Annotated in this window: 421 protein-coding genes, 2 tRNA genes, 1 other RNA gene and 1 riboswitch (1 of these 425 running past the window's edge); of the genes, 195 read left to right on the top strand and 229 right to left on the bottom strand. The window is 63.6% G+C overall.

All coding sequences use genetic code 11. The features are described from left to right. The 5 genes from ileS to LDZ23_RS02635 all read left to right on the top strand — a co-directional run. A protein-coding gene (ileS, locus tag LDZ23_RS02655) for an isoleucine--tRNA ligase (RefSeq protein ID WP_244807744.1) crosses the window boundary here: on the top strand, positions 1-1,825 show its 3' portion. 1,007 nt of this gene lie to the left of the window's left edge; the window shows 1,825 of its 2,832 coding nt (coding positions 1,008-2,832); its start codon lies beyond the left edge, outside the window; it ends in the stop codon at positions 1,823-1,825. Continuing rightward, positions 1,826-2,344 (top strand): signal peptidase II, encoded by a 519-nt coding sequence (gene lspA, locus LDZ23_RS02650; RefSeq protein ID WP_033537118.1) that lies wholly within the window; start codon positions 1,826-1,828, stop codon positions 2,342-2,344. A gap of 54 nt (positions 2,345-2,398) precedes the next feature. Then, positions 2,399-3,607 carry a bifunctional phosphopantothenoylcysteine decarboxylase/phosphopantothenate--cysteine ligase CoaBC gene (coaBC, locus tag LDZ23_RS02645; RefSeq protein WP_244807743.1) on the top strand — a complete coding sequence of 403 codons (1,209 nt, stop codon included), beginning with the start codon at positions 2,399-2,401 and terminating at the stop codon, positions 3,605-3,607. A gap of 88 nt (positions 3,608-3,695) precedes the next feature. Continuing rightward, positions 3,696-4,142, top strand: a complete 447-nt coding sequence (gene dut, locus LDZ23_RS02640; protein WP_008351195.1) for a dUTP diphosphatase — start codon at positions 3,696-3,698, stop codon at positions 4,140-4,142. A gap of 482 nt (positions 4,143-4,624) precedes the next feature. Continuing rightward, positions 4,625-5,242, top strand: coding sequence for a hypothetical protein (locus tag LDZ23_RS02635; RefSeq protein ID WP_244807742.1), 618 nt, complete (start codon positions 4,625-4,627; stop codon positions 5,240-5,242). Positions 5,243-5,417: 175 nt separating this feature from the next. Here the strand turns inward: LDZ23_RS02635 and clpA are convergent, their stop codons facing one another. Next, positions 5,418-7,721, bottom strand: a complete 2,304-nt coding sequence (gene clpA / locus LDZ23_RS02630) for an ATP-dependent Clp protease ATP-binding subunit ClpA (RefSeq protein ID WP_008351197.1) — start codon at positions 7,719-7,721, stop codon at positions 5,418-5,420. Beyond that, positions 7,718-8,032 carry an ATP-dependent Clp protease adapter ClpS gene (gene clpS, locus LDZ23_RS02625; protein ID WP_008351199.1) on the bottom strand — a complete coding sequence of 105 codons (315 nt, stop codon included), beginning with the start codon at positions 8,030-8,032 and terminating at the stop codon, positions 7,718-7,720. The genes clpA and clpS overlap by 4 nt, the downstream gene beginning before the upstream one ends. 525 nt (positions 8,033-8,557) lie before the next feature. On the opposite strand from clpS, the gene cspD reads away from it, so the two are divergent. Then, positions 8,558-8,764: a cold shock domain-containing protein CspD gene (gene cspD / locus LDZ23_RS02620; protein WP_008351201.1), complete on the top strand. Its 207-nt coding sequence runs from the start codon at positions 8,558-8,560 to the stop codon at positions 8,762-8,764. Between the two features lie 158 nt (positions 8,765-8,922). Here cspD and icd read toward each other — a convergent pair whose 3' ends face one another. Beyond that, on the bottom strand, positions 8,923-10,179 hold the full coding sequence (icd, locus tag LDZ23_RS02615) for an NADP-dependent isocitrate dehydrogenase (protein WP_008351202.1): 1,257 nt from the start codon (positions 10,177-10,179) through the stop codon (positions 8,923-8,925). Between the two features lie 200 nt (positions 10,180-10,379). On the opposite strand from icd, the gene LDZ23_RS02610 reads away from it, so the two are divergent. From LDZ23_RS02610 to LDZ23_RS02565, 10 genes are all read left to right on the top strand, one after another. Further along, positions 10,380-10,955, top strand: coding sequence for a pseudouridine synthase (locus LDZ23_RS02610; protein WP_008351207.1), 576 nt, complete (start codon positions 10,380-10,382; stop codon positions 10,953-10,955). Between the two features lie 395 nt (positions 10,956-11,350). Then, the gene (locus LDZ23_RS02605; RefSeq protein ID WP_075583544.1) at positions 11,351-11,557 is read left to right on the top strand and encodes a hypothetical protein; all 207 of its coding nucleotides are present in this window, start codon (positions 11,351-11,353) and stop codon (positions 11,555-11,557) included. A gap of 123 nt (positions 11,558-11,680) precedes the next feature. Further along, a complete protein-coding gene (locus LDZ23_RS02600) occupies positions 11,681-12,250 on the top strand; it encodes a DUF192 domain-containing protein (RefSeq protein ID WP_008351215.1) in 570 nt (189 codons plus the stop codon). A 193-nt stretch (positions 12,251-12,443) separates the two neighbouring features. Further along, the gene (gene fusA, locus LDZ23_RS02595; RefSeq protein ID WP_008351216.1) at positions 12,444-14,549 is read left to right on the top strand and encodes an elongation factor G; all 2,106 of its coding nucleotides are present in this window, start codon (positions 12,444-12,446) and stop codon (positions 14,547-14,549) included. 100 nt (positions 14,550-14,649) lie between these two features. Then, a complete protein-coding gene (locus tag LDZ23_RS02590; RefSeq protein WP_033537126.1) occupies positions 14,650-15,132 on the top strand; it encodes a cupin domain-containing protein in 483 nt (160 codons plus the stop codon). A 128-nt stretch (positions 15,133-15,260) separates the two neighbouring features. After that, positions 15,261-16,922 carry an ABC transporter substrate-binding protein gene (locus tag LDZ23_RS02585; protein WP_244807741.1) on the top strand — a complete coding sequence of 554 codons (1,662 nt, stop codon included), beginning with the start codon at positions 15,261-15,263 and terminating at the stop codon, positions 16,920-16,922. A gap of 4 nt (positions 16,923-16,926) precedes the next feature. Then, entirely contained in the window at positions 16,927-17,934 is a 1,008-nt protein-coding gene (locus tag LDZ23_RS02580) for an ABC transporter permease (protein WP_008351219.1), read from the top strand. Next, complete coding sequence (locus LDZ23_RS02575; protein WP_008351220.1) at positions 17,931-18,788, top strand: ABC transporter permease; 858 nt, start codon at positions 17,931-17,933, stop codon at positions 18,786-18,788. Before LDZ23_RS02580 ends, LDZ23_RS02575 begins: the two co-directional genes overlap by 4 nt. Continuing rightward, positions 18,785-20,860 carry an ABC transporter ATP-binding protein gene (locus LDZ23_RS02570; RefSeq protein ID WP_244807740.1) on the top strand — a complete coding sequence of 692 codons (2,076 nt, stop codon included), beginning with the start codon at positions 18,785-18,787 and terminating at the stop codon, positions 20,858-20,860. The genes LDZ23_RS02575 and LDZ23_RS02570 overlap by 4 nt, the downstream gene beginning before the upstream one ends. A 74-nt stretch (positions 20,861-20,934) precedes the next feature. Beyond that, positions 20,935-21,354 carry a Rap1a/Tai family immunity protein gene (locus LDZ23_RS02565; RefSeq protein WP_008351222.1) on the top strand — a complete coding sequence of 140 codons (420 nt, stop codon included), beginning with the start codon at positions 20,935-20,937 and terminating at the stop codon, positions 21,352-21,354. Positions 21,355-21,366: 12 nt separating this feature from the next. Here LDZ23_RS02565 and LDZ23_RS02560 read toward each other — a convergent pair whose 3' ends face one another. The 3 genes from LDZ23_RS02560 to aspT (LDZ23_RS02550) are packed head-to-tail and all read right to left on the bottom strand — an operon-like array spanning position 21,367 to position 25,649. Further along, positions 21,367-22,215: an aldo/keto reductase gene (locus LDZ23_RS02560; RefSeq protein WP_244807739.1), complete on the bottom strand. Its 849-nt coding sequence runs from the start codon at positions 22,213-22,215 to the stop codon at positions 21,367-21,369. A gap of 55 nt (positions 22,216-22,270) precedes the next feature. Continuing rightward, positions 22,271-23,962, bottom strand: coding sequence for an aspartate-alanine antiporter (gene aspT, locus LDZ23_RS02555; RefSeq protein ID WP_244807738.1), 1,692 nt, complete (start codon positions 23,960-23,962; stop codon positions 22,271-22,273). Between the two features lie 4 nt (positions 23,963-23,966). After that, entirely contained in the window at positions 23,967-25,649 is a 1,683-nt protein-coding gene (gene aspT / locus LDZ23_RS02550; RefSeq protein ID WP_244807737.1) for an aspartate-alanine antiporter, read from the bottom strand. Between the two features lie 475 nt (positions 25,650-26,124). On the opposite strand from aspT (LDZ23_RS02550), the gene LDZ23_RS02545 reads away from it, so the two are divergent. Then, positions 26,125-27,129: a LysR family transcriptional regulator gene (locus tag LDZ23_RS02545; RefSeq protein ID WP_239295376.1), complete on the top strand. Its 1,005-nt coding sequence runs from the start codon at positions 26,125-26,127 to the stop codon at positions 27,127-27,129. A gap of 106 nt (positions 27,130-27,235) precedes the next feature. Here the strand turns inward: LDZ23_RS02545 and LDZ23_RS02540 are convergent, their stop codons facing one another. Further along, positions 27,236-27,742 carry a plasmid fertility inhibition factor family protein gene (locus LDZ23_RS02540; RefSeq protein ID WP_008351228.1) on the bottom strand — a complete coding sequence of 169 codons (507 nt, stop codon included), beginning with the start codon at positions 27,740-27,742 and terminating at the stop codon, positions 27,236-27,238. A gap of 233 nt (positions 27,743-27,975) precedes the next feature. On the opposite strand from LDZ23_RS02540, the gene LDZ23_RS02535 reads away from it, so the two are divergent. From LDZ23_RS02535 to pdeM, 4 genes are read left to right on the top strand one after another with little or no spacing between them, the layout of a single operon-like run. Continuing rightward, positions 27,976-29,004, top strand: coding sequence for a ligase-associated DNA damage response exonuclease (locus LDZ23_RS02535; protein WP_244807736.1), 1,029 nt, complete (start codon positions 27,976-27,978; stop codon positions 29,002-29,004). Beyond that, complete coding sequence (locus LDZ23_RS02530) at positions 29,001-30,656, top strand: ATP-dependent DNA ligase (protein WP_244807735.1); 1,656 nt, start codon at positions 29,001-29,003, stop codon at positions 30,654-30,656. Before LDZ23_RS02535 ends, LDZ23_RS02530 begins: the two co-directional genes overlap by 4 nt. After that, complete coding sequence (locus LDZ23_RS02525; RefSeq protein WP_244807734.1) at positions 30,653-33,250, top strand: ligase-associated DNA damage response DEXH box helicase; 2,598 nt, start codon at positions 30,653-30,655, stop codon at positions 33,248-33,250. Before LDZ23_RS02530 ends, LDZ23_RS02525 begins: the two co-directional genes overlap by 4 nt. Beyond that, complete coding sequence (pdeM, locus tag LDZ23_RS02520; RefSeq protein WP_244807733.1) at positions 33,251-33,934, top strand: ligase-associated DNA damage response endonuclease PdeM; 684 nt, start codon at positions 33,251-33,253, stop codon at positions 33,932-33,934. It begins immediately after the preceding gene. Here pdeM and LDZ23_RS02515 read toward each other — a convergent pair. Beyond that, positions 33,897-34,340, bottom strand: a complete 444-nt coding sequence (locus LDZ23_RS02515; RefSeq protein WP_244807732.1) for a hypothetical protein — start codon at positions 34,338-34,340, stop codon at positions 33,897-33,899. The two genes, pdeM and LDZ23_RS02515, sit on opposite strands and share 38 nt — an antisense overlap. A 327-nt stretch (positions 34,341-34,667) precedes the next feature. Here LDZ23_RS02515 and LDZ23_RS02510 point away from each other — a divergent pair, with 327 nt between their 5' ends. From LDZ23_RS02510 to LDZ23_RS02500, 3 genes are all read left to right on the top strand, one after another. Next, a complete protein-coding gene (locus LDZ23_RS02510) occupies positions 34,668-35,840 on the top strand; it encodes an MFS transporter (RefSeq protein ID WP_033537120.1) in 1,173 nt (390 codons plus the stop codon). A gap of 22 nt (positions 35,841-35,862) precedes the next feature. Next, the gene (locus LDZ23_RS02505) at positions 35,863-37,002 is read left to right on the top strand and encodes an MFS transporter (protein ID WP_244807731.1); all 1,140 of its coding nucleotides are present in this window, start codon (positions 35,863-35,865) and stop codon (positions 37,000-37,002) included. An 82-nt stretch (positions 37,003-37,084) separates the two neighbouring features. Next, complete coding sequence (locus LDZ23_RS02500) at positions 37,085-37,426, top strand: zinc ribbon domain-containing protein YjdM (RefSeq protein WP_244807730.1); 342 nt, start codon at positions 37,085-37,087, stop codon at positions 37,424-37,426. Positions 37,427-37,450: 24 nt separating this feature from the next. Here LDZ23_RS02500 and fahA read toward each other — a convergent pair whose 3' ends face one another. Together fahA and hmgA are read right to left on the bottom strand one after the other, a co-directional pair. Further along, the gene (gene fahA / locus LDZ23_RS02495; RefSeq protein ID WP_244807729.1) at positions 37,451-38,737 is read right to left on the bottom strand and encodes a fumarylacetoacetase; all 1,287 of its coding nucleotides are present in this window, start codon (positions 38,735-38,737) and stop codon (positions 37,451-37,453) included. Continuing rightward, entirely contained in the window at positions 38,734-40,071 is a 1,338-nt protein-coding gene (hmgA, locus tag LDZ23_RS02490; protein WP_244807728.1) for a homogentisate 1,2-dioxygenase, read from the bottom strand. The genes fahA and hmgA overlap by 4 nt, the downstream gene beginning before the upstream one ends. A gap of 252 nt (positions 40,072-40,323) precedes the next feature. Here hmgA and LDZ23_RS02485 point away from each other — a divergent pair, with 252 nt between their 5' ends. From LDZ23_RS02485 to LDZ23_RS02470, 4 genes are all read left to right on the top strand, one after another. Continuing rightward, positions 40,324-41,148, top strand: coding sequence for an EAL domain-containing protein (locus LDZ23_RS02485; RefSeq protein ID WP_244808101.1), 825 nt, complete (start codon positions 40,324-40,326; stop codon positions 41,146-41,148). 1,038 nt (positions 41,149-42,186) lie between these two features. Further along, entirely contained in the window at positions 42,187-43,566 is a 1,380-nt protein-coding gene (gene dalD / locus LDZ23_RS02480; RefSeq protein WP_244807727.1) for a D-arabinitol 4-dehydrogenase, read from the top strand. 199 nt (positions 43,567-43,765) lie between these two features. Next, a complete protein-coding gene (gene xylB, locus LDZ23_RS02475) occupies positions 43,766-45,247 on the top strand; it encodes a xylulokinase (RefSeq protein ID WP_034474392.1) in 1,482 nt (493 codons plus the stop codon). Between the two features lie 760 nt (positions 45,248-46,007). After that, positions 46,008-46,955: a sugar-binding transcriptional regulator gene (locus LDZ23_RS02470; protein ID WP_008351245.1), complete on the top strand. Its 948-nt coding sequence runs from the start codon at positions 46,008-46,010 to the stop codon at positions 46,953-46,955. Between the two features lie 4 nt (positions 46,956-46,959). Here LDZ23_RS02470 and LDZ23_RS02465 read toward each other — a convergent pair whose 3' ends face one another. Then, positions 46,960-47,811: an MOSC domain-containing protein gene (locus LDZ23_RS02465; RefSeq protein WP_244807726.1), complete on the bottom strand. Its 852-nt coding sequence runs from the start codon at positions 47,809-47,811 to the stop codon at positions 46,960-46,962. A gap of 85 nt (positions 47,812-47,896) precedes the next feature. Continuing rightward, positions 47,897-48,763 carry a glycosyltransferase family protein gene (locus tag LDZ23_RS02460; protein ID WP_244807725.1) on the bottom strand — a complete coding sequence of 289 codons (867 nt, stop codon included), beginning with the start codon at positions 48,761-48,763 and terminating at the stop codon, positions 47,897-47,899. A 258-nt stretch (positions 48,764-49,021) separates the two neighbouring features. Here LDZ23_RS02460 and LDZ23_RS02455 point away from each other — a divergent pair, with 258 nt between their 5' ends. After that, positions 49,022-49,456, top strand: coding sequence for a glycosyltransferase family 2 protein (locus LDZ23_RS02455; protein WP_342346276.1), 435 nt, complete (start codon positions 49,022-49,024; stop codon positions 49,454-49,456). A 303-nt stretch (positions 49,457-49,759) separates the two neighbouring features. Here LDZ23_RS02455 and LDZ23_RS02450 read toward each other — a convergent pair whose 3' ends face one another. The 6 genes from LDZ23_RS02450 to LDZ23_RS02425 all read right to left on the bottom strand — a co-directional run bounded on the left by LDZ23_RS02450 (position 49,760) and on the right by LDZ23_RS02425 (position 55,891). Continuing rightward, entirely contained in the window at positions 49,760-50,896 is a 1,137-nt protein-coding gene (locus LDZ23_RS02450) for an ABC transporter ATP-binding protein (RefSeq protein ID WP_008351252.1), read from the bottom strand. A gap of 46 nt (positions 50,897-50,942) precedes the next feature. After that, on the bottom strand, positions 50,943-51,656 hold the full coding sequence (locus LDZ23_RS02445; protein ID WP_244807723.1) for an HAD family hydrolase: 714 nt from the start codon (positions 51,654-51,656) through the stop codon (positions 50,943-50,945). A gap of 10 nt (positions 51,657-51,666) precedes the next feature. Continuing rightward, positions 51,667-52,518, bottom strand: coding sequence for a carbohydrate ABC transporter permease (locus tag LDZ23_RS02440; RefSeq protein WP_008351255.1), 852 nt, complete (start codon positions 52,516-52,518; stop codon positions 51,667-51,669). Then, the gene (locus tag LDZ23_RS02435) at positions 52,515-53,453 is read right to left on the bottom strand and encodes a carbohydrate ABC transporter permease (RefSeq protein ID WP_008351256.1); all 939 of its coding nucleotides are present in this window, start codon (positions 53,451-53,453) and stop codon (positions 52,515-52,517) included. The genes LDZ23_RS02440 and LDZ23_RS02435 overlap by 4 nt, the downstream gene beginning before the upstream one ends. A gap of 63 nt (positions 53,454-53,516) precedes the next feature. Continuing rightward, positions 53,517-54,884, bottom strand: coding sequence for an ABC transporter substrate-binding protein (locus LDZ23_RS02430; RefSeq protein ID WP_008351257.1), 1,368 nt, complete (start codon positions 54,882-54,884; stop codon positions 53,517-53,519). A gap of 233 nt (positions 54,885-55,117) precedes the next feature. Continuing rightward, on the bottom strand, positions 55,118-55,891 hold the full coding sequence (locus LDZ23_RS02425; protein ID WP_244807722.1) for an L-iditol 2-dehydrogenase: 774 nt from the start codon (positions 55,889-55,891) through the stop codon (positions 55,118-55,120). A 333-nt stretch (positions 55,892-56,224) separates the two neighbouring features. Between LDZ23_RS02425 and LDZ23_RS02420 the strand changes: the two genes are divergently transcribed. Genes LDZ23_RS02420 through LDZ23_RS02405 form a run of 4 tightly spaced genes read left to right on the top strand, consistent with a single transcriptional unit; the run spans position 56,225 to position 59,280 of the window. Then, positions 56,225-56,683 carry a Fur family transcriptional regulator gene (locus LDZ23_RS02420; RefSeq protein WP_008351259.1) on the top strand — a complete coding sequence of 153 codons (459 nt, stop codon included), beginning with the start codon at positions 56,225-56,227 and terminating at the stop codon, positions 56,681-56,683. A 40-nt stretch (positions 56,684-56,723) separates the two neighbouring features. After that, entirely contained in the window at positions 56,724-57,605 is an 882-nt protein-coding gene (locus LDZ23_RS02415; RefSeq protein WP_008351260.1) for a metal ABC transporter solute-binding protein, read from the top strand. Continuing rightward, positions 57,602-58,483 carry a metal ABC transporter ATP-binding protein gene (locus LDZ23_RS02410; RefSeq protein ID WP_008351261.1) on the top strand — a complete coding sequence of 294 codons (882 nt, stop codon included), beginning with the start codon at positions 57,602-57,604 and terminating at the stop codon, positions 58,481-58,483. Before LDZ23_RS02415 ends, LDZ23_RS02410 begins: the two co-directional genes overlap by 4 nt. A gap of 8 nt (positions 58,484-58,491) precedes the next feature. Beyond that, complete coding sequence (locus LDZ23_RS02405; RefSeq protein WP_175979860.1) at positions 58,492-59,280, top strand: metal ABC transporter permease; 789 nt, start codon at positions 58,492-58,494, stop codon at positions 59,278-59,280. 115 nt (positions 59,281-59,395) lie between these two features. Here LDZ23_RS02405 and fghA read toward each other — a convergent pair whose 3' ends face one another. From fghA to LDZ23_RS02385, 4 genes are all read right to left on the bottom strand, one after another. Next, complete coding sequence (fghA, locus tag LDZ23_RS02400; RefSeq protein WP_244807721.1) at positions 59,396-60,244, bottom strand: S-formylglutathione hydrolase; 849 nt, start codon at positions 60,242-60,244, stop codon at positions 59,396-59,398. 22 nt (positions 60,245-60,266) lie between these two features. Next, positions 60,267-61,373, bottom strand: a complete 1,107-nt coding sequence (locus LDZ23_RS02395) for an S-(hydroxymethyl)glutathione dehydrogenase/class III alcohol dehydrogenase (protein ID WP_244807720.1) — start codon at positions 61,371-61,373, stop codon at positions 60,267-60,269. A gap of 27 nt (positions 61,374-61,400) precedes the next feature. Continuing rightward, on the bottom strand, positions 61,401-62,615 hold the full coding sequence (locus LDZ23_RS02390) for an AGE family epimerase/isomerase (RefSeq protein ID WP_034474373.1): 1,215 nt from the start codon (positions 62,613-62,615) through the stop codon (positions 61,401-61,403). 108 nt (positions 62,616-62,723) lie between these two features. Next, positions 62,724-64,157 carry a xylulokinase gene (locus LDZ23_RS02385; protein WP_244807719.1) on the bottom strand — a complete coding sequence of 478 codons (1,434 nt, stop codon included), beginning with the start codon at positions 64,155-64,157 and terminating at the stop codon, positions 62,724-62,726. Between the two features lie 334 nt (positions 64,158-64,491). On the opposite strand from LDZ23_RS02385, the gene LDZ23_RS02380 reads away from it, so the two are divergent. After that, positions 64,492-65,883: a nucleobase:cation symporter-2 family protein gene (locus LDZ23_RS02380; RefSeq protein WP_008351297.1), complete on the top strand. Its 1,392-nt coding sequence runs from the start codon at positions 64,492-64,494 to the stop codon at positions 65,881-65,883. 79 nt (positions 65,884-65,962) lie between these two features. Here the strand turns inward: LDZ23_RS02380 and LDZ23_RS02375 are convergent, their stop codons facing one another. The 6 genes from LDZ23_RS02375 to LDZ23_RS02350 form a co-directional block, all read right to left on the bottom strand. After that, positions 65,963-67,423 (bottom strand): efflux transporter outer membrane subunit, encoded by a 1,461-nt coding sequence (locus tag LDZ23_RS02375; protein WP_244807718.1) that lies wholly within the window; start codon positions 67,421-67,423, stop codon positions 65,963-65,965. Position 67,424: 1 nt separating this feature from the next. Then, positions 67,425-70,604, bottom strand: a complete 3,180-nt coding sequence (locus LDZ23_RS02370) for an efflux RND transporter permease subunit (protein ID WP_244807717.1) — start codon at positions 70,602-70,604, stop codon at positions 67,425-67,427. 17 nt (positions 70,605-70,621) lie between these two features. Beyond that, entirely contained in the window at positions 70,622-71,821 is a 1,200-nt protein-coding gene (locus tag LDZ23_RS02365; RefSeq protein ID WP_244807716.1) for an efflux RND transporter periplasmic adaptor subunit, read from the bottom strand. A gap of 477 nt (positions 71,822-72,298) precedes the next feature. Beyond that, entirely contained in the window at positions 72,299-73,825 is a 1,527-nt protein-coding gene (locus LDZ23_RS02360) for an efflux transporter outer membrane subunit (RefSeq protein WP_008351304.1), read from the bottom strand. Position 73,826: 1 nt separating this feature from the next. Beyond that, on the bottom strand, positions 73,827-76,991 hold the full coding sequence (locus tag LDZ23_RS02355) for an efflux RND transporter permease subunit (RefSeq protein ID WP_244807715.1): 3,165 nt from the start codon (positions 76,989-76,991) through the stop codon (positions 73,827-73,829). A gap of 15 nt (positions 76,992-77,006) precedes the next feature. Continuing rightward, complete coding sequence (locus LDZ23_RS02350; protein WP_244807714.1) at positions 77,007-78,266, bottom strand: efflux RND transporter periplasmic adaptor subunit; 1,260 nt, start codon at positions 78,264-78,266, stop codon at positions 77,007-77,009. A gap of 449 nt (positions 78,267-78,715) precedes the next feature. Here LDZ23_RS02350 and LDZ23_RS02345 point away from each other — a divergent pair, with 449 nt between their 5' ends. Next, the gene (locus tag LDZ23_RS02345; RefSeq protein ID WP_033536527.1) at positions 78,716-79,360 is read left to right on the top strand and encodes a TetR family transcriptional regulator; all 645 of its coding nucleotides are present in this window, start codon (positions 78,716-78,718) and stop codon (positions 79,358-79,360) included. 10 nt (positions 79,361-79,370) lie between these two features. Here LDZ23_RS02345 and LDZ23_RS02340 read toward each other — a convergent pair whose 3' ends face one another. From LDZ23_RS02340 to LDZ23_RS02315, 6 genes are all read right to left on the bottom strand, one after another. Further along, positions 79,371-80,162, bottom strand: coding sequence for an SRPBCC family protein (locus LDZ23_RS02340; RefSeq protein ID WP_008351310.1), 792 nt, complete (start codon positions 80,160-80,162; stop codon positions 79,371-79,373). Positions 80,163-80,236: 74 nt separating this feature from the next. Next, positions 80,237-80,614 (bottom strand): DUF427 domain-containing protein, encoded by a 378-nt coding sequence (locus tag LDZ23_RS02335; protein WP_008351311.1) that lies wholly within the window; start codon positions 80,612-80,614, stop codon positions 80,237-80,239. 143 nt (positions 80,615-80,757) lie between these two features. Next, positions 80,758-81,252: a hypothetical protein gene (locus LDZ23_RS02330; RefSeq protein WP_008351312.1), complete on the bottom strand. Its 495-nt coding sequence runs from the start codon at positions 81,250-81,252 to the stop codon at positions 80,758-80,760. 140 nt (positions 81,253-81,392) lie between these two features. Further along, positions 81,393-82,898 (bottom strand): DegQ family serine endoprotease, encoded by a 1,506-nt coding sequence (locus LDZ23_RS02325; protein ID WP_008351314.1) that lies wholly within the window; start codon positions 82,896-82,898, stop codon positions 81,393-81,395. 133 nt (positions 82,899-83,031) lie between these two features. After that, entirely contained in the window at positions 83,032-84,333 is a 1,302-nt protein-coding gene (locus LDZ23_RS02320) for an ATP-binding protein (RefSeq protein WP_008351315.1), read from the bottom strand. Then, a complete protein-coding gene (locus LDZ23_RS02315; protein WP_008351316.1) occupies positions 84,333-84,995 on the bottom strand; it encodes a response regulator in 663 nt (220 codons plus the stop codon). The genes LDZ23_RS02320 and LDZ23_RS02315 overlap by 1 nt, the downstream gene beginning before the upstream one ends. Positions 84,996-85,257: 262 nt before the next feature. Between LDZ23_RS02315 and dacB the strand changes: the two genes are divergently transcribed. After that, positions 85,258-86,856, top strand: a complete 1,599-nt coding sequence (gene dacB, locus LDZ23_RS02310; protein ID WP_244807713.1) for a D-alanyl-D-alanine carboxypeptidase/D-alanyl-D-alanine endopeptidase — start codon at positions 85,258-85,260, stop codon at positions 86,854-86,856. A gap of 223 nt (positions 86,857-87,079) precedes the next feature. Next, positions 87,080-88,183, top strand: a complete 1,104-nt coding sequence (locus tag LDZ23_RS02305) for an SGNH/GDSL hydrolase family protein (RefSeq protein ID WP_008351318.1) — start codon at positions 87,080-87,082, stop codon at positions 88,181-88,183. A 231-nt stretch (positions 88,184-88,414) separates the two neighbouring features. Here LDZ23_RS02305 and LDZ23_RS02300 read toward each other — a convergent pair whose 3' ends face one another. Genes LDZ23_RS02300 through LDZ23_RS02285 form a run of 4 tightly spaced genes read right to left on the bottom strand, consistent with a single transcriptional unit; the run spans position 88,415 to position 92,080 of the window. Then, entirely contained in the window at positions 88,415-89,434 is a 1,020-nt protein-coding gene (locus LDZ23_RS02300) for an L-threonylcarbamoyladenylate synthase (RefSeq protein WP_244807712.1), read from the bottom strand. A 20-nt stretch (positions 89,435-89,454) separates the two neighbouring features. Beyond that, positions 89,455-90,642: a 5-(carboxyamino)imidazole ribonucleotide synthase gene (locus tag LDZ23_RS02295; protein ID WP_008351320.1), complete on the bottom strand. Its 1,188-nt coding sequence runs from the start codon at positions 90,640-90,642 to the stop codon at positions 89,455-89,457. 25 nt (positions 90,643-90,667) lie between these two features. Next, positions 90,668-91,180 carry a 5-(carboxyamino)imidazole ribonucleotide mutase gene (purE, locus tag LDZ23_RS02290; RefSeq protein WP_008351321.1) on the bottom strand — a complete coding sequence of 171 codons (513 nt, stop codon included), beginning with the start codon at positions 91,178-91,180 and terminating at the stop codon, positions 90,668-90,670. 9 nt (positions 91,181-91,189) lie between these two features. Next, complete coding sequence (locus LDZ23_RS02285; protein ID WP_008351322.1) at positions 91,190-92,080, bottom strand: phosphoribosylaminoimidazolesuccinocarboxamide synthase; 891 nt, start codon at positions 92,078-92,080, stop codon at positions 91,190-91,192. Between LDZ23_RS02285 and LDZ23_RS02280 the strand changes: the two genes are divergently transcribed. Continuing rightward, positions 92,073-92,222, top strand: coding sequence for a hypothetical protein (locus tag LDZ23_RS02280; RefSeq protein WP_160172878.1), 150 nt, complete (start codon positions 92,073-92,075; stop codon positions 92,220-92,222). The genes LDZ23_RS02285 and LDZ23_RS02280 overlap by 8 nt on opposite strands. Here the strand turns inward: LDZ23_RS02280 and fba are convergent. The 5 genes from fba to LDZ23_RS02255 form a co-directional block, all read right to left on the bottom strand. After that, complete coding sequence (gene fba, locus LDZ23_RS02275; RefSeq protein ID WP_008351323.1) at positions 92,207-93,271, bottom strand: class II fructose-bisphosphate aldolase; 1,065 nt, start codon at positions 93,269-93,271, stop codon at positions 92,207-92,209. The genes LDZ23_RS02280 and fba overlap by 16 nt on opposite strands. A 176-nt stretch (positions 93,272-93,447) precedes the next feature. Further along, positions 93,448-94,884: a pyruvate kinase gene (gene pyk / locus LDZ23_RS02270; protein WP_008351324.1), complete on the bottom strand. Its 1,437-nt coding sequence runs from the start codon at positions 94,882-94,884 to the stop codon at positions 93,448-93,450. A gap of 352 nt (positions 94,885-95,236) precedes the next feature. Continuing rightward, on the bottom strand, positions 95,237-96,433 hold the full coding sequence (locus tag LDZ23_RS02265) for a phosphoglycerate kinase (protein WP_008351325.1): 1,197 nt from the start codon (positions 96,431-96,433) through the stop codon (positions 95,237-95,239). 407 nt (positions 96,434-96,840) lie between these two features. Next, positions 96,841-97,164 carry a branched-chain amino acid transport AzlD family protein gene (locus LDZ23_RS02260; protein WP_008351327.1) on the bottom strand — a complete coding sequence of 108 codons (324 nt, stop codon included), beginning with the start codon at positions 97,162-97,164 and terminating at the stop codon, positions 96,841-96,843. Continuing rightward, on the bottom strand, positions 97,161-97,907 hold the full coding sequence (locus tag LDZ23_RS02255) for an AzlC family ABC transporter permease (RefSeq protein ID WP_244808100.1): 747 nt from the start codon (positions 97,905-97,907) through the stop codon (positions 97,161-97,163). Before LDZ23_RS02255 ends, LDZ23_RS02260 begins: the two co-directional genes overlap by 4 nt. Before the next feature lie 355 nt (positions 97,908-98,262). Here LDZ23_RS02255 and LDZ23_RS02250 point away from each other — a divergent pair, with 355 nt between their 5' ends. From LDZ23_RS02250 to LDZ23_RS02225, 6 genes are all read left to right on the top strand, one after another. Further along, complete coding sequence (locus LDZ23_RS02250) at positions 98,263-99,183, top strand: branched-chain amino acid transaminase (RefSeq protein ID WP_008351330.1); 921 nt, start codon at positions 98,263-98,265, stop codon at positions 99,181-99,183. Between the two features lie 66 nt (positions 99,184-99,249). Beyond that, complete coding sequence (locus LDZ23_RS02245; RefSeq protein WP_008351333.1) at positions 99,250-99,447, top strand: zinc-finger domain-containing protein; 198 nt, start codon at positions 99,250-99,252, stop codon at positions 99,445-99,447. A 126-nt stretch (positions 99,448-99,573) separates the two neighbouring features. Further along, positions 99,574-100,647 carry a lipopolysaccharide heptosyltransferase II gene (gene waaF, locus LDZ23_RS02240; protein WP_008351335.1) on the top strand — a complete coding sequence of 358 codons (1,074 nt, stop codon included), beginning with the start codon at positions 99,574-99,576 and terminating at the stop codon, positions 100,645-100,647. Between the two features lie 165 nt (positions 100,648-100,812). Further along, positions 100,813-101,259 carry a nuclear transport factor 2 family protein gene (locus LDZ23_RS02235; RefSeq protein ID WP_008351336.1) on the top strand — a complete coding sequence of 149 codons (447 nt, stop codon included), beginning with the start codon at positions 100,813-100,815 and terminating at the stop codon, positions 101,257-101,259. A gap of 33 nt (positions 101,260-101,292) precedes the next feature. Further along, a complete protein-coding gene (locus LDZ23_RS02230) occupies positions 101,293-102,384 on the top strand; it encodes a YheT family hydrolase (RefSeq protein WP_244807711.1) in 1,092 nt (363 codons plus the stop codon). A 6-nt stretch (positions 102,385-102,390) separates the two neighbouring features. Then, positions 102,391-102,975 carry a DUF2946 family protein gene (locus tag LDZ23_RS02225; RefSeq protein ID WP_244807710.1) on the top strand — a complete coding sequence of 195 codons (585 nt, stop codon included), beginning with the start codon at positions 102,391-102,393 and terminating at the stop codon, positions 102,973-102,975. A gap of 5 nt (positions 102,976-102,980) precedes the next feature. Here LDZ23_RS02225 and LDZ23_RS02220 read toward each other — a convergent pair whose 3' ends face one another. After that, positions 102,981-104,951: a M48 family metalloprotease gene (locus LDZ23_RS02220; protein WP_244807709.1), complete on the bottom strand. Its 1,971-nt coding sequence runs from the start codon at positions 104,949-104,951 to the stop codon at positions 102,981-102,983. A 167-nt stretch (positions 104,952-105,118) separates the two neighbouring features. Here LDZ23_RS02220 and moaC point away from each other — a divergent pair, with 167 nt between their 5' ends. After that, positions 105,119-105,616, top strand: a complete 498-nt coding sequence (gene moaC, locus LDZ23_RS02215; RefSeq protein WP_008351343.1) for a cyclic pyranopterin monophosphate synthase MoaC — start codon at positions 105,119-105,121, stop codon at positions 105,614-105,616. Between the two features lie 4 nt (positions 105,617-105,620). Here the strand turns inward: moaC and LDZ23_RS02210 are convergent, their stop codons facing one another. From LDZ23_RS02210 to recA, 8 genes are all read right to left on the bottom strand, one after another. Beyond that, positions 105,621-107,426, bottom strand: a complete 1,806-nt coding sequence (locus LDZ23_RS02210) for a PglL family O-oligosaccharyltransferase (RefSeq protein WP_244807708.1) — start codon at positions 107,424-107,426, stop codon at positions 105,621-105,623. Between the two features lie 162 nt (positions 107,427-107,588). Continuing rightward, positions 107,589-108,179 carry a pilin gene (locus LDZ23_RS02205; protein WP_008351347.1) on the bottom strand — a complete coding sequence of 197 codons (591 nt, stop codon included), beginning with the start codon at positions 108,177-108,179 and terminating at the stop codon, positions 107,589-107,591. Positions 108,180-108,290: 111 nt separating this feature from the next. Next, positions 108,291-109,001, bottom strand: coding sequence for a TerC family protein (locus LDZ23_RS02200; RefSeq protein ID WP_008351349.1), 711 nt, complete (start codon positions 108,999-109,001; stop codon positions 108,291-108,293). Between the two features lie 108 nt (positions 109,002-109,109). Then, the gene (gene sucD / locus LDZ23_RS02195; protein WP_008351350.1) at positions 109,110-109,991 is read right to left on the bottom strand and encodes a succinate--CoA ligase subunit alpha; all 882 of its coding nucleotides are present in this window, start codon (positions 109,989-109,991) and stop codon (positions 109,110-109,112) included. A 97-nt stretch (positions 109,992-110,088) separates the two neighbouring features. Next, on the bottom strand, positions 110,089-111,255 hold the full coding sequence (gene sucC, locus LDZ23_RS02190) for an ADP-forming succinate--CoA ligase subunit beta (protein ID WP_008351353.1): 1,167 nt from the start codon (positions 111,253-111,255) through the stop codon (positions 110,089-110,091). Between the two features lie 105 nt (positions 111,256-111,360). Then, a complete protein-coding gene (locus LDZ23_RS02185) occupies positions 111,361-111,999 on the bottom strand; it encodes a DUF2889 domain-containing protein (protein ID WP_034470713.1) in 639 nt (212 codons plus the stop codon). Positions 112,000-112,111: 112 nt separating this feature from the next. Then, positions 112,112-113,059: a recombination regulator RecX gene (recX, locus tag LDZ23_RS02180; protein WP_244807707.1), complete on the bottom strand. Its 948-nt coding sequence runs from the start codon at positions 113,057-113,059 to the stop codon at positions 112,112-112,114. Positions 113,060-113,078: 19 nt separating this feature from the next. Beyond that, the gene (gene recA, locus LDZ23_RS02175; RefSeq protein ID WP_008351360.1) at positions 113,079-114,149 is read right to left on the bottom strand and encodes a recombinase RecA; all 1,071 of its coding nucleotides are present in this window, start codon (positions 114,147-114,149) and stop codon (positions 113,079-113,081) included. Positions 114,150-114,431: 282 nt separating this feature from the next. Between recA and LDZ23_RS02170 the strand changes: the two genes are divergently transcribed. The 7 genes from LDZ23_RS02170 to LDZ23_RS02140 all read left to right on the top strand — a co-directional run bounded on the left by LDZ23_RS02170 (position 114,432) and on the right by LDZ23_RS02140 (position 121,776). Further along, positions 114,432-115,160 carry a response regulator transcription factor gene (locus LDZ23_RS02170; protein ID WP_034470819.1) on the top strand — a complete coding sequence of 243 codons (729 nt, stop codon included), beginning with the start codon at positions 114,432-114,434 and terminating at the stop codon, positions 115,158-115,160. 5 nt (positions 115,161-115,165) lie between these two features. Beyond that, positions 115,166-116,737 carry a sensor histidine kinase gene (locus tag LDZ23_RS02165; protein ID WP_008351363.1) on the top strand — a complete coding sequence of 524 codons (1,572 nt, stop codon included), beginning with the start codon at positions 115,166-115,168 and terminating at the stop codon, positions 116,735-116,737. Between the two features lie 233 nt (positions 116,738-116,970). Then, a complete protein-coding gene (locus tag LDZ23_RS02160) occupies positions 116,971-118,629 on the top strand; it encodes an MFS transporter (protein ID WP_008351365.1) in 1,659 nt (552 codons plus the stop codon). Between the two features lie 88 nt (positions 118,630-118,717). Beyond that, positions 118,718-118,794: transfer RNA gene (locus tag LDZ23_RS02155), tRNA-Met, on the top strand. 119 nt (positions 118,795-118,913) lie between these two features. After that, positions 118,914-119,774: a MurR/RpiR family transcriptional regulator gene (locus tag LDZ23_RS02150; protein WP_244807706.1), complete on the top strand. Its 861-nt coding sequence runs from the start codon at positions 118,914-118,916 to the stop codon at positions 119,772-119,774. Positions 119,775-119,881: 107 nt separating this feature from the next. Beyond that, positions 119,882-121,213, top strand: a complete 1,332-nt coding sequence (locus LDZ23_RS02145; protein WP_244807705.1) for an aspartate aminotransferase family protein — start codon at positions 119,882-119,884, stop codon at positions 121,211-121,213. An 8-nt stretch (positions 121,214-121,221) separates the two neighbouring features. Further along, positions 121,222-121,776: a carboxymuconolactone decarboxylase family protein gene (locus LDZ23_RS02140; protein ID WP_175979832.1), complete on the top strand. Its 555-nt coding sequence runs from the start codon at positions 121,222-121,224 to the stop codon at positions 121,774-121,776. Positions 121,777-121,792: 16 nt separating this feature from the next. Here the strand turns inward: LDZ23_RS02140 and LDZ23_RS02135 are convergent, their stop codons facing one another. Next, on the bottom strand, positions 121,793-122,680 hold the full coding sequence (locus tag LDZ23_RS02135; protein WP_244807704.1) for a glutamate/aspartate ABC transporter substrate-binding protein: 888 nt from the start codon (positions 122,678-122,680) through the stop codon (positions 121,793-121,795). A gap of 312 nt (positions 122,681-122,992) precedes the next feature. Here LDZ23_RS02135 and LDZ23_RS02130 point away from each other — a divergent pair, with 312 nt between their 5' ends. Further along, positions 122,993-123,484, top strand: a complete 492-nt coding sequence (locus LDZ23_RS02130; RefSeq protein WP_008351375.1) for a hypothetical protein — start codon at positions 122,993-122,995, stop codon at positions 123,482-123,484. A 321-nt stretch (positions 123,485-123,805) separates the two neighbouring features. Here the strand turns inward: LDZ23_RS02130 and LDZ23_RS02125 are convergent, their stop codons facing one another. From LDZ23_RS02125 to LDZ23_RS02115, 3 genes are read right to left on the bottom strand one after another with little or no spacing between them, the layout of a single operon-like run. After that, positions 123,806-124,201 carry a hypothetical protein gene (locus LDZ23_RS02125; RefSeq protein ID WP_008351376.1) on the bottom strand — a complete coding sequence of 132 codons (396 nt, stop codon included), beginning with the start codon at positions 124,199-124,201 and terminating at the stop codon, positions 123,806-123,808. 8 nt (positions 124,202-124,209) lie between these two features. Then, entirely contained in the window at positions 124,210-124,758 is a 549-nt protein-coding gene (locus LDZ23_RS02120) for an outer membrane protein assembly factor BamE (protein ID WP_244808099.1), read from the bottom strand. 42 nt (positions 124,759-124,800) lie between these two features. Beyond that, a complete protein-coding gene (locus tag LDZ23_RS02115) occupies positions 124,801-125,730 on the bottom strand; it encodes a peptidoglycan DD-metalloendopeptidase family protein (RefSeq protein ID WP_033536531.1) in 930 nt (309 codons plus the stop codon). A gap of 314 nt (positions 125,731-126,044) precedes the next feature. Here LDZ23_RS02115 and LDZ23_RS02110 point away from each other — a divergent pair, with 314 nt between their 5' ends. Then, positions 126,045-126,296 carry a GlsB/YeaQ/YmgE family stress response membrane protein gene (locus LDZ23_RS02110; RefSeq protein ID WP_008351379.1) on the top strand — a complete coding sequence of 84 codons (252 nt, stop codon included), beginning with the start codon at positions 126,045-126,047 and terminating at the stop codon, positions 126,294-126,296. Between the two features lie 58 nt (positions 126,297-126,354). Here LDZ23_RS02110 and LDZ23_RS02105 read toward each other — a convergent pair whose 3' ends face one another. Continuing rightward, the gene (locus LDZ23_RS02105) at positions 126,355-127,014 is read right to left on the bottom strand and encodes a DedA family protein (RefSeq protein WP_008351380.1); all 660 of its coding nucleotides are present in this window, start codon (positions 127,012-127,014) and stop codon (positions 126,355-126,357) included. 182 nt (positions 127,015-127,196) lie between these two features. Further along, on the bottom strand, positions 127,197-128,498 hold the full coding sequence (locus LDZ23_RS02100; RefSeq protein WP_244807703.1) for an esterase/lipase family protein: 1,302 nt from the start codon (positions 128,496-128,498) through the stop codon (positions 127,197-127,199). A 502-nt stretch (positions 128,499-129,000) separates the two neighbouring features. Between LDZ23_RS02100 and mutL the strand changes: the two genes are divergently transcribed. The 3 genes from mutL (at position 129,001) to LDZ23_RS02085 (ending at position 132,499) form a co-directional block, all read left to right on the top strand. Next, complete coding sequence (gene mutL, locus LDZ23_RS02095) at positions 129,001-130,962, top strand: DNA mismatch repair endonuclease MutL (protein WP_175979827.1); 1,962 nt, start codon at positions 129,001-129,003, stop codon at positions 130,960-130,962. Beyond that, the gene (gene miaA, locus LDZ23_RS02090) at positions 130,959-131,906 is read left to right on the top strand and encodes a tRNA (adenosine(37)-N6)-dimethylallyltransferase MiaA (RefSeq protein ID WP_244807702.1); all 948 of its coding nucleotides are present in this window, start codon (positions 130,959-130,961) and stop codon (positions 131,904-131,906) included. Before mutL ends, miaA begins: the two co-directional genes overlap by 4 nt. A gap of 155 nt (positions 131,907-132,061) precedes the next feature. Further along, positions 132,062-132,499, top strand: coding sequence for a hypothetical protein (locus tag LDZ23_RS02085; RefSeq protein WP_244807701.1), 438 nt, complete (start codon positions 132,062-132,064; stop codon positions 132,497-132,499). A gap of 63 nt (positions 132,500-132,562) precedes the next feature. Here LDZ23_RS02085 and purM read toward each other — a convergent pair whose 3' ends face one another. Then, the gene (gene purM, locus LDZ23_RS02080; protein ID WP_244807700.1) at positions 132,563-133,618 is read right to left on the bottom strand and encodes a phosphoribosylformylglycinamidine cyclo-ligase; all 1,056 of its coding nucleotides are present in this window, start codon (positions 133,616-133,618) and stop codon (positions 132,563-132,565) included. Between the two features lie 250 nt (positions 133,619-133,868). Here purM and hda point away from each other — a divergent pair, with 250 nt between their 5' ends. From hda to LDZ23_RS02045, 7 genes are all read left to right on the top strand, one after another. Then, positions 133,869-134,663: a DnaA regulatory inactivator Hda gene (gene hda, locus LDZ23_RS02075; RefSeq protein ID WP_008351391.1), complete on the top strand. Its 795-nt coding sequence runs from the start codon at positions 133,869-133,871 to the stop codon at positions 134,661-134,663. 11 nt (positions 134,664-134,674) lie between these two features. Continuing rightward, positions 134,675-135,361: a histidinol-phosphatase gene (locus LDZ23_RS02070; RefSeq protein ID WP_008351393.1), complete on the top strand. Its 687-nt coding sequence runs from the start codon at positions 134,675-134,677 to the stop codon at positions 135,359-135,361. After that, positions 135,354-136,931 carry a polynucleotide adenylyltransferase PcnB gene (pcnB, locus tag LDZ23_RS02065; RefSeq protein ID WP_008351395.1) on the top strand — a complete coding sequence of 526 codons (1,578 nt, stop codon included), beginning with the start codon at positions 135,354-135,356 and terminating at the stop codon, positions 136,929-136,931. Before LDZ23_RS02070 ends, pcnB begins: the two co-directional genes overlap by 8 nt. Positions 136,932-137,009: 78 nt before the next feature. Beyond that, complete coding sequence (gene folK, locus LDZ23_RS02060; protein ID WP_008351396.1) at positions 137,010-137,564, top strand: 2-amino-4-hydroxy-6-hydroxymethyldihydropteridine diphosphokinase; 555 nt, start codon at positions 137,010-137,012, stop codon at positions 137,562-137,564. After that, entirely contained in the window at positions 137,561-138,241 is a 681-nt protein-coding gene (locus LDZ23_RS02055; RefSeq protein WP_008351398.1) for a deoxynucleoside kinase, read from the top strand. The genes folK and LDZ23_RS02055 overlap by 4 nt, the downstream gene beginning before the upstream one ends. A gap of 38 nt (positions 138,242-138,279) precedes the next feature. Further along, positions 138,280-139,095 carry a 3-methyl-2-oxobutanoate hydroxymethyltransferase gene (gene panB, locus LDZ23_RS02050; protein ID WP_008351400.1) on the top strand — a complete coding sequence of 272 codons (816 nt, stop codon included), beginning with the start codon at positions 138,280-138,282 and terminating at the stop codon, positions 139,093-139,095. Between the two features lie 110 nt (positions 139,096-139,205). After that, positions 139,206-139,505, top strand: a complete 300-nt coding sequence (locus LDZ23_RS02045; RefSeq protein WP_008351402.1) for a hypothetical protein — start codon at positions 139,206-139,208, stop codon at positions 139,503-139,505. Between the two features lie 18 nt (positions 139,506-139,523). Here LDZ23_RS02045 and LDZ23_RS02040 read toward each other — a convergent pair whose 3' ends face one another. Then, positions 139,524-140,456: a CopD family protein gene (locus tag LDZ23_RS02040; protein WP_175979825.1), complete on the bottom strand. Its 933-nt coding sequence runs from the start codon at positions 140,454-140,456 to the stop codon at positions 139,524-139,526. A gap of 461 nt (positions 140,457-140,917) precedes the next feature. Between LDZ23_RS02040 and LDZ23_RS02035 the strand changes: the two genes are divergently transcribed. From LDZ23_RS02035 to LDZ23_RS02020, 4 genes are all read left to right on the top strand, one after another. Next, entirely contained in the window at positions 140,918-141,664 is a 747-nt protein-coding gene (locus tag LDZ23_RS02035) for a c-type cytochrome (protein WP_008351405.1), read from the top strand. 21 nt (positions 141,665-141,685) lie between these two features. Further along, positions 141,686-142,984, top strand: a complete 1,299-nt coding sequence (locus LDZ23_RS02030) for a c-type cytochrome (protein ID WP_008351407.1) — start codon at positions 141,686-141,688, stop codon at positions 142,982-142,984. Between the two features lie 92 nt (positions 142,985-143,076). After that, positions 143,077-143,697 carry a PAQR family membrane homeostasis protein TrhA gene (trhA, locus tag LDZ23_RS02025; protein ID WP_008351409.1) on the top strand — a complete coding sequence of 207 codons (621 nt, stop codon included), beginning with the start codon at positions 143,077-143,079 and terminating at the stop codon, positions 143,695-143,697. 236 nt (positions 143,698-143,933) lie between these two features. After that, positions 143,934-145,442: a DEAD/DEAH box helicase gene (locus LDZ23_RS02020; RefSeq protein WP_008351412.1), complete on the top strand. Its 1,509-nt coding sequence runs from the start codon at positions 143,934-143,936 to the stop codon at positions 145,440-145,442. A gap of 15 nt (positions 145,443-145,457) precedes the next feature. Here LDZ23_RS02020 and LDZ23_RS02015 read toward each other — a convergent pair whose 3' ends face one another. The 4 genes from LDZ23_RS02015 to ggt all read right to left on the bottom strand — a co-directional run bounded on the left by LDZ23_RS02015 (position 145,458) and on the right by ggt (position 150,306). Next, the gene (locus tag LDZ23_RS02015; protein ID WP_244807699.1) at positions 145,458-145,970 is read right to left on the bottom strand and encodes a PNPOx family protein; all 513 of its coding nucleotides are present in this window, start codon (positions 145,968-145,970) and stop codon (positions 145,458-145,460) included. Between the two features lie 39 nt (positions 145,971-146,009). Then, the gene (locus LDZ23_RS02010; protein WP_008351417.1) at positions 146,010-146,834 is read right to left on the bottom strand and encodes a ferritin-like domain-containing protein; all 825 of its coding nucleotides are present in this window, start codon (positions 146,832-146,834) and stop codon (positions 146,010-146,012) included. Positions 146,835-147,183: 349 nt separating this feature from the next. Beyond that, positions 147,184-148,518: an MFS transporter gene (locus LDZ23_RS02005; RefSeq protein WP_425306891.1), complete on the bottom strand. Its 1,335-nt coding sequence runs from the start codon at positions 148,516-148,518 to the stop codon at positions 147,184-147,186. 150 nt (positions 148,519-148,668) lie between these two features. Continuing rightward, complete coding sequence (gene ggt / locus LDZ23_RS02000) at positions 148,669-150,306, bottom strand: gamma-glutamyltransferase (RefSeq protein WP_034470684.1); 1,638 nt, start codon at positions 150,304-150,306, stop codon at positions 148,669-148,671. Between the two features lie 460 nt (positions 150,307-150,766). Between ggt and LDZ23_RS01995 the strand changes: the two genes are divergently transcribed. Continuing rightward, a complete protein-coding gene (locus LDZ23_RS01995; RefSeq protein ID WP_008351420.1) occupies positions 150,767-150,964 on the top strand; it encodes a hypothetical protein in 198 nt (65 codons plus the stop codon). A 73-nt stretch (positions 150,965-151,037) separates the two neighbouring features. On the opposite strand, the gene LDZ23_RS01990 is transcribed toward LDZ23_RS01995, so the two are convergent. Then, the gene (locus tag LDZ23_RS01990; RefSeq protein ID WP_034470682.1) at positions 151,038-151,418 is read right to left on the bottom strand and encodes a hypothetical protein; all 381 of its coding nucleotides are present in this window, start codon (positions 151,416-151,418) and stop codon (positions 151,038-151,040) included. 224 nt (positions 151,419-151,642) lie between these two features. Between LDZ23_RS01990 and glpK the strand changes: the two genes are divergently transcribed. Together glpK and ribB are read left to right on the top strand one after the other, a co-directional pair. Further along, positions 151,643-153,139, top strand: coding sequence for a glycerol kinase GlpK (gene glpK, locus LDZ23_RS01985; RefSeq protein ID WP_244807698.1), 1,497 nt, complete (start codon positions 151,643-151,645; stop codon positions 153,137-153,139). Positions 153,140-153,246: 107 nt separating this feature from the next. Continuing rightward, a riboswitch (FMN riboswitch) is annotated at positions 153,247-153,410 on the top strand. A 174-nt stretch (positions 153,411-153,584) separates the two neighbouring features. Next, complete coding sequence (gene ribB / locus LDZ23_RS01980; protein WP_244808097.1) at positions 153,585-154,295, top strand: 3,4-dihydroxy-2-butanone-4-phosphate synthase; 711 nt, start codon at positions 153,585-153,587, stop codon at positions 154,293-154,295. A 3-nt stretch (positions 154,296-154,298) separates the two neighbouring features. Here ribB and LDZ23_RS01975 read toward each other — a convergent pair whose 3' ends face one another. Together LDZ23_RS01975 and LDZ23_RS01970 are read right to left on the bottom strand one after the other, a co-directional pair. After that, entirely contained in the window at positions 154,299-154,985 is a 687-nt protein-coding gene (locus LDZ23_RS01975; protein ID WP_008351424.1) for an HAD family hydrolase, read from the bottom strand. A gap of 37 nt (positions 154,986-155,022) precedes the next feature. Next, positions 155,023-156,201: an MFS transporter gene (locus tag LDZ23_RS01970; RefSeq protein ID WP_034470678.1), complete on the bottom strand. Its 1,179-nt coding sequence runs from the start codon at positions 156,199-156,201 to the stop codon at positions 155,023-155,025. 104 nt (positions 156,202-156,305) lie between these two features. Between LDZ23_RS01970 and LDZ23_RS01965 the strand changes: the two genes are divergently transcribed. From LDZ23_RS01965 to LDZ23_RS01900, 14 genes are all read left to right on the top strand, one after another. Next, positions 156,306-157,277 (top strand): LysR family transcriptional regulator, encoded by a 972-nt coding sequence (locus LDZ23_RS01965; protein ID WP_244808096.1) that lies wholly within the window; start codon positions 156,306-156,308, stop codon positions 157,275-157,277. 114 nt (positions 157,278-157,391) lie between these two features. Next, the gene (gene miaB / locus LDZ23_RS01960; protein WP_008351429.1) at positions 157,392-158,753 is read left to right on the top strand and encodes a tRNA (N6-isopentenyl adenosine(37)-C2)-methylthiotransferase MiaB; all 1,362 of its coding nucleotides are present in this window, start codon (positions 157,392-157,394) and stop codon (positions 158,751-158,753) included. Positions 158,754-158,774: 21 nt separating this feature from the next. Beyond that, positions 158,775-159,893: a PhoH family protein gene (locus LDZ23_RS01955; RefSeq protein ID WP_008351431.1), complete on the top strand. Its 1,119-nt coding sequence runs from the start codon at positions 158,775-158,777 to the stop codon at positions 159,891-159,893. Next, entirely contained in the window at positions 159,893-160,354 is a 462-nt protein-coding gene (gene ybeY / locus LDZ23_RS01950) for an rRNA maturation RNase YbeY (protein WP_008351433.1), read from the top strand. The genes LDZ23_RS01955 and ybeY overlap by 1 nt, the downstream gene beginning before the upstream one ends. A 35-nt stretch (positions 160,355-160,389) precedes the next feature. Beyond that, positions 160,390-161,079 (top strand): gamma-glutamylcyclotransferase, encoded by a 690-nt coding sequence (locus LDZ23_RS01945; protein WP_008351435.1) that lies wholly within the window; start codon positions 160,390-160,392, stop codon positions 161,077-161,079. 201 nt (positions 161,080-161,280) lie between these two features. Then, positions 161,281-162,186: a CorC family transporter gene (locus LDZ23_RS01940; RefSeq protein WP_008351437.1), complete on the top strand. Its 906-nt coding sequence runs from the start codon at positions 161,281-161,283 to the stop codon at positions 162,184-162,186. A gap of 81 nt (positions 162,187-162,267) precedes the next feature. Continuing rightward, positions 162,268-163,935, top strand: coding sequence for an apolipoprotein N-acyltransferase (gene lnt / locus LDZ23_RS01935; protein WP_244807697.1), 1,668 nt, complete (start codon positions 162,268-162,270; stop codon positions 163,933-163,935). Positions 163,936-164,107: 172 nt separating this feature from the next. Next, the gene (gene glyQ, locus LDZ23_RS01930; protein ID WP_244807696.1) at positions 164,108-165,136 is read left to right on the top strand and encodes a glycine--tRNA ligase subunit alpha; all 1,029 of its coding nucleotides are present in this window, start codon (positions 164,108-164,110) and stop codon (positions 165,134-165,136) included. Positions 165,137-165,153: 17 nt separating this feature from the next. Then, positions 165,154-167,253, top strand: a complete 2,100-nt coding sequence (gene glyS, locus LDZ23_RS01925) for a glycine--tRNA ligase subunit beta (protein ID WP_034470666.1) — start codon at positions 165,154-165,156, stop codon at positions 167,251-167,253. 12 nt (positions 167,254-167,265) lie between these two features. After that, a complete protein-coding gene (gene gmhB, locus LDZ23_RS01920) occupies positions 167,266-167,838 on the top strand; it encodes a D-glycero-beta-D-manno-heptose 1,7-bisphosphate 7-phosphatase (RefSeq protein WP_008351447.1) in 573 nt (190 codons plus the stop codon). Positions 167,839-167,848: 10 nt separating this feature from the next. Beyond that, positions 167,849-168,622 (top strand): lysophospholipid acyltransferase family protein, encoded by a 774-nt coding sequence (locus tag LDZ23_RS01915; RefSeq protein ID WP_244807695.1) that lies wholly within the window; start codon positions 167,849-167,851, stop codon positions 168,620-168,622. Positions 168,623-168,704: 82 nt separating this feature from the next. Further along, positions 168,705-169,631 carry a M48 family metallopeptidase gene (locus tag LDZ23_RS01910; RefSeq protein ID WP_034470804.1) on the top strand — a complete coding sequence of 309 codons (927 nt, stop codon included), beginning with the start codon at positions 168,705-168,707 and terminating at the stop codon, positions 169,629-169,631. Between the two features lie 77 nt (positions 169,632-169,708). Continuing rightward, entirely contained in the window at positions 169,709-170,095 is a 387-nt protein-coding gene (gene gloA, locus LDZ23_RS01905; protein WP_008351454.1) for a lactoylglutathione lyase, read from the top strand. 147 nt (positions 170,096-170,242) lie between these two features. Beyond that, on the top strand, positions 170,243-171,172 hold the full coding sequence (locus LDZ23_RS01900; protein ID WP_008351457.1) for a DMT family transporter: 930 nt from the start codon (positions 170,243-170,245) through the stop codon (positions 171,170-171,172). A 7-nt stretch (positions 171,173-171,179) separates the two neighbouring features. Here the strand turns inward: LDZ23_RS01900 and LDZ23_RS01895 are convergent, their stop codons facing one another. Then, entirely contained in the window at positions 171,180-172,193 is a 1,014-nt protein-coding gene (locus LDZ23_RS01895) for a DedA family protein/thiosulfate sulfurtransferase GlpE (protein ID WP_008351458.1), read from the bottom strand. 151 nt (positions 172,194-172,344) lie between these two features. Between LDZ23_RS01895 and LDZ23_RS01890 the strand changes: the two genes are divergently transcribed. Continuing rightward, complete coding sequence (locus LDZ23_RS01890; protein ID WP_034470664.1) at positions 172,345-173,205, top strand: MBL fold metallo-hydrolase; 861 nt, start codon at positions 172,345-172,347, stop codon at positions 173,203-173,205. On the opposite strand, the gene LDZ23_RS01885 is transcribed toward LDZ23_RS01890, so the two are convergent. Next, positions 173,202-173,882: a FadR/GntR family transcriptional regulator gene (locus tag LDZ23_RS01885; RefSeq protein ID WP_033536533.1), complete on the bottom strand. Its 681-nt coding sequence runs from the start codon at positions 173,880-173,882 to the stop codon at positions 173,202-173,204. The genes LDZ23_RS01890 and LDZ23_RS01885 overlap by 4 nt on opposite strands. 140 nt (positions 173,883-174,022) lie before the next feature. Between LDZ23_RS01885 and dgoD the strand changes: the two genes are divergently transcribed. Continuing rightward, on the top strand, positions 174,023-175,171 hold the full coding sequence (dgoD, locus tag LDZ23_RS01880; RefSeq protein WP_244807694.1) for a galactonate dehydratase: 1,149 nt from the start codon (positions 174,023-174,025) through the stop codon (positions 175,169-175,171). 6 nt (positions 175,172-175,177) lie between these two features. Here the strand turns inward: dgoD and pabB are convergent, their stop codons facing one another. The 4 genes from pabB to grpE all read right to left on the bottom strand — a co-directional run bounded on the left by pabB (position 175,178) and on the right by grpE (position 181,132). Then, positions 175,178-176,956, bottom strand: coding sequence for an aminodeoxychorismate synthase component I (gene pabB / locus LDZ23_RS01875; RefSeq protein WP_425306890.1), 1,779 nt, complete (start codon positions 176,954-176,956; stop codon positions 175,178-175,180). Between the two features lie 37 nt (positions 176,957-176,993). Further along, positions 176,994-178,130, bottom strand: coding sequence for a molecular chaperone DnaJ (gene dnaJ, locus LDZ23_RS01870; protein ID WP_008351467.1), 1,137 nt, complete (start codon positions 178,128-178,130; stop codon positions 176,994-176,996). 244 nt (positions 178,131-178,374) lie between these two features. After that, complete coding sequence (gene dnaK / locus LDZ23_RS01865; protein ID WP_244807692.1) at positions 178,375-180,318, bottom strand: molecular chaperone DnaK; 1,944 nt, start codon at positions 180,316-180,318, stop codon at positions 178,375-178,377. A 211-nt stretch (positions 180,319-180,529) separates the two neighbouring features. Next, positions 180,530-181,132, bottom strand: coding sequence for a nucleotide exchange factor GrpE (gene grpE / locus LDZ23_RS01860; RefSeq protein ID WP_008351471.1), 603 nt, complete (start codon positions 181,130-181,132; stop codon positions 180,530-180,532). A 360-nt stretch (positions 181,133-181,492) separates the two neighbouring features. Here grpE and LDZ23_RS01855 point away from each other — a divergent pair, with 360 nt between their 5' ends. Continuing rightward, entirely contained in the window at positions 181,493-181,654 is a 162-nt protein-coding gene (locus LDZ23_RS01855; protein ID WP_008351472.1) for a hypothetical protein, read from the top strand. Here LDZ23_RS01855 and LDZ23_RS01850 read toward each other — a convergent pair. The 3 genes from LDZ23_RS01850 to hrcA form a co-directional block, all read right to left on the bottom strand. After that, positions 181,626-182,033, bottom strand: coding sequence for an Hsp15 family ribosome-associated heat shock protein (locus tag LDZ23_RS01850; protein WP_008351473.1), 408 nt, complete (start codon positions 182,031-182,033; stop codon positions 181,626-181,628). The genes LDZ23_RS01855 and LDZ23_RS01850 overlap by 29 nt on opposite strands. A 25-nt stretch (positions 182,034-182,058) precedes the next feature. Then, positions 182,059-183,126 (bottom strand): ferrochelatase, encoded by a 1,068-nt coding sequence (gene hemH / locus LDZ23_RS01845; RefSeq protein ID WP_008351474.1) that lies wholly within the window; start codon positions 183,124-183,126, stop codon positions 182,059-182,061. Between the two features lie 123 nt (positions 183,127-183,249). Then, positions 183,250-184,266, bottom strand: coding sequence for a heat-inducible transcriptional repressor HrcA (gene hrcA, locus LDZ23_RS01840; RefSeq protein WP_008351475.1), 1,017 nt, complete (start codon positions 184,264-184,266; stop codon positions 183,250-183,252). A gap of 186 nt (positions 184,267-184,452) precedes the next feature. Here hrcA and LDZ23_RS01835 point away from each other — a divergent pair, with 186 nt between their 5' ends. Both LDZ23_RS01835 and recN read left to right on the top strand, forming a co-directional pair. Then, on the top strand, positions 184,453-185,349 hold the full coding sequence (locus LDZ23_RS01835) for an NAD kinase (protein WP_008351476.1): 897 nt from the start codon (positions 184,453-184,455) through the stop codon (positions 185,347-185,349). Positions 185,350-185,379: 30 nt separating this feature from the next. Next, complete coding sequence (gene recN, locus LDZ23_RS01830) at positions 185,380-187,032, top strand: DNA repair protein RecN (protein WP_034470661.1); 1,653 nt, start codon at positions 185,380-185,382, stop codon at positions 187,030-187,032. Between the two features lie 9 nt (positions 187,033-187,041). Here recN and glnE read toward each other — a convergent pair whose 3' ends face one another. Beyond that, positions 187,042-189,840: a bifunctional [glutamate--ammonia ligase]-adenylyl-L-tyrosine phosphorylase/[glutamate--ammonia-ligase] adenylyltransferase gene (gene glnE, locus LDZ23_RS01825; protein ID WP_175979811.1), complete on the bottom strand. Its 2,799-nt coding sequence runs from the start codon at positions 189,838-189,840 to the stop codon at positions 187,042-187,044. A gap of 182 nt (positions 189,841-190,022) precedes the next feature. On the opposite strand from glnE, the gene LDZ23_RS01820 reads away from it, so the two are divergent. From LDZ23_RS01820 to aroG, 4 genes are all read left to right on the top strand, one after another. Then, positions 190,023-194,360 (top strand): YhdP family phospholipid transporter, encoded by a 4,338-nt coding sequence (locus LDZ23_RS01820; protein WP_244807691.1) that lies wholly within the window; start codon positions 190,023-190,025, stop codon positions 194,358-194,360. A gap of 55 nt (positions 194,361-194,415) precedes the next feature. Next, positions 194,416-195,246: a carbon-nitrogen hydrolase family protein gene (locus LDZ23_RS01815; protein ID WP_008351480.1), complete on the top strand. Its 831-nt coding sequence runs from the start codon at positions 194,416-194,418 to the stop codon at positions 195,244-195,246. Between the two features lie 127 nt (positions 195,247-195,373). Next, positions 195,374-196,840: a metalloprotease TldD gene (gene tldD, locus LDZ23_RS01810; RefSeq protein WP_008351481.1), complete on the top strand. Its 1,467-nt coding sequence runs from the start codon at positions 195,374-195,376 to the stop codon at positions 196,838-196,840. A 353-nt stretch (positions 196,841-197,193) separates the two neighbouring features. Further along, positions 197,194-198,267, top strand: coding sequence for a 3-deoxy-7-phosphoheptulonate synthase AroG (gene aroG / locus LDZ23_RS01805; protein ID WP_244807690.1), 1,074 nt, complete (start codon positions 197,194-197,196; stop codon positions 198,265-198,267). Between the two features lie 99 nt (positions 198,268-198,366). On the opposite strand, the gene LDZ23_RS01800 is transcribed toward aroG, so the two are convergent. Both LDZ23_RS01800 and LDZ23_RS01795 read right to left on the bottom strand, forming a co-directional pair. Continuing rightward, complete coding sequence (locus LDZ23_RS01800) at positions 198,367-200,235, bottom strand: DUF4209 domain-containing protein (RefSeq protein WP_244807689.1); 1,869 nt, start codon at positions 200,233-200,235, stop codon at positions 198,367-198,369. Positions 200,236-200,468: 233 nt separating this feature from the next. Continuing rightward, positions 200,469-201,029: a cob(I)yrinic acid a,c-diamide adenosyltransferase gene (locus LDZ23_RS01795; RefSeq protein ID WP_244808095.1), complete on the bottom strand. Its 561-nt coding sequence runs from the start codon at positions 201,027-201,029 to the stop codon at positions 200,469-200,471. Between the two features lie 157 nt (positions 201,030-201,186). Between LDZ23_RS01795 and LDZ23_RS01790 the strand changes: the two genes are divergently transcribed. From LDZ23_RS01790 to proC, 6 genes are all read left to right on the top strand, one after another. Next, on the top strand, positions 201,187-202,605 hold the full coding sequence (locus LDZ23_RS01790) for an FAD-binding oxidoreductase (protein ID WP_034470645.1): 1,419 nt from the start codon (positions 201,187-201,189) through the stop codon (positions 202,603-202,605). A gap of 101 nt (positions 202,606-202,706) precedes the next feature. Further along, positions 202,707-204,218: an FAD-linked oxidase C-terminal domain-containing protein gene (locus tag LDZ23_RS01785; RefSeq protein ID WP_033536577.1), complete on the top strand. Its 1,512-nt coding sequence runs from the start codon at positions 202,707-202,709 to the stop codon at positions 204,216-204,218. 110 nt (positions 204,219-204,328) lie between these two features. Then, positions 204,329-205,417, top strand: a complete 1,089-nt coding sequence (gene glcE, locus LDZ23_RS01780) for a glycolate oxidase subunit GlcE (RefSeq protein WP_008351489.1) — start codon at positions 204,329-204,331, stop codon at positions 205,415-205,417. 8 nt (positions 205,418-205,425) lie between these two features. Then, positions 205,426-206,652, top strand: coding sequence for a glycolate oxidase subunit GlcF (gene glcF / locus LDZ23_RS01775; RefSeq protein ID WP_008351491.1), 1,227 nt, complete (start codon positions 205,426-205,428; stop codon positions 206,650-206,652). 45 nt (positions 206,653-206,697) lie between these two features. Then, entirely contained in the window at positions 206,698-207,393 is a 696-nt protein-coding gene (locus tag LDZ23_RS01770) for a YggS family pyridoxal phosphate-dependent enzyme (protein WP_034470643.1), read from the top strand. Between the two features lie 14 nt (positions 207,394-207,407). After that, on the top strand, positions 207,408-208,220 hold the full coding sequence (proC, locus tag LDZ23_RS01765; RefSeq protein ID WP_244807688.1) for a pyrroline-5-carboxylate reductase: 813 nt from the start codon (positions 207,408-207,410) through the stop codon (positions 208,218-208,220). A gap of 13 nt (positions 208,221-208,233) precedes the next feature. On the opposite strand, the gene LDZ23_RS01760 is transcribed toward proC, so the two are convergent. The 7 genes from LDZ23_RS01760 to recG form a co-directional block, all read right to left on the bottom strand. Beyond that, positions 208,234-209,478, bottom strand: a complete 1,245-nt coding sequence (locus tag LDZ23_RS01760) for a methyltransferase domain-containing protein (RefSeq protein WP_244807687.1) — start codon at positions 209,476-209,478, stop codon at positions 208,234-208,236. A 320-nt stretch (positions 209,479-209,798) separates the two neighbouring features. After that, entirely contained in the window at positions 209,799-210,659 is an 861-nt protein-coding gene (ubiA, locus tag LDZ23_RS01755; protein ID WP_008351498.1) for a 4-hydroxybenzoate octaprenyltransferase, read from the bottom strand. A 103-nt stretch (positions 210,660-210,762) separates the two neighbouring features. Then, positions 210,763-211,251 carry a Dps family protein gene (locus tag LDZ23_RS01750; RefSeq protein WP_008351500.1) on the bottom strand — a complete coding sequence of 163 codons (489 nt, stop codon included), beginning with the start codon at positions 211,249-211,251 and terminating at the stop codon, positions 210,763-210,765. A 125-nt stretch (positions 211,252-211,376) separates the two neighbouring features. Continuing rightward, positions 211,377-211,529, bottom strand: coding sequence for a hypothetical protein (locus tag LDZ23_RS01745; protein ID WP_160172877.1), 153 nt, complete (start codon positions 211,527-211,529; stop codon positions 211,377-211,379). 34 nt (positions 211,530-211,563) lie between these two features. After that, the gene (locus tag LDZ23_RS01740) at positions 211,564-213,036 is read right to left on the bottom strand and encodes a catalase (RefSeq protein ID WP_244807686.1); all 1,473 of its coding nucleotides are present in this window, start codon (positions 213,034-213,036) and stop codon (positions 211,564-211,566) included. A gap of 325 nt (positions 213,037-213,361) precedes the next feature. After that, a complete protein-coding gene (locus LDZ23_RS01735) occupies positions 213,362-214,321 on the bottom strand; it encodes a hydrogen peroxide-inducible genes activator (protein ID WP_008351503.1) in 960 nt (319 codons plus the stop codon). Positions 214,322-214,451: 130 nt separating this feature from the next. Next, positions 214,452-216,686: an ATP-dependent DNA helicase RecG gene (gene recG, locus LDZ23_RS01730; protein ID WP_425306889.1), complete on the bottom strand. Its 2,235-nt coding sequence runs from the start codon at positions 216,684-216,686 to the stop codon at positions 214,452-214,454. A gap of 33 nt (positions 216,687-216,719) precedes the next feature. On the opposite strand from recG, the gene queA reads away from it, so the two are divergent. The 6 genes from queA (at position 216,720) to LDZ23_RS01700 (ending at position 223,517) form a co-directional block, all read left to right on the top strand. After that, positions 216,720-217,754 (top strand): tRNA preQ1(34) S-adenosylmethionine ribosyltransferase-isomerase QueA, encoded by a 1,035-nt coding sequence (queA, locus tag LDZ23_RS01725; RefSeq protein WP_034470633.1) that lies wholly within the window; start codon positions 216,720-216,722, stop codon positions 217,752-217,754. Positions 217,755-217,801: 47 nt separating this feature from the next. After that, the gene (tgt, locus tag LDZ23_RS01720) at positions 217,802-218,962 is read left to right on the top strand and encodes a tRNA guanosine(34) transglycosylase Tgt (RefSeq protein WP_034470631.1); all 1,161 of its coding nucleotides are present in this window, start codon (positions 217,802-217,804) and stop codon (positions 218,960-218,962) included. Positions 218,963-219,145: 183 nt separating this feature from the next. Continuing rightward, positions 219,146-219,472, top strand: coding sequence for a preprotein translocase subunit YajC (gene yajC, locus LDZ23_RS01715; RefSeq protein ID WP_008351510.1), 327 nt, complete (start codon positions 219,146-219,148; stop codon positions 219,470-219,472). Positions 219,473-219,598: 126 nt separating this feature from the next. Continuing rightward, on the top strand, positions 219,599-221,665 hold the full coding sequence (gene secD / locus LDZ23_RS01710; RefSeq protein WP_244807685.1) for a protein translocase subunit SecD: 2,067 nt from the start codon (positions 219,599-219,601) through the stop codon (positions 221,663-221,665). A 26-nt stretch (positions 221,666-221,691) separates the two neighbouring features. After that, a complete protein-coding gene (gene secF / locus LDZ23_RS01705) occupies positions 221,692-222,642 on the top strand; it encodes a protein translocase subunit SecF (protein ID WP_008351514.1) in 951 nt (316 codons plus the stop codon). 305 nt (positions 222,643-222,947) lie between these two features. Beyond that, complete coding sequence (locus tag LDZ23_RS01700; protein WP_144403730.1) at positions 222,948-223,517, top strand: hypothetical protein; 570 nt, start codon at positions 222,948-222,950, stop codon at positions 223,515-223,517. A 196-nt stretch (positions 223,518-223,713) separates the two neighbouring features. Here the strand turns inward: LDZ23_RS01700 and LDZ23_RS01695 are convergent, their stop codons facing one another. From LDZ23_RS01695 to LDZ23_RS01680, 4 genes are all read right to left on the bottom strand, one after another. Then, the gene (locus LDZ23_RS01695) at positions 223,714-224,217 is read right to left on the bottom strand and encodes a DUF5672 family protein (RefSeq protein ID WP_144403731.1); all 504 of its coding nucleotides are present in this window, start codon (positions 224,215-224,217) and stop codon (positions 223,714-223,716) included. A gap of 55 nt (positions 224,218-224,272) precedes the next feature. After that, the gene (locus tag LDZ23_RS01690; RefSeq protein WP_008351520.1) at positions 224,273-224,863 is read right to left on the bottom strand and encodes a YceI family protein; all 591 of its coding nucleotides are present in this window, start codon (positions 224,861-224,863) and stop codon (positions 224,273-224,275) included. 59 nt (positions 224,864-224,922) lie between these two features. Then, on the bottom strand, positions 224,923-225,477 hold the full coding sequence (locus LDZ23_RS01685) for a YceI family protein (RefSeq protein WP_008351522.1): 555 nt from the start codon (positions 225,475-225,477) through the stop codon (positions 224,923-224,925). Positions 225,478-225,593: 116 nt separating this feature from the next. Next, a complete protein-coding gene (locus LDZ23_RS01680) occupies positions 225,594-226,163 on the bottom strand; it encodes a cytochrome b (protein ID WP_008351524.1) in 570 nt (189 codons plus the stop codon). Between the two features lie 455 nt (positions 226,164-226,618). Between LDZ23_RS01680 and LDZ23_RS01675 the strand changes: the two genes are divergently transcribed. The 5 genes from LDZ23_RS01675 (at position 226,619) to LDZ23_RS01655 (ending at position 231,084) form a co-directional block, all read left to right on the top strand. After that, complete coding sequence (locus LDZ23_RS01675) at positions 226,619-227,278, top strand: paraquat-inducible protein A (protein WP_008351526.1); 660 nt, start codon at positions 226,619-226,621, stop codon at positions 227,276-227,278. Next, positions 227,275-227,955 (top strand): paraquat-inducible protein A, encoded by a 681-nt coding sequence (locus tag LDZ23_RS01670; protein WP_008351528.1) that lies wholly within the window; start codon positions 227,275-227,277, stop codon positions 227,953-227,955. Before LDZ23_RS01675 ends, LDZ23_RS01670 begins: the two co-directional genes overlap by 4 nt. After that, entirely contained in the window at positions 227,948-229,627 is a 1,680-nt protein-coding gene (locus LDZ23_RS01665) for a PqiB family protein (protein ID WP_008351531.1), read from the top strand. Before LDZ23_RS01670 ends, LDZ23_RS01665 begins: the two co-directional genes overlap by 8 nt. Further along, positions 229,624-230,328, top strand: coding sequence for a PqiC family protein (locus LDZ23_RS01660; protein ID WP_008351532.1), 705 nt, complete (start codon positions 229,624-229,626; stop codon positions 230,326-230,328). The genes LDZ23_RS01665 and LDZ23_RS01660 overlap by 4 nt, the downstream gene beginning before the upstream one ends. A 144-nt stretch (positions 230,329-230,472) precedes the next feature. Then, positions 230,473-231,084 carry a glutathione S-transferase C-terminal domain-containing protein gene (locus LDZ23_RS01655; protein WP_200889177.1) on the top strand — a complete coding sequence of 204 codons (612 nt, stop codon included), beginning with the start codon at positions 230,473-230,475 and terminating at the stop codon, positions 231,082-231,084. 292 nt (positions 231,085-231,376) lie between these two features. Here LDZ23_RS01655 and LDZ23_RS01650 read toward each other — a convergent pair whose 3' ends face one another. From LDZ23_RS01650 to LDZ23_RS01640, 3 genes are all read right to left on the bottom strand, one after another. Continuing rightward, positions 231,377-231,934 (bottom strand): TetR/AcrR family transcriptional regulator, encoded by a 558-nt coding sequence (locus LDZ23_RS01650; RefSeq protein ID WP_008351535.1) that lies wholly within the window; start codon positions 231,932-231,934, stop codon positions 231,377-231,379. A gap of 158 nt (positions 231,935-232,092) precedes the next feature. Beyond that, the gene (gene mnmA, locus LDZ23_RS01645) at positions 232,093-233,223 is read right to left on the bottom strand and encodes a tRNA 2-thiouridine(34) synthase MnmA (protein ID WP_008351536.1); all 1,131 of its coding nucleotides are present in this window, start codon (positions 233,221-233,223) and stop codon (positions 232,093-232,095) included. 7 nt (positions 233,224-233,230) lie between these two features. Then, positions 233,231-233,713, bottom strand: a complete 483-nt coding sequence (locus LDZ23_RS01640) for an NUDIX hydrolase (RefSeq protein ID WP_008351537.1) — start codon at positions 233,711-233,713, stop codon at positions 233,231-233,233. A 223-nt stretch (positions 233,714-233,936) separates the two neighbouring features. Between LDZ23_RS01640 and LDZ23_RS01635 the strand changes: the two genes are divergently transcribed. The 12 genes from LDZ23_RS01635 to ruvB all read left to right on the top strand — a co-directional run bounded on the left by LDZ23_RS01635 (position 233,937) and on the right by ruvB (position 246,559). After that, a complete protein-coding gene (locus LDZ23_RS01635) occupies positions 233,937-235,082 on the top strand; it encodes a Re/Si-specific NAD(P)(+) transhydrogenase subunit alpha (protein WP_008351538.1) in 1,146 nt (381 codons plus the stop codon). A gap of 12 nt (positions 235,083-235,094) precedes the next feature. After that, complete coding sequence (locus LDZ23_RS01630; protein WP_008351539.1) at positions 235,095-235,415, top strand: NAD(P) transhydrogenase subunit alpha part 2; 321 nt, start codon at positions 235,095-235,097, stop codon at positions 235,413-235,415. Then, the gene (locus LDZ23_RS01625; protein WP_008351540.1) at positions 235,416-236,858 is read left to right on the top strand and encodes an NAD(P)(+) transhydrogenase (Re/Si-specific) subunit beta; all 1,443 of its coding nucleotides are present in this window, start codon (positions 235,416-235,418) and stop codon (positions 236,856-236,858) included. A gap of 153 nt (positions 236,859-237,011) precedes the next feature. Beyond that, the gene (locus tag LDZ23_RS01620; protein WP_033536536.1) at positions 237,012-238,316 is read left to right on the top strand and encodes a THUMP domain-containing class I SAM-dependent RNA methyltransferase; all 1,305 of its coding nucleotides are present in this window, start codon (positions 237,012-237,014) and stop codon (positions 238,314-238,316) included. Positions 238,317-238,444: 128 nt separating this feature from the next. Beyond that, positions 238,445-239,842, top strand: a complete 1,398-nt coding sequence (locus LDZ23_RS01615; protein WP_008351542.1) for an aminopeptidase P N-terminal domain-containing protein — start codon at positions 238,445-238,447, stop codon at positions 239,840-239,842. Positions 239,843-239,844: 2 nt separating this feature from the next. Beyond that, complete coding sequence (locus LDZ23_RS01610; protein ID WP_008351543.1) at positions 239,845-241,035, top strand: UbiH/UbiF/VisC/COQ6 family ubiquinone biosynthesis hydroxylase; 1,191 nt, start codon at positions 239,845-239,847, stop codon at positions 241,033-241,035. A gap of 214 nt (positions 241,036-241,249) precedes the next feature. After that, positions 241,250-242,344, top strand: a complete 1,095-nt coding sequence (gene dusB, locus LDZ23_RS01605) for a tRNA dihydrouridine synthase DusB (protein ID WP_034470615.1) — start codon at positions 241,250-241,252, stop codon at positions 242,342-242,344. Beyond that, a complete protein-coding gene (locus LDZ23_RS01600; RefSeq protein ID WP_008351548.1) occupies positions 242,341-242,574 on the top strand; it encodes a Fis family transcriptional regulator in 234 nt (77 codons plus the stop codon). Before dusB ends, LDZ23_RS01600 begins: the two co-directional genes overlap by 4 nt. 64 nt (positions 242,575-242,638) lie before the next feature. Next, the gene (purH, locus tag LDZ23_RS01595) at positions 242,639-244,204 is read left to right on the top strand and encodes a bifunctional phosphoribosylaminoimidazolecarboxamide formyltransferase/IMP cyclohydrolase (protein WP_244807684.1); all 1,566 of its coding nucleotides are present in this window, start codon (positions 242,639-242,641) and stop codon (positions 244,202-244,204) included. A 91-nt stretch (positions 244,205-244,295) separates the two neighbouring features. Beyond that, positions 244,296-244,838 (top strand): crossover junction endodeoxyribonuclease RuvC, encoded by a 543-nt coding sequence (gene ruvC, locus LDZ23_RS01590; RefSeq protein WP_008351552.1) that lies wholly within the window; start codon positions 244,296-244,298, stop codon positions 244,836-244,838. A 21-nt stretch (positions 244,839-244,859) separates the two neighbouring features. Beyond that, positions 244,860-245,441 (top strand): Holliday junction branch migration protein RuvA, encoded by a 582-nt coding sequence (ruvA, locus tag LDZ23_RS01585; RefSeq protein ID WP_008351554.1) that lies wholly within the window; start codon positions 244,860-244,862, stop codon positions 245,439-245,441. 56 nt (positions 245,442-245,497) lie between these two features. Then, a complete protein-coding gene (ruvB, locus tag LDZ23_RS01580) occupies positions 245,498-246,559 on the top strand; it encodes a Holliday junction branch migration DNA helicase RuvB (RefSeq protein WP_008351556.1) in 1,062 nt (353 codons plus the stop codon). On the opposite strand, the gene LDZ23_RS01575 is transcribed toward ruvB, so the two are convergent. Genes LDZ23_RS01575 through tyrS form a run of 3 tightly spaced genes read right to left on the bottom strand, consistent with a single transcriptional unit; the run spans position 246,556 to position 248,889 of the window. Next, complete coding sequence (locus LDZ23_RS01575) at positions 246,556-247,206, bottom strand: histidine phosphatase family protein (protein ID WP_244807683.1); 651 nt, start codon at positions 247,204-247,206, stop codon at positions 246,556-246,558. The genes ruvB and LDZ23_RS01575 overlap by 4 nt on opposite strands. Then, complete coding sequence (gene dtd, locus LDZ23_RS01570; RefSeq protein WP_008351561.1) at positions 247,203-247,646, bottom strand: D-aminoacyl-tRNA deacylase; 444 nt, start codon at positions 247,644-247,646, stop codon at positions 247,203-247,205. Before dtd ends, LDZ23_RS01575 begins: the two co-directional genes overlap by 4 nt. A 4-nt stretch (positions 247,647-247,650) precedes the next feature. Continuing rightward, positions 247,651-248,889 (bottom strand): tyrosine--tRNA ligase, encoded by a 1,239-nt coding sequence (tyrS, locus tag LDZ23_RS01565; protein WP_008351563.1) that lies wholly within the window; start codon positions 248,887-248,889, stop codon positions 247,651-247,653. Between the two features lie 313 nt (positions 248,890-249,202). On the opposite strand from tyrS, the gene LDZ23_RS01560 reads away from it, so the two are divergent. Next, positions 249,203-250,333 carry an anhydro-N-acetylmuramic acid kinase gene (locus LDZ23_RS01560; protein ID WP_425306898.1) on the top strand — a complete coding sequence of 377 codons (1,131 nt, stop codon included), beginning with the start codon at positions 249,203-249,205 and terminating at the stop codon, positions 250,331-250,333. 52 nt (positions 250,334-250,385) lie between these two features. On the opposite strand, the gene erpA is transcribed toward LDZ23_RS01560, so the two are convergent. The 3 genes from erpA to rplM all read right to left on the bottom strand — a co-directional run bounded on the left by erpA (position 250,386) and on the right by rplM (position 251,779). Then, complete coding sequence (erpA, locus tag LDZ23_RS01555; RefSeq protein WP_008351567.1) at positions 250,386-250,751, bottom strand: iron-sulfur cluster insertion protein ErpA; 366 nt, start codon at positions 250,749-250,751, stop codon at positions 250,386-250,388. 195 nt (positions 250,752-250,946) lie between these two features. Then, positions 250,947-251,339 carry a 30S ribosomal protein S9 gene (rpsI, locus tag LDZ23_RS01550; RefSeq protein WP_008351569.1) on the bottom strand — a complete coding sequence of 131 codons (393 nt, stop codon included), beginning with the start codon at positions 251,337-251,339 and terminating at the stop codon, positions 250,947-250,949. Positions 251,340-251,350: 11 nt separating this feature from the next. Continuing rightward, positions 251,351-251,779 carry a 50S ribosomal protein L13 gene (gene rplM / locus LDZ23_RS01545; protein WP_008351572.1) on the bottom strand — a complete coding sequence of 143 codons (429 nt, stop codon included), beginning with the start codon at positions 251,777-251,779 and terminating at the stop codon, positions 251,351-251,353. A 277-nt stretch (positions 251,780-252,056) separates the two neighbouring features. Here rplM and LDZ23_RS01540 point away from each other — a divergent pair, with 277 nt between their 5' ends. Continuing rightward, positions 252,057-252,275: a hypothetical protein gene (locus LDZ23_RS01540; RefSeq protein ID WP_244807682.1), complete on the top strand. Its 219-nt coding sequence runs from the start codon at positions 252,057-252,059 to the stop codon at positions 252,273-252,275. Positions 252,276-252,362: 87 nt separating this feature from the next. Beyond that, positions 252,363-252,785, top strand: coding sequence for an OsmC family protein (locus LDZ23_RS01535; RefSeq protein ID WP_014190403.1), 423 nt, complete (start codon positions 252,363-252,365; stop codon positions 252,783-252,785). Positions 252,786-252,851: 66 nt separating this feature from the next. Here the strand turns inward: LDZ23_RS01535 and rnpB are convergent. The 3 genes from rnpB to pyrC all read right to left on the bottom strand — a co-directional run bounded on the left by rnpB (position 252,852) and on the right by pyrC (position 255,165). Then, an RNA gene (gene rnpB, locus LDZ23_RS01530) (RNase P RNA component class A) lies at positions 252,852-253,264 on the bottom strand. 13 nt (positions 253,265-253,277) lie between these two features. Next, positions 253,278-254,090, bottom strand: coding sequence for a DUF3025 domain-containing protein (locus LDZ23_RS01525; protein WP_244807681.1), 813 nt, complete (start codon positions 254,088-254,090; stop codon positions 253,278-253,280). Positions 254,091-254,100: 10 nt separating this feature from the next. Further along, positions 254,101-255,165 carry a dihydroorotase gene (pyrC, locus tag LDZ23_RS01520; protein ID WP_175979792.1) on the bottom strand — a complete coding sequence of 355 codons (1,065 nt, stop codon included), beginning with the start codon at positions 255,163-255,165 and terminating at the stop codon, positions 254,101-254,103. A gap of 179 nt (positions 255,166-255,344) precedes the next feature. Here pyrC and LDZ23_RS01515 point away from each other — a divergent pair, with 179 nt between their 5' ends. Continuing rightward, the gene (locus LDZ23_RS01515; RefSeq protein WP_075583487.1) at positions 255,345-256,247 is read left to right on the top strand and encodes a class II glutamine amidotransferase; all 903 of its coding nucleotides are present in this window, start codon (positions 255,345-255,347) and stop codon (positions 256,245-256,247) included. A 50-nt stretch (positions 256,248-256,297) separates the two neighbouring features. On the opposite strand, the gene LDZ23_RS01510 is transcribed toward LDZ23_RS01515, so the two are convergent. The 6 genes from LDZ23_RS01510 to LDZ23_RS01485 form a co-directional block, all read right to left on the bottom strand. Next, a complete protein-coding gene (locus tag LDZ23_RS01510) occupies positions 256,298-257,023 on the bottom strand; it encodes an amino acid ABC transporter ATP-binding protein (protein WP_033536539.1) in 726 nt (241 codons plus the stop codon). Further along, a complete protein-coding gene (gene gltK, locus LDZ23_RS01505; RefSeq protein ID WP_008351586.1) occupies positions 257,020-257,697 on the bottom strand; it encodes a glutamate/aspartate ABC transporter permease GltK in 678 nt (225 codons plus the stop codon). The genes LDZ23_RS01510 and gltK overlap by 4 nt, the downstream gene beginning before the upstream one ends. After that, entirely contained in the window at positions 257,698-258,438 is a 741-nt protein-coding gene (locus LDZ23_RS01500; protein ID WP_008351587.1) for an amino acid ABC transporter permease, read from the bottom strand. A 68-nt stretch (positions 258,439-258,506) separates the two neighbouring features. After that, positions 258,507-259,400, bottom strand: a complete 894-nt coding sequence (locus tag LDZ23_RS01495) for a glutamate/aspartate ABC transporter substrate-binding protein (protein WP_008351588.1) — start codon at positions 259,398-259,400, stop codon at positions 258,507-258,509. 273 nt (positions 259,401-259,673) lie between these two features. Next, positions 259,674-260,987, bottom strand: coding sequence for a Glu/Leu/Phe/Val family dehydrogenase (locus LDZ23_RS01490; RefSeq protein ID WP_008351589.1), 1,314 nt, complete (start codon positions 260,985-260,987; stop codon positions 259,674-259,676). Positions 260,988-261,095: 108 nt separating this feature from the next. Beyond that, positions 261,096-262,067 carry a LysR substrate-binding domain-containing protein gene (locus LDZ23_RS01485; RefSeq protein ID WP_008351590.1) on the bottom strand — a complete coding sequence of 324 codons (972 nt, stop codon included), beginning with the start codon at positions 262,065-262,067 and terminating at the stop codon, positions 261,096-261,098. Positions 262,068-262,342: 275 nt separating this feature from the next. Between LDZ23_RS01485 and LDZ23_RS01480 the strand changes: the two genes are divergently transcribed. After that, positions 262,343-263,731, top strand: a complete 1,389-nt coding sequence (locus LDZ23_RS01480; protein ID WP_244807680.1) for an MFS transporter — start codon at positions 262,343-262,345, stop codon at positions 263,729-263,731. A 10-nt stretch (positions 263,732-263,741) separates the two neighbouring features. Here LDZ23_RS01480 and LDZ23_RS01475 read toward each other — a convergent pair whose 3' ends face one another. Beyond that, positions 263,742-265,625 (bottom strand): ABCB family ABC transporter ATP-binding protein/permease, encoded by a 1,884-nt coding sequence (locus tag LDZ23_RS01475; RefSeq protein ID WP_244807679.1) that lies wholly within the window; start codon positions 265,623-265,625, stop codon positions 263,742-263,744. A gap of 237 nt (positions 265,626-265,862) precedes the next feature. On the opposite strand from LDZ23_RS01475, the gene LDZ23_RS01470 reads away from it, so the two are divergent. After that, the gene (locus LDZ23_RS01470; protein ID WP_008351593.1) at positions 265,863-266,258 is read left to right on the top strand and encodes an acyl-CoA thioesterase; all 396 of its coding nucleotides are present in this window, start codon (positions 265,863-265,865) and stop codon (positions 266,256-266,258) included. Positions 266,259-266,268: 10 nt separating this feature from the next. Here LDZ23_RS01470 and LDZ23_RS01465 read toward each other — a convergent pair whose 3' ends face one another. Together LDZ23_RS01465 and LDZ23_RS01460 are read right to left on the bottom strand one after the other, a co-directional pair. Next, a complete protein-coding gene (locus LDZ23_RS01465) occupies positions 266,269-269,391 on the bottom strand; it encodes a sensor domain-containing protein (RefSeq protein ID WP_244807678.1) in 3,123 nt (1,040 codons plus the stop codon). Between the two features lie 176 nt (positions 269,392-269,567). After that, a complete protein-coding gene (locus LDZ23_RS01460; RefSeq protein ID WP_008351596.1) occupies positions 269,568-270,047 on the bottom strand; it encodes a nitrate reductase associated protein in 480 nt (159 codons plus the stop codon). Between the two features lie 190 nt (positions 270,048-270,237). On the opposite strand from LDZ23_RS01460, the gene fdhD reads away from it, so the two are divergent. Continuing rightward, positions 270,238-271,065: a formate dehydrogenase accessory sulfurtransferase FdhD gene (gene fdhD, locus LDZ23_RS01455; protein WP_244807677.1), complete on the top strand. Its 828-nt coding sequence runs from the start codon at positions 270,238-270,240 to the stop codon at positions 271,063-271,065. Between the two features lie 6 nt (positions 271,066-271,071). Here the strand turns inward: fdhD and LDZ23_RS01450 are convergent, their stop codons facing one another. The 18 genes from LDZ23_RS01450 to LDZ23_RS01365 all read right to left on the bottom strand — a co-directional run bounded on the left by LDZ23_RS01450 (position 271,072) and on the right by LDZ23_RS01365 (position 293,524). Next, positions 271,072-271,836, bottom strand: a complete 765-nt coding sequence (locus LDZ23_RS01450; RefSeq protein WP_008351601.1) for an enoyl-CoA hydratase — start codon at positions 271,834-271,836, stop codon at positions 271,072-271,074. A gap of 55 nt (positions 271,837-271,891) precedes the next feature. Then, positions 271,892-273,091: an acetyl-CoA C-acyltransferase gene (locus LDZ23_RS01445; RefSeq protein ID WP_034470589.1), complete on the bottom strand. Its 1,200-nt coding sequence runs from the start codon at positions 273,089-273,091 to the stop codon at positions 271,892-271,894. 15 nt (positions 273,092-273,106) lie between these two features. Beyond that, positions 273,107-275,527: a 3-hydroxyacyl-CoA dehydrogenase/enoyl-CoA hydratase family protein gene (locus LDZ23_RS01440; protein ID WP_280519293.1), complete on the bottom strand. Its 2,421-nt coding sequence runs from the start codon at positions 275,525-275,527 to the stop codon at positions 273,107-273,109. A gap of 221 nt (positions 275,528-275,748) precedes the next feature. Continuing rightward, positions 275,749-277,536 (bottom strand): acyl-CoA dehydrogenase C-terminal domain-containing protein, encoded by a 1,788-nt coding sequence (locus tag LDZ23_RS01435; RefSeq protein ID WP_008351605.1) that lies wholly within the window; start codon positions 277,534-277,536, stop codon positions 275,749-275,751. A 69-nt stretch (positions 277,537-277,605) separates the two neighbouring features. Further along, entirely contained in the window at positions 277,606-278,280 is a 675-nt protein-coding gene (locus LDZ23_RS01430) for a TetR/AcrR family transcriptional regulator (RefSeq protein WP_008351607.1), read from the bottom strand. 272 nt (positions 278,281-278,552) lie between these two features. Next, on the bottom strand, positions 278,553-279,842 hold the full coding sequence (locus tag LDZ23_RS01425; RefSeq protein ID WP_034470584.1) for a phospholipase D-like domain-containing protein: 1,290 nt from the start codon (positions 279,840-279,842) through the stop codon (positions 278,553-278,555). Further along, positions 279,839-280,315 carry a dihydroneopterin triphosphate diphosphatase gene (gene nudB, locus LDZ23_RS01420; RefSeq protein ID WP_008351611.1) on the bottom strand — a complete coding sequence of 159 codons (477 nt, stop codon included), beginning with the start codon at positions 280,313-280,315 and terminating at the stop codon, positions 279,839-279,841. The genes LDZ23_RS01425 and nudB overlap by 4 nt, the downstream gene beginning before the upstream one ends. Before the next feature lie 109 nt (positions 280,316-280,424). After that, a complete protein-coding gene (gene aspS / locus LDZ23_RS01415; protein ID WP_008351612.1) occupies positions 280,425-282,227 on the bottom strand; it encodes an aspartate--tRNA ligase in 1,803 nt (600 codons plus the stop codon). Positions 282,228-282,318: 91 nt separating this feature from the next. Continuing rightward, a complete protein-coding gene (locus LDZ23_RS01410; protein ID WP_008351614.1) occupies positions 282,319-282,981 on the bottom strand; it encodes a DUF502 domain-containing protein in 663 nt (220 codons plus the stop codon). A 134-nt stretch (positions 282,982-283,115) separates the two neighbouring features. After that, positions 283,116-283,487: an FmdB family zinc ribbon protein gene (locus tag LDZ23_RS01405; RefSeq protein WP_008351617.1), complete on the bottom strand. Its 372-nt coding sequence runs from the start codon at positions 283,485-283,487 to the stop codon at positions 283,116-283,118. A gap of 149 nt (positions 283,488-283,636) precedes the next feature. Beyond that, a complete protein-coding gene (locus LDZ23_RS01400; RefSeq protein ID WP_244807676.1) occupies positions 283,637-284,254 on the bottom strand; it encodes a methyltransferase in 618 nt (205 codons plus the stop codon). Between the two features lie 11 nt (positions 284,255-284,265). Further along, the gene (gene ubiB / locus LDZ23_RS01395; protein ID WP_008351622.1) at positions 284,266-285,837 is read right to left on the bottom strand and encodes a ubiquinone biosynthesis regulatory protein kinase UbiB; all 1,572 of its coding nucleotides are present in this window, start codon (positions 285,835-285,837) and stop codon (positions 284,266-284,268) included. 22 nt (positions 285,838-285,859) lie between these two features. Beyond that, positions 285,860-286,564: a ubiquinone biosynthesis accessory factor UbiJ gene (locus tag LDZ23_RS01390; RefSeq protein ID WP_425306888.1), complete on the bottom strand. Its 705-nt coding sequence runs from the start codon at positions 286,562-286,564 to the stop codon at positions 285,860-285,862. A 125-nt stretch (positions 286,565-286,689) separates the two neighbouring features. Continuing rightward, positions 286,690-287,700: a Tim44 domain-containing protein gene (locus tag LDZ23_RS01385; protein WP_008351625.1), complete on the bottom strand. Its 1,011-nt coding sequence runs from the start codon at positions 287,698-287,700 to the stop codon at positions 286,690-286,692. Positions 287,701-287,725: 25 nt separating this feature from the next. Next, positions 287,726-288,457: a bifunctional demethylmenaquinone methyltransferase/2-methoxy-6-polyprenyl-1,4-benzoquinol methylase UbiE gene (gene ubiE / locus LDZ23_RS01380; RefSeq protein ID WP_175979785.1), complete on the bottom strand. Its 732-nt coding sequence runs from the start codon at positions 288,455-288,457 to the stop codon at positions 287,726-287,728. An 84-nt stretch (positions 288,458-288,541) separates the two neighbouring features. Further along, the gene (locus LDZ23_RS01375; RefSeq protein WP_008351631.1) at positions 288,542-288,949 is read right to left on the bottom strand and encodes a gamma-butyrobetaine hydroxylase family protein; all 408 of its coding nucleotides are present in this window, start codon (positions 288,947-288,949) and stop codon (positions 288,542-288,544) included. A 9-nt stretch (positions 288,950-288,958) separates the two neighbouring features. Further along, the gene (locus LDZ23_RS01370; protein WP_008351633.1) at positions 288,959-289,393 is read right to left on the bottom strand and encodes an HIT family protein; all 435 of its coding nucleotides are present in this window, start codon (positions 289,391-289,393) and stop codon (positions 288,959-288,961) included. 36 nt (positions 289,394-289,429) lie between these two features. Beyond that, positions 289,430-293,524, bottom strand: a complete 4,095-nt coding sequence (locus LDZ23_RS01365; RefSeq protein ID WP_008351634.1) for a DUF3683 domain-containing protein — start codon at positions 293,522-293,524, stop codon at positions 289,430-289,432. 494 nt (positions 293,525-294,018) lie between these two features. On the opposite strand from LDZ23_RS01365, the gene ilvA reads away from it, so the two are divergent. Genes ilvA through queF form a run of 3 tightly spaced genes read left to right on the top strand, consistent with a single transcriptional unit; the run spans position 294,019 to position 297,281 of the window. Then, positions 294,019-295,542, top strand: a complete 1,524-nt coding sequence (gene ilvA / locus LDZ23_RS01360; protein WP_008351636.1) for a threonine ammonia-lyase, biosynthetic — start codon at positions 294,019-294,021, stop codon at positions 295,540-295,542. Positions 295,543-295,548: 6 nt separating this feature from the next. Then, complete coding sequence (locus tag LDZ23_RS01355; protein WP_008351638.1) at positions 295,549-296,460, top strand: 5'-nucleotidase; 912 nt, start codon at positions 295,549-295,551, stop codon at positions 296,458-296,460. Next, positions 296,457-297,281: an NADPH-dependent 7-cyano-7-deazaguanine reductase QueF gene (gene queF, locus LDZ23_RS01350; RefSeq protein WP_008351640.1), complete on the top strand. Its 825-nt coding sequence runs from the start codon at positions 296,457-296,459 to the stop codon at positions 297,279-297,281. Before LDZ23_RS01355 ends, queF begins: the two co-directional genes overlap by 4 nt. Before the next feature lie 56 nt (positions 297,282-297,337). Here the strand turns inward: queF and LDZ23_RS01345 are convergent, their stop codons facing one another. The 3 genes from LDZ23_RS01345 to LDZ23_RS01335 are packed head-to-tail and all read right to left on the bottom strand — an operon-like array spanning position 297,338 to position 300,127. Next, on the bottom strand, positions 297,338-297,718 hold the full coding sequence (locus LDZ23_RS01345) for a RidA family protein (protein WP_008351642.1): 381 nt from the start codon (positions 297,716-297,718) through the stop codon (positions 297,338-297,340). Between the two features lie 34 nt (positions 297,719-297,752). Next, complete coding sequence (locus tag LDZ23_RS01340) at positions 297,753-299,237, bottom strand: N-acyl-D-amino-acid deacylase family protein (protein WP_008351644.1); 1,485 nt, start codon at positions 299,235-299,237, stop codon at positions 297,753-297,755. A gap of 2 nt (positions 299,238-299,239) precedes the next feature. Continuing rightward, positions 299,240-300,127 carry a MurR/RpiR family transcriptional regulator gene (locus LDZ23_RS01335; protein WP_008351646.1) on the bottom strand — a complete coding sequence of 296 codons (888 nt, stop codon included), beginning with the start codon at positions 300,125-300,127 and terminating at the stop codon, positions 299,240-299,242. 134 nt (positions 300,128-300,261) lie between these two features. Here LDZ23_RS01335 and LDZ23_RS01330 point away from each other — a divergent pair, with 134 nt between their 5' ends. Next, on the top strand, positions 300,262-301,536 hold the full coding sequence (locus tag LDZ23_RS01330) for an amino acid deaminase (RefSeq protein ID WP_008351648.1): 1,275 nt from the start codon (positions 300,262-300,264) through the stop codon (positions 301,534-301,536). On the opposite strand, the gene LDZ23_RS01325 is transcribed toward LDZ23_RS01330, so the two are convergent. Further along, complete coding sequence (locus LDZ23_RS01325; protein WP_008351651.1) at positions 301,533-302,003, bottom strand: MarR family winged helix-turn-helix transcriptional regulator; 471 nt, start codon at positions 302,001-302,003, stop codon at positions 301,533-301,535. The two genes, LDZ23_RS01330 and LDZ23_RS01325, sit on opposite strands and share 4 nt — an antisense overlap. A gap of 12 nt (positions 302,004-302,015) precedes the next feature. After that, complete coding sequence (locus LDZ23_RS01320) at positions 302,016-303,611, bottom strand: MFS transporter (RefSeq protein ID WP_008351652.1); 1,596 nt, start codon at positions 303,609-303,611, stop codon at positions 302,016-302,018. A gap of 105 nt (positions 303,612-303,716) precedes the next feature. Here LDZ23_RS01320 and LDZ23_RS01315 point away from each other — a divergent pair, with 105 nt between their 5' ends. Beyond that, the gene (locus tag LDZ23_RS01315; protein WP_008351653.1) at positions 303,717-304,565 is read left to right on the top strand and encodes an EcsC family protein; all 849 of its coding nucleotides are present in this window, start codon (positions 303,717-303,719) and stop codon (positions 304,563-304,565) included. Here LDZ23_RS01315 and LDZ23_RS01310 read toward each other — a convergent pair. From LDZ23_RS01310 to LDZ23_RS01300, 3 genes are all read right to left on the bottom strand, one after another. Next, on the bottom strand, positions 304,535-305,479 hold the full coding sequence (locus tag LDZ23_RS01310; protein ID WP_008351654.1) for an alpha/beta hydrolase: 945 nt from the start codon (positions 305,477-305,479) through the stop codon (positions 304,535-304,537). The genes LDZ23_RS01315 and LDZ23_RS01310 overlap by 31 nt on opposite strands. A 12-nt stretch (positions 305,480-305,491) precedes the next feature. Next, complete coding sequence (locus LDZ23_RS01305) at positions 305,492-305,938, bottom strand: CHRD domain-containing protein (RefSeq protein ID WP_008351655.1); 447 nt, start codon at positions 305,936-305,938, stop codon at positions 305,492-305,494. Positions 305,939-306,118: 180 nt separating this feature from the next. Then, positions 306,119-307,282, bottom strand: a complete 1,164-nt coding sequence (locus LDZ23_RS01300) for a porin (protein ID WP_008351656.1) — start codon at positions 307,280-307,282, stop codon at positions 306,119-306,121. Between the two features lie 440 nt (positions 307,283-307,722). Here LDZ23_RS01300 and LDZ23_RS01295 point away from each other — a divergent pair, with 440 nt between their 5' ends. Further along, the gene (locus tag LDZ23_RS01295; protein ID WP_008351657.1) at positions 307,723-308,658 is read left to right on the top strand and encodes a LysR family transcriptional regulator; all 936 of its coding nucleotides are present in this window, start codon (positions 307,723-307,725) and stop codon (positions 308,656-308,658) included. A gap of 12 nt (positions 308,659-308,670) precedes the next feature. Here the strand turns inward: LDZ23_RS01295 and LDZ23_RS01290 are convergent, their stop codons facing one another. Beyond that, complete coding sequence (locus LDZ23_RS01290) at positions 308,671-311,829, bottom strand: ATP-binding protein (protein ID WP_008351658.1); 3,159 nt, start codon at positions 311,827-311,829, stop codon at positions 308,671-308,673. A gap of 90 nt (positions 311,830-311,919) precedes the next feature. Here LDZ23_RS01290 and LDZ23_RS01285 point away from each other — a divergent pair, with 90 nt between their 5' ends. Next, positions 311,920-312,087 carry a hypothetical protein gene (locus LDZ23_RS01285; RefSeq protein ID WP_160172875.1) on the top strand — a complete coding sequence of 56 codons (168 nt, stop codon included), beginning with the start codon at positions 311,920-311,922 and terminating at the stop codon, positions 312,085-312,087. A 134-nt stretch (positions 312,088-312,221) separates the two neighbouring features. Here the strand turns inward: LDZ23_RS01285 and LDZ23_RS01280 are convergent, their stop codons facing one another. The 5 genes from LDZ23_RS01280 to LDZ23_RS01260 all read right to left on the bottom strand — a co-directional run bounded on the left by LDZ23_RS01280 (position 312,222) and on the right by LDZ23_RS01260 (position 316,675). Further along, a complete protein-coding gene (locus tag LDZ23_RS01280) occupies positions 312,222-312,872 on the bottom strand; it encodes a response regulator (protein ID WP_008351659.1) in 651 nt (216 codons plus the stop codon). 59 nt (positions 312,873-312,931) lie between these two features. Further along, positions 312,932-313,612 carry a response regulator gene (locus LDZ23_RS01275; RefSeq protein WP_033536541.1) on the bottom strand — a complete coding sequence of 227 codons (681 nt, stop codon included), beginning with the start codon at positions 313,610-313,612 and terminating at the stop codon, positions 312,932-312,934. Positions 313,613-313,737: 125 nt separating this feature from the next. Further along, positions 313,738-314,385 (bottom strand): response regulator, encoded by a 648-nt coding sequence (locus LDZ23_RS01270; protein WP_033536542.1) that lies wholly within the window; start codon positions 314,383-314,385, stop codon positions 313,738-313,740. Between the two features lie 438 nt (positions 314,386-314,823). Next, positions 314,824-315,354 carry a single-stranded DNA-binding protein gene (locus LDZ23_RS01265; protein WP_008351662.1) on the bottom strand — a complete coding sequence of 177 codons (531 nt, stop codon included), beginning with the start codon at positions 315,352-315,354 and terminating at the stop codon, positions 314,824-314,826. Positions 315,355-315,472: 118 nt separating this feature from the next. Further along, complete coding sequence (locus LDZ23_RS01260; RefSeq protein WP_075583486.1) at positions 315,473-316,675, bottom strand: MFS transporter; 1,203 nt, start codon at positions 316,673-316,675, stop codon at positions 315,473-315,475. Between the two features lie 342 nt (positions 316,676-317,017). Between LDZ23_RS01260 and uvrA the strand changes: the two genes are divergently transcribed. Both uvrA and LDZ23_RS01250 read left to right on the top strand, forming a co-directional pair. Beyond that, the gene (gene uvrA, locus LDZ23_RS01255; protein WP_008351666.1) at positions 317,018-319,891 is read left to right on the top strand and encodes an excinuclease ABC subunit UvrA; all 2,874 of its coding nucleotides are present in this window, start codon (positions 317,018-317,020) and stop codon (positions 319,889-319,891) included. A 112-nt stretch (positions 319,892-320,003) separates the two neighbouring features. Continuing rightward, on the top strand, positions 320,004-321,095 hold the full coding sequence (locus LDZ23_RS01250) for an AI-2E family transporter (RefSeq protein WP_008351668.1): 1,092 nt from the start codon (positions 320,004-320,006) through the stop codon (positions 321,093-321,095). 52 nt (positions 321,096-321,147) lie between these two features. On the opposite strand, the gene purU is transcribed toward LDZ23_RS01250, so the two are convergent. The 5 genes from purU to LDZ23_RS01225 are packed head-to-tail and all read right to left on the bottom strand — an operon-like array spanning position 321,148 to position 326,129. Then, entirely contained in the window at positions 321,148-322,017 is an 870-nt protein-coding gene (gene purU, locus LDZ23_RS01245) for a formyltetrahydrofolate deformylase (protein WP_008351670.1), read from the bottom strand. A gap of 22 nt (positions 322,018-322,039) precedes the next feature. Then, positions 322,040-322,885 carry an NUDIX hydrolase gene (locus LDZ23_RS01240; protein ID WP_008351671.1) on the bottom strand — a complete coding sequence of 282 codons (846 nt, stop codon included), beginning with the start codon at positions 322,883-322,885 and terminating at the stop codon, positions 322,040-322,042. A gap of 3 nt (positions 322,886-322,888) precedes the next feature. Continuing rightward, positions 322,889-323,503, bottom strand: a complete 615-nt coding sequence (locus tag LDZ23_RS01235) for a LysE family translocator (protein WP_008351673.1) — start codon at positions 323,501-323,503, stop codon at positions 322,889-322,891. 1 nt (position 323,504) lies between these two features. Next, on the bottom strand, positions 323,505-324,071 hold the full coding sequence (locus LDZ23_RS01230) for an adenine phosphoribosyltransferase (RefSeq protein ID WP_008351675.1): 567 nt from the start codon (positions 324,069-324,071) through the stop codon (positions 323,505-323,507). A gap of 60 nt (positions 324,072-324,131) precedes the next feature. Further along, entirely contained in the window at positions 324,132-326,129 is a 1,998-nt protein-coding gene (locus LDZ23_RS01225) for a monovalent cation:proton antiporter family protein (protein ID WP_008351676.1), read from the bottom strand. 160 nt (positions 326,130-326,289) lie between these two features. On the opposite strand from LDZ23_RS01225, the gene kdsD reads away from it, so the two are divergent. The 11 genes from kdsD (at position 326,290) to LDZ23_RS01170 (ending at position 335,768) form a co-directional block, all read left to right on the top strand. Beyond that, a complete protein-coding gene (kdsD, locus tag LDZ23_RS01220; RefSeq protein ID WP_008351678.1) occupies positions 326,290-327,273 on the top strand; it encodes an arabinose 5-phosphate isomerase KdsD in 984 nt (327 codons plus the stop codon). Next, a complete protein-coding gene (locus tag LDZ23_RS01215) occupies positions 327,273-327,812 on the top strand; it encodes a KdsC family phosphatase (RefSeq protein ID WP_008351681.1) in 540 nt (179 codons plus the stop codon). The genes kdsD and LDZ23_RS01215 overlap by 1 nt, the downstream gene beginning before the upstream one ends. Before the next feature lie 4 nt (positions 327,813-327,816). Continuing rightward, a complete protein-coding gene (lptC, locus tag LDZ23_RS01210) occupies positions 327,817-328,419 on the top strand; it encodes an LPS export ABC transporter periplasmic protein LptC (protein ID WP_008351682.1) in 603 nt (200 codons plus the stop codon). A gap of 30 nt (positions 328,420-328,449) precedes the next feature. After that, a complete protein-coding gene (gene lptA / locus LDZ23_RS01205; RefSeq protein WP_033536543.1) occupies positions 328,450-329,136 on the top strand; it encodes a lipopolysaccharide transport periplasmic protein LptA in 687 nt (228 codons plus the stop codon). Between the two features lie 11 nt (positions 329,137-329,147). After that, positions 329,148-329,915, top strand: a complete 768-nt coding sequence (lptB, locus tag LDZ23_RS01200; RefSeq protein WP_085955336.1) for an LPS export ABC transporter ATP-binding protein — start codon at positions 329,148-329,150, stop codon at positions 329,913-329,915. Positions 329,916-330,068: 153 nt separating this feature from the next. Beyond that, a complete protein-coding gene (locus LDZ23_RS01195; RefSeq protein WP_008351688.1) occupies positions 330,069-331,586 on the top strand; it encodes an RNA polymerase factor sigma-54 in 1,518 nt (505 codons plus the stop codon). A gap of 184 nt (positions 331,587-331,770) precedes the next feature. After that, a complete protein-coding gene (gene hpf, locus LDZ23_RS01190; RefSeq protein ID WP_008351690.1) occupies positions 331,771-332,130 on the top strand; it encodes a ribosome hibernation-promoting factor, HPF/YfiA family in 360 nt (119 codons plus the stop codon). A gap of 414 nt (positions 332,131-332,544) precedes the next feature. Continuing rightward, a complete protein-coding gene (gene ptsN, locus LDZ23_RS01185; protein ID WP_008351691.1) occupies positions 332,545-333,000 on the top strand; it encodes a PTS IIA-like nitrogen regulatory protein PtsN in 456 nt (151 codons plus the stop codon). A gap of 174 nt (positions 333,001-333,174) precedes the next feature. After that, on the top strand, positions 333,175-334,143 hold the full coding sequence (hprK, locus tag LDZ23_RS01180; protein WP_008351692.1) for an HPr(Ser) kinase/phosphatase: 969 nt from the start codon (positions 333,175-333,177) through the stop codon (positions 334,141-334,143). Between the two features lie 63 nt (positions 334,144-334,206). After that, positions 334,207-335,079 (top strand): RNase adapter RapZ, encoded by an 873-nt coding sequence (gene rapZ / locus LDZ23_RS01175; RefSeq protein WP_008351693.1) that lies wholly within the window; start codon positions 334,207-334,209, stop codon positions 335,077-335,079. A 56-nt stretch (positions 335,080-335,135) separates the two neighbouring features. After that, on the top strand, positions 335,136-335,768 hold the full coding sequence (locus LDZ23_RS01170) for an LON peptidase substrate-binding domain-containing protein (protein WP_008351694.1): 633 nt from the start codon (positions 335,136-335,138) through the stop codon (positions 335,766-335,768). Here LDZ23_RS01170 and mutY read toward each other — a convergent pair. Next, the gene (mutY, locus tag LDZ23_RS01165) at positions 335,765-336,826 is read right to left on the bottom strand and encodes an A/G-specific adenine glycosylase (RefSeq protein ID WP_008351695.1); all 1,062 of its coding nucleotides are present in this window, start codon (positions 336,824-336,826) and stop codon (positions 335,765-335,767) included. The genes LDZ23_RS01170 and mutY overlap by 4 nt on opposite strands. A gap of 6 nt (positions 336,827-336,832) precedes the next feature. After that, positions 336,833-337,663 (bottom strand): bifunctional DNA-formamidopyrimidine glycosylase/DNA-(apurinic or apyrimidinic site) lyase, encoded by an 831-nt coding sequence (mutM, locus tag LDZ23_RS01160; RefSeq protein ID WP_008351696.1) that lies wholly within the window; start codon positions 337,661-337,663, stop codon positions 336,833-336,835. Positions 337,664-337,748: 85 nt separating this feature from the next. Here mutM and LDZ23_RS01155 point away from each other — a divergent pair, with 85 nt between their 5' ends. From LDZ23_RS01155 to hisC, 8 genes are all read left to right on the top strand, one after another. After that, a complete protein-coding gene (locus LDZ23_RS01155) occupies positions 337,749-339,608 on the top strand; it encodes a tetratricopeptide repeat protein (protein ID WP_008351697.1) in 1,860 nt (619 codons plus the stop codon). Then, positions 339,605-340,234 carry a lipoprotein insertase outer membrane protein LolB gene (gene lolB / locus LDZ23_RS01150; protein WP_008351698.1) on the top strand — a complete coding sequence of 210 codons (630 nt, stop codon included), beginning with the start codon at positions 339,605-339,607 and terminating at the stop codon, positions 340,232-340,234. Before LDZ23_RS01155 ends, lolB begins: the two co-directional genes overlap by 4 nt. Positions 340,235-340,264: 30 nt before the next feature. Next, positions 340,265-341,146 carry a 4-(cytidine 5'-diphospho)-2-C-methyl-D-erythritol kinase gene (gene ispE / locus LDZ23_RS01145; RefSeq protein WP_008351699.1) on the top strand — a complete coding sequence of 294 codons (882 nt, stop codon included), beginning with the start codon at positions 340,265-340,267 and terminating at the stop codon, positions 341,144-341,146. A gap of 53 nt (positions 341,147-341,199) precedes the next feature. After that, positions 341,200-341,276 (top strand) — tRNA-Gln (locus LDZ23_RS01140). A 50-nt stretch (positions 341,277-341,326) separates the two neighbouring features. Then, the gene (locus LDZ23_RS01135; RefSeq protein WP_008351701.1) at positions 341,327-342,280 is read left to right on the top strand and encodes a ribose-phosphate pyrophosphokinase; all 954 of its coding nucleotides are present in this window, start codon (positions 341,327-341,329) and stop codon (positions 342,278-342,280) included. A gap of 151 nt (positions 342,281-342,431) precedes the next feature. After that, complete coding sequence (locus tag LDZ23_RS01130; RefSeq protein ID WP_008351702.1) at positions 342,432-343,049, top strand: 50S ribosomal protein L25/general stress protein Ctc; 618 nt, start codon at positions 342,432-342,434, stop codon at positions 343,047-343,049. 105 nt (positions 343,050-343,154) lie between these two features. Then, positions 343,155-343,757 carry an aminoacyl-tRNA hydrolase gene (pth, locus tag LDZ23_RS01125; RefSeq protein ID WP_008351704.1) on the top strand — a complete coding sequence of 201 codons (603 nt, stop codon included), beginning with the start codon at positions 343,155-343,157 and terminating at the stop codon, positions 343,755-343,757. 13 nt (positions 343,758-343,770) lie between these two features. Next, positions 343,771-344,838: a histidinol-phosphate transaminase gene (gene hisC, locus LDZ23_RS01120; protein ID WP_008351706.1), complete on the top strand. Its 1,068-nt coding sequence runs from the start codon at positions 343,771-343,773 to the stop codon at positions 344,836-344,838. Here the strand turns inward: hisC and LDZ23_RS01115 are convergent. The 3 genes from LDZ23_RS01115 to rsmD all read right to left on the bottom strand — a co-directional run bounded on the left by LDZ23_RS01115 (position 344,835) and on the right by rsmD (position 346,405). Further along, positions 344,835-345,095: a YfhL family 4Fe-4S dicluster ferredoxin gene (locus LDZ23_RS01115; RefSeq protein WP_008351708.1), complete on the bottom strand. Its 261-nt coding sequence runs from the start codon at positions 345,093-345,095 to the stop codon at positions 344,835-344,837. The genes hisC and LDZ23_RS01115 overlap by 4 nt on opposite strands. 77 nt (positions 345,096-345,172) lie before the next feature. After that, positions 345,173-345,679 (bottom strand): pantetheine-phosphate adenylyltransferase, encoded by a 507-nt coding sequence (gene coaD / locus LDZ23_RS01110; RefSeq protein WP_008351711.1) that lies wholly within the window; start codon positions 345,677-345,679, stop codon positions 345,173-345,175. Positions 345,680-345,778: 99 nt separating this feature from the next. Continuing rightward, the gene (gene rsmD / locus LDZ23_RS01105) at positions 345,779-346,405 is read right to left on the bottom strand and encodes a 16S rRNA (guanine(966)-N(2))-methyltransferase RsmD (protein WP_008351713.1); all 627 of its coding nucleotides are present in this window, start codon (positions 346,403-346,405) and stop codon (positions 345,779-345,781) included. A gap of 232 nt (positions 346,406-346,637) precedes the next feature. On the opposite strand from rsmD, the gene ftsY reads away from it, so the two are divergent. Then, positions 346,638-347,873: a signal recognition particle-docking protein FtsY gene (gene ftsY / locus LDZ23_RS01100; RefSeq protein ID WP_008351714.1), complete on the top strand. Its 1,236-nt coding sequence runs from the start codon at positions 346,638-346,640 to the stop codon at positions 347,871-347,873. A 32-nt stretch (positions 347,874-347,905) separates the two neighbouring features. Here ftsY and LDZ23_RS01095 read toward each other — a convergent pair whose 3' ends face one another. From LDZ23_RS01095 to LDZ23_RS01085, 3 genes are read right to left on the bottom strand one after another with little or no spacing between them, the layout of a single operon-like run. Then, the gene (locus LDZ23_RS01095) at positions 347,906-348,523 is read right to left on the bottom strand and encodes a LysE/ArgO family amino acid transporter (protein WP_008351716.1); all 618 of its coding nucleotides are present in this window, start codon (positions 348,521-348,523) and stop codon (positions 347,906-347,908) included. Further along, positions 348,520-349,164: a maleylacetoacetate isomerase gene (maiA, locus tag LDZ23_RS01090; RefSeq protein ID WP_008351718.1), complete on the bottom strand. Its 645-nt coding sequence runs from the start codon at positions 349,162-349,164 to the stop codon at positions 348,520-348,522. Before maiA ends, LDZ23_RS01095 begins: the two co-directional genes overlap by 4 nt. 10 nt (positions 349,165-349,174) lie before the next feature. Then, complete coding sequence (locus LDZ23_RS01085; protein ID WP_008351720.1) at positions 349,175-349,873, bottom strand: fumarylacetoacetate hydrolase family protein; 699 nt, start codon at positions 349,871-349,873, stop codon at positions 349,175-349,177. 326 nt (positions 349,874-350,199) lie between these two features. Here LDZ23_RS01085 and ybiB point away from each other — a divergent pair, with 326 nt between their 5' ends. Continuing rightward, positions 350,200-351,192, top strand: a complete 993-nt coding sequence (ybiB, locus tag LDZ23_RS01080; RefSeq protein ID WP_008351722.1) for a DNA-binding protein YbiB — start codon at positions 350,200-350,202, stop codon at positions 351,190-351,192. 417 nt (positions 351,193-351,609) lie between these two features. Further along, the gene (leuA, locus tag LDZ23_RS01075) at positions 351,610-353,262 is read left to right on the top strand and encodes a 2-isopropylmalate synthase (RefSeq protein ID WP_008351725.1); all 1,653 of its coding nucleotides are present in this window, start codon (positions 351,610-351,612) and stop codon (positions 353,260-353,262) included. 16 nt (positions 353,263-353,278) lie between these two features. Here leuA and LDZ23_RS01070 read toward each other — a convergent pair whose 3' ends face one another. Together LDZ23_RS01070 and LDZ23_RS01065 are read right to left on the bottom strand one after the other, a co-directional pair. Further along, positions 353,279-353,662, bottom strand: coding sequence for a nuclear transport factor 2 family protein (locus tag LDZ23_RS01070; RefSeq protein ID WP_008351729.1), 384 nt, complete (start codon positions 353,660-353,662; stop codon positions 353,279-353,281). Between the two features lie 45 nt (positions 353,663-353,707). After that, positions 353,708-354,274 (bottom strand): acyloxyacyl hydrolase, encoded by a 567-nt coding sequence (locus tag LDZ23_RS01065; RefSeq protein WP_033536544.1) that lies wholly within the window; start codon positions 354,272-354,274, stop codon positions 353,708-353,710. A 363-nt stretch (positions 354,275-354,637) separates the two neighbouring features. Here LDZ23_RS01065 and rpoH point away from each other — a divergent pair, with 363 nt between their 5' ends. Then, the gene (gene rpoH, locus LDZ23_RS01060) at positions 354,638-355,573 is read left to right on the top strand and encodes an RNA polymerase sigma factor RpoH (RefSeq protein WP_008351733.1); all 936 of its coding nucleotides are present in this window, start codon (positions 354,638-354,640) and stop codon (positions 355,571-355,573) included. A 131-nt stretch (positions 355,574-355,704) separates the two neighbouring features. Here rpoH and nagE read toward each other — a convergent pair whose 3' ends face one another. The 5 genes from nagE to LDZ23_RS01035 all read right to left on the bottom strand — a co-directional run bounded on the left by nagE (position 355,705) and on the right by LDZ23_RS01035 (position 363,184). Continuing rightward, positions 355,705-357,495 (bottom strand): N-acetylglucosamine-specific PTS transporter subunit IIBC, encoded by a 1,791-nt coding sequence (gene nagE / locus LDZ23_RS01055; RefSeq protein WP_008351735.1) that lies wholly within the window; start codon positions 357,493-357,495, stop codon positions 355,705-355,707. 87 nt (positions 357,496-357,582) lie between these two features. Continuing rightward, entirely contained in the window at positions 357,583-360,171 is a 2,589-nt protein-coding gene (gene ptsP / locus LDZ23_RS01050; protein WP_008351737.1) for a phosphoenolpyruvate--protein phosphotransferase, read from the bottom strand. Positions 360,172-360,183: 12 nt separating this feature from the next. Beyond that, a complete protein-coding gene (locus LDZ23_RS01045; protein WP_008351738.1) occupies positions 360,184-361,191 on the bottom strand; it encodes an SIS domain-containing protein in 1,008 nt (335 codons plus the stop codon). Continuing rightward, positions 361,184-362,287 carry an N-acetylglucosamine-6-phosphate deacetylase gene (gene nagA / locus LDZ23_RS01040; protein ID WP_008351739.1) on the bottom strand — a complete coding sequence of 368 codons (1,104 nt, stop codon included), beginning with the start codon at positions 362,285-362,287 and terminating at the stop codon, positions 361,184-361,186. Before nagA ends, LDZ23_RS01045 begins: the two co-directional genes overlap by 8 nt. Before the next feature lie 162 nt (positions 362,288-362,449). Beyond that, entirely contained in the window at positions 362,450-363,184 is a 735-nt protein-coding gene (locus LDZ23_RS01035; RefSeq protein WP_008351740.1) for a GntR family transcriptional regulator, read from the bottom strand. 314 nt (positions 363,185-363,498) lie between these two features. On the opposite strand from LDZ23_RS01035, the gene LDZ23_RS01030 reads away from it, so the two are divergent. Beyond that, entirely contained in the window at positions 363,499-364,425 is a 927-nt protein-coding gene (locus LDZ23_RS01030; protein WP_008351741.1) for a bifunctional helix-turn-helix transcriptional regulator/GNAT family N-acetyltransferase, read from the top strand. A gap of 58 nt (positions 364,426-364,483) precedes the next feature. On the opposite strand, the gene LDZ23_RS01025 is transcribed toward LDZ23_RS01030, so the two are convergent. Further along, on the bottom strand, positions 364,484-365,296 hold the full coding sequence (locus LDZ23_RS01025) for a MetQ/NlpA family ABC transporter substrate-binding protein (protein ID WP_008351742.1): 813 nt from the start codon (positions 365,294-365,296) through the stop codon (positions 364,484-364,486). A gap of 201 nt (positions 365,297-365,497) precedes the next feature. Between LDZ23_RS01025 and LDZ23_RS01020 the strand changes: the two genes are divergently transcribed. Then, positions 365,498-365,797 carry a YciI family protein gene (locus LDZ23_RS01020; protein WP_008351743.1) on the top strand — a complete coding sequence of 100 codons (300 nt, stop codon included), beginning with the start codon at positions 365,498-365,500 and terminating at the stop codon, positions 365,795-365,797. A 34-nt stretch (positions 365,798-365,831) separates the two neighbouring features. Here the strand turns inward: LDZ23_RS01020 and LDZ23_RS01015 are convergent, their stop codons facing one another. From LDZ23_RS01015 to LDZ23_RS00995, 5 genes are read right to left on the bottom strand one after another with little or no spacing between them, the layout of a single operon-like run. Then, positions 365,832-366,422: an SCO family protein gene (locus LDZ23_RS01015; protein ID WP_008351744.1), complete on the bottom strand. Its 591-nt coding sequence runs from the start codon at positions 366,420-366,422 to the stop codon at positions 365,832-365,834. Next, positions 366,419-367,324 (bottom strand): heme o synthase, encoded by a 906-nt coding sequence (gene cyoE / locus LDZ23_RS01010; protein WP_008351745.1) that lies wholly within the window; start codon positions 367,322-367,324, stop codon positions 366,419-366,421. The genes LDZ23_RS01015 and cyoE overlap by 4 nt, the downstream gene beginning before the upstream one ends. A gap of 9 nt (positions 367,325-367,333) precedes the next feature. Beyond that, on the bottom strand, positions 367,334-368,458 hold the full coding sequence (locus LDZ23_RS01005) for a COX15/CtaA family protein (protein WP_008351746.1): 1,125 nt from the start codon (positions 368,456-368,458) through the stop codon (positions 367,334-367,336). Between the two features lie 43 nt (positions 368,459-368,501). Further along, positions 368,502-369,152, bottom strand: coding sequence for an SCO family protein (locus LDZ23_RS01000; protein WP_008351749.1), 651 nt, complete (start codon positions 369,150-369,152; stop codon positions 368,502-368,504). 30 nt (positions 369,153-369,182) lie between these two features. Further along, positions 369,183-369,935, bottom strand: coding sequence for an SURF1 family protein (locus tag LDZ23_RS00995; protein ID WP_008351751.1), 753 nt, complete (start codon positions 369,933-369,935; stop codon positions 369,183-369,185). Positions 369,936-370,060: 125 nt separating this feature from the next. Between LDZ23_RS00995 and LDZ23_RS00990 the strand changes: the two genes are divergently transcribed. Beyond that, entirely contained in the window at positions 370,061-370,270 is a 210-nt protein-coding gene (locus LDZ23_RS00990; protein WP_008351753.1) for a twin transmembrane helix small protein, read from the top strand. 206 nt (positions 370,271-370,476) lie between these two features. Here LDZ23_RS00990 and LDZ23_RS00985 read toward each other — a convergent pair whose 3' ends face one another. The 8 genes from LDZ23_RS00985 to LDZ23_RS00950 all read right to left on the bottom strand — a co-directional run bounded on the left by LDZ23_RS00985 (position 370,477) and on the right by LDZ23_RS00950 (position 377,465). Beyond that, positions 370,477-371,334, bottom strand: coding sequence for a cytochrome c oxidase subunit 3 (locus tag LDZ23_RS00985; RefSeq protein ID WP_008351755.1), 858 nt, complete (start codon positions 371,332-371,334; stop codon positions 370,477-370,479). A gap of 85 nt (positions 371,335-371,419) precedes the next feature. Then, complete coding sequence (locus LDZ23_RS00980; protein WP_008351758.1) at positions 371,420-371,623, bottom strand: DUF2970 domain-containing protein; 204 nt, start codon at positions 371,621-371,623, stop codon at positions 371,420-371,422. A gap of 5 nt (positions 371,624-371,628) precedes the next feature. Next, entirely contained in the window at positions 371,629-372,201 is a 573-nt protein-coding gene (locus LDZ23_RS00975) for a cytochrome c oxidase assembly protein (RefSeq protein ID WP_008351760.1), read from the bottom strand. A gap of 9 nt (positions 372,202-372,210) precedes the next feature. Beyond that, complete coding sequence (locus LDZ23_RS00970; RefSeq protein ID WP_008351762.1) at positions 372,211-372,351, bottom strand: cytochrome oxidase small assembly protein; 141 nt, start codon at positions 372,349-372,351, stop codon at positions 372,211-372,213. A 63-nt stretch (positions 372,352-372,414) separates the two neighbouring features. Next, a complete protein-coding gene (ctaD, locus tag LDZ23_RS00965; protein WP_008351764.1) occupies positions 372,415-374,025 on the bottom strand; it encodes a cytochrome c oxidase subunit I in 1,611 nt (536 codons plus the stop codon). A 97-nt stretch (positions 374,026-374,122) separates the two neighbouring features. Further along, positions 374,123-375,736: a cytochrome c oxidase subunit II gene (gene coxB, locus LDZ23_RS00960; protein WP_008351767.1), complete on the bottom strand. Its 1,614-nt coding sequence runs from the start codon at positions 375,734-375,736 to the stop codon at positions 374,123-374,125. Positions 375,737-375,778: 42 nt separating this feature from the next. Then, positions 375,779-376,252 (bottom strand): DUF2244 domain-containing protein, encoded by a 474-nt coding sequence (locus tag LDZ23_RS00955; RefSeq protein ID WP_008351769.1) that lies wholly within the window; start codon positions 376,250-376,252, stop codon positions 375,779-375,781. 232 nt (positions 376,253-376,484) lie between these two features. Further along, the gene (locus LDZ23_RS00950; RefSeq protein ID WP_033536545.1) at positions 376,485-377,465 is read right to left on the bottom strand and encodes a methyltransferase domain-containing protein; all 981 of its coding nucleotides are present in this window, start codon (positions 377,463-377,465) and stop codon (positions 376,485-376,487) included. A 149-nt stretch (positions 377,466-377,614) separates the two neighbouring features. Between LDZ23_RS00950 and LDZ23_RS00945 the strand changes: the two genes are divergently transcribed. Further along, the gene (locus LDZ23_RS00945) at positions 377,615-378,400 is read left to right on the top strand and encodes a ComF family protein (RefSeq protein WP_033536546.1); all 786 of its coding nucleotides are present in this window, start codon (positions 377,615-377,617) and stop codon (positions 378,398-378,400) included. A gap of 22 nt (positions 378,401-378,422) precedes the next feature. Continuing rightward, positions 378,423-378,893: a tRNA (uridine(34)/cytosine(34)/5-carboxymethylaminomethyluridine(34)-2'-O)-methyltransferase TrmL gene (gene trmL / locus LDZ23_RS00940; protein WP_008351775.1), complete on the top strand. Its 471-nt coding sequence runs from the start codon at positions 378,423-378,425 to the stop codon at positions 378,891-378,893. Here the strand turns inward: trmL and LDZ23_RS00935 are convergent. From LDZ23_RS00935 to LDZ23_RS00915, 5 genes are all read right to left on the bottom strand, one after another. Beyond that, the gene (locus tag LDZ23_RS00935; protein ID WP_008351776.1) at positions 378,890-379,411 is read right to left on the bottom strand and encodes an O-acetyl-ADP-ribose deacetylase; all 522 of its coding nucleotides are present in this window, start codon (positions 379,409-379,411) and stop codon (positions 378,890-378,892) included. The two genes, trmL and LDZ23_RS00935, sit on opposite strands and share 4 nt — an antisense overlap. Before the next feature lie 12 nt (positions 379,412-379,423). Further along, complete coding sequence (locus LDZ23_RS00930; RefSeq protein ID WP_008351778.1) at positions 379,424-380,422, bottom strand: NAD(P)H-dependent glycerol-3-phosphate dehydrogenase; 999 nt, start codon at positions 380,420-380,422, stop codon at positions 379,424-379,426. Positions 380,423-380,449: 27 nt separating this feature from the next. After that, positions 380,450-380,920, bottom strand: coding sequence for a protein-export chaperone SecB (gene secB, locus LDZ23_RS00925; RefSeq protein ID WP_008351779.1), 471 nt, complete (start codon positions 380,918-380,920; stop codon positions 380,450-380,452). A 70-nt stretch (positions 380,921-380,990) separates the two neighbouring features. Then, positions 380,991-381,251 carry a glutaredoxin 3 gene (grxC, locus tag LDZ23_RS00920; RefSeq protein WP_008351780.1) on the bottom strand — a complete coding sequence of 87 codons (261 nt, stop codon included), beginning with the start codon at positions 381,249-381,251 and terminating at the stop codon, positions 380,991-380,993. Continuing rightward, entirely contained in the window at positions 381,248-381,673 is a 426-nt protein-coding gene (locus LDZ23_RS00915; RefSeq protein WP_008351781.1) for a rhodanese-like domain-containing protein, read from the bottom strand. Before LDZ23_RS00915 ends, grxC begins: the two co-directional genes overlap by 4 nt. Before the next feature lie 182 nt (positions 381,674-381,855). Between LDZ23_RS00915 and gpmA the strand changes: the two genes are divergently transcribed. The 3 genes from gpmA (at position 381,856) to LDZ23_RS00900 (ending at position 385,306) form a co-directional block, all read left to right on the top strand. After that, complete coding sequence (gpmA, locus tag LDZ23_RS00910) at positions 381,856-382,602, top strand: 2,3-diphosphoglycerate-dependent phosphoglycerate mutase (protein WP_008351782.1); 747 nt, start codon at positions 381,856-381,858, stop codon at positions 382,600-382,602. Between the two features lie 247 nt (positions 382,603-382,849). After that, positions 382,850-384,433, top strand: coding sequence for a S41 family peptidase (locus LDZ23_RS00905; protein ID WP_008351783.1), 1,584 nt, complete (start codon positions 382,850-382,852; stop codon positions 384,431-384,433). A 102-nt stretch (positions 384,434-384,535) separates the two neighbouring features. After that, positions 384,536-385,306, top strand: coding sequence for a HesA/MoeB/ThiF family protein (locus LDZ23_RS00900; RefSeq protein WP_008351784.1), 771 nt, complete (start codon positions 384,536-384,538; stop codon positions 385,304-385,306). A gap of 371 nt (positions 385,307-385,677) precedes the next feature. Here the strand turns inward: LDZ23_RS00900 and ptsP (LDZ23_RS00895) are convergent, their stop codons facing one another. The 7 genes from ptsP (LDZ23_RS00895) to LDZ23_RS00865 form a co-directional block, all read right to left on the bottom strand. Continuing rightward, on the bottom strand, positions 385,678-387,438 hold the full coding sequence (gene ptsP, locus LDZ23_RS00895) for a phosphoenolpyruvate--protein phosphotransferase (protein WP_008351786.1): 1,761 nt from the start codon (positions 387,436-387,438) through the stop codon (positions 385,678-385,680). Positions 387,439-387,659: 221 nt separating this feature from the next. Beyond that, the gene (locus LDZ23_RS00890) at positions 387,660-387,929 is read right to left on the bottom strand and encodes an HPr family phosphocarrier protein (RefSeq protein ID WP_008351787.1); all 270 of its coding nucleotides are present in this window, start codon (positions 387,927-387,929) and stop codon (positions 387,660-387,662) included. Positions 387,930-387,966: 37 nt separating this feature from the next. Next, positions 387,967-388,455 (bottom strand): PTS sugar transporter subunit IIA, encoded by a 489-nt coding sequence (locus LDZ23_RS00885; RefSeq protein ID WP_008351788.1) that lies wholly within the window; start codon positions 388,453-388,455, stop codon positions 387,967-387,969. Positions 388,456-388,752: 297 nt separating this feature from the next. After that, the gene (gshB, locus tag LDZ23_RS00880) at positions 388,753-389,709 is read right to left on the bottom strand and encodes a glutathione synthase (protein WP_008351790.1); all 957 of its coding nucleotides are present in this window, start codon (positions 389,707-389,709) and stop codon (positions 388,753-388,755) included. A gap of 52 nt (positions 389,710-389,761) precedes the next feature. Beyond that, positions 389,762-391,051 (bottom strand): glutamate--cysteine ligase, encoded by a 1,290-nt coding sequence (gene gshA, locus LDZ23_RS00875; protein ID WP_033536547.1) that lies wholly within the window; start codon positions 391,049-391,051, stop codon positions 389,762-389,764. 277 nt (positions 391,052-391,328) lie between these two features. Next, positions 391,329-392,798, bottom strand: coding sequence for an ammonium transporter (locus LDZ23_RS00870; RefSeq protein ID WP_008351793.1), 1,470 nt, complete (start codon positions 392,796-392,798; stop codon positions 391,329-391,331). Between the two features lie 31 nt (positions 392,799-392,829). Further along, on the bottom strand, positions 392,830-393,168 hold the full coding sequence (locus LDZ23_RS00865) for a P-II family nitrogen regulator (RefSeq protein ID WP_008351794.1): 339 nt from the start codon (positions 393,166-393,168) through the stop codon (positions 392,830-392,832). Positions 393,169-393,561: 393 nt separating this feature from the next. Here LDZ23_RS00865 and LDZ23_RS00860 point away from each other — a divergent pair, with 393 nt between their 5' ends. Beyond that, positions 393,562-393,825 carry an accessory factor UbiK family protein gene (locus tag LDZ23_RS00860; protein ID WP_008351796.1) on the top strand — a complete coding sequence of 88 codons (264 nt, stop codon included), beginning with the start codon at positions 393,562-393,564 and terminating at the stop codon, positions 393,823-393,825. Between the two features lie 94 nt (positions 393,826-393,919). Beyond that, positions 393,920-395,464 (top strand): YifB family Mg chelatase-like AAA ATPase, encoded by a 1,545-nt coding sequence (locus LDZ23_RS00855; protein WP_008351797.1) that lies wholly within the window; start codon positions 393,920-393,922, stop codon positions 395,462-395,464. A gap of 380 nt (positions 395,465-395,844) precedes the next feature. Here LDZ23_RS00855 and LDZ23_RS00850 read toward each other — a convergent pair whose 3' ends face one another. Next, positions 395,845-396,447 (bottom strand): hypothetical protein, encoded by a 603-nt coding sequence (locus tag LDZ23_RS00850; protein WP_033536585.1) that lies wholly within the window; start codon positions 396,445-396,447, stop codon positions 395,845-395,847. A 138-nt stretch (positions 396,448-396,585) separates the two neighbouring features. Between LDZ23_RS00850 and LDZ23_RS00845 the strand changes: the two genes are divergently transcribed. Beyond that, a complete protein-coding gene (locus tag LDZ23_RS00845; protein ID WP_008351800.1) occupies positions 396,586-397,122 on the top strand; it encodes a peroxiredoxin family protein in 537 nt (178 codons plus the stop codon). A 50-nt stretch (positions 397,123-397,172) separates the two neighbouring features. On the opposite strand, the gene LDZ23_RS00840 is transcribed toward LDZ23_RS00845, so the two are convergent. The 6 genes from LDZ23_RS00840 to LDZ23_RS00815 all read right to left on the bottom strand — a co-directional run bounded on the left by LDZ23_RS00840 (position 397,173) and on the right by LDZ23_RS00815 (position 404,428). After that, positions 397,173-398,516, bottom strand: a complete 1,344-nt coding sequence (locus tag LDZ23_RS00840) for a sigma-54-dependent transcriptional regulator (RefSeq protein ID WP_008351801.1) — start codon at positions 398,514-398,516, stop codon at positions 397,173-397,175. Positions 398,517-398,536: 20 nt separating this feature from the next. Then, entirely contained in the window at positions 398,537-400,531 is a 1,995-nt protein-coding gene (locus tag LDZ23_RS00835; RefSeq protein WP_033536548.1) for a sensor histidine kinase, read from the bottom strand. Positions 400,532-400,556: 25 nt separating this feature from the next. Beyond that, complete coding sequence (locus tag LDZ23_RS00830; RefSeq protein WP_008351804.1) at positions 400,557-401,846, bottom strand: dicarboxylate/amino acid:cation symporter; 1,290 nt, start codon at positions 401,844-401,846, stop codon at positions 400,557-400,559. Between the two features lie 408 nt (positions 401,847-402,254). Then, a complete protein-coding gene (gene lipA, locus LDZ23_RS00825) occupies positions 402,255-403,256 on the bottom strand; it encodes a lipoyl synthase (RefSeq protein WP_008351805.1) in 1,002 nt (333 codons plus the stop codon). Then, a complete protein-coding gene (lipB, locus tag LDZ23_RS00820) occupies positions 403,253-404,017 on the bottom strand; it encodes a lipoyl(octanoyl) transferase LipB (protein ID WP_075583485.1) in 765 nt (254 codons plus the stop codon). Before lipB ends, lipA begins: the two co-directional genes overlap by 4 nt. Positions 404,018-404,101: 84 nt before the next feature. Further along, positions 404,102-404,428, bottom strand: coding sequence for a DUF2917 domain-containing protein (locus tag LDZ23_RS00815; RefSeq protein WP_033536549.1), 327 nt, complete (start codon positions 404,426-404,428; stop codon positions 404,102-404,104). A 123-nt stretch (positions 404,429-404,551) separates the two neighbouring features. Here LDZ23_RS00815 and LDZ23_RS00810 point away from each other — a divergent pair, with 123 nt between their 5' ends. Beyond that, positions 404,552-405,505 (top strand): transcriptional regulator GcvA, encoded by a 954-nt coding sequence (locus LDZ23_RS00810; protein WP_008351810.1) that lies wholly within the window; start codon positions 404,552-404,554, stop codon positions 405,503-405,505. Here LDZ23_RS00810 and LDZ23_RS00805 read toward each other — a convergent pair. Genes LDZ23_RS00805 through LDZ23_RS00795 form a run of 3 tightly spaced genes read right to left on the bottom strand, consistent with a single transcriptional unit; the run spans position 405,489 to position 407,933 of the window. After that, positions 405,489-405,797 carry a DUF493 family protein gene (locus LDZ23_RS00805; RefSeq protein ID WP_008351811.1) on the bottom strand — a complete coding sequence of 103 codons (309 nt, stop codon included), beginning with the start codon at positions 405,795-405,797 and terminating at the stop codon, positions 405,489-405,491. The genes LDZ23_RS00810 and LDZ23_RS00805 overlap by 17 nt on opposite strands. Positions 405,798-405,808: 11 nt before the next feature. Then, positions 405,809-406,720 (bottom strand): D-amino acid aminotransferase, encoded by a 912-nt coding sequence (locus tag LDZ23_RS00800; RefSeq protein ID WP_008351813.1) that lies wholly within the window; start codon positions 406,718-406,720, stop codon positions 405,809-405,811. Between the two features lie 10 nt (positions 406,721-406,730). Further along, complete coding sequence (locus LDZ23_RS00795) at positions 406,731-407,933, bottom strand: D-alanyl-D-alanine carboxypeptidase family protein (RefSeq protein WP_033536586.1); 1,203 nt, start codon at positions 407,931-407,933, stop codon at positions 406,731-406,733. 33 nt (positions 407,934-407,966) lie between these two features. Here LDZ23_RS00795 and LDZ23_RS00790 point away from each other — a divergent pair, with 33 nt between their 5' ends. Next, the gene (locus tag LDZ23_RS00790) at positions 407,967-408,290 is read left to right on the top strand and encodes a hypothetical protein (protein ID WP_144403732.1); all 324 of its coding nucleotides are present in this window, start codon (positions 407,967-407,969) and stop codon (positions 408,288-408,290) included. A gap of 12 nt (positions 408,291-408,302) precedes the next feature. Here the strand turns inward: LDZ23_RS00790 and LDZ23_RS00785 are convergent, their stop codons facing one another. From LDZ23_RS00785 to LDZ23_RS00755, 7 genes are read right to left on the bottom strand one after another with little or no spacing between them, the layout of a single operon-like run. Continuing rightward, positions 408,303-408,929, bottom strand: coding sequence for an alpha/beta hydrolase (locus tag LDZ23_RS00785; protein ID WP_008351815.1), 627 nt, complete (start codon positions 408,927-408,929; stop codon positions 408,303-408,305). Beyond that, the gene (locus LDZ23_RS00780; RefSeq protein ID WP_008351817.1) at positions 408,926-409,255 is read right to left on the bottom strand and encodes a (2Fe-2S) ferredoxin domain-containing protein; all 330 of its coding nucleotides are present in this window, start codon (positions 409,253-409,255) and stop codon (positions 408,926-408,928) included. The genes LDZ23_RS00785 and LDZ23_RS00780 overlap by 4 nt, the downstream gene beginning before the upstream one ends. Before the next feature lie 58 nt (positions 409,256-409,313). Then, positions 409,314-410,486, bottom strand: coding sequence for a VanZ family protein (locus LDZ23_RS00775; RefSeq protein WP_008351818.1), 1,173 nt, complete (start codon positions 410,484-410,486; stop codon positions 409,314-409,316). Positions 410,487-410,520: 34 nt separating this feature from the next. Beyond that, the gene (locus LDZ23_RS00770) at positions 410,521-411,147 is read right to left on the bottom strand and encodes an ABC-type transport auxiliary lipoprotein family protein (RefSeq protein ID WP_008351820.1); all 627 of its coding nucleotides are present in this window, start codon (positions 411,145-411,147) and stop codon (positions 410,521-410,523) included. A 13-nt stretch (positions 411,148-411,160) separates the two neighbouring features. After that, a complete protein-coding gene (locus tag LDZ23_RS00765) occupies positions 411,161-412,120 on the bottom strand; it encodes an MlaD family protein (RefSeq protein WP_008351821.1) in 960 nt (319 codons plus the stop codon). A 30-nt stretch (positions 412,121-412,150) separates the two neighbouring features. Beyond that, the gene (locus LDZ23_RS00760; protein WP_008351823.1) at positions 412,151-413,029 is read right to left on the bottom strand and encodes an ABC transporter ATP-binding protein; all 879 of its coding nucleotides are present in this window, start codon (positions 413,027-413,029) and stop codon (positions 412,151-412,153) included. Between the two features lie 5 nt (positions 413,030-413,034). Further along, a complete protein-coding gene (locus tag LDZ23_RS00755; RefSeq protein ID WP_008351824.1) occupies positions 413,035-414,162 on the bottom strand; it encodes an MlaE family ABC transporter permease in 1,128 nt (375 codons plus the stop codon). A gap of 182 nt (positions 414,163-414,344) precedes the next feature. On the opposite strand from LDZ23_RS00755, the gene relB reads away from it, so the two are divergent. Genes relB through LDZ23_RS00730 form a run of 5 tightly spaced genes read left to right on the top strand, consistent with a single transcriptional unit; the run spans position 414,345 to position 416,850 of the window. Beyond that, positions 414,345-414,536, top strand: coding sequence for a type II toxin-antitoxin system RelB family antitoxin (gene relB / locus LDZ23_RS00750; RefSeq protein WP_008351825.1), 192 nt, complete (start codon positions 414,345-414,347; stop codon positions 414,534-414,536). Continuing rightward, a complete protein-coding gene (locus LDZ23_RS00745; RefSeq protein WP_309779193.1) occupies positions 414,493-414,810 on the top strand; it encodes a type II toxin-antitoxin system RelE/ParE family toxin in 318 nt (105 codons plus the stop codon). The genes relB and LDZ23_RS00745 overlap by 44 nt, the downstream gene beginning before the upstream one ends. 51 nt (positions 414,811-414,861) lie before the next feature. Beyond that, positions 414,862-415,758 (top strand): biotin--[acetyl-CoA-carboxylase] ligase, encoded by an 897-nt coding sequence (locus LDZ23_RS00740; RefSeq protein WP_008351828.1) that lies wholly within the window; start codon positions 414,862-414,864, stop codon positions 415,756-415,758. Next, the gene (locus LDZ23_RS00735; RefSeq protein WP_008351830.1) at positions 415,755-416,576 is read left to right on the top strand and encodes a type III pantothenate kinase; all 822 of its coding nucleotides are present in this window, start codon (positions 415,755-415,757) and stop codon (positions 416,574-416,576) included. The genes LDZ23_RS00740 and LDZ23_RS00735 overlap by 4 nt, the downstream gene beginning before the upstream one ends. 34 nt (positions 416,577-416,610) lie before the next feature. Further along, entirely contained in the window at positions 416,611-416,850 is a 240-nt protein-coding gene (locus LDZ23_RS00730) for a hypothetical protein (RefSeq protein WP_008351832.1), read from the top strand. Between the two features lie 15 nt (positions 416,851-416,865). Here the strand turns inward: LDZ23_RS00730 and rfaE2 are convergent, their stop codons facing one another. The 7 genes from rfaE2 to LDZ23_RS00695 form a co-directional block, all read right to left on the bottom strand. Continuing rightward, positions 416,866-417,348, bottom strand: coding sequence for a D-glycero-beta-D-manno-heptose 1-phosphate adenylyltransferase (rfaE2, locus tag LDZ23_RS00725; RefSeq protein WP_008351834.1), 483 nt, complete (start codon positions 417,346-417,348; stop codon positions 416,866-416,868). Between the two features lie 119 nt (positions 417,349-417,467). Further along, positions 417,468-418,343, bottom strand: coding sequence for a ferritin family protein (locus LDZ23_RS00720; RefSeq protein WP_033536551.1), 876 nt, complete (start codon positions 418,341-418,343; stop codon positions 417,468-417,470). A gap of 395 nt (positions 418,344-418,738) precedes the next feature. Beyond that, positions 418,739-419,740 carry a MerR family transcriptional regulator gene (locus tag LDZ23_RS00715; RefSeq protein WP_144403733.1) on the bottom strand — a complete coding sequence of 334 codons (1,002 nt, stop codon included), beginning with the start codon at positions 419,738-419,740 and terminating at the stop codon, positions 418,739-418,741. Positions 419,741-419,978: 238 nt separating this feature from the next. Then, positions 419,979-420,749, bottom strand: coding sequence for a PhaM family polyhydroxyalkanoate granule multifunctional regulatory protein (locus tag LDZ23_RS00710; RefSeq protein WP_008351840.1), 771 nt, complete (start codon positions 420,747-420,749; stop codon positions 419,979-419,981). Between the two features lie 36 nt (positions 420,750-420,785). Then, the gene (locus LDZ23_RS00705) at positions 420,786-421,613 is read right to left on the bottom strand and encodes an enoyl-CoA hydratase/isomerase family protein (protein ID WP_008351843.1); all 828 of its coding nucleotides are present in this window, start codon (positions 421,611-421,613) and stop codon (positions 420,786-420,788) included. Between the two features lie 18 nt (positions 421,614-421,631). Beyond that, positions 421,632-422,810: an ABC transporter substrate-binding protein gene (locus tag LDZ23_RS00700; RefSeq protein ID WP_008351844.1), complete on the bottom strand. Its 1,179-nt coding sequence runs from the start codon at positions 422,808-422,810 to the stop codon at positions 421,632-421,634. A gap of 97 nt (positions 422,811-422,907) precedes the next feature. Continuing rightward, a complete protein-coding gene (locus tag LDZ23_RS00695; RefSeq protein WP_008351845.1) occupies positions 422,908-423,894 on the bottom strand; it encodes a fumarylacetoacetate hydrolase family protein in 987 nt (328 codons plus the stop codon). A 109-nt stretch (positions 423,895-424,003) separates the two neighbouring features. On the opposite strand from LDZ23_RS00695, the gene LDZ23_RS00690 reads away from it, so the two are divergent. The 7 genes from LDZ23_RS00690 (at position 424,004) to LDZ23_RS00660 (ending at position 431,731) form a co-directional block, all read left to right on the top strand. Beyond that, on the top strand, positions 424,004-424,816 hold the full coding sequence (locus LDZ23_RS00690; RefSeq protein WP_008351846.1) for an IclR family transcriptional regulator: 813 nt from the start codon (positions 424,004-424,006) through the stop codon (positions 424,814-424,816). A 98-nt stretch (positions 424,817-424,914) separates the two neighbouring features. Then, the gene (locus LDZ23_RS00685; RefSeq protein ID WP_008351847.1) at positions 424,915-426,117 is read left to right on the top strand and encodes a DUF3108 domain-containing protein; all 1,203 of its coding nucleotides are present in this window, start codon (positions 424,915-424,917) and stop codon (positions 426,115-426,117) included. A gap of 55 nt (positions 426,118-426,172) precedes the next feature. After that, complete coding sequence (locus tag LDZ23_RS00680; protein ID WP_008351848.1) at positions 426,173-426,961, top strand: alpha/beta fold hydrolase; 789 nt, start codon at positions 426,173-426,175, stop codon at positions 426,959-426,961. A gap of 137 nt (positions 426,962-427,098) precedes the next feature. Then, the gene (locus LDZ23_RS00675) at positions 427,099-427,356 is read left to right on the top strand and encodes a BTH_I0359 family protein (RefSeq protein WP_008351849.1); all 258 of its coding nucleotides are present in this window, start codon (positions 427,099-427,101) and stop codon (positions 427,354-427,356) included. Positions 427,357-427,578: 222 nt separating this feature from the next. Continuing rightward, positions 427,579-428,640 (top strand): homocysteine S-methyltransferase family protein, encoded by a 1,062-nt coding sequence (locus tag LDZ23_RS00670; RefSeq protein WP_008351850.1) that lies wholly within the window; start codon positions 427,579-427,581, stop codon positions 428,638-428,640. Then, positions 428,637-431,378: a methionine synthase gene (metH, locus tag LDZ23_RS00665; RefSeq protein WP_268811664.1), complete on the top strand. Its 2,742-nt coding sequence runs from the start codon at positions 428,637-428,639 to the stop codon at positions 431,376-431,378. Before LDZ23_RS00670 ends, metH begins: the two co-directional genes overlap by 4 nt. A 146-nt stretch (positions 431,379-431,524) precedes the next feature. Beyond that, entirely contained in the window at positions 431,525-431,731 is a 207-nt protein-coding gene (locus LDZ23_RS00660) for a hypothetical protein (RefSeq protein WP_008351852.1), read from the top strand. 103 nt (positions 431,732-431,834) lie between these two features. On the opposite strand, the gene LDZ23_RS00655 is transcribed toward LDZ23_RS00660, so the two are convergent. Then, positions 431,835-432,161, bottom strand: a complete 327-nt coding sequence (locus tag LDZ23_RS00655) for a DUF1840 domain-containing protein (protein ID WP_008351853.1) — start codon at positions 432,159-432,161, stop codon at positions 431,835-431,837. 259 nt (positions 432,162-432,420) lie between these two features. Here LDZ23_RS00655 and argS point away from each other — a divergent pair, with 259 nt between their 5' ends. The 4 genes from argS to LDZ23_RS00635 all read left to right on the top strand — a co-directional run bounded on the left by argS (position 432,421) and on the right by LDZ23_RS00635 (position 436,657). After that, the gene (gene argS / locus LDZ23_RS00650; protein WP_008351855.1) at positions 432,421-434,205 is read left to right on the top strand and encodes an arginine--tRNA ligase; all 1,785 of its coding nucleotides are present in this window, start codon (positions 432,421-432,423) and stop codon (positions 434,203-434,205) included. A 129-nt stretch (positions 434,206-434,334) separates the two neighbouring features. Further along, positions 434,335-435,096 (top strand): SPOR domain-containing protein, encoded by a 762-nt coding sequence (locus LDZ23_RS00645; protein ID WP_008351857.1) that lies wholly within the window; start codon positions 434,335-434,337, stop codon positions 435,094-435,096. Between the two features lie 124 nt (positions 435,097-435,220). After that, positions 435,221-435,868 (top strand): thiol:disulfide interchange protein DsbA/DsbL, encoded by a 648-nt coding sequence (locus tag LDZ23_RS00640; protein WP_033536554.1) that lies wholly within the window; start codon positions 435,221-435,223, stop codon positions 435,866-435,868. 15 nt (positions 435,869-435,883) lie between these two features. After that, positions 435,884-436,657 (top strand): SDR family oxidoreductase, encoded by a 774-nt coding sequence (locus LDZ23_RS00635; RefSeq protein WP_008351862.1) that lies wholly within the window; start codon positions 435,884-435,886, stop codon positions 436,655-436,657. A gap of 61 nt (positions 436,658-436,718) precedes the next feature. Here the strand turns inward: LDZ23_RS00635 and LDZ23_RS00630 are convergent, their stop codons facing one another. From LDZ23_RS00630 to motA, 13 genes are all read right to left on the bottom strand, one after another. Then, positions 436,719-438,038 (bottom strand): DUF3443 domain-containing protein, encoded by a 1,320-nt coding sequence (locus LDZ23_RS00630; protein WP_008351864.1) that lies wholly within the window; start codon positions 438,036-438,038, stop codon positions 436,719-436,721. A 17-nt stretch (positions 438,039-438,055) separates the two neighbouring features. Continuing rightward, complete coding sequence (locus tag LDZ23_RS00625) at positions 438,056-438,589, bottom strand: DUF2844 domain-containing protein (protein WP_144403734.1); 534 nt, start codon at positions 438,587-438,589, stop codon at positions 438,056-438,058. 256 nt (positions 438,590-438,845) lie between these two features. After that, positions 438,846-439,562, bottom strand: a complete 717-nt coding sequence (gene cheZ / locus LDZ23_RS00620) for a protein phosphatase CheZ (protein ID WP_008351868.1) — start codon at positions 439,560-439,562, stop codon at positions 438,846-438,848. A gap of 2 nt (positions 439,563-439,564) precedes the next feature. Further along, positions 439,565-439,960, bottom strand: a complete 396-nt coding sequence (cheY, locus tag LDZ23_RS00615) for a chemotaxis response regulator CheY (RefSeq protein WP_008351870.1) — start codon at positions 439,958-439,960, stop codon at positions 439,565-439,567. A 49-nt stretch (positions 439,961-440,009) separates the two neighbouring features. Then, positions 440,010-441,101: a protein-glutamate methylesterase/protein-glutamine glutaminase gene (locus LDZ23_RS00610; protein WP_008351872.1), complete on the bottom strand. Its 1,092-nt coding sequence runs from the start codon at positions 441,099-441,101 to the stop codon at positions 440,010-440,012. Next, on the bottom strand, positions 441,098-441,823 hold the full coding sequence (cheD, locus tag LDZ23_RS00605) for a chemoreceptor glutamine deamidase CheD (RefSeq protein WP_033536555.1): 726 nt from the start codon (positions 441,821-441,823) through the stop codon (positions 441,098-441,100). Before cheD ends, LDZ23_RS00610 begins: the two co-directional genes overlap by 4 nt. Next, entirely contained in the window at positions 441,820-442,743 is a 924-nt protein-coding gene (locus LDZ23_RS00600) for a CheR family methyltransferase (protein ID WP_033536589.1), read from the bottom strand. The genes cheD and LDZ23_RS00600 overlap by 4 nt, the downstream gene beginning before the upstream one ends. Before the next feature lie 138 nt (positions 442,744-442,881). Further along, the gene (locus tag LDZ23_RS00595; protein ID WP_008351877.1) at positions 442,882-444,702 is read right to left on the bottom strand and encodes a methyl-accepting chemotaxis protein; all 1,821 of its coding nucleotides are present in this window, start codon (positions 444,700-444,702) and stop codon (positions 442,882-442,884) included. 28 nt (positions 444,703-444,730) lie between these two features. Further along, the gene (gene cheW, locus LDZ23_RS00590) at positions 444,731-445,249 is read right to left on the bottom strand and encodes a chemotaxis protein CheW (RefSeq protein ID WP_008351879.1); all 519 of its coding nucleotides are present in this window, start codon (positions 445,247-445,249) and stop codon (positions 444,731-444,733) included. 17 nt (positions 445,250-445,266) lie between these two features. Beyond that, a complete protein-coding gene (gene cheA / locus LDZ23_RS00585; RefSeq protein WP_008351881.1) occupies positions 445,267-447,567 on the bottom strand; it encodes a chemotaxis protein CheA in 2,301 nt (766 codons plus the stop codon). Positions 447,568-447,618: 51 nt separating this feature from the next. Further along, positions 447,619-447,996: a response regulator gene (locus tag LDZ23_RS00580; protein WP_008351883.1), complete on the bottom strand. Its 378-nt coding sequence runs from the start codon at positions 447,994-447,996 to the stop codon at positions 447,619-447,621. A 67-nt stretch (positions 447,997-448,063) separates the two neighbouring features. After that, a complete protein-coding gene (gene motB, locus LDZ23_RS00575) occupies positions 448,064-449,062 on the bottom strand; it encodes a flagellar motor protein MotB (RefSeq protein WP_008351884.1) in 999 nt (332 codons plus the stop codon). Positions 449,063-449,087: 25 nt separating this feature from the next. Continuing rightward, positions 449,088-449,948, bottom strand: a complete 861-nt coding sequence (motA, locus tag LDZ23_RS00570) for a flagellar motor stator protein MotA (RefSeq protein WP_008351887.1) — start codon at positions 449,946-449,948, stop codon at positions 449,088-449,090. A gap of 297 nt (positions 449,949-450,245) precedes the next feature. Between motA and LDZ23_RS00565 the strand changes: the two genes are divergently transcribed. Beyond that, on the top strand, positions 450,246-450,656 hold the full coding sequence (locus LDZ23_RS00565; RefSeq protein ID WP_008351888.1) for a YfiM family lipoprotein: 411 nt from the start codon (positions 450,246-450,248) through the stop codon (positions 450,654-450,656). Positions 450,657-450,675: 19 nt separating this feature from the next. Here LDZ23_RS00565 and flhC read toward each other — a convergent pair whose 3' ends face one another. Both flhC and flhD read right to left on the bottom strand, forming a co-directional pair. Beyond that, positions 450,676-451,230 (bottom strand): flagellar transcriptional regulator FlhC, encoded by a 555-nt coding sequence (gene flhC, locus LDZ23_RS00560; protein ID WP_008351890.1) that lies wholly within the window; start codon positions 451,228-451,230, stop codon positions 450,676-450,678. Between the two features lie 18 nt (positions 451,231-451,248). Then, complete coding sequence (gene flhD / locus LDZ23_RS00555; RefSeq protein ID WP_008351892.1) at positions 451,249-451,572, bottom strand: flagellar transcriptional regulator FlhD; 324 nt, start codon at positions 451,570-451,572, stop codon at positions 451,249-451,251. 636 nt (positions 451,573-452,208) lie between these two features. On the opposite strand from flhD, the gene LDZ23_RS00550 reads away from it, so the two are divergent. The 3 genes from LDZ23_RS00550 to LDZ23_RS00540 all read left to right on the top strand — a co-directional run bounded on the left by LDZ23_RS00550 (position 452,209) and on the right by LDZ23_RS00540 (position 454,845). After that, entirely contained in the window at positions 452,209-453,273 is a 1,065-nt protein-coding gene (locus tag LDZ23_RS00550; RefSeq protein WP_008351894.1) for a glycosyltransferase family 4 protein, read from the top strand. A 246-nt stretch (positions 453,274-453,519) separates the two neighbouring features. Further along, positions 453,520-454,218: an aquaporin Z gene (aqpZ, locus tag LDZ23_RS00545; RefSeq protein WP_008351895.1), complete on the top strand. Its 699-nt coding sequence runs from the start codon at positions 453,520-453,522 to the stop codon at positions 454,216-454,218. A gap of 339 nt (positions 454,219-454,557) precedes the next feature. After that, positions 454,558-454,845 (top strand): hypothetical protein, encoded by a 288-nt coding sequence (locus LDZ23_RS00540; RefSeq protein ID WP_008351896.1) that lies wholly within the window; start codon positions 454,558-454,560, stop codon positions 454,843-454,845.

The raw sequence follows: 454,845 nt of genomic DNA, 5'->3' as shown, positions 1-454,845 counted from the left end.
CGGCACGGGCATCGTGCATTCGTCGCCGGCGTATGGCGTGGAAGACTTCGTGTCGTGCAAGGCGCACGGCATGCCGGACTCGGACATCATCAACCCGGTGATGGGCGATGGCCGCTATATCGAATCGTTGCCGCTGTTCGGCGGGCTGTCGATCTGGAAGGCGAATCCGCAGATCGTCGAAGCGCTCGAAGGCGCGGGATCGCTGCTCAAGAGCGAAAAGTACACGCACAGCTACATGCACTGCTGGCGCCACAAGACGCCGATCATCTATCGCGCGACCTCGCAATGGTTCGCCGGCATGGACGTGAAGCCGAAGGACGGCGGCCGCACGCTGCGCGAGATCGCGCTGGAAGGCGTCGAGAACACGGCGTTTTATCCGTCATGGGGCAAGCAGCGTCTTTACAGCATGATCGCGAATCGCCCGGACTGGACGCTTTCGCGTCAGCGTCAGTGGGGCGTGCCGATGGCGTTCTTCGTGCACAAGGAAACCGGCGAGCTGCATCCGCGCACGCTGGAGTTGCTGGAAGAAGTGGCGAAGCGTGTGGAGGAAGGCGGCATCGAAACGTGGCAATCGCTCGATCCGCGCGAACTGATCGGCGACGAAGCCAACATGTACGAGAAGAACCGCGACACGCTCGACGTGTGGTTCGATTCCGGCACGACGCACTGGCACGTGCTGCGCGGCTCGCACAAGGATTCGCTGCAGTTTCCGGCCGATCTCTATCTCGAAGGCTCGGACCAGCATCGCGGCTGGTTCCATTCGTCGCTGCTCACCGCGTCGATGCTCGACGGCCGCGCGCCCTACGACGCGCTGCTCACGCACGGCTTCACCGTCGATGGCGAAGGCCGCAAGATGTCGAAGTCGCTCGGCAACGGCATCGATCCGCACGAAGTGTCCAATCGCCTTGGCGCGGAAATCATCCGTTTGTGGATCGCATCGACGGACTATTCGGGCGAGCTCGCGATCTCCGAGGAAATCCTGAAGCGCGTGACGGAGACGTATCGCCGTATCCGCAACACGCTGCGCTTCCTGCTCGCGAATCTGTCGGACTTCGATTTCGACAAGAACGCGCTGCCGGTTCAGGACTGGCTCGAAATCGATCGATACGCCATCGCGCTCACGCGCAATCTGCAGGACGACGCCCTCGCGCACTACGAGAAGTACGAATTCCATCCGGTCGTCGCGAAGATCGCGACATTCTGCTCGGAAGACCTCGGCGGCTTCTATCTCGACGTGCTGAAGGATCGCCTCTACACCACGAAGTCCGATTCGCGCGAGCGCCGCAGCGCGCAAACCGCGCTGTTCCATATCGCGCACGGCTTGTTGCGTCTCGTCGCGCCGTATCTGTCGTTCACGGCCGAAGAAGCGTACAAGGTGCTCAAGCCCGGTCAGGAAACGATCTTCACGGAAGTCTTCGCGACGTATCCGGAGATCGCGAACGGCGGCGATCTGCTCGACAAGTGGACGCTCATCCGCAGCGCGCGCGGCGACGTCACCAAGGCGCTCGAAGAAGCGCGCACGGCCAATCAGATCGGTTCGTCGCTGCAGGCGGAAGTCGTGGTTCGTGCGAGCGGCGCGCGTTACGACGCACTCGCGAGTCTCGGCGATGCATTGCGCTTCGTGCTGATCACGTCGTCGGCGCAAGTGGAAAAGGTGGCGAGCGAAGCAGAAGAAGGCGTCGATGTCGCCGCGTCGAGCTACATGAAGTGCGAGCGCTGCTGGCACTATTGCGCCGATGTCGGCTCGCACCCGGAACATCCGGGCCTCTGCGGCCGCTGCTTCTCCAATCTCTTCGGCGCAGGCGAAACGCGAGGCGCGGCATAAATGGCTCGAACGATGGCAAAGCAAACTTCCGTTAGAACCGCGAGCAGCGGTTCGCTCGCGCCGTGGCTCGGCGTCGCGCTCATCGTCATTCTGTTCGACCAGTTGACGAAGATCGCCGTGCAGCGCGTGTTCGCCTATGGCGATCCGCATGCGCTCACGCCCTTTTTCAATCTGCTGCTCGTCTACAACCGCGGCGCGGCGTTCAGCTTCCTCGCGATGGCGGGCGGCTGGCAGCGCTGGGCGTTCACGGCGTTGGGCGTCGTCGCGGCGATCGTGATTTGCTATCTGCTCAAGCGCCATTCGGGGCAGCGCATGTTCTGCACGGCGTTGTCGCTCATCATGGGCGGTGCGATCGGCAATGTCATCGACCGGATTGCGTACGGGCACGTCATCGACTTTCTGGATTTTCATGTGAACGCGTGGCACTGGCCGGCGTTCAACCTCGCCGATAGCGCGATCACCGTCGGCGCGGTCCTGCTGATTTTCGACGAACTGCGGCGCGTGCGCGGTTCACGTTGATATTCACGACGCGGCTCCTCTCACGGAGCCGTGTTCTTTTGCGATGGAGGCAAGTTGGAACTCGCGGGCAAACATCTCGTTTTAGGACTGACCGGCGGCATCGCCTGCTACAAGATCGCCGAACTGACGCGCCTGCTCGTCAAGGCCGGCGCAACCGTGCAGATCGTGATGACGGAAGCGGCCACGCAGTTCATCACGCCCGTCACGATGCAGGCGCTGTCGGGCCGTCCCGTGTACACGTCGCAGTGGGATGCGCGCATGCCGAACAACATGCCGCACATCGATCTTTCGCGCGAAGCGGATGCGATCGTCATCGCGCCCGCCTCGACCGACTTCATGGCGAAGCTCGCGCATGGCATGTGCGACGACCTGCTTTCGACGCTGTGCATCGCGCGCGATTGCCCGCTGCTCGTCGTGCCCGCGATGAACCGCCAGATGTGGCAAAGCCCGCCGACGCAGCGCAATGTCAGCCAGCTTCGCGCCGATGGCGTCGAAGTGCTCGGTCCGGATTCGGGCTCGCAGGCGTGCGGCGAAGTCGGCGACGGCCGCATGATCGAGCCGGAAGCCGCGTTCGAAGCGATCTGCGCGTTCTTTCAGCCGAAGATTCTGCGCGGCCAGCGCGTGCTGATTACCGCCGGTCCGACCTTCGAGCCGCTCGATCCGGTCCGCGGCATCACCAATCGTTCGTCGGGCAAGATGGGCTTCGCGCTCGCACGCGCGGCGGCGCAGGCGGGCGCGGACGTGCATCTCGTCGCCGGTCCGGTTTCCCTGCCGACGCCGTGGGGCGTGTATCGCGAAGACGTGCAGACCGCGCAGGAAATGCACGATGCGGTGATGGCCGCGACCCCTGACACCGACATCTTCATCGCGGTCGCCGCGGTGGCGGACTGGCGCGTCGATCACGTCAGCGAACAGAAGATCAAAAAGACCGCCGACGCGTTGCCGAGGTTCAACTTCATCGAGAATCCGGACATTCTCGCGTCGGTGGCGAAGCTGCCGAATCCGCCTTTTTGCGTCGGCTTTGCGGCGGAAAGCGGCAATCTCGAGGTTCATGGCGATGAGAAACGCAAGCGCAAGAACGTGCCGCTGCTGATCGGCAATATCGGACAGCTCACGTTCGGACGCGACGACAACGAAGTCGTGCTGTTCGAAGAAAGCGGCACGACACCGCTGCCGCGCGCCGGCAAGCAGGAACTCGCGCGCACGCTGATCGCGGAGATCGCAAAACGCGCGCCGAAGACCGGCGGCACGCTGTTGTCGTGACCGAACTCGACGCCGCGCGCACGCGCTCCTATCGACTTCCCGCCGATGCTTTCGAGCTCGGCCATTCCATTCAATAACGCCTCGATTTATGAAACTCGACGTCAAGATTCTCGATGCGCGCATGCGCGACTTCATGCCCGCCTACGCCACGCCCGGCAGCGCGGGCCTCGATCTGCGCGCGTGCCTCGATGCGCCGCTCGTCATCGAGCCGCATCAGACCGTGCTCGTGCCGACCGGCCTCGCCATTCATCTCGCCGATCCCGGCTATGCCGCGATGATCCTTCCGCGCTCGGGTCTGGGTCACAAGCATGGCATCGTTCTCGGCAATCTCGTTGGGCTGATCGATTCGGATTATCAAGGCCAACTGATGGTTTCGACGTGGAATCGCGGCGACACCGCGTTCACGCTGAACCCGATGGAGCGTCTCGCACAGATGGTGATCGTGCCGGTCGTGCAGGCGCAGTTCAATATCGTCGATGATTTCGAAGCGAGCGAGCGCGGGCTTGGTGGATTTGGAAGTACCGGGAAACACTGAAAGCGAATGCACTCGCGCTGGGACGAGACATAGATCGTCCCACTGATCAGTTCGATTACCGATGAAACGCGGATTATCTTTTAGATAATCCGCGTTTTTGTTTAACGATCCAAAATATCGAACTTTCAAATAGGAAAATTCTCGCAATCAAATCGCTTGCGCGTATTACAAACCTTCACAGTTATTTTGACATTACAAACCTATAACTCCCTACAGCAAAAGAACGCGCGGACTATCTCCATCAACATAACTGCAGCTATCTCGGCGCGTTGCTCGAGACAGCATCGAGTTCATCGCTTGACGATGAGCCCAATGTTTTCACGCACGTTTCCGCTGCGAAATTCCGATTCAAATGTTTGTTGTCGACTCTGACTTGATAAACCGGTGGAGGTAGCCATGTAGACCGCTTCAATACTCGATCCAACTGGATTAATCCGCGCCGCTTTATTTAGGATTCACAGTCATATCTCTAGGAGTGCATCATGGCCCAAGAATGTATGTTTTCAGACAACTACCAGCTCGCACTGGAATTTCCCACCGTCTCGCTGTCCGGCCTTGCACCGCCTGCCAGCGGATTCAAATTCTATGACCACTGGTTTTACTCCAATGACGCTGGCGTCCAATCAGTCTGCAACCCCGGCCGTGATGGGCAGGCGCTTCTGGGCGAAACAACTTCTACCGTAGTAAGTAAGCTCGATGTGGCTCAAGTGAGTTTCTACTCCAACACCTACACCGCGCAAATGTTTCCGACGTCGTATAACGGCCTGTTCTACCTTGTCGCCATTCAAGTAGATGCAGACATACACGGCAATGACTGCGAGGAAATCATCCTTGGCCCGCTTCCGCCCCCGCCTCTGGAAACCGTACTGGCGAGCCCCGACGATCACCACGATTCGTCGTGCATGCAAGGAATCGGCTGGAGATTTTTCACCATATTCGGAGTGTCGCCGGACTTCGTAAAACCCTCATCGGCAGTCTCGTTTCACAGCAATAACGGGGAACACGGCAAGTTTCGGCTCTCAGGTGCAACTGGAGATAAAGACTTGCGCATCGTAACCATCAGCTCGATTAACATCATGGTCGGAACGCTCAACCCGTGAGGACGCAAACAGAAGACGCGCTTGCTCGTTTCCGCGCATCATCTGGACTTCGAGACTCATGCGATGGGACACGGATACATTAAACATGCTTGAGCATGGAACGGCTTGTTGTGAAACGCGCAAAAAAAAGCGTGGGCTCTTTCGAGTCCACGCTTATCGTCCCGCCTTAAACGCGTTAATCCACTTCGATCGCTTCCGGATTCGGATTGCGCGGCGGCGCCGAGTTTTCGTCGAACGTCAGCTGCACCTTGTCGTCCGCATCGACATCGACCGTCACGCGGCCGCCGTTGACCAGCTTGCCGAACAGGAGCTCGTCGGCCAAGGCGCGACGGATCGTGTCCTGAATCAGACGCTGCATCGGACGCGCGCCCATCAGCGGATCGAAACCGTGCTTCGCCAGGTGCTTGCGCAGCGAATCGGTGAAGACCGCATCGACCTTCTTCTCGTGCAACTGATCTTCCAGTTGCATGAGGAACTTGTCGACCACGCGCAGGATGATTTCCTCGTCCAGCGAACGGAAGCTGATGATCTGGTCCAGACGGTTGCGGAACTCCGGCGTGAACATGCGCTTGATGTCGGCCATTTCGTCGCCCGACTCGCGTCGCGACGTGAAGCCGATCACCGCCTTGCCCATTGCCTCGGCGCCCGCGTTCGTCGTCATGATGATGATGACGTTGCGGAAATCCGCCTTGCGGCCGTTGTTGTCCGTCAGCGTGCCGTGGTCCATCACCTGCAAGAGCACGTTGTAGATGTCCGGATGCGCCTTCTCGATTTCGTCGAGGAGCAGCACGCAATGCGGCTTCTTCGTGACGGCTTCGGTCAGCAAACCGCCCTGATCGAAACCGACATAGCCCGGCGGCGCGCCGATCAGACGGCTGACCGCATGGCGTTCCATGTACTCCGACATGTCGAAGCGCAGCAGTTCGATGCCCAGCGTGAACGCCAACTGCTTCGCGACCTCCGTCTTGCCGACGCCCGTCGGGCCGGAGAACAGGAACGCGCCGATCGGCTTGTCCAGCTTGCCGAGACCCGCGCGCGCCATCTTGATCGACGCCGACAGCGCGTCGATCGCCGGATCCTGACCGAACACGACGGCTTTCAGGTCGCGATCGAGCGTCTGGAGCTTGCTGCGGTCATCCTGTGACACGCTCTGCGCCGGCACGCGCGCGATCTTCGAGATGATCTCTTCGATCTCGCTCTTGCCGATGGTCTTCTTCTGCTTCGACTTCGGCAGGATGCGTTGCGCCGCGCCCGCTTCATCGATCACGTCGATGGCCTTGTCCGGCAGATGACGGTCCGTGATGAATCGTGCCGACAGTTCCGCCGCCGCCGACAGCGCACCCGACGAATACTTCACGCCGTGATGCTCTTCGAAGCGCGTCTTGAGGCCGCGCAGAATCGCCACCGTCTGTTCGACGGACGGCTCGGTGACATCGACCTTCTGGAAACGCCGCGACAACGCCGCGTCCTTCTCGAAGATGCCGCGATATTCCGTGAACGTGGTCGCGCCGATGCACTTCAACTGACCCGACGACAACGCCGGCTTCAGCAGGTTCGATGCGTCGAGCGTGCCGCCCGATGCCGCGCCCGCGCCGATCAGCGTATGAATTTCGTCGATGAACAGAATCGCGTGCGGACGCTCTTTCAGTTCCTTCAACACCGTCTTCAGACGTTGCTCGAAATCGCCGCGATACTTCGTGCCGGCGAGCAGCGCGCCCATGTCGAGCGAGTAGACCTGTGCATCGGCGAGGATGTCCGGCACTTCGCCGCGCGTGATGCGCCATGCGAGGCCCTCGGCGATCGCCGTCTTGCCGACGCCGGCTTCGCCGACGAGCAGCGGATTATTCTTGCGACGGCGGCACAGCACCTGCACCACACGCTCGACTTCGAGTTCACGGCCGATCAGCGGATCGATCTTGCCGTCCTTCGCGAGCTGGTTGAGGTTCTGCGTGAACTGCGCGAGCGGCGTTTCCTTCTGCGCAGCGGCGTCTTCCGATTCCGGATTCGCTTCGCTGCTCGCCTTGGCGGCGTCGCCGCTATTCGTCTTCGCAATGCCGTGCGAAATGAAATTCACGACATCGAGACGCGTGACGCCCTGCTGCTGCAGGTAGTACACCGCGTGCGAGTCCTTCTCGCCGAAGATCGCGACCAGCACGTTCGCGCCGGTCACTTCCTTCTTGCCATTCGAAGTCGATTGCACGTGCATGATCGCGCGCTGGATCACGCGCTGGAAACCAAGCGTCGGCTGAGTATCGACGTCGTCCGTGCCGGGCACGGTCGGCGTGTTGTCATGAATGAAATTGCGCAGGTTCTGACGCAAATCTTCAATGTTGGCTGCGCAGGCGCGCAACACTTCAGCCGCGGTCGGATTGTCCAACAGGGCGAGCAACAGGTGCTCGACCGTTATGAACTCATGCCGCGCCTGACGTGCTTCCATAAACGCCATGTGCAGACTGACTTCCAGTTCCTGGGCAATCATGCTTCCTCCATCACGCACTGCAGCGGATGCCCCGCTTGCCGTGCATGGCTAACGACTTGCTCAACTTTGGTCGACGCAATGTCTCGCGTGTAGACCCCACAAACTCCCCTGCCTTCGCGATGAACCTTGAGCATGATCTGCGTCGCGGTCTCACGATCCTTATTGAAGTATTCCTGCACGATCATCACGACGAATTCCATCGGCGTGAAGTCGTCATTCAGCAGCACCACCTTGTACATGGCCGGCTTCTTGAGCTTCTGCTCCTGCCGCTCCAGTACCGTGCCATCCTGCTTGTTGGGATTGATCGCCATACACCCATTCTAAACATCACGGACGTCCTCGCAATCGCCGCTCCAGCACCGACCGCCCGGTCGGAATGTGTCGCTGAAAACCGCACTCGCACAGGTGTCGTCCATCGAATCCTGCCGCTGCCCAACATTTCGGCGCGGCCCGCTTGCACCTCGTCGAAACCAGTATCGCACAGCTTCAAAAAAAACAAACCGAGCACCAAGCGCTGCGGGCCGCCGGGTATCACACAAGTGAGTCGATTATGCGACTTTTCAAGATGACTTGCTTGGACGGCAGCACACACGCAAAGCAGGAATTACCCTACGAATGCGCTCTTTGCAACGAGCTTAACGGCTATCCCAAAAATTCCTTGACACCCGATTTAAGAGATTTAACAATCAAACTGGCACTTTTTTCCGGGGGCCAACCACGGACGAAAAAAGAGGCCGAGGTGAGCTTGTGAGGAGGGGGCGGTTCACATTGTGGGGTGTGCCGTCGAGCTTTTCGAGCGTGCTCTGGGTGCGACAAGAGTTAGAGGGGAAGTACGAATGTCTACTGGTACGGTCAAATGGTTCAACGACGCGAAAGGCTACGGATTCATCACGCCCGATGAAGGCGGCGAGGATCTGTTCGCACATTTCTCGGCGATTCAAATGAACGGTTTCAAGACGCTCAAGGAAGGCCAGAAGGTCAGCTTCGAGATCGTCCAGGGACCGAAAGGCAAACAAGCTTCGAACATTCAGGACGCTGCCTGACCGTTCGATCGACTTAGCCTCGTGAAACCCGGCCTTCGCGCCGGGTTTTTTCATGCCTCGCGCGTTGCACGCATATGAGGCATGTGCGCGAAATAAAAACCCCGGAAGGCGTAGGCCTTCCGGGGTTTTTATTTACCACATCGAATCGAGGTGAGTCCTCACATATTCTCGATCATCACCTCTCCGAAACCCGAACACGATACTTGCGTCGCGCCTTCCATCAAACGCGCGAAGTCGTACGTGACGCGCTTCGAAAGAATCGACTGCTCCATCGACGAAATGATGCGGTCCGCGGCCTCGAACCAGCCGAGATGGCGCAGCATCATTTCGGCGGACAAAATTTCCGAACCGGGATTCACGTAGTCCTTGCCCGCGTATTTCGGCGCCGTGCCGTGCGTCGCCTCGAACATCGCGACGGAATCCGACATGTTCGCGCCCGGCGCGATGCCGATGCCGCCCACCTGCGCCGCGAGCGCGTCCGAGATGTAGTCGCCGTTCAGGTTGAGCGTGGCGATCACGTCGTATTCGGCGGGACGCAGCAGGATTTGCTGAAGGAACGCATCGGCGATCACATCCTTCACGACGATATCGCTGCCCGACTTCGGATTCTTCACCTTCATCCACGGGCCGCCGTCGATCAGTTCCGCGCCGAACTCCTTCTGCGCGAGCGCGTAGCCGTAATCGCGGAAGGCGCCTTCGGTGAACTTCATGATGTTGCCCTTGTGCACGAGCGTCACCGAGCGGCGATCGTTGTCGATCGCGTACTGGATCGCCTTGCGCACGAGCCGCTCCGTGCCCTCGCGCGAAACGGGCTTGATGCCGAGTCCCGACGAATCAGGGAAGCGGATCTTCTTCACGCCCATTTCTTCGCGCAGGAACTTGATGACCTTCTTCGCTTCGGGCGAATCCGCCGGCCATTCGACGCCCGCGTAGATGTCTTCCGAATTCTCGCGGAAGATCACCATGTCGATCTTCTCCGGTTCGCGCACCGGCGACGGCACGCCCTTGAAGTAGCGCACCGGACGCAGACACACGTAGAGATCGAGTTGCTGACGAAGCGCCACGTTCAGCGAGCGGATGCCGCCGCCGACGGGCGTCGTGAGCGGCCCTTTGATCGACACGATGAAATCCTTCACCACTTCGAGCGTTTCGTCCGGCAGCCACACGTCGGGGCCGTAGACGCGCGTCGCCTTTTCGCCCGCGAAGATTTCCATCCATTGAATCTTGCGCTTGCCGCCGTAGGCCTTCTCGACCGCCGCATCGACGACCTTGATCATCACCGGCGTGATGTCGACGCCCGTGCCGTCGCCCTCGATATACGGGATGATCGGCTGATCCGAGACGTTGAGCGAGAAGTCCGCGTTGACGGTGATCTTGTCACCGCCTTCCGGAACCTTGATGTGCTGATACGGCATGGTCGACTCCAAATAAGGCCGGGCTTGAATGGAAGCAAGCAAACTGGATAGAGAGCGATGCGATGCAGCACGCGCGGGCGATGAACCCGCGCGATGAAGTTCACTTCATCATTCTAACCATGCTGGCTTGTCCCGGCGCGCCCGAAAGCCGCCGCGCGCATGCTTTAAGATGCCGCATCCGATCACGCCGCGCGCCTCGCATGTCACTTATCGCCCTGAACAAGCCCTTCGGCACCATCTGCCAGTTTTCGGCGCACGAGACGCGCGCGTCGCTCGGCGACTGGGTGAAGACGCCGGGCGTGTATCCCGCGGGCCGGCTCGACGCTGATAGCGAAGGCCTGCTCCTCCTCACCGACGACGGCGCGCTCCAGGCCCGCATCGCGGAGCCGCGTCACAAGCTGGTAAAGCGCTATTGGGCGCAAGTCGAAGGCGCGCCCGACGAAGCCGCGCTCGCGCGTCTTTCGAAAGGCGTCGATCTCGGCGATTACGTGACGCAGCCGTGCCGCAGCGCATTCGTCGACGAACGCGACATCGAAGCGCTCTGGCCACGCAATCCGCCGATCCGCTATCGCGCCGCCATCCCGACGACGTGGATCGAGCTCGCCATCACCGAAGGCAAGAATCGGCAGGTGCGGCGCATGACGGCTGCAGTCGGCTTTCCGACCTTGCGGCTCGTACGCGTCGCGATCGGCGCGCTCGATATCTTCACGCTCGGCCTCGCGCCGGGCGAGACCGTCGAGGTTGCCCCGCGCGCGCCGTGGCAACGCGTTCGTTGAATCGCATTCAACTATCCTGAATATCGGCCGTGTGCATCGCCGTGTGCATCGTTTAGTGCGATGTGTTTAAACGTGCTGTCATCGAGATCGAGTAGCGCATATCGCGCCGCCGATATTTTTTTGTCGCCGCGCAATTTTCTCTGTAAATCGCGTCAACCGACTCTTCACGCGACGCGTTAAGGGCGTCAGATGCCGCATAAAGCTATCCGGCATGAGCGAATAACTGATTACAACTACCTGTGTGCTCCAGGGAGTTTGAAAGGTTCAAGCGTTCACAGTCGCATCGAATTTGAATTATCGATGTCGAGTGTCAACCGAAAGGTAGGTGGCTCGTTTACCGACATGACTCAATGACCGGGTCGTTTGGTTAATTAACTCAAGCTGAGGATTCACAGATGAACAAACTGATCGCTGCTCTCGTCGCTGGCCTGTTCGCAACCGCTGCTTTCGCACAAGAAGCTTCGGCACCGGCCGCTGCTGCTCCGGCAGCTGCTTCGTCGGCTCACAAGTCGGCTCACAAGAAGACGTCGCACAAGTCGTCGAAGTCGCACAAGAAGGCAGCCGCTGCGTCGGCTCCGGCAGCCGCTTCGGCAGCTCAGTAAGTTTTTTGTAAGAGGCGGTATAGCGAAGTCAAGAACGAGCATTACCGCCGTCCTTACGGCGTTCAAAGGGCAGATGGCCGCAAGGCGTCTGCCCTTTTGTTTTGTGCCTGCGCATCGAGTAACATGCGCGGGGTTTGTCCGGCTCAGGCGCAAGCCATCGATCAGAAAGGGAGCTTTGCCGTGAATCTCGTCTCGCGCTTCTTCAATCAACAAATCAACCTCGGCAAGCTCGCGCGCGCATGCGTGATCGCGCTTGCCCTGCCCTTCGCCGCATTGCCGCTCGCACAGGCGCAGACGATGCCGCCCGGCGCCAAGCAGCCGTCCGACTTTCCGCGTGCAAAGCTGACCGCGGGCATGTATGTGATCGACGCCGCCGTCGCCGCGAACGATGCCGATCGCGAGCAAGGTCTCATGTATCGCACGCAGCTCGCACCGAACGAAGGCATGCTCTTCGTGTTCAATGAAAACGCCGTGCATTGCTTCTGGATGAAGAACACGCTGATCCCGCTGTCGATCGCGTTCATCCGCGCGGACGGCACGATCACCGACATCGACGAGATGCAGGCCGAAACCGAGAACAACCACTGCCCGCGCAACAACGGCGTGTATGCGCTCGAAATGCCGAAGGGATGGTTTGCCGCGAAAGGCATCAAGCCGGGCACGCAGATCAAAGGCTTGCCGCGCGCGCAGTAACGCGCTTCTTGCCCGCCCGAACAACCGGCGTCGTCGCACGACACGCCGGTTTTTTTGCGTCCGGGAAGTCGCTTGCGCCGGGCTGGCAGGATTCCTGCAAAGAGCCTGCCGACGCGCTATCCTAAAAAGATTCGGCGCGACGCATTCGCGTTGGCTTCACACGCCGCGCCGACTCAAACCACAGGAGGTTCACGTGCCCCGCAAGACTCCCATTGAGCGCTATCGGAATATCGGAATCAGCGCTCACATCGATGCCGGCAAAACTACGACTACCGAGCGCATCCTTTTCTACACCGGCGTGACGCACAAGATCGGCGAAGTGCACGACGGCGCGGCCACGATGGACTGGATGGAGCAGGAGCAGGAACGCGGCATCACGATTACCTCCGCGGCAACGACGGCCTTCTGGAAAGGCATGGCCGGCAATTATCCGGAACATCGCATCAACATCATCGATACGCCGGGGCACGTCGACTTCACGATCGAAGTCGAGCGCTCGATGCGCGTGCTCGATGGCGCGTGCATGGTCTACGACTCGGTCGGCGGCGTGCAGCCGCAATCGGAAACCGTGTGGCGTCAGGCGAACAAGTACAAGGTGCCGCGCATCGCGTTCGTCAACAAGATGGACCGCGTCGGCGCGGACTTCTTTCGCGTGCAGCGGCAGATCGGCGACCGGCTGAAGGGCGTCGCGGTGCCGATCCAGATTCCGATCGGCGCGGAAGATCACTTCCAGGGCGTCGTCGACCTCGTGAAGATGAAGGCGATCGTCTGGGACGACGAGAGCCAGGGCATCAAGTTCACCTACGAGGAAATTCCCGACAACCTCAAGGATCTCGCGCACGAGTGGCGCGAGAAGATGGTCGAGGCCGCCGCCGAAGCGAGCGAAGAGCTGCTCGAGAAGTATCTGGAAGACCACAACAGCCTGACCGAGGACGAGATCAAGGGCGCGCTGCGCAAACGCACGATCGCCAACGAAATCGTACCGATGCTCTGCGGCAGCGCGTTCAAGAACAAGGGCGTCCAGGCGATGCTCGACGCCGTGATCGACTACCTGCCCTCGCCCGTCGACGTGCCCGCGATTCTCGGCCACACGGAAGACGACGAGGAAGCGGAGCGTCATCCGAGCGACGACGAGCCGTTCTCCGCGCTCGCGTTCAAGATCATGACCGACCCCTTCGTCGGGCAGTTGATCTTCTTCCGCGTGTATTCGGGCGTCGTGAATTCAGGCGACACGGTCTTCAATCCGGTGAAGGACAAGAAGGAGCGCCTCGGCCGGATTCTGCAAATGCACGCGAACGAGCGCAAGGAAATCAAGGAGGTGCGCGCGGGCGACATCGCGGCGGCCGTCGGTCTCAAGGAAGCGACGACCGGCGACACGCTTTGCGATCCGCAGAACGTCATCATCCTCGAACGGATGATCTTCCCTGAACCGGTGATCTCGCAGGCCGTCGAACCGAAGACGAAGGCCGATCAGGAAAAGATGGGCATCGCGCTGAACCGTCTCGCGCAGGAAGATCCGTCGTTCCGCGTGACGACCGATGAGGAATCGGGCCAGACGATCATCTCCGGCATGGGCGAGCTGCACCTCGAGATTCTCGTCGACCGGATGAAGCGCGAGTTCGGCGTCGAGGCGACGGTCGGCAAGCCGCAGGTCGCGTATCGCGAGACCGTGCGCAACAAGGTCGAGGATGTCGAAGGCAAATTCGTCAAGCAGTCGGGCGGACGCGGGCAGTACGGTCACGCCGTGATCGCGCTGGAGCCGGACCCCGGCAAGGGCTACGAGTTCGTCGACCAGATCAAGGGCGGCGTGATTCCGCGCGAGTTCATCCCCGCCGTCGACAAGGGCATTCAGGAAACGCTGAAGGCCGGCGTGCTCGCGGGCTATCCGGTCGTCGACGTGAAAGTGCGGCTCACCTTCGGCTCGTATCACGATGTCGATTCGAACGAAAACGCGTTCCGCATGGCGGGCTCGATGGCCTTCAAGGAAGCGATGCGCAAGGCGAAGCCCGTGCTGCTCGAACCGATGATGGCCGTTGAAGTCGAGACGCCCGAGGACTTCATGGGCAACGTGATGGGCGATCTCTCGGGCCGGCGCGGCATCGTGCAGGGCATGGAGGACATCGCGGGCGGCGGCGGCAAGCTCGTGCGCGCGGAAGTGCCGCTTGCCGAGATGTTCGGCTACTCGACGTCGCTGCGCTCGCTGACGCAAGGCCGCGCGACCTACACGATGGAGTTCAAGCATTACGCGGAGACGCCGTCGAACGTGTCGGAAGCGATCATCAATTCGAAAGCGAAATAATCGCGATCGAACCGTGTAGTATCGGAAGTCCGTTGCTCGCTTCCTTGATGGCGGCAACGGACTTTTTCATATCCGCAGACGATACACGGGCATGAGCGACATGAGCGATCCACATCAGCACATCGATTGGCGCGAACACGGCGTCAAGGTCATCAAGGGCGATCAGCTCGACACCAACACGCCGCAGACGCCCGGCATGAACCGCGCGGCTGCCATCAACGCGGCGCGCGTCGGCGCCCAGAAAATCTGGGCCGGCACGGTCACGATCCATCCGAATGCGAAAACCGGCGCGCATCATCACGGCGCGCTCGAAAGCGTCATCTATGTCGTGCGCGGCCAGGCGCGCATGCGCTGGGGCGAGCATCTCGAGTTCACGGCCGAGGCCGGTCCCGGCGACTTCATTTTCGTGCCGCCTTATGTGCCGCACCAGGAAATCAACGCGAGCACCGCCGATCCGCTCGAATGCGTGCTCGTGCGCAGCGACAACGAAGCGGTGGTGGTGAATCTGAACATCGATGCCGTCGAGAAGCCCGAGGAAGTCTATTGGGTCGATCCGATTCACAAGCATCCACACGATCACTGAAAAGCGCACGGGCGCGTCATGGAGCGGCGCGTTCCTTGCTAGCGATGCCCGAATGCACCTCGACGGCGCGGTCGAGCCGATCGCGCGTGGGCGACGGCCAGCAAACAACGACAACGGAAAAGCACACGATGAAGAAACCTTCGACCGACGCGCATCTTCTGGAACTGGCCCGCCCTCGCGCGGGCGAACTGGGCAATCACGCGATCGACGAGTTCATGGCCGGACGCCTCACGCGCCGCGAGTTGCTGCGCCATGCGAGCGTGCTCGGCATCGCGCTCACGGCGGGCGGCATCTTCGGTATGCCGGGCGCGCGGGCGCAAGGCGCGGGCAAGCCGGGCGGCACGATCCGCGTCGCGCATCTGATGCCCGCGGGCGCCGTCGATCCGCTCACCGTGACGGATGCGTCGGGGCTTGCGCTCATCAATCAGACCGGCGAATTTCTCGTCGACGACGACAGCGAGCATCTGACGCTCAAGCCGGCGCTCGCGCTGTCGTGGTCGTCGAATGCCAAGGGCGACGTGTGGACGTTCAAGCTGCGCCCGAACGTGAAGTTCCACGACGGCCAGCCGATGACCGCGAAGGACGTCGTCGCGACCTTCAACCGCCTGTCCGATCCGGCGACCGGCTCGGCTGCGCTTTCGGTGCTGAAGGGCGTGCTGTCGAAGGATTCGGCGAAGGCCGTCGACGATCACACCGTCGAGTTTCATCTCGACGCGCCCAATGGCAATTTCCCGTATTACGTTTCCTCGGATACGTATAACGCCGTGATCCTCCCGGCGAATTTCAGCGGCCCTTACGAGAAGACGTTCATGGGCACGGGCGCGCTGAAGCTGGAGAAATACACGCCGAAAGTGGGCGCATCGTTCGTGCGCAATCCCGACTACTGGGGCGAGAAAGCGCTGCCCGATCGCGTGCAGTTTTCCTTCTACGCGGATCAACAGGCGCAGCTTCTCGCGATGCAAGGCCGCCAGGCCGACGTGATGGGCGACTTCACGGTGCAAGGCGGGGTCGCGATGCTGACGAATCCGCAATTCAAGGTGCTCGGCACGAAGTCGAGTTCGCATCGGCAATTGCACATGCGCTGCGACATGGCGCCGTTCAAGGACAAGCGCGTGCGTCAGGCGCTCGCGCTCGCGATCGATCGCGAAGTCATCGTGAAGGGCCTGTTCCGCGGCCGCGCGCAAGTCGGCAACGACAGCCCGTTCGCGCCGGTTTTTCCGTCGAGCGATCTCAGCGTGCCGCAACGCAAGATCGACATCGCGCAGGCGAAGAAGCTGATGAGCGATGCCGGCGTCGCGAACGGCTTCGACGTCACGCTCACGACCGAAAAGTACATGGAGATTCCCGATCTCGCAGTCGTCGTGCAGAACGCGGCGAAGGCGATCGGCATACGCATCCAGTTGAAGGTCGAGAGTCAGGACCTCTATTACGGCTCGGGCACGTTCGGCAAGTCGGACTGGCTCGATTCGCCGCTCGGCATCACCGATTACGGGCATCGCGGCGTGCCGAACGTGTTCCTCAACGCGCCGCTGACGAGCGGCGGCACCTGGAACGCGGCGCACTTCAAGAATCCCGAATACGACAAGCTCGTCGCGCAGTTCGTCGCGGCGCTCGACGTCGCGTCGCAGAAGAAGCTGTCCGCGCAGATTCAGCATTTGCTGCTCGACGAAACGCCGGTCGTCATCCCCTACTTCTACGACCAGCTGATCGTCACGCGCGCCAATGTCTCCGGCGTGCGCTTCAACGCGATTTCGCAGATGTGGTTCGACCGCGCGACGATCTCGGCGTAAGCGAATGAGCACGATCACGCCCACGGCGCACGTCGCCGACTTCGCCCGAATGAAGCGCATCGCGCGCTTCGTCGGCGTGCGGCTCTTGCTCGCGCTCGTCACGCTGTGGCTTCTGTCGATGATCGTGTTCGCGGGCGGCCAGTTGCTGCCCGGCGACGTCGGCCGCGCGATTCTCGGCCCGCTCGCCGACGCGCGCGCGGTCGCCGCGCTCAACCATCAGCTTGGCGTCGACCGGCCGCTTCTCACGCAGTATTCGAGCTGGATCGGCCATTTCCTGCGCGGCGACATGGGCGAGTCCTACGCGTTTCGCGCGCCCGTGGCGCCGTTCATCGGCAACGCGCTGTGGAATTCGGCGAAGCTCGGCGCGCTCGCGTTCGTCGTCGTGGTGCCGCTCGGCATCGCGGGCGGCGTGTACGCGGCGCTGCATTCGGGACGATGGATCGATCGCGTCATCAGCATCGGCGGATTGACGGCGACGGTGGTGCCGGAATTCGTCTCGTCGATCGTGCTGATCCTGATCTTCGGCGTCTGGCTGCAATGGCTGCCGATCGAAGCGACCGCGCCTGCCGACGCGGGCTTCTTCACGCAACTCGAACATCTGATCCTGCCAGTGCTGCCGCTCGTCTTCGTGTTCTTCGGCTACATCGCGCGGATGGCGCGCGCGGGCACCGTCGAAGCGCTCGACGCCGATTACACGCGCACCGCGATCCTGAAGGGCTTGCCGCAGCGCGTCGTGATCGTGCGCCATGTGCTGCGCAACGCGCTTTTGCCGACCGTCACCGTCGCCGCGACGCAGCTCGGCTACATGATCGGCGGACTCGTCGTCGTGGAAACGCTGTTTCACTACCAGGGCATCGGCTCGCTGATCTACAACGCCGCAAAAGCGAAGGACTTTCCGATGCTCGAAGCGGGCGTGTTGACCATCGGCGTGATCTATACGGCGGCGAATCTGATCGCCGATGCGCTCTACGTCGTGCTCAATCCGCGCCTGCGCACCGGGGAAGCGAAATGAGCACGGCGGCCGCTATCGCACCGAAATCGCGCCGCTTCGAAGCGTTGAGCGCGCTCGTGCGTTCCGCGACCTTCGATATCGGCGTGCTGATCCTGCTCTTCTGGGTGCTGTGCGCGCTCTTCGGCCACTGGCTCGTGCCGCACGATCCCTACGCGTCCGATCCGCTCAACTCGCTCGTCGCGCCTTCGGGCGATCACTGGTTCGGCACCGACCAGCTCGGTCGCGACGTGTTCGCGCGCGTGATCGTCGGCTCGCGCGACATTCTGACGATCGCGCCGCTCGCGACCTTGCTCGGCACGGCGGCGGGCACGGCGCTCGGGCTCGTCGTCGGCTATTTCGACGGCTGGGTCGACGCCGCCATCGGCCGCGTGATCGATGCGCTGCTCGCGCTGCCGCTCGTGATCGTCGCGCTGCTCGCGCTCGCCGCCGTCGGCGCGAGCAACACGACGGTGATCCTCGTCATCGGCCTCACCTTCGCGCCGATCACCGCGCGAACCGTGCGCGCCGCCGTGCTGAGCGAGCGCCATCTCGACTACGTGCTCGCGGCGCAATTGCGCGGCGAGAACGCGCTCTACATCATGTTCGCGGAGATTCTGCCGAACGTGCTGCCGCCGATCATCGTCGAGGCGACCGTGCGTCTCGGCTACGCGATCTTCGCCGTCGCGACGCTGTCGTTTCTCGGCTTCGGCATTCAGCCGCCGTCCGCCGACTGGGGTCTCGCCTTGTCCGAAAGCTATACGCTGATGGCGGGCGGCGCGTGGTGGACCGTCGTCTTCGACGCCGCCGCGATCGCGTCGCTGGTCGTCGCGGTGAATCTCGTCGCGGATGCCGTGCAAGGAGTGCTCGACCGATGAACGGACCGCCGCCATCGGCTTTTCCCACGTTCGGCGCCGCGAAAGGCGATCAGGCCGACGCGCTCACGGTCGTCGGCCTCACGGTCGCGTACCGTTCGCGCGGACGCGAACGTGACGTGCTGCAGGACGTCACGTTGCGCGTCAGGCGCGGCGAGGCCTACGGGCTGGTCGGTGAATCGGGCTGCGGCAAGTCGACCGCCGCGCTCGCGGTGCTGCGCTACTTGCCGCGCAACGGGCGCGTGAAGGCTGGCCGCATTTCGATCGCCGGGCGCGACGTCGCCGCGCTCGACGCCGACGCGCTGCGCGGCATGCGCGCGACCGCCGTGTCGATGGTCTATCAGGATCCCGGACGCGCGCTGAATCCGTCGCTGACGATCGCGCGGCAAGTCTCCGAAGCGTTCGAAGTCACGGGCGCATCCGCCGACGAAGCGCTGTCGCGCACGGCCGACATGCTGAGACGCGTGCGCATCGCATCGCCCGAACGCGTGATGGAGAGTTATCCGCATCAGCTTTCGGGCGGGATGCAGCAACGCGTGGTCATCGCGATGGCGCTCGCGTGCAATCCCGAACTGCTGATTCTCGACGAACCGACCACGGGCCTCGACGCCACCGTCGAAGCCGAAGTGCTCGACCTCATCGCGCAATTGCGTGCGGAGTTGGGCACGGCCGTGCTCTTCATCAGCCACAATCTCGCGGTGATCGGGCGCATGTGCGATCGCGTCGGCGTGCTGTACGCGGGCAAGCTCGTCGAGGAAGGCACGACCGCCAACGTGTTCGCCAAGCCGCGTCATCCGTACACGGTCGGCCTGCTGCGCTGTCTGCCGCGTGCGGGGCGCGCCAAGGAAACGGGCCGGCTCGACACGATTCCAGGCTCCCTCCCGCTGCCCGGATCGATCACGCAGGGCTGCATTTTCGCGCCGCGCTGCAAGCTCGCCGACGAGCGTTGTCTCAAGGACGCGCCGCCGCCGTATCGCGTGGCGTCGGCGCACGGCGATCAGATGGCGCGCTGTCACTATCACGAACGCGCGGAAACGCTGCCGCGCTCGGCCGACGAAGCGCCGGTGCCCGTCGCCGATGCCGACGGTGTCGATCAGCCGCTCGCGCTATCCGCGCGCAATCTCTCGAAGACATTCCGCGTCGGCGATGAAGACGTGCGCGCCGTCCACGATGTCTCGCTCGATCTCGTGCAGGGCGAAACGCTCGGGCTCGTCGGCGAATCGGGCAGCGGCAAGACGACGCTCGCGAAGCTGCTGCTCGGCCTCGTATCGCCCGACAAAGGCGCGTCGCTCGAACTCGACGGCGCCGCGCTGCCCGAGCGCGTGACCCGGCGCAGCGAAGAACAGGTGAAGTCGCTGCAGATCGTCTTTCAGAACCCGGATTCCGCGCTGAATCGCGCGCATTCCGTGCGGCAACTGATCGCGCGTTCGCTGTCGAAGCTCGCCGCGTTGCACGGCGAAGCGAAGGAACAGCGCCTGCACACGCTGACCGAAGCGGTGCGTCTGCCGGAGCGCTATCTGAGCTCGCGCACGCGGCAACTGTCGGGCGGATTGAAGCAGCGCGTCGCGATCGCGCGCGCGTTCGCGGGCGATCCGCGCGTCGTCGTGTGCGACGAACCGACTTCCGCGCTCGATGTCTCCGTGCAGGCCGCGATCCTCAATCTGCTTGCCGATCTGCAGCGCGAGCGCCGCGTCTCCTACGTGTTCATCTCGCACGATTTGCATGTCGTGCGCTATCTGTCGGACCGCATCGCCGTGCTGTATCTCGGGCGCATCATGGAGATCGGGCGCGCGGCCGCCGTATTCGACGGACCGCAGCATCCGTACACCGAAGCATTGCTGTCGTCGGTGCCGTCGATCGACGGGACGCACGCGAAGCGCATCCGGCTGTCGGGCGAGTTGCCGAGCGCGGCGAATCCGCCTTCGGGCTGCGTGTTCCATACGCGCTGTCCGCGCAAGATCGGCGAAATCTGCGAAACCGAAACGCCGCCGTGCCGCGACGCCGGCGACGGTCACGCGATTCATTGCCACATTCCCGTCGACGAATTGCGCACGCTGCAGCGTCAGGCGCGCTGAGGCTTTCGTCGGAACCAAAGCGGCGTTGCGCGCCTCTCATCGGTTCAACCTTCAAAACAACGAGGATTCAACCGATGAAACCCGCCCTCTCCGCCGCGCTTTGCGCACTGACTTTCGGCGTCGCGACGGCCGCGCAGGCGCAGACCGCACCACAGGCTCCGGCGCCCGGCGCGTCCGATCCGACTTTCTCGGCCTACGCGCTCGCGCAGCAATGCGCCGCGAAGTCCGACAACACGGCGCAAGGACAATGCGTGGGCGCGGTACGCGGAATCGTGCGCGGTTATCAGTACGGCGTGCTGTTTCTGTCGCAGCGCACGTCGCTGCCCGATGGCGAGACGAAGCGCGTATCGCTGTGTCTCGCGGACACGACCGTGTCGTCGATCGTCGACGACTTCCTCGCCGATGCGAAGCAGGTCAACGAAGCCGATCTGAGGCGCACGCCCGCGGAAGTCGCGGTGCTCGGCTCGGTGCACGCGCATCACGCGTGCACGTGATCCGGCGCGTCGTCACAGCATTTCGAGCGGGCGCTTCGACTTCGGCGGCTTGAACTGTCGATCGATGTCCGCGAGCTCGTCGGCGGACAGGTGAAGATCGAGCGCCGCGCGATTCTCGCGAACGTGCGCGACATCCGACGCTTTCGGAATCGCGAATACCTGCGGCTGCTGTAGCACCCACGCGAGCGCCACCTGAAACGCCGACACGCCGCGCGCCGCCGCGATCTGTTCCAGCGCGCCGCCGCGCGGCAGACGCGCGTGATCGACGGGGCTGTACGCCATCGCGGGCATGCGGTGCTCACGCAGCCACGGCAACAGATCGAACTCCGCCCCGCGCCGCGCGACGTTGAAGAGAATCTGATCGGTCGCGCAGGCGTCGCCGCCATCGAGCGATAAGAGCTCTTCCATGTCGTCCGTGTCGAAGTTGCTCACGCCCCAGTGGCGAATCTTGCCGTCGTCCTTCAGTTTTTCGAAACCCGCGATCACGCCTTCGAGATCCTCGCCGCCGCGCCAGTGCAGCAAATACAGATCGATGCGATCGGTCTTCAGGCGTTTCAGGCTGCGCTCGCATGCGCTCTGCACGCCGCGCTCGCTGCCGTTATGCGGATACACCTTGCTGACGATGAAAAGCTCGTCGCGCCTGTCGCCGAGCGCTTCGGCGATGAGCTTCTCGCTTTCGCCTTCGCCGTACATCTCGGCGGTATCGACGAGCGTCATGCCGAGATCGACGCCCTCGCGCAAAGCGGCAATCTCGCTCTTGCGCGCGTTCGGGCGCTCGCCCATTTCCCAGGTGCCCTGGCCGAGTTTCGGAATCGCTTCGCCGGACGGAAGCGTGACGGTTGCCGCATTGGATTGAGCCATGAAGAAGTCTCCTTGCAGGTCCGCCGATTATGGCGCAAGGAGCACGCCCGCCGCTTCAGACGAGCCCGACCACCAAAGGTCCGAGCAAGGTCAGCAGCACGTTCGCCAACGCATACGTGATCGCGAACGGCACCGTCGGCGCGGCGCTTTCGGCTTTGTCGAGCACGCCGCCGAACGCCGGATTCGCACTGCGCGAACCGGTGAGCGCGCCCGCGAGCAGCGCCGCGTTGTCGTAACGCAGGACGTAGCGGCCGAAGAGCATCGTCAGCACGAGCGGAAACAGCGTGACGAACACGCCGAGCAGGAAGATCGTCAGCCCGCTCTGTTTCACCGTGACGACCGCCTGCAAGCCGGAATTCAGCCCGACCACCGCGACGAACGCCGCCAGTCCGAAATCCTTCAGCAATTGCGATGCGGCCGGCGGCATCACGCCGTACATCGGATGCTTGCCGCGCATCCAGCCGAACAGCAAACCGGTGAGCAGGCAGCCGCCGCCCGAGCCGAGCGTGAGCGGCACGCCGCCTGCATCGACGACGATCAGCCCGATCAGCAACCCGAGCACGATACCCACGCCCATGTAGATGAAATCGGTCTTGTCGGAATACGGCAGTTCGTAACCGGCGGCATCGACGGCGCGCTTCGTGTCCTGCGGCGCGCCGTAGAACGTGATGACATCGCCGTGATCGAGCGTCGTCTCGGGCAGCACCGGCAACGGATGCCCCGCACGCGTGATGCCGTGGATATACACGCCGTGCCGAATGTCGCGATCGACCGTCGCGCGCACGTCGGCGATGCTCACGTGGTTCATCCCGCGCTTCGTGAACACGCCCTGACGCTTCTGCATGACGACGCTGCTGCCATCGGCGTCCGCGATTTCCTCGCCGATGTGCGCCGTCGCGCCCGCCATCGCCTCGCGCCGCCCGACGACGAGCACGATATCGCCCGCTCGCAATACGAAGTCCGCGGCAGGCTCCAGCGCGCGCCCGCCGCGCCGGATGCGCTCGACGGTGATCATGTCCCGGTCGTCGACTTCGACGTGCGCGACCGTGCGCCCCGCCGCGCCATCGTGCGTCACGCGATACGTGCGTCCGACGAGCGCGGGCAACGCCGAAATCTGCCCTGGTCCGGGACCGGACGCCCCGCCCGCGAGCGCCTTCTCCGCTTCGATCGACGCATCCCTGAGACTCTGCCCCATGAACTTCGGCAGGATGTTCACGCATACGATGATCGCGCCGAGCGAGCCGAACACGTACGTTACCGCGTACGCGACCGCGACGTCGGCCTGCAACGCCTTGGTCTGATCGGCGGGCAATCCGAGCCGCGCGATCGCATCGCCCGCCGTGCCGATAATCGCCGATTGCGTCAGCGCCCCGCCCGCGAGTCCGGCCGCTAGCCCCTTGTTGAGCCCGAACAGCTTCGCGCAGACGATCACGCTCGCGAGCGCCGTCACCGCGAGGAACAGCGCCATCGCGATTTCGCGCAGCGTGCGGCGGTTGATCGAGCTGAAAAACTGCGGGCCGGAGTCGTAGCCGACCGCGTAGATGAACACGGCGAACATCACGGATTTCACGCCGTTGTCGATCTGCACGCCCGCCTGGCTCACGATCACCGCCGCGATCAGCGAGCCGCCCACGCCGCCCAGTTGAAACTTGCCGAAGCTGATCTGGCCGATCAGATAACCCGCCGCGAGCGAAAGAAAGAGCGCCGATTCCGGCGCTTTCTGGAAGATGTCGTGGAGCCATTCCATACGGTCAGCCCAGTTTGCTCGTGAGCCCGACGATCACCGGGCCGAGCAGCGGCAACAGCACGTTCGAGAGCGCATACGTGATCGTGTAGCCGATCATCGGCGTCGCGTTGCCCGTCACGCCGACGAGCGCGCTGATCGCGGGCGTGCTGCATTGCTGCCCCGCGATCGCGCCGAGCAGCATCGGCACGTCGAGCTTGAGCAGCCATCGTCCGATGAAGAGCGACGCGAGCGCCGGCACGAGCGTGATGACGATGCCCGCGACCGGCAGCGCGATGCCGTATTCGCGAACGAGCCGCAACGCGTCCGGGCCCGCCGACAGCCCGACCGCCGCGATGAACGTGCACAGGCCGAAGTCCTTCAATATCTGCGCCGCCGCCGAGGGCAGCGAGCCGGTCAGCGGATAACGCGAGCGGATCCAGCCGAACAGCAGCCCCGCGAGCAGGCAGCCGCCGCCCGTCCCGAGCGTGAGATCGATGTCGCCGGCATGTACCGACAGCCGCCCGACCGCGATGCCGAGCAGCACGCCGAGCCCGAGGAACACGAAGTCGGTTTTCTGCGTCGCGCGGATGATGTAGCCGAGCCTGGCCGCGCCGCGCGCGACATCCTCCTTGTTGCCCATGAGCGTCAGCACGTCGCCGCGATGCACCTGCGTGCCGGCGAGCGCGGGAATCGTGCTGTCGAGACGCGTCACGGCCGCGACGAAGACGCCGTGGGCGTCGGCGGGCGCGGCGCGGGCGCGCACCTGGGCGAGCGTGAGGCCGTGCAGTTCGCGCCGCGTGAGCATCACATCCGTGCGTTCGACATAGACATCGGAGACGCCGTTGCCGAAAACTTCCTCGCCGATCGCGGGAATCGCCTCGACCAGCGCCTCGCGCCGCCCGCCGACCACGACGAGATCGCCCGCCTTCAGCATGACCGCCGCTTGCGGCTTGATGACCGAGCGGTCGCGCTGCACGCGCTGCACGCTGATGTTGTCGCGAAAGCGCTTCTCCAGGTCGCCGACGGTGAGGCCCGCGGCGGCCGTCACCCTTAGCTCGCGGCCCGCGAGCGGCGGCGCGGCGGGCGTCTGCCCGGTGCCGAGCGCGCCGTCGCCGCCCAGCTTGCGCCACACGCGCTCCGCTTCGTCGCGCAGATTCACGCGCAGGATGAGCGGCGCGAACTGGCTCGTGAACAGCACGATCGTGACGAGGCCGAACAGATAGCTCACGCTGTAAGCGGTGACGATGTTCGCCTGCAGCCGCGCGGTATCTGTCGTGGACAGGCCGAGCCGCCCGATGGCCTCCGACGCCGTGCCGATCACCGCGGATTCCGTCGCGCCGCCGGCAAGCAAGCCGGCCGCCGTTCCCGCGTCGAGTTTCAATATGACGGCGGCGCCGAGCACGAGCGCGACCACGACGACGATCTCGACGATCGACAACGCGCCGTAACGCCAGCCGCGCCCGATGTTCGCGAAGAACTGCGGGCCGCCCGTGAAACCCAGCGCGAAGATGAAGAGCGCGAATGCGATGTTCTTGAGATCGGGTGAAATGCGCGCGCCGCTTTGTCCAAGAATCAGCGCGACGACGAGTGTGCCGCAAACGCCGCCGAGCTGAATGGGGCCGAGCTTCACGGACCCGACGAGATAACCAATAGCGAGGCTCGAAAATAGGGCGATTTCAGGATGCGCCGCAAGCAGAGTCCAAATCATGACGTCAACCCGTGTTTTCGAATTTCGAACGTAATTGCGGCATCGATATATCCATCAATATCCGAAAAGAGAAACGGGTTTGCACCAAAAGTTTTAATCGGCATTTACCGGGCGATATATAAAATCTCTTTCGGCCTTGAGTGTTACTTCGATGCGTTCGCACGCGGAAAGCGCGCAGAAAATGCCGTTTTTTAAGCAAATTAACCATACAGTCCTAATTCGCGAAAGATTTACGAAATACATGCATTTCGTACCTATTGCATTTCGAACAGCGCTAAATTAGTTTTCGAAACATGCGTCTTCGCTATTAACAGCGGCAATAACGATGCGGTAAATTTATCGCTCAATGGAAATTTGATATTGCAAATTTGGTTAGCTCTAAATATTATCGACTTAACGCGAGATTCAAGAACCGGACACAAAGTTGTCCTAGAACAACATGTCCGGCCCGTGTGGTAAAACCTGAGAGGGCTAAATGATGAATCAGATCCATGCAATGCGTGTGTTCGTGCGCGTGGCAGACACGGAGAGTTTTCGCCGCGCTGCTCAACAACTCGATGTCTCGAATGCGCTCGTGACTCGGGCAATCGCGATGCTCGAAGCGCATTTGCGAACACGTCTCATCAACCGCACTACCCGCAATCTGTCTCTCACGGAAGCGGGCACACGCTATCTCGAGGGCTGCCGCGCGTTGCTGGAGGAACTGGATCATCTGGAATCCACAGTCACGCACACCGAAGGCGAGCCGAGCGGCACTTTGCGCGTCGTTGCATCCAGCGCGCTTTCGCTGCTCACGCTGACGCCGCTCATCGACGGCTTCCGCAAGGTGTATCCGAAGGTCAACGTGCGGCTCACGCTCGCGGAGCGCCATGTCGATCTCGTCGAGGACGGCTATGACGTCGGCATCGTCACGGCGTTCATGGTGTCGAGCACCGCGCTCATCGAGCGGCCGGTCGGCACCAGCGCGCTCGTGACGGTCGCGACGCCCGCGTTCGTCGCCGAGCACGGCACGCCCGCCACGCCGACCGATCTGCAAACGTTGCCGTCCGTCGGACTGCCGAACGAAATGCGCAGCCAGACCTGGCATTTCCGGCATCGTCACGGCGCCGCCGATCAGGTCACGCTCGCGCCGGTCTACACGGTCAACAACGCGCTGATGGTGCGTCTCGCCACGCTGAAAAGCATGGGCTTCTCGATTCTTCCCGAAGGCATCGTGCGGGCAGACATCGAAAGCGGCACGCTCGTCCGCCTGCTCGACGGCTATTCGATCGACGACCCCGACATGAAAGTGTCGATCGTATATCCGGGGCGGCAATATCTGCCCGCGAAGACGCGCTTTTTCATCGACTATGCGCTGGACTATCTCGGCCGGGAATTCACCGCGCAAGGCGGCACGCGTCCCGACGAAATCATCCGCCCGACCATGCCGGCGATGATGCCGATGCAGGCGTTGCGCAACGCGACCGCGACCGCCAACTGAAGCCATAGCAAGCACAAGGGCCAGCACGGCGTTTTACCGCCGTCTGACCCAATCTCCCGATCGCACCGCACAACTAAGCTTCGTCCAGCGCCGAATCGGGCGGCGCTCAACCCTCCCCGTACTCCGCATTCGACGCATCCGGCGCCGCGCACATCTCGCGCAGCAAGGACGCCTCGCGCTCGTGCACTTCAACCGGCATCAACAAGGCGCCGGCATAGGCCATGTAGCGCGCGCGATGCTGGCCGTTGCGAAACGCCACGACACCTTCCCGATGCACGCCCAGCAACCCGAGCAGCCCGGGCGAGCGGCGCACGCTGATCGTCACGTAGGGCATTTCGGGCACGCGCGGATTGTCCGGATCGAGAAACTCGCGGATGCCGCGCACCTTGCCCGCGTGCCAGTCGTCGACGGCCTTGAGCACGTAGTCGGTGTCGTCGCGATCGGCGCACGCGAGGAGCTTCCTCACGTCGACGAGCACGACCTGATGACGCGAGCCATGGTCGGTGAACACCCGCTTCAGCCGCACGAAGTCGTACTGCGGATGGCTCTGCAATCTGACGATCCAGACCGCTTCTGCGGCGGTCGGCGCAACCATCGTGTCCATGTTCGGCATAGGAGGAAGACTGCGGCGCGCGCCCCGTGCGCGCGTGTTTCGCTGACAAGCAGCCTGAACGACCGCCGCTGAACAGGCGCTCGGGCTAAACAAACTTTTACACCCTAGACGCAATTCGTGAAAGCGCCATGACGGGCACGGCATGTGCTTTTGTTGCCAGAATCGAACACATGGACATAGCCTGCGAGATCGCTTGTCATGTGACTTTCATTCACGGCACCGATCAACGACTCGTGGACACTTCTTCCGATCTCATCGTCGCGCGGCCCGAGGGTCTTTTCTGTGTGCCGGGCAAATTCCATATCGACCCGTGGCGGCCTGTCGAACGTGCCGTCATCACGCACGCGCATGCCGATCACGCGCGCTTCGGGCACACGCATTACCTGGCGGCCGAGCCCGGCGTCGGCGTGTTGCTGTCGCGGCTGCCGGGCATCGATGTTCAAGCGCTCGCTTACGGAGAAGCAATCGTCGTGAACGGTGTGCGCGTGTCGCTGCATCCCGCCGGGCACGTGCTCGGATCGGCGCAGGTGCGCGTTGAACACAAGGGCCGCGTGTGGGTCGCGTCCGGCGATTACAAGGTCGAGCCCGACCCGACCTGCGCGCCGTTCGAGCCGGTACGCTGCGATACGTTCATCACCGAATCGACGTTCGGGCTGCCGATCTATCGATGGGACAGCTCGCGCGATGTCTTCGACGGCATCGACTCATGGTGGCGGCATAACGCGGCGCAAGGCCGCGCGTCGGTGCTGTTCTGCTATTCGTTCGGCAAGGCGCAGCGCGTGCTCGCGGGCGTCGATGCCGCCATCGGTCCGATCTTCTGTCACGGCGCGGTCGAGCCGCTCAATCGCGCGTATCGCGAATCGGGCGTCGCGTTGCCGCCGACGCGCCTCGTCAGCGAGATCGCCGCGAAAGACAAGGCCGCGTTCAAAGGCGCGCTGATCGTCGCGCCGCCGTCCGCGCAAGGCAGCACCTGGATGCGCCGCTTCGGCGAATACAGCGATGCCTTCGCGTCCGGCTGGATGCGTCTGCGCGGCACGCGGCGCCGCAAGGGCGTCGATCGCGGCTTCGTGCTCTCGGATCACGCGGACTGGCCCGGCCTGCAGCTCGCCATCGGTGCGAGCGGCGCCGAGCGCGTGATCGTCACGCACGGACAGATCGAGCCGATGGTGCGCTGGCTCAACGAGCAAGGCCTCGATGCGGGCGCGTTCACGACCGAATACGGCGACGACGCCATCGAAGCCGATATGGCGCAAACATCATGAAGCGCTTCGCGACGCTCTACGCCGCGCTCGACGCGACGACATCGACGAACGAAAAGCTCGAAGCGCTGATCGCGTATTTCTCGGGCGCGCAAGCCGAAGACGCCGCGTGGGCGTCGTACTTTCTCGCAGGCGGCAAGCCGCGCCAGTCGGTGCCGACGCGTCTGCTCACCGAGTTCGCCCGCGAACGCGCGGGCTTGCCGGAGTGGCTCTTCGAAGAGTCGTATCAGGCGGTCGGCGATCTCGCTGAAACCATCGCGCACGTTTTGCCGCCGGCGTCGGGAGAATCGTCGCTCGGACTCGCGCAATGGATCGAGGAACGCATCCTCACGCTGCGCGGCGCGGATCCGTCCGAATTGCGCGAGCGGCTTCTGAGTTACTGGGACGAACTCAACTGGAGCGAGCGTTTCCTGCTGACGAAGCTGATCGGCGGCGGCTTTCGCGTCGGCGTCGCGCGGCAGCTCGTCGTGCGCGCGCTCGCGCAGGTCGCGGGCGTCGATCATAAGCGCATCGCGCAACGCATGGTCGGCTGGACCGATTCGCGCGAGAAGCCGAGCGCCGCGCGCTATCTTCGGCTGATCGCGCCGGCAGCAGAAGGCGATGACGTCGACACGCCGCACGAAAGCGATATCGGCCTGCCGTATCCGTTCTTTCTCGCGCATCCGCTGCAGGCCGATCCGGCGACGCTCGGCTCGCCCGACGACTGGATCGTCGAATGGAAATGGGACGGCATACGCGCGCAGCTCGTGAAGCGCGCGGGCCGCGTATGGATCTGGTCGCGCGGCGAGGATCTCGTCACGGAGCGCTTTCCGGAGCTCGCGTCGCTCGGCGAAGCGTTGCCCGACGGCACCGTGATCGACGGCGAAATCCTCGCGTGGGAACCGGGCGCGGACGCGCCCTTGCCCTTCGCGCGACTGCAGCCGCGCATCACGCGCAAGTCGCTCACGAAGAAAGTGCTGGCCGATTCCCCCGCCGCGCTGCTTGCCTACGATCTGCTCGAAATCGATGGCCGCGATCAGCGCATGGAGCCGCTGCACGCGCGGCGCGCGCAACTCGACGCGCTCGCGTCGTCGCTTGCGGTGAATGTCTTGCGCGTGTCGCCGGTCGTGACGGCATCCGACTGGACTGCACTGGCGAAATTGCGCGACGAAAGCCGTGCGCGCGGCGTCGAAGGATTCATGCTGAAGGAACGCGCGTCGATGTACGGCGTCGGGCGCACGAAGGCGTCGGGAACGTGGTGGAAGTGGAAGATCGATCCGTATGCGATCGACGCCGTGCTGCTCTATGCGCAGCGCGGTCACGGCCGGCGCGCGAGCTTGTACACGGATTTCACCTTCGCCGTCTGGGACGAAGCCGACGGCACGCGCACGCTCGTGCCCTTCGCAAAAGCGTATTCAGGACTGACCGACGAAGAAATGCGCCAGGTCGATGCGATCGTGCGCAAGACGACCATCGAGAAATTCGGGCCGGTGAGAAGCGTCACGCCGACGCTCGTCTTCGAGATCGGCTTCGAAGGCATACAGGCGAGCCCGCGTCACAAATCGGGCATCGCCGTGCGCTTTCCGCGCATGCTGCGCTGGCGCACCGATAAAAAAATCGAAGACGCCGATACGCTCGACATCCTCAAGGGCTTTCTGAACGAGGCCACGGCATGAGCGAGTCCGAATCGGCCGGCGAGCGCAGGCACCGCGCGCCGCGACCTCGACGCGTGCCGCGCACGCGTGCGGCGCAGGCAAAACTCGATGCCGCCGCCGAATCCTTCACGCCCGCGCCTTTCGCGTACGACGCGAACGAAGCTGCAAAGCCAATCGACGAACGCATCGCGCGCTGGTTCGACGAGCGCGGCTGGCAGCCTTTCGAGTTTCAGCGCGAAGCGTGGCGTGAGATCGAGCGTGGCGCGAGCGGCCTGCTGCACGCGACGACGGGCGCGGGCAAAACGTGGGCCGTGTGGCTCGGGGCGCTCGCGGCTTTCGCGCGGTCATCGAAAGCCGATAAAAATCCCGCGCCGCTCACCGTCCTCTGGATCACGCCAATGCGCGCGCTCGCCGCCGACAGCGCCCGCGCGCTGCAAAGCGCCGTCACTGCGCTGAACGTGCCGTGGACGGTCGGGCTGCGCACCGGCGACACGTCATCGACGGAACGCGCGCGTCAGAGTCGCCGGATGCCGTCCGCGCTCGTCACGACGCCCGAAAGCCTCACGCTGATGCTCACGCGCGCCAACGCGCAAGAAGAACTGAAGCATCTGCGCATGATCGTCGTCGATGAATGGCACGAACTGCTCGGCAACAAGCGCGGCACGCAGACGCAACTGGCGGTCGCGCGGCTCGCGCGCTGGCGTCCCGATCTGCAGATCTGGGGCTTGTCCGCGACGCTCGGCAATCTCGCGCTCGCGCACGATGCGTTGCTGCATCCGGTGAAGACGCCGCGCGTCGTGGTGCGTGGCGCGCAGCCGAAAACGCTCGTCGTCGATACGCTGATTCCCGAAACCATCGAGCGCTTCCCGTGGGGTGGCCATCTCGGCGTGCGGCAAGTCGGTCCCGTCGCCGACGAAATCGAGCGCGCGCAAAGCTCGCTCGTCTTCACCAACACGCGTTCACAATCGGAAATCTGGTATCGCGCGCTGCTCGAATTGCGGCCCGACTGGGCCGGCTTGCTCGCGCTGCATCACGGATCGCTCGACAAGGCAGTGCGCGACTGGGTCGAACTAGGCTTGAAGAACGGGCAACTGAAGGCGGTCGTGTGCACGTCGAGTCTCGATCTGGGCGTCGATTTTCTGCCGGTCGATCGCGTTTTTCAGATCGGCTCGCCCAAAGGCGTCGCGCGTCTGATGCAGCGCGCGGGACGCTCGGGGCACGCGCCGGGGCGCGTATCGCGCGTGACGATCGTGCCGACGCATGCGCTCGAACTCGTCGAAGCGGCCGCGGCGCGCTGGGCGATCGAAGAGCGGCGCATCGAAGGACGCGACATGCCGTTGAAGCCGCTCGACGTGCTCGTCCAGCATCTCGTGACGGTGGCGATCGGCGGCGGCTTCACGCCCGCCGACATGCTCGACGAAGTGAAGAGCGCGTATGCGTATCGCGATCTGACGCAGCGGGAATTCGACTGGGCGCTCGCTTTCGTCGAGCGCGGCGGCGCATCGCTCGCGGCGTATCCGGACTTTCATCGCGTAGTGAAGGACGATGACGGCGTGTATCGCGTGCCGCGCGAAGACCTCGTGCGCAGGCATCGCAACAACGTCGGGACAATAGTTGCAAACGCAACCATCAACGTCGCCTATATGACGGGCGGGCGCATCGGCGCGATGGAGGAGTCGTTCATCTCGCGCTTGAAGCCCGGCGATGTCTTCACCTTCGGCGGACGCGCGCTCGAACTCGTGCGCGTGCGCGACATGACCGCGTATGTGAAACGCGCGACTTCATCGCGCGGGGCGATGCCGCAATGGGCGGGCAGCAAGATGCCGCTGTCGTCCGAACTGGCCGATGCCGCGCTCGTGATGCTCGCGCGCGCCAACGACGGCATCTACGACGAGCCGGAAATGCGCGCCGTCAAACCGCTGCTCGATTTGCAGGCGAAGTGGTCCGCGCTGCCGGGGCCGGGCGTGCTCGTCGTCGAACGCGTGCGCTCGCGCGAAGGTCATCACTTCTTTTGCTATCCGTTTGCGGGGCGCATGGCGCATATTGGCCTGGGATCGCTGATCGGATGGCGCGTCGCACGCGATCAGCCGAGCACGTTTTCGATTTCGATGAACGATTACGGCTTCGAACTGCTGTCGGCAAAACCGTTCGACTGGGAGACGCTCATCGCGGAAGGGCTTTTTTCCCCGGAGAATCTGGAGCACGACATTCTCGCGAGCCTCAACGCATCCGAATTGTCGGCGCGGCGTTTTCGCGAAATCGCGCGCGTGTCGGGGCTGATTTATCAGGGGCATCCGGGACAGCAGAAAAGCGCGAGGCAATTGCAGGCGTCGAGCGGATTGTTCTACGAAGTCTTTCGCAAGCACGACAGCAGCAATCTGCTGCTTGCGCAGGCCGATCAGGAAGTGATGCTGCAGGAACTCGAACTCGGCCGCATCCGCGCGGCGCTCGAACGCATGAGCGCGAGCCGCCTCGCGCTGCATGCGCCGAAGAAGCCCACGCCGTTCGCGTTTCCGCTGATCGTCGCGCGCTTGCGGGAAAAGGTGAGCACGGAGAAGCTCTCGGATCGCGTCGAGCGCATGCTCGCGGATCTGGAGAAGGCGGCGAAGACATAAATGGAAGCTTTGACCATCGATGTGAATGGCCACGCGCTCGTCCTATCCGCCGATCGCGCGGCGTTCGATCCGCACGCCCGAAGCCTTTTCATCGCCGATGCGCACTTCGGCAAGGACGCCGTGTTCCGCGCGCGCGGCATTCCGGTGCCCGTCGGCACGACCGGCGAGAGCCTCGCGCGGCTCGATGCGCTCGTCGCGGCGCATCGGCCGGAATCGATCGTCTTTCTCGGCGACTTGCTGCACGCGCGCGAATCCCACGCCGACGAGACGCTCGACGCCCTCGCCGCGTGGCGCGCGAAGCATCGCGAACTCGCGCTCGTGCTCGTCGAAGGCAATCACGACAGGCACGCGGGCGCGCTGCCCGCGCTGTACGGCGTCGATGTCGTGAAGGAACCGCACGCGCTCGGACCGTGGGCGCTTTGCCATCATCCGCAGACGGTCGATGGCGCTTACGCGCTCGCGGGACACGAGCATCCGGTGTACCGGCTCGCGACGCGCGTCGACAGCGCGCGTCTGCCGTGCTTCCGCTTCGGCCCTCGCGCGGGCGTGCTGCCGGCGTTCGGCGCGTTCACGGGCGGCTTCGCAGTCAACGGCGGCGTGCGCGGCGAAGCGCTCTACGTGATCGCGGGCGAGCGCGTGTTCCCGCTCAGTGATAGACGTTCGTCGACGATTGCAGCTTCGTGAGCTTGCCGCGCTGCAAGCGGTACCAGCCGAGATTCGACTGCATCACCACCTCCTCGCGTTGCCAGAACACGCGCTTGACCGTCATGCGCTGGCCGGCGCGCTGCACGAGTGGCGGATGGCGGCGGAAATCGTAGAGGATCGGGCCTGAACCGGTCTGCACGAGCATGCGCGTGACGGTGTCGCTCGTGCCGGAAGTTTCATCGAAATGGACGACGCGCTTCGCGTCGAAGCGATCGAATACCTCTTTGTCGATGACCGCGGCCATGCCGGATTCATCGCGGAGAAAGTGCAGCGTTCCCGCCTGCGTTGCGATGGGCCCGGCGGCGTCGCTCTGGGCGAACGCAAGCGTAGCGATGAACAGCGTGCCGGCGGCTGCCGCGTGAATACAGAATTTTGTCAGTGACATCTTTCTCGTTCAAAAAGTTGCTGCGTTTTACCAACACTGCGACCAACACTGCGCGGCGCCCCCGACGCGCAAGGAATGCGAGGCCGCGAGCGTGTTACCGGAAACATCTGACGCATGGCGGCGCAGCGTTTGCAAGAGTCGTGCGCCGCTGCCGCGTCAGAAAGAATATCCGTTCGGGCCGGAGCATGGATCGGCCGATCGGAATAAGGGTTTATACCAGCGTCGAAAATGACGTTTCGGTACAATTCGAGCCTTCAACTCCGCCTCGGCGCCTGCATCGCTCAATCCGACGATGCGCCCAGACGTGACATCTCCTTCTCTTCCGCCATGCCTCTGCCTCTTTTCGCTCTCGCCATTGCCGCGTTCGGCATCGGCACGACGGAATTCGTCATCATGGGCCTGTTGCCCAACGTCGCGCGCGATCTCGCGGTGACGATTCCGGCGGCGGGCATGCTCGTGTCCGGCTATGCGCTCGGCGTGACGGTCGGCGCGCCGATTCTGGCCGTCGTCACCGCGAAGATGCCGCGCAAGAAGGCGCTGATGAGCCTGATCGGCGTGTTCATCGTCGGCAATCTGCTGTGCGCGCTCGCGCCGAACTACTGGGTGCTGATGGGCGCGCGCATCGTCACCGCGTTCTGTCACGGCGCGTTCTTCGGCATCGGCTCGGTGGTCGCGGCCGATCTCGTCGCGCCGAACCGCCGCGCGCAGGCCATCGCGCTGATGTTCACCGGCCTCACGCTCGCCAACGTGCTCGGCGTGCCGCTCGGCACCGCGCTCGGCCAAGCGGCCGGCTGGCGCTCGACGTTCTGGGTCGTCACGCTGATCGGCGTCGCGGCGGCGGGCGCGCTGCATGTGTGCCTGCCGAAGCACATCGAGATGCCGGAAACCAGCATCCTGCGCGAATTCGACGTGCTCAAGAACCCGCAAGTGCTGATGGTGCTCGGCATCAGCGTGCTCGCGTCGGCCAGTCTTTTCTCGGTGTTCACGTATATCACGCCGATTCTCGAAGACGTGACGGGCCTTTCGCCGCACGCGGTCACGTATGTGCTGCTGCTGTTCGGTCTCGGCCTGACGGTCGGCAGCACGCTCGGCGGCAAGCTCGCGGACTGGAAGCTGCTGCGTTCGCTGCTGTCCTTCCTGCTCGCGATCGTCGCCGTTCTGACGATCTTCGCCGGCACGATGCATCAGCCGGTCGCCGCGATGATCACGATCTTCTTCTGGGGCGTGCTCGCCTTCGCGATCGTGCCGCCGCTGCAAATGCTGATCGTGAACCGCGCGAGCGATGCGCCGAATCTCGCATCGACGTTGAACCAGGGCGCGTTCAATCTCGGCAACGCGACGGGCGCGTGGCTCGGCGGCTGCGTGATCGGCGCGGGCGCACCGCTCACGTCGCTGCCGTGGGTCGGCGTACTGATGGCGGTGAGCGCGTTCGGCCTGACGCTGCTCTCGGCGACGCTCGACAAGCGCGCGCGCCGTCTTTCGATCGGACAACCCGCCTGAGTTGCTTCGGGCAGTACGTTGCATGAAAGGCATTCTCTCGCGCGATTTTCTCGCGCTGATTCTGAGCGTCGCGGTTGTCGGCCTGGGGCTCGGCGCGACGCTGCCGCTGACGTCGCTCGCGCTGACGCAATCGGGTTTTGGCACGGACATCGTCGGCTGGATGACGGCGACGCAGGCGCTCGGCGGGCTCATGGTTGCGCCGGTGGCGAGCCGCTTCGCGGGGCGTTGCGGGGCGCGCGAGACGATCGTCGGCACGGTGATCGTCGCGGCGTTCTCGACTATCGCGATGCAGTTCACCGTGAACCTGTGGCTGTGGGCCGTGCTGCGTTTTCTGTGCGGCGCGGCGCTGATGCTGCTTTTCACGATCGGCGAAGCATGGGTCACGCAACTCGCCGACGACTCCACGCGCGGCCGCGTCGTCGCGATCTACGCGACCAACTTCACGCTCTTCCAGATGACGGGCCCGGTGCTCGTCAGCGTGATCGGCGGCTTGCCGTCGATGCGCTTTGCCATCTGCGGGGCGATCTTTCTGCTGGCGTTGCCCGCGCTCGCATCGATACGCGGCGCGCCGCACGCGCTGGCATCGGAAGAAGGCGAGCACGGCGACTGGCGCAGCGTGTTGCCGCGCATGCCCGCGCTCGTGATCGGCACGGGCTTTTTCGCGCTCTTCGACACGCTCGCGCTCTCGCTGATGCCGCTTTTCGCGATGTCGCACGGCGTCGGCGAGGATATCGGCGTGCTGTTCGCATCGGCGATCCTGCTCGGCGATACGACGATGCAGTTCCCGATCGGCTGGCTCGCCGACCGCATCGGGCGCGCGAAGGTGCATGCGGGCGCGGGCGTGGTCGTCGCGCTGCTGCTGCCGCTTTTGCCTTGGGCGATCGCGTATCCGTGGATCTGCTGGCCGCTGCTCTTCGTGACCGGCGCGGCGGCGGGCAGCGTGTACACGCTGTCGCTCGTCGCGTGCGGCGAACGCTTTCGCGGACCGTCGCTGGTCTCGGCGACGGCGATTGTCGGGGCTTCGTGGAGCGTCGCGAGTTTCGGCGGACCGATCGTCGCGGGCACGCTGATGCAGCGCGTCGGCGCCGATGCGCTCATCGGCGTGCTGACGGCGGCCGCGTGCGCGTTTCTCGCTGCGGCGTGGTGGGAGCGGCGCGGTTAGGAGTTCGAGCGTGTCGTTCGGCGCGAGGTCGGCGGTATACTTTTCCGGCCTTCAATTCCGCTACGAGGCATCAAGGAAACGTATGAGCGCTTTACCTCCCTGTCCGCAATGCCGGTCGGCATTCACCTATGAAGATGCGGGCATGTACATCTGTCCCGAATGCGCGCACGAATGGTCCGCGCAGACAGATACCGCATCGGAGCCCGCCGCGAAGGTCTATCGCGATTCCGCGGGCAACGTTCTTCACGATGGCGACACCGTCACCGTCATCAAGGATCTGAAGCTCAAGGGCGGCGGTGGCGTCGTCAAGATGGGCACCAAGGTCAAGAACATCCGGCTCGTCGACGCCGATCACGACATCGACTGCAAAATCGATGGCTTCGGCGCGATGAGCCTCAAGACCGAGTTCGTCAGGAAAGCCTGACCCGCAACGACCGGCCGCGGTGTTTCACCCGCGCGCCGGCAAAATCCGCCCCGCGCATTCGCCGAAGCCCACGCGATATCCCTCGCCCTGGCACCATCCGCGCAGGGTGATTTCATCGCCGTCCTGTAGAAACGCGCACTCGCCGCCCTCTTCCAGCTTCACGGGCCGCTGGCCGTTCCAGGTGCTTTCGAGCAGGCTGCCGCACGAATCCGGCGTCGGCCCGCTTATCGTGCCCGATCCCATCAGATCGCCGACGCGCGTATTGCATCCGCCAACCGTGTGATGCGCGAGTTGCTGCGCCATCGACCAGTACATCAGCTTGAAGTTGGTGCGTGAAATGGTCGTCGGCGTGTGCGCGCCTTCCGGACGCAGCGTGACTTCCAGTTCGATATCGAACGCGTGATCGCCTTCGTGACGCAGATACGCGAGCGGTTGCGGATCCTGCGCGGGCGTCGCGGTGCGAAACGGTTCGAGCGCATCGAGCGTGACGATCCACGGCGAGATCGTCGTCGCGAAGCCCTTCGAGTTGAACGGGCCGAGCGGCACGTACTCCCATTGCTGGATATCGCGCGCGCTCCAGTCGTTGAGCAGCACCATGCCGAAGATATGCGCCTCCGCGTCCTCACACGCGATCGGCTCGCCGAGCGCATTGCCGCGCCCGATGATGAAGCCCGTCTCCAGTTCGATATCGAGCTTGCGGCACGCGCTGAAGATCGGGCGCTCTTCGTTCGGCAGCTTGATCTGACCGTTCGGGCGGCGCACGGGCGTGCCGCTCACGACCACCGACGACGCGCGCCCGTTATAGCCGACCGGCAATTCCGACCAGTTCGGCAGAAGCGCGTTCTTCGGATCGCGGAACATCGAGCCGACGTTCGTCGCGTGCTCCTTCGACGAATAAAAATCCGTGTAGCCAGGAATCTCGACCGGCAGATGCATCGTCGCATCGGAGCGCGGCACGAGCGCGCGGCGGCGCAAGGCTTCGTCGTCGCGCAACGTCGCATTGCCGTGCGCGAGCAACGCGGACAGCGCGATACGCACGCCTCGCCACGTCTCGCGTCCGAGCGCGATGAAGTCGTTCAGGCGCGATGCGTGGAACGTGCCGCGCGCATCGATCAGACGCGCGTCTTCGAGCACGGCGAGATCGGCGATCCAGTCGCCTATCGCGACGCCCGCGCGCGGCTGCGCGTTCACCGCGTCGCTGAATATGCCGAACGGCAGGTTCTGAATCGGGAAGTCGCTCGCGGGATCGTTCGCGGATTCGATCCAGCTCTTCAAAGTGGGCGCGAGTGTGGCCTTCAGCGCGTCGATCATCGTTGCTCCGGGTTGAAGTGTTTCGTGAGACCTTGCCAGCACTCGTAATAATTCGCCTGCAACTGCGCGGTTTCGAGCGCGAACTGAGTCGGCTTGATGAGCGTGCGCGTCTCGAACATGAAGGCCATCGTGGCGTCGACTTTCGCGGGCTTCGACGTATCGCTCTTCGATGCCTTCTCGAACGTTTCCGCATCCGGCCCGTGCCCCGACATGCAGTTGTGCAGGCTCGCGCCGCCGGGCACGAAGCCTTCGGCCTTCGCGTCGTAGACGCCGTGCACGAGTCCCATGAACTCGCTCGCGACATTGCGATGAAACCACGGCGGCCGGAACGTATCTTCCGCGGCGAGCCAGCGCGGCGGGAAGATCACGAAGTCGATGGAATCGACGCCCGGCGTGTCGCTCGGCGATTGAAGCACGAGAAAGATCGACGGATCCGGATGGTCGTAGCTGATCGAGCCGATGGTGTTGAAGTGGCGCAGATCGTACTTGTACGGCGCGTAATTGCCGTGCCACGCGACGACATCGAGCGGCGAATGACCGATGTCCGCGCGCCAAAGCACGCCGTTCATCTTCGTGACGAGTTCGAACCTGCCTTCGCGGTCTTCATACGCGGCGTTCGGCGTGAGGAAGTCGCGCGGATTCGCCAGCCCGTTCGAGCCGATCGGACCGAGATCGGGCAATTGCAGCAGCGCGCCGAAGTTTTCGCAGATGTAGCCGCGCGCTTCGCCATCGGGCAGCGTCACCGAAAAGCGCACGCCGCGCGGAATCACCGCGATTTCGTGCGGCTCGATATCGAGCTTGCCGAGTTCCGTGAAGATCGCGAGACGTCCCTGCTGCGGCACGATCAGCAATTCGCCGTCGGCGTTGTAGAAGAAGCGGTCCTGCATCGAGCGGTTCGCGGCGTAGAGATGGATCGCGCAACCGGACATCGATTCCGCGGCGCCGTTGCCGACCATCGTCACCCAGCCGTCGATGAAATCGGTCGGCGCGGCGGGCATCGGCAGCGGATCCCAGCGCAACTGGTTCGGCGGCGTCGGCGGAACATCGGCGAAATTGGCCACGAGTTTGGCGCGCAGCATGTCGGCGGGAATGCGCGTGAACGGCTTGTGCACGGCCGCCGGACGTATCCGATAGAGCCACGAACGGCGATTGTGCGCGCGCGGCGCGGTGAACGCGGTGCCCGAAAGCTGCTCGGCGTACAGGCCGTAAGCGGCGCGTTGCGGCGAGTTGCGGCCGATCGGCAACGCGCCCGGCAGCGCCTCCGTGGCGAAGTCGTTGGCGAAACCCGATTGATAGTGCTGGTTCGCGTCCGTGTGCGTCTCGAACGTTGGCATGGTCGGAATCCTCGACGAAAAGTGCAACGGTTCAGGCGACGGCGCCGTGCGCGGCATGTCGTCGCTGCAATTTACGGATGGTAAAACCAATTACGATTAGTGAAATTCATCGTATACCCTTAATCGACGGGCCTCGCCGCGCATATCAATATGTGAATTTGGTGCTGGACGTGGCGTTGCGCGCTGATACCATCGACCATTCGAATGAAAATTGCCCGGTACGGCACGCCTCACGAACTCGACGCTCCATCCATGATCGCCCCGTCCTTGCCTGAACTCGTCGCCCGCGCCGCGGAAAATCCGTTTCTTGGCGCGCATGTCGTGCTTGGCGAGAACGAGCACGCCGGTCAGGCGATCGCGCACTACCGCGATTTGTGCATTTCGAGCGCCTACGAGCCGATCTTCGATGTCGGCACGCACAGCTTTCCGCAGACTTTGAGCGCATCGCCGGAGAGCGCGGAGCGTTTCGGCGATGAACTCGGCGTGCAGGCGTTGACGCTCATTCAGGGCGATGCGCCGCGCGATCCGTTCGGACAACTGGAAGACGATCGCGAGCTGGTCGTGCTGGACCGGCTGTCGCGCGCGCTGCATGCGTTCAATTTCTTCGGGCCGCATCGGCCGGGGCTTTTGTTTCTGCGCGTGCATGAGCGGCTATTGAAGAGCGTGAAGTATGACCACGGACTGCACTTCTCTTCCGTCCTGATGGAGTTCGGGATGAACCCGTCGCGGGTGGTGATCGAATTGCCTGCGGCGGCGGTCGCGCACAAGACGTTTCTTGGGTATCTCACGAAGAGCTATCAGCATTACGGATTCAAGGTCGCGGGGAATCTGCCGAATGCCGGGCAGATCATGGCAGTGTCGGATATGGCGCGGCTCGATTTCATCAAGATGGATGCGGCGCAGGCTTTACGGGACTCGGTGGTGAAGCATCTCGTGGCGTATGCACATCGGTTGAGGATTCCGCTCATCTTTTCGAATGTCTGCGATGAGGCGCAGTTCAATGCGCTTCAGCAGTTCGATGTGCATTTCGTGCAAGGACCGGTGTTTGATGCGCATCCGAGTTTGCATGCGCGGTGACGTGTTTTTTTCGGGGTCTTGGTTGTCGTTGGATCCCGTATTCGTGTCGGTCTATTAGCACTGCCCCTGTGCGGGGCGGCACTCACTTTCTTTGCTGCTGCAAAGAAAGTAAGCAAAGAAAGCAGCTTCCGATACGCCCGCGGTCACACGCAATTTGGGTAGTCCTCTCGTCCATCGTGGGCTGCCTAAAGAGTGCCCTCAAACACCTAATCGGGCTTGGATCGCGCACGGTCCGTCTCATCGCACCACACGCCAAACGGGTTCAGCACAAAATAGCTCCGGCCCGCTTCGCGGCCGACCGGTCAATCGGGGAGGCAGGCGCTTCGCTCCTAACATCTTTAGCACACTGCGCGCGCAAACCGATGGTTTCCCTTGCAGACCCAGCGGCAGCGCGTAGCGCTGTGCCGATGCTGTTTCGTGCTGAACTAGTGTCCTTGGAAAACTAGCTCGTCAGACCGTGCGCGATCCAAGCCCGATTAGGTGTTTGAGGGCACTCTTTAGGCGAGTGCCCCCTGTGACGAGAGGACTACCCAAATTGCGTGTGACCGCGGGCCTGAAAAGCTGCTTTCTTTGCCTACTTTCTTTGCAGCAGCAAAGAAAGTAGGTGCCGCCCCGCACAGGGGCAGTGCAAATAGACCGACGCGAAGACAGGATTTCATGAAGGCGCAGACCCACGCGCTGGGAAATCGGCTCGAACACCGCCCCCGATCCGAAGGCATCTGGCTCGCTTAGTGCCGAAAGCATCACCGCTACGGGTTATTCCCGATCTCCCGCTGCCGCATCGCTTGTTGCACTGCAACGCCGCTCGCGAGCGCTCCACCACTCGCCTTCCCAACGCTCAAAGGCGCGCGAATTGCGCCGCATTGCGGCAAACCCCACCCCACCTCGCGCCTTGACTTTCGCCGAACCGAATACGATCATTCGATCATCGAACGAGCAAATGTTCACTCAAACCGCCTTGACCGCCGCCGTCGTGGCGCCAAAGCGACCAGCCGCCCGCGAAGAACGGGCGCGCCGCCATTCAGAGGAAGAGACGACATGACGAACGAAGCCAACGTGATCCTGCACATCGGCGCCGGGTCTTTTCATCGCGCGCATCAGGCGTGGTATCTGCATCGACTGAACGAGTCGGGCGACAAAAGCTGGTCGCTCGCGGTCGGGAATATTCGCGGCGACATGAACGCCGTGCTCGATGCCCTCGCCGCGCAGAACGGCGAATACACGCTCGAAACGGTCACGCCGAAGGGCGAGCGCGAATACGAGACGATCCGGGCGATCAAAAAGGTCGTGCCGTGGTCCGCGGATCTCGCCGAACTCGTCGCCGTGGGCGCGGACCCGAAGACGAAGATCGTGTCGTTCACCGTCACCGAAGGTGGCTATTACCTCGACGAGCACGACAAGCTCGACACCGCGAACCCCGATCTCGCCGCCGACCTCAAGGGCGCAAAAACCACGATCTACGGCGCGCTCGCCGCGATCCTCGATGCGCGCATGAAGAATGGCGCGGGCCAGGTATCGCTGCAGAACTGCGACAACCTGCGCAGCAACGGCGACCGCTTCAAGGCGGGCATGCTCGAATTTCTCGAACGGCGCGGCGAGACCGCGCTGCGCGAGTGGATGATCGCGAACACGTCGTGTCCGAACGCGATGGTCGATCGCATCACGCCGCGCCCGACACCCGACGTCGCCGAACGCGTGAAGGCCGCGACCGGCTTCGACGACAAAGCGCCCGTGATGGGAGAAAAGTTCATCCAGTGGGTGATCGAAGACAGCTTCATCGCCGGGCGGCCCGCGTGGGAGCAGGTCGGCGCGGAGATGGTCGAATCGGTGCATCCGTATGAGGAGGCGAAAATCCGCATCCTCAATGCGAGCCATAGCTGCATTGCGTGGGCGGGCACGCTCGTCGGGCTGCAATACATTCACGAAGGCACGCAGGACATGGAAATCCGCGCGCTCGCCGACGCCTACGTCACCGACGACGTGATTCCCTGCCTCACGCCGAGCCCGATCGATCTCGAGAAATATCGCGATGTCGTGCTCGACCGCTTCAGCAATCCGTACATCAAGGACACGAACCAGCGCGTCGCGGCGGATGGCTTCTCGAAGCTGCCGGGCTTCATCGCGCCGACGCTCTCGGAATGCTTCGCGCGCAAGGTCGATCCCGATTCGACCGCGATCCTGCCTGCGCTCTTCTTCCGCTTTCTCGAACGCTGGCACGAGGGCAAGCTGCCGTATGCCTATCAGGATGGCGTGATGGATCCGGCGGTGGCGCACGGCTTCTTCACGTCGCCCGATCCGGTCAAGGCCTTCACGAGCGACAAGCTCCTGTGGGGCAGCATGGCGCAGACCGAAGGCCTCGAACGCGTGATGCGCAGCGCGATTGCGAAAGTCGATGCATGGCTCGCCAATCGGCCGTAGGCGGCAAGCGGCCATAAGCGGCCATAAGCCCGCTGTTATCGCCGCGTTAATGGCATCGCGAAACTGCAAGCCGCGCCGCTCGGGTAATGTGCTCATGGCGCGGCGTCGCGCGTGGCGTTAAATTAGCGCCTCCCGCCGATATGGCGTCCCGCCTGGTTTCTGACCAAGTTCGATTCCGGCAACGACAAAGGGTCCGTTCATGTACTTAGGCATCGACCTCGGCACCTCCGAAGTGAAAGTGCTGCTGCTCGCGAGCGACGGCAGCGTCGTCGGCACGGCCGGCACGCCGTTCACCGTTTCGCGTCCGAAGCCGCGCTGGTCGGAGCAGAATCCGCTCGACTGGTGGGAAGGCACGCGCGCCGCGCTCTTCAAGCTGCGCGAGAAATTCCCGGATGAGTTCGCGCAGGTGCGCGGCATCGGTCTGTCCGGTCAGATGCACGGCGCCGTGCTGCTCGATTCGCAGGACAAGGTGCTGCGTCCCGCGATCCTGTGGAACGACATGCGCAGCGACAAGGAATGCGCCGAGCTCTACGAGCGCGCGCCGAACTTGCACGAGATCGCCGGCAATCTGGCGATGCCTGGCTTCACCGCGCCGAAGCTGCTCTGGGTCGCGCACAACGAACCCGATGTCTTCCGTCAGACCGCGTGCGTGCTGTTGCCGAAGGATTATCTGCGGATGCATCTGACGGGCACGAAAGTGTCCGATCCATCCGATGCCGCGGGCACGCTCTGGCTCGATGTCGCGCGCCGCGACTGGTCCGACGAGTTGCTTGCCGCGTGCAGCATGTCGCGCCGGCAGATGCCGTCGCTCGCGGAAGGCAGCGCGCCCTCGGGCACCTTGCGGCCCGAGCTCGCGCGCGAATTCGGCTTGCGCGAAGGCGTGATCGTCGCGGCGGGCGGCGGCGACAATGCCGCGAGCGCGGTGGGCATCGGCGCGACCGATCCGGGCGATGGTTTTCTGTCGCTGGGCACATCGGGTGTGCTGTGCGTCATCGGCGATCGCTTTCGGCCGAACCCGGCTTCGGCCGTCCACGCGTTCTGTCACGCGATTCCGGATCGGTGGCATCAGATGAGCGTGGTGCTGTCGGCGGCAAGCTGTTTGCGCTGGGTGTGCAAGCTGACATCGACGGATGAGCCGACGCTGCTCGCGGAAATCGAATCTTTGCCTGTCGATGTTTTGTCGTCTGCGCCGTTGTTTTTGCCGTATCTGAGTGGTGAGCGCACGCCGCACAACGATCCGTATGCGCAGGGCGTGTTCTTCGGCATGACGCACGCGACCGATCGCGCGTTGCTCGGCTATTCGGTGCTCGAAGGCGTGACGCTCTCCTTGACCGATGGCCTCGATGCGCTTCAATCCGCGGGCACGCAGGCGCGCGCGCTATCGATGCTCGGGGGCGGTGCACGTAGCGCGTATTGGGCGCAGATGTTCGCCGATGCCTTCGATACCCCGACGCGCACGCACGGCGGCGGCGAGACCGGCGCGGCGCTCGGCGCGGCACGGCTCGGGTGGCTTGCGGCGGGCGGCGATCCGGCGACGGTGCTCGCGAAGCCCGAGATCAAGCAGGAATTCACGCCGAATTCCGAACGGCATGCGTTGCTGCGGCAGCGGTTGAAGGGGTTTCGGGAGCTGTATCAGCATGTGAGGCCGTTGTTCGATTCGGCGCGGCCGCGGTTGGCTTGATTTTGTATTGGTATTGAGCTTCTATGAAGCGTGTGGGCGGTGCGGGGTTTGGCGCTTTGTTTCTCTTCGCCGGATCCCGTTGTCGTGTCGGTCTATTAGCGTTGCCCCTGTGCGGGGCGGCAGTCACTTTCTTTGCTGCTGCAAAGAAAGTAACCAAAGAAAGCAGCTCGACACGCCCGCGGTCACACGCAATTTGGGTAGTTCTCTCGTCCTCGGTGGCACTCGCCTAAGTGTCGCCCTCAAAGGACCAATCGGGCTTGGATCGCGCACGGTCTGACGAGCTAGTTTTAGATGGCCGCTGGTTCAGCACGAAAGAGCTTCGGCACAGCGCTACGCGCTGCCGTTGGGTATGCAAGGGAAACCAAAGGGCGGCGATTGCAGTGAGATGGAGACGTTAGTAGAGAAGCACGCGCGGACCCGATTGACCGGTCGGCCGCGAAGCGGGCCGGAGCTATTTGGTGCTGAACCAGTTTGGTGTGTGGTGCGATGAGACAGACCGTGCGCGAGCCAAGCCCGATGGGGCCTATGAGGGCACTCTTTAGGCAGCCCACGATGGACGAGAGGACTACCCAAATTGCGTGTGACCGCGGGCGTATCGGAAGCTGCTTTCTTTGCTTACTTTCTTTGCAGCAGCAAAGAAAGTGAGTGCCGCCCCGCACAGGGGCAGTGCTAATAGACCGACACGTAATCAGGATTCCACGACAAACACCCTCGCCAGAAAGCGAAAATCAAAAACCAAGAACCGAAAACCAAACCCCCAGTGCCCAAATCCACTGAAAAACTCGATCTCGCAACGCGCGCAGCGTGGCTCTACTACGTCGCCGGCAACACCCAAAACGAGATCGCCGAAAAGCTCCAGATCTCGCGTCCGGTGGCGCAGCGCCTCGTCGCCTTCGCGGTCGAAAAAAACCTGATCCGCGTGCGCGTCGATCACCGCATCGCCGATTGTCTTTCGCTCGCCAAAGCGCTGAGCGACCGCTACGGCCTCGCGATGTGCGAAGTCGTGCCCATCGACGGCGATGCGCCCGAACAGGTCGACCGCAAGCTCGCCGTCGCCGGCGCGCAGGTCATGGAGCGCTATCTGCTCGAAGAAAAGCCGCTCGTCGTGTCCATCGGCAGCGGGCGCACGCTGAAAGCCTGCGTCGCGCAGATCGGGCAGATCGACCGGCCGCAGCATCGTTTCGTGTCGATGGTCGGCGCAATCGCGCAGGACGGCTCGTCGAATCGTTACGACGTCGCGCAGCAGCTTTCGGAAAAGACCGGCGGCAAGCACTTCATGCTGCCCGCGCCGCTCATGGCAGATAACGTCGCCGAGCGCGCGCAGTGGGTCAATCACCGGCTGTATCGCATCGTCGGCGAACTCGCGCAGAAGGCGGACGTGGCGTTCGTCGGCATCGGCAACGTGGGCGTGAATTGCCCGCTGCACGAGGACGGCTTCATCACGCGCGCGGAAGTCGATGAAATGATGTCGGCAGGCGCGGTCGCCGAATGGCTCGGCCTGCCGATCGATGCAGACGGCCGCCGCGTGCAATCGAAGACCGGCGCGCGCGCGACGAGCCTCGCGCTCGACTCGCCGCCCAAACGTCCGACCATCGGCTTCGCGGGCGGCGAGCGCAAGCGCGAAGCACTGGTCGCGGCGTTGAAGGGAAAGTGGCTGTCGGGACTCGTCACCGATGAACTGTGCGCGAAGGCCGCGCTCGAAGCCTGACGGCTCAGAAGTCGATTTCCGCTTCCACTTCCTGTCCGATCTCCAGCGCAACGCCCTCGCCTTCCAGAACGATCGCGTTCTTGCCGAAGGTGAGCGCGCCGTCGAACTGGTCGCTGCCACGGTACGCGCTCATCGTGTCGAGCGGTTCGTGCGGCCATGCCGGGTTCGGCGCGCCCGTCGCCTGATCGATCGACGGAATCGGACAGCGCGTGCAGAGCTTCACGAGCCGCAATTGCGCATCGCCGATCCGCATTTCGCCGACGTAGTCCTCTCCGTAAGCATCGAGTCCGCCGATCACGAGGTTCGGGCGGAAGCGATTCGCCGCGATGCCCGGCGCGCCTTTGGCCGACAGCCGCGCGTTGAGATCGTCGAGCGATGCCTGACCGACGACCAGCAACGGAAACTGATCCGCGAAACGCGTGTGCGTGGATTGCGGCGCGGTCCATTTATCGCTGACATCGCGGCGGGATGCCGGTGCGAATCGCGTGAGCCGCGCGGATACGCCGAGGAACGTGCTGAACCAGTGCGCGGCTTGTTCGCCCGCGTCGAGCGCATCGACGGTGTCGCGCCAGACGGTCGCGCGAATCGGCTTCGCATCGGCGAGCGCTTCGGCGCGCAAGGGCGTGCGCAGGGTCGGCATGCCGGGCGCGTCGATGACGAGATCATCGGCATCGAACGCGGTGCGGACCAGCGCCATGCGCGGATGCGAGCGTTGCGTGAACATGGCGCCGGCGGTGTCGATCACCATCCAGTGGCGGTCGTATTCGAGGCCGGTCTCGAAGAGCGTCGCGCGGCGCAGTGAAATGCCCGCGCAGGACTTGATCGGATAGACGAAGATTTCGTTCAGGACGGGCATGGCGGTATGGGGGTTCGGCGCCGGTCATCGGATGTGGCCGGTCGAAAGCCGAGATTATCGCGCATCGCCCGATACGGGTACGGTTTTACGACGCCCTCATCATCGCTGCGGCAAGTTCCAGCCCTAGCTTGTATTCGGGCGAACGCGGGCCGGCTTCGATGAGCGCATCGATCCTGTTCGTGTCGAGATTGGCATCGCCGGCGAAGAGCAGCCTGCGGATGGCGCCGATCGCCAGGCCGACTGTCTGATCGATGACGGGCGCGTCGAGTGCATCGTACGAAATCGTCGTTGCGCTCATGTATTCCGGCGTTGCGAGGAACGGAACGACCAGCTGGCCGGACAGCCCGTCGAAGTGCAGCCAATGCCTGAAAAGCATGTCGACCGGCACGGCCTGGTCTTCCGACGCTGAATACAGCGTACGAAGTTTCTGCTTTCCCTTCGGCGTGACAACGTACGCCGCCGCACAAAACGCGTAGGTTGCCCTCGCGTCGAACAAACTGACATTGTCGAAATAGTGACGGCCATCGCCGAGCAATTGCGGATTCGCGCGGCCGTTCATGCGCTTCTCCGCCTCCAGCAGCAGAAGGGACACGCGGTCGAATACGGGTGCGCAATCGAGGAACATCAGGTCGAGGTCGGGATTGTTGCCGATGTGCGCCGCGAGTATGCGATCGTTGATGAGCGTCGGAAAGAGCGGGCTCAGTTCCACGTCGTCTTCCAGCACGACGGTGGCGGTGTCGGCGGAGGAGTTGAGGATTACCCGTTCGTGCGATTGCCGACATGCCCAGACGCAGTTCTTGCCCGCGTTGTCGAACGGTCCTTGGGCGATGCCGTCAACCGCGGCGAAACGCACGATTCGATCCTGATAGCCGATGCTCGCCAGTTGCGTCTCCATCGACTTGCGCCGATCCTGACTCCGATCCAGATTGATGAAATAGCCGTCGAAACGCACTGCTTCTCCTTGTCGCGTCAGGTGCATAAATGTGCACGACATGCTAGCGGCTCGCTGTCGTGATTTGATTAGGAGGAAGCCGAGAGAAACAAGGATTTGACGCGGATCATCGATTTGCAGGCAACTCAAATGATTAATCGATGCGCTGGTTCCTTTTGAGCGACATTGGGACGTAAGCTACGCGCCGACTTTATTCCTTCACTATTAGTAATGCCAAAAATATCAATCGTCGTTCCAACCTATAACACCTAATCGCATATCGTCGAAACGTTGAAATCGTTGCTCAATCAGGACGCCGACTTCGAAATCCTCGTTCTCGACGACGCCAGCACCGACGACACGCTCTCACTCGTTCGAAGCCTGAACGACGAGCGCATCCGCATCTTCCCGCTCGAGCACAATCAGGGCCGCCCTGCCAACGCCAATCGCGGTTTCGATCTGTGCCGGGGCGAATACATCGCGCGCATCGATCACGACGATCTGGCCGAACCGGGGCGTCTCCGAAAACAGGCAGATTTTCTCGATGCGAATCCGGATGTGACCGTGGTCGGCTCTCAGATCAGGCTCTTTGGCGACGAAGAATCCATAACCGACTTTCCGCTCGACGATGCGACCATCAAAGGCCGCTTTCTTCTCGGAGCGGCTTATCTAGCCAATCCGAGCACCATGTTCCGGCGCGCGTTCATTCATTAACACGCTATCCGCTACGACCCGAATCTCGATATCGTCGATGCCCTGATCAAGCTGCACCGATCCGTAGGCGTTGCCATCTCCGATATCGATATGACTTGGGGCGCAAGCCGCGTCGAGCTCGAAGGCCGGTTGCTGGGAATGCTCGACGAAGTCGTAAAGGCCCGCGAGCAAGTCTATCCGCGCAGTCCGGAGCACATTGCGCTTTGCACCGAAGCCCTTTGGGAAGGTGTCAGGTCGAATAACGCGGCATAAAACGAAAAAGCGCGGTCCCGACGAACCGCGCCCGCAACACCCGAGGAACGCTCAAGCCGCCGTCGCGTGCTCCCGCAGCCACGAATCGACCACCTTGCGCGTAAACGCCTGCCCTTCCGCGTTGAACAGATGACAATGCTCAGGCGACGCGCCGAGCTTCAGCTTCTCGCCACGCGCGTGCTTCTCCAGCGGCGGAATGCGCGAGATCAATCCATCCGGCGCGACTTCGGTTTCCGCGTACAGATATGCCGCATCGCCGAGCGTCTCGACGGTCATCGCCGTCGCGGAGAGACCGTAATCGCCCGCTTCCGGCGAATTCGGCTGCAGATGCTCCGGACGAACGCCGACCGTCACCGCATCGCCCGGCTTCGCATTGCCCGGCAGCACGCCGACGAGTTGCGTCTCGCCCGTCGCGTACTTCACGAGGACGCCGTCGTTTTGCACCGCGGCGACGGTGCCCGACAAAAAGTTCATCTTCGGCGAGCCGATGAAGCCCGCCACGAACCGGTTCGCCGGCGCGTGATAAAGCGTGTTCGGCGTGCCGACCTGCTCGATGTTCCCCGCCGACAGCACCACGATCTTGTCCGCGAGCGTCATCGCTTCGACCTGATCGTGCGTCACGTAGATCATCGTCGTCTTGAGATCGTCGTGCAGGCGCGCGAATTCCAGGCGCATCTTCACGCGCAGCGCGGCGTCGAGGTTCGAGAGCGGCTCGTCGAAGAGGAACACCTTCGGCTTGCGCGTGATCGCGCGCCCGATCGCGACGCGCTGACGCTGGCCGCCCGAAAGCTGCTTGGGCTTCCGATCGAGCAGATGATCGATGTGCAGAATCTTCGCGGCGTTCTTCACGGCGGCGTCGATCGCGGGCTTCTTCTCGCCCGCGAGCTTGAGGCCGAACGCCATGTTGTCGTACAGCGTCATGTGCGGATAAAGCGCGTACGACTGGAACACCATCGCGATGCCGCGCTTCGCGGGCGCGAGCTCATTCACGCGCGCATTGTCGATCATCAGGTCGCCGCCGCTGATGTCTTCGAGGCCGGCGATCATCCGCATCAACGTCGACTTGCCGCAGCCCGACGGGCCCACGAACACGACGAACTCGCCGTCGTTGATATCGAGGTTGATGTTGCGCATCACCTCGGTTTCTTCATAACGCTTGCTGATGTTGCGAAGTGTCAGGCTAGCCATGGTGTGTGTCTCCAGTCTTCATTGGCGATGCGATGAAACGCCATCGCTATCTGAGTTCGAACGTCGCGTTCTGCACCCATTGCTCGACGAGCGCAGGCAGTCGCGTCATGTCGTCGAATACCGCCTGCGCGCCCGCTTTTTCGAGCGCGCCGATCTGCCCTTCGGTCGCGTGTCCGCCGCCGATGAAGCCGAGCACCGGCATGCCCGCCGCGCGCGCCGCCGTCACGCCGGTCACGCTGTCTTCGACGACGAGGCAGCGCAGCGGATCGATGCGCATCGCGCGCGCCGCCGCGAGATACACGTCCGGCGCGGGCTTCGGATTCGCGACCATGTCCGCGCAGAAACGCCGCTCGCCGAAAAAGCGCAGCAGACCCGTGCGCTGCAGCACGGCATCGACATACGTCGAGAAGCTGTTGCTCGCGCACGCCTTCGTGAAGGGCACGGCCGCGAGCGCCTCGGCGATGCCCGGCACGGTCGGCGCCTGCATCGCCGCGGCTTCGACGGCCCGCCGGATGGCGACGACCTGATCGTGCGTCAGCGTCCGGTTCACCGTATCGGCGGCGCTGGCGAGCACGGCCTCGATGCGCAGGCCGAGCAGCGGCATCACGACCGGCTCGACATCGACGCCCGGCCACAGCGCCTGCAACTCGGCGACGAGCACGCGCGCCGCCACCGTTTCGCTGTCGATCAGCACGCCGTCGCAATCGCAGATCAGCAGGCGATCTTCGAGATTGGCGTCTCGGGATGGAGTGAGATTCACGAGTGCATCCTCACTTCACCGCGCCAAACGTAAGGCCGCGCACCAGTTGCTTCTGCGAGACCCAGCCGACGATCAGAATCGGCGCGACCGCGAGCAACGAAGCCGCCGAGAGCTTGGCCCAGAACAAGCCTTCCGGACTCGAATACGACGCGATGAACACCGTCAGCGGCGCCGCGTTCGAGCTCGACAGGTTGATGCTCCAGAACGCCTCGTTCCACGACAGGATGATGAGCAAGAGCCCCGTCGATGCGAGACCGGGCAACGCCATCGGCATCAGCAGATAGACGATTTCCTGCCACGTCGTCGCGCCGTCGATGCGGCCCGCTTCCAGAATGTCCTTCGGCACTTCGTTGAAGTACGTGTAGGCCATCCATACGGCGATCGGCAGATTGATGAGCGTGTACACGATCACGAGGCCGGACACGGTATCGAGCAGGCCCGTGTTCTTCCACAGCAGATAGATCGGCACGAGCACGCCGACCGACGGCATCATCTTCGTCGACAGCATCCACAGCAGCACCGACTGCGTCTTCTTGGTCGGAAAGAAGGCCATCGCGTAGGCGCACGGCACGGCGAGGATCAGGCAGAGCACCGTGACGCCGACCGAGATCAGCACCGAATTCCACGCGAAACCGAAGTAATTGCTGCGCGCGAACACTTCGCGGAAGCTCTCCAGCGTCGGCGTGAAGAACAGCGACGAGGAATACGCCTGCTGCTCGGTCTTGAACGCGGTGATCGTCATCCAGAAGATCGGGAAGAACAGCAGGATCGACACGATCCACGCGACGATGCCAGGCACGATGTTCTTCGCATGGCCGAGCGCGGAAGTCCGCGGCGGAACATTGACCGATTGCGTGCTCATGACTCGTACTCCCCTTTGAGGTTCTTCGCGAGCATTCTCACGAGGAAGAACGCGACGATGTTGGCGAGAATCACCGCGAGAATGCCGCCCGCCGATGCAAGGCCGACGTCGAACTGCTGCAGGCCGAGCGCGTAGATCAGGTACGACAGATTCGTCGTCGCGGTGCCGGGACCGCCGCCCGTCGTCGTATAGATTTCCGCGAAAATCGACAGCAGGAAGATGGTTTCCATCATCACGACCACGGCCACCGCGCGCTTCAAATGCGGCAGCGTGATGAAGAAGAACATCGCGAACGGACCCGCGCCGTCGATGCGCGCCGCTTCCTTCTGCTCCTGATCGAGCGACTGGATCGCCGTGAAGAGAATCAGGAAGGCGAACGGCAGCCACTGCCACGCGACGATCACGATGACCGCGAAAAGCGGATAGTCGGCGAACCAGTCGATCGGTTGCATGCCCATCGAGCGCATCAGGCTGGCGATCAGGCCGTACACCGGATGCAGGATCATGTTCTTCCAGATGAGCGCGGAGACCGTCGGCATCACGAAGAACGGCGCGATCACGAGCAGACGCGCGATGCCCTGTCCGAAGAACTTGCGATCGAACAGCACGGCGAGCAGCACGCCGCCTACGACCGTGATGACGAGCACCGACACGATCAGCGTCAGCGTATGTCCGATGGACGGCCCGAACGCGGGATCGGTGACGAGAAACTCGAAGTTGTCGAAGCCCGCGAAACCTTTGACATCGGGATTCAGCAGGTTGTAGCGCGAAAACGAGAACCAGATCGTCATCGCGAGCGGAATGGCCATCCACAGGAAGAGCAGTCCGGTCGACGGCGAGATCAGCCATCGCACCGACTTCGCGCGGCGCTTGTCGCGTTCGGCGGCGGACTCCTCCAGATGATGATCGGTGATGGGGGGATTCAGTTGACTCATCGTGTCACCTCTCGATGATGCTTCCCGGGCCGCATCAGGCGACGCGGCCCGTTACCACAGGAATTACTTCTGATAGCCCGCTTGCTTCACGGCGCGATCCGCCGCGGCATTCGCGGCCTTCAACGCCTGATCGACGCTCGTCTGTCCGGCGACGACGCCCGCGATCGACTGGCCGACCACCGTGCCGAACGACTGGAACTCCGGAATGCCGACGAACTGGATGCCGCTATACGGCACCTTGTGCAGCGTCGCATCGTTCGGATCGGCGGTTTCGATCGCCTTCAGCACGAAGTCGCCGAAGGGCGCGGCCTGCTTGTACTCGGGGCGCGCGTAGGTCGACTTGCGCGTGCCCGGCGGCACCGATGCCCAGCCTTCGTCCTTGCCGACCATCTCGATGTATTCCTTCGACGTCGCCCACGCGGCGAACTTCTTCGCGGCTTCCTGCTGCTTCGACGTCTTCGGGATCGCGAGCGACCACGACCACAGCCAGTGCGAGCCCTTCGGCGTGACGGCGACGGGCGCGGCGGCGAAGCCGATCTTGTCCGACACCTGCGATTGCGACTTGTTGTAGAGCATGCCTGCCGCGACCGTCGCATCGATCCACATCGCGCACTTGCCGGACGACATCAGCGTGAGGTTCTCGTTGAAGCCGTTCGAGCTCGCTCCCGGCGGGCCGTCGTTCTTCAGCAGATCGGCGTAGAAGCCGACTGCCTTCTTCCATTCGGGCGTGTCGAGCTGCGCCTGCCACTTCTCGTTGAACCACTCGCCGCCGAACGTGTTCACGACCGTCGACACGTACGCCATGTTCTCGCCCCAGCCCGCCTTGCCGCGCAGGCAGATGCCGTACTGGCCTTTGGACTTGTCGGTGAGCTTGTCGGCGAACTGCTTGATCTGGTCGTAGGTCGGCTGATCGGGCATCTTCAGTCCCGCGGCCTGGAACAGATCCTTGCGGTAGTACGTCATCGAACTTTCGACGTAGAACGGCAGCGCATACAGCACGCCGCCCGACGAGAGGCCGTCACGCGCGGTCTTCACGACATCGTCGAGATCGTAGTTGGCGGGCAGGCCGGTCATCGGCGAGAGCCAGCCGCGCTTGCCCCACTGCGGTGCTTCGTACGTGCCGATGGTGATGACGTCGAACTGGCCGCTGTTGGTCGTGATGTCGGTCGTGGCGCGCTGGCGCAGCACGTTCTCTTCGAGAATCACCCATTTCAGCTGGATGTCCGGATTGGCCTTTTCGAACGCCGGCGCGAGCTTCTTCAGCTCGATCATGTCCGGATTGTTCAGCGTCGCGATGGTGATGGTCGTCGCGGCATGCCCCGACAGCGGCACGAGCGCGGCCGCTGCAAGCGCGGCGGACAGCGCCGCGGTCGCGAACGGAGCGCGACGCGCGCGCGGTTGTGCTCGAACGATGCGTTGAGTGCGTTTCATTGAGTTCGTCTCCTTTTTGTTGGCACGGGCGCCGTGGTGGTCTCGCTGCATGACGCAAGCGCCGTGGATGCCGCTGCCTGCTTTTTGAGGGTGCGCGATCGTGGATCGCGTGGTTGCCGGGGTTATCCTTGTTGCCGCCCTTGCCTTCGCCGACTTGGCGCCATCGACTCGACGCCGTTTCACTATAGACGGTGCTTCCCGCGCTTCAAGCTGCGTGGCGCGCGTGCGGCGCGTCAGCTCATCCAGTTGCCGCCGTCGACATTGAGCGTCTGCGCGGTGATGTAATCCGAATCCGATGACGCCAGAAAGAGCGCCGCGCCCGTCAGATCGTCGGGCACGCCCATGCGTCCAAGCGGCACTTCTTCGCCGACGAGCCGTTTCTTCTCGCCGAGCGGACGATTCTCGTAACGCGCGAAGAGCGCGTCGACTTCCTTCCACATCGGTGTGTCGACGACGCCCGGCGCGATGCCGTTCACGTTGATGCGCTCTTTCGCGAGCGCGAGCGCCGCCGATTGCGTATAGCTGATGACCGCCGCCTTGGTCGCGCAGTAATGCGACACGAGCGCTTCGCCGCGCCGCCCGGCCTGCGATGACATATTGATGATCTTGCCGCCGCGCCCCTGCTCAACCATGCGCTGCGCGACCGCCTGCATCAGAAAGAACATCCCTTTGACGTTGACCGCGAAGAGGCGGTCATAGACGTCCCAGGATTCGTCGAGGATCGGGCGCACGTCGAAAAGCGCCGCGTTGTTGAAGAGAATGTCGATGCCGCCGAACCGTTCGACGGTGCGCGTCACGATGCGTGCGATGTCGTCGCGCTGAGTGACGTCGGCCTTCAGCGCGAGCACGCGGTCGGCCACGTCCGCGAAGCGCTGGGCCATGTCGTCTTCGTTCTTCACATCCACGACGACGACGTTCGCGCCTTCTTCCAGATAGCGCCGCGCAACTGCTTCGCCGATGCCGCTCGCGGCGCCCGTGATGATCGCGACCTTGTCTCTCAATCTCACCGATGTCTCCGATAGTTTTTTGTCCCTCGCGGCGAGCGAACGCTCCGCGAATGAACAATTGCTCTCTGTTTGATCGAATGATCGGCGCTGCGCGTGATCGTGTCAAGGTGTCAACACAGCTTTCGATGCTGCGACGCGCAAACATCGCAAAACCTCGGGAAAACCCCGTCCGGCAAGCGCGCGAGAGCAAAAGGCGTACCGCGGCCGCCGAAAATAAAGCGTGCGCGAATGTGCAACGGAACGTGATACGTTATATCATCGCCCAAACGTCCGACGAGCGGCCCTCGCTCGCGCTTCAACCTTTTGCAGCCACCTCTGCGTGGCCGATATCACATGACCGCATCCGTCGAAAACATGCTGGCGCGCGCCGAGGCGCTCGCTATCGAGCGCGGCGTCGCGCTGACGCCGCTGCGCCGTCAGGTCTACGAACTCGTGCTGAAGGCGCACAAGCCGATCGGCGCCTATGACCTCATCGACGCGATGGAGCCGCAACGCGGCGCGCGCGTGCCGCCGACCACGGTGTATCGCGCGCTGGAGTTTCTCGTCGATAACGGCTTCGTGCATCGCATCGAATCGAAGAACGCGTTCATCGCGTGTTGCGATGCCGGCAAGCCTCACGAGAGCCAGTTCCTCATCTGCGACGAATGCGGCGCGACGCTCGAAATTCAGGGCCGCGAACTCGCATCGTCGCTGTCGGCGAGCCCGCCCGCGCACGGCTTTCAGGTGCATCACCAGGTCGTGGAGTTGAGCGGGCTGTGCGCCGATTGCCAGCGAAAACATCGCGATGTCTGAATCGCCGCGTCTCAAGAACATCTCACTTGCAAGGAAATCGATGAAACTCGCGCACGTCCTGACCTGCTTCGCCCTCGCGCTCGGCTTTTGCAGCGCGGCATCGGCACAGACCGCGCGCGTGCCGGTCGTCGCGGCGGAGAACTTTTACGGCGACGTCATTCGCCAGCTCGGCGGCGATCACGTGCAGGTGACGAGCATCCTCAACAATCCGGACGAAGACCCGCATCTCTTCGAAGCCAGTCCCAAGACCGCGCGCGCGTTGCAGCACGCGGCGCTCGTCGTCTATAACGGCGCGGATTACGATCCGTGGATGGACAAGCTGCTCGCGGCATCCAAGAGCAATGGCAAGCGCACGGCGATCGTCGCGGCGAAGCTCGTCGGCAAGAAGGCCGGCGACAATCCGCACCTCTGGTACGACCCGGCGACGATGCCCGTCGTCGCGAAGGCGGTGAGCGCGTATCTCGTGAGCGCGGACCCGTCGCACAAGAGCGATTACGACGCGCGCCTCGCAGCGTTCCTCGATTCGATGAAACCGATCGACGCGACCGTCGCGCAGATGAAGTCGCATTACAAGGGCGTGCCCGTGACGGCGACCGAGCCGGTGTTCGGCTACATGGCCGATGCGATCGGCTTCGAGATGCGCAACCAGCGCTTCCAGCTCGCGTCGATGAACGAGACCGAGCCGAGTCCCGCCGACATCGCCGCGTTCGAGAAGGATCTGCGCGAGCGTCGCGTGCATGTGCTCATCTACAACAGCCAGGCGACGGGCGCGCTGACGAAGCGTCTGCTCGACATCGCGAAGGACGCGCATGTGCCGAGCATCAGCGTGACGGAGACTTTGCCCGCGAAGAAGACGTATCAGCAATGGATGCAGTCGCAGCTCGACTCGCTAGCGGGCGCCTTGCAAGGATGGCAGCGATGAATGCGACGATGCAGCCCGCGCTCGAAGTCGATCGCGTGACGCTCGCGCTCGGCGGGCGCGAGATTCTCAACGACGCGAGTTTCACGGTGAAGAACGGCGAGTTCATCGGCGTGCTCGGGCCGAACGGCGCGGGCAAGACCACGCTGATGCGCGCCCTGCTCGGACTCGTGCCTGTGAAGAGCGGGACGATTCGCGTGAATGGCGAAGCGGTCGTGCGCGGCAATCCGTCGATCGGCTATATGCCGCAGATACGCACGGGTCTCGCGAACCGGCGCGTGCTCGGCCGCGATTTCGTCGCGATGGCCGCGGATGGTCATCACTGGGGACTGCCGCATCGCAATGCCCGCATCCGTGCGGATGTCGAGCGCGTGCTGGAGCTCGTCGGCGCGCATCAGCTTGCTTCGCGTCCGTTGTCGGAGTTGTCGGGCGGCGAGCGCCAGCGTCTTTTGCTCGCGCAGTGTCTGCTCGGCAATCCGCGTCTGTTGTTGCTCGACGAGCCGCTGATCAGCCTCGATCCACGGCATCAGACGGGGGTCGTCGAACTCGTGCGGCGGGTGCAGCGCGAGTTGAACATCACCGTGCTGTTCTCGGCGCACGAACTCAATCCGCTGCTCAATTCGCTCGACCGCGTGCTTTATCTCGGCAGCGGGCGCGCGGCGCTCGGAACTGTCGATGAAGTCATTTCGAAGCCGGTGCTCTCGCGTCTGTACGGCTCGCCCATCGACGTGATGCGCGTGAACGGCCGCATCTTCGTGATGTCGGGCGATGTCGAAATCGACAAGCTCGATCACGCGCACGAGGAAGGCGGAGAGCACGAGCATGAACACGATCACGGCCATGAGCACGATCACGGCCACAGCCACAGTCACGTCAAATAGAAAGCGCAATGTTCGAATACGACTTCATGGTGAATGCATTCGCGGCGTCGGGGATCGTCGCGGTGCTGTCGGGGATCGTCGGGTATTTTCTCGTGCTGCGCGGACAGACCTTCGCGGGTCACGCGCTATCGCACGTCGGCTTTACCGGCGCGACGGGCGCGGTGCTGCTCGGCATGCCGCCGCTCTGGGGGATGGTCGGATTCACGCTCGCGGCGGGCGTCGGGATGGGTGCGCTCGGCGAGCGGCTCTCGGGCCGCGATGTGGCCATCGGTGTGATTCTTTCTCTCTCGCTCGGGTTCGGGTTGCTGTTTCTGCACTTCTTCACCGCGTATGCGACTCAGGCTACTGCCCTTCTGTTCGGCAACGTGCTTGGCGTGAGTCATGACACGCTGGTCGTGCTTGCCGGGCTCGCTGTCGTCAGCCTCGGTGCGCTTGCGGTCATCATGCGGCCTTTGTTGTTTGCGTCCTTGCAGCCGGAGCTCGCGGAGGCCAAGGGCGTGTCGTTGCGGCTCGTCTCCGTGATGTTTCTCGCGATCACCGCGCTGGCAGTCGCGGCTTGCACGCAGATCGTCGGGGTGCTGCTCGTTTTTGCGTTGATGGTCGGGCCCGCGGCGGCGGCGCAGAACGTCACGACGCGATTGTCGTCAGGGCTCGTGCTTGCGGCGCTGTTTGCACTCGCACAGGCTTGGGCTGGGCTTACGCTCGCCTTCTATACCGATTGGCCTACTAGTTTCTGGATCACTATGCTGGCTGCGGTTGTTTATGGGGCGAGCCTGTTGGGAAAGCGGGGGAATTGATTTCTTCGCTGGAGCCCGTGATCGCGTCGGTCTGTCAGCAATGCCGCCCCGCACAGGGGCAACGCTGATAGACCGACACGATCACGGGATCCGGCAACAAAAAGAAGACCAAACCTCACCGACACAAAACCCGCGCATGATGCGCGACATGCTCCCCGACGAAGGTAGAAATAAAGAAATACCCGTGGTCATAGCCTTCATGCCGCCGCACGATCAAACTGTGTCCGGCATCACGCGCATTGCGCTCCAAGACATCCGGATGCAACTGCTCGGCGAGAAACTGATCCGCCAGTCCCTGATCGATGAGAATCCCGCCTTCGAACCGAGCAGCCGCATCGCCGAGAATCAACTCGCTCGCATCGTACTGCGCCCACGCCGAACGATCATCGCCGAGATAGCCAGAAAACGCTTTCACGCCCCACGGACACTGCGACGGCGCCGCAATAGGCGCAAACGCCGACACACTCCGATAAAGATCCGGATTGCGCAACGCGAGCACGAGCGCCCCGTGCCCGCCCATCGAATGCCCGAAGATGCCGATACGATCCTCTCGCACCGGCAACTCCGCGAGAACTGTCTCGCGCAACTCCTGCGTCACATACGAGTACATGCGATAACGCCGCGCCCAAGGCTCGCGCGTTGCATCGACATAAAACCCCGCGCCGACGCCGAAATCCCACGAATCCTTCTCGCCCGGAATATCCGCGCCACGCGGCGAAGTATCTGGCGCAATCAGCGCGATGCCGTGCTCCGCCGCGTAACGTTGCGCGCCCGCCTTGATCGGGAACGTCTCTTCGGTGCAAGTCAGGCCGGCGAGATAAAACAACGCCGGCACCTTCGAAGAAGACGCGGCAGCAGGCAAAAAGACGGAAAAGCGCATCGGCAGGCCGATAGTCTGCGATTCATGCCGATAGATGCGCTGCACGCCATCGAAACAACGATGTTCTTCCACGAGTTCCAGCATCGCGTTTTCCTCGCTCAGTAGCTCAATAGATGACGACGGAACGAATCGACTCGCCCTTCTTCATCAGGTCGAAGCCGTCGTTGATCTGCTCCAGCTTCAGATGATGCGTGATCAGATCGTCGATGTTGATCTTGCCTTCCATGTACCAGTCGACGATCTTCGGCACATCCGTGCGGCCGCGCGCGCCGCCGAACGCCGAGCCCTTCCATTCGCGGCCCGTGACGAGCTGGAACGGACGCGTGCTGATTTCCTGCCCCGCCGCCGCCACGCCGATGATGAACGACTGGCCCCAGCCCTTGTGCGTGCATTCGAGCGCCTGACGCATGAGCGTGGTATTGCCGACGCATTCGAACGAATAATCCGCGCCGCCATCGGTCAATTGCACGATGTGATCGACGACGTTCTCCACTTCCTTCGGGTTGATGAAGTGCGTCATGCCGAACTTCTTCGCGAGCTCGACGCGGCCCGGATTGATATCGACGCCGATGATCTTGTCCGCGCCGACCATCTTCGCGCCCTGAATCACGTTCAGGCCGATGCCGCCCAGTCCGAATACGACGACATTCGCGCCCGCTTCCACCTTCGCCGAATACACGACCGCGCCGACGCCCGTCGTCACGCCGCAACCGATATAGCAGACCTTGTCGAACGGCGCGTCCTCGCGCACTTTCGCCACCGCGATCTCCGGCACGACGATGTAATTGGAAAACGTCGACGTCCCCATGTAATGGAACAGCGGTTTGCCATCGAGCGAGAAGCGCGAAGTCGCATCGGGCATGAGGCCTTTGCCTTGCGTCGCGCGAATCTTCTGGCAGAGATTGGTCTTGCGCGACAGACAGAACTTGCACTCGCGGCATTCCGGTGTGTAGAGCGGAATGACGTGATCGCCTTTTCGCAACGTGCCGACGCCCGGCCCGACGTCGACGACGACGCCCGCGCCTTCATGCCCGAGAATCGCGGGGAAAATGCCTTCCGGATCCGCGCCGGAGAGCGTGTAGTAATCGGTGTGGCAGATGCCCGTCGCCTTCACCTCGATCAGCACTTCACCCGCGCGCGGACCTTCGAGATCGACCTCTTCGATCGTCAACGGCTTGCCGGCTTCCCATGCGATTGCTGCTTTCGTTTTCATCGTCTGACTCCCAAGGTTGTGATTGTTTCAGCGCACGATATTCAGGACTTCGTAGCATGCGCCCATCGTGTGATAGTCCGTCTTGCCCGCCGGGCTTTTCTCGTCGCTGTACTGGCGATTGTCGCGCGTGAGAATGCGATACCACGCACCCCACTTGTGATCGACGAAATGCTCCCAGCTATAAGTCCACAGGCGGTCGTAATCGTTCCAGTAACGCGCGGCAAGCGCCGCGTCGCCATCGCGTTGCGCGCGATCCGCGAGCAGCGCGGCCGCCGCGAACGATTCCGCCTGAACCCAGAAATACTTGTCTTCGTCGTAGAACTTGCCTTCGGTGTCGAAGCCATAGACCATGCCGCCGTGCTCGTGATCCCACGACAATTGCAGCGCGCGATCGAACAGCTCGCGCGCACGCGTGACGTGCCACGCCTCCGGCCGATGACGATCGAGGATCAGCAGCAACTTCGCCCATTCCGTCTGATGCCCAGGCTGAAAGCCCCACGGCCTGAAAATATTGCTGCGATCGCCCTTGTTGTAGTCCCAGTCGATCGACCAGTCCGGCTTGTAGTGTTCCCATACGAGCCCGCCCGCGAGCGCGGCCTGCCGATTCACCATGTTGTCCGCGAGCAGCGCCGCGCGATCGAGATAGCGCGCTTCTCCGGTCGCTTCGAACGCGGCGAGCAGCGCTTCGCACGTATGCATGTTCGCGTTCTGCCCGCGATAGTCGGACACTTGCCAGTCCGCGCTCGCCTCGTCCTTGTAAAGGCCGTGCTGCGCGTCCCAGAAGTGCGTCTCCATCAGATGCCAGGTTTCGTCGAGATACGCGCGCGCTTCGTCGAATCCGGCTTCGACCGCCTTCGCATACGCGAGCACGACGAACGCGAGGCCATAGCAATGATTCGTTGCATCCGTGACGTCGCGGCCGTTCAACGTCCACGCATAGCCGCCCGTCTGCGGATTGCGATGAACCTCGCGCAGATATTCGATGCCATGCGCCACGCCGCCGCGATATTCGTCGAGTCCGAAGTGCTTGTAGGCCATCGCATAGTTGAAGACGAAGCGCGTGCTCGACACGAGATGACGCGACGTGCGGTCGTAGATCGTGCCGTCGTTCTTGTAGAAGTGGTAGAAGCCGCCCGCCGGGTCCATGCAGTGCGGATGATAGAAGGTCATCGTGCGCAGCGCGTGATCGAGCAGGAACGCGCGCGAGCGGAAATCGGGATGTGACGGTGACGGTGCGGGCATGGCTGAGTTCGATGTTGTCGTGACGAAGCGAGCTTCAGTTACCGCTCATATGAAGCGTCGCTTCATACTCCCCGGCGCGCATGGCGTCGGGATCCAAGGTACGCAAGTTTAAGCGGACTCGCGCCCGATCGCGAACCAGTCTTCGGTGCGCCGGTACAGATCGATGAAACGGGCGAGCCGCTGATCGAGCGACGGATTCGGACGCGGCGTCGCGGCGAGCGTCGCCTTCGGTGCGAGCGAAGCGATATCGCCGATGCGCCACTGCCCCGCCGCGATGCCGCCGAGCAGCGCCGCGCCTCGCGTCGCCGCGTTCGGGCAATCGACGGCGCGCAGCTCGACGCGCAATGCATCGGCGAGCAACTGCCGCCAGCGCGGATCGACCGAGCCGCCCCCCGCGAGCAGCATCGCATCGAGCGGCGTGCCGTTGGCGCGAATCGCGTCGAGTCCCGCACGCAATGCGAATGCCACGCCCTCGAACGCGGCGCGCATCATCGTGCCGCGCGTGTCCTCGAGGCCGAGTCCGAGCCAGCCGCCGCGCGCGTTCGGGTTCATCCATGGTGAGCGTTCGCCGCTCAGATACGGCAGAAAACTCACCGATGCACTCGCGGACGCGGCGAAGGCGTCGTCGTAGGCGTCGGGCCACGATGCGTAACCGAGCCAGCCGCGCACCGCTTCCAGCGCGACGCCGACGTTCTGCATCGCCGCCATGCGATACCACGCGCCGTTGGCCGCGCGATACGTGTGCAGGCCGTGCACGGGCGCGGGCGCGTCGGCGCACATGACGACGATCTGCCCGCCGGTGCCGGTGGTGAGGAGCGCGTCGCCATCGGCGCAAAGGCCGCTGCCGAGCGCAGCGCACGGCGTATCGCCGGCGCCGACGGCCATCGGAATGCCCGCTTCGAGACCGAGCGCGGACGCCGACGCCGCAGACAACGCGCCGCCGACTTCATGCGATGCCGCGAGCGGCGCGAACCACGCGCGCGGCAAGCCGAGCCGGTCGATCAGCGCCTCGTCCCATTCGCCCGATGGCGCGGCGAGCGCGGTCGCGCACGCATCGGATGCGTCGGTGACGAACGCGCCGCCGAGCTTCGCGCGCAGCCAGTCTTTCGGCTGCAAGGCCCAGCGCGTTTGCGCCGCGATCCGCGGTTCGTTCGATGCGAGCCAGCGCAGCAACGGCCCCGCCATGCCGGGCGCGACCGGATTCGGCTGCGGCTCGCGCCACGCGTCGAGCAGATCGCGGGCACGGGTGTCGGTCCACAGCATCGCGGGGCGAAGCGCGTGGCCATGCGCGTCGGTCAAAACGACGCCGTGCATCTGCCCCGAAAAGCCGATGCCGCGCACCGCTTGACGCTCGTTGGCGGGCAAACGCGATGCTGCGTCGACGAGCGCGCCATACCACGCATCGACGCTGGTTTCGGCCCAGCCGGGCTGCGCGCTCGTCACCGCGTACGCCGCACTCGACGACGCGATGTCGCGTCCGGCTTCATCGACGATCGCGAGCTTGAGGGAGCCCGTGCCGAGATCGATGCCTAAAAAACGCATGGGATTCCGAGTCTGAAAAGGCGTTAGGGAAAACGCGTAAAACGGGGGTTAACCCCGCCATCGCGCGATGAACGTGAAAAATGGACTATACGCGGGGCGTGATGCACATCATAACGACCGTCCGAAGATCGCGGCCTTCCGTCAGGCGACGAATTTCCCTTGATTTGCGTCAAACCCCTTGTGACAGGGCCGTTCGCACGTTTGCGCCGCTCGCGGCGCGCGAGACCCATATCGGCACGCGAACGCGACGTATAGCGCCGCGTGGTCTTGTTCATGGTTGCCGATGCACTTAACTTGGAGGCCATTCAAATGGAAGTAGACATAGGAGAGAGACATGGCTTCAAGTTCGGTGAACCCGTCGGTGCATCCGTGCGACGAACGGCTCCCCGCCGGTCAACTGCTGACGCTCGGCATCCAGCACGTTCTGGTGATGTACGCGGGCGCGGTGGCGGTGCCGCTGATCCTCGGCGCCGCGATGGGCCTGCCGAAAGATCAGGTCGCGTTTCTCATCAGCGCGGATCTGTTCTCGTGCGGCGTCGCCACGCTGATCCAGACGCTCGGCCTGTGGATCTTCGGCATTCGCCTGCCCGTCATCATGGGCTGCACCTTCGCCGCCGTCGGCCCGATGGTCGCGATCGGCACGAATCCTTCGCTCGGCATTCTCGACGTGTTCGGCGCGACCATCGCGGCGGGCGTGATCGGCATCGTCCTCGCGCCGATGATCGGCAAGCTCCTGCGCTTCTTCCCGCCGGTCGTGGTCGGCACGGTGATCGCGGTGATCGGCCTCTCGCTGATGGGCGTGGGCATCAACTGGGCGGCGGGCGGCATCGGCAATCCCGACTACGGCAATCCGGTCTTCCTGCTGCTGTCGCTCGTCGTGTTGTCGCTGATTCTGCTCATCAACAAGTTCGCGCGAGGTTTCATCGCGAATATTTCGGTGCTGCTCGGGATCGTCGTCGGCTTCGTGATCGCCGCGATGCTCGGCCGCGTCGACATGGACGGCGTCGCGCACGCGCCGTGGGTCGGCATCGTGCTGCCGTTCCACTTCGGCATGCCGCATTTCGATGCGCTCTCCGTCGCGACGATGGTCATCGTCATGTTCGTGACGTTCATCGAATCAACGGGCATGTTCCTCGCGGTCGGCGATCTCGTCGAGCGTCCGGTCGACCAGAAGGCGCTCGTGCGCGGCTTGCGTGTCGACGGTCTCGGCACGCTGATCGGCGGCATCTTCAACTCGTTCCCGCATACGTCGTTTTCGCAGAACGTCGGTTTGATCGGCGTGACGGGCGTGAAGAGCCGCTTCGTCTGCGCGACAGGCGGCGTGATTCTCGTCGTGCTCGGCCTCTTTCCGAAAATGGCGCAGGTGGTGGCGTCGGTGCCGCCGTTCGTGCTCGGCGGCGCGGGCATCGTGATGTTCGGCATGGTCGCGGCGAACGGCATCAAGACGCTGTCGCGCGTGGACTTCTCGAAGAATCAGCACAACCTGTTCATCGTCGCGGTGAGCGTCGGGATGGGCATGGTGCCGGTCGTCGCGCCGAAGTTCTTCACGCAACTGCCGCACGCGCTGGAGCCGATCCTTCACAGCGGGATTCTGCTGGCGTCGGTGTCGGCGGTGGTGTTGAACATCGTGTTCAACGGCGTGCGCAAGGAACGCGATGCCGAACGCGATGCGCGTGAAGCCGCGCATGAGTTCGAAGGCGCGGCCCATGCGGGCGACGCGCACTGAGGAGTTTGGGCTGTGCTTGCGTTGAGCGCCGCGGCGGGAGCCGCGGCGTTTTTTTGTTTATCGAAGCGAGGGCCCCGCGTCAGCCCGCATCCGCCGCCCGCGGCGCATCGCCCGTCCGCTCGATCCACCCGCCTCCCAGCGCCTGATACAACGTCACGAGATTCGCCAACCGCTGCGTGCGCGCGGCAATCAGCGTCTGCTGCGCCGAATACAGATCCTGCTGCGCGGTCAGCACGCCGAGATAGCTGTCGACGCCCTGCTTGTATCGCAGCGTCGACAACTCCAGCCGGCGTTGCTGCGCGGCCGTATCGCGCACGAGCGCGGCGATCTGCTGATCGTAGGTGCCGCGCGCGGCGAGACCATCGGCGACATCCTTGAACGCGGATTGAATCGCCTTCTCGTAATTGGCGATCTCGATCTTCTTCTGGATATTCGCGTACTCGAGATTCGCGAACTGATCGCCGTAGATCGGCAAGGTGATGGTCGGCGCAAAGCTCCATCCCGCCGACCCCGCTTTGAACAGACCACCGAGCGTCGGGCTCAGTGTGCCGAGCATGCCGGTCAGCGAAATGTTGGGAAAGAACGCTGCGCGCGCCGCGCCGATGTTCGCATTCGCCGCGAGCAGATTCTGTTCGGCCTCCATGATGTCCGGCCGCCGCAGCAGCAAATCCGACGGCAGACCCGCAGGAATGTCCGCGAGCAGGTCTTGACCGTCGAGCGGCATGCCGCCCGGCAGATCGTCGGGCACCGGCTCGCCGAGCAGCAACACGAGCGCATTGACGGCCTGCGCCCGCGCGCGCTCCTGCGCCTGCAGATTCGCCGCCGCGCCTTCCATCACCGTTTGCGCCTGGCTCACGTCCAGCTCCGACGCGGCGCCGTTGTCGAATTGCAGCTTGACGATCCGGTACGATTCGCTCGCGCTGGCCAGCGTCTGATGCGTCACCTTCAGCAGGTCGTCCGTCTGCAAGACCTGAAGGTACTGCGCCGCCACTTGCGAGACGAGCGAAATCTCCGCAGCCTTGCGCGCATAGGCAGTCGCGAAATATTTCGCGAGCGCCTGATTCCGCATGCTCTGCACCCGACCGAACAGGTCGATCTCCCACGACGCATTCAGGCCCACCGTGTAGGTATTCGAGATGGTCTGATTCAAGAACGACAGATTGTCGGGCTTGCGCGTTTTCGACTGCGCGCCCACGGCGGTGATGGACGGAAGCAGAAGCGTCGTGACGACCTGATACTGCGCCTGCGCGGCCTGCACGTTGAGCATCGCGACGCGCAAGTCACGGTTGTTCTTCAACGCGATGTCGATGAGCCGCTGCAAACGCGCATCGACGAAGAAATCGCGCCAGCCGATATCGGCCGCGGCCACGCCGTTCGCGCTGCGTGCGCCGTCCGGCGTCGCGACCGGCTGCGTCGCGTAGACGCCCTGCGCCGGAAAATTCGCCGACACCGGCGCGGCGGGGCGTTCGTACTTCGGCGCCATCGTGCAGCCGGTCGCCAGTACGGCGACGGCCATTGCAATCAAGGAAAGTCTACGCATGTCAGTGTCCTTCGTTGCCCTGTTGCGCGCGCCGCTGCGCTTCGTAACGCGCGAGCGCGGCATCCGTGTCCTCCTTGTCGCCGCCGAAACGCGAGCGCACCACGACGAAGAACATCGGCACCATGAAAATGGCGAGGAAAGTCGCGGTCACCATGCCGCCGATCACGCCCGTGCCGATCGCGTGCTGGCTGCCCGAGCCCGCGCCGTTGCTGATCGCGAGCGGCATCGTGCCGAGAATGAACGCGAGCGATGTCATGAGAATCGGACGCAGGCGCAGGCGCGCCGCTTCGAGCGCCGCTTCGATCGGCCCCATCTTTTGCGAGAGCTGCAGATCGCGGGCGAACTCGACGATCAGAATCGCGTTCTTCGCCGACAAGCCCACTGTCGTGAGCAAGCCGACCTGGAAGAACACGTCGTTCTCCAGTCCGCGCAGCGACACGGCGAGCAGTGCGCCGACCACGCCGAGCGGCACGACCATGATCACGGAGAAAGGAATCGACCAGCTCTCGTACAGCGCCGCGAGACACAGGAACACGACGAGGATCGAGATGCCGTAAAGAATCGGCGCCTGCGAGCCGGACTGGATCTGCTGATACGACAGCCCCGTCCATTCGTAGCCGATGCCCGCGGGCAGCTTCGCCGCGAGCGCTTCCATCGCGGCCATCGCCTCGCCGGTGGATTTGCCCGGCTTCGCGACACCCTGGATTTCGATCGACGACAGGCCGTTGTAGCGTTCGAGCTTGGGCGAGCCGTAGCTCCATTCGGTCGTCGCGAACGACGAGAACGGCACCATCGAGCCCGACGCGTTGCGTACGTACCAGCTGTTGATGTTCTCCGGCGACATGCGGAACGGCGCATCGCTCTGCATGTACACCTTCTTGATGCGGCTGTCCGTATCGAGGAAGTTGTTCACGTACTTCGACGCCCACGCGATCGAGAACGTCTGGTCGATGCTCGACGGATCGACGCCCTGCGCCAGCGCCTTCTGACGGTCGATGTTCACCTTGAACTGCGGCGCGTCGTTCAGGCCGTTCGGCCGGACCTGCGCGAGCGTCTCGTCCTTCGCGGCCATGCCGAGGAGCATCGCGCGCGCCTGCATCAGCTTTTCGTGGCCGAGACCGGCGCGATCCTGAAGTTCGAAGTCGAAGCCCGACGCCGTGCCCAGTTCCGGAATCGACGGCGGATTCACCGGAAACACGAGCGCGTTCTTGTAGCCCGCGAACGCGCCGTACGTGCGGCCCACCAGCGCTTGCACCTTCTGGTTGGCGCTCGTGCGCTGGGCGAAGTCCTTCAGCCGCACGAAGATGAGACCCGAGTTCTGGCCATGACCGGCAAAGCTGTAACCGTTCACGGTGAACACCGACTCGACGAGCGCGCTTTCCTTCTTCAGCAGATGGCCCGCGACATCGTCCAGCGCGCGCTGCGTCATCTCCTGCGTGGAGCCGGCGGGCGTCGCCACCAGCACGAACATCGTGCCCTGGTCTTCATCGGGCAGGAACGCCTTCGGCAAACGCGCGAACAACATGCCGACCGCCACGATGATCACCACATAGATGACGAGCCAGCGCCCCGAACGCCTGATGACATGCGCCACGCCGCCGTGATACTTCGCCTGGCTCTTCGCGAACGTGCGGTTGAACCAGCCGAAGAAGCCGGTCGTCTTTTCCGTGTGGCCTTCCGGGTGCGGCTTGAGCATCGTTGCGCACAGCGCAGGGGTGAGCACCATCGCGGTGAGCACCGAGAGACCCATCGCCGAGACGATCGTCAGCGAGAACTGGCGATAGATCGCGCCGACCGAGCCGCCCGTGAACGCCACCGGCACGAACACCGCCGCGAGCACGAGCGCCACGCCGACGAGCGCGCCGGTGATCTGACTCATCGCCTTCTTCGTGGCTTCCTTCGGCGACAGTCCCTCTTCGGTCATCACGCGCTCGACGTTTTCGACGACCACGATCGCGTCGTCCACCAGCAAGCCGATGGCGAGCACGAGCCCGAACATCGACAGCGTGTTGATGGAGAAGCCCGCCGCCGCCATGATCGCGAAGGTGCCGAGCAGCACGACCGGCACGGCGATGGTCGGAATGAGCGTCGCGCGCAGGTTCTGCAGGAACAGGTACATCACGAGGAACACCAGCACGATGGCCTCGATGAGCGTCTTGACGACGTCGGCGATCGACTGCTTCACGAACGGCGTGGTGTCGTACGGATACTTCACGACGAGACCGTGCGGGAAGAACTTCGCGAGCTCGTCGACTTTCGCGCGCACCAGATTCGCGGTGGCGAGCGCGTTCGCGCCGGTCGCGAGCTGAATGCCGAATCCGGCAGCCGGACGGCCGTTGTACTGCGTCTCGAAGTTGTAGTTCTCGCCGCCGAGACCGACGCGCGCCACGTCGCGGATACGCACCTGCGAGCCGTCCTGATTCACCTTCAGCAGCACGTTGCCGAACTGCTCCGGTGTGCGCAGCAGCGTCGCTTCGGTGATGGTCGCCTGCATCGACTGACCCGGCACCGCGGGCACGCCGCCGAGCTGGCCGCCCGCGACCTGCACGTTCTGCGAAGTCAGCGCGTTCTGCACGTCGACCGGCGTCAGGCTGAATTTGGTCAGCTTGTTCGGATCGAGCCAAATTCGCATCGCGTACTGCGAGCCGAAGAGCGTGACGGTGCCGACGCCGTTCAGCCGGCCGATCGGATCCTGCACGTGCGACGCCACGTAGTTCGCGAGGTCTTCGCGGCTCATGCTGCCGTCTTCGGACACGAACGCCAGCACGAGCAGGAAGCTGCTGCTCGACTTGGTCACGCTGATGCCGAGCTGCTGCACGACGGCCGGCAGATTGGGCGTGGCCAATTGCAGCTTGTTCTGCACCTGAACCTGCGCGATGTCGGCATTGGTGCCGGCCGCGAACGTCAGCGTGACGGTGGCGGTGCCGCTGTCATCGGAGGTCGAGGACAGATACAGCAGATGGTCGAGACCGCTCATCTGCTGCTCGATCACCTGCGTGACGGTGTTTTCGACGGTCTGAGCGGATGCGCCCGGATAGTTCGCGGAAATCTGGATCGCGGGCGGCGCGATGGTCGGATATTGCGCGACGGGCAGCGTCGTCACCGACGCGAGACCCGCGAGCATCAGAATGATGGCGATCACCCACGCGAAAATCGGGCGATCGATAAAGAACTTGGCCATGGACGTGTCTCCCGTCCTTACGCGCCGGAGGCGGCCGTTGCGTCGGCTTTCGCTTCGGCTTTAGCGTCGGCTTTCGCTTCGGGCTGACGCGCGGGCACGGCCTTCACTTCCATGCCCGGACGCACGTGATCGATGCCCTCGACGATCACGCGATCGCCCGCGTTCAGACCGCTGTCGACGATCCAGCTCTGGCCGAGCGTGCCGGAGGTGACGAGCGGGCGCATCGCGACCTTGTTGTCCTTGCCGACGACCATCGCGAGCGCGGTGCCTTTCTGATCGTGCGTGATGCCCTGCACCGGCACGACGAGCGCCTTCGGATTCACGCCTTGCTCGATGCGCGCGCGCACGAACATGCCCGGCAGCAGCACCCGGTCCTTGTTCATGAAGATCGCGCGCAGCGTCACCGATCCGGTCGACGGATCGACGCTCACATCGCTGAATTGCAGCTTGCCCTGCTCCGGATACTCACGGCCGTCTTCGAGAATCAGCGTGACCTTCGCCGCGTTCGGGCCGTTGGTCGAAAGACGCCCTTCCTGAATCTGACGGCGCAGCTTGAGACCGTCGAGACTCGATTGCGTGAGATCGACGTACATCGGGTCGAGCTGCTGGACGGTGACCATCAGCGTCGCCTGCGCCGCCTGCACGTATGCGCCCGGCGTGACCTGGGAAATGCCGGCCTGACCCGCGACCGGCGACGTGACGTCGGTATAGCCAAGCTTGATCTGCGCGGTGTCGATCGCGGCTTTGGCCGACGCGACATCGGCTTCGGCCTGGCCTTGCGCCGCCACGGCGTTGTCGTAGTCCTGCTTGCTGACCGCGTTCGACGCGACGAGCACCTTGTAGCGCTCGGCCTGCGCCGCGGTCGAGACGAGATTCGCATGGGCCTTCGCGAACGACGCCTTCGCGTTGTTCAGTTGCGCGATATACGGCGCCGGATCGATCTTGTAAAGGCGTTGCCCGGCCTTGACGAGGCTGCCTTCCGTGAATTCGCGGCGCAGCACGATGCCATCGACGCGCGCACGCACCTGGGCATCGAGAAAGGCGCTCGTGCGGCCCGAGAGTTCTGTCGTGACCGGCACAGCGGCCGGCTCGACGATGACAACGCCGACTTCCGGCGTGTGCGGCGCCATCGCGGGATGCTTCTCTCCGCAACCGGCTGCCAGCAAGGCGGCCGTCGTGACACCGATGAGGCGGTATGGAATCCGTATGAGACGCATGGAACGCGAGACCTCTGAGGTTACTGACAATGAAAGGCGCGCGTCTTCGCGTTGACCGCGAGCCGCGCGCAATGTGCTGTCGTGCGATGCGAAAGTCGCTGACCGCGGCGACCGGGGCATTCGTGCGGCCCGCGCGCCTTGGATGGGGCTGGCCGCTTTCGGAAGAAATGCGGCCATATTTTTGGGATAACTGAATGTATGCGACGCTCGCGGCGAGCTTCGTCAACGACTTTTTCGAACGATCGATGGAACGGATCGCGCCGTCACGACTGCGGCAAGCAGCCGATTATAGTTATCGCGCGCAGTGAGGAAGACTAAAGAGTAGGCAGATGTGTGGATCTTTGATGGCAACTGAAACAATGTGCCAAGTCTGTTGCATCACACAGACATCGATGCAAAACGATGTGGAACAAGTTCGAAAGCGCGAAAAAAAGCCCGGCGCGCGGCCGGGCTTCGAGTGCGACGGTTTTAGGCGAATCAGCTCGCCGCGGGCGCCGAGGCTGCTTGCGGCGCGCCTTGCGAGCCGTAGTCGACGGGCGCATCGGCGGGACGCGGCGCGTCGCCGGAACGCTCGATCCATCCGCCGCCCATGAACTGATACAGATCGACGAGGTTCGTCAGTCGATTCAGCCGCGCCGTGATGAGCAGCTGCTGCGCTTCGTAAAGCGCCGTCTGCGCGGTCAGCACCGACAGATAGCTGTCCACGCCATTGCGATAGCGCAGGTCCGACAGCTCCAGACGCCGGCTCTGCGAATTGACGAAGCGCTCGAGCGCCTTGATCTGCTCGTCGAAGGTGCCGCGCGCGGCGAGGCCGTCCGCGACTTCGCGGAACGCGGTCTGGATCGCCTTCTCGTAGTTGGCGATCTCGATGCGCTTCTGCACGTTCGCCAGATCGAGATTGGCCTTGTTCTGGCCGCCCTCGAAGATCGGCACCGTGATCTGCGGCGCGAACGACCACGCAGCCGACCCCGGCTTGAACAGGCCGCCGAGCGTCGGCGACAGCGTGCCGAAGCTGCCCGTCAGCGAGACGCGCGGAAAGAACGCCGCGCGCGCCGCGCCGATATTCGCGTTGGCCGCGAGCAGCGACTGCTCCGCCGCCGCGATATCGGGACGGCGCGTCAGCAGATCGGACGGCAGACCCGCGGGAATGTCGGAGAGCAGATTCTGCGTATCGAGCGGCATGCCGGCCGGCAAATCCGCAGGCAACGGCTCCCCGACGAGCAGCACGAGCGCGTTTTCCGCCTGCGCGCGCAAACGCGACTGCGTCTGCAGATTCGCCTGCGCTTCCTCGACCACGCCTTCGGACTGACGCAGATCGAGTTCGGTGCCGGTGCCGTTCTCGTATTGCAGCTTGGTGATGCGGAACGACTCCTGCGCCGTCTTGAGCGTGTTCTGCGTGACGACGAGTTGATCGTCGTAGGCGAGCATCGTCAGATACTGGTCCGCCACCGACGACACCAGCGAGATCTCCGCCGCCTTGCGCGATTCCGCCGTCGACAGATATTGCGCGAGCGCCTGATCCTTCAGGCTGCGGATGCGCCCGAAGAAGTCGATTTCCCACGACGCATTCAGGCCGACCGAATACTCGTTCGAGATCGTGTTACCGAAGAACGACAGATTCTTCGGCGTGCGCTGCTTCGTCTGCGACGCGGCCGCATCGAGCGTCGGGAACAGACCCGCGCGCGTGATCTGATACTGCGCGCGCGCCGCATCGACGTTGAGCACCGAGACGCGCAGGTCGCGATTGTTCTTCAGCGCGAGCTCGACGATCTTCTGCAGGCGCGCATCGGCGAAGAAATCGCGCCAGCCGATGTCCGGCGCGCTCTGGCCGTTCGCCGTGCGGCCGTTGCTCGCGCTCGAACTCGCATCCGGCTGGTGCGCGTACACGCCGCCTTCCGGAAACGTCTGCGTGACGGGCTCGGGCGGACGCTCGTACTTCGGCTGGAGCGTGCAGCCCGCGGCGAATACCGCCACGGCGGCCGCGATCAAGGAATGTTTAAGCATCTCAGTGTCCTTCCTTACCGTTCGTGCCTTCGATGTCGCCCGACGAACCCGGCGCCGGCACGTCCTTGCTCTTGCTGAACTTGCTGATAACGACGAAGAACATCGGAATCATGAAGATGGCGAGGAAGGTCGCGGTCAACATGCCGCCGATCACGCCGGTGCCGATCGCGTGCTGGCTCGCCGAGCCCGCGCCGTTACTGATCGCGAGCGGCATCACGCCGAGAATGAACGCGAGCGAGGTCATCAGGATCGGGCGCAACCGCAGGCGCGCCGCTTCCATCGCCGCTTCGACCGTCGACATGCCCTGCATCCGCAACTCGCGCGCGAATTCCACGATCAGAATCGCGTTCTTCGCCGACAGACCCACCGTCGTCAACAGGCCGACCTGGAAGAACACGTCGTTTTCCAGACCGCGCAGCGTCGCCGCGAGCAGCGCGCCGAGCACGCCGAGCGGCACGACCATGATGACCGAGAACGGAATCGACCAGCTTTCATACAGCGCCGCGAGACACAGGAACACGACGAGGATCGAGATGCCGTAGAGAATCGGCGCCTGCGAACCCGACTGGCGTTCCTGATAGGAAAGGCCCGTCCATTCGTAGCCGATGCCCGCCGGCAGCTTCGCCGCGATCGCTTCCATCGCGGTCATCGCCTGGCCGGTCGACTTGCCCGCCGCCGCCGCGCCCTGGATTTCCACCGCCGAAATGCCGTTGTAGCGTTCGAGCTTCGGCGAACCGTAGGTCCAGTTGCCCGTCGCGAAGGCGCCGAACGGCACCATCGTTCCGGCGCCATTGCGCACGTACCACTTGTTCAGGTCGTCCGGGTTCATGCGGAACGGACCATCGCCCTGCACGTAGACTTTCTTGATCCGGTTGTCGACGTCGAGGAAGTTGTTCACGTACTGCGACGCCCACGCGATCGAGAATGTCTGATCGATGTCCGATACGGCGATGCCGAGCGCGCTCGCCTTCTCGCGATCGACATTCACCTTGAACTGCGGGGTGTCGTTCAGGCCGTTCGGACGCACCTGTGCGAGCGTCGGATCCTTCGCGGCCATGCCGAGCAGCATGTTGCGCGCTTCCATCAGCTTCGCGTGGCCGAGGCCGCCGCGATCCTGCAGCTCGAAGTCGAAGCCCGCCGCCGTGCCGAGTTCCGGAATCGAAGGCGGATTGACCGGGAAGATCATCGCGTCCTTGTAAGGCGCGAAGTGCATGAACATGCGTCCGACGAGCGCCTGCACCTTCTGGTCGCTGTGCTGACGTTCCGCGTAGTCCTTCATCCGCACGAACACGAGGCCGGAGTTCTGGCCGCGGCCCGCGAACGAGAAGCCGTTCACCGTGAAGACCGATTCGACGATCGATTTCTCGTCCTTCAGCAGATAGTCCTGCACGTCCTTCAGAACGTGCGCGGTGTACTCCTGCGTGGAGCCGGACGGCGCGTTCACGAGCACGAACATCGTGCCCTGGTCTTCATCGGGCAGGAACGACTTCGGCAGACGCAGGAACAGCATGCCCACCGCGACGATCACGACGATATAGATGATGAGCCAGCGTCCCGAGCGGCGAATGACGTGCTGCACGCCGCTGTGATACTTCTCCTGACTCTTGTTGAACGTGCGGTTGAACCAGCCGAAGAAGCCCTTCTTCTCGGGCTCGTGCCCTTCCGGATGCGGCTTCAGGATCGTCGCGCACAGCGCCGGCGTGAGAATCAGCGCGACCATGACGGACAGCACCATCGCCGCGACGATCGTCAGCGAGAACTGACGGTAGATCGCGCCGACCGAGCCGCCGGAGAAGGCCACCGGCACGAACACCGCCGACAGCACGAGCGCCACGCCGACCAGCGCGCCGGTGATCTGCCCCATCGCCTTGCGGGTCGCTTCGCGCGGCGGTAAATGCTCCTCCGACATCACCCGCTCGACGTTCTCCACGACCACGATCGCATCGTCGACGAGCAGGCCGATCGCGAGCACGAGGCCGAACATCGACAGCACGTTGATCGAGAAGCCCACCGCCGACATGATCGCGAACGTGCCGAGCAGAACGACCGGCACCGCGATCGTCGGGATGATCGTCGCCCGCAGGTTCTGCAGGAACAGATACATCACGAGGAACACGAGCACGATGCCTTCGATCAGCGTCTTGACCACTTCCTCGATCGACAGTCGCACGAACGGCGTCGTGTCATACGGATACTTCACCACCAGTCCATGCGGGAAGTATTTCGACAGATCGTCGATCTTCTGGCGGACCAGTTTCGCGGTCTGGAGCGCGTTCGCGCCCGTCGCGAGCTGGATACCGAAGCCGGCCGTCGGCTGTCCGTTGTACTTCGTATCGAAGTTGTAGTTTTCGCCGCCGAGCTCGATCCGCGCGACATCCTTCAGCAACACGCGCGAGCCGTCCTGATTCACTTTCAGCAGGATGTTGCCGAACTGCTCGGGCGTGCGCAGCAGCGTCGCTTCCGTGATGGTCGCCTGGAGCATCTGCCCCGGCACCGCCGGCGTGCCGCCGAGCGCACCCGCCGCCACCTGCACGTTCTGGTTCGTGATCGCGTTCTTCACGTCGACAGGCGTGAGCGCGAAGTTCGTGAGCTTGGTCGCATCGAGCCAGACGCGCATCGCGTACTGCGAGCCGAACAGCGTCGTCGTACCGACGCCGTCGATACGCGAGAGCGGATCCGCCACGTTCGACGCCACGTAGTTCGCGAGGTCGTACTTGCTCATGCTGCCGTCTTCGGACACGAACGCGAGCACGAGCAGGAAGCTCGAACTCGACTTCGTGACCTTCGTGCCCAACTGCTGCACGACTTGCGGAAGCAGCGGCGTCGCGAGCTGCAGCTTGTTCTGCACCTGCACCTGCGCGATGTCCGGGTTCGTGCCCGCCGCGAACGTCAGCGTGACGGTGGCCGTGCCCGAGTCATCGGACGTCGACGACAGGTACAGCAAGTGGTCGAGGCCGGTCATCTGCTGCTCGATCACCTGCGTCACCGTGTTTTCGACGGTGCTCGCGGATGCGCCCGGATACGTCGCGCTGATCTGGATCGCAGGCGGCGCGATCGTCGGATACTGCGCGACCGGCAGCGTGAAGATCGACGCCATCCCCGCCAGCATCAGGATGATCGCGATCACCCACGCGAAGATCGGTCGATCGATAAAAAACTTTGCCATGTAACAGGCTCCCTTTTATTGCGCGCCCGATGCAGCGGAGGCGGCCGATGCGGCTTGCGGACCGCTGGCAGCGCTCGCGCCGCTGGCACCGGCCGGCGCCGATGCCGCCTGCGCATCCGATGCGCCGGCTACGGGATACGGGAATTTCGCGTCGACCGGCTTCACCTGCATGCCGGGCTTCGCCTTCTCCACGCCGTTCACGATCACGCGGTCGCCCGGGTTCAGGCCGCTGTCGACCACCCAGTTGTTGCCGAACGTGCTGCCCGTGACGAGCTGGCGCAGTTCCACCTTGTTGTCCTTGTTGACGACGAGCGCGGTCGGCGTGCCCTTCTGGTCATGCGTGACGCCGATCTGCGGCACGACGAGCGCGTGGTCGTTCGTGCCTTCCTGAATCCGCGCGCGCACGAACATGCCCGGCAGAAGCACGCGGTCCTTGTTCTGGAAGATCGCGCGCACCGTCACCGAACCGGTGCTCTGGTCGACGCTCACGTCGGAGAACTGCAGCTTGCCCTGCTCGGTGTACGTGCGGCCGTCTTCGAGCTGGAGCGTGACCTTCGCGGCGTGGATGCCTTCGGTCTGCAGACGGCCTTCCTGAATCTGACGGCGCAGGCGCAAGCCTTCGACGCTCGATTGCGTCAGATCGACGTAGATCGGATCGAGCTGCTGCACGGTCGTGAGCAGCGTCGCGGCGCTCGCCTGAACGTAGGCGCCCGGCGTGACCTGCGAGAGACCGGTGCGGCCGGTGATCGGCGAGACGACGTCGGTGTAGCCCAAGTTGATCTGCGCGGTATCGACCGATGCTTTGCCCGCGGCGACATCCGCGACGGCCTGGCCTTGCGCCGCGACGGCGTTGTCGTAATCCTGCTTCGACACGGCATTGGCCGCGACGAGGATCTTGTAGCGCGCGACGAGCGCATTCTGCGACGCGACGTTCGCCTGCGCCTTCGCGAGCGTCGCCTTGGCGTTGTTCAGCGCGGCGATGTACGGCGCCGGATCGATCTTGTAGAGACGCTGACCGGCCTTGACCTCGGAGCCTTCAGTGAACTCGCGGCGCAGCACGATGCCATCGACCCGTGCGCGCACTTGCGCGACCAGATAGGCGTTGGTGCGGCCCGGCAAATCGACGATGACCGGCACGCTCGTCGGCTGCACGGTGACGATACCCACTTCGGGCGTTTGCGGCGGAGGCGCTGATTGTTTTTGCCCGCACGCTGCCAGGAACACGGCAGCCGTCGCGGCGGTGATTAAGCGGAGTGGAACCCGTTCGACGCGCATGGAGCGACCTCTGTCTAAGACTGAGAGTGAAGTTTGGGCACGCGGCGGCCTTCCCCGGGCAACGCCGCGCACGAGCGTCCTTCGGGACGCTGTGAATACACCAACTTGTCCGGCGAGTGAGCGGCGACGCCAGCCTGCGCGTGACGCCTCATACCCGTGCGCGACGCTCGGAGGCGTCGCCCGTGGCCACAGGACGGCCAGAACGGGCAATGGAAACGCAAGCTTATGCGAAATCCGCCCGCCGGATGAATTTGTGAATATTCGTAAACGGGTGGTATTGTATATACATTCACGAATGAATGTAAAAAACCGTACGTGTTTCTCCCCATTGGCGATGAGAAGAAACCGCTCCGGGGAATCGATTACGTTCGACGAACCTTCGACAGAGTCGTCCACAGAGCGGCTTACAAACGGCAGTAGCAGGAGCAGACGGCCACCGGCCGCAGGATATGGTCAGACGAACCAAGGAAGAAGCGCAGTTGACGCGCAACCGCGTACTCGACGCGGCCGAGCGCGTCTTCTACGAAAAAGGGGTATCGCGCACGACGCTCGCGGACATCGCGCAGGCGGCGGGCGTCACGCGCGGCGCGATCTACTGGCATTTCGCCAACAAGGGCGATCTCTTCAACGCGATGTTCGACCGCAGCCTTTTGCCGCTCGACGAACTCGTGGAATCCACGCTGGACGGCAAGGAGGAAGACCCGCTCGCGCGTTTGCATGAACTCTTCGTCTGGTGCATGCGCAACATCACGACCGACGAGCAGCGGCGCCGCGTCTTCGACATCCTCTTCATGAAATGCGAATTCGTCGAGGAAATGGGGCCGGTGCGCGAGCGGCATCAGAACAACATGCGCGACGGCATGGAGCGCATCGAGCGCGCGCTGCGCAACGCCGTCGAAAAGAAGCAGCTTCCGGCGACGCTCGACACGCGCCGCGCGATGACCATGCTCCACTGTCTCTTCACGGGCATCCTGCACGATTCGCTGATGCTGCCCGACATCGTTCATCCGGAACGCGACGCCGAAGCGCTCATCGACGCATGCTTCGACGCATTGCGCTGCAGCCCGTCGCTGCTGATGCCCGCGAGCGCCTGATTCGCGCCGTCTATTGCGAACCGATGCGCTGCGCGAAATACGCGAACAGCGCGATGCACACGAGCATCGCCGCCCACGCCCATATCGGCAGGCCGAGCGGATGCGGATCGTGGGAATGATCGCGGTCGTTGTGCACGAATCCGTGTCCGTGCAGCCGATGCCGCAGCACGCCGCTCGCGTGGGCGTCGGCGGAATGCCCGCGCATCGCGCCCGAGCGACGCGAGAACGCCGCCGACATCGCGCCCGGCCGCAAGAACACATGCCGGCGCTCGGCGCTTGCGCCTGCCGCGCGCATCGACGGCAAGCCGTGCTTCGCACGCACCACTTCGCAGAACTCGGCGAAGAAATCGTCGGCGCCTTCACGAAGCGCGTTTTCGATCTGACGCGCGGGCAAGCCGGCGAGCGGTCCCGAGACCGTCGCCCAGACGGTGTATTCGATCCACGTCGCGGCGCCGTCGTCATCGGGATTGAGCGCGACCGCGATCTGCCCGCGCAATGAGCCGACGCCTTCGCCGCGCGCCTTGAAGCTCAGCGTGCGCGCGTACGCGCCGTCGTGCGACGCGTCGCTTTCGCCTTCTTCATGCGCCGCCTGTCGCGTGCGCCCGGCGGCGTGCGCGCGAATTTCGTAGCGCGCCCGCAGCGCGCCGAGCGGCACGATCAGCGTGAGGACATACTCGCCGTTGGGCGTGCGCGTAAACGATTCGCAATTGTCGAGGCTCGCGCGCAGCAACGCGAGATCGGAGAGCGCCTCGCGGACGTGCGCGCAATCGAGCGGAACGCACAGCGCATCGGTGACTTCCATTCGAGCCTCCGGGACAAGGATCGCATGCGTTCGTTATGGCGGAGCGGATGTAAGGTGTCTGTTCGGATGCGCGCCTAGGAAGTCTCGTCGATGCGATCGACGCGCGAACCGTAGAACGCGAGATAGCCCTTGATTTTCGCGGCGGCGTCGAGCGGCGCTTCGTAGCTCCACGCGGCGTTCTCGACCGGGCCGTCTTCGGTCAGCAGATGATAGTGCGTCGCCTGGCCCTTCGTCGGGCAGTGCGTGGTGTGAATCGAGCGTTCGAGGCGCGCCATGTTCACGTCGGCGCGCGGGAAGTAGTGCACTTTCTCCGCGCCCTGCTCGACGAGCGTGAGGGATGCGTGCGTATCGGCGTAGGTCACGCCCTGATGGATCACGCGGCAGCGCCGGCCGTTCAGCGTGATCTCGATGTGATGCGCCGTTTCGTGCCCGACGTTCAGTTCCGTGCCCATCGTGCTGCCCCTCCGCGTAAGAACCGGCTTCCAAAGAAAAAGCCACGAGTCATCGAGACACCCGTGGCTTAATTATGAGACAAACTTCCGATCCTGCGTGAGCGCTTTCGACGGCCCGGGCGTTTCCCTTTCGACGCCCGCGCTTACTGAATGTTCCAGTGGAATGCCGCCTTGGCCTTGCCCGGCCCCGCGACCGTCACGGCCTGCTTTTTCTCCTGATCCTTGTACTTCGCGTAGACCGTATAGTTGCCGGGCGGCAGCTTGACGAGCATGTACGGTCCCATCGATTCCGTGGACAGCACCTCGCCGCCCTTGCCGCCGACGACGCGCACATGCACGCCCGAAAGGTAATCGGAAGTCGGACCCGTGAAGCGCAGCGATAGCGGCCAGTGCGCCTGTTCGCGCAACAATGCGCGCGACTCGTCGAGGCCGACGCCGCCCGACGTATACGAAACGTCGCCTTGCTGCTCGATCTGCGGCAGGCCGCCGCCGTTGGTGTTGCCGGCGCTCGACAAATCGGTCGCCGTGCCGCCCGAGGCGCCGCTCGCCTGCTGCGCCCAGGCGCTGCCCGCCATGCTCGCGCTCGCCGCCGCAACGAGAAGCGCGGCCGCCAGCCTGCCCGTGGTTCTGCTCGTCATGTTTTCAGCTCCTTTTTCCGATGCCGCCGCGCTCGAAAGCGCCGGCGGCGTCACGCCCGATGCGTCGGTTTCACGCGATGGGGCACCAGGGAACCCGGGAGCATGCTTCGTGCCCGCGTCGCGGCCGCCGATGCGCTGCGTCAGCCGAGATCGACAGGCACGAAGATCTGCGCGTCGTCGCGCTGGATCAAAAGTGCGATGCTGTCGCCCGCGTGCTGAACCATCGACTTCAACTGTTGCACGGACGTCACCGGCTGGCCGTTGACGGCGAGAATCACGTCGCCCGGCTGAATGCCCGCGTTCGCTGCCGCGCCGCCCGCCTGCTGCACCAGCAGGCCGCGCGAGAGCGAATCGTTCTGCCTTTCTTCCGGCGTAAGCGGACGCACCGCGACGCCGAGGCGCGCATCCTGCGCCGACGATTCGTCACCGCCGCCGGTCTTCGCGCTCGCGGTCTTCGTGTCCTTCAACGCGCCGATGGTCACGCTGAGATCCTTCGCGCTCTTGTCGCGCCACACCGTGACCTTCGCGGACGTGCCCGGCGCGAGACCCGCGACCTGCGACGGCAGCGAGGTCGAATCCGTGACCGGCTCGCCGTTGAGCGCCGTGATGACGTCGCCCGGTTGCAGACCCGCCTTCGCGGCCGGCCCGCCCGGCTCGACCGAGCTCACGAGCGCGCCTTGCGGCGACTTCATGCCGAAGGAATTCGCGAGCGTCTGATTCATGCCCTGCACCGTCACGCCGAGACGGCCGCGATCGACGTGACCCGTCTTGATGAGCGCGTCCTTGACCTTGATCGCCTCATTGATCGGGATCGCGAACGAAAGGCCCTGGAAGCCGCCCGTCTGCGAATAGATCATCGAATTGATGCCGATCACTTCGCCTTGCAGATTGAAAAGCGGCCCGCCGGAGTTGCCCGGATTCACCGGCACGTCGGTCTGGATGAACGGCGTGTAGTTCTCGTTGGGCAGCGCGCGCGACTTCGCGCTGATGATGCCCGACGTCACCGTGTTGTCGAACCCGTACGGCGAGCCGATCGCGACGACCCACTGGCCGACCTTGCTGCCGTTCGGATCGCCGATCTTCACCGTCGGCAGGCTCTTCGCGTCGATCTTCAGCACGGCGACGTCCGACTGCTTGTCCGCGCCGATGACCTTCGCGCGGTATTCGCGCTTGTCCGTGAGCTTCACGGTGACGACGTTCGCGTTATCGACTACGTGCGCGTTGGTGAGGATGTAGCCGTCGCTGCTGACGATGAAGCCGGAGCCGAGGCCTTCGCTCGGACGATCCGCGCGCGGGCCGCCATCGCCGCCGCCGAAGCCGGGCATGCCGCCGAAGCGCTTGAAGAACTGATAGAAGGGATCGTCGGGGTCCATCGGCAACTGATTCTGGCCGCTGCGCGCGGACGTCTGCTTGACGACGTGCTTCGCGCTGATGTTGACGACGGCCGGGCCATACGTTTCCACGAGACCGGAGAAATCGGGGATGCCCGTCTTGGCCGCGGCTTCGGCGGGCATCATCGCGGCGGCTTGCGCGGGCGCGATGACTTGCGGTGCAGGAACGTTGTTATGACCCGCCACGTAACCCGCCGACAAGGCGACGGCAACGGCAGCCGCGACGGCGCTGCGGGTAAGAATCTTCGCTTTCATCGTGTGTGCTCCTGACGAGGGATGCGCTCTCACGGAGCGCGCTTTATCGATGGAGCAAGGTTACGGGGCGTCGCTTAAACCGCTCTTAAAAGAGGAGAAAGAGCGGCTTGCTTCGGCGCGGCGGCCACGCGCATCAGAACGTTACGGCCACCTTGAGACCGCTCGCGCTCGACTCCGCCAACGTCACCGTCGCGCCATGCTGCTGCGCGATCCGCTTCACGATCGCGAGCCCGAGGCCGCTGCCGGACACATCCGTGCGGGCGCGATTCGCCCCTTCGCCCACGCGATAAAACCGGTCGAACACCCTTTCTCGCTCTTCTTGAGGAATGCCCGGTCCGGTATCGGAGATTTCGACGACGGGACGGCCATCGGCGAGACGAAGGCACACGTCCACGCGGCCGCCGCGAGGCGTGTACTTCGTCGCGTTGTCGATGAGATTGTTGAACATCACGCGCAGCGAATCGGGATCGCCGTTCACGGTCGCCGGTTCGCTCTCCTCGATGCCGAGATCGACGCCGCGTTGCTGCGCCACCAGCACCGAGCCGCGCACGCATGATTCGAGCAGCGCGGCGAGATCGACCGATGCGAACGCCGCCTTGCCATCCGGTTCCGAGCGGGCGAGCGCCAGCAGTTGCTCCGCAAGCCGCGTCGCGCGCGCGATGCCTTCGTGCAGATCCCTGAGCGCCTCGCGACGCGTTTCGTCATCCTGCGCGCGCGCGACGAGCTGCGCCTGAATCTGCACCGCGGCGAGCGGCGTCCGAAGCTCGTGCGCGGCATCGGCGACGAAGGCCTTTTGCGTGTCGAGCGCCGCCGACAAGCGCGACAGCAGCGCATTCAGCGCACGCACGACCGGCCGCACTTCCTGCGGCAGCGGCCGATCCGGCAGCGGATCGAGCGCTTCCGGATGACGCGTGTCGAGCGCGCGCGTGACGCGTTGCAAAGGCGCGAGCCCGAGCCCGACGATCACCCAGATCGCGAGCCCGAGCAGCGGCAGCAGCAGCACGAGCGGCCACAGCGTGCGCCACGCGACGCCCGCCGCGACGCGATTTCTGATCGACAGCGGCTGCGCGAGCTGCACGACGTTATCGCCGACGATCGCGCTATACACGCGCCATTCGCCGCGCGGCGTCATCTCCGTGGAGAAGCCGAGTTCGGCATGCGGCGCGAGCGGCACGCGCGGATGCGAGAAGTACATCAGCGCGCCGTTGCGATTCCAGATCTGGATGACGACGCCTTCGTCGCTTTCGCTGCGCGAACTGAGCACCGAAGAAAACGGCTCGGACGGCAGCGCGGCCGCGATCTGCTGAAGCTGATAGTCGAAGAGTTCGTTGGCTTCGGCGAGCGCCTGCCGGTAAATGAGCCAGCCCGCGAAGCCCACGCCGACGATCACGAGCGCAAGCAGCCAGATCAGCAATTGCCGGCGGATCGACCGCATCAGGCGTCCTTCGCGACCATGTAGCCGAGGCCGCGCACGTTGCGGATGAGATCGGCGCCGAGCTTCTTGCGCAGCGAATGGATGTAGACCTCGACCGTATTGCTGCCGATTTCCTCGCCCCAGCCGTAGATCTTTTCTTCGAGCTGGCTCTTCGACAGCACTGCGCCGGGCCGCGCCATCAGCGCTTCGAGCAGCGCGAATTCGCGTGCCGACAGCGACACGGGATTGCCCGCGAGCGTCACCTGATGACCGACCGGATCGAGCGTCAGTTCACCGTGCCGAACGAGCGATTCGCCGCGCCCCGCATGACGGCGGATCAGCGCACGCATGCGCGCGCCGAGTTCGTCGAGATCGAAAGGTTTGACGAGGTAATCGTCCGCGCCGGCGTCGAGTCCTTTGACGCGATCCGCGATGGCGTCGCGCGCCGTCACGATCAGCACCGGCAGCGAGTTCGAACGCGCGCGCAGGGTCTTCAATACGTCGAGGCCGTCGCGCTTGGGCAGGCCGAGATCGAGCAGCATCAGATCGTAGGACTCGCCCGCGACCGCCGTGAGCGCGGCCTCGCCGTCCTGGACCCAGTCGACTGCGAAGCCGTCCGCGCGCAGCGCACGGCGCACGCCTTCGGCGATCATCCGGTCATCTTCGACAAGCAGGATTCGCATGGCACATGTCTGTTGATGGTTACGTGGGGCAGCCGGGGGCCGCAAGTCATTGTATCCGCGCGGGGCTTAAACGGGACTTAACGGCGCCGATCGTCCAGCATCGGAGGACAACCGCATGCCGCACCCGAAGCGCGTCGTGCGATGATTTTTTACCCGTACGATTTCCGCAAGCCAGCTTGTCTACAATAGCCGCTTCCTCGCGGCGCGACCCCGCCCGGCCACGCGCCGCCGCTCGTCATCCAGCCAAGAACAACGCTCGTCCATGCCGCCCGTTTCCCGCTCCTTCTCTCGCCGACTGTCTTCGTACGCTCTCGCCGCAGCGTTCGCCTGCGCGACCCTCGGCCATATGCCGGATGCCGATGCGCGCGGCGGCGGCTCGAAGGCCGATGCGCAAGGTCACGCGCCGCAGCGCGCGGCCATCGGCGGGGCGAAGTCGAAGCGCGCGAAAGCCGAGCGCGCGGCGAAAGCGGTCGTGCCGGCCGGCCCGCTGCCCGCATCGGTGATGACGGCGCTCGCGCACGCGCATGTGCCGCTGTCGTCGATGAGCGTCGTCGTGCAGCGTGTCGGCGCGCCGCTGCCGCTCGTCTCGGTGAACGCGAACGAGCCGATGCTGCCCGCATCGACGATGAAGCTCGTCACGACCTTCTCGGGCCTTTCGATGCTCGGCCCGGACTATCGCTGGAAGACGACCGCGTACGCCGACGGCCAGCTCGATGCGCAAGGCGTGCTGCACGGCAATCTGTACATTCAGGGTACGGGCGATCCGAAGCTCGTGCCGGAAGAGCTGATCGATCTCGTCGATCAGATTCGCAAGAACGGCATCACGGGCATCGACGGCGCGCTCGTGCTCGACAAGCGCTACTTCGACGCGTCGACGCGCGATCTGCCCGCGTTCGACAACGACGACAGCGCGCCCTACAACGTCGGCCCCGATCCGCTGCTTTACGCGTTCAAATCGCTGTCCTTCACGCTGACGCCCAACGCCGACGGACAAGTATCCATCGACGTATTGCCGCAACTCGCGCAACTTCAGATCGACAACGAACTGCGCGTGACGCGCGGCGCGTGCGTCGGCTCGCTTTCGGCGGCGTCGCCGAGCGTCGCGCAGACGCAGGGCGGCTTCGTGCAGGCGTCGTTCGTCGGCGACTATCCGCTGCGTTGCGGCTCGCGCACGATCAACGTCGCGGCGCTCGATCATTCGACCTTCTTCGCGGGCGGTTTCCTCGCGCTCTGGAAGCAGGCGGGCGGCACGTTCGCAGGCACGACGCGCGAAGGCCCGACGCCGTCGAATGCGCGCCTCGTCGGCACGCATCGCAGTCCGGTGCTGTCCGATGTCGTGCGCGACATCAACAAGTTCAGCAACAACGTGATGGCGCGCAACCTGTTCCTGACGATCGGCGCGGCGCAACTGAAGCCGCCCGCGACGACGGCGAAATCGGCGACGGCGATCCAGGCGTTCCTGAAACGCAGCGCCCTGCCGATGAACGGTCTCGTGCTCGACAACGGCTCCGGCCTTTCGCGCGACGAGCATATTTCCGCGATCTCGCTCGCCGATCTGCTGATGGCCGCGAACGCGAGTCCGGTCGCGCAGGTGTTCGTCGAATCGCTGCCGATCGCGGGCGTCGACGGCACCATGCGCAACCGTCTAACGAACGCGGGCGCGCTCGGCAACGCGCACATCAAGACCGGCACGCTGCGCGACGTGCGCGCGATCGCGGGCTATGTCGGCGCGGCGAACGGCGAGAGCTATGTGGTCGTGAGTTTCATCAACGATCCGCGCGCCGAGGCCGCGCGCGCCGCGCACGATGCGCTGCTCGAATGGGTCTACGAAGGCGCGCGTCGGCCGGGCATGGCGGATTGAGCGGGCACGGGCGTCTGCAAACACCGAAGATTTCTTCTACGAAGTCGCGTTCGGAAAGACGCGCGCCGCGTGTACGCTGTCGGGCACGGCGCTCGGCCGTAAGCTGCGCGCGCGCCAGGATGGCGCGCGGCATCGCTTAAACTCGCAGCTAGCGGCATGAAGACCGCGACACGGTCTGACGCCGTAATCGAACTAGAAAACAGGTAAGAAGGGAGACGAGGTCATGAAGAAGCAACGCTCGACGCGCGCCGCACTGGTGCGCTTTGCCCAAGTCGCGACGGCCAGCGCGGCCTTCGCCCTGATCGCCGCGTGCGGCGGCGGCGGCGATGACAACAATTCGACGCCCGCGGGCGGCGTGAAGCTGCAAGTGGTGTCGTTCGGCGACAGCCTTTCCGATGTCGGCACGTATGCGCCGGTCGCGGCCGCGAACTTCGGCGGCGGACGGTTCACGACGAATCCGGGTCAGGTGTGGGTGCAGAACGTCGCGCAGTATTACGGCGATACGCTGACGCCGGCGATGACGGGGGGGTTTGGGGTTGCGCCGACGAATCAGTCGGGACTCGGCTATGCGCAAGGCGGCGCGCGCGTGACGAATCCCATGGGCATCGGTCACGCCACGGATCCGAACAGCTACGCGGGCGCGTTGACCGTGCCGGTCGCGACGCAAGTGCAGAACTACCTTGCGGCGCACGGCAGTTTCAACGCGAATCAGCTCGTCATCGTGAATGGCGGCGCGAACGACGTCCTTTACAACTTGCAGTTGGTTAAGGCCGGCGCGATCTCGCAGGCCGATGCATCCACTGCGATCATCACGGCGGCCAAGCAACTCGGCGGAATCGTCGCGACGATCCTGCAGCACGGCGCGACGCATGTGCTGGTATCGAACGTGCCGGATATCGGCACGACGCCGCAGGGCACGATGAGCGACGCGGTCACGCGCGCCGGTCTTTCGAGCGCTTCGATCGGGTTCAATACTGCGCTCGATCAGACGTTGCAGGCGCTCAACATCAAGTCGAAAGTCATCTACCTCGATACGCCGCCGAAGCTGGCGCAGATCACCGCGAACTATCAGCAGTTAGGCTTCACGGTGTCGAATACGGGCACCGCGTGCAACCTGAAGGCGATGGCCGCGGCCGCGCAGAAGTACGGCGAGCCGAATCCGCAGGATTTCGCGACGTCGCTGTTCTGCTCGCCGGAAACATTGACGGTCGCGGGCGCGGATCAGACGTACATGTACGCCGATACCGTGCATCCGACGACGCATCTGCACGCGCTGTACGCGCAGGCCGCGGAGCAGACGATTGCGGCGACGGGGTTGGGGAAGTAAGGGTTGGGGTTTTAGGATGAAAAACCGCTCGGGCGAGGGATCGCCCGAGCGGTTTTTTTGTTGCGGTGAGAAAGGCTCCGCGGGGCGGAGGAATTCGTCGATACGGTCCAGTTTGACGTTCTAGTACGGTCTATCTCCGCGCACGCGGAGGAATCCCTGCATCATAACTTCCTGACCGGAAAGCAAAATCCCCCAAACCCATCTTTCACAAACAGGCGCAAAGTCCAGTAATCACTCTTCCGCCTCGAACGCCGCCGCCGCCCTGCCAAGCCGATCGTTGACAGCAATCCACTCCACCGTCTCCGGCAGCTTCTCGATCAGAATCCGCTCGACATTGGCCCGATCCAGCGCCCGCAGCAAGCCATAAAGATCGCGCGCGTAAGTCTGCGGATCCTCAGGCGCCGCCACGAAGTGAACATCGGCAGCCCGCGCCCATTCCCCCGCGCTCGACGCCCGCGCCACCAGCGCAATCTTCCCGTCACGATTACGAAGCAACGGCTCGATCGAAGCGAACGGCAGCAGCAAAAGCGGCGTGCGCGGCGCGTAATGCGCCTTCAGCGTCCCGGAAGCACGCGGCGCGGTCGCATCCGATCCATCCGGCAGCTTCGGCGCGATCCCGATGACATCCGCGATCTGCCGCGGACTCACATGCCCCGGCCGCAGCAGCGCCGGAAAGCCCCGCGACAAATCCAGAATCGTCGATTCGATGCCGACATCCGCCGCGCCGCCATCGAGCACATGCACGGCATCGCCGAACTCGTCGCGAACGTGCTGCGCGGTCGTCGGGCTCACATGCCCGAAACGGTTCGCCGACGGCCCCGCGACGCCGCCCTGCTTGCCCGTCCCCATTCGCCGCCGATGAAACGCCGACAACAATTGCTGCGCCACCGGATGCGACGGGCACCGCACGCCCACCGAATCCTGTCCGCCGCTGACCGCCGCCGGAATATGCGCGGCGCGCTTGAGAATCAGCGTCAAAGGACCGGGCCAGAACGCATCGATGAGCTTCTGCGCATCGGCGGGCAACTCGCGCACCCAATAGCCCGGATCAGCCTCGGGCGCGAGATGCACGATCACCGGATGACTCGCCGGCCGCCCTTTCGCCGCATAGATGCGCGCGATGGCCTCGGGATTCTCGGCGTCGCCGCCAAGCCCGTAGACCGTCTCGGTCGGAAACGCGACGAGTTCGCCGGCATCGAGCAGGGCCGCGGCTTCGTCGATCTGCGCGGCGCTCGGATAGATGATGGTCATTGCTTCTACTACGAAAAAACTCAATCGAGCGGGATATGCAGCATGCGCGCGCAGTCACGCGCCGCCGTGCGCGCTTCCTCGAGCGTCGCCGCCGTGAAGTTGATGTGGCCCATCTTGCGGCCCCGGCGCGCCTCTTCCTTGCCGTACAGATGCAGCCGCGCCGCCGGCATCGCGGCGACTTCCGCCCACGCGGGCGAACGCGCCTTGTCGCCATCGAACCAGATATCGCCGAGCAGATTCAGCATCGCGGCCGGCGAATGCTGGCGCGTGTCGCCGAGCGGCATGCCGGTCATCGCGCGCACCTGCTGCTCGAATTGACTCGTGGCGCAGGCATCGACGGTGTAGTGGCCGGAATTGTGCGGGCGCGGCGCCATTTCGTTGGCGATGAGCGAGCCGTCTTCCAGCACGAAGAATTCGACGCACAGCACGCCGACGTAACCGAGCTTCGCGGCGATCGTCAGCGCGGCGTCCTGCGCCTGCGCGACGAGCGCATCGGGCGCATCGGGCGCGGGCACGACCGTCCTCGCGAGAATGCCGTTCACATGCACGTTCTGCGCGAGCGGAAACACGGCCGATTTGCCGTCGCCGCCGCGCGCGATCAGCACGGACACTTCGTACTTCAGCGGCATGCGCTTTTCCAGCACGCACGGCACGCCCGACAGCGACGCATGCGCGTTGCGCAATTCCGCGACGTTGCGCACGCTGACCTGCCCCTTGCCGTCATAGCCGAGACGCGCGGTCTTGAGAATGCCCGGCAGCACGGCCGCGATCTTCTCGTCGGGCAGCGCGGCGAGCGCTTCCGTCGATTCGATCACGACATGCGGCGCGACCGGCACGCCCGATTCCGCGATGAAGCGTTTCTCCGCGACGCGATCCTGCGCGATCGCCACGCAACTCGCCGCCGGGCTCACGAACGTGCACGACGCGAGAAATTCGAGGCTGGCGGACGGCACGTTCTCGAATTCCGTCGATACTGCCGCGCACAGTCGGCCGAGTTCCGTGAGCGCGGCGCGGTCGTCGTAGGCGGCGCGGATATGGCGATCCGCGACGGCGCCAGCGGGGCTCGTCTCATCCGGATCGAGAACGGCGACGCGATAGCCCATCGATTGCGCGGCGAAGCAGAACATGCGGCCGAGCTGGCCGCCGCCGACCATGCCGAGCCATGCGCCCGGCAGGATGGGAGAGATCGGGGAGTTTTGTGGATTCATCGTTGGGCCAGATTGCGAAGTGGGATCACAGCGGCGGCAGCGTCATGTCCCGCGCCGCCTGATTCTGCTTCACGCGAAAAGCGGCGAGCGCATCGGCGAATTTCGCATCGGTGACGCTCAATATCGATACCGCGAAGAGCGCCGCGTTCGCCGCGCCCGCCTCGCCGATGGCGAACGTCGCGACCGGCACGCCCTTGGGCATCTGCACGATCGAATGCAGCGAATCGACGCCCTTCAGATACTTGCTCGCCACCGGCACCCCGAGCACCGGCACCGTGGTTTTCGCGGCCAGCATGCCCGGCAGATGCGCCGCGCCGCCCGCGCCCGCGATGATCGCGCGCAGGCCGCGCTCGCGCGCGCTTTCCGCATAGGCGAACATCTCGTCCGGCATCCGGTGCGCCGAGACGACCTGTGCCTCGTACGGCACGCCGAATTCCTGCAGCATCGCGACGGCATGCTTCATCACGTCCCAGTCGGAACTGGAGCCCATCAACACGCCGACGAGCGGCGCTTCGTTCTTGTGTACTTCGTTCGTCATCTTTCTTACTCAGTCGAGCGTCTTGCCGGTCAAACGCTGGAGCGCTTCCTGATACTTCTCCGACGTCTTCGCGATCACGTCGTCGGGCAGCTTCGGCGCGGGCGGTTCCTTCTTCCACGGCTGCGTTTCGAGCCAGTCGCGCACGAACTGCTTGTCGAACGACGGCGGATTCGTGCCCACCTGATAGCCATCGGCGGGCCAGAAGCGCGACGAATCGGCGGTCAGCACTTCGTCCATCAGATAGAGATCGCCCTTGTTGTCGAGGCCGAACTCGAACTTCGTATCCGCGATGATGATGCCGCGCGTCGCCGCGTACTCGGCCGCTTCCTTGTACAACTGGATGGAAATGCGCTTGATCGTCGCGGAAAGCTCCGTGCCGATGCGGCGTTCCATCTCATCGTAGGTGATGTTTTCGTCGTGATGGCCCATTTCGGCCTTGGCCGCAGGCGTGAAAATCGGCTCGGGCAGTTTCTGCGCGTTTTGCAGGCCCGGCGGCAGTTCGACGCCGCACACCGCGCCCGTCGCCTGATAGTCCTTCCAGCCGCTGCCCGCGAGATAACCGCGCACCACGGCTTCGACGAGAATCGGCTCCAGGCGCTTCACGACGACCGCGCGGCCCTTCACCTGCTCGGTTTCGTCCGCCGCGACGACCGTCGCCGGATCGATGCCCGTGTTGTGGTTCGGCACGATGTGGCCGAGCTTCTCGAACCAGAAATCGGCCATCGTGTTGAGCACGCGGCCCTTGTTCGGAATCGGCTCGCCCATGACGACGTCGAATGCGGAAAGCCGGTCGGTCGTCACGATAAGGAGCTTGTCGTCGCCGACGGCGTAGTTGTCGCGGACCTTGCCGCGGCCGAGCAGCGGCAGCGATTTGATCGTGGATTCGTATAGCGTGGACATCGTCATGTACCGGAAAAAAGTGATTCGCCGCTTCGACGTGGGAAGCGGCGAGGAGAAAGACGAACGGGTTCCGAACCCGGAACCCGTTGATTTTACTTTACAAAACCCGGCTGATTCAGATCAGTCTCATTTCACGATCTGAGCCAGCGCGCCGGACTTGTACTTTTCGGCGATCTTGTCGAGCGAAACCGGCTTGATCTTGCCGGCCATGCCCTCGCAGCCGAACTGCATATAGCGCTGGCGGCAGATTTCCTTCGCCGCTTCGCGCGCGGGCTTCAGATAATCGCGCGGATCGAACTTCGACGGATTTTCGAACAGATAGCGGCGGATCGCGCCGGTGATCGCGAGGCGCAGATCGGTGTCGATGTTCACCTTGCGAACGCCGTGCTTGATGCCTTCCTGAATCTCCTCGACCGGCACGCCATAGGTTTCCTTCATGTCGCCGCCGAATTCGCGGATTTCGGCCAGCAATTCCTGCGGTACCGACGACGAACCGTGCATCACGAGGTGCGTGTTCGGAATGCGCTGGTGAATTTCGCGGATGCGGTCGATGGCGAGGATATCGCCCGTCGGCTTCTTCGAGAACTTGTACGCGCCGTGCGACGTACCGATCGCGATCGCCAAAGCATCGCATTGCGTCTGCTTGACGAAATCGGCGGCCTGCTCGACGTCGGTCAGAAGCTGCTCGCGCGTCATCGTGCCTTCGGCGCCGTGGCCGTCTTCCTTGTCGCCCTTCATCGTTTCGAGCGAGCCGAGCACGCCCAGTTCGGCTTCGACCGTGACGCCGATCGAATGCGAGAACTCTACGACCTGCTTCGACACCGCGACGTTGTACTCGTAGGAAGCGACCGTCTTGCCGTCGGCTTCGAGCGAGCCGTCCATCATGACGCTGGTGAAGCCCGAGCGGATCGCGGCCATGCACACCGCGGGCGACTGACCGTGATCCTGATGCATCACGACCGGAATATGCGGATACGACTCGACCGCCGCTTCGATCAGATGACGCAGGAACGCTTCGCCCGCGTACTTACGCGCGCCAGCGGACGCCTGCATGATGACGGGCGCGTTGACTTCGTTCGCCGCCGACATGATCGCCTGCACTTGTTCCAGATTGTTGACGTTGAACGCCGGGAGACCGTAACCGTTTTCCGCAGCGTGATCCAGCAGTTGACGCATTGATACGAGAGGCATTGTGGTGAGACTCCATAAGTGAAACGAATTCTTCAGCGCGCGAACTCGCTCTCGGGCGGTTTTCGGCTTCATCGTCCTGCGCGCTTGACGAAACGAGCGCGGCTGCTGGGACCGCGCTCGCTCCGGACTTGCGACAAATCGCGCGGCGTTTGACCGCGCAGCGTTCTCAAAAACGCTTAGAAGTGATCGCCCACGCGCACGATCTTGAGCGTGTTCGTGCCGCCTGCCTGGCCCATCGGTTCGCCGACCGTCAGCACGACCATATCGCCGCGCGCCGCGTAACCCTTCGACACGACCACTTCCAGCGCCTGATTCAGCGCCGTGTCGCGGTCCATGTTGGTGTCCACGTGCAGCGGCGTCACGTTGCGGTACAGGGACATCGTCCGTTCGCTCGACACGCGCGGCGTCAGCGCGAAGATCGGCACGTGCGTCCAGTGACGCGACATCCACAGCGCGGTCGAGCCGGATTCCGTCAACGCGACGACGGCCTTCGCGCCGAGATGGAACGCCGTGAAGAGCGCGCCCATCGCGATCGACTGGTCGATGCGCGTGAACGTGCGGTCGAGGAAATCGCGATCGAGCTGCGATTCTTCCGACTTCTCCGCTTCGATACAGATGGCGGCCATCGTTTCGATCGTCGTCACCGGATACTTGCCGGCCGCGGTTTCGGCGGAAAGCATCACGGCGTCGGTGCCGTCGAGCACGGCGTTCGCCACGTCGGAGACTTCGGCGCGCGTTGGCACGGGCGCGTGGATCATCGATTCCATCATCTGCGTGGCGGTGATCACGAGCTTGTTCGACTCGCGCGCCATGCGGATCATGCGCTTTTGCAGCGCCGGAACCGCCGCGTTGCCGACTTCGACCGCGAGATCGCCGCGCGCGACCATGATGCCGTCCGATGCGTCGAGAATGCCTTGCAGCGCCGGAATGGCTTCGGCGCGCTCGATCTTCGCGATCATCTTCGGCTTGATGCCGTACGGCGCGCCCGCGATGTTCGCGAGCTGACGCGCCATTTCCATGTCGGTCGCGTTCTTCGGGAACGACACCGCGACGAAATCCGCGCCGAGCGACATCGCCGTCTTGATGTCCTCCATGTCTTTCTCGGTCAGCGCGGGCGCGGTGAGACCGCCGCCCTGACGGTTAATGCCCTTGTTGTTCGAGAGCTCGCCGCCGACCTTCACCGTCGTGTGAATCTCTTCGCCGATGACGCGCACCACGTCGAGCACGATGAGGCCGTCGTTGAGCAGGAGCACGTCGCCCGCGCGCAGGTCGCGCGGCAGATCCTTGTAGTCGAGCCCGACGCGCTCGTTGTTGCCGAGCGTGCAGTTCGCATCGAGGATGAACGGATTGCCCGCGACGAGCATCGTCTTGTTGTTCTCGAACTTGCCGACGCGGATCTTCGGGCCCTGCAGGTCCGCCATGATCGCGACTTCCCGGCCCACCTGACGCGCCGCCTCGCGGACGATTTCGGCGCGCTGGCGGTGATCGTCGGCGGTGCCGTGCGAGAAGTTGAAGCGAACGACGTCGAGGCCCGCCTGCAGCATTTGCAGCAGGACGTCCGGGCTCGTTGAAGCCGGGCCGATGGTGGCAACAATCTTGGTAGCGCGATGCATGTCTTTCCTCGTCTCTGTAGGAACGCCCGTGTTGAGGCCGCGAGCACGTTGCGCTTGCAGTGAGGTGTTGCTCACCGGTTGCGCGCGCGCGCCGGTTCGTGCCGGCGTCGCTTTGTCGATTTCATTCAGGGCATGGGCGGGCACGCCGCCGATGATGACCGGAGGCGTTTCCGGAATCACCGATTCGTCTTCGGGCGCCGTCTGATCGGGTTGAGCCGCTTCCGCGATCACCCGCGCTGCTTCGGCGGCCGCGTCGAGCGCGGCGCCGCTTTCCATTTCTTCGGTTTGCGCGCCGCCGGCTGGCGCGCCCTTCTTTCCTGCTTTCGCCGGATTGTTTCGGGCGGCCAACGCCTCAAGCCCCGGCGCGGGATTCGAGCACTTCGACCGCGGGCAGCTTCTTGCCTTCGAGGAATTCCAGGAACGCGCCGCCGCCGGTCGAGATATAGCTCACCTTGTCGGCGATGTCGTACTTCGCGATGGCCGCGAGCGTGTCGCCGCCGCCGGCGATGGAGAACGCCGACGAATTCGCGATGGCCTGCGCGAGCGTCTTGGTGCCGTTGCCGAACTGGTCGAATTCGAACACGCCGACGGGCCCGTTCCAGACGATCGTGCCGGCCGTTTCGAGTTGCGCGGCGAGCGCCTTCGCGGTGTCCGGGCCGATATCGAGGATGAGGTCGTCGTCGGCGACGTCGGCGACGGGCTTCGTTTCCGCCTTCGCGGTCGCGGCGAATTCCTTCGCGGTGACGACATCGCTCGGAATCGGCACCGATGCGCCGCGCGTGCGCGCCTGTTCGATGATTTCCTTCGCCTCGCCGACGAGATCGGCTTCGGCGAGCGACTTGCCGATCTTCAGGCCCGACGCGAGCATGAACGTGTTGGCGATGCCGCCGCCGACGATCAGCTGATCGACCTTCTCGGCGAGCGACTTGAGAATGGTGAGCTTGGTCGACACCTTCGAGCCCGCGACGATCGCGACGAGCGGACGCTTCGGGTTGCCGAGCGCCTTGCCGAGCGCATCGAGTTCAGCGGCCAAGAGCGGTCCCGCGCACGCGACAGGCGCGTACTTCGCGATGCCGTGCGTCGTGGCTTCGGCGCGGTGCGCGGTGCCGAACGCATCGTTGACGTAGACGTCGCAGAGCTTCGCCATCTTCTGCGCGAGGCCGTCGTCGTTCTTCTTCTCGCCCTTGTTGCAGCGGCAGTTTTCCAACAGCACGACGTTGCCCGGCTGGACCTGAACGCCGTCGACCCAGTCGGCGACGAGCGGCACGTCGCGGCCGAGCAGCTCCGACAGACGCTTCGCGACCGGCGCGAGCGAGTCTTCCGGCTTGAACTGGCCTTCGGTCGGACGGCCGAGGTGCGACGTGACCATCACGGCCGCGCCCGCGTCGAGAGCGGCCTTGATCGCCGGGACCGAGGCGCGCACGCGCGTATCTTCGGTGATGTTGCCGTTATCGTCTTGCGGCACGTTGAGATCCGCGCGGATGAACACACGCTTGCCGGAGACTTTGCCTTCGGCGATCAGATCGGTGAAACGCAGTACTTTCGTCATGGGAGTCAACGTAGATAAAGAAGCGGTTCGGGCGGGAACGGCCGTCGGGGCGGGCCGGTTCGTGGAGTCGCCGCGCGCAGGCCGCCGGGCAGGACGGCTCGCGCGCGGTTCAAGCTGGGGGCGAAGGACGCGCGCTTAAGCCGAACGCGCGCGCGGGATGCGGGAGAAAGGGATGAGACAGATGAATCCGGAGAGGCGCGCAAGCCCTGCCCGGGCGCGGCGATGGAGCCGGGAGCGGCGTGTTGCAAAATGAATTGCAAAACCGTAGCGCGGTGACTGCCGGACACACTTTCGACCTCGCTCACTCGGGAAAGACCCTCATTTTAACCGATCAACCCGGCCGCTTTTAGCGGGCAATCGTTGATGACGCGTATTTGACGCGGCGCGTAGCCATCTCCACGCCGCGGTCAGGCCACGAGCCGCAGCAGCGTGAACACCACCATGCCGACGGCGATCGTGCCCATCATGCCGCGCCGCCACAGGTAATACGCGAGTCCCGCCGCCGATGCCCACAACGCATGGTTCGACAGCCACAGCGAAATGCCCGCGGGCGTTTCGAGCAGATCCGGCACGACGACGCCCGCGAGCGCGGCGGCCGGCGCATAGCGCAGCACACGCTGCACGCGCGGCGGCAGCACCATGCGCTCGCCGCCGATCAGAAAGAGCGCGCGCGTCACCGCCGTGACCACGCCCATGCCGATGATCGCGAGCCAGACTTGCAGCGCGCTCATCGGCTGGACCTCGTGGCATCGGATGCGGATTTGGGCGCGGCCCGCTCGGCGACGACATCCGCGAGCGTGCCCGCGATAAGCGCCGCGAACACCGCGAGCGGCAAGCCGAAACGATACGGCAGATCGAACGCCAGCAACGCGACGACGCTCGCCACCGCGACCGCCGCGAGCGTCGAACGCGTCGCGATAGCGGAAACGATGAGCGGGATCAGCGCGAGCGTGCCGGCGAGTTCGAGGCCCCAGTCATCGGGAATCAGGCTCGCGAGCAAGATGCCGAGCACCGACGATGTTTGCCATGACAACCAGCTCGATATCGCCAGTCCCCAGAAGAACGCCTCCTTGCCGGGCTGCCAGCCGGCAGGAAAATTCCGCTTCGAGAACATCAGATAGATGATGTCGCCGTTGAAATAGCCGAGCAGCAGACGCCGCTTCAGCGGCAGCCACGAGAAATGCGGCGCGAGCCCCGCGCTGAAGATCACGAAGCGCAGATTGACCATCGCGGCGGTCAGGAGAATCGTCCAGAGCGGCAGCTTCGCGGCGAAGAGCGGCAGCACCGCGAGCTGCGACGAGCCCGCGTACACCGCGAACGACATGCCGAGCGCCTGCGGCACGGTGAGCACGGACTTCGTCATCGCGACGCCGGTCACGAGACCCCAGGAAAACGTCGCCAGGACGGCGGGAGAAAAGGTACGCACGCCCTCGAAAAACGCGCGGCGATTGGTGTCGGACAGCCGGTCAAGCATGAGCGAATGCGAGGCGATGAAGACCACCCGTGATGCCAATGCGCGGCCTCGAGCGATTGCGCGATGGATCGGGAAAAACCGGGAAAATCGGGAATGGCGGGCTTCGCCGTTTCGTCCCGCTGTTTTCAGCGGACGGCGAAAGGCAAATTATAGCGTCGTGAAAGGCGCTCCAAGATCGGTTTCGTCGCGAAAAGACGCTAAAATGACGGTCTTTCACAGCCTTTGCGCCTTCATGCGCGCGTTCGCCGGCAATCGCCGATGCACGAACGCGGCGCGAGATGCGCGAGCGCCGCCGCCCGGAAGTCTTTGGCGGCCTGCCCCGAACTCACTTGAACGAGACAGCTAGGAGAACCGTATGTCAATGGCCGACCGCGACGGCAAGATCTGGATGGATGGCAAGCTGATCGACTGGCGTGATGCCAAGATCCACGTTCTGACCCACACGTTGCACTACGGCATGGGTGTCTTCGAAGGCGTGCGCGCGTACAAGACCGCGCAGGGCACGGCCATTTTCCGCCTGAAGGAACACACGAAGCGCCTGCTCAACTCGGCGAAGATCTTCCAGATGGACGTCCCGTTCGATGCCGCGACGCTCGAAGCCGCGCAACTCGAAGTCGTGAAGGCGAACGCGCTCGAGTCGTGCTACATCCGCCCGATCATCTGGGTCGGCTCGGAAAAGCTCGGCGTGTCGGCGAAGGGCAACACCATCCATGTTGCGATCGCCGCGTGGCCGTGGGGCGCATATCTCGGTGAAGACGGGCTCGCCAAGGGCATCCGCGTGAAGACGTCGTCGTTCACGCGCCATCATGTGAACGTGTCGATGGTCCGCGCGAAGGCGTCCGGCTGGTACGTGAACTCGATTCTCGCCAACCAGGAAGCCGTCGCCGACGGCTACGACGAAGCGCTGCTGCTCGACGTCGACGGCTACGTGTCGGAAGGCTCCGGCGAAAACTTCTTCCTCGTGAACAACGGCAAGATCTACACGCCGGATCTGGCTTCGTGCCTCGACGGCATCACGCGCGACACAGTCATCACGCTGGCGCGCGATTTCGGCATCCCGGTGATCGAAAAGCGCATCACCCGCGACGAGGTCTACACCTGCGACGAAGCGTTCTTCACCGGCACCGCCGCCGAAGTCACGCCGATCCGCGAGCTGGACAACCGCACCATCGGTTCGGGCGCGCGCGGTCCGATCACGGAAAAGCTGCAAAGCGCGTTCTTCGACGTCGTCGGCGGCAAGAACGAGAAGTACGCGAGCTGGCTCGCGAAGGTTTAAACAATCTCATGCGACGCGGCGGGCCGTTCGCTCGCCGCGCGACGTACATCACGAAAAGAGATAGCAATGAGCGACCTGAAGGAAATGCCGCTGGTGGAATTGTCGGCGAAGGATCTGCCCGCCTTCTGCCCGAACCCGAAGATGCAGCGCTGGAGCACGCATCCGCGCGTGTTCATCGACGTGACGCACGGCGAGGCGCGCTGCCCGTATTGCGGCACGCGCTACAAGCTGAAAGACGGCGAAGTGCTCAAGGGCGGTCACTGAAGCCCGCGGGGCGCTGGCCGCGCCCTGGCTCACGCGCGCCGTACGCGGCGCGAAACATACCCACGACAATCGACGGCTCGCCCCAAGGCGGCGGGCCGCGTTCATTTTGAGATCGGATAACAACAGATGCGCCGCGCGCTGGTTATAGCACCGAACTGGATCGGTGACGCATTGATGGCGCAGCCGCTCTTCACGCTCTTGCGCAAGCTTCATCCGCGTATCGCGATCGACGCCGTCGCGCCCACCTGGGTCGCACCCGTGCTCGAGCGCATGCCGGAAATCCGCGATGTCTACGCGACCGACCTCGCCCACGGCAAGCTGCAACTGCTGCGCCGCTGGCAGCTCGCGAGTGATTTGCGCGATGTCGGTTACGACGCCGCCTATGTGCTGCCCAACTCCGTCAAATCCGCGCTGATTCCGTGGATGGCGGGCATCAACCTGCGCATCGGCTACAAGGGCGAGAGCCGCTACGGGCTCTTGAACGTGCGCCACGCGAATCCGCCGAAAACCGACCGTCCGCCGATGACCGCGCATTACGCGGCGCTCGCCTATGCGCCGGGCGCGAAGCTGCCGTTCGTCGACCGGTTCGCGCAGCCGGAAGCCGCCGCGCTTCCCGACGCGCAGACGCTGCCGGTGCCGCGCCTCGAAGCCGATCCGAACGAAGCCGCGCGCGTCTCGACGCGCTTCAACCTCGACACGCGCGCGCCGCTCGTCGTGTTCTGCCCCGGCGCGGAATACGGTCCGGCCAAGCGCTGGCCGCCGGAGCATTTCGCTTCGCTCGCCCAGTTCATCGCGCAGTCGTTTCCGTATGCGCGCATGATCGCGCTCGGTTCGAAGAAGGATGCGCCGATCGCGCAGGCCATCGCGGAGCGCGCGCCGATGGTGCGCAACCTGTGCGGCCAGACTTCGCTCGGTGAGGCGTGCGCGCTTATTTCGCGGGCGAGCGCCGTCGTCACGAACGATTCGGGGCTGATGCACGTCGCGGCCGCCTCGCGCCGGCCGCTCGTCGCGGTCTACGGCTCGACCGATCCGCGCCACACGCCGCCCTTGTCCGATCTCGCAAAGGTACAATGGCTGCATCTTGAATGCAGTCCGTGCTTTGCCCGCGAGTGTCCGCTCGGCCATCTGAACTGCCTTCGCGAACTCTCGGCCGAACAGGTCTTCGCCGATGTGCGCGGCATGCTGCTCGCGCATCGTTGATGTTGCGCTCACGCGTCGAAACGCGTGTTCGTACCGGCGGTTTCCGGCCGTGTGTGCGGGTGCGGACACGCGAATGTCTCCGAACGGGGGCATGCTTTGACCAATGACCGTTGCAGCGCGCCGTTTCGTTGGCGTGAAGCATCGAATGCCAGAGACCCACGAGCCATGCCACGTTTCGCCCGCCTCTTCGAAGCCGCCGCCGATACCCTCAACGCTTACTATCAGGCAGTCGCGGACAACAGCATCGACACGGTGATGTCGTTGTGGATCGACGAGGAGTTCGCCACCTGCGTGTGCGCGGACGGCACGCATCTGCACGGGCTGGAAAGCATCCGCGCGGGTCTCGCGAAGCAGTTCGAGACGCAGCCCGTGACCGTCGAGCCGCTCGATATTCGCGTGTACGACAGCCTGGGCACGGTCGTCTATGCGATCGCCGAGGCGCATCAGCCGGCCGAGCCAGCCAGCGCGCCGCGCATGATCTACACGACGTATGTGATGGTTCACGAACGCGGCGAGTGGCGCATCGCGCATATTCACGCAAGCGAGATGCCGATCGAAACCGCGGGCCAGTTCGCCGCGAAGCTGCGTCACGGTCAGGGACCGCTGCACTAAGAAATTCGAAGAAGACGTCTGTCGGGAGGGGCCATGAAGCGCGATCCGTTGTTGAAGCACGATTCGTCGTTCGTGGACAAAGCGCCCGCCGTGGCACTGAAGGAAACCGCGCGCCTGCTTTCGCCGGGCGCCGCCGAATGGCTCTACAGCGCGCCGCGCTGGCTGCCCACGAGCCATGCGCAAACCATCGTCCCGGCGCTCTTCGGCCGCAAGCCCGACGTGCGTTACCGGCGCGAGCGCTGGAATACGCCCGACGGCGATTTCATCGATCTCGACTTTCTCGCGCACGATCCCGCCGATCCCGCCGATCCCGCCGATCAACCCGCCGCGAACGCCCCGCTCTTCGTGCTCTTCCACGGCCTCGAAGGCAGTTCCGATTCGCACTACGCTCGCACGATGATGGCCGCCGCCCGGGCGCGCGGCTGGCACGGCGTCGTGCCGCATTTCCGCAGTTGCAGCGGCCCGCTCAATCTGCTGCCGCGCTTCTACCATCTCGCGGACAGCGCCGAAGTCGACTGGATTCTGCGGCGGCTCGCGCAAGTGCATCGCGGGCCGATCGTCGCGGCGGGCGTGTCGCTCGGCGGCAACGTGCTGCTGCACTGGCTGTGCCAGCGCGGCACGGACGCGTCGATCATCAGCGCGGCGGCGGCCATTTCCGCGCCGCTCGATGTCCACGCGGGCGGCCTCGCGATCTCGCAAGGCTTCGGCATGGTCTATACGCGCAGCTTCCTGAAGTCGCTCAAAAAGAAGGCGCTCGCGAAGCTCGGGCAGTATCCCGGTCTCTACGACCGCAACGCCGTGCTCGCCGCGCGCACGCTGTACGAGTTCGACAACGTCGTCACCGCGCCGCTGCACGGCTTTCGCGACACCAATCACTACTGGTCGACGGCGACGATCCGCGCGCATCTGAAGCACATCGAAGTGCCCGCGCTGCTGCTGAACGCGCGCAACGATCCGTTCCTGCCCGAGTTCGCGTTGCCGTCGACGGCGGAAGTATCGGCGCGCGTGACGCTCGATCAGCCGAACCACGGCGGGCACGTCGGCTTCATGACGGGACCGTTTCCGGGCCGGATCGACTGGCTGTCGCAGCGCGTGTTCGGTTATCTGGAGAACTTCGTTTCGTGAACCGTCATGGATGACATCGTCAAGCAGGCGCTCGCCAAATGGCCCAACGTTCCGCACTGCACGGGCTGGCTGCTGCTCGACCGGCGCGGTCAGTGGCGCATGCGCGACGACGCCGCGCAAGCCGCCGGCGAACTCGGCACGCCGATCCGGCATGAGGCGCTGCTGGGCTTCATCAACCGCAACTACGAAAGTGATGCCGACGGCCAGTGGTTCTTTCAGAACGGCCCGCAGCGCGTGTATGTTGAGCTCGTGTACACGCCGTGGATCGTGCGTCTGCATGCGGCGGACGGCGCATTGCGGCTGATCGATCAGGGCGGCGCGCCGTTCGAGCCGGCGCATGTCTGGATCGACGACGCAGGCGGCATTCTCCTTTCCGATGACGCCTCGCCCGCACGCATCGCCGCCCTTCACGATCACGATCTCGAACTGTTCGCGGACCACGCGTCGCTCGACGATGCCGGCACACGCGGCGTGTTCCACTTGCGCGACGGCGTCGATCTGACCGTGCAGCCGATCGCCCGCGCCGATGTCGCCGCGCGCTTTGGCTTCGTCGCGAGTCCGGCCGAACGCGCCGCCGCGAAGAAAGACTGAGCTAGCTAGCCGTTCTTCTCCATCTCGCGCTCTTCCTTGTAGCGCGTCTCGAAATCGCGCAGCCGGGCGGAAATCGTCGAAAGATCGTAGAAACTCGCGGTCTTGACGTCGCGCGCTTCCTTCAGTTGCCGGATCGCGGATGCCCACGCGCCATCGAGCGCGAACTTTTCCGCCATCGCCTGATGCTGTTGCAGCGGATCGTTGAGACCCGCGCTTGCCTGCGCGAGATAGAACCACCAGTCGGGGCGCGTCGGCTCGGCGCGTGTTTCGCGGCGCGCGAGCATCTGGGCGTCGGCGAAGCGGCGCGCGGAAAGCAGCGTCTGCAGATGCACGTCGATGGCGGCGTGCGACGCCGGCCAGCGCTTTTGCGCGAGGTCCGCGAGGCGGATCGCATCGTCGTTGCGACCGGCGCGGCGCGCGATGTCGGCGGCGAGCACGTCGAGGCTCGGCGTGCTGCGCAGCGCCGGCGGTGCGGATTGAGGTTTCGCCGGCGGAGCCGATCGGGCTTCGACGCGAACCGGTGGAAGCACGATGTCGCTCTTCGCGCGCAATGCATTGCCGTTGCCGGAGTCTCCGAGATTGAGCGGCGTGCGCGCGTTGTCGAGCGGCGTCGCGATCGTCGACGCATCCGCGTTGCGCAGCGACGGCTCGCCGCTCTTCTTGCGCGGAGCCGGCTGCGTTTGACCAACCGCGCGATCCTCCTTTTGCACTTGCGCCGATGCCGCCGCCGCGCTCGCCTCCTCGCCCTCGAATAGCGCGCGCGCCTTCGCGAGCGCGTCGCTGGCCGCGTCGTGATTGCCCAGCAGCGATTGCGCGAGCGCGATGCCGTACCAGTTGGACGCGGGATTGAGCGCCGTCTGATCCTCGATTTCCGATTTGAGCCGGCTCGCGACCTCGCGATAATCACTCGCGTAATTCACCTGCAGCACGCGCGCCCGGGCGCGCACGAACGCGTATTCGGCCGACTGACGCGGCTGCCGGTACGGCACGCGCCGCGCGCGGCCTTCCATGTCGGCGATGCGGTCGATCGTGAGCGGGTGCGTGCGCACGTACGGCGGCACGCCGTTATCGGCCATCGACGCGCGATCGAGACGCTCGAAGAACGCTGCCATCGCGTAAGGATCGTAGCCGGCGGCCGCGAGCATCTGGAAACCGACGCGGTCGGCCTCGTGCTCGGCCGCGCGCGAGAAGCGCAACTGATTGTCGACGGCGAACGCCTGGCCGCCCATCGCGATGCCCATGCCGAGATCGCCGCTATGGGCGAGCAGGCCCGCGAGCAGGCCGGCGAGCATCCCGGCGAGTGCGGCGTAGGAACTCTTTTCCTGCGTGCTGAGCATCCGCGCGATGTGCCGCTGAAGGACGTGCCCCATTTCATGGCCGATGACCGACGCCAGCTCCGATTCCGTTTGCGTCGCGGCAATCAGCCCCGTGTTCACGCCGATAAAGCCGCCCGGCATCGAAAACGCGTTGATCTGCGCGTCGCGCACGGCGAAGAGATCGAAATCCGGCCGATAGCCGCCGAGATACTGCGTCGCCGCCGCCGCTGAAAGCTTCGACGAGATCGAGTCGAGATAGTCGCGCAGCAGCCAGTCGTCGAGATAATCGGGATCGGCGCGCACTTCGCGCATCATCTTCTCGCCGACCTTGCGCTCGGCCTGCGGCGTGAGGGAGCCGCCGGAGCCGTCGCCGAGATCCGGAAGCTGCACCGACGACAGCGGCGCGCGCAAACCGGACATCGTCCCGGGGCGGTTCGCGAAACGGCTTTCCGCGCCGCCGTAGACGCCGAACACGCCTTCCGCGATGTTGCCCGGCACGTCGCCGCTGGCGCTTTCCTGCGACGCGCGCAGTTGCGCGGCCGCGAGCGTGCCGGTCGAGCCCGCGGAAGGCGAACTGGATTGCGCCAGCGCCGCGGGCGGCATGGCGAGGGCGACGCAAAGGAGGGAGGCGAGCGCGCGGCTCGGACGTGTGAAATGCATGGCGCGAAGCGCCGATAGTCGGCTCGAGAATCGAAACGGGCTTATCGTATCAAGTGTTGCGCGCGGCGCGTCTCAGGTCGGCGGTGCGTCGCGCCGGACCGTGGCGTTCTGCGGAAAATCGCGCGGATTCACGCTGGTATGATAGGCGCCCATTCGAAGGAGACGCTATGTCCGGACTCACCCATTTCGATGCCGCCGGCGAGGCGCATATGGTCGATGTCGGCGCGAAAAACGAAACGCGCCGCGTGGCCGTTGCACGCGGCTCGATCGCGATGCTCGCGCCCACGCTCGCGCTGATCCGCGAAGGCCGAGCGAAAAAAGGCGATGTGCTGGGCGTCGCGCGCATCGCCGCGATTCAGGGTGCGAAGCGCACGGCCGATCTGATTCCGCTGTGTCATCCGCTGGCGCTGACGCGCGTCGCGGTGGATTTCACGATCGATGAAGCGCTACCCGGCGTGCACTGTGAAGTGCGCGTGGAGACGGTCGGGCGCACGGGCGTGGAAATGGAAGCGCTGACCGCCGTGCAGGTCGGATTGCTCACGATCTACGACATGTGCAAGGCGGTGGATCGGGGGATGACCATCACCAATGTGAAAGTGATGGAAAAGCACGGTGGGAAGTCGGGGGATTGGGTGGCGGACGACCAGCCGTCGCCCGCGCCCTGACCGCTCACTCTTCTTCCTCATCCTCCGAAGGCTCCTGATTCGGCAGCGGCACACCATACAGCTTCACCAGATCCGCCTTGAACGACGCCAGCGGCTTGCCCGCTTCGTCCGCCAGATCGTAGACGGCCAAAAGCTGCTTCGGCCAGTCGTGCAACTGCGTCGCGAAGATCTTCAGGCGCGCCATCGTGTCGAGCGCCTCGGCCTTCTGCCCGGCGAGCGCCTGCAACACCGCGTAGCGGCGCAGCACGGTCTCCCCCGGCAACAGCGCAATCGCCTTCCGATGCGCCGCGAGTTTCTCCTCGACGTTCTGCGCGTTGATCGGCAGCAAGGTCGCCGCACCGTATTCGCCCCACGCCGTGAACAGGAAAGACGGATTTTCACGATACTGCTCGGCCGGGCGCGAGCCGTAGTACAGCACTTCCGCGCGGTTGTAGTCGCGTAAGGTCGGATACAACGCCGCGAGCCCGCCGAGCACCAGCACGACATATACGCCATAAGAGAGCGGACGCGGAACCAGCCGCAAGGGACGCGTCTCCAGAAGGCCGATGACGAGCATCGCCGGCATCAGAAAGAACATGTACTGCTGCGGATACTCGACGAGCGCATGCATCATCAGGACGCCGAGCAGCGACAATCCGAAAATGCGCGCCGGCGTCTGCGGCGCGCGCAGCACGCGAATCAGCCAGAATACGACGCTCGCGACCAGAATCGCGACGCCGAGCGCACCCGTTTTCGCGAGCAGATCGATGAAGATGTCGTGCGCGTTGTTCGCGATCTCGACGCCGCCCAGATCGCGCACGAGGTCGAACTGATAGCGCGGAAACTCGCCCCATCCGACGCCCAGCAGCGGATGCGTCTTGAACATCGTCCAGCCGTACTTCCAGAGCGCGAGGCGCGGCGCGATCTGACTCGCTTCCTGCATGCGCTCCGCCGCCGATTGCGCGAGCCCGAAATCGAAGCGCACGTTCGCCCAGCGCACGGCCGCGTTCACCGCGAAAAAGACGATCGCGAGCAGAATCGGGACGATCCACGCGCGCGTATCGCGGCGGCCGGGGCCGTCGAAGCCTTCCGACGCGACCGGCCGCCCGAGCACGAACGCCATCCAGAAGCCGGCGACGACTATCACCGCCGTCTGCAGCCACGGCCCGCGCGATACGGTCAACGCGAGCCCGAGCGAGTAGATCGCCGACAAGATCAGCCACAGAACGAGCGGCAGCCGACGCGCCTGCACGAAATAAAGCGCGCCCGCCAGCGCGAACGCGATCACGGTCGCGAGGTGATTCGCCTGCGCCATGTTGCCGAACGGGCGCCGTTCGATCATCACGTTGTACGCGACCACGAACGGCGTGAATTTCACTTCGAGATGCAGCAACTGCACGATCTGACAGAAGACCGCGAACAGTCCGCCGACCATCAGCGCAGCCGCGCCGATACGCAGCGTCTTCTCGCCGAGCCCCGCCCGCACGAGACCGAAGCCCGTATGCACCGCGAGAAACGAAGCGAGCAGAAACGCGCCGCCGAGCCAGTTCATCGATGGCTGCGCGATCGGCAACAGCACCGTCTGCGCGACGAGCAACACGCCGAACGCAAGCGGCATCAATGCGACGACCGGCGATGCGAACGGCACCTTCGGCTCGGAGACGCGCACGAGGAGCGCAACCGTCGCACCGAGCGCCAGATAAAGCGCGAGCGCGCTGTATTCGGCGTAGAAGGTCGGAATCGGATACGTGTGGTTGACGACCGCGAAGGGAAACGTCAACGCAAGGCACAGAACGGCGAAGCAGAGAAAGCGCGCGTATTGGGAAGGCATGAGGAACTGGGAACGTCGGCGACCGGCGCACTATACAAAACTTTGCCCCCGCTGTCCGTCGAACGGCCGGTTTTGCTACCAAATCGCCAACTTTCGCGCAAAAACGACGGCGCGACGGCGCGGCGGCGACGTAAATCCTCCCGCCGCGCTTCGCGTCAGTGCTTACGCGCGGCACTCCGGCGGTGCGAGATTGCCTGGCAATGTCGGTGCCTGCGCGGGCGTCGGACCGGCGCCCGGCGCGGGCAGCGACGACTCGGTCTTCTTGCCCGCGAAGCATTCCCACGTCACCGACCCCGATTGCACGGAACCGCGGCTGAGCGACACGCGCGCCGTAGGTGTATCGGCGTTGTCGGGTGTCGAAGGCACGAGCACCAGCGTGTTCGAACCCGCCGGCGCGACGCGCGTCGTATAGGCGATCGTGATCTGCCCGTTGTCGCTGTCGACGTGAATCGACTCGACGTTGCGCGTGCCCGGCGGCGACGCGAATCCGCCCGCCAGATCTGCGCCGCTCGCCGCGTTCTCCGCCACTGCGAGGCGCGCGGCCGCCGCGAGCGTCATGCCCTCGCCCACGCGGCTTCGGGCAAGATAATCCTGATACGCCGGTATCGCATACGCCGCGACCACGCCGACGATCGCAAGCACGATCATCAGTTCGATCAGTGTGAAGCCGCGTGTCAGCGCATCTTTCGTGCGCCCGAACCACCATGCGCGCCGTTCGCGCGGCACGTCCAAAACCGAAGCCTTCGTCGTCATTGCTACTCCCTGAAAAACAGAAAAGCGCCCTTCCGCGCAATGCGGTCAGGACGCTTCGATCGTATTCAGGGAGCCGCTCCGGCGGCAGTCAGCCGAACGGCCTAGGAGAAATCAACCCGCCGCGCGATTGCCGTCGGCGAGCGCGCGCCGCTTGAGCAGCCAGCCCAACGCGACGACAAGCAACGCGCCCGCCAGACGCGCCGCATATCCGACGAGTTCGGTATTGAGCGCGGGCCATCGGTCGATGAATGGATCGTCGATGATGAGGCCGCCCGCGATCCAGCCGAGCAGACCCGCGCCGAGCAGCACGACGGCGGGCAAGCGGTCGAGCAGCTTCAGCACCAGCGTGCTGCCCCAGACGATAAGCGGAATGCTCACGACCAGGCCGAAGATCACCAGCGTGAGCCTATGACGCGGATCGGCGGCTTCGGCCGCGCCCGCGATCGCGATGACGTTGTCGAGGCTCATGACGGCATCGGCGACGATGATCGTCTTCACCGCCGCCCACAGCCGGTCGGATGCGTCGATCTGATGATCGTCGTGGTCCGGCTGCATCAGCTTTACGCCGATCCACAGCAGCAGCAAGCCACCGAGAAACTTGAGAAACGGAATGTCGAGCAGAAAGACCGCGAACGCGATGAGCACGACGCGCAGGATGATTGCGCCGAGCGTGCCGAACACGATGCCGCGCGTGCGCTGCCGATCCGGCAGATTGCGGCAGGCGAGCGCGATCACGACGGCGTTGTCGCCGCCGAGCAGAATGTCGATCACGATGATCTGAACGACCGCGCCCCAATGGAGCGTCGAAAAGAATTCAAGCATGAGGCTGAAATGAAAAAAGCGAGGAAGCAGCGCTCCCTCGCTTTTCAATGGCTTTTACGAAAGGAATCAGTAAGAGTACCAAACCCTCGCGTAATTTGCCTGCTTCGATCAGAGAACCGACTTCAGCAGACGTGCCATCTCCGACGGATTCTTCGTGACCTTGATGCCGCACGCGTCCATGATTTCGAGCTTGGCGTCAGCCGTGTCCGCACCGCCCGAGATCAGCGCGCCTGCGTGGCCCATGCGCTTGCCCGGAGGCGCCGTCACGCCCGCGATGAAGCCGACGACCGGCTTCTTCATGTTGTCCTTGATCCAGTAAGCGGCGTTCGCTTCGTCCGGACCGCCGATCTCGCCGATCATGATGACGGCGTCCGTTTCCGGATCGTCGTTGAACATCTTCATCACGTCGATGTGCTTCAGACCGTTGATCGGATCGCCGCCGATACCGACCGCCGACGACTGGCCGAGGCCCAGCGCCGTCAACTGGCCGACCGCTTCATATGTCAGCGTGCCCGAACGCGACACGACGCCGATGCGGCCCTTCTTGTGGATGTGACCCGGCATGATGCCGATCTTCAGCTCGTCCGGCGTGATCGTGCCGGGGCAGTTCGGTCCGAGCAGCAGCGTCTTGCGATTTTCGCGGCGCATGCGGTCCTTGATTTCGAGCATGTCGCGAACCGGAATGCCTTCCGTGATGCAGATCGCGAGATCGAGATCGGCCTCGACGGCTTCCCAGATCGCGGCGGCAGCGCCCGCGGGCGGCACGTAGATGACCGAAACGGTCGCGCCGGTTTCGGCCTTCGCTTCCTTCACGGACGCGTAGATGGGAATGCCTTCGAAGTCTTCGCCGGCCTTCTTCGGGTTCACGCCCGCGACGTACGCTTCGCGGCCGTTCGCGTATTCGCGGCAGGCGCGCGTGTGGAACTGGCCGGTCTTGCCGGTGATGCCCTGCGTGATGACCTTCGTGTCTTTGTTGATCAGAATCGACATGTAGTGACCTCTGTTCGTTTGGCGTCGCCATGCAAAAAGCCAGGCGCCGCCATTCGTATCTGGTGGAACGCTCTCTTAAGGCAACAAGCGAACGCGCTTACTTGCCTTCGGCCGCCGCGACGACCTTCTGCGCGGCTTCTTCCATGCTGTCCGCCGAGATGATCGGCAGGCCCGAGTCGGCCAGCATCTTCTTGCCGAGGTCTTCGTTCGTGCCCTTCATGCGCACGACGAGCGGCACCTTCAGGTCCACGGCCTTCGACGCAGCGATCACGCCTTCGGCGATCACGTCGCAACGCATGATGCCGCCGAAGATGTTCACGAGGATCGCCTTCAGGTTCGGGTTCTTCAGCATCAGCTTGAACGCTTCGGTCACTTTCTCGGTCGTCGCACCGCCGCCGACGTCGAGGAAGTTCGCCGGCTCGCCGCCGAACAGCTTGATGGTGTCCATCGTGGCCATCGCGAGGCCTGCGCCGTTCACGAGACAGCCGATGTTGCCGTCGAGCGAGATGTATGCGAGGTCGAACTTCGACGCTTCGACTTCAGCCGGATCTTCTTCGTCCAGATCGCGGTACGCGACGATTTCCGGATGACGGAACAGCGCGTTCGAATCGAAGTTGAACTTGGCGTCGAGCGCGATGACCTTGCCTTCGCCGGTCACGATCAGCGGGTTGATTTCCGCGAGCGATGCGTCGGTTTCGAAGAACGCCTTGTACAGGCCTTGCAGGATCGCGCGCGCTTGCGGGATCGATGCATCGGGAATGCCGATCTTGCGTGCGAGATCATCGGCGTCCGCGTCTTGCAGACCGGTCGACGGCTCGACGGCGAACTTGTGCAGCAGTTCCGGCGTCTTTTCCGCGACTTCTTCGATGTCCATGCCGCCTTCGCTCGACGCCATCACGACGATCTTCTGCGAAACGCGGTCGAGCACGAGGCCGACGTACAGTTCCTTCTTGATGTCCGCGCCTTCTTCGATCAGCAGGCGATTGACCTTCTGGCCTTCGGGGCCGGTCTGGTGCGTGACGAGCTGCATGCCGAGGATCTGGTTCGCGTATTCGCGGACCTGTTCGATCGACTTCGCGACCTTCACGCCGCCGCCCTTACCGCGGCCGCCGGCGTGAATCTGCGCCTTGACGACCCAAACCGGGCCGCCCAGCTCTTCCGCGGCCTTGACCGCATCATCCACCGAGAACACGGGTTTGCCGCGCGGGACCGCGACGCCGAATTTCCGCAGGATTTCCTTACCCTGGTACTCGTGAATCTTCATGCGTGATTCCTTCAGTCTGAGAGTTGGAGTGAACTTCTGTTTGCTTGAACCGCTGATTCTTTTCTTGTTTGAATTCCGTGCGTGAGCGCGAGCGCTGCTTGCGCGCTACGAGGCGGACTTTGTCTCCGGCCTGTCTTGCACCGTTGTTCCGGATCTGGATGGTTCGCCGGGCGCGTGGCCGAACCAGCGCGGGTAGTGTTCCCTGACCGCGGGTCCGTCGAAACGCAGCGCGTGGCATCGGCCGAGCTGAAACGGCGGCTCGTCGCGCTGCGCGTTGGCGTCGGCTTGCTTGAATGGATTGCCGTCCTCGATCTTCCAGACGTCGCCCGCGAATGCCTGAATGGCTGCGGTCGGCAAGACCCCGCACAACTCGGTGAGATGCGTGCAGCCGGCAGTGCCGCGCAGCAGCGTGTTGGCTTCGCGGCGAAAATTCTGGAGGAGATTGAGCCCGATGAGCTTGCGATAGACCGCATTGGACTCGGCGCACAAACCGCCATACGGCGCCCAGTCGGACGACGCTTCGACGTCCACGATGCTGAGTGTGCGATCGATGGTGATGCGCAGCCAGAGTTCATGGATCGGCAGGCCGTGCGGCCGGACGCCCGTCGCGAGCTGGAAGTCGCGCGGCTTCTCATCGGTTAGACAGGCTTCGATATCCCACAGGCCGTCGTCGCGTTCGAACGCTTCCACTCGAATCGCGCGGCTATGACGCAATTGTCGGGGAGCGGGAGGCGAGAGAGGCATGCTGGAGTGAGCCGGTACGGGGAAAACCGTGGAATTTTAGCATATCGGGTATTTCGAGCCGGGCATGTGCCTGACGAATGGAACGCGCGTGCGGATCAAGCCGAACGGGCGCTCAGTCGTCGACGATTTCCTCGCTCCAATCTTCGTCACCGCCCTTCAATATCTTGCCGATCGTACCGCTCGAAAAACCGCGCGCAGCCAGAAAGCGCGCCTGCTTGGCGCGCTCGGCGGGCGTCTCCGGCGGCACGCCGTATTTCTTTTCCCACACCGCCCTGGCGCGCGCGGTTTCGGACTGCGCGAGCTTGTCGGCGGTTTCGCTGATGAGCGTTTCGCCGACGGCATGCCGCTTCAGCTCGCTGATGATCCTGCTGCCGCCCATGCGCGACGCCCGCCGATGCACGACGCTCTCGACGAAGCGCTCGTTCGACAGCCAGCCATCGCGCTCGAGACTGTCCAACAGGGATTCGAGCGGAGCGGCTTCTTCGACGTACGGACGCAGCTTGCGCGACAACTCCGCGCGGCTGTACTCGCGACGCGACAGGAACGCGAGCGCGCGGCCCTTCAACGAGCGTTGCGGACGTTTGGGATCGTTGACTTCGTTTGCCGATGTCTTGCGGGTGCGCTGGCTGGAGCGGCTATAAACAGTTTCGCCCGAAACGGCTGGCGATGGCTCGGAAGGTACGCATTGTTCGAAGGGCTCGAATGGATCGGCGTCTTCGAATGGGTCCGGCGGGTTAGCGGACGGCGGGCTGCGATCGGCGGGAGGCGCCTTCGGCTGCGCTGTCGCCTGCTTCAGTAAGGCGCGAGCTTGTTCCAGGCGGGCCGCGCGATCATTCGCGTCTACGCTGCTTTCATCCCTTTTAACAGGCTCGAAAACGCGATGCGCCGACGCGAATGACTTCGCGCCGGCGCGTTCCTTGTTGCTGCGCCTGAAGCCGCCTGACTTCGACGATGCACCGCGCCGCTCGCTGCTTCGCTCGTAGCGATCGACGGAATCGGAATCGTCGCCGGTTCCGTTATCCGCCGGGTCTGCCTTGGATCCGAGCCGGCGCGTCTGCATCTTCCTTCAGGCTCGATGCTTACTCGTCGTCGGCCGCTGCGGCGCTTGCGACGACAGCTTCGCCCAATGCAGCGACGCCCAGCGATTCGCGGATCTTGTTCTCGATCTCGCGCGCGATGTCCGGATTTTCGCGCAGGAATTCCCGCGCGTTGTCCTTGCCCTGACCGATGCGATCGCCGTTGTAGCTGTACCAGGCGCCCGCCTTGTCGACCAGCTTCGCCTGCACGCCCAGATCGATGATTTCACCCTGACGCGAAATGCCTTCGCCATAAAGAATGTCGAAGATGGCTTCGCGGAACGGCGGCGAGACCTTGTTCTTCACAACCTTCACGCGCGTCTCGTTGCCGATGACTTCGTCGTTCTTCTTGATCGAACCGATACGGCGGATATCCAGACGCACCGACGAGTAGAACTTGAGCGCGTTGCCGCCCGTGGTGGTTTCCGGGTTGCCGAACATCACGCCGATCTTCATGCGGATCTGGTTGATGAAGATGACGAGGCAGTTCGTGCGCTTGATCGTGCCGGTGAGCTTGCGCAGCGCCTGCGACATCAGACGCGCCTGCAGACCCGGCAGCGAGTCGCCCATTTCGCCTTCGATTTCCGCCTTCGGCACGAGCGCCGCGACCGAGTCGATCACGATCATGTCGATGGAGCCGGAGCGCACCAGCGCGTCCGCGATTTCGAGCGCCTGCTCGCCCGTGTCCGGCTGCGAGATCAGCAGTTCGGGCACGTTCACGCCGAGCTTGCCGGCGTACTGCACGTCGAGCGCGTGTTCCGCGTCGATGAACGCCGCCGTGCCGCCGAGCTTCTGCATCTCCGCGATCACCTGCAGCGTGAGCGTGGTTTTACCCGACGACTCCGGACCGTAGATTTCCACGACACGACCGCGCGGCAAGCCGCCGACGCCGAGCGCGATGTCCAGCCCGAGCGAACCGGTGGAAACCACTTGAATGTCTTCGACCGCCTCACCTGCGCCGAGCCGCATGATCGACCCTTTGCCGAATTGCTTTTCGATCTGCGAGAGCGCGGCGGCCAGGGCCTTGCTCTTCTCCGCAGTCATGCCAGCCGGGCCTTTCTTGCTTTCTTCCATGAATCGTCCTTTGCTATGATGAACGGCGTCTGAGGCAGTGTTCACGGGGTTTTTCGCCGCTCGATCGAGCATACGAAACCGCCCTTCCCACTCACGCAGACACTGTATAAAAAAACAGTAGTTTTTGCAAGCCTGTCGCGGCGTGGCGCAGCTTTTTTTCCACGTCGCCCAAGCACGCAAGAACCACGAACACCTGGAGACCGCCGCGCCGGGCGACACACGGTGCCGGCAATGCCGATGCGCTTCATCGCGCATGCATGGCGTACAAAGGCGCACACGACGATGCGAATCCTCATTGCCGAAGACGACAGCATACTCGCGGACGGGCTCGTCCGATCACTCCGCCAATCGGGATACGCCGTCGACCATGTGAAGCATGGCGTCGAAGCGGACACCGCCCTTTCCCTGCAAACTTTCGACCTGCTGATCCTCGATCTCGGCCTGCCGCTGATGCCCGGTCTCGAGGTGCTGCGCCGCCTGCGCGCGCGCAATTCGCAGATGCCCGTGCTGATCCTCACCGCCGCCGATTCCGTCGACGAGCGCGTGAAAGGTCTCGATCTCGGCGCGGACGATTACATGGCGAAGCCCTTCGCGCTCAACGAACTCGAAGCGCGCGTCCGTGCGCTCACGCGCCGCGGCGCGGGCGGCGGTCCGACCGTCGTCCGGCACGGCTCGCTCGCCTTCGATCAGATCGGGCGCATTGCGACCATCGGCGATCAGGTCATCGATCTTTCGGCGCGCGAGCTCGGCGTGCTCGAAGTGCTGCTGCAGCGAACCGGCCGGCTCGTATCGAAGGAGCAGCTCGTCAATCACCTGTGCGAGTGGGGCGAGGAAGTCAGCAATAACGCGATCGAGGTCTACGTGCATCGGCTACGGAAGAAGATCGAGCCGAGCGGCGCGAAGATCATCACGGTACGCGGTCTCGGTTACACGCTGGAGAAAGCGGCCGCCACGACGAACGGCGCGGGCGGGCCGCACGCCGGCGAGTCCGCCAGCCATCACTATAAGTAGGCCGCATGGCGTCGCCCGTTTCCCACGAAACTCAGCGAAACGCACAAGCGAACGACGACTCCGACGCGCTGCGCGACGCGCGCTACGCGAATCCGTTCGCGCCGCCCGACGAGCTCGAGCCCGACGCCGAAACGCATCCACGCTCGCTCTTCGGCGAGATTCTCGACTGGATGCTCGCGCCGCTGCTGCTGCTCTGGCCGATGAGCATCGCGGTGACGTATCTGGTCGCGAAATCGATCGCGAACGGGCCGTTCGACCGCGCGCTCGAAGCCGACGCCTACGTGCTTGCGCGCCAGATTCAGCCGGTAAACGGCGTCGCGGAACTCCGCCTGCCCGACGCGACGCGCGATTTCCTGCGCGCCGATAACGTCGACAGCGTGTTTTTCCAGGTGCTCGGCACGCGCGGCGAACTCGTCGGCGGCGATCGCGACATGCCCTTGCCGCACGACGACGATCGTCCGCAGCCGGGCATCGTCGAGTTTCGCGACGATGTGCTGCGCGGCAACGATATCCGCGTCGCATACACGACGGTCGATCTGCCCGGCCTCGCGCCCGGGCGCGATCCGCACAGCGCGCAGCCGGTGCTCGTGCAGGTTGCGGAGACCCTCGACAAGCGCAGCCAGCTCGCCAACGACATCATCAAGGGCGTGATCCTGCCGCAGTTCGTGATCCTGCCGCTCGCGATCATCCTCGTATGGTTCGGGCTTTCGCGCGGGCTCGCGCCGCTGCACGCGCTGCAGTCGAACATCCGCGCGCGCCGCCCCGACGATCTCTCGCCGCTGCAGGCCGGCAGCGCGCCGCCGGAGATCGCGCCGCTCGTCGCGTCGTTCAACGACCTGCTCACGCGCCTCGAACAGAACATGGAGTTCCAGAAGCGCTTCATCGCCGATGCCGCGCATCAGATGAAAACGCCGCTCGCGGGCCTGCGCATGCAGGCGGAACTCGCGATGCGCCAGGACGTCTCGACGGAAGTGCAGCGCTCGCTAGAACAGATCGCGATGAGTTCCGAGCATGCCGCGCGTCTCGTCACGCAATTGCTCGCGCTCGCGCGCGCCGAGAATCGCGCGACGGGGCAGATATTCACGCGCATCGTCCTGACCGATCTCGCGCGGCTCGCGGTGCGCGACTGGGTTCAGGCGGCGCTCGCGAAACGCATGGATCTCGGTTATGAGGAGCCGCCGTTTGCGGTCGAAGTGGAAGGCAATGTCGTGATGCTGCGCGAGATGCTGTCGAACCTGATCGACAACGCGATCCGCTACACGCCGGCGGGCGGGCGCATCACCGTACGCGTGCGGACCGACGACGACGATCTCGATCTCGTGCATCTGGAAGTGGAAGACACGGGACTCGGCATTCCGGCGGCAGAACGCGAGCGCGTGGTCGAGCGCTTCTATCGCATTCTCGGGCGCGACGGCGACGGCAGCGGACTCGGTCTTGCCATCGTCAAGGAGATCGCGGCGATGCACGGCGGCGCGCTCGCCATCGAGGATCACGTGTATCAGGACAGCCCGCGACTCGCCGGAACGCTTGTCCGCGTCAGTCTTCAGCGGGTTTTTCCTGCCCGGGACAAACCCTGAGCGCGAGCGCGGCAGATTCGCATTTCGCGCGCACGAAGCACGAGCATAGACGAATTTAGACGGTCGTTCGCATCACATATGCGCGGCTTCGGCGCAAATCGTCGTTTCGGACGTCACTCGCGTCCGGACACGCCGCGTCAGAACGCCGTAAGTTTTCGTTCCAATAATCCTTTGCACCGGGAGCCGCCTTATCGCGGACCGATGTAATCGAAAATCAGAACAGGAGACGATGCATGGCTACGGTCGAAGGGCGCGTGTCACACGCACCGATGACGGCGGAGGAGAAGAAGGTCATCTTCGCTTCGTCGCTCGGCACGGTGTTCGAATGGTATGACTTCTATCTGGCGGGCTCGCTCGCCGTCTATATCAGCAAGACCTTCTTCTCGGGCGTCAATCCGACGGCCGGCTTCATCTTCACCTTGCTGGGCTTCGCGGCGGGCTTCGCGGTGCGTCCGTTCGGCGCGATCGTGTTCGGGCGGCTCGGCGACATGGTCGGGCGCAAGTACACGTTCCTCGTGACGATCGTCATCATGGGTCTGTCGACGTTCCTGATCGGCTTCCTGCCGGGATACGCGACCATAGGCATCGCGGCGCCGATCATCTTCATCGCAATGCGGTTGTTGCAAGGCCTCGCGCTCGGCGGCGAATACGGCGGCGCGGCGACGTATGTCGCGGAACATGCGCCGTCGAACAAGCGCGGCGCGTGGACGGCGTGGATCCAGACCACGGCGACGCTCGGCCTCTTCATCTCGCTGATCGTGATTCTCGCGGTCCGCACGATCATGGGCGAAGAGCAGTTCGGCGCTTGGGGCTGGCGCATTCCGTTCCTCGTATCGATCCTGCTGCTCGCGATCTCGGTGTGGATTCGGATGAAACTGCATGAATCGCCGGTGTTCGAGCGCATCAAGGCGGAAGGCAAGACCTCGAAGGCGCCGCTCAAGGAAGCGTTCGGCGAGTGGAAGAACCTGAAGATCGTGCTGCTCGCGCTCTTCGGTCTGACGGCGGGACAGGCGGTCGTGTGGTACACGGGCCAGTTCTACTCGCTCTTCTTCCTCACGCAGACGCTCAAGGTCGATGGCACCAGCGCGAACATCATGGTCGCGGTGGCGCTGCTGATCGGTACGCCATTCTTCGTGTTCTTCGGGTCGCTGTCGGATCGTATCGGCCGCAAGCCGATCATCATGGCGGGCTGCCTGATTGCCGCGCTCTCCTTCTTCCCGCTCTTCAAGGCGCTCGCGCACTACACGAATCCGACGCTCGAAGCCGCGACGCAGAAGTCGCCGATCGTCGTCATCGCCGATCCGGGCGAGTGCTCGTTCCAGTTCAATCCGGTGGGCACGGCGAAGTTCACGAGCTCGTGCGATATCGCGAAGAGCGCGCTGTCGAAGGCCGGTCTCAACTATGAGAACGTGGCGGCGCCGGCGGGCACGCAGGCGCAGATCAAGGTCGGCGAAACGGTGGTGAACACGTACGACGGCAAGGCCGCCGACGCGAAGACGCAAGGCGCGGCGTTCGACAAGACGCTCGCCGGCACGCTGAAGAGCGCGGGTTATCCGGCAAAGGCCGATCCGGCGCTGATCAACTGGCCGATGGCGATCGTGGTGCTGACGATCCTCGTGATCTTCGTGACGATGGTCTACGGCCCGATCGCGGCGATGCTGGTCGAGATGTTCCCGGCGCGCATCCGCTATACGTCGATGTCGCTGCCGTATCACATCGGCAATGGCTGGTTCGGCGGCTTCCTGCCGGCGACCGCGTTCGCGATCGTCGCCGCGAAGGGCGATATCTACTCGGGCTTGTGGTATCCGATCGTGATCGCGTTGATCACCTTCGTGATCGGCATGCTGTTCGTGAAGGACACGCGCAAGTCGAATGTCTATCACGAGGATTAATCGACGGGCTTCTGCGCGATTTGTTAAATAAATCGCGCAGAAGGGGTTGACACCCGCTTCGACGCTCGCCATAATCTCGTCTTCTTTCGGCGAATTAGCTCAGTCGGTTAGAGCGACGGAATCATAATCCGCAGGTCCGGGGTTCGAGTCCCTGATTCGCCACCAGCTTCAAGAAAAAGCCGCTGTTCCACAAGGACAGCGGCTTTTTTGTTTTCTGCGCGCGACCGCTCTCCACGTCGCGCTCATGCTTAAATAGCGCGTCCGCTTCCTCAAGCATCCAGAACGTGCCCACCTTCGACCAACTCGCGGCGACGATCCGCGACCGCTTCCCCGATCTGAGCCCGCAATTCCAGGCCGGCGCCGCCTTCCTTCTCGACTATCCCGACGAAGTCGCCGTCCTCTCGATGCGCAAGGTCGCCGAGCGCGCCAAGGTCCAGCCCGCCGCGATGGTCCGTCTCTCCCAGCAACTCGGCTTCCCCGGCTGGAACGAGTTGCGCGAAATTTTCGTGAGCCGCGTACGCACGCGCCCCGAACCGCTGACGACGCGCGCCCGTTCGCTCGTCAAAGGCGGCGCCGACAATCACCTGAGCCGCGATCTCGCACACGCGCAATCGCACAATCTCGAACTCACGCTCGCGCAAAACGCGCAGAGCGTCGTCGATACGGCGAAGACGCTCAAGAAAGCGCCGCATGTGCACGTCGCGGGCTTTCGGTCGTGCTATCCCGTCGCGTTCGGCCTGCTTTATGGATATCGCCTGTTTCGGCCGTCGGTGAGTCTGGTCAGCGGCGAAGCGGGCACGCTCGAAATGCAACTGCGCGGCATCGAGAAAAAGCACGCGGTGGTCGTCGTCAGCTTTGCACCGTATTCCGTCGAAGCCGTGCGCGTCGCGCAGGCGGCGATCGAGCGCGGCGCGAAACTCATCACGCTCACTGACAGCGCCGTGTCGCCCATCGCGCTGAACGCCGATCACACGCTGATCTTCGCGCACGAATCGCCGTCGTTCTTTCCGTCGCTCGTCGCGGCGTCGGCGCTGGCGGAGATGCTCGTCGCGCATCTGCTCGCGCTCGAAGGCAAGGACGCCGTCGCACATCTCGAACAGGCCGAAGCCGCGCTGCACGCGCACGGCGCCTACGCGGCGAGCTAATCGGCCGAGCGTTGCGTCACACGCGATATTGAAAACATATGTTGTTATCACGCTAGAATGCCACATCGCGTGTTGCACGCGCATTCCGCATTCGAAAGGCAGGCACCATGACCACGGTATTTCATCGCGCGCCGCGCGCCACGCTTCCGGTCGCCGTCCGCGGCGACGGCATCCAGATCGTCGATTCGACCGGCAAACGCTACATCGATGCATGCGGCGGCGCAGCCGTCTCGTGTCTCGGACACAGCCATCCGCGCGTGATCGAAGCCATCCAGCGGCAAGTGCAGCAGTTGCCGTACGCGCACACGTCGTTCTTCACGACCGAGCCCGCCGAAGAACTCGCCGACCGGCTCATCGATGCCGCGCCGAAAAATCTCGGCCACGTCTACTTCGTGTCCGGCGGCTCCGAAGCGATGGAAGCCGCGCTCAAGCTCGCGCGCCAGTATTTCGTCGAGAAAGGCGAACCCGCGCGCCGGCATTTCATCGCGCGCCGGCAGAGCTATCACGGCAACACGCTCGGCGCGCTCGCGATCGGCGGCAACGCGTGGCGGCGCGAGCCCTTCCTGCCGATGCTGATCGAAGCGCATCACGTCACGCCCTGCTTCGCGTATCGCGAACAGCGGGCGGGCGAAACCGACGAAGCCTTCGCGCAACGTCTCGCCGATGAACTCGAAGCGAAGATTCTCGAACTCGGAGCCGAATCGGTGGCGGCGTTCGTCGCGGAAACGGTCGTCGGCGCGACGGCGGGCGCGGTGCCGCCCGTGCGCGAATACTTCCGCAAGATCCGCGCGGTCTGCGACAAATACGGCGTGCTGCTGATCCTCGACGAAGTGATGTCGGGCATGGGCCGCACGGGTCATCTGTTCGCGTGCGAGGAAGACGGCGTGTCGCCCGATATTCTCGCGATCGCGAAGGGTCTCGGCGCGGGCTATCAGCCGATCGGCGCGACGCTCGTCAGCAACGCGATCTTCGATACGATCGTCGGCGGCTCGGGCTTCTTTCAGCACGGCCACACGTATATCGGTCACGCGACGGCGTGCGCCGCGGCGCTCGAAGTGCAGAAAGTCATCGCCGAAGACAAACTGCTCGACAACGTGAGGGCGCGCGGCGAACAACTGCGCGCGTTGCTGCGCGAGCGGCATGCGGATCATCCGTTCATCGGCGATGTGCGCGGCCGCGGCCTGTTCACCGGCGTCGAACTGGTTCAGGATCGCGCGGGCAAGATGCCGTTCGATCCGAAGCACAGGCTGCACGCGCTCATCAAGAGCGAGGCGATGAAGCGCGGCCTCATGGTGTATCCGATGGGCGGCACCGTCGACGGCCGCATCGGCGATCACGTGCTCATCGCGCCGCCGTTCATCACGACGAGCGCGCAAATCGAGACGATCGTCGAGCGGCTCTCCGATTCAATCGATGGCGCGCTTTCCGTCATCCAGTGAGAACAAACATGAAGAAGCGACTTCCCGATTTCGACATCGCGCAGGCTTCCGATGCGCAAAGAGCCGTGTTGCAGGACATCGTGAGCGGACCGCGCGGCAATCTGAACGGGCCGTTTCTCGGTTGGATCTTCAGCCCGGAACTCGCGCAGCACGCGCAAAAACTCGGCGCGTTCTGCCGCTACGAGACCGGCCTGCCGCTGCGCCTTTCCGAGCTTGCGATTCTCGTGACCGCGGCGCGCTGGCGCTCGCAGGCGGAATGGCACATTCATCATCCGATCGCGCTCGATGCCGGCCTGCCCGCCGATCTCGCCGAAGCGCTGCGCACGGGAAAGACGCCGACATTCGCCGATGCCGACGACAAGCTCATCTTCGATTTCGCCAGCGAACTCTACGACACGAAGCGCGTGAGCGATGCAACCTACGACGCCGCCGTCGCACGCTTCGGGCACACGGTCGTCGTGAATCTCGTCGGCTTGCTGGGCTATTACGCGCTCGTCGCGATGACCCTCAACACGTTCGCGATGCGCGCCGAAGGGCAGACGGATCTGCCCTTCGCGGAATGACGCGCGCGCCGTCGCGCTATTCGAACGCCTTGTCGTTCGGTTCGGCGTAGAGCTTCTGCATCGCTTCGCTCATCGGAAAATCGAAGTTGATGTTCTTCGGCGGCACCGGCTTCATGAACCACTTGTCGTACATCGTCTTGATCTCGGGGCTTTTCATCACCTGACTCATGGCGTCGTCGACGAGCTTTTTAAACTCGGGATCGTCGCGACGCATCATGAAGCCGTACGCCTCCGACGACTGCGGCGTGCCGACGAGCACCCAGTCCGACGGCTTCGCCGTCAGCGAGCGCGTGCCGGCGAGCAGCACGTCGTCCATCATGTAGGCCACCGCGCGGCCGGTTTCGAGCGTCGCGCGCCCTTCGCCGTAATCCTTCGCGCTGATGATGCTCATGTTCATCTTCTTCTCTTCGTTCATCTTGCGAAGAATGCGCTCGGACGTCGTGCCCTGATTCGTCACGACGGTCTTGCCCGCGAGATCGGGAAAGTCCTTGATGCCGGAATCCTTTTTCGTCAGCAGACGCGTCGTGGCGACAAAGAACGTGTCCGAAAACGCGACCTGATTCTGCCGCGACGTGAGATTCGTCGTCACGCCGCATTCGAGATCGACCGTGCCGTTCTGCACGAGCGAAATCCGATTCTGCGATGTCACCGGAATGAAGCGCACGCGTAGATCCGGATGCTTCGTTTTCGCCTTGACCGCATCGATCACCTTGTTGCACACGTCCTGCGAAAAGCCGATGACGTCGTTGTTCGCATCGACGTACGAAAACGGCACCGACGTCTCGCGATGCCCGATCGCGATGAGATTGGCGCTCTGGACCTTGGCAATCGTGGATTGGCCGTAGCTTGCGCCCGCAACCAGAGATAACGCGACAGTCGATGTGATCAACGACGCAAATTTCATGACGTCCTCTTTGAGAGTGGAATGATACATATGTTGCCATCGACAAAATTAACGCAACATATGTATTCACCCTAGGCCACATCGCACGGCGGCCTCTTGCGACTTTTACTTACAAATGTCACAGCACATGCGTCCACCGCCGTCGTCGCGCGGCGTTATAGCTGGCAGGCATCCGGCGGTTACGCGCCTTAAGACACAGCTAATTTTCCGGTGCGATGATGCTTCCAACGTCAAACGCATCCAACGCATTCCGCGTCCCGGCGCGACAGACAGCACCGGCGTTAAGCGAACACCTTTTTCGGGAGCTCTGCCGTGAAGAAGAAATCGACGAACATGAAATCCGCCCGTCCCGCGATGTCGCCGCTTCTGCGCGCGCTGACCTACAGCCGCGCCGCCCGCGAACCGATGATCGACGCGATGCTGCTGCGCTGCTATGTGGCGCTCGACGCGTTTCATCGCGGACACGGATCGCAGCCGCTCTTCATGACGCTATGCCGTCACATGTTGGTCGCGGAAGAGTTGTGCCAGTTGGGCCACGCGGCGGAATGCGACCACGACATCACGCTTGCGCACGAAGCGCTCGTCGAACTGGACGCGCGTCATTCGGACGAAGGCGTCTGGACGCTCGATGCCGGTCAGCACGCACGTCTGTGCACGGCGCTCGCCGTTTTCGCGGCGCAACTGGAAGAAGCGACGCTCGAGCACATCGCGCAGGCGGAAGCGCGCATGGTCACGCAATCGCTCGTCGCGGCGAACATGCGTTCGGGTATCGGGCGTGTGGAAACGGTGTCGTCGGCCGACTGAAGATCGCTTCGCGGATCGGGACTTCCCCGCAGATGCTTATCAATTTGCGAATGTGTTTGCGAGCGTACATTCTTAGGAATGGCCATTTGCAATACTTTTTCCAGCGCACGGGGGGCAGCAGCAAAACGCGCTGAGAGACCGACAAACAGGATGGGCGGCACTCGATCAGGTCGTGGGTAAAAGCAAAGCGCGAGAATAAAAAAGCAAAGCGCGAGTTTTTGCCAACGGCGCGACGAGTCGCAGGCGAAAGAGGCCAGCGCCCCGACAAAGAAGCTCAAAAGCCGGCATTCGCCGGCTTTTTCTTTGATGCCGTTGGATCGGTCAGCGGACGGCCGCGAACACGGTGCGCGCGCACTCGCTGCACCAATGGCGCGACACCGCATCGGGAGTCGCATCCCAAACGTGACCGTACGCGCATCGCCAGCTCAAGGGCGTCGCGGCATCGACATAGCGGTGCGAAAGCAGCGCGCCGCCGCGCGCTTGCGCGATGTCCTGCAGACGCTTCGTCTCCAATTCGCGCCGCTCGGTCGCGCAATTCATGCAGCGCACGTTCTGCGCGATGTCGAGCGTCTTGTCCCAGCGATGCCCGCGCCCGCAATCCCAGAGCACAAGCTGCTTTGCGCCGGCCTGGCGCGACGCCTGATCGCGATAGCGCGACGCTTCGTCCATCAGGCGAAGGCGCGTGTCGTATGTCACCGAGTCACTCATCGTCGTCATGCCCGGAATCAGCGTTGACCGCCGCGGATCGCTTCGGACCGCGACGTCGTCGCCACGGTGCCATCCGGACCGAAGTGCACGTTGAACATGGCGTCCTGATTCACGCCGTCTTCGAGCCAGTGCCAGCTCCAGACGCGCTCCTTCTTCAGCCGATACTCCGCGATTTCGGTCGGCTTGCCGAGCAGTCTGCGCACTTCGTCCATCGTCATGCCGAGGCGCACTTTCGCGAAGTTCTCGGCGGTCAGCACCTGCGTCACGGAAACGAAATGCCCGCGGGGGTCGAGATCGACCATGTAGGTGTTCGTGCCCGCCGGGCCGCGCGGATATTCGAGGCGCTTGCTTCCGTCGGTGAACGTGCGCTCCGTCTCGGGTTCGCCCATTTGGTCGCGGATCTGCGCCTCGGTCGTCACGCCGGGCTGCAGGTTCTTGAGCAGCAAGTTGTCCGGCTTCACTGCATTGAAAAATGCCTTGAGCTTGTTCAACGCTTCCTCGCTCTGCTGCTGCTCGCAGCCGGAAAGCAGCGACGTCAGCGACGCCGCGGTCAGCGCGGCGATCATGATCTTCTTCACCTTTCGGCTCCCTTCCCGCCCGGCCAGGAATCAGCCGCCGGCCGCGCCGAGCAACGGCATCGGATCGACCGCGGTGCCCGACTTTCTCACTTCGAAATGCAGCGCGGGCGTGCCGCCCGGGCCGGTGCCCATGTCGGCGATGGTCGCGCCCTGCTTGACGGAATCGCCTTCCTTCACGAGCAGCTTCTCGTTGTACGCGTAGGCGGTCAGATAATCGTTGCCGTGCTTGACGATGATCATGCGCCCGTAGGAACGCAAGCCGCTTCCCGCATACACGACCTTGCCCGACGCCGCTGCCTTGACTGGCTGCCCGACCTTGCCTTCGATGTCGATGCCCTTGTTGCCGCTCGCGCCGAACTTGCGCACGACGTCGCCGTGCGCGGGCCAGACGAAGGTGCCCTTGGATGCAGTCGCGGTGACTGCGGATTGATGTTCTTCGCTGGCCGCAGCGGCGGGCTTTTCCGCCGCTGGCTTCTGCGCCACCGATTTCTCCGGCGTCGGCAGAAGCGGCGGCTGCGCCATCTTCGATCCGACGCTCGCCGAACTCACCGTCGTTGACGACGCACCCGGCGGCATCACGCGCAACACCTGCCCGACGTTCACCTGCCTGCTTTCCGGCAACGTGTTCCACTTGGCCAGATCAGCGGGCTTCTGCTTGAAGGTGCGCGAAATGCCGTAAAGCGTGTCGCCCGGCTTAACGCGATAAAAGCCCGGTTCGACGGGCGCGGGTGTCGTCGGCCCGAGCGGCACGACTGGCGCGGGCGTCACGATCGGCGACCCGCTCTGCACCACCGGCGGCGCGCTCAGCGCGGAACTTTCGACGATCGGCGCGGGCTCGCGCGGCGTCGATGAACATCCCGTCAATCCGGCAGCCAACCCCGCTGCGAGCGCCACGCCCGCGATCGCCCCGCGCGGGCCCGATCCGAAACCTTCCTTGTGCATCACCACCAGCTTTCTCATGCTTGTCGTCTTGAACTTTTTCAACCAATTCCGCCAGCATAAAACATTACAGATACAAATTCGCCTCAGTGACCTAAACGACACACTTCGCCCAAGCGCCGACCGAACCTTTTGGCAATCCAAATTTTTGACGTATTTTGCCCCGGCCATGTGTCATCTGTCGTCCGCGCTGTTTGCCGACGCTGCATCGACAATCCTTGACAGTTGACAATCCCCCGCCACGGTCATTTCCGCTACATTGCCCGCGCCCGATTGCAGGTCCCGCCTGCGTCCCGCATCTCTCAATTCGACTGGAGTCTCAACGCATGCAAATCATGCAACACGGAATCATCCTCAGCCTCATCATCGGCGGCGTGGCGGGCTGGCTCGCCGGCCTCATCATGAACGGCAGCGGCTTCGGCGTGATCGTCGACATTCTCGTCGGCATCGTCGGCGGCGTGATCGGCGGATGGCTCTTCAGCACGCTCGGCATCTCATTCGGCGGCGGCATCCTCGGCACGCTGATCACCGCGGTGATCGGCGCGGTCGTGCTGCTTTTCGTGATCCGCCTGTTCCGGCGCCGTTGAGCGGTTTCGCGGCGTGAGCGAGGCCGGCATCCGACGGCCTCGCGCATCCCGCTCTTCCTCAAGCCTTAGAATTGCGACGGCTCATCTTCCATAGCGCGCCGATCGCCACCGGCACGATGGCCGCGCCGATCCCCACCAGCACGATCACGTTCAGATACTGCTTGATGAACGGAATGTTGCCGAAGAAATAGCCGAGCAACACGAGCAACAGCACCCAGATGAGCGCGCCCAGAATATTGAAGAGCTGGAAGCGCCCGTGACTCATCGACGACACGCCCGCGACGAACGGCGCGAACGTCCGCACCACCGGCACGAAACGCGCGATCACGATCGTCTTGCCGCCGTGCTTCTCGTAGAAGTTGTGGGTTTTCTGCAGCGCGGCGCGGTCCAGAAAGCGCTCGAGCACGGGAATGTTCGTATCGAAAACTTTCGGCCCGATGGCGCGGCCGATCCAGTAATTCACCGTGTTCCCGGTCACGGCCGCGATGAGCAGGAGCGCGATCAGCGCGAAGAGATCCATTTCGTGCGACGCGGCGAACGCGCCGCCGATGAACAGCAGCGAATCGCCCGGCAGGAACGGAAACACGACGAGCCCGGTTTCGCAGAACACGATCAGGAACAACACCGCGTACACCCAGGCGCCGTAATTCTGGATGAAGACACCGAGCGACTTGTCGATGTGAAGGATGAGTCCCAGGAATTGCAGCAACGTGTCCAAAAATCTTTCCTCAAAAAGTAAGCCGGCGCCGGAAAAGCGGCGCATCGGCAACAAATGCGGGAGTCGCGCCATGATACCGAAGTGGCGCGGCGCCGGGCTCGCTCACACGAATGTTCACCCGGAAGCGCGCGCAACCCGGCGCCCGAAAGCCCCACAGGAAAGATCAGGCTCCGGCCGGGTCGCTAAATTGGCAGCGCCTTGTTATAGGCCGCGATTTTCCCAAAAAATTCCTCCAGCCACTCGAGCGTCGTGCTGCCGACCGGCTGCACGATGCCGATATGATCCACGCCGGCGATCGGAGGATGAACGTACCAGACGCCCTTCTTCGGCGGATGAGCGGGGTTGTCCCCGACGAACTCGTGCGCGTGCCCGATCGGGTACTGCGCCGACGGAACCGGGACGCAACCGTCATTGGGACGCCAGTTCAGGAATCCGCCCGCAAGATCCCTTTCATTGAGGCCGAGCGCCGCGCCGCCGCCGAGGAGCAACGGGTTCATGTTCGACATCGGAACACGCGTGTCGGCGAGGCCGGGCACCGTTCCATCGGCGCAATACGACGCGTAATAAGTGTGCGGCGACGTCTTTACCCAGATGTTCTGCAGTCGGGCCGCGGCGAAGGAAAGATCGTAGATTGCGCTGTCAGTCGTCTTCCAGGCCTTGCTGAGGATGATCTTTTTGGCGTATTCGACCAGATCCTCGCCCTTCTCGCGGTGGATGCCCCACTGCTTCAAGTCGAAGTCGAAAAGCAGATCGCGGTTATCGGCGCCGCACAGGCTCGCCAGGCTCAATAGCAGGTCGGACATCGGCTCGCCGAGATCGTCTGCGACCGGGGTGCCGTTGTTGACGCCAGCGATGGACGTGATGCTATGTACCCATTGCTTGCCGCCCTTGAAGAGTTCGGAGGTGCCGGCTTCCCGCGAACTCGGCGCGAAGGCAATTTCATCCGGATCGCCATGTTCCAGCAATTGCACGAGAGTGCGGATGGTCGGACCGCCCATGCTGTGCCCGATCAGATGAACCTTGTGTTCTTCGCTCCATTCGGGAAATACGCCGGGATACGAACGTCCATAACGTTCGTGGCCGTAACGCGCCGAATGCACCGCGCCGTAATCCACCACGCCGCCCTTCAAGAAATAATAAAGCTCGCAGGCCCGGTCCCAGTTACTGGATAACGGTCCGACCGCAGGGGTGAAAGTCTGGTAACCCCTATTATTGAGATATTCCTGAATATCGCCTGTGCCGCCGAAATAGTGATAAATCTTGCTCGTCAGCCTTTCGCGACCCCAACCGCAAAACCCATGCACGAGCACATTCGGAAAGTTGTTTCCGCTTTTACCGTTTGCCGCCACACGACTCTTCTGAGTTTTTGCTTCCGCGTTCTTATGACTGGAATGCGCGCCTGCCTGCTGGCCTTTCGTCGGCGGCGCTTCGGTCACGGCATGATTTCCAGTCGGTTTCTTTTTTTCTGAAGCGATACGGGACATGAATTATCCTTTTTCTGAAGTTTCGAAAACATAACCCAATACATTTGGCCTCCGGCGGAATCCCGTGGCTGAATCGCTCCGCATTTGCGGATAACCGGCATGATCAAAATCGTCGCGGCCATACGAAAACTCTTAAACAATTAATGCCCGAAATGATTATTAGGCCGTAACGATTACCCGATTCAACGGTCGCGAACGCGCGCATTCGAAACACGAACGAATTCATATCTCCGCAGGAATCGCCGCCTCGATGGCAAACAAATTGGCGGTGCGAGAAATATTGCGTGAGTGAGATCGACGGATTCATTGCGCGCGGCCTGGCAGAACTCTCTTGCGGCGGCGTAATGCATTGTACGCGTGGACCCGAAAAAAACTCAGTAATGCAAATAAATTGCGGCGCAAGAAAGTCCCGCTCTGGCCCGCGCTCTTGGATACGTGCGCGCCCGGACCGATGCAGCCGGCCACCCGAAGCCCGAACGTTGCGAATCGTTATAATTTCGCCATGTCCGACCTAAACGAAACCTCCGCTGGCGCTTCGACAGCCGATGCCGGGCGCCGTCCGCGCGCCATCGCCCCGCTGCCCGATCAGCTCATCAGCCAGATTGCCGCTGGCGAAGTGGTGGAGCGGCCTGCGTCGGTCGTCAAGGAACTGCTGGAAAACGCACTCGACGCCGGCGCGACGACACTGCGCATCACGCTCGACGAAGGCGGCGTGAAACGCATCGTGATCGCCGACGACGGCTGCGGCATTCCGCCGAACGAGCTTCCGCTCGCGCTGATGCGCCACGCGACCAGCAAGATCCGCTCGCTCGCGGAACTCGAAGCCGTTGCGACGCTCGGGTTTCGCGGCGAGGCGATTGCGTCGATCGCGTCGGTTGCGGAACTGTTCATCACGAGCCGCACCGAAAGCTGCCCGCACGCGACGCGCATCGACGCGCAAACCGGCGCCATCTCGCCCGCCGCGGGCACCGTCGGCACGACAATGGAAGTGCGCGAGCTGTATTTCAACACGCCCGCGCGCCGCAAATTCCTGAAGAGCGAGCAGACCGAGCTCGGGCATTGCCTCGACGTGATTCGCCGCACGGCGCTCGCACGGCCCGACGTCGCGATTTCAGTGATGCACAACGGCAAAGCCGTCGAGCACTGGAACGCGAGCGATCCGCAGACGCGCGTCGCGAAGATTCTCGGCGAGGTGTTCGAAACCGCGCATCTGCCGCTCGACGAACGCGCCGGGCCGCTTGCGGTCTACGGCTGCGCGGGTTTGCCGACCGCGAGCCGCGGGCGCGCCGATCAGCAATATTTCTTCGTGAACGGCCGCTTCGTGCGCGACAAGCTGCTCACGCACGCCGTGCGCGCCGCGTATGAAGATGTGCTGCACGGCAATCGCTATCCGGCGTACGTGCTGTTTCTCGATTTGCCGCCCGAATCCGTCGATGTGAACGTGCATCCGTCGAAGATCGAAGTGCGCTTTCGCGATTCGCGCTCGATTCATCAATACGTCTTTCACGCCGTGCAGCGCGCGCTGGCGCGGCATGCGGGCGCGTCGCCGGAAACGACGGCGGGCGGACACGCGGCGCAATTGCAGCCGACCGGCCCGGCTTCGTTCAGCGCAAAGCCTTTCGCCGGCACGCCGGATTCGCTCACGCTGAAAAGCGAGAACGGCACGAACTGGATGCGCCAGTCGCGCATGACGCAGGGCACGCTCCCCGTCGCGCAGCCGCTCGCGCTTTACGACGCGCTGTTCGGTCGCAAGGACATCGGCGCGGGTACGTCAGGCGCGACGACGACCATCGACACGCCGTATCCGTCGATGAACGAGCGCCCTCCCGCGCCGCTGATCGCCAGTGACAGTGCGGACAGTGCGCTCGATCACGCCGATGAACAGCCGCTCGGTTTCGCCGTCGGCCAGATTCACGGCATCTATGTTTTGGCGCAGAACGCGCGCGGCCTCGTGATCGTCGACATGCATGCCGCGCACGAGCGCATTCTTTACGAGCAATTCAAGCACGCGCTCGCCGATCGCGCGATCGCGGTGCAGCCCCTGCTGATTCCCGTGTCGATGACAGCGGAGCCAGTCGAGATCGGCATCGTCGAGGAAGAGCGCGCGACGCTCGATGCGCTCGGCTTCGATCTCGCGGTGTTGTCGCCGACGTCGATCGCGATCCGCGCCGTGCCCGCGTTGCTGAAGGACGCCGACCTGCAATCGCTCGCGCGCGCCGTGCTCGCCGATCTGCACGCGTATGGCGGCTCGCGCGTGCTCACCGAACGTCAGCACGAATTGCTCGGCACGCTCGCGTGTCATAACGCGGTGCGCGCGAATCGCCGGCTCACGCTCGACGAGATGAACGCGCTCCTGCGCCAGATGGAAGCGACCGAGCGCGCCGATCAGTGCAATCACGGCCGTCCGACGTGGTATCAGCTCACGCTCGCCGATCTCGACCGACTCTTCATGCGCGGACAATGAGCGCTTCCGCCTTGCCTGTTGCGTGTCTTCTCGGGCCGACGGCGTCGGGAAAGACCGCGGCCGCGCTCGCGTTCGCGGCGCTGCATCCGGTGGAAATCGTCAGCGTGGATTCGGCGCTCGTCTATCGCGAGATGGATATCGGCACGGCCAAGCCGAACGCCGAGGAGCGCGCGGCGGCGCCGCATCATCTGATCGATATCATCGATCCCGCCGAAACGTATTCCGCCGCGCAGTTTCGTGCGGATGCGCTGCGGCTCGTCGGCGAGATCGTCGCGCGCGGCAACGTGCCGTTGCTGGTCGGCGGGACGATGCTGTACTACAAGGCGCTGACACAAGGCCTGAACGATCTGCCGACCGCCGATGCCGACGTGCGCGCCGCCCTCGACGCCGACGCCGCCCGCGATGGCTGGCCCGCGCTGCATGCGCGGCTCGCGGCGGTCGATCCGCAAACCGCCGCGCGGCTTGCGCCGAACGACTCGCAGCGCATCCAGCGCGCGCTCGAAATCTTCATGCTGTCCGGCCAGCCGATGTCCGCGCTGCTCGCCGCGCCGCGCGTTCAGGATGCGGATGCGCCGTATCGCTTCGTGCCGGTCGCGCTGGAGCCGTCGGATCGCGCGGTGCTGCATGCGCGCATCGCCGCACGTTTCGATGCGATGCTCGCGCACGGCTTCATCGACGAAGTGCGCGCGTTGCGTGCGCGCGGCGATCTGGATCTTTCGATGCCGTCGATGCGCTGTGTCGGCTATCGGCAAGCGTGGGACTATCTCGACGGCACGACGGGTTACGACGAGATGCGCGACAAGGGCATTTTCGCGACGCGGCAGTTGTGCAAGCGGCAGTTGACGTGGCTGCGCGCGATGCCGGAGCGAGTCGTGGTGGATTGCTGCGCGGGGGACGCGACGGAGCGGGCGGTAGCAGCGATTAGGAAAACTTCGAAAGTCTGAAAAGTCATACTGAAATTTTGCACACGATCGTTCTATAAGCTCAGTATCAAAAGGCTTGGCTGAGCGGCGCCACTGCGCCACGGGCTTGCCAATGTCAGACAGTCACGGCCGCGACCGAAAGCTTCCAAGGCAGGAAGGACACTTTAACGCTCCTGATGCCGCGGCTGTCGTTTCCGTCCGGCGATACAGCGTTGATGCCACCTGGCTTGAAGATGTACGTGCCGCGCTACGAGGCGCTTACGACGTTCCTTCGGGTCGATCTATCCGAAAAATACAGCGACCCACGCACGCTCGATCAATTGAGCGCGTGGTACAAGCGAGAAATCCAATCGTTTGGCGGCCATCGCTACATGCGGGTGCAGGGGACCTCTATCGGGCTGCTCACGGAGAGCGCGAACTGGATCGTCGAATACAACGGCGCGTTGTACAAGGGCGAGTTGCTTACACCCGGATTGCGCCCGCCTTACCTGCCCAACGGCGTTTCGCACGTCGATCCAAGACCGGCCTATAACAAGACAGCTATGGACTTCCTCCTCACGCAACTGGGGCCGAATCCGCAGCAAATTCGGTCGCCTTACATGCGGCCGATGTAATCCCCAAACAAAAAACCCTCGCACTTCGCGAGGGTCTTTCTTATCAGCGCGACAACGGCACTATCAAACCACCACCGTCTGCGCCTCACCTTCCTTGCTCTCGCGCACGACGCCGATCTTCCACACCTGCTCGCCGGCGCCCGACAACAGGCCGGTTGCCGCATCGGCATCTTCCGCCGCAACGATCACCGCCATGCCGATACCGCAGTTGAACACGCGATGCATCTCCGCATCCGCGACGCCGCCGTGCTTCTGCAGCCACGCGAACAGCGGCGGCAGCGGCCACGCGCGATGATCCAGCTCCGCCGTCAGCCCATCGCGCAGCACGCGCGGAATATTCTCGACGAGACCGCCGCCCGTGATATGCGCCATGCCCTTCACCCTGACGCTTTGCATCGCCGACAAGAGCGGCTTCACGTAGATGCGCGTGGGCGCCATCAGCGCGTCGGCAAGCGTCCGGCCGTCGAAATCGGCGTTGAGATCCGGATTCGCGCGCTCGATGATCTTGCGCACCAGCGAATAACCGTTCGAGTGGATGCCGCTCGATGCCAGGCCCAGCACGACATCGCCCGGCTTGATCGTGCTGCCGTCGATGATCTTGCTCTTTTCCACCGCGCCGACCGCGAAGCCCGCGAGGTCGTATTCGCCGTCCGGATACATGCCCGGCATTTCCGCCGTCTCGCCGCCGATCAGCGCGCAGCCCGCCAGCTCGCAGCCCGTGGCGATGCCCTTCACGACGTCCGCCGCGGTGTCGACATCCAGCTTGCCGCACGCGAAGTAATCGAGGAAGAAGAGCGGCTCGGCGCCCTGCACGAGAATGTCGTTGACGCTCATCGCGACGAGATCCTGGCCGACCGTGTCATGCCGGTTCAGCGTGAACGCGAGGCGCAGCTTCGTGCCGACGCCGTCCGTGCCCGATACGAGCACCGGCTCCTTGTACTTCTTCGGCACCTCGAAGAGCGCGCCGAATCCGCCGATGCCGCCCAGCACGCCGTCGCGCAACGTTTTCTTGGCAAACGGCTTGATCCGGTCGACGAGCGCGTCGCCCGCGTCGATGTCCACGCCCGCGTCGCGATACGACAAACCTTGGGCGTCCGGTGCGGATTTCGGTTGATTCATGGAGGGAGGAGCAAGAAGGTCGGTAAAATGCGATTTTACCCGATGATGACCCGTCGACGGTCGGCCAGCCGGATTTTCCCGCGCACGCCAGAATCCGCGAAGGCGCTTTTTTCGAGATCGCAGACAATCTCAGAAGCGCCCGAGCCATTGGCGCGCAGGGCCGTCCGCCGCGGCTTTGCGCGTATACCCGCAGCTCATCCGGCAGTTTTCAAGATTCGCCCGACTCAAGGCCCGACGATACCGATCTCCCGTGCAACGCCAACTGACGCTCGATCTGGGCACGCCGCCGCCCGCCACCTTCGATAACTTTTTCGCCGCCGGCAATCACGAACTGATCGCGCGGCTGCGCGAACTCGAAGGCGCGCTCGCGGCCGGGCCGGTCGCCGACCGCACGTTCTACGTGTGGGGCGAGCCGGGCAGCGGCCGCAGCCACCTGCTGCAGGCGCTCACGCACGAGGCGAACGGCCATGCGCGCTATCTCGGCCCGCAGAGCGCGCTCAACGCATTCGGGTTCGATCCGCGCGTGACGCTTTACGCCGTCGACGATTGCGACCGCCTTTCCCCCGCGCAGCAGATCGCCCTTTTCAATCTCTTCAACGAAGTGCGCGCATATCCGGCGAGCGCGCTCGTGGCCACCGGCAACGACGCGCCGCTCGCGCTCACGGTCCGCGAAGACCTGCGCACGCGGCTCGGCTGGGGCCTCGTGTTCCATCTTCAGCCGCTTTCCGACGAAGCGAAGGCATCGGTGCTGAAGCACGCGGCGCGCGAACGCGGCATCGTGCTCGCCGACGACGTGCCCGCCTATCTGCTCACGCACTTTCGCCGCGACATGCCGAGCCTCATGGCCCTGCTCGACGAACTCGACCGCTTCTCCCTGGAACAAAAGCGCGCGGTGACGCGAGCGCTGCTGCGCACGATGCTCCAGCAAACCGGCCGGGCCGCGCCCCTCGTTCCCGTATCGGCGCCGGAAGAAACGCCCGCCGATCCGAACGGCCCCGAATCCGGCCCCGCCGCGCCGGACAACGATCCGACCCGCTTCAAGTAGAATGCGCTCCCATGAACCTTGCCCTCTTTGATCTCGATCACACGCTCATTCCCACCGACAGCGACCACGAATGGGGCCGCTTCATGGTGAAGCTCGGCATCGTCGAGGCGGAATCCTTCGCGCGTCAGAACGACGCCTTCTACGCCGATTACAAGGCGGGCGTGCTCGACATCAACGCGTATCTGCACGCGATGCTGGCCCCGCTCGCAAAATACTCGCGCGAACAGCTCACCGACTGGCACGCGCAATTCATGCGCGAAGTGATCAACCCGCGCATCGTGCCGGCCGCCGTCACGCTCGTGCGCGAGCATCAGGACGAAGGCGATCTCTGCTGCCTCGTCACCGCGACGAACGCGTTCATCACCGCGCCGATCGCCGAAGCCTTCGGCATCGAAACGCTGATCGCCTGCGAAGTCGAAACGGTCGACGATCATCCGCTCGGCGCGCTCACCGGCCGGCCGACGGGCACGCCGAGTTATCGCGAAGGCAAGATCGTGCGCGTCGAGCAATGGCTCGCAACGCTCGGCAAGACGCTCGACGACTTCAAGCACAGCTATTTCTACAGCGACTCGCACAACGACATCCCGCTGCTCGAGCGCGTCACGGATCCGGTCGCGACCAATCCCGACGACACCCTGCGCGCGCACGCGCAAGCCAAAGGCTGGCGCATCCTGAACCTGTTCGACACTCGTGATTAAAAAACTCATCCGCAAGCTGTTCGGGCAAGAAACCGCCTCTGCCGACGAAGGCCACGACGTCCCCGCCGCTGCTTCCGAAGCCGCGCCGAAACCCGCTCGCAAGAGCACGCGCAAGAAAGCCGCCGCGCCCGTGAAGCGCGATCCGAACGTGCCGGTCATCCTGTCGTCGGAGATTCACGGCATCGATCCTTCGCTGATCTCGAAGAACGCGATACGCGTGACCGACGGCCTGCAGCAGGCCGGGCATCGCGCGTTCATCGTCGGCGGCGCGGTGCGCGACCTGCTGCTCGGCGTCGCGCCGAAAGACTTCGACGTCGCCACCGACGCCACGCCCGATCAGGTGCAGAAGCTCTTTCGCCGCGCGCGCATCATCGGCCGGCGCTTCCAGATCGTGCATGTGCAGTTCGGGCAGGAGATCATCGAGACATCGACGTTCCGCGCGCTCATGGACGCGCCGCCGGAGCCTTCCGCCGAACCGCCGCGACGCCTCAAGCGCGGCGAGCTCGATGCGCGCACGCACGCCGTCGATGCGAGCGGCCGCGTGCTGCGCGACAACGTCTGGGGCGAGCAGCACGAAGACGCCACGCGCCGCGACTTCACCATCAACGCGATGTACTACGATCCGGCCACGCAAACGGTGCTGGATTATCACGACGGCATGGCCGACATCCGCGCGCGCCTGTTGCGCATGATCGGCGATCCGGCCACGCGTTATCGCGAAGATCCGGTACGCATGCTGCGCGTCGTGCGTTTCGCGGCGAAGCTCGGCTTCGAGATCGACGAAGCCACGCGCGCGCCGATCAAGGATCTCGCCGACCTGATGAACAACGTGCCGGCCGCGCGTCTCTTCGACGAGATGCTGAAGCTGCTCTTGTCCGGCCATGCGCTCGCGTGTCTCACGCGGCTGCGTCAGGAAGGGCTGCATCACGGCGTGTTGCCTCTGCTCGATGTCGTGCTCGAACAGCCGCACGGCGAGAAGTTCGTCACGCTCGCGCTCACCAGCACCGACGAGCGCGTGCGCGCCGGCAAGGGCGTGTCGCCGGGCTTTCTCTTCGCGACGCTCCTGTGGCACGACGTGCAGACGCGCTGGCAGCAATACACCGCGAACGGCGACTATCCGGTGCCCGCATTGCATCGCGCGATGGACGATGTCCTCGATATGCAGACGGAGAAACTCGCGATCCACAAGCGCTACTCGTCCGACATGCGCGAGATCTGGGGTCTTCAGCATCGGCTGGAAAAACGCGGCCGCAGCGCGCTGAAGCTGCTGGAACACCAAAGATTCAGAGCGGGGTATGATTTCCTGCTGTTGCGTTGCGAATCGGGCGAGCTCGATGCGGCCATCGGCCAATGGTGGAGCGACTTCATCGACGGCGATCACGCCGAGCGCGAAGCACTCCTGTCGCAAGGCGGCAAGGATCGCAACGCACCGAAGAAGCGCCGGCGCCGCAGCAACGCGAAGCGTCGCTCGGGCGAACCCGGCGCGCAGGACGAGCAAGCCGCGCAGGCAGGCAATGACGACGCGGTATCGAGTGCGGCGAACAGGCGCGAAGCCGCCGACGACGAGTAACGCCGGATTTGGTTACAGTAGCGAAGAGCGATCCTGTTCTCCCGCTTTCCGCTGTGACCCACGCGTAGGACTTCTGCCATGACGATTGCTTATCTGGGCCTGGGGGCGAATCTCGGCGATGCGCGCCAGACCCTGAAAGACGCAGTCGTGTGTCTCGCCCAGCAGCACACGATCACCGTGCTCGCGAAATCGAGCGTCTATCGCACCGCGCCGATCGATTCATCGGGCGACGATTACTTCAATTGCGTCGTCAAGCTCGAAACGAGCCTGCCCGCGCGATCGCTGCTGCGCCTGTGTCATCACATCGAGTTGCAGTTCGGGCGCGAGCGGCCGTATCGCAATGCGCCGCGCACGCTCGATCTCGACATCCTGCTGTACGGCGCATCGAGCATCGACGAAGCCGATCTCGTCGTGCCGCATCCGCGCATGACCGAGCGCGCCTTCGTGCTCGTGCCGCTCGTCGAGCTCGAGCCGGATCTCATCCTTCCTCAACGCGGTCGCGCCGATGCGTTCATCGACGGCGTCGCCGATCAGCGCATCGAGAAAGTCGCGACGTGTCAGTGCATGGTCGCGACGCAACCGCGCGGCTCCAACGCAACCGACTCCCCTTCCACGAAGACAGACTGCCGATGAGCGTTCCGCCACTCACCGTCACCGCGCCTCAACTGCGGCCGCCGCATCGTTACATCGCGATCGAAGGGCCGATCGGCGTCGGCAAGACCACGCTCGCGACGCTGCTCGCCGAACGGTGGTCGATGCGCACGCTGTTCGAGCGCCCGCAGGACAATCCGTTTCTCGAGCGCTTCTATCGCGACACCACGCGGCACGCGCTCGCCACGCAGTTGAGCTTCGCGTTGCAGCGCGCATCGCAGACGCAGGAAGCCGCCGATATCGTCACGAGCGGCGCCGCGCTGATGACCGACTTTCTCACGCAGAAGAGCGAGCTCTTCGCGCGCCTCACCCTGCCCGACGACGAGTTCCAGCTCTACAAGGACATCGCCTCGCGTATTCATGCGAGCGCGCCCGCACCCGATCTCGTCGTCTATCTGCAGGCGAGTCCGGAAGTGCTTTTTTCGCGCATCCAGAAGCGCGCGCTGCCGATGGAGCTGCAAATTTCCGATTCGTATCTGCGCGCGCTCTGCGATGCTTATAACGACTTCTTCTATCACTACGACGCGACGCCGTTGCTCACGGTGAACGCGGAGCACCTGAACCCGCTCGCCTCGGATGACGACCTCGCGCTTCTGATCGAGCGCATCGGCGCCATGCGCGGGCGCAAGGAATTCTTTGTCAAAGGCGTATCGGTCTGAATTCGCAGCCCGGCCACGCTCTCTTCAGTGAAACGACCATGACGTATCTGCAGGAAACGAATCGCGCGACGATCACCGTCCCCAAGCTCCAGACCATGCGCGAAAACGGCGAGCGCATCGCGATGCTCACGTGTTACGACGCGAGCTTCAGCGCGCTGCTCGAACGCGCGGGCGTCGATGTCATGCTGATCGGCGACTCGCTCGGCAATGTGCTGCAAGGCCACAACACGACACTGCCAGTGACGCTCGCGGACATCGCGTATCACACGGCGTCGGTCGCGCGCGGCAATCGCAGCGCGCTGATCGTCGCGGACATGCCGTTCGGCACCATCGGCTCGAAGGAAGACGCCTATGCGAACGCCGTGCAACTGATGCGCGCGGGCGCGCAGATGGTGAAGATCGAAGGCGGCGAATGGCTCGCGGATACCGTGCGCTTTCTCGTCGAGCGCTCGATTCCGGTGTGCGGGCACGTCGGTCTCACGCCGCAATCGGTGCACGCATTCGGCGGCTTCAAGGTGCAGGGCAAGTCCGAAGCGGCGGCCGAGCAGATGAAGCGCGACGCCATCGCGCTGCAGGAAGCCGGCGCGCAACTGATCGTGATCGAAGCCGTGCCGACGTTGCTCGCGCGCGAAGTGACCGCAGCGCTCGCGATTCCGACGATCGGCATCGGCGCGGGCGTCGACTGTTCCGGACAAGTGCTCGTGCTGCACGACATGCTCGGCATCTTTCACGGCAAGCGGCCGCGCTTCGTCAAGGATTTCATGCAGGGTCAGCCGAACATTTTCGCCGCCGTCGAAGCCTATGTGCGCGCGGTGAAGGACGGCAGTTTTCCCGGCCCGGAGCACACGTTCTGAGCGAATGCGGCCCCGCGCGGGCCGCGCTTCACGATCTGCGTTTTCTCGTACATACTGGCGAGCTTCTTGCGCATACGCTGCCGATAGTCACCAAAAAAGCGAGAACAATCATGTGGCAGGTCCTTCCCGATGAATACGTCCGTGCCCAGCTCGCGGTCGGCTCGCTCGTCGCGCTGGGCGTGGCGCGCGTGGTGGCCGCGGGAATCGGGGCGCAGCGCGGCTGGCGCATCGCGGCCGTGACGCGCTGGTTCATCGGTGCGGCGGTCGTGTTCTGCCTGCCGCAACTGGTCGAAGTGATCTTCGTCGGCGGTTCGCATACGGCGTTCGTCGAGTTGCAAGGCAAGATCATCGGCTGCGCGGTCGCGCTGTTTTGCGCGCCGATCGTCAGTCACAGGCTCGGCTACGAGTAACGCCGCGCGTCGCCGTTTTCATCCCGCGAGCGACGAACCCGGCACGCTGTGCGACAGCACCGCCGCCGCCACGAACACACCCGCCATCATCAGCGCTTCGACGCGCATCACGTTGATGACCGTATGCGCGTCCATCGTCGATGCCGAGCGCGACAGGCGCGGCAACGCCGACCAGCGGTTGAGCGCGCCGAACGCGAGCGCCGCCGCAACCAGCAGCATCTTCACGATCAACGCATGACCCCACGCGCTCGCGGTCAGCACCGCGGCCGATCCGCCGATGCCGCGCCACGCGTTGAACACGCCCGTCAGCACGACGAACGCGACCGCGATCGACGCCGCTCGCGACATGCGCGCGACCGTGCGGATCAGATATGCGCGCGCAAGCGACGTATCGAGCGCCGGCAACACGAACGCACCCGCGATCACAATGCCGCCCCACGCCGCCGTCGCGAGCAGATGCAGCGTCTGAACCGCTTCGGCGAGCGAGAACGCGCCGGCATCGGCGGCATGGCCGATCGCCGATTTGCCCGCCGCGACGATCAGCGCGGCAACGAGCGCCATGCCGATCCGCGTACCGGAAAGCGCGCCGCCGCCCGCCGACGCGAGCAGCAACAGCACGCTGCCCGCCAGTGCCACCGACCAGCCGATGCCCGCGTGCGTGCCCGTCGCGACGAGCCACAACGCGCCGCCCGCCTGCACGATCGGCGCGCCGCTCATCGCCGCCGCCTGCAGCCACAACGAAGCGAAGTTGCACAGAACGAGCGCGATGGCTGCGATCGGACCGCCGCGCGCCGCCCGCAACCAGCCGCGCCGCGCGGGCGATACGGTCGCGAACGCCTGTTCGCGCGACAGCCACACGTTCAGCAGCAGCGCGCCGAGTACGCAGGCGAAGGCCAGATCGGCGAGCGCGGCGAAGGCCGTCTGCGCGAGCGAGAGAGGATCGTCGTTCATCATGCGGAACCGGGCGCGGCGTGAACGCGCATTGCTAAAGGGAAGGTCATCGAAGGAATTTTGCGGAGTCTGAATGAAGGTCCACGGTGCAGCACAGCATCGAACACGAGCGAAACGCCTTGAATTTTTGCCGGACGCTTCCGAAACTGCATGAAGCACGTCGATCGGGCGTCTCGCATCGAGTCGAATATTTGTCGAGAGGCAATGAACCACACGCGCCTAGGAAGTTCGTCGCGGGTGGTCAATAGCCGCGCGGCATATTGTCGCGAATGCGCTGCAGCGGGACTTAGAGCGAGATTGTGTCAAATAGTCATCATCATGCATCGATGATAGAATGCCGCGTCGCATCAGAGGCTCGTCGAGCCGCTGTGGCCGTGGTCCGCCACCCACCGCCCCCTGCGTGGCCGTGGTTCGCCACCTTCGCACCGAGCCGCACGAAGCTCGGCAGGTCCCCGAATTTCATGGAGTGTCGCGTGTTTTCAAGACGCATTTTTCGTCCGCTGCTCGCTATGGCTTTTGCCTCGGCTCTGGTAGGCAGCGCTGGCGTTTTCAGCTCCGCCGCGCAGGCGCAGAACCAGCCGATCGCACCGGACACGATGGCCGCGCGCGTGCAAGGCTGTACCGCGTGCCACGGCGTTCACGGTGAAGGCACGGACAACGATTACTTCCCGCGTCTTGCCGGCAAGCCTGCCGACTATCTGTACAACCAGCTCCAGAATTTCCGCGAAGGGCGGCGCAAGTACCCGCCGATGAACTACCTCGTCACGTATCTCTCGGACGATTACCTTCATCAGATCGCGACGTACTTCTCGAACCAGCGCCCGCCGTATCCGACGCCCGTGAAGTCGAACGTGTCGGCCACGACGCTCGCGCGCGGCCAGCAGCTCGTGCTGAACGGCGATGCATCGAAGAACATTCCCGCGTGCGCGGCCTGCCACGGCAAGGGTCTGACCGGCATGCAGCCGGCCATCCCGGGTCTCGTCGGCCTGCATTCGGACTACATCAGCGCGCAAGTCGGCGCATGGAAGTCGGGCACGCGTCACGCGAAGGCGCCCGATTGCATGCAGCAGATCGCCTCGCGCCTGACGGACGACGACGTGACCGCCGTCGCCGCATGGCTCTCTACGCAAACCGCACCCGCCAACCCGGTGCCCGCGCCCGCTGGCTCGTTGAAGATGCCGCTCAAGTGCGGCAGCGAACCGCAATAAGGCGTCTGGAGCGACAACACAATGAAACGCAAGTCCCTGTTCGCACTTTCCTCGGCTGTCGTGGTGGCAGCCGTCGCAGCCGGCGCCGTCCTCTGGTCGGGCGGCGACAACCTGCATTCGGGCGGCGCCATCGCGGCGACGCCTGCCGACAAAGCCGCGCTCATCAAACAAGGTGAGTACCTCGCCCGCGCCGGCGACTGTATCGCGTGCCACACGGTTCGCGGCGGCAAGGAATTCGGCGGCGGCCTGCCGATGGCCACGCCGTTCGGCACGATGTTCACGCCGAACATCACGCCGGACGATCAATACGGCATCGGCAAGTGGACCTCCGACGACTTCTATCGCGCGATGCACACGGGCCGCTCGAAAGACGGTTCGCTGCTCTATCCGGGCTTCCCGTTCACGAGCTACACGAAGGTCACGCGCGCGGACTCGGACGCGATCTACGCGTATCTGCGCTCGGTGCCGCCGGTTTCCGAACCGAGCCGTCCGCATGAACTGCGCTTCCCGTTCAACAACCGCAACCTGCTGATCGGCTGGCGCACGCTGTTCTTCTCGGAAGGCGAGTACAAGCCGGATCCGACCAAGTCGGTCGAATGGAACCGCGGCGCGTATCTCGTCGAAGGCCTCGGTCACTGCGGCATGTGCCACACGTCGATCAACGCGATGGGCGGCCCGGTCAGCTCGGCGGCCTTCGCCGGCGGCCTCATCCCGCTGCAGAACTGGTACGCGCCGTCGCTGACGTCGAACAAGGAAGCCGGTCTGGGCGACTGGGACCTGAAGGACATCAACGATCTGCTGAAGACCGGCGTGTCGCAGCGCGGCGCGGTGTTCGGCCCGATGGCGGAAGTGGTTCACAACAGCCTGCAGTACATGACCGACGCGGACATCAACGCGATCTCGACGTATCTCAAGTCGATTCCGCAAAAGAAGGAAGCGCCGGAAGTCATGCAGCTGGAGACGTCCGAGAAGTTCGGCGGCGAACTGCTCACGCTCGGCAAGAAGGTCTACACCGAAAACTGCGCGAAGTGCCACGCGGAGAACGGTCTCGGCAAGCCGCCTGCATACCCGCCGCTCGCGAACAACCAGTCGATCCAGATGCAATCGGCCGTCAATCCGATCCGTATGACGCTGAACGGCGGTTATCCGCCGAGTACGGAAGGCAACCCGATGCCGCACGGTATGCCGCCGTTCGCACAGTCGCTGTCGGATACGGAAGTCGCCGCAGTCGTGACGTACATCCGTATGTCGTGGGGCAACCACGGCACGCCGGTGTCGCCGCAGCAGGTGAGCAACCTGCGTTCGGCGCCGCTCGACTGATGGCTTCATAGGTCCTTCGCCGGGACAGCGTACAATACGCATATGGGGCGCAGCCTTCGTGGCCGCGCCCCTTGTCTTTTGGTGAATTCGATATGCATGTCGGCGAGCGTTTTAACAGCATCAGCCATTTGATCGGCGCGCTGCTGTCGGTTGCGGGTCTGGCTGCGCTCGTCACGATGGGCGCGCTCGACGGTGACGCGTACAAGGTCGTGAGCTTCGCGGTGTACGGCGCGATGCTCTGCGCGCTCTACGTGATCTCCACGCTGTATCACTGCGCGCGCTCGCCGCGCATGAAAGCGATACTGCAGAAGTGCGATCACTCGGCCATCTACTTGTTGATAGCCGGCAGCTACACGCCGTATACACTAGTGACCTTGCGCGGTCCCTGGGGCTGGTCGCTCTTCGGCGTGAGCTGGGGGCTCGCCGCGCTCGGGATCGTGCAGGAACTCACGCTCGGGCGGCGAACCCGCAGCGTTTCGATGGTGCTGTACGTGTTGATGGGATGGCTCGCGCTCGTAGCCATTCATCCGCTCGTGACGGCGCTGCCGCCCGCGGGAACCGCGTGGCTGGTGGCGGGCGGCGTCGTGTACACCGCGGGCATCTGGTTTTTCATCAACGACGAGCGCATCCGGCACGGACATGGCATCTGGCATCTGTTCGTGCTCGCAGGCAGCCTGTGCCAGTTCGTGAGCGTCGCGCGCTATGTCGCGTGAGCGCCGGCTGGAACGGGTGCCGCAGCGTCGAAGTGTCCATCGATGCAACTAAGCGCCAGATGACGTGTCTTGATAGCACGTCGAACCTCGCGGCAACGCCCGGCGATCGCTGATCGCCAACTGGCCCGCCGCCCGATTTTCCTTCGAGCGATGCACATGCGCTCTGCCGGCCGAAACTTTTCGCCGTGGCCCATTCGCATGCGCGCCGTTCGACACAACGAATAAGCATCCAATTTATGTCCTTTGATTCACTCGGCCTGTCCGAACCTCTGCTTCGCGCCGTCAACGAACTCGGCTATTCCAGTCCCACTCCGATCCAGCTTCAGGCGATTCCTGCCGTTCTGAAAGGCGGCGATCTGCTCGCGGGCGCGCAGACGGGCACCGGCAAGACCGCCGGCTTCACGCTGCCTATCCTGCAGCGCCTGTCGCAACTCGCGCCCGTCACGGGTGGCGCCAAGCGTCCGGTGCGCGCGCTCATCCTCACGCCCACGCGCGAACTCGCCGCGCAGGTCGAAGAAAGCGTGCGCGCGTACGGCAAATATCTGAAGCTCAAGTCGACGGTGATGTTCGGCGGCGTCGGCATCAATCCGCAGATCGACGCGTTGAAGCGCGGCGTCGATATCGTCGTGGCGACGCCGGGACGTCTGCTCGATCACATGCAGCAAAAGACGATCGACGTTTCGCAGCTCGAAATTCTCGTGCTCGATGAAGCCGACCGCATGCTCGACATGGGCTTCATCCACGACATCAAGCGCGTGCTCGCGCGCCTGCCGGCGAAGCGCCAGAACCTGCTGTTCTCGGCGACTTTCTCCGACGAGATCAAGGCGCTCGCCGACAGCCTGCTCGATTCGCCCGCGCTGATCGAAGTCGCGCGCCGCAATACGACGGCTGAGACCGTCGATCAGAAGATCCATCCGGTCGATCGCGATCGCAAGCGCGAGTTGCTCACGCATCTGATCCGCGGCAACAACTGGTTCCAGGTGCTCGTGTTCACGCGCACGAAGCACGGCGCGAACCGGCTCGCCGAGCAGCTCACGAAAGACGGCATCAGCGCGCTCGCGATTCACGGCAACAAGAGCCAGTCGGCCCGCACGCGCGCGCTCAGCGAATTCAAGGCCGAGACGCTGCAGGTGCTCGTCGCCACCGATATCGCGGCGCGCGGCATCGACATCGATCAGTTGCCTCACGTCGTCAACTTTGATCTGCCGAACGTGCCGGAAGACTATGTGCATCGCATCGGCCGCACGGGTCGCGCGGGCGCGGAAGGCGAAGCGGTGTCGCTGGTGTGCGTGGACGAGCATCAACTGCTGAAGGACATCGAGCGCCTCATCAAGCGGCCGATTCCGCGCGAAGTGATTCCCGGCTTCGAGCCGGATCCGAACGCGAAGCCGGAGCCGATCCAGCGCCGCAGTCAAGGACGCGGCCAGGGACAAGGTCAAGGTCAGGGACGCCAGAATCCGCGTAACGGCGAGGGACGTTCGAGTGGCGAAGCACGCCGCGAAGGCGGCCGTCCGAACGGCGATGCACGCGGCGCGCGTCCGGCGAAGCCGAACAACGGCGGCGCGCAGCCTTCGCGCGATGCGCGCACTCACAGCAAGCCGAACGTGAACGCGGGTTCCGCGCCGCGTCGTCAGGAGCCGGTTCAAGCCGGTCAGGTCGCGAACTCGCGCAAGCCTGGCGGCAATCCCGGCGCATTGCTCGGCGGACGGCGCGACGCATTGCGATCGGGCGATCGCAGCCGTTAATGCATCTGTCGTGATTCAGGCGGCGACGCTCGCCGCCCGCTTCAGCCAGTCGAGTTGCTCGCGCCAGCGCGCGAGCGCCGATTGCGCTTCGGTCAGTTCGAAGGCGATTCCGTTCGTGAGTCGCGCATATCCCACCCGTTGAACCTCACCGCTCTCGATCGTGCCGACGAAGCACGCGAGCGGCACATCGTCGAGCGGCACGCGACGCACGTCCAGATGCACTTGATAAAACGCCTCATCGGATACGAAGGCGAGTGTCGCGCGTCCGCTCGCGGCGACAGCCTGCGCCGTCCGCGACGACGGCCACAACGCGAACGCGAGTCTGCGCGCATCCGGCGCGTACAGCTCACCAGCGCTCAACAAAGCGGTTCGCACGCGATGAGCCTCATCCGCCGCGCATAGCGAAACGGTGAAGCCGTCGTCGGCGCGAGCGAGCGCGCCGTCGAAGCGCGCGCGCAGCTCGGGCGGCCATTCATCGAAAACGGATTGCGACGAAAGCGACGGTCGGGGCGTGTTGTGATCGGTCATGAAAAGATGCCGGCTTTGCGCCGGCATCGTCGAACAAGGTTAGCGGAAGAATAACTGCGTCATCTTCGACAGCGGATAGTGCACGCCGGGTTGAATGCGCGCGGGCAGATCGAGCGGCTTGAGCAGCATCTTGATGGCCTGATCCGCCGACAGATTGCGCCGCACGAGCGCATTCACTCGCGCGGAGAGCTCGCGGTTGTACTCGACATCCTGCGCGCGCTCCGGATAACGAATCGCGAAGACGTGCCGCAGCGCGATCTCCGAATCCTCGCTTTTCAGTTCCACGACGCGCCGCACGAGCGCGCCGAGCACGGCCATGCGGCCATTGCCCTCGATCTTGTTCCACTTCTTGAAGAAATGGAAAAAGTGCTTGTAATGCCGCACTTCGTCCGTGCGGATGTTGTCGGTGATTTCCTTCAGCACCGGTTCATCCGAACAATCGTTGATCGCGCGATAAAGCGTGGCCGTTCCCGTCTCGACGACGCAGCGCGCAACCATCTCGAGCGCGCGCTTCTTCTCGAACTCCTCGTATGAACAAGTGAGCGAGTATTCGTCGAAGAAATTCCTGAACGCAGTGTCCCAGTCGAACTCGGGCCACACGTGGTTGATGTAGGTCTTGAGCGCCCTGCCGTGCTGCATCTCTTCGGGCTCCCATTCGTTGTTGAGCCACGCCGAGATTTCGGGATCGTCGTGAAAATACTTGCTGAGATTGCTCGTATAGAGGTCCGTCCCGCTCTCGATGAACGAGCAGGCGCACAACAACAAGAGAAGATGCTCGTTGGATGCCGCCTTCTGACGATCGATTCGCGTGAGATCGATGTCTTCGATGCGCCAAGGCATCACATGTGTACTGTCCGTATGCATATATCGCGCTCCCTGGCTGGACTGAACGCGCCATCGGCCGATGAGAAACGGCCGAGGTTCAGGCGACGCCGTGATTGGATCGACCCCGGCGCTGTTGACTTCAAGTGTCAGCGGCTTGTTTTCATCTTAGCCGCCCTGCAGTGAGTTTGCAGACATGGGGACAGACTCACCCGCGGCCCGCCAGTTCCATGCGTTCCAAATTCTTACGATCCGGCGCGGTCGAGTCGTCGGTGCGCTGCAGCATTATTCATGCCGGTCGGCTCTGTATATGGTTGCGTCGTGTTCGAAATGCAAAAGGCGGCCGAAGCCGCCTCGATTGTTTCGCGCGATGCCGTCGCGCAGCGCGCCGTTACGTTGCGCGTCGTGCCGCGCGCATGCGCCAGGCGACGATCGCCAGCGAGATTCCCGACAAGACGGCAGCCAGCAACACGTAGTAACTCGGCGCGAGCTTGTCCCCCGTGACATGGATGAAGGCTTCTACGATGGTCGGCGCAAAACCGCCAAACAGCGTGACGCCGAGCGCGTAGCCGATGGAAAGACCCGTCGAACGCACGCGAGTCGGGAAGATTTCGGACATAAGCGCGGGCATTGGACCGGAATACGCGGCCTTGAGAATGCCCGCGACCGATTGGAGAACGACCAGCGACGCGACTGTCGGATGCGCTTGCAGCCACGCAAACATCGGATAAATCGTGACGCCCATGATAATCGATGTACCGAGCATGATGCGGATGCGCCCGAGCCGGTCGGAGAGCGCGCCCATCAACGGAGAGAAGATGAACTGAAGTCCGCCATTGAGCACCACGACGGCGAACGATGCGGTCGCCGGCAGGTGCAACTGCTTGACTGCGTACAGCGGCATATAGAGTTGCAGGACGTACACGCCGACCGTCGATTGCGCGACGATGCCCACGGCCAGCAAAAGATTCAGCCATTGATTCGCGAACGACACGCCTGGCGCGCTCGCCTTCTGCGCGGAGCGCGTCGCGAGAAACTCCGGCGTTTCGTCCAGATGCGAGCGGATGTAATAGCCAACCGGCCCGACGAGCAGACCGAAGACAAACGGAATGCGCCAGCCCCAGCTTTCGAGTTGCGGCTGCGGCAGCCAGGCGCTGAGTACCGAGCCGAACGCCGCGGCCATGATCGCGGCAAGCCCTTGGCTCGCGAACTGCCAGCTCGCGTAGTAGCCGCGCCGCGCTTCGCTGTGCTCGACCATGAACGCGGTCGCGCTGCCGAACTCGCCGCCGACCGCGAAGCCCTGCACGAGACGCGCGAGCAAGATCAAAAGCGGCGCGGCGATTCCGATGTGCTGATACGAAGGCATCACGGCCATGGTGAGCGTGCCGACCATCATCAGCAGAATGGCGAGCGTGAGCGCGGCCTTGCGTCCTTTGCGGTCGCCGTAGATGCCGAGCACGATCGCGCCGAGCGGGCGCATCAGGAACGAGATGCCGAACGTGCCGATGGCAAGCATCGTCGAGAGCCATTCGTCATTCGACGGGAAGAACGCCTTCGCGATGACCGTCGCGAAATAGCCATAGACGAGAAAGTCGAACCACTCGAGCGCGTTGCCGATCGACGACGAGAACACGATGCGGCGGATCATCGCCTTGGATGGCGCCGGGTGCGGCGCGGGCGTTTGCGCCTGCGTCGGAGCAGCGCCTTGATACACGCGTTCGTTCATGATTTCTCCTATCCCGCTTCCATGTCGTGATGTCCGACCGAGGCCACGAGGCGCGGGCGCGCAGCCCCCTCGCCTGCACAATTGCGGCGATCGGATGCGTGGTTTTTTATCGACGGAGACCGGCCGACGGCGCGGCCTCCGATGGCAGCCTCAGAAGCCTGCGGCGAGTCCGTCGCGCCGGCTGTCGCTCGCCGCGACATAGCCGCGCTCCGGATCATTGCGATCCAGCTTCCAGATGTACTGGCCGGAGCCGAAGTCCATGTAGGGATCGTCGATGGACTTGATCGTGTGGCCGAGACCCTCGAGCGCGCGCGCGGTTTCGAGATCGAGCGTGGCTTCGATGTCGATCGTGAAGTCGCGGTTCACCTTCCAGCGCGGCGCGTCGCACGCGGCCTGCGGCTGCTGGCCGTAGTCGAGCATGCGTACGATGGATTGCAGATGGCCTTGCGGCTGCATGTCGCCGCCCATCACGCCGAAGCTCATGACGGCTTCCTGCCTGCCATCGACCTGCTGAGTGAGGAAAGCCGGAATGATGGTATGGAACGGACGCTTGCCGCCTTCCACGACGTTCGCGGACTTCGGATCCATCGAAAAGCCGCAACCGCGGTTCTGCAGCGCGATACCGGTGTCGGGAACGACCACGCCCGAACCGAAGCCCATGTAATTCGACTGGATGAAGCTGACCATCATGCCGCGCTCATCGGCGACGGACATATAGATGGTGCCGCCCGCCTTGGGCATGCCGAAGTCGAAGTGCGTCGCCTTTTTCGGATCGATGAGCTTCGCGCGTTCGGTCAGATAGGCGTCGTCGAGCATGTGTTCCGGCGTGACTTCCATCGAGCGCGGATCGGCGACGTAGCGATAGACATCCGCGAAGGCGAGCTTCATCGCCTCGATTTGCAGATGCTGCGACTCGATGCGATCGACGTTCAAAGCGCTCACGTCGAACTTGTCGAGAATGCCGAGCGCGATGAGCGCCGCGATGCCCTGTCCGTTCGGCGGAATCTCGTGCACCGTGTAGCCGCGATAATCCTTGCTGATCGGCTCGACCCAGTCCGCGCGATAGTTGCGCAGGTCGTCCATCGTCAACGCCGCGCCGCCCGCGCGCGCGAACGCGGCGATGCGCTCGGCGATCTCGCCTTCGTAGAACGCGCGCGGACCTTGCTGCGCGAGCAGGCGCAGCGTTTTTGCGTGGCCGGGGAAGCGCACGAGTTCGCTCACGTCAGGCGCGCGGCCGTGCGGCATGAATACATCGGCGAAACCCGGCATGTCCTTGAGCTCCGGCACCGCCGCCGCCCACTTGTAGGCGACGATGCTCGCCACCGCATGACCGCGCTCGGCGATTTCGATGGCTGGCTCCATCAGATCCGCGAAGGGCAGCGTGCCGAACTTCGCGTGCAACGCTTCCCACCCGGCGATGACACCCGGCACCGTCACGGCGTCCCAGCCGCGCTTGGGCTGGCGCGCGAGACCGTTTTCCTCGCCGTACTTGCGCCGGAAATAATCGACGTTCCACGCCGCCGGCGATACGCCCGAAGCATTCAGCCCGTGCAGCTTCCGACCGTCCCAGACGAGCGCGAAAGCGTCGCCGCCCAGCCCGCATGACACGGGTTCCACCACGGTAATGGCCGCCGCGGCCGCGATGGCTGCATCGACCGCATTGCCCCCCTTCCATAGCATGCGCAGACCGGCCTGCGCGGCGAGCGGATGAGACGTCGAAACGATATTGCGGGCGAACACCGGAAGGCGCGGGGTGGGATACGGGTTTTGCCAGTTGAAGCGAGTCATTGAATGAAGTCCGAAATTCCAGCGGGCAGAACGTGCCGGCCGACCTTGTGGCCAATCCGGGCAAAGGGGGAATATTGCATTGTCCGCTTAATCCAAAACAAATTCATTTATCGTATAAATTAATGCGCATTGCGCATTAACCGGGCGATCAGGCGTCGCTGATTGCGTGTGCTCGCATGCCGATCCTTGTGTGCGCCGCCGCACGAACCTCAAGTGGATTCTTCGAATTCGCGTGAGCGATGAACCGCTTCTGCATTGATAAAAAGTCAAAGCCAAAATTTTCTCGGCAAATTTGGCACTTGTCAGACGCTTGCCTACAATCCCAATTCCCGGCATCCGCAGCACAAAATCGACGCGTTTGCCCGGCAATTTTTCAGTTTTCCCGTACAACGTTTCGAAGCAAAAAGACCCGGCTTACAAGGCCGGTTGCTTATGCCGTTCGGTCGTCATGGAGAACACAATGCTGAGTCCGCACGAATTCGCCACGCTGCTATTGGTTCAGGAAGCGCCTAATCAGGTCGACATGGAACGCGAAGAGCTCGACGCCCTGCTCGAACGTCAGCTCGTCCAACTCGAAAATCTCGCATCGGGACGTCAGCAATGGCGCCTCACCGCCACCGGCGACTCCACAGTCAAGGCTTTCAAGCGTTACTCGTAGCACGCGGCAGGACTCGGGACGCGGTGCAAGGCCGCGTCCGCTTCACTTAACCTTCACCTACCGTCAAGTCGCGTCAGCCGGCCCGCAGTGTCGGGTCCACTGCCGCACGCCAGCTCAACGCCTGCGCGCGCTGCTCCAGGAAGAACTTGGCCCACGCGCTTTGCGCTTCGGGGCCGGGGTTCGCGCGATAAGCACGATACCGTTCTGCAATCGCCGCCTGGAATGCGCAGAAGCGCTCCTTCTGCAACCCGCCGCGCCGTTCGGCCACATAGGCATCGTAGAAGGCTGAATAGACCGATTGCGCGTCCGCGCCGTAGTCGACGGGCGAGGTCCCGCACATGTCCTGCAGCGCGCTGAACGACGGCGCGCCCAATGAGCCGTCCAGGCTGGGCGTGCCCACGCAGCCCGTCAGAAGCGCCGCGCCCAGCACGCCGGAAATCAACAGCATACGCATCGCACTCACCCTTCAATCGGTTTCGTGCCGCCAGTATCGGACGAACACGAACGCCGCGCCACTCGGCCGAATGGCATAGCCCAAATCCGCATTCGAGCGGTCGATGTCGCGCGGCTTATGCCGTTCGGCCAGCTTGTCCGCGTCGCCTCGCTCCGATAGATTGCGCAAACGGACAGCGCCTTTGCTGCCCGAAACGTCGACGTCCGTTCGAACCGGAGGAGACCATGCAGGATCAGTACGTTCTCGCGCTCGATCAGGGCACCACCAGCTCACGGGCCATGCTGTTCGACCGGAACGGCAACATCGTGTCCTTGGCGCAGAAGGAATTCCAGCAAATTTATCCCGAGGCGGGCTGGGTCGAACATGATCCGCGCGAAATCTGGTCGACGCAGGCAGGCGTCGCCGCGGAAGCCGTCACGCGCGCCGGCGCGAGCGCTGCTTCGATCGCGGCAGTCGGCATAGCGAACCAGCGCGAGACTACGATCGTCTGGGATCGCGAGACGGGCGCGCCGGTCTATAACGCGATTGTCTGGCAGGACCGCCGCACGGCCGGCTTCTGTGACGAGCTCAAGTCGCGCGGCCTCGAAGCGATGGTTCGCGCGAAAACCGGTTTGCCTATCGACGCATACTTTTCGGCGACGAAAATCCGCTGGATTCTCGATAACGTAGAAGGTGCGCGCGACAAGGCGAAGCAAGGGCGGCTCGCGTTCGGCACCGTCGATAGCTGGCTCGTGTGGAATTTCACGCGTCACGGCTTGCATGTCACCGACGTCACGAACGCCTCGCGCACGATGCTCTTCAACATTCACGAACGCCGCTGGGACGACGAACTGCTCGACGCGCTCGGCATTCCCCGCAGCATGCTTCCCGAAGTGCGGACGTCGGCGGAACGTTATGGCACGGCGCGAGGCACCGTGTTCAACGCCGATGTCCCGCTTGCAGCGCTTGCCGGCGATCAGCACGCCGCGCTCTTCGGCCAGATGTGCACGGATTCCGGCATGGTGAAGAACACCTACGGCACCGGCTGCTTTCTCGTCATGAACACGGGCGACAAGCCCATCGAGTCGCGCAACAACCTCGTCACCACGATTGCCTGGCAGATCGGCGATCACGTCAGCTATGCGCTCGAAGGCAGCATCTTCATCGCGGGCGCGGTCGTTCAATGGCTGCGCGACGGCCTCGGCCTCATCCGGCGCGCGAGCGAAATCGAGACGCTCGCGCGCGGCGTGCCGCACAGCGACGGCGTGTATCTCGTGCCTGCGTTCGCCGGGCTCGGCGCGCCGCACTGGAACGCGCGCGCACGCGGCACGCTCTTCGGCGTCACGCGCGGAACGACATCGAGTCATGTCGCGCGGGCGGCGCTCGATTCGATCGCCTATCAGTCCCTCGACGTCTTGAAAGCCATGGAAGCGGACTCGGGCATCCGCATCGGCGAATTGCGTGTCGATGGCGGCGCCTGCGCGAACGATCTGCTGATGCAATTCCAGGCCGACATTCTCGGCGTCGATGTCGCGCGTCCGCGCATCGCCGAGACGACGGCGCTCGGCGCGGCTTATCTGGCGGGGCTCGCGGTCGGCTACTGGAAGGACGTCGACGAACTCAAGGCGCAATGGCAACTGGAGCGCCGCTTCACGCCGTCGATGCCGAAACCGGAGATCGATTCCTGCCTCGCCGGGTGGCGCCGCGCGGTCAACGCGGCGAAGGCATGGGCGGACAGCTAACGGCTATGCATGGCGTATCGCACCCTTTCGCGTCGTGCGGCGGTGCAAAAACCGCCGGCGTGCGGTATCCTAAAAAAGCTCGCGAGCCTTGCGGCTTGCGGCATCGAGTACGTCTTCAGGGCGGGGTGCAATTCCCCACCGGCGGTATGTGGCGAGGCTTCGCGGCCGGACCACGAGCCCGCGAGCGCCCGCGCAGGATTCACGCGCGGGGTCAGCAGATCTGGTGAGATGCCAGAGCCGACGGTCATAGTCCGGATGAGAGAAGATGTGCAGATGGTCATGTCCGTCCCCTTGGCGATTTCCGCATCGTGCCGAACCGGACGCCGCCGCGCCTCTTGGCGCGTCGCCGTGGGGTGCCGTTCTGTCTGTTTGCAATGCCCTGAAACGTTTTTCGCTTACATTTCCTGCGAGAGCGTTTCACATGTCCCAGTCCCAAGCTGCCAGCCTGTCGTTCGCCACACCGGCCGTCATCGCCGATGACGCTTTTGCCGACCTTCCCCAGCTCGCTTCGTTCGACGTTCCGCCGCGCATCGCCGCCGCGCTCGACGCCATGCGCGAAGGCCGTCCGGTCGTGCTTCAGGACGACGACGATCGCGAGAACGAAGCCGATCTGATCGTCGCCGCCGAAAAACTCACCGACGCCACCATGGCCCTTCTGATCCGCGAATGCAGCGGCATCGTGTGCCTGTGTCTGCCCGACGACAAAGTACGCGCGCTCGAACTCCCGCCGATGGCCGCCGCGAACGGCAGCCGCTACGGCACGGCGTTCACCGTGTCGATCGAAGCGCGGGAAGGCGTGACGACGGGCGTATCGGCGGCGGATCGCGTCACGACGATCCGCGCGGCGATCGCCGAAAACGCGAACCCGGCGGACATCGTGCGGCCCGGCCACGTCTTTCCGCTGCGCGCGATGCCCGGCGGCGTGCTCGCGCGGCGTGGTCACACCGAAGGCACGGTCGACCTGGCGATCCTCGCCGGCCTCAAGCCTGCCGGCGTACTCTGCGAACTGATGAACGCCGACGGCACCATGACGCGCGGCGCGCAAGTCGAGCGTTTCGCGCAGGAGCACGGCCTGCCGATGCTGACCATCGCGGAACTGGTCGAATTCCGCGCGGCGCTGGCGGCCGCACGTGAATCCGTCGAGGAAGCGGCGTAAGGATCAGGAGAGCACGTCGCCGAAATCCCCGCGCACGCCCGCCGCGACGAGCGCGGGCAGCTCGTCCATGTGCTCCATGATTCGCGTGATGCCGGTTTCGCGCAGCACTTGCGCGTAGCCGGACGGAATATGGCTCGCGCCGACGAACGCGATGGTCTTCATGCCCGCCGCGCGCGCCGCCGTCAGTCCGGCGACGCTGTCCTCGACGACGAGGCAGCGCTCGGGCGCGACATCGAGCGTGCGCGCCGCGAGCAGATACACGTCGGGATAAGGCTTCGGCCGCTCGACTTGCTGCGCGCTGAACACGCGCGCGCCGACGATCTCGGAGAGCCCCGCCCGCCGCACCGACGCGCGCACGCGCTCCATCCGGCTGTTCGACACGACCGCCACCGGCAGGCCGCAGCCTTCCAGCGCGGCGCGCACGCCGGCGATCGGTCCGACCGAGCGCGCGAGTTCCACGGAAACGCGCGCCTCGATCGTATCGACGAAATCGGGCGGCATCACGATGCCGAACTTCGTCTCCAGATGAGTCAGGAAGCGCGAGGTCTGCTGTCCGAAAGCCGTCTTGACGACCGGTCTGAAGTCGATGCCGGGAAACGTCTCGGTGAGCACGTCCAGCATCACGCGATCCGCGATGACTTCGCTATCGACGAGCACGCCGTCGCAATCGCAGATGAGATGATCGATCATGTTGGCTCGAATTACGTTGAGCCAACATGATAAGCGCTCAGCAAGCGTCGGCTGCTTTTATGTCCGAGGTAACGCGCGGGACATCCAGGCGCGCGGCGAACCACGTCACCGCGAGCGCGGCCAGCGCGACCGCCGCCGCGGCCCACGGAAGCGCGTCGAGACCGTGACCGTGCGTCAGCACCGCGCCGCCGAGCCACGCGCCGCCCGCATTGCCGACGTTGAACGCGCCGATATTGAGCGTCGAAGCGAGATTCGGCGCGTCCTTCGCTTTCTCGACGACGCGCGTCTGCAACGGCGGCACCGTCGCGAACGCCGCGATGCCCCAGACGAAAATTGTCAGGATCGCGCCGGTCTGGCTGTGGCTCGTCTTCGCGAACACCGCCATCACGACGGCGAGCGCGAACAGAATGCCCATCAGCGACGGCATCAGCGCGCGGTCCGCAAGCTTGCCGCCGATCGTGTTGCCGATCGTCAGCCCGACGCCGAACAGCACCAGGATCAGCGTGACGGCGCGCGGCGAGAAGCCGCCCACCTGTTCGAGAATCGGCGCGATGTACGTGAACACGACGAACACGCCGCCGAAACCGAGCACCGTCATCGTGAGCGCGAGCCAGACCTGGCCGTCGCGCAGCACGCGCACTTCCCGGCCGAGCGTGCTCGGCGCGGCGTCGTGGCGGTTCGGCACGAGCGCGGTCACGCCGAGCGCGGACAATACGCCCAAGCCCGCGACGATCCAGAACGTCGCGCGCCAGCCGAGCTCCTGCCCGATGAACGTCCCGAACGGCACGCCCAGCACGTTCGCGAGCGTGAGCCCGGTGAACATCAGCGCGATGGCGCTCGCGCGCTTTTCCGCCGGAACGAGCGACGCGGCCACGACCGCGCCGATGCCGAAGAACGAGCCGTGCGCGAACGAGGTCACGACGCGCGCGACCATCAGCAGGCCATAGCCCGGCGCGAGCGCGCACAGCACGTTGCCGACGATGAACACGAGCATCAGCAACTGCAGCGCGAGCTTGCGCGGCAGCTTGCTCGTCAGCACGGCGAGCAGCGGTGCGCCGACCGCGACACCGAGCGCGTAGCCCGTGACGAGCAGCCCCGCCGATGGAATCGTCACAGAGAGATCGTGCGCCACGTTGGGCAAGAGGCCCATGATGACGAACTCCGTCGTGCCGATGGCGAATGCGCTGATCGCAAGCGCGAGAAGTGGAAGAGGCATGATGAGATGGAAGGGTTTACACGTAGCGCATTGTGCAAGCCACGCAGCGATTTGAGAATTGGCCTACCCTTTGAATTATTCTCAAACCGGATTTGAAAATGACGATGGATCGGCTCGGCGACATGCGCCTGTTCGTGGAAGCTGCGTCGGCGGGAAGCCTGTCGGCGGCGGGCCGCAAGCTGGGCCTGTCGCCGGCGGCGGCGAGCGCGCGGCTCATCAAGCTGGAAAAAGCGCTGCACACGCGGCTCTTCGAGCGCACGACGCGCCAATTGCGCGTAACCGACGAAGGCCGCGTGTATTTGCAGCATTGCCGGATCGCGCTGCAGGCGATCGACGATGCCGAAGCCGCGCTGCAGGCCGGCCAGAACGTCGTGCGCGGCAAGGTTCGCATTTCGGCGACATCGAATTTCGGTCGCTCGATGCTGAACGGCTGGCTCGACGAATTCAGCGCGCTGCATCCGGACGTGAAATTCGCGCTCACACTATCGGATTCGGTGTCGAATCTTTTGCTGGAAGAGATCGATCTCGCGATCCGCTTCGGCGCCCCGCCCGACAGCGGCCTCGCCGCCCGCGCGCTCGCGCCGAATCGCCGCGTGCTGTGCGCGTCGCCCGCGTATCTCGCGCGCATGGGCGTGCCCGAAACGCCCGCCGATCTGACCGGGCATGACTTCCTCGTCGTCGTTACGGCGAACGGGCCGCTCAACGAGCTCGTCTTCGTGCGCGGCGACGAGCGTTACGCGTACACGATTCCGCTCGCCGACGCCTGGGAAACCAACGACGGCGCGCTGCTGCGCGAATGGGCGCTCGCGGGCCACGGCATCGCGCATAAATCGATCTGGGATATCGCCGCCGACGTGCGCGCCGGCACGCTGCAGATGGTGTTGCCCGACTGGTGTACGCACGAAGCCGCCGTGCACGCGCTTTTTCACGCCAATCGGTACATGGCGCCGCGCGTGCGGGTGCTGCTGGACTTTCTCGTCGAGCGTTTCGAAAAAACGACGAACGACCTGCTCGGCGACCTGGCGTATCCGCCCGACGCGCGCGGGAAGCGTCGGGAATGGCGGCCAGAGCTATAATATTGGGTCAAATACAGTAAAAAGCGGTGCAGATCAGTGTAATTGCGCCGCAAATTCCCTCTTTAATCTCTTTTACAGCGCCCCCAGGTTAACCACTGCGACCGGCGACGATTCATGACCAAGAAAGTTTATGTAAAGACCTTCGGCTGCCAGATGAACGAGTACGACTCCGACAAGATGGTCGACGTGCTCGGCGCGGCGGAAGGACTCATCAAGACGGATACGCCCGAAGACGCGGACGTCATTCTGTTCAATACGTGCTCGGTGCGCGAAAAAGCCCAGGAGAAGGTGTTCTCCGATCTCGGCCGTGTGCGCGAGCTGAAGGAAGCGAACCCGAATCTGCTGATCGGCGTCGGCGGTTGCGTCGCGAGTCAGGAAGGCGCGTCGATCGTCGCGCGTGCGCCGTATGTCGATCTCGTGTTCGGTCCGCAGACGCTGCATCGTCTGCCCGCGATGATCGATCAGCGCCGCGCGACCGGCCGCGCGCAGGTCGACATCACGTTTCCGGAAATCGAGAAGTTCGATCATCTGCCGCCGGCGCGCGTCGATGGCCCGAGCGCGTTCGTGTCGATCATGGAAGGCTGCTCGAAATACTGCAGCTACTGCGTCGTGCCGTACACGCGCGGCGAGGAAGTGTCTCGCCCGCTCGACGACGTGCTCACCGAAGTCGCCGGTCTCGCGGACCAGGGCGTGCGCGAAGTCACGCTGCTCGGCCAGAACGTGAACGCTTATCGCGGCGCGCTGACGCTCGGTTCGAGCGAGATCGCGGATTTCGCGACGCTCATCGAATACGTCGCGGACATTCCGGGCATCGAACGCATCCGCTATACGACGTCGCATCCGAAGGAATTCACGCAGCGCCTGATCGACACTTACGCGAAAGTGCCGAAGCTCGTCTCGCATCTGCATTTGCCGGTGCAGCACGGCTCGGATCGCATTCTGATGGCGATGAAGCGCGGCTACAGCGTGCTCGAATACAAGTCGGTCATCCGCAAGTTGCGCGCGATCCGCCCGGATCTGTCGCTGTCGACGGATTTCATCGTCGGCTTTCCCGGCGAGACCGAAGACGATTTCAACAAGATGATGGCGCTCGTCGACGAGATGAGCTACGACACGAGCTTCTCGTTCATCTACAGCCCGCGCCCCGGCACGCCGGCAGCGAATCTGCACGACGACACGCCGCGCGAAGTCAAGCTGAAGCGTCTGCAGCATTTGCAGGCGACGATCGAGGAAAACGTGCAGCGCATCAGCGAATCGATGGTCGGCAAGGTCGAGCGCATTCTGGTCGAACGCCCGGCGCGCAAGGATCCGAACGAACTCGCGGGACGCACGCAGAACAACCGCGTCGTCAATTTCCCGGCGCCGGCAGAATCGCACGCGCGGCTCATCGGCCAGATGATCGACGTGAAGATCGTGCATGCCTATCCGCACTCGCTGCGCGGCGAACTGGTCATGGCGCCCGAGCTTGCGCACTAAAGACAGGAACTCAAGTTCACTTTGAAGAACGCTCCCACGCAGCATCTGGAATTCACCGCTCCGCGCGACGACAACGCGCGGCTCGCCAACCTCTGCGGCCCGCTCGACGAAAACCTGCGGCAGATCGAGCAGGCGCTCGATGTGACGCTTTCGCGACGCGGCCACAAGATCGCGATTCGTGGTCGTGGCGCCAAAGTCGCGCTCGCGGCGCTCGAAAACTTCTACAACCGCGCGCGGGATCCGATTTCCGTCGACGACATTCAGCTCGCGCTCGTCGAAGCGCGTCATGCGACGCGTCGCGCGAAGGATGCGCGCGAAGCTAACGGCGAAGAAGGCGAAATCGATCCGCGTTTTCGTGGCGATCCCGATCATCCGTTCGATGAACCGAGCGCGACGATCGATCTCGGCGAAGACGAAGACCACGGTCCGAAGCTCTACACGCGACGCGCCGATCTGCGCGGACGCACGCCCGCGCAGCGCGAGTATCTGAAGCAGATCATCGCGCACGACGTGACCTTCGGCATCGGGCCGGCGGGCACGGGCAAGACGTATCTCGCGGTCGCGTGCGCGGTCGATGCGCTCGAGCGCGATCAGGTCAAGCGCATCGTGCTGACGCGCCCCGCCGTCGAAGCGGGCGAGCGGCTCGGTTTTCTGCCGGGCGATCTCGCGCAGAAGGTCGATCCGTATCTGCGTCCGCTTTACGACGCGCTTTACGATCTGCTCGGCTTCGACAAGACCGCGAAGATGTTCGAGCGCCAGATGATCGAAATCGCGCCGCTCGCGTACATGCGCGGGCGCACGCTGAATCACGCGTTCATCATCCTCGACGAAGCGCAGAACACCACGCCCGAGCAGATGAAGATGTTCCTGACGCGGATCGGCTTCGGCTCGAAGGCGGTCGTCACCGGCGATACGACGCAGGTCGACTTGCCGCGCGGCCACAAGAGCGGCCTGATCGAGGCGCAGCATGTGCTGTCGGAAGTGCGCGGCATCGCGATCACGCATTTCACGTCGGCGGACGTGGTGCGGCATCCGCTCGTCGCGCGCATCGTCGAGGCTTACGACGCGCAATCGCAGAAAGACGCCGCGCTCGCCGAGGCCGCGCGCGCTGCGCAACAGCAAGCGCAGAAGCCCGAATAATGCCGCGCCTCACGTTGACCCTGCAGTTTCCAGCGGCGAAGGCGTATCCGTCGCACAAGGCGATCCTGCCGCGCGCGACGGTCGCGCGCTGGATCAAGGCGTCGCTGTTCGCGGACGCCGAACTGACCGTGCGCTTCGTCGACGAAGAAGAAGGCCGGATGCTCAACCGCACGTATCGGCAGAAGGATTACGCGACGAACGTGCTGACTTTCGCGTATGCAGAATCGGAGGACGATCCGGTCGCGGGCGATCTGATTCTGTGCTGCCCGGTCGTCGAGCGCGAGGCGGCCGAACAGGGCAAGCCGCTCGCCGCGCATTACGCGCATCTGATCGTCCACGGCACGCTCCATGCGCAGGGCTACGACCATGAAGTCGAGAGCGAAGCGCAAGAGATGGAATCCATCGAGACGGATATCATGCAGTCTCTGGGATTTTCCGATCCTTACGTGCCTTCGACCTGAAGCCGGTCCGATGTCCCCGATGTTCCCAACGCGCCGTGAACGACAAGCTGCCCGAACCCACGCATCCCGAGTCACTTCCTGACATCGCGCCCGAGCCGTGCGCCGGCTATCCGCCCGCGCTCGGCGAATCCGCATTGTGGACGGATGCCGAACTTGCGGCATCGCGCGAGGCGGCGTTCGCGCATTGGGACGGCGAGTCGGACGTGTGGCTCTTCGGCTACGGTTCGCTGATCTGGAACCCCGGGCTGCCGACAGTCGAAGCGGTGCGCGGCAAAGTGCATGGCTATCATCGCGGGCTTTATCTGTGGTCGCGCGTGAATCGCGGCACGCCGGAGCAGCCGGGTCTCGTGCTCGCGCTCGATCGCGGCGGCTCGTGCACCGGCATGGCGTTCCGGCTCGCGGGCGTCGGAGCGATCGAGCATCTCGACGTGCTGTGGCGCCGCGAAATGGCGATGGGTTCGTACCGCCCCGCGTGGCTGCCCTGTACGCTCGCGGACGGACGGCGCGTCGATGCGCTCGCGTTCGTCATGCGGCGCGATGCGGCGTCTTATACCGGCAAGCTCGCCGATCCGGTCGTGCGCACGGTGCTCGGCTGCGCGAGCGGCCGATATGGGACGACGCTGGATTACGTCAGCCGGACGGTGGAGGCGCTGCGCGAGAGCGGCATGCCGGATCGGGCGCTGGAGGCGTTGTTGAAGCGTTGCCAGGCGCAGGGCGGACGCTGACGTTGGCGCTTTTTGCCTCCATATGATTTTCGCGCCTGACATCGTCCATTCGGCCAACGCTTTCCGCTGGACATACTTCTCGCACATTTATCGGCTAGCATGGCTGAAGTCATGCGCGCCGCGCCACGCAGCCCGCTTTTTGCCTTGGTGTATGCTTAACTTTCCGCTAACCTGCGCCCGGGAACTCCCGGGCGCTCCGCTATGAACGATCCCTATCCCAGTCGACGCCACACCGACAAACCGCAAGAAAAGCGCTCGCTCCTCGAACGCCTGACCGATTTCATCTCGCACGAGCCGGAATCGCGCGACGAACTTCTCGAGGTGCTTCAGGACGCGCACGAGCGCAACCTGCTCGACGCCGACTCGCTCTCGATGATCGAAGGCGTCTTTCAGGTGTCCGACCTCTGCGCGCGCGACATCATGGTGCCGCGCGCCCAGATGGACGCCATCAACATCGCGGAAACGCCCGCGGAATTCATCCCCTTCGTGCTCGAAAAAGCACACTCGCGCTATCCGGTGTACGAAGGCAATCGCGACAACGTCATCGGCGTGCTGCTCGCGAAAGACCTGCTGCGCTACTACGCCGAAGAAGAATTCGACGTGCGCGGCATGCTGCGCCCCGCCGTCTTCATCCCCGAATCGAAGCGTCTGAACGTACTGCTGCACGACTTTCGCGTGAACCGCAATCACATCGCGATCGTCGTCGATGAATACGGCGGCGTCGCCGGCCTCATCACGATCGAGGACGTGCTCGAACAGATCGTCGGCGACATCGAGGACGAATACGACTTCGACGAGGAAGCCGGCAATATCATCGCGACGCCCGACGGCAAGTATCGCGTGCGCGCGCTCACCGGCATCGAGCAATTCAACGAGGAATTCGGCACCGATTTCTCCGACGAAGAAGTCGATACCATCGGCGGACTCGTCACGCATCGCTTCGGGCGCGTGCCGCATCGCGGCGAAAAAGTACGCATCGACGATTTCGTGTTCGAGATCCTGCGCGGCGACGCCCGCCAGATTCACGTTCTTCTCGTGCGGCGCGTGCCGAATCTCGCGCAGCAACATCACCACGCGGGCGACGACGAAGACGAACTGCGCGACTAAGCGCTTCGCGGGCGCCGCAGCCGAACGGCGCCCGCTGTCAGTCCTACACTCGCTTTTGCCGTTTCATCTCGACCGTCATCAATGGCCGATTCATCGTTTCGCTTTCTCTCCCGTCAACGCGACGTCTCCGTGACACCCGATACGCGTCGCGCATTGCCGTTCTGGCATTACCTCGTCGCCGCCGTGCTCGGCGCGATCAATACGCTCTCCTTCGCGCCGACGCCGCACGGCGGATGGATCGAGCTCGCCGTGTTCGCGTTGTTCTTCGCGTGGCTCTCGCGCGCGAACGGCTGGAAAAGCGCCGCCGCGACGGGCTGGGCATTCGGCTTCGGCAACTTCGTGACGGGCGTGTGGTGGCTCTACATCAGCATGCATGTCTACGGCGGCATGGCCGCGCCGCTCGCCGCCGCCGCCGTCGCACTGTTCTCGCTGTATCTCGCGATCTATCCGGCGTTGTCGAGCGTGGTCTGGTCGTTCGTCGCGGGGCGCGCGCGCTTCGGCGATGAAGACGCCGCCACCGCACGCGACATCGAAGCATCGCCGCGCTATGCGCCGACATGGCACGGCGCGTTCGCGTTCGCGAGCGCCTGGGCGCTCGGCGAATGGCTGCGCGGCCTCGTGTTCACCGGCTTTCCCTGGCTCGCGAGCGGTTATGCGCAAGTCGACGGTCCGCTCAAGGGCTTCAGCGCGATCGTCGGCGTGTACGGCGTCGGCTGGGTGCTCGCGCTCGTCGCCGCGCTGATCGTGCAGGCCGTCTATCACTTGCGCAAGACGCGGCGGCTCGCGTTCGCGCCGGGCGTCGTCGCGGTTGCGCTGATCGTCGCGGGCATGCTGCTGTCGCTCGTTCAATGGACGACGCCCGCCAACGCACCGCTCGACGTGCGTCTCTTGCAAGGCAACGTGAAGCAGGAAATGAAGTTCGAGCAGTCGGGCGTCGATGACTCGCTCGCGCTCTACAAGCGCCTCATCACCGAGAAGCCCGCTGATCTGATCGTCACGCCGGAAACCGCGCTGCCGGTGCTGTCGGTGCAGATTCCGCAGGATTTCGCCGTCGCGATCCGCAATTTCGCCGACGACACGAACTCGTCGATTCTCTTCGGCGCGATCGGCGTCACGATTCTGCCCGATGGCCGCGCAACCGATTTCACCAACAGTCTCTTCGGCGTCACGCCGCATGTGAACGGCGTGTATCGCTACGACAAGCATCATCTCGTGCCCTTCGGCGAATTCGTGCCGCCCGGCTTTCACTGGTTCGTGCGCATGATGGGCATTCCGCTCGGCGATCTCGCGCGCGGGCCGATCGCGCAGAAGGCATTCGTCGTGCACAACCAGCCGGTCGCCGTCGATATCTGCTACGAGGACATCTTCGGCGAAGAGATCGCGCGCACGATCCGCGAGCAGGAAACGCCCGCGGGCATTCTCATCAACTCGACGAATCTCGCGTGGTTCGGTAATACCATCGCGCTCGATCAGCACTTGCAGATCGCACGGATGCGGTCGATGGAAACCGGCCGGCCGATGCTGCGCGCGACCAACACGGGCATGACGGCGGCGATCGCGGCCAACGGCGATGTCATCTCGAAGCTGCCGACGTTCGCCACGGGCGTGCTCGAAGCGCGCGTGCAAGGCACGTCGGGCAGCACGCCGTATGTGACGAGCGGGAACATGACGGTGATCGCGGTATCGCTGATTCTGCTGGCGTTCGCGTTTGCATTCGCGCCGAATCGGAAACGTTCGGGCGAGCGTTGAACATCGGCTGAAACAAAGCCGCGTCGCGCGATGCGACGCGGCCCGCCTTCTCCCAAAAAGCCGCACCCGCCCGTCCGTTCGGCTAAAATTCTCCGTTTAAGTACTTCGGCCGAGCCTCCGAGTCGCGTCGTCACGACGATGGCCGCGCCGCGTTCGCCCGCAAAAGGCAATCATGCTCACTTTCCAGCAAATCATTCTGACGCTGCAGTCCTACTGGAACGAAAAGGGCTGCGCGCTCCTCCAGCCGATCGACATGGAAGTCGGCGCAGGCACCTCGCACGTCCACACGTTCCTGCGCGCGATCGGCCCGGAGCCGTGGCGCGCGGCCTACGTTCAACCGTCGCGCCGCCCGAAGGACGGCCGCTATGGCGAGAATCCCAACCGCCTGCAGCACTACTATCAGTATCAGGTCGTGCTGAAGCCCGCGCCGGAAAACATCCTCGATTTGTACCTCGGCTCGCTCGAAGCGCTCGGCTTCGATCTGAAGCAGAACGACGTGCGCTTCGTCGAGGACGACTGGGAGAACCCGACGCTCGGCGCCTGGGGACTCGGCTGGGAAGTGTGGCTCAACGGCATGGAAGTGACGCAGTTCACGTACTTCCAGCAAGCGGGCGGCATCGACTGCAAGCCCGTGCTCGGCGAAATCACCTACGGTCTCGAACGCCTCGCCATGTACCTGCAGAAGGTCGAGAACGTGTACGACCTCATCTGGACCGAATGGGAAGAAGACGGCCCGAACGGCCGCGAACTGCGCCGCCTCACCTACGGCGACGTGTATCACCAGAACGAGGTCGAGCAGTCCACGTACAACTTCGAGCACGCGAACGTCGATCTGCTGTTCACGTTCTTCAAGAGCTACGAAGAAGAAGCGAAGAAGATGATCGATGCGAAGCTCGCGCTACCCGCGTATGAGCTCGTGCTGAAGGCCGGCCATACGTTCAATCTGCTCGATGCGCGCGGCGCCATTTCCGTGACTGAGCGCGCGGCGTATATCGGCCGCATCCGTGCGTTGTCGCGCCTCGTGGCGCAGGCTTATTACGATTCGCGCGAAGCGCTCGGCTTCCCGATGCTCGGCAATCCGGTCAAGGGCGATCGCGATCTCGTCAGCGACGAGCAGGAAGCGCAGCGTCCGGCATGGGCGCCGCCGCTCAAGGTGGAAAGCACGCCGCCGGGCGAACCCAGCAACAACGAACAGGTTTGACGAGGCTCGCTAGAACAATGACGCAATCCAACCACGCTTCGCTCCTCGTCGAGCTGCTCACCGAAGAACTGCCGCCGAAAGCGCTTGCGCGTCTCGGCACCGCTTTCGCCGATGGCATCGTCGAGCGTCTCGCCGCGCGCGATCTCATCGACGGCGCGCCTTCGTTCGAAAAGTACGCGACGCCGCGCCGCCTCGCCGTGCTCATCCGCAATGTGCGCGATGTCGCGCCGGAAAAGCAGGTGCGCGAGAAAGTCTTGCCGGTAACGGTCGCGCTCGATAAGGAAGGCAACCCCACGCCGCCGCTCGCGAAGAAACTCGCGGCGCTCGGCTTCCCCGACTTTCCCATCGCCGAACTCGAACGCGCGCAGGACGGCAAGGCCGAAGCCTTCTTCCTGCGCTACGCCGCGCCCGGCGCGACGCTCGCCGACGGCCTGCAAGCCGCGCTCGACGAAACCCTCGGCAAGCTGCCCATTCCGAAGGTCATGACGTATCAGCGTCCGGACGGCACCAGCGTGCAGTTCGTGCGTCCGGTGCAGCGCCTGATCGCGATGCACGGCCGCGACGTCGTGCCGGTCAGCGCGCTTGGCGTCGATGCGGGCGATACGACCATCGGGCATCGCTTCATGTCGGAAGGCTTCGTCGCGATCGCTCATGCCGACGACTACGCCGACACCCTGCTCGACAAAGGCCGCGTCGTCGCGAACTTCGACGATCGCCGCGAATCGATCCGCACGCAACTGCAGGCGTTTGCGGGCGAAGATCGCGTCGTGATGCCCGAAGCGCTGCTCGACGAAGTGAACGCGCTCGTCGAATGGCCGGTCGTCTACGAATGCCGCTTCGACGAGGAATTCCTGCAGGTGCCGCAGGAATGTCTGATCCTCACGATGCAGACGAACCAGAAATACTTCGCGCTCACGGACCAGAACGGCAAGCTGCGCTCGCGTTTTCTGATCGTGTCGAATATCGATACGAAGACGCCCGGCGAGATCGTCGAAGGCAACGAGCGCGTCGTGCGCCCGCGCCTCGCCGACGCAAAGTTCTTCTTTACGCAGGACAAGAAGAAGCGCCTCGAAGATCGCGTGCCGCTGCTCGCGAACGTCGTCTATCACAACAAGCTCGGCTCGACGCTGCAGCGCGTCGAGCGTCTCGAAGCGCTCGCGGGCGAAATCGCGCCGATGGTCGGGGTCGATCCCGCGCTGACGCGCCGCGCCGCGCGTCTCGCGAAGGCGGATCTGCTGACCGACATGGTCGGCGAATTCCCCGAGCTGCAAGGCACGATGGGCACGTACTACGCGCGTCACGACGGCGAGCCGGAAGAAGTCGCGCTCGCGTGCTCGGAGCATTATCAGCCGCGCTTCTCGGGCGACGAAACGCCGTCGACGGGCGTCGGTGCCGCGGTCGCGCTCGCGGACAAGCTCGAAACGATCGTCGGCATCTGGGGCATCGGGCTCGCGCCGACGGGCGAGAAAGATCCGTTCGCGCTGCGCCGTCACGCGCTGGGCGTGCTGCGCATCCTGCTCGAAAAGAAGCTGCCGGTCGATCTGCGCGATCTCGTCGGCGCGGCGCAACGTCAGTTCGCGGGCATGCCGCAAGTCGCCGATTCGACCGAAGCGGTCTACGCCTTCTTCCTCGATCGTCTGCGCGGACTGTTGCGCGAGCGCGGCTTCGAAGCGAACGATATCGAAGCGGTCCTGAGCCTGAACCCGACGCGCCTCGACGACATCGTCGCGCGCCTCGACGCCGTGCGCGAATTCGCGGCGCTGCCGGAAGCCGCGGCGCTCGCGGCGGCCAACAAGCGCATCTCGAACATTCTGAAGAAGTCGGAGCAAGGCGCGCCTTCGGTGGTCGACAAGGAACTGCTCGTCGAAGCGGCCGAGAAGGATCTGTACGCGCAGATCGAGCAAGTGACGCCGCGCGTGCAAAGCCAGCTCGCCGCGCGCAACTATACGGAGGCGCTCACCGCGCTCGCCGCGTTGCGCGAATCCGTCGATACGTTCTTCAACGACGTGATGGTGAACGCGGAAGACCCGGCGCTGCGCAACAATCGTCTTGCGCTGCTCAACGCGCTGCATCAGCAGATGAACTGCGTCGCCGACATCTCGAAGCTCGCTGCTTAAGAAACGCCGCCCATGGTCATGAACCGCAAACTGGTCATCCTCGATCGCGACGGCGTCATCAACGTCGATTCGGATGCCTTCATCAAGTCGCCGGACGAATGGGTCGCCATTCCCGGCAGTCTCGAAGCGATCGCGCGGCTGAACCAGTCGGGCTATCGCGTGGCGATCGCGTCGAATCAGTCGGGCATCGGGCGCGGTCTATTCGACATGGCCGCACTCAACGCAATGCATCAGAAGATGAATCGCGCGGTCGCGGCCGTCGGCGGGCGCATCGACGCGGTGTTTTTCTGCCCGCACACGGCCGAAGATCAGTGCGATTGCAGAAAGCCCCGGCCCGGCATGCTGCAACAGATCATCGACCGCTTCGAGATCGATCCGGAAGATACGCCGGTCGTCGGCGATTCTTTGCGCGATCTCCAGGCGGGCGCGGCGCTCGGCTTTCCCACGCATCTCGTGCTGACCGGCAAAGGCGAAAAGACGCTCAAGGAAGGCCAGTTGCCCGAAGGCACCCTCGTTCACAAGGACTTGCGCGCATTCGCGCTCGATTTCCTCGCGCGGCATCAGGATCGCGCCGCGGCTCAGTAACAGATATTCCATGCGCTTCATCCGTTCGTTGCTGTTGATGCTTTACTTCGTCGTGTACACGGTGCCGTACGCGATCGCCTGCTTCATCGCGTTTCCGTTCATGCGCGCCGACAAGCGCTACTGGATGGCCGCCGGCTGGTGCAAGTCGACGATCGTCGTGCTGCGGCATCTGATCGGCATTCGCTACACGATCGAAGGCATGGAGAACCTGCCGAATGGTCCGGCCGTGCTGCTGTCGAAGCATCAGTCCGCATGGGAGACGCTCGCGTTTCCCGCGCTGATGCCGCGGCCGCTCTGCTACGTGTTCAAGCGCGAGCTGCTCTATGTGCCGTTCTTCGGCTGGGCGCTCGGACTCCTGAAGATGGTGCACATCGATCGCAAGCAGGGCCGCGACGCCTTCGTCTCCGTCACCAGGCAAGGCCGCGCGCGCATGGACGAAGGCGCGTGGATCATCATGTTCCCCGAAGGCACGCGCACACGCGTCGGCAGCCAGGGCAAGTACAAGACCGGCGGCGCACGCTTCGCGGTTGCAACCGGCGCGCCGGTCGTGCCCATCGCGCACAACGCCGGTCACGTGTGGCCACGCAATTCGTTCATCAAATATCCGGGTATAGTCACGGTGTCGGTCGGCAAGCCGATCGATACGGCCGGTCTCACGCCCGAGGAAGTGAACGCGCGCGTCGAAAGCTGGATCGAGACGGAAATGCGCCGCATCGATCCGCACGCTTACGCCGTGTCGAACGCGCAGCCGGCCAAAGCCGGCGCTGCGGGCGCGGGCCGCTGACGCGGCGGCGGTCGATTCGAGCCGAGGCGTGCCCTACTCTTTCTTCTCGTCATTCCTGCGCCGTGAGCGCAAAGCGGAGCCGATGCAGAAAGCCCCTTCGCGACAGCGCCCCGCCGTCGCGCTCGATACCCTGCAACTCGATCTGCCGTTCGAGCATGCGCCGGCTTACTCCGGCGCGCCGCCCGCGAACGGACCGGCTCCGCTGCGCGGCGATGTTCCCCCCGCCGATCCCGTTCCCGTCCTCACGCCCGCTGCACCGAACGCGCCCACCGCACCGCTGCCCGATGGCGTGCGCCTGCGTCGCATCGTGCTCAAAGCGGGCGCGCTCGAATACCGGTTGCGTCGTTCGTCGCGGCGCACGATCGGCTTTTGCATCGACGGAACCGGGCTCGCGATCACCGCGCCGCGCTGGGTGACGATCGCCGATATCGAAAGCGCGATTCTCGACAAGCAGAACTGGATCGTCAGGAAGCTCACCGAATGGCAGACGCGCGTGGAGCAGCGCGCGCTGCCGCGCATCGAATGGAAGGACGGCGCGCAGTTTCCGTTTCTCGGCAAGACGATCAGCGTGTCGCTCAACTCTGCGAGCGCGCTTTCGTTCGATGACGAAACCAGCGTGCTCACGCTTCCGCTGCCAGCATCCGCCGACGCGCAGCAGATCAAGGATCGCGTGCAAGGCTGGCTGCAAAGCGAAGCGAAGCGCATCTTCGGTGCGCGGCTCGCGGTCTATGCGGCGAAGCTCGGCGTCGAGTACCGCGCGTATGCGCTGTCGTCGGCGGCGACGCGCTGGGGCAGTTGCTCCAGCGACGGCAAGATTCGCCTCAACTGGCGGCTCATCCATTTTCCGATGTCGATCATCGATTACGTCGTCGCGCACGAGCTGGCGCATCTGCGCGAGATGAATCACAGCCCGCGTTTCTGGCAGACGGTGGAATCGATCTTCCCCGAGTTCCGCGAGGCGCGGCATACGCTCAAGCATCATCCGCCGGACTTGCTGCCGGCACTGTGAGCGCGGTCAGCGCGTAAAAAGCGCCGACGGTACAATTTCATTCCTGTCCCCGCAAACCTACAAACAGGAATCCCACCATGCGACTCCTCCACACGATGCTGCGCGTCGGCGACCTGCAGCGTTCCATCGATTTCTACACGCGCATTCTCGGCATGCATGTGCTGCGTCAAAGCGAAAACACCGAGTACAAGTACACGCTCGCGTTCGTCGGCTACGGCCCGGAAAGCGAGAACAGCGTGCTCGAACTGACCTACAACTGGGGCACCGACAAGTACGATCTCGGCACGGCTTACGGTCATATCGCGCTCGAAGTCGATAACGCCGCCGATGCGTGCGAGCGCATCCGTCAGGCGGGCGGCAAGGTGACGCGCGAAGCCGGTCCGGTGAAGGGCGGCACGACGGTGATCGCGTTCGTCGAAGATCCGGACGGCTACAAGGTCGAACTGATCGAAAAGCATTCCTGAACCGCGCTCAATCCACGCTTTCAAAGCGCGCGCCGCACGCTCGTCGCGGCGCGCAATCTCCACGGGCTCGTCCCGACCTTTCGTTCATCGCAGCGGTTCGCTGGCACAATCGACGCTCCAGATCAGTGCACGCTTAACCGACAGCCGATGAGCTCGCCATCCCTCTCCCTGCGCCGCGCCCCCGACGCCACCGCCGTCATCGTGATGATCGCCCTCTGCGGCGCGTGGGGATTCCAGCAAGTCGCGATCAAGGAAGCCAACGCCTCGATTCCGCCGATGCTGCAGGCCGGCATCCGCTCGCTGATCGCGACATTGCTCGTATGGGTCTGGACGCGCACGCGCGGCGTGCCGCTCTTTCAGCGCGACGACACGCTGCCCGCCGGACTGCTCGCGGGCGTGCTGTTCGGCGGCGAATTCGTCTGCATCTTCTTCGGCCTGAGTCTCACGACGGCCACACGCATGGCCGTGTTTCTCTACACCGCGCCCTGTTTCACCGCGCTCGGGCTGCACTGGTTCGTCGCGGGCGAGCGGCTTTCGCGCACGCAGTGGAGCGGCATCGTGCTCGCGTTCTGCGGCATCGCGCTCGCGTTCGCGGACGGCTTTCTGCACGGCAATCCGAATAGCGCATCGACGTTGCAAGGCATCGCTGGCGATGCGCTCGGCATCATGGCCGGCATCTTCTGGGCCGCGACGACGGTCGTCGTGCGCGCGTCCGCGCTCTCCCATGCGAGCGCGAGCAAGACGCTGTTCTATCAGCTGGCGGTATCGGCGGTTCTGCTGCTCGTGCTCGCGGCGGGCATCGGGCAGACGCACGTCGAAGCCGTGTCGCCCATAGCGATCGCGAGTCTCGCGTATCAGGCGATCGTCGTCGCGTTCATCAGCTATCTGACGTGGTTCTGGCTGCTCACGCGCTACATGGCGTCGCGGCTTTCCGTGTTCTCGTTTCTCACGCCGATCTTCGGCGTCACCTTCGGCGTGCTCTTGCTCGGCGAGCATTTCACCGCGCGCTTCATGGTCGCCGCCGCGATGGTCCTCGCGGGCATCGCGCTCGTGAACCGGCCGGCGCGCCGCAGCTAGGGTCGGCTCATTCCGGCGCGGTCGCGCGGATCGTCACCATGTCGTGATCGATGTCGTCGTGATCGGCGGGCGCGCGCAAGTGCTCGGGCGGAATCGGCTCGGTCGGATAGCCGTGCTTTTCCCACGCATCGAGCCCGCCCTTCAGCGGCCGCACGTGTCTGAAGCCCTTCGCCCGCAATTGACGCGCGATGGTCTTCGCCGTCGCCTCGTTCGGACACACGCAATACACGACGACCTCGTGCTCCGCATACAACTGATCGACGCGATCCGGCGAATCGAGATCGAGCGCGATCGCGCCCGCGATGCGATACGGCTCGCGACGGCGAATGTCCGCCGGACGCGCGTCGTAGATCACGGGTGGCGTGTCGGAGTGCATCATCGCGTCGAGCTGATCGGGCGTGATGTGATACTTCGCGAGCCACTGACGAAACTGCTCGCGCCGGATCCATCGATACAGCACGAAGCCGAGCGCGATGATCACGAGCACGTCGATCAGCGTCGTGCCGTTCGCGCGCACCAGTTCGATGAGCCGGCCGATCTGCGCCTCGAGCGCCGCGCCGCCGAGCATCCAGAAGCTCGCCCAGGCCGTCGCGCCGATCAGATCCCACAACACGAAGACGCGCACTTCGATCTGCGTGGTGCCGAGCAGCGGCGCCGACACGAGCCCGAGCCCCGGCACGAACTTCGACAGCGCGAGCAGCGGCACGCCGAAGCGCTCGAACCATCGGCGCGCGGTGCGCAGCGTGGTATCGATCGACAGCGAGAAGCGCACGAGCGAATTGAGAAAGGTTCGGCCGTAGAGACGGCCCGCGGTGAACCACAAGGAATCGGCGATGAGCACCGCGAGCACTGCGGCCACGAGCATTTGCCAGAACGGCACGTTGCCGGCGGCGACGAGCGTGCCGGCGAGAATGAGCATCGGCGCGGCGGGGACCGGCACGCCGAGCTGCGTCGCGAGGACGCTGACGAACACGGCCCACGCGCCCCAGGACGACGCGAGCGCGGTCGGGACGTGCGGCATTCAAACCTCTCGATGGAGCTTTCGCGAAGACGACGGCCGGCGCATCGATGCCCGGCGCAAAGGGTTACACTGTATCGCGATCCTGACAAACACGCCCAATCCATCCGGGCCGCAAAAGCACAGGATCGCGTGACGCACCGGGGGAATCAACGTGCAAGCGATCATTCAGCCCTTCTTCGACATCAACACCGGCACGATGACGTACGTCGTCTACGAAGCGCCCGGCTCCGCCGCGGCTATCGTCGATCCGGTGCTCGACTACGATCCCAAAGCCGCGCGCACATCGACGAAATCCGCCGATGCGGTCGTCGCGTTCGTGCGGGACCAGCGGCTTTCCGTCGAATGGATTCTGGAGACGCACGCGCACGCCGATCATCTCTCGGCGGCGCCGTATCTGAAACGCACGCTCGGCGGGAAGATCGGAATTGGCGAGTCGATACGCACGGTGCAGGGCGTGTTCAAGAAGATCTTCGATCTCGAGCCCGAGTTCCAGCTCGATGGCTCGCAGTTCGATCATCTGTTCGCCGACGGCGAGCGGTTCATGATCGGCGCGCTCGAAGCAACCGCGCTCTTCGTGCCGGGACATACGCCCGCCGACATGGCGTATCGCGTCGGCGATGCGGTGTTCGTCGGCGACACGCTCTTCATGCCGGATCTGGGCACCGCGCGCTGCGATTTCCCGGGCGGCGACGCCCGCGCGATGTATCGATCGATTCAGCGCCTGCTCGCGCTCGATCCCGACACGCGGCTTTTCGTGTGTCACGACTATCCGCCGGAGACGCGCGCTCCGCAATGGCAAGCCACGGTGCGCGAGCAGCGTGAGAAGAACATCCACGTCGGCGGCGGCAAGACCGAGGACGAGTTCGTCGCGATGCGCGAGGCGCGCGACGCGACGCTCGGCATGCCGACGCTCATCTTGCCCGCCATTCAGGTCAATATCCGCGCGGGCCACTTTCCCGACGCGGCGAGCAACGGCACGACCTATCTGAAGATTCCGCTGAACGCGTTCTAGCCTTCGATCCGGCCGCGTGTCACACCAAGCAGACCGGCCATCGCGCGGCGCGCGCCGTTCGAATCGCGCGCGATGATCGCTTCGAAAACCGCCGTATGTTCCGCGAGCGACGCGTTGTAGACGTCGGCGCGCTTCGCGTTCAGGCGCAACTGGCCTTCGAGCGTGCGCTCGATCAGCGCGCCGAGCGGAATCAGCAATTCGTTGCTGCACGCGGCGAGCACGCCCAGATGGAAGTCGAGATCGGCGCGCACCCATTCATCGACGTTCTGCGCGTCCGCCATCGCCTGATGCGCGCGCGTGAGTCGTTCGCGCGTGCGTTCTTCGTGGTTGTCGGCGGCGAGCGCGGCGGCGTACGGCTCGATCATCTCGCGCATTTCCTGAAGCTTGAGTGCGAATTGCAGCGGCGGCGCGACGCGCGAGTACCAGTCGAGCATGTCGGCATCGAGCAGATTCCACGCGTCTTGCGCGCGCACGCGCGTACCGACTTTCGGCCGCGACTCGATCAATCCTTTCGATGTCAGCGTGCGCAACGACTCGCGCAACACCGTGCGGCTCACGCCGAAGCGCTCCATCAGTTCCGCTTCGCGCGGCAATGGCGAACCCGGCGCAAAGTCGCCGCGCAGGATCGCCATGCCCAGTTCATGCGTCACACGGCCATGCAGATCGCGGTAAATGATGGTCTCCCTTCATATTTTGAGCACGATTATCGGGCATTCGACTGATGTTTCGTAAGTCCCAATCTTTACGCGAATAATACTATTAATATGCCCAGACATCGCCTTTTTGCTACCATGTAAAACCCTTCAGGAGACGCTCAATGAAAATCACGAAACTCGAGACCTTCATCGTTCCGCCGCGCTGGTGCTTCCTCAAGATCGAAACCGACGAGGGCATCACGGGCTGGGGCGAGCCGGTTGTGGAAGGCCGCGCGCATACGGTCGCCGCAGCCGTCGATGAACTCGCCGACTATCTCGTCGGCAAGGACCCGCGCCATGTCGAAGACTTGTGGCAGGTCATGTACCGCGCGGGCTTCTATCGCGGCGGCCCGATCGGCATGAGCGCGATCGCGGGCGTCGATCAGGCATTGTGGGACATTCTCGGCAAGCATCACGGCGTGCCGGTGCACGCGCTGCTCGGCGGCCAGGTGCGCGACAAGATCAAGGTGTATTCGTGGATCGGCGGCGACCGTCCGAGCGACGTCGCGAACAACGCGCGGGCGGTGGTCGAGCGCGGCTTCAAGGCCGTGAAGATGAACGGCTCGGAAGAGCTGCAGATCATCGATACCTTCGACAAGGTTCAGGGCGTGATCGACAACGTGCAAGCGGTGCGCGAAGCGGTCGGGCCGAACGTGGGCATCGGCGTCGACTTTCACGGACGCGTGCACAAGCCGATGGCGAAAGTGCTCGCGAAGGAGCTCGATCCGTTCAAGCTGATGTTCATCGAAGAGCCGGTGCTTTCGGAAAACGTCGAGGCGCTGCGCGATATCGTCAACCAGACGAGCACGCCGATCGCGCTCGGCGAGCGGCTCTACTCGCGCTGGGATTTCAAGCACATTCTGGCGGGCGGTTACGTCGACATCATTCAGCCGGACGCGTCGCACGCGGGCGGTCTCACCGAATGCCGCAAGATCGCGACGATGGCCGAAGCCTACGATGTCGCGCTCGCGCTGCACTGCCCGCTCGGTCCGATCGCGCTCGCAACCTGTCTGCAGATCGATGCGGTCAGCTATAACGCGTTCATCCAGGAACAGAGCCTCGGCATTCACTACAACAAGGGCAATGACCTGCTCGATTACATCAGGAATCCGGAAGTCTTCAAGTACGAAGACGGGATGGTGTCGATTCCGCAAGGGCCGGGCTTGGGAATCGAGGTGAACGAGGAGAAAGTGCGCGAAATGGCGAAGGTCGGCCATCGCTGGCGCAATCCGGTGTGGCGTCACGCGGATGGCAGCGTCGCCGAGTGGTGATTCTGGCTAACGCTTGAGGCGCGCTTCGACCGCGCCGCGCAGGGCGTTGCTGATCAGCAGGCTCTGCGCGTTGTCGAGTTCGTTCGGCGTAAGCGCGCGTTCGCGCGCGCCGAGTTCTTCCATCAACACCGCGCGCATCACGCCCGGCAGCACGCCGGCATCGATGGGCGGCGTGAACCACTCGCCGTCGAGCTTCACGAACACGCTCGAGCGGCCGCCCTCGGTCAACTCGCCGCGCTCGTTGACGAACAACATGTCGAACGCGCCTTCGGCTTCGGCGGCTTTCCACGCACGATCGTAATCCGCGCGACGCGTCGTCTTGTGTCTGAGCAGCGGATCGGCCGAGCTTTGCGGCGCGAATCCGCGCTCCGAAGCGAGCAGCACGTTCACCGTATCCGATGGCAACGGCGCAAGCGGCGCGCTCGTCATCGTGATGCGCCCGCTCTTGGCCAGCGCGATACGCATTCGATACGGTTTCTGGCCTTCGAAGTCCGCGATATGTTGCGCGGTCTGCTCGTGCAACGAAGCTTCGTCGAACGTGAAACCGAGATACGCCGCGCTCGCCTTCAACCGCGCGACGTGGCGCGCGTAATGGCGCACGCCTTCATCGCGTGTCGCGTATGTCGTCTCGAAGAGTTCGAAGCCGGGATCCGCGCCCGTCAGAAAACGCGCTTTCAACAGACACTCCTCGTATTCGTCGGCGGCGACACTATCGAGCACGATGCCCGCGCCGATGCCGAGCACGCCGTGCCGCGCGGCCGCATCGATGACGAGCGTACGAATCGCCACCGACATGCAGAAGTCGCCGCTCGCATCGAGCCAGCCGATCGCGCCGGTGTAAAGCCCGCGCGGCGTGCTCTCGATTTCGTCGATCAGTTGCATCGTCCGATACTTCGGCGCGCCGGTGATCGAGCCGCACGGAAAGAGCGCGCGCACGATGTCCGCGAACGACGTGCCGGGTATGACGCGCGCTTCGATCGTCGACGTCATCTGCCACACCGATGCGTACGGCTCGACCGAGAACAGCGCGGGTACGTTGACCGAACCCGTGACCGCCACGCGCGACATGTCGTTGCGCAACAAGTCGACGATCATCACGTTCTCGGCGCGATTCTTCGGGTCGAGGCGCAGCGATTCGGGATCGGCATCCCGCGGCGCGGTGCCTTTCATCGGCCGCGCGCGCAACAGATCGCCATGTTTCTCGACGAACAATTCCGGCGAGCACGACACGACCGACCTGCCGTCCGGCAACGCGATGAACGCGCCGAAATGCACGGCTTGCCGCTCGCGCAATCGCCGATACAGCGCGAGCGGCGTGCCGAATACATCGAAATTCAGCCGATACGTGTAGTTGATCTGATACGACTCGCCTTCCTTCAACGCCTCCTGAACCGTGGCGATGGCCTTGTCGAACTCGTCGCGGGTGACGCTCGGCGCAATGCCCGCGACGCCTGCAACGTCGTCATCGGCGAGCCAGGCGCTCACTTCCTTACGCGACAGAAACGCGCACGAGCGAAACATCAGCACGCGAAGCGCCTGATCTTCACCACGCCCGATTTCACCGAACTGGAGATTGCGTCCGAACTCGTAATCCGCGACGACAAGCGCATGCAGGCCGCTCTGCAGATCGCGCTCGATTTCGGCGCAAACGGCATCGAGATCGCGCGCGTTCACGCACACGCGTTCGCGCACGAAGTCTGTGTACAAACGACTCGACCGCCTTTCGGCGGTCGCATCGCAATCGTCGAGCAGCGCGAACACCGCGCTGCGCTCTTCGGTTTTCATCGTCATACCTGCCCGACGTACTACGCACTCGACCGCATCAATCGAAGAAGCTCTTCACGCGGTCGAACCAGCTCTTGCTTTGCGGACTATGCCGCGCGCCACCCTCGACGAGCGACTTCTCGAACTGCTTGAGCAAATCGCGCTGCGCGTCGGTGAGCTTGACCGGCGTTTCCACCTGGACATGCACATACAGATCGCCGGCGATGCTCGAACGCAAGCCCTTGATGCCCTTGCCGCGCAAACGGAACGTCTTGCCCGACTGCGTGCCTTCCGGCACCGTGAAGCTCGCGCGGCCCGCGAGCGTCGGCACTTCGATCTCGCCGCCGAGCGCCGCCGTCGTGAACGGAATCGGCATCTGGCAATGCAGGTCGTCGCCGTCACGCTCGAACACCGAATGCTGCTTGATGTGGATTTCCACATACAAGTCGCCGGCCGGACCACCGTTGATGCCCGGCTCGCCATTGCCCGCCGAGCGGATTCGCATGCCGTCGTCGATGCCCGCCGGAATCTTCACTTCCAGCGTCTTCGTTTCCTTCACCTTGCCCGCGCCGTGGCAGTTCGCGCACGGATCGGGGATGTAGCTGCCGCTGCCGTGACACTTCGGGCACGTCTGCTGGATGCTGAAAAACCCTTGCGACATGCGTACCTGGCCCTGACCATGACAGGTCGGGCAGGTTTCGGGCTTCGTGCCCGGCTTCGCACCGGAGCCGTGGCAGACGTTGCAGTTCACCCAGCTCGGCACGCGAATCTGCGTGTCGTAGCCGTGCGCCGCCTGCTCCAGCGTGATTTCCATGCTGTAGCGCAAGTCCGCGCCGCGATACACCTGCGGACCGCTGCGGCCGCGCGCGCCGGCGCCACCCGCCGTCTGTCCGAAGATGTCGCCGAAGATATCCCCGAAGGCATCGGCGAAACCGCCGAAACCTTGCGCGCCCGCGCCCGCCATGTTCGGATCCACGCCCGCGTGGCCGTACTGATCGTAGGCGGCCCGCTTCTGCTGGTCGGAGAGCATTTCGTAGGCTTCCTTCGCCTCCTTGAAATTCTCTTCCGCCTTCTTGTTGTCCGGGTTGCGGTCAGGGTGATACTTCATCGCGAGCTTGCGATACGCCTTCTTGATCTCGTCGTCGCTCGCATTTTTCGCGACGCCCAGAACGTCGTAGTAATCCCGTTTCGCCATGTCGGTTCGATGCCGCCGCGCTTGAGCGCCGCGGTTCCTGTCAGATGCTGCGAGATGCTGCGGATGTCGCTCGCAACCCGCGCGTAAAACTTTTTGCGCCTCGCCAGAAGCAACGCGCCTCTAAAAACAACGTGCCCGGAGAGCCGAAAGGCTCGCCAGGCGCGCTCCACGTCAGACGCCAACGCGTCCCGGTGATACCACCGAAAAGCGCGTGAATGTCGCCACTCACGCGCCCGATTCGGCGTTAGTCCTTCTTCACTTCCTTGAAGTCGGCGTCGACGACGTCATCGTGATGCTGGCTCGCGCCCGCATCCGCCGACGCGCCCGCGCCTGCCGCACCCGCCGCGCCTTGCTGCGCCTGCATGTCGGCGTACATCTTTTCGCCGAGCTTCTGCGAAGCCTGAGCCAGCGCCTCGACCTTTGCTTCGATCGTGGCCTTGTCGCTCGAGCTGCTCTTCAGCGCCTCTTCGAGGTCCTTCAGCGCCGCTTCGATCTTTTCCTTCTCCGAAGCGTCGACCTTGTCACCGTACTCCGCGACCGCCTTCTTCGTGCTGTGAACCAGCGCATCGCCCTGGTTGCGCGCGTCGGCCAGCTCACGCAGCTTGTGATCTTCCTCGGCGTTGGCTTCGGCGTCCTTCACCATCTTGTCGATTTCCGCGTCCGTCAGACCCGAGTTCGCCTTGATGGTGATCTTGTTTTCCTTGCCCGTCGCCTTGTCCTTCGCGCCAACGTGCAGAATGCCGTTCGCGTCGATGTCGAAGGTCACTTCGATCTGCGGCACGCCGCGCGGTGCGGGCGGAATGCCTTCGAGGTTGAACTCGCCGAGCAGCTTGTTGCCGACGGCCATTTCGCGCTCGCCCTGGAACACCTTGATCGTCACGGCGCCCTGGTTGTCGTCCGCCGTCGAATACACTTGCGAGTGCTTCGTCGGGATGGTCGTGTTCTTGTTGATCATCTTCGTCATCACACCGCCGAGCGTCTCGATGCCGAGCGACAGCGGCGTCACGTCGAGCAGCAGCACGTCCTTGCGGTCGCCCGACAGAACCTGGCCTTGAATCGCGGCGCCCACGGCGACGGCTTCGTCCGGGTTCACGTCACGGCGCGGATCCTTGCCGAAGAATTCCTTCACCTTCTCCTGCACCTTCGGCATACGCGTCATGCCGCCGACGAGAATCACGTCGTCGATGTCGCCGACCTTCACGCCCGCATCCTTGATCGCGATGCGGCAGGGTTCGATCGTGCGCTCGATCAGCTCTTCGACGAGCGCTTCGAGCTTGGCACGCGTGAACTTGAGGTTCAGGTGCTTCGGACCGGACGCGTCCGCCGTGATGTACGGCAGGTTGATGTCGGTCTGAGCCGTCGACGACAGTTCGATCTTCGCCTTTTCAGCGGCTTCCTTCAGGCGTTGCAGCGCGAGCACGTCCTTGGACAGGTCGACGCCCTGCTCTTTCTTGAACTCGCCGATGATGTAATCGATGATGCGCTGGTCGAAGTCTTCACCGCCGAGGAACGTATCGCCGTTCGTCGACAGCACTTCGAACTGCATTTCGCCGTCCACGTCCGCGATCTCGATGATCGAGATGTCGAATGTGCCGCCGCCCAAGTCGAACACGGCGATCTTGCGGTCGCCCTTTTCGGCCTTGTCGAGACCGAACGCGAGCGCGGCCGCGGTCGGCTCGTTGATGATGCGCTTCACTTCCAGACCGGCGATGCGGCCCGCGTCCTTCGTTGCCTGACGCTGGCTGTCGTTGAAGTACGCCGGAACCGTGATGACGGCTTCCGTCACCGGCTCGCCGAGGTAGTCTTCAGCGGTCTTCTTCATCTTGCGCAGGACTTCAGCCGAAACCTGCGACGGCGCGAGGTTCTTGCCGTGCGCTTCGACCCATGCATCGCCGTTGTCGTGCTTGACGATCTTGTAGGGCATCAGGTTGATGTCCTTCTGCACTTCCTTCTCGTCGAAGCGGCGGCCAATCAGGCGCTTGACCGCGTACAGCGTGTTCTTCGGATTGGTGACCGACTGGCGCTTCGCAGGCGCGCCGACGAGGATCTCGTTGTCATCCATGTACGCGATGATAGACGGCGTGGTGCGCGCGCCTTCCGAGTTCTCGATGACCTTGACCTGATTGCCTTCCATCAGCGCCACGCACGAGTTCGTGGTGCCGAGGTCGATACCGATGATTCTGCCCATTTTTTATCCTCTCCTAGCTTTGATCGCAGTGGCGTTGCGGCCGGCCTTTCGATGCCGGCTTTTGCCGATTTACCGGGCCGAACGCCCAAAATTCATACCTGTACGCAAGATAAGAGCGTCAGTTTCGATTTCAAGACCCTGCAAACGATGCGGTCTATAAGTTTTTTTTGTGCGGCGACCGACACGGCCGGCACGTACGCCGCGAGATCGATTACTTCGGCGCGGCGACGGTCACGAGCGCCGGACGCAGCACGCGGTCGGCGATGACGTAGCCCTTCTGCAGCACCGTGACGACAGTATTCGGGTCTTGTTCCGCCGGAACCATCGAGATGGCCTGATGGCGATGCGGATCGAATTTTTCGCCGACCGGGTTCACCGCGATCACGCGGCCTTTCTCCAACGCGCCCGTCAGTTGACGCAGCGTCAGTTCGACGCCTTCGCGAACCTTGGCGACATCCGTCGACTGGTCGGCGAGCGCGGCTTCCAGGCTGTCGAGCACCGGAAGCAGGTTCTCCGCAAAATTTTCGATGGCGAATTTATGCGCCTTCGCGACATCTTCCTGACTGCGGCGGCGCACGTTCTCGGTTTCGGCCTTCGCGCGCAGGAAGTCTTCCTTGAGCGCGGCGATGGTGGCCTGCGCTTCGGCGAGCGCAGCTTCGGCCTCATTCGGCGCGGCTTGCGGCGCGGCGGCGGCATCAGCCGGTGCGCCTTGGGACGCGGGAGCCGCCGCGCTGGTCGGGTCGGCGGACTGGCGCGCGTTATCGTCGGCGGGCGTTGCGTTCTGGCTCGCTGGATTCTCTTGCGTGTTTTCCATGTCGCTGAATATGTATTGCAGTGAGTTGAATCGGCTGCGAAAGCGGCCAGACCGAAAGTCGGACGCATTTTTCGCACTAACGGCCGAAATGAGGGCGCCGAAAGCTTTTTCAAGCCTTCGAAACGGTTTTTCGGACAAATCTCGACAGCAAGATGGCGCCGCAATGGCTCGTAATACAGACTTCGCCGCGGCGCGCGATTTTCGGATTGAGGGAAAGCCCTGAGTCGCCTACACTTCGAAAAAGCAGCGCAGGACGCACGTTAACCCTAATCCTACGAATTGCTTCAAACCGCTTTCAGCCCTTGCCCGTTTCCTGATCCGGCCGCCTTCTGACCGGGCAACCCGCTTCCCGGGGATACCATGAAACTGACCTTTGCTATCGCGGTGGTCGCCCTGGTACTCGTCGCGGGAACGACCACCATCTGCATGTCCGGCGTCGTGACCGAACGTACCACCGAGTACGGCGGCGTTCACGCGACCATCGAAAGCTACTTCAATCCGAACGAGAAAATTTGTCGATAGTGCGCCGGTCGCGCTTCGTCGGCCTTCCCTGCAGTTCCGCTGCGGGCTCGCGGAAATTCTTGCGGCGCTCGGCCTCGGCCATGCGTTTCGCACGGCCTTCCCCGGTTTCGGCATAGAGCGTCTGGGCGACCGGCGCCGGGCCGCGCACATCGCATATCCCGAGCACTTCGACCTGCCACACCAGCCGTTCGATATCGATCTCGACGATATCGCCGACGCGCACGTCCTTAGACGGCTTCACATTCGCCCCGCCGATCTTCACGCGGCCTTTCTCGACCGCATCGCTCGCGAGCGAACGCGTCTTGAAGAAACGCGCTGCCCAAAGCCACTTATCGATGCGCAAACGCGCGCCAGGTTCCGTCGAAATCTTGTAGTTCATGGGTGAATGCCTGAAAAAGCCGCGCTCAGGCCACTGCGCTGAGCGGCTGCACAGTCTGCACGGGCCATCCCTGAAGATGTTGCGCGGCGATCTCGCCCAGTGCCTTGATCCACGCGGGCGCTGAGTTCAGGCAGGCAATCCGGTGAAAATGCTTGCCGCCCGCCTTCAGAAATTCGTCGCGCACCTCGATGCCGATTTCCTCGATCGTCTCGAGACAATCCGCCGTGAAGCCGGGACAGAACACGTCCACACGAGAAACGCCGCCCGCGCCGAGCTCCGCGACCGTCGGCGCGGTGTACGGCTGAAGCCACTCCGCCCGCCCAAAGCGCGACTGGAACGTCACGCGGCATTCGACCGGCGTAAGCCCGAGCGCGGCCATGAGCAACGAACCGGTCAGCTGGCACTGGTCGTGATACGGATCGCCGAGATCCATCGTGCGCTTCGGCACGCCGTGGAAGCTCAGCACGAGCTTGTCGCCCGCGGCGAAATCCGGCTGGCCGTGATGCCGCCAATAGTCGCGCACCTGCTCCGCGAGCGCCGCGATATACGCCGGATGATCGGCGTAATGGCGGATCGTGCGGATTTCCGGCTGATTGCGCACGCGCTTGAGCGCGGCGAACGCGTCATCGAACGCGGTGGCCGTCGTGGACGACGAGTATTGCGGATACATCGGCAACAGGAGAATGCGGTCGGCGCCTTCGAGCTTCAGCTGATTGAGCATCGCGCCGATGCCCGGCGTGCCGTAGCGCATCGCATAGTCGACGATGACGTGATAGTCGTTCGCCGCGAAGAGCCGCCGCAAGCCGTCGACCTGCTTTTCCGTATGCACGCGCAGCGGCGAGCCTTCGGGCATCCACACTTGCGCGTACTTCTTCGCCGATGCGCGCCCGCGAAACGGCAGGATCAGGCCGCGCAGAATGAATTGCCACACGAATGACGGAATTTCGACGACGCGCGGATCGGACAGGAATTGCGCCAGATACTTGCGCACCGCCCGCGGCGTGGGCGCGTCCGGCGTGCCGAGATTGATCAGCAGCACCGCGACGCGATGCGAAGCGCTGGGCTGCGAGGGCAACTCGAGGTCGAAACGCATAAGGGAAGCGAGCCTGAAGATGGTCGTCGGAAAAGTTGAGGACCATTATAGCGGCGCGTTTTCGGACGCATCATTGGCCGAACGGCCTAGTGGCGCGCTCTTTCGCGGCGCGCCAAGATGGCGTCACTGATGACTGAGCGACATCGACAGCAAACGCGCGGTGATATCGACGATCGGAATCACGCGGTTGTACGCCATGCGCGTCGGGCCGATCACGCCGAGCGTGCCGACGATCTTCCCGTTGACCTCGTATGGCGCCGTCACGACGCTCATTTCCTCGATCGGCACGAGATTGCTTTCTCCGCCGATGAAAATCTGCACGCCTTGCGCGTGACTCGATACATCCAGCAATTGCAGGAGGCTCGTCTTTTGGTCGAACAAATCGAAAAGCTTGCGCAGCCGCGCCATGTCGGACGAAAGGTCCGCCACTTCGAGCAGGTTGCGCTCGCCGGAAATCAGCACGGTGTCAGTGGGGTCCGTCTCGGCGGTGCTCGCGACCACGGCCGCCTGCATGAGCGCGGTCATGTCGCCGCGCAACTGGTCGATTTCCTCGCGCAAACGGCGGCGTACTTCGTCGAAGGACAGGCCCGCGAAATGCGCGTTGATGTAATTGGAGGCTTCTACGAGTTGCGAAGGCGAATAGTCGCGTTGCGTGGCCATCATGCGGTTCTGCACGTCGCCTTCGGGCGTCACGATGATGAGCAGAATGCGCTTGTCCGACAGCCGCATGAACTCGATCTGCTTGAACATGTGGCTCCGGCGCGGCGTGAGCACGACGCCCGCGAACGAAGACAGATTGGACAGCACGCTCGCCGCCGCCGCGACGATCTTCTGCGGCTCCTCGCCTTGCAGGCGAGTCTTGACCGCGGTGGTCATGGCCTCGTCTTGCGGTGCTTCTACAGTCAGCATCGTGTCGACGAAGAGCCGGTAGCCGCGCGGCGTGGGAATGCGTCCCGCCGACGTATGCGGGCTCGCGACCAGCCCGAGGTCTTCGAGATCCGACATGACGTTGCGGATCGTCGCGGGGCTCAGTTCGAGGCCGGAATGACGTGATAACGTGCGCGAACCGACCGGCTGACCTTCGGCGATGTAGCGCTCGATCAACGTTTTGAGGAGGGTTTGTGCACGTGGGTCTAGCATGGGGAAATTTTAGCTCAACGTGTCGGATAGCGGCGAGCCGCGCCGGGTGGTCGGCATTCAACGTCCGCTCCATTCTAGCGACAAACGGCGAGCCTGCCCGCGTCATGCCGCACGGTCTCGTCGCGGCGCGCCCGGCGGCCATCGCCCACGGTTCTTTTCGCTCTCTGACTATGGTGTAATGCCGGCATGGAAATTGGCCAATTCAAGACCGTCGCCCTCGTGGGGCGCACCAACACGCCGGGCATCGAGGCGCCGCTGAGATCGCTCGCCGATCTCCTCAGGAGCCAGGGCTTCGAGGTCGTCTTCGAGGCGGGCACCGCGAAGGACGTCGGCGTGACGGAGTTCCCGGCGCTCTCCATCGCGGAGATGGGCGCGCGCGCGGACGTTGCAATCGTGCTCGGCGGCGACGGCACGATGCTCGGCATCGGACGGCAGCTCGCGCCGTATAAAACACCGCTCATCGGCGTGAATCATGGCCGGCTCGGCTTCATCACCGACATTCCGCTCAAGGCGATGCAGGAAATCGTCCCGCAAATGCTCGCCGGCCAGTTCGAGCGCGAGGAACGCAGCCTGCTCGAAGCGCGCATCGTGCGCAACGACAAGCCGATCTACCACGCGCTCGCGTTCAACGACGTCGTGGTGAATCGCAGCGGCTTCTCCGGCATGGCGGAGCTGCGCGTGTCGGTGGACGGCCACTTCATGTACAACCAGCGTTCCGACGGACTGATCGTCGCGACGCCGACCGGCTCGACCGCCTACGCGCTGTCGTCGGCGGGGCCGATCCTGCATCCGCAATTGCAGGGCTTCGTGCTCGTGCCGATCGCGCCGCATTCGCTGTCGAACCGGCCGATCGTGCTGCCCGACGATTCGAAAGTGACCATTCAGATCATCGGCGGTCGCGACGTCAACGTGAACTTCGACATGCAGTCGTTCACCGCCGTCGAACTGAACGACGCGATTGAAGTGCGGCGCTCGAAGCATACGGTGCCGGTGCTGCATCCGGTCGGCTACAGCACGTACGCCACGCTGCGCAAGAAGCTGCACTGGAACGAGCATCCGTCGCAGGATTCGTCCGCTCTCTGATCTGCCAGAACTTCCTTCCCCGAAGCGTCCATGCTCCGTCATCTTTCCATTCGAGATTTCGTCATCGTCGCCACGCTGGATATCGATTTCGATCCAGGCTTCACGGTCTTTTCGGGTGAAACCGGCGCGGGCAAGTCGATCCTCATCGACGCCCTCGCGCTCACGCTCGGCGCGCGCGGCGACGCGAGCGTCGTGCGCGCCGGTCAGGCGCGCGCCGACATCACCGCCGAATTTTCGACGCATCCGCTCGTCGTGCGCTGGCTGGACGAACACGCGCTCACGCAGGACGCCGATTCGGTCATGCTGCGGCGGGTGATCGATTCGGGCGGCCGCTCGCGAGCGTTCATCAATGGCACGCCCGCGACGCTCGCGCAGTTGCGCGAAGTCGGCGAAATGCTCGTCGATATCCACGGCCAGCACGCGCATCAATTGTTGATGCGACCGGACGCGCAACGCGAACTCTTCGACACGCACGCGCAGTTGCTCGACACGGCCGGCGCGGTGAATCGTGCGTGGCGAGCGATGCGCGACGCGCAGCAAGCCGTCGAGACCGCCCAGAATCGCGACCGCGAGCTGCAACTGGAACGCGAGCGTCTCGCGTGGCAACTGAGCGAGTTCGACAAGCTCGCGCCGCAGCCCGGCGAATGGGAAGAAGTGAGCGCGGAGCATCATCGGCTGTCGCATTCGGCGAGTCTCATCGACGGCGTGCAGGGTGCGCTCGGCGCGCTCTCCGAATCCGACGAAGCGATGATCTCGCAGCTCGGCGCCATCATCTCGAAGCTGCGCGGCCTGTCCGATATCGATCCCGCGTTGAACGACGTGCTCGCGTCGCTCGAACCGGCGGAAATCCAGTTGCAGGAAGCGTCGTATTCGCTATCGCACTACGCGCAGCGGCTGGAGCTCGATCCTGACCGGCTCGCGCAAGTCGAAAGACGCATGGAGCAACTGCACTCGACCGCGCGCAAGTTCCGCCTTCAACCCGAAACGCTGCCGGAAGAACACGACGCGCGCCGCCGCCAGCTCGCCGAACTCGATGCCGCCGCCGATCTCGATGCGCTCAACGCCGCCGCCGAGAAAGCGAAGAGCGAATATCTCGCGCAAGCCAAGGTGCTGTCCAAGGCGCGCGCGAAGGCCGCGAAAAATCTGTCGAAAGCGGTCACGGAAGGCATGCAGGAGCTGTCGATGGCAGGCGGCAGCTTCGAGGTCGCGCTCGTGCCGCTCGCCGAAGGCGGCGCGAACGGGCTGGAGCAGATCGAATTCCGCGTCGCGGGACACGCGGGCGTCGCGCTGCGGCCGCTCGCGAAAGTCGCGTCGGGCGGCGAACTGGCGCGCATCAGTCTTGCGCTCGCCGTCATCGCGAGCACGGCGAGTCCGACGCCCACGCTCATCTTCGACGAAGTGGACACGGGCATCGGCGGCGGCGTCGCGGAAGTGGTCGGGCGTCTGTTGCATCAGCTCGGCCGCGACCGTCAGGTGCTGTGCGTCACGCACTTGCCGCAAGTGGCCGCGCGTGGCGATCAGCATTTCCAGGTCGCGAAATCGTCGGACGATGCGGGCGGCACGGTGAGCACGGTAAAGCAACTCGATCGCGCAAAACGCGTGGAAGAAGTCGCGCGCATGCTCGGCGGTCTCGAAATCACCGCGACCACCCGCAAGCACGCGAAGGAAATGCTGGCGGCTTAAGCATCCGCGTCAGCCCGCCGACGCCACTGCGAACACGCGGTCCCACAGCGCCGTCACCGCGTCGCGTTCGGTCTGAACCGTGGCCGGATCGACGCGCGCCTTTTCCATACCGTCGAGCCGCAGCGTGTGCTGCAGCTTGCGGTACTGGCGATACGCCGCGCCGATCGCATCGGCTTCTGCTTCGGCGATCAATCCGCTTTTCGCGGCGATCTTCAACAGCGTGATATTCCCCGCGTTGCGCAGAAACTCGCGATGCTCGCGCGCGTGCAGCAACACCCAGTACTGAACGATGAACTCGATATCGACCATGCCGCCGCGATCGTGCTTCAGATCGAACAGGTCGCTGCGATTCGGATGGCCATCGGCGACGCGCTGGCGCATCGACACGATCTCGCGCGCGAGCGCGGCCGCGTCGCGTTCCATGACGAGCACGTCGGCGCGAATCTGCTCGAACTCCGCGCCGATTTCGGCATCGCCCGCGCTGTAGCGTGCGCGCGAAAGCGCCTGATGCTCCCAGACCCACGCCGTGTTCGCCGCGTCGCCCTCGCGAATCTGATAGCGGCGAAACGATGCGAGGTCGGTCACGAGCAGGCCCGATTCGCCATTCGGCCGCAGACGCAAGTCGACGTCGAAGAGCGTGCCCGCGCCCGTCGCCGACGTGAGCCACGTAATGAGGCGGCGCGTGAACATCGCGTAGATGTCGGAGGCCGCGTCGTCGGGATCGTCGTACAGAAAGATGAGGTCGAGGTCCGACGCGTAGCCCAGTTCCTTGCCGCCGAGCTTTCCGTACGCGATGACCGCAAAGCGCGGCGTCTCGCGATGCCGCTTCGGGAACTGCTTCCACACGGTCTGCACGGTGACGTCGAGCACGGCGTCGGCGAGTTCGGAGAGACGGTCGCTCACGTGCTCGACGCTCAGATGCCCGGCGAGATCGATCAGCAGAATGCGAAATACTTCGGCCTGATGCGCGTGACGCAGCAGATCCATTTGATGTTCCGCGTCCTCGGCGGCATCGAGCCGTGCGATCAGCGAGCGTTTGAACGCGGCCCAGTCGAACGGGCTGGCGATGGCTTCGTCGTCGAGCAATTCATCGAGCAATTGCGGATGGCGGATCAGATAGCCCGCCGCCCAGCGCGACCCCGACAGCACCGAGAGCACGCGCGCGAGCGCCGCCGGATATTCGGTCAGCAGCGCGAGATACGCGCCGCGCTTGGCCGTCGCTTCGAGCAGATCGAAAAGCCGCATGATGGTGTCGGCGCGGCGCGGCGCATCGATCGACTGCACGGCTTCTATCGAGCGTTGAGCGACGATATCGAAGCGTTCGCGGCTCTGCGACGGCAAGCCGGCGTAACGCGCCGAATTCCACACGCCCGTCAGACGTGCGAGCACCGGCGCCGGGTCCGCGAAGCCGAGTTCCATGAGGCGCGCGGCGAGCTCTTCCTGCGCGGAATCGTCGGCGAGCGCGCCGCTCCAGATCCACGACGCCACCGAATCCTCCGCGACGCCGCAGCCGCCCTGCCCGCTCACCTTGTCGGCGAAGATCGCATCGAACTGCTGCTCGACGAGCTCGCGATGCGCGTCGAGCGTTTCCATCAGCGCGGCGTAGTCCGCGAAGCCGAGCGATTTCGCGAGCAACGCGCGCTCGTCGTCGGCGACGGGCATCGCGTGCGTCTGTGCATCGTTGCGGTATTGCAGCCGATGCTCGACCGTGCGCAAAAAGAGATAAGCGTCGGACAGCGCCTTGCACACCTGCGGCGCGAGCAGGCCATGCGCAGCGGCGCGTTCGAGCACCGCGAGCGTCGGACGAATGCGGAAATCCGCTGCCTGTCCGCCGCGAATCAACTGAAATACTTGCGCGCTGAATTCGATCTCGCGAATGCCGCCGCGCCCGAGCTTGATGTCGTCGGCCTTGTCGGGGCGCATCGACGCGCGCCGCCGCGCTTCCTGCCGAATCTGCTGATGCAGCGAGCGGATCGCGGCGATCACGCCGTAATCGAGATAGCGCCGGTAGATGAAGGGCGTCGCGATGGCTTCGAGCTGCTTCGCGAGACGCTTCGCCGAATCGCTCTTCGTCTCCGAGATGAGCCGGCCCTTGATCCACGCGTAGCGCTCCCATTCGCGGCCCTGCACGTAGAAATACTCTTCGAGCATGCCGAGACTGCACACGAGCGGGCCGGAGTCGCCGTTGGGACGCAGCCGCATGTCGACGCGAAAGACGTAGCCGTCTTGCGTCATTTCCGCGAGCGCGCCGATCAGCCGCCGGCCGAGCCGTGTGAAGAATTCCTGCGTCGGGAGCGCCGAGCGCGTGCCGCCCGAGGTTTCGCCGTCCTCTTCGTAGACGAAGATCAGATCGATATCCGACGATGCGTTCAGCTCGCGCCCGCCCAGCTTGCCCATGCCGACGACGCCGAGCGTGAGCCGCTCGCCGTCCGGTCCGCGCGGCTCGCCGAAGAGCGCTTCGAGATCGGCCGACAGCACCGCCAGCGCGCGCTGCACCGTGACTTCGGCGAGATCGGTCATCGCGCCGGTGACTTCGGCGACATCGGCGGTGCCCGCGAGATCGCGCTCCATCACCGTGCAGAAGACTTCGGTCCGCAAGCGGCGCAACGCGGTCTTGAGCGCGGCTTCATCGAGCACGCCGCTTTCGGTGCAAGGCGTGCAGTGCGCGTCCAGCCGCGCTTCGATCCACCCACGCGTGATGCGCGTCTGCGCCCATTGCGCGACATTCGACGCCAGTTCGGGACGCGCCGAGTACGCGCGCGCCGCATAGTTGGAATAATCGGAACTGAGAAGAGTTGCGTCGGTCATGAAAGGTTAGGTTCGCTCATTGCTTCCGGAAAGGCATCGCGGTATAACACCGCGCCGCAAGTCTTGCCGGGCGCGGCTCAGCGAGCCTCCACGAGTGCGCAGGCAGCGGCCGTCGCCGCAATGCCCGTGTTACATTTCAGCGTCAAACACGCAAAACTACCATATCGCCGAACAGCAGCAGCATGTCCGACAGCAGACGATCCGTCGACCCGACCGAAGTTGGACAAGCCAGGCCCAGCGGCAACGCCGAGCGCGTGCTTGCGCGCGTCTTCAAATTCCTTCTCGTCATTGCGGCCATCGCGTATTTCGCGGTGGCGGGCGTGTATGTCGGCCTGCGCTATATCGTCATGCCGCAGGTCGATTCGTTCCGGCCGCGGATCGAGCAACTCGTCTCATCGCAGATTCACGCCCAGTTGCGCATCGGCAGGATTTCCGCGCGATGGTCCGGGCTCTCGCCGACGATCGATATCGACAACCTGCGCATCGACGCCGCCGATGGCTCGCCGGGCCTCGCCGTGCCGCACGCGAGCGCGAGCATCGCGTGGGGATCGCTGCTGCATCTGCGGCCCAAGCTCGCCGATCTGACCGTCGACGGACCCGATGTCATCATCGCGCGCAACGCCGATGGCGCGGTTACTGTCGCGGGCGTGCCGATTCCCACGCATCGCACCGGTTCGAACGCATTCACGACCTGGCTGCTCGGCCAGGACCGCATTCTTCTGCGCGATGGCACGCTGCGCTGGCGCGACGCGCAGCGCGCCGCGCCCGAGATCGCGTTCAAGCGCCTGCACCTCGCGATCGTCAACGACGGCGCGCGTCATCGGCTTGCGCTCAAGGCGCCCGCCGATGGCGACGTGCTGCACGGCCCGCTCGATTTCCGCGCGGACTTCCGTCATCAACCCTTCTCGGCGATGGGCGCGCCCGCGAACTGGACCGGCCGTCTCTACGTTTCGACCGGTCCCGTCGATCTGCCGACGCTCGCGCGCTACGTGAAGCTGCCGTTCCAGATGTACAGCGGCCGCATCAACAACCAGATCTGGCTGAACTTCGCGGGCGGCCAATTGCAGAACGCGACCGGCGACCTGACCGGCGCGAACGTCGCGCTGCGCACGCGCCCGACGCAGCCGCGCCTCGATCTTCCGATCGCCAGCTTCAACTGGAACATCGACAAAAGCGACAACGCGTACACGCTCGATCTGCGCGACCTGCACGCGGAGTTCGGCCAGTTGCCGCTCGACGACGGCACGCCGGTCGCGCGTCTGCTCGTGTCGCGCGCGCTGACGGCCACGTACCGGCTGCCTTCGGTCGGCAAGGGGCAATTGCTGCGGCTGACGGGCGATAGCGTCGATATCGGCATCCTCGCGGAATTCGCGCGTGCGCTGCCGCTGCCGGCGAAGATCCTCAACGAGCTCGTGCGCTTCAATCCGCGCGGCCAGGTGTCCGATTACACGATCTACACCGAGCGCGCCGCGCCGAAGACCGAGGAAGAAGCGCAGCAGCAGCGCAAGAAAGGCGACGCGCCGCTTCTGCACTACGCGTTCAAGGGCGATCTCAACGGCCTGAGCGTGCAGGCGCAGGAGCCGCCGCCCGGGCTCACGATCAACAACCATCCGCGCGCCGGCATTCCGGGCGTCGAGAATCTGTGGGGCAGCGTCGACGCGAACGAGAAAGGCGGCCACATCACGATCGACACGAAGAACGTCGCCGTCACCGTTCCCGGCGCGTTCGACGATCCGCGCCTCGTCTTCGATTCGCTGCAAGGCCGCGCGCGCTGGACCGTCGCCGATGCGATCGCGCCCGGCGAACTGCGCCGCGCGTTCACGCTGCATCTGGAGACGCTGCGCGTGAAGAACGCGGATGCCGAAGGCGAGGCCACCGCGGACTACTGGAATCAGGGCCACGGGCGCGGCAATCTCGATCTGAAGGCGAAGGTCTCGCATCTGAAAGTGACGAGTCTCGTGCGCTATCTGCCGACGAGCCTCAACGAGCGCGTGCGCGTCTATCTCGGCCATGCGCTGCAGGCGGGCGTCGCGAAGAACGGGACGATCGAAGTGCACGGCGATCTCACGCGCTTTCCGTACGCGAAATTTCCCGATGCGGGCATCTTCCGCATCGAGGCGCCGTTCACCGGCGGCAAGTTCGATCCCACGCCCTTCCCGCCGCGCAAGATGGCCAACGGCCTGCCGAACTTCTGGCCGGCGTTCGAGGGTATCGACGGGACGTTCACGCTCGCGCAGAACAAGCTCGGCTTCGATATCGGCCGCGGGCATTATCGTGGCGTCAAGGTCTCGAAGGTCGTCGGGCGCATCGACGATACGGGCAATCGCGAAACCAAGCTGTGGATCGACGGCAAGGCGCGCGGCCCGCTCGCCGACATGCTGAAGTACGTCGACGACAGCTCGCTCGGCCTGATGGCGAAGCACGCGACCCGCAAGATCGACGCAAAAGGCAACGCGGATCTCGCGCTCACGCTCGGCATTCCGCGCTATCGGCCGCCCGCGCCGCAGCCGCCGATCAAGCCGGAGTACAAAGGCTCGCTCACCTTCGCCGACAACGAAGTCAGGTACGCCAATCTGCCGCCGCTCTCGCATCTGCGCGGCCGTGCCGATTTCGCCGCGAAAACCGTCACGCTCAATGGCCTCTCGGCGCAATTGCTCGGCGGCGATGTGCGCGCCAAGGGCGGCGTGCAGGCGGACGGCAGCTATGCGTTCGACGTGAACGGACGCATCGGCGCGGATGCCGCGGGCCGCCTCAACAAGCCGATGACGCCGCAAGTCGCGGCTTTCATGAAGCGCATCGACGGCGCCGCGCCTTACGAGATGCACGTTCACGGCGTCAAGAACGCGCTGCCGGTCGTGCAGGCGAGTTCGGATCTGACCGGACTCGGCATCGATCTGCCCGCGCCGTTCGGCAAGGCGAAAGGCGCGCCGATGCCGCTCACCTTCAGCTTCCAGCCATCATCGGGCGGCGCGCCGGATCTGCATGACGCGCAGTTGAACGTCGGGCCGGTGGCCGCGCATTACGTGTTTCAGCAGATCGGCAAGGCTCAGGTCAAGATCGATCCGCAGAACGTCGCCGAGCCGATGAACATGCGCGCGCGCGTGAAGGTCGTGCGCGGCGCGATCGGCCTGAACAAGCCGGCGGATTTGCCGGCCGAAGGCGTGAGCGCGACCGCCGATCTGAACGAATTCGATGCCGATGCCTGGCGCAAGACTTTCGCCGAACTCAGCGCCGCGATGCCTGACTCGCCCGCCGACTCGCCCGCCGACTCGCCCGCCGACGCGAACGCGCCGCGCGCACCGATGAGCGAGAACGTGAAGCAATTCATCCCAACGCGCGCCGCCATCCATTTCACGACGCTCAATCTGCTCGACCGGCGCTGGGAGAACGTCGCGATTGCCGCGAGTGAAAGCGAAACCGGTCGCACATGGCAAGCGAACATCGCGTCGAATCAGATTTCGGGCGATGTCTCGTGGACGCCCGGCGCGAAGAAGGAAAGCCCCGGCGCGTTGCAGGCGCGCTTCGCGAAGATCGTGATTCCGGAGAAGAAGGAGCACGATGCCGCCGGCAAGCTCGTGATGAAGCCGCCGCGCAACATGCCGACGATCGATCTCATCGTGAACGAGATCGTGTTCCGCGACCACGACCTCGGCCGGCTCGAAGTCGACGCACATAACGAAGTCATCGCCGATGAGCCGATCTGGACGCTCGACAAACTCGAACTCGCGAACCCCGACGCGACGCTCACCGCGAACGCGACGTGGCGCACGCTGCCGGGCGGCGTCGTGCAGGCCGCCGCGCAACCGGACGCGATGCGCAGTCAGGCCGATGACGTCACTCCGCGCCGCACGTCGCTCAACTTCAAGCTCGACGTGAAGAACGGCGGCCAGTTGATCGACCGTTTCGGCGCGCCGCACGTGGTCGGTTCGGGCAGCGGAACCGTGTCGGGTCACGCGGCGTGGAACGGCGGGCCGACGGCCGTCGACGTGAACACGCTCGATGGCAACGTCGCCGTCGATCTGCGTCACGGGCAGATTCTGCGTGCGCCGGGCTCGGCGAAGTGGCTCGGCGTCTTCAGCCTGCGCAGTCTCGCGAGCCTGTTGACGCTGCATTTCGAGGATGTCGTCGGCAAGGGCCTGCCGTTCGAGAAGATCACCGGCAACGCGACGATCGTCGATGGCATCAGCCGCACGGACGACTTCCTGATGGTCACGTCGCCGGCGCGCGTGCAGATGCAGGGCATCGTCGATATGCCGAAGCAGACGCAAGACCTCCACGTCAAGGTGATTCCGACCGTCGGCGCCGGCGCGGTCGCACTGGGCGCGGCGGTCATCAATCCGCTGCTCGGCCTCGGCGCGCTCGCCGCCGATCTCGCGCTGTCGGCGTCGATTCAGAAAGCGTTCGCGCTCGACTATTCGATCACCGGCTCGTGGAGCAAACCCGTCGTTAAGCGGCTCACTGGCGATCAGGGTAAGATCGAAACACCCCCCACCGCCGTGGCTCCGGCCGCTGCCCGCTGAAACGGGCGTTCGGCGGCGCGGTTTTCGTCCCCTTTTTAGACAGCGCACCCAAGACATGAGCGAAAGATCGAGCGAAAGCGCGGCCCCGTTTCAGGTCGCCGCGCTGCAGATGGTCAGCGCGCCGGACCGCGACCGGAATCTCGCGGACGCCGGACGGCTTATCGCCCAGGCTGCGCGAAGCGGCGCGCAACTGGTGCTCCTGCCCGAATATTTCTGCTACATGGGTTTCAAGGACACCGATAAGCTCGCGATCCGCGAAACGCCGGGCGACGGACCGATCCAGCGGTTCCTTTCCGACGCGGCGCGCGAACACGGCGTATGGATCATCGGCGGGACGTTGCCGTTGCAGTCGCCGGAACCGGATCGCGTGATGAACACGACGCTCGTCTTCGATCCGCGCGGACAGCAGGTCGCGCGCTACGACAAGATTCATCTGTTCAATTTCGAAAAGGGCGAGGAATCGTTCGACGAAGCGCGCACGATCTTTCCGGGGAACGAAGTACGCTCATTCGACGCGCCGTTCGGACGCGTGGGATTGTCGGTGTGCTACGACCTGCGCTTTCCGGAGTTGTATCGAAAGCTCGGCGATTGCGCGCTGATGGTCGTGCCATCCGCGTTCACTTACACGACCGGCCGCGCGCACTGGCAGACGCTGCTCACGGCGCGCGCCGTCGAGAATCAGTGTTATGTGCTCGCGGCGGCGCAAGGCGGCAATCACGAGAACGGACGGCGCACGTGGGGTCACAGCATGCTGATCGATCCGTGGGGCGAAATCGTCGATGTGAAGGATGAAGGACCGGGCGTCGTGATCGGCGGCATCGATCTGCAGCGCATCGCCGCCGTGCGACAGAGTTTGCCGGCTTACCGGCATCGCGTGCTCCGTTGAAGCGCGCGCGAACTTGAAGACGCGGGTTTCTCCCCGCACATGATGTGAGCGAATCGGAACGTAGAATAGGCTGCAAATCGTCTGCAAATATCATCGAACTCGTCACAGAACACGCAATAGGCACCGCATGAATATCATCGAACCCGGCATTCGTAACCTGGTCACGGCGAAGGACGTTTTGCTCACGCCCTACGGCCTCGACGAAGGCCTGATCACCCGCACGCTGGCGGAAATCTTCACGCATCGCGTCGATTACGCGGATCTCTATTTCCAGTCCACGCGCAGCGAAGCGTGGAGTCTCGAAGAAGGCATCGTCAAATCGGGCAGTTTCAGCATCGATCAGGGCGTCGGCGTGCGCGCCGTGTCGGGCGAGCGCACCGCGTTCGCGTATTCCGATGACCTCTCGCCCGAATCCATCCGTCAGGCCGCGATCGCCACGCGCGCGATCGCCAAGGCGGGCGGCGGCAAGCACAAGATCAAGCCGGCGAGCACGCTTACGGGCGTGTCGGGCCGCGATCTTTATCTCGCCGCCGATCCGCTGCATTCGCTCGACGCCACCGCCAAGGTGAAATTGCTGGAACGCGTCGAGCAAATGGCGCGGGCGAAAGATCCGCGCATTACGCAAGTGATGGCCGGCATGGCCGGCGAATACGATGTCGTGCTGGTCGCGCGCAGCGACGGCGCGCTCGCGGCGGATGTGCGCCCGCTCGTGCGCGTCTCCGTGACGGTGATTGCCGAGCAGAACGGCCGGCGCGAAATCGGCACCGGCGGCGGCGGCGGACGTTTCGACTACGGCTATTTCACCGACGCGATCCTGCAGAAGTACGTCGACGATGCCGTGCATGCCGCGCTCGTCAATCTCGAAGCGCGCCCTGCTCCGGCCGGCGCGATGACCGTCGTGCTCGGGCCGGGCTGGCCCGGCGTGTTGCTGCACGAGGCGGTCGGACACGGCCTGGAGGGCGATTTCAACCGCAAGGGCTCGTCGGCGTTCGCGGGACGCATCGGCGAGCAGGTCGCGGCGAAGGGCGTCACCGTCGTCGATGACGGCACGCTGCCGAATCGGCGCGGCTCGCTCAATATCGACGACGAAGGCAATCCGACGCAGTGCACGACGCTGATCGAAGACGGCATTCTCAAGGGCTACATTCAGGATTCGCTGAACGCGCGCCTGATGAAGATGCCGGTGACGGGCAACGCGCGCCGCGAATCGTACGCCGCGCTGCCGATGCCGCGCATGACCAACACGTACATGCTCAACGGCGACAAGGATCCGCAGGAGATTCTGGCGTCGGTGAAGAACGGCCTGTATGCGGTGAACTTCGGCGGCGGTCAGGTCGATATCACCAACGGCAAGTTCGTGTTCTCGGCGTCCGAGGCGTACATGATCGAGAACGGCAAGATCACGTATCCGGTGAAGGGCGCAACGCTGATCGGCAGCGGGCCTGAGTCGCTCAAGTACGTGACGATGATCGGCAACGACATGTCGCTGGATAGCGGCGTCGGCGTCTGCGGCAAGGAAGGACAGAGCGTGCCGGTGGGCGTCGGTCAGCCGACGTTGCGTATCGAGAAGATGACGGTCGGCGGCACGGTCTGATCGCCCACCGCGTGCATGCGGGATTTCCGCATCGATCGGGCGTGGACGTAGCGTCTTCGTTTCGTTCGGTGCGGGTTGTCCGCGTTTTTGCGTGTGCAGGGTTGTCAGCGCTGCACGTTTGAGGTTATAAAAGCAGTCACAACTTTTTTCGACCGACGTCCGGTTTCTTTTTCGATCCATCATGTCCGCCAAGTTTTATTTTTATTTCTTTTGGCATCTCAGACCGCTGGCGGATCGAGAGGGTGAGTCGTACACAGGTTGAACAAACCGAATTCCCGAAAAAACCGCCAGCGAGTCTGGCGGTTTTTTTTCGTCTCATAGTTTGATTCGCACGCTGCCGCTGGAGAACCGACATGCCCCCGCACAATACCGATGACGTTCGTATCCGTGAACTGAAAGAGCTGACCCCGCCCGCGCATCTGATCCGCGAATTCCCTTGCGCCGAGCCGGTTTCGGAGCTGATCTATAACGCGCGGCAGTCGATGCACCGCATTCTTCATGGGATGGATGACCGGTTGATCGTCATCATCGGACCTTGCTCGATTCATGATCCGAAGGCCGCTATGGAATATGCGGGGAAGTTGATCGAGCAGCGTAAGCGTTTTGCGGGTGAGCTGGAAATCGTGATGCGCGTGTACTTCGAAAAGCCGCGCACGACCGTCGGATGGAAGGGGCTCATCAACGATCCGTATATGGATAACAGCTTCAAGATCAATGATGGATTGAGGGCTGCGCGGGAACTGCTCATGCATGTCAATGAGCTTGGGCTTCCGGCTGGGACTGAATACCTCGACATGATTAGCCCGCAGTACATCGCCGATCTGATTTCTTGGGGAGCGATCGGGGCTCGAACGACGGAATCGCAGGTTCATCGGGAATTGGCTTCGGGGCTGTCCTGTCCTGTTGGGTTCAAGAATGGCACTGACGGAAATGTAAAGATCGCCGTCGATGCGATTAAGGCGGCTTCCCAGCCGCATCATTTTCTTTCAGTGACCAAGGGCGGGCATTCGGCGATCGTTTCTACCGCGGGGAATGAGGATTGCCATATTATTTTGCGCGGAGGGAAAGCGCCTAATTATGATGCTGCGAGTGTGGATGCGGCTTGCTCGGATATCGGGAAGGCGGGGTTGGCGGCGCGTCTGATGATCGATGCGAGTCATGCTAATAGCTCGAAGAAGCATGAAAATCAGATTCCGGTTTGTGAGGATATTGGTAAGCAGCTTGCGGCTGGAGATGAGCGGATTGTCGGCGTGATGGTGGAATCGCATCTCGTTGCCGGGCGGCAGGATTTGAAGGAAGGGTGCGAGTTGACGTACGGGCAGAGTATTACCGATGCCTGTATCGGGTGGGATGAGAGTGTCGGCGTGCTTGAAGGACTGGCGGAAGCGGTGAAGCAGCGGCGGGTTGTGAGGGGTGGAGGCAATTAACTGATTTGCTCGGCATTGTGCGGGCTTGCCGACGCACAATGCCGATTTGTTCCGACTCCAGCATTTCCAAACCACATACTACGACTATGATTGCGTAGGTCAGGTCGATATTGGCCCTTCGTCGTCCGCTGTCTCCCCGTTCTGCGTTGCATTCCAAAAGGGGAGGAAGACAAGCTTCAGGCAGAACCACCAGGCGTAGATGGAACCTGCAGAAAAGCAGTCATCCTCGTTCAGTAAGCCATGAGCGAGTTCGTTGCGGATATTCCACCCCAACGGATCGCAGAAGAGCGCGCGCATTTCGAACGCGAGGTCGTTACCAAAAACCTGCTCTAACTCTGGCAATTCCAGGAGTGTACTCAGCCCATTCTCATTCTCAACGCCGTTTCTAGCAACATTCGTCGTCTTAGCGCCTGCCGCTTTGAGTTGGTATCGAACTACGTGCTCGACTTGAGGTACCAACAGATGTAAAGCGGCAGCAAAGTCATTATCGAATCCGGCATACAAACCTCGTCCAAACATTTCGGCTCGATCCGCCGGAACGATCGGTGACTTATATGCCAGCGCTGCGAAGTCGGCGCGACGCAGTCGATGCTCAAGCCTTATCATGTCGAGTGCCGGTAAAATGAGCGCTTGCGTTACCAGACCTAATTGCATTCTGTACTCGCGCATCATCTCAGCATGGACCGCCGCATCATGATCATCTGAGCCGTGGTCTCGTGGCCCAGCACCGGGCCGCTTTGCGATTACTCTACCGTCGCGCGAGTAATAAACCGCGGCAAAAAGCGACAACAACGGGAATTCTTTGAGGCTTTGCTCGGATCGTTTACGCAGCTGTTCAGCACCTATCCCTCGTGTAACGTTCACAAACGCATTTAACGCATCCAGCGGCGCCTTTCCTTTCACGAGATCTGTTGCACGGTCGATTATCTCCGTAACATCAATCGGGTCCGAGCGAAGCACGTGCATCTCACCTAATGCCCCAGCGCCCGCTCTAGTCAACTTTTCGTGCACTTCGGCGATCCGCTTCTCGACAGCGTGTTGACCCCTAAGCGCGCCGGGGATTCGGCGATACGATTGTATAGCCTTCTCATAAAAATCTGCCGCGACCATGTTGCTGGGTACATATGACGATAGTGCTGCATCCGCTTCAGCCTCCCATGCTTTGGCGAGATTCGCGAGCATTTGCGCCGAGCTATTTTTATCCCCCATCGCCGAGAACCAATGCTCCGCTTCTTCGAAATATGTCCGGCTTGCATGAAACTCGTTTTTCTCTCCAAGGACGAACGCAATTGCCCCCAGACTCTCGGAAATAGCATAAGCAGCAGCTGTCCCAAATCGATTTTGCCTCATAAACTCTGCCAGCCAGAAGGCCATGAATCCATCGCTCGCATCGAGTTGGAGAAAACGCGCCAGGGCAGCCGACTCAATAGCTTGCAGATCCTTCTCCGCGGTTCGCCTAAGCATCCTCGCCAAGCTTACGGCGCGACGCCAGCAGTCATCTCCACCAGCAATCCAAGTTTCAAGCCTCAACGGAATCGTTACGTAGGCGTTGATGGCCATCAACGCAAACTTCGGATTCGGCGGCCTCAACGTGAGCCAAGCGAGGTCCGATAACCTTGCTCTTAGCCAAGGGTTGTCTACGAAGTCAACGAAGCTAGCGAGTAGGCTCAGGTCTTCGATCGAAAAGTCCGACGGAAGCGCGGAACGCCTTCCATCGGTTAGCGACAACATCGGCCTGAATGGCTCATTGATGCTCATCGGTGCGAGCATCATCGAAGTCGCATGGGCTAGAAGCCTCAAGCACTCACCCTTTCTTAAGTCTTTCTCTCCAACTGCGGACGTGGCGGCGTTCGAAAAATCTTGGAAAAGACCGGTATAACCTTTGCAAAGGTTATTTTTTACGATTAACTCCCATCCGCAGCCTCTCATCTCCGCGAGCGTCATTGCCGGAGCATTTTCGCTGTGCATGATGTAGTCGCGCCCTCAGTGTTGTATTGGTTATCAATGACCACAGAGTACTCCGATTTTCTAGTCGGAGTGGCGACAAAATCGCACAGGAAATAATTTCAGAGAATACTGAATCGACGTCTAAACTGAACGCAAAAGGGCTCAGCGTGGAGAATCATGGTTATTCTCTTTGGAAAACTACAAAAGGCTTCAATAAGCAACACGGCGTGACGTATATGCCAATATGGCCGCCTTCACATAGGTGATTTGATGTGAATCCAGAGGATGTCCTCGCCGCCATCCGCGCGATTAAGTACTCGCGCCAGAACAAATAAAAGATCGGATAGTCGATTCACATACCTCCGCGGCGCCTCATTAACCCCAGCAGTTTCAATGCGCCCCAACGCGACAATAGCCCTCTCTGCCCGACGGCAGACAGTGCGCGCGACATGCGCCAGCGCCGCCGCCCTTGACCCACCCGGCAAAATAAATTCCTTGAGCGGCGGCAATGTCGCGTTGTACTCCTCCAGCCACGCGTCTAATTGAGCGAGATGCGATTCCTGAATCATCGAATGCCCCGGAATCGACAACTCCCCGCCCAAGTCAAACAAATCGTTCTGGATCCGAGTTAAAGCATCGCGCACATCTGAAGGCATCGGCTCACACAGAAGGACGCCGATACACGAATTCAACTCATCCACGTCCCCGATTGCAGCAATCCTCGCATCGTCCTTGGAAACGCGGCTTCCATCGCCAAGACCCGTCGTTCCATCATCGCCGGTGCGCGTGGCGATCTTGCTCAAGCGGTGACCCATCATCGACTCCTGAAAAGCGGACAAAAACCCCGACCCATTATAGGCACGCGCCTCCGCGCGAAGCCCGCGGCGCCGACCGGCTCCTCGACGGCGTAAAATGAGATAGAAAGCCACGCCCAGAACAGAAACCAAAGCCGCACCGCCCGGAGACACGCACGTGAATCACCCGACCGAACATCAGGCGCTTCAGAAACGCCCCTTCCCCGCCGCGCTTCTCGATGCCCTGAAGCAGCAATTCGCCGACCGCGTCTCCACTGCGCAAGCAGTGCGCGAACACCACGGCCGCGACGAATCGCCGTTCGATCCGCAACTTCCCGATGCCGTCGTCTTCGCGCGCAGCACCGACGAAGTGCAAGCCATCGTCAAGCTCTGCGCCGAACACGACGTCCCGATCATCCCCTACGGCAACGGCTCGTCGCTCGAAGGCCATCTCCTCGCGGTGCAAGGCGGCGTCTCCATCGATTTGTCGGAGATGAACCAGGTCGTCTCGATCAACGCCGAAGACCTCACCGTCACCGTGCAGCCCGGCATCTCGCGCAAGCAACTGAACGAAGCGCTCAAAGACACCGGCCTCTTCTTTCCGATCGATCCGGGCGCGGACGCGAGCATCGGCGGCATGTCCGCGACGCGCGCCTCCGGCACCAACGCCGTGCGCTACGGCTCGATGCGCGAGAACGTCCTCGCGCTCACCGTCGTCCTCGCCGATGGCCGCGTCATCAAAACCGGCACGCGCGCGCGCAAATCGTCGGCGGGCTATGACCTCACGCGTCTTTTCGTCGGCTCGGAAGGCACGCTCGGCGTCATCACCGAAATCACCGTGCGCCTCTATCCGCAACCCGAAGCGATTTCGGCGGCCGTGTGCGCGTTTCCGTCGATGGGCGACGCCGTGCGCGCCGTCATCGAAACCATTCAGATGGGCGTGCCGATCGCGCGCGTCGAATTCGTCGACAAGCTCGCCGTGCGCGCCATCAACAAGCATTCGAATCTGACGCTGCGCGAATCGCCGATGCTGTTCTTCGAATTCCACGGCACCGAATCCGGCGTCGCGGAACAGGCGCAGACGGTGCAGGACATCGTCGCGGAAAACAAAGGCGAGGACTTCGAGTGGGCGACGCGCCCCGAAGATCGCAGCCGTCTCTGGAACGCGCGCCATTCCGCCTACTTCGCGATGCTGCAACTGAAGCCCGGCTGCCGCGCCGTCACGACCGACGTCTGCGTGCCGATCTCGCGCCTCGCCGAATGCGTCGAGGAAACGGAGAAGGACCTGCAAGGCTCGTACTTGCCGAGTCCGATCGTCGGGCATGTGGGCGACGGCAATTTCCACGTCGCGATGCTGCTCGATCCGGCCAAGCCCGAAGAGCTCGAAGAAGCCGAGCGCATCAATCGGCTCATCGTCGGACGCGCGCTGAGGATGGGCGGCACCTGCACCGGCGAACACGGCGTCGGGCTGCACAAGATGGGCTTTCTGATCGACGAACACGGCGAGGACGCCGTCGACACGATGCGTGCCATCAAGCAGGCGCTCGATCCGAAGAATCTGATGAATCCGGGGAAAATCTTCGCTTTCGAAGGCTGACGAAGTCGCGCAAGATGCACGCATGAAGACGCGGCGCCGACCGCGCGGTCATCGAACAAGGAGGAGACGTGAACGCACCCGACGAGCTCAAAGCCGAGCAGATGTCGCCGAATCTGCCGCACGAAGACGCGCCCGCGCTGACCGAAGATCAGCTCGCCGCGCGTCAGCGTGAAGTCGTGCAGGCGCTGATGGCCGTGCTGCCGACGCACTGTCTGCTCTTTCGCGAGGAAGACACGGCCGCGTACGAATGCGACGGCCTCGCCGCGTATCGGCGTTTGCCGCTCGCCGTCGCGCTGCCTGAAACTGAAGCGCAGGTGCAGCGCGTCGTGCAGATCTGCGCGCGTCTCGCCGTGCCGATCGTTCCGCGCGGCGCGGGCACCGGCCTCTCCGGCGGCGCGATGCCGATCCGCCACGGCATCGTGCTGTCGCTCGCGCGCTTCCGGAAGATCATCGAGGTCGATCCGTACGCGCGCACGGCGACCGTGCAACCGGGCGTCCGCAATCTCGCCATTTCGGAAGCCGCCGCGCCGTTCGGCCTCTACTACGCGCCCGATCCGTCGTCGCAGATTGCGTGCACGATCGGCGGCAACGTCTCCGAAAACTCGGGCGGCGTGCACTGCCTGAAATACGGGCTCACGGTTCACAACGTCCTGCGCGTGCGCGCGGTGACGATGGACGGCGATGTCATCGAATTCGGCTCGCTCGGCCCCGATGCGCCCGGCCTCGATCTGCTCGCGGTGATGATCGGCAGTGAAGGCATGTTCGCGATCGTCACGGAGATCACCGTCAAGCTGATTCCGAAGCCGCAGACCGCGCAAGTCATCATGGCGAGCTTCGACGATGTCGTGAAAGGCGGCAACGCGGTTGCCGCGATCATCGCGGCGGGCATCATCCCGGCCGGACTCGAAATGATGGACAAGCCCGCGACGCGCGCCGTCGAGGAATTCGTCAACGCGGGCTACGATCTCGACGCCGCCGCGATCCTGCTATGCGAATCCGACGGCACGCACGATGAAGTCGCCGAGGAAATCGTCCGCATGACGGCGGTGCTGCGCGAACACGGCGCATCGCGCATCCAGATCTCGCGTTCAGAAGCCGAGCGCCTCAAGTTCTGGTCGGGCCGCAAGAACGCGTTTCCGGCGGCGGGCCGCATCTCGCCGGACTATTACTGCATGGACGGCACCGTGCCGCGCCGCGCGATCGGGCCGCTGCTCGCGCGCATCGAAGAGATGGAGAAGAAGTACGCGCTGCGTTGCATCAACGTGTTCCATGCGGGCGACGGCAACATGCATCCGCTGATTCTCTTCAACGGCAACGATCTCGACGAGTGGCATCGCGCGGAAGCGTTCGGCTGCGACATCCTGGAGGCGTGCGTCGAACTCGGCGGCACGGTGACGGGCGAGCATGGCGTCGGCATCGAGAAGATCAATTCGATGTGCGTGCAATTCTCGCCCGAAGAGCGCGACGCGTTCTTCGCCGTGAAGCGCGCGTTCGATCCGCCGGGTCTGCTCAACCCCGACAAGGGCATTCCGACGCGCGCGCGCTGCGCCGAATACGGCAAGATGCACGTGCGCGGCGGCCTGTTGCCGCACCCCGAGTTGCCGCGCTTCTAGCCGGGAGAACGCGTTCCGCTATCCACGTTTCCCCGCGTGTGGCGCCGTTAAGCGGCCGGTACAATCGACCGGACTGCCATAGAAAACCAGAATTCGAGAGCGGAACACCCATGGAACAGGACGACGTCGTCGCCGGCTGGTCGGAGAGGATCGCCCGGGCCACAGAAACCGGCACGCTGCTGCGTATTCGCGGCGGCGGCACGAAGGACTGGTACGGTCAGACGCTCCAGGGAGAGATCCTCGACACGCGGGCGTATCGCGGCATCATCGCGTACGATCCGGCGGAGCTCGTCATCACCGCTCGAAGCGGCACGCCGCTCGCCGAAATCGAAGCCGCGCTGCGTGAGCACAATCAGATGCTGCCGTTCGAGCCGCCGCATTTCGGGCGCAACGCGACGCTCGGCGGCTGCATCGCCGCGGGGCTTGCGGGCCCGCGACGCGCATGGACCGGCGCGCCGCGCGACTTCGTCCTCGGCGCGGTCGTCATGAACGGCCACGGACAAGTGCTGCACTTCGGCGGGCAAGTCGTGAAGAATGTCGCGGGCTATGACGTGTCGCGCCTGCTCGCCGGATCGCTCGGCACGCTTGGCCTGATTCTCGAACTGTCGATCAAGGTGCTGCCGCGCCCCGTCGCCGAAGCCACGCTGAAATTCGACATGCACGCGACAGACGGCGTGCGCAAGCTCAACGAATGGGGCGGGCATCCGCTGCCGATCTGCGGCAGCGCGTGGCGCGACGGCACGCTCGCGCTGCGTCTCGCGGGCGCCGAAGCCGCCGTGAAAACCGCGCGCAACACGCTCGGCGGCGAGGTCGTCGATGCGGTCGAAGCCGACCGATTCTGGATCGGCATGCGCGAACAGACCGATCCGTTCTTCGCTGTCATCGAACCGCGTTCGGCGCTGTGGCGGCTCGCTTTGCCGTCGATCGCCGAGCCGCTGCATCTGCCGGGCGCGCAACTGATGGAATGGGGCGGCGCGCAACGCTGGTGGATCACCGACACCGATCCGCAAACCGTGCGCATCAGCGCGAAACAGGCGGGCGGCCACGCGACGATCTTCCGCGCCGGCTCCGCCTACGATCGCAATGCAGGCGTTTTCACGCCGCTGCCCGCGCCGCTCATGAAAATTCACCGTGGATTGAAAGTTGCGTTCGATCCGGCGCGCATCTTCAATCGCGCGCGTTTGTATCCAGACTTCTAGGCGCATCGATGCAAACCAATCTCGCCGATTTCATCCGCGGCACGGCCGATGGCGACGAAGCCGACGCCATTCTGCGCAAGTGCGTGCACTGCGGCTTCTGCACGGCGACCTGCCCGACGTATCAGTTGCTCGGCGACGAGCTCGACGGGCCGCGCGGGCGCATCTATCTGATGAAGCAGATGTTCGAAGGCGCGCCCGTCACGCGCAGCACGCAACTGCATCTGGACCGCTGCCTCACCTGCCGCAATTGCGAAAGCACGTGTCCGTCCGGCGTGCAATACGGCAAGCTCGTCGAGATCGGGCGCAAGGTCGTCGAAGAAAAGGTCGAGCGGCCGATGCGTCAGCGTCTGCAACGGCGTCTGCTCGCAAGCTTCCTGCCGAACAGCACGCTCTTCACGCCCGCGATGAAGCTCGGTCAGCAGTTCCGCGGCATTCTTCCGCGCAAGCTGCGCGCGAAGATTCCGCTGCCCGAGCGCCCGCTCGCCGCGCCGACCAACAAGCACGAACGCAAGATGCTGATGCTCGCCGGATGCGTCCAGCCGGCGATGATGCCCAACGTCAACACGGCGACGGCGCGCGTGTTCGACGCGCTCGGCATCGAGATCGTCACGGCGCCGGGCGCGGGCTGCTGCGGCGCGATCCGCCTGCATCTCGGCTACAACGACGACGCGCTCGACGACGTGCGCAACAACATCGACGCATGGTGGCCGTATGTCGAAAACGGCGTCGAGGCGATCGTGATGAACGCGTCGGGCTGCGGCGCGACCGTCAAGGAATACGCGCATCTGCTGCGCAACGATCCGGCGTACTCGGCGAAGGCGCAAAAGATCGTCGATCTCACGCGCGATCTCGCCGAAATCCTGCCGATGTACGAAGAAGAGCTCGTCGCGCTCGCGCGGCGGCGCGGCGTGCATACGGTCGCATTTCATCCGCCGTGCACGCTGCAGCACGGGCAGCAGATTCGCGGACGCGTCGAGCATCTGCTGACCGCGCTCGGCCTCGAAGTGCGCCTGCCTGCGGACAGCCATCTGTGCTGCGGATCGGCTGGCACGTATTCGGTCTTGCAGCCGAAGCTCTCGTACACGCTGCGCAATCAGAAGCTCGACCGGCTGGAAAAGCTGGAACCGCAGATGATCGTGTCGGCGAATGTCGGCTGCATCGCGCATCTGCAAAGCGGCACGTCGACGCCCGTCACGCACTGGATTCAACTGCTGGAACATCTGCTGTACGGTTGAGGCCGCTTCGTATAATGAGCGGCTCGACCGTCCCGAGCCTCAAGCATGTCCATCGCCCAACATCTCGAAGAAGTCCGGCAACGCATCGCGAAGGCGGCGCACGAAGCGTCGCGCGATGCGGATTCCGTCAAGCTGCTCGCCGTGTCCAAGACCTTTCCCGCCGACGACGTGCGCGCCGCCTTCGAAGCCGGCCAGCGCGCGTTCGGCGAGAACTACGTGCAGGAAGGCATCGCGAAGATCGCCGAGCTCGCGGATCTGCGCGGCGAAATCGAATGGCATTTCATCGGGCCGCTGCAATCGAACAAGACGAAGGTCGTCGCCGAGCAGTTCGACTGGGTGCATTCCATCGATCGCCTGAAGATCGCCGAACGTCTTTCCGCACAACGTCCGCCAAGCGCGCCCGCGCTCAACGTATGCGTGCAGGTGAACGTGAGCGGCGAGGCATCGAAGAGCGGCGTCGAACCGGATGAGGCCGCCGCGCTCGCGCATGCGGTCGCCGCCCTGCCGGGCTTGCGTCTGCGCGGCCTGATGGCGATTCCCGAACCCGCCGAAACACTCGACGCGCAACGCGAACCGCACGCGCGCCTGCGCGAACTGATGAACGCGCTGCGCGCCGACGGCCTCGATCTCGACACGCTCTCGATGGGCATGTCCGCCGATCTCGAAGCGGCCGTGCTCGAAGGCGCGACGATGGTCCGCATCGGCACCGCGATTTTCGGCGCGCGCAATTACACCAACTGACTTCACCATCAACCATGAAAATTGCATTCATCGGCGGCGGCAACATGGCCGCGGCGCTCATCGGCGGTCTCATCAAGCGCGGCACGGCGCCCGCTGACATCTATGCCATCGACATCAACGACGAAGCGCGCGCGCGCACGGCGAAGCAGTTCGGCATCGCGACGGGCGCGGCTGTCGACGAAGCGCTCGCCGGCTACGACGCGATCGTGCTCGCGGTGAAGCCGCAAGTGCTCAAGAGCGTGGCCGAAGCGCTCGCGCCGCATCTGTCGAAGCAGACGATCATCAGCATCGCGGCCGGCATTCGCGCGACGGATCTTTCGCGCTGGCTGAACGGCTACGCGCAGATCGTGCGCACGATGCCGAACACGCCCGCGCTGATCGGCATGGGCGTGACGGGGCTCGCCGCGCTGCCTGGCGTCACCGATGCGGCGAAGGCGCTCGCGTCGCAAGTGCTGGAAGCGGTCGGCACGGCCGTCTGGTTCGACGACGAAGCGAAGCTCGACGCCGTCACCGCGATCTCCGGCAGCGGCCCGGCCTACGTGTTCTATTTCATCGAAGCGATGCAGGAAGCCGCGCGCCAGCTCGGTCTGGATGAGGAGCAAGGGCGCGCGCTCGCGGTCGCGACCTTCACCGGCGCGGCGCAACTCGCCGCGCAATCGGGCGAGCCGGCGAGCGTGCTGCGCGAGCGCGTGACGTCGAAGGGCGGCACGACGGCGGCGGCGCTCGCATCGTTCGAGGCGCAAGGCGTGAAGGATGCGATCGTGCGCGGCGCGCTCGCGGCAGAAGCGCGGGCGAGAGAGATGGGGGATGAGTTGGGCGGGGCTTGAGGGCGCCGCGCTCTCAAAGTTTCTGCACGACGAATTCTATGCCGCATTCCGAGAATGCGGTGCGCGTCTGATCGTAGCGCTCCATGCCGTGCAGGAAACTGTGATCCAGAAGCTCGACCTTCTTGATGCTGACTTCGCGCTCGAAACTGCGCAGCAAATCCACAACGTTGATCGAAACGGGCGACCAGCTTTCCCGCTTGTATAGGGTGAACGTGTGCTTGTGGTCGCCGTTGAACGTCGACGGCCACATGCCCTGCTCGTAGAGATCCTCGTCCGGCACGGTGATGACGAGATGGCCGCCCGGCTTGAGCACGCGCAACCAGTGGCGCATCGCGACACGCGGGTCGATCATGTGTTCGAGGCAGTGCCCGGAATAGACGAAATCGAAGCTGTCGTCCTGAACGTTCTCGAGATATTGCGCGTCGCCCTGCTCCCACTCGTAGACCGTCACCCTGTCGATACGCGGAAACAACGATCGATACAGCGCGATGCTGTCATTGCCGCCGCCGACATCGAGCCCATTGCCCACGAGCCAGCGATTGCTGAAACGAGCGTCGAGCAAGCGGCGGTTGAGCGAGATGCAGGTCGTGCCGGGAACGCCTAGGGTGAGCGCGAACGGCTGCGTCTGGTCGCCGGGCATCACCCATTTTTTCAGCGCGTATTCGCCCCATGCGCGCGGCCACAGGACCGCGTAGCCCGTATCCTCGGAATGCCAGTGCAGCGTGTGCGAGGAGTCGAACGACGCAAGCAATTCGAGAAACGCCGCTTCCTGATCGAAGCCGTTTTCGGCCCAATCCGGAAGCGTCCCGGAGCTTGTCTGAAACTCGCGCCGGTAGATGCGTACATCGTCCAGCACGATAAGCGCGTCACTGGCCCGCCCGCGCATGAGTTCAAGTTCCGCGAGCAACGGCAGGCGCTCGGTCGGAGAGTGTTCCTGACTCATGTAACTCTTGCCGCCATGGTCCGCGCCCGGATAGTGTGCGTCGAGAAACACGAGGCAGCGCTGTTCGGCGAGCACGCCGGTCACCGAATCGGAGCGCAGGAAGGTGAGACTGTCCGCGTTCACCACATTGAGCCGCTCGCTTTGTTCCGCTTCGGCGAAGAGCGGTTCGAAGATTTCGCAGGACAGCGCTTTCGCGAAACCCGCGCCCAAGGCGGCACGGCACGAGTCGCCTCGTCCATAGCCGGTCTCGATGAGATGCGTGACTCCGTTTCGGGATGCGAGTCCGGCTAGATCGAAGCGAGCGAGAAAACCCATGACTGACACATTGGAAGTAAAGCAAACGAACGAATGCAGCCGCGCGGAAATACCCCGCGGCGTTCGGTTGGCTTGTCGAAGGAAGGCCGGCGCATTCGCAATCGAATTGCCGGGCGGTGTATAACGCGTCTTTCAGACGCGCCCAAAGGATTAGCTAGTTGCCTAACTTGGCGAACTTATCAAAAGATAAGACCGCGAGACTTCAATGTGAACAAATTTGTCGTTCTCAGACCATTTCGCAGGCCGGAATAAAACAGCGGGCGGCGCGATCTCACAACGTGCGTTGCACACGTTGCGGCACCCGATCCACGCGAACGGGATCAGTTCGACAGTGCATACTGCAACGCAATCCCCGCAAACAACATCCCGCCGAGCCAGTTGTTATGCCTGAACGCGGCGAAGCACGCCATGCGCTCACGATTGCGGATCAGCCCGTAGTGATAAACCGCGCAGCCCGCCGCTGCGAGCCAGCCGAGCCAGTAGGGCCAGCGGAAGCCCAGCGCGACGCCGATGCCCACGTAAATCGCGAGCGTTATCGCGTAGCAGAGCATGACGGCAAGCACGTCGTATCGCCCGAAGGTGAGCGCGGACGTGCGAATGCCGATCTTGATGTCGTCGTCGCGATCGACCATCGCGTATTCGGTGTCGTACGCGACCGACCAAAACACGTTCGCCGCGAGCATGATCCACGCGAGCATCGGCACCTGGTTCTGCACGGCGGCGAAGGCCATCGGAATGCCGAAGCCGAACGCGATGCCGAGATACGCCTGCGGGATCGCGAAGAAACGCTTGGTGAACGGATACGAACCCGCCACGAACAGCGCGAACACCGACAGTTCCTTCGTGAGCGTGTTGAGCGGCAGGATCAGCAGGAACGCGACGAGCGAGAGCGCCGCCGCGAGCGCCACGGCTTCCCACGCCTTGATCTTGCCCGATGTGATCGGCCGCTCCGCCGTGCGCTTCACGTAGCGGTCGAAATCGCGATCCGCGTAGTCGTTGATCGCGCAGCCCGCCGAGCGCATCAATATCGTGCCGACGATGAAAATGACGAGCAGCATCGGCGACGGATGGCCGCTCGACGCGATCCACAACGCATTGAGCGTCGGCCACAAGAGCAGCAGGCTGCCGATAGGCTTGTCGAGGCGCACGAGGCGCATGTAGAGCGGAAAACGGGCGAACATGGCGGACCTGGGAGCGAAAATTCACGACGAGCTATTTTAGATCAGCCCGAAAAGCAAAAACCCCGCGTGAAAGCGGGGTTTCGTCATGTCGAGGCCGAGCGCTTCAGGCCAGCATCGCGCGCAGCATCCACGCGGTCTTCTCGTGCGTCTGCATGCGTTGCGTGAGCAGGTCGGCGGTCGGCTCGTCGTTCGCGGCTTCCGTCGCCGGGAAGATCTCGCGCGCGGTGCGGACGACGGCTTCCTGGCCTTCCACGAGTTGGCGGATCATGTCTTCGGCGGCCGGCACGCCGTCCGCTTCCGGAATCGACGACAGCTTCGCGAAGTCCTTGTAGCTGCCCGGCGCGTGCACGCCCAGTGCGCGAATGCGTTCGGCGATCGAATCGACGGCGAGCGCCAGTTCGTTGTACTGGGTCTCGAACATCAGATGCAGCGTGTTGAACATCGGACCCGTGACGTTCCAGTGAAAGTTGTGGGTCTTCAGATACAGCGTGTACGTGTCGGCCAGCAGGCGGGACAGCCCGTCGGCGATCTTCTTGCGGTCTTTGTCGCTGATGCCGATATTGACGGCGGGTGCAATGCCTTTCTTCGCCATGATGACTCCGAGAGAGAGTTGATTCGAAAGGTGCGAACGCCGCGCGCAAGAGCTTGCCGCGCGGCGTTTCGAGCGTTCGACAGTTTATCGTATAAACGGGGAACGATTAATTGACGGCGACGCTATCACGCGCCCGCGACACCGCCCGCGACGATCAGCCCGTATCCCGCCGCGACGATCCCGAACGCGATCGCGACGCGCACGCCGCGCGATGCCCGAACGCTCGTTGCGTCGATCTGCTCGACGGCCTGTGCGATGTGATGCAACGCCTGAGACATGATGTGTTCTCCCGTGTTTCCGAAAGCGCCGCCGTCAGCCGGCTGCGGTGTCCTGCTCTTCGATCGTCTGCCCGAGCTTCGCGAGCGCATCGATCACGCCTTGCGCATACGCCGGATCGATACGGCGGAAATGCCCGATCTGCCGCGCGACGATCTCGTTCGGCACGCCATGAATGTGCCGCGCGATGTTGCCGAAGAAGCGTTCGCGCTGGGCTTCGTCGAAGAGTCTGAAAAGCGCTGCCGGCTGGCTGTAGTAATCGTCGTCCTCGCGATGGTCGTAGCGATGCACCATCCCGCCCGCTTGCGGCGGCTCGTTTGCGTTCACGTCCTGCGCGAATTCGCCGTAACGGTTCGGCTCGTAGTTCACGCGGCCGCCGAGGTTGCCGTCGGTCCGCATCGCGCCATCGCGATGAAACGTGTTCGCGACCGACGTACGCGGCGCATTCACCGGAATCTGATGATGGTTGACGCCGAGCCGATAGCGCTGCGTGTCGCCATAGGAGAACAGACGCCCCTGCAACAGCCGGTCCGGCGAGAAGCCAATGCCCGGCACCACGTTCGCCGGCGTGAAGGCGGCCTGCTCGACGTCCGCGAAGTAGTTCTGCGCATTGCGATTCAGCTCGATCACGCCGACGTCGATCAGCGGATAGTCCTTGTGCGACCACACTTTCGTGATGTCGAACGGATTCACCTTCGACTTCGCAGCCTCGTCTTCCGTCATCACCTGAATGCGGAAATTCCAGCGCGGGAAATTGCCTTTGTCGATGTTGTCGACGAGATCGCGCTGCGCGCTCTCGCGATCGGCGGCGATCACGGCGGCGGCTTCGGCGTCGGTATAGTTCTCGAGCGGCTGCTGCGACTTGAAATGGAACTTCACATAGAAGCGCTCACCGTCGGCATTGATGAACGAGAACGTGTGCGATCCGAAGCCGTGCATTTGACGGTAGTTCTTCGGGATGCCGCGGTCGCTCATGAGAATCGTCACCTGATGCAGCGATTCCGGATGACGCGACCAGAAGTCCCACGCCGCGACATTGCTGCGCATATTCGTGTACGGATCGCGCTTTTGCGTGTGGATGAAGTCGGGAAACTTCAGCGGATCGCGGATGAAAAACACCGGCGTGTTGTTGCCGACGACGTCCCAGTTGCCCTCTTCCGTGTAGAACTTGATCGAGAAGCCGCGCACGTCGCGTTCGGCGTCCGCGGCGCCGCGCTCGCCCGCGACTGTGGAAAAGCGCATGAAGATCGGCGTTTCCTTGCCGATGTCGGCGAACAGCTTCGCCTTCGTGTAGCGCGAGATATCGTGGGTGACGCGGAACGTGCCGAAAGCGCCCGAGCCCTTCGCGTGCACGCGGCGCTCGGGAATCACTTCGCGGTCGAAGTGCGCGAGCTTTTCGACGAGCCAGAAGTCTTGCAGCGTGACCGGGCCGCGCGGACCTGCGGTCTGCGAGTTCTGGTTGTCGCCGACGGGTGCGCCTGCTGCGGTCGTGAGTCGTTGAGTCGTCATCGTGATGCTCCTGTTTTTGAGGTTCGGCGTGAGATGAATGCGGATCGGCCGCGCGTCATGCGGCGCTCGCGAAATCGGCGAGGATCGAGACCGCCATCTGGCGAAGGTCACTCCAGCGGTCGAAGAAGGTCGCGGCGGTCATGAAATCCTCTCTGTGTCGTCATCTGAGAAGGATCGTAACGCAAGCTATCGGTTTTTATAATTCGATTAAATTTATATATGCGATAGATCAAGCGAAGTGCCGGTTTCGCTTGCGCGCGCTACCGCAAAAGAGAAAACGCCGCGCTCCGTTGCCAGAGCGCGGCGTTTCGCGGGGACAGCCGAGTCAGTTCACGGCGACCGGCATATCGAGCTTTTTCACGCCCGGCAGATCGCAATTGGCGATTGCGTCGCAGATGGCGTCGATCGCGGGCATGCGCGTGAAGCTCTTGCGCCACGCGAGCACGACGCGCCGGTCCGGCACGGGTTCGTCGAACGGTACGTAGCTGAGCAGACCCGAATCGATGCCCGCCGCGTGCGGCTTCACCTCGCTCACCGACATGCGCGGCAACACGGTAATGCCGACGCCGCTCGCGACCATATGGCGGATCGTTTCCAGCGACGAGCCTTCGAACGTCTTCTGGATGCCGTCCGCGTTCTGCGAGAAGCGCATCAGTTCCGGGCACACGCCGAGGACGTGATCGCGGAAGCAATGGCCGCTGCCGAGCAGCAGCATGGTTTCCTGCTTGAGATCGTCCGGATCGATCTTCGCACGGTTCTCCCACGCGTGCCCCGACGGCATCGCGACGACGAACGGCTCGTCGTAGAGCGCGCGCACCATCAGGCCGGTTTCAGGGAACGGCAGCGCCATGATCGCGACATCGATTTCGCCTTGCTTCAGGAGCTCGATCAGTTTGAGCGTGTAGTTCTCCTGGAGCATGAGCGGCATCTGCGGAACCGACTTGATCATCTGCTTGACGAGCGTCGGCAGAAGGTACGGTCCGATCGTATAGATCACGCCCAGACGCAGCGGTCCGACGAGCGGATCCTTGCCCTGCTTGGCGATTTCCTTGATGGCGAGCGTCTGTTCGAGCACGCGCTGCGCCTGCGTCACGATCTGCTCGCCGATCGGCGTTACGCTGACTTCGCTCGTGCCGCGCTCGAAGATCTGCACGTTCAGTTCGTCTTCGAGCTTCTTGATTGCCACCGACAAGGTCGGCTGGCTGACGAAGCACGCCTCGGCCGCGCGGCCGAAATGCCGTTCACGCGCGACCGCGACGATGTACTTCAATTCGGTGAGGGTCATTGGAGGCCAATGAAATACATTGATTCGATAGGTTTGAGTTATACACCCGCCGGCTGCCGTTCGACAACTTTTGCCGATTCGCCGGTCCGCGCAGGTTAAATAGGGACCGACATGGCCCGCGCGAGTTCAGTCAAGCCTTCAAATAGTGCTCCCGCGCGCCCAGCCAGCGCGCCAGATGGCGCGTGACGGCGTCGGGAAACTGCGCAAGCATCTGATCGGCGGCGGCGCGCGCCGGTTCGATCAGCCAGCCGTCGTTTTCAAGACTCGCGAATCGCAGCATCGCTTCGCCCGATTGCCGCGCGCCGAGAAACTCGCCGGGACCGCGAATTTCCAGGTCGCGCCGGGCGATCTCGAAGCCATCGGTCGTTTCGCGCATCGTTTGCAGCCGCGCACGCGCCGTCTGCGACAACGGATTCGAGTACATCAGCACGCAGATGGACGCCGCGCTGCCCCGCCCCACGCGTCCGCGCAACTGATGCAACTGCGCGAGGCCGAAGCGCTCGGCATGCTCGATCACCATCAGCGATGCGTTCGGCACGTCCACGCCGACTTCGATCACCGTCGTCGCGACGAGCAATTGCACTTCGTTGCGCGAGAACGCGTCCATCACGGCGGCTTTTTCGGCGGGTGCGAGCCGGCCATGAACCAGCCCGACGCGCAGTTCCGGCAGCGCGGCCACGAGCGTCTCGTAAGTCTCGACGGCCGTCTGAAGCTGAAGTGTCTCGCTTTCTTCGATCAGCGGACAGACCCAATACACTTGCCTTCCGGTCAGCGCCGCCTCGCGCACGCGGCCGATGATCTCGTCGCGCCGTCCGTCGGACACCACTTTGGTGAGAATCGGCGTGCGGCCGGGCGGCAGTTCGTCGATGGTCGAGACATCGAGATCGGCGTAGTACGTCATGGCGAGCGTGCGCGGGATCGGCGTCGCGGACATCATCAGTTGATGCGGCTGGAAATCGGCTTTTCCGTCAGCCGCGTTCAGCGCCTTCGCGCGCAACGCGAGCCGCTGCGCGACGCCGAAGCGATGCTGCTCGTCGACGATCACGAGCCCGAGGCGCGCGAATTCGACCGCGTCCTGAATGATCGCGTGCGTGCCGATGACGAGTTTCGCCGTGCCGAGCGCCGCTGCTTCGAGCGCGGAACGCTTGTCCTTCGCCTTGAGACTGCCCGCGAGCCACGCGACCGTGACCCCGAGCGGCTCTAGCCAGCCGCGCAGCTTGCGCGCGTGCTGCTCCGCGAGAATTTCGGTCGGCGCCATGAGCGCGGCCTGATAACCCGCGTCGACGGCCTGCGCCGCCGCGAGTGCCGCGACGATCGTCTTGCCGCTGCCGACATCGCCCTGAAGCAGACGCTGCATCGGATGCGCGAGCGTCAGTTCGCCCGCGATTTCCGCGACCACGCGCTGCTGCGCGCCAGTCAGCGCGAACGGCAGCGCGCGCAACAGACGCACGACGAGCGACGCGTCGTCGTCCGGCGCACGGCGCGGCATCGCGGGCGCGGCGCGCGTGCGGCGCTCTTCGTGCGCGCGCTTGAGCGACAACTGCTGCGCGAGCAGTTCCTCGAACTTGATGCGCGTCCACGCCGGATGCGTGCCGTCGATCAGCGCGGTTTCGTCGGAATCGGCGCGCGGATGATGGAGCGTCTTCACGGCGTCGAGCAGACCGGGCACGTTGAGCGGCTGCAAATGCGCCTTCGCGATCGGCGCCGGCAGCAGTTCGGGCAGATCGACCCGCGTGATCGCGTTGTCGATCGCCTTGCGCAAATACGCCTGCGAAATTCCCGCCGTCGACGGATAAACCGGCGTCAGCGCTTGCGGCAGCGGCGTGTCGTCATCGACGGGACGTACCGCCGGATGCACCATCTCCAGCCCGAAAAAGCCGCCGCGCACATCGCCGCGTACGCGCAGACGCACGCCGATCGCCATTTGCTTGACCTGCGAGCCGTAGAAGTTGAGAAAGCGCAGCGTGAGTTCGTCGCCGGAATCGTCGTGGATTTTCACGAGCAACTGACGGCGCGGCCGATACGCGATCTCGTTGTCGAAAACGACGCCTTCGGTCTGCGCGATGTCGCCCGGAATCAGCTCGCCGATGGGCGTGATCTGCGTTTCGTCCTCATAGCGCATCGGCAGATGAAGGACGAGATCGATGTCGGATTTCAGGCCGAGCTTGGCGAGCTTGTCCGCCGTCTTGACGACGGTTTTCGGCTTTTCGTCCGCTTTCGCCTTCTTTTTCGCCGGCGCGGCGGCACGCGGCGCGTCCCTTTCCTCCAGGGTCAGCGGATCGGTCGTGGCGGCGGCGCGGCGGTCGGACAAGGGCATTGACTCTCTTCGCAAGTACAATATGAGGTTTGTTCGGCGCGATTGCACTTCGTTCGCGCGCGTTCGCGCTACGTTCAAGCCATGTTCACGCTTTCCGATTTCGATTTTAATCTGCCGCCCGAGCTGATCGCGCAGAACGCGCTCGCCGAGCGCAGCGCGAGCCGTCTGCTCGAGGTGTCCGATGGCGCGCTCGTCGACCGCCGATTCTCCGAGCTGCCGAACCTGCTCGCACCCGGCGATCTGCTGGTGTTCAACGATACCAAAGTCCTGAAGGCGCGCTTTCCGGGCCAGAAGGCCAGCGGCGGGCGCGTCGAGGTGCTGGTCGAGCGGCTGACCGGCGCGACCACGGCGCTCGCGCAGATCCGCGCGAGCAAGAGCCCGGCCGAAGGCACGACGATCCGCCTCGCGGATGCGTTCGACGTGACCGTCGGCGAACGCGTCGAGCCGTTCTACACGCTGCACTTCCCTGCCGAATGCCTGACGCTCATCGAGCAATACGGGCGCTTGCCGCTGCCGCCGTACATCGAGCACGACGCCGACGCCTACGACGAAACGCGCTATCAGACCGTTTATGCGGCAAATCCGGGCGCGGTCGCCGCGCCGACCGCCGGCCTGCACTTCGACGACGCGCTGTTCGCCGAACTCGAAAAACGCGGCGTCGAGCGCGCGACGCTGACGCTGCACGTCGGCGCGGGCACGTTCCAGCCGGTGCGCGTCGAGAACATCGCGGAGCACAAGATGCATAGCGAGTGGTACGACCTGCCGCAATCGCTCGTCGATCGCATCGCGGCGGTGAAGGCGCGCGGCAACAAGGTGATCGCGGTCGGCACGACGTCGATGCGCGCGCTCGAAGCCGCCGCGCGCGACGCCGCGCAAGCGAACCGCCCGCTCTCGGCGACGCAGGCCGAAACCGATATCTTCATCACGCCGGGCTACGCGTTTCGCGTCGTCGACCGGCTCGTGACGAATTTCCATCTGCCGAAGTCGACGCTGCTGATGCTCGTCTCCGCGTTCGCCGGCATGGATACGATTCGCGATGCATATCGTCACGCAATCGAGCAAAAGTACCGTTTCTTCAGCTACGGCGACGCAATGCTTCTGACTCGCCGCGACTAGTTTTCTCAACCGATGCGCTGGACTGTTTTCCAGTGGCAGGAACTCAAATGACCGCAACCCACACTCCGCCCGACAACGGGCTCAAGTTCGAACTGCTGACGACCGATGGCCAGGCGCGCCGTGGCCGTCTGACGCTCAATCACGGCGTCGTCGAAACGCCGATCTTCATGCCGGTCGGCACTTACGGCACCGTCAAGGCAATCCAGCCGCGCGAACTCGAAGAGATCCGCGCGCAGATCATCCTCGGCAACACATTCCATTTGTGGCTGCGTCCCGGTCTCGAAGTGATCGGCGCGCACGGCGGCCTGCACAAGTTCATGGGATGGAACCGGCCGATCTTGACTGACTCCGGCGGCTTCCAGGTATTTTCGCTCGGCGATCTGCGCAAGATCACCGAAGATGGCGTCACGTTCGCGTCGCCGATCAATGGCGACAAACTCTTCCTGTCGCCGGAAGTATCGATGCAGATTCAGAAGGTGCTGAACTCCGACATCGTCATGCAGTTCGACGAATGCACGCCCTACTCGACCAACGGCATTCCCACCTCGCACAAGGACGCCGCCGATTCCATGCGCATGTCGATGCGCTGGGCGAAGCGCTCCATCGACGAGTTCAACCGGCTAGGCAATCCGAACGCGCTCTTCGGCATCGTGCAGGGCGGCATGTTCGAAGACCTGCGCGACGAATCGCTCGCGGGCCTCTCGGACATCGGTTTCCACGGCCTCGCGATCGGCGGGCTGTCGGTCGGCGAGCCGAAGGAAGACATGATGCGCGTGCTGAATCACATCGGCCCGAAGCTGCCCGCCGACAAGCCGCATTACCTGATGGGCGTCGGCACGCCGGAGGATCTCGTCGCGGGCGTCGCGGCGGGCGTCGACATGTTCGACTGCGTGATGCCCACGCGCAACGCGCGCAACGGCTGGCTCTTCACGCGTTTCGGCGATCTGAAGATCAAGAACGCGACGCACAAGAACTCAATGAAGCCGCTCGACGAATCCTGCGGCTGCTACACGTGCCGGAACTTCACGCGCGGCTATCTGCATCATCTGCATCGCGTCGGCGAGATTCTCGGCGCGCAATTGAACACGATTCACAACCTGCACTATTACCTGCAACTCATTGGCGAAGTGCGCGAATCGATCGAAAATCATACGTTCGAGGCGTTTCGCAAGACGTTCGCGGAGAATCGCGCGCGCGGCGTGGATTGAAAACGCGCGGCTTCGTTGCGCCAAGCTTTACAATCTGCTTTCTACTGCTTGCGATAAGGCCCGCGAATCGTCCGTAACGGCTTGATGGCAAAGCGCATTCGGGCATTTTCGGGCAGGTGCGGGTGGTAGAATGCCGGGCTGACTTCCAGTCAATTATTTCGATGTAACAACGGAGAGACCAACGTGTCGTTCATTTCCAATGCCTTTGCACAAGGCGCAACCGGTGGCGCGGAATCGAGCCTGATGAGCTTCCTGCCGCTGATCCTGATGTTCGCGGTGCTGTACTTCATCATGATCCGTCCGCAGATGAAGCGTCAGAAGGAGCATCGCAACATGCTCGCCGCCATGGCCAAGGGCGACGAAGTGGTGACGAATGGCGGCATCGTCGGCAAGATCACGAAGGTGACGGACGCCTACGTCGGCGTGGAAATCGCCGAAGGCACGGAAATCACCATCCAGAAGGCGGCAGTGACGACCATTCTCCCGAAGGGCACGATCAAGTCGCTGTAAGGCCACTCGTTCCACCGCGTCCGGCGCGGCCTCGCTCACCGAGCCATCCGGGTCTTCAGACCGGCTCGTCGCGCATATCGCCGGACGCCCTCTCCTCCGAAGCCAACTTTCCGGTCGGCCATTCCCATGAATCGTTATCCCCTCTGGAAGTATGTCGTGATGCTGGTGGCGCTCGTCATCGGCCTCGTGTACACGCTCCCCAACTTCTTCGGCGAAGCGCCCGCAGTTCAGGTATCGAGCGGCAAGGCGACGGTCAAGCTCGACTCGACCACGCTTTCGAACGTCGAAGCCGCGCTCGCCGCGAGCAACATCAAGGCCGACGAAGTCACCTTCGACAATTCGCAGCTGAACGCGAACATCCGCGTGCGTCTGAAAGACACGGACACGCAGCTGCATGTGAAGGATCTGCTTTCGAAGGCGCTGAACACCGATCCGAGCGATCCGCAGTACATCGTCGCGCTGAATCTGCAGAGCGCCTCGCCGCGCTGGCTGACGGCCCTGCACGCACTGCCGATGTACCTCGGTCTCGATCTGCGCGGCGGCGTGCACTTCCTGCTGCAGGTCGACATGGCCGGCGCGCTCAACAAGAAGCTCGACTCCGACGCCGCCGATGCGCGCACCTATCTGCGCGACCGCAATATCCGCGATGGCGGCGTGAACCGGGTCGGGCAATCGGTCGTCGTGAGTTTCTCGGATCAGGCGGGCGCGGACAACGCGCGCACGCTGCTCCAGACGGGCGTGTCCGAACTGCAATGGACGACGCGCCAGGGCGGTGATGGCTTTCAGGTCGTCGGCACGTTCTCGCCCGCCGCGCAGAAAGTCGTCGAGGACAGCGCGCTCAAGCAGAACATCACCACGCTGCATAACCGCGTGAACGAACTCGGCGTCGCGGAGCCGGTGATCCAGCAGCAAGGCTCCGACCGCATCGTGGTCGAGCTGCCGGGCGTGCAGGACACGGCGAAGGCGAAGGACATCATCGGCCGCACGGCGACGCTCGAGGCGCGTCTCGCGGATCCGGTCAACACCTATATCGGCCCGAACGACGCGGTGCCGCCCGGCGACGAAGCGTTCAAGCAGGGCGATCGCATCGTGCTGCTGCGCAAGCAGGTGATCTTCACCGGCGACCGCATCATCGACGCGTCCGCGGGCTTCGACGACCATCAACGACCTTCGGTCAATATCCGTCTGGATTCTGCGGGCGGACGCGCGGTGTCGTCCGTGTCGCGCGACAACATCGGCAAGCCGATGGCGATGGTGCTGTTCGAAAAGGGCAAGGGCGAAGTGCTGACGGTCGCGACCATTCAGTCCGAACTCGGCGACCGCTTCTCGATCACCGGCCAGCCGACGCCGCAAGCCGCAACCGATCTCGCGCTGCTCCTGCGCGCGGGTTCGCTCGCCGCGCCGATGGACATCATCGAGGAACGCACGGTCGGCCCGAGCCTCGGCGCGGACAACATCAAGAAGGGCTTCGATTCGGTCACGTACGGTTTCGCCGCGATCGCCGTCTTCATGATCGCGTACTACCTGCTCTTCGGCGTGTTCTCCATGCTGGCGCTGTCGGTGAACCTGCTGCTGCTCGTCGCCGTGCTGTCGTTGCTTCAGGCGACGCTGACCTTGCCGGGTATCGCGGCTATCGCGCTCGCGCTCGGTATGGCGATCGACGCGAACGTGCTGATCAACGAACGTATCCGCGAGGAACTGCGTAACGGCGCGCCGCCGCAGACCGCGATTCAGGAAGGCTTCAAGCACGCGTGGGCGACGATTCTCGACTCGAACGTCACGACACTGATCGCCGGCCTCGCGCTGCTCGCGTTCGGTTCGGGTCCGGTGCGCGGCTTCGCGGTGGTGCACTGTATCGGCATTCTGACGTCGATGTTCTCGGCGGTGTTCTTCTCGCGCGGCCTCGTGAACCTGTGGTACGGCGGCAAGAAGAAGCTGAAGTCGCTCGCGATCGGTCAGGTGTGGCGTCCGGAAGGCACGAATGCCGAAGCGGCCGCGGCGGCTTATCTCGTGGCGCAACGCGGCGATGAATCGCCCGTCGACGAAATCGTGAAAACGGCCAAGGGCAAGACGAAGACCGCAGTGGCCGCGCCGCGCCAGACCGAACAAGCGCCGGCGCGCACGGGCAAGCCGACGGTGCGCCGTCGCTCGGGCCCCGGCATCGATCAACAGAAACCGGGCGAGTCCCGCTGAATCCGCTGAGTCCGGAGCAATAGACAATGGAATTCTTCCGCATTCGCCGCGATTTGCCGTTCATGGAGCGCGCGTTGATTTTCAACGTGATTTCGCTCGTGACGTTCCTCGTGGCCGTATTTTTCCTCGTGCATCGCGGGCTGCATCTGTCGGTGGAATTCACCGGCGGCACGGTCGTCGAGGTGCAGTATCCGCAAGCCGCGCAACTCGAACCGGTGCGCGCGTCGATGTCGAAGCTCGGCTATCCCGACGCGCAGGTGCAGAACTTCGGCACGTCGCAGGACGTGTTGATCCGTCTGCCGCTCAAGCAGGGTTTGACGTCCGCGCAGCAGAGCGATCAGGTGATGACCGCGCTCAAGGCCGACAACGCTGCCGTGAAGCTGCAGCGCGTCGAGTTCGTCGGTCCGCAAGTCGGCAAGGAACTCGTGACGAACGGCCTGCTCGCGCTCGCGTGCGTGGTTATCGGCATCGTGATTTACCTGTCGTTCCGCTTCGAGTGGAAGTACGCGGTCGCGGGCATCATCGCGAACCTGCACGACGTGGTCATCATTCTCGGCTTCTTCGCCTATTTCCAGTGGGAGTTCTCGCTGTCCGTTCTGGCGGCGATTCTCGCGGTGCTCGGCTATTCGGTGAACGAGTCGGTGGTTATCTTCGACCGGATCCGCGAAACGTTCCGCAAGCAACGCAAGATGAGCGTGAAGGAAGTGATCGACCACGCGATCACGAGCACGATGTCGCGAACCATCATCACCCACGGCTGTACGGAAATGATGGTGCTGTCGATGTTCTTCTTCGGCGGCCCGACGCTGCATTACTTCGCGCTGGCGCTGACCGTCGGTATTCTGTTCGGCATTTACTCGTCGGTGTTCGTCGCGGCGGCGCTCGCGATGTGGTTCGGCGTGAAGCGCGAGGATCTCGTGAAGGACAAGAAAGACAAGTACGATCCGAACGATCCGAATGCGGGTGCGCAGGTTTGAGCGTTGCGGCGCACTGAAAGCTGAAACCAAAACGGGCCAGTCATCGTGACTGGCCCGTTTGCTTTTCCGGCTCCTGAATTTCATCAAATTTCGACGCAAGAACAAAAGACAACCTCGACTTCGACTAGGCTCGAATCCGCACGCAATGCGCTGCCGAGCAAATCAGTCCGTTCCAACCGTACGTTATGTCGTCCTCACAGAAAAACAAAATCGGGATTTTCATCCCGACTTACAATCGCCCGGAATTGCTACGGAGTTGTGTCCTGCAACTGCTCGCCCAAACGCGACGCCCGGATATCATTTGCGTGCATCAGAACGGAGCCGGAGACAACTACGCATGGTGCGTCATGGATCTCGGCGCGCCCGTAGTATGGATGTACACGCCCCAGAGCATTCCCCAAAACGACTGGTATCGGATTCCGTTGAATCATCTCATCCAGGAGGACTGCACTCATTTTTTCTGGATGGATCACGACGACATCTATCTCACCAATCACATCGAAACCTGCGTCGCCGAACTCGATAGCGGCTACGACTTCAGGATCTCAAAACATTGCGGCATCCTTATTTCCCGTTCGGAGAAGTACGAGTACCTACCGCATGCTTTATTCAAGGACATTCACGCCACGGGCGGAATGAGCGCTTCGATGGCGTTCACCTTGCCGTTCGCGACGGCGCTGTCCGCCGACCTGAGCAATCCCGAGTTCAACCACGTCTTTTCGGACGAAGTTCTAGCGCGCCATACCATGCCGCGTTTCCGCTGCCTGCAGTCGACAGAGAGAACAACCATTTACTTTTCTCATGCGATGTCGCTGTCGTCCGCACATTGGGTTCGTGAGGAAACGTCTTTCCCCGAGTATCGAAGCGATGCGTGAAATACGTCGAGCCGATAAGAACGACCGGGCCTGTCTTCGCGGACAGGCCCGTTTTCATTTCAGGCGATGAAGCGCTCAGGAGCCTCCGCCCATCGCGCCGCCTCGCGCAATCGATCTTCGCAAAATGAAATGCACAGTTGCGACACCGCGGCGGAAAAGCCGCAGTCAGTCAACGTATCCCTGATATGTTCCGCGCTTACCGTCTCCAAGGCCAGCGCCAGCGCGCACCGATGTAGTCGTAGTCGAGAAATTCCGCGCGCCACGCGGACGAATCGACGACGTAGCCGTCCCACTGAATCAGCAGCACCCAAGGCGTGCGGATGTGCTGAATGACTTGTTTCAGCACGAAATCGCTGTACTGTTGGCGCGAAGCAATATGCGGCGTACGCACAATGCGCGCTATGGTCGCGATCTCTTCATGCGTGAACAACACGACATCGCCGAAGTCGCAGTGCGCGTTCGATATTTCCAGCGCCCGCGCGGCAAGCCGGGGATTGAGTGAATCGACAGCGCAAACGGTTACATCGCAGAGGTCGGGACGCAATTCATGGATCATGTTCGTTTTGGAATGCAGAGCAAATTTTGGCGCGCTTTCGGCTGGCAAAGAGCGGCCGGTCCTGGCGCACGCCAAACTACCATCCTTCAATTGGCAGGCGGCGATTGCCTGCAAAAATTGCCAAACCCAAAACTCGATCCACAAAAAAGGCTTCGCGCATGACACGCGAAGCCTTCTCGAAGCAGAAATGGAGCGCGAGTTACTGCTTCACGCCCTCAGCCTGAATATGCAGCACCGTCGTCAGGCTGAAACCGTACGACTTGCCGTAATCCATCCCGAAGTCGCCGCGATCGAAGGTCGCCGTCGCTTCGACGCCGCACACTTCCTTCTTCATCATCGGGTTCATGAAGCACTTGAAGCTCTCGATCTTCAGGTTCATCGGCTTCGTCACGCCGTGCATCGTCAACGTGCCGATCACTTCGGAAGGCTTGTCGCCGTCGAATTTGATCGACGTGCCCTTGTACTCGGCTGTCGGATACTTCGCGACGTCGAAGAACTCGGCCTTTTGCAGATGCTCGTCCAGCTTCGCATTGCCGGTGTTGACCGAAGCGATGTCGATCGTCACGTTCACCGTGCCGGTCTTCGCCGCGCGGTCGAGCGTGACTTCACCGCTGCTCTTGTTGAACTTGCCGCGCCACGTCGACACGCCACCGAAGTGGTCCGCCTCGAAGCTCGGATAAGTGTGGTTCGGGTCGAGCTTGTACGTGTCGGCGGCGAATGCGCTCACCGAGGCGCCGAACGACAGTCCCAATGCGAGCGCGCTCGCGGCAATGATCGAAAGCTTTTTCAAGTTCTTCTCCTGACTAACCAGATACGCTGACTATGCGTCGTGTGTGACAAAAACGCCGCTCACTTCTTCGCGGCAACGATGTGAAACTTGATGACGACGTCGTCCGCGACGATCGACGTATCTTTCCATTCGCCCGTTCCGACATCGAACTGGGTGCGCTTGATCGGCAGCGCGCCGTCGAAGGTTTCCGTCGCGCCCTGCTGCGTGACCGTCACCGGCACCGTGACCGTCTGCGACTTGCCCTTGATCGTGATCTTGCCGGTCACGTTGTACTTGTTGCCGCCCGCCGGGGCGATCGCGCTGGAGACGAACGTCGCGCTCGGATACTTGCCCGCGTCGAACCATTCCGCGCCGCGCACCTGCTTGTTGTAATCGTCGTCGCCGAGGTCGTAGCTGCCGGTGTCGATCGTGATGTTCGCCGAGCCCGCCGTCGGCTTCGCCGGATCGAACGCAATCTGCGCGCTGAACTTGTTGAACTTGCCGTCGGTGGGCACGTTCATCTGCTTCGACGTGGCTGTCACCGTGCTCTTGCTCATGTCTACCTGCGCATGCGCGCCCGCGATCATCGCGAACGAAGCAGCGGCTGCCATCCAACGGTTGAGTTTCACTTTCATGTGTGCCCTATTCAAACGGTTCGAATGAACAAACCGGTATTGGAAATCATAAGTACGCGATCACAATCAGCCGCCGGGAAACGCCTTGCCAACGGCGAGGAAACAATGACAGGCGTTCATCTGAGAAACGGCAGCATGCGGCCGAGCAGGCCGTCGCGATCGACGAAATGATGCTTCAGCGCAGCCAGAACGTGCATCACGACGAAGAACAGCAACGTGTAGTTCAACGCGATGTGCACGATGCGCAGCGTCGCCTTCAGCGCCTTGTCCGGTCCGATGATCGTCGGCAGCGGCAGCACGCCGAGATACACGACCTGAATGCCGGCCGCCGAGCTGTACAGATAACCCGACACGGGAATGACGAGCATCAGCGCGTAAAGCAGAATATGCGTGAGATGCGCCGCGCCCTGTTGCCAGCGCGGCATGCCATCGGGCATCGACGGCGCCTGGTGCGTGGCGCGCCAGACGACGCGCAGCAGCGCGAGCGCGAACACCGTTACGCCGATCCACTTGTGCCACGAGAAGTATTTGAGCTTCGTCGGCGTGAAGCCCGGAATGTCCGTCATGATCCAGCCGAGCCAGAAGCCGCCCACGATCAACAACGCGATCAGCCAGTGCAGACCGATCGCCGTGGCGCTGTATCGTTGCGCCGGCGCGCTCGCCGTGATGCCAGCGGTGCTTTCCATATTGCTCTCACCCAAGTGTTCGATGTCGCACGGCCTGCCGCCGCCTGACGACAAGTGTTCAAGGCCGCCATGCTACCTCAACGATAACGAATTGCCAGCGCTCGCAAAAAGGCCCGCGCCGAACCGGCAAACCCAGTCCCGACGCGGCTTTGCGGGCTTTCGAGCCGGCTCGGCGAGCCTCGTGTGCCGCCCATGCAACGAACTATTCCATGCGTGCAACGGTCGATGAAGGCGCGAACCGCGACCGATTCCGGCATCGATGTATTAACGGGCGGCCTGGCAGTTTAATTCCGCTTGTAAAGACGCGTTCTGTCCAAATTCGCCCGCCCCGCGCCATTTGATACCATGCTGCTACCAATCTCGCTGGCCCGCCGTTTGCTATGCCCGGTCGGAGCCGGTCTCGCGGCGCCCGACCAATACGCTCGACAAGCCTCGGGCCTCGACCATGAACGCGAATGAACGCGAACGAATCCGATGACCTGATCGCGTGTCACGAATGCGACGCGCTCTTCCATAAACGTGCATTGCCTCGACGCACCTCGGCGAAATGCCCTCGCTGCGGATCGCTGCTCTATCGAAGCATCTCGTCGAACCTCGACAAGATCTCGGCGATGACGCTCGCCGCGCTCTTCACGTTCCTGATCGCGCAAGGCTTTCCCATCGTCGAGCTGGAGGCGAACGGCCTCACGTCGGAGACGACGCTCATCGGCGCGATCGTCGCGTTGTGGAACGAGCAGATGGAAATCATGGCGGTGCTCGTCTTCTGCTCGACCATCCTGTTTCCGTTGTGCGAACTCGTTGCCCTGCTCTACGTGCTGCTTCCGCTGCGTTCCGGTTACGTGCCGCCTGGCTTCAACGCAATCCTGCGGGGCATTCAGCTCGTGCGTCCGTGGGGCATGATCGAAGTCTTCATGCTCGGCGTGCTCGTCACGCTCGTGAAGATGGTGAGCATCGCGCGCGTGATTCCCGAAGCGGCGCTCTTCGCGTTCGGCGCGCTGACGCTCATGTTCGCCGTCGTCGTGAGCTTCGATCCGCGCGCGTTGTGGGACATCGCGGCAAGGCTCGGTCCGCGCGGATCGAAGCGCGTCACAACCACGGCGAGGCAAAAATCGTGAGCGATTCCATCGATCCGAAAACCGGCGAAGCGGCGCGCGAAACGCAGTTCATCACGGCGTCGCACGCGAATGTCGTGTCGTGTCATGCGTGCGGACTCGTGCAGCCGCTCGCGCACACCGTCGAGAAACAGCGCTGCACGCGCTGCGACGCCGTCGTGCACCGGCGTCATCCGGACAGCATCGCGCGTACGTGGGCACTGCTCATCAGCGCGGCGATTCTCTACATTCCGGCGAACCTCTTTCCGATCATGCATACGTCGTCGATTCTCGGTTCCGAGGACGACACCATCATGAGCGGTGTCGCGCTCTTCTGGAACGACGGCGACTATCCGCTCGCGGCGGTGATTTTCATCGCCAGCATTCTCGTGCCGATGCTCAAGCTCGTCACGCTCGCCTTTCTTACCATCAGCGTGCAGCGGCGCTCCACATGGCAGCCGCGTCAGCGCACGACGCTCTTTCGCATCGTCGAGGGCATCGGGCGCTGGTCGATGCTCGACGTCTTCGTCATCACGCTCACCATCGCGCTCGTGCGCTTCAAATCGCTCGCCGTCATCACGCCGGGACCGGGCGCACTCGCGTTCGCGTCGGTGGTCGTGCTGACGATGATCGCGTCCATGCAATTCGACCCGCGCCTCATGTGGGACAACATCGAACCGTCAGGAAAGAAACATGACTAGTGCCCAAGGTCCGAACGACCCGAAGCAGCCCGCGCCGCCCGCCAGCAACGCCGGCAGCGGTAACGGGGACAAGGGCGGCCTCCCGCCGAACCTCCCCGAACCCGTGATCGAGCCGCGCAGCCGCTGGCTGCCCTCGCTCGTGTGGGTGATTCCGCTCGTCGCGGCGCTGATCGGCGTGATTCTCGTCGTGAAGACGGTGTCGAGCCGCGGACCGACCGTGACGATCAGCTTCGTTTCCGCGGAAGGCCTCGAGCCCGGCAAGACGAAAGTGAAGTTCAAGGACGTGGATATCGGCACGGTGAAGACGATCACGCTGTCGAAGGATCACGCGCGCGTGCTCGTCGACGTGCAGCTCACCAAGGAAGCCACCGATTTCGCCGTCAAGGACACGCGCTTCTGGATCGTGCGTCCGCGCGTTGCGGCAAGCGGCGTGACCGGCCTGTCGACGCTTTTGTCCGGCGCGTATATCGGCGTCGATGCGGGCAAGTCGACCGACGATGAGACTTATTTCGTCGGGCTCGAAACGCCACCCGCCGTCACCGGCGATCAGAAAGGCCATACCTTCACGCTGCACGGCGAATCGCTCGGCTCGCTCGATATCGGCTCGCCCGTCTATTACCGGCGCGTGCAGGTCGGCCAGGTCGTCGCGTTCTCGCTCGACAAGGACGGCACCGGCGTCACGCTGCAGGTATTCGTCACCGCGCCTTACGATCAGTACGTCGGCACCAACTCGCGCTGGTGGCATGCGAGCGGCGTCGATCTGCGGCTCGATTCGAGCGGCTTCACGCTCAACACGCAATCGCTCGCAACGGTCGTGCTCGGCGGCATCGCGTTCCAGACGCCGCCGAACCAGCAATCCGGCCCGCAGGCGCAAAACAACGCGACCTTCCGCCTGGCCGGCGATCAGTCCGACGCGATGCGCGATCCGGACGGCGAGGCCGTGCACGTCGTGATGAACTTCAATCAGTCGCTGCGCGGCCTGTCGGTCGGCGCGCCGGTCGATTTCCGCGGCATCGTGCTGGGGCAGGTCACGGGGATCGGCGTGCAATACGATCAGAAGTCGCATTCGTTCATGATGCCGGTCACGATCGACCTCTACCCGGATCGCCTCGGCAAGCGCGCGCGTCAGGCGCTGCCGGAGCAAGGTTCGGTGGCGAGCCAGGACATGCTGCAACTGCTCGTGAAGCGCGGGCTGCGCGGACAGTTGCGCACCGGCAACCTGCTGACGAGCCAGTTGTATGTCGCGCTCGACTTCTTCCCGAAAGCGCCGCCCGCGAAGGTCAGCGTTGGCAACGATCCGATCGAACTGCCGACCGTGCCGAACACGCTCGACGAGCTGCAGCTGCAGATCGCCGACATCGCGCGCAAGATCGACAAGATTCCGTTCGACGAGATCGGCACGAATCTGAACGGCTCGCTCAAGAACGCCAACGCGCTCTTCGACAGGATGGACAAGGAAGTCCTGCCGGAAATGCGCGACACGCTCACGCAGGCCAAGCAGACGTTCGGTCAGGCGCAATCGACGTTGCAGTCGGATTCGCCGCTTCAGTCGGACGTGCATCAGGCGCTGCAGGAACTCACGCGCACGCTGCAATCGCTCAACTCGCTCGCGGATTACCTGGAGCGCCATCCGGAATCGCTCTTGCGCGGAAAATCGGGAGATAAACCATGAAGTTCGGCTCGTTGATGTTGACTCTGAGCGCAGCGGCGATGCTCGCTGCCTGCGCCTCGCCGACGAGCCGTTTCTACACGCTCGGCGGCGGCGACGCGCGGCCCGTGCCGTCGACGCAGGCTTCGTTCTATTTCGAGCTTGCGCCCGTCGACATGCCGCAGCAGGTCGCGAAGAATCAGTTGGTGGTGCAGACGAGTCCCGCGCAGGTGCGCGTGCTCGAAGAGGAACGCTGGGCGTCGCTGCCGGGCGACGAAGTGCGGCGCGCACTCTCCGCCGATCTCACGCAGCAGCTCGGTGCGATCGACGTCTACGGCACGCCGCATCCGGAATCGGTGCCGGTATATCGCGTGAAGGTGAACGTGCAGCGCTTCGAATCGTGGCCGGGCGCGCAAGCGGTGATCGACGCCGTGTGGAGCGTGCGCGCCGCCGGATCCGATACGGTGCTGACATGCCGGACGCTCGCGCAGGAACGCGTCGGCTCCGGTTACGACGCGCTCGTCGACGGCCATCGCAAGGCGGTCGACGAACTCGCCGCCGCGATCTCCGCAGGTGTGCGCAGCCTCGGTTCCTTGCCGCACGCGACGGCGAGCGCGCCTTCGGCATCCGCGAAGGGCAAGAGCGGCGCCAGTTCCAAACCCGCCGCGGCGCCGGTGCTGCCGTGTCCGCCAATGGGCGCGGCAACCACTGCCAGCGCGCAGTGATCCATGACGCCCGGCGCGCGCCGGGCGCGCTTCATGTTGTCGGCAGGCGACATTGTCGGCCGCCGCTATCTCTAATTCGCCGATGGTTCGCGCGCGCCGGTTAAGATCGTCGACGCCCGCATTTCGAATCAACGTGAAAATTAGATGATGAAACTGATCGGTTCGCACCCCAGCCCATTCGTCCGCAAGGTGCGGATCGTCATGGCGGAAAAGAAGATCGACTGCGAACTGGTGCTCGAAGACGTCTGGGCATCCGATTCGAAGATCCACGACTACAACCCGCTCGGTAAAGTGCCGTGCCTCATTCTCGACGACGGCGAAGCGGTATTCGATTCGCGCGTCATCTGCGAGTTCGTGGACACGCTCACGCCGGTCGGCAAGCTGCTGCCGCAGGAGCGGCGCGAGCGCACCGAAGTGCGCTGCTGGGAAGCGCTCGCCGACGGCATGCTCGACGCCGCCGTGCTGATCCGTCTCGAAGGCGTGTTGCGCGAAGAGGAACATCGCAGCGACAAATGGATCGCGCGGCAACGTCACAAGATCGAAGACGGCTTGCGCGCGATGGCGCGCGGCATCGGCTCGAAGCAATGGTGCTCGGCGAATCGCTTCACGCTTGCGGATATCGCCTGCGGCTGCGCACTGGGCTATCTCGATTTCCGTATGCCCGATCTGAACTGGCGCGACGCACATCCGAATCTCAACAAGTATTACGCGCGTATTTCGCAGCGTCAGTCGTTCGTGGATACCGCGCCGGTCTGATTCCTTTCTTGGACCAAGCTCCCGCGCGCGGCGGGAGCTTCCGGCGCACTCGGAAGCGCAAAGTGAGATCGAAGATTATCTACTGCTAGATAGATCACCGGCGAAGGGCGCGATCGACCGATTCTCTCCCAAACCCCTTTTCTTCCTGAAACCATCGGTCCGCGTGCGGCGACATGGTTCGAACGACGAATCGGGTCAGAGAAATGCTCTATTCCGCCAAAATCTATCTACTCAACGGTAGATAATCAACGCCCAGTTCAGGGGTTTTTCACAAGGTTATCCACAGGCTTATCTACCGCCGAAATGCGTCTGCGACCTCTTCAAGCCGCGACCGCGTCTGAAACAGGCGGCATGCAAGCAAACTCCCCTGAAACGCCGCATACAAGGTGCGTGCCGCCGCTTCAGGCTTTCCGCCAGCGTCGAGCGTGTCTTGCGCTTCGCCTTCGGCCAGAACTTTCGCCAGCCAGGTTTCATTCGCCTTGTAGAACGATTGCACCGCGTGCCGTACTTTCTCCGGCAGCGACTCGATATCCGACGCAAGCATGCCGCACAGACAGATCTGATTGCCGTCGCCGATGATCCTTCCAAATAGCTTCGTATAGCGGTCGAGTTTCTTGTCGGCCGGGGCGGAGCTGTCGATCGCGTAGATCGTCGACATCACGTCGGCGCTATACGCATTCACCGCTTCGAGCGCGAGATCTTCCTTGGTCGGGAAATAATAGTGAATGCTCGACGTTTTCACGCCGACCAGTTCGGACAAATCGCGAAAACTGAAGCCGTTATAGCCGTGCGTCATCAACAGCGTCTGAGCGTGATCCAGTAGAGCGTCGCGTACCGTGTTCTTGTCCATTTCGCGTATCTCTGCAATTGTCCCTGCATTCGGTGTGCGTTAATTATCTACTACTAGATAGACGATCAAGCGACTGTTTCAAAAAAGTTTTTATCGGATCGATAGAAAAAAGCCCCGACCGAAGCCGAGGCTGATCGCTCGTTTGCCGCCGGAGATGCTCAACGCGCCGCAGCGAGCGCCGCAACTTGCGGCGACTCGTGCCCAGCCGCCGCGTGTTCGATGATTCCGCCACCCAGACACACGTCTTCCTGATACAGCACGGCGGATTGTCCCGGCGTCACGGCCCACTGTGCGTCGTCGAAATGAAGCGCGAAACGGCCATCGTCCGCGTTGGCGAAGCGGCACGCCGCATCCTGCTGCCGATAGCGCGTCTTCGCGCCGCACGCCGCGCCCTCTTCCGGCGCGAAACCCGCGACCCAGCTCGTGTTTCCGGCCACGAGCGTCGGCGACAGCAGCCACGGATGATCGTGCCCCTGCACGACATAGAGCGTGTTCGACGCCATGTCCTTGCCCGCGACGAACCACGGTTCGCCGCTGCCGTCTTTCGCGCCGCCGATGCCGATGCCCTTTCTCTGCCCGAATGTGTAGAACGCAAGCCCGATATGCTCGCCGACGATCTTGCCTTCGGCCGTCTTCATGGGGCCGGGCTTTGTCGGCAGATAGCGGTTCAGGAATTCGCGGAACGGCCGCTCGCCGATGAAGCAGATGCCGGTCGAGTCCTTCTTTTTGGCGTTCGGCAGGCCGATTTGCGCGGCGATCTCGCGCACTTTCGTCTTCGGGATTTCGCCGAGCGGAAAGAGCGTCTTCGACAGTTGCGCCTGATTGAGTCGATGCAAAAAGTACGACTGATCCTTCGTCGAATCCGTTGCCTTGAGCAACTGGAAAAGTCCATCGCGCTCGCGCACGCGCGCGTAATGTCCCGTCGCGATGGTTTCCGCGCCGAGCGACATCGCGTGATCGAGGAACGCCTTGAACTTGATTTCGGCGTTGCAAAGCACGTCCGGATTGGGCGTGCGGCCGGCCGAATATTCGCGCAGAAACTCGGCGAACACGCGGTCCTTGTATTCGGCGGCGAAGTTGACCGCTTCGACGTCGATGCCGATCAAATCCGCGACGGAAACGACGTCGATCCAGTCCTGACGGGTCGAACAGTATTCGCCGTCGTCGTCGTCTTCCCAGTTCTTCATGAAAAGGCCGACGACGTCGTAGCCCTGTTCCTTCAGAAGCCATGCCGTTACGGACGAATCCACGCCGCCCGACATGCCCACCACTACTCGTTTCTTGCTCATAGGGATATCACGCCCGCACCACCGGCGCGACCGAATGCGTATGGATGAAATCGAGCGGGACGCGCCGCCCGGATAAATAATCGTCGACACACTTCATCACGAGCGGCGTCCGATGCCGGTCGACCGATGCGCGCAATTCGTCCGCGCTGAGCCACATCGCGCGCACGATGCCTTCGTCGAGCGCGCGGCCTGCTTCTTCGCCGAGCGACTTGCCGCAAAACGTGAAACGCAAATACGTGACGTCGCGCCCCGGCCGCGCGAAGTGCGTCATATACGCGCCGACGATTGCCTCCGGCTCGAAGCGATGCGCCGTTTCTTCGAGCGCCTCGCGGACCACGGCATCGACGAGCGTCTCGCCCGCTTCGAGATGACCGGCCGGTTGGTTGATTCGCAGCCCTGCCGACGTGTGCTCCTCGATGACGAGGAAACGACCATCCTTTTCGAGGATGGCAGCCACCGTAACGTGGGGGGCCCAAGTGTCTGATTTCATGGTGAGATATTTTACCGTCCTCGCACAGATCTCGCGCACGCGGACTAAGGGAAAGCGCTGACTGTGGCAAAACGGAACGGGTGCCGGATCGGATTCTTGCGCGTGCAATCTTCGGTTACAGTTGAGATAGCCGTCAGTTCCAGCATTTGAAATAAAACTCAGCCTTAAGCCTTCCTAAGCCTTGCCCGGGCGAAAAAGGCAACAAAGACAGGAGGATTACAAGATGCACATTGGAGTGCCTGCTGAAACGCGGGCGAACGAGGCGCGCGTCGCCGCCACGCCCGAAACGGTCAAAAAGCTCGTCACGCAAGGACATCGTGTTTCTGTCCAGAGCGGCGCGGGCTTGCCGGCAAGCTATATCGACGATGCGTTCGCGCAAGCAGGCGCGGATCTCGTCGATGCCGCCACGGCCTTTTCCGCCGAGATCGTCCTCAAGGTGCAATCGCCGAGCGAAAGCGAACTGGCGATGCTCAAGCCGGGCGCCGTGCTCATCGGCATGCTCGATCCTTTCAATACAGAGAACACCGCGCGGCTCGCGTCGGCGGGCGTCACTGCGTTCGCGCTCGAAGCCGCGCCACGCACGACGCGCGCGCAGAGTCTCGACGTGCTGTCTTCGCAGGCGAACATCGCCGGATACAAGGCCGTGCTGATGGCCTGCCAGTATTACCAGCGCTTCATGCCTATGCTGATGACCGCCGCCGGCACCGTGAAAGCGGCGCGCGTGCTCGTGCTCGGCGCAGGCGTCGCGGGCTTGCAGGCAATCGCGACGGCCAAGCGTCTGGGCGCGGTCGTCGAAGCATCCGATGTGCGTCCGGCGGTTAAGGAGCAGATCGAATCGCTCGGCGCGAAGTTCGTCGACGTGCCGTTTGAAACCGATGAGGAACGGGAAGCGGCGGAAGGCGTGGGCGGCTACGCGCGCCCGATGCCCGCAAGCTGGCTCGCGCGTCAATCGGCGCAGGTTCACGAACGTGCAAAAGCGGCGGATATCGTGATCTCGACGGCGCTGATTCCCGGCCGCCCCGCCCCGACGCTGATTTCCGTCGAAACCGTCAAGCACATGAAGCCGGGCTCCGTGATCGTCGATCTCGCCGCCGGACGCGGTCCCGAGTTCGAGGGCAGGAAAGGCGGCAACTGTCCGCTCACCGAAGTCGACACGGTGGTGATGAAGCACGGCGTGCATATCGTCGGCCACACGAATCTCGCTTCGATGGTCGGCGCCGATGCCTCCGCGCTCTACGCCCGCAATCTTCTCGACTTCCTGAAGCTGATCATCACGAAGGAAGGCACGCTCAACATCGATCTCGCGGACGATATCGTCGCGGCCACGCTCCAGTGCCGCGACGGACAACTCGCCCGCGCCACGGCCTGAACGGAGACGCACATGGATGTCATCAATCACACGGTGATCAACCTCATCATCTTCGTGCTGGCCATTTACGTCGGCTACCACGTCGTGTGGAACGTCACGCCCGCGCTGCATACGCCGCTCATGGCCGTGACCAACGCGATTTCGGCGATCGTCATCGTCGGCGCGATGCTGGCTGTCGGCCTGACGGTCGGCGCGGCGGGCAAGTTCTTCGGCACGCTCGCGGTGCTGCTCGCGGCCGTGAACGTGTTCGGCGGCTTTCTCGTCACACGGCGAATGCTCGAGATGTTCAAGAAGAAAGAGCCCAAGAAGATCACGAGCAAGGAGGGCGCGTAAATGAGCCTTAACGTCGTTACTCTCCTGTATCTCATCGCCTCGGTGTGCTTCATTCAGGCGTTGAAGGGCTTGTCGAATCCGAAGACCGCGCGCATCGGCAATACGTTCGGCATGGCGGGCATGGCGATCGCCATTCTCACCACGCTCGCGCTGATCGTGAAGCAGGCCGCGTTTCTCGAAGCGAATCTCGCGCTCGGGCTGTCGCTGCTGTTCGTCGCGCTGATCATCGGCGGCGGCGCGGGCGCGTACATCGCGGCAAAAGTCGAGATGACGAAGATGCCCGAGCTCGTCGCGGCGATGCACTCGCTGATCGGTCTCGCGGCTGTCTGCATCGCCTATGGTGTCGTGGCGGAGCCCGCCGCGTTCGGGCTCGCACCGCTCGGCGAGCCGATTCCGTATGGCAATCGGGTCGAGTTGTTCATCGGCACGTTTGTCGGCGCGATCACGTTCTCGGGCTCGGTCATCGCGTTCGGGAAGCTCTCGGGCAAGTACAAGTTCCGGCTCTTTCAGGGCGCGCCGGTCACGTACTCGGGACAGCATCTGATCAACCTGCTGCTCGCCATCGCGATGATCGGCTTCGGCGTGATCTTCATGCTCACCGAATCGTGGCTGCCGTTCATCATCATGACGATCATCGCGTTCGCGCTGGGCGTGCTCATCATCATTCCGATCGGCGGCGCGGACATGCCCGTGGTCGTGTCGATGCTGAACTCGTACTCGGGCTGGGCGGCGGCGGGCATCGGCTTCTCGCTGAACAATCCGATGCTGATCATCGCGGGTTCGCTCGTCGGCTCGTCGGGTGCGATTCTGTCGTACATCATGTGCAAGGCAATGAACCGCTCGTTCTTCAACGTGATTCTCGGCGGCTTCGGCGGCGAGGCGGGCGGTGCGGCGGCGGGCGGATCGACGGAGCAGCGCCCCGTCAAATCCGGTTCCGCCGATGACGCCGCGTTCATGCTCGGCAACGCGGAAAGCGTGGTGATCGTGCCGGGTTACGGCCTCGCGGTCGCGCGCGCGCAGCACGCGTTGAAGGAGCTGACCGACAAGCTCGTCGAGAAAGGCATCGATGTGCGGTACGCGATTCACCCCGTCGCGGGGCGGATGCCGGGGCACATGAACGTGCTGCTGGCGGAAGCCGAAGTGCCGTACGAGATGGTTCAGGAGATGGAGGACATCAATAGCGAGTTCGGTCAGACGGACGTGGTGCTCGTGCTCGGCGCGAACGACGTCGTCAACCCGGCCGCGAAGACCGATCCGAAATCGCCGATCGCGGGGATGCCGATTCTCGAAGCGTACAAGGCTCGGACGATCATCGTGAACAAACGGTCGATGGCGGCAGGTTACGCCGGCCTCGACAACGAACTGTTCTATATGGACAAGACGATGATGGTGTTCGGGGACGCGAAGAAGGTGGTCGAGGAGATGATGAAGGCGGTGGATTAGGCGCCAAGCCGGTTCGAATCCCCCGAACCGATCGCGCCAGCTTCCGCATTCGAGGAAGCTGGCGCTTTCTTTTTCCGGCAACGAAACCGCACCGCATGCCAGCTGTAACACCCCGCGTACAATACCGCCTTTACACGTCCGAAAAAGCACCACATGGCCTCCCCCCTCTTCGACTGGTTCGTCCCCTGCCCGCGCGGTCTCGAAGCACCGCTTGCCGCCGAGTTGGCGGAGATCGGGGAAAGGCACGTGGCCGACGCGCCCCTTTCCGGCGGCGGATCGCTGATCGTCGGCACGCAAGTGCCCGGCGGCGTGCACTTTCGGGGCGGTTGGGTCGCGGGCATGGCGGCGAATCTGCATTCGCGCATCGCGAGCCGCGTGCTTCTCAAAGTCGCGCAAGGCCCCTATCGCAACGAGCAAGACATCTACGAACTCACGCATCGCCAGCGCTGGGAGCAATGGTTCACGCCCAGCCAGACGATGCGCGTCGATCTCACCGCAATCAAATCGCCGGTGAAAAGCCTCGAATTCACGACGCTGCGCGTGAAGGACGCCGTCTGCGATCGCCTGCGCGACGTGGCCGGCGCGCGCCCGAGCATCGACACCGCCCAGCCCGACGTCCGCGTGTTCGCGTTCCTCACGCTGAACGAGTGCACGCTCTATCTCGATACCTCCGGCGAGCCGCTCTTCAAACGCGGCTGGCGCCTGGACAAGGGCGCGGCGCCGCTGCGCGAGAATCTCGCCGCGGGCATTCTGCGCCTGACCGGATGGACGCCCGGCACGCCGCTCTTCGACCCGATGTGCGGCAGCGGCACCTTCCTCGCCGAAGCCGCACAAACGGCGCTCAACATCGCGCCGGGCAACGATCGGCGCTTCGGCTTCGAAAAGCTGAAGCCGTTCCATCCCGGCATGTGGCAGAAGCTCAAGACGGCCGCGCTCGAACAACGCCGCGCCGCGCGTGCGTCGCAAGCCGAGTTGAGCATCTTCGGCAGCGACATTTCCGGCGATATGCTCGAAAAAGCGCGCGCGAACCTGACCCGCGCGGGCATCACCGACCTTTCGCTCAAGCAAGTCGATGCCCGCAATATGGTCCCGCCGACCGACGCGCCCGGCATTCTGATCGCGAATCCGCCGTACGGCGAGCGTATCGAAGTGCGCGGACGCGGCCCGCGCGGCGAAATTCGCGATACGGCGCGCTCCCGCCGCGAAGACGAGGACGCCTTCGCCCGCGCGCAACCCGATCCGGCCGACACCGAGTTCTTCGTCTCCTTCGGCAACGCGCTCAAACAGCGCTTTCCGGGATGGCGCGCCTACGTGCTCACGTCCGACCGCAAGTTGCCGGGCTTGCTGCGGCTGCGCGAATCGACGAAAACGCCGCTTTTCAACGGCGCGCTCGAATGCCGCCTGTTCCGCTTCGATCTGATCGCGGGCAGCGTGCGCAATCGTCCCGCTGGCGAATGAGTATGCGGCGCGGTCACTCGCCGCGCCACTAGGCCGAATGGCATAGGCAAATTCACGCGTCGCCGTCGTTTTGGCCTATGTCGAATGGCCGAGTGCGCGCATCGTGAAGCCGGCGCTACAATCGGCGCATGAACTCATCGACCGAACTCGCCAGCCCCATCGCCGTCGACATTTACCGTGCGCGTCGCGAGCGCGTGCTCGCCGCGTTGCGTGCACGCGGCGGCGGCGTCGCCATCGTGCCGACCGCGCCGGAAGTCCTGCGCAACCGCGACACGGACTACCCTTTCCGTCACGACAGCTACTTCTACTATCTGACGGGCTTCAACGAACCCGAAGCGACGCTCGTGCTGAACGCGAGCGCGCAGGACGGCGAGCCCGTGTCGATGCTTTTTTGTCGCGAGAAGAACGCGGAGCGCGAAACCTGGGAAGGCTTCCGCTTCGGCCCCGACGCCGCGCGCGACGCTTTCGGCTTCGACGCCGCGTTTGCCATCGATTCGATCGACCAGGAGATGCCGCGCCTGATCGCCGACAAGCCCGCGCTTCACTACGCGCTCGGCACATCGGCGGAACTGGATGCCCGGGTGCGCGCCTGGCTCGCCGCCGTGCGCGCGCAAAGCCGCACCGGCGTGCGCGCTCCCGCCCGCGCGGAGAACCTGCTGCCGGTTCTCGACGAAATGCGCCTCGTGAAAGACGCGCACGAAATCTCGATCATGCGCCGCGCGGCATCGATCTCCGCCGAAGCGCACCGTCGCGCGATGCGCGCGTGCCGCCCGGGCATGCGCGAGTACGAAATCGAAGCCGAATTGCTGTACACGTTCCGCCGCCACGGCGCGCAGTCGCCGGCGTATGGATCGATCGTCGCGGCGGGCGCGAACACCTGCGTGCTGCACTATCCGGCTGGCAACGCGATCGCGCGCGACGGCGACCTGATTCTCATCGACGCCGCGTGCGAACTGGACGGCTACGCATCCGACATCACGCGCACGTTCCCCGCTAGCGGCCGTTTCACTACGGCGCAGCGCGAACTGTACGAAATCGTGCTCGCCGCGCAAGCCGCGGCCATCGATGCCACACGCGCCGGCGTCAGCTTCGACGCGCCGCATCAGGCTGCGTTGAAAGTGCTGTCGCAAGGCCTGCTCGATACCGGCATCCTCGACAAGGCGAAGTTCGGCAGCGTCGACGACGTCCTCGCGCAACGTGCCTACGCGCGCTTCTATATGCATCGCACGGGACACTGGATCGGCATGGACGTGCACGACGCGGGCGAATACCGCGAAGCCGACGGCCCGCTCGACGAGCAAGGCGCACGACCATGGCGCGCGCTCGCGCCCGGCATGGCGCTCACGATCGAGCCGGGTCTCTACGTGCGCGCCGCCGAAGACGTGCCGGAACAATATTGGAATATCGGCATTCGCATCGAGGACGACGCAATCGTCACCGAAAACGGCTGCGAGTTGCTCACGCGCGAAGTGCCCGTCGCCGCCGACGAAATCGAAGCGCTGATGCGCGAATCAAACGCAAATTGACCATGAGCGACGTTCAAGGCATCGAACCGCATTTCGATTACGACATCGCCATCGTCGGCGCGGGGCCGGTCGGGCTCGCGCTCGCCGGCTGGCTTGCCCGGCGCAGCGCGACGTCACGGCTGTCCATCGCGCTGATCGACGCGCGCACGCCCGCAGCCGCCGCCAACGATCCGCGTGCGCTCGCGCTTTCGCACGGAAGCCGCGTGATGCTGCAACCGCTCGGCTTCCCGGGCGATGCCACGCCGATCCGCCGCATCCATGTCTCGCAGCGCGGGCATTTCGGCCGCACGTTGATCGAGCACGACGAGCACGAGTTGCCCGAACTGGGCTACGTGGTGCGCTACGGTTCGCTCGTCGGCGCGCTCGCCGATGCGGTGCGCGCAACGAAGGTCGACTGGCTCACCGACACGTCCGCGCTCGCGCCGCTGCAGGACAACGACGGCGTCACCTTGCCGCTGCAATCGGCGCAAGGCGAGCGCTCCGTCCGCGTGAAAGTGCTCGTGAACGCGGAAGGCGGTCTTTATCAGAAAGGCGAGTCATCCGATGAGCGCCGCGCGCGCGATTACGGGCAAACGGCCATCGTGGGCACGGTAAGCGTGTCCGATCCGCGCGCGAATGTCGCGTGGGAGCGCTTCACGCCGGAAGGGCCGATCGCGCTTTTGCCGTGCGGCGGCCAGCGTCACGCGGATTATTCGCTCGTCTGGTGCTGCTCGCCCGACGAAGCCGCGCGCCGCATGCAGCTCGACGACGACACTTTCCTCGCCGAACTCGGCGCTGCGTTCGGCACGCGCATGGGCCGTTTCACGCGCATCGCGTCACGCGCGGCGTTTCCGCTCGGGCTGACCGCGCTCGACGTGCTCGTCGACCGGCGCACCGTCGCGATCGGCAATGCCGCGCAGACGCTGCATCCGGTTGCCGGACAGGGCCTGAATCTCGGCCTGCGCGACGCGCTCGCGCTCACCGACGCGCTGTCCGCCGACGGTCCCCGGCCGCTCGCGCTCGCCCGTTTCGCGCAGCGCCGTGCGCTGGACCGGCGCCTGACGATCGGCGCCACCGATACGCTCGCGCGCATCTTCACGGTCGATTTCCCGCCGTTTGCGGCGATGCGCGGTCTCGCGCTGACCGCTCTCGAATTCCTTCCGCCGGTAAAAACGGCCCTCGCCCGTCAGATGATGTTCGGTCAAAGGCGCTGATCGAGCACGAAAAAAGGGCAATCGTCCAGGCGAAGTCCGGGAACTTATCCTCTATGGCCGGCCATTCTTTCATAGAAGATTTAATGACTTGCACGCGATTGCTCTTAATTTCAGCACGCTCTTCGCGTTAAAATAGCTGTTTCCCCTTCAGCAACGTTGCATCCGCCTGACGCGGCTTCTCGCCGGCACCGACAGCGCGGATCGTTTAGCCTTCATGCCCACAATCGGTTCACACGTCCTGCGCAATAACCTGTTCGTCGCACCGATGGCAGGCGTCACCGACCGCCCGTTCCGGCAGCTCTGCAAGCGCATGGGCGCGGGCTACGCGGTGTCGGAGATGGTCGCGTCGAACGCGCAGTTGTGGAAGAGCGAGAAGACCATGCGCCGCGCCAACCATGCGGGCGAGGTCGAGCCGATTTCCGTGCAGATCGCGGGCGCGGATCCGCAGATGCTCGCCGAGGCCGCGCGCCACAACGTCGCGAACGGCGCGCAGATCATCGACATCAATATGGGCTGCCCGGCGAAGAAGGTCTGCAACGTGGCCGCGGGTTCCGCGCTGCTGCAGAACGAGCCGCTGGTCGCGCGCATCGTGGAGGCCGTCGTCCAGGCGGTCGGCGTGGGGCCGGACGCGGTGCCGGTCACGCTCAAGATTCGCACGGGCTGGAATCGCGAGAACAAGAACGCGCTGACCATCGCGCGGATCGCGCAGGAAGCCGGCATTTCGATGCTCACCGTCCACGGCCGCACGCGCGCCGATCTCTACAAGGGCGACGCGGAGTACGAAACCATCGCGGCAGTGAAGGCGTCGGTGAAGATTCCGGTGGTCGCGAACGGCGACATCACCACGCCCGAGAAAGCGCGCGACGTGCTCGCCGCCACGCACGCCGACGCCATCATGATCGGCCGCGCGGCGCAGGGCCGTCCGTGGCTCTTTCGCGAGATCGAACACTTTCTGAATACCGGCGAGCGCCTGCCGCCGCCGCGCATCGACGAGATCCAGCAGGTGATGAACGAGCACCTCGAAGATCACTACGCCTTTTATGGGGAATTCACGGGCGTTCGGACTGCGCGCAAGCATATCGGCTGGTACACTCGCGGCCTTTCCGGCGCCAACACCTTCCGGCACCGGATGAATACGCTGGACACGACCAAAGAACAATTGCTCGCTGTCAACGAATTCTTTGACGCGCAAAAGGCGTTGTCGGACCGTCTCGTCTATGTGGACGAGGCCGGTGACGCCGAGGACGCGGACGGGGAAGAATCGTGCGGCGGGCTCAACAACACGACAGACCGACTGATTGCCGCATGAGCAGACATAACATCGAACAATGCGTCCGCCAGAGCCTCGACAACTATTTTCAGGACCTGGACGGCTCCAACCCGCACGACGTGTACGACATGGTGATTTCGTGCGTGGAAAAACCGATGCTCGAAGTGGTGCTCGAGCAGGCGGGCGGAAACCAATCGCTCGCGGCCGAGTATCTCGGCATCAACCGCAACACCTTACGCAAGAAGCTTCAGCAGCACGGATTGATTTGATTCATCGGACTGAGGCGCGCGCCTTGGTCCGGCCTGGTTTCCCTTTTCGGTTTCAGTGTTCATCATGATCAAGCAAGCGCTCCTCTCCGTTTCCGACAAATCCGGCATCGTCGATTTCGCCAAATCGCTGTCGGCGCTTGGCGTCAAGCTCCTCTCGACCGGCGGCACGGCGAAACTGCTCGCCGACGCGGGCCTGCCCGTGACCGAAGTCGCCGATTACACCGGCTTTCCGGAAATGCTCGACGGGCGCGTGAAGACGCTGCATCCGAAGGTTCACGGCGGCATTCTCGCGCGCCGCGACCTGCCCGAGCACATGGCCGCGCTGGAAAAGCACGACATTCCGACCATCGATCTGCTGGTGGTGAATCTGTATCCGTTCGTGCAGACGGTCTCGAAGGAAGAGTGCTCGCTGGAAGACGCGATCGAGAACATCGACATCGGCGGTCCGACGATGCTGCGCTCGGCGGCGAAGAATCATCGCGACGTGACGGTCGTCGTCGATCCGGCCGATTACTCCGCCGTCCTCGACGAGATGCGCGCGAACGGCAACAACGTCGGCTACCAGACGAATTTCCGTCTCGCGACGAAAGTCTTCGCGCACACTGCGCAGTACGACGGCGCGATCACGAACTATCTGACGAGCCTGACCGAAGAGCTGCAGCATTCGAGCCGCAATACGTATCCGGCGACTTTCAACCTCGCGTTCGAGAAAGTGCAGGATTTGCGTTACGGCGAGAATCCGCATCAGAACGCGGCCTTTTATCGCGATCTGAGCGTGCCGGCCGGCGCGCTCGCGAACTACGAGCAGTTGCAGGGCAAGGAACTGTCGTACAACAACATCGCAGATTCGGACGCCGCGTGGGAATGCGTGAAGACGTTCGACGCGCCGGCGTGCGTCATCATCAAGCACGCGAATCCGTGCGGCGTGGCGCTCGGCGCGAATGCGGCCGAAGCGTATTCGAAGGCGTTCCAGACGGACCCGACTTCGGCGTTCGGCGGCATCATCGCGTTCAATCGTGAAGTGGACGAAGCGGCGGCGCAGGCTGTCGCGAAGCAGTTCGTCGAAGTGCTGATCGCGCCGTCGTTCAGCGAGGCGGCGCGCGCCGTGTTCGCGGCGAAGCAGAACGTGCGTCTCTTGCAGATCGCGCTCGGCGACGGCCACAACGCGTTCGATCTGAAGCGCGTCGGCGGCGGTCTGCTCGTGCAATCGCTCGATGCGAAGAACGTGCAGCCGCACGAATTGCGCGTCGTGACGAAGCGTCATCCGACGCCGAAGGAAATGGACGATCTGATGTTCGCGTGGCGCGTCGCGAAGTTCGTGAAGTCGAACGCGATCGTGTTCTGCGCGAACGGCATGACGATGGGCGTCGGCGCAGGCCAGATGAGCCGCGTGGATTCGGCGCGCATCGCGGGCATCAAGGCGCAGAACGCCGGTCTGACGCTGAACGGTTCGGCGGTGGCATCGGATGCGTTCTTCCCGTTCCGCGACGGCCTCGATGTCGTCGTGAACGCGGGCGCCACCTGCGTGATCCAGCCAGGCGGATCGATGCGCGATGACGAAGTGATCGCCGCCGCCGACGAGCACAACATCACGATGATTTTCACGAGCACGCGTCATTTCCGCCATTGATCGCGGCCGCTTCATTTAAGATTGGCCTGTTTGCGCTTCGAACGGCGCAAACAGGCCTTTTTAGTTTCAACGAGCCGCGAAACGCGAACGAATGAGAATCCTTGGCATCGACCCCGGCCTGCGCGTGACGGGCTTCGGCATCATCGAGAAGACGGGGCACACGCTCAACTACGTGACGAGCGGCGTCATCAAGACGGCCGAGGCGGATCTGCCTTCGCGTCTCAACACCATTTTCAGCGGCATCTCGACGCTCATCGCGCAGCACAATCCGGATCAGGCGGCGATCGAAAAAGTCTTCGTCAACGTGAATCCGCAATCGACGCTGCTCCTCGGGCAGGCGCGCGGCGCGGCCATCTGCGGGCTCGTCGCGAGCGGCGTGCCGGTTGCCGAATACACGGCGCTGCAACTGAAGCAGGCGGTCGTCGGCTACGGACGCGCGACCAAGGAACAGATGCAGCAGATGGTCGTGCGTCTGCTGTCGCTTTCCGGCGTGCCCGGCACCGACGCCGCCGATGCGCTCGGCATGGCGATCTGTCACGCGCACGGCGGCACCGGCCTCGCGGCCCTGGGCGGCATCGCGCCGGGGCTGGCCAAGAAGGGCTTGCGCGTGCGGCGCGGTCGTCTCATCGGCTAATTTCCTCTACGAATACCAAACATGATCGGTCGCATCGCCGGCGTTCTGCTGGAAAAAAATCCGCCGCATTTGCTCGTCGATTGCAACGGCGTCGGCTACGAAATCGACGTGCCGATGAGCACGTTCTACAACCTGCCGAATGCCGGCGAGAAGGTCGTGCTTCTCACGCAGTTGATCGTGCGCGAGGACGCGCATCTGCTGTACGGTTTTCTCACCGCGCAGGAGCGTTCGACGTTCCGCGAGTTGCTGAAGATCAGCGGGATCGGCGCGCGCATGGCGCTCGCGGTGCTTTCGGGCATGAGCGTGCACGAACTCTCGCAAACCGTGACGACGCAGGACGCCGCGCGCCTCACGCGCGTGCCGGGCATCGGCAAGAAGACGGCGGAGCGCCTGCTGCTCGAACTGAAAGGCAAGCTCGGCGCGGATCTCGGCGCGATCGCGGGCACGGTTTCGCAGTCCGATCACGCGTCCGACATTCTCAACGCACTGCTCGCGCTCGGCTATTCGGAGAAGGAAGCGCTCGCCGCGGTCAAGAACGTGCCGGCCGGAACGGGCGTGTCCGAGGGCATCAAGCTGGCGTTGAAGGCGCTTTCGAAGGGCTGATTGCCTAGGCCATTCGGCCAGCTTCGTCGCGCAAAAGCTCGCTGTACAATCGAAAAATGATCGAAACCGACAAACTCGCCGCCGAACGCGTCATCTCGGCCTCGCCCGTCTCGCCGAACGAGGAAGCGTTCGAGCGCGCACTGCGTCCGCACAAGCTCGATGAATACATCGGGCAGGAAAAGGCGCGCGGCCAGCTCGAAATCTTCATCGAGGCGGCGAAGCGCCGTTCCGAAGCGCTCGATCACGTGCTGCTGTTCGGGCCGCCGGGTCTCGGCAAGACGACGCTCGCGCACATCATCGCGCGGGAAATGGGCGTGAATCTGCGGCAGACGTCCGGACCGGTGCTCGAGCGCGCGGGCGATCTCGCCGCGCTGCTCACGAATCTCGAAGCGAACGACGTGCTGTTCATCGACGAAATTCATCGGCTTTCGCCGGTCGTCGAGGAAATCCTGTATCCGGCGCTCGAGGATTATCAGATCGACATCATGATCGGCGAAGGGCCGGCCGCACGCAGCGTGAAACTGGATCTGCAGCCGTTCACGCTAGTCGGCGCGACCACGCGCGCGGGCATGCTGACGAACCCGCTGCGCGACCGCTTCGGCATCGTGTCGCGGCTGGAGTTCTATAACGCGAGCGAACTGGCGCGCATCGTGTCGCGATCCGCGTCGTTGTTGAAGGCGGAGATCGTGCCGGAAGGCGCGCTGGAAATCGCAAAGCGCTCGCGCGGCACGCCGCGCATCGCGAACCGGCTGCTGCGCCGCGTGCGCGATTACGCCGAAGTAAAGGCGAACGGCATGATCACCGCCGACGTCGCCGACAAAGCGCTGAAAATGCTCGACGTCGATCCCGTCGGCTTCGATCTGATGGACCGCAAGCTGCTCGAAGCCATCCTGCACAAGTTCGATGGCGGGCCGGTCGGCGTGGATAACCTCGCTGCGGCTATCGGCGAGGAGCGCGACACGATCGAGGACGTGCTGGAGCCGTATCTGATTCAGCAGGGCTTTTTGCAGCGCACGCCACGCGGACGGGTCGCGACGATGCTCACGTATCGGCACTTCGGTCTTGCTGCGCCGGATGCGGGGCCGATTCGGGATCTTTGGGATACGAACAACGGCTAGGCCCGCTTGCGCAGATTGTCGTCGTCCGTGTCCGTCGACAGATGCGCGATATCGCCCCACGACGCGACCTTCGCGCCGCCATCGGCATAGTCCACCACGTTCACGCTGCAATTGAGCAGCGGCCAGTTGCGCGGCTCCTGCAACGGCAGGTTCATCGCGAACCTGTACACACAATCGAGCACGCCGCCATGCGCGACGACCGCGATGCGCCCGCCCGCGTGCGCCGCGACGATCGGTTCCATCGCATGCAGGATGCGGTGATAAAACACGCGCTGCGATTCACCGTCGCCGGGTGGCGAGAAGCCGGGGTCGCGCGTCTGCCATTCGATATATTCGGCGGGAAACTTGTCGTTGATCTCGTCGCTGTCGTGGCCTTGGAACGCGCCATAGAAACGCTCGCGCAAGTTCTCCGATAACCGCACGTCGAGCCCGAGCGCATCCGCGAAAGGACGCGCCGTCTGCTGCGCGCGTTGCAGATCGCTCGAATAGACCGCATCGATGCGCCCGTCGTGCGCCAGACGCCGGCCGAGCTGTTCCGCCTGCAGAAAGCCATGTTCGGACAACGGGATGTCGATATGCCCTTGAATGCGCTTGATGCGGTTCCAGTCGGTTTCGCCGTGTCGAATAAAGAGAACCTGAGTCGTCATGGTCGTACCTGAAGCCAGAAAGTGACTGGCCCGTCGTTCACGAGCGACACCTGCATTTCCGCGCCGAACTCGCCCGTTTCGACGACGGGATGCTTCGCGCGCGCTTGCGTCACGAAATAATCGAAGAGCCGCTTGCCTTCGTCGGGCGGCGCGGCGGGCGTGAAGCTCGGGCGCAAGCCGCTGTTCGTGTCGGCGGCAAGCGTGAACTGCGAGACGAGCAGCAAGCCGCCGGCAACGCCTTGCACCGAGAGATTCATCTTGCCCGCTGCATCGCTGAACACGCGGTAGCCGAGCATCTTCGCGAGCAGCTTGTCGGCGGCGGCTTCGCTGTCGCCGCGCTCGGCGCAGACCAGCGCGAGCAGGCCCGCGTCGATCGCGCCGGTCACACGCTCGCCCACGCGCACATCGGCGCGCTTCACACGCTGAATGAGCGCGATCATCGGCTTACGCCGTCAGCGTGACGCGCGCGAAGCGGCGCTTGCCCACCTGCACGACGAACTCGCCCGCTTCGACCTTCAGCCCCTTGTCGGAGACCGTCGCGCCGTCGATCTTCACGCCGCCCTGCTCGATGTTGCGCAGCGCTTCGCTCGTCGACGGCACGAGTCCCGCCTGCTTGAGCAGCTGGCCGATCGCGACCGGCGCGCCTGCGAGCGTGACAGTCGGAATGTCGTCGGGCACGCCGCCCTTTGCGCGATGATTGAAGTCTTCGAGCGCCCGCTCGGCATCCGCCGGCGAGTGAAAGCGCGCGACGATTTCCTGCGCCAGCATCACCTTGAAGTCGCGCGGATTGCGGCCGCCTTCGGCTTCGCGCTTGTAGCCTTCGATTTCGCTCATCGGGCGGAACGACAGCAGTTCGAAGTAACGCCACATGAGCACGTCCGAAATGCTCATCAGCTTGCCGAACATCTCGGTCGGCTTCTCGCTGATGCCGACGTAGTTGTTCTTCGACTTCGACATCTTTTCGACGCCGTCGAGACCTTCGAGCAGCGGCATCGTCAGAATGCACTGCTGTTCTTGGCCGTACTGCTTCTGCAACTCGCGGCCGACGAGCAGATTGAACTTCTGGTCCGTGCCGCCGAGTTCGAGATCCGCGTTGAGCGCGACGGAATCGTAGCCCTGCATCAGCGGATAGAGGAATTCGTGGATCGAAATGGGCACGCCGCCCTGGAAGCGCTTCGTGAAGTCCTCGCGCTCAAGAATGCGCGCGACCGTGTAGCGCGATGCGAGCTTGATCATGCCGTCGGCGCCGAGCGGCATCGACCATTCGCTGTTGTAGCGGATTTCGGTCTTTTCGCGATCCAGCACGAGCGCCGCCTGCTCGAAGTACGTCTTCGCGTTCATCTCGATCTGCTCGCGCGTGAGCGGCGGGCGCGTCGCGTTGCGGCCAGACGGATCGCCGATCAGCGACGTGAAATCGCCGATCAGAAAAATGACCTGGTGGCCGAGATCCTGCAACTGGCGCATCTTGTTCAGCACGACCGTATGGCCGATGTGAATGTCGGGCGCGGTCGGATCGAGGCCGAGCTTGATACGCAGCGGCTTGCCCGTCGCGGCGCTTCGCGCGAGCTTCTGCGCGAATTCGTCTTCGATCAGCAGTTCGTCGCAGCCGCGCTTGGCGATGGCGAGCGCGCTTTTGACATCTTCGGTGATCGGGAAGCTGGGCGCGTTGGAATCAGTGGTCATGCTTGCGGCTTGTGAAGTCAAAAGGGTTCGATGACCGGCGATGCGGTGGCGTGGCCTGCGCAGATGCCGCGTCGAGAAGTGGGGCGCGGAAAATGACGAAATCGCGCGCAATTGCTTGTTCAGGCTCACGATTTTACGCGATGACGCGGGCATTCGCGCCCTTTCGTGTCTGATCGCGCGGTTTTGCGCGGCATTCGGCGCTCAGGAGTGTGGAATCGCGTCTTAACGATTCGCCCCGTAACGCGGATAATCGCCGCTGATTGGCAACATCGGCATCGACGAGGAGATCAGCGTGGGAAAGAAAACCGAAGCAATCGAAACCGGCAAGGCGGACGGCGTGTACTTCGGTTTGATGTCCGGAACCAGCATGGACGGCGTCGATGGTGTCGCGGTCCAGTTCGCGACGGGCAAGCCGCCCGTCGTGCTCGGCGAGGCGCATGTCTCCTTTTCCAAAGGCTTGCGCGATGCGCTGTTCGAATTGCAGTCGCCCGGCGACAACGAACTCGAACGCGAAGCGCTCGCCGCGAATGCGCTCGCGACACGCTATGCCGTCTGCTGCCACGAACTGCAGAGCATGAGCGGATGCTCGGCGACGAAGGTGCGCGCGATCGGCGTGCACGGCCAGACGGTGCGGCATCGGCCTGACAAAGGCTACACACGGCAGATCAACAATCCGGCGTTGCTCGCTGAGATGACCAGCATCGACGTGGTCGCCGATTTCCGCAGCCGCGATGTCGCCGCGGGCGGCCAGGGCGCGCCGCTCGTGCCGGCGTTCCACACGACCGTGTTCGGCGAAAAGAACGAGACGCGCGTCGTGTGCAACCTCGGCGGCATCAGCAACATCACGATTCTCGCGGCGAACGGAGACGTGCGCGGCTTCGATTGCGGCCCGGCCAACGCGCTGATCGACGAATGGGCTTTGCGCCACACACAGCGCGCCTATGACGACGGCGGGCAGTTCGCAGCCAAAGGCCGAATCGATCAATCGCTTCTCGACGCGCTGCTCGACGAACCGTTTTTCGACCTCGCGCCGCCGAAGAGCACAGGGCGCGATCTGTTCAATCCGGCGTGGATGGACGCGAAGCTCGCAGCCTTCGCGAACCTCGCTCCCGCCGATGTCCAGGCGACGCTCACGGCCCTCACCGCGACGACCGTCGCGCGCGAGATCGCGCGACACGCGCGGGACACGCGCGCCGTGTACGTGTGCGGCGGCGGCGCACGCAATCCTGTGTTGATGAAGATGCTCCAGCAGGCGCTCGAAGGCAGCAAAATCGCAGGCGTTCCCGTGATGACGACCGAGGCGCTCGGCGTGCCGCCGCAACAAGTGGAAGCGCTTGCTTTCGCGTGGCTCGCGATGCGCTGTGTCGCGCGCGAGCCGGGCAATCTGCCCGCGGTGACGGGCGCGGCGGGCGAGCGCGTGCTCGGCGCGATTTATCCGCGTTAACAAAAAACGGAGCCGCTGAGGCTCCGTTTTCTTCAGCGTCAGAAATGCACGCTTAGACCGAGAACGACGAACCGCAACCGCAAGTCGTCGTGGCGTTCGGATTCTTGATGACGAACTGGGCGCCGTTGATGTCGTCCTTATAGTCGATCTCCGCGCCGACGAGATACTGATAGCTCATCGAATCGACGAGCAACTGCACGCCAGCCTTGTCCATGACGGTGTCGTCTTCGTTCACTTCTTCGTCGAACGTGAAACCGTACTGGAAACCCGAGCAGCCGCCGCCTTGCACGAACACGCGCAGCTTCAGATCCGGATTGCCTTCTTCATCGATCAATGACTTGACCTTTTCCGCAGCCGCGTCGGTGAAGACGAACGGCATCGGCATTTCGGTCGTGGGGGTGTCGCTGACAGCGCTCATTCGAATTCTCCAATTAAGCTTCTAGCCGCTATTGTAGGGCTGATCTCAATATCGTGCCGAATGTCCATGGAATCAATGGGCTATATGAAAATTCGACATGGTCCAGCCCAAACGCGCCAAAACGAAAAAAGCCGCCTGCACAGGGCGTGCGGGCGGCTTTTGCAGCTTCGCCGGAACCCGTCCGGCAAGAAGCGCTTAACGCTTCGAGAACTGCTTGCGGCGGCGTGCCTTGTGGAAACCGACCTTCTTACGTTCCACTTCACGCGCGTCACGCGTGACGAAGCCTGCGTTCGACAGTTGCGACTTGAGCGTAGCGTCGTAGTCCATCAGCGCGCGGGTGATGCCGTGGCGAACCGCACCGGCTTGACCCGTCTCACCGCCGCCGTTCACGTTGACCTTGATGTCGAACGTGGTGGCGTGGTTCGTGAGTTCGAGCGGCTGGCGCACGATCATCAGCGACGTTTCACGCGAGAAGTAGTCGGCGATGGGCTTGCCATTGACGATGATTTCGCCCTTGCCCGACTTGATGAAGACACGAGCGACGGCGCTCTTGCGGCGGCCCGTACCGTAGTTCCAGTTACCGATCATGTGGGCTCCCCTTAGATCTCGAGCGCTTTAGGCTGTTGAGCCGTATGCGGATGCGTTGCTTCGGCGTAGACCTTCAGCTTCTTGATCATCGCGTAGCCGAGCGGACCCTTCGGAAGCATGCCCTTGACAGCCTTCTCGAGCGCGCGGCCCGGGAAACGCTCTTGCATCTTGCCGAACGTCGTTTCGTAGATGCCGCCCGGGTAGCCCGAGTGACGATAGTACTTCTTGTCCGTGGTCTTGTTGCCGGTGACCTTCAACTTGCCGGCATTGACGACGATGATGAAATCACCGGTGTCGACGTGCGGAGTGAATTCAGGCTTATGCTTGCCGCGAAGACGGCGTGCCACTTCGCTGGCGACACGGCCGAGAACCTTATCCGTCGCGTCAATCACGTACCATTCGCGCGTCACCTCTTCGGCTTTTGCGGAAAACGTCTTCATGATCGATCCAAAAAATTGATCTGCCCTTGAACTGTGTCTTGTTCGGCCCTGCTTATATGAGTGCGCTCAGGTCGAAACCGGGCGCGTGCAGGCTCTCACAAGCCTCTCTCCGCGGGCGTGTGGCGAAGAGAACTTTGAATTATAAAGGGAATTTGGTCGCCGCGTCAAAAGAATGCTTCGACAGGCGCGAGGACGAAAAAAAGCCCGAGCAGCTTGGCTCGGGCTTAATCCACCAAAGGAGGAGGTGGAGGAGACAGAAACGAGTATAGGCACGGTCATGCTGCAAAGCAAGAAGATTTGCATGGTGGAAGATGATTTCATAATCTGGAATCCGAGCACAACGGACATGTCCCCCGAAAGCCTTTTATTTTCAGTTGTTTACGGGCCGCGACTGCCTGAACGCCGTCGCGATGAGCCTTTAGAGCCCGTCCTCGACTGGCGCGCTCACGGCCAGCATCAGAATCGCCGCGCCGATTTACGCTTCGTCAACCGGTAGATGCTCGTAAGCAGCGACCGGTGGAAAAATTCCGAACCGCTACAATGTAGCCTCTGTAACGACGCGCTGAACAGCTGGAGCCTGAGCATGGAATGCAAAGTTAGCTGGATGGGACAAGACGGCATGGCCTTCGCCGCCGAAACGGGAAGCGGCCATCTCGTAAACATGGACGGCGCACCGGAAGGCGGCGGCCGCAATCTCGCGCCGCGCCCGATGGAAATGGTGCTGCTCGGCACCGGCGGATGCACCGCCTACGACGTCGTGATGATCCTGAAAAAGAGCCGTCAGGAAATCCAGGGCTGCTCGGTCACGCTGAAGGCCGACCGCGCGAGCGAAGACCCGAAAGTCTTCACGAAGATCCACTTTCACTTCACCGTGACGGGCAAGAACCTGAACCCGGCGACCGTCGAGCGCGCGATCAACCTGTCGCACGACAAATATTGCTCCGCGTCGATCATGCTGGCGAAATCGGCGGAGCTGACGCATTCGTTCGAGATCGTCGAAGCGTAAGTTTCATCGGAAGCAAAAACGAAAAGAGCCGACGTCGCGAGACGCCGGCTCTTCTCTTTTGAATGACGACAAAGCGGGCCGATAAGCCGGATTCTGTGCACGCGCCGCCCGAAAGCGACGCGCGTGGCAATCATTCCTCTAGACGCGTCATTACTGACGCGCTCAAGCTTCCTACCCGCAGACGAACGGGGGCCCCGTCCTGCATCGCGAAGATGCGCGCCTGCCTATTTGGAATTGCTCCGGGTGGAGGTTACCGTGCCGGAACGTCTCGCGACGTCCGCGGTGCGCTCTTACCGCACCGTTTCACCCTTACCTGATCTCCGGACTTGCGCCCGGAGCCATCGGCGGTTTGCTTTCTGTTGCCCTGTTCCGCGTGTCGCCACGGATGGCCGTTAGCCATCACCCTGCCCTGTGGAGTCCGGACTTTCCTCGCCCTCTTCGGCTTTCACCTCGGAGGCCGCGATTGCCTGGCCCGCTTTGCAACTCGTCATTTTAGCATCCGCGCGATCGGCGGCCCGGTCGAAAGACGGAAACGTCGTCGTAGAAATCGGGCGATGCATTCGCGTCCCACCAGCCCGGCACGCCCAGCACCGGCAGCGGCGCGAACGCGCGGCTGTCGATCGGCGCGGCGTTCAGCCGTTCGGACACGCATCCGTCGATGAACGCGCGGCGCGCGGCATCGTCGAGCGAAAAATAGTCGGCGGGAACATCGACGATCCACGCGTGTCCCGTACACGCCTTGTACGGCGCGACGAGCTTTTCCAGCAACGCGTGCCCGAAAATGCGCGCCTCGCAGCGCGTGCCCCACGCCGCGCGCTCGCCGACGAAGAGCGTGCGCCAGCCGAAACCGCGCAGCGCGCGTCCAAGCGATGCATCGGCGCAGGCGAAGACGACCGCGTTTTCATCGAAGAGCGTTAGCGCGTCGCGCACGCCGCCGCGCGTCGGTCCGATGCCGAGCGTATCGATCTGCTCGGCCTGCCGCGCGTTGAGCGCCGCCTTGATGCGCGGATACGCGAACCACATCGAGGCGTTGAAGAAATCGTGGAGATTGTGGCGCGTCGGCACGCAGCCGGTCTGCGCGATGTGACCTTCGTACGACGCACCCGAAGGCAGCGCTTCCTGCGCGATGAATGCAAGCGGCTTGCCGCGGCCCGTGACCTGCGCGGCGGCCGTGGCGTCGTCGTTCAATGTCGCGAGATAGTTGTCGTAACCCGCGAGCGCCGCCGTCTGCCAGCGCCTGCCGCGCGCTTCGATGGACGCGAGCCAAGGCCGCGCCCAGTCGATATCGGCGAAACCCGCGCTCACGTCGGCGTGCTTACTGCGCGTCCACGAAACGCCAGCCGATCGATTCGCCGCCACGCAGCGGCACGACGGTCGAATCGCCGGCGGTGAATTCGGCGGGCAACGTCCACGAACCGCGCTCGATCGTCACCGATTCCTTGCTGCGCGGCAGACCGTAGAAGTCCGCGCCGTGGAAGCTCGCGAAGCCTTCGAGCTTGTCGAGCGCGCCGGCTTTGTCGAAAGTTTCCGCATAGAGTTCGAGCGCGTGCAGCGCCGTGTAGCAACCCGCGCAACCGCACGCGTGCTCCTTCAAGCCCTTCGGATGCGGCGCGCTGTCCGTGCCGAGGAAAAAGCGCGGATTGCCCGACGTCGCCGCTTCGACGAGCGCCACGCGATGCGTCTCGCGCTTCAGCACCGGCAGGCAGTAGTAATGCGGACGCATGCCGCCGACCAGCATGATGTTGCGGTTGTACAGCAGGTGATGCGCGGTGATCGTTGCGCCGATCTCGCCGTCCGCGTCGCGCACGTAATCGGCGGCGTCCTTCGTCGTGATGTGCTCGAACACGACTTTCAGCGCGGGAAAATCGCGGCGCAGCGGCGTCATCACGCGGTCGATGAACACTTTCTCGCGATCGAAGACGTCGATGTCGCTATCGGTCACTTCGCCGTGAGTCAGCAAGGGCATGCCGACTTCCTGCATCGCTTCGAGCGTTTTCGCGCATTTGCCGAGCAGATCGGTCACGCCTGCGTCGGAATTGGTCGTCGCGCCCGCCGGATACAGCTTCACGCCATGCACGAAGCCGCTTTCCTTCGCGCGGCGGATTTCGTCGGGCGGCGTGTTGTCGGTGAGATAGAGCGTCATCAACGGCTCGAAGCGCGCGCCCTTCGGAAGCGCCGCCAGAATGCGCTCGCGATAGGCCGCGGCCATTTCCGTCGTCGTCACGGGCGGCTTCAGATTCGGCATGATGATTGCGCGGCCGAACTGGCGCGCCGTGTGCGGCAGGACGGCCGCGAGCGTCGCGCCGTCGCGCACGTGCAGATGCCAGTCGTCGGGACGCGCGATCGTGAGCGAATTGGGCGAGGATGAAGTAGCGGACATGGCGAGATGACGGGGAACGTTGGAATGGCGCAAGTCCACGCAAGGACCGGAAAAAATCGCCGTGGAATTTCCACCACGCGCGCATCGACGAGCGTTCGCGCGTTTTTTCGATTCGGTCTCGGTGATATGCTTGTCGGACGTATTGTAACAACAGGCCAAAAGCCGACCGCCTCAGCATCATGTGCCAACTTCTCGGAATGAACTGCGCCGAACCGACCGACGTGACGTTCTCGTTCACCGGCTTCGCGGCGCGCGGCGGCGTCACCGATCATCATGCCGACGGCTGGGGCATCGCGTTTTTCGAGGACAAGGCCTGCCGGCTTTTCATCGATCATCAGTCGTCCGCCAGTTCGCCGCTCGCGGACATGGTGAAGCGCTATCCGATCAAGTCGAAGAACACGATCGCGCATATCCGCAAGGCGACGCAGGGGCATATCCTGCTCGAGAACTGCCATCCGTTCATGCGCGAACTGTGGGGCCGGCACTGGATCTTCGCGCACAACGGCGACCTCAAAGGCCACGCACCCGAACTCACCGGCGTATATCAGCCGGTCGGCACGACGGACAGCGAGCTTGCCTTCTGCGCGCTCCTGCAAGGCTTGCGGCGCGCGTTTCCGTGCTCGCAGCCGCCGCTCGACGAACTGTTCGACGCGCTCGCCGAACTCACCCGCGACATCACGCAATACGGCGTCTTCAACTTTCTGATGTCGAACGGGCAGGCGCTCTTCTCGCACTGCTCGACGCATTTGTACTACCTGGTGCGTAGCTGGCCGTTCTCGACCGCGCATCTGATCGATGCCGACATGTCGATCGATTTCGCCAAGTACACGACGCCGGAAGACCGCGTCGCCGTGATCGCGACGTCGCCGCTCACCGACAACGAAATCTGGACGCGCTTCGCCCCCGGCGATCTCGCGATGTTCCAGTGCGGCGATCTCGCCCGCGCGACGAATATTCCGGTGCCGGAGGAAGTGGCGAGGAAAGCGGCCGAGCCGCTCGCGAAGGCGTGCATCGGATCCGCGCTGAAGATCGACGAGATACGGACGACAGCGGCGATGGAATCGGAACTCGGGATCGAATAAAAAACGGCGCTTCTTTTCGGAAGCGCCGTTTTGCTTTGCCGAGCCGAGACTCAGTGCAGGATCTTCGCGAGGAAATCCTTCGCACGATCCGACTTCGGATTCGCGAAGAACGCTTCCTTCTGATCGTCCTCGACGATGAGCCCGCGATCCATGAAGATCACGCGATTCGCCACCTTCTTCGCAAAGCCCATTTCGTGCGTCACGCACATCATGGTCATGCCTTCCTGCGCGAGTTCGACCATCACGTCGAGCACTTCGTTGATCATCTCCGGATCGAGCGCGGACGTCGGCTCGTCGAAGAGCATCGCGATCGGGTCCATCGACAGCGCGCGCGCAATCGCCACGCGCTGCTGCTGACCGCCGGACAACTGGCCCGGAAACTTGTCCGCATGCGCGCGCAGGCCGACGCGATCCAGCAGCTTCATGCCCTTCTGCGTGGCTTCGTCGCTCGAACGGCCGAGCACCTTGATCTGCGCGAGCGTCAGGTTCTGCGTGATCGTCAGATGCGGAAACAGCTCGAAGTGCTGGAACACCATGCCGACCTTCGAACGCAGCTTCGACAGATTCGTCTTCTTGTCCGTCAGCGACTGGCCGTTGATCGTGATTTCGCCCTTCTGGAACGGCTCCAGGCCGTTCACGGTCTTGATGAGCGTCGACTTGCCCGAACCCGACGGGCCGCACACCACGACGACCTCGCCCTTCTTCACTTCGGTCGTGCAGTCGGTGAGCACCTGGAACTGCCCGTACCACTTGGAAACATTCTTGATAGAGATCATCTTGCGACCTTTTTCTGAAGACTTTTGACGAGCGCCGACGCCACCACGCAAATCACGAAATAGCATGCGCCCGCGAACAGAACCATTTCGACGGACGTGCCGTCGCGATCCCCGATGTTCGTCGCCGTGCGGAAGAAGTCCGCGAGACTGATGACGTAGACGAGCGACGTATCCTGAAACAGGACGATCGCCTGCGTGAGCAAGAGCGGCACCATCGCGCGGAAGGCCTGCGGCAGCACGACGAGCTTCATCGCCTGGCCGTAGGTCATGCCGAGCGCGAACGCCGCGTTCACCTGACCGCGCGGCACCGCTTGAATGCCGGCGCGGATGATTTCCGAATAGTACGCGGCTTCGAAGAGCGAGAACGCGACCATCGCCGAGGCAAGACGGATGTCGATGTCGGCCGACAGTCCGAGCACGTTTTGCAACAGCTGCGGCACGATCAGGAAGAACCACAGCAGCACCATCACGAGCGGAATCGAGCGGAACAGCGTGACGTACGCGCTCGCGAACCATTGCAGCGGCTTCACGCCCGAAAGGCGGAACAGCGCGAGAATCGTGCCCCAGATGATGCCGACCACGATGGCGAGCACGGTGATCTGCAGCGTGATCTTCGCGCCCGTCATCAGCGTGGGCCACGACGCGAGCACACCGCTCCAGTTGAACTGATGCATTTATTTGCCTCCGATGTAGCCAGGCAACCGCGTCTTCGCCTCGACCCAGCGCATCAGTTGCATCACGACGAGGTTGATGAGCATGTAGGCGATCGTCACCGCGATGAACGATTCATACGTCTGCGCCGTGTAATCGACGAGCTGGCGCGCCTGAGCGGACAGATCCAGCAGACCGATGGTCGACGCGACCGCCGAGTTCTTGAACACGTTGAGGAACTCGGACGTGAGCGGCGGCACGATGATGCGGTACGCGACCGGCATCAGCACGTAGCGATACGTCTGCCATTGCGTGAAGCCCATCGCGAGACCCGCGTTGCGCTGTCCGCGCGGCAGCGCGTTGATGCCCGAGCGCACCTGCTCGCACACGCGTGCGCCAGTGAAAAGCCCGAGACAGATGATCGACGACGAAAAGAACTGCGCGGTGGGCGGCAGTTGCTTGAACCAGTTGCCGATGGAAGGCGGCAGCAATTCCGGTATCACGAGATACCAGACGAAGAACTGCACGATCAGCGGAATGTTGCGGAAGATCGCGACGTAGACGGTGCCGATGCCCGCCAGCGTGCGATTCGGGACCGTGCGCAAGATGCCGAACAACGAGCCGACCACGAGCGCGATCACCCAGGCCGCGAGCGACACGGTGATCGTCACCCAGAAGCCGGAAATCAGCCAGCCGAGATAGGTGGTGGGCTCGCCGGTCGAAACCGGACTCAGCAGGATGCCCCAGTTCCAGTGATAAGACATGGACTCACTCCAAAAAGAAACGGAAGAAGCAAGCTCCTTCCGTTTCGTCTGTTCGATTACCGAACCGGTTAGTCGATTGCCTTGTCATTCGGGCTCTTGTAGAGAGCCTTCATGTCTTCACTTTCGGGGAAGTTGAGGTTGAGACCCTTCGGCGGAATCGGGCTTTCGAACCACTTCTTGTAGATCTTGTCCGCTTCGCCCGAGGTTTCGACCTTGGCGATCGCGTCGTCGACGACCTTCTTGAACTCCGGATCGTTCTTGCGGATCATGCAGCCGTACGCTTCATGCGATTGCGGCGCACCGACGATCACGAAATCGTTCGGGTTGTTCGACTTCGCGCGCTCGCCCGCGAGCAGCGCATCGTCCATCATGAACGCGACGGCGCGGCCGGTCGACAGCGTCAGGAACGACTCGCCGTGATCCTTCGCGCTGATGATGTTCATGCCCATGTTCTTGTCCTGATTCATCTTGCGAAGCAGGCGCTCGGACGTGGTGCCGGCGGTCGTCACGACGGTCTTGCCCTTCAGGTCGGCCCAGTCCTTCACGCCCGAATCCTTCTTGGTCATGAGGCGCGTGCCGATCACGAAGATCGTGTTCGAGAAGGAAACTTGCTGCTGACGCTCGGCGTTGTTCGTCGTCGAGCCGCACTCGATATCGACGGTGCCGTTCTGCACGAGCGGAATGCGGTTCTGCGAAGTGATCGGCGTGAGCTTCACCTTCAGGTCGGACATGCCGAGCTTCTGCTTGACCGCGTCCACGACCTTCAGCGCGAACTCATGCGAGTAGCCGACGACTTGCTGCTTGTCGTCATAGTAGGAAAACGGAATGGACGATTCGCGATGCCCCAGCGAGATCACGCCCGTGTCCTTGATTTTCTTCAGCGTGCCGGCGTCTTGAGCGTATGCGCCGGTGGCGAGAAACCCGAGCGCGGCGACGAGCAGCGCAGCCTTTTTAACCTTCATGTGTTCGATCTCCTGTGGCGAAAAACCGGGGCAAGTTTAGCAGGGTAATTATTCTGAAAGAATGATTGTTAACCCACGACCGTCTTATTTCTGAGACGCTGTCGCCGTAAGGGTGCAACCCGGTGCGACCGCGCATATTACTGGCGTTTTTGTGACCATGCTTGACCGAATGCAGCGAGTCGGCCGACTTGTCGCTTTCATGCAAATGCGGGCGGCATTCCGAATGAAATGCCGCCCGCAATCAATTAAAGGGCACGACCGCCTGACACCGAATCAGGGATACAGCCCGCGCATCTCGCGCGCCTGCAGAATGCGCGTACACGCGACGATGAACGCCGCCGTGCGCACCGATACCTTGTGCTCGCTCGCGACCTGCCACACGCCCGCGAACGCTTCGCGCATCACGCGCTCGAGACGCTGATTGATCTCGTCCTCGGTCCAGAAGAAGCTCGAGAAGTCCTGCACCCATTCGAAGTACGACACGGTCACGCCGCCCGCATTCGCGATCACGTCCGGGATCACGAGGATACCCTTGTCGTTGAGGATGTCGTCGGCCGCGGTCGTGGTCGGGCCGTTCGCGCCTTCGACGACGATCTTCGTGCGAATCTTCGACGCGTTCTTCTCGGTGATCTGGTTTTCCAGCGCGGCCGGAATGAGGATGTCGCTTTCGATCATCCAGAATTCTTCCGCCTGTACCGGATCCGCGCCCGCGAAGCCGCCCACGCCGCCGTTCTTCGCGACGTGATCGAGCAGCGCGACGGTATCGATGCCCTTCGAGTTATGAATCGTTCCCGTGTGATCCTGCACGGCGATGACCTTCGCGCCCGCTTCCTGGAACAGCTTGGCCGCGATGCCGCCGACGTTGCCGAAGCCCTGCACCGCGATGCGCGCGCCTTCGATCTCCATGCCGATGCGCCGCGCCGCTTCCGTGCCGACGACGAACACGCCGCGCCCCGTCGCTTCCTTGCGGCCGAGCGAGCCGCCGAGCGAAATCGGCTTGCCGGTCACGACGCCGGTTGCCGTCTGGCCTTGGTTCATGGAGTAGGTGTCCATCATCCACGCCATGATCTGCTCGTTCGTGTTCACGTCCGGCGCGGGAATGTCCGTGTTCGGCCCGATGATGATGCCGATCTCGCTCGTATAGCGACGCGTCACGCGTTCCAGTTCGCCACGCGACAGCGTGCGCGGATCGACACGAATGCCGCCCTTCGCGCCGCCGTACGGCACGTTTACCGCCGCGTTCTTCACCGACATCCACGCGGACAGCGCCATCACTTCGGAGAGCGTCACGTCCTGGTGGTAACGCACGCCACCCTTGCCGGGACCGCGCGACGTGTTGTGCTGCACGCGATAACCCTCGAAATGCGCGACGGTGCCGTTATCCAGCTCGATCGGGCAATCGACGACGAGAATGCGCTTCGGGCGCTTGAGGGTTTCGAGCCAGCGGGAGAGAGAACCGAGATACGGGGCAACGCGATCGACCTGTTGCAGATAGTTTCCCCAGGGACCGAGATCATCGGCATGGAGATACGACGGGATGGCGTGTTTTGCGTCCGGCGCTTGCACAGGTTGCTTCGAGGCAGACATTGATGCTCCAGCGGTGAAGGAATTCGCTCATTGTCGAAAAACGTCGTTTCCAAATCCAATGCCGTTTCCTTATCCCGTCATGCAAAACTTGCATAACGTCGCGGAGCCTTATGCCGCGGGCTTCTCCGGCTGCGCCTTCAGCAATTCCTCACCGACCGCGTCCCATAGCGCGCGCATCAATGCCTGTCGCGGCTCTTCGCCCTGCGCTGCGAGCTTGTCGCGATAAAGGCGGATTTCCATCGTCAGCGTGAACTGGCCGGCGGGCGTGCCGCGCGTGCCGCGATCGAGGCGCACGAGCCGACCTTCTTCCACTGCATCCTCGACAGCGCTGTGCGGCAGGAACGCGACGCCATGACCGGCGAGCGCCATCGCTTTCAGACCTTCGGCCATGTCGGTTTCATAGACCTTGTCGAGATAGAGGCGCGTCGGCGCGGTCGCGATGATGACTTCCGTCATGCGCCCGAGGTACGCATTAGGCGTGTACGACAGATACGGCACCGGCGATTCGGCCGTCGCGGGCAGCGTGAAGCGCGCGCGTCCGCCTTTGGTCACGGCGGAAAACGGGCTGATCGGTTCGGCGCCGAGCGTGAGCATGTCGTAGCGCGCGGGATCGAGCGCAACCGGATGACTCGGATGGTGATAGCCCATCACGAGATCGACACCGCCTTCGACGAGCGACAGCACCGCATCGTGCACATTGAGCGCGCGCAGCCGCGTGCGGATGCGTCCGAGCCGCGCCTCGATGTGTTCGAGCCAGCGCGGAAAATACGTGAGCGAAAGCGTGTGCGGCACGGCGAATTCGATGGTCGCCGACGGCACGCCGCCTTGTCCGCGCAACAGCGTGCGCGCTTCGTGGAACTGCGAGAGCATCGCGAGCGCCTGCTCGTAGAACACGTTGCCGGCTTGCGTGAGGCGCGTCGGATACACCGACCGGTCGATGAGTTCCGTGCCGAGCCACGCTTCGAGCGCCTGAATGCGTCGCGAGAACGCGGGCTGCGTGATGTGCCGAAGCTCGGCGGATCGACTGAAGCTGCGCGTCTCCGCGAGCGACACGAAGTCTTCCAGCCATTTCAGTTCCATGCGTTTCTCGGGCGCGCGCGGCGCTTCCTTGGCAAAGAACGCATTCTAGCGGGCGCATGAGCCGTGCGAAGGCGCGGCGCACCATTCGCATGCGGTCACGCACGGACGCGGTGCTGTCGGTTTGCGGGACGCGGAACCTCACGCGTGCTCTGATCCCTCGCCGACCCTTGCGCTACCCGGCGCATCGGTAAATATGCATTCCATTGGCATGATGCTTGCAATTTTCGGGGCCGTCGCGTGCTCATTCGGCAGCACGCGCATATACGGAACCCGCAATGTCCAATCTGATCGCATCGCTCAAGAGCGGCAACTGGCGCTCGCTCCTCGCCTGCTTCCTCTACTTCGATACGGGCTTTACCGTCTGGGTACTGTATGGGCCGCTCGCGCCGTTCATCGGACGCGACGTGACGATGTCCGCCGCGCAGCAAGGCTTTCTCGTCGCGGTGCCGGTGCTGGCCGCCGCCATTCTGCGCGTGACGCTCGGCAACCTCTATCAATCGACCGATGGACGGCGCGTCGCGCTGATGGGCGTCCTGCTCTCGTCGATTCCGTCGATCGTGCTGCCGCTCATGCCCGGCGTGCCGTCGTATGCGGTGTTGCTTGTGCTCGGCGTGTTCCTCGGCATGGGCGGCGCGAGCTTCGCCGTCGCGTTGCCGATGGCTGGCAGCAACTATCCGCCGAAGGTGCAGGGCCTCGTGCTCGGACTCGCCGCGGCAGGCAACATCGGCGCGGTGCTCGACGGCTTCCTGTTCCCGCATCTCGCCGATTCCTTCGGCTGGCAGATGTCGACCGCCGCCGCGCTGCCGCTGCTCGCGATTACGGGCGTCGCGCTCTTCGCATGGGCGTCCGACGCCGGCGTGAAAACCGGCAGCACGATGCGCGCGCTGTCGAGCTTCGCGGTGACGCTCGTGAGCCTGATCGTGCTGGTGCTCGCGGTCAACGCGGGCGTGTTCGGCGGCGGCAAGGCGGGCGTGCTGCTCTTGCCGGTGATCGGCGCGCTCATTGCGATCGCGGTGCTGCCGCGGCATTATCGGTCGGTGCTCGGCGAGCGCGATACGTGGGTCATCATGCTCATTTACAGCATCACGTTCGGCGGTTTCGTCGGCATGTCGTCGTATGTGACGCTGCTGCTTACCTCGCTTTATCAGATGCCGAAGCTCGAAGCCGGCCTCTTCATGTCGCTGCTCGCGTTTCTCGGCGCGATCGTGCGTCCGTTCGGCGGTTATGTCGCCGATCGCGTGACCGGCGTGCGTGCGCTGCTCGTGCTGCTCGCGGCCATCGCCATCGGCGACTTCGCGTTCGCGATCTGGATGCCGCCGGTCGCGGGCGGTCTCGCGATTCTCATCTGCCTGTATATCGCGTTCGGCCTGGGCAACGGCTCGACGTTCCAGCTCGTCCCGCATCGCTGGAAGGGCAAGACGGGATTGCTGTCGGGAATCGTCGGCGCAGCGGGCGGTATCGGCGGGTTCTATCTGCCGGTCATCATGGGCATCGCGAAGGAAAGCACGGGCAGCTATCAAATGGGCTTCGCCACGTTCGGCGTGCTCGCAACGTGCGCGTTCGGCGCGCTCTTCGCGCTGCGCGGTCAGTGGCTGCGCTGGTCGTCGACGGCTTCGCAATCGCACGATGGCGTCGCCATCGGCGGCGCGCACGCGATGGAGTGAGGACAGCGCGTCATTCGCCCAGTGTCGCCAGCGCCGCCTCTCCTTCGCCGGAGCTGGCGGCGCGCTGTTGCTGAAGCGCCCACATCTGCGCGAACAGCCCGCCCGCACGCAGCAACTCCGCATGCGTGCCGCGCTCGACGATGCGCCCGTGATCCATCACGATGATCTGCTGCGCATGCACGACCGTCGATAGCCGATGCGCGATGATGAGGGTCGTCCGCTCGCGCGCGATCGAGTCGAGTTCGTGCTGAATCGCGCGCTCGGACTTCGAATCGAGCGCGGACGTGGCTTCGTCGAAGATCAAAATCGGCGGATTCTTGAGCAGCGTGCGCGCGATCGCGACGCGCTGCTTCTCGCCACCCGACAGCTTCAATCCACGCTCGCCGACGGCCGTGTCATAGCCCGCCGGCAACGCCTCGATGAAATCGTGAATATGCGCCGCGCACGCCGCCGCGATCACTTCGTCGCGGCTCGCCGAAGGACGCCCGTACGCGATGTTGTAATAGATCGAATCGTTGAAGAGCACGGTGTCCTGCGGCACGATGCCGATCGCCGCGCGCAACGAATCCTGTGTGACGTCGCGAATGTCCTGCCCGTCGATGCGAATGCTGCCGCCCTGCGCGCGATCGAGATCGTAGAAGCGAAAGAGCAGCCGGCCGAGCGTCGATTTGCCCGAGCCGCTGTGTCCGACGACCGCCGTCGTCGTGCCCGCGGGAATCGTGAAATCGACGCCATGCAGGATCGGCCGCGCCTTCTCATACGCGAAGCTCACGTTCTCGAAGCGCACTTCGCCGCCGCGCACGGCAAGCGCGGGCGCGTTCGGCGCATCGGGCACTTCGCGGCCCGCGCCGAGCAGCGTGAACATGCGATCCATGTCGGTCAGCGCCTGCTTCAGTTCGCGATACACGACGCCGAGAAAATTCAGCGGAATGTACAACTGCAACATGAAGGTGTTGATGAGCACGAGATCGCCGAGCGTCAGACGCCCCGCCATCACGCCCTGCGTCGCGCGCCAGAGGATGAAAACGAGCCCCACGCCGATGATCGTCTGCTGCCCGAAGTTCAGCATCGACAGCGAGCGCTGCGACTTGATCGCGGCCGCGCGATAGCGCTGAAGATTTTCATCGTAACGGCGCGTTTCCCACTCTTCGTTGCCGAAGTATTTCACGGTCTCGTAGTTGAGCAGCGAATCGATCGCGCGCGAATTCGCTTTCGAATCGAGATCGTTCATCGTGCGGCGAAAGTGCGTGCGCCACTCCGTCACCTTCACCGTGAACACGATATACGTGACGAGCGCGATGAACGTGACGATCGCGTAATACGCCTCGTACTTCGTCACGAAGAACGCGAGCACGAGTCCGACCTCGACGAGCGTCGGCAGAATGCTGTAGAGCGAATACGAAACGAGCTGCTGGATGCCGCGCGTGCCGCGTTCGATATCGCGCGACATGCCGCCCGTCTGTCGCTCCAGATGAAAGCGCAGCGACAGCGAATGCAGATGCCGGAACACTTGCAGCGCGAGTTGCCGCACGGCGCTTTCCGTGACCTTGGCGAAGAGCAGTTCGCGCAACTCGGTGAAGAGCGACGTAGAAAGCCGCGCGGCCGCATACGCGACGACGAGCAGCCCGATTCCGCCGATCAGCACGATGCCCGGCGAATCGTTCGCGCGTCCGAGCGCGGTGAGATGCTGCACGGAAGCGAGGCCGTCGACGATGCGCTTCATCACGATCGGCACGCCGAGGTTCGCGACCTTCGCGCCGATGAGGCACGTCAGCGCGAACGCGACGCGCCATTTGTACGTGGTGAGATAAGGCAGCAGCGAGCGGATCGTCTGCCAGTCGTTGCGCGGGCCTTGCTGCGCGGGCCCGGGCTCTGCGTTCGGGAAGCGGCGCATGAGTTCGTATCGTTCGAGCGCGTCGCGCGAATGGAGTCGGGCGCGGCGTGGGGAAGGTTTTTATCGTCGAAACGGGCGCAACTTCGTCTGGATGCTTTCCCGTACAATTTGCTGCAAGCCCTGGCGCGACGTCGCGCGCAATCGGGCTCATTCATAAATAGGCATTGTCGCAGAAGGTTCAAGAGGCCGCTCACGCGCGCCAGCCTTCGCGCCGCCTTGCAAACCGGAACGCCTCCCATGACCGACCATCCCAATCTTCCTGAGAAACACGTCGCGCTGCGCGTCGTGCCGCAGCCCGCCGACGCCAACGTCCACGGCGACGTGTTCGGCGGATGGATCATGGCGCAGGTCGATATCGCCGGCTCCATTCCGGCGAGCCGCCGCGCGAACGGCCGCGTCGCGACCGTCGCCGTGAATTCGTTCCTGTTCAAGCACCCGGTTTTCGTCGGCGATCTGCTGAGCTTTTACGCCGACATCGTCAAGACGGGCAACACGTCCATCACGGTGTCGGTCGAAGTCTGGGCGCAGCGCATGAGCCTCGCCGAAGAAGTCGTCAAGGTGACGGAAGCGACGCTCACCTACGTCGCGACTGACCGCGATCGCCGCCCGCGCGTGCTGCCGTCGCTGGACTGATAAAAATCGATCAGTGGGGCAGCACGCCCTGCTGCAAAAGGCCCGGAATCGCCTCGTGCGGCATCGGGCGCGAGAACAGGTAGCCCTGCATTTCGTCGCAATCGCGCTCGCGCAGGAAATCGTGCTGCGCGTGCGTTTCGACGCCCTCCGCGATCACCTGCATCTCGAGCGAATGCGCGAGCGCGATGATCGCCGACGTGATGGTTTCATCGTCGCCCGACGAGCCGATATCCGCGACGAACGAGCGATCGATCTTCAGCCGATGCACCGGAAAGCGCTTGAGATACGACAGGCTCGAATAGCCGGTGCCGAAGTCGTCGATTGCAATACCGATGCCGAGCGCCGATAGCTCCGAGAGCATCGTGATCGCTTCCTCGGCGTTGCGCATGATCGCGCTTTCGGTGAGTTCGAGTTCGAGATAGCGCGGCGCAAGGCCCGTCTCTTCGAGGACAGAAGTCACGAGCCGGGCGATGTCGCGCTGCTGGAAATGCCGCGCCGACAAGTTCACCGACACGCGCGCCGGCGGCAGCCCCGCATCCTGCCACGCCTTGTTCTGCCGGCACGCTTCGCGCAGCACCCATTCGGAAAGCGGTCCGATCAGCCCGCTCTCCTCCGCCACCGGAATGAACGACGCCGGCGACACGAGCCCTTGCTCGGGGTCGTGCCAGCGCACGAGCGCTTCGATGCCGACGATCTGACGCGTCGACATGTCGACCTGCGGCTGATAGTGCAGCAGGAATTCGCCGTCGCGCAGCGCGCGCCGCAAGCGCCGTTCGAGATTCATGCGCGCGCCGACGCTCGCGTTCATCTCCGGCTGATAAAACTGATAGTTGTTGCGGCCCATGTCCTTCGCGCGATACATCGCGAGGTCGGCCTTCTTCATCACGGTTTCGGCGTCGTCGCCGTCTTGCGGATAAAGACTCGCGCCCATGCTGCAGCCGACATACAGCTCGGTGTCGTCGATCCACACCGGTTCGGAGATCGCCGCGCGCGTGCGCTCCATCCACACGATAAGACCGGCTTCGTCGGTGATGTCCGGCAGCACGACGACGAACTCGTCGCCGCCGTGACGCGCGACCGTATCGCTCGTACGCGCCGAGCGCGCGAGCCGCTCCGCGATCACCGCAAGCAGACGGTCGCCGACGCTGTGGCCGAGACTGTCGTTGACGTTCTTGAAGCCGTCGAGATCCATGAACACGACTGCGATCTTCGCATCGCGCCGCCGCGCCGTTTCTATCGCGTGCTGCAGGCGATCTTTCAGCAGATTGCGATTCGGCAGGCGCGTGAGCGTGTCGTAATTCGCCTGATATTCGAGCTCTTCCTGATAGCGCATCAGATCGGTCACGTCGTTGATGATGCCGATGTGATGAGTGGTCATGCCCTGCGCGTTCGGCACCGGCGCGACGAAGAGCTGGTTCCAGAAGAGCGCGCCGTCCTTGCGATAGTTGCGCACGACGACGCTCGCTTCCATGTTCGCTTCGAGCGCGCGGCGGATCGACGTGAGTCCTTCCTGATCTCCGTCCGGGCCGTGCAAAAAGCGGCAATCCTGGCCGATGACCTCGCTCGGGTCATAACCCGTGATGCGCTTGAACGCCGGATTCGCATACTCGATCACATTCGCGCCATCGACGACGCCGGTGATCAGAATCGCGTTCACGCTCGCGTCCAGCGCGCGGCTTTGCAGACGCAGCGCGAGTTCGGCGCGCTTGTGATCGGTGACGTCGTGATACGAACCGAGCACGCCGATGGTCTGCCCTTCGCCGTCGAGCAACGGCAGCTTGCTCGAAACGACGGTGCGCAACTGGTCGCCCATCACGATGTCGCGCTCGTGATGCATCTTCGGCACGGTCGTGACGATGACCTCTTCGTCGTCCGCGCGCACCAGATCCGCGAGCGCGCTCCACGGCAAGTCGAAATCCGTCTTGCCGATGACCTGCTCGTTGTACGCGAGACCCGCATCGCGCGCGAACGCATTGTTGCAGCCGAGATAGCGCAGTTCGCGGTCCTTCCAGAACACGCGCTGCGGGATGTTGTCGATGACCGCTTCGAGCATCTCGTTCGAGCGGCGCGCTTCGGCTTCCGCGTTGATGCGGTCGGTCACGTCGTTCGCCAGCATGAAGATGCCCGGCCGGCTCGAGTAGATGAGCGAGTGATGCGACACGTCCGCGCCCACGATCGATCCGTCCTTGCAGCGATAGCGCCAGACGCCCGCCGAACCTCGTCCCGACTGAGCGCGCTCGCCCCGCTCGCCGCCTTCGCCGCCGCTGCGCGCAAGACGCGCGGCGAAGCTGTCGAAGTCGTCCGCATGATGCAGATCGCGCAGCGTCATGTTCATGAACTCCGGCTCGTTGAAGCCGAAGTGTTCGATCGCGGCCTGATTCACGGCAACGAAGCGCATCGTCTCGCTATCGACGATCCACATCGGCACCGGATGCGCCTCGAACATGCCGCGAAAGCGCTCGTTGCTGCGCTGTCGCGCGCGCGCCGCGCCGAGCTTCTCGCGCGATTGCCGCTCGCGGCTCGCGAAGAGCCAGATCAGCACGGCGCTGCCCGCGAGCATCGTGCAGACGAGCAGCAGCATGGCGCCGCTCGACGCCCGCGCGGACTGATCGAGCGCGCCGATCGTCGCGTTGTCGATGCGCGAGCGCACCGCCGCGAGCTCGTCGTCGACGCCTTGCTGATCCTCGCCGAGCGTAACGAACGCCGCATCGGCCCATGCACGGGACGCGTCGGGGCTCGCCTTCCTCGCGCGCTCGAAGGCGACGTCGGCGTCGTGCCGCATGACGGCGGCGCGGGCGGCGAGCGCATCGAATGCGCCCATCATGCCGGGCTCCATCTCGAACTGCGCGCGCAGGCCGCTTTCGAGCGCGTCGAGATGCGCCACGCGTTCCTGATGGCCCGCTGCGGTTTCCGCGATGCCGGTCGCTTCGAAGCGGCTCAGTTGCGTCAGCGATTCGCCGAGCGTGCTGCGATAGTTCGCTAGGTCGCGCAGCAGGCTCATCGAGCGCAAGGTGCGCGCGTCGCTTTCACGCAGACCGCCGATCCGCTCGCAGGCGACGAACGCGTTGCCGCCGAGCGCGGCCAGCACGACGGCAATGTTGACGAGCAAACCTCTGGAGAGGAATCGAGTCATGAAGAGCGGGCTAATCCCTTTGATGCGCGCACATCGAACGCAATGCGCGGCGTGGCGAACGGCTCCACGCCCAATTAATGGATAACGTCCATTAACGGCGCCTCTCGCCCGACATTTAGGGCTCACCCGCAAATAATCTGATTAAAGCGGCTGCTTAACGTTTGCGAGCCGCGTGCTCACTCCGTGAGACCGAACTCTTTCATCGCGGGCAGGAAATCGTGATTGACCTTGTCCGTGTTGCGCGAGAGTTTCGCGAGCGCGTAACGCTGGAAACGATCGAGTTGGCCCCAGCGATCGAGACTCGGCGCGCTGATCCCGGAGAGGCTGCTTTGACGGATCACGGTTTCCGGCACGGCATCGGCGTGCATCCACACCGGATCGGGGTCGCGTTCGATCTTTTCGGGCGCGGCATTGGCGTGCGTCTTCAGCATCTCTTCAAGCGCGAGGTCGAAGTTCTTCTCGAGCTCGGCCTCTTCTTCGATCGGAAAGCGCGCCAGCAACGCGCGATCTTCGTAAGGAAGCTGCTGCCATTGGTCGAGCGAGATGCGCATGCCGAAGCGGTCGAGATTGAAGCGCACGGCAAGCGGAATGAAGCGCAGATTGTCAGAGGATTCGACTTCGAATCCGAAGAGACGCGCGGCGTCGTAAAGTCCCATAGCGAAGCCTCGTTGGATTGAAGCGGGCGGCGCGGCGCGCGATGCCCGCTTAAGTTATTGTAGGGCCTTGGATCTGGCTGGAACCATTGCAATCTAGCCGCTGTTCGCGTCGCGATGCGTGCGGACAGCAACTTTTGGCAGCAAGTCACATACCCGACTTTACTCGAAGTGAGCGGTCAGGAGCATTGAAGTGGAACAACTCGAAACCGACGACCAACCCGGCTTCGTCGAGCGCCAGGTGCGCAGGCATCGCAAGAACGAAGTTGCGATCGCCGCTGACAACGTCGGTCAGGAATGGCCCGTCGCGCTGGTTTTCAACGGCATTTCGCACGCGGTGATGATGTGCACGCCACGCGATCTCGAAGCGTTCGCAGTGGGCTTTTCGATGACGGAAGGCATAGTTGAGCGCGGCAGCGATATCCACGATATCGAGGTTTATTTGCGGGATGACGGCGTCGCGTTGCCGCATGCGGAGGTGCATCTGCAGGTCGTGCAGCAGGCTTTCGCGTCGCTGAAGGACAAGCGGCGCGCGCTCGCCGGGCGCACCGGATGCGGCGTGTGCGGCATCGAAAGCATCGACTTGCTCGATCTTCAGCCGGAACGCGTGCCGGACACCGGCTTTCTGAATCGTCTCGCGCCCGATGCGATCGAATGCGCCGCGCGCGAATTGCCCGCGCATCAGCAATTGACGAAGCTGACGGGCGGTCTGCACGCCGCCGCGTGGTGCGACGAAAACGGCGCGGTGCGCTACGCCTTCGAGGACGTCGGGCGGCATAACGCGCTCGACAAGCTCATCGGCCAGTTGATCCTGCGCCGCGAGGACACGACGCAAGGTTTCGTGTTCCTGTCGAGCCGCGCGAGCTATGAACTCGTGCGCAAATCGGCGCGCGTCGGCGTGCCGATGATCGCGACGATTTCCGCGCCGACCTCGCTCGCCATTTCGATCGCGAAGCAGGCGGGCCTGCGGCTCGTCAGCTTCGCGCGCGAGAACAGCTTCGTCGAATACGATGTCGAGTGAAGCGCGCTATTCGAACTTGCTGAAGTCCGGCTTGCGCTTCTCGAAGAACGCCTGAAACGCCTCGCGCGCTTCGGGCGCGACGAGCATCCGCGAGAAATGCGCGGCTTCGTCTTCCATGCGCGCGGTCACTTCGTGCGCGTGCGCGCCTTTCATCAGCGACTTGGTCACGCGCAGCGACGACGCCGGCAAGAGCGCGAGCCGCTTTGCCTTGTCGAACGCGTAGGCGTCGAGTTCGGCGGCATCGATCGCGCCGTTGAGGAAGCCCATGCCGATCGCTTCGTTCACGTCGAACGCTTCGCCCAGCAAGAGCTTTTCCGCCGCGCGCTGATAACCCGCCGTGCGCGGCAGCAGCAGGCTCGACGCCGCTTCCGGACACAGCCCCAGTTGCGAAAACGGCAGCGAGAACTTCGCGTTCGGGCTCGCGTAGACGATGTCGCAATGCAGGAGCATCGTCGTGCCGATGCCGACCGCCGTGCCCGCGACCGCCGCGACGATCGGCTTCGGAAAGCCGGCGATGCGCCGCAGGAACTGGAAGACGGGCGCGTCGAGTCCCTTCGGCGGATCGTTCAGGAAGTCATCGAGGTCGTTGCCGGCGGAGAACGTCGTGCCGTTCGCGCGGATCAGCACCGCGCGCACGGTCGGGTCCATCTCGGCTTCGTAGAGGCCGTCGGCCATTTCCTGATACATCGCCGCGGTGATCGCGTTCTTCTTTTCCGGACGATTGAGCACGATGCTCAGCACGCCGTCCGCGCGTTCGATCTGAATCTCCATCCGCTGTCTCCTTCGTGTCGGTCCGCGAGCTTTCGGCACTCGCGGACCGTTTGCGTCAAAGCCGCTCGATGATGCCCGCCGCGCCCATGCCGGTGCCGACGCACATCGTCACCATGCCGTACTTCAGGTTGCGGCGACGCAGGCCGTGCACGACCGTCGACGCGCGGATCGCGCCCGTCGCGCCGAGCGGATGGCCGAGCGCGATCGCGCCGCCGAGCGGATTGACCTTGGACGTATCGAGTCCGAGATCGCCGATCACCGCGAGCGCCTGCGCCGCGAACGCTTCGTTCAGCTCGATCCAGTCGAGATCGTCCTGCTTCAGGCCCGCCGCCTTCAACGCGGCCGGAATCGCTTCCTTCGGCCCGATGCCCATAATCTCGGGCGGCACGCCGCGCACCGCGAAGCTCACGAAGCGCGCGAGCGGCGTGAGGTTGAACTGCTTCAGGATCTTTTCCGACACGACGATCAGCGCGCCGGCGCCGTCCGACGTCTGCGAGCTGTTGCCCGCCGTCACCGAGCCTTTGTTCGCGAACACGGGACGCAGCTTCGCGAGACCTTCGACCGACGTATCCGCGCGCGGACCTTCGTCGAGCGCGATCTCGCGCGCGTTCACGCGAACTTCGCCCGATGCGAGATCGGGGAAGCGCTCGTTCAACGTGTATGCGGCGATTTCATCGGCGAATTCGCCCGCTTGCTGCGCGGCCAACGCCTTGCGATGCGACTCCGCGGCGAACGCGTCCTGCGCCTCGCGGCTCACCTTCCAGCGTTCCGCGACGCGCTCCGCCGTCAGCCCCATGCCGTACGCGATGCCGACATCTTCGTTGCGATCGAAGATATGCGGCGACAGCGAAGGCTTGTTGCCCATCATCGGCACCATGCTCATCGACTCGCAGCCGCCGGCGATCATCGCATCGGCTTCGCCGACGCGGATGCGGTCCGCCGCCATCGCGAGCGCCGTCAGGCCCGACGCGCAGAAGCGGTTCACCGTGACGCCGCCGACGGTATTCGGCAAGCCCGCGAGCAACGCGCCCATGCGCGCGACGTTCAGTCCTTGCTCGGCCTCGGGAATCGCGCAGCCGACGATCGCATCCTCGATCACGTTCGTATCGAGCCCCGGCACCTGCGCGACGGCCGACCTGATCGCGTGGACGAGCAGCTCGTCCGGGCGCGTGTTCCTGAACACGCCGCGCGGCGCCTTGCCGATCGGCGTGCGGCTCGCGGCGACGATGTATGCGTCTTGAAGTTGTTTGCTCATCTTATGCAGCTCCGCTTAGTTACGCACCGGCTTGCCGGTCTGCAACATGCCCATGATTCGCTCTTGCGTCTTTTGCGTGCTGAGCAGCTCGACGAACGCGCGGCGCTCCAGCGCCAGCAGCCATTCTTCGTCGACGAGACTGCCCGCTTCGACATCGCCACCGCACACGGCTTCGGCGATACGGCTCGCGATCAGATAGTCGTGATCGCTGATGAAGCGCCCGTCGCGCATGTTGACGAGCGACGCCTTGATCGTCGAGATCGCCGAGCGGCCCGCGACCGGCACCTGCTTCGCGCGCAACGGCGGACGATAGCCCGATGCGCTCAATGCGCGCGCTTCCTTCTTCGCGATGTCGAGCAGTTCGTGCACGTTGAAGACGATCGTGTCGGACGGCTTCAGATAGCCCATCGCGCGGGCATCGAATGCGGAGGACGACACTTTCGCCATCGCCGCGTTTTCGAAGGACTTCTGCAGGAACTTGAGCAGATCGCTGGTCGCGTTGACGGCGCTCGCCGCTTCCGCCGCGCGCAGTGCCGCTTCCTTGAGACCGCCGCCCGCCGGCACGAGACCGACGCCCACTTCGACGAGACCGATATAACTCTCGACATGCGCGACGCGCTTCGCCGAATGCAGCAGCAGCTCGCAACCGCCGCCGAGCGCAATGCCCGAAACCGCCGACACGACCGGCACGTTCGCGTATTTCACGCGCATCATGCCTTGCTGGAACTTTTTCACGAACGGCTCGATGCCCTTCGCGCCGCCCATCATGAACGCGGGCATCGCTTCTTCGAGATTCGCGCCCGCCGAGAACGGACCGCCCGGCGCGCCGAGTTGCAGCGAAGTCGGCTGCCAGATCACGACGCCACGGTATTCCTTCTCCGCGAGTTCGATGGCTTGCGTGAGGCCGTCGATCACGCCCGGACCGATGGTGTTCATCTTCGACTTGAACGACACGATCACGACATCGCTTTGATCGTCGTCGAGCCACGCGCGCACGTTTTCGGTTTCGAAGAGCGTCTTGCCGTAGGTCTTCGGATCGGCGCCCGTCTCACCGACGAGCGGCGCGCGGAACACCTGCTTCTCGTACACGGGCAGCCTCGAGCGCGGCTCGAAACGGCGCGCGGCGGGCGACCACGAACCTTCGTCCGTGTGCACGCCGTTCTTCTCGGCGACGGGACCATCGAGCACCCACGCGGGCAGCGGCGCGTTCGAGAGCGCCTTGCCTGCATCGATGTCTTCCTGGACCCACTTCGCGATCTGCTGCCAGCCCGCGGCTTGCCAGCTTTCGAACGGTCCCTGGTTCCAGCCGAAGCCCCAGCGGATCGCGAGATCGACGTCGCGCGCGTTGTCCGCGATCGATTCCAGATGGACCGCGATGTAATGGAACACGTCGCGGAAGATCGCCCAGAGGAACTGCGCCTGCTTGTTGTCGGTTTCGCGCAAGAGCTTGAAACGCTCGGCTGGCGGGCGCTTCAGAATGCGGCCGATGAGTTCGTCGGCTTTCGCCCCGCCATCGACATAAGAAGCCGTCTTCGGATCGAGAACCTTGATCGCCTTGCCTTCCTTGCGATAGAAACCCGCGCCCGTCTTCTGGCCGAGCGCGCCGTTCTTGACGAGCGCGTCGAGCACGGGCGGCGTCTTGTAGACGGCGAAGAACGGATCGTCGGGCAGGTTGTCCTGCATCGTCTTGATGACGTGCGCCATCGTGTCGAGACCGACGACATCGGCTGTGCGGAACGTCGCGGACTTCGCGCGGCCGAGGCGCGAGCCGGTGAGATCGTCGACTTCGTCGAAGCGCAGGCCGAACTTTTCGGCTTCGGCGATGACCGCGAGAATCGAGAACACACCGACGCGATTCGCGATGAAGTTCGGCGTGTCTTTTGCGCGCACGAGGCCCTTGCCGATCACGCTCGTCAGGAACGTTTCGAGTTGATCGAGGATCTCGGGCTTCGTGGATGCGGTCGGGATCAGCTCGACCAGATGCATGTAGCGCGGCGGATTGAAGAAGTGCACGCCGCAGAAGCGCGATTTGAGTTCATCGGAGAAGCCGTTCGACAGCTCCGTGATCGACAGGCCCGACGTGTTGCTCGCGAAGATCGCGTGCGGCGCGATGTGCGGTGCGACCTTCTTGTAGAGATCGTGCTTCCAGTCCATGCGCTCGGCGATGGCTTCGATCACGAGATCGCATTCTTTCAGTTTCTCGATGTCGTCGTCGTAGTTCGCGGGCTCGATGTACTGAGCGTCGTCTTTCACGCCGAACGGGGCGGGCGACAGCTTCTTCAGATTCTCGATGGCCTTCAGCGCAATGGCGTTCTTCGGGCCTTCCTTGGCCGGAAGGTCGAAGAGCATGACCGGGACGCGGGCGTTGATCAGATGGGCGGCGATCTGCGCGCCCATCACGCCCGCGCCGAGCACGGCGACTTTTTTGACGTTCACGGTGGGGTCACTCCGGGGTTCGTGAATGTTTGGGGTTTCGTCTTGCTGCGGCTTTCGCTTTTTTGTTCGCTTTCGCTTTCGCTCGGGTTCGCTTCCGCCTTCGTGCAATCCTGTTTTCGCGTCGGTCCATTAGCACTGCCGCCCCGCACAGGGGCAGAGCTAATAGACCGACACGAAAACGGGATCACCCGAAAGCGAAAGCAGAAGCGAAAGCAAAAACATCAAAACAACGCTTCGTCGTAATCCATCATAGGCTTGGCACCGGCCCGAGCAGCGCGAATCGTAGAAGCGGTCTCAGGCAGCAGCTTGGCGAAATAGAACCGCGCGGTGGCCAGCTTGGCCTTATAGAAAGCATCACCGCCAGAGGCACGATCGAGCGCAACCCTCGCCATCCGCGCCCAGAAATAAGAAAACACGAGATGCCCGACAGTGCGCAGGTAGGGCACAGCAGCAGCCCCGACCTCATCGGGATTCTGCATGGCCTTCATGCCGATCTCCATCGTGAGCTTCTGCACCTTCTCGCCGATATCCGCGAGCGGATTGATGAACTCCTGCATCTCCGGCTTCACGCCTTCCTGCTCGACGAAGTCCGCAACCAGCTTGCCGAAGCGCTTCAGCTTCGCGCCCATGTCGCCGAGAATCTTGCGGCCCAGCAGGTCCAGCGCCTGAATGGAATTCGTGCCCTCGTAGATCATGTTGATGCGCGCATCGCGGACGTATTGCTCCATGCCCCATTCGGAGATGAAGCCATGTCCGCCGTAGATCTGCATCGCCATGTTCGTGCCTTCGAACGCGTTATCGGTCAGGAAAGCCTTGATGACCGGCGTCAGCAGCGCGACAAAATCGGCGGCTTCGGCGCGCACGGCTTCATCCGCATGCGACAGTTCCTTGTCGATATTCAACGCCGCCCAGTACGTGAACGCGCGGCCCGCCTCGGCATAGGCCTTCTGCGTGAGCAGCATGCGACGCACATCCGGATGGACGATGATCGGATCGGCGGCCTTCTCCGGCGCCTTCGGGCCGGTCAGCGAGCGCATCTGCAGACGCTCTTTCGCGTACACGAGCGAGTTCTGATACGCGACTTCAGTCAGCCCGAGACCCTGCATGCCAACGCCCAGACGCGCGGCGTTCATCATCACGAACATCGCGTTCAAGCCCTTGTTCGACTCGCCGACGAGCCAGCCCTTCGCGCCGTCGAGGTTCATCACGCAGGTCGCGTTGCCGTGAATGCCCATCTTGTGCTCGATCGAGCCGCACTTGATGTCGTTGCGCGCACCGACCGCACCGTTCGCGTCCGGTACGAACTTCGGCACGATGAAAAGCGAGATGCCCTTGGTGCCCATCGGCGCGCCGGGCAGACGCGCGAGCACCAGATGAACGATGTTCTCGGCCATGTCGTGCTCGCCGCTCGAAATGAAGATTTTCGTGCCGGTGAGCGCGTACGAGCCGTCGGGATTCGGCTCGGCCTTCGTGCGCAGAATGCCGAGGTCCGTTCCGCAATGCGGTTCCGTGAGGCACATCGTGCCGGTCCACTCGCCCGAGACGAGCTTCGAGAGATACGTCGACTTCTGCTCCGGCGTGCCGTGCGCATGCAGGCATTCGTAGGCGCCGTGCGACAGGCCCGGATACATCGTCCAGGCCTGATTCGCCGAGTTGAGCATTTCGTAGAGCGCGTTGTTCACGAACGCGGGCAAGCCCTGGCCGCCGTACTCGGGATCGCATCCGAGCGCGGGCCAGCCTGCATCGATGTACTGCCGATAAGCTTCCTTGAAGCCGGCAGGCGTCTTCACGACGCCATCGCCCTCGTAAGTGCAGCCTTCGCGGTCGCCGCTCTGATTGAGCGGGAACACGACTTCGGAGCAGAACTTCCCGGCTTCCTCGAGCACCTGATTGATGGTGTCGGCGTCGAGGTCGGCATGCTTCGGCATGCTCTTCAATTCGGCTTCCACGTTCAGCACTTCGTGCAGCACGAACTGCATGTCGCGAAGGGGGGCGGCGTACTGTCCCATGAGTCTCTCCAGTTTCTTCAAGCGTCTGGTTGCGCGCCGCCGAACCCTTTGTCGATTCGAACGGCGCCGCTAACGGCTGTCGGTCTGTTGCGATGTCAGATTCGTGGCCGGGATCGGAGTCGGCTGCGCAACGCTTCCATTCGCGCCCGCACTCGACGTCTGATACGACTGAATCGTCTTTTCCAGCGCGTCCCGCGTCAGTTGCACGGCTTCCGGCAGATGCAGGAAGCGCGCGTCGTGATGCAGGCCGAGCGTAAAGCTGTACAGCTCGAACAACATCAGATGCGGATCGGTTTCCGCCTTCAGATGCCCTTCGTCCTTCGACTGGCGGATCGCGCGCAGCAGCGCCTCGCGCCACATGCTCACGCTATGCACGAGCTGCTCGCGCACGGCGCTCGCGGCGCGGTCGTCGTACTCCACCGCTCCGCTGATATAGATACAACCCGTGGTCACTTCCTGGATGCGTTTCTCCATCCAGCGATTCATCATCGCGCGCAATCGCGGCAGGCCTCGCACCTCACGCAGGCTCGGAAAGAACACCTCATCTTCGAAGCGCCTGTGGTACTCGCGCACCACTTCCACCTGCAAGTCCTCGCGCGACCCGAAATGCGCAAACACACCGCTCTTGCTCATTTGCATCCGTTCGGCCAACAGGCCGATCGTCAGCCCTTCCAGCCCGTCCCGACTTGCCAACTCCAGCGCTGCGTCGAGAATCGCGGCCCGCGTCTGTTCGCCTTTTCGCATGATGTCCCTACCGTTCTTATGTGACCCGTAAAATCGAACGGCCGTTCTATTATTATGGCCGAACGTTGGTGATACAAGCAGATTTTTAGACACGCATTTCTAAAACGCCAAGCCTTGTCTATAGGATAAATCTCAACAATGTCCGGGTTCATTGTCGCGTTTTATGTACGGACTGCCTGTAAGTGACTGCCCGAATTTCCCGATTCGTGGGCAGCCTTCTCCAGCGCTGCTTGTCGGTATGTATTTTTGCGCAATCGCTGCTAAAAGGCAGGTTAATCGTACTGCCCGATGGTGATCACCTTCATCATCAACCGGTACGTGTTATAAGCCAGCCAATTAAGCGTGCGCTCCGTAACGGGCCGCGCCGCATAGTGTTTTTCATCGATGGGGCGGCCTTCGTCAAAAGCCTGAAGAATGGCGTCGTGCAACCCCGCGATCTCGGAATGATTGACGAGCACCATGTTGGCCTCGTTGTTGAGCACGAGCGAAAGCGCATCGAGATTGGATGAGCCGATGGTCGCCCAGTCCGCGTCCACTACCGCGACCTTGCCGTGAAGCATCGTCTTCTCATACTCGGCGATCCTCACGCCATGCTTGAGCAGATTGCCGTAGAGAAACGGCGTCGCGTAATCGAGCGCGACGAACTCCTTACGACCGATGACGAGGGACACGCGCACGCCGCGCTCCGCCGCGTTGACAAGCGCGCGCCGCAGCTTGCGACCCGGCATGAAGTAAGGATTCGCCAGCAGGACTTCGCTCTCGGCGTTCGCGATCGCCCGCAGATACGCCTTTTCGATCGCGCGCCGGTTGAGCAGATTGTCGCGCGCGACGAACGCGACGCACGGGCGATCGACCGCGTGAATCTCGCCGAGACGCGCGCGCCGGCGTGCCAGCATGGCGCGACGGGCGTTCCATCGGCCGGGCGCGCGATCGCTCTCTTGCGTTTCACAACCCGGCTGCGACGGCTGACGCGGCTTCACGCCGAGCCGGATGCGCTGCCATTGGAGATCGAACGCTTCGCGCACGTCCTTGACGACGGGGCCTTGCGCCTCCATCGCGAAATCCCAGCGCGGACGCTCCAGACGCGTGCCGTTCTGGTCGTAGTCGTCGACGATATTGATGCCGCCGCAGAACGCAAAGGTTTCGTCGATCAGCGCGAGCTTGCGATGCGTGCGCGACCAGCCTTGCGGACCGAACAGCAGATGCGGGTTATAGATGCGATGCTCGACGCCGCGCGCCTTCCAGAGCTCGAACATCGGCAGATTGCTTTCCGTGCCGATGCCATCCGTGATCACGCGTACCGTGACGCCGCGCTCGGCGGCGCGCACGAGCGCATCGGAGACGGCGCGACCGATGTCGTCGTTGGCGAAGATGTAGGTTTCGAGCGACACCGATTTGCGCGCGTTGTCGATCCGCTCGATCAACGCCGGAAAGAACTGCACGCCACCTTTGAAGAGCCTGACGTGATTGCCCGTCGTAAAGCATAAGCGCGGCGGCCGGCGGCCGGAGAACAGCGCCTGGCGCAGCCGCTTGAAACTGCGCCGGGGACGCAGTCCGATCATCGGTTATGCGCCGCGAGGCGCTCGGGCAATTGCAGGATCGCTTCCCGGTTCGACCACGAGAAGCATCGGTCGGCGGCCTCGCGAAACGGCAGCCAGAGATGCGCGGTGTGTTCGCGCGGCGCGAGCGTCACTTCGAGACAATGTGGCACGAGCAGGCTGAACTGATGCTCAGTGTTGCGCATGATCCCTTCCGCGTAGCGATGCCGCCATTGCGGATAAATCTCGTACTGAATGCTGTGATGCCAGTCGAGCAGCGCGTTCTCGGGCACGAGCGCGCTGCCTATCACGATGCCCGTCTCTTCCTGCACCTCGCGCGCGGCGGTCTCGATGAGCGGCTCGTCGATGTGATCCTTCGAGCCCGTCACCGATTGCCAGAAGCCCTTGTGATCCGCGCGTTCGATGATGAGCACGTCGAGCTCGGGCGTATGAATGACGACGAGGACGGATTCGGGAATTTTGGGCGGCTTCTGCATGAGCTTTTGAACGCGCGTTTCTTTATCTGTTTATGCCCAAAGACTGTAACGCAAAAAACGAAAAAGGCGCACCCGGCGCCTTTTTCATCACATCGACAACGAAAGCTGCTTATTGCGCTTTCTGCTCCGGCTGACGCAGACGGATGTGCAGCTCGCGCAACTGGCGCTCGTCCACTTCGCTCGGCGCCTGCGTGAGCAGATCCTGCGCGCGCTGCGTCTTCGGGAACGCGATCGTGTCGCGGATCGAATCGGCGCCGGACATCAGCGTGACGATGCGGTCCAGACCGAACGCGATGCCGCCATGCGGCGGCGCGCCGTACTGCAGCGCGTCGAGCAAAAAGCCAAACTTCAGGCGGGCTTCTTCAGCGCCGATCTTCAGCGCGCGGAACACCTTGCTCTGCACGTCTTCCTGGAAGATACGCACGGAACCGCCGCCGATTTCCCAGCCGTTCAGCACCATGTCGTACGCCTTCGCAAGGCAGCGGCCCGGGTCCGTTTCCAGATACTCGAGGTGCTCGTCCTTCGGGCTCGTGAACGGGTGATGCGCGGCCACGTAGCGGTTCTCTTCCTCGTCGTACTCGAACATCGGGAAGTCGATGACCCAGAGCGGCTTCCAGCCGGTTTCCAGCAGGCCGTTCGCCTTGCCGAATTCCGAATGACCGATCTTGAGACGCAGCGCGCCGAGGCTGTCGTTCACGACCTTCGCGCGATCCGCCGCGAAGAAGATGATGTCGCCGTCTTCCGCCGCCGTGCGCTCCATGATCGCCGCGAGCGCCGCGTCATGCAGATTCTTGACGATCGGGCTTTGCAGGCCGTCGCGGCCCTTGGTCTTGTCGTTGACCTTGATCCACGCGAGCCCCTTCGCACCGTAGATGCGCACGAATTCCGTGTAGCCGTCGATGTCGCCGCGCGACAACTCGCCGCCCTTCGGCACGCGCAGCGCCGCGACGCGGCCGTCCTTCGAGTTGGCCGGCATGCTGAACACCTTGAAGTCGACGTCCTTCACGGCATCCGTCAGGTCGGCGAATTCGAGCTTCACGCGCAGATCCGGCTTGTCGGAGCCGAAGCGGCGCATCGCTTCCGAGTACAGCATGACCGGGAATTTCTCGGGCAGCGCGACTTCCATCGTCTCCTTGAAGACGTGGCGGATCATGTTCTCGAACAGATCGCGGATTTCCTGCTCGGTGAGGAACGAGGTTTCGCAGTCGATCTGCGTGAATTCCGGCTGACGGTCGGCGCGCAGGTCTTCGTCGCGGAAGCACTTGGTGATCTGGTAGTAACGGTCGAAGTTCGCGACCATCAACAATTGCTTGAACAATTGCGGCGACTGCGGCAGCGCGAAGAACTGGCCCGCGTTCACGCGCGACGGCACGAGGTAGTCGCGCGCGCCTTCCGGTGTGCTCTTGGTCAGCATCGGCGTTTCGATGTCGATGAAGCCCTGCGCGTCGAGATACTTGCGCACTTCCATCGCGACGCGATAGCGCAGGCGCAGATTCTTCTGCATCTGCGGACGGCGCAGGTCGAGCACGCGATGCGTGAGGCGCGTGGTCTCCGACAGGTTGTCGTCGTCGAGCTGGAACGGCGGCGTCACCGATGCGTTCAGCACCACGAGTTCGTGGCACAGCACTTCGATCTTGCCGCTCGTGAGGTTCGCATTGACGGTGCCTTCCGGACGGTTGCGCACGACGCCCTTCACCTGCACGCAGAACTCGTTGCGCACGCCTTCGGCCACCTTGAACATCTCGGCGCGGTCCGGGTCGCAGACGACTTGAACGAGGCCTTCGCGGTCGCGCAAGTCGATGAAGATAACGCCGCCGTGATCGCGCCGGCGATGCACCCAGCCGCACAGCGAGACGGTTTCGCCCAGTCGGGCCTCGGTCACCAGACCGCAGTATTCAGATCGCATCGACATGATGTTGTGTCTTTCGTTGTTCGTTAATCAACGGCTCGCGCGCTCGGGTCATGCTCTCTCGCGGCTGACTCTCGCTGCGCGCGCGCCGGCATTACATCGGCGGCTCGGTGGGGCGGCGGGCTGGCGCGACCGGTGTCGGTGCGCTCGGCGAAGGGGCCACCACGCCCATCGAGACGATGTACTTCAGTGCGGCGTCGACGGTCATGTCCAGTTCGACGACTTCGCTTTTCGGCATCATCAGGAAGAAGCCGGACGTCGGGTTCGGCGTCGTCGGCACATAGACGCTCACGTGCTCTTCATCGAGATGATTCAGCACGTCGCCGCCCGGAATGCCCGTGAGAAATCCGATGGTGTACGAGCCTTTGCGCGGATACTCGATCAGGAGCGCCTTGCGAAACGCGTTGCCGCTCGAAGACAGCAACGTGTCCGACACCTGTTTCACGCTCGTGTACAACGGGCCGACGACCGGAATGTGACGAAGGATGGCGTCCCACCATTTCACGAGCTTCTGGCCGACGAAGTTCTGCGTCAACAGCCCGACGATGAAAATGAACGCAAGCGTCAGCACCGCGCCCACGCCCGGCAGATGAAAACCGACGATCCGCTCGGGCTGCCACGATTGCGGCAGCAGAAGCAGCGTCTGGTCCATCGTTCCGATCACGAGCCCGAGCACCCACAAGGTGATGGCGAGCGGCACCAGCACGAGCAGGCCGGTGAGGAACACGGTTTTCAGCGTAGTCTTTTTCGTGGTCATTTACACGGGGCGAAGGCTGCGCCGGCTCTCGAGTGCGTCGGAGATTCGGCTTGGCAGGCGGGTCGCGCTCGGCTGAGCGCGGTCTACGAGGTCATCGGCGCGGCATGTGGCCGGCCGCGCCGGCCGTCTGGCGCTCAGGCGGCGCTCGACGATGCGGACGCGCCCGCGGCGGGTTTGGCGGCATCCGAGGATGATGGCGTGCTCGCCGGCGTCGCGCTATCGCTCGAATTCGAGTTGCCGGAACCGGCCGAAGCGGCATCGTCCGATTTCGCCGCCGATGCGTCAGACGCGGCCGCGTTGCTCTTGTTGCCGGCATTGCTGTTTCCGCCACGGAAGTCGGTGACATACCAGCCTGAACCCTTCAACTGGAATCCGGCGGCAGTCACCTGCTTCGAAAAAGTGTCCTTCCCGCAGGCGGGACACTGCGTGAGCGGCGCATCGCTCAGTTTCTGAAGCACGTCTTTTTCGTGGCCGCAGTCGGCGCAACGGTACGCGTAAATCGGCATGGCACTCTTCCTACAATGATCTGTCGACGCTTGCAAAGCCTTGAATTATAGCCGCAAACCGATATTGGCCCGCGCTTTTCGGGACCGCGGGCGCAAGATTAACCGCGCAATATTTCAGGGCGTCGGCGGCGAATTTCAAGCCGGCTGGCTCAGATTCGCCGCCACGTCATCCAGCGCTCGCGGCCGGCGAATACGGGTATCGAGTTGCTCACCTCGCGGTCTTCGATCAATTCGAAGTGCGGCGACAGCAGCGCATCCAGTTCGGCGCGCTCGATTCCGAAAGGCGGCCCTTTCGGCGTCGCTCCGATGAAAAAGAAGCCCGCCAGCAGCGCGCCGGGCGCAAGCAACGCCGCCATCCGGCTGGCGTAATCCTGCCAGCGGGTCTTCGGCAGCGCGCAGAGAAACGCGCGCTCGTAGATCCAATCCGGCGAAAACGGCGGCACATACGCAAAAAAATCCGCCTCTTCGACGACGCCCGCATGCGCGCCGAGTTGCGCGCGCGCCGCCTCGACAGCGGCCGGCGAGAAGTCGATTGCGCGGACCGGCCAGCCGCGTTCGGCAAGATGGAGCGCTTCGTACGCGCTGCCACAGCCCGGAATCAGCACACTCTGCGCACTGCGCGACGCGACGAAACTCTTGAACATCTCCGGAACGCCGGCCTGATCCCACGGCGTGAAGTGCTGACCGAAACGTTCATCCCAGAAATCCGGAGAGTTCGGATCGCGGTTTTCGAAATCGGGAACGTTTGAGTTCGTTGGATCGCTCATGCTGCGCGCCCTCAGGGATGGAGCCAGAACTGCGCGATTACGAAGCCCGCGCCCGCCATCGCGACGACACCGGCAACGAGCACCGCGACGAGCAGGCGGTTCGTGCGCTTCTGCTCCGCAAGGAGCATTCGCATCAGTTCGTCGCTGCCGCTTTTCGGCGCGTCGTGGCGCTCCGCCAGAATATGGTGAATCAACCGCGGCAGCTGCGGAATCGTCTTGCTCCACTGCGGCGCTTCCATTTGAAGGCGCTCGTACCAGCCGCGCCAGCCGATCTGCTCGTTCATCCAGCGCTCGAGATACGGCTTGGCCGTTTTCCACAGATCCAGCTCCGGATCGAGCGAGCGCCCGAGTCCTTCGACGTTGAGCATCGTCTTTTGCAGAAGCACGAGTTGAGGTTGAATCTCGACATTGAAGCGTCGCGACGTCGAGAAAAGGCGCATCAGCACCTGCCCGAGCGAAATGTCCTTCAGCGCGCGATCGAAATAGGGCTCGCAGACCGCGCGGATCGCGCTTTCCAGTTCCTCGACGCGCGTGCTCGGCGGCACCCAGCCGGATTCGAGGTGCAGCGTCGCGACGCGGTGATAGTCGCGCTTGAAGAAGGCGAGGAAGTTCTGCGCGAGGTAGTTCTTGTCGAAGTCCGAAAGCGCCCCGACGATGCCGAAATCCAGCGCGATATAGCGCCCGAACGTCGCCGGATCGAGGCTCACCTGAATGTTGCCGGGATGCATGTCGGCGTGAAAGAAGCCGTCGCGGAACACTTGTGTGAAGAAAATCTCGACGCCTTCGCGCGCCAGCTTGGGAATATCGACGCCCGCGGCGCGCAAGGTCTCCACCTGGCTGATCGGCACGCCGACCATGCGCTCCATGACGAGCACCGTCGGCGCGGACAAGTCCCAGTACATCTCCGGCACGAGCAGCAGATCGAGCCCCTGGAAATTGCGGCGCAACTGGCTGCCGTTGGCGGCCTCGCGCATCAGATCGAGCTCGTCGTGCAGATATTTGTCGAACTCCGCGACCACTTCGCGGGGTTTCAGACGCCGGCCGTCCGCCCAGAGGCGCTCGGCCCACGTCGCGATGTCGCGCAGCAGGGCGAGGTCGGAGTCGATCACGGGCAGCATGCCCGGGCGCAACACCTTCACCGCGACGGCCTTTCCCGCGTGCTCGCCGTTCCTGATCTTCGCGAAATGCACCTGCGCGATGGACGCGCTCGCCACCGGCACGCGCTCGAAATCGTCGAACAATTCGTCGATGGGCGCACCGAGCGATTTCTCGATGATCGACACGGCCACCGCCGAATCGAACGGCGGCACCTGATCCTGAAGCTTGGCGAGCTCGTCGGCGACATCGACGGGCAGAAGATCGCGCCGCGTCGACAGCACTTGCCCGAACTTCACGAAGATGGGCCCGAGGCTTTCCAGCGCGAGCCGCAAGCGGATGCCGCGCTCGACGTCGAACCTGCGGCCGAACGTCGTGATACGCATGAGGTAGCGCACGCGACGATCGTCGATGCCGCTCATCACCAGCTCATCGAGACCGAATCGGACGATCGTGAAAAAAATCTTGAGGAAACGCAGAAAACGCATGGTTCGAATTTGCTTCAGCTCGTTATTCGTGCGAGTCGCGCACAGACTCGCCGCCGGATCGCGCTGAGGCGCCGCTCGCCGGCCGGGATTGTTCGGTTTGCCGTTCGATTCTTTCGATGCGCTTTTCGACGCGCGCCAGTGCATCGCGCGCTTTCGAAAGCTCGGCATTGAATGCGTCGAGCGCGCTCTTGCGCACGAGTTGCGGGCGCTCGTCGAGGAAATACTCGGTGAAGGTGTCAAGAAGATTGCGCCCGGTGCGCTGCGCCTGCTCCTGCACCGCCCGCGCGATGATGCCAACGCGATGCGCGGGCGCGTCGCCGATTACGCGCGCCAGATCCTCTTCCGGATCCCAGCGCAGATGTTCGGCCAGCTTGGCGAGCGTCGTCGCGAATTCGGCGTCGCCCTCGATGCGAACGTGTTTCATCACCGCCGCCTGGCCGCCTTGCACGAACGCGGGCAGCGCGTCGAGCGGCACGGCGATCGTCACGTCGAATGCGCCCGCTTCCGCTTCCGTGGTTGCCGCGAAGAGACCGTCCGGCTGCACGACGAGCGCGATCGAAACCGGCCCGCACGACAGCTTCACGCGCTTGCCTGCATAAGGCTTGAGCCGCTCGAGCGCCCAGGCCTCGCGCACGAGCAGATGGTTCACGGCGGCCGCGAATCCACTGGACGCGGTCTTCAAGGCGGGATTTGCTGCGGGACGGGCGGATTCGTCTGCGTTCGTCATCGGCTGTGAGATGAAAAAACCCGCGCGGGACACTTCTCGCGCGGGTTTCTATTCTACCTTCGCAACCGGCCATCACACCGACGGTTGCCGGCGCCCTGGCCATTCGGCCAAGGGCATGGTCGAGCTCAACTGACCTGCTGAATGCCCGCCAGCAGCCAGCCTTCGTTGCCCGACTTCTGCTTCGACAGGTTCCAGACCTCGACGAACGGTTCCGCCGCCGCCCCTTCCGACTCGCGGATCAGGCCGTGGAAGCGCACGCTCGCGAGATACTCGGACGCACGGTCCTCGACACCGAGCACATCGGCGTTGAGCTGAACCACGTCGGTACGGTTCGGCGCGCTGCCGCGTGCGTCGACGTCGAGTTTCACCTCGGCGAACATCTCGGGCGTCGTGAACTCGCGGATGTCGTTGACGTTGCCGCGATCCCACGCGTCCTGCAAACGCACGAAGTAGACCTTCGCGTTACGCACGAATGCTTCGGTGTCGAAGCCCGCCGGCACGTTGGGATTCGCGACCGCTTGCGTCGCCGGCGATTCGATGTAGTTGGCACCGAAACCGGTCGGCTGCTGCGGCATTTGCGGCGGTTCCTGATTCAGGCTCTGGCGCGCGGCCGCGCCGTACGGCGAACCCGAAGCAGATCCGGCACCCGCGTATGCCGGCGTGTTGTTGCCCTGACGCTTGCGCATGATGAAGCGGAACAGCATGACGGCCGCCAGCACGATCAATGCGATCATGATCATGTTGGCCATCGCGCCGGCGAACGCCTCGCCCAGCCCGAAGTGCGACAGGAGCGCCGCGATGCCGAGACCCGCCGCGAGACCGGCGATCGGCCCGAGCCAGCGATTGCGCGCGGGTTGCGCCGCGGCGGGTGCGGCCGGCGCGGCCGGCGCGCGTTGTGCCTGCGCTGCGTTGTTCTGCTGCATCGATTGAGACTGCGAAGGCGGCGTCGCCTGATGCTGCTGCGTTGCCGTGGCCGACTGACGGCCCATGCTGCGGCCGCCGCCCATGCGCTTGGCTTCCGCCGTTTCCGCGAAGATTGCGCCGGCCGCAATAACGCCAGCCAGCGCCAAGATTCCGGCCTTCCTGAAGAAGAGGTTCAGGAAACCCCGGGATTGGGGTTTGCGCGAATCGAACATATCGAATCCTTAAGAGAGTGGAACATCAAAATTTGGTCCCGACGTGTAACGCTACCACGCCACCTGACAAATTGTAATATTCGACTCGATCCAGGCCCGCTTGTTCCATCATTGTTTTGAGAGTTTCCTGGTCCGGGTGCATGCGGATGGACTCGGCCAAGTACCGATAGCTATCCGCATCTTTGGCCACTTTTTCGCCAAGCCACGGCAAAATCTTGAAACTGTAGACATCGTACGGCTTCTTTAGCGGCTCCCATACTTTCGAAAATTCCAGCACGAGCAGCTTTCCACCGGGTTTCAGCACGCGCGTCATTTCGGCCAACGCACGATCCTTATGCGTCATGTTACGAAGACCGAAGGCAACTGTAACCACATTGAAATAATTGTCCGGGAACGGGATCTTTTCGGCGTCGCAGAGCAGCGCGGGCGTCAGCACGCCTTTGTCGATCAGCCGGTCGCGGCCTACGCGCAGCATCGATTCGTTGATGTCCGTGTGCCAGACTTCGCCCGTCTCGCCGGCCTGCTTGGCAAACGCCATCGCGAGATCGCCCGTGCCGCCGGCGATGTCCAGCACTTTGTAGCCCGGCCGCACCTTGGCCTGCCCGATCGTGAAGTGTTTCCAGATCCGATGCAGTCCGCCGGACATCAGGTCGTTCATCAAGTCGTAGTTGCCCGCGACGGAATGAAACACGCCCGCCACTTTCTTCGCCTTGTCCTGCTCTTCGACCGTTTCGTATCCGAAGTGGGTCTTGCTCATCGCGCGTTTTCCTCGCCTGTTGTTCGTTCTATGTCTGCGCAAAACTCGCGCCGGCTATGCGGCGTTATGCCGCAGCCCTATTGCTCAGTGACAGTGTCCGCCGGATGGTTTTGCGGCCATCGGCGCGTCTCGGTCCACGCCGGCGGCTTCCAGCTTCGCCAGATACTCGCGCCACAGTTCGTCCTGACGCGTCGCCAGGTCGTGCAGGATGTCCCAGGAATAGATGCCGGTATTGTGACCGTCCGAAAAATTGAGTTGCAGCGCATAGTGCCCGACCGGATCGACGCCGATGATCGTCACCTCGCGCTTGCCCGTCTGCAGCGTTTCCTGTCCGGGGCCGTGGCCCTGCACTTCGGCGGACGGCGAATAGACGCGCAGAAGCTCGAACGGCACGCGATACGACTCGTCGCCGTATTGCAGCTCCAGCACGCGCGATTTCGAATGCACGACGACGCCGGTGGGAATCGGCGTCGTGGAAGTGAGTCCGCTCATGATCTCGTCTTATTGATGGCCGAAGGCCTGGTTCAGCTCGTTGCGCACCTGTTCGCGCAAAAGCGTGGCCTGCGCGCGGCGCTTCGATAGCTGCGATTCGGACACCGTGCGCTGGCGCGGCGCCCAGATCGGCAGAGGAAAGCGGGAATCGTTGGAAAAGCGTGGAATGACGTGCCAGTGGACGTGCGGCACCTGATTGCCGAGACTTGCCAGATTGATCTTTTCCGGCACGAGCACGCGGCGCATCGCGCGCTCGACGCCGTTGACGGCGGTCATCACGCGCACGCGGTCGGCATCCGGCAAATCGGACATTTCGGCGACGTGCGCGCCCCAGATCACGCGACACAAGCCCGGCCAGTCGGGCTCATCGGCAAGGACGACGCGCAACGTGTCGTCCGACCACAGCACTTCGCCGCCGTCTTCACGGCAAAACACACAGTCCATCTCATACCTCTAGCGAATCAAACCTCGATTTCGCTATTACACCAGCACGCGCTCGATACCGCCATTGTTCGCGCGTTCGACGTACTGTTCCATCCAGTTTTCGCCGAGCACCTTGCGCGCCATTTCCACGACGATATAGTCCGCCTCGACGTTGGCGTCCTCGTTGTAGCGCGACAGACCTTGCAGGCACGACGGGCAGCTCGTCAGGATTTTCACGTCCGTGCCGTTGGTCTGCGCGCCATCGCCTGCGGAGAGCACCGAACCGGGCGCCGCGCCGGCCGAGCCCGCAGACGCGTTCATCGGATTGATCGCGTTCGAGCCCGCTTCCGCGACGAGCGGAATGCCGCGCAACTTGGCCGCGCCCTTGCGAATCTCTTCTTCCTTGCGGAAGCGCACTTGCGTCGAGATGTCCGGACGCGTGACCGCCAGCGTGCCCGATTCGCCGCAGCATCGATCGTTCTTCTCGATCTTGTAGCCGTCGTTCTGCGAACCCATCAGATCGTTGACGAGCTTGACCGGGTCCATCGTCTTGATCGGCGAGTGACACGGATCGTGATACATGTAGCGCGTGCCGGTCACGCCGTCGAGCTTCATGTTCTTCTCGAGCAGGAACTCGTGAATGTCGATGATCCGGCAGCCCGGGAAGATCTTCTCGAATTCATAGCCCGCGAGCTGGTCGTAGCACGTTCCGCACGACACGACCACGGTCTTGATATCGAGATAGTTCAGCGTATTCGCGACGCGATGGAACAGCACGCGATTGTCGGTGACGATCTTCTCGGCCTTGTCGTACTGGCCGGAACCGCGCTGCGGATAGCCGCAGCACAGATAGCCCGGCGGCAGCACGGTCTGAACGCCCGCTTCCCACAACATCGCTTGCGTCGCGAGCCCGACTTGCGAGAAGAGACGTTCCGAGCCGCAGCCGGGGAAATAGAACACGGCTTCCGAATCGACGGTGGTCGTCTGCGGATTGCGGATGATCGGAACGATCTTGTTGTCCTCGATATCCAGCAGCGCGCGCGCCGTCTTCTTCGGCAAATTGCCCGGCATCTTCTTGTTGACGAAGTGGATCACCTGCGTCACGACCGGCGGCTTGCCGACCGTCGCGGGCGGCTGCGCCGTCTGCTTCTTGACGATCTTCTTCAGCACATCGTTGCCGAAACGCTGCGCCTTGTAGCCGAAGTCCATCATCACGTTGCGCGCGAGATTGATGGTCTGCGGATTCGTCGCGTTCAGGAAGAACATGCCCGCCGCGTTGCCGGCGTTGAACTTCTTCTTGCCCATCTTGCGCAACAGATTGCGCATGTTCATCGACACGTCGCCGAAATCGATCTTCACCGGACACGGCGTCACGCACTTGTGACAGACCGTGCAGTGATCGGCGACGTCGTTGAACTCGTCCCAGTGCTTGATCGACACGCCGCGGCGCGTCTGCTCTTCGTACAGGAACGCTTCGACGAGCAGCGACGTCGCGAGAATCTTGTTGCGCGGGCTGTAGAGCAGGTTCGCGCGCGGCACGTGCGTCGCGCAGACCGGCTTGCACTTGCCGCAGCGCAGGCAGTCCTTGATCGACTCGGAAATCGCACCGATATCCGACTGCTGCATGATGATCGACTCGTAGCCCATCAGCCCGAACGACGGCGTGTAGGCGTTGCGCAGATCGGCGCCGTCGAACAGCTTGCCCTTGTTGAAGCGGCCATGCGGATCGACGCGCTGCTTGTACGCGCGGAAATCGCCGATTTCGTCTTCGGTCAGGAATTCCAGCTTCGTGATGCCGATGCCGTGCTCGCCCGAGATCACGCCGTCCAGCGAACGCGCGAGCTTCATGATGCGCGCGACCGCGTGATGCGCGTCCTGCAGCATCGCGTAATTGTCGGAGTTGACGGGAATGTTCGTGTGCACGTTGCCATCGCCCGCATGCATGTGCAGCGCGACGAAGACGCGCCCGCGCAGCACTTGCTTGTGGATGGCCTGCGCTTCGTCGAGGATCGGCTTGAACTCGCCGCCGTTGAAGATCTGGCGCAGTTCCGCGCGGATTTCCTGCTTCCACGACACGCGCACCGTACGGTCCTGCGCGACATGGAACACGTTGGCGTCAGGCTGAATGTCGACGCGATCCGCGAACTTTTCCGCGAGCGCTTCGTAGCCGAGATTGACGAGATAGTGCTGCGCCTCGCGCAAGGACATGTCGAGCTTGTCGCCGACGAACGTCCAGCGCTCACGCACGCGCTTCAGCAGATCGAGCGCCTGCTGCACGCGGTCTTCGAGCAGTTCGGCGCTCGGAATTTCGTTCGCGTCGTCGGACTTGCCGAGCGGCAGCTTGCCGTTGCGGAAGAACGCTTCGAGCGCGTCGACGAGTTGCAGCTTGTTCTTCAGCGACAACTCGATGTTGATGCGCTCGATGCCGTCCGTGTACTCGCCCATGCGATTGAGCGGAATCACGACGTCTTCGTTGATCTTGAACGCGTTCGTGTGCTTCGCGATGGCGGCCGTGCGCGAGCGGTCGAGCCAGAAACGCTTGCGCGCCTCGGCGTTCACCGCGACGAAGCCTTCGCCGCTCTTGCCGTTCGCCATGCGCACGACTTCCGATGTGGCGGCGGCGACGGCATCGGCGTCATTGCCGACGATATCGCCGATCAGCACCATCTTCGGAAACGCATTGCGCTTGCTCTTGGTCGCGTAGCCGACCGCGCGCAGATAGCGTTCGTCGAGATGTTCGAGGCCGGCGAGGATCGCGCCGCCCTGCTTCGACGTCTCGAACAGATAGTCCTTGATTTCGACGATGCTCGGAATCGCATCGCGCGCCTGGCCGAAGAATTCGAGGCAGACGGTGCGCGTATGCGCGGGCATCTTGTGCAAAATCCAGCGCGCGGACGTAATGAGACCGTCGCAGCCTTCCTTCTGCACGCCGGGCAGCCCGGCGAGGAATTTATCGGTGACGTCCTTGCCGAGCCCTTCCTTGCGGAACGTGCGCCCGGCGATGTCGAGGCTTTCGGTGCGCAGCAGCTTCTCGCCCGGCGGACGTTTCCCGTCGAACCAGTCGAGCCGGAAACGCGCCACTTCGACGTCGTGAATCTTGCCGCAGTTGTGATCGAGACGCGTGACTTCGAGCCAGTTGCCTTCCGGATCGACCATGCGCCACCACGCGAGGTTGTCGAGCGCCGTGCCCCACAACACCGCCTTCTTGCCGCCCGCGTTCATCGCGACATTGCCGCCGACGCACGACGCATCGAGCGAAGTCGGATCGACGGCGAACACGAAGCCCGCCTGCTCCGCCGCTTCGGTGACGCGCCGCGTGACCACGCCCGCGCCGGAGAAAATCGTCGCGACCTTGTGATCGACGCCCGGCAGATCCGTCATTTCGACGGGACCGAGCTGTTCCAGCTTTTCCGTGTTGATGACCGCCGAAAACGGCGTGAGCGGAATCGCGCCGCCGGTGTAGCCGGTGCCGCCGCCGCGCGGAATAACGGTAAGCCCGAGTTCGAAGCACGCCTTGATGAGTCCGGCGATTTCGGCTTCGGTGTCCGGCGTCAGCACGACGAACGGGTATTCGACGCGCCAGTCGGTCGCATCGGTGACGTGCGCGACGCGCGACAGGCCGTCGAACTTGATGTTGTCCTTCTGCGTTTCCTTGCCCAGAACACGCGACGCGCGGCGGCGCAAGTCGGCCATGCGGCCGAACTCGGCGGCGAAATCATCGACGGCGCGGCGCGCGGCGGCGACCAGCAACTGCACGCGCTCGGCGCGTTCGCGGCTGCCGGCTTCGTCGCTATGCGCGGTGAGATCGGCGCTGCGGCGCTTTTCGATTTCGGCGAGACGGTGATTCAGCGCTTCGACGAGCAGCGCCCGGCGTTTCGGATTGTCGAGCAGGTCATCCTGCAGATACGGATTGCGCCGCACGACCCAGATGTCGCCGAGCACTTCGTACAGCATGCGCGCCGAACGGCCGGTGCGGCGCTCGTTGCGCAGTTCGTCGAGCACGGCCCAGGCTTCGTCGCCGAGGAGCCGCATGACGATTTCACGATCGGAAAACGACGTGTAGTTATAGGGAATTTCGCGGAGACGCGGCTCGATATTGAGCGCCAAGGCGGCATGGGCGCCGTTCGGATCGAAGGCTTGAGGTGCGTTCATGTTCGACGGTTCGGTGTGCCGGCGCTCGCGCTAGAAAAGCGGAAATGCCGGCGATGCGCGTGGGGGCGCAAATTTTCGAATGAAACTTCTCTTGGCGAAGGCCGCCGGGCTCGTCACAGCGCCTTCGGTGTGCCCTGGATCAACGCCACGATCGCGCGTGGCGCGCATGCCTTTCCGCCGCGGGATGCGACTCGCGGGAAACATGCGCCAGAAAATCGATCCGAAGCTGCCGGTGCATCTGCCGATCCTGATTGCTGATTCGTAAAAGGAAATTCTAACCCATCGGGCAAACGCGCGTTTGCGGGCGCTAGCAGCGAGAAGGGGCTTTTGCGTGCGGATTCGCGACGCGTTCATGTCATTTTCGACGCTTTTTTACACGACCGTCCGGACGGTCGAAGCACACGGCGCGCCCGGAACGCGCGCGGATGGCGCTATCATTGATGCTTTCGCTCTCAAAAACCTGCGCGCATCGCGGCCGCCTGACGATTTCTCGCATGACACATCCCGACTACCTGAAAAAAGTGCTGACCGCGCGCGTGTACGACGTCGCGCGTGAAAGCGAGCTCGAACCCGCGCGCAACCTGTCCGCGCGCCTGCGCAACTCCGTGTTCCTCAAGCGCGAGGACAATCAGCCGGTTTTCTCGTTCAAGATTCGGGGCGCCTATAACAAGATGGCGCAGCTCCCGGCAGACGTGCTCGCACGCGGCGTGATTACGGCGTCGGCGGGCAACCACGCGCAGGGCGTGGCGCTGTCGGCGGCGCGGCTCGGCTGCCGCGCGGTGATCGCCGTGCCGACGACCACGCCTCAAGTGAAGATCGACGCGATTCGCGCGCACGGCGGACCGACGGTCGAAATCGTGCTCGCGGGCGAGTCGTACAGCGACGCCTACGCGCGCGCCGTGCAGCTTCAGGAAGAGCGCGGCCTGACCTTCGTGCATCCGTTCGACGATCCGGACGTGATCGCCGGACAAGGCACGGTGGCGATGGAAATCCTGCGCCAGCATCAGGGTCCGATCCACGCGATCTTCTGCCCGATCGGCGGCGGCGGGCTGGCTGCGGGCGTCGCGGCGTACATCAAGGCGGTGCGCCCGGAGATCAAGGTGATCGGCGTGCAGACCGAGGATTCCTGCGCGATGGCGCAGTCGATCAAGGCGGGCGAGCGCGTGACGCTCTCCGAAGTCGGCCTGTTTTCGGACGGCACGGCGGTGAAGCTCGTCGGCGAGGAAACGTTCCGGCTGTGCAACGAGTTGCTCGATGAAGTCATCACCGTCGATACCGATGCCCTTTGCGCCGCGATCAAGGATGTCTTCCAGGACACGCGGAGCGTGCTCGAACCCGCCGGCTCGCTCGCGGTCGCGGGCGCGAAGCTATACGCGGAGCGCGAGGGCATCGAGGGCAAGACGCTCATCGCGGTGACGTCGGGCGCGAACATGAACTTCGACCGCATGCGCTTCGTCGCGGAGCGCGCGGAAGTCGGCGAGGCGCGCGAGGCCGTGTTCGCCGTGACGATTCCCGAAGAGCGCGGCAGCTTCCGGCGCTTCTGCGAGCTCGTCGGCACACGCAGCGTGACCGAGTTCAATTACCGCATCGCCGATGAAAGAGCCGCGCATATCTTCGTCGGCGTGCAGATCAAGTCGCGCAAGGAAACCGCGCAGATGATGTCGTCGTTCATCGAGCATGGTTTCGCGACCGTCGACCTTTCGCACGATGAGCTCTCGAAGCAGCACATTCGCTACATGGTCGGCGGACATTCGCCGCTCGCGCGCGACGAACGTCTGTTGCGCTTCGAGTTTCCGGAACGTCCGGGCGCGCTGATGAAGTTCCTTTCGTCGATGGCGCCCGACTGGAACATCAGCCTGTTCCATTACCGGAATCAGGGCGCGGATTACAGCTCGATTCTCGTCGGCATTCAGGTGCCGCAGTCGGACAACGCGGAGTTCGAGCGCTTCCTCGCGACGCTCGGCTATCCGTGGTGGGACGAAGGCGCGAATCCGGTCTACAAGCTGTTTCTGGCGTAAATCGAAATGCCGAAGTTCACGCTCGAAGACAAGCTCGTCGTCGCGATTTCGTCGCGCGCGCTGTTCGATTTCGAGGAAGAGAACCGCGTCTTCGAGACCGGCGATCTCGCGCAATACGAAGCACTGCAACGCTCGCGGCTCGACACGCCCGCGAAACCCGGCGTCGCGTTCGGGCTGATCCGCAAGCTGCTCGCGCTGAACGCGGATGAACAGCGCGTCGAAGTGGTGATCCTGTCGCGCAGCGATCCGATCAGCGGGCTGCGCGCGTTTCATTCGTGCCGCGAACACGGACTTGCGATCGAGCGCGGCGTGTTCACGCGCGGCCGTTCGCCGTTTGCGTATCTGAAACCGTTGCGGGCGTCGCTGTTTCTATCGGCGAATCCGGACGATGTGCGCGACGCGCTCGCCGCCGGTTTTCCCGCCGCGCGCGTGCTGCCGGAAACGCCGCGCGCCGCGAGCCGTTACGCGGACGAAATCCGCATCGCGTTCGATGGCGACGCCGTGCTCTTTTCCGACGAAGCCGAGCGCGTGTTTCAAAGCGATGGTTTACATGCGTTCGTCGGGCATGAATTGGACAAACGCGAGTCGCCGCTGCCGGACGGTCCGCTTAAGCCGCTGCTCGCCGCGCTCAACAAATTGCAGCGCATCGCCGACGATCACGACGATCAGCCGATGCACATCCGCACGGCGCTCGTCACCGCGCGGTCCGCGCCGGCGCACGAGCGCGCGATCCGCACGCTGATGGCGTGGAACATCGAAATCGACGAAGCGATGTTTCTCGGCGGACTCGACAAGGGCGAATTCCTGCGCGAATTCGAGCCCGACTTTTTCTTCGACGATCAAATTCGCCACTGCGAATCGGCTCGCGTCGTCACCGCGACGGGGCACGTTCTCAGCGGCATAGCGAACGCATCATGACACCCGATCAATCTCCGCTCGGCAAGCCCGTCCATTACACCGAACAGTACGATGCGTCGCTGCTGTTTCCGATCGACCGCAAGCGCGCGCGCGATGCGATCGCCGTGCCCGCGCGTCTGCCGTTCTTCGGCACGGATATCTGGAACGCGTATGAGCTGTCGTGGCTGAACAAGCGCGGCAAGCCGCAGATCGCGGTCGCGACGTTCTTCGTGCCGGCGGATTCGCCGAACATCGTGGAATCGAAGTCGTTCAAGCTGTATCTCGGCTCGTTCGCGCAGACGCAATTCGATTCGATCGACGACGTGCGCGCGGCAATCAAGCGCGATGTGTCCGCCGTCTGCGGCGCGACCGTTTCGGTGCAACTCGCCGCGCCGGCCGATTTCGGCAAGCTCACGATGGAAGAGTTCGATGGTTTGTCGCTCGACCGACTCGATCTCGATTGCGATGTTTTCTCGCCGGATCCTTCGTTATTGAAGGCCGCGCACGATGAAGCGCCCGTCGACGAGACGTTGTTTTCGAACCTGTTGAAATCGAATTGCCCGGTTACGGGACAGCCGGACTGGGGCAGCGTGCAGATCCGCTATTACGGCGGGCAGATCGATCACGCGGGATTGCTGCGGTATATCGTGTCTTACCGCGAACATACGGGGTTTCATGAGCAATGCGTCGAGCGCATCTTCATGGACATCATGCGGGAGTGCAAACCGGAACGGCTCGCGGTGTATGCGCGTTATACGAGGCGCGGCGGGCTGGATATCAATCCGTTCAGAACGAATTTCAACTTGCCGATGCCGGATAATGCGCGGCTGGCGCGGCAGTGAATAACGACGCGGCTCTGCTTCACAGGAATCAGAGCCGCGATCGCATGTTCGCCTTCTTACGCCTTCTTATAAGCCACGCAATCCACCTCGACCTTGCAGTCGATCACCATCGACGACACCACGCAAGCCCGCGCCGGCGGATTCGCGCCGAAGTACTCCTTGAACACCTTGTTGAACGACGCGAAATCGCGCGGATCGTCCAGCCACACGCCGCAGCGCACGACGTGCTCGGTGCCGTAACCCGCCTCCTTCAGAATCGCGATGACGTTCTGAATCGCCTTGTGCGATTGCTCGACGATGCCGCCGTTGATCACTTCGCCATCTTCCATCGGCGTCTGGCCCGACACGAACAGCCAGCCATCGGCCTCGACCGCGCGTGCGAACGGCATATGCGCGCCGCCTTGTCCCTTGCCACCTTCCACGCCATAACGCTTCATCTTTCAGACTCCTTTTCCTGACTCGAATCAGTGCTCAAAACGCGCCGGCCGCATCCAGCTTGGATGCCGAACCGCGCGCCACGAAACGTCCCGCTCGCGCGCCGGTCACGGCCTGCTCGCGATACGTCAAAACGCCATTCACCCACACCGCGTCGATGCCGTCCGCCGCCTGCTGCGGATTCGCGAACGTCGCCGAATCGATCACGCGCGCCGGATCGAACACGACCAGATCCGCGTGATAGCCGACCTTCACTTCGCCGCGCTCCGCGATGCTGAAACGCCGCGCCGACAGGCTCGTCATCTTGCGCACGGCTTCTTCGAGCGTCAGCACGCCTTCGTCGCGCGCATAGTGGCCGAGCACGCGCGGAAACGCGCCCCACAAACGCGGATGCGGCAGCGGATCGTTCGGCAAACCGTCCGAACCTACCATCGTCGCGGGATGCGAAAGAATGCGCCGCACGTCGTCTTCCGACATGTTGTGATACACCGCTCCCGCCGGCTGCAAGCGCTTCGCCGCTTCCTGCTGCGTCACCTTCCATTCGTCGGCGACTTCGCGGATCAGCTTGCCGGCCATCTCCGGATGCGGCGTCGACCAGGTGATCGTGATGTCGATATCGCCCGTCACCTGCTTCAAGTCCAGCGTCGATGAACTGCGGTTATACGGATAACAATCGCATCCGACCGGCTGCCCGTCGCGCGTCGCTTCGATCGACTTGAGCACTTCCGCGCTGCGTCCCCAGTTCGACGGCCCCGCGCACTTCAGATGCGAAATCACCACCGGCACGCGTGCATGACGCCCGACGCGATACGCCTCGTCCATCGCGTCGAGAATGGCGTCGAACTCGGTTCGCATGTGCGTCGTGTAGAGCGCGCCCGCTTTCGCGAGCGGCTCGGCGAGCGCCTGCACTTCCTCGGGCGGCGCGCTGAACGCCGAGCCATACGCCAATCCGCTCGACAATCCGAGCGCGCCGTTACCCAGCGCTTCTTCGAGCTGCGCGCGCATCGCGGCGACTTCATCGGCGGACGCGCCGCGATCCAGCCGGTCCATATGATTGTTGCGCAGCGCCGTATGGCCGATGAGCGCGCCGACATTCACCGTCGGGCGCGCGGCATTCACGGCATCGACGTAAGACGCGAAAGTCGGGTACGCGAACGCGGCGGCGTCACCGAGCAGGTTCATCGGATCGGGCGGATCGCCCTTCAGCGTCACCGGCGACGCGCTGATCCCGCAATTGCCGACGATCACCGTCGTCACGCCCTGCGTGATCTTCGGCATCATCTGCGGCGAGCGGATCACGTGCGTGTCGTCGTGCGTGTGGACGTCGATGAAACCGGGCGCGAGCACTTTGCCTTGCGCGTCGAACACGTCGTCGGCGGTCCAGTCCGCGAGACCGCCCGGCGCCTCGATCGCAACGATGCGTCCGTCGCGCACGGCGACATCGCGTTCGACGGCGGGCGCGCCCGTGCCGTCGATCACGCGCGCGCCGACGATCAGCGTGTCGGCCTTCAACGATTCCATGATCAGTCTCCCAAAGGTTGACGTTCGCCGCCGCCGCGATGCGAATCGAGCGCGTGCTTCATGCGGCGCAACAGTTCGCGGCTGTGATCGGCCTGCTTGACGGCCAGTTCGGTGACGAGCAAATCGAGCGCCATCATCATCGCGTAACGCGACGACGAGGGCTTGTAGATGAAATCCGTTTCGATCGCGATGACCGGAATCAGCCAGTCCGCGAGCGCGCCGAGCGGCGATGCGGGCGCGGTCAGCGCGATCACGCGCGCCCCGTACTGCTTCGCCAGCGCGCAGCTTTCGACGATCTCGGGCGTCTGCCCCGTCACCGAAAGCGCGACGACCACATGTTCCTTCGATAACGTCGACGCCACCATGCGCTGCAACAGCCCGTCCTGATACGACGCGACCGGCCGCCCGAGCCGCACGAGGCGAAAGCGCATTTCGTCAGCGAGCGCCGTGGAGCCGCCGCCCATGCCGAACACGTAGATCATCGACGCGGCCGCGAGCGCATCCGCGGCTTCGGCGATCGGCGCGGCGGCGAGCGCGCCCTGATTCTGCGCGAGCGTCGCCTGCACTTCCTCGAAGATGCGCGCGGCGAGCGAATCGGGCACGGCGTCCGCGTCGCGCCGGAAGAAACGCTGTCCGACGCCCGCCGCCTGCGCGAGCCGCAGCTTCAGTTCGCGCACGTCCTCGCAACCGACGGCTTTCGCGAAACGCGTCACCGTCGCGACGCTGACCTCGGCCTTGTCCGCCAGCGCGCCGATGCTCGCGCGCGACGCGCTCACGATGTCGTCGAGAATCAGCGCGGCTACCTTGCGCTCGGCCCCGCGCAACTCGGGCGCCCGCTCCGCGATGCGTGCGACGATGTCGAAACTGAGCGTGTCGGCGTGGCCGTTCATGGTTTACGATGAGCCCGTGTTACTAAATAACATTTCCTTCCCGGATGCTACTTTGGTTAACATGGCACCGTCAACCTTGACGCACATCGCACTGCGCGCGGGGTTTATTTAAACGGACGATGGAGTGGCAGCACATGAAAGTTACAAACTATCAGAACGCGACGATCGACCCGTTCGGCAAGGGCCTCGGCATGGTGCCCGGCACGGGCATCCAATTGAACGACGCGTCGCGCCTGCAATGGAATCTGCTCGAAGAGGACGTGAGCCTGCCCGCCGCCGTCCTCTATTCGGATCGCATCGAACACAATCTGAAGTGGATGCAGGATTTTGTCGGCGAATACGGCGTGAAGCTCGCGCCGCACGGCAAGACGACGATGGCGCCGCAACTTTTCCGCCGTCAGCTCGACACCGGCGCGTGGGGCATTACGCTCGCGACCGCGCATCAGGTGCGCGCAGCGTATCGCGGCGGCGTGCATCGCGTCCTGATGGCGAATCAGCTCGTCGGCAAACGCAACATGGGCATGATCGCCGAATTGCTCACGGACGCGAGTTTCGAGTTCTTCTGTCTCGTCGATTCAGCCGATGGCGTCGATCAGCTCGGCGAATTTTTCAGCTCGGTGCGCAAGAAGCTGAACGTGCTGATCGAACTCGGGGTGCCGGGCGGACGCACCGGCGTGCGCGATGACGCGCAGCGCGATGCCGTGCTCGCCGCGATCGCGCGCTGGAACGGCACGATCGAACTCGCGGGCATCGAGTTGTATGAAGGCGTGCTGCAGGACGAAACCAAGGTGCGCGAGTTTCTGAAGAGCGCGGTCGATGTCACGCGCAAGCTGATCGGCGAAGGCAAGATCGCGCGCAAGCCGGCGATTCTGTCGGGCGCGGGATCGGCGTGGTACGACGTCGTCGCCGACGAGTTCGCGAAGGCCAACAGCGATGCGATCGAGGTCGTGCTGCGGCCGGGCTGCTATCTGACGCACGACGTCGGCATCTACAAGAAAGCGCAGAACGAGATTTTCGCGCGCAATCCTATCGCGAAGAAGATGGGCCAAGGTCTGAAGCCGGCGCTGCAACTATGGGCGTACGTGCAGTCGATTCCGGAACCGGACCGCGCGATCATCGGTCTGGGCAAGCGCGATTCCGCGTTCGATGCGGGCATGCCGGAGCCGGCGAAGCATTATCGTCCGGGCAACGAAGCGCCGCGTGACGTATCGCCCGACGAAGGCTGGGAGATTTTCGGCCTGATGGATCAGCACGCGTACTTGCGCATCAAGCCGGGCGACGACGTGAAAGTCGGCGACATGATCGCGTTCGATATCTCGCATCCGTGCCTGACGTTCGACAAGTGGCGTCAGATTCTGGTCGTCGACCCGAAGTATCGCGTCACCGAAGTGATCGAAACGTTCTTCTAAGCCTTTTCTTCTAGCGCGGCCGCCGATGCGGCATTCGCGGCCGCCACTTCCTGAAGGCGTCCCTCGAACATGTGCAGCGCGCTCGACAAGGCCTCGATGGCCTCGTCGGGCAGCGAAGCCATCGTGTCGTGAAGGAACGCATTGCGTCGCGGCAAACCATCTTCCGCGATGGCGCGTCCTTGCGCCGTCAGCGCGACATTCGACACGCGATTGTCGCGTGCATCGACGCTGCGCACGATCCAGCCGAGTCCTTCCAGCGTCTTTAGCTGACGCGTCAGCGCGCCCGGGTCCACTTTCAGATGCTCGACGAGCCGCTTCTGCGACAGCACGCCCGCGTGCTCGTGCAACGCGAGCAGAATGCGCCAGCGCGGCATCGGCTGGCCGACGGCCGTCTCGAACGCCGACATGAACGCGCGATATGTGCGCCCGAATTGCTGCACCACGGCGATACGGTCCTGTTCATTCATGCTCTTTCTCTATCATTCGGCGAGGATGACCGGCTCTTGCGGCCCTTTCAGTCGCACCGGCGGAACGCGGCGCGACTGCCACAACGACACCACCGCGATCACCGCCGCGAGCGCGAGACCAATGTGGATCGCGGCGACGAGCGCTTCGCGCGCGGCTTCGAGCAGCATCGCGCCGTTATGCCCCGCCGCGCTCAGTTGCGCAAGCAGCGTCTCCTGACCTTCGCGATTGATGAGGATTTGCGGATCGGAGAGATCGGCGGCCCAATGCATCGCGTGATCTTTTTCCAGCGCGAGATTCACGCCGCTCGCATAGAGATGCGCGACGAGCGTGCCGGTGAGCGCCGTGCCGATCATCCCGCCGATCATGCGCAGCGACTGCAAAAGCGCCGTCGCGATGCCCAGATGCGCGCGGCCCGCGGTCTGCTGCGCGAACACGGTGAGATTCGGCATGACGAAGCCGAGGCCGAGTCCGCCGAGCAGCATGATGACGAGCAGCAGCGAACGCGGCATGTTGTGCGTCGCGACGACGATGCCGAGACACGACACCGCGAGCAGCGCGAAACCGACGTACAGCATCAGATTGGCGTTCTTCAGGCGCGTGACGATGCGCCCGTTCACGATGCTGCCGATCGTGATGAACACGACGAGCGGCGTAATCATCATGCCCGCGTCCTTCGGCGACATGCCGAAGCCGCCCTGGAACAGCAGCGGCGCATAGAAGAGCAGCGAGAACATCGTGAAACCGCCGAGAATCGCGAGCGTGAAGAGCGCGGCGAGCGCCTTGTTGCGAAACATGTCGATGGGCAGGATCGCGTAATCGCAGCGCATTTCCCACTTCCACAGCGCGAAGCCGGCGGCGACGCTCATCGCGAGCAGCGCGACGGATTCCGCGCCGAAGCCGTGTTTCGGCAGCATTTCGACGAACAATTGCAGCGCGCCGAGCGCCACCGCGATCAGCGCGGCGCCCGGCCAGTCGAGGCGCATCTTGCCTTCATGCGCGACGTGCCGCAGATGCGGCAGGAAGCGCCACACGAAAAAGAGCGACACGATGCCCACCGGCAGATTGACGTAGAAGACCGAACGCCAGCCGTAATACTGCGTGAGGAAGCCGCCGAGCGACGGCCCGACCGCGTTCGCGATGCCGAACGCGGAACTCATCAGCACTTGCCAGCGCAGGCGCACGACGTTATCGGGGAAAAGATCGGCGATGCACGCGAACGCCGTGCCGACGAGCATCCCGCCGCCGATGCCTTGCAAGCCGCGCGCGAGCACGAGGAACATCATGCTGTTGGCGAGCCCGCACAGCACGGAGGCGACGGTGAACACGACGATCGACGCGATCACGAACGGCTTGCGGCCGTAGTAATCGCCGAGGCGTCCGAAAATTGGCACGGTGATGACGGAAGTCAGAAGATACGACGTGGCGACCCACGCGTAGAGATCGAAGCCTTTAAGCTCCGCGACGATCGTCGGCAGCGCGGTGCCGACCACAGTCTGATCGAGCGCGACGAGCATCGTGACGAACGAAACGCCCAGCATCGCCATGAGGGATTCGCGAAAAGGCAGCACCTGCCCGCTGGAATGATGCGCGGCTGTATGAACGGCCATCTTTGTAAGCGCAATGATTGACTAGTCAACGGAAATGGAATCATAGCACGGGCGCGCACTCTAATTCTGCGTGTCAACTTACCTTTTCCCGGATAGAACCCTCGCATGGAACCGACGCCGATCATCACCTCGCCGCTTACGACCGAAGATTTCGCGGCCCTTGCCCGCGCGAAGGAATTGCTGGAAAGCCCGTCGCTGACGATGAAGCTGGCGAGTGTCGTCGGCGCGCCCATCGAAAAGCTGATGGGCCGCTTGCCGGCCGCCGCGCAGGAAAAAGTCGACGACGCGACGCAGCTCGCGCTGAAGAAATGCCTTCAGGTCGCGCTGCGCACGCTCGGCAAGAGCGCGCCCTCCGATTCGCTACTCGCGCCGCCGCCCGACAAGCCGCACAACCTGATGCACAAACTCGCCGTCGCGACGACCGGCGCGGCGGGCGGCGCATTCGGACTGTTCGCGTTGCCTGTCGAGTTGCCCGTCACGACGACGCTGATGTTCCGCTCGATCTGCGATATCGCGCGCAGCGAAGGCGAGGACGTGCATCGAGTCGAGGCGCAATTGCAATGCATGATGGTGCTCGGCATGGGCGGCACCAAAACCGACGACGACAACGCCGATCTCGGCTATTTCATCGTGCGCGGCGCGCTTGCGCAGTCGGTCTCGCGCGCGACAAACGAGATCGCCGCCAAGGGTCTGAGCAGTCACGGATCGACGGCGCTGCTCAAGTTCCTGCAGACGGTCGCATCGAGGTTTTCGGTGCAGGTCAGCGAGCAGGTCGCGGCGAAGTCGATTCCGGCGATCGGCGCGGTGCTCGGCGCGATGGTCAACACCGTGTTCATCGACCATTTCCAGCAGATGGCGCATGGGCACTTCACCGTGCGCAGACTCGAGCGTCGATACGGCGCGTCGGCGGTCGAGCGCGCGTATCAGACGATCGAGGTCATGGGCGGGCGATGAGCATTCGTCGCCGCCGCCGTCGATTCGATGAATGCGGCGGCGTGCGCGAGCGCTTCGCGCGCCTCGGGCATGAACGGCGCCCAGATCTGGAAGATGTGCGGCACGCCGCGCCAGATTTCCATTTCGACGCGCACGCCCGCCGCGCGCGCTTTGGCTGCGACGCGGGTGGCGTCGTCGAGGAGCAATTCCGTATCGCCGGCCTGGACGAAGAGCGGCGGCAAGCCTTCGTAATCCCCGAAAACGGGCGACGCGTAAGGATTGCGCGCGTCCGCCGCGCCGAGATATTGCTCGGCAACTTTGGGAAACGCCGACGCGTGATACATCGGGTCGCGGCCGTCGTTGGTTCGCATCGACTGGCCGCTGGACGTCAGATCCGTCCACGGTGAAAACAGCACGGCTGCGGCCGGAAGCGGATCGCCTGCGTCGCGCAGCGAGAGAAGCGTCGCGAGCGCGAGGCCGCCGCCCGCGGAATCGCCCGCGATGACGATCGATTGCGCCGGCACCCCGTTTTCGAGCAACCGACGATAGGCCGCGACGCTATCGTCGAGCGCCGCTGGAAAGCGATGTTCCGGCGCAAGACGATAATCAAGCGAGAAAACGCTGGCATTCGCGCGGATCGCCAATCCGAACGTAATCGCTCGATGACTGCGGGGCGAGCAAAAGTAATAACCGCCGCCGTGCAGATAAAGAATCGTTGCGCGCGGCGTTGTCGGCGGGATGAGCCATTCGCCGCGCAGCGGTGCATCGCCGATTGTCTCGCGGATGTCGAGTCGCCATCCTTTCCGCACGCGCGGCGACCAGAGCCGGCGCGACGCGTAGTCGCGCGCGAGTTCGACGTCGAGCGTGGGATGCGCGCTGTGCGGACGCACGCGTTTCGCTACGACCCAGCACGCGAAGGCGCTTTGCCAACTCATCGTCGCCGAGCGTCAATCGGCAGGCACCACCTGACCGCGTATCTCGCCGGTCGGGTTCTCCTGCGTGTGAATATTGAAATACCACTGACCCGCCATGAGATCGGTGACTTGCGGGTCCGTCAGCGTCGCTTGTCCTTTCATCGGGCTCGCGAGCGCTTTCTTGTCGACGGGCACTTGCACCTTCGCGTTCTGCCCGACCGGCGCGGGGCCGTGGAAATGCGCCATCGTCACCGGACCCGATAGCTCCGCATAAGTCGCGGTCCAAGTCAGCACTTTGGTGTCGGTGTCGAAAGTGGCGTCGAGGATGCCGTGGCCTTTGCTCACGCGCGGCGGAACTTCGCTCGAAGGCTGGAGGTTCGCTTTTAGCGCGACGGAGTCGGCGTGAGCGGGGCTCGCGGCGAGCGTCGCGAGCAGCAGAATGGGTATCCAGCGGACATGTGGTCGGCATGTCGAGATCATCATTGCTCTCCTGGTCGCGGTCAGTGCGCGTTTTGCTGGTAGGACCGCATCGCCATGGTAGATCAATTCAAATGCGTGAGGCATTTCCCTTCGATGAAAGCGGGCGCGCCCATGCGAAAAGGGCGCCTCGCGGCGCCCTTCTCTAGCTAGCTACAACAGCTTGGTACTGCTCTGACCGCTTTAGAAGCGGTGACGGATACCCGTCGTCAGGAGAACCTGACGGCTGCTCGAGGAAGCGTCGCCTGCGCCGCTGATAGCAGCGCGCGGGTACACGCCGTCTCCACCGCCGCTCGCGATCTGCACAACGCCTTCAGCATAGATGTCGGTGCGCTTGGACAATGCATAGTCCGTCTGCAAACCGAACTGGTGACGGCGAACGCGCCTGGACTCATCCAGCGGATCTTCGGTCTTGGCGTACGTGAAGGTGTAAGCCGCACCAACCGACAGTGCCGGGCTAAGTGCGTAGCGGCCGTTGATTTCGTAGTTATTGGTAATCGACGAAGAATCAAGCGCGGCGTTGCTATTGTTGTCGAGGCGGATCTGCGTCCAAACCAGACCGAACGTCATAGCACCGGTCGTGAAACTACCGCCCGCACCGAACGTACGCACGCGTGCTGTGTCTTGATCGGCCGGAGTGAACAGCGTTACCGGAACCTCCGTGATCGCGCCGACGTTGTTCGAGTTGTAACCGTTCGCTTGCGTGTATGCCGCGCCGAACTTGAACGGACCATTCGCATAGCCCGCACCGAGGCTGTATGCACGGTTTGCGGCGAAGCTGCCCGCGGTGTTCGAGAAGCCGTATGCGCCAGCGAACGACAGGCCGGAATAGTTCGCACTCACGAACTTGATGGAGTTGTTAATGCGGAAAGCGTTACCGTCCAGATTGTCCAGATCGCCCGGGTGCGCGAAGTACGTGCCGCCCCACGAGCCGGTCGCGCTCAACGGGCCGAGATAGTCAGCAACAGCGTCGTTCTGACGACCGAGCGTCAGAGTACCCGCTTGCGCCATCGACAGACCGACGTAAGCCTGACGGCCGAACTGGCGACCATCGCTGGTGCCGTTCGCGATGTTGAAACCGTTTTCCAACGTGAAGACGGCTTTCATGCCACCGCCGAGGTCTTCAGCGCCGCGCAAGCCCCAACGGCTGTTCTGCAGATTGCCGCTGGTCACGCCCCACGCGCTTGCCTTTTCGTAGCCTGCGCCGAACGGAGCTTGCACGTTGTTGACGTACGTCAGGCCCGCATCGACCAGACCATACAGCGTGACGCTGCTTTGCGCGCTTGCAGCAGTTGCGAACGAACCGGCCAGAGCGGCGACGGCCGTTACGATCAGAGTCTTTTTCATGTGTATTCCTTTGAGTCTTGAGACTCGATGGGTTGCTTCAGGCCAAACGCCTGTCGAGTTCGGACTCCCGTCTTCGCTCGTCTTGTTCAGCACCGATATTCGGCACGGCAAAGTTTATTGCCCGCTATTTTTGAGAAACCGCCAAAGGAATCACAAAAACCTTTTCGAATAATTCGAAAAGTTCAATTTCGGGATGGGTTAACGCTTAGGCCGCATGGACTTACGCGTCATCCGATTAGCGCCGTGCGAACACGCCTATGGACACGAGTTGCGTTCATGCCACAGTGGTCGCATTGAGACATTCGTCTCCGATCAGAACACTCCGATTCCCCAGCTTGTCATCGCGCTCTAACATCGCGCACGCGAGGCCGCGCTTTAGCCGCCGGCATTTATCGGCATACTCGAAGCGTTCGAAATGCGCTTCTCACATCGATCGCTCAATGAATCAACTCCAGGCGATGCGCGTCTTCCTGAAAGTGGCGGAAACCGAATCGTTCGGCCGTGCCGCCAACGCGCTCGATCTATCCAACGCCGTGATAACGCGCTACGTCTCGTTGCTCGAGGCGCATCTCAACACGCGCTTGCTGAACCGCACGACGCGCAGCGTGTCGCTAACCGAGGCCGGTCGCGCCTATGCGGACGGCTGCCGTGCAGTGATCGAACAGATCGAGACGATCGAAGCATCAGTGGGGAACAGTTCGGTCGACCCTTCGGGCACGCTCAAGCTCGTCGCGTCGGCATCATTCTCATTGCTCGGACTCACGCCAATGCTGCGCGGATTCCGCGAGCGATACCCGAACGTGAAGTTGCGCCTGACGCTGCTGCATCGTCCGGTCGATCTCGTCGCGGAGGGCTTCGACGTCGGCATCGTCGTGCCGCATCTCGTGAACAGCGGCATGCTGATCAACCGCCCGTTGGTGAGAGTCGCGGCGGTGCTCGTCGCCGCACCGGCTTATCTGGCGCAACGCCGCGCGCCCGTCGGGCCGGCATCGCTGGCGTCACATGAGTTTCTCGCGCCGTCTTCGGATATCCATGGATCGACGTGGTCCTTCATCGGACCGTCGGGAGAGACGGAAAGCGTCGAACTCGATCCGGCATACAGCGTGAACAGTTCGCACATGCTGCGGCAGGCGGCGCTTTCCGGAATGGGAATCGCGGTGCTCCCGGAGAGCTACGTGGCGCAGGATATCGAGGTGGGTTCGCTCGTGCGACTGCTGCCCGGCCATACGCTCAAGGACGCTGACAAGGAAGTGTCTATCGTCTACCCGGGACGCCGGCACGTTTCGGCCAAGACACGCGCGTTCGTCGATTTCGCGCTCGCCTATTTCCGCGATGGCGAACTCGCCGATGCGAGTCCCTGCACACCTACGGAATAAGAAAGCGCCCGGTCAGAGAATTGCGGCGCCTTGCGCGTGGATACGGTCCACGAGCTGCTCGCATCGCGCGATCAACGCAAGTCCCTCGCGACGGCGCACGTCGCGCGATTTCACATGCAGATCGCGACGAAACTCCTCCAGCGCGCCGAGCAGCGGCCGATACTGCAACACGCTCGCCGCCCCGACGACGCGATGATGCCAGTCCCGCAGATCATCGACCGTGCCGCGATCGAGCAATTGCCGAAGCGCCACGAGATCCTCGCGGAACGACGACACGAACGCATCCAGCAATGCCTTGACGGTCGCTTCGCTGCCCCATAGTTGCGCCATGGCGCTCAGATCGAGTTCGTCATCGTCGCGGGCCGGTACATCGGTTCCCTGAGCGGAATGTGTATCGGCTTCGGGCGCGGGGTCATTCGTGATCCACCATCGGTTCAGATGCTCCCGCAAGGTAGCGAGCCGGGTCGGCTTCACGAGACAGTGGTCCATGCCCGCCTCACGGCACTTGCGCAATTCGTCGGGCGCCGTGCTCGCCGTGACGCCGAGGATCGGCAAGCGACGCGACGCGCCGGATTCATCCGAACGGATGCGTCGAGCCAGTTCGTAGCCCGTCATGTTCGGCATGTGACAATCGGTAATCAGGAATCCGTATCGGGTGTCAGCGAGGGCAGCGTATGCCTCGGCGCCGTCGTGCACGACATCGCACGCGAAACCCAGCAGGGTAAGCTGATTTCGGATCAGCTCCTGATTCACCGGATGATCTTCGGCGACGAGCACGAGCCTGCCGCTGCGCAGCGCGTCTTCCCGGTCGGGCGCCACCATCTTCGCTTCGTGCGAATGCGTGACGCCCGATGCGACCTGCGGCATGCCTGTCAATGCGGCGACGCAGGCCGCGCCGAGGCCGTGCCATGAAATCGGATTGACGCTCACGCGGATGTCGTCTTCGAGAATGCGGTATCCGGTCGGCTTCGGCTTTTCGGTTACGTGGATCACACGCGAAGCGGATGGCGAAGCGTGCTTGTGCGTATCGCTCAGAAAGACGATCTCGATGTCTTCGAGCAACTCGTGTTCTGATCGCGCGAGTTCGTCGGGCGTGTAGCGCAGCAATTGCAGACCAAGCGCCTCGCCATAGTGCACGAGGGCCGCCGCGACGCGATCGTCGTCGATCGCCACGATGCCTCGCTTGCCGCGCAATCCGTCGATCTGATAATGCAAGGTCTCGACGGGCATCGTGAGACGAACGGTCATTGTCGTGCCGACGCCCAGCGCGCTTTCAAGGCTCATCGCGCCGCCCATCAGCGCGACGAGACGATTGCAGATCGTCAGGCCGAGCCCGGTGCCGCCGAAGCGCCGCGTCGTGGAGGTTTCAGCTTGCACGAACGGCTCGAAGAGGCTTCGCTGCGCGTCCGGAGCGATCCCGATGCCCGTGTCTTTCACGCACAGTTCGATCACCTGCGCCGACTCGGTGTGCTCGACCGCGCGAACGTGCAGCGCGACATCGCCCTTGATCGTGAACTTGATCGCGTTGCTCATCAGATTGAAGAGAACCTGCCTGAGCCGCACGCTGTCGCCCCTGACCGCCGCGGCCACTTCGGGCGCCACGTCGACGCGCACGCGCAGGCCCTTTTCGTGCGCTCTTGCGGCGAGCAGGCCCACCGCACTATCGACGAGTTCGCGCAAATCGATCGGCGTGGACTCGATCGTCAGCCTGCCGGCCTCGATCTTCGAATAGTCGAGGAGATCGTCGAGAATCTGCAGGAGCGCGCTCGCCGAATCCTGAATCATGCCGAGCATTTGCGACTGGTCGGGGTTCAGACGCGTATTTTCGAGCACTTCGACGAGCCCGAGCACGCCGTTCATCGGCGTACGGATTTCGTGACTCATCATCGCGAGGAAGTCGTCCTTCGCGCGCGATGCGGCTTCGGCGGCGTCGCGCGCGCGGGCGAGTTCGTCGGCGCGGGCGTGCTCGACACTCGCGTCGGCCCAATAGCCGCTCCAGACCACGGCGCCGTCGTCTTCGCGGTGCGCGACGAGATCCGCGCGAATCCAGCGGTGCACGCCTTCCACCGTCGAACGAAACTCGGTGTGCAGCGGCTCGAGTGTCCGCGCCGAAGTTTCGATTTCCGCGAGAAGCCGGGCGCTGTCTTCGTCGTGGACGTGCGTCAGCGCGTGAATCGGATCGTCGGCCAGAGCGGCGACGTCCAGACCGAGCAACTGACGCGTATCGCCATCGATATAAGGAAGGCTGTACGTGCCGTCGCTCGCGCGGCGCAACTGGAACACGACCGCCGGCAGCGATCGCGTCACGTCGTGAAGACGCCGCTCGGTTTGCCGCGCGCGCGTTTCGGCGTCGCGAATATCGGTGATGTCGATCATCGTGCCGACGACGCCCGCTCGCTCCCCGTTCGACGCATTGAACGCGCCCGTCCAGAAAAGCCCGCAGCGCGAGTGATTGCTGTTGTCGGCAAATTCCGCTTCGACTTCCTGACGTTGACCCGTTTTGAGCGTCGTGCTGGTCAACTCGTGAAGCACGCGGCTGTGCGCGTCTCCCCACGCCGTGACTTCGACGCTCGTGCGTCCGAGAACGTCTCCGCGTCGAACGCCGAGCGCTTCTTCGAAGGCACGATTCACCGCGATGTAGCGATTCTGCATGTCCTTCGCGACGAGGGGATACGGCACCACCTCCATCATGGTCTGCTGGAAACTGAGTTGCGTAGCCAGACGCTGCTCGGTCTCCATGCGCCGTCCCATTTCCTGCTGCAATCGGACGAAAGCGCGCAGCGTCACGAACAGGACGGCTGCGATGCCGATGAGCGCAGGCAGCAAGCGCAACGCGGAGATATGCGTGGTCGCGGATGCCGCCTGCCTGGCGACGGCTTGCGTCTCGGCTTGCCTGAACGCCCGCTTGATCAACAGGTCGAGCGGCTGCAACTCGGAATGCATCGCGTAGTTCAAGGTTCCGGGCGGGCTCGGTGCGACGATCATTTCGATTTCGCCGCGTTGAAACGCCGATGCGGCCGTGGGCCAGTCGTTGAACCGCTTCGGCTCGAACGTGACGCCGAGGGACTGTTCGATTTTGGCGAGCGCGACTTCCGGCGGCTGAAGCGGCTGATCCGGACGACCGCGTGACGCTTCTATCAAGCCGACGGCGATCGGACTCAGCGTGCGCAAGTAACCGCGCTCGGGCTCATCGAGTTGGACGCTGGCCGTTGCGTCGTTTGTATTTTTTCGAAGTCCAGAAGTCGGCTGGGAAGCGTAGGCATGCGGGTCGGCCGCATTGCCGAACGATGGCGCGATCAGGCTGAAAAGGAGCAAACAACGCGCGAACAGAAATCTCAATTCGAATCCTTCGGATGCGGGCCGGCGCGGCAAGGACCGTTGCTGCGCCGTCTGAGCAAGAACTCGATGACGCCGATTCACGGCTTTTGACCGCTACGAGTCGCCGCGCTTCGTGCTTGCCTGTCGAGTGCAAATGTCTTGAGTCTGAGCCGCTGCGTATCAGGATCGAATCAGAACCGTCCCAATTTTCTCCTAAACCGGGCATCGGCGACGGCTACACCACTTCAGACCAGGCCGACTTGCTGAAAGTAGGCGACCAGCTCCTCCTCGCTATCGAGTCCCAGCTTGCGCATGCCGGCACGCTTCTGCGTCGCGATCGTCTTGCGGCTTCGTCCGAAGTGCTCAGCGATCTCATGGACCAGAAGACCGCGAGCGTAGAGCTGGAAGACCTCCCATTCGCGTCGGCTCAGTACGCCCACGCGCGCCGGCGATGTCGCGGGCAAATGGCGCACGGCCGCCTCCACGGTTGGGGAGAGGAAACAGCCGCCGGCTTCAGCGACGGATATCGCGTCGTGCAGGCATTCGAGTCCGTCGCGCTTGTCGATCACGCCGTCTACGCCGAGCTGAACGAGCCCGGCCAGCATTCGCGTTTGGCAGATCATCGTGAGCACGATGATCTTCGGCCGCTTTTCCTGCCAGGTCAGACGCCTGAGAAAGGTGATCGAGCTGCTTTCCCCGTCGATACCGCGCATACCGATGTCGGAGAAGATGAAGTCACACGGCGTGGTATCGATTGCTTCGGCAAGTTCCAGCGTGTCGCACGCGGTGGCGACCACGCGCACCGCGCCATCTCGCTCGAGCAGGGTTTGAATACCCTTGATGACGACCGGATGGTCATCCGCAACGATGGCGCGTTTCGGCGTTCTTGTTCTCATTCTGTTATGCGTTCTTGCTGGCCTCAGGGCTTTCGCGGCGTGCGCGCTATGCGATGCGTCTAGATCAAGCCACTGTCCGCGATAAATCGATACAAATCCGCGTCTGTCGATAAATCGAGCTTTCGCATGGCCGCGCATTTTTGGGCGCTGATCGTCTTCACGCTGCGATCGAGTTCCTTCGCGATCTCGGTGACATTCGCGCCGCGTGCATAGCGCTCGATCACTTCCAGTTCGCGGCTCGTGAGCCGCTGACGAATGAAACGCGCGTGGCTTTCGGAATCCGCGAGCGCGAGCGTGCGGCGTATTGCGGGCCCAAGATAGGTTTCATTGGCGATGACCGAAACAATCGCGACGTAGATCAGTTCGAGCCGGTCTTCCTTGCTTAGAAACGCGTGGGCTCCCGCTTCCAGCGCCTGCTTGACGAGCGCGGCGTCGCCGCTGCGCGACATGACGACGATCCTGACCTCCGGATACTGGTTCGCCACATGCTGAATCAGCTCGACGCCGTCGCCGTAACGTCCGCCCGGCATGAAATAGTCGATGACGACGACGTCGCACTCGCCGCGAGCAAGCGACTCTTCGAGTTGGGTCGAATTAGCGTGACGACTTACCACCTCTACATTGGGAAAATTCCCAGCGAGTCGCTCGACGGCGAGGATGACGAGAGGATGATCATCCGCTATTGCGAGCCTTATCCGTTTAGCGTGCGAGAACACCTGGTTCCCGTTCCAGAACTCCATTGCCTCAAACCCCTTCTAGTCCTGCGGACCAGAATTCACATCCAAAAAAGAGAAGGTCGATCATCCGGCATCGAAAAATTTAGATACATAAGATGCATCCGAAACCATTTCAGTGCGCCAAAAACTCATCCTAATCCGCGTGCGCGCACAAACGCGAATAACCCGGGATCGTTTCTTACGCCTAGCTTATTCATCGCATCACGTTTCTGACGGCTGATCGTGCGAACATCGCGATCGAGTTCTTTTGCTATTTCGGTAATCGAATGGCCTTTGGCAAACAGGCGGACGACTTCGATCTCTCGCACGGACAGGCGCGGCTCCTCCGGCGAAAATTCGGTCTCCGTGCCCGCTTCCGCAAGCGCCGCGACAAACGAGGCGCTCACGAAACGGCGTCCGACGCTCGCATGCCGCACGGCCGTCACCACGAGTTCGATGGGTTCGGCCTTGTTGACGAGGCTCATCGCGCCGGCATTCAGGATGGAGCGCAAAATCGCGACGTTGCTCACGCTTGTGAGCACGACGATGCAGAGGTCGGGGAAATCCTGGCGCACCTTGCGAATGAGACGGAGGCCGTCATTTGCATCCACGCCCGGCTCGGGCATGGCGAAGTCCGTGACCAGCACATCGCACGGCTTGACCGCGAGTTCTGCCAACAAAGTGCTCGCATTATTTGCCTCGCCGACGACCTCTAATCCGTCTGCGGCGGCGAAGATGGCCTTCATCCCAAGGAGAACGAAAGGATGATCGTCAGCCAGTACTATTCGAAGCTTCAAGAGGCCCCCGGTTATTCTTGGTCTCGGTGAAAATGCTTGTGGGCTGCAACAGCGCGCAACGGATTAATCCACGCGGCACGATTAAGCACGGCTTTCCGATTCGCGTTTACCAGAAACACATAAACCGCAAACCTTCAAAAACCTCAATTAGATGACGACAAGCAAATAAAGATTGCGTTTATTTTCTCGGATAATCGCCTCAAAAATAGAATGTGACCAATTTGCAGGCCATAGGATAAATCCGATTAGACTGCGGAATAGTTGGCGTGCACTTGATGGCGTACGAGCGCGACTATCAGGCGCCGAGCGCTGAATAGGCTCCGGCGCGAGCAATCGATCACACCGCAATCAGGAAGCGCCTCGCCGACTCAAAAAAAATGGGCCTCGGCTGATTCAGCCAGAGGCCCATCTTCCGATGCGCGAATTGTCGGTGATTCTTTAGAACGGGATATCGTCGTCCATGTCGTCGAAGCCGCCGCCTGCCGGCGCGCTCGGGCGGCTGGAACCGCCGCCTGCTGAGCCGCCGCTCGCACGACCGCCTGCGGGCGCGCGTCCGCCGCCGCCGCCACCGCCGCCCGAACGATCCATCGGCGCGCTGCGGCTGTAGCCGCCATCATCGCCGGCACCGGCGCCGCCGCGACCGCCGAGCATCTGCATCTGATCCGCGACGATTTCGGTCGAATAGCGCTCCTGGCCCGATTGATCGGTCCATTTGCGCGTGCGAATACGCCCTTCGATGTAAACCGACGACCCCTTCTTCAGATATTCGTTGACGATTTCGGCGAGCCGGCCGAAGAACGCCACGCGATGCCACTCCGTGAGTTCCTTGAATTCGCCGGAGGCCTTGTCCTTGTAGCGGTCCGTCGTCGCGAGACGAATATTGGCCACGGCGTCGCCGCTCGGGAGGTAGCGGGTTTCCGGGTCGGCGCCCAGATTGCCCACGAGAATGACCTTGTTGACTGATGCCATGATTTCTCCGGTAGATTCCTTGCTAACTGTCAGCCGAAAGATGCGATTGGACCGATCTCGTCTTCAGACGTGGATTCGGTTGCACCCTGTCGGCTCGATTCGATGATTCCAATTTCTCTCAGGCCGCGCGCTCTGTTCTGCGCGGTGGCGGCTTCATCCATGCAGCGACGATGAGCCACGCCAACACCAGCGCCGAACACGCGAAGAAAACCGCGCTCGGCCCGTCGAGCTTCAGCAGCCAGCCGCCGATCACCCCGCCGAGGGCAAGGCCGATCGACTGCGTCGTGTTGTACACGCCCGCCGCCGCGCCCTTTCTCGTGCCCGGCGCAAGCTTCGACACCAGAGACGGCTGCGACGCCTCCAGCACGTTGAAGCCGAGAAAGTACACGAACAGAATGGCTGCCACGGACCACAGCGTATGGGGAGCCGCGCCCAATAACAACTGGCCGATCAGGATAAGCCCGATCGCACTCAGCATCACGCTCTTCATTTTTCCACGTTTCTCGGCGGCGATGATGGCCGGCACCATGAGCACGAACGCGAGCGCCATCACGGGCAGGTAAATCTTCCAGTGCGATGCGACCGGCAACCCGCCGTCCACCAGAATGCGCGGCACGACGAGGAAAAGCGCGGTCTGCGTCGCGTGGAGCACGAGCACGCCGAAGTTCAAGCGCAACAACTCGACGTTGTGCAGCACTTCCGCGAACGGCGCCTTGACGTGAACCGGATGCGCGGGCGGATCGGGCACGATCCAGAACACCACGCCCACCGCGAGGATCGACAGAACGCCGATCACCGTGAAAAGCCCGCTCATGCCGACCCAGTGGAACACGATCGGCGCGCCGACGATCGCCACCGCGAACGACACGCCGATGCTGCCGCCGACCATCGCCATCGCCTTCGTGCGGTTTTCCTCGTGCGTGAGATCGGCAATGAACGCGATCACCGCAGACGAAACGGCGCCCATGCCCTGGATCACGCGCCCGGCGATGATCCACGTCATCGAATGCCCGGCGGCCGCGACGAAGCTGCCCACCGCGAAGACGAGCAAGCCGAACGCGATGACCGGCTTGCGCCCGAGCTTGTCGGAAATCCAGCCGTAGAAGATGTAGAGCATCGACTGCGTGACGCCGTAGGCGCCAAGCGCAATGCCGACGAGCAGCACGTTGTCGCCGCCGGGGATGGTTTTCGCGTACACCGAAAACACCGGCATGATCATGAAAAGACCGAGCATGCGCAGCGCGAAGATGGCAGCGAGCGACACGGTCGCGCGCAACTCCGGCGCAGACAGACGTGTGGACGTGGCAGACGGATTGGACATCAGAAACGGGAAAAGGATGAGGGTCGCGTCTGGCCTGGCCTGCGGCGCAGCCAGGCGCGGCCGCCTTGTTCTTGCTCGAAACGGCACTATATGGAATCGCACGGCTAAAAGCGCGCCGCTCGATGCGTCGGCGCTCTCCCGTACTTGGCCGGCAAGTCCCCGCGCCGGCCGATCGACGCGCATCCGGCCCTCGGGCTCGGGCGCTGCGCCCTTTAAAAGTCGTTATAGTAGCAGGTTTGGCCCCCTCTCTTTCCGCCCGGCAATGGCTTCGTGGCCCGTCCGGACAGATGAAAGCGCCGCTGAAAACATCCGAAAGCACCCGAAAAACGCCGGAACGAACTCGTGGAAGAAATTCGTATTCGTGGGGCTCGCACCCACAATCTGAAGAACGTCAATCTCGACTTGCCGCGCCATAAGTTGATCGTGATCACGGGGCTGTCGGGGTCGGGCAAGTCGTCGCTCGCGTTCGACACGCTCTATGCGGAAGGCCAGCGCCGTTACGTGGAAAGCCTCTCGGCGTATGCGCGGCAATTTTTGCAGCTGATGGAAAAGCCGGACGTCGATCTGATCGAAGGTTTGTCGCCGGCCATTTCGATCGAGCAGAAGGCCACGTCGCACAATCCACGCTCGACGGTCGGCACCGTCACTGAAATTCACGATTACCTGCGTCTTTTGTACGCGCGCGTCGGCACGCCGTATTGCCCGGATCATCTGATTCCGCTGGAGGCGCAAAGCGTCTCGCAAATGGTCGACGCCGCACTCGCGCTGCCTGAAGAAACCAAGCTGATGATCCTCGCGCCGGTCGTCGCGGATCGCAAGGGCGAGCACGTCGAGCTGTTCGAGGAAATGCAGGCGCAGGGTTTCATCCGCTTTCGCATCCGCTCGGGCGGCGGCACGGCGAACGAAGGCGTCGCGAAAATCTACGAAGTCGATTCGCTGCCGAAGCTCAAGAAGAACGACAAGCACACGATCGACGTCGTGATCGACCGTCTCAAAGTGCGGCCGGACATGAAGCAGCGCCTCGCGGAATCGTTCGAAACCGCGCTGCGTCTCGCCGACGGCCGCGCGATCGCGCTCGAAATGGACACCGAAAAGGAGAAGCTCTTCAGCTCGAAATTCGCGTGTCCGATCTGCTCGTATTCGCTGCCGGAACTGGAGCCGCGTCTTTTCTCGTTCAATAATCCGATGGGCGCGTGCCCGGAATGCGACGGTCTCGGACAGATCACGTTCTTCGATCCGAAGCGCGTGGTCGCGCATCCGTCGCTGTCGCTCGCGGCGGGCGCGGTAAAGGGCTGGGACCGGCGCAATCAGTTCTATTTCCAGATGCTGCAGAGCCTCGCGGCATTCTACGAGTTCGAAATCGACGCGCCGTTCGAGGATCTGCCCGAGAAAGTGCGCAAGATTCTTCTGTACGGCTCGGGCAAGCAGGCGATTCCGTTTTCGTACATTAACGAGCGCGGGCGCGCGTCGGTCCGCGAGCATGCGTTCGAAGGCATCATCCCGAATCTGGAGCGGCGCTATCGCGAGACCGATTCGGCGGCGGTGCGCGAAGAACTCGCGAAATACCAAAACAATCAGCCGTGCCCGGCGTGCGAAGGCACGCGTCTGCGGCGCGAAGCGCGCTTCGTGAAAGTCGGCGCAGAAGAGCAGGCGCGCGGCATCTATGAAATCAGCGGCTGGCCGCTACGCGATGCGCTCGGCTATTTCCAGACGCTGCGTCTGGAGGGCGCGAAGGGCGAAATCGCCGACAAGGTCATCAAGGAAATCGTCGCGCGGCTCTCGTTTCTGAACAACGTCGGGCTGGATTATCTGTCGCTGGAACGCAGCGCGGAGACGCTTTCGGGCGGGGAGGCGCAGCGCATCCGGCTCGCGTCGCAGATCGGCTCCGGCCTTACGGGCGTGATGTACGTGCTCGACGAGCCGTCGATCGGCCTGCATCAGCGCGACAACGACCGGCTGATCGACACGCTCAAGCATCTGCGCGATATCGGCAATTCGGTGATCGTCGTCGAGCACGATGAGGATATGATCCGCATGGCCGATTACGTCGTCGACATGGGACCGGGCGCGGGCGAGCACGGCGGCGTGATCGTCGCGCAAGGCACGCCGGTGCAGGTGCAAAAGGACGCGAATTCCATTACCGGGCAGTATCTGTCCGGCAAGCGCACGATCAGCCATCCCGCCGAGCGCACCGCGCCGGACGAGCGCATGCTGCGCATCGTCGAGGCGTACGGCAACAATCTGAAGCGCGTGACGCTCGATTTGCCCGTCGGACTTCTGACCTGCGTGACGGGCGTGTCAGGCTCGGGCAAGTCGACGCTCATCAACGACACGCTGCAGCACGCGGTCGCGCAGCATCTGTACGGCTCGGCGACGGAGCCCGCACCGTACGAGTCGATCGAAGGTCTCGAACACTTCGACAAAGTGATCGCCGTCGATCAGTCGCCGATCGGCCGCACGCCGCGCAGCAATCCGGCCACTTACACCGGACTGTTCACGCCCATCCGCGAACTGTTCGCAGGCGTGCCGGCGGCGAAGGAGCGCGGCTACGACCCCGGCCGCTTCTCGTTCAACGTGAAGGGCGGCCGCTGCGAAGCCTGTCAGGGCGACGGCGTTCTGAAGGTAGAAATGCACTTTTTGCCGGATGTCTACGTTCCCTGCGACGTGTGTCACGGCAAGCGCTACAACCGCGAGACGCTGGAAGTCCAGTACAAGGGCAAGAACATCAGCGAAGTGCTGGACCTGACGGTCGAGGCCGCGCACGAGTTCTTCAAGGCGGTGCCGGTGGTGGCGCGCAAGCTGAAAACGCTGCTCGACGTCGGTCTCGGCTATATCCGGCTCGGCCAGTCCGCGACGACGCTATCGGGCGGCGAGGCCCAGCGCGTCAAGCTTTCGCTGGAACTGAGCAAGCGCGATACCGGTCGGACGCTATATATCCTCGACGAGCCGACGACCGGTTTGCACTTCCACGACATCGCGCTTTTGCTCGAAGTGATTCATCGATTGCGCGATCAGGGTAATACTGTCGTAATCATCGAGCATAATCTCGACGTAATCAAAACTGCCGACTGGGTCATCGATCTCGGTCCGGAAGGCGGCGCCGGCGGCGGGCAGATCATCGCCCAGGGGACGCCGGAGCAGGTTGCGAAGTCGAAGGCGAGCTTTACCGGCAGATATCTGGCACCCTTGTTGCAACGAGCCAAATCGGCGGCCTGATTCACGGCGCCGGTCTGGCTGCCGAAGCGCTGTCAGCCGGACCGTCGAAATGCGCCGCGCGCGCCGCGGCACGAATAACCGTCGTACGCAGCAGGGGAAAAGGAACGCAGTCATGGCGAAGCGCAACGAAGCGGCCAACGAGGAAGCGCGTGTACGGGACCTGCCCACGCGCCACGTCAGGCTGACGAGCGACATGAGCTTGCCGAAGCTGTCGGCGGTGGAGATCGGCAGCTACGTCCTTGCGCTGCTGGCGCTGTATCTCACGCTCAGGCTGCAATTGCTCGGCGGCCTGCTCGCCGGCATGCTGGTTTTTCAGCTTACGCACATGATCGCGCCGCTGATCGAGCGGCATGTGGTCAGCCGGGGCGCGCGTCTCATCGCGGTCGGGCTGATTTCGGCGATCATCGTCGGCGGGCTGACGGGCGCGACCATCGCCACCATCGAACATTTCGAGCGCGACTTCCCGAGCGTCCAGAAATTGCTCGATCAGCTGATGAGCATCACGTCGAGCGCGCGGCTGTCCGTGCCCGACTGGCTCGCGAATTACCTGCCCGTGGACACCGTGCAGATGAAGGACAAAGCCACCGAGCTGATGCACAAGCACGCCGAGATGCTCCAGCAAGGCGGCAAGGAGATGGCGCGCGGCTTCGGTCATATCGTAATCGGCATGATCGTCGGCGCGATTATCGCGGTGAGCGCGCCGCGGGCGACGCACCATCGGCTGCCGCTTTCCACCGCGCTCGTCGCGCGCGTGTCGCGCTTTTCCGATGCCTTCCGCCGCATCGTGTTCGCGCAAATCAAGATTTCAGCGATCAACGCAGTCTTCACCGCGCTGTATCTTCTCGTCGCACTGCCGCTCTTTCACGAACGGCTGCCGCTTTCGAAAACGCTCGTGCTCGTCACGTTCATCGTCGGGCTGCTGCCGGTGATCGGCAATCTCATTTCGAACACGATCATCGTCGGCATTTCGCTGTCGGTGTCGTTCGGCACGGCGGTCGCGTCGCTCGCGTTCCTGATCCTGATCCACAAGCTCGAATACTTCCTGAACGCGCGCATCATCGGCGGGCAGATCGAGGCGCGCGCGTGGGAACTGCTACTCGCGATGCTCGCAATGGAAGCCGCGTTCGGCATTCCCGGCGTCATCGCCGCGCCGATTTTCTACGGATATATCAAGCGCGAGCTGATTTATCTGCGGCTCGTCTGAGCGTAAAAAAGCCCGCCTGAACCGGCGGGCTTTGTCTTTCCGAAAGCGCGATCTAGCGGAACACGACCGTCTTGTGTCCGTTGAGCAGAATGCGATGCTCGGCATGCCACTTCACCGCGCGCGCGAGCGTCACGCATTCGACGTCGCGGCCGATCGCCGTCAGTTGATCCGGCGTCATGTTGTGATCGACGCGCTCCACTTCCTGCTCGATGATCGGGCCTTCGTCGAGATCGGACGTGACGTAGTGCGCGGTCGCGCCGATCAGCTTCACGCCGCGATCGAACGCCTGATAGTACGGCTTCGCGCCCTTGAAGCTCGGCAGGAACGAGTGATGAATGTTGATCGCGCGTCCCGACAGCTTCGCGCACAAATCCGGCGACAGAATCTGCATGTAGCGCGCGAGCACGACGAGATCGGTGTCGTGCTGATCGACGATTTCCATCACGCGCGCTTCCTGCGCGGCCTTCGCTTCGGACGTCGCGTTGAGCAGCGGAAGATGATGGAACGGGATGTCATAGCTCGCCGCGAGCTGATAAAAATCCTTGTGATTCGAGATGATCGCCGGAATCTCGATCTGCAATTGCCCGGTGCGATAGCGGAACAGCAGATCGTTCAGGCAATGGCCAATCTTCGACACCATGATGACGACGCGCGGCTTGACCGATGCGTCGTGCAGTTCCCAGCGCATGCCGAATTCATCGGCGAGATCGCTGAACGACTTGCGCAGCGCGTCGAGGCCCGGATCGCCGCCGACTTGCTGGAAATGCACGCGCATGAAGAACTCGCCGGTGCGGCTGTCGCCGAACTGCGCGGAATCGAGGATATTGGCGCCGAGATTGAACAGGAAGCCCGACACGGCATGCACGATTCCCGGCCGGTCCGGGCACGACAACTTCAGATAAAAACTATGTTCGGTCGACATGACCTTTCCTCGTTCGGTTCTTTCAAATTTGCGGCGCTTCGAACAGCGCGTCGATGCCTTCGCACGCGTCTTCGTCGATCCACTGATGACGCAGCATGCAATCGAGCGTCGCGAGACTCGCATCGACGGTGAGCTTGCCCTCTTCGATCCAGCGCGCGACGTCCTCGATGCGCGCAAGGCGATGCTCGCCGACTTCGCCGTCCTGATTGTGCGGCGCGAAATCGGGCGGCAGGGAGACGTCGTACACGAAGATCTGCTCGGCCTGCGTGCCTTCCGGAAGCGACTGAAGCACATGAAACGTGCGGCCGGGTGTCGCCGTCGAAGCGAGTTCGGCGCTCATGCCCGCCTCTTCCCAGCATTCCTTCACGAGCGTCGGCATGAGTGCGAAACCCCAGCCGATGCCGCCCGCGACGACGTTGTCGAGCATGCCGGGATCGGTCGCCTTGGTGTCGCTGCGGCGCGCGATCCACAACTGCGGCGCCTTATCCCGGTATTTTACGATGCCGTTCAGATGCACCGCGTAGGTCATCGTGCCGAAGAAGCGCGACGCCGCACGCTCGATGAACGCGAGCGGCGCGGCGTCGAAGCCGTTGCGGATCGCGTAGGTTTCGTCGCGCCAACCGGGAATCTTGCCTTCGGCGAAAAGCGCGCCGATGACCGCGCCGAGCGCGGCGCTGCGCGCGTTCACATCGGCGAGCGCTGCGTGCAGGCGAACCGAAGCGGCGTCGATCACGAAGACGTCCGGCCAGCGGCGCAGCGCGTCGACGTCGGATCGGCGAATCCAGCCGACGCGTTCATCGCCGATAAAGAACGGTAGGTGCGCGGCGGCGTCGAAGCGGCGTGCGGCAACGATCGAAGCGAGCGGCATCTCTCAGTCCTTGAGCGCGACGCGAATGCCGAGCGCGATGAACGTGACACCCGCGAGCCGGTCGAGCCACACGCCCACGCGCGGACGGCGCTTCAGCCACGCGCCGATCATTCCCGCGCCGATGCCGAAAAGCGAAAACACGACGACCGTCTGCAGCATGAAGAGCGCGCCGAGTTCGAACATCTGCAGCATCACGCTTTGCGCGCCGTGCGGATCGACGAACTGCGGCAGGAACACGATGAAGAACAGCGTCACTTTCGGATTCAACATGTTGCCGATCACGCTCTGGCGGAACACGGTCGTAAGCGGCTGGCTCGGGCGCGCGTGCGCGGTCGCGAGGCCGTGGCTGCGCAGCGCCTTGATGCCGATCCACACGAGATACGCCGCGCCCGCCAGTTTCACCGCCTGAAACGCCATCGGCGACGAACGCAGCAGTGCTGCAACCCCGAGCGCCGCGAGCGTCGTATGGAAGATCACGCCGAATGCGAACCCGCACGCCGCGACCACGCCCGCGAGCCGTCCTTGCGAAATGCCGCGCGCGAGCACCTGAAGATTGTCCGGCCCCGGCGCGACGGTGATCGCGACGGAAGCCGCGAGAAAGAGCAGAAAGTTGGGCATGTCAATGTCCGGCGAATTCGCACACGGTATAAAGCGGCACGCCATTTTCGCGCAGCAGTTTCGAGCCGCCGAGATCCGGCAGATCGATGATCGCCGCCGCCTCGACTACTTGCGCGCCGAGCCGCTCCAGCAGGATCTTGCCGGCCATCATGGTGCCGCCGGTCGCGACCAGATCGTCGACGATCACGACGCGGTCGCCCGGCTTGCACGCATCCTCGTGAATCTCGACGGTCGCGCGGCCGTATTCCAGCTCGTACGACTGTTCGAGCGTCTTGTACGGCAGCTTGCCCTTCTTGCGGATCGGCACGAAACCGAGGCTCAGCTCGTACGCGAGAATCGGCCCGATGATGAAGCCGCGCGCGTCCATGCCGGCGATCACGTTCACGTTTTCGTCGATATAGCGCTGCACGAACAGGTCAATCAGCATGCGCAGCGCCTTGCGGTCTTGCAGGATGGTCGTGATATCGCGGAACTGCACGCCGGGTTGCGGCCAGTTATCGACGGTGCGCACGCGCTCCTTGATGAAACGCGCGGCGTCGAGCTGGGCGTGCGAGGGGGTAATGGACATGACTTCTCCGGAGTCCGCGCCGTGAGGCCGCGCGTTCGCCTTGGTGACAAAAGAGGGAAGCTAGGCTGCCCGGCGATTGCGCGAGAGCCGTTCCTCGGCTTGCGCCAGCACTTCGGGCAGGCCGCGCAGCACGACGATATCGTTCGCGCGCAGCTTGGTTTCGGGGTCCGGTGCGACGCCCCGGATGCCGTGGCGCCGGATCGCGGTCACTTCGACACCGTTGCCGACGAGTCCGAGATCGTCGAGCGAATGCCCGACGGCTTCGGAATTTGCGTCGATGGGTACGGATTGTAGCCGGACCTGCTCGTGGCCATCGTCGTCGTCGACGTCGTCGGCGCCGTGGAAATAGCCGCGCAGCAGGCTGTAGCGCGCATCGCGCATTTCCTCCACGCGCCGCACGACGCGGCGCATCGGCACGCCCATCAGGACGAGCGTGTGCGATGCGAGCATCAGGCTGCCCTCGACGATCTCCGGAATCACTTCCGTCGCGCCCGCCGCGGTGAGCTTTTCGAGATCGGCGTCGTCGACGGTGCGCACGATCACCGGCAAAGTCGGCGCGAGTTCGTGGATGTTGTGCAGCACGCGCATCGCGGACGGCGTGTTCGCGTACGTGATCGCGACCGTCGCCGCGCGATGAAGGCCCGCCGCGAGCAGCGATTCGCGCCGTCCGGCATCGCCGAACACGACCGATTCGCCCGCCGCCGCTGCCGCCGCCACGCGATCCGGGTCGAGATCGAGCGCGACATACGAAATGCCCTCTTGCTCCAGCATGCGCGCGAGGTTCTGTCCGGCGCGGCCGTATCCGCAGATGATGACGTGGCCGCTCTGCTTCAGGCTCTGCGTCGCGATTTTCGTCATTTGCAGCGATTGCAGCATCCATTCCGTCGACGAGAGCCGCAGCACGATCCGGTCCGCGTTCTGGATGATGAACGGGGCGGCGAGCATCGAGAGCAGCATCGCGGAAAGAATGGCTTGCAGGATCGTGGAATCGACGAGATGCGAATCCAGAATCAGATTCAGCAGCACGAAGCCGAACTCGCCCGCCTGCGCGAGACCGAGGCCCGTACGCATCGCGACGCCCGGCGTCGCACCGAAGGCGCGCGCGAGACCGGTGATCATCACCGCCTTGAGCAGGATCGGCACGACGAAAAAGCCGAGCACGAGAAACGGATGCTCCCAGATCACGCGCGGATTCAGCAGCATGCCGGTCGTCACGAAGAACAGACCGAGCAGCACGTCGCGGAAAGGCTTGATGTCCTCTTCCACCTGATGCCGATACGGCGTCTCCGCGATCAGCATGCCCGCGATGAACGCGCCGAGCGCAAGCGACAGACCGAACTTGTCGGTGATGAACGCCGCGCCCAGCGTCACGAGCAGCAGGTTCAGCATGAACAGCTCTTGCGAGCGGCGCCGCGCGACGAGGTCGAACCAGCGCGTCATGAACTTCTGGCCGATGAAAAGCAGCACCGTCAACGCGATGACGATTTTCACCGCGGCGATGCCGAGCCACATCGCGAGCTGCGACGACTGGCCGTTGCCGAACGCCGCGATGATGATGAGCAGCGGCACGACCGCCAGATCCTGAAACAGCAGCACGCCGAAGATGTTGCGGCCGTGCTCGGATTCGAGCTCGAGCCGCTCGGCGAGCAGCTTGCTGACGATGGCGGTCGAGGACATGGACATCGCGCCGCCGAGCGCGAAGCTCGCCTGCCACGACATGCCGATCCAGAAATTGGCGATCCAGCCGAAGATCATCGCGAGCGCGATGGTCGCGCCGACCTGGCTCGCGCCGAGTCCGAACACGATGCGCCGCATCGAGCGCAGCTTCGAGAGCGAAAACTCGAGCCCGATGGAGAACATCAGGAACACGACGCCGAATTCGGCGAGATGCTGCGCGCGGTCGGTGTCCGGCGCGATGCCCGCCGCGTGCGGCCCGACGATGATGCCGACCGTCAAATAGCCGAGCATCGGCGGCAGGTTGAAATAGCGAAATACGACGACGCCTGCCACGGAGCAGAGCAGCAGCAACAGCGTCATTTCGAGCGGAGAAATCGGCATCCGACTAGCGTCCTCGTTCGTCAGCGTTCCGAGGCGCGTGAATCGGGCGCTCCGGCATCTTAAAAAGGCCCCTGACGACAGGGCTTGCGGGGGCGGATAGACGGCGGCGCACCGGGCTCCGTACGGGGCGGCCCGGAATCGCCTTTGCTATACTCCGCGCATGATAGCGAAAATCAATGGCGACCGGGCGCTGGCGCTGGCTCGCAACGTAATTCAGATCGAAGCCGACGCCGTTCGCGGGCTCTCCGAACTCCTCGACGACAACTTCACGAACGCGGTCGAAACGCTGCTCGGCTGCCGCGGCCGCGTGGTCGTCTCGGGCATCGGCAAGTCGGGCCACGTCGCGCGCAAGTTCGCCGCGACGCTCGCCTCCACCGGCACGCCGGCGTTCTTCGTGCATCCGGCCGAAGCGAGCCACGGCGACCTCGGCATGGTCACCGCCGACGACATCTTCATCGCGCTGTCGAACTCGGGCGAAACCGAGGAGCTCGTCGCCATTCTGCCGCTCATCAAGCGGCTTGGGGCAAAGCTGATCGCGATCACCGGCCGTCCCGAATCGAGTCTCGCGCAACTGGCGGACATGCATCTGAATGCACGCGTCGAAAAGGAAGCGTGTCCGATGAATCTCGCGCCGACGGCCAGCACGACCGCCGCCATGGCGCTCGGCGATGCGCTCGCCGTAGCCGTGCTCGACGCGCGCGGCTTCGGTCCCGACGACTTCGCGCGCTCGCATCCGGGCGGCGCGCTCGGGCGGCGCCTGCTCACCTATGTGCGCGACGTGATGCGCGTAGGCGACGAAGTGCCGGTCGTTTCGCTCGACGCAACCGTTGCGGACGCGCTCTTCCAGATCACCGACAAGCGCATGGGCATGACCGCGGTCATCGACGAAAATCGTCACGTCCACGGCATTTTCACCGATGGCGACCTGCGCCGCATCCTGCAGCGCGACGGCGATTTCCGCGCGTTGAAACTCGCCGATGTCATGACCCGTAATCCGCGCACGATTGCGCCGGATCATCTCGCGGTCGAAGCCGTGGAACTGATGGAGCGCTTTCGCATCAATCAGATGCTAGTCGTGGACGCCGATGCGACGCTGATCGGCGCACTGAACATGCACGACCTCTTCTCCAAGAAGGTAATTTGATGGCGCAGAAGCCTCTCACCGCCGCCGAACGCGCGAGCCGTCTGAAGCTGATGGTGTTCGACGTCGACGGCGTTTTCACCGACGGCAGTCTCTATTTCACCGCCGAAGGCGACGCGATGAAGTCGTTCAATTCGCTCGACGGCCACGGCGTGAAGATGCTGCAGTCGGTCGGCGTGCAGACGGCGATCATCACGGGACGGCAATCGGGCATCGTCGCGGCGCGCGCGCGCGAACTGGGCATCACGCATCTCTATCAGGGCGTCGGCGATAAAACCGTCGCGCTCGCCGAAATTCTCGAAGCCACCGGCATCCCGGCCGACGAATGCGGCTACATGGGCGACGACTGGCCGGATCTCGCGGTGATGCGCCGCTGCGGCTTTGCGGCCGCGCCCGCGAACGCGCATCCCGAAGTAATTCAGCGCGTGCACTGGGTCGCGGAAGCGCGCGGCGGCCACGGCGCCGTGCGCGAAGTCTGCGACGCGATCCTGCGCGCGCAACATCGCTACGACGAACTGCTCGCCGCAGCGCTCGGAGGCTGAGGCCATGCCGCGCCCCGGAAAGCTCGCCTCGCTCCTGCCGCTTCTCGCGGTGGCGGCGCTGGCCGGCATCACCTACTGGCTGCTGCAGGCCACGCTGCCTCCAGCACAGCAGGCGCCCGCGCCCGAGAAGCGCCACACGCCCGACTACTTCGCCAACAACTTTTCGGTTTCCGAGCTCGACGCCACCGGCACGACGCAATATCGTCTGACGGCGAAGTCGATGGTGCATTACGAAGACGACGAGATCAGCGAGCTCACGCTGCCCGCGATGCGAATGTTCCAGCCGATGAAGCCGACCGTCACGGCGACGGCCCAGCGCGGCACGGTCAATGGCGACGTCTCGATCGTCGATCTCTACGACGACGCGCGCATCGTGCGCGCGGCCGGTTACGGAGATCCGCAGATGCAGGCGGATTCCCAGCATTTTCGCGTGCTGGTGAACGACGATGTCATCGAAACGGAAAAACCGGTTAGACTTCAGCGCGGCCCGTCGGTGATGACGGCCTCTGGCATGAACTACAACAACGTGACCCGGGTGATGAAGCTGTTCGGTAACGTGCGCGGCGCGATCGCAGCCACGGATATCAACGGCGGTTCGTCCAAGTAATCCCGGCACTCCCATCCGAATTGTGACTGCATGAACGAAAGGTTCCCTCGTCCCGATGGCGGCCCTGCGCGCGCAATGCTCGCGCGCCGTGCCACGCACGCCGTGCGGGCCGGGCTCGCTGCCGCCCTGACCATCGCGGTCGCGCTGGCCGCGCTGCCGGCGCACGCCGAAAAGGCCGACCGCGACAAACCGCTCAACATCGAAGCGGACAACATGTCGTACGACGATCTCAATCAGAAGAACATCTTCACCGGTCACGTAGTCGCGACGAAAGGCACGATCGTGATCAAGGCCGACCGCGTTGAGGTGACGCAAGACCCGCAGGGTTATCAGTACGCCACCGGCACGTCGACCGGCAACAATCTCTCGTATTTCCGTCAGAAGCGTGACGGTCTGAACGAGTACATCGACGGCAACGCGGTGCGAATCGATTACGACGGCAAGAACGACTTCACGAAGCTCACGACGCGCGCGGTCGTGCGCCGCCTGCAAGGCCTGACGACCGTGCAGGACGAAGTGCACGGCAGCGTGATCACCTATGACGGCCAGAAGGACTTCTACACGGCGAGCGCGGGCAAGGACCAGGCCGGACCCGGCAATCCGAGCGGCCGCGTGCGCGCGATGCTCGCGCCGCGTTCAGGCGGCGCCGCGCCGCTGAACGGTTCGCCTGCCACGCTTTCTCCGTCGAATACCATTCAAGGAACGCCGCAGCAGTGAATTCGCCCGCCATGCCCCACCGTAAGCCGGAAGGCGAGTCGAGTTCGCTCGTCGTCCGCAATCTGAAGAAGCGTTACGGCTCGCGCACCGTGGTGAAGGACGTGTCGCTCGATGTGAAGAGCGGCGAAGTGGTCGGGTTGCTCGGCCCTAACGGCGCGGGCAAGACCACGTCGTTCTATATGATCGTCGGCCTCGTGCCGCTCGATGCCGGCGAAATCGATCTCGACGGCAACTCGATCAGCCTTCTGCCGATCCACCAGCGCGCGCACCTCGGCCTGTCGTATCTGCCGCAGGAAGCATCGGTGTTTCGCAAGCTCACTGTCGAGCAGAACATCCGCGCGGTGCTGGAACTGCAAACCGATGCGTCGGGCAAACGCCTGTCAAAAGACGCCATAACACAGCGCGCCGAAGCCTTGCTCGACGAGTTGCAGATCGCGCATCTTCGCGAGAATCCGGCGCTGTCGCTGTCGGGCGGAGAGCGCCGTCGCGTCGAGATCGCGCGGGCGCTCGCGACCAACCCGAGCTTCATCCTGCTCGACGAACCCTTCGCGGGCGTCGATCCGATCGCGGTGCTGGAAATCCAGAAAATCGTGAAGTTTCTGAAGCAGCGCAACATCGGCGTTTTGATTACCGACCATAACGTACGCGAGACGCTCGGCATTTGCGATCACGCGTACATCATCAGCGACGGCACCGTGCTCGCGGCGGGCGCGCCGAGCGAAATCATCGAGAACGAAAGCGTGCGCCGCGTCTATCTCGGCGAGCATTTCCGCATGTGAGCGCACCGTCGCAAAGGCCGCATTGATAGTGCGCCGCATCATGCGAAAGTTGCAAAACTTACGTGCCGCCCCCGTGGGCGGCATGCGCTTTTTTGGAATCCCCGCGAGGTTTCGCGCGCGTGGCAAACTCTCTACAATGATTAAAACTTTGCCATGAAAGCCAGCCTCCAACTCCGCCTCTCGCAGCATCTTGCGCTGACCCCGCAACTTCAGCAGTCGATCCGGCTGCTGCAGTTGTCGACGCTCGAACTGCAGCAGGAAGTCGCGATGGCCATCGCTCAGAATCCGCTGCTCGAGAACGACGACGACTGGATTGCGAGCCCTTTGCGCGTCGCCGCGGACGGTTCGCTGATCGCGGCGCCGGCCACATCGAGCGCGCCGCCCGATTCGATGATGAGCAACGGCTCCACGTCGAGCAGTTCCAGTTCCGAGCGTTCGGAAAACAGCGAGCCGCAAGGCGTCGACGAGTACAACGGCCTGGGCTCGGACAGCGGTCAGGACTCGAGTTCATGGAATCTGGAAGACTACGGCCGTTCTAACAACGCTTCCGACGACGACGATCTGCCGCCGCTGCAAATCCACGAATCGACCACGACGCTGCGCGACCATCTGACCGCGCAGTTGCGCATGACCGCGGCGAATCAGCGCGATCGGGCGCTCGTCACGTTTCTGATCGAGTCGCTGGACGAGGACGGGTATCTCACGGCATCGCTCGATGAAGTCCAAACCGATCTTCCCGAAGAACTCGAAGTCGATCTCGACGAACTGAGCGCGGCACTCGCGTTGCTGCAGAGTTTCGATCCACCCGGCGTGGGCGGACGCTCGGCATCGGAATGCTTGAAGCTGCAGTTGCTGCGGCTCGATGGCTCGCCAACGCGCACGCTGGCGCTCGAGATCGTCACGAATCATCTGGAATTGCTCGCCGCGCGCGACTTCACGCGCCTGCGGAAACAGTTGAAGGCAAGCGACGACGCCCTCCGGGACGCACATTTGCTGATCAAGTCGCTGGAGCCGTTTCCGGGCGCGGCGTATGGCAAGAGCGAAGCAGACTACGTCGTTCCGGACATTCTCGTGCGCAAGACGTCGGGCGGCTGGACGGCTGAACTCAACCCGGAGATCGTGCCGAAGCTGCGCATCAACCATTTGTACGCGAACATCCTGCGCAACAATCGCGGCGATCCGGGCAGCGGTTCGTTGCGTCAGCAGCTTCAGGAAGCGCGCTGGCTCATCAAGAACATTCAGCAGAGGTTTGAGACGATCCTGCGTGTCGCGCAGGCAATTGTCGAGCGTCAGAAGAACTTTTTTGCACATGGCGAAATCGCCATGCGCCCCTTGGTTTTGCGGGAGATTGCTGATACGCTGGGTTTACACGAGTCGACGGTTTCTCGTGTGACCACAGGCAAGTACATGCTCACCCCATTCGGGACGCTTGAATTTAAGTACTTCTTTGGATCGCACGTTTCGACCGACACAGGAGGCGCGGCATCGTCAACGGCGATCCGGGCCCTCATCAAGCAACTGATAGGAGCGGAAGAGCCCAAAACTCCTCTTTCAGACAGCCGCATCGCCGAACTGCTGGCGGAACAAGGATTCGTGGTAGCGCGGCGCACCGTAGCCAAGTACCGCGAAGCCCTCAAGATCCCGGCAGTGAATCTGCGCAAGTCTCTATGACCCGTCTCTGTAGTCCATCGCGTGTTGCGATGGGCGTTTACCGGCCGCAACGCGAAAGCGCGGACGTGCCGGCCGATGCGCCCCGTTTGTCAAGCGCGCCAGGATGACGCGCCGGCGGGACACATTGCCGACCGGTATCGGACGAGCCGACGTGGCCTAGCGGCCATTAGCTTGGAGAGCAACTATGAATCTGAAGATCAGTGGACACCACCTCGAATTGACGCCTGCGTTGCGCGAGTATGTGATCACGAAACTGGACAGGGTGCTCCGTCATTTCGATCAAGTGATCGACGGCAACGTGGTCCTCTCGGTCGACAATCATAGGGAAAAGGAAAAGAGGCAGAAGGCGGAAATCAACCTGCACCTGAAGGGCAAGGACATTTTCATCGAGAGTTGTGACGCTGATATGTACGCGGCCATCGACCTGATGGTCGACAAGCTGGATCGGCAGGTCATCAAGCACAAGGACAAGATCCAGGGCCACGCCCATGAGTCCGTGAAGTACCGCGGCGAGTCGCATGAGATGGAAGCGCCGTCGCCGTGAGCATGAAGCACGGCATGCACGAAGTCTGATCGCCGGATGACAGCAAAACCCGCCGCCACAGGACGGCGGGACTGATTGGAGGGAGTCCTCGAATATCCGGAAACGATGGATCGGCGCATGCACCGAACCGAAGCCGCCCCGACTGGCGGCTTTTTTGTTGGATTTCTGCCGCTAGGTGATACAAGCCATTGATTTTCAGGGCTTTGTCCTGCACATTGAATTGAAAACCGTGCCATTGCGCGGCGCACCATCGGGCAGTGCCCTGTTCTATAATGGTCCGGTAATTTTCGGGGTCGCACGACAGGCACGCTGCAGGCAACGCCGCCAGCGCACTTTCCGTTTCACCATCGCCGTGAGCGCTTTCAGACAGCGGCCACGATGAGGAGCTATCAGGCCACGCTTTCGCCTGCCAACATGAATCGTTTAGCCAAATTTCTTCCCATCGAGAACGTGGTTCTCGGACTGTCCGTTACCAGCAAGAAACGCGTATTCGAGCAAGCGGGCCTGATTTTCGAGAACCAGAACGGCATCGCTCGCAGCACCGTCACCGACAATCTCTTCGCGCGTGAGCGCCTCGGCTCGACCGGCCTCGGCGAAGGCGTCGCCATTCCGCACGGCCGCATCAAGGGGCTGAAGCAACCGCTCGCCGCCTTCGTGCGTCTCGCCGAACCCGTCGCGTTCGAATCCCCCGACGGCCAGCCGGTCTCTCTGCTCATCTTCCTGCTTGTGCCCGAACAGGCGACGCAGCAGCATCTTGAAATTCTGTCGGAGATCGCCCAACTGCTCTCCGACACCGAGGCGCGCGAGCGTCTGCACAAGGAAGAAGATCGTGACGCGCTCTATCAGGTGCTCACGCAATGGCAACCGTAATAGCCACCCGAACATAGCGTTGCGCGTCCGTGCCGCCTCCGCGCCGGGCGCGCCTCGCTTACGCAAGGCTTCTGGGGCACAATCGGTCAAACGCAGCGCCATGCAGCGTATCGAAGCGACCCGCTTCGTCGTGACGCAAAGGCTGCTCCCGGCTTCCAACGGAGTTCCGGTCTCATGGATACGTCCAGCATCAACGCCCAAAGCATTTTCGACGACAACGCCGCCGCTCTTAAGCTCAGCTGGCTCACCGGGCATGAAGGCTGGGAACGCGGCTTTTCGAGCGAGACGGTCGCCAACGCGACGTCGAGCGCCGACCTCGTCGGTCACCTGAACCTGATTCACCCGAACCGTATCCAGGTGCTCGGCGACGCCGAGATCAACTACTACCAGCGCCAGTCCGACGAAGACCGCTCGCGCCACATGGCCGAGCTGATCGCGCTCGAGCCGCCGTTTCTAGTCGTCGCGGGCGAAGTGGGCGCGCCGCCGGAGCTCGTTCTGCGCTGCACGCGCTCGTCGACGCCGCTCTTCACGACGCGCATGTCGGCGGCGGCCGTTATCGACAGCCTGCGCGCGTACATGTCGCGCATTCTCGCGCCGCGCGCGACGCTGCACGGCGTGTTCATCGACATCCTCGGGATGGGCGTGCTGCTCACCGGCGACTCCGGTCTCGGCAAGAGCGAGCTCGGTCTGGAGCTCATCAGCCGCGGCCACGGACTCGTCGCCGACGACGCCGTCGATTTCGTGCGCCTCGGCCCCGATTTCGTCGAAGGCCGCTGTCCGCCGCTGCTGCAAAATCTGCTCGAAGTGCGCGGCCTCGGACTGCTCGACATCAAGACGATCTTCGGTGAAACCGCCGTGCGCCGGAAGATGAAGCTCAAGTTGATCGTGCAACTCGTGCGCCGGCCGGACGGCGAATTCCAGCGCCTGCCGCTGGAAAGCCAGACCGTCGACGTGCTCGGCCTGCCGATCAGCAAGGTGACGATTCAGGTCGCCGCGGGCCGCAACCTCGCCGTGCTGGTCGAGGCCGCGGTGCGCAACACGATTCTGCAACTGCGCGGCATCGATACCTTGCGCGACTTCATGGATCGCCAACGCCTTGCGATGCAGGATCCCGACAGCCAGTTTCCCGGCAAGCTGATCTGAGCGCGCGCCGAAACGAATCGGGCGCAGGTGCTAAGCTTAGGAAAAGCGAATTTCCCGAGACCCATGCGTATCATCCTGATCACCGGCATCTCCGGTTCCGGCAAGTCCGTTGCGCTGAACGCGCTTGAAGACGGCGGCTACTATTGCGTCGACAACCTGCCGCCGCGCTTTCTGCCCGAACTCGCCGACTATCTCGCGAAAGAAGGCCAGACGCGCCTCGCCGTCGCGATCGACGCGCGTTCGAGTCTCTCGCTCGATGAAGTGCCGTCCATCATCGACAAGCTCTCGAAGGACTTCGATCTGCGCGTGCTGTTCCTCAACGCGAGCACGCAGTCGCTGATCCAGCGTTTCTCCGAGACGCGCCGGCGTCATCCGCTGTCGGGCCCGCCGATGCGCGAAGCCGATGTCGGCGTGCTGAACTCGCTCGCCGAAGCGATCGAACGCGAGCGCGAACTGGTCGCGGGCCTCGCGGAATACGGCCATCAGATCGACACGAGCAATTTGCGCGCGAACGTTCTGCGCGCGTGGGTCAAGCGCTTCGTCGAAACCGACGCCGCCGACCTCACGCTGATGTTCGAATCGTTCGGCTTCAAGCGCGGCGTGCCGCTCGACGCCGATCTCGTCTTCGACGTCCGGACGCTGCCCAATCCGTACTACGACCGCGAATTGCGCCCGTTCACGGGCCTCGACAAACCGATCATCGATTTCCTCACCGCGCAGCCGCTGGTCGGCGAGATGATCGACGATATCGGCGCGTTCGTCGGCAAATGGCTGCCGCGTTTTCGCGACGACAACCGCAGCTATCTCACTGTCGCGATCGGCTGCACGGGCGGCCAGCATCGCTCGGTGTTCATCGCGGAGGCGCTCGCCGCGCGCTTTTGCGAGACGGCAAATGTGATCGTGCGGCATCGTGACGCGCCCATCCCCGCCGGGTAGCGCGATCCACACGCGAACCTGATCGCCGCGCCGGCGGTCCATCCTGGAGGGACGCGATGTCCGCGAATCCTGTTCTGGCCGACTTGCCGCTGTTTCCGCTTCACACCGTGCTTTTTCCCGGCGGCCTGCTGCCGCTCAAGATATTCGAGGCACGCTATCTGGACATGGCGCGCGAGTGTCTGCGCGAGCAGACGCCGTTCGGCGTGTGCCTGCTCAAGAGCGGGCACGAAGTCGCCTCGCCGGGCGATCCGTCGGTGCCGGAAAGCATCGGCTGCCTGGCCGAAATCGCGGAATGCGATGTCGATACCTTCGGTCTCCTGCTCGTGCAGGCACGCGGAACCGATCGTTTCCGGCTCACCGATCATCGTGTCGAGCCGAGCAATCTGATCGTCGGCACGGCCGAGTTGCTGGGTGAAGATCAGCCGCTGCAGGGCGCCGAGGCGCTCGCGAAATTCGGCGCGTGCGCAGAAGTGCTGGAGCGCATCATCGACACGATCAAGGAACGCGAGCCGCAGAATCTGCCCTTCGTCGAGCCCTTTCTATACGACGATCCCACCTGGGTCTCCAACCGCCTCGCCGAAATCCTGCCGATCCCGATGCGCGCACGCCAGAAGCTCATGGAGTTGATGGACGCCGGCGCGCGCATCGACGTCGTGCATCACTACATGCAGCATCATCAACTGCTTTAGAGGAGCGTGCCTGTCAGCGCGTCGAGCAGCTTGCGCACCGGCGCGGGCACGCCATAGGCGTCGATCTTCGCGAGCGACGCCCAGACGGTTTCGAGGTCCATCAAGTCGCGCGGCGCCTGGCGCGCCTCGCCGAGCCGCGGCTCGATATCCAGCTTGAAGTGCGTGAATGCGTGCGACATCGGCGCGAGTCGCTGCAGATGTTCATCGGCGCCGAGACGCTGCGCGACTTGCGCTAGCGCGGCTTCGTCCGCCGCTTCGGGCAGGCTCCACAATCCGCCCCATATCCCGATCGACGGACGCTTCTGCAGCAGGATCGAATCGCCGTCCCTCAGGACCAGCATCCATGTCTTGCGCGTCGGCACGGCTTTCTTCGGGCGCGCGGCGGGCAACTCGCGCTGACGCCCTTCGACCTTCGCCACGCAATCCGATGCGAACGGACAGCGCGCGCAGTCCGGCTTGCCGCGCACGCACAGCGTCGCGCCGAGGTCCATCAGGCCTTGCGTGTAAGCGGTCACATCGTTGTTGTTCGCGGCTTCCGGCAAGAGCGATTCCGCGAGCGTCCACATCGCCTTCTCGACTTTCTTCTCGCCCGGAAAACCTTCGACGCCGAATACGCGCGCGAGCACGCGCTTCACATTGCCGTCGAGGATCGTCGCGCGTGCGCCGAACGCGAACGACGCGATCGCCGCTGCCGTCGATCGTCCGATGCCCGGCAGCAGCGCGAGTTCGTCGACGGTCTGCGGAAACGCGCCACCGTGCTCGTACGCGACGGCCTGCGCGCAGCGGTGCAGATTGCGCGCGCGCGAGTAGTAACCGAGCCCGGCCCAGAGCGCCATGACGTCGTCGATGGGCGCATCGGCGAGCGCCGATACCGTCGGAAAGCGTTCGAGAAATCGCGCGTAGTACGGAATGACGGTGGAAACCTGCGTCTGCTGCAGCATGATCTCCGACAGCCAGATGCGGTAAGCATCGCGCGTGTTCTGCCACGGCAGGTCGTGACGGCCGTGAATGCGTTGCCACGCGATGAGGCGCGACGAAAAATCGGTGAGAGCGAGCATCGGATATTAGCGTTGGCAGCGCGGGCAGAAGTAAGTCGAGCGCTGTCCCTGGACGATTTGCCTGATCGCCGTGCCGCAGACGTGGCACGGCAGGCCCGCGCGATCATAGACGAAATAGTCGAGCTGGAAGTAGCCCGACTCGCCGTTGCTGCCGACGAAATCGCGCAGCGTGCTGCCGCCCTTGTCGATGGCGGCGGCGAGCGTCACGCGCACGGCGTCCGCGAGCAGGTCATAGCGCACGAGAGAGATGCGCCCGGCGGCGGTCGTCGGCCGGATGCCCGCGCGAAAGAGGCTCTCCGACGCATAGATATTGCCGACGCCCACCACGATCCCGCCCGCGAGCAGCGCCTGTTTCACCGACACCTTGCGCCCGCGCGTCTCGCGGAACAGCAGCGCGCCCGAAAACTCCGGCGAAAACGGCTCGACGCCGAGGCTCGCGAGCAGCGGATGTTCGAGCACGTCGCCGTCCGAGCGCGGATGCCAGAGAATCGCACCGAATCGGCGCGGATCGCGAAAACGGAGAATGAAATCGTCGAACACGATATCGACGTGATCGTGCTTCGCCGCCTCGGGCGGCTGCGGCACATGCCGCAGCACCCGCAGCGTGCCGGTCATGCCGAGATGGACGATCAGCCAGCCTTCGACGGTTTCGAACAGCAGATACTTCCCGCGCCGCTCTACTTTGTCGATTTTCAGATGGCCGAGCGTCTTCGGAAGATGCTTCGGGATGGGCCAGCGCAGCGCGGGCGTACGCACGTCGACGTGCTCGACGCGCCGTCCGGCGACATAGGGTTCGATTCCGCGGCGAGTGACTTCGACTTCCGGCAGTTCGGGCATTTTTCTGGAGAGAGACTTGCTCTGGCGTTTGTGCCGGTATTTTAGCGACCGCGTTACAATCGACTGAAACATCGTCTGGATTTCCATGAACTCGTTCGTCATGAAGCTGTTTGCGAAGCGTCAGTCCAGTTCGACGCATTCGTTCGCCGTGCCAATGTCGCGAATCGCCGGCGCCGTTGCGCTCGCGATGGCCGCGCTCGCGTTCGCGCCCGCGCACGCCCAGGCGCAGAACGCCACGCCCGTTCCGAGCGCCGACGATCAGGCCGACGCGCAAAACGCCGCCGATCTGCTGACCGCGCCCGTCAGCGGCGCGGAGACACAGGATCTGCCGAATGTGACAATGTCGAGCCAGATCGTGTTCCAGGTTCTGGCGGCCGAAGTCGCATTGCAGCGCGGCCAGCCCGCGCCCGCATTCCAGACCTATCTCGCGCTGGCCCGCGACACGCACGATCCGCGTTTCGCGCAGCGCGCGACTGAAATCGCGATCGCCGCGCAAAGCCCGAACGACGCGCTCACGTCGGCGCAGCTCTGGCAGCAGTTCGCGCCGCATTCCGATCGCGCGGCGCAGTTGAGCGCATCGCTGCTAATCGTCGGCGGCAAGCCCGAAGACGCGAAGCCGACGCTCGAACGCGAACTCGCGAAGGTGGCACCGGACCAGCGCGGCGACGCCATACTTTCTCTTCAGACCTTACTCGCGCGCGGGCCGAATCGTGTCGGTGGCCTGAACGTGCTCAAGGACCTGACGCAAAACGATCAGAACCGGCCCGAAGCGCAACTCGCGCTCGCACGTCAGCAGCTCGTCGCGGATGATCCGCCGGGCGCGAAGGCATCGCTCGAAAAGGCGTTGCAACTCAAGCCGGACTACCTGCCCGCCGCGCTGACGCTTGCGCGCATGGGCCCGGAAGAGCGCAAGGAAGGCATCGCGTCGTTCGAGAAATACGTCGACAAGAATCCGAAATCGCATGACGCGCGGCTCGCGCTCGCGCAGTTGTATCTGTCCGCCGACAGGCTCGACGACGCGCAGAAGCAGTTCGAGATCATGCGCAAGAACGACCCGAAGGACCTGACGCCGTTGATGGCGCTCGCGCTCATCAACATCCAGAAAAAGCAGTTCGACAAGGCGCAGGACTTCTTGAACCAATACGCGAAGGCGGCGGAAAACACGCCGGGCGCGGATCCTGGTCAGGCCTATATCTATCTCGCGCAACTGGCGCTGGAACAAAAGAACGACGACGCCGCGAGCCAGTGGCTCGACAAGATTCCGCGCACGAGCCAGCAGTATTTGCCTGCGCAGATCACGCGCGCGCAACTGCTCGCGAAGCAAGGCAAGGTCGACGATGCACGCGCGCTGATCGGCAATCTGCAAAGCTCGGATCCGCGCGATCTGGCGCTGCTCGCACGCACCGATTCGGCGATTCTTTTCGAGGCGCATCGCTACAAGGAAGCGGAGGCGAATCTCGCGAAGGCGGTCGCCGCGTTCCCCGACGATCCCGATCTGACGTACGACTACGCAATGGCCGCCGAGAAGAACGGTCACTACGACGTCATGGAAACGCAGCTTCGCACTTTGATGCGGACGCAGCCGAACAACCCGCAAGCGTACAACGCGCTCGGCTATTCGCTCGTCGATCGCAATCAGCGGCTCGACGAAGCGGTGAAGCTGATCGAACGAGCGGTTTCGCTCGCCCCGAACGACGCGTTCATCATGGATAGTCTCGGCTGGGCGCGCTTCCGTCAGGGCAATGCGGCCGAGGCGGAGAAGATCCTCAAGAACGCCTACAACCTTCAGCCGAATGCCGAAATCGGCGCGCATCTGGGCGAGGTGCAGTGGAAGTCAGGGCAGCAGGATCAGGCACGCGCCACATGGCGGCAAGCGCAGAAGCTCGAACCTGACAACGACACGCTCGTCAAAACGCTGAAACGACTTCAGGTGAACGACCTTTGATCGCATTCGATTCATTCGCCGGCGCATCGCTTCGACGCGGCGCGCTCGGCATCGCGGCGGCCGCCGCGCTGGTAATGTCCGGTTGCGCGCTGGAACCGCGCGTTCCCACGACGACGAACGCATCCACGTCGCTCGCGACGCAGACGAGCCGCATGTATCACGGACGCTTCGCCGTGCAGTACAACGACCAGAACGGCACGCCGCGCAACGCCTACGGCAATTTCGACTGGCAGGAGACGGGCGACACCGTCACGCTGCAGTTGCGCAATCCCCTCGGCCAGACGATGGCGATCGTGACTTCATCGCCCTCGCTCGCGACGCTCGAATTGCCGAACCGGCAACCCGTCAGCGCCGACAACGTATCTCAACTCATGCAGAACACGCTCGGCTTCGCGCTGCCGGTCGAAGGGTTGCGCTACTGGCTCCAGCCGTCGGCCGCGCCTAGCTCGCGTGCACAGACCACGCTCGATCCGGGCGCGGACAACGGCCGTCCGAAAGAAATCAAGCAGGACGGATGGACGATCGACTATCTCGCCTATGCCGACGCGCCGGGAACCGGCGTGAAGCGCGTGAATCTCACGCGCAGCGAACCGCCGCTCGACATCAAGCTCGTGCTCGATCAATAACTCAGCCGCTTTCGGTTCAAAGCATCACGCATGTCCTCATCGAACGAAACGCTTCGTGACTGCCTCGCGCCAGCGAAGCTGAATCTTTTCCTGCACATCACGGGCCGCCGTCCGGATGGCTACCATTCGCTGCAGACCGTTTTCCAGTTGCTCGACTGGGGCGACCATCTGCACTTCAGGCGTCGCGACGACGGCGTCATCATGCGCAAGACCGACGTGCCGGGCGTGCCCGAAGAACACGATCTCGTCGTGCGGGCCGCACGTTTGCTCCAGCATCACACGCGGACGAAGTTCGGCGCGGAGATCGAGATCGACAAGCGTTTGCCAATGGGTGCGGGCCTCGGCGGAGGCAGTTCCGACGCGGCGACAACTCTTTTAGCGTTAAATCGTCTCTGGGGTGTTGATCTTTCGCGTGAGATTCTGCAGAATCTCGGCCTGCAACTGGGCGCGGACGTGCCGTTTTTTGTCTTCGGGCAAAATGCTTTCGCAGAAGGTGTAGGTGAGGCGCTCCAGGCAGTCGATCTGCCGAAACGTTTCTTCCTCGTAGTAACGCCTGATGCTCACGTCCCCACCGCGGCGATTTTCTCCGAAAAAAGCTTGACACGGGATACGAAAGTCGTCACAATGATGGACTTTCTTGCACAGCAAAGGTCAGACACAAACTGGCCAGACAGCTTCGGTCGAAACGACATGCAGGCTGTGGTTGCAGGAAAGTACGCGGAAGTTGCAAAGGTGCTCGAGTGGTTTTCCAATCTCGCACCGGCGCGAATGACCGGATCTGGAGCAAGCGTGTTTGCCGCTTTCGCCAGCCGAGCCGAAGCAGAAATGGCGCAAGCCAAATTGCCGGCAAGCTGGAAGAGTGTGGTAACGGCAAGTCTGGATTCTCATCCTCTCTTCGCTTTCGCGTCATAGGTTTCGTTTTGCCGGGTATGTCCTACACTTCCCGGCGAGACTCAGAGTTGTGTAGGGGAGTCGCCAAGTTGGTCAAGGCACCGGATTTTGATTCCGGCATGCGAGGGTTCGAGTCCTTCCTCCCCTGCCATTCCTTTTCTCGCGTTTTTCCTCTCGCCTCCAGCCGCAGACAGGTGCACGATGAGCAGTGACGGCCTGATGGTTTTTACTGGCAACGCTAATCCCGCGCTTGCACAGGAAGTCGTCAAAATCCTTGGTATTCCTCTCGGCAAAGCGATGGTCAGCCGCTTCTCAGACGGCGAGATCATGGTCGAGATTCAGGAAAACGTTCGGGGCAAAGACGTATTCGTTCTGCAGTCCACCTGCGCTCCCACGAACGACAACCTGATGGAACTGATGATCATGGTCGATGCGCTCAAGCGCGCATCCGCAGGCCGGATCACCGCAGCCATCCCCTACTTCGGCTATGCGCGCCAGGACCGCCGTCCGCGTTCCGCGCGAGTGGCCATCTCGGCGAAGGTCGTCGCGAACATGCTGGAAATTGCCGGCGTCGATCGCGTGATCACCATGGACCTTCACGCCGACCAGATTCAAGGCTTCTTCGACATCCCCGTCGACAACATCTACGCAACACCCGTTCTTCTCGGCGATCTGCGCAAGCAGAACCATGACCATCTGCTGGTCGTGTCGCCGGACGTCGGCGGCGTGGTGCGCGCGCGTGCGCTCGCCAAGCAGTTGAACACGGACCTCGCGATCATCGACAAGCGCCGTCCGAAGGCGAATGTCGCTGAAGTGATGAACATCATCGGTGAAGTGGAAGGCCGCACCTGCGTCATCATGGATGACATGGTCGACACCGCCGGCACGCTGTGCAAGGCCGCGCAAGTATTGAAGGATCGTGGCGCGAAACAGGTTTTCGCATACGCGACGCACCCCGTTCTGTCGGGCGGCGCGGCGGCGCGCATCACGGCGTCGGAGCTGGACGAACTCGTCGTCACGGACACGATTCCCCTTTCGGCCGAATCGCTTGCGTGCGCGAAGATCCGTCCGCTGTCGAGCGCGGGTTTGCTCGCGGAGACGTTCTCCCGAATCCGGCGCGGCGACTCGGTGATGTCGCTCTTCGCCGAAGGTTAATCAGAATCGAGCAAGGAACGCGAAGCAGAGGCTTCGCGTTTTTGCATGATCGGCGCGAACGGACGAAGGTTCGCGTCGCTTGTTGTGGGATCACCCGTTTTCGATGATCCCGGTTTCCCTGCCTGGTCGCGGGCAGATATAGGAGTCGAATATGAAAGTCGTCGCTTTCGAGCGTAGCAAGCAAGGTACGGGTGCGAGCCGCCGCCTGCGTAACTCGGGCAAGACCCCGGGTATCGTGTACGGCGGTGAAACGGACGTTCAACTGGTCGAACTCGACCACAACGCCCTGTGGCACGCCCTGAAGAAAGAAGTTTTCCACTCGTCGATTCTCGACCTGGAAGTGGCCGGCAAGTCGCAACAAGTTCTGCTGCGCGACGTGCAATACCACCCGTTCAAGCAGCTCGTGCTGCACGTGGACTTCCAGCGCGTCGACGCGAAAAAGAAGCTGCACACCAAGGTGCCGCTGCATTTCATGAACCAGGAAACCAACCCGGCCGTGAAGCTGTCGGGCGCGGTGATCTCGCACGTCGTGACGGAACTGGAAGTGGAATGCCTGCCGGCAGACCTGCCTGAGTTCCTGGAAATCGATCTGGCGAAGATCGAAGCCGGCCAGACGATGCACGCGAAGGACATCCCGCTGCCGAAGGGCGTGAGCCTGACGGTCTCCGTCGAGGCGGAAAATCCGGTGGTGGCTTCGGCGACCATTCCGGCTGCCGTCGTGTCGGAAGGGACTGGCGAAGCTGAAGGCGACAAGCCGGCAGCCGAGTAAGCACGCGGAATATCGCTATCCTCTCGATCCGTTCGCAAGAACGGTCGACGTGACCCGCCGGCGCGCAAGCCCCGGCGGGTTTTTTTTCGTTCTACAAGACTCGACATGATCAAGCTGATCGTCGGCCTGGGCAATCCGGGCGCCGAATACACGGCGACGCGGCATAACGCGGGCTTCTGGTTCGTCGACCAGTTCGCACGCGACGCCGGCGCCACGTTGCGCGAAGAGCGCCGTTTCCACGGTTTCTACGGCAAGGGACGTCTGCACGGCCACGAAGTGCATCTGCTCGAACCGCAGACGTTCATGAATCGCTCAGGGCAATCGGTCGTTGCGCTCGCGCAGTTCTTCAAGATTCTCCCCGACGAAATTCTCGTCGCGCACGACGAACTCGATCTTCCGCCCGGCACCGTCAAGATGAAGCTCGGCGGCGGCAGCGGCGGCCACAACGGCCTGAAGGACATCTCCGCGCATCTTTCGTCGCAGCAGTACTGGCGGCTGCGCATCGGGATCGGGCATCCGCGTGATCTGATTCCCGAAGGCGCGCGCGCGGGCGCGAAACCCGATGTCGCGAACTTCGTCCTCAAGCCGCCGCGCCGCGAGGAACAGGACGTGATCGATCAGTCGATCGAGCGCGCGCTCGCCGTGATGCCGTTCGTCGTCGCAGGCGAAACCGAGCGTGCGATGATGAACCTGCACCGCAATTCTTGATTTGGAGCCGACAGTGAGCCGTTTCTGGAGCGATATCGTCCATCGTCTGACGCCGTATGTGCCGGGCGAGCAGCCCGCGCTGGCGCATCCCGTCAAGCTGAACACCAACGAGAATCCGTATCCGCCGTCGCCGCGCGTCGTCGATGCAATCCGCCACGAGCTCGGCGCGGACGGCGCGTCGCTGCGCAAATATCCGGATCCGACCGCGCGTGCATTGCGCGAGGCCGTCGCGAACCATCACGGATTGCGCATCGAGCAGGTTTTCGCGGGCAACGGTTCGGACGAAGTGCTCGCGCACGCGTTCCAGGCGCTGCTCAAGCACGACAAGCCGATCCGCTTTCCCGACATAACCTACAGCTTTTATCCCGTGTACGCGCAGCTTTACGGCGTCGAATACGAGACCGTGCCGCTGAACGCCGATTTCGCCATCGATGTCGACGATTACCGCGCGCCATGCGGCGGCGTGCTGCTGCCGAATCCGAATGCGCCGACGGGCCGCGCCCTGCCGCTGTCGGAAATCGAAGTGCTGCTGAAGGCGAATCCGGATGCACCCGTCATCATCGATGAAGCGTATGTGGACTTCGGCGCGGAATCGGCCGTGAATCTGATCGACGCCTATCCGAACCTGCTCGTCGTGCAGACGACGTCGAAAGCGCGTTCGCTGGCGGGTATGCGCGTCGGCTTTGCGTTCGGCGATCCGGCGCTCATCGAGGCGCTCACGCGCGTGAAGGACAGCTTCAATTCGTATCCGCTCGACCGCCTCGCGCAAGTCGCGGCAATCGCGTCGTACGAAGATCAGGCGTGGTTCGAGGAAGGTTGCGCGAAGGTGATCGCGAGCCGCGAGAAGTTGAGCGCGCAGCTACAGACGCTTGGATTCGATGTCGTTCCGTCCGCAGCCAACTTCGTCTTCGCGAAACATCCCGCGCACGATGCCGCGACGCTCGCCGCGGCGCTAAAGTCGAAGGAAATTTTCGTGCGCCACTTCAAACTGCCGCGCATCGATCAGCATCTGCGCATTTCCATCGGCACGCCGGCCGAATGCGATGCGCTCGTCGCTGCATTGACGGAGATCGTCGCTTAGGAATTGCCCTTCGCGGCCATCAGCGCGTGGTACTTGGCCATCAACTGTTCGGGCGATTCGGCGTGCGCAGGATCGCGCGGAATGCATTCCACCGGGCACACTTGCTGGCACTGCGGCTCGTCGAAATGGCCGACGCATTCCGTGCATTTGTTCGGGTCGATGACGTAAATCTCGGGACCCATCGAAATTGCGTCGTTCGGGCACTCGGGCTCGCAAACGTCGCAGTTGATGCACTCGTCGGTAATGATCAGGGACATGCTTCACTCTCTTCTTGCCGGATGGCTTCCGGCATAAACCCGCGCACCTTCGCAGATAAGTGCGCGGGCCCGGCGTCTCAAGGCGCCGCCGGATCTTTCTGCGTCTGCTCGCCGACCTTGTCCATCAACCGCTTTTCCACCGACGGGAACACGAACTTGCTCACGTCGCCGCCAAGCTGCGCGATCTCGCGCACGATGGTGCCGGAGATGAACTGATATTGATCGGACGGCGTCATGAACATCGTCTCGACATCGGGCAGCAGATAGCGGTTCATCCCGGCCATCTGGAATTCATACTCGAAATCGGAGACGGCGCGCAATCCGCGCACGATCACGCGCGCGTTGTTCTTGCGCACGAAATCCTTCAATAGCCCGGTGAAACTGCTCACCTGCACGTTCGGATAATGCCCGAGGACCTCGTGCGCGATATCGAGCCGTTCCTGCAGCGAGAAAAACGGCTTCTTCGCGCGGCTGTCCGCGACGCCCACGACGAGCTGATCGAAAATGCTCGATGCGCGCCGCACGATGTCTTCATGCCCGCGGGTGAGCGGGTCGAACGTACCCGGATACACGGCGACAACCATGAGCTTCTCCTCTTCTATTTACACTGGGCCGCGTGGCTGCGACGACCAGCTCTGCCTCGTTTCCCGCGAAATCGGCTGCGTCGAAATCGGGAACGCGCATTATTCCTCATTTTCGCGGCGCAGCAAATGATAGCGGACGGCGCCCGCCTTGCCCTCGCGCACGACGCTCCAGCCGGCGAGCGCATCGATGCCGGACATGTCCAGCGCATCGCCGCATTCGACGTAAATCGCGCCATCGGGCGAAGCGAGCGGCGCCGTCAGCTCGAGCGCCCGCAATAGCAACGCGTGATCGCCGAAAGGCGGATCGAGAAAGATCACGTCGAACGAACCGGGCGCGAGGCTCGCGACGAGCCGCAGCGCATCGGCCTCCGCGATCTCGATGTTGTGCGCGCCGAGCTTGGCCTGATTCGCGCGGATCTGAGCGGCCGCCTTCGCGCTTCGTTCGATCATCAGCACGCGCGCCGCGCCGCGCGACGCGGCTTCGAAACCGAGCGCGCCGCTACCGGCGAACATGTCGAGACAACGTTGTCCGGAGAGATCCTGGCCGAGCCAGTTGAAGAGGGTCTCACGCACGCGATCCGGCGTGGGCCGAAGGCCATCGAGATCGAGCACGGGCAGCGGCGTGCGCTTCCAGTCTCCGCCGATGATGCGGATCGTGTGCGGTTTGCCGCCGCGCGATGGCGTGTGGCTGGTCAGGGCGGAGCGGGTAGCGGACGAGCGAGGCATAAAAGGAAGGTGGGAGTCGGGCGCGCCGGGCGTGTTTTTGCTTGAGATCGGATGGCGCGAGCAATGAAAGCCAACGTTACCACACGCACGCCATCACGGGAGCCGCACGGGCGCGCACGGCAGCGCCTGATAAAATATGCCGCTTCCATCCCATCGCGCGGGCCTCGCGCAAAAACGACTCGAAAGCGCGCACAGGGCCATCGGATCACGCGCGCATCATCGTCACACATCCATGTTCAGCTTCTTCAAGAAATTCAAAAAGCCGGCTGATGCGCCGCTCGACGCGCCTCAGGACGAATCCGTCGAGGCGGCCGAAGACGAAGAAATCTCCGACGCCGAGCTGGAACGTCAGGCGCTTTCCGCCGAAACGCCGTCGGAGGAAGTGCAGCCGGAGGAACCGGCGCCCGCGGAAACCGTCGCTCCCGCTGCGCCCACGCCGCCCGCCGCACCGCCCTCGGAGGAATCGAAGGAATACTGGCAAGGACGCACGCAATCGCAATGGGCGCGCGGCCCAGAGACGGATCAGGCGAGCGAGGAAGTCGTGCCGCCGCCGACGCTCGATGCGGCCGCGAAAAAATCGTGGATCTCGCGTCTGCGGCACGGTCTTTCGAAGACGAGCTCCAATCTGACGGGGATTTTCGTCAGCGCGAAGATCGACGAGGATCTCTACGAAGAGCTCGAAACCGCGCTGCTCATGTCCGACGCCGGCGTCGATGCAACGGAATTCCTGCTCGAATCACTGCGCGAGAAGGTGCGCGCGGAACGCCTGACGGACGCCTCGCAGGTCAAGAAGGCGCTGCGCGAACTGCTCGTCGATCTGCTGCGCCCGCTCGAGAAATCGCTGATGCTCGGACGCGCGCAACCGCTCGTCATCATGATCGCGGGCGTGAACGGCGTCGGCAAGACGACGAGCATCGGCAAGCTGGCGAAGCATTTGCAGCGCTTCAATCAGTCGGTGATGCTCGCCGCCGGCGACACGTTCCGCGCCGCCGCGCGCGAACAGCTGACGGTCTGGGGCGAGCGCAACAACGTGACGGTGATCGCGCAGGAAAGCGGCGACGCCGCCGCCGTGATCTACGACGCGGTCGGCGCGGCGCGCGCACGCAAGATCGACGTGATGATGGCCGACACCGCCGGACGTCTGCCGACGCAATTGCATCTGATGGAAGAGCTGCGCAAGGTGCGCCGCGTGATCGCGAAGGCAATGCCCGATGCGCCGCACGAAGTGCTGCTCGTCATCGACGCGAACACGGGTCAGAACGCGCTCGCGCAGGTCAAGGCGTTCGACGACGCGCTCGGTCTCACCGGCCTCGTCGTCACGAAACTCGACGGCACCGCGAAGGGCGGCATTCTCGCGGCCATCGCGCGTCAGCGGCCGGTGCCGGTGTATTTCATCGGCGTGGGAGAGAAAGTCGAGGACTTGCAGCCGTTCAGCGCCGAAGAATTCGCCGACGCGTTGCTCGGCTGAACGTGAAACGAGCGCCCGCGTGGCGCTCTTTTTTATCGCGCGAAGAGCAAGGAAGCCGCGATCCACCACATCACGCAGCCGACGATCACATCGAGCACGCGCCACGACACGTCTTTCTCGAACCACGGTTCCAGAAGACGCGCGCCGTAGCCGAGCGCCGTGAACCAGACGATCGACGAAGACATCGCGCCGGCCGCGAACCACGCGTCGCCCGGCCAGCCGCGTTGCGCGCCGATGCCGCCGAGCAGCACGACGGTATCGAGATAAACGTGCGGATTGAGCAGCGACAAGGCGAGCACCGTGGATGCCGCGCCCACCGCCGTCTGCGAATCGCCATCCGATGCGTCCAGATGCCCCGGCCCGCGCCACGCCGCGATGAACGCGCGCAAGCCGTACAGGAACACGAAGATCGCGCCGGCCCAGCGGATCACGTCGAGCAGGACGGGCGCACGCGAAATGAGCGCCCCCATGCCGCCGACGCCGAGCCCGATCAACATCACGTCGATGAACGCGCAGATCGACACGACGATTCCTACGTGACGTCGCTTCAAACCCTGCCGCAACACGAAGGCGTTCTGCGCGCCGATCGCGACGATCAGGCTCGCGCCCAATCCCGCCCCCGACAGAAAGCTCGGGAAATCGGCCGTCATTCGGCGTCCGGTTGCTGCGCGGGAGCGGCCCGCGCGAAGGCGTCGATCGTGCTGGCGTGATCGGCGATGCGCGAAATCGTCGGATAAGCGCTCACGTCGATGCCGAAGCGCCGCGCGTTGAACACCTGCGGCACGATGCACAGATCGGCAACGGTCGGCGTGTCGCCGAACGTGAGCGCGCCGACGCGCCTGTCGGCGGCCAGCCGCGTTTCGAGCGACGTGAAACCCATCTCGACCCAATGCCGATACCACGCGTCCTTCACGTCATCCGGCACCTTCACCTGATGCTTCAGGTACTTGAGCACGCGCAAATTGTCGAGCGGATGAATCTCGCACGCGACCTGCATCGCGACCGAACGCACGAACGCGCGATCGGACGGATTCTTCGGCAGGAGCGCCGGCTCGGGATGCGTCTCCTCGAGATACTCGATGATCGCGAGCGACTGCGTGAGAACGTCGTCGCCATCGACGAGCGCCGGCACAATGCCGTCCGGATTCACCGCGCGATATTCGGGCTTCAACTGCTGGCCGCCGTCGCGCAGCAAATGCACGCCCTCGTACTCGTAATCGAGCCCCTTCAGATTCAGCGCGATACGCACGCGATACGCCGCCGAGCTGCGGAAATAGCTGTAAAGCTTCATGGTCGCGGACTCAGACGACGCGCACGGAGAATTCGCCGATGCCGTCGACGCCGCCCTTCAGCACGTCCCCCTTCACGACCGCGCCGACGCCTTCGGGCGTGCCGGTGAAGATGAGATCGCCGGGGAAGAGTTCGAAGAGCGTCGACAGATACGCGACCGTCTCGCCGACCGACCAGATCAGTTGCGAGATGTCCGAGCGCTGCTTTTCCTCGCCGTTGACCGTCAGCCAGATCGCGCTCTTTTCCAGATGCCCGACCTTCGATACGGGATGAATCGGGCCGATCGGCGCGGAGCGGTCGAAACCCTTCGCCGTGTCCCACGGACGGCCGAGCTTCTTCGCTTCGGCTTGCAGGTCACGGCGCGTCATGTCGAGCCCGAGCGCGTAGCCGTAGACGTAATCCAGCGCCTTATCGGCGGGAATGTCCTTGCCCTGCTTGCCGATCGCGGCGACGAGTTCCATCTCGAAGTGCAGATTCTTCGTCTGCGACGGATACGGGAATTCCGCCGTCGAGCCCGGCGCAACGTTCAGCACGGCATCGGCGGGCTTGCTGAAGAAGAACGGCGGCTCGCGATCCGGATCGTGGCCCATTTCGCGCGCATGGGCTTCGTAGTTTCGCCCGACGCAGTAGATGCGGCGCACGGGAAACTGCTCGTTCGAACCATCGACGGGCACGGCTGCTGCCGGCGCCGGAGGAAACACATAACTCATCCCGCTCTCCTGATGCTGTTTTGATTTGCAGATTTCCGGACGAATGCGTCGGCGTTCACGGCCGGCGAGAACAAGGAGTGTAACGTGCGCGCACAAATCGTGGCGAAGCTTGTCGGGCTTGGCTCAGCGAGCTTTCGACCGGCCTTCGGAGCGGCGGCTGGCGCGGTGGTTTTAGTAAGCATCGGCGGAAAAGCGCGCGAAACGTTCGATGGGCAAACCTTGCCAGCGCTCCTCAAATGCGGTACTCAATAGCATTCCTGCACCTTAAAAAGCGCAACGGCATCGCTCAGATTACGGAATTGAGCGCCCGATCGCGCACCTCTCCGATGACCGACTCCGCTTCCCCCACTTTCGCCTGCGCACGCTACATCAAGGAAATCGGCCGCGGGCCGAATGGCGCGCGCGCACTTTCGCACGAGGATACTTACGCGCTCTACGAAGCGATGCTCGACGATCGCGTGCCCGAACTCGAACTGGGCGCGGTGCTGCTGGCCTATCGCGTCAAGGGCGAAACCGCCGCCGAGCTTGCAGCGATGCTTTCCGCCGCGCATCGCTCGTTCGAGCCGCTGCATGTCCAGGATGGCCGCGAGCACGCACGGCCCGTCTCGATCCCGAGCTACAACGGCGCACGCAAGACGCCCAATCTCGTACCGCTCCTGTCGCTGCTGCTCGCGCGCGAAGGCGTACCGGTCCTGGTGCACGGTGTCACCGGCGATCCCGGCCGCGTGACGAGCGCCGAAATCTTCGCCGAACTGGGCATCGCGCACGCGGCTTCGCACGATGAAATCGAAGACAGCCTCGCCTCGCGCCGCCTCTCCTTCGCGCCGATCACCGTGCTCGCGCCGAAGCTCGCGCGATTGCTCGCGCTCAGACGCCGCATGGGCGTGCGCAATTCGACACATACGCTCGTGAAGATCCTTCAGCCGTTCGCGGACCCGGGCCTGCGGCTCGTCAACTACACGCATCCCGAATATCGCGAGAGTCTCACCGGGCTTTTCACCGCGCATCCGGACGCGGCGGCGGGCGGCGCACTGCTCGCGCGCGGCACGGAAGGCGAAGCCGTCGCGGACACGCGCCGCCAGGTGCAGGTCGACTGGTTTCACGACGGCCACGCCGAAACGCTGATCGCGCCCGAGCATTCGCAGCCGGACGCCCCGCGTGTCGAGCTGCCCGAGACGCTCGACGCCGCGACCACCGCGCGCTGGATCGAATCCGTGCTGCGCGGCGATGTGCCGGTGCCGCCCGCGGTCGCGCGCCAGGTTGAAGTCATCGCCAATGTGGTGCGCAAGCCGGTCGCCGGTCAGGAAAATCCCGTTTGACACACTATTCAACGCTGGTTTAAAGTCGAACGCATGCGCTTGACCCAGTTCTCCTCCCTCCGAATTATTTCGGGCCGCCTAGCGCGGCCCCTATCGCTACGTCTAGCGTAAGTCGCCAGACGTAGCGCCGTGCGTTCGCAAGTCGCGCGGTCCTCCAGAAGTTTCCCGCAGTACCTTTTCTTACCAACCTGTAGTCGTCAGCTTTTCGTTCGCGCATCCCGCGAAACGGAAACGCGAGGGTCACATGCACGCTGCTTCGCGCACGTTCACGTTGGTCGCAGGCGTCACCATCGCCGGTGATTCGTGTGAACGCGCGCGCCGCCCGGTCTTACGTGCATGCCGCCACGCCCGGCCAGCCGCCGGACACGGCCTCTCTCGCAGACGCTACGCAAACCGTCCGAAGAGAGATCGACGATCATGATGCCGAACCCCGCCGAGAAATACCGTCCGTTTCCGCAAGTCCGTCTGAATGGCCGCCGCTGGCCGAACCGCACGATCGAAAAAGCGCCCGTCTGGATGAGCACCGATCTGCGCGACGGCAACCAGTCGCTCATCGAGCCGATGAGCATCGCAGCGAAGCTCGAGTTCTTCGAGATGCTGGTGAAAATCGGGTTCAAGGAAATCGAGGTGGGCTTCCCGTCGGCATCGCAGACGGATTTCGACTTCGTGCGCAAGCTGATCGACGAAAAGCGCATTCCGGACGACGTGACCATCGAAGTGCTCGTGCAGTCGCGCCGCGAACTGATCGAGCGCACGTTCGAAGCGGTGGAAGGTGCGAGCAAGGTGATCGTGCATCTCTATAACGCGATCGCGCCGTCGTTCCGCAAGATCGTGTTCAACCAGTCGAAGGACGAAGTGAAGGCGCTGGCGGTCGAAGGCACGCGCATCATCAAGGAATGCGCGGCGGCGCGGCCGGACACGCACTGGATCTATCAGTACTCGCCCGAAACCTTCAGCATGACGGAGCTGTCGTTCGCGCGCGAAGTCTGCGATGCCGTCGCGCAAATGTGGCGTCCGACGCCCGATCACAAAATGATCGTGAATCTGCCCGCGACCGTCGAAGCGGCAACGCCCAACGTCTTCGCCGATCAGATCGAGTGGATGGACCGCAACATGGGCTTTCGCGACAGCATCGTGCTGTCGGTGCATCCGCATAACGATCGCGGCACGGCCGTCGCGGCGGCGGAAATGGCGTTGCTCGCTGGCGCGGATCGCATCGAAGGCTGCCTCTTCGGCAACGGCGAGCGCACCGGCAATGTCGATCTCGTGACGCTCGCGATGAATCTCTACACGCAAGGCGTCGATCCGGGCCTCGATTTTTCCGATATCGACGCCGTGCGCCGCGTCGTCGAGCGCTGCAATCAGATTCCGGTGCATCCACGCCATCCGTACGCGGGCGATCTCGTGTTCACCGCGTTTTCGGGTTCGCATCAGGACGCGATCCGCAAGGGCTTCGCGCAGCGCGTGCCGGGCACGGTGTGGGAAGTGCCCTATCTGCCGATCGATCCGGCCGATCTCGGCCGCAGCTACGACGCCGTGATCCGCGTGAACAGCCAGTCCGGAAAGGGCGGTTCGACGTATCTGCTCGAACGCGGTCTCGGCTTCACGCCGCCGCGCCGCGTGCAGATCGAATTCAGCCACGCCGTCCAGAAAGTCACCGATGCATCCGGCGCGGAAATCAGCGGCGAAGCGATCTGCGAGCTCTTCAAGCGCGAGTATTTCGATGCGGGCGGGCCGGTATCGCGCATCGACGTTTCGACGCTTACGGTATTCGAAAGGCGCGTCGCATTACCGGCCGTAGTGGCTGCGACGAGCGGCGACGCTCACGCGCAGGCGGTCGCCGCCGCGCTCGGCGTGGACGCGAGCGTGAACTGGTTCGAGACGTCCGTGACGGCGAACGGCGACACGGCGGCGTTCGTCGGCTGTCGTGTCGGAGACGGGCCGACGCGCTTCGGCGTCGCGGTGCATGCGAATCCGGCGCTCGCGGTCGCCGATGCCGTCGTGAGCGCGGTCAACCGCTCCGGGCGCGTCGTGGACAACCTGCGGCAAGACGAAGCCGTGGAAGCGTGATGGGCGGCGCGCGTGGCTATTCGAGCGCCACGCGCGTCGCCTGCAGGGCGAGCAGCTGCCATTGGCCTTCGGTCTGCACATGGACGGCGGTGTAGGCGATCGGAAACAGCAGCGCGCCGTTCTTCGATTCCATCTCGATCAGCGCACGGCCCGACACGAGGCACGTATCGCGGCCGGCGGGCAGCACATCCTGCGACTGAATTTCGATCTGCCGATAGCGGCGGCGGCCCGCGGTGATCGCGTCGATGAACTGGCGCTTCGTCTCCCGCTTGCCGTTCGTGTGGACGTAGCTGACGTTCTCGGCCAGCAGCGCGTCCAGCGCCGGGCCGTCGCCCTCGACCATGGCACGGAAGCGATCGCGCTCGAGGCCGCGGATGGCCTCAATGGTTTTTGCCGGCATCTGTCGATTCCCCTTGTGTCGAGGAACCGATGCGCCGGCGCCTCGTCAGAAGTTGTATTGCAGATATAGCTGGCTGAAATTTATACCAGGATTCGGCTCTTTGATACCGCCGTTCGACAGATGCTGAAAGCGAAATCCCGCTTGATAGCTCTGCTTCGACCCGAAGATCATGCCGACGCCCACCATGTCCGCGAACTGGAACGCCGACCCGACGCTGAAATCCTCGGTGATGCGCGTGTGCGAGAGCAGCCGCACGCCGACGCCCGCCTCGATGAACGGCCGGAAGTAGCCCGAGCTCTTCACGAAGCGCAGCACTGGCGTAATGCCGAATTCCCATATGTTCGGATGCACGGCGTTGTCCTCGGTCGTGTGCCAGTAGGACACGTGACCTTCGCCGATGAGCGTGAAGTGAAAACCGCCGATCTCCCACCAGGTGAGGCCCGGATCCCAGGACAGGCCGAGATCGGCCTTCTTGATGTCGTGGTCGGCGACGCCGCCGGCGATCTGGACACCGAATCGGTCGGCATGAGCCGCCGCCGACGCGAGACCCAATGCAGTACAAACCGCCACGCGCACTAGCGGGCGGGGCCACGAACTCTTGTTTTTATGCATTTGCACCCCAATTTGCTCGGATAGCGGGTGTGTTTCGTAAATTGCTGTCGCTTGGCGATTCTAGTGACGTTTTAAAACATTTGCAGAAATCGCATCAGCGCGTCCCAGTTTGTAGAATTTTTGATCGCGACAGTAGGCAAGTAAGGTAAATCATGCGAAAACGTTTCCGCCTCCGGTAGTTTCTTCCGCTGCTCGCGCAACAGTCCGTCCTATTGAACCCGCAAATTCGATAGTTTTTGTGGGAACTCCCACATTCCCCTCTGCTCTAACACTTAGCACTCGATGGACTGGAGTGCTAATATCGTGTCTGACTTGCCGCGGTCGTTAAGCGGCACGTGAATTGTTGATAAGGAGCTTATGAGCGTGACCAATGCGATGACCCTTCCGAATGTTGTGAGCTCGGCACCTGCCAAGGCATCTTCGGCAGGCGCGCTGACGTACGCGCAGTCGTCGATGCTGACCGGCCAGATCGGCAACATCGATTCATACATACAAGCAGTGAACCGTATTCCGATGCTTTCGCAGGCGGAGGAACGACAGTACGCCACCGAATTCCGCGAGCAGGGCAACCTGAACGCCGCGCGCCAGCTGGTGCTTTCGCACCTGCGCCTCGTCGTGTCGATCGCCCGTAACTATCTCGGTTACGGCTTGCCGCACGCCGACCTGATCCAGGAAGGCAACATCGGTCTGATGAAAGCGGTGAAGCGCTTCGACCCAGAGCAAAACGTGCGCCTGGTGTCGTATGCGATGCACTGGATCAAGGCCGAGATTCACGAGTACATCCTGCGCAACTGGCGCATGGTGAAGGTCGCGACGACCAAGGCGCAGCGCAAGCTGTTCTTCAATCTGCGCAGTCACAAGACCAGCCATTCGGCGTTCACGCCGGACGAGATCGAAGGTCTCGCGAGCGAGCTGAACGTAAAGCGCGAGGAAGTCGCGGAGATGGAAACGCGCTTGTCGGGCGGCGATATCGCGCTCGAAGGCCAGGTCGAGGATGGCGAGGAAGCGTACGCGCCCATCGCCTATCTGGCCGACTCGCACAACGAGCCGACTAACGTCATCGCCGCGCGGCAGCACGACAGGCTGCAAAGCGACGGCCTCGCCGATGCACTCGAATCGCTCGACGAACGCAGCCGCCGCATCATCAAGGCGCGCTGGCTCGACGTGCAGGACGACGGCTCGGGCGGCAAGACGCTGCATGAACTGGCCGACGAGTTCGGCGTCTCGGCGGAGCGCATTCGCCAGATCGAGGCGAGCGCGATGAAGAAGATGCGCTCGGCGTTGCATGACTACGCGTAACAATTGACTGTGCCATTGCAGAAATTGCAAAGCCCGCCGTCGACGAGACGGCGGGCTTTTTCTTTGGCACTTCGCTGAAAACACAAACGGCGCCCGCGGGCGCCGTTTGTTATCGAGCTTCGATTACCGCCTCAGGCAGGCATCGGTGCAGCGCCGCCGCCGTTGCCGGACAAGCGCGTGGACAGTTGCGCCGCATAGCGCTGCGCCGCCGCGCCCACGACGATGTGGAACGTATCCGCCGACACCCACGCCACATCCAGCGACGACAAACGCTGACGATCCACCGACGACGGATCGCGCACGACCACGCGCAGGCGCGTCTGCGCAACCGCGTCGAGCGATACCACGTTGGTCGCGCCGCCGAACACCGCGAGCCAGCGGAACGGGTCCGGATCGAGCGGGCCGGGCGTCTGGTCGCCGCTCACCGCTGCCGCGACCGGTTGCGCCGGCGTCGACGATGCGGGCGTTGCGCCGCGCGTCGACGAATGCTCGAGTTCGCTGCGGATTTCATCGGCGATCAGATCGGCTTCCGGCCCGATGATCACCTGGACGTTGGTCGCGCCGCGCTTCAACACGCCGCGCGCGCCGATGCTCTTCAACTGCGGCTCCGACACCTTCTCCGAATCCACGACCGACAGACGCAGACGCGTCGTGCAGGCATCGACGAGCGTCAGATTGGATGCGCCGCCGAGCGCCGCGACGTACTTCGCAGCGCGCGTGTTCGACACGGCTGCTGCCGCGCCGGGCAGGGGTGGAATCAGGCCGCCATCGACGGTTTGCGCCACGTCGGTTTCGGCGTCGGTCGTGGCCGGCTCGCGGCCCGGCGTCGCCATGTTGAACTTGCGGATAAAGAAGCGGAACAGGCCGTAATAGATGACGAAGTACACCGCACCGACCACGAGCGCCAGCCAGCCGCGCTGCGACAGACCGTAGTTCAGCACGTAGTCGATCGCGCCCGCCGAGAACGTGAAGCCCAGGTGGATGCCGAGCGCCGAGCAGATGGCGAGCGACAGGCCCGTCAGCACTGCGTGGATGCCGTAGAGCACCGGAGCCAGGAACATGAACGAGTATTCGATCGGCTCGGTCACGCCCGTCAGGAATGCGGTCAGGGCCATGGAGAACAGCAGGCCGCCGACGATCGCGCGGCGCTCCTTCGGCGCTTCATGGAACATCGCGAGGCACGCGGCCGGGAGACCGAACATCATCACCGGGAAGAAGCCCGTCATGAAGCCGCCCGCCGTCTTGTCGCCCGCGAAGAAGCGATGCAGGTCGCCGTGCACGATCGCGCCGCCGTCGGGCGGCGTGAACGAGCCGAACACGAACCACGCGAGCGAGTTGATGATGTGATGCAGACCCGTAACCAGCAGGATGCGGTTCAGCACGCCGAACACGAAGGTGCCGAGCGCGCCGGCGGTCGTCAGCCAGTTGCCCGCGCCGTCGATGGCCGCCTGCACCGGCTGCCAGATGTAGCCGAAGACGATGCCGAGCACCAGACACGCGACGCCTGTCACGATCGGCACGAAGCGCTTGCCGCCGAAGAATGCCAGATACTCGGGCAGCTTGATGTCCTTGTATCGGTTATACAGATAGCCGGCCACCATACCGGCGATGATCCCCGACAGCACGCCCATGTTGAGCTTGTCGTTGATGTCCTTCATCACGGCCACTTCGATGAGGTAGCCGATCGCGCCGGCGAGACCCGCCGTGCCGTTGTTGTCCTTCGCGAAGCCCACCGCCACGCCGATCGCGAACAAGAGCGGCAGATTGGTGAAGATCGCGTCGCCGGCGTCGGCGATCATCTTGATGTTGAAGACATCGGGCTGGCCGAGACGCAAAAGCAGGCCGGCCACCGGTAGTACGGCGATCGGCAGCATCAGCGCGCGGCCTAGTCGCTGCATCTTTGCAAACGGGTTGGCGTCCATCGGGTTCTCCAAAAAATATAGGTCTTGTCTTTGCTGCTTCGGGGATTGCTGAAAAGGCATCCGTGAAGCTGGCTGCAGGGAAGACGTTCAGTCCTGCGGCCAGATTTCGCGGCTTGCCGCTCTTACTGCCTGAGCCGATTCGAGCGCGAGGCAATCCTCGGCGCGCTGACGGCACAGTTGGTAATCGAGATTGCGCACGCGTGCCTTGATGCCGGGCACCGACACCGGATCGACCGACAATTCCGTCACGCCGAGTCCGATGAGCAAGGGCGCCGCGACCGGATCGCCGCCGAGCGCGCCGCACACGCCGACCCACTTGCCGTGCTTCTCCGCGCCCTGCACCGCCGCCTTGATGAGACGCAGCACGGCTGGATGCAGGCCGTCGGATTGCGCGGCGAGATCGGGCTGGCAACGGTCCATCGCGAGCGTGTACTGCGTGAGATCGTTGGTGCCGATCGAGAGGAAATCGGCGTATTTCGCCAGTTGGTCGGCAAGCAGCGCCGCCGACGGCACTTCGATCATCACGCCCACTTCGACCGGATCGGTGCGGCCCGCTTCGCGCGCCAGTTCGTCGATGCGCGCACGCAAGCGCTGCAGTTCGCCGGAATCGGTGACCATCGGCAACAGGATTCGCAGCGCGCCCGCCGGCTTCACGGCGAGCAGGCCGCGCAACTGGTCATCGAGCAGATCGGGGCGCACTTGCGCGAGCCGGATGCCGCGCAGCCCGAGCGCCGGATTTTCCTCGGGCGGCAGCGTCAGATAATCGACTTCCTTGTCCGCGCCGACATCGAGCGTGCGGATGATCGCGGTGCGGCCCTGCAAGGCATCGACGATGCCCTGATAGCTTTGCGCGTGCTCCGCGACCGTCGGCGCCGACTGGCGATGAATGAACAGCAGTTCGGTGCGCAACAGTCCGACCGCATCGGCGCCGTTTTCGACGGCGGCTTTCGCGTCGTCGAGCGTCGCGATGTTCGCGGCGACTTCGATCGCGCGGCCATCCTTCGTCGATGCCGCTTCGCGCGACAGCTTGCGGTTCGCTTCACGCACGCCCGCGAGCCGCTCGCGCTCGTTGCGTGCGCGCTCGACGTCGAGCGCGGTCGGCGCATGCTCGATGCGTCCCGCCGATGCATCGACGACGACTTGCGTGCCTTCGGGAATCGCGTGCAGCGCATCGCCGATCGCGACGAGCGCCGGAATGCCGATCTGCCGCGCGATGATCGCCGCGTGCGAGGTCGCGCCGCCGCGCGCCATCACGAGCGCGGTGACGCGGGTGCGGTCGAGCGACGACAGATCGGACGGCGTGAATTCCGTGGCGGCGAGCACGGCTTCCTGAGGCAACTCGAGCGCCGCCGTGTTGTTGAGGCCGAGCGCGCGCAACACGCGCTTTTCGATGTCGCGAAGATCGGCCGCGCGCTCGGCGAGCAGTTCGTCCTGCACGTTCGAGAGCAGCGCGATCTGCGCGCGGATCGCCTCGCGCCATGCGAAGCCCGCGCTCTTGCCGAGGCTGATGAGATCGCGCGCGGCGTCGAGAAGCGTCGGATCTTCGAGCAGCACGCGATGCACCGCGAAAATGCCCGCTTCGCCGACCGCGCCGCGCTGCGACGCGGTACGCACGGTTTCGCCGAGTTCGGCATCGACCTGGGCGATGGCTTTATCGAGCGCGCGGCTTTCCGCCGCCGACGCGCCGCTCGCCTGTTCCGGCGGCACGATTTCCTGATCGTCCCAGCGCACCAGCTTGCCGATCGCGATGCCCGGCGCCGCGCACACGCCCGCGAGCGTGTTCGGCGGCAACGGCTCGCCCGTTCGCGTGGCTTGCACGACCGGCGCGGGCGACTTCTCGCGCGCGGGCGATTCTTCGACTTCGCCTTGCGCCGCGCGCAGCAATTCCACCGCGACCGCTTCGACCGCCTGTTGCGCCTGCACGCCGATGCCGACGAGCTCGATGGTCGCGCCCTCGCCCGCACCGAGGCCGAGCAGGCCGACGACGCTTTCCACCGGCGCCTTCTTGCCTTCGTAGCGCACTTCGACCTTCGCGTCGAAACCGCGGGAAGCTTCGCGTGCCCGCGCCGCCGGACGCGCATGGAGGCCGCCCGCATGGGAGAGCGTCAGGCTGCGGCGCGCTTCGTCGAGAACGACCGCGCCCGCGCGCGCCGTCTCGGCTTTCTCGCCGTCCTTGGCGCGCAGAACCAGCAGGCGCGAGCCCGCTTTCAGCACGCCGCGGCCGGCGCGATCGATGACATCGAAGGCATCGCCGTTGGCGATCGCGATTACCGAAACGAGGCTCGGCGCGTGCTGCGCGACGAAATCCGCATCGAACTCGATCAGCGGCTCGCCCGCGCGCACCGTCGCGCCTTGCTGGATCTTCGGCGTGAAGCCCTTGCCGCCCAGCTCGACCGTGTCGATGCCGATATGCACGAGAATCTCGGCGCCTTCCTTCGTGCGCAGCGTCACGGCGTGATGCGTGCGCGCCAGATGCGTGATGGTGCCGTCGCAGGGCGAGACGAGCACGTTATCGAGCGGATCGATGCCGATGCCGTCGCCGAACATGCCCTCGGCGAACACGGGATCCGGCACGTCGGCGAGCGGCACGACGGGACCGGTGAACGGCGCGAGCAGCACGACGTCGTTCGGGTTATCGATGGAATGGTTCAACAGTGACTCCTCGGCACGGCGCATCGGCTATCTCACTCAATGGGTTTCGGTGACCTTGTTCAGGTGGCGCGGCGCGTCGGGATTGCGCCCGCGCGCGGCGGCCAGACCCGCGGCCATCACGTAGAACGAAAGAATCGCGGCGATCGGATCGAGCGCGGGATGGTCCGTGGCGACGAGCGGCAGTTCCGCTTCGGCGACGTCGGCTGGGGCTGCGAGCAGCACGCGCGCGCCGCGGGCACGCATATCGGCGGCAAGCTGGATGAGACCCGCCTGCTCCGGCCCGCGCGGCGCGAATACGAGCAGCGGATAGTCGCGGTCGATGATCTCCATCGGACCGTGACGCACTTCCGCGCTGGAAAACGCTTCGGCCTGAATGCCCGACGTTTCCTTCAGCTTGAGCGCGGCTTCCTGCGCGATGGCGAGGCCGAGGCCGCGCCCGATCACGATCATGCGATCGACGCTCTTCAGTTCGTCGACGGCGCGCGTCCAGTCGAGCTTGCCGGCGGCGCGCAGCTTCTCGGGCAGCGAATCGAGCGCCTTCAGCAATTCGACGTCGCGCTGAACGTGCGCGATCACGATCGCGGAAAGCGACAGCATCGCGATATAGCTCTTGGTCGCGGCAACCGACAGTTCGGGACCGGCGAGCAGCGGCAGGAAGTATTCGCACGCGCTTTCGAGCGGCGAACCGGAGACGTTGACGGCCGCGACGGTGAACGCCCCCGCGTCGCGCAGCGCCTGCATGGTGCCGACGAGATCGGGGCTCTTGCCCGACTGCGAGAACGCGACGGCCAGTTGGCCCGAGACACGCAGCGGCGCCTGCTGCAACGTCGCGACGGACATCGGCAGCGATGCGACCGGCACGCCGATGCGGCTCATCGTCAGGCTTGCGAAATAACTGGCGGCGTGGTCGGAACTGCCACGCGCGACCGTGAGCGCGACATTGCGCGGCTGTTCCTTGAGCTTTTCCGCGAGTTCTTCGATGCGCGAGGTATCGGCGAGCTGGGCCGCGACGACGTCGGCGGACTCGAGCGCCTCATTAAGCATATTCGACAATTGATTCTCCTTCGACGTACGTGGCGGTCAGCGCGTGCTCCCGGTCGAGCACGACGAGATCGGCCCAAGCGCCGCGCGCGATGCGGCCGCGGTCTTCGAGTCCGAGATAGTCGGCGGGGAAACGCGACAGGCGATTCGAGACGTCCGCGAGCGGAATGCCCAGCGAGACGAGATTGCGCAGGGCCTGATCCATCGTCAGGGTGCTGCCGGCGAGCGTGCCGTCCGCGAGGCGCACGCCGCCCATGCATTTCGTGACGTGCTGGCTGCCGAGGCGATATTCGCCGTCGGGCATACCGGCCGCCGAGGTGCTGTCGGTCACGACGTAGAGACGCGGAATCGCGCGCATCGCGGCCCGAATCGCGCCCGGATGAACGTGCAGCAGATCAGGAATCAGTTCCGCGTATTCGGCATGCGCGAGCGCCGCGCCGACCATGCCCGGGTCGCGGTGATGCAGCGGCGACATTGCGTTGAACAGATGCGTGAAGCCGCGCGCGCCGTGCTTGAGCGCGTTCACGGCGTCGTCGTATGTGCCGAGCGAATGGCCGAGCTGCACACGCACGCCGCGCGCCGCGAGGTCCGAAATAATGTCGAGATGACCGGAGATTTCCGGCGCGATCGTGACGACGCGGATCGGCGCGAGATCGAGATACTTCAGCACTTCGTCGCGCACCGCGACGGCGGCCGCGTCCGGCTGCGCGCCGAGCTTGCCGGGATTGATGTACGGACCTTCCAGGTGCACGCCGAGCATGCGCGCGCCGCCCGCCGCGCGGTGTTTGGCCTGTTCGCCGAGACCCGCGACGACGCTCATGAGTTCGTCGCGCGGCGCGGTCATCGTGGTGGCGAGCAGGCTCGTCGTGCCGTGCTGCGCGTGCTGGCGGGCAACGGTGTCCGCCGCGTCGCCGCCTTCCATGATGTCGCGGCCGCCGCCGCCGTGAACGTGCAGATCGATAAAGCCCGGCAGGATGTAGGGCGCGTCGTTGGCGAGCGGATCGGCGATATGTCCTTCGAGCGCCGTCACGCGGCCGTTCTCGAAGCGGACCGTGCCGTGGATCCAGCCATCGGTCGTGAGTATGTTTCCTTTCAGCATGAATTTCTCTGGAAGTACGCGATGCATGGATGAGGTTCAGTGCCGTCCGCGCCGTGCTGCGAGCAGGCTTTCGTCGCGAAAGAAGCGAACGGCGTCCTTGGGTCCTCTCGTTCTCTGTTTGCTCTCTTGATGCGTCCGGATTAAGCGCGTCTGTGCCGACGCTTATCGATGCAGTTCCGCGACGAAGTCGTAGTAGTCGTCGCGACAGTAGGTGTCCGTCAATTCGATCGCGCGTTGATCCGCCGAATAGCCGATGCGCGTGATCACGAGCAGCGCTGCACGCGGCGCGACGCCCATGAGCCGCGCGATCTCCGCGCCGGCGTTCACCGCGCGAAAGTGCTGCAACGCGCGCACCACCGACAGCCCGCGCGCCTCCAGATACCGGTAGAGCGAAGCGCCGATCGCGAGTGGATCGGGCACCGCGGCGACCGGCAACGTTGAATGCTCGACCGCCATCACGATGCCGTCCGCGCGCCGCAACCGCTTCAGGCTTGCAACAGCCGCGCCCGGCGCCAGACCGAGGCGCACGGTTTCATCGCGATTCGCTGCGCGCAGTCCGCGTTCTAGCCAGATCGAATCGGGCGTGAAGCCGCGCTGCTCCATCTTTCGCGTGAAACCGGTGAGACGGGAAAGCGGATCTTCGACGCGCGGCGTGATGAAACTGCCCGCGCCTCGTACGCGCCGGATCAGACCTTGCTCGACCAGCAGCGCGATGGCCTTTCTCGCGGTGATCCGCGACACGCCCACACCTTCCGACAACGTGCGCTCGGACGGCAGCGCCTCGCCAGCCGACCAGTTGCCCGCGTGGATCGCCGTGGCGAGGCGCGACGCCAACTGAAGATAGAGCGGCGTGTCGCTCCGCGCGTCGGGTGTCAGGTCCTGCCAGCGATGCTCCATCGAAAGGTCTCACCTCAGAAGTGGAGCCCATTATATAACCAACATAATACCAGTCAACGCTAAAGCGGCGTCTCAGGACGAACGTCAAATTTCTCGCTAAATCAATGAGTTAAAAAATGTTTAGCGGCTCGATTCGGAACATGTCTGCTATTGGGACTTACCCGTACAGTAGTCCACTTGCCGAATTGGTTCCTTAATTGCCTGATAACCCATTTTTCGGGCATTTTCGTATTCGCACGGTCGTTCTTCTTTGGCACAATGCATGTATTAATTCGGATTCAGAATTAATTTCAACAAAACGAGAGACTAGAGCGATGGGCAGTTCCGATCCGAGCCGGGCCGTCGAAGCGGTGCGCCGTTTCAACCGTTTTTATGCACGCCATACCGGCGCACTCCACGAGCGGCTCCATAAAAGCTGCTTTTCGTTAACTGAAGTTCGCATCCTGCATGAGTTGGCGCAAGACCGGGCTGCCACGGCGGCCGATTTATCGCGCAACCTTGGACTTGATACGGGCTATCTCAGTCGCCTGATCAACAATTTCCAGAAGAACGGCCTCGTGGTACGGCGAAAGAACGAATCGGACGGCAGAGCGCATCTGCTTCATATCACGCCCGAAGCGAAAGCCCAGGTCGATGAGATCGATCTGCACGTATCGGCCGAGGCCGCCGCGCTGCTCAAGCGGCTGACCGCTGCCGAAATCGATCAGCTCTGCACGGCAATGGCGGACGTCGAGCGTCTGCTCTCGCCGCCGAACGCCGAAGGAGAAACGCGACTGCGCGGCCCGCGCGCCGGAGACTTCGGCTGGATGATTGAGCGCCAGGCGCATCTATATAGCGGCGAGCGGCCGAAGCTGGTCAGCGAGGCATGGGCGGCGAACATGGTCGCGAACTTTCTCGCGGAGATGCAGGCGAACACCCCGCGCATCGCGTGTTGGGTGGCGGAGCAGAACAACGCGACGCGCGTCGGTGCCGCGATACTTACTGCGGACTCCGAAAGCCGCGCACGCATCGACATGTTGTTCGTCGAACCGGGCGCGCGGCGTCGCGGACTCGGCGAGCGGCTCGTCGCGGCGTGCACGAACTTCGCGCACGGCGCTCGCTACGAACAGGTGATCTGCCGGCTGGACGAGCCCTACGAAGATTTCTGCGGACTCTTCATGCGAACCGGTTTCACGCCGGTGCAGGAGGGGAGCACGGGCATTCTTTGGCAGCGGCAGTTGCAGCAGATTTGCGTCGACTGATTGCGCCAAGGAAAACGGCGTCCCGCAGGACGCCGTTTCGAAACTCAAGCGATGACATTCAGAACGAAGGCACGACCGAGCCTTTGAACTCGCTCTTCAGGAACTGGCGGACATCTTCCGACTGGTAAGCCGCAACCAGCTTCTTCACCCACGGCTGATCCTTGTCCTTCGCGCGCACCGCGATCAGGTTCGCGTACGGGCTATGCACGTCTTCGAGCGCGATTGCGTCCTTCGTCGGCTGCAGGCCCGCGGCAAGCGCGAAGTTCGTGTTGATCGCGGCGGCATCGACGTCGGCGAGCGTGCGCGGCAATTGCGCGGCGTCGAGTTCGACGAGCTTGATCTTCTTCGGATTCTCCGCCACGTCGAGCGCCGTCGCGTTGTTGCCGTTCGCGCCCGCGCCCGCCTTCAGCTTGATGACGCCTTGCGCTTGCAGCAGCAACAGCGCGCGATTCTCGTTCGACGGATCGTTCGGCACCGCGACCTTCGCGCCTTGCGGGAGATCCTTGAGCGACTTCAGTTTCTTCGAATAGACCCCGAGCGGCGAGATATACGTCAGCCCCGCGTTGACGATCTTGTAGCCGCGCTGCTTGATCTGACTGTCGAGATACGGCTGATGCTGGAAACTGTTTGCGTCGAGATCGCCGGCGTCGAGCGCTGCGTTCGGCTGCACGTAGTCGTTGAACTCGATCACTTTCACGTTGAGCCCTTCGCGCTTCGCGACCTTCTGCACGACTTGCCAGATTTGCGCGTCAGGGCCGCTGATGGTGCCGACCTTGATCACCTTGTCGTCGGCGTGAGCGGCGAGGCTCGTGAACAACGCGGCGGAGGCCGCGACTGCGGTAATGGCTTTAAGCAAATTTCTGCGCTGCATGGTGTTCCTGTTTCGATGATGCGTGCTTGCTGGATTGCCTGATTCGTCTCCGATCGATGATCAGACCGGGTGACGGATGTTCGCACAGCATTGGTGCGACGTGAAATACAGATTGCTCATGTGAATATCCGCTGCCACGGGGTACGGCTAGAATCAACAACAGAACATCACAAATCTCGCGAGCCGGAGGCGCATCTCACCATGTACGTCATCAATCTTCGCTACACAGGCGCGCTTGCCGAGATCGACGACGCGCTCGAAGCGCATCGCGCCTATCTCGAGCGCTATTTCGCGGCGGGCGTCTTCGTGATGGCGGGACCGAAGGTGCCGCGGGATGGCGGCGTCATCGTGGCGTCAGGCATCGAGCGCGATCGGCTAGATGCGATCGTCGCGGAAGATCCGTTCGCGCAGCAAGGGCTCGCGCACTACGACATCATCGAATTCAAGGCGACGCGGCTCGCGCCGGGTCTGAATCTGCCTGAGCAGTCGCTGGACGGCTGAAAAAAGAAGTGGCCCGTTCGGGCCACTTTCGCGATCAGTCGATCAAGATCTTCAGGTCGTGAACCCACGGCTCGACGCCCTGCCCGTCGCGCGCGAAGAGACGCAGCTTGCCGTCCTTGTCGAACACGTAGCTCGCGGCGGTGTGATCCATCGTGTAGTCGTCGGGCGTCTTGCCCTGCGACTTCGCATAGTAGACGCGGAAGTCCTTGGCGAGCTTCGCGAGTTGCGCATCGTCGGCGGGCCGCAGACCGACATACGACGAGTTGAACGCCGCCACGTACTGACCGAGCAGATCGGGCGTGTCGCGCGCCGGGTCGACGGTGACCATCAGCACCTGCACGTCTTTCGCTTTGTCGCCGAGTTGCTGCATCGCTTGGGAGAGCTCGGCGAGCGTCGTCGGGCACACGTCGGGGCAATGCGTATAGCCGAAGAACAGCACCACGGCCTTGCCCTTGAAGTCCGCGAGCGTGCGCGTCTTGCCGTGTGTATCGGGCAAGGCGAAATCGCTGCCGAATTGCTTGTTCCCGGTGATGTCGAGATTCTTGAAATCCGGGGCTTTCTCGCACGCCGAAAGCAGCGCCGCGAAAAACAGCAGCGCGAAGATGCGACGAAGAATGGCCGTCATGCGCCGATCACCGTACGCACGTAGTGATCGACGAGCAGCGCGCCGAACAGCAGCGACAGGTACACGATCGAATAGCGGAAGGTCTTGCGCGCGAGCGCATCGGAATAGTCGCGATACATCTTCCACGCGTAGCCGATGAAACCCGCGCCGAGTGCGATCGCGCTCGCCAGATACACGACGCCGCTCATGCCGGAGATATACGGCATCAGCGTCACGGCGAACAGCACGAGCGTGTAGAGGAAGATGTTGAGCAGCGTGTACTTCTCGCCGTGGGTGATCGGCAACATCGGCAGGCCGGCGTTCTCGTAATCCTTGCGGCGATACAGCGCGAGCGCCCAGAAATGCGGCGGCGTCCACACGAAGATGATCAGCACGAGAATCCATGCGTCGCCGGGCACGTGTCCCGTGACCGCGGCCCAGCCGAGCGCCGGCGGCATTGCGCCCGACGCACCGCCGATCACGATGTTCTGCGGCGTGTAAGGCTTGAGCAGCAGCGTGTAGATGACCGCGTAGCCGACGAACGTGGCAATGGTGAGCCACATCGTGAGCGGATTGGTGAACGTGTAGAGCGTCCACATGCCGATGCCGCCGAGCAATGCTGAGAACGTCAAAATCTGCGTGGACGTGATCTGGCCGCGCGCGGACGGTCGCCACGCGGTGCGGCGCATTTTTGCATCGACTTTTTGCTCGACGAGACAATTGATTGCAAATGCCGCGCCGGCCAGCAACCAGATGCCGACGGCGCCGCCGATCAGCTTGTCCCACGGCACCATGCCGGGCGTGGACAGAAACATGCCGATGACGGCACAGAAAACGGCGAGCTGCGTGACGCGCGGCTTGGTCAGCGCGAGATACTGCGATGCGCGGCTGCCGAGTGGGGAGTTGAGTGTCGTGCTATCCATGATGTGGAGTCACGCTGAAACGACGTCGCGCGCGGGAACTGCGGCGCGGCCGGGACGGCTGGAAGAGATTCGAAAGTTTAGCATAACGAGTAGCAGCAACAGGATCGCGGCTCCGCCGTTGTGCGCCACCGCGACCGGCAACGGCCACTGCAGCACGATGTTCGACATGCCCGTCAGGAACTGAAGGACGATCATCAACAATACGCCGTTTGCGGGCTTTCGCAGCGATTCGAAACGTCGCAGTCTCAGCGCGAGCCACAGCAGATAAATCACGACGACGACCGCGAACGTGCGATGCGTCCAGTGAATCGCCACCAACGCGTCCTGCGAGATCACGTCACCGTCGCCGGTCATGCCGAGCGCGCGCCAGAGATGAAAGCCGTGCTCAAAATTCATTGGCGGAACCCACTGGCCGTTGCACAGCGGAAAGTCCGTGCACGCGAGCACCGCGTAATTCGTGCTGACCCAGCCGCCGAGCGCGATCTGCACGACGAGCACGAGCAAGCCGAATGCCGCGGCCGGCATCCAGCGCGCGGCGGCGGCATTCGAAACCGAGTCGAGCGATGGAATCGGCGTCATGCGCGCCGCCAGCCAGCCGAGCACGCCGAGTAGCGCGAGTCCGAGCAGCAGGTGCGTCGTGACGATCACCGGTTGCAGCTTCAGTGTGACGGTCCACGCGCCGAACGCGCCTTGCAGCAGGATAAGCAGCAGAATGCCCGTCGGCCACCACGGCGACACGTGCAGCGGACGCTTCTTGATGCGCGCCGTCCACGCGATGATCACCTGCGCGATGATGAGCACGCCGATCGCCATCGCGAAATAGCGATGCAGCATCTCGATCCACGCCTTCACCATGCTGACGGGACCGGTCGGCATCGCCTGATACGCGGCTGAAATCTGCGCATGGGCGATGAACGGCGACGACGTGCCGTAGCAGCCGGGCCAGTCCGGGCAGCCGAGGCCGGAATCGGTCAGACGCGTGAAGCCGCCGAACATGATGAGATCGAGCGTCAGGAAAGTGGTCAGCCAGACGAGTTTCCTGAACTTGTCGTCATCGGCCTTCACCCATACGTACGAGAGCGGCAGCAGCGCGATGCAGATGCCGATCAGGCCCAGTTGCAATACATAACTCATGTTTAACCTTCAAACCGCGTATTAGCCGCGTTTTAGCCGCGCTTTAGCCGATGCGCGACCACTTCAGGAGCTTTGCCACATCCCCGTTGATCTTCTTCGGATCGGGATTTTTCGGGAAGCGCATCATCAGATTGCCGTTCGGATCGACGAGAAAGATGTGATCCGTGAGCTTTGTGCCGTCATTCACCGGCAGCCACGCCGCGATCGCCTTCTCGTCGGCGACGAGCATGCGCGTGTCCGGCTGCGGATACGCGGACTTGATGACGTCGGCGACCGGCTTGTCATCGGTGCGCAGCCACACGTTCACGACGCGCTCGCGCTCGGCGTTCTGCAACACGCGCACTTGCCGCATGAAATAGAGGCGCGTCGCGCATTGCTCGTCGCAGTCGCTGCCGTTGACGGTGATCATCAGCCATTTGCCTTCGAGCGACTTGAACGGCAGGGTCTGCCCTTTTTCATCGGTGACGACGAGCTGCGCCGGAATCGGGCGCTGCGGATCGATCAGCGTGCCGTAGCTCGATGTGCCGCCCGCGGGCTTGAACACGTAGTACATCAGATACGACGCGATCACCGGCGCCGCGCACACGAGCGCGAGCAGCAAAAGCATCCAGCGGCCGCTGATCCAGGAGCCTTTCTTCGCGTTTCCTTGCTGCGTGCGTGTCTTGTCGGTGGCAGCGGAGCGTTGTGATTGCATCGGTGAAAATGTGTCTCTGTTCGTCAGTGTTCAGGCGTGATGCTCGGCTTCATCGTCGGATTCGCTGCCTATGTCGGTTGCATCGCGCTTCTTCGCGGCGCGGCGCGCGGCGTACAGGCCAAACCCGATGGCCGCCGCCGCCATGCCCCACCACTGGAACATGTAGCCGTAATTGCGCTCGACGCCGAGCGTCGGCGCGGGCCAGTCGCGCACGAGCCTGTCGCCGGTATCGTTCGTCTGCTGAATCACGAACGGCTGAAACGCCAGCCCGGTTTCGGCCGCGTACGATCCGATATCCAGGTTCTGGCGGATCTCCTTGTGCGCAGCCGATCCGCCGCTGCCCAGTTCGAACGCCTGCGACGCATTCGCGCGCGCGATCCCCTTCACCTCGACGACGCCTTTCGGCGTCTCATACGGCTCGATGCCCGTGCGGTCCGCCATGTTGCGCGGCAGCCATCCGCGATTGACGAGCACATAGCCGCCGCCCTCGAGTTTAAGCGGCATCACGACATAAAAGCCTGGCTGGTCGTTATAGGGACGATTGTCCAGATACACGACGCGCTCTGGCATGAACTCGCCGCGCGCCTCCACGCGATGGAACTCGATCGACTTGAGCGGCATCGGCTCGACGCCGACTTCGCGCGCGGGCGCATTCTCGAACGCGACGATCTGCGCGTTGAGCGCTTCCTTCTGATGCGCGCGGTCGCGCTGCCAGAAGCCGAGGCGCACCGTGATCGCGACGACGATCAGAATCAGGAGCGCGGGCCAGAACCGGATCTTCATGCCGAACGCCTAACCGTCGGCATCCGGCCGGCCGCTACACGCCGGGTTCCGTCGAGTGAGATAATGAGATAGTCCAAATTCATACTGCTCACCGTCGTTCCTGAGCAAAATCGCTGGCTGGTTTCATGCACATCTTCGTTGCTATCGCATTCATCCTTATCATCGGCAGCCTCGGCTCGGCGCTCTATTTCATGATGACCGACCGGGGCAGGACGAAGCGGATGGTGTGGTCGCTCGCCGCGCGCGTCGGGCTATCCATCTCGCTCTTCCTTTTCATCCTGTTCGCTCACTGGATGGGCTGGATTCAAACGTCGGGCGTTCCCATCGGACGCTGATCGCGACGATACGCGCAACGCGCGCCTCGCCCCGCGAGGCGAATTGTCGCGCGCGGCGCTAAAACGCACCGCCTCTTCAAACGACAACGCCGCCCCTTGAGACATCGAGGGCGGCGTGTTGATCACTGCTTCTATGCTCTCGGACCGGCGTCGCCGCCGGCCTTGCATCGCGGACGGCGCATCGCGCGCGCCCGCGTCGATATTCCTTACAGCCAGTAGACGACGACGTACAGACCCAGCCACACGACGTCGACGAAGTGCCAGTACCACGCGGCGCCCTCGAACGCGAAGTGGTGCTCCGCCGTGAAGTGACCGCGAATCAGCCGGAACATCACCACTGCCAGCATCGTGCCGCCGAGGAACACGTGGAAACCGTGGAAGCCCGTCAGCAGGAAGAACGTCGAGCCGTACACGCCGGAGTTGAGCGTCAGGTTGAGTTCGTTGTACGCGTGGAAATACTCGTAGCCCTGGCAGAACAGGAAGATGATACCGAGCAGAACAGTCGCGCCCAGCCAGATGATCGCCTTCTTGCGATGATCTTCGCGCAGCGCGTGGTGCGCCACCGTCAGCGTCGCGCCGGAAGACAGCAGAAGCGCCGTGTTGATGGTCGGCAGGGGCCACGGCACCATCGCGCGGAAATGCGGCACGAGCGCGGCGGGGCCGTTGTTCGGCCACACGGCGGTGAAGTCCGGCCAGATCAGCTTGTAGTCGAGGCTGCCGAGTTCGTGCATCGCGATGGCGCGCGCGTAGAACAGCGCGCCGAAGAACGCCGCGAAGAACATCACTTCGGAGAAGATGAACCAGCTCATGCTCCAGCGGTACGACACATCGACACGCTTGCCGTACATGCCGCCTTCGGATTCGGAGATGGCGTCGCCGAACCAGTGCCACAGCACGAACAGCACGAACAGCAAGCCGATAAACGTGCCGGCGGGCCCGAAGCTATGGCCGTTCACCCACGACGCCAGCGAGGCGAGCATGATCAGCAAGCCAGTTGCAGCCATCACCGGATGCCGCGACGGATGCGGCACGAAATAGTACGGGCTCTCGTTTTGACCGCTCATTGTTGATTCTCCACTTCGATCCAGTTGCTTGAATTTTCTTTTGCCGCCGGCAGCAGCGCTTCGCGCGACGCCCGGCGTTTTCCGTCTATCCCACTACCGCGCGCACGATCAGCAACAACACGACGATGAACAGCACCGCCCCGATGATGCCCGCCGCGATCAGATGCAGCGGATTCAACTGCGCGGCGTCGCTCTCCAGGTCGGCCCGGCGGCGCACGCCGAAAAACGACCAGCACACCGCCTTGATGAGCTTGAAGAAACCGCCCTTTTTCGGCGTATCCGCGCTCATGGCCGTCACGAGCCCTTCGCCACCGACTTCGGCGTGTTCAGCTCGAAGAACGTGTACGACAGCGTGATCGTCTTCACATCCTTCGGCAGCTTCGGATCGACGACGAACACGACCGGCATGCGCTTGGTCTCGTTCGGCGCGAGCGTCTGCTGCGTGAAACAGAAGCATTCGATCTTCTTGAAATACTCGGTGGCCTGCTTCGGCGCATAGCTCGGAATCGCCTGCGCGTTCACCGTGCGATTCTGCTCGTTGGTCACGTCGTACATGACCGTCATCACTTCGCCGGGATGGATGTCCAGCGAGTTCTGCTCCGGCTTGAACTTCAGCGGGCCGCGCGCGTTCGCATCGAATTCGATCGAGATCGAGCGGCTCATGTCCACTTGCGTGTTCTTCGCCTCGCGCGCGCCGACGTCCTTCTGCACGAGGTTGTTGATGCCGGTGATCTGGCAGATCGCGCGGTACATCGGCACGAGCGCAAAGCCGAAGCCGAACATCAGCGCGGCGACGACGAAGAGCTTGACCAGCATCGACCGGTTGAACGACCGGTCGACATGCGAATTTTCCTGCTGAGTGGACACGTTGCTTTCCTACCCTCGCGACAACAGGTATTGCCTGACGACGATACCCAGAAAGAAGACGGCGGCAACCAACACCATGATGATTCCGAGCCGCTTGTTACCCGCGCGTATTTCCTCGGGCGTGCGTCTTTTTTGTGGATTCGGGGCCATGCTTTCTCTTGCTTGCCGGCTGCAAGACTTCCGTGGCGGAAGCCTTGCAAACCTCGATGCTATTTATTCGACCGTCGGCGGATTTTCAAACGTATGGAACGGCGCCGGGCTCGGCACGGTCCATTCGAGGCCTTCCGCGCCATCCCACGGCTTGTCGGATGCCTTCTCCAGCTCGCCGCCGCCACGATACGTCGGCAGCGCGACCGCGAACAGGAAGTACACCTGTGCGAGGCCGAAGCCGAATGCGCCGATCGTCGCGACCTGGTTGAAGTCCGTGAACTGCGCCGGGTAGTCCGCATAACGGCGCGGCATGCCGGCGAGACCCAGGAAGTGCATCGGGAAGAACGTGATGTTGAAGAAGATCATCGACGCCCAGAAGTGGATCTTCCCGCGCATCTCGTTGTACATCCAGCCGGTCCACTTCGGCGCCCAGTAGTACCAGCCTGCGAACAACGCGAAGAGCGAACCCGCCACCAGCACGTAGTGGAAGTGCGCCACGACGTAATAGGTGCCGTGCATCTGGATGTCGAGCGGCGCCATCGACAGGATCAGGCCCGTGAAGCCGCCCATCGTGAACACGAACAGGAAGCCGATCGCGAACAGCATCGGGGTTTCGAACGACAGCGCGCCGCGCCACATCGTCGCCACCCAGTTGAACACCTTCACGCCCGTCGGGACCGCGATCAGCATCGTCGCGTACATGAAGAAGAGCTGGCCCGTCACCGGCATGCCGGTCGCGAACATGTGGTGCGCCCACACCATGAACGACAGGATCGCGATCGATGCCGTCGCGTACACCATCGAGCTATAGCCGAACAGCGGCTTGCGCGAGAACGCCGGAATCACCTGCGACACGATCCCGAACGCCGGCAAGATCATGATGTACACCTCGGGGTGACCGAAGAACCAGAAGATGTGCTGGTACATCACCGGATCGCCGCCGCCCGCCGCGTTGAAGAACGACGTGCCGAAGTGACGGTCGAACAGCACCATCGTGATCGCGCCCGCCAGGACCGGCATCACGGCGATCAGCAGGTACGCGGTGATGAGCCACGTCCACGCGAACATCGGCATCTTCATGAGCGTCATGCCCGGCGCGCGCATGTTCAAAATCGTCACGACGATGTTGATGCCGCCCATGATCGACGACGCGCCCATGATGTGGACCGCGAAAATCGCGAAGTCCATGCCGGGGCCCATTTGCGTGGAGAGCGGCGCGTACAGCGTCCAGCCCGCGGCGGTTGCGCCGCCCGGCACGAAGAACGAGCCGACGAGCAGCACCGCGGCAGCCGGCAGCAGCCAGAAGCTGAAGTTGTTCATCCGCGCGAACGCCATGTCCGATGCGCCGATCTGCAGCGGCACCATCCAGTTCGCGAAACCGACGAACGCCGGCATGATCGCGCCGAACACCATGATGAGGCCGTGCATGGTGGTCAGCTGATTGAAGAACTCGGGACGCATGATCTGCAGGCCCGGCTCGAACAGCTCGGCACGGATGCCGAGCGCCATCACGCCTCCGGAGAGGAACATGATGAAGGAGAACAACAGGTACAGCGTACCGATGTCCTTGTGGTTGGTAGCGAAGAGCCACCGGCGCCAGCCATGCGGCGTCTCGTGCGCATGGTCGTGCGCGTGGTCGTGACCTGCGCCTACATCGTGTCCGATGCTAGACATGACAATCATCTCCTAAAGCGAATACTCGGGGCACTTGGCAATGACGCGTGGGACTTTCCGTTGCCGTCCGGCGAAGGAAAGCGCCACGCTCGGCACGTCAAGCAGCCGGACTGATTTCCACGCGACGGGCTTCCTTGTTATCGGCGCCGCCCGTGATGGTTTCCGGTTTCTTCAACACGATGCGGTCTTCCGACACGCCCGCTGCCTTCAGCGCGTCGCGCACGGCTTGCGCGCGGCGCTTGGCGAGATCGGCGTTCTGGTCGGCGTTGCCGGTCGCATCGGTGAATCCCGACAACGCGATCTTCGCGTCCGGATGCGCCTTTGCGTAGGCCGCCGCGGCGTCCACCGCACTCTTCGCGTCGGCGGGCAGCGAATCCTTGCCCGTCTCGAAATAGATGCTGGCGGGCAGACCGGCGGCTTGCGACGCCTGCGCACCCGATGCAGCCGGCGCGCTCGCTTCGGCCGCCGCGGGCGCGGCACTCGCCGCTTCCGGCGCCGATGCCGCCGCCGCATTGCCGCCGCCTTCGGGCATCTTGCCCGCCTTGGCGTCGATGACCTGCTTCGGTTGCAGCAGATCGCCGGTGTGGTTGCTCCAGCTATTACGCTCGAACGTGACGACCGACGCGATCTCGACGTCGTTCAACACACCTTGCCACGGCGGCATCGCGGCCTTGCCGTGCAGCACGATATTCAGATGCTCGGCGATGGAACCGTTCGCGATCTTCGAGCCGTCGAGCGCCGGGAACTGGCCCGCGCCCTTGCCGGTCGGCTGGTGGCAGACCGCGCAGTTCGACGTGTAAACCTGCTGGCCGCGCGCCATCAGTTCGTCCTTCGTGTACGTCTTGAGCGGATCGTCCTGGCCGGCGGCCATCTTCTTCTTTTGCCCGTCGACCCACTTCGCGTAGTCATCGGCCGACAGCACTTCGACGACCACCGGCATGTACGCGTGCTCCTTGCCGCACAGTTCCGTACAGAATCCGCGATACGTGCCCACCTTCTCGGCCTTGAACCACGTGTCGCGCACGAAGCCCGGAATCGCATCCTGCTTCACGCCGAATGCCGGGACGTACCACGAGTGAACGACATCGTTCGCCGTCGTGATGATGCGGATCTTCTTGTCGACCGGCACGACGAGCGGGTTGTCGACTTCCTGCAGATACAGCGTCGAGATCGGCTTCTGACCGTTCACTTCGCTGCGCGGCGTGGAGAGCGTCGAGAGGAAGCTGATGCCTTCGCCCGGACCCTTCACGTAGTCGTAGCCCCACTTCCACTGATAGCCCGTGACCTTGACGGTGAGATCGGCGTTGGACGTGTCCTTCATCGCGACGACGGCCTTGGTTGCCGGCAGCGCCATCAGAATGACGATGATGAACGGCACGATCGTCCAGATGATTTCGACCGTGGTGCTTTCGTGGAAGTTGGCCGGCTTGAAGCCTTTCGACTTGCGATGCTTGAAGAGCGAATAGAACATCACCCCGAACACGCCAATGAAGATGACGGTGCAGATGATGAGCATGAAGATATGGAGGCCGTAGAGCTCCTCGGCGATCTTCGTCACAGGCTGCTGGAAGTTGATCTCGTTGACAGCGGGACCGCCTGGACTGTTTTCGACCGCCAGGGCAGCACCGGCGGAAAGCAGTGCGCCTGCCGCCAGCACGCCCGAGAGGGCTCGCTTGATTGTTTTCATAGCATCCTTACCCAAATTTTCCATTCAAACCCTCGACCCCCGTGGCATCGCACCCGCCGGCTCCTCTCATAGACGTCTCAGCGACGCCTGTAACTCGGCAGCAAATTGTTTGCGACGATGCTGTGCAAGGTGTTGTCCGATTTTCACCGATTGACCGCGCGATACGATCGTGAGCGGCTCTCTCGGCGTCGCGCCCGCTTCGACCCGCACCCAACGCGGATTGAACTCGAACTGCGTCAGCTCTTCGGCGTTCATCTGTTCGATCAACAACCGGTTTTGATACAGCCGGATCCGTTCGTAGTCGACCGCATGGCGCGCGTAGATCAGAAACGCGATGCCCACGACCGCCAACTCGATTCCGGTGAACGGCAGCACCAGCCAGGCGCCGTTCAGAAACAGCGGCGTTGCGATTGCCAGCGAAAACAGCGCAAGCGACACATAGAAGCCCACGAACTGACGCGGCGAGACCGAGCAGTTTCGCTTCATCAGCCAGTCCTTGATGACCGGCTCGGACTCCGTCAGCGTCTGGCTGGCTTGCATCGCTGCCTCCATCAATCCGCACGCAATCACACACATTTGCTCGGATTTCGCCCAAATTTGTGTCGGTCCGGGCGACAAACTGACGCATTATAGGCGTCTTGGGTGGCATCCACAAGCAAGGGTCGTAACCTCGCAAAGCCAAGCGCCACAAGCTTCTGCGCCCTTTTGACGCACCTTTTTGCGCGCCTTTCTTGCGCAAATTTCAGACATAACAACTGCGCTCTTTACCGATTCAGCGTTTCGGTTTCGAGCCTCGTCCAATATCTTCGAGACGGACGATGCCGTGCCCGTCCGCCGTCATGCGCGGCACCGCCTTCCACGCATGCCCGTAGATCACTTCGAAGGTCAGCGGGATCGTGCCGTCGTCGCGGCGCAGCGCTTCGAGCGCCTGATGCACCGCGCCGCGCACGGCCTTGGCGTCCGCATGGCCTTCGTCGAACGCGCGCTCGAACGGATACGCGCCCCAGCGCGTCACGTCCGCGAACAGCGATTCAGGCGATTTGTACGTGATCGTCAGCACTTCCTGATCCATCACCGGAATTTCGAAGCCGCTTTCGACGAGCATGTCGCCGAGATCGTGCATGTCGACGAAATCGATCGTATGCGCTTGCGGCGCGAGCCCGAGCGTCCGCTCCGCTTCGCGATACGCGGCGCGAAGCTCGCGCAGCGTATCGGGGCCGAACGTGCTGAACATCAGCAAGCCGTTCACCTTGAGCACGCGCTGCCATTCGGGAAAAACGAGGTCGGGCCGCGCATGCCAGTGCAGCGCGAGATTCGACCACAATAGTTCGAACGCGCCCGATGCGAACGGCAGCGCGGAAAAATCCGCCTGCGCGAGTTGCGGGCCGCGTGCGCCGAACGCCTTCGCGAGCGTCGAAGGAAGAAAGCGGCGCCATCCCGCGCCGTTGTCCGCGTCCGTGGCTTCGGCGGCGCGCGCGCGCGCGAGCATCGCGGACGAGATGTCGATGCCGGTCACCGACGCCTCTGCAAAGCGTTCCCGCAAACCGGCCAGGTCCGCCCCGGCGCCGCACGCCGCATCGAGGACGCGCATCGGCGCAACCTTGATGTATTCGAGCCGCTCGCGCATGCGCTCCGCGATCTCGCGTGGCAGGAACGCGACCTCGTCGAAGGCGGCGGCGCGACCGTCGAAGATCGCGCGCAAACGGCGCGGATCATAGGCCGGACGGCTAGTTTTAGGGGATGTCGGGGACATGTCGATCTTTTTGCGGAGAGTGCGAAGTATACTCGGTCGTCTCGAAAACGACCCATGCGAAGTGCTGATACGAGGCATAAACGCTTCGTGAGGCGCAATGAATGCGCGTGTTTAGCGCATCGAGCCGCGATTTTTCCGATTCAGCAGTCATGAAAGCCGACAGCATTCGCCTTCCCTTCCGGACGCCCGTCACGGCACGCGCTCGCGGATTCGCGTCGGCGGCAAAACGGCTCGTCGCGTGCGCGCTGCCGAGCCAGTGCGCGTTATGCGGCAATTTGTCGCAAGCACTGCTGTGCGATGGTTGCGACGCGCAGTACCGGAACGAGCCGCGCTTGCGCTGTGCGACGTGCGCGCTGCCGTTGGCGGCATCCGCGATGCGACGCGAGCGCGAAGACCTGCGCGTGCACTGCGCCGCGTGCCTCGAAGCGCCGCCCGCGTTCAACGACACGCTCGCGCTCGCCGACTATCGCGCGCCCCTCGACACGCTCGCCGTCGAGTTGAAGTTTCGTGCGCGGCTCGCCGCGGGCGAGGCATTCGCGCGGCATCTGCATGCGCGTTTCGAGGACAGCGATCTGCCCGCGCCGGATGTGATCGTGCCGATGCCTCTCTCGCGCGAACGGCTCATCGCGCGTGGCTACAACCAGGCGTGGGCCATCGCGCGTCCGCTCGCACGCATGATGCGCGTGCCCGCCCACGCATCGATGATCGCGCGGGTCCGGCATACGTCGGCGCAATCGCGGCTCGATCGCGAAACGCGCCGCCGCAATGTTGCGAGCGCGTTCGCCGTCTCGGGCGATGTGCGCGGCACGCATGTCGGCGTCGTCGACGATGTGATGACATCGGGCGCGACGCTCGACGCGCTTGCTCGCACGCTGAAGCTCGCCGGCGCGCGGCGTGTCAGCAATTTCGTGGCGCTGCGCACGCCTAAAGATTAATCACCTTTATTAGAAGCAATCCATGTTCAACGTCGTACTCGTCGAACCCGAAATCCCGCCGAACACCGGCAACGTGATCCGCCTGTGCGCGAACACGGGCGCGCGTCTGCATCTGATCGAGCCGCTCGGCTTTCCGCTCGACGACGCGAAGATGCGCCGCGCCGGCCTCGACTATCACGAGTACGCCGAAATGAACGTGCATGCGGACTGGGATGCCTTCATCGCGAAGGAAACACCCGACGCCACGCGCATGTTCGCGTTCACGACGCGCGGCTCGACGCCGTTCTTCGATCACGCGTTCAGGCCGGGCGACTGGTTCGTGTTCGGCGCGGAGACGCGCGGCCTCGCGCCCGAATTGCTGGCGCACTTTGCGACGGAACAGCGCGTGCGCCTGCCGATGCGGCCGGGTAATCGCAGCCTGAATTTGTCGAATACGGTGGCGATCGTGACGTTCGAGGCGTGGCGTCAGGCGGGATTCGAAGGCGGCGCTTAAGCCTTTGCCGCTTGGAGTTCGGCTCGATAGAGCGCGAGCATGTCGTCCTGAAAGCATGCAAAGACGACACGCTGAACGGCGGGCGTGGAAGGCAACGTGTCGATGACCGTGCGCACCGCGATCTTCACGGCTTCATCATGGGGAAAGTGATAGATGCCGCAACTGATCGCCGGGAACGCAATCGACTCGCAGCCCGCTTCCTGAGCGAGTTCGAGCGAGCGCTGGTAACAGCTCGCGAGCAATTCGGGCTCGTTCTTCTTGCCGCCGCTCCAGCGCGGCCCGACCGCATGAATGACGTGCTTCGCGGGAAGATCGTAGCCGCGCGTGATTTTCGCGTCGCCGGTTTCGCAGCCGCCGAGCGTCTCGCACTCGCGCAGCAGGCCTTTGCCGGCCTTGCGATGAATCGCCCCGTCTACTCCGCCGCCGCCGAGCAGCGATTTGTTCGCCGCGTTGACGATGGCATCGACTTCGAGCGTGGTGATATCGACTTTCAGCGCTTCGAGCCTGGGCCCACGCACACACGCCTCCGATTACTCTGCTTTTGCGTCCCGACTGAGAAGCGCCTGCACGGCATCGCGCGGCGTCACGTTATCGAAGAGCACGCGGCATACCGCCTGCGTGATCGGCATCTCGATTCCGCGCGAATGCGCGAGCCCGAGCACGGCGCGCGCGCATCGCACGCCTTCCGCGACATGGCCGAGCGCCGCGAGAATCTCCTCGAGCGTGCGTCCGCTGGCGAGTTGCATGCCGACAGTGCGATTGCGCGACAGATCGCCCGTCGCGGTGAGGATGAGATCGCCGAGGCCGGTTAGCCCGGTGAAAGTCTCCGCGCGGCCGCCGAGCGCGACGCCTAAGCGCGACATCTCCGCGAGCCCGCGCGTGATGAGCGCGGCGCGGGCGTTCAGGCCGAGACCGAGGCCGTCGGAAATGCCCGTCGCGATTGCGAGCACGTTTTTCACCGCGCCGCCGACTTCGACGCCGATGACATCGTCGCCGGTATAGATACGCATCGCGCCATGATGGAACGCCGCGACCGTGCGCGCGCCCAGTTCCGCCGATGCGCTCGCGACCGTCAGCGCGACCGGCAAGCCTTGTCCCACTTCGCGCGCGAAGCTCGGTCCGGACAGCGTTCCGTTGCTGCGATGCTCGGGCAATTCGGCCGCGACGACCTCGTTGGGCAGACACTGCGTATCCGCCTCGAAGCCTTTGCACAGCCAGACGATATGCGCCGGTACGACGCCGGCGTCGCGCATCGAACGGCACAGCGCGCGCAGGCCCGCGACCGGCGTCGCGACGACGCACAGCGCTTCATCCGCCGATGCATGCGCGAGCGCCGCGGCGAAATCGGTCTCGAATGCGAGCGCGTGCGGCAGCGTCACGCCTTCGAGATAGCGCGTGTTTTCGTGCGTGCGGGAAAGTGATTCGATGAGCGCGGGGTCGCGCGCCCAGAGCTTCGTGTCGTGCCGGGTCGCGAGGTGGCCCGCGAGCGCGGTGCCCCATGCGCCGGCGCCGAGAACGGCTACTTTCATGCTCGGCTCCGGTCCGGCAGAGTCAGGTCAGTGCGTCGCGCCGTTCGCCGCGCCTTCCTGGGCGCTCGCGAGTTGGGCGATACGCTGCTCGTACAGCGCCTGGAAGTTGATCTCCGCGAGGTGGATCGGCGGGAAACCGGCGCGCGTGATCGCGTCGGCGATGTTCGAGCGCAGGTACGGGAATAGAATGGTCGGGCACGCGATGCCGACGAGCGGATCGATCTGCTCCGCCGGAATGTTGCGGATGTCGAAGATGCCTGCCTGCTTGGCTTCGATCAGGAATGCGACCTTGTCGGTGACTTTCGCCGTGACCGTGCCCGTGACCAGCACTTCGAAGACGCTTTCCGCGAGGCGGTCGGCCTTCACGTCGACTTCGACTTCAACCGACGGCATTTCCTGCTCGAGGAAGATAGCCGGCGAATTCGGCTGCTCCAGCGACATGTCCTTCAAATAGATGCGCTGGATGTTGAAAAACGGCTGGTTGTTCTCGTCAGACATTTTGATTTCCTAGGTAATCCGGTATGCGGCGCGCGTTCGTGTCGAATCGCGCGCCGCGAGTATGCATGTGTCAGGCCGATTCGAGCAGCGGCACGAGGCCGCCCTTTCGATCGAGCGCGGACAGATCGTCGTAGCCGCCGACGTGCGTCTCGCCGATGTACACCTGCGGCACGGTCCGCCGTCCGGTGCGCGTCATCATTTCCTCGCGCCGGCCCGGCTCGCGATCGATCAGGATCTTCTCGATCGTTTCGACGCCGCGGGACTTTAAAAGACGTTCGGCCATCTGGCAATACGGGCACACGACCGTGCTGTACATCACCACTTTTTTCACTTGACTGCTCCTTGTTTCACCACCGGCATGCCGGCTTTTTGCCAGGCGTCCACTCCGCCTTGCAAAACGTGGACCTCGGCGTAACCCGCCTCGGACACGGTGCGGCTCGCACGCTGCGATTCTTGACCGGTTTGGCAAACGAGCACGACCGGATTGCTCTTATTCTTCGCGATCTGGCCGATTTTTGCTTGAAGCTCCGTGGCTTCGATATTTCGTGCAGACGGCAGATGTCCCTTCGCGAATTCCGCGGCGGGCCGCAAATCGACGACCACGGCGTTGCGCCGGTTGATGAGCGTCGTGGCTTCGGCGGCCGAAATGCCGCCGCGCCCGCGCCGCGTGACGGCGGGCCAAAGGAGCAGCGCGCCGGAAACGAGCGCGATGACGATAAGTGCAATATTCGTGTAATCAGTGAAAAACTTCACGTCGAGGGCCGCCGAAATTTAGTAGGAAAGGAAGAAAGGGAAATGGGCGCAATCGGGGCATTATAAAATAACCGTTTCCCGCGATGGCCTCTGCCGTCCGGCCGATGGCGACACCCCGCCCGTTCGGGCAGCATGACGGGGTGCGATCGGCGCACCGCTTTTCCAACTGACCGACCGAAATCATGTACAAGCTAGTGCTCATCCGCCACGGCGAATCGACGTGGAACAAGGAAAACCGCTTCACCGGCTGGGTCGACGTCGACCTGACCGAGCAGGGCAACCGTGAGGCGCGCCAGGCAGGCGTGCTGCTGAAGGAGGCGGGCTACCAGTTCGACATCGCGTATACGTCGGTGTTGAAGCGCGCCATCCGCACGCTGTGGCACGTCCAGGACGAGATGGATCAGATGTATATACCGGTTGTGCATTCGTGGCGCCTGAACGAACGCCACTACGGCGCGCTCGCGGGCCTGAACAAAGCAGAAACCGCGAAGAAGTACGGCGACGATCAGGTGCTCGTCTGGCGCCGCAGCTACGACACGCCGCCGCCCGCGCTCGAACCGGGCGACGAGCGTGCGTCGTACAACGATCCGCGTTACGCGAAGGTGCCGCGCGAACAGTTGCCGCTCACCGAATGCCTGAAAGACACGGTCGCGCGCGTCCTGCCGATCTGGAACGAATCGATCGCACCCGCCATCAAGTCCGGCAAACAGGTCGTGATTTCGGCGCACGGCAACTCGATCCGCGCGCTGGTCAAGTATCTGGACAACATCTCCGATCAGGACATCGTCGGGCTGAACATCCCGAACGGCGTGCCGCTCGTGTACGAACTCGATGAAAACCTGAAGCCCATCCAGCACTACTATCTGGGCGATCCGGAAGCCATCGCGGCCGCGCAGGCCGCTGTCGCCAAGCAAGGCAAAGCGGGCTGATTCCGGCTGTCCGGCAGGTGTTTGGCCTGACGAGGGCGCCATAACGGGCGCCCTCGCCGCGTTCATGGCGCCCGGCTGACGAACCGCGAGCGGCATCGACAGGATCGCGTCGAAACGTGCGCGAGCCATCGCTTCAACGGATGAAAGCCTCAGGCATTTAAGTTGCGTTTAAGTCGCCGATCAAGGCGAGCGGGTATACTGGCCCGTCACCAACGATGCAGCCCATCCGATTCCGACCGCACTCTCTATGCGAAAGAACCTGAAAAACTTCGGCCTGGTAGCCGTTGGCGTTGCTGCCGGCGCACTCGCCACCCTGCAGATCTCCGCATCCGCACAGCAAGCTGCTTCCTCGCCTCTGCCGCTCGAACAATTGCGGCTTTTCGCCGAAGTTTTCGGTCAGATCAAGCACGAATACGTCGAACCGGTCGACGACAAGAAGCTCCTCACCGCCGCCATCAAGGGCATGGTGTCGAGCCTCGACCCGCACTCGTCCTATCTCGACAAGACCGATTACGAAGAACTGCAGGAACAGACCAAGGGCCGTTTCGCGGGCCTCGGCATCGAGATTTCTTCGGAAGACGGCCTCATCAAGGTCATTTCGCCGATCGAAGACACGCCAGCGTTCCGCGCCGGCATTCGTCCGGGCGACCTCATCACGCGCATCAACGACAAGCCGGTGCGCGGCATGACGCTGGATAAAGCCGTGAAGCAGATGCGCGGCGAGCCGGGCACGAAGGTCACGCTCACGATCTTCCGCAAGAGCGACGACCGCACGTTCCCGCTCACCGTGACGCGCGCCGTGATCCGCGTGCAGTCGGTGAAGATGAAGGTGCCGGAGCCGGGCTACGGCTACATCCGCATCACGAGCTTCCAGGAGCGCACGGTGCCGGATCTCGCGTCGAAGTTGCAGGATCTCGCGCGCCAGCAACCGAATCTGAAGGGCCTCGTGCTCGATCTGCGCAACAACGGCGGCGGCTTGCTGCAAAGCGCGGTCGGCGTCGCGGGCGCGTTCCTGCCGGATAACGCGGTCGTCGTGTCGACCAACGGCCAGATTGCGGACGCGAAGCAGACTTTCCGCGACACCTACGACAACTATCGCCTGCCGTCCTTCGATTCCGATCCGCTGAAGAGCGTGCCGGAAATCTTCAAGAAGGTGCCGATGGTCGTGCTGACCAACGCGTATTCGGCGTCGGCCTCCGAGATCGTCGCGGGTGCGCTGCAGGATCATCATCGCGCGCTGATCGTCGGCAAGACCACGTTCGGCAAGGGCTCGGTGCAGACCGTGCGTCCGATGACCGCCGACAGCGCCCTGCGCCTGACGACGGCCTATTACTACACGCCGAGCGGCAAGTCGATCCAGAATCAGGGCGTGCGCCCCGACGTGCCGGTCGATCAATACGCGGACGGCGATCCGGACGACGCGCTCGTCACGCGCGAAGTCGATTACTCGAACCACCTCGCGAACACGCAGGATCCGAACGAGAAGAAGGAACAGGAGCAGCGCGAGGCGGATCGTCTGGAGCAACTGCGCATTCTCGAAGAGCAGAACGACAAGAAGACGCCCGAGCAGCGCCGCAAGGACCGCGAGCGCAAGCCGGTCGAGTTCGGCAGCGCGGACGACTTCATGCTCCAGCAAGGTCTGAACAAGCTGGAAGGCAAGCAGGTCGTGGAGTCCAAGTCGTACAGCGAACGCAAGCTCGCGCAGAACAAGCCGGCACGTTCGGCGTCCGCTCCGGTGGTTGCACCGCCTGCGCTGCCGGCCACGCCGGGTTCCGCGCCGGCGTCGGGCGCGCAGCCGGCATCGGCGCCTACCGCGCAGCAGTCGAAGTAACTTTTCCGTAGTCCCCGCAAAGGCTTCGCAGCGTAACGTTGCGAAGCCTTTCTTCTTTTCGCGCTTAGAATGCTTCGTTCGAGCAAGCCGATTCTTTCCGCGATGAACGACGACCAACTCCTTCGCTATTCCCGCCACATCCTCGTCGATGAAATCGGCATCGAGGCGCAGCAGCGCTTTCTCGACGCGCACGCCGTCATCATCGGCGCGGGCGGACTCGGCGCGCCCGCGGCGATGTATCTCGCGGCGTCAGGTGTCGGAAAAATCACGCTCGTCGATGCCGATACTGTCGATCTCACGAATCTCCAGCGGCAGATCGTGCACATGACGCGATCGGTCGGAGCGCCCAAGGTGGAATCGGCACGCGAGACGTTGAGCGCGCTGAATCCGGACATCGACGTCATCGCGGTGAACGCGCGCGCCGACGCCGCGTGGCTCGACATCAACGTGCCGGGTAAAACCGTGGTGCTCGATTGCAGCGACAACTTCACGACGCGTCACGCGATCAACGCGGCCTGCGTCACGCATCGCGTGCCGCTCGTGTCGGGCGCGGCGCTGCGTTTCGACGGGCAGATCAGCACCTTCGACTTCCGCGCACCCGATTCGCCCTGCTACGCGTGCGTGTTCCCGCCGGATCAGCCGTTCGAGGAAGTCGCGTGTTCGACGATGGGCGTGTTCGCGCCGACGGTCGGCATCATCGGTGCGATGCAGGCGGCGGAGGCGCTGCGCGTGATCGGCGGTTTCGGCGAGACGCTCGCGGGCCGGCTGATGATGCTCGACTCGCTGCGCATGGAATGGAACACGATGCGAATCGCGCGGCAGCCGGATTGCGCTGTCTGCGGAAACACCGGAAGCCGCGAAGCAGCGCGCTAAATCGGTCGCGTCTTACGCCGTCGACCGGACGGTCCGCTTAAGCTCATCGATTCTTCAATCGCAGGGCGGATCGTTCTTTGAGCACCATCACTTCGCCGGCGAGCGCGCAACGCGGGCTCACGCAAAGCGCGTTCGCGCGGCCGTCGCTTCCGCGAATCACCCGCACACGGAGTTCCGCACGCCGTATCGCGTGATCAATTTCCACGCATGCATTGGTTGCTTCAACGACACGACGTGCGACTTCGACAACCGCGATTTTCTGTGGTGTCCGCGCAGGCGCGGCAAGCCCAGCCGCTTTCAATGCACTTCGGCGATCCACCCGAGCAGGTCATCGCTCGGGTGGATCGACTGATTGCGGATCACGGCTTGGCCTAGACCTTCTGCAACGCCGTGAGCGCGGCCTGCAATTCAGCGGGTTCGTAGGCCGCAAGCACATCCGCGACCGGCTTTTCCAGCGCCTTCAGGTTCGAGCGCAGAATTTCCTGCTTCACGATCAGCAACTGGCTCGGATGCATCGAAAACTCGGTGAGCCCGAGGCCGAGTAACAGGCGCGTGACGGCGGGATCGCCCGCCATTTCCCCGCACACCGACACCGGCACGCCCGCGCGCTTCGCCTCGCGCAACGTGAACGCGATCAGGTTCAGCACCGCCGGGTGCAGCGGATCGTAAAGATGCGCGACGCTGTTATCGGCGCGATCGATCGCGAGCGTGTACTGGATCAGATCGTTCGTGCCGATCGACAGAAAATCGAGCCGGCTCAGGAACAGCCGCACGGCGATGGCCGCCGCCGGAATCTCGATCATCGCGCCGACCTGAACCTGACGGTCGTACGCCACGCCTTCGTCGTCGAGTTGACGCTTCGCCTCGCGGATCAGATCGAGCGTCTGGTCGATTTCCTGTGCGTGCGCGAGCATCGGAATGAGAATCTTGGTCGGCCCGAACGCCGACGCCCGCAGAATGGCGCGCAATTGCGTGATGAACATCTGCGGCTCGGACAGGCTCCAGCGGATCGCGCGCAAGCCCAGCGCGGGATTCGGCGCGGTTTCGTAGCCATCGCTTCCGGTCATGGAATCGAGCGGCTTGTCCGCGCCGACATCGATCGTGCGGATCGTCACCGGCTTGCCGTTCATCAACTCGACGGCGCGCTTGTACGCCTCGAACTGCTCCTCTTCCTCCGGCAACTGGTCCTTGTGATTCATGAAGAGGAATTCGGTGCGGAACAGGCCGACGCCCATCGCGCCCGCTTCGACGGCGACTTGCGCGTCTTCCGGCAACTCGATGTTCGCGCACAGTTCGATCTTCGTACCGCAGAGCGTCTGCGTCGGCGAGAACTTCAGGCGCTGGAGCTTGCGCTGTTCCAGCAGTTTCTCGCTCTGACGATACGAATACTCTTCGAGAACGATCGGCGCCGGATCGACGATCACGATGCCATGATCGCCGTCGACGATGATGAGATCGTTCTGGCGGATCAGCACGCTCGCCTGCTGCACGCCGACGGACGCCGGAATGCCGAGACTGCGCGCGACGATCGCCGTATGCGAAGTGCGGCCGCCGAGGTCGGTGACGAAGCCCTTGAACGCCTGCGTCTTGAACTGAAGCATGTCCGCCGGCGCGATATCGTGGGCGACGACGATCATTTCGTTGTGCCCGTTGCTGGCGGCCGTATGCACGACGAGCGACGCGGCCGTCGGCGCGCCGGCCAACGCTTTCAAAAGACGCTCGACGACCTGCTCGACGTCCGCCTTGCGTTCGCGCAGATATTCGTCTTCGATCTCGTCGAAATAACCGCCGAGGATTTCCAGTTGCTCGGTCAGCGCCCACTCGACGTTGTAGCGGCGCGTGCGAATCAGGTCGATGGTTTCCTGCACGAGCATGGCGTCGTTCAGGATCATCGTATGGACGTTGATGAACGCGCCCATTTCGCTCGGCGCATCGGCGGAAAGGTCTTCGCGCAGCGCTTCGAGTTCGGCGAGGACGGCCGCCTGCGCCGCGTGGAATCGGGCGATTTCCGCGTCGATCTGATCCGGCTCGATCAGATAGTGGTCTACGTCGAGCGCCGCCGGCGCGATCAGATACGCGCGCCCAATGGCGATGCCGCGCGAGACGGGAATTCCATGCAGCGTGAAGGACACGCGCCCTCCTCTAGTTCTTTGAATGTCGCGGTCTGCCAGGCGCCCCCTCGACGGGCACAAACCGCGCGTCCATTATATGTTCGATCGTGCTCACAAGTCCCTGAACACCCGGTGACGACAGGGCCGGAACGGTTGCACGACGTTACGCGAAAGCGTGATGCGGATACGAAAAAGCCGCGTCGATGCGCGGCTTTTCACTGACGGACACTGCGGCGACACGCTTACTGCCCTTCTCCGAATTTATCGGCGATGAGCGCGAGAATGGCTTGCATCGCTTCGGCTTCGTCCGCGCCTTCGGTTTCGATCGTCACCGTGCTGCCGATGCCCGCCGCCAGCATCATCACGCCCATGATGCTTTTCGCGTTGATCCGGCGCCCGTTGCGGCTCATCCAGATCTCGCATTGAAAATTGCCCGCCAGTTGTGTGAGCTTGGCCGAAGCGCGTGCGTGGAGCCCCAGCTTGTTCACGATTGTTGTTTCTTGTTGCAGCATGATGCTCCGAAGCGCTAGATGGATGAAATGAGCGGCGTCAGTGGCTGGCGGCCTTCGCGCTGATGAGATCGGCGCTCGCCGAGCATGCCGGATCGGGCGAGCCGGCGGCCTTCGTCGCGAGGGCGCAGGGGTTGAGCGGCGTGGACGAATCCAGTTCCTGGATGCCCTTCGAGCCGCCCTGAAGAATCTTTTCGGCGAGCGTGTCGAGCGGCGTCGCGCGGTAGCAGACGGCGCGCACGAGCATCGGCAGATTGCAGCCGGCGAGCACGCGCACATCGGTGTCGTGCAGGCTCGCCGCGATGTTCGCGGGCGTCGCGCCGAACACGTCGGTGAGCACGATCGCGCCGTTTTCTTCTTTCAGGCGATCGATTTCGGAGCGCGCGAACGCGCGAACTTCGACCGGATCGCAGTCGGGCATCACGTCGATGACGCCGATGCGCGCCGGCAAGCCACCGTAAATATGTGCGATGCACTCGCGTAGCGCGGTGGCGAAAGGTGCGTGCGCGATGATCAGAATGCCAGCCATGTCAGGAAATTGCCTCAGCGACAAATCAACGACGAAAAATCGGACAAATACGTCGGAGTTCGCTCGAAAGCGCGCGAGCGGCGCGGAACACAACTCTAAAGTGGATGCCGTTACAACGAAATCAACCGCCTTCCAGCTTCATTACCCCAAGCCTGCGCGTCGATGCTTAAGCGAACTTTAAGCGCACTTTTAGACGCGATCGCGCCCCAGAAACGCGGGCGCGGGAAAGTCAATTCTAACAGTCCCGCCGAGGTGAGTTTGGCGCGCTGTCCGCGCGCGTTTCGTTGGCCGGCAGACTCAGTGCGCCGCGCGCTCGAGCGCGTCGATAAACATGCCCGCAACGTCGAAGCCGGTCTGATCCATGATTTCGCGAAAGCACGTCGGACTCGTGACGTTGACTTCGGTGAGATAGTCGCCGATCGCATCCAGCCCGGCGAGCAGCAGGCCGCGCGCCTGCAGCACCGGCCCGAGCGTCTCGGCGATTTCGCGATCGCGCGCCGACAGCGGCTGCGCGCGCCCGAGCCCGCCCGCCGCAAGATTGCCGCGCACTTCGCTGCCCTGCGGAACGCGCGCCAGCGAATACGGCACCGGCTGACCGCCGATGACGAGAATGCGCTTGTCGCCATCCTTGATTTCGGGGATGAACTTCTGCGCCATCACCGTGCGCGCGCCGTCCTCGGACAACATCTCGACGATCGAGCCGAGATTCATCCCGTCCGCCTTCACGCGGAACACGCCCATGCCGCCCATGCCGTCGAGCGGCTTCAGGATCACGTCGCCGTGCTCGGCGTGGAAAGCGCGCAGGCGCGCGGCATCGCGCGTGACGAGCGTCGGCGTGACGAACTGCGGCCATTCCGCGATGGCGAGCTTCTCGGAATGATCGCGGATCGCCTGCGGCTTGTTGAAGATGCGCGCGCCGTTGCGCTCGGCGATCTCCAGCAGCCACGTCGCGTTCACGTATTCCAGATCGAACGGCGGATCCTTGCGCATCAGCACGGCGTCGAAATGCGTGAGCGGCAGATGCTCGGCCTGCTCGGCCGCATACCACGGCCAGCGGTCACTGTTGGCCTCGTCGCCGACGATCGCGATGCGCCGCGCGCTCGCCTCGACCTTCGTTCCGGTCCACGCGAGATGCTGCGGCTCGCACGCATAGAGCACGTGGCCGCGCCGCGCGGCTTCGGCCATCATCGCGTAGGTCGTGTCCTTGTAGATCTTGAAGCGATCGAGCGGGTCGGCGATAAAGAGGATGTTCATGACGATTTGCTAGTTCGGTGCGCGGCCTGCGAGCTTACCGCAAGCCGCGAACTCACACCTGAATGGCTTCAGGATCGGTCTTTTCGAGCTCGACCGATGCCGCCAGCAGCGCCAGCCGCGCCACCACGCCGTACATGTAGAAGCGGTTCGGCGGCGCGGCGCCGGGCTTCGCGTGCGTGTCGGGCAACGCCGTGTGCTCGAAGCCGAGCGGCACGAAATGCATGCCCGGCGCGTTGAGGTTCTGATCGCGCTCGCGCGAATCGTGCACGCGGTAAAACCCGCCGACGACATACCGGTCGATCATGTACACGACCGGCTCGGCGACCGCATTTTCCACGCGCTCGAACGTATGCACGCCTTCCTGCACGATCACGTCGTGAACTTGCAGGCCTTCCTTGGCGTCGTTCATCTTCGTGCGTTCGCGCTTGGTCAGCGCGGCGACTTCGCTCGCGTCGTGGACGGTCATCACGCCCTTTCCGTACGTGCCGGCATCCGCCTTGATGACGACATACGGACGCTCGCTGATGCCGTACTCGCGATACTTCTTCGCGATCTTCTTGAGCACGCCGTCGATGGCTTCCGCGAGCGCTTGTTCGCCCGTGCGCGCTTCGTAATCGACGCCTTCCACATGCGCGAAGTACGGATTCACCATCCACGGATCGATCTCGACGAGCTTCGAGAACTTCTTAGCGACGTCGTCATAGCAGGAGAAATGGGTCGACTTGCGGCGCACCGCCCAGCCGGCGTGCAGCGGCGGCAGCAGATACTGCTCGTGCAGATTTTCCAGCACGGGCGGAATGCCGGCCGAAAGATCGTTGTTGAGCAGGATCGAGCAGGGATCGAAGTTCTTCAGGCCGAGGCGCCGCGGCGTGCGTTCGAGCGGCTCCAGCACGATTTTCTGGCCATCGGCGAGCGCGATGGTCACAGGACCGTGGATATTCTCGTCCAGCGTGCCGAAGCGGATGTTGAGCCCCGCTTGCCGCATGATGAGCGCGAGGCGCGCGACGTTCTCGAGATAGAACGCGTTGCGCGTATGGCGCTCGGGAATGACGAGCAGATTCTTCGCGTCCGGGCAGATTTTTTCGATGGACGCCATCGCTGCCTGCACCGCGAGCGGCAACACTTCCTGCGGCAGATTGTTGAAACCGCCGGGAAAGAGATTGGTGTCGACGGGCGCGAGCTTGAACCCCGCGTTGCGCAGATCGACGGAACAGTAGAACGGCGGCGTGTGCTCCTGCCATTCGAGCCGGAACCAGCGCTCGATGGCGGGCATGGCCTCGAGGATTTTCCGCTCGAGATCGAGCAGCGGGCCACTTAACGCCGTAACAAGGTGCGGAACCATGTATTACTCGCGGAAGAAGACAAAAGATTGTAGAGCAATTGCTTTGCCTAAATGGGTATCAACCGCCAATTGACAAGGTTTTGCGGCCCGCGCCGCGCCGCTTCCACGCACTTTTCCGCCTGTCGCTTCAATAGGTTTGGCCGCCGCCTTCGACGAAACCCGGACGGAGATGGCGCACCAAAAAAAATGCCCGCCATAAGGCGGGCGAAGTCGCTGCGCTCGTTTCTTGCTCGCAGCCGACGCGCCCTCTCGCGGCGCGCCGGTTGCGGCGTAAGACTTACTCGACATGCTCGCCGTGCAGCGTGACGTCGAGACCTTCGCGTTCCTGTTCTTCCGTGACGCGCAGGCCCATGGTCATGTCGATGATCTTCAGCAAAACGAAGCTGACGACGCCGCTGTAGACGAGCGTGACGAGCACGCCCTTCGCCTGCACGAGCACGCTGCCGTCGAAGCCGCCGATGTCCTTCACCGCGAACACGCCCGTCAGCAGCGCGCCGATGATCCCGCCCACGCCGTGCACGCCGAACGCGTCGAGCGAGTCGTCGTAGTTGAACTTGTGCTTGAGCCACGTCGCCGACCAGAAGCAGACCACGCCCGCGACAATGCCGATCACGATCGCGCCCGTCACGCCGACGAAGCCCGACGCCGGCGTCACCGCCACCAGACCCGCAACCGCGCCCGAGATGATGCCGAGCACCGACGGCTTGCCCTTCGTGATCCACTCCGCGAACATCCAGCCGAATGCGGCGAACGCGGTGGCGATCTGCGTCGTGAGCATCGCGAAACCGGCACGGCCGTCAGCCGCCACTGCCGAACCCGCATTGAAGCCGAACCAGCCCACCCACAGCATCGATGCGCCGATCAGCGAGAGCACGAGGTTGTGCGGCGCCATCACTTCGCGGCCATAGCCGACGCGCTTGCCGAGCACGAGACAGCACATCAGACCCGCGATACCGGCGTTGATGTGAACCACCGTGCCGCCCGCGAAGTCGAGCACGCCAGCCGATGCGAGCCAGCCGGTAGGTTCCCAGACCATGTGCGCGATCGGCGAGTAGACGATCAGCGACCACAGCGCCATGAACACGAGCATCGCCGAGAACTTCATGCGATCCGCGAACGCGCCGGTAATGAGCGCCGGGGTGATGATCGCGAACGTCAGCTGGAATGCGAAATAGACCGACTCGGGGATCGTCACGGCCAGATGGCTGACGGTCAGCGTCGTCGCCTTGTCGCCCTTGATGTAGGCCATGCCGTGCAGGAACACGCGCGAGAAGCCGCCGAGGAACGAGCCGCCCGGCGTGAACGCGATGCTGTAGCCGACGACCGTCCAGAGGATCGTCACGAGACAGCAGATCGCGAAGCTCTGCATGACCGTCGCGAGCACGTTCTTCTTGCGGACCATGCCCGCGTAGAAGAGCGCGAGGCCGGGAATCGTCATGAACAGCACGAGCGCCACCGAAGTCAGCATCCACGCGGTGTCGCCGGAGCTGATCTTCGACGAATCGACCATGACCGGCTCGGTCGGTGCGGCCGGCGCGGCATCGGACGCGGCGGATGCGCCGGACGCGGCTTCTGCCGCCGATGCCGCCTGAGCCGACGACGCCATCGCCGTGTTGGCGCTTTCGGGCGCGCTTGCAGCGGGTGCCGAGGCTGCGGCCGGAGCGGACGCATCCTGGGCGAGAGCGGTGCCGACATTCGCGCCGATCAGCGCGCCCGCCACCAACAGTGACATCAAAAAGTTACGCATTCTTCTGGTTCCTCTTATCGCCAATTTCTTGTTAGAGCGCGTCGGCGCCGGTCTCGCCGGTGCGGATGCGGATCACCTGTTCGATTGAGGTGACGAAGATCTTTCCGTCACCGATTTTTCCCGTGCGTGCGGCGCGTTCGACGGCTTCGATCGCCTGATCGACGATGTCGTCCGAGACGGCCGCCTCGATCTTCACTTTCGGCAGAAAGTCGACGACGTACTCCGCGCCCCGATACAGCTCGGTGTGCCCCTTCTGTCGGCCAAAGCCTTTCACCTCGGTCACCGTGATGCCCGAGACGCCGATGGCCGAGAGCGCTTCACGCGCTTCGTCCAGCTTGAACGGCTTGATGATTGCGGTAATGAGCTTCATGTATCCCTCGCTGTGGTGTGCTGATCCTTCGATGCCGTCCATTGAAGCGTGCAGAAAAGGTCGCGCCACTTATGCAACTCGTATGCCATGCGAGCATCCATGCGGCTTTGCGCGATTTCGCGAAACAATCGCACGAAGGGTCGGCCGAACGGCTAACGCGGGCCGCGCGTGCTGGCGTCGGGGTAGGTTCATTGCTAGAGTGGTCCAGAGGTCCCGCAAAAAGGGGCATGGGCGGACAACGCGAGCGCGCGGCGGCGCTAAAATCGCGGCGCCTCAAAGGTGCTTCGACGCGCGTTCGCGCATTCGGCGGCGCGCACCAATATCGAACATTCGATAATTCGGGGCACTGACCTAACAATGAATGCACTTTTTTTGTGCAAGAAGGGAGAAACGATGAAGCAGCCCAACGACGTTTTCAACGATTTGCAGCAGAAGATGAGCGATCTCTTCAAGAATTCGCCCGCGAAAGACGTCGAACGGAATATGAAGGCGATGCTCTCGCAAGGCTTTTCGAAGCTCGATCTCGTGACGCGCGAGGAATTCGACACGCAGACGCAAGTGCTCGTCCGCACGCGCGCTCGTCTCGAAGAACTCGAAAAGCGCGTCGCGCAGCTGGAGCAGCGTCTCGCGGGCGGAAACACGGCCGCGCAAGACTGAGGCGCCAGCACTGCCTATCGCGTACCTCGGCTAGCGAGCCGTGAGTTTCTAGTTTTATTGCCGGCGCGGTCCATGCGCCGTTTCAGGTGAAATCATGTCGCTTGCCGTGGTACGCAGCCGCGCGCCCGCTCCTGGGCGCGCGCCCGAAGTCGTCGTCGAAGTCCATCTCGCCAACGGGTTGCCGTCGTTTTCCATCGTCGGTCTGCCCGATCTCGAAGTCCGCGAAAGCCGCGAGCGCGTGCGCGCCGCGCTGCAGAACTGCGGGTTCGATTTCCCCGTCCGCAGAATCACCGTCAATCTCGCACCCGCCGATCTTCCGAAGGAAAGCGGCCGCTTCGATCTGCCGATCGCGCTCGGCATTCTGGCCGCGAGCGGACAGATTCCGGCCGCAGCGCTCGAACATCGCGAGTTCGCGGGCGAGCTTTCGCTGACCGGCGCGCTGCGTCCGATGCGCGGCGCGTTCGCAATGGTCTGCGGCGCGGCGCGCCACTATGCATCGATGCGCGATGCAGCCCCGCCAATCCCCGAAATCTACGTGCCGCTCGCAAGCGCGGCGGAAGCGGCGCTCGTGCCGGGCATCGAGGTCTTCGGCGCGGCGGACTTGCCCACGCTCTGCGCGCATCTGAACGATGTCCCCGACGCCCGTCTGCGACCCGTGCAAGCCGCTCCGCTTCCCTCGACAGCGGCGCCGTCCGCGGATCTCGCCGATGTCATCGGCCATCCCGCCGCCCGCCGCGCGCTCGAAGTGGCGGCTGCGGGCGGTCATCATCTGCTGATGGTCGGTCCGCCCGGCGCGGGCAAGTCGATGCTCGCCGCGCGCCTGGCCGGCCTGCTCCCGCCGATGAACGACGACGAAGCGCTCACCTCCGCCGCGATCCTTTCGGCGAGTTCGCTCGGCTTTACGCCCGAGCAGTGGCGGCGACGGCCGTTCCGCGCGCCGCATCATTCGGCGAGCGCGGCGGCGCTCGTCGGCGGGCGCAATCCGCCGCAGCCGGGCGAGATCACGCTCGCGCATCTCGGCGTCCTGTTTCTCGACGAGCTGCCCGAATTCGACCGAAAAGTGCTGGAAACCCTGCGTGAGCCGCTCGAAGTCGGCCAGATCACGATTTCGCGCGCCGCACAGCAGGCGGAATTTCCGGCGGCCTGCCAGCTCGTCGCCGCGATGAATCCATGTCCGTGCGGCTGGCGCGGCGACCCGAGCGCGCGCTGCCGCTGCTCGCCCGATGTCGCCGCGCGGTATCTGCGCAAGCTGTCGGGTCCGCTGATGGATCGCATCGACATTCAGATCGAGTTGCCGGCGCTCTCGCCCGCGGAACTGTCGGCGCGCGGCACCGAGCGCGGCGAGTCGAGCGCCGTCGTCGCGGCGCGGGTCGCGGCGGCCCGCGACATACAGACGCAGCGTCAGGGCAAGATCAACCGCGATCTCGACGGCCGCGAAGCCGACGCCGTCTGCCGCCCCGATTCCGCCGGCGAAGCCTTGCTGCGCGCTGCGGGCGAGCGCTTCGGCTGGTCCGCGCGCGCGTACTACCGCGTGCTGAAGGTCGTGCGGACGATCGCGGATCTCGCCGGCGCCGATATACCCGACGCGTCCCATGTCGCGGAAGCCGTTCAGTACCGCCGGGCGCTGTCGATCGCCTGAAGCCAGCGCGGACGCGGGGTGGTCCGCGCGATGCTAAGCGGAAAATTACTTGTCAAGACTTGACTTATGCACACTGAAGCGATCCGGGGCGGTCCTTCGTCTGATCAAACCCCGGTTTTGGCCACATTTCACAGACCATTGATTTTATTGAATTATTTAACTTGCCCCGAACGAAGGCAAACTAACGTAAACCGCGTGAGTCGGGCTTTTGAGCGCTACCACACACTGTTTTCCACAAAGTTATCCACAGACATTGTGGATAGCGCAAAAAGTCCATATGAATCCGAGAATTAGCGCGTAAACTTCTGAAGGAACTTCGGCTATTTCCGACACACTAAGACACTTCTTAAGTTAGTGCCTGCAGAATTCGAGGCCTTCCTCTAAAACAGTTTGAAGGACGAAAAGAACTGCTCGGCCTGCTCGGTCGGCGTCGTCTTGTCTGACACGATCACCAGTTGATAGACGTGCGCGCCGCGTGCCACGAAGCGCGCGTGAATCGTCCGCGACTCGCGCTTCTCCCCCCCTTCGCCCTTCACCTCGATCTCGCTGCCCAACACGCGTCCGCCCGCCGCGAGGTCGATCTGCGTCGCACGCGCCTCGGGCTTCGCATTCACGTTGCGCGCGAGACCTTGCTGGAGGAAATCGAGTGTCGCGCGCTGCAATTGCGGATCGGCGCTCGGCAGCACGACCGTGCCGACGGCGAACACGGCGTCGCCGGCTTCTGCGGTCTGCATGCGCATCGTCATCGACCGGCCTGCAATGTCGATCTTGCGCTCCTCGGAACGCGGCTTCGCGGGCAGCGTCACTTCGTAGCCGTCGTCGTTGTTCGTCACGGTGCGCCAGTCATATGAGGGCGTGCACGCGAGCAATGCGCCGCATGCGACAGTTGCGCACATCAGCTTGTTGGCGGAAGCAATATTCGGAAGAAAGCGCGCGGCAGCGCGCCGCAAACGGACAGGAAACACGGGGAAAACTCGTTTCATGAGGAATCGCTGCGTGAAAACCATCATTATCGCGCTGCGATGCCGGGCGTATCGGCGCGTCACGAACGCATCCCGAAATTGGCGCTAAAATACGCAGCAGTCTCCGTTCCGTTCGCCGGAGCGCCATCCGAGGTTCCCATGTCCCAAGCCACGCAAGAAACATCCACGCGCGCGAAGAGTCCGCTGCGTTACATCGTGATGGCGCTCGTCGCGGGCGTGATCGCCTGCACCGGGTATTTCGCCTTCGGCGGCCAGCAGAAAGTGCCGGACGCGACCTTCACGCTGCTTTCGGGACAGAAGATTTCGACGTCGGGCGATCTGAAGGGCAAGGTCTATCTCGTCAATTTTTGGGCGACGAGCTGCGAGACATGCATGAAGGAAATGCCGCAGATGATCGACACGTACAACAAATTCAAGGGCCGCGGCCTGGAGTTCGTCGCGGTCGCGATGAACTACGACGCGCCGATGTACGTCAACAACTACGCGCAGACGCGCAAGTTGCCGTTCAAGGTCGCGATGGACGACGGCAGCGCCGCCAAGCAGTTCGGCAACGTGCAACTGACGCCGACGACCTTTGTCATCGACAAGAACGGGAAGATTTTGAAGCGCTATGTCGGCGAGCCGACGTTCGCGGAACTGGATCAACTGCTCGACAAGGCGCTCGGTTCGGCCTGAACGCCTTTACGCGAAACACGCAGCCCGCTGGCGACAACCAGCGGGCTTTTTTATCGCTCGGACGAATCGCCTTTCACGACGATTCCGTATCGCTTGATCTTCTCGTACAGCGTCGCCTTGCCGAGCTGCAGCCGATCCGCCGCCACCGCGACCGCGCCGCCGCACTGCTCCAGCGCCTGTCCGATCACCGCGCGCTCGAACTGCTCGGTGCGTTCCTTGAGCGATTGCGTCGATGTGTCGAGCGCCGCCGCCGCACCGCTGTCGTCGAGAATGCCGAGCACCATGCGATCCGCCGCGTTGCGCAACTCGCGCACGTTGCCCGGCCAGTCGCGCTGCATCAGTTCGGCGCGCTGACGATCCGTGATGAGCGGCGCGGGCCGCTCGTAGCGCACGGCCGCATCGAGCAGAAAATGCTCGAAGAGCGGCACGATATCTTCGCGGCGCTCGTTGAGCGGCGGCAGCGTGATCGTCACCACGTTCAGCCGATACAGCAAGTCGCGTCGGAACGTGCCATCGGCGACGAGTTCGTTCATGTCGCCCTTCGCCGCCGCGACGACGCGCAGATTCGCGCGCACCGGCTGATTCGAGCCGAGCCGCTCCAGCACGCCGTCCTGCAATACGCGCAGCAGTTTCACTTGCAATGACAGCGGCATGCTCTCGATTTCATCGAGAAAGAGCGTGCCGCCCGACGCATGCTCCAGCTTGCCGATACGCCGCTTCTGCGCGCCCGTAAACGCGCCGGCCTCGTAGCCGAACATCTCCGATTCGAACATCTGCTCCGGCAGCGCGCCGCAATTCACCGCGATGAACGGCTTGTCGCGACGCGGCGACATGTCGTGCAGGCTGCGCGCGATGAGTTCCTTGCCCGCGCCCGTATCGCCGTTGATGAGCACGGACGCATCCGTCGGCGCGATGTTCGCGATCAGCCGGCGCACCTGCTCGATCGCGAGACTGCGCCCGATGATGCGGCTCTGCCCCGCGCCCGCCAGCTCGCGCCGCAGCGCCTGATTCTCGAGCACGAGCGTGCGGCGCTCCAGCGCGCGGCGCACCGCTTCGATCAGGCGCTCGGACGCGAACGGCTTTTCGATGAAGTCGTAGGCGCCGTCGCGCATCGCCTGCACGGCCATGGAGATGTCGCCGTGGCCGGTGACGAGAATTACCGGCACTTCGGGCGCACGCTCGCGGCATTGCGCGAGCAGATCGAGGCCGCTCGCGCCGGGCAAGCGGATATCGCTCACGATCACGCCGGGGAAACTCGCGTCGATCGCGCGCGCGGCGGATTCGACGCTGCCGTGCCCGATCACGTCGAAGCCCGCGAGTTGCAGGCTCTGCACGCTCGCGCGGCGCACGAGTTCGTCGTCCTCGATGAAGATCACCTGCAAACCGGTGGTCATGTGTTGCTCCAACTGTGTTTTCAAGCGCGCCGCAAAGTCAGCACGAACTCCGCGCCGTGCGAATGATCGGCGTCCGCCTGCGTGCCGCCTTCGGGACCGTCCGCGACGATCGGCGCCTCGCGATTACGCGCGACGAGCGTGCCGCCGTAATCGCGCGCGATCGCCGATGAAATCGCAAGCCCGAGGCCCAGTCCCTGCCCCATTTCCTTCGTCGTGAAGAACGGCTCGAAGAGTTTCGGCAGCGCATCGACGGGAATGCCGGGACCATTGTCGCGCACGATGAGCTCGATCGTATCCGCGTGGCCATTCAGTTCGATGACGATGCGCGGCCTGTCGCACGACGCGACCGCATCGAGCGCGTTGCCGATCAGGTTGATGAGCACCTGCTCCAGCCGCAAGTCCTCGCAACGCACGAAGATCGGCGCGCTGCCTTCGGCGAGTTCCGGCGCGATATCGATGACAACGTTCTTCATGCGCGGACGCAGCATCGAGAACACTTGGCGCAGCGCCCGCGCGACGTCGGCGCGCGCATTCTTCGGCCGCGCCTTCGTGACGAACAACTTCAGCTGATTCGTGATGTTGCCCATGCGCTCGGTCAGCGACGCGATCGCTTCGAGATTCTCGCGCGCCGCCGCCTGATCGCCGCGATCGATCAGCACGCGAGTGTTGTCGGAAAAACTGCGCAACGCGGCGAGCGGCTGATTCAGTTCATGCGTGATGCCCGCCGCCATCTGGCCGAGCGCGGCGAGCTTGCTCGCCTGAATGAGCTCGTCGTGCGCGGCGCGCAGATCCTGTTCGGCGCGCGTGCGCTCGTTCACTTCCTTCGTGAGTTGCGCGTTCGCTTCCGATAAATCCGCCGTGCGCTCCGCGACGCGTTGATTCAATTCGGCATACGCGGTCTGCAACATCTCCCGGCTGCGGATCATCTCGCGCACGCGCGCGCGCCGCATGCGCCAGTAGAACGCGAGCAGGCACAGCGAGACGAATACGAGCGCGGTGACGATGACCGCGATCTGCGCGCCGCTCTCGACGGGATCGAGCGCGGCCATCGTGATCAGTTGCCAGTCGGGTTCGCCGATGGAGCGATGCGTCGCGAGAAACGCCGGCGCATGGTGTCCGTCTCGCCCGCCGCCGCCGACGCGCACGATCTGCGCGCCGCCCTCGAGCGTCTTTACGATAGTCATCGGCAGCGGCGTGATCGCCTGTTGCGCGTATTGGCGCGTCGCATAGACGGACGCCTCGACGTTCTGCGGCAGCGGCCGCACCGTGTGATATTTCCACGCGGGCACGGACGAGAGAAAGATGACGCCGTGATCGTCGGTGACGATGAGCGGCTCGGATGCATCCGCGCCTTGCAGCCATTCGAGATTCAGCTTCACGACCGCGACGCCGATGATCTCTTTCGTGCCCTCGCGATAGACCGGTTGCGAGATGTAGTAGCCGGGCTCGGTCGAGATCGTCCCGATGCCGAAGAAACGGCCGGTGCTGCCCTTCATCGCGTCGATGAAATACGGCCGGAAGTTGTAGTCCACGCCGACGAAACTGTCCGTCGCGTTCCAGTTGCTCGCGGCAACCGCGATGCCGTTTGCGCGAATCAGATACGTGACGGTGGCGTGCGAGCGCGCGTTGAGGTCTTCGAGATAACGGTTCGCGCGCTCGACGTTCGCACGATCCGGATGATCGAGCGCGTCCTGCACGACCGGATGCCGCGACAGCAGATAAGGCAGATATTCGTAGCGGTCGAGCGTGCTCTTGAGCGTGTTCGTCGTGCGATCGACGCGCGCGGCGGCGTTGAGCCTCAACTCGTCGATGCCGCTTTGCCACGCGAGATGCCACGTGAGCGCGCAGCACGCCACGAGCGCGGCGAAAAGCGCGAAGAACACGACGATGCGGCGCGACACGTGAGCAGATTCCCGCGAAAGAGGATCTGCCATTGTGTCATAGGCTTGTAGCGAATCAGGCGCCGGAAACGACTGCGGCGAAGCACTCGCGGACTGAGGCTTCGCCGCTTGCATGATCGCTTCCGGCTTCAGTGCGGATTCAGACCGACTTCGCTTCTTCGGCGTCGGTCACGTCGACATCGCGCGACAACGCCGCCTTCAGCTTGCTGCGATCCAGCTCCTTCTCCCATGCCGACACGACGACCGTCGCCACGCCGTTACCGACGATGTTCGTCAGCGCGCGGCATTCCGACATGAAGCGGTCGATGCCGAGAATCAGCACCATGCCCGCGAGCGGAATCGTCGGCACGACGGCGAGCGTCGCGGCCAGTGTGATGAAGCCTGCGCCGGTCACGCCGGAAGCGCCCTTCGACGTGAGCATCGTCACGGCGAGCAGCGTCAGTTGCTGGCCCCACGAGAGATCGGTGTTGGTCGCCTGCGCGATGAACAGCACGGCCATCGTCATGTAGATGTTGGTGCCGTCGAGGTTGAACGAGTAGCCTGTCGGCACGACGAGACCCACGACCGAACGCGAGCAGCCGAGCTTTTCGAGCTTGAGCATCAGTTGCGGCAGCGCGGCTTCCGACGACGACGTGCCGAGCACGATCAGCATTTCTTCCTTGATGTACGCGATGAACTTCAGGATGTTGAAGCCCACCATGCGCGCGATCGCACCGAGCACCACGACGACGAAGACGATCGACGTCAGATAGAACGTGCCGATGAGCTTGAGCATCGGCAGCAGCGAACCGATGCCGTACTTGCCGATGGTGAACGCCATCGCGCCGAACGCACCGATCGGCGCGAGCTTCGTGATGATGCCGACCATGCCGAACAGGATGCTCGACAGACCTTCGATGAACGTCGTCACGACCTTGCCGCGCTCGCCGATATGCGCGAGCACCGCGCCGAACAGGAGCGCGATCAGCAGGATCTGGAGGATTTCGCCCTGCGCGAACGCCGACACCAGCGTGTCCGGGATGATGTGCAGGAAGAAATCGACCGTGCTCTGACCGTGCGCCTTCGTCGCGAAGGAATCGACGGCCTTGTGGTCGAGCGTCGAAGGATCGACGTTGAAGCCGACGCCCGGCCGCAGGAGGTGCGTCGCGGCGAGACCGAGGATCAGCGCGAACGTCGACACGACTTCGAAGTACAGCAGCGCCTTGCCGCCGACGCGGCCGACCTTCTTCATGTCTTCCATGCCGGCGATGCCGGTCACGACGGTACAGAAGATGATCGGGCCGATGACCATCTTGATGAGTTTGATGAACCCGTCGCCGAGCGGCTTCATGTCGGTGGCGAGCGAGGGATAGAAGTGCCCGAGCGCGATGCCGATGATGATCGCGACGATCACCTGCACGTACAGGACTTTATGGATGGGTTTTTTCACGATGTTTCCAGGCGATAACAAGCAGTTGGCGGAAGTACGGCCAGCGGCGAGCGTTGACGCGGGGCGGGCGTGTGTGGGCACGTCTGAACGCGTCGATGGGCGATAGCCGCTTCGTCGACGGATCAGGGACGTTTGGATGCGAGAGGGGTCATCGGCTTGTCTCCTTGACTTTTATGAGCGGCTCATGGGCCGTGCCGTTTATATCGCAAGGGCAATGCCAGGTTTAAGTTTCGCTTAAGCCGATGATTCTATGGGAGTTTTCTGAGCGGCTGGCGGCTTCGAATCCGGGATTCCGGAAATCCGGAATGCGGGCGTCCGGGGTTCTGGACGGTTAGCGCCTCGATTACGAGAAACAAAAAACCCACCGTCTCCGGTGGGCTTTCTCTCAGCGGAAGGGCGAAACCGGCGTCAAACCACGCCCGCCCCATGCGCCTGCACATCCGCGTGATAGCTCGAACGCACCATCGCGCCGACCGCCGCGTGCGTGAAGCCCATCTTGTACGCCTCTTCCTCGTACATCTTGAAGGTATCCGGATGCACGTACGCCCGCACCGGCAGATGATGCTCCGAAGGCTGCAGATACTGCCCGATCGTCAGCATGTCGACGTCGTGGGCGCGCAGGTCGCGCATCACCTGCAGAATTTCCTCTTCCGTTTCACCGAGACCCACCATCAGGCCCGATTTCGTCGCGACTTCCGGATGCAGCGCCTTGAAGTCCTTCAGCAACTTCAGCGAATGGTGATAATCCGAACCCGGGCGCGCTTCCTTGTAGAGACGCGGCACCGTTTCGAGGTTGTGGTTCATCACATCGGGCGGCGCGGCGGTCAGAATGCCGATCGCGCGATCCAGACGCCCGCGGAAGTCCGGCGTCAGAATTTCGATGCGCGTTTCCGGCGAATGCTCGCGAACCTGCCTGATGCACTCGACGAAGTGCGCGGCGCCGCCATCGCGCAGATCGTCGCGATCGACGGACGTGATCACCACGTATTTCAGCTTCAGCGCGCCGATGGTGCGCGCGAGATTCAGCGGCTCGTCGGCGTCCAGCGGATCGGGGCGGCCGTGTCCGACATCGCAGAACGGGCAGCGGCGCGTGCACTTGTCGCCCATGATCATGAACGTCGCGGTGCCCTTGCCGAAGCATTCGCCGATGTTCGGGCAGCTCGCTTCCTCGCAAACCGTATGAAGACTGTGCTCGCGCAGGATCTTCTTGATCTCGTTGAAGCGCGAGTTGCCCGTCGCGGTGCGTACGCGAATCCACTCCGGCTTCTTCAGCTTCTCGATCGGAATGACCTTGATCGGAATGCGCGATGTCTTCGCCTGTGCCTTCTGCTTTGCAGTGGCGTCGTAAGCGGTGGGCGACGAAGCAGAAGCGGCGGTGTCGCCAGCCAGGTTTGCGGTTGCGTCAGTCATTCGGTCGATCCGGTTGTTGCAGCGGCAATTGCGGGGAGGCCGCCGATTTGAAGTGCCAGCCGTTCGGCCAGCACGAGAGCTACGTCGCGCCAGTCGGCCGCGACGCCGAGCGTCGCCATGTCGACCGTTTCGAGCCCCGCGTAGCCGCACGGGTTGATTGCGAGGAACGGCTGCAGGTCCATTCGCACATTGAGGCTCACGCCGTGATAACTGCAGCCGTTGCGAATCTTGAGTCCGAGCGCGGCGATCTTCGCGCCTTCATGCGCCTGCGTACGATCGTTCGCGCCTTGAGGATGCCGCGCCACGTAAATGCCGGGCGCGCCGGCCTTGCGGTCGGTCGCGAGATTATACGTCGCGAGGGTTTCGATCACGGCCTCTTCGATGCGCCGCACTAGCTCGCGCACCATGAGCTTGCGGCGGCGCAGGTCGATAAGCAGATAAGCGACGATCTGCCCCGGCCCGTGATATGTGATCTGTCCGCCCCGATCCACCTTGACGAGCGGAATGCCGCTTTCGGCGAGCAGCAGATGCGCCGGATCGCCCGCGAGACCGAGCGTGAAGACGGGCGGATGCTCGACGAGCCAGATTTCGTCCTGTGTTTCGGGCGTGCGGGCGTCGGTGAAGGCGCGCATCGCGTCGAAGCTCTGGCTGTACGGTTCGAGACCGCGCCAGCGCAACGCGACCGGAAAGTCACCGGAACTGAGCACGGTGGCGGGCGCGTCGTGGATTGCTTGTGGGATGGCGAGCGGTGTAGCGGACATGGTGCCGGTAGTTTACCGAAATAGCCCCATGCCCGCCGATGGTGAATTCGCATGCCTTCGATGGCAAATGCGAATACTTGAGGGTCAGACGGTTCTCCATCCGGAGCGCAACCGCTGCGCGAGACGCTCGATGCGCGTCGAAACCCAGTGCATCGCGCGTTCGTCGCAGCGCGGCAGGATCGTGAAGACGACATAGGCCGGACGGTCGCCCTCGACGGAAAGCCAGAGCCGCTCGCGCTCGCGCAGCTTGAGATTGTCGCCGGGCACGAGCCAGTAATCCTCGATGTCGTTGCTTCGCGTCGCCCAGACGGGACTGCCGTGGACCATGAGACGCGTGCCGCGCGCAATTCTCATCGGCACGGTTTCGCCGGGCTTGATTTCGAAGGTGACGCTTGTTGATATTTCTCGCATGATCCACTCCGCCAAGGGAACGTTTCGATGACTACAATCCTAGGCGTGACAAGGCATCAGGCAAAACGATCAATTTTCACTGCTATGTGAGCCGTATTGACAACGACACCGCCGACAATCCATATGGACCTCCGCCAGCTTCCCGCCCTGAACGCGCTGCGCGCCTTCGAAGCCGCCGCCCGTCACGAGAGCTTTTCCCGCGCCGCCGACGAGCTTTTCGTCACGCACGGCGCGGTCAGTCATCAGATTCGCGCGCTGGAGTCGGAGCTCGGCGTGTCGCTGTTCGCGCGCGACGGCAAACGCGTGCGTCTCACCGATCGCGGCCGGCAGTACGCGGCGGAAGTGCGCTCGGCGCTCGTCGCGCTGGCGGAATCGACGCGCCGCATCCGCTCCGGCGATCGCGACCGGCGGCTGATCGTATCGACGATTCCGTCGTTTTCCGCCCGCTGGCTGACGCCGCGCGTCGGCAGATTCATCGAGCAGCATCCGGATATCGATCTCGAACTGCTGACGACGGCCTCGCTCATCGATTTCAACCGCGACGACGCGGACGTGGCGCTGCGTTTCGGCTACGGCAAGTACGCGGGTCTGCACACCGAGGAATTGCTCGACGAGGTTTTTTTCCCGGCGTGCTCACCGAACTTTCGCGGCGGCGCGCTGCCCCGCGTGCCGCGCGATCTGGAAAAGCTGCCGCTTCTGCGCTCGGACGACGAGCTCTGGCGTCCGTGGTTCGACGCCGCGGGACTCACCGATCTGCCCGAACCGAAGCGCGGCGTCTTGTATGAGGATTCGTCGAATTTGCTGCAGGCGGCGATCGACGGTCAGGGCATCGCGCTCGTGCGCCGCTCGCTCGCGATGCAGGAAATCATCGCGGGACGGCTCGTGCGGCTTTTCAATGTCGAAGGGCCGAGTCCGTGGAAGTATTACTTCGTGTGCCCGACCGCGCTGCTTCAGACGAAGCGCGTCCACGCGTTCAGGGAGTGGGTTTTCGAGGAAGCGGAGCAGTTCAGGCTGCTCTACGAGCGCACGCCGGCGGTGTGCGATGCGCCCGCGGGCAAGATCAAAGCACTACCTTGACCATCGGATGGCCGGTGAGCGCGCGATAGATATCGTCGAGATGCGCGCGATTCTGCGCGCGCACGGTGCAGGTGAGACCGGTGTAGTTGCCGCCCGAAGACGGGCGCGACTCCACACGCGACGTGTCGAAATCCTTGTCGAAAGCCTTGAGCACATCGACGATCGTGTCGTGGAATTCCGGATGCGTCTTGCCCATCACCTTGATCGGGAAATCGCAGGGAAAATCGAACAGCTCGTCGGCGCTGTGCTTGGCGCTGTCGGTCGGATCGGTGGCTTGTGGCTTGTCAGTCATGACTTTCTCCTTCACTTGCCGCGCTTGGCCTCTTCGGCGAACTCGCGCGCTTTGGCCCGCTGGTAGGCGTCGTACAGTGCAGCATAGACCGGACCGGGGCGGCCGTCGCCGACGCTCTTGCCGTCGAGCGTCGTGACCGGCATGACTTCTTTCGTCGCCGAGCTGATCATGACTTCGTCCGCCGAACGCAATTCTGCTTCGGTGATGTCGCGCTCCTCGAACGCGATACCCGCCTCGCGCGCCAGTTCCTCGATGAGCCCGTAGCGGATGCCTTCGAGAATGCGCGGTCCGCGCGGCGCGCCCAGCAGCGTGCCGCCCTTCACGATCCACACATTTGAGGACGAACCCTCGGTAAGCAAGCCGTCGCGCAACTGAATGGTTTCGAGCGCGTCGTTTTCGGCGGCGTGCTGCGCCATCAGCACGTTGCCGAGCAACGACACCGATTTGATGTCGCAATGCAGCCAGCGTTTGTCTTCGGCGGTGACGGCGACCGCGCCGCGCGCGCGATCCGCCGCGCTCGGGAACACGAGCTGGCCGAGCATGACGAACACGGTCGGCACGATTCCCGCCGGGAACGCGTGCCCGCGCCGTTTGGCGACGCCGCGCGTCACCTGGATGTAGACGAGCGCATCGCCCGCGCCGGCGTTCTCCGCGATGACGCGATCGATCAGCGCGCGCCAGCCGGCGTCATCGAACGGATTGCCGATGCGAATCTTGCCGAGACTGCGATCGAGCCGCGCGAGATGCTGCTTCAGGCGGAACGGCAGACGCGCGCCGTCGGCTTGCGCGTAGAGCGGCACGACTTCGTACACGCCGTCGCCGAAGATGAAACCGCGATCGAGCACGGGAATGCGCGCTTCGGAAAGCGGTCCCCACTCGCCGTTCAGATAGACCGTCGGATCGAATGCTTCGGCTTGGCTCATCACAGGCTCCTTACTTACGCTTTTGCCACCAGAGCAGCGCCGAATCCCACAGGCGGCCGAAGATGCCCGCTTCCGGCACATCCTGCAACGCGACGAGCGGGAACTGCGCGACTTCCTTGCCATCGGCCATCATCTTGACGCTGCCGATCTGCTGGCCCTTCTTGATCGGCGCGACGATCAGATTGTCGTGCGTGACCGTCGGCTTGACCTTCTCGCCCAGGCCCTTCGGCACGGTGATGTACTGATCCGTCGTGACGCCCGCCTGCACGTTGTCGGCCGCGCCCTTGTACACGCGCGGCGAATCGATCACCTGATTCGCCTTGTACAGACGCAGCGCGTCGTACGCGGTGTAGCCGTAGTTCAGCATCTTCAGGCTGTCCTGCACGCGGTTGTGCTCTTTCGGCTCGCCCATCATCACGGCGACGAGGCGGCGGCTCGCGTCGGGCACGCCGACGAGCGAACGCTTCGCGGTCGCGATCAGGCAGTAGCCGGCGGCCTTCGTGTGGCCGGTCTTGAGGCCGTCGACGGTCGGATCGAGCCACAGCAGGCGATTGCGGTTCGGCTGCTTGATCTTGTTGTACGTGAAGTCCTTCACCGAGAAGATGCTGTAGTACTCGGGGAAGTCGCGGATCAGGCGCGTCGACAGCACGGCGAGATCGCCCGCGGTCGTGTAGTGCTGCGGATCGGGCATGCCGTTCACATCGGCGAAATTCGTGTGCGTCATGCCGATGCGCTTCGCCGCCGCGTTCATCAGCGTGACGAAGTTGCCTTCGCTGCCGCCGACGAGTTCCGCGAGCGCGATGGCCGCGTCGTTGCCCGACTGCACGATCATGCCGTACACGAGATCGTGCACGGTGACGGGCTTGTTCGCCTCGATGAACATGCGCGACTCGTCGGTGCGCACGCGGCGCACGGCCTCGCTCGGCATGACGGTCTGATCCATGTTGATCTTCTTCGACTTCAACGCATCGAAGACGAGATACGCGGTCATCAGCTTGGTGAGCGATGCCGGCTCGACGCGCTCATCGGGATTGCCCGAGGCGAGCACCTGATTGCTGGTGGCGTCGACGAGCACCCACGAACGTGCCGTCACGTCGGGCGGCGGAACCTGGGCGAAAGCGCTCGCCGCCGCCAGCACGGCGGGCAGAACGAAAACGGCTTTTGCGGAAACGGAAACGGAAGGAAAAGACAGGCCGGAAGGGACAAAGCGCATAGGATCGATCGGCGGAAAAAGCACGCTGCGACGATGACGATCGAGGATCGGATGATCGGCGAAGCACGGGTTGAACAGGCTGACCGTCGCTGTCGGTCGGGCATTTCGCCAGGACAGCGGCACGCGCGGCGCCGCGGCGAAAAGCGCTCGTTCGACAGACGGACGCAAAAACGGTTCTCAGAAGCCGGGGTTTCGACGGCCGCGATACGTCGAATGCAACGTCGCGCGGCCGGAATCCGTGAAAAAATTCTGCGCCATTATACGCGCGGGCCGCTTCCGTTTTCCTTGGAATCTGCGCGGTTGCCGCTCGTTTTAACGTTTTTCAGGCTGCGCTTAGCCGCTTTTGCCGATCGATGACGAGCGATGCGCTCAACGCCACGCGTCGACGATCACGCGCTTCAGGATATGCAGCTTGCGATGGAAGAAATGCTCGCCGCCCGGAATCACGACGACGGGCAGTTCCTGCGGCCGCGCCCAGTCGTAGACGGATTGAATCGGCACGGTGTCGTCGACTTCGCCGTGGATCACGAGCGTCGTGTCGGGCACGGGCGCGACTTCCCAGCGGCTCGCCGCCGTGCCGACGAACACCATGCGCTCGATGTCCTTGCCGGCATCACGCATGCGCTTCGCGACGTGCGACAGCACGAAGGTGCCGAACGAAAAGCCCGCGAGCACGATCGGCACGTCCGCCTGACCCGGCTGCGCGCGCATGTGATCGATCAGCGCGAGCAGATCGTCCTGTTCGCCGATGCCGTTGTCATGCTCGCCGCCCGTCTGCCCGACGCCGCGAAAGTTCGAGCGATACGTCGTGTAGCCGAGCTGGACGAACGTGCGCGCGAGCGTCTGCGCGACCTTGTTGTCCATCGTGCCGCCGAAAAGCGGATGCGGATGCGCGACGAGCGCGATGCCGCGCGGCGCGCTGTCGGTCTTGTCGAGCGCGCATTCGATCTTGCCGACCGGACCGTCGATGAGAAACTTTTCGGTTTGCGCGTTCATGCGGGTTGATCGATCAGAAGACGTTCGACGATTTTGCCGTTGGCGAGATGCGAATCGACGATCTCGTCGATGTCGGTTTCATCGACATACGTGTACCAGGTGCCTTCCGGATACACGACCACGACCGGCCCGAGTTCGCAGCGGTCGAGGCAGCCGGCCTTGTTGATCCGCACGTTGCCTTCGCCCGCGAGACCCAGTTTTTTCACGCGCTTTTTAGCGTATTCCTGCATGGCCTGCGCGTTGCAGTTCGCGCAGCTCGGACGCGCCGCATCGGCTTCGCGCTGGTTCAGGCAGAAGAACACGTGGTACTTGTAGAAGGAATCCATGAGCGGGTGCGATGAGAGTGTCGGTCGATTATAGCCAGCGATGTTCGTGCCCGCCGTATCAGGCCGAGCGCCCCGCCTTGCGCGCGCGCCGCCGCGCGAGCCACGCGCGCTCCGCCGCCGAAGCGAGCCAGCCGAGCGCCGCGTACGGCCACACCCACGCGAGCCAGTGCGCAAGCCCGTTGAAATGCAGATAGCGGCCCTGCCGCCAGTCGGCGAGCACGATGTCGAAATACGGATTCACCGGCAGCAGATTGATGAGCGCGAGCGAGATCACGAGCGCCCCGCCCGCGAGCGCCGCGCGCAAGCCGCGCGGCAACGCGACCGACAGCACGCCCGCGATCGTCGCGATGGCGATGCCTTCCAGCGCGCCGTCCGTCGCCCAGTCGAAGGTCAGGCCCGCGCGCGATTGCAGAAAGCTTGCGCCCGCTTTCGCGAAGATCGTCATCGCGATCAGGCCGAGCATCAGGCGGATGCGTGGCGCGCGCTGCCGCGTGAGCAGCGTCGCGAGCACGAGCGCGGCGAACAGGCTCGTCGATGTGATCAGCGCTTCCCAGGCGTCGTCCGGCAGAAGCGCGCCGAGCCGGTCCGGCCAGCTTTCGATGTCCCACGCGGCGGGCGTCCACGCGAGAATCGCGTCCTGCATCGCCGGGTCGAGCTCGTCCCACAGCACGCGCGGAAGATCGCCGCCGCCGAAGAGATACGGCGCGGGGAACATCGCCGCGAACGGCCAGAGCGCCGTCAGCCCGAGCACATACGCCGCGTCGCGTTCGAACCACGTAAAGCGGATGCGCCGCAACAGGCCGCGATCGAGCAGCGCGCTCGTCGCGGGCGCGATCAGCATGCCGCCGACGAGCGCGCCGAACGCGTTCGCGGCGAGATCGAGGTTCGAGGCGACGCGCGTCGGCAGATACGTCTGGATCGCTTCCATCGCGCCGGAGAGCAGCGCGCCGCCGATGAGCGCCGCGCCGACCGCGAATGTGCCGCGCAGACGCGGATAGAGCGCGAGCACGATCAGCGCGCCGAGCGGCATGTAGCCGAGCACGTTGGTCACGACATCGAAAACGGTCAGATATTGCGGCAGCGGATCGGTGAGATACGCGAGCGGGCTCAATCCGAGCGAGCGCCAGCCGGAAAACGGATAAAGCGAACCGTAGACGACGAGCGCCGCATACGCGGCGAGCGCCTGCCGGGAGAACGCCGACGGGCGACGCTGCCATTGCTTGATCGTCATGAGCCGCCCGGACGCTTCGATGCTGGGCGGAAGATCATCGTGACGCGGAGAGCGGCTGCGCGGCGAGCCACGCGGAAAGTTGCGCGATCACATCGTCCGATGCAGCCGCGAGCGCCCGCGCGCCGCCGGGGGCATCGGCGCTCGGCGCGGGCGCGCTCGCGGCGAAGCTGCGCTGGCCGACGACGCGGCCTTGCTGCGTGAGCGTCGCGCGCACCGACACGAGGCCGCGGCTTTGCTCGGGCGCATCGAAGACCTGTTCGAAGCTCGTCAGCTCGACTTCGAGCAGCGGCACGGCGCGCACCGGATCGGCGCCCGACAGAACCGGGCCGCGCGCCGCGAGCGCATCGCGCAGGCGTTGCGTCAGCAACTGCGCGGGCGGCATCGTCCAGTGGCTGTTCGAATAGTTGCCGGTGCGCTGTGCATCGACATAGCTCAGCCGATACGCGAACGAATCGGTTTCGAGACTGCGCGGCGCGCCCACCGCGAGCACTTTGACCGGCGGCATCGGCGCGGCGTTGGCGCTTGCGTTGGCAGCCGGTATCGCGCCGAGGTCGTAATGCGCGTTCGGCATCGCGGTCGACGTCGATCCGCAACCTGCGAGCAACGCGGCGCAGCCGAGCGCGAACGCCGCGACCGCTCCTTTCATGTCGATGTCCGTCATATCTTTTCCCCGATCAATGCGCCGCTTTCGCCGGCCACGCGAAGCCCGGCTCGCCCGGTCCCGGCTCCTTCTGCGGCGCGCCGAAGAGCACGCTGCGCGGATTGGTGCTGAACGCGTCGGCGGCGCGATCGACGGAACGCGCCGCCGCGCTCACGTCGTCGCTGAACGAATAGAAGCGCGGCAACGCCTCGAAACCGACGCGCGCCGTGATGAAACGCAGCGATTCGTTCATGTCCGCGAGCGCCGCGCCCGCGTCTTCGGCGGCCTTGCCCGCCTTGTTCAAGTTGGACACGAGCGGGCCGTCCGGACGATTCAGGTTCTGCACGAGCTGATGCGTCGAGGCGAGCGTCGTGTTGATCTGCCTGAGCGTCTGCGGCAACTGCGCCGTCGCGGGCTGCACCTGGCTCGCGAGCGTCGCGATGCCGTCGGCGGCGGTTTGCAGGCTCTTCGTCGTCGCCGTGAGCTGATTGCGCACGTCGTCGGAGAGGAACTTGTCGGCGTCGTCGGAAAGGCGCTCGAACTTCTTCAGGATGATGTCGCCGCGCTGCTGCAACTGCTCGAAGAGACCGGGACGCATCGGCACTTCGGCGACGTGCTGCGGCGACGAAGCCAGCGCGGCCGTATCGGTGCCGGTGTCGTCGAGCTGCACGAACGCGATGCCCGTCACGCCCTGAAAGCCGAGCGTCGCGTACGTGGAATGCGTCATCGGCGCGTTCTTGTCGACGACAATGCGGATGCGGATCTGCCCCGGATGCGACTTGTCGAAGCTGATCGACTGCACCTTGCCGACGCCCAGGCCGCGATAGCGCACGGCCGCGTCCGTGAAGAGGCCGGTCACGTTGGTGCGCGCGATCAGATCGTACGGCACGCGCACGGTGCGATCGACGTTGAAGAAGAACACGGCGAACGCGATGGCCAGCACGAGCACGATCGTGAAAAGCCCGGTCCAGAACGCGTGTGATTTGTTTTCCATCGGCAGGTTCCTTTGGCGCTCGCTTCGCGCTTACTTGTTCACGGCGATCGGCGCATCTTCGAGCGCGGCCGGCGGCAGCTTCGCGCGGCGCTCGGACGGCAATGCCTGCAACGCGCGGCGGCCGCGTCGCCCCAGAAAGTACTCGCGGATGAACGGATGATCCACCGCGCACGCCTCTTCCACCGGCGCCGCGACGAGCACGCGATGATCCGCCAGCACCGCGACGCGCGTGGACAGCGCGACCATGGTGTCGAGATCGTGCGTGACCATCACGACCGTCAGACCGAGCGCGCGATGCAGCGTCGCGATCAGATCGACGAATTCGTCCGATGCCTTCGGATCGAGACCGGCCGTGGGTTCGTCGAGGAACAGCAGTTCGGGCTCGAGCGCGATCGCCCGCGCGATGCCGACGCGCTTCACCATTCCGCCCGACAACGCGGACGGCATCTTGCTCGCGTGCTTGCACGACAGGCCGACCATTTCGAGCTTCAGCATCACGAATTCGCGGATCAGGTCCTCGGGAATCTTGCCGAGTTCGCGAAACGGCTGCGCGATGTTGTCATATACCGTCAGCGACGAAAACAGCGCGCCTTGCTGAAACATCATGCCGGAGCGCGTGCGCAGCATCTTCGCGGTTTCGTCGTCCATTTGCGCCCATTCCTCGCCGAGCACGCGAATGGTGCCCGATGTCGGCGACTCGAGGCCGAGAATCTGCCGCACGAGCGTGGTCTTGCCCGAGCCCGAACCGCCGAGCAACGCGACGATCTCGCCGCGCCGCACATCCAGATTCAGATGCTCGTGAATCACCGTGCGCCCGTAGCGCTTGGTGAGATCGCGCACTTCGATCACCGGTTCCGCGATGACGGGCGGCGGCTGATGACGAACGGCGGTGGCGAGCGTGGTCGACATGGCGGTCAGAGTCCGACGTTCTGGAACAGGATCGCGAAGACGGCGTCCGCGAGAATGACGATGGTGATCGACGTCACCACGGACGTCGTCGTGCCTTCGCCGAGACTCTGCGAATTCGCCTTGATGCGAAAGCCGAAGTGACACGCGGCGAGCGCGATCAGCATGCCGAACACGACGCCCTTGCCGAGCCCGATCCACAGATTCGCGATCGGCACGACCGACGGCAGCGAGCGAATGAAGAAGTTCATGTCGATGGACAGCACGAGCTTCGCCGCGAGCGCGCCGCCCGTCAGCGCGATGATGTTGGTCCACATGACGAGCAGCGGCATTGCGATGCCGAGCGCGATCACGCGCGGCAGCACGAGGCGCAGGCTATGCGGAATGCCCATGACCTGCATCGCGTCGAGTTCTTCGGTGACGCGCATCACGCCGATCTGCGCGGTGATCGCCGAACCCGAGCGGCCCGCGACGAGAATCGCGGAAAGCACTGGCCCGAGCTCGCGGATCACGGAAAGCCCGAGAATATTGACGATGTACTGGTTCGCCCCGAACGCCTGCAACTGCTGCGCGGACAAGTAGCTCAACACGATGCCGATCAGGAACGCGACGAGCGCGGTGATCGCGAGCGCCTGTGCGCCGGCGCTGTAGATGTTCGCGGAGATTTCCGTCCACGGAATGCGCTGCGGGCGCCGCACCAGCCCGATGAGATCGAGCACGAAGGCGCCGAACATCGCGAGGCCGCCGTACAGGTGATCGAAGAAACCGAAGATGAGCTGGCCGAGCCGCGTGACCGGATCGACGCGATCGACGGCTTCGGGTTCCTCGCGTTCGGCGTCGAGCAGCGCGACGCGCTCGAAGATTTCGCGCTGCGTGTCGGACAGCGCGATGGTCGCGGGCATCTTGCGTCCCCACACGCGCCAGAGCGCCTGGCCGCCGACGTGATCGAGCCGCTCGACGGAAAGCAGATCCCACTGGCTGATCGCCTCGCGCCCGATGGCGCGCAGACGCCGCGTGACGCCGCTCTTCGCGCGATCGCGAGCGAGCGCGAGCGCGGTCCACTGGCCCGATAGCCGGACCACCTTGCCCTGCAGACCGGCTTCCACTCTTAGGCGCGGCGGCGTGTCGAAGTCCAAGGATCGATGGCGCGATGAGACGCGGTTAAAGGGGAGAGGACATTGTAGCGAAGAGTGTCGGGGGGACGCGGGGATGGTGGCAGGCGGGTTTCGGCTGGAAGGCGCAAGGATCGGAATTTCCGTGTTGCGGTGCACTTGAGTCGCTGACCTATCATGGTTTCGACAACTCCGGTGCAACCGCAATGGACAAACGACTCGATCCGCTTATTTCCGAACTCGATTCGCTCGAAGAGGCTGAACTGTATGACGCCTGGTTCCGCGCGGAGGTAGAAGCGTCACTTGCGGACCCGGAGCCGTCGATTCCCAACGATCAAGTATTCGCGGAAATGGATGCGCTCGTGGCGGCCAAGCGAAAGGCACGGAATGCTCGTTGATTGGCGGCCGCGCGCACGGAGACAACTCAGGGAAATCTACGAATACATTGAAGAGCGTGATCCGCAAGCGGCCGACAATCTACTTTCGATGAACAGGGAAGCAGTCCGGACGTTAGCGGATGTTCCATACATCTATCGTCACGGAAGGGTCTCGAATACCAGAGAGATGGTGGTTCATCCGAATTACTTGGTGGTTTACCGTGCGACGGACCGCGTCACCGTACTGGACTCGCTGCATGCACGGCGGCGGTATCCGAGCGACAAGACGCGCTGAAGCGGAGTTTCACGGGCTTCGAACACGCATCCCACGGCTACAATACCCGCCATGACCCCCTCTCCTATCGCTCCCTTCGCCCCCGACGCGCCCTGGCGCATCGACCGCTCGCGGCTTGCGACGCTTGCCGAGCGGCCCGCTCTCGACTGGACCATCGACATCGTCGACGAAACGGGCTCCACCAACGCCGACGTTTTGGAGCAGTTGCGCGCCTCGCGACGCGACGGCACGCCTGCACCCGTCGTCCTCGTCGCGTACTCGCAATCCGCCGGTCGCGGGCGGCGCGGGCGCGCGTGGCTCGCCGAACCGGGCAATGCGCTGCTGATGTCGGTCGGCTGCGTGCTGCGGCGGCCGATCGAAGGGCTGTCGGGTCTGAGTCTCGCCATCGGCACCGCCGTCCTCGATGCGCTCGCGCGCCTGCCGCTCACGCCATCCGCGCGTCCTGCGCTGAAATGGCCGAACGACGTCCTGCTCGACGACGGCAAGCTCGCCGGGATTCTCATCGAAACCGCGTGGAACACGCCTGACGCGACCGCGGTCGTGATCGGCATCGGCATGAATCTGCACGGCGCGGAACAACTCGCCGCGCAGGTCGACGAAGCCAACCGGCTCGCCGCGCAATCCGCGCCCGGCGCCGCGCCGGCAGCGCTCGCGCGGGCATGGCCCGACGCCAATCTCACCGACACTCTCGCCGCGCTCCTCAACGCGCTCGACGCAGCGCTGCCGCGCTTCGAAGCCGAGGGCTTCAGGCCGTTCCGCCAGCGCTGGCTCGACGCGCACGCGTGGGCCGGACGTGAAGTCGCGCTGATCGACCAGGGCATGGAAGTGACGCGCGGCATCGCATCGGGCGTCGACGAGGGCGGCCAGTTGCTGATCGACGCGCCCGAAGGCCCGCGCGCCGTCACGACCGGCGAACTCACGCTGCGCCTTGCGAAGGAACGTCCGTGAACGCGTCGGGAACCGAGGCGCCGTATCTGCTCATCGATGCGGGTAACAGCCGCATCAAATGGTCGCTCGTCGATGAAGCCGGCGCGTCGCTCGCGAACGGCGCATTCGAGCACGCGCATCACTCGACCGTCGCCGACGACGCCGCGCTCGACGATTGGTCCGAACTTCCCGCGCCGGCGAGCGCGTGGATTTCGAACGTCGCGGGCATGCCGGTACAGAACCGCATCCAGCGCCTGCTCGACGCGCGCTGGCCGACGCTGCCGCGCACCGTCGTCCGCGCGCGCGCCGAGCAGTGCGGCGTGATCAACACCTATGCCGATCCGGCCCGACTCGGCAGCGACCGCTGGGCCGGCATGATCGCAGCGCGCGCGGCGTATCCGGGCGAGCATCTGCTGGTCGCGACCTTCGGCACGGCGACGACGCTCGAAGCACTGCGCGCCGACGGCGTGTTCACCGGCGGCCTCATCGCGCCCGGCTGGTCGCTGATGATGGAATCGCTCGGCAGCCATACGGCGCAATTGCCCACGCTCGACGCGGCATCGGCGCGTGAGGCGCTGAGTCAGACGCGCAGTCTTTTCGCCACCGACACCGCCGCCGCGCTATCCGCCGGATGCCTGCTCGCGCAGGCGAGCCTGATTGAGCGTGCGTGGCGCGACCTCAAGGCCGACTGGCGCGCCGACGTCCGGCTCGTGCTGGGCGGCGGCGCGGCAAATGAAATCGCGGGCGCGCTCGACGTGCCGCACACCCGACACGATTCCCTCGTGCTGTCCGGCCTCGCGCTCATCGCGCGCGACGCGACGGCGCGCCACTCATCCTGACTTTTCTGATTTGATTGACGGACGGAGCCCAAGAATGCTGCGCTGGCTGATCGCCCTTCTGATTCTCGCCAACTTGCTGATGTTCGCGGTCATGCGCGGCATGTTCGGCCCGCTTCCCGCGGCCGGCGTGCGCGAACCGCATCACTTATTGCAGCAGGTTCATCCCGAGGCGCTCGCGACGCGCCCGCTGAGTCCCGAAGAAGCGTTCGATCAGCCGCGCGTCGGCGGACCGGCGCCTGCCGCCAACGTGCAGACCGCGCCGCTCGGGCAGTGACCGCGCGCGTGCGAATCAGCTCTGCGCGCGGACTTTCTTGAGGAGCGCGGTCGTCGATCGATCGTGCTCGAACGCGATGGCGAGCGCCTTGCCGCCCCAGCCGCGCACGAGTGCCGATTCGGCCAGCTTGCCCATGTCGTAGTCGCCGCCCTTCACGAGCACGTCGGGGTGCACGGCTTCGATCAATTGCAGCGGCGTCGTTTCCTCGAACTTCACGACCCAGTCGACGCTCTCCAGCGCGGCGAGCAGCGCCATGCGGTCATCTTCCCGATTGATCGGGCGATCGTCGCCCTTGCCTAGCGTGCGTACCGACGCATCGCTGTTCACGCCGACGATGAGCGTCGCGCCGAGCGCTTTCGCATCGGCGAGATAGGTCACGTGGCCGCGATGAAGGATGTCGAAGACGCCGTTGGTGAAAACGACGGGACCGGCGAGCGTCGGACGGCGCGCGGCGAGCGCTTCGCGCGTGATGATCTTGCGTTCGAAAATAGCGGGCATGACGGCGCTCGTTGCGATGTGCTGAAAGCGCGCATTGTGCCACGGCGCTTCGCACGGGAAAAATGCAAAACGGCTCGCCGGTGCTGACCGGCGAGCCGTCCGTTCATCGAAGCCGAAACTCAGGCCGGCTGTTCAGCCCCGCCGCCCGGCGCGGCCTGAAGCCGCTGCGTCACTTCCTTGCGATAGCGATTCAGTTCCTGCGCGGTCACGAACGAACGCTCGAACAGAATCGACAGGTTGTGCAGAATGCGCTCGACGACCTTCTTCTCCCAACTGTCGTCGAAGCGGATCTGGTCGTCCAGCCAGCGCTCGAGCCATTCGGGATCGGGCAAACGCGACTGCACGGTGTCGCGCGGGAAGAGCGCCTGATTCACATGCAGGTTGGTCGGATGCAGCGGCTTTTCCGTACGGCGCGCGGACGCCATGAGCACGCCGATCTTCGCGAACGCCGCACGCGCGGTGTCGCCGGCGTTGACGAGCGCCTTCTTCATGTAACGCAGATACGCGCCGCCGTGACGGGCTTCGTCGCGCGAAATGGTTTCATAAATGTGCTTGATGACGGGTTCCGTGTGCCACTCGGCCGCGCGGCGATACCAGTGATTCAGGCGGATTTCGCCGCAGAAATGCAGCATCAGCGTTTCGAGCGGCGGCGCCGGATCGAACTCGAAGCGCACCGCGTGCAGCTCTTCTTCGCTCGGCACCATGTCGGGCTTGAAGCGCCGCAGATACTCCATCAGCACCAGCGAATGCTTCTGCTCCTCGAAAAACCACACGCTCATGAACGCGGAGAAATCGCTGTCGTGGTGGTTGTCACGCAGGAACATTTCGGTTGCGGGAAGAGCGGACCATTCGGTGATCGCGTTCATCTTGATGGTTTTGGCCTGCTCGTCGGTGAGCAGGGAAGCATCGAATTTGTCCCAGGGAATGTCCTTCTCCATATCCCAGCGGACGGATTCCAGCGATTTATAAAGTTCCGGATAAAGCATGGTGTTCATAGTCCACCCCTGATGCCACTTATGCGACGTTATATCTGTATTGACTTTCGGCCGGAACGTGCAGACATGCCTTGCACGCGAGCAGCCAAGCTTTCAATTTTACGCGGGATTCGGTCGGCCGAAGACGAAATGCGACAACGAAGCGCGACATTTGGCGCTGCGGCAACGCGTCGCGTCCCGCGTAAACACTGCACTCCCCGTGCAAATGTTGCTGTTGTGCGTCTTGTTCTACCGTGGGTGAGGAGCGAAACCTGTGCCTGAGGTATGTTCAAGTGGCGCCGAACTGCCGCCGGAACCGCGCCGGCCGCGCAGTATGACGTGCGCGCATGACAACGATGCGATGCGCGCTTGATGCGGATTTCCGCGCCAATGCCCGACGTTTCGGGCGTCGTCGATCATAGCACGGTGGATTGACGCCAATCCGCGACGGTCTCATCGATCGGGGTCAACCCCGCGATGTGATGCACGCCGTCGTCGAACTTGCGGCGCAGCGCCGGGCTGCTGCCGCCAACCCAGATGCGGACGTGCGGCGGCAGCAGGTTGCGCAGGTCGGTCAGCCCGTTCGAAATGGACTGCGCCGGCAGCACCGCCGTGAACGACAGCGCGACGATATCGATCTTGTGCACCGACACGGCATCGACGATATCGTGCAGCGGCGTCTGCAATCCCAGTTGCACGCATTCGCACTCGGATAGCGTGAACATCGCCTCGGCCATCAGGATGCCGAGGCCGTGACCTTCGCCGGAAAGCGTCGTGAGCAGCACGCGCGGACGGCCGTTGCGCCCGCGCACGGCATCCGAGAGCGGACGTATCAGCGTGCGCAGCGTCGACTGGATCGCCTCGCTGAACAGATGTTCGTGATAGACCTGCAACGTGCCCGCCGCCCACGCATTGCCGATGCGCGCCGACAGCGGCGCCGCGACATCCAGCACGAAGCGTTCGAGGCCGTCGCGCGTTGCGCGCTTCAGCAGGCCGAAGCGGAAATCGTCATAAGCGCCCGCGCGCAGCAGTGAGATCAGATGGTCGAGCTCGGCGTCCGGCGCGTCCTGGCCGACGCCCGAGCTTTCGGCCAGTTGCTGCAGCGCATCGATCGATTGCCCGAGCACTTTGCTCGGCCGATGTCCCGCGTCGAGCAATCGCTTCACGAGCCGCAGCTTCGTCACCTGTTCCTGCGGATACAGCCGCTCCCCGCCGGAAGTGCGCATCGGCTGCGGAAATCCATACCGGCGCTCCCAGACACGCAAAGTGTCCTTCGTCAGACCAATCTCCTGAGCGATCGCGCCGATGCCTATGCCGGTCGCGCCCGCCGTTGTGGCGCTTGGCGGCACGGGTTCCGGACGCTCGGGGCCATCGGAGATCGAATCCGAATCGAAATCTTGTTCTGATGAGTTTGTCATGGACAGATCGGTTCGAACGAAATATCGCATTCGATGCAGGTTGCGTGCCCAACGCCGATGGATGGACAAAGATTCCGCACCGTCAAGCTTTCATCATAGACAAAATCGAAATGTGCGTCGGTGCTGAGATGCGTTTCGGCTACGGAAATGTGCGCGTCGAGGGGAATTGGCGAGCGCGGCGGCGCTATGCGCGCCGCCGGTCGTAGTGAAGGAAGTGAGCGCGCCGGAACGCGCGTAGTCAGCCGGGTTTCTTGCGCGGCGCCGTCTTGCGCGCGGCCGCCTTCTTCGCGGCCGCCGCGTCGGGCCTTTCATCGGCGTCGTTGGCGGGCTGCTCCGCGGCGTTCTCACCAGCGGCGGCCGGCTGCGCGCCCGCGGCGCCCATCGGGTTGAGCGGGCCGCTCATGCCGGGCTGAATCATCGCGAGATGCGCAAGCTGATTGAACTGCGATTGCAGCACGTTCCACCAGCCGGTCGGATCGAAGCCGGGCGGCGGCGCTGAAGTCTGCCCCGAAGCGTCTTCGCCTTCAGCCGATGCCTCGCTCGCGGGCGCGGCGCCCGACGCTTCCTGCTTCGGGGCATCGGTCTTCGCCGCGCCGCCCATCGGCCATCCGGCTGACGCGGCCTTCGCATTCTCCGCCGCCGCGGTGTGCGCGCTCTCGACGGACGTCTGAGCGAACGCGCCGAACGCGCGCAGCGTCGCGAGCGTCGCGCGCTGCACTTCGAGCGCCTGAATCGCCGATTGCAGCATGTTGAGATTGAGCTTCAGCCAGTGCTCGACGGCGCGCATGTCGGTCACGCGCTTGTCGAGTTCTTCGATGTTGGTGAGCGGAGCGAGCATGTCGGACATCATCGAGAGGGAGGGGCCCATGCCCTGCCCGCCGCCGGGCATCGCGGCGGCGAACGGATTCAGGCGCATCAGTTCCCACATCTTGCCCATCATGTCGGCCTGGCCGAATCCGGGAAAACCGGGAATCGTGTAGGGCGGCGTGCCGCCGGCGTTATCGGTCATTCGACTCTCCTTGTTTTCGTGTGAGGTTCGCGCGGTTCAGAACGGCGCGCCGCCCGGGAAATCCGGCGCGCGCCGTTCGCGCAGCGAGCGCATGCCTTCGTGCACGTCCGGCCCCGCGAAGCCCATGAATTCGAGCGCGAGCGACGTATCGAAAGTCGGCCCCGCCGAGCGCAGCCAGTTGTTGAGCGCGTACTTGGTCCAGCGAATCGCGGTCTGCGAACCTTGCGCCAGACGGTTCGCCACTTCGATTGCCTTCGGCATGAGTTCGTTCTCGTCGACGGCGAGCGACACCAGCCCGATGCGTTCCGCCTCCTCGCCGCTCACCGGCTCGCACAGCAGCAGATAGTACTTGGCCTTCGCCATGCCGCACAGCAGCGGCCAGACGATCGCCGCGTGATCGCCCGCCGCGACGCCGAGCCGCGTATGCCCATCGATGATGCGCGCCGACTTCGACGCGATCGAAATATCGGCGAGCAAGCCCGCGACCAGCCCCGCGCCGACCGCCGGACCGTGCATCGCGGAGACGATCGGCTTGCCGCAGTTGATCACGTTATAGACGAGATCGCGCGCCTCGCGCCACACCCGCGCGCGCACGTCGAAATCGTTCGCCATCTCTTCGACGAGCCCGAGATCGCCGCCCGCCGAAAAGCCCTTGCCTTCGCCGCGAATGAGCGCGACGCGCGTGTCCGGATCGCGATCGATGTCGCGCCAGATATCCGCGAGCTCGCGATGCATGTTGGCGTCGGCGGTGGACAGGCCGCTCTTGTTCGCGCCCGCGCCGGGCATGACGACTTCGAGCACGCCATGCGGATGGCGGCGCAGTTCGAGCGACTTATAGCCCGAATACATGGATAGATCGCTCATGGTCTCGTCGATTGAAGGTTAGCGCGGCTGATAGACCCACTTGCCGTCGCGGATCTCGACCATCACGCGCGCGCGCTGATCGAGGCCGATGTGATCGTTGGGCGACATGTTGACCTGCCCGTTGGTGTCGGAGAAATTCTTCGTGCCTTCGAGCGCATCGCGCAGCGCAGCGCGAAACGCCGGCGTGCCGGGCGCGCCCGCTTTCATCGCGATAGGCACCGCGCGATTGAGCAGCATGCCCGCGTCCCACGCATAGGAGCCGAACGCCGAGACCGTGCCCGCGCCCTGCTTCGCCTCGTACAGTTTGATGTATTCGAGTGCGAGCCGCTTGGCCGGATGGTCGTCGGGCAACTGCGCGGCGACGAGCACCGGGCTCGCGGGCAGGAACGTGCCGTTGCAATCCGCGCCGCACACGCGCAGGAAGTCGCGGTTGCCGACGCCGTGATTGTGATAGACCTTGCCTTTGAAGCCGCGCTGCTCGAGCGTTTTCGGCGGCAGCGCGGCGGGCGTGCCGGCCGCGCCGACGACCACCGCATCGGGCTTGGCCGCGAGAATCTTCAGGATCTGCCCGGTCACGCTCGGATCGGTGCGATTGAAGCGTTCATTCGCGACCACTTCGATCTTGTGCAGCTGCGCGAACTTCGCGACTTCGGCGTAGAAGGTCTCGCCGAGCGCGTCCGCCTGGCCGATGTACGCAAGCGTCTTCACGCCATGATTGCTCGCATGCGCGATGATCGCGGAGGCCATCATCGCGTCGGTTTGCGGCGTCTTGAAGACCCAGCGGCGCTTGTCGTCGACAGGCTCGATGATCTTCGCCGACGACGCCAGCGAGATCATCGGCGTTTGGCCTTGCGCGACGACATCGATCATCGCGAGCGAGTTCGGCGTGATCGACGAACCGATGATCGCATCGACCTGATCCTCGCTGATGAGCTTCTTCGTGCTTTGCACGGCCTGCGTGGTGTCGGAGGCGTCGTCGAGCACGATGTAGTCGACGGGCTTGCCACCCATCTCCTTCGGCAAGAGTGCGACGGTATCGCGCGCGGGAATGCCGAGCGACGCGGCCGGCCCCGTAAGCGACAGCACGAGACCGATCTTCACGTGCTGCGCCGTCTGCGCGAATGCCGCCGTTGCCACCGTCGCGGCGGCGAGCGCGAATGCCGCGCCCGCCAGAAATTTCCACTTGCCTGCCGCCATCGAAGTCTCCTTTTTTTGATCGTTCTTGTGCTGCCCGAAGAGCAGCCCGGCAAAGTGTAAGGCGAGGCTTGGGCGCGCCGCATCGGGCGAAACCCGTTCAAGGCTCCGGTTGCACGACCGCCTGATCGATTGCGCCGAAGATCGACTTGCCTTCTTCGTCGAACATTTCGATCTTCACGCTGTCGCCGAATTTCATGAACTCTGTCTGCGGCGCGCCGTGCTCGATCGTCTCCAGACAGCGCTTCTCGGCGATGCAGCAGTAGCCGCGCTTCGTGTCCTTGTTCGAGATCGTGCCCGAGCCGACGATCGAGCCCGCGCGCAGATTGCGCGTCTTCGCCGCGTGCGCGATGAGCTGGCCGAAGTGGAACACCATGTCGGTGCCGCAGTCCGGCTGGCCGACTTTCCTGCCGTTCCAGTGCACGATCATCGGGCGATGCACGCGCCCTTCGCGCCACGCGTCGCCGAGTTCGTCGGGCGTCACGGCAACCGGCGAGAACGCGGTCGCGGGCTTGCTCTGGAAAAAGCCGAAGCCCTTCGCAAGTTCGGCGGGAATGAGATTGCGCAGCGACACGTCGTTGACGAGCATCAGCAGGCGCACGCTGCGAAGCGCTTCGTCGGGCATCGCGGCCATGTGTACGTCGGACGTGATGACGGCGACTTCCGCTTCGAAGTCGATGCCATACGATTCCGTCGCGCACACGATGTCGTCCGTCGGGCCGATGAAGTCGTCGCTGCCGCCTTGATACATCAGCGGATCGGTCCAGAATTCGGGCGGCATTTCCGCTTTGCGCGCCTTTCGCACGAGCTCGACGTGATTCACGTACGAGGAGCCGTCCGCCCACTGGAACGCGCGCGGCAACGGCGCCATGCAGGCTTTCGGATCGAACGAAAAGCTGTTGCGCGCGCGGCCGGCGTTCAGCGCTTCGTAGACTTCCATGAGTTGCGGCGCGTAAAAGGTCCAGTCGTCGAGCGCGCGTTGCAGCGTCGAGACGATTCCATCGGCGATTGCGGCCGTGCGCAGGTCGCGCGAGACGACGATCAGCTGGCCGTCGCGCGTGCCGTCCTTCAAGGTTGCAAGTTTCATGGAGCAGTGCCGAGTGAGCGTGGTGACGCGGGTGACGTTAAAGGAAATGTATTTTACGATGGTGAATCCGCCGCCGGCACTCGGCCGAACGGCATAGGCCTTTTCGCACATGCAATCCACCTCTCTCACCGACGACGAAGACACCAGCGACGCCGCCGAAGAAAAAACGCGCTCCGGCATTCAGTCGATCGAAGTCGGCTTCCGGCTGCTCGACGTCCTCACCAACGAGCCGCGCGCGATGATGCTGCGCGATCTCGCCCAACGCGCGGGCATGAGCCCGGCAAAGGCGCATCGCTATCTGGTGAGTTTTTTGCGGCTCGGCGTCGCATCGCAGGATCCGGTTTCCGGGCGCTACGAACTCGGCGGTTTCGCGTTGCAAATGGGCCTCGCGCGGCTTGCGCGCGTCGATGGCGTGCGGCTGGCGCGCATCGCGCTCGCGGAACTGCGCGACCGGCTGGATCAGACGGTCGGCATCGCGGTGTGGGGCAATCAGGGGCCGACCGTCGTGCACTGGATGGAATCGAGCCATCCGGCGAAGGCATCGCTCAAGCTGGGCGACGTGATGCCGCTGCTTTCATCCGCGACGGGTCTGCTTTTCGCCGCGTATCTGCCGCGCAGCAAGACGCAGCCGATGCTCGATCGCGAGCTCGCTGCAATGAAGCAGACGATGGCCGATGTCGAGCCGCTTCTCGCCGAAGTGCGCAAGCACGGCGCGGCGCGCGTCGAAGGCATGCTGCTGCCGACGATCCACGCGTTCTGCACGCCGGTCTTCGATTCGACGGGCGAACTCGCGCTCGGTCTCATCGCGCTCGGGCACGAAGGCACGTTCGACACGCGCTGGGGCGGCGAAATCGACTCTGCCTTGCGCGAGTGCGCACGGGGCCTGTCGTACGAATTGGGGCACAAGGCGAGCGAGCGCTGAAAATGTCCGTCGATGGGGCCAGGAACATCGTTTCCCTCGCGCATGTCTTATGCCTTTCTCCCGATCGTCCGTAACACGCGCTTTTCACGCTTTCCACGATGTCACTGTTTCAATTCCGCCGTCCTCGCCCCGCGTCCGGCGAGCCGCCCGATGCCGCTATCGAATCCGCCGCGCCCCGCCGCTGGGGACGCTGGGTGCTGGCCGTGCTCGTCGTTGCGGGCCTGCATCTGAGCGCGATGCGGTGGATCGAGCACAACCGTCAGCCGGCGAGCGCGCCGCCCGAAACGCCGCCCGTGCAGGTGGAATTGCTGACGCCCAAGCCGATCGCGCCGCCCGCGCCGACGCCGCCCGCGCCGCCGAAACCGGCCGCGTCTCCGGAACCCGTCGCGCCTCTGAAGCCCGCCGCGCCTGCGCCGAAGCCTTCGCCCGCTCCGGTGCTGAGCGCTGCGACGCCAGAGCCCGACGCGCCCGCAGCCGCTTCCGCTCCCGCGCAAACGCCGCAGGCTCAAGCGCCGTCGCGCGCTTCGCAGACCGCGCCGCAATCCAACGCTGCATCCGGCGACAAGTTCAGCGTCCCGCCCACGGGCGATTTACGTTACGACACGCTCGTGAACGGCATGATGAATCAGACCGGCACGATCCACTGGAGCAACGACGGCCAGCATTACGAAATGATCGTCTCGATCCCGCTGCCTTTCGTCGGTCCGTATGTGTATTCGAGCAAAGGCCATATCGACGGCTTCGGCATCGCGCCGGAACAGTATTCGGAACAGCGCGGCCGCCGTGCCGCCGATATCGCCATCTTCAATCGCGAAACGAAGCAGATCGTCTACACGAAAACGCCGCAAAGCCAGCCGCTCGCGGACGGCGCGCAGGACCGCTTCAGCGTCGTCATGCAGTTGGCGAGCCTCGTGCGCGGCGCGCCGGACAAGTACAAGCCGGGCGTCACGCGGCAATTCAGCGTCGCGGATAACGACAGCAACGAAATCTGGCCGATAGAAACCGTCGGCGACGAAACCGTGGAGGCGCGCGGCGGCTTTACGACGGCGCGCCACTTCACGCGCCTGCCGCGCAGGGAAGGCGACCGCCGCAAGCTCGATATCTGGCTCGCGCCGTCGATCGGCTGGCTGCCCGTGCGGATTCTGCAAACCGAGCCGAACGGAATGCAAATCGAACTGCTCTGGGCAGGCAAGCTCGCCGCGCCGCCGGCGGCGGCACAGGATGTCACCTCGGGCACGCAAGCTGCGTCTGATGAATCCGCGCCCGCCATGCCGAGCACGCCCGCCGCGGACAAACCGTAACGGGGCCGTCACACTCCGTCATGTCAGGCACGAGCGCATTCTTTACGGAGCCGATATGCAGTTGACGATCAATCGCATCGATACACGCTATGTTCTCGACAACGAAGGCGGCGGTCCCTGGCTCGTCTTCATCCATCAGCTCGCCGGCGATCTTTCGATCTGGGATCAGATGGCCGGCTACTTCCGCGACGACTTCACCGTGTTGCGCTACGACCTGCGCGGACACGGCGAAACGACCGTGTCGCCGGATTCGTTCACGATCGACGATCTCGCCGACGATCTCGCGCAACTGCTCGACAAACTCGGCGCGCCTTCGGCACATGTGGTCGGGCTGTCGATAGGCGGCATGGTCGCGCAGAAATTCGCGATCAACCATGCCGACAAAGTGGATTCGCTGACGGTCGTGGGCGCGCCCGCCTTTATTCCCGAGGACGCGCGTCCGACATTCGCGCAACGTGCAGCATCCGTGCGCGAACACGGGACAGCGAGTATCGTGGAAGCCACGCTCGAACGCTGGCTCACGCCGGAGTTCCGCAAGGCGCACCCTGAAGTGACCGAGCCGATCGCGGACACGATCGCGCGCACGCCCGTCGAGGGTTTCGCGCGCGCGGCGGAGGCGATCAGCCGTTTCGATGCGCGAGACAAACTGGCTTCCGTGAAGCAGCGCACGCTCGTCGTCGCGGGTGAAAAGGATGTTGGCACGCCGCATGCTGCTTCAAAGGTTGTCGCAGACACGGTGCCGGGCGCACGCTTCGAATTACTTAACGCCGCGCACCTTGCACCGGTGGAGGAATCGCAGCGCTTCTCCGCTTTATTGGGGAACTTCTTGCGCGGTTCGAGTTGATTCTTCCTGTTTTTGTTGCAAAAGAAAGCCTCGATACAACCGGCATCACGTCGAGGCCACCCCTTGAATTCCAACCCAATCGCTCCAACTACGATTCAGGATTGCCACGGAGCAAACAAGGAATAAGGAGTGTCGCCATGCAAATGATCTACAACAGCCCCAACTATTGCGTCGTCGAATTTCCGCCGCAAGACAACCACCTCGCCATGAAGGCGGGCGGCTACGAGATCGTCGACAAGAACACGCAGCGGGAGATCTTCATCGACGGCGCGCTCGCGGCGAAGTTTCGCGAGCACGTGCAACAGTTGATCGCCGAAGAGCCGTCGCTCGAGGATGTCGATGAATTCCTCGGCCAGTTCGATATCTTGATGAATCAACCCGTCGTGCTTCACTGATGCATGCACGCGCGCGTGCGGCGCCATGCCGCTCGCGCCCCCCGCCGCCCGGACCAGCGGCACAGGCGACACTCGCCACTTCCCAGAGACCCCGCCCGCGCCAGGCGGGGTTCTTTTTTTGCCCGCCCGGAATCGCGCACGCGCCCGCCCATCGGGAGCGACCGTTGCGCGCTGCGGCTACAATGTCAGGCTATTTCACATTTGGTGCAGGCCTCGTCCGTCATGACCCAGAACGCCATTCCGAAAGCCCCCGCGCGGGCCTATACGCGCGGCGCCGCGCTGCCCGCGCTGCTGCAAAAGCGCATCCTGATTCTCGACGGCGCGATGGGCACGATGATCCAGCGCTACAAGCTCGACGAAGCCGCGTATCGCGGCGAGCGCTTCAAGGACTACGGCCGCGACATCAAGGGCAATAACGAACTGCTGTCGATCACGCAGCCGCAGGTGATCCGCGAGATTCACGAGCAGTATCTGGCTGCGGGCGCGGACATCCTCGAAACGAACACGTTCGGCGCGACGCGTGTCGCCCAGGCCGATTACGGCATGGAAGACCTCGCCGCCGAGATGAACATCGAGTCGGCGAAGCTTGCGCGCGAAGCCTGCGACAAATACTCGACGCCCGACAAGCCGCGTTTCGTCGCGGGCGCGATCGGACCGACGCCGAAGACCGCGAGCATTTCGCCCGACGTGAACGATCCGGGCGCGCGCAACGTGACCTTCGACGAACTGCGCGACGCGTACTACGAGCAGGCGAAGGCGCTGCTCGATGCGGGCTGCGATCTGTTCCTCGTCGAAACGATCTTCGACACGCTCAATGCAAAGGCCGCGCTGTTCGCGCTCGATCAACTGTTCGAGGACACCGGCGAACTCGTGCCGATCATGATCTCCGGCACCGTCACCGATGCATCGGGCCGCATTCTCTCCGGGCAAACGGTCGAGGCGTTCTGGAACTCGCTGCGTCACGCGAAGCCGCTCACGTTCGGCCTGAACTGCGCGCTCGGCGCGGCGCTGATGCGTCCGTACATCGCCGAGCTGGCGAAGCTGTGCGATACCTACGTGTCCTGCTACCCGAACGCCGGCCTGCCGAATCCGATGAGCGACACCGGCTTCGACGAGACGCCGGACGTAACGTCCGGATTGCTGAAGGAATTCGCGTCCGCCGGGCTCGTCAACGTCGCGGGCGGCTGCTGCGGCACGACGCCGGAGCACATCGCGGAAATCGCGAAGGCGCTCGCCGAAGTGAAGCCGCGCGCTTTCCCCTCGCAATACCGCGACGCCGCCTGAATCAGAGAAGAGAACAAGACATGACCGATCACACGATGCGTCTTTCCGGCCTCGAGCCGTTCAACGTCACCGACGGCTCGCTTTTCATCAACGTCGGCGAGCGCACGAACGTGACCGGCTCGAAGGCGTTCGCGCGCATGATCCTGAACGGCCAGTTCGACGAAGCGCTCGCCGTCGCGCGCCAGCAGGTCGAGAACGGCGCGCAGGTCATCGACATCAACATGGACGAAGCGATGCTCGATTCGAAAGCCGCGATGGTGCGCTTCCTGAATCTGATCGCGTCGGAGCCGGATATCGCGCGCGTGCCGATCATGATCGACTCGTCGAAGTGGGACGTGATCGAAGCGGGCCTGAAATGCGTGCAAGGCAAGGCGATCGTCAATTCGATCTCGCTGAAGGAAGGCAAGGAGCAGTTCGTTCATCACGCGAAGCTGATTCGCCGCTACGGCGCGGCATCGGTGGTGATGGCCTTCGACGAGCAAGGCCAGGCCGACACGTTTCAGCGCAAGACGGAAATCTGCAAACGCTCTTACGACATTCTCGTGAACGAAGTCGGCTTCGAGCCCGAAGACATCATCTTCGATCCGAACATCTTCGCAATCGCGACGGGCATCGAAGAGCACAACAACTACGCGGTCGATTTCATCGAAGCGACGCGCTGGATCAAGCAGAACCTGCCGCACGCGAAAGTGAGCGGCGGCGTGTCGAACGTGTCGTTCTCCTTTCGCGGCAACGATCCGGTGCGCGAGGCGATTCATACCGTGTTTCTGTATCACGCGATTCAGGCTGGCATGGACATGGGCATCGTCAACGCGGGCCAGCTCGGCGTGTATGCCGATCTCGACGCCGAGTTGCGCGAGCGCGTGGAAGACGTCGTGCTGAATCGTCGTGAGGACGGCACCGACCGTCTGCTCGAAATCGCGGACAAGTTCAAGACCGGCGCCGCGAAGAAGGAAGAAAACCTCGAATGGCGCAATCAGCCGGTCGAGGCGCGTCTGTCGCATGCGCTCGTGCACGGCATCACGAACTTCATCGTCGAAGATACGGAAGAAGTGCGGCAGAAGATCGACAAGGCCGGCGGTCGTCCGATCAACGTGATCGAAGGCCCGCTGATGGACGGCATGAACATCGTCGGCGACCTGTTCGGCGCGGGCAAGATGTTCCTGCCGCAAGTCGTGAAGTCGGCGCGCGTGATGAAGCAGGCGGTCGCGCATCTGATCCCGTTCATCGAAGAAGAGAAGAAGCGTCTCGCCGATGCCGGCGCGGACGTGCGGCCGAAGGGCAAGATCGTCATCGCGACCGTGAAGGGCGATGTGCACGACATCGGCAAGAACATCGTGTCGGTCGTGCTCCAGTGCAACAACTTCGAAGTGGTCAACATGGGCGTGATGGTGCCCTGCGCGACCATCCTGCAGAAGGCGAAGGAAGAAGGCGCGGACATCATCGGGCTGTCGGGACTGATCACGCCGAGCCTCGAAGAGATGGCTTATGTCGCGTCCGAAATGCAGCGCGACGAATACTTCCGCGGCAAGCAGACGCCGCTGCTCATCGGCGGCGCGACGACTTCGCGCGTGCATACCGCCGTGAAGATCGCGCCGCATTACGAAGGGCCGGTCGTGTACGTGCCGGATGCGTCGCGTTCGGTGTCGGTGGCGTCGAGCCTGTTGTCGGACGAAGGCGCGGCGAAGTATCTCGACGAACTCAAGAGCGACTACGAGCGCATCCGCACGCAGCACGCGAACCGCAAAGCGCAGCCGATGGTCACGTACGACGAAGCGCGCGCCAACAAGACGAAGATCGACTGGAGCGCCTACGCGCCGAAGAAGCCGAGCTTCATCGGGCGGCGCGTGTTCAAGAACTACGACCTCGCGGAACTGGCGAATTACATCGACTGGGGTCCGTTCTTTCAGACGTGGGATCTCGCCGGTCCCTATCCCGCGATTCTCAATGACGAGATCGTCGGCGAGTCGGCGCGGCGCGTGTTCTCCGACGGCAAGTCGATGCTCTCGCGCCTCATTCAGGGCCGCTGGCTGACGGCGAACGGCGTCATCACGCTTTTGCCCGCCAACACCGTGAACGACGACGACATCGAGATCTACACGGACGAATCGCGCTCGCAAGTGGCGATGACGTGGCGCAATCTGCGTCAACAAAGCGTGCGTCCGGTCGTCGATGGCGTGATGCGCCCGAACCGCTCGCTCGCCGATTTCATCGCGCCGAAGGATTCGGGCGTGAAGGACTACATCGGCATGTTCGCGGTGACGGCGGGCATCGGCGTCGATAAAAAGGAACAACAGTTCGAAGCCGATCACGACGACTACAGCGCGATCATGCTGAAGGCGCTCGCCGACCGTTTCGCGGAAGCCTTCGCCGAAGCGCTTCATGCGCGCGCGCGCCGCGAATTGTGGGGCTACGCCGCGAACGAGACGCTCGACAACGATGCGCTGATCGCGGAGAAGTACGTCGGCATTCGTCCGGCGCCGGGTTATCCGGCGTGCCCGGATCACCTCGTCAAGCGCGACATGTTCGAAGTGCTTCAGGCGAACGAGATCGGCATGAGCGTGACCGAATCGCTCGCGATGCTGCCGGCCGCGAGCGTCTCGGGCTTCTATATCGCGCATCCGGACAGCACGTATTTTTCGGTGGGCAAGATCGGCGACGATCAGCTCGCGAGCTACGCCGAACGCATGGCGATCTCGACCTCCGACGCCGAACGCGCGCTCGCGCCGTTGCGCTAAGGCATCGTGAAAACGACATATCGCGCAACTGATAGCCGGAATATGCACGGAACAGGCGGGAAATTTTTGAATTCCGTAGACTTGTCAGCGCGATAAGCCGTCGACATGACGGCCAACGCATTCTTTTCGTCAACGGAGAAAGTCGCATGAAGAAGATGACGTCCGCCGTAACCGTAGCGATCACCGCGGCTTTGCTCGCCGCGTCGAGTACCGCCGCTTTCGCGCAGGCGAGCAGCACCGAGGCTTCGTCGTACTCGCCGCCGCAAACCGAGCACAAGAAGAAACCGAAGAAGCCGAAGAAGCAACATCCGCCCGCGAAACCCGCCGGGCCGGAAGGCGGCCAGTCGCAGTAACACGCCGCAGCGCGACTGAAGCCGTCAGACGTTTCGTCGGAAGAAAAAAACCCGCATCGGAAACGATGCGGGTTTTTCTTTGTGTCGCTGCGAATCGCGCGCCTCAGACGCCCCAGAGAATGTCCTTGTCGTGCTTTTGCGCTAGGCGAAGCATGTCGAGGAAAGGAAACGCGCGCTGCGCGAGCCCGATGGGAAGCTCGTGCGGCTCATGTCCTTCTTCGCCTTCATGAAAACGGCCGTCGTGCTCGGCGCGCTCTCTCTTGTCGGTGACGACCGCCGCTTCGAGCTTCTGAATGGCGGCGGGAATTTCATCGTGCGTGATGACGCCCCGCGCCGTGAGCTGCTTGCCGATGATGCCGAGCAAGTACTCCGCGAGGTTCTCGAGCATGATGACATCCGGTGCGGCCGGGGATTTGAATGTGATCAGCATGGCATGGTCCTTTTGTTTATGTTGGGTCATAGGCGGTTTGCAAACGAAACGCGCAGACGAGCCGGTCTCCCTGACAACATGACGACACCCTGATTCGACATATTAGCACCTGCTAAAATCCCCACTTTATGTGGTGGCCGGTTCCGTTCGCCTGCCAACACCACATGCGGGGCCAACGCGTCGCGAAGACGTCCTTCCGAGCCGGCATGCACGCCGGAACGCGCCCCGTCAGCCCTCGCTCCACTGGATCACATTCAGCATGCTGCCCGCACATAAACACACTCTCGAAACGCTCATCACCGACGCGGTCAAGCAGGTCGCGCAAGCCACGCAAGGCGCCAGCGAAGCGGCCTTCGTCACGCCCACGATCGTCCTCGAACGACCGAAGGTCGCGGCGCACGGCGACGTGGCGTCGAATGTCGCGATGCAGCTCGCCAGGCCGCTGCGCGCGAATCCGCGTCAGCTCGCGCAGCAGATCGTCGATGCGGTGCTCGGCCTGCCGGCCGCGAAGGGTCTCGTCGAGAGCGCCGAAGTGGCGGGTCCGGGCTTCATCAATCTGCGTCTTTCGGCGACGGCCAAGCAAGACGTGATCCCGGCCGTGCTCGGCGAAGCCGCCGCGTTCGGCCGTTCGACGCGCGACGCCGGCAGGCACGTGCTCGTCGAATTCGTATCGGCGAACCCGACGGGCCCGCTGCATGTCGGCCACGGCCGTCAGGCGGCGCTCGGCGATGCGCTCTCGAACCTGCTCGAAACGCAGGGCTACGACGTGCATCGCGAGTTCTACTACAACGACGCGGGCGTGCAGATCGGCAATCTCGCCACGTCCACGCAACTGCGCGCGCGCGGCCTCAAGCCGGGCGACGAGCAGTGGCCGGAAGCGGCGTACAACGGCGAGTACATCGCCGATATCGCGCGCGACTACATGGCGGGCGAAACCGTCGCGGCGAAGGACGGCGAACCGGTGAAGGGCAAAGGCGACGTCGAGGACCTCGAAGCCATCCGTCATTTCGCGGTCGCGTATCTGCGTCACGAGCAGGACATGGATCTCACCGCGTTCGGCGTGAAGTTCGACCAGTTCTATCTGGAGTCGTCGCTGTACAAGGAAGGCCGTGTCGAGAAGACGGTCGCGGCGCTCGTCGATGCCGGCAAGACGTACGAGCAGGACGGCGCGCTGTGGCTGCGCACCACCGACGACGGCGACGACAAGGACCGCGTCATGAAGAAGTCCGACGGCACGTACACGTACTTCGTGCCGGACGTGGCGTATCACGTGACCAAGTGGGAACGCGGCTACACAAAGGTCATCAACATCCAGGGCTCGGACCATCACGGCACGATCGCGCGCGTGCGCGCCGGCTTGCAGGGACTCGGCATCGGCATTCCGAAGGGCTATCCCGACTACGTGCTGCACAAGATGGTCACCGTCATGCGCGACGGCCAGGAAGTGAAAATCTCCAAACGCGCGGGCAGCTACGTGACGGTGCGCGATCTGATCGAATGGTCGGGCGGACTCACGCCGGGCCACGAAACCGCGCCCGATCAGATCGACGAGGACACCATCCGCCGCGGCCGCGATGCCGTGCGCTTCTTCCTCATTTCGCGCAAGGCCGACACCGAATTCGTGTTCGACATCGACCTCGCGCTCAAGCAGAACGACGAGAATCCGGTCTATTACGTGCAATACGCGCACGCGCGCATTTGCACGATCCTGAACGACTGGAAGGAGAAGTTCGGCGGCGACATTTCGAAGGCAGCGCAGGCCGATCTCTCGCCGCTGTCGAGCGACCGCGCAATGGCGCTGCTCAACAAGCTCGCCGAATTCCCCGAAATGCTCGCGCACGCCGCCGACGAACTCGCGCCGCACGCCGTCGCGTTCTATCTGCGCGATCTCGCTGGCGAATTTCACTCGTTCTACAATGCGGAGCGCGTGCTCGTGGACGACGAAAAGGAACGCACCGCGCGCATCGCGCTGCTCGCGGCGACGCGTCAGGTTCTCGAAAACGGTCTCGCGACCATCGGCGTTTCCGCTCCTCAAAAGATGTGACCCTTCTGCCGCGCACGCACGAATTCAGAATTTTCGGCGTGCGCAAGCAGATGCCTGGCGCGGGCTTGTCTTGAGCCGCCGCTATAATCGTCGCCCAACCAGAAGACTTTCTCGCAGGTGATTCATACGATGGCAAAACCACGCCGCACATCGAAGCAGTCGAAGCAAACGGGGGGAACGTTCATCGGTATCGTGCTGGGCCTGATCGTCGGCCTCGCGATTGCCGTAATCGTCGCGCTGTACATCACGCGTGCGCCCACGCCATTCGTGGCGAAGGTCGCGCCGCCGCCGTCCGAGGCCAACTCCGCGCCTGCCGCCGCGCAACCGTACGATCCGAATCGTCCGCTGCAAGGCAAGACGCCGGGCCAGGCGGTGCCGCAAGCCGCGCAGCCCACGCCGCCCAACACCGCGCCGGGCCAGACCAACAATCAGACGCAGTCGTCGGGCATGCTCGACGAGCCGCAGATCGTCGAAGTACCGCCGTCGGGCGCAACGGCATCGGCTCCGAAGACCGCGAGCACGGCGCCCGCGAAGAAGCCCGAAGCCGCACCGGGCGCGCCCGCCGCGACGAGCAACGCGAACGCCACGCCGCCGAAGGGCGGCTCGGCGCCCACGACGGCGAAGACCACGCCGCCCGCGCCCGGCGAGCCGAACACGGGCTACTTCCTGCAAGTCGGCGCGTACAAGACGCAGGCGGATGCCGAACAGCAGCGCGCGCGTCTCGGCTTCCAGGGCTTCGAATCGAAGGTCACGCAGCGCGATGCAGGCGGCGTCACGTACTATCGCGTGCGGATCGGGCCGTTCGCGAAGTTCGAGGACATGAACACCGCGCGCCAGCGTCTGTCCGATGCGGGCGTCGATACCGCCGTCATCCGTTTCTCGAAGCAATAACGAAGCAATAACGCAGCAAACGAAGTCGAAGCGCCGCGACGCTTAAGCGTGGCTTAAGCGTCGTATGTCCCACTTATGGGCCTGCTTTTGTTCCGTCGCGTTTCCATTGCGTATCTCTTCAATCATGAAAAAAATCTTTAGCGCGTTGGCTCTCTCCCTCGGCATCGCAGCCGCATCCCTGAGCGTCGCGAATTCCGCGATGGCCGCGCCCACCGCCGGCAAGGATTACACCGTGCTGCAGGCGGCTCAGCCGATCGCCGCGCCTGCGGGCAAGGTCGAGGTCATCGAGTTCTTCTGGTACGGCTGCCCGCATTGCAACGAGTTCGAGCCGTACATCGAGGCATGGGCGAAGAAGCAAGGTCCGGACGTCGTGTTCAAGCGCGTGCCGGTGGCATTCCGCGACGACTTCATTCCGCACTCGAAGATGTATCACGCGCTCGACGCGCTCGGCGTCGCGGAAAAGGTCACGCCGGCCGTGTTCAACGAAATCCACGTGAAGAAGAACTATCTGCTGACGCCGCAGTCGCAGGCGGACTTCCTCAAGACGCAGGGCGTCGATCCGAAGAAGTACATGGACGCGTATAACTCGTTCTCGACGCAAAGCGCCGTGCAGCGCGACGCCAAGCTCCTGCAGGACTACAAGATCGACGGCGTGCCGACGGTCGTCGTGCAGGGCAAGTACGAAACCGGCCCGGCGATGACCAACAGCCTGCCGGGGACGACGCAGGTCATGGACTTCCTCGTCCAGCAAGTCCGCGACAAGAAGCTGTAAGCACCGACGCTCCGCATGACCGCAGTTCGTTTGAAGGTCTTTATCACCGGGGCGTCGAGCGGCATCGGCCTTGCAATGGCCGAAGAGTATGTGAAGCGCGGGGCCATCCTCGGCCTCGTCGCCCGCCGCGCCGATTCCCTCGCCGCATTCGCGGCCCGTCATCCGCAAGGCTCCATCTCGATCTATCCCGCCGATGTGCGCGACCCCGACTCGCTCGCCGATGCCGCGCGCCGCTTCATCGCGCAGCACGGCACGGCGGATGTCGTCATCGCGAACGCGGGCATGAGCCGGGGCGCGCTGACGGGCCACGGCGATCTCGACACCTTCCGTGCCGTGATGGACGTGAACTATTTCGGCATGGTCGCGACGTTCGAGCCGTTCGTCGCGTCGATGACGGCCGCGCGGCGCGGCACGCTCGTCGGCATCGCGAGCGTCGCGGGCGTGCGCGGGCTGCCCGGCGGCGGCGCGTACAGCGCGTCGAAATCGGCGGTGGCGAAATATCTGGAATCGTTGCGCGTGGAGATGCGCCCGCTCGGCGTGGCCGTCGTCACGATCGCGCCGGGCTACGTGCGCTCGGAGATGACCGCGCACAATCCGTATCGCATGCCGTTCCTGATGGACGCCGACCGCTTCGCCGCGAAAGCCGCCGACGCGATCGAACGCAAGGTGCGCTACGCGACGTTTCCATGGCAGATGCGCGTCGCGGGCATGCTGATGCACGTCCTGCCGCGCTGGCTCTACGACGCGCTCGCCGAACGCGCGCCACGCAAACCACGCGCGGACGAATGACGTAAAAAAACCGGCTGCGCGCAAACGCAGCCGGTTTTTTATCGGGCGAACGTCCGAACGGTCAGAACGCGACGTAGGCCGAGCTGTTCGGCAACTGGTATCCGACGTAGACATGCCGGCCGAAGAAGAACGGCAAGCCGAAGTCGAAGAAGTTCGACATGCCCAACTGACCGCCGAGACTGTTGAAGGCGAACTTGTTCTTGCCTTGCGTCAGCGTGCTCGCGTTGGCGAGCAGGAACGGCACGGTGGCGCTGTTGCCTTCGCTGCCTTTGATCGTGGTCGACAGCGACTGCGTCGCGCTCGGGCAATAGAACGCCGACGATCCGTTGCACAGCGGAAAACTATCCTGGAAGAAGTTGCCGTTCGACCCGGTGTCGAAGAACGTCTTGTACGTCTTGCCCTTGTACGTGCCGGTCAGATCGCCATAGGGATCGGTGCCGTACTTCGTCACGTTGCTGATCCCGTTGTTGCTCTGCGTGCCGATGCCGAATATCAGCACGCCGGTCGCGGTGGCCGCGCCGTTATCGGCAACGGGCGGCAATTGCACGATCACGCCGTTGTTGTTGACCGCGAACTTGGTGACCGGATTCGTCACTTGCTGCGCCAGCGGCACCGCGACACCCGAGCAATTCGCGCCGTTGGTGCACGAGAAGTACATCGCGTTGAGCGCCGTGCTCGCGCAGCCGTCGCCGCAGTCGTAGGCCTGCGGGCCGATGCCGAGAATGCCGTTCGCGCCGATGTCGGCGGTCGAATTTTCGTCGCTGCCGGACGGACAGCCGTTGTCGCCGGTCGGCGCCGCGGATGCACTCAGATCGCCGATGATCTGAATCGGCACGCCCGACGCCACTTCCGTGCCCATCTTCACGTCGGCCGTGCGGACGGTGCCCCACGTGTAGCCGTCGGCGAAACCGGCGCATTCGGCGAGCTGCCCGCCGTTCGACGCGCGCGAGGTCGGCAGGCTGCCGAGCACGTTCTGCGCCGCCGATCCGAGAATGCGCAGGCCGAAGGACGCCGTGTCGACCTGAATGTTGTCGATCGTCTGACACACCGACGAGCCCGGCGCGCACACCGTCACCGATACGTTCGGAATGTTGACGAAGCCCGCGGCGCCGGAGTTGACGTTGATCGCCACCGCGTTCGTGCCGTTGGGCGCGATCGGCTGCGCGTTCGCGGTGCTGGTGGTCGAGCCGCCGCCGCTGGAACCGCCCGAGCCGCCGGAGCCGCCCGACGAACCGCCGCCGCTGCTGGAACTGGAGTCGTCGCCGCCGCCACCGCCGCAGGCCGCGAGCATGACGGAAAGGCAGAGCACGCCGAGCCAGCGGGCAAAGCCGCCGCGCCGGGACGAAGAGAGAGCGGGATGGCCGAGTGTCGTTCTATGCATACTGAGTCTCCCGTCGCTTACTGGATGTCGCTGGCGGACACGCCGGCAGGCAACGATTGCGGCAAATACGCGCTGCCCGCGAACGAGCCCATGTGACCGCCCGAATCCACGACGAGTCCGGAATCCTGCACGCTGACCGGCCCGCGGCCGCCGCGCGCGGCGCGTTGCGCCTTCAGGCCCTGCTGATACTGCGGGAAATAGCTGCCGAGCAGGCTGGCGAGATCCGGCATGCGGGGACCGTGCCACGCGATGCCGAACACGACGCCTTCCGTCGACAAATATTCGTTGATGACCGTTCCGCTCGCGAGCGTGGTCGTGCGAACGGTGTAGTTCGACGCCGATGTCGTCGATGCGCTCGATTCGCCGCTTGCGACGGCCGCACGCGCGACCGCGGCCGTGGATGATTCCGCCGTGGCGCCTTGCGGCGCTGCCATCGGCTGGCCGCCGAGCACGGCGTAGGCGGGCGCTGCCGCGCTCACGCCGAGCGCGCCGGCAACGATTGCCAACGCGCTCATGAGATGCCCAAGACGGGATTGCTTCGGTGCCTTCACTGGGCCTCCTATCGGTTATCCGCCGGCCCCGCCACTTGATTCAGAGACCGGTGCTTGACGATTGAGTGACAGATGCGCCACCGCCTTTCGCCCCAAAATCGTGCGGGCGCGAACATCGTCAGTATGCCAGCCAGGTGGAACCGTCCTAACGTTCGCAAGCGCACGAAATAAAAAACGCGAAGCGCAATGGTATGCGCTTCGCGTCATCTCGCAACTTCGATGCCGGCCTAAGTTACGAAGGCTTACAAAATCACCCTCAAAATCCCAGGCTGGCGAGCAGATCGTCCACTTGTGACTGATCCTGCACGACGTCGCTGCGTCCTTCAGGATTGATTTGCGGACCGTTCAGCAGGCTTTCCGGACTGCCGGTCGACACTGCCGACATCAGCGCCGCCGCCGATGCAGCGAACTGCTCGCGGCGTTCCGGCGCGATGTTCTCGAGCAAAACGCCCAGCAATTGCTGCTCGATCAGATACACGACGTCCGTAATCTTTTTGATGACCTGGCCGGTCAGATCCTGGAAATCCTGCGCGAGCATGATTTCGAGCAATTGGGCATTGGTCGCCTGCGTGCGCTCCGGCACGCTCTGCAGGAACGAGCGCGTCTGCGCGAGCAGTTCCCCCGCCTCGCCCTGCGCGAGCGGCGCGCCGTACCACTTCGCCCAGCGCGCGTCGAGCGCCTGCGCTTCGGTTTGCAGCGATTCCTGCATCGGCTTGGCAAGCTCGATCGCGTTGAGCGCGCGCTCGGCGGCCTGCTCGGTCATCGTCGCGACATATTTCAGGCGGTCGCGCGCGTCGGGCACGGCTTGCGCGGCGGCTTCGACCTGCTTGTCGAGGCCGAGCTCGCGCATCGAATCGCGCAGCGTGCGCGTCAGTTGGCCGATGCGCGCGAGAATGCGGTCGCTCGACGGATCGCCTTCGCTTTCGGCAACCGCGGCGACCGCGGCTGCGAGTTCAGTGGTCAGATCGTTCAAGATCAGCTCCCCGCTTTGGCCATCTTCTCGAGAATCTTGGTGAGCTTCTCGTCGAGCGTGGCGGCCGTGAAAGGCTTCACCACGTAACCGTTCGCGCCCGCTTGCGCCGCCGCGATGATGTTTTCCTTCTTCGACTCGGCCGTCACCATCAGCACCGGCAGATGCGAGAGCGTCGCGTCCGCGCGGATCTGCTGAAGCATCGACAGGCCGTCGAGGTTCGGCATGTTCCAGTCGGTGATCACGAAGTCGAAGCCGCCGCCGCGCAGACGCGCGAGGCCCGCCGCGCCGTCTTCGGCTTCGTCGACGTTGCCGTAGCCCAGCTCCTTGAGCAGGTTACGCACGATACGGCGCATCGTCGGAAAATCGTCGACGACGAGGATCTTCATGTTCTTGTCCATCATGACTCCAGTGTGTTCTCAATGCGGCGGCGCCGCTTAAATCCAAAGTTCAGACGCGCTGTACGCGTTCGCCCATCGAGGCAAGCCGCGCCATCACGCGCCGGCTCATTTCAGAGAGCGGCGCGATTTCGCTCGCACCGCCCATTGCAATCGCTTCGCGCGGCATGCCGAACACCACGCAACTCGCTTCGTCCTGCGCGAGCGTGTAAGCGCCCGCCTGCTGCATGTCCAGAAGACCGGCGGCGCCGTCGCGGCCCATGCCGGTCAGGATCACGCCGATCGCGTTCTTGCCCGCGTGCTGCGCCGCCGAACGGAACAGCACGTCGACCGAAGGCCGATGCCGGTTCACGGGCGGCGCATCCGACAGATGCGCGACATAGTTCGCACCGCTCCTCGCGAGCACCAGATGCGCGTGGCCGGGCGCGATGTACGCGTGGCCCGGCAACACGCGCTCGCCGTGCTCCGCTTCCTTCACGGTGATGCGGCACAGCCCGTTCAGGCGCTGCGCGAACGACTTCGTGAAGCCCGGCGGCATGTGCTGCGCGATGAGCACCGCGGGCGCATCGGGCGGCAGCGGCACGAGCACTTCGCGGATCGCTTCCGTTCCGCCCGTCGAAGCGCCGACGATCACGAGCTTTTCCGTCGACACGAGCGGATTGTTGAAATGCGGCGCGGGCTTGTGCGTCGCCGCGTTCGCCGGCGCGCTCGCCGCGTGCGTCGTCTGCTTCACGCGTGCCCGCGATGCGGCGCGCACCTTGTCGGCGAGCTTTTCCGCGTAATCGAGCATGCCGTCGCGGATGCCGACTTTCGGCTTCGTGACGAAATCGACCGCGCCGAGTTCCAGCGCGCGCAGCGTGATTTCGTTGCCGCGCTCGGTCAGCGACGACACCATCACGACCGGCATCGGTCGCAGGCGCATCAGCTTTTCCAGGAAGTCGAGGCCGTCCATGCGCGGCATTTCGACGTCGAGCGTGAGCACGTCCGGGTTATGCAGCTTGATGAGCTCGCGCGCGACGAGCGGATCGGGCGCGGTCGCGCAGACGTGCATGTCGGGCTGCGCGTTGATGATCTCGGTCATCAGGCTGCGCACGAGCGCCGAATCGTCGACGCACAGCACTTTGATCTTTGGCGCTGTGTTCATGCTTCCTCCACGGTCTTGAGACGCGACGTGAACAACTCGACGCGCGGGCGCTTCGCCGCCGATGCATTCGTCGTGAACGACTCCGCACGCGGTTTCGCGTTCGACTGAAACAGCTCGACGCGCGCACGCGCTTTCGCGAGCCGCTCCGCGCGCTCTTCCGGCGTGCGCTGCACGAGCGCCTGCTCGCGCTCGACGACCACCGGGTCATGCGCCGTCTTCAGCTTCTTGACCATCACCTGACCCGAGCGCGGCATGAACGCGACCTTGCGCGGATGCGCGCCCTGCAAGTCCTCGGCGACGATGCGAATCTTTTCCAGCGCGAGATAACGCCGCACGAACTCCGAATTGCGATCGCCGATGTTGATGGTCGTCATGCCCGCGAGCACCGCGCCGCCGCCGAACACCTTCGCTTCGAAGCGCTCGCGCCGTCCGCCGCGCTTGATGAGCTCGTTGATGAGCACTTCCATCGCGTACGCGCCGTAGCGCATCGAATCCGACGATGCGTGCGACGCGTCGGAACCGTCATCGGGCAGCATGAAGTGATTCATGCCGCCGATGCCCGCCGTGCGATCGTGGATGCACGCCGCCACGCACGAACCCAGCACCGTGACGAGCACCATGTCTTCGCTCGTCATGTAGAACTCGTTCGGCAGGAGCTTCACGCCCTGCTTCTTGAAGTGATTGTCGAAATAGAGATTCGACGCCATTGGCAGACCGCTCATGCCGGCTCTCCCGCGAGCGCGCGCTTCGATCCGCTCGCAACCTTCGTATCGCGCGTGAGTTCGTACACGGTCTGGCCGCGCAGCCTGAACGCCTGCGACACATACGTAAAGTTCTCCGAATGCCCCGCGAAGAGCAGCGCGCCCGGCTTCATCAGCGGCTCGAAGCGCGTGAGCACCTGGCCCTGCGTCGGCTTGTCGAAGTAGATCATCACGTTGCGGCAGAAGATCGCGTCGAACGGGCCTTTCACGTCGTAGCGCGCTTCGGTCAGATTCACGCGGCCGAAGTTCACCATCGCGCGCAACTCGGGGCGCACTTTCACGAGACCCGCGTGCGCGCCCGTGCCCTTCAGGAAGAAGCGCTTGAGACGCTCGACGGGCAATGCCTTCACCTGATCGAGCGAATACACGCCCGCTTCGGCTTTCGCGAGCACTTGACTGTCGATGTCGCTCGCGAACACCGTGCACTGGCGCGCGGCGTGTTCGCCCAACGCTTCGACGAGCGTCATCGCGATGGAATACGGCTCCTCGCCGGTCGACGCCGCCGAGCACCACACCGAGAACGGCTGCTGCCGGCGCTTCACGAAGTCCGCAAGAATCGGAAAGTGATGCGACTCGCGGAAAAACGCCGTCAGGTTCGTGGTCAGCGCGTTGACGAACGCTTCCCATTCGGCGTTGTCGTCGTTGGTTTCGAGACGGTCGAGATACTGCTTGAACGTATCGATGCCGCAGGCGCGCAGCCGGCGCGCGAGGCGGCTGTACGCCATGTCGCGTTTGTGGTCCGACAGCGAGATGCCTGCGCGGCGATGAATCAGCTCGCGAATGCGGGCGAAATCCGCCGATGTGAATTCGAAATCGCGCTCGACTTCCGTGCCGCGCACATTGGCGGGCAAGTCGACGCGCGCGTTGCGCGTTGCCATCATGATGTTTCGTGCTTCCTTGACGTCGTCCCCGACGTCCGATGTGGCGTGTTCGTCGCGCTCGACCATGCGGACTCGCGCTTTTCCTGCGTGTCGATCGTGTTGCGCGATGCCTGCATGGCCGTTTTCGTTCCGGTCCGGTTAAAAGGTTTCCCAGTCGCCGTCGTCGGCGGTCGTCGCTTTCGCACGCGGTGCCGCAGCGGGCTTGGCAACGCTCGCCGGCTTGATCGCCGGCTTGACTGTTTCCTTGACTGCTTCCTTATTAACGGCCGCTTCCGGCGCAACTTTTGGCGTCTCGACAGCTTTCGCTTTCGCTGCAACCGAAGACGTCGACGGTTCGACGCGCGCCGCCGGCGCAAGACGCGCCACGGCCGTCGATGCGCTCGTGCGCGCCGGCGCTGCCGCCGCGCCTTGCACGCGCCATTGCGCGACCACGTCCTTCAGCTGACGCGTCTGCTCTTCGAGCGATGCCGCAGCGGCGGCCGCCTGCTCGACGAGCGCGGCGTTCTGCTGCGTCACGCTGTCCATCTGCGTGACGGCGCGATTGACCTGCTCGATGCCATCGGACTGTTCCTCCGACGCCGCGCTGATCTCGCCCATGATGTCGGTCACGCGGCGCACCGCCTGCACGATCTCGCTCATCGTCTGACCGGCGCGCGCGACGAGTTCCGTGCCGCTGTCGACCTTCGCGGCCGAATCGCCGATGAGCGCCTTGATTTCCTTCGCCGCCGCCGCGCTGCGTTGCGCGAGCGAGCGCACTTCGCCCGCCACGACCGCGAATCCCCGCCCTTCCTCGCCCGCGCGCGCCGCTTCCACGGCCGCGTTCAACGCGAGAATGTTGGTCTGGAACGCGATGCCTTCGATCACGCCGATGATGTCCACGACCTTGTTCGAGCTCGATGCAATGGCGTGCATCGTTTCGACGACCTGCTCGACGACTTCACCGCCGCGCGAAGCGATATCCGACGCGTTCACCGCGAGCTGGCTCGCCTGGCGCGCGTTGTCGGCGTTCTGCTTCACCGTGCTCGTGAGCTCTTCCATGCTCGACGCCGTTTCCTGCAGCGACGCCGCCTGCTCTTCCGTGCGCTGCGACAGATCCGTGTTGCCGCTCGCGATTTCATGCGCGCCGACATCGATCGATTCCGCGCCGCGATGCACCGCGCCGACCATCGTCGTCAGATTGCCGCGCATGCGCTCGATACCCGCGAACAGGCGGCCGATTTCGTTGCCGCTTTCGCTCTGCGCGGACTGCGTGAGATCGCCGCGCGAGATGCGGTCGAAGTGATCGACGGCCTCGTTGATCGGCTTCACGATCAGGCTGGAGAGCGCCATGCGCGTGCCGATCAGCATCAGCACCGCGAGCACGAGCACCGCGCCGATCGTCATGTTGAGCGCCGCGATATTCGACGACGTGCTGACGCGCGAGCTTTCCGCGTGCGCCTGATGCGACGCGACCGCAGCCGTCACGGCCTGATCGAACGCGACGAACATCGGGCTGATCTTCGTGTCCGCGATCGCGTGATACGCGGCCAGGTCGTTCGCCCGGATCGCGGTGAATTCCGGCTCCACGCCGGTCTTCACGAGCGTCTCGTGCTGGGCGACGAGCGCATCGAGCGTGTCCTTCGGGAGCATCGGCTTCGGCGTATCGAGATAGAGCTTCCAGTTCTCGTTGCTCTTGTCGAGCAGATACTGGCCGCGATCGATCGCCTTCTTCGCTTCTTCCGTATTGCCCGCTTCGGCGAGCGAACGCACGCGGTCGAGCGTCACGCGCGAGCGCAGCAGATACGACGACGTTTCCGACAGCGCGCGCATCGCGACCATGTCTTCCTGCGCGAGCGACGCGAGCGACGCATTGGCCGAGTTCAGTCCCACGAGCGCGAGTGCGCCGATGAGCGCCGCGCAACCGACGAACAACAAGCCGACGAGCGTGAGCGTCGTGCGGATCGACAACTTCTTCAGCATGGCTTCTTCCTGCTTCCTGAATACGTTTTTATGCGCCGACGGAGTCGATCAACTCCATCTCGCGGCTCGTCATGAGCTTCTCGATGTCCATCAGGATCAGCATGCGGCCGTCGACCGTGCCGAGGCCCGTCAGATATTCGGTCGCGAGCGTGCCGCCGAATTCCGGCGCGGGCATCACCTGTTCCTGCGTGAGCGTGAGCACGTCCGACACGCCGTCGACGACCATGCCGACCACGCGATGCGCGACGTTCAGGATGATGACGACCGTCTGGTTGTCGTACTCGACGCGGCCCAGATTGAACTTGATGCGCATGTCGACGATCGGCACGATGATGCCGCGCAGATTGATCACGCCCTTGATGAACCCGGGCGCATTCGCGATGCGTGTAACGTTGTCGTAGCCGCGGATCTCCTGCACTTTCAGGATGTCGATGCCGTATTCCTCGGCGCCGAGCGTGAACACGAGGAATTCCTGTCCGGCTGCTTCCGTGTTTTGCGTGTCACGACGCGAAGGCGCAGCGGTTTGAATCGATTGAACGTCTGCCATGAAAGACTCCTTCGGTATTAGTGAGCGTGCGCGCCGTGCTGTGCGCGCGATTCGCGGTTGAGCGCGGCCACGTCGACGATCAGCGCGACGCTTCCGTCGCCCAGGATGGTCGCGGCGGAAATGCCGTGCACCTTGCGGTAATTCGTTTCGAGGTTCTTGACGACGACTTGCTGCTGGCCGACGAGCTCGTCGATCAGCATTGCGAAGCGGCGTCCTTCCGTCTGCATGATCGTGACGATGCCCTGCGTCGGCTCGGTGCGCGCGCCTTCGACATCGAACACGCGATGCAGCGCGACGAGCGGCAGATATTCGCCGCGCACGCGCACGACGCGCTCGCCGTTCGCGACCGTGTAGATGTCCTCGGCGACCGGTTGCAGCGACTCCATCACGAAGTTGAGCGGCAGAATGAAGATCTCGTTGCCGACCTTCACCGACATGCCGTCGAGAATCGCGAGCGTGAGCGGCAGCACGATCTTCGTCGTCGTGCCCGCGCCCTGGCGCGACATGATTTCGACGTGGCCGCCCATCGACTGGATGTTGCGCTTCACCACGTCCATGCCGACGCCGCGGCCGGAAATGTCCGTCACTTGTTCGGCGGTCGAGAAGCCCGGCATGAAGATGAGTTGCCAGACTTCTTCGTCGCTCATCGATTCGGAAACCTGCATGCCCTGCTTCTGCGCCTTCGCGAGAATCTTGTCGCGGCGCAGGCCCGCGCCGTCGTCGCTCACTTCGATCACGATGTTGCCGCCGTGATGCGCCGCCGAGAGCACGAGCTGGCCGGTCGTCGACTTGCCCGCCGCGCGGCGCGCTTCCACGGTCTCGATGCCGTGATCGAGCGAGTTGCGCACGAGGTGTGTGAGCGGATCGATGATGCGCTCGATCAGGCTCTTGTCGAGTTCGGTCGCCTGACCGAACGTGACGAGTTCCACTTCCTTGCCGAGCTTGCCGGCGATGTCGCGCACGAGGCGCGGGAAGCGGCTGAAAACGTAATCCATCGGCATCATGCGGATGGACATGACGGCCTCTTGCAGATCGCGCGCGTTGCGCTCGAGCTGCGCCATGCCGTTGAACAGGCGGTCGTGCAACGCGGGATCGAACGTGCTCGTGGTTTCCGCGAGCATCGCCTGCGTGATGACGAGTTCGCCCACCAGATTGATGAGCTGATCGACCTTCTCCACGCCGACGCGAATCGAGCTGCCTTCCGCCGATGCCGCAGCCTGGGGGCGCGCTTTCTTGTCCGCGTCGCTTGCTGCGGACTTTGCCGGCTGAGCGGCGGACGGGTCTTTCGAGCCCGCCGCCGTCGCCGCTTCTTCCTTCACTGCTTCCTTGCCAGCGGCGGATGCGGGCGCCGCGTGCGCCTGCGATTGCTTCGGCTCTTCGTGTATCGTGGGTTGCGCAATCTGCGTGGCCGTCGCTTCCAGGCGCGCCGGCTGGGCTTCTGCGGATTGCGCCGCTGCATCGCCGCGGCCGATCGTGATCTGCTTTTCATCGATCACGAAGCAGCACACAGCGACGATATCGTCGGCGGGGACGTCCGAGTCGAGCCATACCACGTACTCGGCGTCCGCTTTCTTTTCTCCGACGATGCTTCCCAGGTTCCCCAGCTCCTCGATCAGAGTCGCCAGGTCCTTCTCGCCCACCCCCCGTAGCGTAATTTTCAGGTGGGGTCCAACTTCCGCGTGCGGCGCGCCGGTGTGTCCCGGCGTCGCGGCAGCGGTTCCTGCATTCGTTCCATCGGCGAGCTCGAACGCGCCGTCCCAGTTGCCGTCGTCCTCGATCGCGTCCATCGCCTGCGAAAGCACGTGGGCGGGCGGCGCATTCGGGCCGTCGTAGGCCGGCGCGGCGTTCGCGCTCGCGGCGGACGCGACGTTCGCGTCGGCGCCCGGCAGCGCGGGCGGCTCGATCCGGCCGGACGGTGCGCCTTCGGCCTGTTCGTTCTTCAGACGCTCGAGCTTCGCGCAGATCGCGGCGGCCGCGGCCGCATCCGGCTCCGCGCTCGCGCGATACGCGGCGAGCTGATCCGACAGCACGTCCTTCGTCGCGAGGAACGTGTCGATCATGTCGCGGCGCAGGACGAGTTCGTTGTTGCGCGCGCGGTCCAGCAGCGATTCGAGGATGTGCGTCGTTTCGGTGAGCGCGGTGAAACCGAACGTCGCCGCGCCGCCCTTGATCGAGTGCGCCGCGCGGAAGATCGCCGCGAGGTCTTCCGGATCGGGATTCGCGATGTCCAGAACGAGCAGCAGTTGCTCCATCTGCGCGAGCAGTTCGTCTGCTTCGTCGAAGAAGGTCTGGTAGAACTGGGTAATGTCGAGTGTCATGCTTGAGTCACCATCGGCGCGTGCGTGCGCGAGTTGTCTTGTGCGTTCGCTTTAGTGCTGCGTTTCTTCGGAGAGCGCGGCGACCAGTTCCGTCAGCAGGTCCGGATCGAGCGGCTTCTCGATCCAGCCTGTCGCGCCCGCCGAGCGCGCCGCGTCCTTGAACGGCTCGCCGCCTTCGGTCGTCAGCACGAGAATCGGCGTCGCCTTGTATGCGGGATTTCCGCGCAGCGCCACGATCAGATCGAGCCCGCTTCTGCCCGGCATGTGCTGATCGGTCAGAACCAGATCGAAGCGCTCCGCGAGCGCCCACTCCAGCCCCTCGTCGCCGTCCGACGCAACGGTCACTTGGTAACCCGCCGCCGCCAGCGTCGCCGAGAGGATTTGCCGCATCGCGGCTGAATCGTCGATTGCCAGAATGTGTTTGATCATGTTTGTCTCTTGCCGGGATGACGGTCGAAACGTGTCGACACTTGAGCGTCTTTTTCGAGGTTTTTGCTCACTTCGCCGCGGGTCTCACCGCGACGCCGGGAATGAGCTGGCCGAGCGCCGACGACGGATTGCCGTTCGCGTCCGTGCCGTTGTCGAGCGTCGCGCCGCGTGAGCCGTCGTCGCGCAGCATCGACAGCTCCGTCTTGCGATTGAGCACGATCACGCTGATGCGCCGGTTCTCCGGATCGAGCGGATCTTTCTTGTTCAGGTTTTGCGTCGATGCGAGTCCGAGCACGCGCATCACCTTTCCTTCGTCCATGCCGCCCGCGACCAGCTCGCGCCGCGACGCGTTCGCGCGGTCCGCGGACAGCTCCCAGTTGCTGTAGCCCTTGTCGCCGCCCGCGTACTTCACGGCGTCTGTGTGTCCCTGCACGACGATGTGATTCGGCACGTCGTTGAGCGAGCGGCCGATCTCGCGCAGGATGTCGCGCATGTACGGCTGCACGGCGTCGCTGGAGAGCGCGAACATCGGGCGCTTCTGGGTATCGACGATTTCGATGCGCAAGCCCTGTTGCGTCGATTCGATGCGGATCTGCTGCTTGAACTGGCGCAGCGTCGGATTGGCCTCGATCGCGGCCATGAGCTTCACCTGAAGATCGTGCAGGCGCACCTGCTCGCGCCGTTCGAGCTCGCCCTGCGCGGACTTGAGCAGTTCTTCGTCGGTGTCGGACGAGGCGCGCTGCGCGAGCTGCGTGGCGCCATCGGTCTTGCGCGCGGCGCCTGCGTCGGTGCTGGAAATGTCGCGGCCGCCGCCCATGATGATGCTGTTGTCCATGCCGACGGTCTTGCCGCCGACCATCGCGGCCTTGAGCGGCATCTGGAAATATTCGGCGATGCCGCGCCGCTGCACCGGCGACGTCGACGAAAGCAGCCACATCAGCAGGAAGAACGCCATCATCGCGGTCATGAAGTCCGCGTAGGCGAGTTTCCACGCGCCGCCGTGATGGCCTTTCTTGCCCGCGACGACGCGCTTGATGAATATCGGGCGATCGGTATCGTTGCTCATCGCTGTGTCTCGACTATGGCGGAAGTCACTTCGACTTGACCTTGCGCACGTGTTCTTCCAGCTCGGAGAACGACGGGCGCTCCGTCGAGAACAGCACCTTGCGGCCGAATTCCACCGCGATCGCGGGGGCGTAGCCATTCAGGCTCGCGAGGATCGTCACCTTGATGCACTGGAACATCTTGGTCTGCTCCGCGACGCGCTGTTCCGCGACGTTCGCGAGCGGTCCGATGAAGCCGTACGAAAGCAGAATGCCGAGGAAGGTGCCGACGAGCGCCTGCGCGATCATCTCGCCGAGAATCGCGGGCGGCTGATCGGCGGAGGCCATCGTGTGCACGACGCCCATCACCGCCGCGACGATGCCGAACGCGGGCATCGCGTCGCCGACCTTGGTGAGCGCGTGCGCCGGCGCTTCGCCTTCGACGTGATGCGTCTCGATTTCCTCGTCCATGAGGCTTTCGATCTCGAACGCGTTCATGTTGCCGCTCACCATGAGGCGCAGGTAATCCGTCAGGAATTCGACGATGTGATGGTCCGCGAGAATCTTCGGGTACTGGCTGAACACCGGGCTCTTCGCCGGATCTTCGATATCCGCTTCGAGCGCGAGCGTGCCTTCCTTGCGCGCTTTCGCGAGCAGCACGTAGAGCAGGCCCATCAGCTCCATGTACATGCTCTTGTCGTACTTCGCGCCCTTGAAGAGCGTCGGCAGCACCTGAATCGTCGCCTTGATGGTCTTGACGTTGTTGCCGAGGATGAACGCGCCGACGCCCGCGCCCGCGATCATCAGAATTTCGACCGGCTGCATGAGCGCGCCAAGGTGGCCGCCTTCGATGGCATAGCCGCCGAAGACGGACAGCAATGTCACGAGCGATCCAATGAAAATCAGCACAGTCGAGTCCTCACGTTTGATGCGGTAAGACCGCCGTTAAGTGGTTTACGGCACTCGACTGGAAAACTTTGGGGCACGGTCAAACCGCTGTACGTTCCGTGCGGTTTGCCGCGCGACCTTCTCGCTGTTTCGCAAAATCTGCGTCTCAATCGCTGAAATCTCGAACTTTTCCTAACGGCGAAACAAAATTTTCCCGTTCGACACGAAACATCACATTTCCTGCCGATAATACGAACGCGCGTTCAGTTTTGTTGGAGACGCGAAGTCGGGAAATCGGAGAGAACGATGACAAGAGCAATGAAACAGGCCAGCGCGCTCGCGCTGACAGTGACCGCGAGTTCATTCGCCCATGCGGGTTTCGACTGCAGCGGTTCGCGCGGCGGCTGGCGTATGCAGACATCGGATAGCTGGACCGGCTCCGACAAACTTGCCCACGTGGCCGCGTCCGCGCCGTTCGGCGCGCTCGGCGCCTATTTGACGCGCGGCTCGGACCATCCGGTCGTCTACGGCACGTTGATCGGCACTGCGCCGGGCTTGGTGAAGGAAATCGTCGACGGAACCTGCCGCACGGACGGCTTCTCCTACAAGGATCTGGCCGCCGACGCGCTCGGTGCGTGGATCGGCGCATCGGTGACGCATTGGGCGATCATGTATCAGCGCACGCCGCACGGGATGACCGTCGGGCTTTCGTACCACGATCGCTTTTAGACGGACGCGGGCGCGCGGATCAGGCGGCGATCCGCCCCGCTTCGCGGTCCGCGCCCGCCTTGCGCGTCTTGCCCGCGCGCGATGGCGGCTGGCAGAGGCCGCACACGTAACCGGCGCGCAGTTCGTACGCATGTGCGACGAAACGTCCGCGGCAGCGCGTGCAGACGTTGGTCTGGAGCATGCCGGATTCGAAGTAGCGCACGAGCGTCCACGCGCGCGTGAGCGACAGCACGGGTTCGTCGCCGTACAGCGCCGCGTGTTCGAGATAGAGGCGGTAGCTTTTCACGATCGCGTGAATCGTCGGCTGGCTCTTGTCGTTGGCCGCCATGAAGCGATAAATGCCGTGAAACAGCGACGAATGGATGTTCGGCTGCCACGTCATGAACCAGTCCGTCGAGAACGGCAGCATGCCCTTGGGCGGCGACACGCCTTTCAGTTCCTTATAGAGCTTGATGAGACGGTCGCGCGACAGGCTCGTTTCCGCTTCGAGCAGTTGCAGGCGCGCGCCGAGCTCGATCAGCTCGATCGCCAAAGTGATTTCGCGGACCTCCGCGACCACGCTTTTCGTCGCCATCGGGCTTCGCGCGCGGCGTCAGCCGATCTGCTCGACGGGACTGTCCGCCAGCACAATCGCCGCGTGGGCGTGCGCGAGCGCCGCGCTGCGGTCCTTGTCGGCGAGCGACGAAAGGATCGCGTGGTCATCGAAACGAAAGCGGCACAGCAAATGGCTCGACGACGCCACTTTCACTGCCTGCGCGAGCGTCAGCGAAGCCAGAACTTGCGCAACCTGCTCCGAAAGGCCCAGGCGATACATCGCCGAGATGCGGTCTTCCTGAAGAAGCCGCTGAGCGAGGAGCAAGTACGACAGGTTCACCTCGCGGATTTCCGCGAGCGTACTCGTAGTGCTGGTCGTCATCTTTTCCCCGAATCGAAACGTGGCTGGTCAGGCCCGGCGGGAACGTTTGCTCGAATTCGCAAAGAAACGCGAATGCGGCCCCGCGCGTGTTGTCTGTTGTCGATTCGATTGTCGCCGATGCCCGCCGCCGCGCCTGTCGGATAAAGCATCCGACGCTGCGACGGAGTTTCGCGAAGAATCGTGTAGGAAAATTTCTTACAAGCCGGCCGCTTCGATGCCGCTCGGCAGACATGCGTTATCGGCACGTATTCGTCTGACTTAATAGCCGCGCCCCGTATTTTTACGACGGGCGCGCGCTGTCGCGCCTTTCAGGCCGCAGGACCGTGAATTGCTCATTCATGCCGCCCGGCGCGTCCGACGCTTCAAATCCGCCCTCATCGCCGCCATCGATGCAATTTCTGACTTCGTAACAGCACATGTATCGCGCTGTAACAACGATAAGCGATTGAAAAATGAAGTGAAATGCCGGTCTCGATCCCGATAATGATCGGTAAGGGATAACCCGGTCGCGATGTTTTTTCATCTCCGGGCCTGTCTCGGGCGGCGTCCAACCACACGCGGCCCGCCCGAATGGCATGCGTTGAGCGCTCGACCGGAGCGTGACTGCAATGCCTTACCTACATGGAGAGTCACGTTATGCGAATCGCACAAATTGCACCGTTGCACGAAGCAGTTCCTCCGAAGTTTTACGGCGGCACTGAGCGCGTCGTGTCTTATCTGACGGATGCGCTCGTCGAACTCGGCCACGATGTAACGTTGTTTGCCAGCGGCGATTCGCAAACCAAGGCGACGCTCGAACCCGTGTGGCCGCGTGCGTTGCGTCTCGATCCGACCGTGCGCGACGCGCTCGCGCCGCACATGCTGCTGCTCGAAACCGTCCGCCAGCGCGCGCACGAGTTCGACGTGCTGCACTTCCACCTCGATTACATGCCGTTCCCGCTGTTCACGCAGATGGACACGCCGTTCGTGACGACGCTGCACGGCCGGCTCGATCTGCCGGAACTGCAGCCGATCTTCAACACGTTCACGAAGGCGAACGTCATTTCGATCTCGGACAATCAGCGCGGGCCGCTGCCGCAGGCGAACTGGCTGAACACCGTTTATCACGGTCTGCCGAGCCAGTTGCTGACGCCGCAGCCCCACAAGAAGCCGGAATATCTGGCGTTCCTGGGCCGCATCTGCCCGGAAAAGCGCGCCGATCTCGCAATCAAGATCGCGGCCCAGAGCGGTCTGCCGCTGAAGATCGCCGCCAAGGTGGACAAGGTCGACCAGGAATACTTCAAGTCGACGATCGAACCGCTGCTTTCGCAGGCGCACGTCGAGTTCATCGGCGAGATCAATGAAGCGCAGAAGCCGGAATTTCTGTCGGGCGCGAAGGCGCTGCTCTTCCCGATCGATTGGAACGAGCCGTTCGGCCTCGTGATGATCGAGGCGATGGCCTGCGGCACGCCGGTGATCGCGTTCAATCGCGGTTCGGTGCCGGAAGTGATCGACCACGGCGTGACGGGCTTCATCTGCGAGGACGTGCAAGGCGCGGTCGGCGCGCTGCAACGTCTCGACGAGCTGTCGCGCACGGAAATCCGCGCGCAGTTCGAGCGCCGGTTCAGCGCGCAGACGATGGCGCAGAACTACGTCGAAAGCTACACGGCGATGCTTCAGGCCGCGAAGCGCCCGGTGTTGCGTCAGGTCGCGGTGGGCTGATTGCCTTCCTGACCAGATTTGCTGGAACTGCCGCCCGCTTGCCGGGCGGCATTTTTTTGCGCGCTTGTTAAGACATTCGCTAAGGAATGATCCGAAGTTTCGGTGCAATGCCCGTGAATTGAGAGCCGATCGACCATTTTTGACAGTTCGCCAAAGACACCGCGCTTAAACTGCGCTGCGCAAAAGCGCGTCACGCGTTCTTGTTTGAAATCAACGGCTTTTCATCTTTTTCACGAAGGCAGAATCATGCATTTGTCGAAGCGTCTCGGCGCTGAAATTTTCGGTACTTTCTGGCTCGTGCTGGGCGGCTGCGGAAGCGCCGTGCTCGCCGCGGCCTTTCCTGAACTCGGCATCGGATTCGCCGGCGTTTCGCTGGCATTCGGTCTCACCGTCCTGACGATGGCCTACGCCATCGGCCACGTCTCGGGCTGCCACCTGAACCCGGCCGTGAGCATCGGGCTCGCGACGGCGGGCCGCTTTCCGGTGCGCGATCTCGTGCCGTACATCGCGGCGCAAGTGATCGGCGCGACGCTCGGCGCGTGGGTAATCTATCTGATCGCCACGGGCAATCCGAGCTTCGACTTCGCGTCGAGCGCATTCGCCGCGAACGGTTTCGGCGAGCACTCGCCGGGGCATTTCTCGATGGCCGCCGCGCTCATCGCCGAAATCGCGATGACGTTCTTCTTCCTCTTCGTGATCCTCGGCGCCACCGACGAGCGCGCGCCGAAAGGCTTCGCGCCGCTTGCCATCGGCCTGTGCCTGACGCTCATCCATCTGATCTCGATTCCGGTCACGAACACGTCGGTGAATCCGGCGCGCTCGTCGAGCCAGGCGTTCTTCGTCGGCGGCTGGGCGCTCGATCAGCTGTGGCTGTTCTGGATTGCGCCGATCGTCGGCGCGATTCTCGCGGGCGTGCTTTATCCGTTGCTGACGCGTCAGAAGTAAGTCACGGCGGCAGCAAACGGCGGCAAGCAAAACGGGCGCGAAATGCGCCCGTTTTTGTTTTTACGCCACAGCGCGCATACGAAAGATTAAACGCGCGCGACAAATGTAATGCCGAATTACGCAGCCTGCTTATGAATTTCCGTCACGCGATGCCAAGGATCATTTCGCGCGCCGCCGAAGGCTTGAACGATAAGGCTTCCAGCGATGTCGACGGCGCCGCCGCGCTTGCGAACTCCCTTACGCCGTCCTTGCACACGGTAACAAGTCCTCGAAGCATGTAAGACGGCGGGCGCTTAAATTGGACTCATGCGACACACGTCGCCTTAAAGGAGAAACACAATGAAGCGCATCGTCACCCACATGCTTGTCGCGACTGGTCTTGCTATCGGTGCTGTCGGCGCGGCTCAGGCTCACAGCGATCTGCACATCGGCGTCTCGCTCGGCGCGCCGGCTTATGTGGCGCCGGCTCCGGTGTACGTGCGTCCCGCGGTTCCGGCGTATCGCGCGCCGTACTATCGCCACGAAGCGCCGCGCTGGTATGGCCGCGATCATCGCGACTATGGCCGATACGACCGCGCGGGCTGGAACCACGGCGGCTACGGCAACAACTGGGGCCATCGCGGATAA

Source organism: Caballeronia zhejiangensis, assembly GCF_022879815.1.
Classification (GTDB): Bacteria; Pseudomonadota; Gammaproteobacteria; order Burkholderiales; family Burkholderiaceae; genus Caballeronia; species Caballeronia zhejiangensis.
This window is presented reverse-complemented; position numbering and strand designations above follow the sequence as displayed.

What these genes read in the sequence shown, in the direction of transcription:
- aroG (WP_244807690.1), top strand. Translation starts at nt 197,194, where the DNA reads ATGCCCCCGCACAATACCGATGACGTTCGTATCCGTGAACTGAAAGAG.
- LDZ23_RS02500 (WP_244807730.1), top strand. Translation starts at nt 37,085, where the DNA reads ATGAGCGCTTTACCTCCCTGTCCGCAATGCCGGTCGGCATTCACCTAT.
- LDZ23_RS01215 (WP_008351681.1), top strand. Translation starts at nt 327,273, where the DNA reads ATGGCGCAGAAGCCTCTCACCGCCGCCGAACGCGCGAGCCGTCTGAAG.
- LDZ23_RS00770 (WP_008351820.1), bottom strand. Translation starts at nt 411,147, where the DNA reads ATGACGGACATCGACATGAAAGGAGCGGTCGCGGCGTTCGCGCTCGGC.
- LDZ23_RS02570 (WP_244807740.1), top strand. Translation starts at nt 18,785, where the DNA reads ATGAACGGACCGCCGCCATCGGCTTTTCCCACGTTCGGCGCCGCGAAA.
- glyS (WP_034470666.1), top strand. Translation starts at nt 165,154, where the DNA reads ATGACGCAATCCAACCACGCTTCGCTCCTCGTCGAGCTGCTCACCGAA.
- moaC (WP_008351343.1), top strand. Translation starts at nt 105,119, where the DNA reads ATGTCCGGACTCACCCATTTCGATGCCGCCGGCGAGGCGCATATGGTC.
- LDZ23_RS00675 (WP_008351849.1), top strand. Translation starts at nt 427,099, where the DNA reads ATGCAAATGATCTACAACAGCCCCAACTATTGCGTCGTCGAATTTCCG.
- LDZ23_RS00710 (WP_008351840.1), bottom strand. Translation starts at nt 420,749, where the DNA reads ATGACCGATAACGCCGGCGGCACGCCGCCCTACACGATTCCCGGTTTT.
- gpmA (WP_008351782.1), top strand. Translation starts at nt 381,856, where the DNA reads ATGTACAAGCTAGTGCTCATCCGCCACGGCGAATCGACGTGGAACAAG.
- LDZ23_RS02335 (WP_008351311.1), bottom strand. Translation starts at nt 80,614, where the DNA reads ATGGGCACGGAACTGAACGTCGGGCACGAAACGGCGCATCACATCGAG.
- LDZ23_RS02605 (WP_075583544.1), top strand. Translation starts at nt 11,351, where the DNA reads ATGAACAAACTGATCGCTGCTCTCGTCGCTGGCCTGTTCGCAACCGCT.
- LDZ23_RS00655 (WP_008351853.1), bottom strand. Translation starts at nt 432,161, where the DNA reads ATGCTGATCACATTCAAATCCCCGGCCGCACCGGATGTCATCATGCTC.
- mutM (WP_008351696.1), bottom strand. Translation starts at nt 337,663, where the DNA reads ATGCCCGAACTGCCGGAAGTCGAAGTCACTCGCCGCGGAATCGAACCC.
- tyrS (WP_008351563.1), bottom strand. Translation starts at nt 248,889, where the DNA reads ATGACCACTGATTCCAACGCGCCCAGCTTCCCGATCACCGAAGATGTC.
- LDZ23_RS00645 (WP_008351857.1), top strand. Translation starts at nt 434,335, where the DNA reads ATGGCAAAACCACGCCGCACATCGAAGCAGTCGAAGCAAACGGGGGGA.
- LDZ23_RS02185 (WP_034470713.1), bottom strand. Translation starts at nt 111,999, where the DNA reads ATGCCTCTCTCGCCTCCCGCTCCCCGACAATTGCGTCATAGCCGCGCG.
- cheY (WP_008351870.1), bottom strand. Translation starts at nt 439,960, where the DNA reads ATGGACAAGAACATGAAGATCCTCGTCGTCGACGATTTTCCGACGATG.
- LDZ23_RS01405 (WP_008351617.1), bottom strand. Translation starts at nt 283,487, where the DNA reads ATGCCGATTTACGCGTACCGTTGCGCCGACTGCGGCCACGAAAAAGAC.
- coaD (WP_008351711.1), bottom strand. Translation starts at nt 345,679, where the DNA reads ATGGTTGTCGCCGTGTATCCGGGTACGTTCGACCCGCTCACCCGCGGG.
- LDZ23_RS01260 (WP_075583486.1), bottom strand. Translation starts at nt 316,675, where the DNA reads ATGTCCAATCCGTCTGCCACGTCCACACGTCTGTCTGCGCCGGAGTTG.
- tldD (WP_008351481.1), top strand. Translation starts at nt 195,374, where the DNA reads ATGAATATCATCGAACCCGGCATTCGTAACCTGGTCACGGCGAAGGAC.
- LDZ23_RS01855 (WP_008351472.1), top strand. Translation starts at nt 181,493, where the DNA reads ATGAAACTGACCTTTGCTATCGCGGTGGTCGCCCTGGTACTCGTCGCG.
- kdsD (WP_008351678.1), top strand. Translation starts at nt 326,290, where the DNA reads ATGATAGCGAAAATCAATGGCGACCGGGCGCTGGCGCTGGCTCGCAAC.
- LDZ23_RS01400 (WP_244807676.1), bottom strand. Translation starts at nt 284,254, where the DNA reads ATGAGCGATCCAACGAACTCAAACGTTCCCGATTTCGAAAACCGCGAT.
- LDZ23_RS02395 (WP_244807720.1), bottom strand. Translation starts at nt 61,373, where the DNA reads ATGAAAACGAAAGCAGCAATCGCATGGGAAGCCGGCAAGCCGTTGACG.
- LDZ23_RS02365 (WP_244807716.1), bottom strand. Translation starts at nt 71,821, where the DNA reads ATGCGTCTCATACGGATTCCATACCGCCTCATCGGTGTCACGACGGCC.
- LDZ23_RS02045 (WP_008351402.1), top strand. Translation starts at nt 139,206, where the DNA reads ATGTGGCAGGTCCTTCCCGATGAATACGTCCGTGCCCAGCTCGCGGTC.
- fahA (WP_244807729.1), bottom strand. Translation starts at nt 38,737, where the DNA reads ATGATCGACGCGCTGAAGGCCACACTCGCGCCCACTTTGAAGAGCTGG.
- LDZ23_RS00790 (WP_144403732.1), top strand. Translation starts at nt 407,967, where the DNA reads ATGACGATCGAGGATCGGATGATCGGCGAAGCACGGGTTGAACAGGCT.
- LDZ23_RS02565 (WP_008351222.1), top strand. Translation starts at nt 20,935, where the DNA reads ATGAAACCCGCCCTCTCCGCCGCGCTTTGCGCACTGACTTTCGGCGTC.
- LDZ23_RS01375 (WP_008351631.1), bottom strand. Translation starts at nt 288,949, where the DNA reads ATGAGCGGACTCACTTCCACGACGCCGATTCCCACCGGCGTCGTCGTG.
- LDZ23_RS02485 (WP_244808101.1), top strand. Translation starts at nt 40,324, where the DNA reads ATGATCGCCCCGTCCTTGCCTGAACTCGTCGCCCGCGCCGCGGAAAAT.
- LDZ23_RS00955 (WP_008351769.1), bottom strand. Translation starts at nt 376,252, where the DNA reads ATGCAAGCCAGCCAGACGCTGACGGAGTCCGAGCCGGTCATCAAGGAC.
- LDZ23_RS01615 (WP_008351542.1), top strand. Translation starts at nt 238,445, where the DNA reads ATGAACTCATCGACCGAACTCGCCAGCCCCATCGCCGTCGACATTTAC.
- argS (WP_008351855.1), top strand. Translation starts at nt 432,421, where the DNA reads ATGCTGCCCGCACATAAACACACTCTCGAAACGCTCATCACCGACGCG.
- LDZ23_RS02170 (WP_034470819.1), top strand. Translation starts at nt 114,432, where the DNA reads ATGCGAATCCTCATTGCCGAAGACGACAGCATACTCGCGGACGGGCTC.
- ybeY (WP_008351433.1), top strand. Translation starts at nt 159,893, where the DNA reads ATGCCGCGCCTCACGTTGACCCTGCAGTTTCCAGCGGCGAAGGCGTAT.
- LDZ23_RS01750 (WP_008351500.1), bottom strand. Translation starts at nt 211,251, where the DNA reads ATGGCGAAGAAAGGCATTGCACCCGCCGTCAATATCGGCATCAGCGAC.
- gshA (WP_033536547.1), bottom strand. Translation starts at nt 391,051, where the DNA reads ATGGTTCCGCACCTTGTTACGGCGTTAAGTGGCCCGCTGCTCGATCTC.
- sucD (WP_008351350.1), bottom strand. Translation starts at nt 109,991, where the DNA reads ATGTCGATTCTGATCAACAAAGACACGAAGGTCATCACGCAGGGCATC.
- LDZ23_RS00680 (WP_008351848.1), top strand. Translation starts at nt 426,173, where the DNA reads ATGCAGTTGACGATCAATCGCATCGATACACGCTATGTTCTCGACAAC.
- LDZ23_RS02250 (WP_008351330.1), top strand. Translation starts at nt 98,263, where the DNA reads ATGTCAATGGCCGACCGCGACGGCAAGATCTGGATGGATGGCAAGCTG.
- LDZ23_RS02575 (WP_008351220.1), top strand. Translation starts at nt 17,931, where the DNA reads ATGAGCACGGCGGCCGCTATCGCACCGAAATCGCGCCGCTTCGAAGCG.
- LDZ23_RS01655 (WP_200889177.1), top strand. Translation starts at nt 230,473, where the DNA reads ATGATGAAACTGATCGGTTCGCACCCCAGCCCATTCGTCCGCAAGGTG.
- LDZ23_RS01320 (WP_008351652.1), bottom strand. Translation starts at nt 303,611, where the DNA reads ATGGCCGTTCATACAGCCGCGCATCATTCCAGCGGGCAGGTGCTGCCT.
- LDZ23_RS01250 (WP_008351668.1), top strand. Translation starts at nt 320,004, where the DNA reads ATGGCGAAGCGCAACGAAGCGGCCAACGAGGAAGCGCGTGTACGGGAC.
- LDZ23_RS01025 (WP_008351742.1), bottom strand. Translation starts at nt 365,296, where the DNA reads ATGCAGCGCAGAAATTTGCTTAAAGCCATTACCGCAGTCGCGGCCTCC.
- dacB (WP_244807713.1), top strand. Translation starts at nt 85,258, where the DNA reads ATGCCGCCCGTTTCCCGCTCCTTCTCTCGCCGACTGTCTTCGTACGCT.
- LDZ23_RS01835 (WP_008351476.1), top strand. Translation starts at nt 184,453, where the DNA reads ATGGAAATTGGCCAATTCAAGACCGTCGCCCTCGTGGGGCGCACCAAC.
- LDZ23_RS02360 (WP_008351304.1), bottom strand. Translation starts at nt 73,825, where the DNA reads ATGCTTAAACATTCCTTGATCGCGGCCGCCGTGGCGGTATTCGCCGCG.
- LDZ23_RS00670 (WP_008351850.1), top strand. Translation starts at nt 427,579, where the DNA reads ATGACCCAGAACGCCATTCCGAAAGCCCCCGCGCGGGCCTATACGCGC.
- LDZ23_RS01370 (WP_008351633.1), bottom strand. Translation starts at nt 289,393, where the DNA reads ATGGACTGTGTGTTTTGCCGTGAAGACGGCGGCGAAGTGCTGTGGTCG.
- recX (WP_244807707.1), bottom strand. Translation starts at nt 113,059, where the DNA reads ATGCAGACGCGCCGGCTCGGATCCAAGGCAGACCCGGCGGATAACGGA.
- glpK (WP_244807698.1), top strand. Translation starts at nt 151,643, where the DNA reads ATGCAGGATCAGTACGTTCTCGCGCTCGATCAGGGCACCACCAGCTCA.
- LDZ23_RS00860 (WP_008351796.1), top strand. Translation starts at nt 393,562, where the DNA reads ATGAAGCAGCCCAACGACGTTTTCAACGATTTGCAGCAGAAGATGAGC.
- LDZ23_RS02435 (WP_008351256.1), bottom strand. Translation starts at nt 53,453, where the DNA reads ATGAGTCAACTGAATCCCCCCATCACCGATCATCATCTGGAGGAGTCC.
- motB (WP_008351884.1), bottom strand. Translation starts at nt 449,062, where the DNA reads ATGAGCAACGATACCGATCGCCCGATATTCATCAAGCGCGTCGTCGCG.
- dut (WP_008351195.1), top strand. Translation starts at nt 3,696, where the DNA reads ATGAAACTCGACGTCAAGATTCTCGATGCGCGCATGCGCGACTTCATG.
- LDZ23_RS01465 (WP_244807678.1), bottom strand. Translation starts at nt 269,391, where the DNA reads ATGACTCGATTCCTCTCCAGAGGTTTGCTCGTCAACATTGCCGTCGTG.
- LDZ23_RS02320 (WP_008351315.1), bottom strand. Translation starts at nt 84,333, where the DNA reads ATGCGGTCGATCCGCCGGCAATTGCTGATCTGGCTGCTTGCGCTCGTG.
- ptsP (WP_008351737.1), bottom strand. Translation starts at nt 360,171, where the DNA reads ATGCGCCGTGCCGAGGAGTCACTGTTGAACCATTCCATCGATAACCCG.
- LDZ23_RS02465 (WP_244807726.1), bottom strand. Translation starts at nt 47,811, where the DNA reads ATGCCCGTCCTGAACGAAATCTTCGTCTATCCGATCAAGTCCTGCGCG.
- LDZ23_RS01800 (WP_244807689.1), bottom strand. Translation starts at nt 200,235, where the DNA reads ATGCACAGCGAAAATGCTCCGGCAATGACGCTCGCGGAGATGAGAGGC.
- ruvC (WP_008351552.1), top strand. Translation starts at nt 244,296, where the DNA reads ATGAGAATCCTTGGCATCGACCCCGGCCTGCGCGTGACGGGCTTCGGC.
- gltK (WP_008351586.1), bottom strand. Translation starts at nt 257,697, where the DNA reads ATGCATCAGTTCAACTGGAGCGGTGTGCTCGCGTCGTGGCCCACGCTG.
- LDZ23_RS00985 (WP_008351755.1), bottom strand. Translation starts at nt 371,334, where the DNA reads ATGAGCGGTCAAAACGAGAGCCCGTACTATTTCGTGCCGCATCCGTCG.
- ggt (WP_034470684.1), bottom strand. Translation starts at nt 150,306, where the DNA reads ATGACTCGCTTCAACTGGCAAAACCCGTATCCCACCCCGCGCCTTCCG.
- LDZ23_RS00815 (WP_033536549.1), bottom strand. Translation starts at nt 404,428, where the DNA reads ATGCGAGAAATATCAACAAGCGTCACCTTCGAAATCAAGCCCGGCGAA.
- LDZ23_RS00850 (WP_033536585.1), bottom strand. Translation starts at nt 396,447, where the DNA reads ATGAAACGAGTTTTCCCCGTGTTTCCTGTCCGTTTGCGGCGCGCTGCC.
- LDZ23_RS01045 (WP_008351738.1), bottom strand. Translation starts at nt 361,191, where the DNA reads ATGCTTAATGAGGCGCTCGAGTCCGCCGACGTCGTCGCGGCCCAGCTC.
- LDZ23_RS02510 (WP_033537120.1), top strand. Translation starts at nt 34,668, where the DNA reads ATGCCTCTGCCTCTTTTCGCTCTCGCCATTGCCGCGTTCGGCATCGGC.
- LDZ23_RS01435 (WP_008351605.1), bottom strand. Translation starts at nt 277,536, where the DNA reads ATGGGACAGTACGCCGCCCCCCTTCGCGACATGCAGTTCGTGCTGCAC.
- dnaK (WP_244807692.1), bottom strand. Translation starts at nt 180,318, where the DNA reads ATGGGCAGAATCATCGGTATCGACCTCGGCACCACGAACTCGTGCGTG.
- LDZ23_RS02610 (WP_008351207.1), top strand. Translation starts at nt 10,380, where the DNA reads ATGTCACTTATCGCCCTGAACAAGCCCTTCGGCACCATCTGCCAGTTT.
- lipA (WP_008351805.1), bottom strand. Translation starts at nt 403,256, where the DNA reads ATGACTGACGCAACCGCAAACCTGGCTGGCGACACCGCCGCTTCTGCT.
- clpA (WP_008351197.1), bottom strand. Translation starts at nt 7,721, where the DNA reads ATGATTGCCCAGGAACTGGAAGTCAGTCTGCACATGGCGTTTATGGAA.
- LDZ23_RS00660 (WP_008351852.1), top strand. Translation starts at nt 431,525, where the DNA reads ATGAAGAAGATGACGTCCGCCGTAACCGTAGCGATCACCGCGGCTTTG.
- LDZ23_RS02525 (WP_244807734.1), top strand. Translation starts at nt 30,653, where the DNA reads ATGAGCGAGTCCGAATCGGCCGGCGAGCGCAGGCACCGCGCGCCGCGA.
- LDZ23_RS01170 (WP_008351694.1), top strand. Translation starts at nt 335,136, where the DNA reads ATGTCCGCGAATCCTGTTCTGGCCGACTTGCCGCTGTTTCCGCTTCAC.
- LDZ23_RS01340 (WP_008351644.1), bottom strand. Translation starts at nt 299,237, where the DNA reads ATGGAATCGTTGAAGGCCGACACGCTGATCGTCGGCGCGCGCGTGATC.
- LDZ23_RS02220 (WP_244807709.1), bottom strand. Translation starts at nt 104,951, where the DNA reads ATGCATTTCACACGTCCGAGCCGCGCGCTCGCCTCCCTCCTTTGCGTC.
- LDZ23_RS01315 (WP_008351653.1), top strand. Translation starts at nt 303,717, where the DNA reads ATGGAACCGACGCCGATCATCACCTCGCCGCTTACGACCGAAGATTTC.
- rpsI (WP_008351569.1), bottom strand. Translation starts at nt 251,339, where the DNA reads ATGATCGGTAACTGGAACTACGGTACGGGCCGCCGCAAGAGCGCCGTC.
- LDZ23_RS02010 (WP_008351417.1), bottom strand. Translation starts at nt 146,834, where the DNA reads ATGCATACGGACAGTACACATGTGATGCCTTGGCGCATCGAAGACATC.
- LDZ23_RS02355 (WP_244807715.1), bottom strand. Translation starts at nt 76,991, where the DNA reads ATGGCAAAGTTTTTTATCGATCGACCGATCTTCGCGTGGGTGATCGCG.
- LDZ23_RS00730 (WP_008351832.1), top strand. Translation starts at nt 416,611, where the DNA reads ATGCTGCGCTGGCTGATCGCCCTTCTGATTCTCGCCAACTTGCTGATG.
- LDZ23_RS02515 (WP_244807732.1), bottom strand. Translation starts at nt 34,340, where the DNA reads ATGTCACTGACAAAATTCTGTATTCACGCGGCAGCCGCCGGCACGCTG.
- LDZ23_RS01630 (WP_008351539.1), top strand. Translation starts at nt 235,095, where the DNA reads ATGGATGTCATCAATCACACGGTGATCAACCTCATCATCTTCGTGCTG.
- LDZ23_RS00840 (WP_008351801.1), bottom strand. Translation starts at nt 398,516, where the DNA reads ATGACCACCGGTTTGCAGGTGATCTTCATCGAGGACGACGAACTCGTG.
- LDZ23_RS01675 (WP_008351526.1), top strand. Translation starts at nt 226,619, where the DNA reads ATGAACGCGAACGAATCCGATGACCTGATCGCGTGTCACGAATGCGAC.
- LDZ23_RS02505 (WP_244807731.1), top strand. Translation starts at nt 35,863, where the DNA reads ATGAAAGGCATTCTCTCGCGCGATTTTCTCGCGCTGATTCTGAGCGTC.
- LDZ23_RS01430 (WP_008351607.1), bottom strand. Translation starts at nt 278,280, where the DNA reads ATGCGAAAAGGCGAACAGACGCGGGCCGCGATTCTCGACGCAGCGCTG.
- LDZ23_RS01820 (WP_244807691.1), top strand. Translation starts at nt 190,023, where the DNA reads ATGTCCGACAGCAGACGATCCGTCGACCCGACCGAAGTTGGACAAGCC.
- LDZ23_RS01335 (WP_008351646.1), bottom strand. Translation starts at nt 300,127, where the DNA reads ATGAACGGCCACGCCGACACGCTCAGTTTCGACATCGTCGCACGCATC.
- LDZ23_RS01965 (WP_244808096.1), top strand. Translation starts at nt 156,306, where the DNA reads ATGGATCGGCTCGGCGACATGCGCCTGTTCGTGGAAGCTGCGTCGGCG.
- hemH (WP_008351474.1), bottom strand. Translation starts at nt 183,126, where the DNA reads ATGCGTTTCGACCTCGAGTTGCCCTCGCAGCCCAGCGCTTCGCATCGC.
- ispE (WP_008351699.1), top strand. Translation starts at nt 340,265, where the DNA reads ATGTCCTCATCGAACGAAACGCTTCGTGACTGCCTCGCGCCAGCGAAG.
- LDZ23_RS02035 (WP_008351405.1), top strand. Translation starts at nt 140,918, where the DNA reads ATGGAGTGTCGCGTGTTTTCAAGACGCATTTTTCGTCCGCTGCTCGCT.
- purU (WP_008351670.1), bottom strand. Translation starts at nt 322,017, where the DNA reads ATGTCGACCGAACATAGTTTTTATCTGAAGTTGTCGTGCCCGGACCGG.
- LDZ23_RS01020 (WP_008351743.1), top strand. Translation starts at nt 365,498, where the DNA reads ATGTACGTCATCAATCTTCGCTACACAGGCGCGCTTGCCGAGATCGAC.
- LDZ23_RS02055 (WP_008351398.1), top strand. Translation starts at nt 137,561, where the DNA reads ATGAGCGTTCCGCCACTCACCGTCACCGCGCCTCAACTGCGGCCGCCG.
- aspS (WP_008351612.1), bottom strand. Translation starts at nt 282,227, where the DNA reads ATGTCGATGCGATCTGAATACTGCGGTCTGGTGACCGAGGCCCGACTG.
- LDZ23_RS02110 (WP_008351379.1), top strand. Translation starts at nt 126,045, where the DNA reads ATGCAACACGGAATCATCCTCAGCCTCATCATCGGCGGCGTGGCGGGC.
- LDZ23_RS02100 (WP_244807703.1), bottom strand. Translation starts at nt 128,498, where the DNA reads ATGTCCCGTATCGCTTCAGAAAAAAAGAAACCGACTGGAAATCATGCC.
- LDZ23_RS01485 (WP_008351590.1), bottom strand. Translation starts at nt 262,067, where the DNA reads ATGGAACTGAAATGGCTGGAAGACTTCGTGTCGCTCGCGGAGACGCGC.
- LDZ23_RS00990 (WP_008351753.1), top strand. Translation starts at nt 370,061, where the DNA reads ATGCACATCTTCGTTGCTATCGCATTCATCCTTATCATCGGCAGCCTC.
- LDZ23_RS01635 (WP_008351538.1), top strand. Translation starts at nt 233,937, where the DNA reads ATGCACATTGGAGTGCCTGCTGAAACGCGGGCGAACGAGGCGCGCGTC.
- LDZ23_RS00945 (WP_033536546.1), top strand. Translation starts at nt 377,615, where the DNA reads ATGAAAGCCGACAGCATTCGCCTTCCCTTCCGGACGCCCGTCACGGCA.
- LDZ23_RS01975 (WP_008351424.1), bottom strand. Translation starts at nt 154,985, where the DNA reads ATGATCGATCATCTCATCTGCGATTGCGACGGCGTGCTCGTCGATAGC.
- LDZ23_RS01990 (WP_034470682.1), bottom strand. Translation starts at nt 151,418, where the DNA reads ATGCGTATGCTGTTGATTTCCGGCGTGCTGGGCGCGGCGCTTCTGACG.
- LDZ23_RS00930 (WP_008351778.1), bottom strand. Translation starts at nt 380,422, where the DNA reads ATGAAAGTAGCCGTTCTCGGCGCCGGCGCATGGGGCACCGCGCTCGCG.
- fghA (WP_244807721.1), bottom strand. Translation starts at nt 60,244, where the DNA reads ATGCTGGAACTCGTGGAAGAACATCGTTGTTTCGATGGCGTGCAGCGC.
- dtd (WP_008351561.1), bottom strand. Translation starts at nt 247,646, where the DNA reads ATGATCGCGCTCATTCAGCGTGTGAAGCGCGCCGATGTGCGCGTGGGC.
- LDZ23_RS02540 (WP_008351228.1), bottom strand. Translation starts at nt 27,742, where the DNA reads ATGCCGAACATGGACACGATGGTTGCGCCGACCGCCGCAGAAGCGGTC.
- LDZ23_RS01235 (WP_008351673.1), bottom strand. Translation starts at nt 323,503, where the DNA reads ATGCCCAACTTTCTGCTCTTTCTCGCGGCTTCCGTCGCGATCACCGTC.
- LDZ23_RS02600 (WP_008351215.1), top strand. Translation starts at nt 11,681, where the DNA reads ATGCGCGGGGTTTGTCCGGCTCAGGCGCAAGCCATCGATCAGAAAGGG.
- LDZ23_RS02085 (WP_244807701.1), top strand. Translation starts at nt 132,062, where the DNA reads ATGCCGCGGCTGTCGTTTCCGTCCGGCGATACAGCGTTGATGCCACCT.
- trhA (WP_008351409.1), top strand. Translation starts at nt 143,077, where the DNA reads ATGCATGTCGGCGAGCGTTTTAACAGCATCAGCCATTTGATCGGCGCG.
- LDZ23_RS01940 (WP_008351437.1), top strand. Translation starts at nt 161,281, where the DNA reads ATGAACGATCCCTATCCCAGTCGACGCCACACCGACAAACCGCAAGAA.
- cyoE (WP_008351745.1), bottom strand. Translation starts at nt 367,324, where the DNA reads ATGGATAGCACGACACTCAACTCCCCACTCGGCAGCCGCGCATCGCAG.
- LDZ23_RS01300 (WP_008351656.1), bottom strand. Translation starts at nt 307,282, where the DNA reads ATGAAAAAGACTCTGATCGTAACGGCCGTCGCCGCTCTGGCCGGTTCG.
- ubiE (WP_175979785.1), bottom strand. Translation starts at nt 288,457, where the DNA reads ATGAGCAAGACCCACTTCGGATACGAAACGGTCGAAGAGCAGGACAAG.
- LDZ23_RS00740 (WP_008351828.1), top strand. Translation starts at nt 414,862, where the DNA reads ATGACCCCCTCTCCTATCGCTCCCTTCGCCCCCGACGCGCCCTGGCGC.
- icd (WP_008351202.1), bottom strand. Translation starts at nt 10,179, where the DNA reads ATGCCGTATCAGCACATCAAGGTTCCGGAAGGCGGTGACAAGATCACC.
- relB (WP_008351825.1), top strand. Translation starts at nt 414,345, where the DNA reads ATGGACAAACGACTCGATCCGCTTATTTCCGAACTCGATTCGCTCGAA.
- LDZ23_RS00610 (WP_008351872.1), bottom strand. Translation starts at nt 441,101, where the DNA reads ATGAACACAGCGCCAAAGATCAAAGTGCTGTGCGTCGACGATTCGGCG.
- aqpZ (WP_008351895.1), top strand. Translation starts at nt 453,520, where the DNA reads ATGCATTTGTCGAAGCGTCTCGGCGCTGAAATTTTCGGTACTTTCTGG.
- LDZ23_RS01795 (WP_244808095.1), bottom strand. Translation starts at nt 201,029, where the DNA reads ATGGGTCACCGCTTGAGCAAGATCGCCACGCGCACCGGCGATGATGGA.
- LDZ23_RS01665 (WP_008351531.1), top strand. Translation starts at nt 227,948, where the DNA reads ATGACTAGTGCCCAAGGTCCGAACGACCCGAAGCAGCCCGCGCCGCCC.
- LDZ23_RS02585 (WP_244807741.1), top strand. Translation starts at nt 15,261, where the DNA reads ATGAAGAAACCTTCGACCGACGCGCATCTTCTGGAACTGGCCCGCCCT.
- LDZ23_RS00565 (WP_008351888.1), top strand. Translation starts at nt 450,246, where the DNA reads ATGAAACAGGCCAGCGCGCTCGCGCTGACAGTGACCGCGAGTTCATTC.
- waaF (WP_008351335.1), top strand. Translation starts at nt 99,574, where the DNA reads ATGCGCCGCGCGCTGGTTATAGCACCGAACTGGATCGGTGACGCATTG.
- LDZ23_RS01295 (WP_008351657.1), top strand. Translation starts at nt 307,723, where the DNA reads ATGAATCAACTCCAGGCGATGCGCGTCTTCCTGAAAGTGGCGGAAACC.
- LDZ23_RS02450 (WP_008351252.1), bottom strand. Translation starts at nt 50,896, where the DNA reads ATGGCTAGCCTGACACTTCGCAACATCAGCAAGCGTTATGAAGAAACC.
- LDZ23_RS02380 (WP_008351297.1), top strand. Translation starts at nt 64,492, where the DNA reads ATGGCTTCAAGTTCGGTGAACCCGTCGGTGCATCCGTGCGACGAACGG.
- LDZ23_RS01610 (WP_008351543.1), top strand. Translation starts at nt 239,845, where the DNA reads ATGAGCGACGTTCAAGGCATCGAACCGCATTTCGATTACGACATCGCC.
- LDZ23_RS01480 (WP_244807680.1), top strand. Translation starts at nt 262,343, where the DNA reads ATGTCCAATCTGATCGCATCGCTCAAGAGCGGCAACTGGCGCTCGCTC.
- rapZ (WP_008351693.1), top strand. Translation starts at nt 334,207, where the DNA reads ATGCGTATCATCCTGATCACCGGCATCTCCGGTTCCGGCAAGTCCGTT.
- LDZ23_RS01085 (WP_008351720.1), bottom strand. Translation starts at nt 349,873, where the DNA reads ATGAGTTATGTGTTTCCTCCGGCGCCGGCAGCAGCCGTGCCCGTCGAT.
- tgt (WP_034470631.1), top strand. Translation starts at nt 217,802, where the DNA reads ATGACCGCAACCCACACTCCGCCCGACAACGGGCTCAAGTTCGAACTG.
- LDZ23_RS01575 (WP_244807683.1), bottom strand. Translation starts at nt 247,206, where the DNA reads ATGACGACTCAGGTTCTCTTTATTCGACACGGCGAAACCGACTGGAAC.
- LDZ23_RS01640 (WP_008351537.1), bottom strand. Translation starts at nt 233,713, where the DNA reads ATGAAATCAGACACTTGGGCCCCCCACGTTACGGTGGCTGCCATCCTC.
- LDZ23_RS02135 (WP_244807704.1), bottom strand. Translation starts at nt 122,680, where the DNA reads ATGAAATTTGCGTCGTTGATCACATCGACTGTCGCGTTATCTCTGGTT.
- LDZ23_RS02070 (WP_008351393.1), top strand. Translation starts at nt 134,675, where the DNA reads ATGAACCTTGCCCTCTTTGATCTCGATCACACGCTCATTCCCACCGAC.
- LDZ23_RS01000 (WP_008351749.1), bottom strand. Translation starts at nt 369,152, where the DNA reads ATGCAATCACAACGCTCCGCTGCCACCGACAAGACACGCACGCAGCAA.
- LDZ23_RS02210 (WP_244807708.1), bottom strand. Translation starts at nt 107,426, where the DNA reads ATGCCTTCCCAATACGCGCGCTTTCTCTGCTTCGCCGTTCTGTGCCTT.
- nudB (WP_008351611.1), bottom strand. Translation starts at nt 280,315, where the DNA reads ATGCAGAAGCCGCCCAAAATTCCCGAATCCGTCCTCGTCGTCATTCAT.
- LDZ23_RS00635 (WP_008351862.1), top strand. Translation starts at nt 435,884, where the DNA reads ATGACCGCAGTTCGTTTGAAGGTCTTTATCACCGGGGCGTCGAGCGGC.
- LDZ23_RS02385 (WP_244807719.1), bottom strand. Translation starts at nt 64,157, where the DNA reads ATGCGTTTTTTAGGCATCGATCTCGGCACGGGCTCCCTCAAGCTCGCG.
- purH (WP_244807684.1), top strand. Translation starts at nt 242,639, where the DNA reads ATGATCAAGCAAGCGCTCCTCTCCGTTTCCGACAAATCCGGCATCGTC.
- aspT (WP_244807738.1), bottom strand. Translation starts at nt 23,962, where the DNA reads ATGGAATGGCTCCACGACATCTTCCAGAAAGCGCCGGAATCGGCGCTC.
- LDZ23_RS02330 (WP_008351312.1), bottom strand. Translation starts at nt 81,252, where the DNA reads ATGACGAGCAGAACCACGGGCAGGCTGGCGGCCGCGCTTCTCGTTGCG.
- pdeM (WP_244807733.1), top strand. Translation starts at nt 33,251, where the DNA reads ATGGAAGCTTTGACCATCGATGTGAATGGCCACGCGCTCGTCCTATCC.
- clpS (WP_008351199.1), bottom strand. Translation starts at nt 8,032, where the DNA reads ATGGCGATCAATCCCAACAAGCAGGATGGCACGGTACTGGAGCGGCAG.
- lnt (WP_244807697.1), top strand. Translation starts at nt 162,268, where the DNA reads ATGGCCGATTCATCGTTTCGCTTTCTCTCCCGTCAACGCGACGTCTCC.
- LDZ23_RS02295 (WP_008351320.1), bottom strand. Translation starts at nt 90,642, where the DNA reads ATGAATCCACAAAACTCCCCGATCTCTCCCATCCTGCCGGGCGCATGG.
- hpf (WP_008351690.1), top strand. Translation starts at nt 331,771, where the DNA reads ATGAATCTGAAGATCAGTGGACACCACCTCGAATTGACGCCTGCGTTG.
- xylB (WP_034474392.1), top strand. Translation starts at nt 43,766, where the DNA reads ATGTACTTAGGCATCGACCTCGGCACCTCCGAAGTGAAAGTGCTGCTG.
- LDZ23_RS01500 (WP_008351587.1), bottom strand. Translation starts at nt 258,438, where the DNA reads ATGTCTTATCACTGGAACTGGGGCATCCTGCTGAGTCCGGTTTCGACC.
- LDZ23_RS02140 (WP_175979832.1), top strand. Translation starts at nt 121,222, where the DNA reads ATGAAGAAGCGACTTCCCGATTTCGACATCGCGCAGGCTTCCGATGCG.
- LDZ23_RS02590 (WP_033537126.1), top strand. Translation starts at nt 14,650, where the DNA reads ATGAGCGATCCACATCAGCACATCGATTGGCGCGAACACGGCGTCAAG.
- purE (WP_008351321.1), bottom strand. Translation starts at nt 91,180, where the DNA reads ATGACGAACGAAGTACACAAGAACGAAGCGCCGCTCGTCGGCGTGTTG.
- LDZ23_RS02325 (WP_008351314.1), bottom strand. Translation starts at nt 82,898, where the DNA reads ATGAAAGCGAAGATTCTTACCCGCAGCGCCGTCGCGGCTGCCGTTGCC.
- LDZ23_RS01330 (WP_008351648.1), top strand. Translation starts at nt 300,262, where the DNA reads ATGAAAGTTACAAACTATCAGAACGCGACGATCGACCCGTTCGGCAAG.
- LDZ23_RS01265 (WP_008351662.1), bottom strand. Translation starts at nt 315,354, where the DNA reads ATGGCATCAGTCAACAAGGTCATTCTCGTGGGCAATCTGGGCGCCGAC.
- LDZ23_RS01745 (WP_160172877.1), bottom strand. Translation starts at nt 211,529, where the DNA reads ATGTCTCAGGCGTTGCATCACATCGCACAGGCCGTCGAGCAGATCGAC.
- pyk (WP_008351324.1), bottom strand. Translation starts at nt 94,884, where the DNA reads ATGCATCGCGCTACCAAGATTGTTGCCACCATCGGCCCGGCTTCAACG.
- LDZ23_RS01900 (WP_008351457.1), top strand. Translation starts at nt 170,243, where the DNA reads ATGAGCTCGCCATCCCTCTCCCTGCGCCGCGCCCCCGACGCCACCGCC.
- LDZ23_RS01195 (WP_008351688.1), top strand. Translation starts at nt 330,069, where the DNA reads ATGAAAGCCAGCCTCCAACTCCGCCTCTCGCAGCATCTTGCGCTGACC.
- lspA (WP_033537118.1), top strand. Translation starts at nt 1,826, where the DNA reads ATGGCTCGAACGATGGCAAAGCAAACTTCCGTTAGAACCGCGAGCAGC.
- LDZ23_RS00640 (WP_033536554.1), top strand. Translation starts at nt 435,221, where the DNA reads ATGAAAAAAATCTTTAGCGCGTTGGCTCTCTCCCTCGGCATCGCAGCC.
- ilvA (WP_008351636.1), top strand. Translation starts at nt 294,019, where the DNA reads ATGACACATCCCGACTACCTGAAAAAAGTGCTGACCGCGCGCGTGTAC.
- LDZ23_RS02430 (WP_008351257.1), bottom strand. Translation starts at nt 54,884, where the DNA reads ATGAAACGCACTCAACGCATCGTTCGAGCACAACCGCGCGCGCGTCGC.
- flhD (WP_008351892.1), bottom strand. Translation starts at nt 451,572, where the DNA reads ATGACGACCAGCACTACGAGTACGCTCGCGGAAATCCGCGAGGTGAAC.
- LDZ23_RS00595 (WP_008351877.1), bottom strand. Translation starts at nt 444,702, where the DNA reads ATGCTGAAGAAGTTGTCGATCCGCACGACGCTCACGCTCGTCGGCTTG.
- LDZ23_RS01410 (WP_008351614.1), bottom strand. Translation starts at nt 282,981, where the DNA reads ATGACCACGAAAAAGACTACGCTGAAAACCGTGTTCCTCACCGGCCTG.
- LDZ23_RS02200 (WP_008351349.1), bottom strand. Translation starts at nt 109,001, where the DNA reads ATGCTTGAATTCTTTTCGACGCTCCATTGGGGCGCGGTCGTTCAGATC.
- LDZ23_RS01015 (WP_008351744.1), bottom strand. Translation starts at nt 366,422, where the DNA reads ATGACGGCCATTCTTCGTCGCATCTTCGCGCTGCTGTTTTTCGCGGCG.
- lipB (WP_075583485.1), bottom strand. Translation starts at nt 404,017, where the DNA reads ATGTCCGCTACACCGCTCGCCATCCCACAAGCAATCCACGACGCGCCC.
- LDZ23_RS02345 (WP_033536527.1), top strand. Translation starts at nt 78,716, where the DNA reads ATGGTCAGACGAACCAAGGAAGAAGCGCAGTTGACGCGCAACCGCGTA.
- aspT (WP_244807737.1), bottom strand. Translation starts at nt 25,649, where the DNA reads ATGATTTGGACTCTGCTTGCGGCGCATCCTGAAATCGCCCTATTTTCG.
- LDZ23_RS01135 (WP_008351701.1), top strand. Translation starts at nt 341,327, where the DNA reads ATGAGCAGTGACGGCCTGATGGTTTTTACTGGCAACGCTAATCCCGCG.
- LDZ23_RS01660 (WP_008351532.1), top strand. Translation starts at nt 229,624, where the DNA reads ATGAAGTTCGGCTCGTTGATGTTGACTCTGAGCGCAGCGGCGATGCTC.
- secB (WP_008351779.1), bottom strand. Translation starts at nt 380,920, where the DNA reads ATGTCTGACGAGAACAACCAGCCGTTTTTCAACATCCAGCGCATCTAT.
- LDZ23_RS01065 (WP_033536544.1), bottom strand. Translation starts at nt 354,274, where the DNA reads ATGCATAAAAACAAGAGTTCGTGGCCCCGCCCGCTAGTGCGCGTGGCG.
- LDZ23_RS01460 (WP_008351596.1), bottom strand. Translation starts at nt 270,047, where the DNA reads ATGGGACTTTACGACGCCGCGCGTCTCTTCGGATTCGAAGTCGAATCC.
- gmhB (WP_008351447.1), top strand. Translation starts at nt 167,266, where the DNA reads ATGGTCATGAACCGCAAACTGGTCATCCTCGATCGCGACGGCGTCATC.
- LDZ23_RS01280 (WP_008351659.1), bottom strand. Translation starts at nt 312,872, where the DNA reads ATGAGAACAAGAACGCCGAAACGCGCCATCGTTGCGGATGACCATCCG.
- LDZ23_RS00720 (WP_033536551.1), bottom strand. Translation starts at nt 418,343, where the DNA reads ATGAACACCATGCTTTATCCGGAACTTTATAAATCGCTGGAATCCGTC.
- proC (WP_244807688.1), top strand. Translation starts at nt 207,408, where the DNA reads ATGAAAATTGCATTCATCGGCGGCGGCAACATGGCCGCGGCGCTCATC.
- LDZ23_RS02285 (WP_008351322.1), bottom strand. Translation starts at nt 92,080, where the DNA reads ATGTCCACGCTATACGAATCCACGATCAAATCGCTGCCGCTGCTCGGC.
- ybiB (WP_008351722.1), top strand. Translation starts at nt 350,200, where the DNA reads ATGACCGACTCCGCTTCCCCCACTTTCGCCTGCGCACGCTACATCAAG.
- rfaE2 (WP_008351834.1), bottom strand. Translation starts at nt 417,348, where the DNA reads ATGCCCGCTATTTTCGAACGCAAGATCATCACGCGCGAAGCGCTCGCC.
- LDZ23_RS02410 (WP_008351261.1), top strand. Translation starts at nt 57,602, where the DNA reads ATGAATGCGACGATGCAGCCCGCGCTCGAAGTCGATCGCGTGACGCTC.
- LDZ23_RS00890 (WP_008351787.1), bottom strand. Translation starts at nt 387,929, where the DNA reads ATGCTGCAACAAGAAACAACAATCGTGAACAAGCTGGGGCTCCACGCA.
- LDZ23_RS01625 (WP_008351540.1), top strand. Translation starts at nt 235,416, where the DNA reads ATGAGCCTTAACGTCGTTACTCTCCTGTATCTCATCGCCTCGGTGTGC.
- ptsN (WP_008351691.1), top strand. Translation starts at nt 332,545, where the DNA reads ATGAATCGTTTAGCCAAATTTCTTCCCATCGAGAACGTGGTTCTCGGA.
- ubiB (WP_008351622.1), bottom strand. Translation starts at nt 285,837, where the DNA reads ATGCGTTTTCTGCGTTTCCTCAAGATTTTTTTCACGATCGTCCGATTC.
- nagA (WP_008351739.1), bottom strand. Translation starts at nt 362,287, where the DNA reads ATGCTGAAAGGAAACATACTCACGACCGATGGCTGGATCCACGGCACG.
- LDZ23_RS01915 (WP_244807695.1), top strand. Translation starts at nt 167,849, where the DNA reads ATGCGCTTCATCCGTTCGTTGCTGTTGATGCTTTACTTCGTCGTGTAC.
- LDZ23_RS00685 (WP_008351847.1), top strand. Translation starts at nt 424,915, where the DNA reads ATGTCACTGTTTCAATTCCGCCGTCCTCGCCCCGCGTCCGGCGAGCCG.
- LDZ23_RS01030 (WP_008351741.1), top strand. Translation starts at nt 363,499, where the DNA reads ATGGGCAGTTCCGATCCGAGCCGGGCCGTCGAAGCGGTGCGCCGTTTC.
- ruvB (WP_008351556.1), top strand. Translation starts at nt 245,498, where the DNA reads ATGATCGAAACCGACAAACTCGCCGCCGAACGCGTCATCTCGGCCTCG.
- LDZ23_RS01425 (WP_034470584.1), bottom strand. Translation starts at nt 279,842, where the DNA reads ATGATCGGACTGCGTCCCCGGCGCAGTTTCAAGCGGCTGCGCCAGGCG.
- cheA (WP_008351881.1), bottom strand. Translation starts at nt 447,567, where the DNA reads ATGACACTCGACATTACCCAGTTCTACCAGACCTTCTTCGACGAAGCA.
- glcE (WP_008351489.1), top strand. Translation starts at nt 204,329, where the DNA reads ATGGAACAGGACGACGTCGTCGCCGGCTGGTCGGAGAGGATCGCCCGG.
- LDZ23_RS02205 (WP_008351347.1), bottom strand. Translation starts at nt 108,179, where the DNA reads ATGACGACGAAGGCTTCGGTTTTGGACGTGCCGCGCGAACGGCGCGCA.
- LDZ23_RS01345 (WP_008351642.1), bottom strand. Translation starts at nt 297,718, where the DNA reads ATGAAGCGTTATGGCGTGGAAGGTGGCAAGGGACAAGGCGGCGCGCAT.
- LDZ23_RS02125 (WP_008351376.1), bottom strand. Translation starts at nt 124,201, where the DNA reads ATGACGACGATGAGTGACTCGGTGACATACGACACGCGCCTTCGCCTG.
- LDZ23_RS00765 (WP_008351821.1), bottom strand. Translation starts at nt 412,120, where the DNA reads ATGGAAAACAAATCACACGCGTTCTGGACCGGGCTTTTCACGATCGTG.
- LDZ23_RS00540 (WP_008351896.1), top strand. Translation starts at nt 454,558, where the DNA reads ATGAAGCGCATCGTCACCCACATGCTTGTCGCGACTGGTCTTGCTATC.
- LDZ23_RS01450 (WP_008351601.1), bottom strand. Translation starts at nt 271,836, where the DNA reads ATGGAGATTCAGATCGAACGCGCGGACGGCGTGCTGAGCATCGTGCTC.
- LDZ23_RS00810 (WP_008351810.1), top strand. Translation starts at nt 404,552, where the DNA reads ATGGACCTCCGCCAGCTTCCCGCCCTGAACGCGCTGCGCGCCTTCGAA.
- LDZ23_RS01620 (WP_033536536.1), top strand. Translation starts at nt 237,012, where the DNA reads ATGGCCTCCCCCCTCTTCGACTGGTTCGTCCCCTGCCCGCGCGGTCTC.
- LDZ23_RS01735 (WP_008351503.1), bottom strand. Translation starts at nt 214,321, where the DNA reads ATGACCCTCACCGAATTGAAGTACATCGTCGCGGTCGCGCGTGAACGG.
- folK (WP_008351396.1), top strand. Translation starts at nt 137,010, where the DNA reads ATGACGATTGCTTATCTGGGCCTGGGGGCGAATCTCGGCGATGCGCGC.
- gloA (WP_008351454.1), top strand. Translation starts at nt 169,709, where the DNA reads ATGCGACTCCTCCACACGATGCTGCGCGTCGGCGACCTGCAGCGTTCC.
- mnmA (WP_008351536.1), bottom strand. Translation starts at nt 233,223, where the DNA reads ATGAGCAAGAAACGAGTAGTGGTGGGCATGTCGGGCGGCGTGGATTCG.
- ftsY (WP_008351714.1), top strand. Translation starts at nt 346,638, where the DNA reads ATGTTCAGCTTCTTCAAGAAATTCAAAAAGCCGGCTGATGCGCCGCTC.
- LDZ23_RS00795 (WP_033536586.1), bottom strand. Translation starts at nt 407,933, where the DNA reads ATGCGCTTTGTCCCTTCCGGCCTGTCTTTTCCTTCCGTTTCCGTTTCC.
- secF (WP_008351514.1), top strand. Translation starts at nt 221,692, where the DNA reads ATGGAATTCTTCCGCATTCGCCGCGATTTGCCGTTCATGGAGCGCGCG.
- LDZ23_RS01285 (WP_160172875.1), top strand. Translation starts at nt 311,920, where the DNA reads ATGCGGGTCGGCCGCATTGCCGAACGATGGCGCGATCAGGCTGAAAAG.
- LDZ23_RS02225 (WP_244807710.1), top strand. Translation starts at nt 102,391, where the DNA reads ATGGATGACATCGTCAAGCAGGCGCTCGCCAAATGGCCCAACGTTCCG.
- LDZ23_RS01475 (WP_244807679.1), bottom strand. Translation starts at nt 265,625, where the DNA reads ATGCGCCGCTTCCCGAACGCAGAGCCCGGGCCCGCGCAGCAAGGCCCG.
- LDZ23_RS02340 (WP_008351310.1), bottom strand. Translation starts at nt 80,162, where the DNA reads ATGGAAGTCACCGATGCGCTGTGCGTTCCGCTCGATTGCGCGCACGTC.
- mutL (WP_175979827.1), top strand. Translation starts at nt 129,001, where the DNA reads ATGTCCGACCTAAACGAAACCTCCGCTGGCGCTTCGACAGCCGATGCC.
- LDZ23_RS01130 (WP_008351702.1), top strand. Translation starts at nt 342,432, where the DNA reads ATGAAAGTCGTCGCTTTCGAGCGTAGCAAGCAAGGTACGGGTGCGAGC.
- LDZ23_RS00950 (WP_033536545.1), bottom strand. Translation starts at nt 377,465, where the DNA reads ATGTCCCCGACATCCCCTAAAACTAGCCGTCCGGCCTATGATCCGCGC.
- secD (WP_244807685.1), top strand. Translation starts at nt 219,599, where the DNA reads ATGAATCGTTATCCCCTCTGGAAGTATGTCGTGATGCTGGTGGCGCTC.
- lptA (WP_033536543.1), top strand. Translation starts at nt 328,450, where the DNA reads ATGAACGAAAGGTTCCCTCGTCCCGATGGCGGCCCTGCGCGCGCAATG.
- LDZ23_RS01680 (WP_008351524.1), bottom strand. Translation starts at nt 226,163, where the DNA reads ATGGAAAGCACCGCTGGCATCACGGCGAGCGCGCCGGCGCAACGATAC.
- LDZ23_RS01230 (WP_008351675.1), bottom strand. Translation starts at nt 324,071, where the DNA reads ATGTCCATTACCCCCTCGCACGCCCAGCTCGACGCCGCGCGTTTCATC.
- LDZ23_RS01305 (WP_008351655.1), bottom strand. Translation starts at nt 305,938, where the DNA reads ATGATCTCGACATGCCGACCACATGTCCGCTGGATACCCATTCTGCTG.
- LDZ23_RS02375 (WP_244807718.1), bottom strand. Translation starts at nt 67,423, where the DNA reads ATGCGTAGACTTTCCTTGATTGCAATGGCCGTCGCCGTACTGGCGACC.
- LDZ23_RS01275 (WP_033536541.1), bottom strand. Translation starts at nt 313,612, where the DNA reads ATGGAGTTCTGGAACGGGAACCAGGTGTTCTCGCACGCTAAACGGATA.
- cheW (WP_008351879.1), bottom strand. Translation starts at nt 445,249, where the DNA reads ATGGCAGACGTTCAATCGATTCAAACCGCTGCGCCTTCGCGTCGTGAC.
- LDZ23_RS01510 (WP_033536539.1), bottom strand. Translation starts at nt 257,023, where the DNA reads ATGATCTCTATCAAGAATGTTTCCAAGTGGTACGGGCAGTTCCAGGTG.
- LDZ23_RS01365 (WP_008351634.1), bottom strand. Translation starts at nt 293,524, where the DNA reads ATGAACGCACCTCAAGCCTTCGATCCGAACGGCGCCCATGCCGCCTTG.
- LDZ23_RS00865 (WP_008351794.1), bottom strand. Translation starts at nt 393,168, where the DNA reads ATGAAGCTCATTACCGCAATCATCAAGCCGTTCAAGCTGGACGAAGCG.
- LDZ23_RS02115 (WP_033536531.1), bottom strand. Translation starts at nt 125,730, where the DNA reads ATGAGAAAGCTGGTGGTGATGCACAAGGAAGGTTTCGGATCGGGCCCG.
- glyQ (WP_244807696.1), top strand. Translation starts at nt 164,108, where the DNA reads ATGCTCACTTTCCAGCAAATCATTCTGACGCTGCAGTCCTACTGGAAC.
- LDZ23_RS01770 (WP_034470643.1), top strand. Translation starts at nt 206,698, where the DNA reads ATGTCCATCGCCCAACATCTCGAAGAAGTCCGGCAACGCATCGCGAAG.
- coxB (WP_008351767.1), bottom strand. Translation starts at nt 375,736, where the DNA reads ATGGAAAATTTGGGTAAGGATGCTATGAAAACAATCAAGCGAGCCCTC.
- dnaJ (WP_008351467.1), bottom strand. Translation starts at nt 178,130, where the DNA reads ATGGCGAAACGGGATTACTACGACGTTCTGGGCGTCGCGAAAAATGCG.
- LDZ23_RS00900 (WP_008351784.1), top strand. Translation starts at nt 384,536, where the DNA reads ATGAACGACGACCAACTCCTTCGCTATTCCCGCCACATCCTCGTCGAT.
- LDZ23_RS00695 (WP_008351845.1), bottom strand. Translation starts at nt 423,894, where the DNA reads ATGAAACTTGCAACCTTGAAGGACGGCACGCGCGACGGCCAGCTGATC.
- LDZ23_RS02315 (WP_008351316.1), bottom strand. Translation starts at nt 84,995, where the DNA reads ATGCGAATCCTGCTTGTCGAAGATGACCGGATGATCGCCGAAGGCGTG.
- queF (WP_008351640.1), top strand. Translation starts at nt 296,457, where the DNA reads ATGACACCCGATCAATCTCCGCTCGGCAAGCCCGTCCATTACACCGAA.
- LDZ23_RS00970 (WP_008351762.1), bottom strand. Translation starts at nt 372,351, where the DNA reads ATGGCCCCGAATCCACAAAAAAGACGCACGCCCGAGGAAATACGCGCG.
- LDZ23_RS01910 (WP_034470804.1), top strand. Translation starts at nt 168,705, where the DNA reads ATGCAGAAAGCCCCTTCGCGACAGCGCCCCGCCGTCGCGCTCGATACC.
- gshB (WP_008351790.1), bottom strand. Translation starts at nt 389,709, where the DNA reads ATGAACATCCTCTTTATCGCCGACCCGCTCGATCGCTTCAAGATCTAC.
- LDZ23_RS01600 (WP_008351548.1), top strand. Translation starts at nt 242,341, where the DNA reads ATGAGCAGACATAACATCGAACAATGCGTCCGCCAGAGCCTCGACAAC.
- purM (WP_244807700.1), bottom strand. Translation starts at nt 133,618, where the DNA reads ATGAATCAACCGAAATCCGCACCGGACGCCCAAGGTTTGTCGTATCGC.
- LDZ23_RS02255 (WP_244808100.1), bottom strand. Translation starts at nt 97,907, where the DNA reads ATGCTTGACCGGCTGTCCGACACCAATCGCCGCGCGTTTTTCGAGGGC.
- rsmD (WP_008351713.1), bottom strand. Translation starts at nt 346,405, where the DNA reads ATGCCTCGCTCGTCCGCTACCCGCTCCGCCCTGACCAGCCACACGCCA.
- lptC (WP_008351682.1), top strand. Translation starts at nt 327,817, where the DNA reads ATGCCGCGCCCCGGAAAGCTCGCCTCGCTCCTGCCGCTTCTCGCGGTG.
- LDZ23_RS02350 (WP_244807714.1), bottom strand. Translation starts at nt 78,266, where the DNA reads ATGCGCGTCGAACGGGTTCCACTCCGCTTAATCACCGCCGCGACGGCT.
- flhC (WP_008351890.1), bottom strand. Translation starts at nt 451,230, where the DNA reads ATGGCGACGAAAAGCGTGGTCGCGGAGGTCCGCGAAATCACTTTGGCG.
- LDZ23_RS02030 (WP_008351407.1), top strand. Translation starts at nt 141,686, where the DNA reads ATGAAACGCAAGTCCCTGTTCGCACTTTCCTCGGCTGTCGTGGTGGCA.
- dgoD (WP_244807694.1), top strand. Translation starts at nt 174,023, where the DNA reads ATGAAAATCACGAAACTCGAGACCTTCATCGTTCCGCCGCGCTGGTGC.
- LDZ23_RS01355 (WP_008351638.1), top strand. Translation starts at nt 295,549, where the DNA reads ATGCCGAAGTTCACGCTCGAAGACAAGCTCGTCGTCGCGATTTCGTCG.
- pth (WP_008351704.1), top strand. Translation starts at nt 343,155, where the DNA reads ATGATCAAGCTGATCGTCGGCCTGGGCAATCCGGGCGCCGAATACACG.
- cspD (WP_008351201.1), top strand. Translation starts at nt 8,558, where the DNA reads ATGTCTACTGGTACGGTCAAATGGTTCAACGACGCGAAAGGCTACGGA.
- LDZ23_RS00870 (WP_008351793.1), bottom strand. Translation starts at nt 392,798, where the DNA reads ATGCGTAACTTTTTGATGTCACTGTTGGTGGCGGGCGCGCTGATCGGC.
- hmgA (WP_244807728.1), bottom strand. Translation starts at nt 40,071, where the DNA reads ATGCCAACGTTCGAGACGCACACGGACGCGAACCAGCACTATCAATCG.
- LDZ23_RS01850 (WP_008351473.1), bottom strand. Translation starts at nt 182,033, where the DNA reads ATGAACTACAAGATTTCGACGGAACCTGGCGCGCGTTTGCGCATCGAT.
- recA (WP_008351360.1), bottom strand. Translation starts at nt 114,149, where the DNA reads ATGGAAGAAAGCAAGAAAGGCCCGGCTGGCATGACTGCGGAGAAGAGC.
- LDZ23_RS00700 (WP_008351844.1), bottom strand. Translation starts at nt 422,810, where the DNA reads ATGGCGGCAGGCAAGTGGAAATTTCTGGCGGGCGCGGCATTCGCGCTC.
- mutY (WP_008351695.1), bottom strand. Translation starts at nt 336,826, where the DNA reads ATGCTCGCTCTCACCGATTTTTCGTCGCGCCTCATCGCGTGGCAACGC.
- LDZ23_RS00690 (WP_008351846.1), top strand. Translation starts at nt 424,004, where the DNA reads ATGCAATCCACCTCTCTCACCGACGACGAAGACACCAGCGACGCCGCC.
- LDZ23_RS02120 (WP_244808099.1), bottom strand. Translation starts at nt 124,758, where the DNA reads ATGATCGCCGCGCTGACCGCGGCGTCGCTGACGTCGCTGCTTTCCGGC.
- glnE (WP_175979811.1), bottom strand. Translation starts at nt 189,840, where the DNA reads ATGACCGACGCAACTCTTCTCAGTTCCGATTATTCCAACTATGCGGCG.
- LDZ23_RS01035 (WP_008351740.1), bottom strand. Translation starts at nt 363,184, where the DNA reads ATGGAGCATCGCTGGCAGGACCTGACACCCGACGCGCGGAGCGACACG.
- LDZ23_RS01390 (WP_425306888.1), bottom strand. Translation starts at nt 286,564, where the DNA reads ATGACGAACGCAGACGAATCCGCCCGTCCCGCAGCAAATCCCGCCTTG.
- LDZ23_RS01005 (WP_008351746.1), bottom strand. Translation starts at nt 368,458, where the DNA reads ATGAGTTATGTATTGCAACTGGGCCTGATCGGCATCTGCATCGCGCTG.
- LDZ23_RS01760 (WP_244807687.1), bottom strand. Translation starts at nt 209,478, where the DNA reads ATGGGTTTTCTCGCTCGCTTCGATCTAGCCGGACTCGCATCCCGAAAC.
- LDZ23_RS02005 (WP_425306891.1), bottom strand. Translation starts at nt 148,518, where the DNA reads ATGAACGAACGCGTGTATCAAGGCGCTGCTCCGACGCAGGCGCAAACG.
- LDZ23_RS00715 (WP_144403733.1), bottom strand. Translation starts at nt 419,740, where the DNA reads ATGACAAACTCATCAGAACAAGATTTCGATTCGGATTCGATCTCCGAT.
- LDZ23_RS00905 (WP_008351783.1), top strand. Translation starts at nt 382,850, where the DNA reads ATGCGAAAGAACCTGAAAAACTTCGGCCTGGTAGCCGTTGGCGTTGCT.
- hrcA (WP_008351475.1), bottom strand. Translation starts at nt 184,266, where the DNA reads ATGCTAGACCCACGTGCACAAACCCTCCTCAAAACGTTGATCGAGCGC.
- dusB (WP_034470615.1), top strand. Translation starts at nt 241,250, where the DNA reads ATGCCCACAATCGGTTCACACGTCCTGCGCAATAACCTGTTCGTCGCA.
- LDZ23_RS02265 (WP_008351325.1), bottom strand. Translation starts at nt 96,433, where the DNA reads ATGACGAAAGTACTGCGTTTCACCGATCTGATCGCCGAAGGCAAAGTC.
- LDZ23_RS01515 (WP_075583487.1), top strand. Translation starts at nt 255,345, where the DNA reads ATGTGCCAACTTCTCGGAATGAACTGCGCCGAACCGACCGACGTGACG.
- LDZ23_RS02440 (WP_008351255.1), bottom strand. Translation starts at nt 52,518, where the DNA reads ATGAGCACGCAATCGGTCAATGTTCCGCCGCGGACTTCCGCGCTCGGC.
- LDZ23_RS00885 (WP_008351788.1), bottom strand. Translation starts at nt 388,455, where the DNA reads ATGGCTGGCATTCTGATCATCGCGCACGCACCTTTCGCCACCGCGCTA.
- LDZ23_RS02260 (WP_008351327.1), bottom strand. Translation starts at nt 97,164, where the DNA reads ATGAGCGCGCTGCAAGTCTGGCTCGCGATCATCGGCATGGGCGTGGTC.
- fba (WP_008351323.1), bottom strand. Translation starts at nt 93,271, where the DNA reads ATGCCTCTCGTATCAATGCGTCAACTGCTGGATCACGCTGCGGAAAAC.
- grpE (WP_008351471.1), bottom strand. Translation starts at nt 181,132, where the DNA reads ATGGAAAACACGCAAGAGAATCCAGCGAGCCAGAACGCAACGCCCGCC.
- LDZ23_RS02545 (WP_239295376.1), top strand. Translation starts at nt 26,125, where the DNA reads ATGATGAATCAGATCCATGCAATGCGTGTGTTCGTGCGCGTGGCAGAC.
- LDZ23_RS01740 (WP_244807686.1), bottom strand. Translation starts at nt 213,036, where the DNA reads ATGACGACTCAACGACTCACGACCGCAGCAGGCGCACCCGTCGGCGAC.
- miaB (WP_008351429.1), top strand. Translation starts at nt 157,392, where the DNA reads ATGACCAAGAAAGTTTATGTAAAGACCTTCGGCTGCCAGATGAACGAG.
- LDZ23_RS02580 (WP_008351219.1), top strand. Translation starts at nt 16,927, where the DNA reads ATGAGCACGATCACGCCCACGGCGCACGTCGCCGACTTCGCCCGAATG.
- LDZ23_RS01535 (WP_014190403.1), top strand. Translation starts at nt 252,363, where the DNA reads ATGGAATGCAAAGTTAGCTGGATGGGACAAGACGGCATGGCCTTCGCC.
- LDZ23_RS01445 (WP_034470589.1), bottom strand. Translation starts at nt 273,091, where the DNA reads ATGAGCAAACAACTTCAAGACGCATACATCGTCGCCGCGAGCCGCACG.
- LDZ23_RS02245 (WP_008351333.1), top strand. Translation starts at nt 99,250, where the DNA reads ATGAGCGACCTGAAGGAAATGCCGCTGGTGGAATTGTCGGCGAAGGAT.
- LDZ23_RS02040 (WP_175979825.1), bottom strand. Translation starts at nt 140,456, where the DNA reads ATGAACGACGATCCTCTCTCGCTCGCGCAGACGGCCTTCGCCGCGCTC.
- erpA (WP_008351567.1), bottom strand. Translation starts at nt 250,751, where the DNA reads ATGAGCGCTGTCAGCGACACCCCCACGACCGAAATGCCGATGCCGTTC.
- LDZ23_RS02405 (WP_175979860.1), top strand. Translation starts at nt 58,492, where the DNA reads ATGTTCGAATACGACTTCATGGTGAATGCATTCGCGGCGTCGGGGATC.
- nagE (WP_008351735.1), bottom strand. Translation starts at nt 357,495, where the DNA reads ATGGACGCCAACCCGTTTGCAAAGATGCAGCGACTAGGCCGCGCGCTG.
- LDZ23_RS01540 (WP_244807682.1), top strand. Translation starts at nt 252,057, where the DNA reads ATGCTGCAAAGCAAGAAGATTTGCATGGTGGAAGATGATTTCATAATC.
- LDZ23_RS00995 (WP_008351751.1), bottom strand. Translation starts at nt 369,935, where the DNA reads ATGAAGATCCGGTTCTGGCCCGCGCTCCTGATTCTGATCGTCGTCGCG.
- LDZ23_RS01225 (WP_008351676.1), bottom strand. Translation starts at nt 326,129, where the DNA reads ATGCCGATTTCTCCGCTCGAAATGACGCTGTTGCTGCTGCTCTGCTCC.
- queA (WP_034470633.1), top strand. Translation starts at nt 216,720, where the DNA reads ATGTTCACGCTTTCCGATTTCGATTTTAATCTGCCGCCCGAGCTGATC.
- LDZ23_RS00800 (WP_008351813.1), bottom strand. Translation starts at nt 406,720, where the DNA reads ATGAGCCAAGCCGAAGCATTCGATCCGACGGTCTATCTGAACGGCGAG.
- panB (WP_008351400.1), top strand. Translation starts at nt 138,280, where the DNA reads ATGACGTATCTGCAGGAAACGAATCGCGCGACGATCACCGTCCCCAAG.
- LDZ23_RS02370 (WP_244807717.1), bottom strand. Translation starts at nt 70,604, where the DNA reads ATGGCCAAGTTCTTTATCGATCGCCCGATTTTCGCGTGGGTGATCGCC.
- trmL (WP_008351775.1), top strand. Translation starts at nt 378,423, where the DNA reads ATGTTCAACGTCGTACTCGTCGAACCCGAAATCCCGCCGAACACCGGC.
- LDZ23_RS00780 (WP_008351817.1), bottom strand. Translation starts at nt 409,255, where the DNA reads ATGGATTCCTTCTACAAGTACCACGTGTTCTTCTGCCTGAACCAGCGC.
- LDZ23_RS01970 (WP_034470678.1), bottom strand. Translation starts at nt 156,201, where the DNA reads ATGCCTCTTCCACTTCTCGCGCTTGCGATCAGCGCATTCGCCATCGGC.
- ubiA (WP_008351498.1), bottom strand. Translation starts at nt 210,659, where the DNA reads ATGTTCGCCCGTTTTCCGCTCTACATGCGCCTCGTGCGCCTCGACAAG.
- LDZ23_RS02160 (WP_008351365.1), top strand. Translation starts at nt 116,971, where the DNA reads ATGGCTACGGTCGAAGGGCGCGTGTCACACGCACCGATGACGGCGGAG.
- LDZ23_RS02015 (WP_244807699.1), bottom strand. Translation starts at nt 145,970, where the DNA reads ATGACCGATCACAACACGCCCCGACCGTCGCTTTCGTCGCAATCCGTT.
- LDZ23_RS01385 (WP_008351625.1), bottom strand. Translation starts at nt 287,700, where the DNA reads ATGTTCGATTCGCGCAAACCCCAATCCCGGGGTTTCCTGAACCTCTTC.
- cheD (WP_033536555.1), bottom strand. Translation starts at nt 441,823, where the DNA reads ATGAGCGGTCTGCCAATGGCGTCGAATCTCTATTTCGACAATCACTTC.
- LDZ23_RS00580 (WP_008351883.1), bottom strand. Translation starts at nt 447,996, where the DNA reads ATGATCAAACACATTCTGGCAATCGACGATTCAGCCGCGATGCGGCAA.
- recN (WP_034470661.1), top strand. Translation starts at nt 185,380, where the DNA reads ATGCTCCGTCATCTTTCCATTCGAGATTTCGTCATCGTCGCCACGCTG.
- LDZ23_RS01325 (WP_008351651.1), bottom strand. Translation starts at nt 302,003, where the DNA reads ATGAATGAACAGGACCGTATCGCCGTGGTGCAGCAATTCGGGCGCACA.
- LDZ23_RS00835 (WP_033536548.1), bottom strand. Translation starts at nt 400,531, where the DNA reads ATGCAAGCGGCGAAGCCTCAGTCCGCGAGTGCTTCGCCGCAGTCGTTT.
- ruvA (WP_008351554.1), top strand. Translation starts at nt 244,860, where the DNA reads ATGATCGGTCGCATCGCCGGCGTTCTGCTGGAAAAAAATCCGCCGCAT.
- LDZ23_RS01995 (WP_008351420.1), top strand. Translation starts at nt 150,767, where the DNA reads ATGCTGAGTCCGCACGAATTCGCCACGCTGCTATTGGTTCAGGAAGCG.
- LDZ23_RS02415 (WP_008351260.1), top strand. Translation starts at nt 56,724, where the DNA reads ATGAAACTCGCGCACGTCCTGACCTGCTTCGCCCTCGCGCTCGGCTTT.
- sucC (WP_008351353.1), bottom strand. Translation starts at nt 111,255, where the DNA reads ATGAAGATTCACGAGTACCAGGGTAAGGAAATCCTGCGGAAATTCGGC.
- LDZ23_RS00855 (WP_008351797.1), top strand. Translation starts at nt 393,920, where the DNA reads ATGTCGCTTGCCGTGGTACGCAGCCGCGCGCCCGCTCCTGGGCGCGCG.
- LDZ23_RS00980 (WP_008351758.1), bottom strand. Translation starts at nt 371,623, where the DNA reads ATGAGCGCGGATACGCCGAAAAAGGGCGGTTTCTTCAAGCTCATCAAG.
- LDZ23_RS02390 (WP_034474373.1), bottom strand. Translation starts at nt 62,615, where the DNA reads ATGCCCGCACCGTCACCGTCACATCCCGATTTCCGCTCGCGCGCGTTC.
- LDZ23_RS00600 (WP_033536589.1), bottom strand. Translation starts at nt 442,743, where the DNA reads ATGATGGCAACGCGCAACGCGCGCGTCGACTTGCCCGCCAATGTGCGC.
- LDZ23_RS01310 (WP_008351654.1), bottom strand. Translation starts at nt 305,479, where the DNA reads ATGAGTTGGCAAAGCGCCTTCGCGTGCTGGGTCGTAGCGAAACGCGTG.
- LDZ23_RS00550 (WP_008351894.1), top strand. Translation starts at nt 452,209, where the DNA reads ATGCGAATCGCACAAATTGCACCGTTGCACGAAGCAGTTCCTCCGAAG.
- LDZ23_RS00705 (WP_008351843.1), bottom strand. Translation starts at nt 421,613, where the DNA reads ATGAGCGATCTATCCATGTATTCGGGCTATAAGTCGCTCGAACTGCGC.
- LDZ23_RS01650 (WP_008351535.1), bottom strand. Translation starts at nt 231,934, where the DNA reads ATGGACAAGAACACGGTACGCGACGCTCTACTGGATCACGCTCAGACG.
- LDZ23_RS02145 (WP_244807705.1), top strand. Translation starts at nt 119,882, where the DNA reads ATGACCACGGTATTTCATCGCGCGCCGCGCGCCACGCTTCCGGTCGCC.
- LDZ23_RS01155 (WP_008351697.1), top strand. Translation starts at nt 337,749, where the DNA reads ATGAACTCGTTCGTCATGAAGCTGTTTGCGAAGCGTCAGTCCAGTTCG.
- LDZ23_RS00785 (WP_008351815.1), bottom strand. Translation starts at nt 408,929, where the DNA reads ATGAACGCGCAAACCGAAAAGTTTCTCATCGACGGTCCGGTCGGCAAG.
- lptB (WP_085955336.1), top strand. Translation starts at nt 329,148, where the DNA reads ATGCCCCACCGTAAGCCGGAAGGCGAGTCGAGTTCGCTCGTCGTCCGC.
- maiA (WP_008351718.1), bottom strand. Translation starts at nt 349,164, where the DNA reads ATGAAGCTTTACAGCTATTTCCGCAGCTCGGCGGCGTATCGCGTGCGT.
- LDZ23_RS01785 (WP_033536577.1), top strand. Translation starts at nt 202,707, where the DNA reads ATGTCGCCGAATCTGCCGCACGAAGACGCGCCCGCGCTGACCGAAGAT.
- LDZ23_RS01095 (WP_008351716.1), bottom strand. Translation starts at nt 348,523, where the DNA reads ATGACGGCCGATTTCCCGAGCTTTCTGTCGGGGGCGGGATTGGGCGCG.
- LDZ23_RS01895 (WP_008351458.1), bottom strand. Translation starts at nt 172,193, where the DNA reads ATGCCGCACGTCCCGACCGCGCTCGCGTCGTCCTGGGGCGCGTGGGCC.
- LDZ23_RS02305 (WP_008351318.1), top strand. Translation starts at nt 87,080, where the DNA reads ATGAAGAAGCAACGCTCGACGCGCGCCGCACTGGTGCGCTTTGCCCAA.
- LDZ23_RS02230 (WP_244807711.1), top strand. Translation starts at nt 101,293, where the DNA reads ATGAAGCGCGATCCGTTGTTGAAGCACGATTCGTCGTTCGTGGACAAA.
- LDZ23_RS01815 (WP_008351480.1), top strand. Translation starts at nt 194,416, where the DNA reads ATGAGCGAAAGATCGAGCGAAAGCGCGGCCCCGTTTCAGGTCGCCGCG.
- LDZ23_RS00630 (WP_008351864.1), bottom strand. Translation starts at nt 438,038, where the DNA reads ATGCATAGAACGACACTCGGCCATCCCGCTCTCTCTTCGTCCCGGCGC.
- LDZ23_RS02235 (WP_008351336.1), top strand. Translation starts at nt 100,813, where the DNA reads ATGCCACGTTTCGCCCGCCTCTTCGAAGCCGCCGCCGATACCCTCAAC.
- LDZ23_RS02420 (WP_008351259.1), top strand. Translation starts at nt 56,225, where the DNA reads ATGACCGCATCCGTCGAAAACATGCTGGCGCGCGCCGAGGCGCTCGCT.
- pyrC (WP_175979792.1), bottom strand. Translation starts at nt 255,165, where the DNA reads ATGTCCGCTACTTCATCCTCGCCCAATTCGCTCACGATCGCGCGTCCC.
- LDZ23_RS01070 (WP_008351729.1), bottom strand. Translation starts at nt 353,662, where the DNA reads ATGCCGGCAAAAACCATTGAGGCCATCCGCGGCCTCGAGCGCGATCGC.
- LDZ23_RS01495 (WP_008351588.1), bottom strand. Translation starts at nt 259,400, where the DNA reads ATGAAGGTTAAAAAGGCTGCGCTGCTCGTCGCCGCGCTCGGGTTTCTC.
- LDZ23_RS02530 (WP_244807735.1), top strand. Translation starts at nt 29,001, where the DNA reads ATGAAGCGCTTCGCGACGCTCTACGCCGCGCTCGACGCGACGACATCG.
- leuA (WP_008351725.1), top strand. Translation starts at nt 351,610, where the DNA reads ATGATGCCGAACCCCGCCGAGAAATACCGTCCGTTTCCGCAAGTCCGT.
- LDZ23_RS02020 (WP_008351412.1), top strand. Translation starts at nt 143,934, where the DNA reads ATGTCCTTTGATTCACTCGGCCTGTCCGAACCTCTGCTTCGCGCCGTC.
- hprK (WP_008351692.1), top strand. Translation starts at nt 333,175, where the DNA reads ATGGATACGTCCAGCATCAACGCCCAAAGCATTTTCGACGACAACGCC.
- miaA (WP_244807702.1), top strand. Translation starts at nt 130,959, where the DNA reads ATGAGCGCTTCCGCCTTGCCTGTTGCGTGTCTTCTCGGGCCGACGGCG.
- dalD (WP_244807727.1), top strand. Translation starts at nt 42,187, where the DNA reads ATGACGAACGAAGCCAACGTGATCCTGCACATCGGCGCCGGGTCTTTT.
- pabB (WP_425306890.1), bottom strand. Translation starts at nt 176,956, where the DNA reads ATGAAAACCGAAGAGCGCAGCGCGGTGTTCGCGCTGCTCGACGATTGC.
- LDZ23_RS00845 (WP_008351800.1), top strand. Translation starts at nt 396,586, where the DNA reads ATGTCCCAAGCCACGCAAGAAACATCCACGCGCGCGAAGAGTCCGCTG.
- LDZ23_RS01685 (WP_008351522.1), bottom strand. Translation starts at nt 225,477, where the DNA reads ATGAAAGTGAAACTCAACCGTTGGATGGCAGCCGCTGCTTCGTTCGCG.
- LDZ23_RS01115 (WP_008351708.1), bottom strand. Translation starts at nt 345,095, where the DNA reads ATGTCCCTGATCATTACCGACGAGTGCATCAACTGCGACGTTTGCGAG.
- LDZ23_RS00775 (WP_008351818.1), bottom strand. Translation starts at nt 410,486, where the DNA reads ATGACGATCAAGCAATGGCAGCGTCGCCCGTCGGCGTTCTCCCGGCAG.
- ctaD (WP_008351764.1), bottom strand. Translation starts at nt 374,025, where the DNA reads ATGTCTAGCATCGGACACGATGTAGGCGCAGGTCACGACCACGCGCAC.
- LDZ23_RS01240 (WP_008351671.1), bottom strand. Translation starts at nt 322,885, where the DNA reads ATGCCGCTCGCTTCGATCGTTGCCGCACGCCGCTTCGACGCCGCCGCG.
- LDZ23_RS02300 (WP_244807712.1), bottom strand. Translation starts at nt 89,434, where the DNA reads ATGACCATCATCTATCCGAGCGCCGCGCAGATCGACGAAGCCGCGGCC.
- LDZ23_RS00760 (WP_008351823.1), bottom strand. Translation starts at nt 413,029, where the DNA reads ATGTCGACCACGCTCGCCACCGCCGTTCGTCATCAGCCGCCGCCCGTC.
- rplM (WP_008351572.1), bottom strand. Translation starts at nt 251,779, where the DNA reads ATGAAGACGTTTTCCGCAAAAGCCGAAGAGGTGACGCGCGAATGGTAC.
- LDZ23_RS02165 (WP_008351363.1), top strand. Translation starts at nt 115,166, where the DNA reads ATGGCGTCGCCCGTTTCCCACGAAACTCAGCGAAACGCACAAGCGAAC.
- LDZ23_RS00805 (WP_008351811.1), bottom strand. Translation starts at nt 405,797, where the DNA reads ATGACTGACAAGCCACAAGCCACCGATCCGACCGACAGCGCCAAGCAC.
- LDZ23_RS02560 (WP_244807739.1), bottom strand. Translation starts at nt 22,215, where the DNA reads ATGGCTCAATCCAATGCGGCAACCGTCACGCTTCCGTCCGGCGAAGCG.
- glcF (WP_008351491.1), top strand. Translation starts at nt 205,426, where the DNA reads ATGCAAACCAATCTCGCCGATTTCATCCGCGGCACGGCCGATGGCGAC.
- LDZ23_RS01470 (WP_008351593.1), top strand. Translation starts at nt 265,863, where the DNA reads ATGACCGACCATCCCAATCTTCCTGAGAAACACGTCGCGCTGCGCGTC.
- LDZ23_RS01490 (WP_008351589.1), bottom strand. Translation starts at nt 260,987, where the DNA reads ATGTCTGCCTCGAAGCAACCTGTGCAAGCGCCGGACGCAAAACACGCC.
- LDZ23_RS02635 (WP_244807742.1), top strand. Translation starts at nt 4,625, where the DNA reads ATGGCCCAAGAATGTATGTTTTCAGACAACTACCAGCTCGCACTGGAA.
- LDZ23_RS00745 (WP_309779193.1), top strand. Translation starts at nt 414,493, where the DNA reads ATGCGCTCGTGGCGGCCAAGCGAAAGGCACGGAATGCTCGTTGATTGG.